The organism is Duncaniella sp. (genome assembly GCF_029056165.1).
Lineage (GTDB): Bacteria > Bacteroidota > Bacteroidia > Bacteroidales > Muribaculaceae > Duncaniella.
Genome location: NZ_JAIDBW010000012.1, coordinates 57672 through 413576 on the forward strand (window position 1 = coordinate 57672; position 355905 = coordinate 413576).

At 48.5% G+C, this 355905-nt stretch carries 270 protein-coding genes, 3 tRNA genes and 1 riboswitch (1 of these 274 cut by a window edge); of the genes, 133 read left to right on the forward strand and 140 right to left on the reverse strand.

Annotation, left to right across the window (positions count from 1 at the left end):
• The 4 genes from K2G41_RS02275 to K2G41_RS02290 all read left to right on the forward strand — a co-directional run.
• Positions 1-1479 carry the final stretch of a glycosyl hydrolase gene (locus K2G41_RS02275; protein ID WP_300114569.1) on the forward strand. 1722 nt of this gene lie to the left of the window's left edge, so the window shows 1479 of its 3201 coding nt (coding positions 1723-3201); its start codon lies off the left edge, out of view; the stop codon is at positions 1477-1479.
• 22 nt (positions 1480-1501) lie between these two features.
• Positions 1502-2965, forward strand: a complete 1464-nt coding sequence (locus tag K2G41_RS02280; RefSeq protein ID WP_300113845.1) for a sialate O-acetylesterase — start codon at positions 1502-1504, stop codon at positions 2963-2965.
• A gap of 234 nt (positions 2966-3199) precedes the next feature.
• Complete coding sequence (locus K2G41_RS02285; protein ID WP_300114572.1) at positions 3200-5443, forward strand: DUF5703 domain-containing protein; 2244 nt, start codon at positions 3200-3202, stop codon at positions 5441-5443.
• Between the two features lie 12 nt (positions 5444-5455).
• Positions 5456-8077 carry a glycoside hydrolase family 2 TIM barrel-domain containing protein gene (locus K2G41_RS02290; RefSeq protein ID WP_300113848.1) on the forward strand — a complete coding sequence of 874 codons (2622 nt, stop codon included), beginning with the start codon at positions 5456-5458 and terminating at the stop codon, positions 8075-8077.
• Positions 8078-8146: 69 nt separating this feature from the next.
• On the opposite strand, the gene K2G41_RS02295 is transcribed toward K2G41_RS02290, so the two are convergent.
• Positions 8147-8317, reverse strand: a complete 171-nt coding sequence (locus tag K2G41_RS02295; RefSeq protein WP_300113851.1) for a hypothetical protein — start codon at positions 8315-8317, stop codon at positions 8147-8149.
• A gap of 33 nt (positions 8318-8350) precedes the next feature.
• Here K2G41_RS02295 and K2G41_RS02300 point away from each other — a divergent pair, with 33 nt between their 5' ends.
• The 10 genes from K2G41_RS02300 (at position 8351) to K2G41_RS02340 (ending at position 29244) form a co-directional block, all read left to right on the forward strand.
• Entirely contained in the window at positions 8351-9970 is a 1620-nt protein-coding gene (locus K2G41_RS02300) for a polysaccharide lyase (protein ID WP_300113853.1), read from the forward strand.
• 722 nt (positions 9971-10692) lie between these two features.
• On the forward strand, positions 10693-10767 hold the full coding sequence (locus K2G41_RS12365; protein ID WP_366145384.1) for a hypothetical protein: 75 nt from the start codon (positions 10693-10695) through the stop codon (positions 10765-10767).
• 542 nt (positions 10768-11309) lie between these two features.
• A complete protein-coding gene (locus K2G41_RS12370; RefSeq protein WP_366145385.1) occupies positions 11310-12347 on the forward strand; it encodes a UDP-N-acetylglucosamine 4,6-dehydratase family protein in 1038 nt (345 codons plus the stop codon).
• A gap of 399 nt (positions 12348-12746) precedes the next feature.
• On the forward strand, positions 12747-15131 hold the full coding sequence (locus tag K2G41_RS02310; protein WP_300114574.1) for a glycoside hydrolase family 95 protein: 2385 nt from the start codon (positions 12747-12749) through the stop codon (positions 15129-15131).
• Between the two features lie 278 nt (positions 15132-15409).
• Positions 15410-16855, forward strand: a complete 1446-nt coding sequence (locus K2G41_RS02315; protein ID WP_300113859.1) for a glycoside hydrolase family 140 protein — start codon at positions 15410-15412, stop codon at positions 16853-16855.
• 29 nt (positions 16856-16884) lie between these two features.
• Positions 16885-20787 (forward strand): family 78 glycoside hydrolase catalytic domain, encoded by a 3903-nt coding sequence (locus tag K2G41_RS02320; protein ID WP_300113861.1) that lies wholly within the window; start codon positions 16885-16887, stop codon positions 20785-20787.
• Between the two features lie 23 nt (positions 20788-20810).
• Positions 20811-21770 (forward strand): glycoside hydrolase family 43 protein, encoded by a 960-nt coding sequence (locus K2G41_RS02325; RefSeq protein WP_300113864.1) that lies wholly within the window; start codon positions 20811-20813, stop codon positions 21768-21770.
• On the forward strand, positions 21767-25090 hold the full coding sequence (locus K2G41_RS02330) for a glycosyl hydrolase family 65 protein (RefSeq protein ID WP_300113867.1): 3324 nt from the start codon (positions 21767-21769) through the stop codon (positions 25088-25090). The genes K2G41_RS02325 and K2G41_RS02330 overlap by 4 nt, the downstream gene beginning before the upstream one ends.
• A gap of 32 nt (positions 25091-25122) precedes the next feature.
• Positions 25123-27885, forward strand: coding sequence for an alpha-L-rhamnosidase (locus K2G41_RS02335; RefSeq protein ID WP_300113871.1), 2763 nt, complete (start codon positions 25123-25125; stop codon positions 27883-27885).
• A gap of 21 nt (positions 27886-27906) precedes the next feature.
• Entirely contained in the window at positions 27907-29244 is a 1338-nt protein-coding gene (locus K2G41_RS02340) for a hypothetical protein (RefSeq protein WP_300113874.1), read from the forward strand.
• A gap of 118 nt (positions 29245-29362) precedes the next feature.
• On the opposite strand, the gene K2G41_RS02345 is transcribed toward K2G41_RS02340, so the two are convergent.
• The 11 genes from K2G41_RS02345 to K2G41_RS02395 all read right to left on the reverse strand — a co-directional run bounded on the left by K2G41_RS02345 (position 29363) and on the right by K2G41_RS02395 (position 47629).
• Positions 29363-30568: a dicarboxylate/amino acid:cation symporter gene (locus K2G41_RS02345; RefSeq protein ID WP_300113877.1), complete on the reverse strand. Its 1206-nt coding sequence runs from the start codon at positions 30566-30568 to the stop codon at positions 29363-29365.
• Between the two features lie 199 nt (positions 30569-30767).
• A complete protein-coding gene (locus tag K2G41_RS02350) occupies positions 30768-33848 on the reverse strand; it encodes a DUF6298 domain-containing protein (RefSeq protein WP_300113879.1) in 3081 nt (1026 codons plus the stop codon).
• A 48-nt stretch (positions 33849-33896) separates the two neighbouring features.
• Positions 33897-34568 (reverse strand): DUF3826 domain-containing protein, encoded by a 672-nt coding sequence (locus tag K2G41_RS02355; RefSeq protein ID WP_300113882.1) that lies wholly within the window; start codon positions 34566-34568, stop codon positions 33897-33899.
• Positions 34569-34620: 52 nt separating this feature from the next.
• Positions 34621-36321: a polysaccharide lyase gene (locus K2G41_RS02360; protein WP_300114576.1), complete on the reverse strand. Its 1701-nt coding sequence runs from the start codon at positions 36319-36321 to the stop codon at positions 34621-34623.
• Between the two features lie 217 nt (positions 36322-36538).
• The gene (locus tag K2G41_RS02365; RefSeq protein ID WP_300113885.1) at positions 36539-38728 is read right to left on the reverse strand and encodes a RagB/SusD family nutrient uptake outer membrane protein; all 2190 of its coding nucleotides are present in this window, start codon (positions 38726-38728) and stop codon (positions 36539-36541) included.
• Positions 38729-38740: 12 nt separating this feature from the next.
• Positions 38741-42094, reverse strand: a complete 3354-nt coding sequence (locus K2G41_RS02370; protein ID WP_300113888.1) for a TonB-dependent receptor — start codon at positions 42092-42094, stop codon at positions 38741-38743.
• Between the two features lie 22 nt (positions 42095-42116).
• Complete coding sequence (locus tag K2G41_RS02375) at positions 42117-43607, reverse strand: DUF4992 family lipoprotein (protein ID WP_300113891.1); 1491 nt, start codon at positions 43605-43607, stop codon at positions 42117-42119.
• Between the two features lie 147 nt (positions 43608-43754).
• Complete coding sequence (locus tag K2G41_RS02380) at positions 43755-44636, reverse strand: TIM barrel protein (protein ID WP_300113894.1); 882 nt, start codon at positions 44634-44636, stop codon at positions 43755-43757.
• A gap of 578 nt (positions 44637-45214) precedes the next feature.
• Positions 45215-45301: transfer RNA gene (locus tag K2G41_RS02385), tRNA-Ser, on the reverse strand.
• Between the two features lie 173 nt (positions 45302-45474).
• Positions 45475-46356, reverse strand: a complete 882-nt coding sequence (locus K2G41_RS02390; RefSeq protein WP_300113897.1) for a hypothetical protein — start codon at positions 46354-46356, stop codon at positions 45475-45477.
• Positions 46357-46672: 316 nt separating this feature from the next.
• Positions 46673-47629, reverse strand: a complete 957-nt coding sequence (locus K2G41_RS02395; protein WP_300113899.1) for a glutaminase — start codon at positions 47627-47629, stop codon at positions 46673-46675.
• Between the two features lie 322 nt (positions 47630-47951).
• Here K2G41_RS02395 and K2G41_RS02400 point away from each other — a divergent pair, with 322 nt between their 5' ends.
• A complete protein-coding gene (locus tag K2G41_RS02400) occupies positions 47952-48401 on the forward strand; it encodes a PepSY-like domain-containing protein (protein ID WP_300113902.1) in 450 nt (149 codons plus the stop codon).
• Between the two features lie 109 nt (positions 48402-48510).
• Here the strand turns inward: K2G41_RS02400 and K2G41_RS02405 are convergent, their stop codons facing one another.
• The 7 genes from K2G41_RS02405 to K2G41_RS02435 form a co-directional block, all read right to left on the reverse strand.
• Positions 48511-49890: a sodium-dependent transporter gene (locus K2G41_RS02405; RefSeq protein ID WP_300113905.1), complete on the reverse strand. Its 1380-nt coding sequence runs from the start codon at positions 49888-49890 to the stop codon at positions 48511-48513.
• Between the two features lie 102 nt (positions 49891-49992).
• A complete protein-coding gene (locus K2G41_RS02410) occupies positions 49993-50694 on the reverse strand; it encodes a Crp/Fnr family transcriptional regulator (RefSeq protein ID WP_300113907.1) in 702 nt (233 codons plus the stop codon).
• Between the two features lie 115 nt (positions 50695-50809).
• Positions 50810-52120 (reverse strand): TolC family protein, encoded by a 1311-nt coding sequence (locus K2G41_RS02415; RefSeq protein ID WP_300113910.1) that lies wholly within the window; start codon positions 52118-52120, stop codon positions 50810-50812.
• A 64-nt stretch (positions 52121-52184) separates the two neighbouring features.
• On the reverse strand, positions 52185-53285 hold the full coding sequence (locus K2G41_RS02420; protein ID WP_300113912.1) for an efflux RND transporter periplasmic adaptor subunit: 1101 nt from the start codon (positions 53283-53285) through the stop codon (positions 52185-52187).
• A 93-nt stretch (positions 53286-53378) separates the two neighbouring features.
• Entirely contained in the window at positions 53379-54623 is a 1245-nt protein-coding gene (locus tag K2G41_RS02425; RefSeq protein WP_300113915.1) for an ABC transporter permease, read from the reverse strand.
• A gap of 43 nt (positions 54624-54666) precedes the next feature.
• Positions 54667-55887, reverse strand: a complete 1221-nt coding sequence (locus K2G41_RS02430; protein ID WP_300113917.1) for an ABC transporter permease — start codon at positions 55885-55887, stop codon at positions 54667-54669.
• A gap of 95 nt (positions 55888-55982) precedes the next feature.
• A complete protein-coding gene (locus K2G41_RS02435) occupies positions 55983-56639 on the reverse strand; it encodes an ABC transporter ATP-binding protein (protein ID WP_300114578.1) in 657 nt (218 codons plus the stop codon).
• A 230-nt stretch (positions 56640-56869) separates the two neighbouring features.
• Between K2G41_RS02435 and K2G41_RS02440 the strand changes: the two genes are divergently transcribed.
• Entirely contained in the window at positions 56870-57622 is a 753-nt protein-coding gene (locus K2G41_RS02440) for an exodeoxyribonuclease III (RefSeq protein ID WP_300113920.1), read from the forward strand.
• A gap of 110 nt (positions 57623-57732) precedes the next feature.
• Here the strand turns inward: K2G41_RS02440 and xyl3A are convergent, their stop codons facing one another.
• Positions 57733-60300, reverse strand: coding sequence for a xylan 1,4-beta-xylosidase (gene xyl3A / locus K2G41_RS02445; RefSeq protein WP_300113923.1), 2568 nt, complete (start codon positions 60298-60300; stop codon positions 57733-57735).
• A 216-nt stretch (positions 60301-60516) separates the two neighbouring features.
• On the opposite strand from xyl3A, the gene K2G41_RS02450 reads away from it, so the two are divergent.
• Both K2G41_RS02450 and K2G41_RS02455 read left to right on the forward strand, forming a co-directional pair.
• On the forward strand, positions 60517-61839 hold the full coding sequence (locus K2G41_RS02450) for a glycoside hydrolase family 88 protein (RefSeq protein WP_300113926.1): 1323 nt from the start codon (positions 60517-60519) through the stop codon (positions 61837-61839).
• Positions 61840-61865: 26 nt separating this feature from the next.
• Entirely contained in the window at positions 61866-63158 is a 1293-nt protein-coding gene (locus K2G41_RS02455; protein WP_300113928.1) for a glycoside hydrolase family 88 protein, read from the forward strand.
• 523 nt (positions 63159-63681) lie between these two features.
• Here K2G41_RS02455 and K2G41_RS02460 read toward each other — a convergent pair.
• From K2G41_RS02460 to K2G41_RS02470, 3 genes are all read right to left on the reverse strand, one after another.
• Positions 63682-64362 carry a TonB-dependent receptor plug domain-containing protein gene (locus K2G41_RS02460; protein ID WP_300113931.1) on the reverse strand — a complete coding sequence of 227 codons (681 nt, stop codon included), beginning with the start codon at positions 64360-64362 and terminating at the stop codon, positions 63682-63684.
• Between the two features lie 269 nt (positions 64363-64631).
• Positions 64632-66704: a RagB/SusD family nutrient uptake outer membrane protein gene (locus K2G41_RS02465; RefSeq protein WP_300113934.1), complete on the reverse strand. Its 2073-nt coding sequence runs from the start codon at positions 66702-66704 to the stop codon at positions 64632-64634.
• A gap of 48 nt (positions 66705-66752) precedes the next feature.
• Positions 66753-69977, reverse strand: coding sequence for a TonB-dependent receptor (locus tag K2G41_RS02470; RefSeq protein WP_300113936.1), 3225 nt, complete (start codon positions 69975-69977; stop codon positions 66753-66755).
• 207 nt (positions 69978-70184) lie between these two features.
• On the opposite strand from K2G41_RS02470, the gene K2G41_RS02475 reads away from it, so the two are divergent.
• A complete protein-coding gene (locus tag K2G41_RS02475; protein ID WP_300113938.1) occupies positions 70185-72902 on the forward strand; it encodes a helix-turn-helix domain-containing protein in 2718 nt (905 codons plus the stop codon).
• A gap of 250 nt (positions 72903-73152) precedes the next feature.
• On the opposite strand, the gene tatC is transcribed toward K2G41_RS02475, so the two are convergent.
• The 8 genes from tatC to K2G41_RS02515 form a co-directional block, all read right to left on the reverse strand.
• Complete coding sequence (gene tatC, locus K2G41_RS02480; protein ID WP_300113941.1) at positions 73153-73953, reverse strand: twin-arginine translocase subunit TatC; 801 nt, start codon at positions 73951-73953, stop codon at positions 73153-73155.
• Positions 73954-73955: 2 nt separating this feature from the next.
• Positions 73956-74210: a twin-arginine translocase TatA/TatE family subunit gene (locus K2G41_RS02485; protein WP_300113944.1), complete on the reverse strand. Its 255-nt coding sequence runs from the start codon at positions 74208-74210 to the stop codon at positions 73956-73958.
• A complete protein-coding gene (locus tag K2G41_RS02490; RefSeq protein ID WP_300113947.1) occupies positions 74207-74482 on the reverse strand; it encodes a CXXX repeat peptide modification system protein in 276 nt (91 codons plus the stop codon). Before K2G41_RS02490 ends, K2G41_RS02485 begins: the two co-directional genes overlap by 4 nt.
• 19 nt (positions 74483-74501) lie before the next feature.
• Positions 74502-75464, reverse strand: a complete 963-nt coding sequence (locus K2G41_RS02495; RefSeq protein ID WP_300113950.1) for a CXXX repeat peptide maturase — start codon at positions 75462-75464, stop codon at positions 74502-74504.
• Between the two features lie 4 nt (positions 75465-75468).
• A complete protein-coding gene (locus tag K2G41_RS02500) occupies positions 75469-76677 on the reverse strand; it encodes a radical SAM peptide maturase, CXXX-repeat target family (RefSeq protein ID WP_300113953.1) in 1209 nt (402 codons plus the stop codon).
• 5 nt (positions 76678-76682) lie between these two features.
• Positions 76683-77090, reverse strand: coding sequence for a Cys-Xaa-Xaa-Xaa repeat radical SAM target protein (locus K2G41_RS02505; RefSeq protein WP_300113955.1), 408 nt, complete (start codon positions 77088-77090; stop codon positions 76683-76685).
• A gap of 513 nt (positions 77091-77603) precedes the next feature.
• Positions 77604-80225, reverse strand: a complete 2622-nt coding sequence (alaS, locus tag K2G41_RS02510; RefSeq protein WP_300113958.1) for an alanine--tRNA ligase — start codon at positions 80223-80225, stop codon at positions 77604-77606.
• Positions 80226-80441: 216 nt separating this feature from the next.
• The gene (locus tag K2G41_RS02515; RefSeq protein WP_300113961.1) at positions 80442-81131 is read right to left on the reverse strand and encodes an SIMPL domain-containing protein; all 690 of its coding nucleotides are present in this window, start codon (positions 81129-81131) and stop codon (positions 80442-80444) included.
• Between the two features lie 161 nt (positions 81132-81292).
• On the opposite strand from K2G41_RS02515, the gene mutS reads away from it, so the two are divergent.
• On the forward strand, positions 81293-83911 hold the full coding sequence (gene mutS / locus K2G41_RS02520; RefSeq protein ID WP_300113964.1) for a DNA mismatch repair protein MutS: 2619 nt from the start codon (positions 81293-81295) through the stop codon (positions 83909-83911).
• 203 nt (positions 83912-84114) lie between these two features.
• Here mutS and K2G41_RS02525 read toward each other — a convergent pair whose 3' ends face one another.
• From K2G41_RS02525 to K2G41_RS02605, 17 genes are all read right to left on the reverse strand, one after another.
• The gene (locus K2G41_RS02525; RefSeq protein ID WP_300113967.1) at positions 84115-85335 is read right to left on the reverse strand and encodes an ABC transporter permease; all 1221 of its coding nucleotides are present in this window, start codon (positions 85333-85335) and stop codon (positions 84115-84117) included.
• A 4-nt stretch (positions 85336-85339) separates the two neighbouring features.
• Positions 85340-86086, reverse strand: a complete 747-nt coding sequence (locus tag K2G41_RS02530) for an ABC transporter ATP-binding protein (protein WP_300113970.1) — start codon at positions 86084-86086, stop codon at positions 85340-85342.
• A gap of 4 nt (positions 86087-86090) precedes the next feature.
• Positions 86091-87284: an efflux RND transporter periplasmic adaptor subunit gene (locus K2G41_RS02535; protein WP_300113972.1), complete on the reverse strand. Its 1194-nt coding sequence runs from the start codon at positions 87282-87284 to the stop codon at positions 86091-86093.
• 56 nt (positions 87285-87340) lie between these two features.
• Positions 87341-88624, reverse strand: coding sequence for a TolC family protein (locus tag K2G41_RS02540; protein WP_300113975.1), 1284 nt, complete (start codon positions 88622-88624; stop codon positions 87341-87343).
• 375 nt (positions 88625-88999) lie between these two features.
• The gene (locus K2G41_RS02545; protein ID WP_300113978.1) at positions 89000-91831 is read right to left on the reverse strand and encodes a TonB-dependent receptor; all 2832 of its coding nucleotides are present in this window, start codon (positions 91829-91831) and stop codon (positions 89000-89002) included.
• Positions 91832-92085: 254 nt separating this feature from the next.
• Positions 92086-92526 carry a 50S ribosomal protein L9 gene (gene rplI, locus K2G41_RS02550; RefSeq protein WP_300113981.1) on the reverse strand — a complete coding sequence of 147 codons (441 nt, stop codon included), beginning with the start codon at positions 92524-92526 and terminating at the stop codon, positions 92086-92088.
• A 21-nt stretch (positions 92527-92547) separates the two neighbouring features.
• A complete protein-coding gene (rpsR, locus tag K2G41_RS02555; RefSeq protein ID WP_172480316.1) occupies positions 92548-92817 on the reverse strand; it encodes a 30S ribosomal protein S18 in 270 nt (89 codons plus the stop codon).
• Positions 92818-93186 carry a 30S ribosomal protein S6 gene (rpsF, locus tag K2G41_RS02560; protein ID WP_300113984.1) on the reverse strand — a complete coding sequence of 123 codons (369 nt, stop codon included), beginning with the start codon at positions 93184-93186 and terminating at the stop codon, positions 92818-92820.
• Between the two features lie 176 nt (positions 93187-93362).
• Complete coding sequence (locus tag K2G41_RS02565) at positions 93363-94796, reverse strand: DUF3943 domain-containing protein (protein ID WP_300113987.1); 1434 nt, start codon at positions 94794-94796, stop codon at positions 93363-93365.
• 163 nt (positions 94797-94959) lie between these two features.
• Positions 94960-97371, reverse strand: coding sequence for a TonB-dependent receptor (locus K2G41_RS02570; protein ID WP_300113990.1), 2412 nt, complete (start codon positions 97369-97371; stop codon positions 94960-94962).
• Between the two features lie 236 nt (positions 97372-97607).
• Positions 97608-97922, reverse strand: coding sequence for a hypothetical protein (locus tag K2G41_RS02575; RefSeq protein WP_300113993.1), 315 nt, complete (start codon positions 97920-97922; stop codon positions 97608-97610).
• A 4-nt stretch (positions 97923-97926) separates the two neighbouring features.
• On the reverse strand, positions 97927-98712 hold the full coding sequence (locus K2G41_RS02580) for a DUF4296 domain-containing protein (RefSeq protein ID WP_300113996.1): 786 nt from the start codon (positions 98710-98712) through the stop codon (positions 97927-97929).
• Between the two features lie 84 nt (positions 98713-98796).
• Positions 98797-99429 carry a lipoprotein signal peptidase gene (locus tag K2G41_RS02585; protein ID WP_300113998.1) on the reverse strand — a complete coding sequence of 211 codons (633 nt, stop codon included), beginning with the start codon at positions 99427-99429 and terminating at the stop codon, positions 98797-98799.
• Positions 99430-99471: 42 nt separating this feature from the next.
• Positions 99472-99855 (reverse strand): TraR/DksA family transcriptional regulator, encoded by a 384-nt coding sequence (locus K2G41_RS02590; protein ID WP_300114001.1) that lies wholly within the window; start codon positions 99853-99855, stop codon positions 99472-99474.
• 87 nt (positions 99856-99942) lie between these two features.
• Positions 99943-103386 carry an isoleucine--tRNA ligase gene (gene ileS / locus K2G41_RS02595; RefSeq protein ID WP_300114004.1) on the reverse strand — a complete coding sequence of 1148 codons (3444 nt, stop codon included), beginning with the start codon at positions 103384-103386 and terminating at the stop codon, positions 99943-99945.
• A gap of 103 nt (positions 103387-103489) precedes the next feature.
• Positions 103490-104107, reverse strand: coding sequence for a nitroreductase family protein (locus tag K2G41_RS02600; RefSeq protein WP_300114006.1), 618 nt, complete (start codon positions 104105-104107; stop codon positions 103490-103492).
• 54 nt (positions 104108-104161) lie between these two features.
• The gene (locus K2G41_RS02605) at positions 104162-104608 is read right to left on the reverse strand and encodes a TIGR04076 family protein (RefSeq protein WP_300114009.1); all 447 of its coding nucleotides are present in this window, start codon (positions 104606-104608) and stop codon (positions 104162-104164) included.
• A 139-nt stretch (positions 104609-104747) separates the two neighbouring features.
• Here K2G41_RS02605 and K2G41_RS02610 point away from each other — a divergent pair.
• The 8 genes from K2G41_RS02610 (at position 104748) to K2G41_RS02640 (ending at position 114329) form a co-directional block, all read left to right on the forward strand.
• Positions 104748-104820 (forward strand) — tRNA-Gly (locus tag K2G41_RS02610).
• Between the two features lie 464 nt (positions 104821-105284).
• Entirely contained in the window at positions 105285-105641 is a 357-nt protein-coding gene (locus K2G41_RS02615; protein WP_300114012.1) for a hypothetical protein, read from the forward strand.
• A gap of 44 nt (positions 105642-105685) precedes the next feature.
• Positions 105686-106651 carry a hypothetical protein gene (locus tag K2G41_RS02620; RefSeq protein WP_300114015.1) on the forward strand — a complete coding sequence of 322 codons (966 nt, stop codon included), beginning with the start codon at positions 105686-105688 and terminating at the stop codon, positions 106649-106651.
• Between the two features lie 538 nt (positions 106652-107189).
• A complete protein-coding gene (locus K2G41_RS02625) occupies positions 107190-109763 on the forward strand; it encodes a glycosyl hydrolase (protein ID WP_300114018.1) in 2574 nt (857 codons plus the stop codon).
• Positions 109764-109820: 57 nt separating this feature from the next.
• Positions 109821-111170: a sodium-dependent transporter gene (locus K2G41_RS02630; RefSeq protein WP_300114020.1), complete on the forward strand. Its 1350-nt coding sequence runs from the start codon at positions 109821-109823 to the stop codon at positions 111168-111170.
• 175 nt (positions 111171-111345) lie between these two features.
• Positions 111346-113409 (forward strand): alpha amylase C-terminal domain-containing protein, encoded by a 2064-nt coding sequence (locus K2G41_RS02635; protein WP_300114023.1) that lies wholly within the window; start codon positions 111346-111348, stop codon positions 113407-113409.
• A gap of 106 nt (positions 113410-113515) precedes the next feature.
• On the forward strand, positions 113516-113695 hold the full coding sequence (locus K2G41_RS12375; protein ID WP_366145373.1) for a glycosyltransferase: 180 nt from the start codon (positions 113516-113518) through the stop codon (positions 113693-113695).
• A 10-nt stretch (positions 113696-113705) separates the two neighbouring features.
• Entirely contained in the window at positions 113706-114329 is a 624-nt protein-coding gene (locus tag K2G41_RS02640; protein WP_366145386.1) for a galactosyltransferase-related protein, read from the forward strand.
• A 145-nt stretch (positions 114330-114474) separates the two neighbouring features.
• On the opposite strand, the gene K2G41_RS02645 is transcribed toward K2G41_RS02640, so the two are convergent.
• The gene (locus K2G41_RS02645) at positions 114475-116028 is read right to left on the reverse strand and encodes a glycoside hydrolase family 28 protein (protein ID WP_300114025.1); all 1554 of its coding nucleotides are present in this window, start codon (positions 116026-116028) and stop codon (positions 114475-114477) included.
• A gap of 268 nt (positions 116029-116296) precedes the next feature.
• On the opposite strand from K2G41_RS02645, the gene K2G41_RS02650 reads away from it, so the two are divergent.
• The 10 genes from K2G41_RS02650 (at position 116297) to K2G41_RS02695 (ending at position 128076) form a co-directional block, all read left to right on the forward strand.
• A complete protein-coding gene (locus K2G41_RS02650) occupies positions 116297-116854 on the forward strand; it encodes a YhcH/YjgK/YiaL family protein (RefSeq protein ID WP_300114028.1) in 558 nt (185 codons plus the stop codon).
• Positions 116855-116952: 98 nt separating this feature from the next.
• Positions 116953-117372: a transcriptional repressor gene (locus tag K2G41_RS02655; protein ID WP_300114030.1), complete on the forward strand. Its 420-nt coding sequence runs from the start codon at positions 116953-116955 to the stop codon at positions 117370-117372.
• Positions 117373-117500: 128 nt separating this feature from the next.
• A complete protein-coding gene (locus K2G41_RS02660; protein ID WP_300114032.1) occupies positions 117501-119588 on the forward strand; it encodes a heavy metal translocating P-type ATPase in 2088 nt (695 codons plus the stop codon).
• Positions 119589-119609: 21 nt separating this feature from the next.
• Positions 119610-122159 carry a heavy metal translocating P-type ATPase gene (locus tag K2G41_RS02665; RefSeq protein ID WP_300114035.1) on the forward strand — a complete coding sequence of 850 codons (2550 nt, stop codon included), beginning with the start codon at positions 119610-119612 and terminating at the stop codon, positions 122157-122159.
• Between the two features lie 244 nt (positions 122160-122403).
• On the forward strand, positions 122404-123219 hold the full coding sequence (locus K2G41_RS02670; protein WP_366145374.1) for a carboxymuconolactone decarboxylase family protein: 816 nt from the start codon (positions 122404-122406) through the stop codon (positions 123217-123219).
• A gap of 317 nt (positions 123220-123536) precedes the next feature.
• Positions 123537-124157 (forward strand): uridine kinase, encoded by a 621-nt coding sequence (gene udk / locus K2G41_RS02675; RefSeq protein WP_300114041.1) that lies wholly within the window; start codon positions 123537-123539, stop codon positions 124155-124157.
• Positions 124158-124261: 104 nt separating this feature from the next.
• Positions 124262-125017: an LPS export ABC transporter ATP-binding protein gene (gene lptB, locus K2G41_RS02680; RefSeq protein ID WP_300114583.1), complete on the forward strand. Its 756-nt coding sequence runs from the start codon at positions 124262-124264 to the stop codon at positions 125015-125017.
• Between the two features lie 123 nt (positions 125018-125140).
• Positions 125141-125782 (forward strand): LysE family transporter, encoded by a 642-nt coding sequence (locus K2G41_RS02685; protein ID WP_300114044.1) that lies wholly within the window; start codon positions 125141-125143, stop codon positions 125780-125782.
• 44 nt (positions 125783-125826) lie between these two features.
• A complete protein-coding gene (locus K2G41_RS02690) occupies positions 125827-126477 on the forward strand; it encodes a carbohydrate-binding family 9-like protein (protein WP_300114047.1) in 651 nt (216 codons plus the stop codon).
• 261 nt (positions 126478-126738) lie between these two features.
• Positions 126739-128076 (forward strand): NADP-specific glutamate dehydrogenase, encoded by a 1338-nt coding sequence (locus K2G41_RS02695; protein ID WP_300114050.1) that lies wholly within the window; start codon positions 126739-126741, stop codon positions 128074-128076.
• 222 nt (positions 128077-128298) lie between these two features.
• Here the strand turns inward: K2G41_RS02695 and K2G41_RS02700 are convergent, their stop codons facing one another.
• The 7 genes from K2G41_RS02700 to K2G41_RS02730 all read right to left on the reverse strand — a co-directional run bounded on the left by K2G41_RS02700 (position 128299) and on the right by K2G41_RS02730 (position 135344).
• Positions 128299-129690 carry an NfeD family protein gene (locus K2G41_RS02700; protein ID WP_300114052.1) on the reverse strand — a complete coding sequence of 464 codons (1392 nt, stop codon included), beginning with the start codon at positions 129688-129690 and terminating at the stop codon, positions 128299-128301.
• Between the two features lie 36 nt (positions 129691-129726).
• A complete protein-coding gene (locus K2G41_RS02705) occupies positions 129727-130830 on the reverse strand; it encodes a lysylphosphatidylglycerol synthase transmembrane domain-containing protein (RefSeq protein ID WP_300114055.1) in 1104 nt (367 codons plus the stop codon).
• The gene (locus K2G41_RS02710; RefSeq protein ID WP_300114059.1) at positions 130811-131995 is read right to left on the reverse strand and encodes a glycosyltransferase; all 1185 of its coding nucleotides are present in this window, start codon (positions 131993-131995) and stop codon (positions 130811-130813) included. Before K2G41_RS02710 ends, K2G41_RS02705 begins: the two co-directional genes overlap by 20 nt.
• Before the next feature lie 176 nt (positions 131996-132171).
• Positions 132172-133131, reverse strand: a complete 960-nt coding sequence (locus K2G41_RS02715) for an AMP-binding protein (protein ID WP_300114062.1) — start codon at positions 133129-133131, stop codon at positions 132172-132174.
• Complete coding sequence (locus K2G41_RS02720; protein ID WP_300114065.1) at positions 133122-134168, reverse strand: o-succinylbenzoate synthase; 1047 nt, start codon at positions 134166-134168, stop codon at positions 133122-133124. Before K2G41_RS02720 ends, K2G41_RS02715 begins: the two co-directional genes overlap by 10 nt.
• A 37-nt stretch (positions 134169-134205) precedes the next feature.
• The gene (gene menB, locus K2G41_RS02725) at positions 134206-135027 is read right to left on the reverse strand and encodes a 1,4-dihydroxy-2-naphthoyl-CoA synthase (RefSeq protein ID WP_300114068.1); all 822 of its coding nucleotides are present in this window, start codon (positions 135025-135027) and stop codon (positions 134206-134208) included.
• Between the two features lie 80 nt (positions 135028-135107).
• Positions 135108-135344, reverse strand: a complete 237-nt coding sequence (locus K2G41_RS02730) for a hypothetical protein (protein WP_300114071.1) — start codon at positions 135342-135344, stop codon at positions 135108-135110.
• Positions 135345-135511: 167 nt separating this feature from the next.
• Here K2G41_RS02730 and serB point away from each other — a divergent pair, with 167 nt between their 5' ends.
• A complete protein-coding gene (gene serB / locus K2G41_RS02735) occupies positions 135512-136738 on the forward strand; it encodes a phosphoserine phosphatase SerB (protein WP_300114074.1) in 1227 nt (408 codons plus the stop codon).
• 117 nt (positions 136739-136855) lie between these two features.
• Here the strand turns inward: serB and K2G41_RS02740 are convergent, their stop codons facing one another.
• Positions 136856-137266, reverse strand: coding sequence for a cupin domain-containing protein (locus K2G41_RS02740; RefSeq protein WP_300114077.1), 411 nt, complete (start codon positions 137264-137266; stop codon positions 136856-136858).
• Between the two features lie 140 nt (positions 137267-137406).
• On the opposite strand from K2G41_RS02740, the gene K2G41_RS02745 reads away from it, so the two are divergent.
• Positions 137407-137766 (forward strand): helix-turn-helix domain-containing protein, encoded by a 360-nt coding sequence (locus tag K2G41_RS02745; RefSeq protein ID WP_300114080.1) that lies wholly within the window; start codon positions 137407-137409, stop codon positions 137764-137766.
• 225 nt (positions 137767-137991) lie between these two features.
• Here K2G41_RS02745 and K2G41_RS02750 read toward each other — a convergent pair whose 3' ends face one another.
• From K2G41_RS02750 to K2G41_RS02775, 6 genes are all read right to left on the reverse strand, one after another.
• Positions 137992-143691: an alpha-2-macroglobulin family protein gene (locus tag K2G41_RS02750; RefSeq protein ID WP_300114083.1), complete on the reverse strand. Its 5700-nt coding sequence runs from the start codon at positions 143689-143691 to the stop codon at positions 137992-137994.
• Positions 143692-143834: 143 nt separating this feature from the next.
• A complete protein-coding gene (locus K2G41_RS02755; RefSeq protein WP_300114086.1) occupies positions 143835-144305 on the reverse strand; it encodes a Spy/CpxP family protein refolding chaperone in 471 nt (156 codons plus the stop codon).
• Between the two features lie 55 nt (positions 144306-144360).
• Entirely contained in the window at positions 144361-144831 is a 471-nt protein-coding gene (locus K2G41_RS02760; protein WP_300114087.1) for a hypothetical protein, read from the reverse strand.
• A gap of 112 nt (positions 144832-144943) precedes the next feature.
• Positions 144944-145504, reverse strand: coding sequence for an RNA polymerase sigma factor (locus K2G41_RS02765; protein ID WP_300114090.1), 561 nt, complete (start codon positions 145502-145504; stop codon positions 144944-144946).
• Positions 145505-145732: 228 nt separating this feature from the next.
• Positions 145733-146515, reverse strand: a complete 783-nt coding sequence (locus K2G41_RS02770) for a porin family protein (RefSeq protein WP_300114585.1) — start codon at positions 146513-146515, stop codon at positions 145733-145735.
• Between the two features lie 82 nt (positions 146516-146597).
• The gene (locus tag K2G41_RS02775; RefSeq protein ID WP_300114092.1) at positions 146598-147734 is read right to left on the reverse strand and encodes a PCMD domain-containing protein; all 1137 of its coding nucleotides are present in this window, start codon (positions 147732-147734) and stop codon (positions 146598-146600) included.
• 358 nt (positions 147735-148092) lie between these two features.
• Here K2G41_RS02775 and K2G41_RS02780 point away from each other — a divergent pair, with 358 nt between their 5' ends.
• On the forward strand, positions 148093-149535 hold the full coding sequence (locus tag K2G41_RS02780) for a calycin-like domain-containing protein (RefSeq protein ID WP_300114094.1): 1443 nt from the start codon (positions 148093-148095) through the stop codon (positions 149533-149535).
• Between the two features lie 172 nt (positions 149536-149707).
• On the opposite strand, the gene K2G41_RS02785 is transcribed toward K2G41_RS02780, so the two are convergent.
• From K2G41_RS02785 to K2G41_RS02795, 3 genes are all read right to left on the reverse strand, one after another.
• Positions 149708-149944 carry a hypothetical protein gene (locus tag K2G41_RS02785; protein ID WP_300114096.1) on the reverse strand — a complete coding sequence of 79 codons (237 nt, stop codon included), beginning with the start codon at positions 149942-149944 and terminating at the stop codon, positions 149708-149710.
• 102 nt (positions 149945-150046) lie between these two features.
• A complete protein-coding gene (locus K2G41_RS02790; RefSeq protein WP_300114098.1) occupies positions 150047-150562 on the reverse strand; it encodes an outer membrane beta-barrel protein in 516 nt (171 codons plus the stop codon).
• A 150-nt stretch (positions 150563-150712) separates the two neighbouring features.
• Positions 150713-153718 carry a putative LPS assembly protein LptD gene (locus tag K2G41_RS02795; protein ID WP_300114100.1) on the reverse strand — a complete coding sequence of 1002 codons (3006 nt, stop codon included), beginning with the start codon at positions 153716-153718 and terminating at the stop codon, positions 150713-150715.
• Between the two features lie 292 nt (positions 153719-154010).
• On the opposite strand from K2G41_RS02795, the gene crcB reads away from it, so the two are divergent.
• From crcB to K2G41_RS02815, 4 genes are all read left to right on the forward strand, one after another.
• Positions 154011-154391 carry a fluoride efflux transporter CrcB gene (crcB, locus tag K2G41_RS02800; RefSeq protein WP_300114102.1) on the forward strand — a complete coding sequence of 127 codons (381 nt, stop codon included), beginning with the start codon at positions 154011-154013 and terminating at the stop codon, positions 154389-154391.
• Positions 154392-154525: 134 nt separating this feature from the next.
• Positions 154526-154996, forward strand: coding sequence for an Lrp/AsnC ligand binding domain-containing protein (locus K2G41_RS02805; RefSeq protein WP_300114104.1), 471 nt, complete (start codon positions 154526-154528; stop codon positions 154994-154996).
• A 48-nt stretch (positions 154997-155044) separates the two neighbouring features.
• Positions 155045-156370 (forward strand): tRNA (N(6)-L-threonylcarbamoyladenosine(37)-C(2))-methylthiotransferase MtaB, encoded by a 1326-nt coding sequence (gene mtaB / locus K2G41_RS02810; RefSeq protein WP_300114106.1) that lies wholly within the window; start codon positions 155045-155047, stop codon positions 156368-156370.
• A complete protein-coding gene (locus K2G41_RS02815; RefSeq protein WP_300114108.1) occupies positions 156367-157395 on the forward strand; it encodes a glycosyltransferase family 2 protein in 1029 nt (342 codons plus the stop codon). The genes mtaB and K2G41_RS02815 overlap by 4 nt, the downstream gene beginning before the upstream one ends.
• A gap of 42 nt (positions 157396-157437) precedes the next feature.
• On the opposite strand, the gene surE is transcribed toward K2G41_RS02815, so the two are convergent.
• Positions 157438-158214 carry a 5'/3'-nucleotidase SurE gene (gene surE, locus K2G41_RS02820; RefSeq protein ID WP_300114109.1) on the reverse strand — a complete coding sequence of 259 codons (777 nt, stop codon included), beginning with the start codon at positions 158212-158214 and terminating at the stop codon, positions 157438-157440.
• A 193-nt stretch (positions 158215-158407) separates the two neighbouring features.
• On the opposite strand from surE, the gene K2G41_RS02825 reads away from it, so the two are divergent.
• Together K2G41_RS02825 and K2G41_RS02830 are read left to right on the forward strand one after the other, a co-directional pair.
• Complete coding sequence (locus tag K2G41_RS02825) at positions 158408-158842, forward strand: DUF4293 family protein (RefSeq protein WP_300114110.1); 435 nt, start codon at positions 158408-158410, stop codon at positions 158840-158842.
• 348 nt (positions 158843-159190) lie between these two features.
• Entirely contained in the window at positions 159191-160690 is a 1500-nt protein-coding gene (locus tag K2G41_RS02830; protein ID WP_300114112.1) for a DUF6377 domain-containing protein, read from the forward strand.
• Positions 160691-161543: 853 nt separating this feature from the next.
• Here K2G41_RS02830 and K2G41_RS02835 read toward each other — a convergent pair.
• The gene (locus K2G41_RS02835; protein WP_300114114.1) at positions 161544-162473 is read right to left on the reverse strand and encodes a DMT family transporter; all 930 of its coding nucleotides are present in this window, start codon (positions 162471-162473) and stop codon (positions 161544-161546) included.
• Between the two features lie 128 nt (positions 162474-162601).
• Between K2G41_RS02835 and K2G41_RS02840 the strand changes: the two genes are divergently transcribed.
• Both K2G41_RS02840 and dnaA read left to right on the forward strand, forming a co-directional pair.
• Positions 162602-163375 (forward strand): polyphenol oxidase family protein, encoded by a 774-nt coding sequence (locus tag K2G41_RS02840; RefSeq protein ID WP_300114116.1) that lies wholly within the window; start codon positions 162602-162604, stop codon positions 163373-163375.
• Positions 163376-163825: 450 nt separating this feature from the next.
• Positions 163826-165214 (forward strand): chromosomal replication initiator protein DnaA, encoded by a 1389-nt coding sequence (dnaA, locus tag K2G41_RS02845; protein WP_300114119.1) that lies wholly within the window; start codon positions 163826-163828, stop codon positions 165212-165214.
• Positions 165215-165350: 136 nt separating this feature from the next.
• On the opposite strand, the gene K2G41_RS02850 is transcribed toward dnaA, so the two are convergent.
• Complete coding sequence (locus K2G41_RS02850; RefSeq protein ID WP_300114122.1) at positions 165351-165839, reverse strand: type I restriction enzyme HsdR N-terminal domain-containing protein; 489 nt, start codon at positions 165837-165839, stop codon at positions 165351-165353.
• Positions 165840-165959: 120 nt separating this feature from the next.
• On the opposite strand from K2G41_RS02850, the gene holA reads away from it, so the two are divergent.
• The 4 genes from holA to K2G41_RS02870 all read left to right on the forward strand — a co-directional run bounded on the left by holA (position 165960) and on the right by K2G41_RS02870 (position 170357).
• Positions 165960-166994: a DNA polymerase III subunit delta gene (holA, locus tag K2G41_RS02855; protein WP_300114124.1), complete on the forward strand. Its 1035-nt coding sequence runs from the start codon at positions 165960-165962 to the stop codon at positions 166992-166994.
• A 108-nt stretch (positions 166995-167102) separates the two neighbouring features.
• Positions 167103-167564, forward strand: coding sequence for a Fur family transcriptional regulator (locus K2G41_RS02860; protein WP_300114127.1), 462 nt, complete (start codon positions 167103-167105; stop codon positions 167562-167564).
• 66 nt (positions 167565-167630) lie between these two features.
• On the forward strand, positions 167631-168905 hold the full coding sequence (locus tag K2G41_RS02865; RefSeq protein WP_300114130.1) for an adenylosuccinate synthase: 1275 nt from the start codon (positions 167631-167633) through the stop codon (positions 168903-168905).
• Between the two features lie 207 nt (positions 168906-169112).
• On the forward strand, positions 169113-170357 hold the full coding sequence (locus K2G41_RS02870) for a DUF1015 domain-containing protein (RefSeq protein WP_300114132.1): 1245 nt from the start codon (positions 169113-169115) through the stop codon (positions 170355-170357).
• A 153-nt stretch (positions 170358-170510) separates the two neighbouring features.
• Here K2G41_RS02870 and K2G41_RS02875 read toward each other — a convergent pair whose 3' ends face one another.
• Entirely contained in the window at positions 170511-171143 is a 633-nt protein-coding gene (locus K2G41_RS02875) for a C40 family peptidase (protein WP_300114135.1), read from the reverse strand.
• A 578-nt stretch (positions 171144-171721) separates the two neighbouring features.
• Here K2G41_RS02875 and K2G41_RS02880 point away from each other — a divergent pair.
• On the forward strand, positions 171722-173377 hold the full coding sequence (locus K2G41_RS02880; RefSeq protein ID WP_300114138.1) for a diphosphate--fructose-6-phosphate 1-phosphotransferase: 1656 nt from the start codon (positions 171722-171724) through the stop codon (positions 173375-173377).
• Positions 173378-174329: 952 nt separating this feature from the next.
• Here the strand turns inward: K2G41_RS02880 and K2G41_RS02885 are convergent.
• Positions 174330-174404: transfer RNA gene (locus tag K2G41_RS02885), tRNA-Glu, on the reverse strand.
• A gap of 314 nt (positions 174405-174718) precedes the next feature.
• Between K2G41_RS02885 and rsfS the strand changes: the two genes are divergently transcribed.
• From rsfS to K2G41_RS02905, 4 genes are all read left to right on the forward strand, one after another.
• A complete protein-coding gene (rsfS, locus tag K2G41_RS02890; RefSeq protein WP_300114141.1) occupies positions 174719-175081 on the forward strand; it encodes a ribosome silencing factor in 363 nt (120 codons plus the stop codon).
• A gap of 42 nt (positions 175082-175123) precedes the next feature.
• Complete coding sequence (ftsH, locus tag K2G41_RS02895) at positions 175124-177292, forward strand: ATP-dependent zinc metalloprotease FtsH (RefSeq protein ID WP_300114145.1); 2169 nt, start codon at positions 175124-175126, stop codon at positions 177290-177292.
• A gap of 286 nt (positions 177293-177578) precedes the next feature.
• On the forward strand, positions 177579-178268 hold the full coding sequence (locus K2G41_RS02900) for a hypothetical protein (RefSeq protein WP_300114148.1): 690 nt from the start codon (positions 177579-177581) through the stop codon (positions 178266-178268).
• A complete protein-coding gene (locus tag K2G41_RS02905) occupies positions 178262-178546 on the forward strand; it encodes a transcriptional regulator (RefSeq protein WP_300114587.1) in 285 nt (94 codons plus the stop codon). The genes K2G41_RS02900 and K2G41_RS02905 overlap by 7 nt, the downstream gene beginning before the upstream one ends.
• A gap of 237 nt (positions 178547-178783) precedes the next feature.
• Here K2G41_RS02905 and nifJ read toward each other — a convergent pair whose 3' ends face one another.
• From nifJ to frc, 4 genes are all read right to left on the reverse strand, one after another.
• Positions 178784-182401 (reverse strand): pyruvate:ferredoxin (flavodoxin) oxidoreductase, encoded by a 3618-nt coding sequence (gene nifJ / locus K2G41_RS02910; protein ID WP_300114151.1) that lies wholly within the window; start codon positions 182399-182401, stop codon positions 178784-178786.
• Positions 182402-182517: 116 nt separating this feature from the next.
• The gene (locus K2G41_RS02915) at positions 182518-183501 is read right to left on the reverse strand and encodes an AEC family transporter (protein WP_300114154.1); all 984 of its coding nucleotides are present in this window, start codon (positions 183499-183501) and stop codon (positions 182518-182520) included.
• Positions 183502-183607: 106 nt separating this feature from the next.
• On the reverse strand, positions 183608-185341 hold the full coding sequence (oxc, locus tag K2G41_RS02920) for an oxalyl-CoA decarboxylase (protein WP_300114157.1): 1734 nt from the start codon (positions 185339-185341) through the stop codon (positions 183608-183610).
• Between the two features lie 144 nt (positions 185342-185485).
• Complete coding sequence (frc, locus tag K2G41_RS02925) at positions 185486-186796, reverse strand: formyl-CoA transferase (RefSeq protein ID WP_300114160.1); 1311 nt, start codon at positions 186794-186796, stop codon at positions 185486-185488.
• 269 nt (positions 186797-187065) lie between these two features.
• Between frc and K2G41_RS02930 the strand changes: the two genes are divergently transcribed.
• From K2G41_RS02930 to K2G41_RS02940, 3 genes are read left to right on the forward strand one after another with little or no spacing between them, the layout of a single operon-like run.
• Positions 187066-187668 (forward strand): chromate transporter, encoded by a 603-nt coding sequence (locus K2G41_RS02930; RefSeq protein ID WP_300114163.1) that lies wholly within the window; start codon positions 187066-187068, stop codon positions 187666-187668.
• Positions 187665-188234, forward strand: coding sequence for a chromate transporter (locus K2G41_RS02935; RefSeq protein WP_300114166.1), 570 nt, complete (start codon positions 187665-187667; stop codon positions 188232-188234). Before K2G41_RS02930 ends, K2G41_RS02935 begins: the two co-directional genes overlap by 4 nt.
• Positions 188235-188252: 18 nt before the next feature.
• Positions 188253-189539 (forward strand): folylpolyglutamate synthase/dihydrofolate synthase family protein, encoded by a 1287-nt coding sequence (locus K2G41_RS02940; RefSeq protein ID WP_300114169.1) that lies wholly within the window; start codon positions 188253-188255, stop codon positions 189537-189539.
• Positions 189540-189543: 4 nt separating this feature from the next.
• Here K2G41_RS02940 and K2G41_RS02945 read toward each other — a convergent pair whose 3' ends face one another.
• Both K2G41_RS02945 and K2G41_RS02950 read right to left on the reverse strand, forming a co-directional pair.
• Entirely contained in the window at positions 189544-189843 is a 300-nt protein-coding gene (locus K2G41_RS02945) for a nitrous oxide-stimulated promoter family protein (RefSeq protein ID WP_300114172.1), read from the reverse strand.
• Entirely contained in the window at positions 189836-190312 is a 477-nt protein-coding gene (locus tag K2G41_RS02950) for a CYTH domain-containing protein (protein WP_300114174.1), read from the reverse strand. The genes K2G41_RS02945 and K2G41_RS02950 overlap by 8 nt, the downstream gene beginning before the upstream one ends.
• A 169-nt stretch (positions 190313-190481) precedes the next feature.
• On the opposite strand from K2G41_RS02950, the gene K2G41_RS02955 reads away from it, so the two are divergent.
• Positions 190482-192989, forward strand: a complete 2508-nt coding sequence (locus tag K2G41_RS02955) for a DUF5686 and carboxypeptidase-like regulatory domain-containing protein (protein WP_300114176.1) — start codon at positions 190482-190484, stop codon at positions 192987-192989.
• 250 nt (positions 192990-193239) lie between these two features.
• On the opposite strand, the gene K2G41_RS02960 is transcribed toward K2G41_RS02955, so the two are convergent.
• The 6 genes from K2G41_RS02960 to K2G41_RS02985 all read right to left on the reverse strand — a co-directional run bounded on the left by K2G41_RS02960 (position 193240) and on the right by K2G41_RS02985 (position 201571).
• On the reverse strand, positions 193240-194901 hold the full coding sequence (locus tag K2G41_RS02960) for an AMP-binding protein (protein WP_300114178.1): 1662 nt from the start codon (positions 194899-194901) through the stop codon (positions 193240-193242).
• Positions 194902-195057: 156 nt separating this feature from the next.
• Positions 195058-195951: a tRNA (adenosine(37)-N6)-dimethylallyltransferase MiaA gene (gene miaA, locus K2G41_RS02965; RefSeq protein WP_300114182.1), complete on the reverse strand. Its 894-nt coding sequence runs from the start codon at positions 195949-195951 to the stop codon at positions 195058-195060.
• Between the two features lie 47 nt (positions 195952-195998).
• On the reverse strand, positions 195999-197219 hold the full coding sequence (gene pepT, locus K2G41_RS02970) for a peptidase T (protein WP_300114185.1): 1221 nt from the start codon (positions 197217-197219) through the stop codon (positions 195999-196001).
• Between the two features lie 261 nt (positions 197220-197480).
• Complete coding sequence (locus tag K2G41_RS02975; protein WP_300114188.1) at positions 197481-198218, reverse strand: DUF2807 domain-containing protein; 738 nt, start codon at positions 198216-198218, stop codon at positions 197481-197483.
• Between the two features lie 172 nt (positions 198219-198390).
• Positions 198391-199581, reverse strand: coding sequence for a dicarboxylate/amino acid:cation symporter (locus K2G41_RS02980; protein WP_300114191.1), 1191 nt, complete (start codon positions 199579-199581; stop codon positions 198391-198393).
• Between the two features lie 49 nt (positions 199582-199630).
• Positions 199631-201571 carry an NAD(+) synthase gene (locus tag K2G41_RS02985; RefSeq protein ID WP_300114194.1) on the reverse strand — a complete coding sequence of 647 codons (1941 nt, stop codon included), beginning with the start codon at positions 201569-201571 and terminating at the stop codon, positions 199631-199633.
• A 272-nt stretch (positions 201572-201843) separates the two neighbouring features.
• Here K2G41_RS02985 and cls point away from each other — a divergent pair, with 272 nt between their 5' ends.
• The 10 genes from cls to K2G41_RS03035 all read left to right on the forward strand — a co-directional run bounded on the left by cls (position 201844) and on the right by K2G41_RS03035 (position 212966).
• Positions 201844-203298: a cardiolipin synthase gene (gene cls, locus K2G41_RS02990; protein ID WP_300114197.1), complete on the forward strand. Its 1455-nt coding sequence runs from the start codon at positions 201844-201846 to the stop codon at positions 203296-203298.
• Positions 203299-204025: 727 nt separating this feature from the next.
• Positions 204026-206413, forward strand: coding sequence for an endopeptidase La (gene lon / locus K2G41_RS02995; protein WP_300114200.1), 2388 nt, complete (start codon positions 204026-204028; stop codon positions 206411-206413).
• A 68-nt stretch (positions 206414-206481) separates the two neighbouring features.
• Positions 206482-207081 (forward strand): PASTA domain-containing protein, encoded by a 600-nt coding sequence (locus K2G41_RS03000; protein ID WP_300114203.1) that lies wholly within the window; start codon positions 206482-206484, stop codon positions 207079-207081.
• 85 nt (positions 207082-207166) lie between these two features.
• Positions 207167-208198: an RluA family pseudouridine synthase gene (locus K2G41_RS03005; RefSeq protein ID WP_300114589.1), complete on the forward strand. Its 1032-nt coding sequence runs from the start codon at positions 207167-207169 to the stop codon at positions 208196-208198.
• A 119-nt stretch (positions 208199-208317) separates the two neighbouring features.
• The gene (locus K2G41_RS03010; protein WP_300114206.1) at positions 208318-209196 is read left to right on the forward strand and encodes a permease-like cell division protein FtsX; all 879 of its coding nucleotides are present in this window, start codon (positions 208318-208320) and stop codon (positions 209194-209196) included.
• 14 nt (positions 209197-209210) lie between these two features.
• Positions 209211-209498 (forward strand): DUF3098 domain-containing protein, encoded by a 288-nt coding sequence (locus K2G41_RS03015; RefSeq protein WP_300114208.1) that lies wholly within the window; start codon positions 209211-209213, stop codon positions 209496-209498.
• A gap of 124 nt (positions 209499-209622) precedes the next feature.
• Entirely contained in the window at positions 209623-210441 is an 819-nt protein-coding gene (locus tag K2G41_RS03020) for an undecaprenyl-diphosphate phosphatase (RefSeq protein ID WP_300114211.1), read from the forward strand.
• A gap of 16 nt (positions 210442-210457) precedes the next feature.
• A complete protein-coding gene (gene truB, locus K2G41_RS03025) occupies positions 210458-211192 on the forward strand; it encodes a tRNA pseudouridine(55) synthase TruB (RefSeq protein WP_300114214.1) in 735 nt (244 codons plus the stop codon).
• A gap of 57 nt (positions 211193-211249) precedes the next feature.
• Positions 211250-212302, forward strand: a complete 1053-nt coding sequence (gene queA, locus K2G41_RS03030) for a tRNA preQ1(34) S-adenosylmethionine ribosyltransferase-isomerase QueA (protein ID WP_300114216.1) — start codon at positions 211250-211252, stop codon at positions 212300-212302.
• Positions 212303-212345: 43 nt separating this feature from the next.
• Entirely contained in the window at positions 212346-212966 is a 621-nt protein-coding gene (locus tag K2G41_RS03035) for a YigZ family protein (RefSeq protein ID WP_300114219.1), read from the forward strand.
• A 36-nt stretch (positions 212967-213002) separates the two neighbouring features.
• Here the strand turns inward: K2G41_RS03035 and rsgA are convergent, their stop codons facing one another.
• The 5 genes from rsgA to K2G41_RS03060 form a co-directional block, all read right to left on the reverse strand.
• Positions 213003-213950 (reverse strand): ribosome small subunit-dependent GTPase A, encoded by a 948-nt coding sequence (rsgA, locus tag K2G41_RS03040; RefSeq protein ID WP_300114222.1) that lies wholly within the window; start codon positions 213948-213950, stop codon positions 213003-213005.
• Positions 213951-213968: 18 nt separating this feature from the next.
• Positions 213969-214874: a tetratricopeptide repeat protein gene (locus K2G41_RS03045; protein WP_300114226.1), complete on the reverse strand. Its 906-nt coding sequence runs from the start codon at positions 214872-214874 to the stop codon at positions 213969-213971.
• Positions 214875-214967: 93 nt separating this feature from the next.
• Positions 214968-215789 (reverse strand): helix-turn-helix transcriptional regulator, encoded by an 822-nt coding sequence (locus K2G41_RS03050; RefSeq protein WP_300114229.1) that lies wholly within the window; start codon positions 215787-215789, stop codon positions 214968-214970.
• Between the two features lie 291 nt (positions 215790-216080).
• The gene (mltG, locus tag K2G41_RS03055; RefSeq protein WP_300114232.1) at positions 216081-217154 is read right to left on the reverse strand and encodes an endolytic transglycosylase MltG; all 1074 of its coding nucleotides are present in this window, start codon (positions 217152-217154) and stop codon (positions 216081-216083) included.
• Positions 217155-217164: 10 nt separating this feature from the next.
• A complete protein-coding gene (locus tag K2G41_RS03060; protein ID WP_300114235.1) occupies positions 217165-217500 on the reverse strand; it encodes a MerR family transcriptional regulator in 336 nt (111 codons plus the stop codon).
• Between the two features lie 409 nt (positions 217501-217909).
• On the opposite strand from K2G41_RS03060, the gene K2G41_RS03065 reads away from it, so the two are divergent.
• Positions 217910-220690 carry a TonB-dependent receptor plug domain-containing protein gene (locus K2G41_RS03065; protein ID WP_300114237.1) on the forward strand — a complete coding sequence of 927 codons (2781 nt, stop codon included), beginning with the start codon at positions 217910-217912 and terminating at the stop codon, positions 220688-220690.
• A gap of 30 nt (positions 220691-220720) precedes the next feature.
• The gene (locus tag K2G41_RS03070) at positions 220721-222688 is read left to right on the forward strand and encodes a hypothetical protein (RefSeq protein ID WP_300114240.1); all 1968 of its coding nucleotides are present in this window, start codon (positions 220721-220723) and stop codon (positions 222686-222688) included.
• Positions 222689-222865: 177 nt separating this feature from the next.
• Here K2G41_RS03070 and K2G41_RS03075 read toward each other — a convergent pair whose 3' ends face one another.
• On the reverse strand, positions 222866-223321 hold the full coding sequence (locus tag K2G41_RS03075; protein ID WP_300114243.1) for a hypothetical protein: 456 nt from the start codon (positions 223319-223321) through the stop codon (positions 222866-222868).
• A gap of 312 nt (positions 223322-223633) precedes the next feature.
• Here K2G41_RS03075 and K2G41_RS03080 point away from each other — a divergent pair, with 312 nt between their 5' ends.
• From K2G41_RS03080 to K2G41_RS03095, 4 genes are all read left to right on the forward strand, one after another.
• A complete protein-coding gene (locus K2G41_RS03080; protein ID WP_300114245.1) occupies positions 223634-224284 on the forward strand; it encodes a 50S ribosomal protein L25/general stress protein Ctc in 651 nt (216 codons plus the stop codon).
• 152 nt (positions 224285-224436) lie between these two features.
• Positions 224437-225000, forward strand: a complete 564-nt coding sequence (gene pth / locus K2G41_RS03085) for an aminoacyl-tRNA hydrolase (protein WP_300114248.1) — start codon at positions 224437-224439, stop codon at positions 224998-225000.
• A gap of 11 nt (positions 225001-225011) precedes the next feature.
• Positions 225012-225434 carry an RNA-binding S4 domain-containing protein gene (locus tag K2G41_RS03090; protein WP_300114251.1) on the forward strand — a complete coding sequence of 141 codons (423 nt, stop codon included), beginning with the start codon at positions 225012-225014 and terminating at the stop codon, positions 225432-225434.
• A 35-nt stretch (positions 225435-225469) separates the two neighbouring features.
• Positions 225470-227119 carry a C69 family dipeptidase gene (locus K2G41_RS03095; protein WP_300114253.1) on the forward strand — a complete coding sequence of 550 codons (1650 nt, stop codon included), beginning with the start codon at positions 225470-225472 and terminating at the stop codon, positions 227117-227119.
• A gap of 214 nt (positions 227120-227333) precedes the next feature.
• On the opposite strand, the gene K2G41_RS03100 is transcribed toward K2G41_RS03095, so the two are convergent.
• The 10 genes from K2G41_RS03100 to porQ form a co-directional block, all read right to left on the reverse strand.
• Entirely contained in the window at positions 227334-227486 is a 153-nt protein-coding gene (locus K2G41_RS03100) for a hypothetical protein (RefSeq protein ID WP_300114256.1), read from the reverse strand.
• A gap of 228 nt (positions 227487-227714) precedes the next feature.
• Positions 227715-228515: a nitrilase-related carbon-nitrogen hydrolase gene (locus K2G41_RS03105; protein ID WP_300114259.1), complete on the reverse strand. Its 801-nt coding sequence runs from the start codon at positions 228513-228515 to the stop codon at positions 227715-227717.
• 56 nt (positions 228516-228571) lie between these two features.
• Positions 228572-229108, reverse strand: coding sequence for a 1-acyl-sn-glycerol-3-phosphate acyltransferase (locus K2G41_RS03110; RefSeq protein WP_300114261.1), 537 nt, complete (start codon positions 229106-229108; stop codon positions 228572-228574).
• Positions 229109-229153: 45 nt separating this feature from the next.
• Entirely contained in the window at positions 229154-229519 is a 366-nt protein-coding gene (locus K2G41_RS03115; protein WP_300114264.1) for a hypothetical protein, read from the reverse strand.
• A gap of 101 nt (positions 229520-229620) precedes the next feature.
• Positions 229621-230931: a threonine synthase gene (thrC, locus tag K2G41_RS03120; protein WP_300114267.1), complete on the reverse strand. Its 1311-nt coding sequence runs from the start codon at positions 230929-230931 to the stop codon at positions 229621-229623.
• 148 nt (positions 230932-231079) lie between these two features.
• Positions 231080-231424, reverse strand: coding sequence for a hypothetical protein (locus tag K2G41_RS03125; RefSeq protein ID WP_300114270.1), 345 nt, complete (start codon positions 231422-231424; stop codon positions 231080-231082).
• Between the two features lie 39 nt (positions 231425-231463).
• On the reverse strand, positions 231464-231964 hold the full coding sequence (locus K2G41_RS03130; RefSeq protein ID WP_300114273.1) for a 3'-5' exonuclease: 501 nt from the start codon (positions 231962-231964) through the stop codon (positions 231464-231466).
• Positions 231965-232006: 42 nt separating this feature from the next.
• A complete protein-coding gene (locus tag K2G41_RS03135) occupies positions 232007-232891 on the reverse strand; it encodes a 4-hydroxy-3-methylbut-2-enyl diphosphate reductase (RefSeq protein ID WP_300114276.1) in 885 nt (294 codons plus the stop codon).
• Between the two features lie 81 nt (positions 232892-232972).
• Complete coding sequence (gene cmk / locus K2G41_RS03140) at positions 232973-233665, reverse strand: (d)CMP kinase (protein WP_300114279.1); 693 nt, start codon at positions 233663-233665, stop codon at positions 232973-232975.
• Entirely contained in the window at positions 233655-234689 is a 1035-nt protein-coding gene (porQ, locus tag K2G41_RS03145; RefSeq protein WP_300114282.1) for a type IX secretion system protein PorQ, read from the reverse strand. Before porQ ends, cmk begins: the two co-directional genes overlap by 11 nt.
• Before the next feature lie 186 nt (positions 234690-234875).
• On the opposite strand from porQ, the gene K2G41_RS03150 reads away from it, so the two are divergent.
• Positions 234876-235319 carry an energy transducer TonB gene (locus K2G41_RS03150; RefSeq protein WP_300114285.1) on the forward strand — a complete coding sequence of 148 codons (444 nt, stop codon included), beginning with the start codon at positions 234876-234878 and terminating at the stop codon, positions 235317-235319.
• Between the two features lie 138 nt (positions 235320-235457).
• Here the strand turns inward: K2G41_RS03150 and K2G41_RS03155 are convergent, their stop codons facing one another.
• Positions 235458-238490, reverse strand: coding sequence for a PEP/pyruvate-binding domain-containing protein (locus tag K2G41_RS03155; protein WP_300114288.1), 3033 nt, complete (start codon positions 238488-238490; stop codon positions 235458-235460).
• 263 nt (positions 238491-238753) lie between these two features.
• Positions 238754-238879: riboswitch (TPP riboswitch) on the forward strand.
• Between K2G41_RS03155 and K2G41_RS03160 the strand changes: the two genes are divergently transcribed.
• The 7 genes from K2G41_RS03160 to K2G41_RS03190 all read left to right on the forward strand — a co-directional run bounded on the left by K2G41_RS03160 (position 238870) and on the right by K2G41_RS03190 (position 249415).
• A complete protein-coding gene (locus tag K2G41_RS03160; RefSeq protein WP_300114590.1) occupies positions 238870-241104 on the forward strand; it encodes a TonB-dependent receptor plug domain-containing protein in 2235 nt (744 codons plus the stop codon). (Overlaps the previous riboswitch by 10 nt.)
• Before the next feature lie 57 nt (positions 241105-241161).
• On the forward strand, positions 241162-241752 hold the full coding sequence (pnuC, locus tag K2G41_RS03165; protein ID WP_300114291.1) for a nicotinamide riboside transporter PnuC: 591 nt from the start codon (positions 241162-241164) through the stop codon (positions 241750-241752).
• Between the two features lie 144 nt (positions 241753-241896).
• Positions 241897-242769, forward strand: a complete 873-nt coding sequence (dapF, locus tag K2G41_RS03170) for a diaminopimelate epimerase (RefSeq protein WP_300114293.1) — start codon at positions 241897-241899, stop codon at positions 242767-242769.
• A gap of 159 nt (positions 242770-242928) precedes the next feature.
• Positions 242929-244155, forward strand: coding sequence for an LL-diaminopimelate aminotransferase (locus tag K2G41_RS03175; RefSeq protein WP_300114297.1), 1227 nt, complete (start codon positions 242929-242931; stop codon positions 244153-244155).
• 59 nt (positions 244156-244214) lie between these two features.
• Entirely contained in the window at positions 244215-246404 is a 2190-nt protein-coding gene (locus K2G41_RS03180) for a glutamine synthetase III (RefSeq protein ID WP_300114300.1), read from the forward strand.
• 90 nt (positions 246405-246494) lie between these two features.
• Positions 246495-248384 carry an amidophosphoribosyltransferase gene (locus K2G41_RS03185; protein WP_300114303.1) on the forward strand — a complete coding sequence of 630 codons (1890 nt, stop codon included), beginning with the start codon at positions 246495-246497 and terminating at the stop codon, positions 248382-248384.
• Between the two features lie 56 nt (positions 248385-248440).
• Positions 248441-249415 carry a hypothetical protein gene (locus K2G41_RS03190; RefSeq protein WP_300114306.1) on the forward strand — a complete coding sequence of 325 codons (975 nt, stop codon included), beginning with the start codon at positions 248441-248443 and terminating at the stop codon, positions 249413-249415.
• 22 nt (positions 249416-249437) lie between these two features.
• Here the strand turns inward: K2G41_RS03190 and K2G41_RS03195 are convergent, their stop codons facing one another.
• Positions 249438-250313 carry a DMT family transporter gene (locus tag K2G41_RS03195; protein WP_300114309.1) on the reverse strand — a complete coding sequence of 292 codons (876 nt, stop codon included), beginning with the start codon at positions 250311-250313 and terminating at the stop codon, positions 249438-249440.
• A gap of 544 nt (positions 250314-250857) precedes the next feature.
• Between K2G41_RS03195 and K2G41_RS03200 the strand changes: the two genes are divergently transcribed.
• The 10 genes from K2G41_RS03200 to rlmB all read left to right on the forward strand — a co-directional run bounded on the left by K2G41_RS03200 (position 250858) and on the right by rlmB (position 261523).
• Positions 250858-251163 (forward strand): hypothetical protein, encoded by a 306-nt coding sequence (locus K2G41_RS03200; protein ID WP_300114322.1) that lies wholly within the window; start codon positions 250858-250860, stop codon positions 251161-251163.
• A gap of 20 nt (positions 251164-251183) precedes the next feature.
• Positions 251184-252686: a leucine-rich repeat domain-containing protein gene (locus K2G41_RS03205; protein WP_300114324.1), complete on the forward strand. Its 1503-nt coding sequence runs from the start codon at positions 251184-251186 to the stop codon at positions 252684-252686.
• Positions 252670-253056, forward strand: coding sequence for a hypothetical protein (locus tag K2G41_RS03210; protein WP_300114326.1), 387 nt, complete (start codon positions 252670-252672; stop codon positions 253054-253056). The genes K2G41_RS03205 and K2G41_RS03210 overlap by 17 nt, the downstream gene beginning before the upstream one ends.
• A 227-nt stretch (positions 253057-253283) precedes the next feature.
• Positions 253284-254417, forward strand: a complete 1134-nt coding sequence (dnaN, locus tag K2G41_RS03215; RefSeq protein ID WP_300114328.1) for a DNA polymerase III subunit beta — start codon at positions 253284-253286, stop codon at positions 254415-254417.
• A 46-nt stretch (positions 254418-254463) separates the two neighbouring features.
• On the forward strand, positions 254464-255225 hold the full coding sequence (locus K2G41_RS03220) for a 3'-5' exonuclease (RefSeq protein ID WP_300114330.1): 762 nt from the start codon (positions 254464-254466) through the stop codon (positions 255223-255225).
• Positions 255222-256424, forward strand: coding sequence for a bifunctional phosphopantothenoylcysteine decarboxylase/phosphopantothenate--cysteine ligase CoaBC (coaBC, locus tag K2G41_RS03225; RefSeq protein WP_300114332.1), 1203 nt, complete (start codon positions 255222-255224; stop codon positions 256422-256424). Before K2G41_RS03220 ends, coaBC begins: the two co-directional genes overlap by 4 nt.
• The gene (locus tag K2G41_RS03230) at positions 256421-257329 is read left to right on the forward strand and encodes a DUF4835 family protein (RefSeq protein WP_300114334.1); all 909 of its coding nucleotides are present in this window, start codon (positions 256421-256423) and stop codon (positions 257327-257329) included. Before coaBC ends, K2G41_RS03230 begins: the two co-directional genes overlap by 4 nt.
• A gap of 60 nt (positions 257330-257389) precedes the next feature.
• Positions 257390-259051, forward strand: a complete 1662-nt coding sequence (recN, locus tag K2G41_RS03235; protein WP_300114336.1) for a DNA repair protein RecN — start codon at positions 257390-257392, stop codon at positions 259049-259051.
• A gap of 67 nt (positions 259052-259118) precedes the next feature.
• The gene (locus tag K2G41_RS03240; RefSeq protein ID WP_300114338.1) at positions 259119-260660 is read left to right on the forward strand and encodes a rhamnogalacturonan acetylesterase; all 1542 of its coding nucleotides are present in this window, start codon (positions 259119-259121) and stop codon (positions 260658-260660) included.
• Between the two features lie 107 nt (positions 260661-260767).
• Positions 260768-261523: a 23S rRNA (guanosine(2251)-2'-O)-methyltransferase RlmB gene (gene rlmB / locus K2G41_RS03245; protein WP_300114340.1), complete on the forward strand. Its 756-nt coding sequence runs from the start codon at positions 260768-260770 to the stop codon at positions 261521-261523.
• Between the two features lie 97 nt (positions 261524-261620).
• Here rlmB and K2G41_RS03250 read toward each other — a convergent pair whose 3' ends face one another.
• Together K2G41_RS03250 and tsaB are read right to left on the reverse strand one after the other, a co-directional pair.
• On the reverse strand, positions 261621-262772 hold the full coding sequence (locus K2G41_RS03250; protein WP_300114342.1) for a class I SAM-dependent methyltransferase: 1152 nt from the start codon (positions 262770-262772) through the stop codon (positions 261621-261623).
• Positions 262769-263467 (reverse strand): tRNA (adenosine(37)-N6)-threonylcarbamoyltransferase complex dimerization subunit type 1 TsaB, encoded by a 699-nt coding sequence (gene tsaB, locus K2G41_RS03255; protein ID WP_300114344.1) that lies wholly within the window; start codon positions 263465-263467, stop codon positions 262769-262771. The genes K2G41_RS03250 and tsaB overlap by 4 nt, the downstream gene beginning before the upstream one ends.
• Before the next feature lie 167 nt (positions 263468-263634).
• Between tsaB and K2G41_RS03260 the strand changes: the two genes are divergently transcribed.
• The 5 genes from K2G41_RS03260 (at position 263635) to K2G41_RS03280 (ending at position 266877) form a co-directional block, all read left to right on the forward strand.
• Positions 263635-264510, forward strand: a complete 876-nt coding sequence (locus K2G41_RS03260; RefSeq protein WP_300114346.1) for a YicC/YloC family endoribonuclease — start codon at positions 263635-263637, stop codon at positions 264508-264510.
• 30 nt (positions 264511-264540) lie between these two features.
• Positions 264541-265113 (forward strand): guanylate kinase, encoded by a 573-nt coding sequence (gene gmk / locus K2G41_RS03265; RefSeq protein ID WP_300114349.1) that lies wholly within the window; start codon positions 264541-264543, stop codon positions 265111-265113.
• Positions 265114-265206: 93 nt separating this feature from the next.
• Positions 265207-265782: a nicotinate (nicotinamide) nucleotide adenylyltransferase gene (nadD, locus tag K2G41_RS03270; RefSeq protein WP_300114352.1), complete on the forward strand. Its 576-nt coding sequence runs from the start codon at positions 265207-265209 to the stop codon at positions 265780-265782.
• The gene (locus K2G41_RS03275; protein WP_300114355.1) at positions 265772-266299 is read left to right on the forward strand and encodes a DUF5063 domain-containing protein; all 528 of its coding nucleotides are present in this window, start codon (positions 265772-265774) and stop codon (positions 266297-266299) included. The genes nadD and K2G41_RS03275 overlap by 11 nt, the downstream gene beginning before the upstream one ends.
• A gap of 110 nt (positions 266300-266409) precedes the next feature.
• Positions 266410-266877 (forward strand): RpiB/LacA/LacB family sugar-phosphate isomerase, encoded by a 468-nt coding sequence (locus K2G41_RS03280; protein WP_300114357.1) that lies wholly within the window; start codon positions 266410-266412, stop codon positions 266875-266877.
• A 129-nt stretch (positions 266878-267006) separates the two neighbouring features.
• Here the strand turns inward: K2G41_RS03280 and rho are convergent, their stop codons facing one another.
• Complete coding sequence (gene rho / locus K2G41_RS03285) at positions 267007-269175, reverse strand: transcription termination factor Rho (RefSeq protein ID WP_300114359.1); 2169 nt, start codon at positions 269173-269175, stop codon at positions 267007-267009.
• Between the two features lie 669 nt (positions 269176-269844).
• Here rho and K2G41_RS03290 point away from each other — a divergent pair.
• From K2G41_RS03290 to K2G41_RS03345, 12 genes are all read left to right on the forward strand, one after another.
• On the forward strand, positions 269845-271284 hold the full coding sequence (locus K2G41_RS03290; protein ID WP_300114362.1) for a transcription antitermination protein NusB: 1440 nt from the start codon (positions 269845-269847) through the stop codon (positions 271282-271284).
• Positions 271285-271385: 101 nt separating this feature from the next.
• Positions 271386-271712 carry a preprotein translocase subunit YajC gene (gene yajC / locus K2G41_RS03295; RefSeq protein ID WP_300114365.1) on the forward strand — a complete coding sequence of 109 codons (327 nt, stop codon included), beginning with the start codon at positions 271386-271388 and terminating at the stop codon, positions 271710-271712.
• A 27-nt stretch (positions 271713-271739) separates the two neighbouring features.
• Complete coding sequence (locus tag K2G41_RS03300; RefSeq protein WP_300114368.1) at positions 271740-272711, forward strand: hypothetical protein; 972 nt, start codon at positions 271740-271742, stop codon at positions 272709-272711.
• 87 nt (positions 272712-272798) lie between these two features.
• Positions 272799-273371: a dephospho-CoA kinase gene (gene coaE, locus K2G41_RS03305; protein WP_300114371.1), complete on the forward strand. Its 573-nt coding sequence runs from the start codon at positions 272799-272801 to the stop codon at positions 273369-273371.
• A 92-nt stretch (positions 273372-273463) separates the two neighbouring features.
• Positions 273464-274267 carry a polysaccharide biosynthesis/export family protein gene (locus K2G41_RS03310; protein WP_300114374.1) on the forward strand — a complete coding sequence of 268 codons (804 nt, stop codon included), beginning with the start codon at positions 273464-273466 and terminating at the stop codon, positions 274265-274267.
• A 29-nt stretch (positions 274268-274296) separates the two neighbouring features.
• Entirely contained in the window at positions 274297-276591 is a 2295-nt protein-coding gene (locus K2G41_RS03315; protein WP_300114377.1) for a tyrosine-protein kinase, read from the forward strand.
• Positions 276592-276622: 31 nt separating this feature from the next.
• Positions 276623-277942, forward strand: a complete 1320-nt coding sequence (locus K2G41_RS03320; RefSeq protein ID WP_300114380.1) for a hypothetical protein — start codon at positions 276623-276625, stop codon at positions 277940-277942.
• On the forward strand, positions 277942-278985 hold the full coding sequence (locus K2G41_RS03325; RefSeq protein ID WP_300114382.1) for a glycosyltransferase family 2 protein: 1044 nt from the start codon (positions 277942-277944) through the stop codon (positions 278983-278985). Before K2G41_RS03320 ends, K2G41_RS03325 begins: the two co-directional genes overlap by 1 nt.
• Positions 278986-279145: 160 nt before the next feature.
• Positions 279146-280963: an aminotransferase class I/II-fold pyridoxal phosphate-dependent enzyme gene (locus K2G41_RS03330; RefSeq protein WP_300114384.1), complete on the forward strand. Its 1818-nt coding sequence runs from the start codon at positions 279146-279148 to the stop codon at positions 280961-280963.
• Positions 280960-282078 (forward strand): NAD/NADP-dependent octopine/nopaline dehydrogenase family protein, encoded by a 1119-nt coding sequence (locus K2G41_RS03335; protein ID WP_300114388.1) that lies wholly within the window; start codon positions 280960-280962, stop codon positions 282076-282078. The genes K2G41_RS03330 and K2G41_RS03335 overlap by 4 nt, the downstream gene beginning before the upstream one ends.
• A complete protein-coding gene (locus K2G41_RS03340) occupies positions 282071-283510 on the forward strand; it encodes a lipopolysaccharide biosynthesis protein (protein ID WP_300114391.1) in 1440 nt (479 codons plus the stop codon). The genes K2G41_RS03335 and K2G41_RS03340 overlap by 8 nt, the downstream gene beginning before the upstream one ends.
• Before the next feature lie 31 nt (positions 283511-283541).
• The gene (locus K2G41_RS03345; RefSeq protein WP_300114394.1) at positions 283542-284351 is read left to right on the forward strand and encodes a LicD family protein; all 810 of its coding nucleotides are present in this window, start codon (positions 283542-283544) and stop codon (positions 284349-284351) included.
• A 72-nt stretch (positions 284352-284423) separates the two neighbouring features.
• On the opposite strand, the gene K2G41_RS03350 is transcribed toward K2G41_RS03345, so the two are convergent.
• Together K2G41_RS03350 and guaB are read right to left on the reverse strand one after the other, a co-directional pair.
• Entirely contained in the window at positions 284424-286361 is a 1938-nt protein-coding gene (locus tag K2G41_RS03350) for a peptidylprolyl isomerase (RefSeq protein WP_300114396.1), read from the reverse strand.
• A 169-nt stretch (positions 286362-286530) separates the two neighbouring features.
• A complete protein-coding gene (gene guaB, locus K2G41_RS03355) occupies positions 286531-288009 on the reverse strand; it encodes an IMP dehydrogenase (protein ID WP_300114399.1) in 1479 nt (492 codons plus the stop codon).
• A 284-nt stretch (positions 288010-288293) separates the two neighbouring features.
• On the opposite strand from guaB, the gene K2G41_RS03360 reads away from it, so the two are divergent.
• Entirely contained in the window at positions 288294-289442 is a 1149-nt protein-coding gene (locus K2G41_RS03360; protein WP_300114402.1) for a DUF4957 domain-containing protein, read from the forward strand.
• A gap of 723 nt (positions 289443-290165) precedes the next feature.
• On the opposite strand, the gene glmM is transcribed toward K2G41_RS03360, so the two are convergent.
• The 8 genes from glmM to K2G41_RS03400 form a co-directional block, all read right to left on the reverse strand.
• Positions 290166-291551, reverse strand: a complete 1386-nt coding sequence (glmM, locus tag K2G41_RS03365) for a phosphoglucosamine mutase (RefSeq protein WP_300114405.1) — start codon at positions 291549-291551, stop codon at positions 290166-290168.
• A gap of 18 nt (positions 291552-291569) precedes the next feature.
• Positions 291570-292142: a DUF4827 domain-containing protein gene (locus tag K2G41_RS03370; protein WP_300114407.1), complete on the reverse strand. Its 573-nt coding sequence runs from the start codon at positions 292140-292142 to the stop codon at positions 291570-291572.
• On the reverse strand, positions 292139-293188 hold the full coding sequence (locus tag K2G41_RS03375) for a bifunctional oligoribonuclease/PAP phosphatase NrnA (RefSeq protein WP_300114410.1): 1050 nt from the start codon (positions 293186-293188) through the stop codon (positions 292139-292141). Before K2G41_RS03375 ends, K2G41_RS03370 begins: the two co-directional genes overlap by 4 nt.
• A gap of 47 nt (positions 293189-293235) precedes the next feature.
• On the reverse strand, positions 293236-295365 hold the full coding sequence (locus K2G41_RS03380; protein ID WP_300114413.1) for a HAMP domain-containing sensor histidine kinase: 2130 nt from the start codon (positions 295363-295365) through the stop codon (positions 293236-293238).
• 84 nt (positions 295366-295449) lie between these two features.
• Positions 295450-296121, reverse strand: coding sequence for an HAD family hydrolase (locus tag K2G41_RS03385; protein ID WP_300114417.1), 672 nt, complete (start codon positions 296119-296121; stop codon positions 295450-295452).
• Positions 296122-296210: 89 nt separating this feature from the next.
• Positions 296211-298526: a BamA/TamA family outer membrane protein gene (locus K2G41_RS03390; RefSeq protein ID WP_300114420.1), complete on the reverse strand. Its 2316-nt coding sequence runs from the start codon at positions 298524-298526 to the stop codon at positions 296211-296213.
• 215 nt (positions 298527-298741) lie between these two features.
• Positions 298742-300559 (reverse strand): RagB/SusD family nutrient uptake outer membrane protein, encoded by a 1818-nt coding sequence (locus K2G41_RS03395; protein ID WP_300114423.1) that lies wholly within the window; start codon positions 300557-300559, stop codon positions 298742-298744.
• A 14-nt stretch (positions 300560-300573) separates the two neighbouring features.
• On the reverse strand, positions 300574-303672 hold the full coding sequence (locus K2G41_RS03400) for a TonB-dependent receptor (RefSeq protein WP_300114426.1): 3099 nt from the start codon (positions 303670-303672) through the stop codon (positions 300574-300576).
• Positions 303673-304119: 447 nt separating this feature from the next.
• Between K2G41_RS03400 and K2G41_RS03405 the strand changes: the two genes are divergently transcribed.
• From K2G41_RS03405 to K2G41_RS03450, 10 genes are all read left to right on the forward strand, one after another.
• Positions 304120-305031 (forward strand): hypothetical protein, encoded by a 912-nt coding sequence (locus K2G41_RS03405; RefSeq protein ID WP_300114429.1) that lies wholly within the window; start codon positions 304120-304122, stop codon positions 305029-305031.
• A gap of 22 nt (positions 305032-305053) precedes the next feature.
• On the forward strand, positions 305054-305770 hold the full coding sequence (locus K2G41_RS03410) for an MgtC/SapB family protein (protein ID WP_300114432.1): 717 nt from the start codon (positions 305054-305056) through the stop codon (positions 305768-305770).
• 86 nt (positions 305771-305856) lie between these two features.
• The gene (locus tag K2G41_RS03415; protein ID WP_300114435.1) at positions 305857-308118 is read left to right on the forward strand and encodes a cation:proton antiporter; all 2262 of its coding nucleotides are present in this window, start codon (positions 305857-305859) and stop codon (positions 308116-308118) included.
• A gap of 127 nt (positions 308119-308245) precedes the next feature.
• Complete coding sequence (locus K2G41_RS03420) at positions 308246-308443, forward strand: YtxH domain-containing protein (RefSeq protein WP_300114438.1); 198 nt, start codon at positions 308246-308248, stop codon at positions 308441-308443.
• 69 nt (positions 308444-308512) lie between these two features.
• Positions 308513-308710, forward strand: coding sequence for a YtxH domain-containing protein (locus tag K2G41_RS03425; RefSeq protein ID WP_300114441.1), 198 nt, complete (start codon positions 308513-308515; stop codon positions 308708-308710).
• 132 nt (positions 308711-308842) lie between these two features.
• Positions 308843-309184: a hypothetical protein gene (locus tag K2G41_RS03430; protein ID WP_300114444.1), complete on the forward strand. Its 342-nt coding sequence runs from the start codon at positions 308843-308845 to the stop codon at positions 309182-309184.
• A 52-nt stretch (positions 309185-309236) separates the two neighbouring features.
• Positions 309237-309518, forward strand: a complete 282-nt coding sequence (locus tag K2G41_RS03435; RefSeq protein ID WP_300114447.1) for a hypothetical protein — start codon at positions 309237-309239, stop codon at positions 309516-309518.
• Between the two features lie 121 nt (positions 309519-309639).
• Entirely contained in the window at positions 309640-310482 is an 843-nt protein-coding gene (prmA, locus tag K2G41_RS03440; protein ID WP_300114450.1) for a 50S ribosomal protein L11 methyltransferase, read from the forward strand.
• Between the two features lie 380 nt (positions 310483-310862).
• Entirely contained in the window at positions 310863-312557 is a 1695-nt protein-coding gene (gene sulP, locus K2G41_RS03445; RefSeq protein WP_300114453.1) for a sulfate permease, read from the forward strand.
• A gap of 173 nt (positions 312558-312730) precedes the next feature.
• On the forward strand, positions 312731-313081 hold the full coding sequence (locus tag K2G41_RS03450; RefSeq protein ID WP_300114456.1) for a hypothetical protein: 351 nt from the start codon (positions 312731-312733) through the stop codon (positions 313079-313081).
• Between the two features lie 137 nt (positions 313082-313218).
• Here the strand turns inward: K2G41_RS03450 and K2G41_RS03455 are convergent, their stop codons facing one another.
• From K2G41_RS03455 to K2G41_RS03490, 8 genes are all read right to left on the reverse strand, one after another.
• Positions 313219-314022, reverse strand: coding sequence for a glycosyltransferase family 2 protein (locus K2G41_RS03455; RefSeq protein ID WP_300114459.1), 804 nt, complete (start codon positions 314020-314022; stop codon positions 313219-313221).
• 18 nt (positions 314023-314040) lie between these two features.
• Positions 314041-316032 (reverse strand): alkaline phosphatase family protein, encoded by a 1992-nt coding sequence (locus tag K2G41_RS03460; RefSeq protein WP_300114462.1) that lies wholly within the window; start codon positions 316030-316032, stop codon positions 314041-314043.
• Between the two features lie 38 nt (positions 316033-316070).
• Positions 316071-317912: an LTA synthase family protein gene (locus K2G41_RS03465; RefSeq protein WP_300114465.1), complete on the reverse strand. Its 1842-nt coding sequence runs from the start codon at positions 317910-317912 to the stop codon at positions 316071-316073.
• Between the two features lie 16 nt (positions 317913-317928).
• Positions 317929-318948, reverse strand: coding sequence for a glycosyltransferase family 9 protein (locus K2G41_RS03470; protein ID WP_300114468.1), 1020 nt, complete (start codon positions 318946-318948; stop codon positions 317929-317931).
• 14 nt (positions 318949-318962) lie between these two features.
• Complete coding sequence (locus tag K2G41_RS03475; RefSeq protein ID WP_300114471.1) at positions 318963-319964, reverse strand: glycosyl transferase family 90; 1002 nt, start codon at positions 319962-319964, stop codon at positions 318963-318965.
• Between the two features lie 69 nt (positions 319965-320033).
• On the reverse strand, positions 320034-320765 hold the full coding sequence (locus K2G41_RS03480; protein WP_300114474.1) for a 3-deoxy-manno-octulosonate cytidylyltransferase: 732 nt from the start codon (positions 320763-320765) through the stop codon (positions 320034-320036).
• 71 nt (positions 320766-320836) lie between these two features.
• Complete coding sequence (locus K2G41_RS03485) at positions 320837-321709, reverse strand: lysophospholipid acyltransferase family protein (protein WP_300114477.1); 873 nt, start codon at positions 321707-321709, stop codon at positions 320837-320839.
• Positions 321694-322971, reverse strand: coding sequence for a glycosyltransferase N-terminal domain-containing protein (locus K2G41_RS03490; protein WP_300114480.1), 1278 nt, complete (start codon positions 322969-322971; stop codon positions 321694-321696). The genes K2G41_RS03485 and K2G41_RS03490 overlap by 16 nt, the downstream gene beginning before the upstream one ends.
• Positions 322972-323139: 168 nt before the next feature.
• Between K2G41_RS03490 and K2G41_RS03495 the strand changes: the two genes are divergently transcribed.
• The 4 genes from K2G41_RS03495 (at position 323140) to K2G41_RS03510 (ending at position 327148) form a co-directional block, all read left to right on the forward strand.
• On the forward strand, positions 323140-323766 hold the full coding sequence (locus K2G41_RS03495; protein ID WP_300114483.1) for an L-threonylcarbamoyladenylate synthase: 627 nt from the start codon (positions 323140-323142) through the stop codon (positions 323764-323766).
• Positions 323767-323803: 37 nt separating this feature from the next.
• Positions 323804-324742: a GNAT family N-acetyltransferase gene (locus K2G41_RS03500; protein ID WP_300114486.1), complete on the forward strand. Its 939-nt coding sequence runs from the start codon at positions 323804-323806 to the stop codon at positions 324740-324742.
• A gap of 107 nt (positions 324743-324849) precedes the next feature.
• Positions 324850-325755, forward strand: a complete 906-nt coding sequence (locus tag K2G41_RS03505) for a helix-turn-helix domain-containing protein (protein WP_300114488.1) — start codon at positions 324850-324852, stop codon at positions 325753-325755.
• A gap of 70 nt (positions 325756-325825) precedes the next feature.
• Positions 325826-327148 carry a glycosyl hydrolase family 28 protein gene (locus tag K2G41_RS03510; protein WP_300114491.1) on the forward strand — a complete coding sequence of 441 codons (1323 nt, stop codon included), beginning with the start codon at positions 325826-325828 and terminating at the stop codon, positions 327146-327148.
• A 141-nt stretch (positions 327149-327289) separates the two neighbouring features.
• On the opposite strand, the gene K2G41_RS03515 is transcribed toward K2G41_RS03510, so the two are convergent.
• The 10 genes from K2G41_RS03515 to K2G41_RS03560 form a co-directional block, all read right to left on the reverse strand.
• Positions 327290-328063 carry a prephenate dehydrogenase/arogenate dehydrogenase family protein gene (locus K2G41_RS03515; RefSeq protein ID WP_300114494.1) on the reverse strand — a complete coding sequence of 258 codons (774 nt, stop codon included), beginning with the start codon at positions 328061-328063 and terminating at the stop codon, positions 327290-327292.
• 49 nt (positions 328064-328112) lie between these two features.
• Positions 328113-329195 (reverse strand): bifunctional 3-deoxy-7-phosphoheptulonate synthase/chorismate mutase type II, encoded by a 1083-nt coding sequence (locus K2G41_RS03520; protein ID WP_300114497.1) that lies wholly within the window; start codon positions 329193-329195, stop codon positions 328113-328115.
• 40 nt (positions 329196-329235) lie between these two features.
• Positions 329236-330405 (reverse strand): aminotransferase class I/II-fold pyridoxal phosphate-dependent enzyme, encoded by a 1170-nt coding sequence (locus K2G41_RS03525; RefSeq protein ID WP_300114500.1) that lies wholly within the window; start codon positions 330403-330405, stop codon positions 329236-329238.
• Positions 330406-330429: 24 nt separating this feature from the next.
• Positions 330430-331278: a prephenate dehydratase gene (locus tag K2G41_RS03530; RefSeq protein ID WP_300114502.1), complete on the reverse strand. Its 849-nt coding sequence runs from the start codon at positions 331276-331278 to the stop codon at positions 330430-330432.
• Between the two features lie 449 nt (positions 331279-331727).
• Complete coding sequence (locus K2G41_RS03535; RefSeq protein WP_300114506.1) at positions 331728-335108, reverse strand: UvrD-helicase domain-containing protein; 3381 nt, start codon at positions 335106-335108, stop codon at positions 331728-331730.
• 34 nt (positions 335109-335142) lie between these two features.
• A complete protein-coding gene (locus K2G41_RS03540) occupies positions 335143-335463 on the reverse strand; it encodes a translation initiation factor (protein WP_300114509.1) in 321 nt (106 codons plus the stop codon).
• A 29-nt stretch (positions 335464-335492) separates the two neighbouring features.
• The gene (locus K2G41_RS03545) at positions 335493-335978 is read right to left on the reverse strand and encodes a hypothetical protein (RefSeq protein WP_300114512.1); all 486 of its coding nucleotides are present in this window, start codon (positions 335976-335978) and stop codon (positions 335493-335495) included.
• A gap of 92 nt (positions 335979-336070) precedes the next feature.
• On the reverse strand, positions 336071-336469 hold the full coding sequence (locus tag K2G41_RS03550) for a hypothetical protein (RefSeq protein ID WP_300114515.1): 399 nt from the start codon (positions 336467-336469) through the stop codon (positions 336071-336073).
• Positions 336470-336533: 64 nt separating this feature from the next.
• Complete coding sequence (locus K2G41_RS03555; RefSeq protein WP_300114518.1) at positions 336534-337442, reverse strand: dihydroorotate dehydrogenase; 909 nt, start codon at positions 337440-337442, stop codon at positions 336534-336536.
• Positions 337442-338212: a dihydroorotate dehydrogenase electron transfer subunit gene (locus K2G41_RS03560; RefSeq protein ID WP_300114521.1), complete on the reverse strand. Its 771-nt coding sequence runs from the start codon at positions 338210-338212 to the stop codon at positions 337442-337444. Before K2G41_RS03560 ends, K2G41_RS03555 begins: the two co-directional genes overlap by 1 nt.
• Before the next feature lie 433 nt (positions 338213-338645).
• Here K2G41_RS03560 and K2G41_RS03565 point away from each other — a divergent pair, with 433 nt between their 5' ends.
• The gene (locus K2G41_RS03565; protein ID WP_300114523.1) at positions 338646-340439 is read left to right on the forward strand and encodes a pectate lyase; all 1794 of its coding nucleotides are present in this window, start codon (positions 338646-338648) and stop codon (positions 340437-340439) included.
• Between the two features lie 139 nt (positions 340440-340578).
• Positions 340579-342858: a glycosyl hydrolase family 28 protein gene (locus K2G41_RS03570; RefSeq protein WP_300114525.1), complete on the forward strand. Its 2280-nt coding sequence runs from the start codon at positions 340579-340581 to the stop codon at positions 342856-342858.
• A gap of 104 nt (positions 342859-342962) precedes the next feature.
• Here K2G41_RS03570 and K2G41_RS03575 read toward each other — a convergent pair whose 3' ends face one another.
• Complete coding sequence (locus tag K2G41_RS03575) at positions 342963-343532, reverse strand: GrpB family protein (RefSeq protein WP_300114527.1); 570 nt, start codon at positions 343530-343532, stop codon at positions 342963-342965.
• Between the two features lie 23 nt (positions 343533-343555).
• Positions 343556-344074 (reverse strand): GNAT family N-acetyltransferase, encoded by a 519-nt coding sequence (locus tag K2G41_RS03580; RefSeq protein WP_300114530.1) that lies wholly within the window; start codon positions 344072-344074, stop codon positions 343556-343558.
• 214 nt (positions 344075-344288) lie between these two features.
• Between K2G41_RS03580 and K2G41_RS03585 the strand changes: the two genes are divergently transcribed.
• Genes K2G41_RS03585 through K2G41_RS03595 form a run of 3 tightly spaced genes read left to right on the forward strand, consistent with a single transcriptional unit; the run spans position 344289 to position 346626 of the window.
• The gene (locus K2G41_RS03585) at positions 344289-345248 is read left to right on the forward strand and encodes a hypothetical protein (protein ID WP_300114532.1); all 960 of its coding nucleotides are present in this window, start codon (positions 344289-344291) and stop codon (positions 345246-345248) included.
• 36 nt (positions 345249-345284) lie between these two features.
• A complete protein-coding gene (locus K2G41_RS03590) occupies positions 345285-345809 on the forward strand; it encodes a nitroreductase family protein (RefSeq protein WP_300114536.1) in 525 nt (174 codons plus the stop codon).
• A 34-nt stretch (positions 345810-345843) separates the two neighbouring features.
• On the forward strand, positions 345844-346626 hold the full coding sequence (locus K2G41_RS03595) for a Rossmann-like and DUF2520 domain-containing protein (protein WP_300114539.1): 783 nt from the start codon (positions 345844-345846) through the stop codon (positions 346624-346626).
• 457 nt (positions 346627-347083) lie between these two features.
• On the opposite strand, the gene K2G41_RS03600 is transcribed toward K2G41_RS03595, so the two are convergent.
• The 6 genes from K2G41_RS03600 to K2G41_RS03625 form a co-directional block, all read right to left on the reverse strand.
• The gene (locus K2G41_RS03600) at positions 347084-348061 is read right to left on the reverse strand and encodes a histidine kinase (RefSeq protein ID WP_300114542.1); all 978 of its coding nucleotides are present in this window, start codon (positions 348059-348061) and stop codon (positions 347084-347086) included.
• Positions 348058-348816, reverse strand: coding sequence for a LytTR family DNA-binding domain-containing protein (locus K2G41_RS03605; protein WP_300114544.1), 759 nt, complete (start codon positions 348814-348816; stop codon positions 348058-348060). Before K2G41_RS03605 ends, K2G41_RS03600 begins: the two co-directional genes overlap by 4 nt.
• Before the next feature lie 51 nt (positions 348817-348867).
• On the reverse strand, positions 348868-351192 hold the full coding sequence (locus tag K2G41_RS03610) for an outer membrane beta-barrel family protein (RefSeq protein ID WP_300114547.1): 2325 nt from the start codon (positions 351190-351192) through the stop codon (positions 348868-348870).
• A 12-nt stretch (positions 351193-351204) separates the two neighbouring features.
• The gene (locus K2G41_RS03615; protein WP_300114550.1) at positions 351205-352107 is read right to left on the reverse strand and encodes a DUF6268 family outer membrane beta-barrel protein; all 903 of its coding nucleotides are present in this window, start codon (positions 352105-352107) and stop codon (positions 351205-351207) included.
• Between the two features lie 239 nt (positions 352108-352346).
• Positions 352347-354683, reverse strand: a complete 2337-nt coding sequence (locus tag K2G41_RS03620; RefSeq protein ID WP_300114553.1) for a carboxypeptidase-like regulatory domain-containing protein — start codon at positions 354681-354683, stop codon at positions 352347-352349.
• Between the two features lie 79 nt (positions 354684-354762).
• Complete coding sequence (locus tag K2G41_RS03625) at positions 354763-355614, reverse strand: helix-turn-helix domain-containing protein (protein WP_300114555.1); 852 nt, start codon at positions 355612-355614, stop codon at positions 354763-354765.
• Positions 355615-355905: the final 291 nt, after the last annotated feature.

Below are 355905 nucleotides of genomic sequence, written 5' to 3' on the forward strand. Positions count from 1 at the left end.
GAGACCCCCGCGATGCTCAAGGCTCTCCTTGACCGTAACTACGCTTTGGGTATAAACCGCATGTTCTATCATGTCAACACCCATAATCCTTATCTCGATAAGAAACCCGGTATGACTCTTGACGGTATCGGCCTCTTTTTCCAGCGTGACAACACTTGGTGGGCCGACGGCGGTAAGGGTATGAGCGACTACATGCGTCGCGCACAGGCTCTGTTGCAGTACGGTGTTCCTGTCACGGACATTGCCGTGTTCACCGGTGAGGAAATCCCTCGTCGTGCGGTGTTGCCCGATCGTCTTGTGCCTTCGCTGCCCGGTATTTTCGGTGCGGAGCGCGTCGAGTCGGAGCGTAAGCGTCTGGCCAATGAGGGGCAGCCTCTGCGCGTGATACCTGTCGGCGTTACTCACTCTGCCAACATGGCTGATCCTGAAAAATGGATCAATCCGATGAGAGGCTACAGCTATGACTCGATGAATAAGGATGCGCTGCTCCGTCTCGCCAAGGCTGAAAACGGACGTGTGACACTCCCCGGTGGAGCTTCCTACAAAGTTCTCGTGCTCCCGCTCCCGCATCCTCTCATGCCTGACAGCACGCTCAGTCCTGAAGTAAGGACAAAGGTGGCGGAACTGGTGAAGGCAGGTGTGGTGGTACCGCAATTGCCCTACGTCAAAGATGACTTCTCTGCCTATGGCCTTGAACGTGATGTCGTAGTGCCGGAAAATATAGCATGGAATCATCGCCGCCACGACGGTGATAATGTAGATCTCTACTTCATCTCGAATCAGGAGGAATCACCGCGCGAGTTTAACGCTTCGTTCCGTGTGGCGGGACGTATTCCCGAACTTTGGAATCCGATGACCGGAACAATCGACCGTCAGCTTGACTGGACGAGCAAGGATGGTCGCACAGACGTGAAGATGGCACTTGATGCCGCTGAATCGGCCTTCATTGTGTTCCGTGAGCCTACCGAGGCAGTTTCAGGTTCCGCCCCTGTCAGAAAAGTTGTCACTACCGATCTCAAACCCGGCAAATGGTCCGTTAAGTTTGTCACTACAGGACGGACTGTCGAATGCGAGGAACTTTTTGACTGGACAACTGCTCTTGAGGAGGATGTGAAATATTATTCCGGTACGGCTATATGCTCAACAGAGTTCAAAGCTCCCAAACTTCCGAAGGGCGGACGCGTGGTGCTTAATCTTGACGGTGTTCACGATGTTGCTACGGTCATTGTCAACGGCAAGGAATGTGGGATCGTCTGGACCGCACCTTACACAGTGGATATTACCGATGCCATAAAGAAAGGTAAGAACAGTCTGGTGATCGAGGTGACCAATACTTGGGCAAATGCCCTTCTCGGCGCGGATGAAGGTAAAGTACCCTTTGAAGGAATATGGACTAACGGTAAGTATCGCCGAGCAGAGAAAACCCTCATTCCCGCAGGTCTTACCGGACCGCTGTCATTAAGTGTAATTTCTGAATAACAATACATACTCATACAAAAAAATGAAAACCAATCAGTTATATAGATCTCTCGGTCTTGCCGCGATAATGGCTCTCGGTCTTAATGCCGGAGCGGAGATCAAGTTACCCGCATTTTTCGGTGACAACATGGTGCTGCAGCAGAACACCGATGCTCGTATGTGGGGCACTGCGGATGCATCGTCAACCGTGACAGTCACTCCCGGATGGACTTCCGAGAAATATACGACCAAGGCCGATAATGATGGCAAATGGAAAATAACCATCCCGACCCCTTCGGCCGGTGGACCGTATGACGTAACCGTTAGTGACGGCACTCCGCTCACGCTGAACAATGTCATGCTCGGTGAAGTGTGGCTATGCTCCGGCCAGAGCAATATGGAGATGCCCATGAAGGGATTCAAGAATCAGCCTGTCGAAGGGGCAAACATGGCTATCCTCAAGAGCCGTAATCCCGACATCCGTCTTTTCACCGTGAAGCGCAACTCCTCCACTGTTCCTGTCGATGATGTGACCGGTTCATGGGCTGAAGCTTCGCCTGCCACTGTCAGGAATTTCAGTGCCACCGCCTATTTCTTCGGCCGTCAGATCGAGGAACTCCTTGATGTCCCCGTAGGTCTCATCGTAGTGTCGTGGGGCGGTTCGGCTTGTGAGGCGTGGATGAACGACGAGATGCTTCAGGCATTCCCCGAAGCTGCAGCCAACATTCCGGCAGTTGATGGCAAGATCCCTTCCAAGAACCGCACTCCGAGCGTACTTTTCAAGGGTATGCTCAATCCACTGATCGGTCTGGCAATGCGTGGTGTCATCTGGTATCAGGGCGAGGACAACTGGAATCGCGCCCATTCCTACACCGATATGTTCTCGACAATGATCAAGGGTTGGCGTGATCTCTGGGGACAGGGCGAATTTCCCTTCTATTACTGTCAGATCGCTCCCTACGATTACGCTATAATCACCGAGCCGGGCAAGGAAATCATTAATTCGGCATATCTGCGCGAGGCACAGGCCCGTGTCGAGCATATAGTCCCCAATACCGGCATGGCCGTGCTCATGGATGCAGGCTGGCCTGAAGGTATCCATCCTCCGAAAAAGCAGGTTGCCGGTGAGCGTCTGGCTCTCCTTGCACTCAACAAGACTTATGGAATCGAGGGTATAGGTGCTGAAAGCCCCGTTTATAAATCAATGGAAGTTAAGGGCGACACCGTTGTCGTAAGCTTTGACCGCGCTCCCGAATGGATTGCCGGTAAGAACAGCTTTGAATCCAAGCAGTTCCAGCTTGCAGGCGAGGATCGTGTATTCCATCCGGCCAAAGCTTGGATCTCGCGTAGCAAGATTATGGTCAAGAGCGACGCAGTGCCTCATCCGGTAGCCGTGCGCTATGCATTCGAGAATGCATCGGAGGGCGACCTCTTCAGCACCGACGGTCTTCCGGTGTCCTCATTCCGCTCTGACGATTGGCCCGATGCCCGTCCGATCAAGGAGTAAAGTGGCGGAATTATGAAACAAGTCTAAAGGCATGGCGTAAACTGTATGATTTTGGTTTTTTAGCTTTATTTCATAATTTTATTGCTGCTTTTACTTCGTAATCTCGTTTACTTCTTTTACTTTTGTTATCAATTCTGATTATCCCCTTGTTCTAATCACCATCTTATATCCCGACAGTCAGATTATATTATGATACGACAGTCCCTTTTAGCCTTATCCTTCGCCTCGGCAGTGATGCTGACGGCCAATGTCCCTGCCGATTATGTCTGGAATTCCATGAGCAGTGACTCATCGGCTTCGATGCCGGTGGGCGGCGGTGATATCGGCCTTAACGTATGGGCAGAGGACGGCGATGTGTTTTTCTATATCAGCCGCAGCGGTGCATACGATGAGCACAGCACTCTTCTGAAGCAGGGACGTGTGCGTCTGCATCTGCCCGGCGACAGTGTCGCTCCTTTTTCTCAGCGATTGAAACTTGATGAAGGTTATTGCGAACTGATGATCAATGGTTCAAAGGTGATTGTCTGGGCTGATGTGTTCCGTCCGGTGGTTCATGTCGAGGTCGAGAGCCCGAAAGCCATATCTCCGGTGATTAGTTATGAAAACTGGCGTTATGCCGATCGTCCGTTCAAGAAAGGGGAGGGGCGACAGAATTCATGGAAGTGGGCTTCGCCGAAAAATCTCGTGACTACACGTGATTCGATTGCGGCTTCCGATGGATCTGTCACGTTTTTTCATCACAACCCTCAGACCACGGTGTTTGATGTGACGGTTGCGCGTGAAGGTCTCGACTCTGTTAAGGACAGGCTGTGGAATCCGCTTGCCAATCTTGTGTCGGGTGGCCGTCTGAGTGGCGATAATCTTCATTTCACAGGTACGACCGACAGTGTCTATGACAACACTGATTATCGTGCTTGGAACTTTACAAGCAAGCGTCCGGCCAAGAAGCACAATTTTACAATTGCGCTTCATAACCGTCAGACAGCCGATACGGATGAATGGCTTGCAGGGGTGGATAGCGTCGAGCGTGGTATTAATCTGCGCCGTGACCGCAAGGCATCGCGTGACTGGTGGCGTGACTACTGGAAACGCAGCTATATAGCCGCTCCGACTGACGGTGACAGTGTGGTCAGCCGTATGGCACGCAATTATACCCTTTTCCGCTACATGCTCGGTTGTAATGCCTACGGAAAGGAGCCGACCAAGTTCAATGGTGGACTGTTCACTTTCGATCCGCACCATGTCAGAAAAGAAGAGGCGTTCACTCCCGATTTCCGCAACTGGGGTGGCGGTACGATGACCGCTCAGAATCAGCGTCTGGTCTATTGGCCTATGCTCAAAAGCGGTGACTTCGACATGATGACACCGCAGTTTGACTTCTATAACCGTATGCTCGACAATGCTGAGTTTCGCTCGAAGGTCTATTGGGATCATGACGGTGCTTGCTTTACGGAGCAGACGGAACTGTTCGGACTCCCCAATATGATGGAGTATGGTTCGAAACGTCCGGCTTGGTCTGATCCGGGTGTGGAATATAACGCTTGGCTTGAATACGAGTGGGACACGGTGCTTGAATTCTGCGAAATGATGCTTGAGAGTGCCCGCTATTCCGGGACTGACATCTCTGCTTACCGCCCGTTGATCGAAAGCGCGCTGACGTTCTTTGACGAGCATTACCGCTATCTCGCATCGCGTCGCGGCAGTAAGGATCTTGACGGTGAGGGTAAGCTAATCCTGTTCCCCGGTTCAGGATGCGAGACCTACAAGATGGCCAATAATGCAGCTTCGACTGTCGCTGCACTCCGGCGTGTGACCGGCGATTATATCGGTTATCTCAATGCGCAGTCCGACACTGCCACTTCACGATGGACATCGCTTCTTGACCGTATTCCAGCTATTCCGGAGCGTGTGGTTGATGGCCACACCATGATTGCTCCGGCGAAATCATGGGAGCGCATCAATAATGTCGAAAGCCCGCAGCTTTACCCAGTATGGCCTTGGAGGTTCTATGGTGTGACTGTCAGTGACAGTGCTGATCTTGATATTGCCCGCAATACTTATCTCTATGATCCGGACGCACTCCGCTTCCGCTCCACCTCCGGTTGGAAACAGGACAATATATGGGCTGCTTGTCTCGGATTGACAGATGAGGCTTTCGCTTTGAATTCCAAGAAGTGGGCCAACGGTTCTCACCGTTTCCCTGCATTCTTCGGTCCCGGTTTCGACTGGACTCCTGACCACAACTGGGGTGGCAGTGCCATGATCGGTTTTCAGGAAATGCTCATGCAGACGGACGGTGACAGCATTCATCTTTTCCCGGCTTGGCCGCTTGACCGTGACATAAGTTTCCGTCTTCACGCTCCCGGTTCGACTGTAGTCGAGGCCGAACTGCGTGACGGAAAGATCAGTTCGCTTAAAGTGACTCCTGAGGAGCGTAGGCGTGATGTCGTGCTTCCTCCCTCTCTTGAAATGAAATAACAATCTTTTGACATGAAAATACTTTCAGCAATTCTTTCATTCCTGCTTCTTCCCGCAGTGGCATTGGCCGATGCGGTGACTCCGCAGGAGATATCTGTGGCCGGATTTTTCCCGATTGAGGATGCCGGGCGTCAGGTCTATGATTTCAATAACGGATGGCGTTATCATCTCGGCGATGTGAAGGACGGTGAGGCTGTCGGGCTTAATGACTCGAATTGGGAGGTCGTTTCCACCCCCCATACAGTCGAACTTCTCCCGGCTGAGGGTAGCGGTTGCCGCAACTATCAGGGTGTTGCGTGGTATCGCAAACATTTCGTGATGCCCGAATCGACCGAGGGCAAGGATGTGACCCTCCATTTTGAAGCCGTGATGGGAAAACAGAAGTTCTATGTCAACGGCAAGGAGGTCAAATCAAATTTCGGAGGCTATCTCCCCACCACGATCTCTCTGACCGAGGCCGGTGTTCAGCCGGGCGACAGTTGCGTTGTGGCAGTAATGGCTGACAATAGTGACGATAAGTCCTTCCCTCCCGGCAAGCCGCAGCATTCTCTTGACTTTGCATATCATGGAGGAATATACCGAGATGTGTGGATGATTGCTAAATCACCTGTTGCCATCACTGATCCTGTCGAGTCCGGACGAGTGGCCGGAGGTGGCGTGTTTGTCCATTTCGATAACATTTCTGACAAAAATGCGGATGTGCTTGTCAATACCGATGTGGCCAACAGCGGTGACAAATCACGTAAGGTATATGTCGAGACCTCCCTCATTGATCCCGAAGGTAAGCTGATTCAGAAACTCAGCAGTTCGGCCGTATCGCTTAAACCGGGCGAGACCAAAACAGTAGAACAGACATTCCATGTCAAGAATCCGCAGCTCTGGGAGCCTGACCGTCCCGTGCTTTACCGCGTCGAGTCACGTGTCAAGGATGGTAAAAATACAATAGACGGCGGAGCTACCCGTGTGGGCATACGCTATTTCGAGTTTGACGGAGAGAAAGGCTTCATGCTCAACGGCAAGCCTTTCGGACAGCTTGTCGGTGCGAACCGTCATCAGGATTTTGCCTACGTCGGCAATGCCGTTCCCAATTCACAGCAGTGGCGCGATGCCAAGCGTCTGCGTGACGCAGGTTGCCGGATCATCCGAGTGGCTCATTATCCTCAGGATCCGTCATTCATGGATGCCTGTGATGAACTCGGTATGTTCGTGATTGTCGCCACTCCCGGCTGGCAGTTCTGGAACAAAGATCCTGAGTTTGCAGAGAAGGTGCATCAGAATACACGCAGCATCATCCGCCGTGACCGTAACCATCCCTCGGTCCTTATGTGGGAACCGATTCTCAATGAGACCCGCTATCCGGAGAATTTCTCGCTTGAAGCACTTCAGATCACCAAGGACGAGTATCCTTATCCGGGACGCCCTATCGCTGCGGCCGACATGCACTCCGCAGGAGTGAAGGAGAATTATGACCTCGTCTATGGCTGGCCCGGCGATGATGAAAAGGCCGATGCTCCGCGCCAGAACATCTTCACCCGTGAGTTTGGCGAGAATGTGGATGACTGGTACGCCCACAATAATGACAACCGCGCATCGCGCAGCTGGGGCGAAAAGCCCATGAAGGTGCAGGCTCTCTCTCTGGCCAAGACATACGACGGACTTTACCGCACGACGGGTAAGTTTATCGGCGGTGCGCAGTGGCATCCGTTCGATCATCAGCGTGGTTACCATCCCGATCCTTACTGGGGAGGTATATATGATGCTTTCCGCCAGCCTAAATATGCCTACCACATGTTCCGCAGCCAGACAGCCCATGATCTTGATCACCCGACCGCTGAATCAGGTCCGATGGTCTATATCATGCATGAAATGACCCAGTTCTCAGATCCGGATGTGGTCGTGTTCAGCAACTGTGACTCTGTCCGTCTTTCGATCTATGACGGTGCGAAGTCGTGGACACTGCCGGTGGTTCATCGTGAGGGAGGTATGCCTTCCGCCCCCGTCGTGTTTGAGAACGTATGGGATTTCTGGGAAGCCCGTGATTATAGCTATACCAACAAGAACTGGCAGGCAGTCAATATGGTTGCCGAAGGTATCGTGGATGGAAAGGTCGTTGCTACCGAACGCAAGATGCCTTCACGTCGTTCGACCAAACTCCGTCTATATGCCGACTGGGAGGGCAAACCTCTTGTGGCCGATGGCTCGGACTTCATAGTCGTTGTGGCCGAAGTGACTGACGACAATGGAAATGTGCGCCGTCTCGCTAAGGAGAATATCGTCTTTACCGTCGAGGGTGAGGGCGAGATCATCGGTGATGCCTCCATCCATGCAAATCCGCGTCCCGTAGAGTGGGGATCAGCTCCCGTATTGATCCGCTCGACCCGTACCCCCGGTCAGATAAAGATCTCGGCACGTGTCGAAAATCCGGGTACGCATGCCCCGACACCTGCAGAGCTTGTGATCGAGAGTGTGCCCGCTACCATTCCTTCACTCTATAGTGATGAAAGGAATGTAGGAGCTGCTGCAAAGGCAGTGCGGGCCGACAAGAGCGGATCATCTACTCTTACCGAGGAGGAGAAGCGCAAGATCCTTGAGGAGGTCGATCTGCAGCAGCAGGAATTCGGTATTCAGAAATAATCGGTTTGAGTTCCGGATGTCACCGGATTTGAAGGATATCTTCTGAACCCTCTTAAACTTTTTATGAATTTAAAGGTCAATTAATAGCAGTGCTAAGGCATACGGCGACGGATGCGCCTGCATAAGTGCGTCAATCAACCGCAGTGCGTCAATCGGCAACAGTGCGTCAATCAATTCATTAACTGTCTTGCTCGTTTCGTCGCCGTATGCTTCGGCCTGCTCCCCAGAAAGATCAATCAAGTCTATATTTATAAAGAAACTAACATACCAATCATGAAGAAAAGCTTAATATTAGCATTGGCTGCCATCGCGGCTATGGATGTCGCAGCTCAGTATCCCACCATTCCTGACTCAGTAAAGGTGCGTGCTGCACGCCAGTCTGCCGAGTGGGACGCTGCTTCCGACAAGGCTTGGGCCGAGGCTTATCCTATAGTAATGAAAGAGGAGGCTGAGAACGGTCGTCCTTACCGTCCTTGGGCTTCGAAGCCTGAGGATCTTATCAAGGCTGACATCGTGGCGTTTCCCGGTGCGGAGGGTGGCGGTGCATTCACTCCCGGTGGACGTGGCGGTAAGGTCTATGTGGTGACTTCGCTTGCCGACAGTGGTCCCGGCACACTCCGTGAGGCTTGTGAGAAGGGTGGAGCACGAATCATCGTGTTCAACGTTGCAGGTGAGATCAAACTCAACTCACCGATCACAGTCCGCGCCCCCTACGTCACTATTCTCGGTCAGACAGCTCCCGGCGACGGTGTCTGCGTAACCGGTGCATCATTCCTTATCGATACTCACGACGTTGTCGTTCGTCACATGCGTTTCCGCCGTGGCGCGCAGGATGTGGCTTTCCGTGACGATGCTCTTGGCGGTAATGCCGTAGGTAATATCATCATTGACCACGTCTCAGGTTCATGGGGATTGGATGAGAATATGTCCATCTACCGTCATGTCTATAACCGTGACTCAACCGGTAGGGGCGAGAAACTCCCGACTGTGAACATCACCATCCAGAATTCAATTTTCTCGGAAGCTCTTGACCTTTACAACCATGCTTTCGGAGCTACAATCGGCGGTCACAACAGCACATTTGCCCGCAATCTCTTCGCATCGAACATCTCGCGTAACTGCTCGATAGGTATGGATGAGGATTTCAACTTTATCAATAATGTGACCTACAACTGGTGGAACCGCTCGGTGGATGGTGGTGACCATACGAGCCGTCTCAACCTTATCAATAATAATTTCAAGCCCGGTCCTATGACCGAGACAAATTCTGCTGATGCGCCTATCCGTTACCGTATCGTAAAGATGGAAGCCGGACGCGACAAGGCTTTCAAGGATAAATTCGGAAAGGCTTACGTGAGCGGTAACAAGGTCTGGGGTAACGATGCTGTCACTGCCGATAACTGGGCCGGTGGCGTGCAGATCTATAACGGTCCCGTTCCTGCCGAGCGCATTTCAGAACTCAAGGTCGATCAGCCCTTCCCGATGGCTGAAGTGACCATTATGGAGACAGAACCCGCCTACGAATATGTCCTTGCGAATGTCGGAGCTACGAAGCCCAAGCGTGATGCCGTGGATGCACGTGTCATAAAGACTGTGGAGACTGGTAAGGCTATCTATGCCAAGGATGCTGATAAGTATATTGCATCTACTCCCTACGTGAAGCGTCGTCTGCCCAACGATTCATATAAGAACGGTATCATCACCGATCCGCGTCAGGTTGGCGGTCTGCCTGAATACAAAGGCAAGCCCCGCAAGGACAGCGATAACGACGGTCTGCCCGACGAATGGGAAAAGAAACATGGTCTCAATCCCAACGATCCCACCGATTCGGCAAAGGACTCAGGCAACGGCTACGCATGGATCGAAATCTATGCCAACGAACTGGCTGAGTAAACTGACATAGCTGATAATAACAATTATATTTTATTGACCTTCTGTCGTCTGGATGTCATGATCCTTACGGCAGAAGGTTGATTATTTATGATGAGATATATAAATTGTCACTGAATAGTAACAGGAAAGAGCCGCGATTTATTGCAAGGATGATTTTTATTGCTTAATTTTGCAAATGAAAAGATTTGCATTGCAATGACCGTTGATTGCATCCTAACTCCCAAACATGAGCATTAGGTAGTTGATATCCATATCATGACCAATCAGATTTGTTGTGACCTGTGAATTTTTGATTAAGAAATAGATTGATATTCAAATGACAATAATGAACTTGGGATTTGGATGGATGCAAGGTGATTTCCGCAAAGGTGCGGGGAGAATGGCTTTGTGTATTGTGTTTACAGGATATTTTGGTTACGATATTTAAAATATTGATATGTTAAGTTTAACTAAATTTGCTAATCAGTTACGTAGGAGCACCTATCTGAGATCTCAGATTGTGCTCTTGATTGACTTGTTTGTGTCGTTTGTAGCATCTGTAGGAGTTTTTTCCATCGTATTCCTTCTGCTGCAGCGTGTTGATTTTGATACTAAGACAATCCTTACATGGCTCATATCTTCTGTCGTAGCATCGGCTGTTTCCTTTATCCTCTTCCGGGTCTATCGTGCGATAATCCGCTACTCGACCTTGAGGGAAATAGGGCGCATCTGCCTTGCGGCACTTGGAAAGGACTTCCTGTTGTGGGTCGGCATGTTGGCATTCTCTTTTTATGGTGTCAGCACCAATCTGCTTTTAGGCATGGTAGCTGTCGATTTTCTGTTGACAGTGTGTCTCTTAGTGTTTGTCAGGGTGGCGATGGTCGTTATTTATGATCTGATGGCCAAAGGTGAGCATCACGACAGGCATATCAAGCGAGTCCTTGTCTATGGCGTAAGTAATAAATCTGCTTCAGTTGTGACAAGACTCCGTGACTCAAAACATTACACAATATTGGGATTCCTGACCCACGGCAAACAGTTCAAGGGTCACCAACTGTCGGGAATGCCGGTGTATTATTTTGATAATGTCGAAGATGTCAAGGCCCTCGCCGATAAATATTATGTCGATGGCATTCTGTTTCCTTATGTGGCTGATGCAAGGGCTGAGCAGGATCAGTTGATATCCTATTGCCGTGAAGCCGGAATGAGGACCTATCTTACACCGGGTATTGATGAGATGACTGATGGAGCAGCCTTGAGCAACTATGTGCGCAAAGTGAAGATTGAGGATCTTCTCGGCCGTCCTGAAATTAAGATCTCGATGAATGAGATCATCGCCAATTTCAACGGTAAGGTCGTGATGGTGACCGGTGCTGCCGGTTCGATCGGTTCGGAGCTTTGCCGTCAGCTTGCCACTTTTGGAATCCGCCAGCTGATTCTCTTCGATAATGCGGAGACACCGCTCCATAATATCAGACTGGAGCTTGAGGATAAATTCCCGACGTTAAATTTCGTACCAGTGATCGGTGATGTCCGTGAGGAATCCCGTCTTGATTTTGTTTTCAGACGGTATCGTCCTCAGATCGTGTTCCACGCGGCGGCCTATAAGCATGTTCCACTCATGGAGGAAAATCCGTGTGAGGCTGTGCATGTCAATGTTGTGGGTTCGCGTCAGGTCGCAGACAAATGCGTTGAATACGACGTGGAGAAAATGGTCATGGTTTCAACCGATAAGGCCGTTAATCCAACCAATATCATGGGTTGTACAAAGCGTCTGGCTGAGATTTATGTCCAGAGTCTTGGTCTCGCAATTGAAAGAGGTGAAGTTAAGGGTCGTACGACGTTCGTAACGACACGTTTCGGCAACGTTCTTGGATCTAACGGTTCTGTCATCCCCCGATTCAGGGAGCAGATCGAACATGGTGGTCCCGTCACGGTGACCGATCCTGAGATCCGCCGCTTCTTCATGACCATCCCTGAGGCATGCCGTCTCGTAATGGAAGCTGCGACATTTGCCACCGGTACTCAGATCTTTGTTTTCGACATGGGTGAATCTGTTAAGATCGCTACTCTTGCCGAACGAATGATCAATCTTGCCGGCCTTGAAGTGGGTAAGGACATAAAGATTGAATACACCGGACTTCGACCGGGCGAGAAACTTTATGAAGAGGTACTTGCTACAAAGGAGAACACTATTCCGACAGAGCATGAGCGCATCTACGTCGCCAAGGTTCGTGCATACGGCTATAAGGAATCGGCTGAGGTAGTTGACAAGCTTGGTGAACTTTCGGTCAAGGTCGATATTCCCCCGATGGTTATTCTTATGAAGAAAACCGTGCCGGAATTTATTTCCAAACATTCGGAATTTGAAAAGTACGATATTAAAGACGCTAAATAAGGTTTGAAAAATTCCAATCACATCATGAATACTCCGTCGTAGTAGCTCTTACTGCGGCGGAGTATTTATTTTTTGATGAATAGGTCTTAAGGTGGTTGTAGTGGGTTGAATTTTAGTTGTAAAAATGGGATATTGAAGCGTATATAATATGAAAAGTGTAGAATATACACTTAAAAGCCACCCCGTTACATTGAGGATGTCAGTCAGACGATGGATTGATTACCCATTTGAAATTTATTTCTGCCTTATAATCTTGGGGATTACAGCAAAATGATTTTACAATAAGATTTGTAGGTATGAAGGAAAAGCACTATCTTTGTTTACCCAAAATTATCTTCCATGAAAGTACTTGCAAAATCCCTATTGATTTCAGCGGCTACACTACTATCGCTCGACGCGATGGCCGCTCAGGAACACAAGTTATGGTACGACAAACCTGCTCAGGTCTGGACCGAGGCTCTTCCGCTCGGCAACGGACGTCTGGGTGCTATGGTCTATGGTAATCCTGCTGCCGAGCAGATTCAGCTCAACGAGGAAACCATCTGGGCCGGTCAGCCGAACAACAATGCCAATCCAGAAGCTCTCGAATGGATTCCGAAGATCCGTCAGCTCGTTTTCGAGGGTAAGTACCGCGAAGCTCAGGATATGGCTACAGCTCATGTGAAGTCAAAGACCAATCAGGGTATGCCTTATCAGCCGTTCGGTGATCTGCGCATAACTTTCCCCGGTCATACGCGTTACGATAACTACTACCGTGAACTCAGCCTCGATTCCGCACGCACGGTTGTGAAATATAGCGTCGATGGTGTCAATTTCACCCGTGAGACATTTGCATCGTTCCCCGATCAGGTGGTGATCACCCGCATCACGGCCGATAAGCCGGGTAGTGTGACGTTCAATGCCGCTCTAACCACTCCTCACCCTGACGTGATGATCGCATCCGAGGGCAACGAGATCACTCTTGACGGCGTCAGCTCCAATCACGAGGGTCTGAAGGGCAAAGTCGAATTTCAGGGACGTGTGACAGCTGTGCCCAAGGGAGGAACAGTCACCTCGCGCGACGGTGTGATTTCGGTTGAGAATGCCGATGAAGCCATAATCTATACCTCGATTGCTACTAATTTCAATGATTACACCGACATTACCGGTGATGAGGTAGCCCGTTCGAAGGAATATCTGTCAAAGGCTCTTCAGAAACCCTACGATGAGGCCAAGAAAGATCATGTGGATTTCTATCAGAAGCAGCTTGGCACATCTACGCTTGATCTCGGTCCGGATCTCTATGCCGATGTCCCGACTGATGTCCGTATTGAACGCTTCAAGGAGACCCATGACAATAAACTGGTGGCCGACTATTATAACTTCGGCCGCTATCTTCTCATAAGCTCCTCGCAGCCCGGCGGTCAGGCTGCCAATCTTCAGGGTATATGGAACGACAAGATGTTTCCGTCGTGGGACAGCAAATATACCTGCAACATCAATCTTGAAATGAACTACTGGCCTTCGGAGGTCACAAATCTCTCGCATCTCAACGAGCCGCTATTCCGTCTGATCAAGGAAGTGAGCAAGACAGGTGCCGAGACTGCAAAAATCATGTATGGCGCGCCCGGATGGGTCCTCCACCACAACACCGATATCTGGCGCGTGACCGGAGCTATCGACAACGCTCCTTCAGGAATGTGGATGAGCGGTGGTGCATGGCTCTGCCGCCACCTCTGGGAACACTACCTCCACACGGGTGACATCGAATTTCTCCGTGAGGCATATCCGATCATGAAGGGTGCAGGTGAATTTTTCGATGCGACGATGGTCTATGAGCCCGAAAGCGGCATGCTCGTAGTCGCTCCGAGTAATTCTCCTGAAAATGCGCCCAAGGGACACAATGCCACCACAACCGCAGGCACAACGATGGACAATCAGCTTGTGACCGAGCTTTGGAATAATATTATCACCGCTGCAACCATCCTCGACACAGATCAGGAATTTGCTGACCGTCTCAAAAAGCGCGTCAAGGAAATCTCCCCGATGCGTGTCGGAAAGTGGGGACAGCTTCAGGAATGGATGGGCGACTGGGATGATCCGGAGGATAACCATCGTCATGTATCGCATCTCTACGGCATGTATCCCTCAAATCAGATCTCGCCTTACCGCACCCCCGAACTTTTCGATGCGGCACGTACGTCGCTTATTCACCGTGGCGACCCCTCAACAGGTTGGAGCATGGGTTGGAAGGTCTGCCTCTGGGCACGAATGCTTGACGGTGACCATGCCTACAAACTCATTACCGATCAGCTGACACTCGTCCGCAATGAAAAGAAAAAGGGAGGTACATATCCCAACTTCTTCGATGCGCATCCGCCGTTCCAGATCGACGGTAACTTCGGTTGCGTGGCCGGTATCGCCGAGATGCTTATGCAGAGCCATGACGGTTTCATCTATCTGCTCCCCGCACTCCCGTCGGTATGGCCTGACGGAGAGATCACAGGTCTCGTAGCCCGTGGTGGATTTGTCATTGACCTGTCATGGAAGAACGGCAAAATCGAAAATGTAACCATCACATCAACCATCGGCGGCAACTGCCGTCTGCGTACCCTCACACCTCTCAAGGGTAAAGGACTCAAGACTGCCAAGGGTGACAATCCCAACCATCTTTTCGATGTGAACGAGGGTCTTGATCCCATCATCAGCCCGGAAGCCAAGCTTAACACCGTGGATCTGAAGCATACATATCTCTATGACCTTCCCACAAAAGCCGGTGAGACATACGTGCTGACAGGTAAGTAAGCTAATTGACCATTTACCCCCCAATAGGGTATCCCTAAATTAAAATTACGGCTGTAGGGCCTGCGCTTGTGCTGGCCGAGTTTCACACACGATACTCACAATTGCTTGAATTTCGGCCTGCGCAAGCGTAGGCCCTACAGTTCCGGATATTTTGACGCACTGTCATAAATCCATATTCTAATTACCGGTATTTTCTGATAATAGGTATCAGGAAATTTGTTTGCCGGAAGCATCAATCGAAAAAATCTAACAATCGAAAAAAATATCTTTTGCCAATCATGAAAAAATTGAGTCTGCTTCTCTGTATGGTAATAGTAGCCATGACTGCTATCCACGCACAAGATCCTGAAAAGAAAGTATATAAACCGTGGGATAACGGTAAATTGAAAGTATCGGATAACGGTACATATCTTCAGCATGAAAATGGCACACCTTTCTTCTGGATGGGTGAGACCGGATGGCTGCTCCCCGAACGACTTGACCGTTCCGAGGCATCGTATTATCTGAGTGGCTGTCGTGATGCGGGTTATAATGTGGTTCAAGTACAGACCATCAATGGTGTTCCTGCCATAAACTTCTATGGACAGTATTCTCATCCAGACGGTTGGGATTTTTCTGAAATCAACAAGAAAGGTATCTATGGTTACTGGGACCACATGGACTATATCATCAAGCAGGCTGAGAACAACGGTATCTATATCGCCATGGTTCCCATCTGGGGTGGTCTCGTGAAAGCCGGTCTTATGAGTGTCGAAGATGCCAAGGCTTACGGAAAGTTCCTCGCCGAACGTTACAAGGATGCTCCCAATATCATCTGGGTGATGGGTGGCGATGTCAAGGGCGACATCAATCCCGATCAGTGGAACGCCATGGCCACTACCATCAAGTCCATTGACAAGAACCATCTGATGAGCTACCATCCCTTTGGCCGCACATCGTCTATCAACTGGTTCCACAATGCCGACTGGCTTGACTTCAACATGTTCCAGAGCGGCCATCGCCGTTATGATCAGGTCCGTGGTGACGGCGACGACACCGCACAGGCTGCTCAGGCCGAGGACAACTGGCGTTACGTCGAGGCCGGTCTCGCAATGAAGCCCCGCAAACCTATCTTCGATGCCGAACCCTCCTACGAGGAGATTCCTCAGGGTCTCCACGATCCCTCACAGCCTTGGTGGAAAGCTCCCGACGTGCGTCGCTATGCTTACTGGGCGGTCTTTGCAGGTGCTTTCGGCCACACTTATGGTCACAACTCCATCATGCAGATGCTCAAAACTGCCAACAACGGTGGCTACGGTGCCACAAAGACTTGGTATGAGGGCATGAAAGATCCCGGATTCAATCAGATGCAGTATCTCAAGAATCTTATGCTTGCCTTCCCCTTCTTCGAGCGTGTCCCTGATCAGAGCATCATCGCCGGTGAGAACGGAACCCGTTATGACCGCCTGATCGCTACCCGTGGCAATGATTATCTCCTTGTCTATAACTACACCAATCGCCCGATGGAAATCGACCTGACCAAGATTTCAGGCAAGAAGAAAAACGCGTGGTGGTATGACCCGACAAACGGTAACCTCCAGTATATCGGTGAGTTTGACAGCAAGATCACACCCTTCCAGTATGACGGCGGCCACGGAGCAGGCAATGACCGTGTGCTCATCGCTGTCGATTCCGACAAGGATTATATCGGTAAGGATTGGAAGACTCTTCCGACCAGACATTAAAAATATGACATTCTGAATACTTCGGCATAATGCAACGAATATCATTAATTATAATCTCATTTCTGACGACCCTCGGTCTGTGGGCCGGGGTCAGCGTGGGTTCACTGACCGTAGAGGGTCAGGTGAACCCTCTGAGTATAGAGACACAGCATCCGCGTCTGAGCTGGATCATTACATCCAATCAGCGTGACGTGATGCAGACCGCTTATCACGTGCTTGTGGCCAGTTCGCCTGAAAAACTTGCCGCCGGTGAGGGTGATCTCTGGGATTCCGGTCGTGTGGCATCCGATCAGTCCGTATGGGTTGAGTATGCGGGTAAGGAATTGCCTGACAATACACGTTGCTACTGGAAAGTCCGCGTCAGCACCACCCGTGGTGAATCAGCATGGAGTCCGGTAGCGGAGTGGGGCATGGGTATCGTCGGCGAAGGCCATTGGGGCGGTCGCTGGATCGGTTGGGAAGGCCCGTTCAAATGGGACATCGAGGATTCCCATAGCCGCATGAGTTCGCGCTACCTCCGCAAGGAGTTCAACAGCGAGAACAAGGAGATAAAGCGTGCCACCGCCCATATCTCCGGTCTCGGTCTCTATGAACTTTACATCAACGGTGAGAAGGTGAGCGACGATGTGCTTGCTCCTGCTCCCACCGACTACCGTCGGACAACACTCTATAATTCTTACGATGTCACCGATATGCTCAAGGGCAATGGCGAGGCTAATGCCGTGGGTGTGACTCTCGGCAACGGACGTTTCTACACCATGCGTCAGAATTTCAAGCCTTACAAAATCCCGACGTTCGGCTATCCCAAACTGCGCATGAATCTTATCATCGAATATGCCGACGGTACGAAGCAGCGTATCAACACCGATGAGAAGTGGAGTCTTACGGCGGAAGGTCCTATCCGTAGCAACAATGAATATGACGGGGAGATCTATGACGCACAGCTCGAACTCGGTGACTGGACAAATCCCGGTTACGATGATTCAAAGTGGCTCAAGGCACAGCGTGCGGAACTCCCTTACGGCACTCTTCGCGGAGCGCAGTCGCCCAACATGAAGGTGATGAAGACTCTGCAGCCCAAGTCGGTCCGTAAACTCGGTGACCGCTATATGGTGGATTTCGGTCAGAATATGGCCGGATGGGTCAAACTGAACATCGCAGACGTAGCCAAAGGTGATACCGTCGTTATCCGTTACTCCGAGCGTATTTCAGCCGACAGCACTCAACTCGATGTCGAGAATCTGAGAAACGCACAAAGCACCGACCGCTATATCGCATCAGGTATGGAAAAAGGTGTGAAGTGGAGTCCCAAGTTCTCCTATCATGGTTTCCAGTTCGTGGAAGTGTCCGGCCTCAAGGATCTGAAACCGGAGGACATCGTGGCTGAGTTCGTTTATGACGCTCTCCCCGACAACGGTTCATTTGAAAGCTCCAATCCGATCATGGATGCCATCCACCGCAATGCTTGGTGGGGCGTGGCAAGCAACTATAAGGGTGTCCCCGTCGATTGTCCTCAGCGCGACGAGCGTCAGCCGTGGACCGGCGACCACAACATGGGCACATGGGGTGAGAACTTCCTTTTCGACAATGCCAATTTCTATGCCAAGTGGATGGATGACATGCGTGAGTCTCAGCGTGAGGACGGATGTCTGCCCGACATTGCTCCGGCATTCTATAATTACTACACGTCTGACATGACGTGGTCATCAGCCCTTCCCGTGGTATGCGATATGCTCTATGAGCAGACAGGCAATATTCAGCCTATTGTCCGCAATTACGAAGCCATGAAGAAGTGGATGAACCATATCCGTAAGGACTATACCGACAAGAACGGTCTTATAACCGCCGATAAATATGGTGACTGGTGCGTCCCGCCTGAAAGTCCCGAACTGATCCACAGTCAGGATCCGGCCCGCAATACCGATGGAAAGCTTATCGCATCAGCCTATTATTATAAGGTGTGCCAGATGATGGCTAAGTTCGCCCGTCTGCAGGGTCTCGATGCTGAGGCTGAGCAGTGGGAGAAGGATGGTGATGAAGTGCTGGCTGCATTCAACAAGAATTTCCTTACCGTCAAGAAAGGCACATCGCCTGTGACCACTCCCCATATCCTTTACCCCGACAGCATCTTTTACGGAAACAATACAGCTACGGCCAATGTGCTTCCTCTCGCTTTCAATATGGTACCTGAAGAGTATCGTCAGGCTGTGGCCGACAATCTCATCAAGACCATCATCGAGACAAACAAGGGTCATATCTCCACAGGTGTGATCGGTGTCAACTGGCTCATGCGTGAGCTTTCGCGTATCGGCCGTGGTGACGTTGCCGCCATGCTTGCCTCCAATACCTCTTATCCGAGCTACGGTTATGAGATCGGCAAGGGTGCGACAACCATCTGGGAACTCTGGAACGGCGATACTGCCAGCCGTCGCATGAATAGCAATAACCATGTCATGATGCTCGGCGACCATATCAACTGGTATTATCAGGATCTCGCCGGATTCAATCCCCTCAAACCGGGCTACAAGGAAATTCTTCTCAAACCCGATTGGTCAATCCAGCAGATGGACAGTGTCAAGGCCACTTACCGCACTCCTTACGGACTTCTCGGCAGCAGCTGGGTCAAGACACCGATGCATATTGACTGGCGTGTGGAGATACCCTGCAACACCACTGCTGTGCTCTGCGTCCCGACCCCTGACAAGAAGGCCGTAAAGGCTAACGGTATCACCTATCTCCGTTCCGAGGGTAATAACTCTTACTGGAGTGTCGGTTCAGGTATTTATAATCTGGACATCACGGTTGATCCGGGTCTCGGCGATAAGCGCAAGGGGATTCTGAATGATGAATTCCTGTATGAAAGCACATCTTTCCCCGAATGTCACGGCGCGACTATCATCGAGCTTGACAACGGAGATCTCGTGGCAGCTTTCTTCGGCGGAACCAAGGAGCGCAACCCTGACTGTGTGATCTGGGTTTGCCGTAAACCCAAAGGTGCTACCGAATGGACTGCCCCGGAGATTGCAGCCGACGGTGTCTTTGATCTCAATGACCCGACCATCAGCCTTGCTGGTCTCTCAGGCATAAATGCAGAGACAACTCCCGCCACTGCCGGTCCTGTTGGCCCGAATTTCAAGGGTGATATAGCCAATGCACGCCGTAAGGCATGCTGGAATCCCGTGCTTTTCCAGATCCCAGGGTCAAATGAAATCATGCTTTTCTACAAGATAGGATCAAGTGTAGGTGACTGGACCGGTTGGGTGGCACGTTCGACCGACGGTGGTAAGACTTGGAGTCAGCGCGAACCACTCCCCGAAGGTATCCTCGGCCCGATCAAGAATAAGCCTGAATACATCAATGGCCGAATTATCGCTCCGAGTAGCCGTGAGGGTAACGGATGGCATGCATGGATCGAGATAAGCGATGACAATGGTAAGACATGGCGCACCACCGGTCCTCTGCCGAGTGATTCAGCCAAGCGTACGGATCGCACCGAGCTTGAGCCGATATATTCGATTCAGCCGAGTATCCTTCGCCATGCCGACGGACGTCTGCAGATCATCTGCCGCACGCGCAACGCTAAACTTGCCACAAGCTGGAGCAGCGATAACGGTGACACATGGACACCACTTACGCTCATGGATATGCCCAACAACAATTCGGGAACGGATGCCGTGACTATGAAGGATGGCCGCCACGTGCTCATCTACAATGATTTCTCTACTATCGATGGCACTCCTAAGGGAGTCCGTACCCCGCTCTGTGTAGCCGTGTCGAACGATGGACTTCACTGGGACAATATCATCACTCTTGAGGACAGTCCTGTCAGCCAGTACTCCTATCCAAGCATAATTCAGGGTAAGGATGGAAAACTCCATGCAGTCTATACATGGCGTCGGCAGAGAGTGAAATATGCTAAATTAGATCTCTAAAATCATTTCCAATTAAACATCCTATGCGATTTCTTGCAGCAACTATAGCTACTGTCTGCCTGACCTTAGGCATGTACTCCTGCAAATCATCCGGTGAGCGTGCGGATCAACCTGTAGAGGATGATCTGTACGTGTTCACCTCATTCCATGAACCGGCTGACGAAGGTCTCCGCTTCCTCTACAGCGAGGACGGAATCCATTGGGACAGCATTGCCGGTACATGGCTCAAGCCTGAGATCGGAATGAACATCATGCGCGATCCCTCCATCGTAGTCGGTCCGGACAGTACCTATCATCTTGTGTGGACCATAGCTTGGAAGGGTGACACCGGATTCGGCTATGCAAATTCAAAGGATCTTGTCACCTGGAGCGAGCAGCGGCGTATTCCCGCTATGGACTCCATTGCCTCTACGCAGAATCTGTGGGCTCCGGAGCTGTTCTATGATGATGAGAAGGATCAGTTCATGATCATTTATGCATCCTGTGTGGTCGATGCCGGCTTTGATGTCGGTGTCGAGGACGAGAAGAACAACCATCGTCTCTACTATGTCACGACCAAGGATTTCGAGACCTTCTCCGATCCCAAACTCTTCTATGATCCCGGTTTCAGCTGTATAGATGCTGTGCTCGTGAAGCGTGCACCGGAGGATTATGTTATGGTGGTGAAGGACAATACCCGTCCCAACCGTAATATCAAGGTGGCTTTCGCCAAGTCGGCTGAAGGTCCTTATTCCGAAGCTTCCGAACCATTCACGGAATCGTTTACGGAAGGCCCGTCGGTTGTCAAGATCGGTGATGAGTACTATATCTACTATGACACCTATCAGAAGTTCACTTACAGTGCTCATAAGACCAAGGATTTTGTCAACTTTACCGATGTCACTGACAGTGTGAGCGTACCCAAGGATCACAAGCACGGCACCATTTTCCGCGCTCCGCGTTCAGTCGTTAATAATCTAATAGAAGCCTCAAAGAAAAAATGAAACTAACAAGACTACTCCTCATCTCGGCTGCTTTCATGGCGGCTGCAGGGCTTAACGCTGAGGATCTTATCCATTATACCGGGACGAAGCTTTCGAATCCCAACCGTCATGACGGCGGTCTCTCACCGGCCGTAGGTGTACACAATATCCAGACCATGCGTGCCAATCGCCGTTATGATCTCTATTCGCCAAACGAGAATGGCTGGACCTATAACCATCAACCCATGATGGCTTATTGGAACGGAAAGTTCTATATGCACTACCTGTCCAACCCCGTGGATGAGCACGTGGGTGGTGGCCGTACATTGCTCCAGACATCCGAGGACGGCTACAACTGGAGTGCGCCGGAGATCCTTTTTCCGGTCTATCCCGTCCCTGATGGTTTCACTAAGGAAGGAATGGATCAGAAAGCTTCGAATGCGAGTGCCGTCATGCATCAGCGTGTGGGCTTCTATGTCTCCAAATCAGGTAAGTTACTTGCCATAGGTAATTACGGTGTGGCTCTTCATCCGAAAGATGATCCCAATGATGGTAACGGTATTGGCCGTGTAGTGCGCGAGATCTATCCTGACGGCAGTTTCGGACCGATCTATTTTATCTATTACAACCACGATTTCAACGAGAAGAATACCGAATTTCCAAACTATAAGCAGAGCAAGGACAAAGCTTTCCGCGAAGCTTGTGAGGAGCTGATCGCTAATCCGCTCTACCGTATGCAATGGGTAGAGGAGGCTGACAGAAACGACCCGATGATTCCGCTTCAGAAGCCTTATAAGGCATTCAGCTGGTACACACTTCCCAACGGAAATATAGCAGGACTGTGGAAGCACGCGCTTACTTCAGTCAGCAAGGACGGCGGCAATACTTGGTATGAACCTGTGGAACGCGCCAAAGGCTTCGTCAACAGCAATGCGAAGATCTGGGGTCAGAAACTAAGCGACGGAACGTATGCCACGGTCTATAATCCGTCTGAATTCCGCTGGCCTCTCGCCATTTCGCTTAGTGGTGACGGCCTTGATTATAAGACCCTTAATCTTGTCCACGGTGAAGTGCCTCCGATGCGCTATGCCGGTCAGTACAAGTCATTCGGTCCGCAGTATGTGCGCGGTATTCAGGAGGGCAACGGCACTCCTCCCGACGGTGACCTTTGGGTGACATACAGTGTCGGCAAGGAAGATATGTGGGTGGCACGTGTCCCTGTTCCGGTCGAACTGGTGGCTACTGCTCATGCCGATGAGAATTTCGCCGATTTCAAGAATCTTTCCGACCTCACGATGTGGAACATCTATTCACCCGTATGGGCTCCCGTGTCGCTTGAGGAGAAGGATGGAAAGACTTGGCTGACGCTGGCCGATAAAGATCCTTACGATGTTTCCAAAGTCGAGAGGAAGATACCCCCCACACGCGAGCTTTCGGTGGAGTTTGACCTTATGGCCGAACAGAATGACCACGGAACGCTGATGATCGAATTCGTTGATGACGAGGGTACGGCTTGTGCCCGTCTCGATCTCACTCCCGACGGTGAATTTCGTTCAAAAGGAGGTGCCCGTTACGGCAAGATCCTTAACTATGAGCCGGGCAAACCCTATCATGTAAAGGTAGATCTTACGCTCGACAACCGCAATTCGACCGTCTATGTGAATGGTGAAAAGAAGGCCACACGTATGCTTTTCGCTCCTGTCAAGGAGGTTGAGCGTGTGGTGTTCCGTACAGGTGCTCACTCGACTTTCCCTAATGTTGACACCGAGGCCGATCAGCATAACGATATGCCGCGCGCCAACGATGTCGATAAGGAAGCTGTCTATCGTATCGCTAATTTCAAAAGTTCGTCGCGTGACGCCGACGGAACTGCTTCAGTGTTGAAATATGATGATTTTGCGCATCATGTCGATTATTTCAACGAAATGGAGGATGAGAATATCGTTCAGGCTATCCCCAACTCTCAGTCGTCCGAATGGATGAAGGAAAACATACCTCTCTTCGAGTGCCCCGACGAGGACATGGAGGAGATGTATTATTACCGTTGGTGGACGCTCCGCAAGCATATCAAGGACACTCCGGTAGGCTACGGTATGACTGAATTTCTCGTTGACCGCAATTATGCCGACAAGTACAACCTTATCGCCTGCGCTATCGGCCATCATATCTATGAGAGCCGTTGGTTGAGAGATCCTAAGTATCTCGACGGTATCATCAACACTTGGTATCACGGCAATGACGGCGCACCGATGGAGAAGATGATGAAGTTCAGTTCATGGAATCCCGATGCCGTCTATAACCGCTATCTCGTCAACGGTGATTTCGATGCCCTTGCAAAGATGTATCCTGACCTCAAGGCCGAATATGCTCGCTGGGAGGAAAGCCACCGTCTGCCCAACGGCCTCTACTGGCAGGGCGATGTGCAGGACGGCATGGAGGAGAGCATCAGCGGTGGCCGTCGCAAGCAGTATGCGCGTCCCACCATTAACTCTTATATGTATGGCAATGCCAAGGCTCTCGCCGCTATAGCCGGAAAGCTTGGTAAGATGGATGAGCAGGAATATTACGAGAAGAAAGCTGAGGAGATCAAGAATCTCGTGCAGACACGTCTGTGGAACACGGATCACGCTTTCTTCGAGACTGTCCGTGGCGATACCTGCGCTCAGGTACGTGAGGCCATCGGATTCATTCCTTGGTATTTCAATCTTCCCGACAAGGGTGTCTATGACGAGGCTTGGCTTCAGATCAATGATGAGAAGGGTTTCTCCGCTCCTTACGGTCTGACCACCGCCGAACGCCGTCATCCGGAATTCCGCACTCACGGTGTGGGTAAGTGTGAATGGGACGGTGCGATCTGGCCCTTTGCAAGCGCACAGACCCTTACAGCCCTTGCAAATTATCTTAACAATGAGGAAAATCCTGTTGTGAACGACAGCACTTACTTTGCGCAGATGAAACGCTATGTCGAGTCGCAGCATCACCGTGGCCGTCCCTACATCGGTGAGTATCTTGATGAAGTGACCGGCTATTGGCTCAAGGGTGATCAGGAACGCAGCCGTTACTACAACCACTCGACTTTCAACGATCTTGTGATCACCGGTCTCGTGGGTCTGCGTCCGCGCAATGACAACACTGTCGAGGTCAATCCGCTTATCCCCGAAGGTGAATGGGATTGGTTCTGTCTTGACAACGTGCCTTACCACGGACGCAATGTGACCATCCTTTGGGATAAGGATGGTCAGCACTACCACAAGGGTAGCGGACTGAGAGTCTATGTCGATGGTAAGGAAGTCGGTCATTCTCCGCGTCTCGAACGCATTGTCTGCGAGGATGTCCTTTAATTAAGTCGCATTATAAATAAACTTGTGAGATTATGAGGCAGATATTATATATTGCATTACTGCTTCTCGCATCTCTTTCATGCGGGGCACTTGAAGTGACCCGCATGACTTGTGAGATGTCGGATTCTCCGCTTGCCATACCGACAGCGTCGCCACGCTTCGGATGGCAGCTTGCAGGAGATAACGGAGCCAAGCAGAGTGCCTACCAGATCGAGGTTTTTGCTGAGAAGGGAAAGAAATCGGTCCGCGTGTGGAATTCGCAGAAAGTACCTTCGTCGCGTAGCCAGCTTGTAGCCTACGCCGGCCCTGCGCTTGAACCTATGACCCGCTATACATGGCGCGTGAAAGTGTGGGATGAGAAGGGTAAGGCTTCTGCATGGAGTTCGCCTGCGGAGTTTCGTGTCGCGCCTGCGGGTGATTTTCTGACCGGTGACTGGATCGGAGCTGTTAGCTATGAGCAGGCAGCCCTCCCCGAAGGTCGCGGTTACACCTATGACAAATGGAAGATCCCCGAAGTCAAAGAGGCTTGGGAGCGTGTGGATTCGATGACAAACCGCAGTATCCTGCTCCGCACGGATTTTGACTTGCCAAAGAAGGTGGCCGACGCAACTGTCTATGTCTGCGGTCTCGGTCACTACGAACTTTCGATCAACGGACGCAAGGTCGGCGACGGTGAGTTCACACCTCTCTGGAGTGACTATGACAAGACGGTCTATTTCAACACCTACGATGTCACCGGTATGGTCCGCGAGGGTGAGAATGCGATGGGTGTGCTCCTTGGCAACGGTTTCTACAACGTGGTCCGCGGAAGCCGTTACAGCAAACTCCTTGTGGGTTTCGGCCCTGAGACACTTTGGCTGAAAATGGTCATCAACTATACCGACGGAAGCTCGGAGGTGATAGCTACCGGTGATGATTGGAAGTATGATCTGAGTCCCATCACTTTCCATTCGATCTATGGTGGAGAGGACTATGATGCGCGTCTCGAACAGCCGGGATGGAACATGGCAGGTTTTGATGATAGCAAATGGCATCCGGTGGTGGTGCAGCGTGCTCCTAAAGGAAAGCTTACCCCCCAGATGGCTCCTCCCGTCAAGATCATGGAATATTTCCCGGTCAAGAGCCGTCATAAACTCACTCCGGAAGAAGTGGCTGCCGCTACTAAATCGACTAAACGCACTGTCGATCCGTCCGCTATCCTCCTCGATATGGGGCAGAATCTTGCCGGATTCCCTGAAATTACGCTTCAAGGTAAGCCCGGACAGAAAGTCACTATGGTGATGAGCGAGGGTATTACTGATGAGAATGCGGCAAATCAGCGTCAGACAGGTCGTCAGCATTACTACACATATACTTTACGCAGCGACAAGCCGGAGACATGGCATCCGCGTTTCTCTTACTATGGTTTCCGCTACATTCAGCTTGAAGGAGCGGTGTTCCCCGGTGAGCCTAATCCTGACGGTCTGCCTGTGGTAGAGGATATAAAATCCTGTTTTATCTATAACTCAGCGGCCGAAGGAGGAGAGTTCGAATGTTCGAGTCCTGTACTTACAGCGGCTCATAAGCTGATCCGCAACGCTGTCAGAAGCAATATGCAGTCAGTCTTTACCGACTGTCCCCACCGCGAGAAACTCGGATGGCTCGAACAGGTTCATCTCAATGGTCCGGGTCTCCTTTATAACTATGACCTGACATCTTATCTTCCCAAGGTGCTACGCGATATAGCCGACAGTCAGCGGCCCAACGGCATGGTGCCGACCGTAGCCCCGCAGTATGTGATTTTCGAATGGGAGGGAATGGAAGGCTTCGCAGAGTCGCCCGAATGGGCTGCAACGCTGATCATAGCACCGTGGATGTATTATGAAACTTATGGAGATGACAGTCTTATAAGCGAATACTATCCCAATATGGTGGCCTACGTGGATTATCTCGCCACGCGTGCCGAGGACAATCTGCTTGATTTCGGTCTCGGTGACTGGTATGACTACGGTGATTTCCGTGCCGGATTCTCACGCAACACTCCTGTCGGCCTCGTGGCCTCGGCGCAGTACTATATGGATCTGATATATATGGTCAAGGCTGCCGAACTCCTCGGCAAGACGGATGATGCCGCCCGCTTTGCAGCTCTTGCAGAGAAAGTGAAGGAGTCGTTCAACCGCAAGTATTTCGATCCAACCACCAATGATTACGGTACAGGCAGTCAGGCGTCCAACGCACTCCCGCTTTTCCTCGGCATGGTGCCTGATGACAAGCGTCAGTCTGTGATCGATAATCTCGTGGGTGATATCCGCGAACACGGCACACGTCTTACCACCGGCGATGTCGGTAACCGCTATCTTTTCCGTGCGCTTGCCGACAATGGTCTCGACTCGCTGATGTATGAGATGCACAATCACTATGACACTCCGGGCTACGGTTTCCAGCTCCAATATGGTGCGACTACTCTTACCGAGCAGTGGGATCCGCGTCAAGGTTCGTCATGGAATCATTTCATGATGGGACAGATCGATGAATGGTTTTTCCGTTCGCTTGCAGGAATAAAGACAGATTTGTCGAGTCCCGGTATGCAGCATCTCGTAATCAAGCCTTCGGTAGTAGGTGATCTTACGAGTGTGCGCGGTCGCACGGCTACGCTTTACGGTGATGTCGAGGTTGCATGGGCTCGTGCAGGTGATGATTTCAGCATCAATATCACTCTCCCGGCCAATGTGACTGCTGATGTATTCTTGCCCGGAAATAGCGAGCCTGTGGCCGTATCGTCGGGCAGACATACATTGTCATCTAAAATTAAATAACCACCTTATCTATATAGGTTCATGAAAACAAGAAGTATAATTTTCGGGGCTATGCTTGCTGCACTCCCCGCACTTGCCCAAAATACGTTTGAGAACCAGTTCCGCCGTCCGCTCGGTGATGTGCTGACTGAAATCGGCGAACGTTTTCAGGTAAAACTGAAATATGACATTGATACTACAGGACTCGTGCTTCCCTACGCGGATTCACGCATACGCCCCTACTCGGTAGAAGAGTCACTGACAAATGTTCTTGTCCCGTTTGACTTTAAATTTGTCAAGCAGAACGATAAGACCTATAAGCTCAAACGCTATGAATATCCACGCCGCACCGAAGCCGACGGACGTAAGCTCATAGCTTGGCTCAACTCTCTCTATTCCGATAAAGGCTCATGGGAACTCCGCCGCGACTCCGTGAAGCGTCAGGTAAGGGAATATCTCACTATTGATGATGCCCTCGCACAGCGGGTGGATGCCAAGCCGGTCTTCTCGAAGATCAGAAAGTTTGACGGTTATACGGTTCAGAATTTCTATCTTGAGACTCTTCCGGGACTATATGTATGCGGTTCGATCTATGCCCCGACAACCAAGGGTAAACATCCGCTCATCATCTGTCCTAACGGACATTTCGGCAACGGACGTTACAACGAGGCGCAGCAGCAGCGTCTGGCCACTCTTGCCCGCATGGGTGCTATCTGCGTCGATTATGACCTCTACGGCTGGGGTGAATCGGCCCTTCAGGTCGGGAGCGAAGGCCATCAGACTTCAAAGGCACAGGTTGTGCAGGCTCTCAACGGCATTTCGATCCTTGATTTCATGATTGAACGTAAGGATGTCGATACGGAGCGCGTCGGTGTCAACGGCGGTTCAGGCGGCGGTTCGCAGTCCGTACTGCTTTCCGTGATCGATCCGCGTTACACGGCTGCATGTCCCGTGGTGAGTCTCTCGTCCTATTTTGACGGAGGCTGTCCCTGCGAGAGCGGTATGGCCATAATGCGTGCCGGTGACGGAACTTGTAACGCAGAACTTGCCGCTGCTTTTGCCCCGCGTCCGCTTTGCCTTGTTTCCGACGGTAAGGACTGGACGAATATCACACCTGAAAATGAATATCCCTACATCAAGCGTATCTATGGCTTCTATGATGCCGCCGATAAGGTTACGAACGTCCATCTTCCGAATGAGGGACATGACTTCGGCCCGAATAAGCGTCAGGCAGTCTATGATTTCTTTATAGAGACATTCGGTCTTGACAGATCGAAACTCGACGAGTCTAAAGTGACCATTGAATCTCACGATGCTCTCAAGAGTTTCGGCCCGAACGGCGAGAATATGCCTGCAAATGCTATCCGCCACAATCCCTGACGTCATTATAGCATAAACTGAACTGCCGGATATACGGCTGCATATTTATGCAGTCCGCATATCCGGCAGTTTGCTGTTTGGTGAGGTTCAGTCAGTCAGGATTACTATTTGCCATAAATCATTGTTCTTTCTGCATGACTTTTCCCGTAATGGCGCAGACACATGAATCTGACCATACGTTTTCAGCCGTCTCGATCATGTCGATTATGGTATAGATCGGGAGAATTATACCCATGATTCCGACATTGGCACCGATACCCGACATGAGTGATAGCGTCAGGAAATAGCAACCCATCGGGACGCCGGCGTTTCCGAATGCTGCAAAAACGGAGATGAGCAACCACACCAGCATGGCAGGTAGGGAGGTCGCTATGCCGTTGTTCTGCATCACGAAAAGCGATGTGACGAGTATGAATGTCGCGCATCCGTTCATGTTGACCGTCGTACAGATAGGAAGGACGAAACGAGCCACTTTCGGATTGATTCCAAGACGTTTTTCTGCATTCTCCATCGTTACGGGTAGTGTTGCAGCTGAACTTTTCGTGAATAGAGCCATCATTACGGCCGGCATCATTCCGCGCAGTGTCTTTATTGGATTGAGTCCTTTTATGAGCAGGAATATGGGTAACACGATGAAGAATTGACTGCAATTGGCCACAAGGATCACAAGGACATATTTGCCAAGCGAATCCAGCATCACTCCGCCTCCCACCTGCGCGGTCAATTGAGCTGCAAAAGCGACTATGCCGAGTGGCAGAACAGCAATTAACCATCGGATAAGCATGAAAAGGAGTTCCTGAAGTCCTGAGAGTCCGTTCAGAAGTGAACGTTTGGGCTGAGTGTTGGGCATTTTTGACAAAGCTATGCCTACCGCGAAACATATAAGCAGGAGTGCGAGCACATTGCCGTCGAGAAATGGTTTGACAATATTGTCGGGGATTACCGACATGAGATGGTCAGCGTATGAGAAGCTTACACTGTCATCTGCAACAGCATTTTCAGCACTTATCGTTCCGGCAGGAAGATTACCGGGGGCGACAATCAGATAAAGCCCCAATCCGACAGCGGCGGCAGCTGTGGTCGTGAGCAACGTATAGGTGAGGGTGGTACGGAACATGCGTCCCATCTCACGGCTACCGCCAAGCGATGCGAGCGTTGTGATGACGGCGAGTACGATTGTCGGTACTGCAAGCAGACGGAACAAGCGGGTGTAGATCGTGGCTATAAAGTTCATGACGGTATCCACACTGTCAATACGCAGCAAGCCGATACCTACGCCGATTATCAGCGCAAAAAGCCATATTATTATCTGATTCTTTTTCATAGTGATGAATAGATGAATGCGAATGCAAAAATAATCTATTCTTCAGAGATAAGCAAAGATGCGATTCTGTAGAGATAGTTTTTGACGCATAAAAACCGTTCGGATGACTTATGTCCAAAAACTATTCTGCCCGTCATGATCATCACCTTTGACCATAACGGGCAGAATTATGTTGTAGAAATCCAAGACTATGGAAAACTTACAGTTTCTTGAAGTAATAGACTGTAGTCTTGTCAGCGGATTGCAGGTTGTAGTCACCGGAGATCTTTGTTGATTTGCTGATCACTGTAGCTTCGCCTGATTTGGGATTGTAAGCCGTGATGCTGTACTTACCGGGGGGGAGGGTGAGCGGGATTTCGTTCGCGCCCTGCGAATAGATGATCGCACCGTCTTTGCTTCCGAGGATCTTGAACTCGTCGCTTCCGGAATTGATGATATTCATTCCGGCTGCTGAAGTCAGGAACGATGTGTCCTTGACGGGGATTCCAGCGAGAGAGCCTCCTCCCATGAACACAGCCCATGCCATGTCGGGGTAGTTCTGTGCATAGTAAGTGACGGCTTTGTCGGGATACTTTGAACGGTATTCGCTCACGGCCTTGTAGGCTTCGTTGAATGTCACCTTGCCGACTTTCATCTTGCGGGCGTGTTGGCGAGGAGCAAGGTTCTTTCCGCCTTCAGGCGCGTAAGTACCGTCGGTGTTGTAGTGCCAGTAACGGATATCGATAATATCGACAACATCGGCATACTTAGGATTGGCAAGAATGGCATCCTGAACATCCTTTGTGGTGCTGAGTGCGATTTTGGCATCCTTGCCTGTTTCCTTCTCCCATGCGTCGATCTCGTCGAGCCAGAATTCAACGAAGTGCTGCGGACCGGTGAACTCAGCACTGATCAGATGGATCACGTTGGGATCATCCGCGAAATTGTCAAGATTCATGCGGATGAAATTCTTGTGGAGTTCACGGCGGACGGGATGATTCACGTCATAGAACATATCGGCTACGAAGATGCGTTTGTCACCTGCGAACGGCACGGGTTCAGGGAAGTCGGTAGAGTTGATGTTGTTGGTCGAACGCCAAGGCGAATCAACCCAGTGCGCACCGGCTTCGAGGATGTTGTGCTGGAAATAGTGTTCGTTGAAGAGCACACGACCGGCCTCCGCACCCTTGTCGGCAAACTCACCGAGACGACTCCAGTACCATGCGTTGGGGCGGGTGAGATCATACTTGCTGAGACCATCCCAAGCCGTACCTTCACCGCTACGGGCGAAAGGTTGCTCATAGAACGGGGCCCAGACATCACCGTCGCGGCGGCGGATGCGTTCGTGGTCGTCACGGCGGCGTTCATACCAGAGACCATAATTATGGTCAAGCACCGTAATATCCTTTTCAACCATGTATGTGATGGTGGAGTCGATGCGGTCAGTGACTCCGAGACCCTCGCGTCCGGGGACGAAGCGTGTCACGTGAGGTTTGGCTTTCGGGAGATAGTTATAGCGTATCTTGCCGTTCCACCAAGGCACTTCCTGACGTCCGCCTGTCATCACCGCACCGTCGATCACGAGACGTCCGTCAGCGATTTCGTAGGTCGGGACTACTTTGGCAGGAGTTTTGTCGGCCTTGATCTTGAGGTCATCGACGCTTTTGAGCCCGGTAGGATCGACAGAGGCGGTGAAGGGGGCTTCCTCAATCCATTTTTCAAGTGTGAGACGCGGGATATATGCCTCTTTTGCAAGCTCCATAGCCGCCTCGACAGTCGGGCTGCTCGTAGCGTTCGTAGCACGTGGAAGAATGCGCGACTGGCTTTCGGGCACATCTTTACCGAGACGTTCGGCAAGCTGTGCGTAGAAAAGGCTGCGCGGCTGCACATGATTGTTGGATTGTGCCCATTCACCGTCGCCTGAGAACTGTGCCCAGCAACCGTAAGCAGCATTGACAGCATCAGGAGCAGGGGTGTAGCACTCGATTTCGGCCGCAGTACACTGCCAGAACATTGAATTACCTGTGTTCCAGCCCGCGCCGTTCTTGTCCTGACCGAGATTCTTGAACGTAAGGTTGTTGCCGTCGATATTAACGACATCAAAGAGCAGGCCGGGCGACCACGCATCCACCGATCCGCTGAAGCCGAGCGATTCGTCGGCATCACACTGCACGAATGCATTAGGCCCGGGAGCTATGAAGCCGGCTGAAAAATCGTTGATACCGTTCTTGGAGTAGCAACGCTGGAAGAGGTTCTGCTGACCGAGAGTCTGGAACACTGCACGACGCATACCACCGATCTCTGAAACGGGATCTGTAGCCTTGCAGTCCTCGACAGTGATCTTCGAAGCGGTGGCCTGAAGGATGACTGCGCTACCTGCAAAGTGACGGAAATCAACCTTCCTTACCCAGCAGTTCTCGGCATTCGCTATCGAGATACCGTCCCAGCAGTGATCCTCGTCCTTGGGATAGAGCTTATTGTAGTCCGAAATGAGAGTCATGTTCTCAATGCCGACATCCGATATGCGGCCTGTCCAAGAGTAGGGGAGGATCTTGGTGTCGGCCCATTCGCTGTCGAGTGCCATGGTGACCGGAGCGTCGAGCGTGAGCTTACCGCCCGCTGCGTCAGTGACCGTGCGGTCCCAGCGCATGTCAATGTCAGTCGGTTTCCATGAGATCGCACTGATTCCACCGCCGAAGATGTCACATCCCATTTCCTTGATCCATTCAGCCGTGGAAGGACGGAGAATGAAAACCCGGTCACCTTTATGGACCGAGGCTGTGGAGTTGACACCTATTTTCGATGAATTGACCGGAACGTAGGTATCGGTAATGGAAATGGTATCGCTCACAACCGGGTTGAAGATACCTTCGACATAGATGAGCGCACCGCGGTCAGGACCGGTCTTTTTGATCACGGTAGCCGTTTCGGAGCTTCCGCGGAGCACCACTCCGGAAGCCGAAATACGCAGGGCGGTAGCTATTTCAAATTCACCCTTGTCGAGCAACACCGCACCGCGGAATCCATCCTTGTCCAGCGGCAGTGAGGCTATATGGTCGATGGCACGCTGAATACGGGCAGAGTTGTCGCCTGCCTGCCACGGAACGAAAATCGCATTGCCGACATTCGGGATGGCTACCTCCGAATTGCGGTAACCGCATGTGGAATAGTCCAGAGTACGGTTGCCACGCGCGTCGGTCACATAGCTTATCTTGCCGTCTTTAACCGACAGCGGAAACTCTGCATGGACAGCGAATGCCATCAGCGAGACCAGACCTGCGGATAAGAACTTCTTATACATAATACTTTGATAATGTTTGGTTGGTTTCTGTCAGGATGCCGGGACGGATCAGATCTTACCTCCGCGTGCCTTGATGCGCTCGTACCAAGCCTCGCGCTCCTTCGTGAGGTCATAGCCGCGCTTGGTGAGATAATTGTTGATGCGGCCTTTGTACTTGCCGAACACCTCATGCTTCTTGTTGGAAGTTTCGGCATCCATAGCGAGTTCGCGCGCTTCGATGAGCCATGCCATGATCTGCGCCTTCTCCTCGTCGGTGAGTGTGGGGATCATGTCGAGGTGGGAATCGTAGGTGACTTTCACTACACCGTAGGTCATGCCGTCCTTCACATCTACTATCTGTTCGGGGGTGAGATAGAGCGAGAGATCGGCGGGAAACTCGAAGTGGCAGCGGTAAAGGGCGGCATCCTTCTCGTTTTGCGCGGCCTGAATGGCCTGATTCTTGGCTTCGCCGGTCAGACTGTCCTTTGCGGCTTTCACTTTTGCATCGCGGACAGTGTAGATGTCGTTGAGCTTGAAATAGCGGTTGGCGATGATGTTGGTCACATCTTTAGCCTTATTTTCATCGTTGATGCCGAGTTTATCGACGATTTTCTGCGAACGTCCGACGATAGACTGGACGTAGGCCGGATCGCGTCCCTCGGAGTTGAGCTCTACAGCTCCCGCGCTCAGAGAGAGCGCGGAGAGCAGCAGGGCAAATATACAAGTTCTGTTGAATTTCATGATTCAGTGAACGGTAATGAAATTATTTTGTGGTATTGCTTGACGTTTTTTCTTACATCAGCTTGCCTTTTGCAGCAAGAGTGTCGTAGTTGTTGCGGAGATCTGTCCAGTCGATGCGGAGCTTGGTGCTGATACCGTTGATATACTTCTCGATGTTGGTATATCCGTCGCCGGTGCAGTCACCGTTGGCATCGGAGGGATCTTTGGGATCAAGACCGTTGGTGATTTCCCACTCGTCGGGCATACCGTCTTTGTCAGTATCGATGTAGGGTGTACCCTTGTATTCGGGATAGCCGCCCATCTGCATGGGATCGGTGATGATACCTACTTTGTAGGAATCCTTCGGGAGACGGCGATATTTGAATGATCCGTCCTCCGCGCGCGATTTCTCAGCCAGACCTGAAGTGTCGCCGTTGTACTTGGGAGCAAGTTTCTCATCGTAGTAGGGGACACCGGTGCGTACTTCCTCGATGATGCGCTCGTCGATGATGTCGCGGGTAGGGATTGTCGCGCCGACATTTTTCAGGATAAAGTCGTAGGCATCGTCAGCCGAAGTGATGCGGACGTAAGGCATTTCAAACGGAGTTTTCGAGCGCATGTAGTCGGTGAACTCGCCGGTGTCGGGATCAGATTCGATCTGGATGCCGCCGGCCCAGTTGTCAGCCGAGATTTCGGGGAAACCTTCCATCACGTTGCCCTCGGCATAGACGCGGCCATAGACCTTGTGGTCGAGTTTGCTTCGGCCGGCTTCAGGTTTGAGGATACGGTGGCTGAGGTTGCCTTCCTTAGGAGTGGCGGGACCGGGCTTGTAATAGTTGTTGATCATATTGAACTTGGCGGTGTAGTCGCCACCGTCCGATGAACGGTGTACCCAGTTGAACACGACATTGTTGACGAAGTTGAACACGCCGTTCCAACCGATCGAAGGATTACGGCCTGAGTTGCTGGCCCAGAGGTTGCGGGTGAACATGTTGTTCTCGCCGCCGAGGGTCGAACCGAAAGCGTGGTTGTAGGTGTCGAGAGCCTTTGCCGAAATGGAGTTCTGAATGGTGACATTGACTGTCGGGAGTTTCAGTTCAGTGGTCTCATACTGACCCTCGCTCGGATCATACATGTGACGGTAGAAGGAGATATTTTCGTCGAGACCCCACTCGGCCGAGCAGTGGTCGATCATGATATTGCCGACAGGATTACCGCCGAAAGAGTCCTCGCGGTTGTGGGCGCGGGTGTCGCCACGACGGAAGCGCATGTGGCGGATCACCACGTCGTGCGTATCCACTTGGAACGATTCACCGGCTATGCAGACGCCGTCGCCGGGTGCTGTCTGACCAGCGATGGTCACGTAGGGGGCGCGGACATAAAGAGGTGTCTTGAGGTTGATGATACCGGAGACGTTGAACACGATGATGCGCGCTCCGCCTTGTTCGCAGGCTTCGCGGAACGAGCCGGGACCGCTGTCATTGAGGTTGGTGACGGTGATCACCTTGCCTCCACGTCCGCCGGGAGAGTACATGCCGCCTCCTTCCGCGCCGGGGAATGCGGGGATGGGTGCTTTGACGAGATCATCGGGACGCGAAGCCCAAGGCACATACGGACGGCCTTCACGTGCTTCTTTCTCGACAATCGGTTTGGCAACGGCCCATGCGGAGTCAGCATGTTCGCGGGCCGCAGTTATCATGACGCGATAGTCTTCCTTACATTCAGGGGTGAGCTGCGGATACTGGGCCATCATTGTCGCGGGGACAGTCATCATGGCTGCCACTGCCCATGTTGTAATTTGACGGTTCATTGTTGGTTTGGATTGTAATAGATTGGATTATTGATTAGGAGACATTTTGTCCACTTACATTAGACCGGAAAGTCACTCTGTGGTTTAAGGAGTTATATCTTAAAATAGTGTTAAAAAATCGTGGGGAATATCGGTTAGTTCATCCCTTTATTCCCCACGATAATTATGTCGGGTTACTGTATTATTCAGCGAGGGGGTCGAATGTACCCTGAGCACCGCCGTTTGCAACGTTATTCCATCCGATAGTCTGCTCGATGGTCGGGTTGGCTGTCATAGCACCGTATGAGAGACCGGGGAAATAGTAGTTGGGACGGAAGTCCATGTAAAGTTGCTGATGATCGGAATTGTAGCTGTCACCCTTCTTTGCCTTGCGTTCAAGATAGGTGTTGTACCACTCGGCAAGGGTGGTGAGCTGCGGTTCGAGTTCGTTGCGATAGTCGATGGCTGCGCAGCGCTCCACGTCCTTGAGAGGATCGGGGTTAGAGCCGTCGCTGCCCCACTTGTCACCGCCGAGACCACCGTTGTATTTCTCCTGAACACAGAATTCCATGTTCTCACGACGGGTACCGTTGAGAGGTGCGAAGCCGAGATAGCTGCAGGTGTTGCCACCCCAGCCGGTTAGCTTCCATGTTGCGGGTGCGCCGGGAACTGTTCCCTGACCGCCGTCAAAGAGCATCCAGCGACGGAGATCGTCGAAACGCTTGCCCTCGTAGGCAAACTCGATCTGACGTTCGTAGAGGATAGCTGCCATACAAGCTGCCTCGTCAGAGGCGAGGTTTGCCTGAAGACCGCAGTCACCGGTATAGCCTACGCGTCCGCGGACTTTCTTGAGTTGCTCAACAGCCACGTCGGGATGACCTGCCTGACAAGCTGCCTCGGCATAGTTGAGGACAACTTCAGTGTAGCGAAGCTCGATGTTGGGAGCAGCAGAGAACTTGAAGCCGTTACCCTGTGAGAATACATATCGGTAGCCGCTCATGACATGGAGGTCATCGGTTTTCTTACGGATATACATACCCTTGACATTACCGAGGAGACCGTCGGGGCCGTAGGTATCACTGTTCTCGATGTTGGCGCGGTCCTCAGCCTTGGTGTACCATACATAGTTCCAGAGCTGATAGTTGACACCTTCGTAGGGATAGTGACGCTCAGCGTTTACAGCATCACCTTCGAATGCCCAACATACGCCGGGGAAAGCGAATGTGCGGTAGAAACGCGGGTCGCGGTCAAGGAAGGGCAGATCTTTGTTGTAGGAGATATCAGAAGGATTCAGAACGGTATAAGAGTTGTAGCTCGACGGGCGTTTACCATCCTTCATCGGGAAGAGGTCAACGATATCTGCCGAGGGGGTCTTGCCGCCGCCACCGAAACTGTTGGAGGGACGGATACCATTCTCCCATACATTGTTCTTGGAGTAGTCGGGAGTACCGCCTGAGGCGATGGTGTTGTACTGAGCGAACCAGATAGCTTCAGGATTAGCTTCAGAAGCACCTTCGATAAAGATCTTTGCCCAGTTTGAGGCATTTGTGCCAGGATTGTTCTCGTAGGCAAGATAGTTACCATATCTGTTGATCTCAGGGATGGCCTGCTGGAAGAACTTGTAGGCATCCTCCCAGCGGCTTCTGTCGTTTGCACGATTGAAGAGCGGGCTTGCATAGAGAACCATGAGGCGTCCTTTGAGAGCGAGAACGCTTGCCACAGTCGGACGGCCATATTCGTAGTTGTTTTGACCTGCAACCTTACCGTCGAGATAATTAGCGGCAATGTCGAGATCCTGCATGATGAAGTCATAGGTCTCCTTGGTAGATGAACGGGGCGCACCTTTCTGGGGAACGGGATCGAGGACCTCAGTAATGATGGGGATACCGCCGTACCAACGGAACATCAGATAGTAACACCAAGCACGGAGGAAATGAGCCTGACCGAGGAACTCTGATTTGTATTGCTCGCTGAGTGAACTGTTGGTGACACCATTGATGAAGTCATTGATGTCGCGGATACGACCCCAAGCCGAGTTACGGATCTTGTCGGCCTGTCCCTGAAAGAAGTCAAGCACACCGTTGGTGTTGGATGTAGCCGAAAGTTCGATCTGAGGATTGACGAAAGAGCCGAAACCACTGTATTCCTCAGTACTCTTGGCCATATCGTCAGCCTCACCGGAACTGGGGGCGGAGAAAGGCAGAGCACCGTTGTAGTGATACGGGAGAGCGAGCATGTAGAGGTCTTGGAGACGACCGTTTGCTCCTTCAGGATAGTTGTATGCCTCAGGTGTGGTCGAATCGTAGTTCTTCATATCCTTCATGAAGTCGTCGGAACATGAAGCGAGAGCCAGACACGCTGCGGCAGTTACGATATATGATTTGAATTTCATTGTGATTTGATATTAGAATGAGAGGTTTACACCGACGGTGAATTTGCGGAGGTTAGGATAGTTGCCATAGCTTCCTGCCATCGGATTCATGAAATGATCGGGGTAGGGATTATAGAAGTTCAGGAGGTTCTGGGCAGTAACATTGAAACGGGCAGAGTTGATGCCGACAACCTTGGTGAACTTAGAGGGGATAGAGTAAGCGAGTGTCAGACGGGTGAGGCGGACACTTGCTGCGCTGACGCGCCAGAAAGTAGAAGCTGTGCTGTTGATGCTCCAGTTGGGGTTGGGGTAGAAAGCATCGCGGTTTGCTTCGAGGAGCAGACGGTTCTGTGCATCATAAATATCCTCATATACGAATACATTGTCCGGATCCCAGAATGAGGGCATATTAATGTACTGCATATCGTTGATGCTGGTCGAGATGGCCGCGCTGGGAAGAGTGGTGTAGCCACCCCACTGTGCGCTGAGCTGAGCGGTGAGCGAGAAGTTCTTGTAGTTGGCACCGATGTTGAAGGTCATACCGTAGGGGTTCGAACGGTTAGAGAGCTGCACTTGGTCATTGTCCTTATCGACAACACCATCGGGAGCAGCGTATGTGCCGTCAGGCTGCTGAGGACCACGTACATCCTTGAAGATAAGCATACCGGGACGCACTTGATCTTTGCTCATGCCCATGTATGAGGTGATGTTGTACTTGGCGAAGTATTCGTCGATCTCTTGGAAATTACGGAACATGCCGAGGCACTGCATACCCCAAGTACCCATGTCTGAACGATGACCCTTGGTGATCTGACGATAGAGGTATTCAGTTTCCCAAGGCATAAGAAGAACTTTGTTGTCAGAGAGACCGGTGTTCATGCCGATTCGGTAGCTGAAATCCTTACCGATGTTACCGCGCCAGTTAACCGAAAGTTCGACACCGTACTGGTTCATCTTACCATAGTTCATCGGAGCTGACTTGATACCTACGAGACCGGGGACACCTGAGCCTGATGAGAAAGGCATGAGCATTTCACGATCCCAAGTGTAGTAACCGTCGATGCCGATGTTAAGACGGCTGTGGATGAGGTTGAGGTCGATACCTGCGTTGAACTTGGAGCTCTTGTCCCAGTGAGCGTTGCGGTTGACAGCCGATCTGTCGTTCATCTTGATGTTCGATCCAGATTGGATTGTGTTGCCGAAGCCGAACACCGGGCCTTTGTCAAGGTCAGTACCGTAGGTCTGCAACCACTGCCAAGCTGTGGTGTTGTCGCGTCCGGTGAGACCGTAAGATGCACGGATCTTGAGGAAGTCGATCCAGCTCACTGCGTTGCGGAACCATTCTTCTTCCGAGATTACCCAACCTGCCGATACAGAAGGGAATGTTCCCCAGTAGTTTTCGGGAGCGAATTTAGTAGAGGAGTCGATACGGAGAAGGAATTCGAGGAGGTAACGGTTGTTGTAAGCATAGTTGGCACGGAAGATATAGGAGAGTGAACCTGCCTCTGAGCGCATGAAGTTGGTTGTAGCCTTACTTTTCTCGCTTACAGAGTTTGACTGTCCGGTAGTGAACTCGTAGGGGTAAGTCACCATACCTTCGAGATATTCGCTTTCGAATTCAGACTTTTCAATACCGAAGAGGGCATTGACGGAGTGGTCATTGAAGTCGCGGTTGTAAGTAAGGGTAAAGTTCATCTGATAGCTGTCAGTGCGATCCATTGTACGGCTGAGGAAACCACCTTCCTGACCGTTGGGAACAGGGACACCGCCGTTGGCGAGAACGAAGTTGGTTGAGTTCATGAGACCATCGTAAACCGACTCTTCACCGGCAATGGGAGTGTAGAGGTGGTTACCTGAACCTGAACGCACGTTCATCATGTAAAGGTCGTATGCCGAACCATACTGGTTGGTCTTCGAGTTGCCGATGTTCTTCGCGTAGCTGAATCGGGCTTTGAGTCCCTGAAGAGGCTGGATGAAGCCGAAATCAAGCTCGATGTTTGTGTTGATCTGGAAGTTTGAATTTCGGTTGCGGCTATAGTCACCGGTGTTCTGAAGCACGGTGTGGTTATAGTTCTGATTCTGGTTTACCTGTGAGTTGGTAGGACCGTAGGTAGCAATGGGATAACCGTTGACATACTCAGGGATGTAGCGGGGATGTGTGAGGAGAAGATTGTAAGCCTTTTCATCGCTTGAACCACCGACCTTTACGAGAGGACGATTCTTATCGCCGTAGTCACCTGAAATCTGCAGTGATGCCTTAACCCATTTTTTGAGAGTCACGTCAACGCCAGCACGATAGTTCCAACGGTTGTAGTCGAGACGACCGAGGTTACCATCCTGATCGAAGTAGCCGATGTTGGCATAGTAGTTGGCTTTTTCAGTCGCACCGCTGATTCCGACATTGTGCTTCATTGTGAAACCTGTCTTCCAGTTTTCATCAAGAAGATCGTAGTTGAGGCTACGCATTGCATTGAGTTCATCTGCTTGGAAGAGAGCTGTACGGTGGTTGAGGGTAGTGTTGGTGGGGTCCGCTGCGGCCATGGCGTTGTAGAGACGGCCATAGTCGTATGCGCTGAGCATCTTAGGATTGGAGATAGCATCGGTGAAACCGAAAGTTCCGCTATAGCTGATGACAGGTTCGCCGAGTTTACCTCTCTTGGTGGTCACAAGGATTACACCGTTTGCCGCACGCGAACCATAGACGGCTGCTGATGCGTCTTTAAGCACAGTGATGCTTTCAACATCGTTGGGATCAAGGTTATTGAAGGCTTCAGCACCGGGGTTGGTAGTGACATTACCGACCTTTACGTCGTTGTTATATACAACTCCGTCGATGACGAAAAGGGGCTGTTGAACCTGCACGCCGACATCGCCGAGACTACGGACTCCGCGCACATACATCTGAGCGGAATTACCGGGCTGGCTCTCACCGCCGCTGACGCTAAGACCGTTGACGAGACCGCTGAGTGACGAGGCAAGATTGCCGTCAGCAAGATCCTTGATATCGTCCATAGGTACAGTCGAGATAGCGCCGGTGAGGTGGGCTTTCTTCTGGGTACCATAACCGACAACTACGACTTCGTCAAGAGACTCACTATCTTCTTGAAGGACAATGGTCTTTATGTTGAAGTCAGAGATGATCATGGGCAGATAGCCGATATAGGAGACTTCCACTTTTGCTCCTTTGGGTACTTTGATCGAGAAGTTACCGTCGATGTCGGTAATGGTAACGATGTCGGTGTCAGGGACACGGACTGTTGCACCAATCAGGGGTTCAGCCTGCGGGTCGGTAACTGTGGCTTGATAAAGAATGTCCTGCGCGAAGGCGGGGACTGCCATCAGAAGCGCAAATAGGACGAGGCTTATTTTTGCTATACAGTGTTTCATTTGTTTTTATAATTTAAGGTATTTATTCAAACCAGCGGGGATCACCGATCTTATTCTCGACGCAGATAGCTGCCTGCGGACGGAAGTTGACACCGCCTTTGGCTTCATCAAGATTGAACATTTCAGTGGTCGGACCTGCAAAGTTGGGATCTTCTTCGGTTGACATCTTCAGGACATTGTTGTGGAGCTTGGCTTCGTCACCGGCAAGCCATGAAACGTTGTCGGCAGTCACACAGCTTGTTCCGGAGCGGAAGCAATACTGGTCAAGACGCATGATGTCGTAGAAGATACAGTGATTGATGGTGGCAACGAGACCGCTGTTGTCCATGTTGTTGGCAAACTGGTCGCCTGTGAAGGTCTTGTAGAAGGTGCAATATGTGAAAGTGTGTTCGGTGGTCGCGCCGGGGCCGAAAGCCTGTGTGGGTCTCATACGGACACCGTAGCGGAGGAAACGGCACTTGATATTGGCGAGGTTGTAGAATGTGCTGTTGTTAAGGGTCATTCTCTCGATGCCTGCAAAGCCCCAGTTGTCTTCGAGACTGATAGCCGGCTTAGAGTTTGCCTTGTTGAACTGAACCACGCAGTTGTCGATACGGAGGTTCTTGAAGGCCCAGCCTGATTTACCTTCATTGACCGCACCGGTTGCGATGATGCTTGAAGGTACATTGCGGAGATTACATGATTCGAGTGAAACAGGGTTCATCACGATGTAGCCGTCTTTTACATCGCTCGACATTGCTTTGAGTCCGAGGGCTTCAGTCGAGAAGCGGGCATCAGCATCGCCGTTGATAGTGATGAGACTGGTGAGAGGAGCCTCTGACATATCAAAGTTAATGTAGCGGAGTGAAAGGCCGTTCTGATTGAGGAATGTACCTTCATTAGAAACGACCACGAGGGGACGGTTGTAGCGGTCGCCACGGATGGTGACGTTTGCAACTTTCAGATCGGCTTTGCCTGAGAGCTGGTAGGTTTCGCCGCCGATAAGTTCGAACGCAATTTCGTCAGTCGAGTTGGCAGGGAGGTTCTCGGCGATGAACTGAGAAATTTCAATACCAACGGGGATAGTGGTGGCAGGGAGCATGGTGCTGTAAGCCACGACTGACGGAGAAACAGAGGGTTTGTTGTTGAGTTTCTCGTTGCCGAGAGTTCCGACACTGACTTCATACTTGGTGTCGAGCTCACGCTTGAATGAGAAGTGGCAACCGTCTATGACACTATCCTTAACCACTGAAATGGGGTTTTCGGGGTCATTTACGATGGTGACGTTGGCAAGGTAACCTCCGGCACCGAAAACAACGGGCCACGACACGTCAACACTCTGGGAGCCATCACCAGCGGTCTGTACCTTGAAATTATCAAGGTCAAGCTTCGGTGCTTCCAACTGGGCATTGGTCACACCAGCACCGGGGCTGAAACGCTCGTTGTCATCTACGCCTTCGGCGCAGGAAGTCACGAGTGACAGCATCACGGTGGCGTAGCATACACTACTGAGCCATTTGATTCTGTAGTTCATGGTTCTTGATCAATAGTTTGAGTTATAAAAATTGGTTTAATTAGTTGAATTCAATAGTTGAAAGTTGCAGAGACCGGTCTCTGTCAGATGACGTAATAATGATTGGAAAGCTAATGGTTTATTTTGGGTGATTGGAGAGCTGATGATTTATTTTGTCTGGAACACCTCTTTTATATAGGCGACATTGTTTCCGAAATTGCGTTTCACGTCGCGGACGTGATCCTTGTCTCTTGACCGCTCGACGACGAGCCATCCGCTCCAGCCCATCTTGTCGAGCGCAGCCTTGATGGCGGGAAGATCGACGGCAGGATCATCCTTGAGGTTATAGCCGTCGGTGTTGCTGAGATGGATCTGGCAGATATTGTCCTTGCCGAGAGTTTTCAGCTCCTTCACCGGATCGCGTCCGGCATCGAGAGCGTCCTGAAGATTATAGTAGATCTTCACACCGGGAGAGTTGACTTCCTTGAGGAATTTCTTGGCATCCTTGGCGGGGAGGGGGACACGGACACCGATCACCATACCGCGGGCAGCAGCCTTGTCGCCTGACTCGCGCAGACGGCGGACGAGTTCGTCGCGTGCCGGACCTTTGACGGTCCAGTCTTCCTGAATACCGCCCAAGGGGAGGAAAGCCACTTTCGATCCCATGACCTCCATGGTCGCGAGGCAGTCATCGATAAGTCCTGCATAAGTAGGCTTGCCGATGAATGACTGACCGAAGAAGCCCGACATGGCTATCGACGGTACGGCTACTCCAAGGCTGTCGGCTGTGGAGCGGAAAAGCTTTTGGAAATGGGGCTGGTGAAGTTTATTGTCGAACGTGTCGCGTGCGCCGAGACCGCCGATGTCCATTTCGACACCGTCGCCATTTATATCTTTAGTGAGTTTGAACTCTCCGAGCTTCTGACGCTTCAGCATCATCCAGTCACATGCAGCCACTTTGTAACGGTGGTCGCTGTTATTGGTCAGTGCCATGATAGGGAGTGACATTGACACGAGCATCACAAGGCTGAACAGATGTTTCAGTTTCATTGTCGTTTTAGATTTAGTATGTTTAAGGTTTTATGTAAGTCGGGAGTAAATGTCTGATAGCATCTGCAACGTTGTCAGTCTCGTTCGTGTTTCCTATTTGTTAACTTAATTGTCCGTATAATAAAGTTATTGTTGAAGCTACACTAACATCATGTCCGGTTGACATGCTTTATTTTCCATGTTTTGCCTTTTTGATGTATTGGGAATGAATTGACAGATTATTCAAACTTTACTATTTTGACTTTAAGACTCGTAACCGAATGCAAAGATATATATTTTTTCACAAAAACAAATCTTTTTTTGAATAAAAAGTGTAAATCTTACACTTATCTGTACTTATTGTATATTTCTATGCTTAAAATGTATGTTTTACAGCATAAAATCCCGCTGTGCCTTTTAGCTTGTAGGGACGCGGCGTGCCGCGTATGCCGAATGAAATAGTTTTAGCTTACATTTTAATCGAACTGATTGTTATGAGCTGATGCATGTATTCTATCAGGCATACGCGGCACGCCGCGTCCCTACAGCCTAAATTGTAAAAAAATCAGCTGTAAACCAATTGGCTTACAGCTGATTAGCGGAAGGACAGGGATTCGAACCCTGGGTTCCCGTAAGGGAACAACGGTTTTCGAGACCGCCCCGATCGACCACTCCGGCATCCTTCCTTTGAAGTGACGTTTTATCGTCGGAGTTTGTTTTAGACGGTGCAAAGGTAGGAAAAAAATTTGTAATCCGTATCCTTTCGATTGGAAATTTTCAACAGATCGTGCTCCTTATATTGTAAGATACATAGTATTAGTATTTTAAATGGGTAGCGTAGCTATCCGAGCCGGATTCGTCATTCAGTCACCGGACTTTTGTCAAATGGCAGGGGACGCCGCTCGAAGGCATCTATGAATGATCCGGGTGTGGAATTGTAGATGGAGCACCCGCGTCGGCGTGCGTATGATTCCAACCGATGATATGAACGGAACGCGAGATGGAAGCTCAGAAGGATCTCGTGGAGCTTCACGTTGCGATAGACCGACGCTACTCTCTGCTTCTCCTCGGCATTGTCCTTGTAGAAATGCGGCTGTATGCTCACAACCTCATTCTCCTCGCTGACACTCAGCGTAGAGAGCCAGCCGTGGTCAGCTCCAGCAAGATAGATTTCCTTGAAACCGGCACGGATACCGGTCATGATGGCGGGTACGAGCACATTGCGCGGACGCGGCATGGCAAGTCCGCTGTCGTAGAGGGTGCGTTCGAGGGCGGGGAATCCTTCAGCACCTACGAAATTGAAATTTTCCACGCGGATATTTTCATTGCTGATTCCAAGCGTTGAGACTGACTGCCCGCGCGGCACGAGCAATGTCATCGGCCAGTCAACATCCGAGTTGAGGCGCGCGAACAATCTCGCCACGTTAGGATCTGCGTCACGTCCCTCGAAAAAGTGAGGATCGGCCATCAGATAATAGTCTGGCTTCAGACTCGTGAACTCCAGAGCATTTGCGGCGAAGTTGAGAGCCATAGTGACACTTCCCGCCAGATCGTCAGTGTGCGTGGCTATGACATCTGATAGCGACGGACCGTTGCCCATTATGATCAGAGGTTTCCCCTGACGGGTACATTCAGCGATATTTTGCCTTACAGGTCGGGATTGCAGGGCTACTTTCACGATGCTTTTTGCCGATGAGCCTGCTTTGGTCAGAAAGTCGGATATTCTGTCGGATAGTTTCATGTGGCAAATTTACGCTTTTCCTCTCAATCACTCCCTCACGTGGAATAAAAAAATGTCCCGGCCCTCATCCTCTGATAAAAAAGCCCGGCCTCCGAATCCTACGGCGCATCATGTATGCGTGATAGATTTCGGCGGCCGGACTTGAAGGAGTGTTGGAATGCCGTTCCTTCGCTTACCCGCGCGCGGGCTGCGGGATTGGAACGTTTCCGTGTGTGTAATTCAACGTATCAGTAGTATTATTGTATTTTTTTGAATAACAATGACTGCTTTTTGAGAATAAATTCTTAATTATCCGCGAGGGGAGAGGGATCAGGGCTTATGCCTCGACTTTCACTCTTGCGCTTGCGAAGGCATTGAGCTGGAGTTTATTGACGATATCCTTGATCGCACGTGCGGCCTTCATAGGCACACCGGCCTCGTTGAGTTCAGGAGAGAATGCCGAGATAGAACCTACACCGGGGATTACGGTGATGAAACCACCGCCGAAGCCTGAGAGTGCAGGCACACCGGTCATGATCAACCAAGGCTTACCCATGTGTTTCGGGCCTTTGGCTGCCATCATTGAACAGATGGTAGCGGAGAGAGCACCGTCGAAAGCCACGGCATTTGATGCCGGATTGACACCGTCGGCAGCGATGGTCGCACCCATTTCAGCAAGCTGTTCGGTCGTGACGAGCATCGAGCGCAGACGGTTGTAGAGCTTGACTGAACTTACAGCGTCATCATAAAGCTCGAAGTCGGCTTCGGCATAAGCATTGTAGATGTTGTTCTCCTCTGCCTTTTTCATGGTAGCCTCGTAAAGTTTGTCGTCGAGTACGGGCGACGAACCCATAAGCTGTATCATGAGGTTGGACAGAATATCCATCTTTCCGTCAAAATCACCTGATGGCTCTACCATACTGGCGGCGCGGACACCCTTGCCGTGCATTCCCTTGATGTGCTGCTTGGGTTCTGCACTGTCCTGAGCCTTGCTCTTGCAGCCGCAGCCGCAACCCTTGCCAAGACCCATTTTCTGGACAAGCTCCATAGGTTTCATCTGAGTAAGAAGCTGAATGGCGATCGGCAGACGCGAGATGGCTCCCATTGCGAACTGAGCCTGCGAATGACCGACGTCAAACTTGGTACCGTCAATCAGTCGGACCGATATTCCGAACATGCCTTGGTTCATGTCGGCCACTTTCTGGCTCGGTGCACCTCCGGCATCGTTCTTGTGATTATCATACGCTTCCTGAACGGCCGATTTCAAATCGGCAAGTTTGATAATTCTTTCCATAATATTATAAAAGTTTTTTGTGACCCGGAGACACACCTCCGCGGTCGGTTTGTTATGTGTGTGTTTATTCAAGTATCGCCTTATTAACCCGCTGCACACCCTTACGGTTTAGTTTTTTAGTAAAGCTTAGGGAGATTTAGTTGATATTAAGGAGGGTAAAATTTACTTCCGTCCCATTAAGGAATTATAAAATCGGTTGAAAAAATTCAGGATAAATAATGATGGAGGTCGCTCAACCTTTTTTACCAAAAATATGTTTACAATTACAAACGAAAATAAATCATACCTGATTCTTTCAATCCAATTATCATCTCTGTTCATTATGAAGCGTTATTCTCATCTCGTACATCTTCTACTTTTAATGTGTGTCCTGCTTGTAGGCGCATGTTCCAACAGCGTATGGGACGAAGTCCCTTCACCGATCACATCATTCATAGAGCAGTATTATCCCGGCAGTGGTGTGAAGTCTTTCACACAGAATACCGATGGATATAAGGTAAAGATCACCAACGGTGCGTCACTGTCGTTTGACACGGAATACTCGTGGACCTTCATTGACGGTAACGGTGTGCGTCTGCCGGAAGTCCTCGTCTATAATCAGCTACCCCCCGCGCTCTATAATTATCTTCAGGGTATAGAACAGCAGGCAGATGTCTATGCCATGAATCGTGACAGCGCATTCTATACACTCACCATGCACGATACTGTCATAACCTACGATATAGCCACCGGAAAAATATCATATCCCGACGGCAAGACGATTGAGTCATAAGAGAACTGCGGGTGAAAATCCGCCGGTATCATATAGATTAATCCTTCGCATGTAATCATTGCGTTACGTGCGAAGGATCTTGAAATAAAAGCTTAGCTAAATCTGCCTGTCAGATAAACTGACTGATAAGGACGAGGGCTATCAGGACGGGAGCTATCCATTTGACGATGAATGCTATCATGCTGAAAGTGTAGGATTTCAGTGAGCCGTTATTCGTAAGCTCATTCCTGAAGAATTTTTTTGGAGCAACCCAACCCATGTAGATACAGAGCAGTATGCCGCCTACAGGAAGCATTATGTTGGTTGCCATCGTGTCGAGGAAATCAAAGATGGTAAGACCTAAAATCTTGAAATCGCTCCACGCACCCACTGAAAGCGAACAGATGGAACTGAGAATGAACAGAGGGGCGACAACAGTGATCACTGCGCGTTTTCTTGACATCTTGAAGTGACACTCCATGAATGCTACCGAGACTTCCGCAAGTGAGATCGTGGAGGTGAAAGCTGCCACCGTCAGGAGAAGGAAGAAGAGCGACGACCAGAAAAGCGTGCCTCCCATCTGCGCGAAGATTTCAGGCAGAGTGATGAATACAAGTGCCGATCCGGCAAGATTCTGATCCGCAAGTCCGAATGTCATTACAGCCGGGAAAATTATCAGTCCCATCAGTATGGCAGTACAGAGATCGAGCAGTGAGACGGTCACGGCAGTCCGTGTCAGCTTGGTTTCAGCGGGGTAGTAACTGGAATACGTGACCAATATACCCATTGCGAGACTCAGTGAGAAGAATGCCTGTCCGAGAGCATTGACAACTGTCTTGGGTGTGATGGCGGAAAAATCAGGACGCAGGAAGAATTCGATGCCTTCTGCGGCTTTCGGTAAGGTTAGCGATACTCCGCAGAAGATGAGCAGCAGGACGAAGAGGAGGGGCATCATGATGTTTGACATCTTCTCGATGCCTTTCTGAACGCCTTTGAGAAGTACGAACAGATTGGCGGCTATCATGATGAATGTCATTATGAGCGGACGGAACGTACCGGTTATGTAGGAGCTCATTCTCTCGTTGAAGAGTTGCTCCTCACCGGCAAGGGTATCGACGGTAATACCGTCATCCGTAGTGTAGAGGTTACCGGATAGTGACTGTATGAGATATTCAAGAGTCCATCCTGACACCACCATATAGAATGAAAGTATGAGATATGATGCGAGGATTGCAAGAGCGCCGACCATCCACCAGCCTTTTTTGTCGGGGGTGACATTGCGGAATGCACCTATTGCATCGGAATTTCCACCTCGTCCGAGAGCGAACTCCGCTGTCATTACGGGTATGCCGAGCAGAAACACACAGGCTATATATATGAGAAGAAACGCTGCTCCGCCGTTGGCTTGGGTTTCGGCAGGGAAACGCCACACATTGCCAAGCCCGACCGCTGATCCGACGGTGGCAGCGATGAGTCCGATTTTTGATCCGAATTTTACTTTTTGTGACATTTATGATATATGATACATTTGCATTTAATGATTACCCGTGCTTTTTTGAACGGGAAAATCCCGGCTGGTCAGTCGGGATTTCTGTAGTTGGGGATATCTAAATCAGCCGAATTTAGAGATCTTTCTGAGCAACGGTTCGTTGAGGATCTTGATTTTTCGGCCATCGACCACCAGAAGCTTCTCGCTTCCGAAGTTCGATAGTGTACGGATGGCATTTGATGTGGTCATGTTTGACAAGTTGGCAAGATCCTCACGTGCCATGTAGATTTTAAGTGTCATATTGTCGTCCTCCTCGTAGCCGTAGTTGTCGCGGAGTACTAAAAGAGCCTCTGCAAGACGGGCACGTATATGTTTCTGCGTGAGGTTGACGATCTTCGTGTCGGAATTTCCGAGGTTATGCGAGAGTTCATGGATGAAGAACATGGCCAGACGGTTATTCTTGCTTATCATTTCCTCGACAAGACTCATCGGGAGAGTTCCCAGTACGGATTCCTCAAGTGTCGCCGCGCTTGACACGTAATGCTCACCGGCAAAATAAGCGCGGTAACCGAAATACTGTCCGGGATTGACAAGGCGGAGGATCTGAACGCGACCGCCGACACCGTCCTTGTACTTCTTCACTTTGCCGTCGATAAGAGCCCAGAGATATTCCGGCTCATCTCCTTCGGCATAAATTATTTTATTTTTTTTATAATTATGGACTGTAAAATTATCGATTAACTGACGCTTCTCTTCGTTTGTGAGAAGCTTCCAGATTTCAGTGAGTTCTTCGGTAAGAATTTTATCTATTGTACTTTTTATCATGACCAATGCCGTGCAACTATGTTATAGGGCACGCAAATTTAACAACTTATATTGACAACTGCTCCAATCACGGGTTAAAAAATCTTAACAGCAAAATTCTTCTGGCTATCCGATTCTATCTTTTCAGTATCCAGCTCCTGTTGTAGAACTGGAGCACACGGTTGCGCAGGATCAATTCATATTTTGCCTGAACCTGCTGGGCGAGTGTGGTGATATAGTTCGATCTGGTCTGTTCCCACTCGGTAGCGTTTGCCTTACCGTAATTGTATTTTTCGGTCATGGCGTCGAGGGCGGCTTTTGATGCCTTTACAGCCACTTTGCCGGCCTCATACTTCTTTTCAGCACCGACCGCCTGCTGAAAGGCCAGACGTATGGTCTTGTGGAGGTCGCTTTCCTGTTGAGCGAGCTGTATCTGCGCTGTCAGTTTCCTGACCTTTGCCTGACGGATCTGATTGCGGGTCGAGAATGCATCGAAGATGGGGACACGGAGTGAAAATCCGAGGCTTTTGGAGAAATTGTCTCTCATCTGTGACCCAAAAGATTTGTTCCGGTCGCCGGAAACTGTGTAGTAGCTACTGCCGAGTCCTCCGCTGAAGCTAAGGGTGGGGAGATAGCCTGACTTGGCAAGATTGATGCCGTCGTCGGCTACCTTCAGACTCTGTCTTGCCGCCTCGATAGCCGGATAATTTGCGAGGGCATTCTGATAGACCGTTTCGGCATTGAGCCAGACCGTGCCGTCATCTTCCAACGGTTTTACATCGAAATTATTGATGTCGTCGAGTTCAAGGGCTTTGGCCAGTTCAATCAGGGCCGTCTGATGGTCATTTTCGGAATTGACCACCTGAACCTCGTTCTGCGCCACTTGGGCTTCTGCCTGAATCACATCCACTTCGGGGACTTTACCACCTTCGAGCAATACGCGCTGACGTTCGAGCTGGACTTGTGACAGGCGCAACTGCTCGCGGCTCACCTCAAGCATCTCCTTGTTGAATAGCACCTGCAGGTAAGACGTGATCACACTCAGTCTGACTTCATCGCGCGCAGCTTCAGTCTGCTTCTCGACCATGCTGAGATTTGATTTGGCATATTTAAGCTGACGGATGTTTTTCAGACCCTGAAATATCGGCAACGACATCTGTGCATTCCACGAGAACATCGATGTGTTGCGGTTTGCGTATGTGTTGGATGATGTCAGACCTCGGCCAAAGTCCCAGTTCTGTCCCGCACCGGCGGAGAGATTGGGCAGAAAAGCGTCTTTTGCCTCCGTCACCGACAGTTCGCTCTGCATGAGGTTGGCTTCGGCGGACTTGATGTTGAGATTGTGGTTGAGTGCATAGTTAATGCAGCTGTCCAGACTCCAAGCGTCTGCCATGCTTGCATGTGAGACTCCGGCGGCGAGAAGGAGAGAAAATATGATTCGTTTCATGTCTGTTTCGTTGTGGATGTTGAGAGTGATTCAGAAGATGAAAAAAGTAGCCCGGTTCAGGATATTACTTATTCTTGATGGCGGCACCGCGGAGTTTTGACTCCTTGCTGATGCCGTTGTTGACCTGAATGTTTATGCCGTCCGATGTCCCGGTAGCGATGGGCGTGCGCTCGAATTTCTGTTCGGGCAGACTGTCGGTCATGACATAGACGAAGGTACTGTCGCCGACCCATTCGATCACGCTTTCAGGGATTGTCAGTACATCCTCCGCCTTGCTGAGGCTGACAGTGGCATTCGCGCTGTAGCCTGCACGCAGGCTCTGTCCCTCCGGGACTTTGATAGCTGCTTTTATTTCAAATGTGTTCGCGCCGTTGGTTTCTACACCTTTCGGGGCTATTAGCTCGATCACTGCGTCAAGTTTGAGGTCGGGAAGCGCACCGATGGATATATCCATTGGCTGGCCTACGGAAAGGAGTCCGACTTCGGTCTCATCAACCTTTCCTTCGAAAATCAGATTATTCATGTCGGCCACGGTAGCGATGGTCGTGCCGTTGTTCATCGTATTGGCTTGGATAACTGAGCTTCCGACCTTTACAGGGACATCGAGGACAAGACCTGTGATGGTTGCGCGGACGAGAGTGTTACTCTCCTTGGCATTGGTTTTCGAGACACCTTCCTTGACAATAGAGTAGGCATCCTCGGCAGCGGCAAGTTCGGCCTTGGCCTGTGCGAGAGCTGTTGCTGTTGTCTCGAATTCCTCGCGGCTGATCACTTTCTTATCATAGAGTAGCTGATTGCGTTCGTGTTTCACACGTGCATCATCCAGATTGATGTTGGCGGAGTTGACGCGTGAGAGGGCTGATGACAGCTGACCTTCGTCGGGCACGATCTTAATTTTTGCAACGATATCGCCGACCTGCACCATATCGCCTTCCTCGACGTTGATTTCAGAGATTATACCGGATACCTGTGGCTTGATTTCGATTTCGTCGCGCGGTTCGATCTTACCGGTAAGCACTGTGTTACGTTCGATAGTGCCGTTGGTCGGGCTTACGAGTTCGTATGTCTCGTTCTTGGGTTGTGACTTTATGAAAAGATACACAAACGTACCGATGAATATTGCGGCGATCACGCACCACATAAAAATCCGCAGAAACTTCTTCATTGTCTTGTCTATAATTAGAATGGGTTATTATCTAAAGTAATTATTATCGGAAAAATCTTAAATTCAATGATATATTATGTTATACATTAAAAATTATTTCTGACTCAATGCTTCGATCGGTTTGATTCTCATGGCCTTGATGGCCGGGATAAGACCGGCGGCAGTTCCGAGCACGAGAAAGGTCACGAGTATGGAGACAGCCTGACTGAAGGAGAGCTGAAACGCTATCACACCGCGATCATCCGAAAACACATATTCAGCTCCGGCAAGCAGGATGATCGCAAAGGATATTCCCGCGACACCGGCGATGGTAGTAAGAACCATACTTTCCGAAAGGATCTGAATGATGATGTCGCGCGGCTTTGCGCCTATGGCACGGCGGATACCTATTTCGTGAGTGCGTTCCCTGACGATGATCCACATGATGTTGCCCACACCGATTATACCTGACATCAGAGTACCTGCGCCGACTATCAGGGCAAGGAGTGTGATACCGAGAAAAAGGTTATCCACCATCTCGAATTTTTCAGAAACGTTGAAGTAGAACATTGCTCCCTCATCGTCCGGAGCGATGGGGTGATTGCGGGCTATCAGCCGTCGGACCGTACTCTCGTAGTCGCCCGGCGCATATCCGCTTTTGAAAGTCATCATGAACATCCCGACCTTAGTGCCAAGATTATAATTTGCACGCATGGAATTGTAAGGAATGATGATTGACTCGTCAAGTTCGCCGCCGATGCTTATTTCCGATGTCTGTCCGGCAATACCGACCACCTTATAGTAGATGCCGTTGAGTGAGATTTCCTTTCCGATCCCTGATTCTTTACCGAAAAGTTCGTCGGCGGCTTTCTTGCCGACAACACAGACTTTACGGGCACGCGTATTGTCAGCTTCGTTGATGAAGCGTCCCTCGTATATTACAGGTACAAAAATTTTGTCATAATCGCTCTCCACACCTGTCAGCAATGCATTTGTGCTGTTCTGGCCGTAAAGCGCGTTGGCCCAGAGATTGTTTACTGCTGATGATGATTCGATCTGCGGGAGTGCGCGGCGTATATTTATCACATCCTGTAGGTTCAATTCGAGCGGCATACCCTTGTTGAAACCTGCGTATGGTTTTGTGGTACGCCCCGGAAATACTATAGCTACATTTGTGGCGAACCCTTCGAAATTTCGGCTCATGAAGCTTTTGAGACCTTTCGATCCTCCGAGGAGCATAGCAAGGATCGCCGTGCCCCAGAAGATGCCGAAAGCTGTCATGAACGTTCGGGTCTTGTTCTGTGCGAGTGTTGTGCCTATCTCGCGCCAGTTTTCTATATCGAAGATTGGATTTTTCATTCGTGGAGTCTTGGTTCAGTTGAGAGCGTGAGAGGGAAGACGGTTATTCATCGCGCAGGGCTTCGACAGGTTTGATCTTTAGAGATTTCATGGCCGGGAAGAGTCCTGCAAGCGCACCGGCAATGATGAGCACCACGGTCACTTGGATTGCGATAGATATATCGACTGTCGGATCTTTGATGGGAGAATTGCCTTCGCCCACCAGCAGACCGATGCCCTCAGAGACGAGCATACCGAGCACGATCCCCACATAGCCGAAGATAGTCGTTATAGCGACGCTCTCAAGTATGATCTGGCGCAGAATGCTCCTTGGTTTAGCTCCGATGGCGCGGCGGATTCCGATCTCATGCGTGCGTTCGCGCACGGAGACAAACATAATGTTGCTAACGCCGACTATGCCTGAAAGCATTGTGAGCAGGCCGATGATCCATACGGCCATTCCGATGGCTCCCATGGCGGTCGATGTGGTCAGATAGTCGGAGAATCGGTTCCATATCCACAGTGCTCCTCTGTCATCCTCGGCGAAAGTGTGCTGACGGCCAAGCGTGGACCGAAAGTCTTTTTCGGCACTGTTGCTTTCTTCGAGAGTGCTGACATCCTTCAGCTTGACGGTAATATTATTGACCCTGTCCGAGCCTCCGCTCATGGAGCGGGCGGTAGAGTAGGGTATGAATACGTCGCGTCTCCATTCCTGTTCGTAAGTCCCGACAACAGTGAATGACAGATCGCTGATTTTTACGAGCTGGCCTATCGGGTCTTTGTCGCCGAAAAGTGTTTTGGCTGACTCTTCATGCATTACGGCCACACGTCGTTTCTGATTGATGTCGTTCTGGTTTATGAAGCGGCCTTTGATTATTTTTACACCCTGTGATCTTGCCTCGGAAGGATAGACACCGCGATAACCGTCCGTCAGATAGTCTTTTCCGCTTGTCACCTTGGCCGTATCGTTCGAAATCTGTGCCGTGACTTCTGAAAGCACGTTTGCATTCTGCGAGGCAAGCACGTCAAGGTCGCCGTCAAGAAGATAGACGCGGCGGTTTTCTTTAAGACCCTTGTAGGCTTTCTGTGCATATCCGCCACGGATCGACACCGTTTCCGTGTCGCGCTGGCCGAACATGGATTCCATCCCGTTGACGAGTCCGCGTGACACACTGAGGAGCACGATCAGCAGGAATATTCCCCATGACACCGCGAATCCGGTTAGTGCTGTGCGCAGTTTGTTGTTGCGCAGGGTGGCCATTATTTCACTTGCAAGATCAAACATTGGTAGGATGCTCTGTAGGGTTGATGAGAGTTGGGGGAGTGTGATTGGTTTTAATTTTCTCCCGGTGGAGTTGCCTTGAAAAATTCGATGTGACGTCAGACAATCCTGCCATCGACGATGCGGATTATACGGTTGGTCTGTTCGCCGACACCCGGATCATGAGTCACGATAACGATGGTCATTCCCTCGGCGTTGAGGTCGCGGAACACCTGCATCACCTCTTTTGAGGTCTTTGAGTCAAGCGCACCCGTAGGTTCGTCGGCAAGGATGATCGAGGGCTTCGTGATGAGCGCACGGGCTATCGCCACGCGTTGTTTCTGTCCGCCTGAAAGTTCGCTCGGCAAGTGTGTGGCTCTGTCGGCCATGCCCATGCGTTCGAGCTGTTCCATGGCCAGTTTGTTGCGCTGTCGGCGGGACACGCCACGGTAGAAGAGCGGGAGGGCAACATTTTCAAGCGCATTCTTATAGCTGATGAGGTTGAACGACTGAAACACAAAGCCTATCATGTAGTTGCGGAGATCTGCAGCCTTATTCTCACTCAGATCCTTGATGAGCACACCGTCAAGATAATATTCGCCGGAATCGTAATTGTCGAGAATGCCGAGGATGTTGAGGAGTGTCGATTTTCCCGAACCGGATGCTCCCATGATCGATACAAGCTCTCCCTTGTCTATCGAGAGGTTGACATCTTTGAGCACATGCAGGGGCACTGCGCCGGGATAGGATTTATTGATGTCCTTTAGACTGATTATCATATCTGTTTTAAATGTGAATCGTGATTTTTTGAGGATGAGGAGACGGCTGACGTTGATGAATCCGCTCTTCGGGGGGAATGTTTTTCTTATTAGACGCAAAGGTGGCAAAATAGTTACACATTGATTCAGAAAAAAACATACAATTCCTTAACTTTGTATCCGGAATATTCTGCTGCTGATGTGGAATATGCAGACATACAATTGTTTAACACTATCAATTCGCTATCGTGAAATTTGTATCATGGAACGTCAACGGCCTGCGCGCAGTATGCGGAAAGGGCTTTGATGAGATATTCGCGTCAATGGACGCTGATTTTTTCTGCATTCAGGAAACCAAATTGAGTCCGGGAGCACTCGAACTCGAATTTGACGGTTACCGCTCATACTGGAATCTCGCTGACCGGAAAGGGTATTCGGGGACTGCTGTCTATACACGGCAGGAACCGAAAAATGTCACCTACGGTATCGGGATTGATGAGCATGACCACGAGGGACGCGTGATAACCGTTGAGATGGATGAATACTATCTTGTCAATGTCTATACGCCCAATTCGCAGGGCGAGCTGGCACGTCTGCCTTACCGTATGGTGTGGGAGGAGGCTTTCCGCCGCTACATTGCCGGTCTGGACGCCGTGAAACCCGTGATAATCTGCGGGGACATGAATGTGGCTCACAAGGAAATCGACCTGAAGAACCCTAAAACCAATCGTCGTAATGCCGGCTTCACGGACGAGGAGCGCGGAGAGTTCTCCAAGCTGCTTGATCAGGGCTTTCTCGATTCTTTCCGTGTGGTTCATCCGGATCTGGAGGAGGCTTATACGTGGTGGAGTTATCGTGCAAGGGCGAGAGAGAAGAACGTCGGGTGGCGTATCGATTATTTCCTCATAAGCGAACGTCTTGCTCCGCGTCTTGTCGATGCCAATATCCGTGCCGATATTACCGGCTCGGATCATTGTCCGGTGGAGTTGTATATGGAGTAGATTAGTTTAAAAGTTTAGGGTTTAAAAGTTTAAGGGGTTTAGAGTTTAGATAATACCTTCAGTTGGTAGCGTCTAAACTCTAAACCCCTTAAACTTTTAAACTCTGACTCTTAAATCGTGACTTTTATGGTCTGGAGGTCATCAGCTGCGCTTGATGATCCGATCATGAGTTCGTATTCACCCGGAACAACGAGCATCTCCTGAGCAGCTTCGTCCCAGTTCTCGAATGACTGACGCGGGAAGTCGATGGTCACTTCCTTGGCTTCGCCGGGGGCAAGGTTCACACGTGCGTATCCGCGCAGAGTCTTGTTGGGACCTGCTGTGTCGGCGGGACGGCGCATATAGACCTGAACGATCTCCGTGCCCTCACGTTTGCCGGTGTTTTTGACCTTTACGGTCACCTTATCATCGGCATATTTGGGATCTGAAATGTCAAATGTCGTATAACTTAGACCATAGCCGAAGGGGTAGAGGGGCTCCTGCTTCATGTAGCGATATGTACGGCCCTTCATCAGATAGTCATCGAAGGCGGGGAGCTGTGAGTCGTCCTTATAGAAGGTGACGGGGAGCTTGCCCGAAGGATTATAATCGCCGAAGATCACGTCAGCTATCGCATGACCGCCCTGTTCGCCGGGATACCAAGCCTGAAGGATAGCGTCACAGAATTCATTTTCCGGAGTGATTGCTACGGCACTGCCGCTACAGTTGACGAACACTATTTTCTTTCCTGCATCGTGGAGCGCACGGAGGATCTCGCGCTGAGGAGCGGGAAGCTCTATGGATGTGCGGTCACCGTCGTCAAATCCCGGTTCGCGCACCTTGGCTTCCTCTTTCTCATATTCAGGTGAGATACCGCCTACGAATATGACCACTTCCGCATCCTTTGCAGCTGCAACAGCATCGGCAGGAGTGACATCGCGCGTGCGAAGGATGTCGAAATTGAGTGTCGCGCCATCTTCAAGTTGCAGATAATCCACCTGCAGATCATATTTTTGGCCTTTCTTTACCTTAAATTCACGCGAACGGTAGTTAAGGGGATCGGTTTTCCAACGTTCGTGAACAGTGTCACCGTTGATGATTATGCGCAGGCCGTCATCATTGTTATAGATCATGTCGAGTGTCTCGTCACGGTCAGCGATATAAGTGCCTTTGATACTGGTGGTGAAGTTGGTAAGATTCACACCGGGAGCGAAAACGGTGTTGCCGCCGTTATCAAGCTTAATGGGGGCGGTGTAGTTGGTTTCTACGACCGGTTTGCCTTCCATTGTCGTATTGTTCCAGTATTTCGCTTCCATGCCCTGACGGCCCTTTGAGTCACGGAGATTATGGAACACGCTTTCACGGTCGGTCATACGGGTGACGGCACAGCCTCTGGCGTAGGGGAGATCGCGGCCTGCACGGGCATTGAGACCTTCGAGCGCGGTCACGGTGTGGCCGGGCTGGCCGTAATAAATACCCCACATCATGATCGAGTCAGCGGCGTTGGGCCCCATGACCATAATGTTGTCGGCCGAAGGTGAGAGGGGAAGGATGCCGTTATTTTTCAGGAGCACCATCTGTTCGCGGCCCATCTTGCGGGCGAGATCACGGTGAGCCTGTGAGCTTACGACACTCATAGGGATGGATGTCCATGAAACCAACGAGTCAGGATCGAAATCACCGAGTTCGAAACGACCCTTGAGGAGACGCTTCACGCTCACGTCGATATCCGATTCCTTGATGTCGCCACGCTTGACGGCAGCAGGGAGATTGCGATATACACGTCCGCATTCAACGTCAGTTCCTGACAGCACGCCGAGTGCGGAAGCAGCCTCGGCATCCTTGGAGACTTCATGACGTCCCTTGCGGTAGAAATCATCGATTGCACCGCAGTCGCTGACAACGAGACCGTCAAAGCCCCATTTGTAGCGGAGGATTGAATTGAGAAGTTTGTCAGATCCGCAGCAGGGTGAGCCTTCGAAACGCTGATAGGCACACATCACTTCCTGCACATTGCCATCCTGCACAAGGGTCTTGAATGCCGGGAGATAGGTTTCCCAAAGGTCGCGGGCAGGGAGGTCGGTTATGTCGAACTGATGACGTGTTTTTTCCGGACCGCTATGGACGGCGTAATGTTTGGCACATGCGAGAAGTTTGTAATATTTGTCAGAACCGTCGCCCTGAAGGCCCTTGACCACGCGCAGGCCCATGCGTCCGTTCATGTAGGGATCTTCACCGTAGGTCTCCTGACCGCGTCCCCAGCGCGGGTCACGGAACACGTTGATATTCGGAGTCCAGAACGATAGGCATTTGTATTTACCGACCTTACCATCCTTGCGGGCGGAGGTGTTCTTTGCGCGGGCTTCGTCGCTGACGGCCGTGAAGACTTCTTCAATGAGATCATCGTCAAACGAAGCAGCCATTCCGATACAAGAAGGGAACACTGTGGCAAGCCCGTTGCGACCTACTCCGTGGAGAGCCTCGCTCCACCAGTCAAATGCCGGAATACCCAGTCGGTCGATGGCCGGTGAGGTATTCATCATAAGCTTGGCCTTCTCCTCGAGAGTAAGGCGGTTACAGAGATCCTCCGCACGTTCCTCCGCAGAGAGCGAAGGATTCTGATAGGGAAGCAGTTGAGCCGACATCATGGCAGGAAGTCCGCCGAGCATGGCAACTGCTAAAAGATGTTTTAGTTTCATGGATTATTTATAGTGATAATATTGTTTTATCATGTCAAGCTAATGCAAAGATAAGCCTAAAAAATCAATATTCCAAATAATGCATTTTAAAGTAAATTTGGCAGTTATGAGTTTTTTGTGTAATTTTGCAGCTACTTGGATACAATATCACATTACGCTTTTGTCATCCTTCACAAACTGATAAAATTAATCAATCATCCATACCTTAAACCATCAATGAAAAAATTTAAGTTACTGCTTGTAGGTGTGCTTCTGACCGCCTTTGGCTCTGCTTTCGCTGCGACAGCTCCTGAAAAGAAAGCCATGGAGACTCCCAAGCATTATTCCGAATGGCTGACCCGTTCGGAAATGAAGCGTGTGCCCCAGAGCTATATGCTCGATTTTTCCAATCGTCCGAAATGGAGCTATGTGATGGGTATCGAGCTTGAATCCATGCTTGACACTTATCTGCGCTACGGCGGTGACGATATAAAGGATTATTGTATTGAATATACCGACACCATGATCTCGCCCGACGGTGAGATCCGTGGCTACAAGCTTCTCGACTATAACCTCGACAATGTCCGCACAGGTCATTTCGTGACCCGCATGTATCAGCATTTCCCTGAGAATAAGAATCTCAAGGCAATGAATACGCTCATGCGTCAGCTCAACGATCAGCCCCGCACGAAAGAAGGTGTCTATTGGCACAAGGCCATCTATGCCTATCAGGTGTGGCTCGACGGTATCTTCATGGGACTTCCTTACCGAGTGCTCACAGCTTCTACCATCTACTCTCCCGAACTTGCAAAGCCTATCTATGATGATGCCGTCGATCAGGTGAAGAGCACCTACGACCGTACTTATGATGCCAAGACCGGCCTCAACCGCCACGCATGGGATGAGAGTCGCGAGATGTTCTGGAGCGATAACGAGACAGGTCTCTCGCAGCACTGCTGGGGTCGCGCTCAGGGATGGTACACGATGGCTCTCGTTGAGCTCCTCGACGTGTTACCTGAGGATTATGAGCGTCGCGGTGAGGTGATCGATCTCCTTACACGTACATTCGACAATATCATCAAGTGGCAGGATCCTGAGACCGGTGTGTGGTATCAGGTGATGGATACTCCCGAAGGTGAGGGCAATTACCTTGAATCAACCTGCTCGTCAATGTTTGCCTATTCGCTCCTTAAAGCTGCCCGCAAGGGTTGGGTGACCGATCCCAAGTATCGTGAAGCCGGTAAGAAGGCTTACGAGGGTATAATCGAAAACTTTATCAGCGAGAATCCCGATGGCACGATCTCGCTCACGGATTGCTGCGTGGTTGCCGGTCTCGGTCCGGGTATCAGCGATGCTGTGCTCAAGGCTGCTCCAAAGGTGAAGGAGAATAAGCGTCGTGACGGTTCATACGCATACTATCTGAGCGAACCTATCCGCGACAACGACGCAAAGGGTGTCGGTCCGTTCATCTGGGCTTCGCTCGAAATGGAGGATCTCGGCTACAATGTTGACTCTTTCAAGAAGAACGGTAAGAAATCTAAGAAGTCTTCAAAGAAATGAGAGGATTGAGACGACTTTTTTCAATAGTGTTACTGGCCGCGGGATGTCTGACCCTCGCTGCGGTGACACCTGAAAAAGAGAGTTCCGCGCGCCCGAAGCATTACTCCGAATGGCTGACGCGCTCGGAGATGAAGCGTGAGCCGAGGAGCTATATGCTTGATTATTCATGGCGTCCCAACTGGGGCTATGTCATGGGTATCGAGCTTGAGTCGATGCTTGACACATATCTTCGCTATGGTGGCGATGACATAAGGGACTATTGCCTCCTCTACACTGATACCATGATTGCGCCCGACGGAGCAATCAAACACTATCGCTTGGATGCCTATAACCTCGACAATGTGCGTACGGGACATTTCGTCAACCGCATGAATCAGAATTTTCCCGAACAGAGGTATATCAAAGCCATGAACACTCTTATGCGTCAGCTCGAAGAGCAGCCGCGCACCAACGAGGGTGTCTATTGGCACAAGGCAGTCTATGCCTATCAGGTATGGCTCGACGGTATTTTCATGGGGCTTCCTTTCCGCGTCCTGACAGCTTCACAGATCTACTCTCCCGAACTTGCCAAGCCTATCTATGACGATGCTGTCGATCAGGTGAAGAGCACCTACGACCGCACCTACGATCCTAAGACCGGACTTAACCGCCATGCTTGGGACGAGAGCCGCGAGATGTTCTGGAGCGATAACGAGACGGGACTTTCGCAGCACTGCTGGGGTCGTGCGCAGGGGTGGTACACGATGGCTCTTGTCGAGCTCCTCGACGCTCTTCCGGAGGACTACGAGCGTCGCGGTGAGGTGATCGACCTTCTGACGCGCTGCTTCGACAACATCATCAAATGGCAGGACGCCGAGACAGGCGTATGGTATCAGGTGATGGATTCTCCTGAGCGTGAGGGTAACTATCTCGAATCCACCTGCACATCGATGTTTGCATATTCCCTTCTTAAAGCTGCCCGCAAGGGTTGGGTAAGTGATCCCAAGTATCGGGAGGCCGGAATCAAGGCTTACGAGGGTATCATCGACAATTTTATCCGTGAAGAGCCTGACGGCACACTCTCGCTGACAAGCTGTTGCGCCGTTGCCGGTCTCGGTCCGGGCATAAGCGACGCTGTGCTGAAGGCTGCTCCAAACGTGAAGGAGAACAAACGTCGCGACGGTTCATACGCTTACTATTTGAGCGAACCGGTCCGTGACAATGACGGTAAAGGTATAGGTCCGTTCATCTGGGCTTCACTCGAAATGGAGGATCTCGGCTACGACGTGGATTCTTTCAATAAGAAGTCATCGACAAAGAAGAAATCATCAAAAAAGTAAATCAGTAACCATATCAAAAAATCATCATCATCAGTAAGCATTGAAAGTTTAGTCTGTCATAATACTCTTCTTAGTAGTTTGCTCCCCCTTACCTGACATTAATTAAGGAAAAAGACTACGCACAGATACTTTCAATCATCTTACAAACCTGCATGCCGTTGTTCCCGTTGATCGGGAGCAACGGTTTTGTCATTGTATAACCGGTATTTATATGGGTATATGGAATGTATTTCGATGCTGTGTTAAAATCAGCCCGGAATTTATCTATTCTGATGCAGCCGTATCTAAATCCCCCTTGATCCCTCGTAGAAGGTTTTTTCCCACAAAATTACAACACCGATCTTCCCTAAAGATACGATAATGAAAACTCCTATTGAAAAATATAGACCCCCATGTGCCAAACTTCTCCCCCGCAAATACCATGCGCAAAATTCACCCACAAATACCATGCCCCCCCATAAATCATGTAGGGCCGCATTTCAATGCGGCCCTACAGATATTTAAATCGTAAATAGGCGGTATATTATTTTGAAAGGTATGTGTGGACGATTATCGCGCCGTTGCTACCTTCTGAACCATAGGCGGAAGCCTCTTTCATTATCTCCACATAATCAATGTCGTTGAGATTTAGACCCTCAAATGATGGAACTTTTATGTCGTCAATGAAATAAAGCGGCGTAGAATTGCCCATTATAGTACGTGTGCCACGGATGTTTACCTCCTCATTACCATGTGAACCTTCGATATTAAGACCCGGTACACGTCCTTGCAGGGCGGCTAAAAGAGTATTAGCTCCGCTTCGCCGTAAATCATCACCACTGATAAAATTACCCGGTACAGTACGCTCACGACGTGGGACGAACGAAAAACCAAGGCTTATCAGACGCTCGTCCTCCTCGACATTAAATTTTTTTTCGTCAGCAAGACGAATGATCATGCTTCGTCTGCCTTCAACGGGAATACTAAAAATTTTTTTCTTTATCAATATCTTCAATGTGTCTGTCGGTGCAATGTCGGTCAGACCAAACTCTCCTTTTTTATTGGTGAGAGAGTAATCTTTAGGTGTTCTGACATATACTCTGGCTCTATTTATCGGTTTTCCGTCAAGCTCAAGTAGAATACCGTTGAACGGTCTTCTTTTTTGAGCATACAAAGTTCCACACCATATATTCATGATGAGAAGCAGAAGAATTGTAAATCGCATAGTTTGTTTTAGATGTAATTCGTGTTTGGAAATCAGAAAGAATAAATGTAGGAAATTGGAGTCATGATATAATACCATGACTCCAAAACCAATTTTACCACTCAATCTTATTCATGTATGAGGTAATAGAGGCTGTTAGAATAACGACAATCTATTTCAATCATTGTCCTATTTTGTAGATAGTGATTATGAAAGATGTGAATAAGGGAAATTGCTGGTTGATTGACGCAACCTGTTAGAACCTTCGTTTTTCTAACAGCCTCTGATTGTCAGTCGATATTTTCAAGACCACTCTTTCCGGTGGATCCGTAGCCGTTATCACCATATTCCTCGGCATTAAGGATGACATCAAGAAACTCTTGTGATATCGGACGATTATAGTGGAAATCCTTGAAGAAACGAGCTGCACGTTTGTTGTAACGGTTAAGGCGTTCGTCGATATTGTTGTGACGTTTCAGAAGAGCCCATCGGGTGAACTCTCCGCACAGTTCGCGTGCATATTCGTCAAGGACGTCATCTTCCGAAGCAGAGCTAAGCATCCAGTCCGTGCTACCGGGACGCACGGCACGTTTACGGAGAACGTTGATATATTCGGCGGCTTTTCCTCCATCGCCAAGTTTCTGCCATGCTTCCGCAGCGAGGAGATATACCTCTGCCATACGCATGATGTACATATCGCCACATTTTACCTGACCGTTGGATATGGTAGTGAAACATCCGTCGTAGTTCCAGTTAAACTTTATGAGCGATGGAGCGGCGTTAGAGCTTGTCTTGCCGTTGCCGATCGGCGGATTACCGGCGGCACTGCCATTTGCTGTCGAGCCATAGACATAGGTGTCGGCATAGAGATCACGCAGGACTATTACGGGATATATACACTTGGCCTTGTCTGATTCCGAAAGAGGTTCATGGACGAATACAGTATTGAAACGATCATCCTCCGGATCAATGGGATAGGGGATGGCATACACTTTTGTTGTATTCGCATAGCCCGGTTTATTGAAATCAGCGGTTGAAGAAGCGACTTTAAGTGTGGTCGATGGATCATCGGAATATTCGCCTCTCGGCCATATACGTGCAGGCCATTGATTGTATTCCACACCCGCACCTGCATAATAACAGTCGGCATAGGGCTGGATGACTTTGCCTACGTTCTGAGGATCGATACCATATTTCAGGCAAAGAGTTTCATTAAGAGTCTTTTGTGATTTAGCACGGCTGACACCCCATTCCTCGAATGTCCATTCGCAGTAAGCGTATTGCCATGTATATTCCCATCGACGATCCCATTCAGGATTAAAACAGTACATGAGGTATTCAGACGGTTGCCAGTTTTGAGAATTCAGACGTCCGTAGAAGTAACTGTTCTTGTCACTCGGATTATGATTTGAATTAAAGAAATCGCTGTAAGAACCTCCGACAGTGTATGCGGCAAGCTTATTTGCTTTGCTCATTGACATTGAGATAGTGGTTGAGAGATCAGGAGCCGCCGCAATCATCAGTGCTTCGCGGTTGGTGCGGTTATTTGCATCTGACCACATATCCGCAATATCATCGTAAAGATATGCACCGTAAGTTTCCGCGTTAGTGATGAGATCCTCCGCAGCATCCTTTGCCTTTTTCCAGTATTCAGAGCCGTCTCCGTACTTGCTGTCACCGAGTCCTGCACGCTGGGCATACACACGGGCGAGGAGTCCCTTTGCCGATTTTTTTGTGAATCGGGCGTGATTACCGTTGTATGGAGCGACCGGAAGGGCTTCGGCTGCTTCAGTAAGATCTTTGATAATAGCATCATAGATTGTCTTTTCGCTCGATCGCACAGGTTTCAGCTCCAGATTACCGGTAAGGCTGGCACTACTGTTAAGATTGAGCGTCACGGGACCATAGTGAGCCACAAGTATTGAATAGTAGAGGGCACGTAGTGTCTTGGCTTCGGCCGTGAGGACTGCTATTTCCTCAGGGTTTCCATCCTTGATATTGTCCGCTTCGTTGATTACGGTATTACAGGTCGTTATACTCGTATAGCATTGTTTCCATAGCTTCTGGAAGGCATTGTAACTGCCGATGGCACCATCGTAGTTTAGAAGCTGGGTGTAGCTGTTGCCATTGCTTTTCGGTACCCACATATCCGTACCGCCTTCCGAAACAAAGAGCCAGTCTGATGCAGTGTATATCTGATCATTAAGTGGACCATAGCATGTGGATTGCAGGCCATACCATGCGACGAAATTATCAAGCATAGCATCACCGGCAGCGGGATTGTCTTCATCGAGATTGCAGGAATTAAGAGCGGTAAAGCCGATCATCAACGCCATAAATTTTTGTATAGTAGTCTTTTTCATTTGATAGCGATTTATTTTAATCAAGTTAATGACAGTTATAGGTCAGGATTAAATCGATAGGTTAAGACCGACAACAAGTTGCTTGGTGAGGGGGAAGTCGAGACTTCCGTTCATTTCGGGGTCATAGTTTTTGAGAAGCGGATTGCTTGCATGAACCAGTGGATTGGTTATGGTGGTGTATAGGCGCAATCCACGGATACTTATGCGATCACAAACTGACCTCGGAAGAGTGAAACCAAGCGTGATATTCTTGATTTTGAAGAAAGAACCGTCCTGATACTTCTTGGCGGAATACCATGAATCCTGCTTCCAATCACGTGTGTTGTCAAGAGCGGGGAAGTCATTGCTCGGATTAGTCGATGTCCAGTAATTGAAATGACTGGGGAATGCACCACCGCCTGAGCTATACCATAGGATGGGATCATATCCGATCATCTGGCCGTGTCTCCAATACATGTAGATACTGAGGTCAAAAGCTTTATAAGAGAATCGGTTCTGGAATCCGAGTGACCAGTCGGGAGTATTGTGACCGAGCATTATACGGTCATTGTCGCCGGGTGTATATGGATTCTCTGCATCAAACCGGCGTGTTAAGGGCTTGCCGTTCTCATCGAGTTCCTTGGGATAAGATTTCTCATAGACGCCGTCGCTGACCTTGGTCATGTTGGGTACATAGACCTTGAGATCACCCGGACGTTTTCCAAAGACAGCGGCATCAGCTTCTTCGCCATATTGCCAGACACCGTCAATCTTGTAGTTATAGAAAGATTTTACCGGGTAGCCTACTTTTAGGGTATAGTTTCCGTTCGAGATATACTCTGACGCACCTTCACCGAGCGATGTTACTTTTTCATCGTTGGTAGAGAATGTTATAGTACTGTCCCAGTTGAAGTCGCGGCTCACGATATTGTGGGTCGTAAGGGTCATTTCAAAACCCTTGTTGCGCGTTTTGGCAATATTGGCGTCCATCTTGAAGGGAGTCGTCGCATTGAAACCACCGTTGGTGACGGGGAGCGATTGCGTCCAGATAACGTCGTCGGTATTGGTTATGTAATATTCCATCGAGAGATCAATCCTGTTGTTAAGAAGGCTGATATCAAGACCGATATTGGTACTTTTTGATCGTTCCCATGACAGAGCGGGATTGGAGAGTTTCTCCGGATAGTAATAGGAAGTTATATCTTCTTTACCAAGACCCATGTTGCCCTGCTGGAGGATGGAGTAAGAACTATAGGCTTTGATACCTGCCGCTCCGGTCTCACCATAGCCCAGACGCAGCTTGAGATTGTTGAGCCAGTCATTTGCGAACTCCATGAATGGTTCGTCTGAGATACGCCAACCGGCGGAAACTGCAGGGAATGTGTCCCATTTGCGACCCTTTGCCAGTCTTGAATTACCGTCATGACGGACTGAAGCGGCAAAGAGATAGCGTCCGAGATAGGAGTAATTGATACGTCCTACCAGACCGAAGCTTGATCCCATTGAGTAGCCTGATTCAACGGTTGAGTTCGTCTGTCCACTGACAGCAAGGTTTGTCCAGTAATATGTATTTGAGCTGAATCCGGAATTTTTTGCTGTTGATGAATCAGAGTCGCTGTCGGACCATGTCGTTACGCCTGTGATGGTGAAATCATGCTCCTTATTTATATTGAAATTGTAAGTTAGGATATTTTCCCACTGATAGTTATAGGAATCAGAGTTTTTAATTTCAGCATTGACGTATTTTGCGTATATCGGATTTTTTTCATCGCCAAGAGCAAGTTTTCCAGCCTCGTTATAGAACTGATATGATCCGTAGCCTATGAATTTCTGGTTTTTTGAGTGATTCCAGTTGGCACTCAGGCGTGATTCCAGCGAGAGTCCTTTGATGGGTGTGATACGGATGTATGGTTGCACATAGACTTTGGTACTGGTCGGATGATCACGATATACGCTTTTGTCATTATTGAGCAGAAGGTTGAGCTGATTTGCGTCTCCGTCAATAGGGTAGGTCTTTAGAGAACCGTCTTCGTTGTAGAGTGTACCGAATGGATTGGCACGTAATACATTGTCGAGTTTTGAATAGGCCTTTTCGCGGTTTACGTGTGACGCCTGCATGTGCATACCGGCTGTGAGCCATTTCGTGATTTTCTGACTTGCACGCAGAGTCGATGAATAGACTTTGTAGTCATCATTGACATACTGACCCTTTTCATCGGAGTAGTTGAGAGAGAAGTAGAGCTGTGTGTTTTCAGTGCCGCCACTTACGGATAGTGAGTAATTCTGAGTATTGCCGTCGCGTAGCACTGCGTCGGCCCAATCGATTGTGGCACCGCGTTCCAGAGCTCCTTGTGCTGTCTGCCCCTCGATATCATCGATGATCGTACCACCCTCCTGCTGAGCCAAAAGTCTTGTATAGACCCATTCTCTCGCAGAGTTCATTTTGGGGAGTTTTGCCCATCCGTTATAGCCGTAGTAGGCATCGAAATTAATGGATACTTTACCTTGTTCACCTTTCTTGGTTGTGATGATTACCACACCGTTTGAACCGCTCGATCCATAAATTGCGGTAGATGAGGCATCTTTGAGAACTTCAATACTTTCGATGTCATTAGGATTGAGTGTCGCATAATCGCCCGGCATGCCGTCTATGATGAAAAGAGGATCACCGCTCGCGCTGAATGAACGGTTGCCGCGTAACTGCATTGATACTCCTTCACCGGCTTGACCCGACGAACGCGTTATATCAAGACCGGCGATTCGTCCCTGAAGAGCTTCCATTGGGTTGGATGACGGAGTGAGTTTCACGACATCGCTCTTGACTGACGAGATCGCTCCGGTAAGATCGCGTTTCTTCATTGTACCATAGCCGATAGCAACAACTTCGTCCAGCATGAGGTTGTCAGCTTTGAGAGTAATGGTTATTTCTCCTGTTTTTGCCGGTTTGATTGTCTCAGACTTGTAGCCTACATAGGAAATCGAAATTGAGCTTCCGGCTGGTACTTGGATCTTAAACTTGCCGTCGGCGTCAGTAATTGCCCCGGTTTTGGATCCCTTTACCATAATGGTTGCTCCGATGAGGGGTTCACCTTCGTCGTCGATTACTGTACCGGATACAGAGTAGGTGTTGTTGGCTACTTGTGCGACGGCTGATTGACCTAAGCTTACAGTCCCCATACTTTCAGCAAAAACCGGAGTGACTAATGTTAATAGAATAGCGGAAACGCCGGTAGTAAGGAGTTGTCGGGATGTAGAGTTCATTGTCGGTCCCATGTTTCTAATTCCTTCTTTCATGGTTAAAAGTTACTGTTTTCAAACTATGATATTTCATGATGTGGGATTGTCCACTCCGCAAAGGAATAGGTTTACAGTCAGACCGGACAGCAAAATAGAGGAAAAGTATGGTAATTTTGGCTCAAAATTGCTTTTTGACGCAAAATTCCTTATATTTGTCTGCATAATACTCAAAATTACCATATAATACCATCTCCTTATCTTACCATGAACCGTCTTGTCCTCATCTTAGTTTTCCTGCTGATATGTACGTTTTCGGACATTACCGCCGGCCAGCCTTACTGTCTGACGAGGACTTATGACGAAAGAGACGGACTTCCTCACCATATAGTGAACAAAATACTTCAGGATAGAAACGGGATGATATGGGTGGCTACATGGAACGGTCTTATCCGCTGGGATGGCTATGAATTCAGTACGATTACTCCCTCACCTGAGAGCGGCCTCCGCAAATATTCTCTAAGCTTTAATGATATAAAGGCAGATGCAAATGGAAAAATATGGTGTTTCCTTGATGAGTGTGTAGTACTGTTTGATGTCGATACATATCAGTTTTACGATCTACAAGCTGATATTGAAAAGCGACTGGACACGACTGTCAAAGTTAAACGGATAGCCTACAGTGATGAGGATGATATTGTAATTGTCCTTACTGACGGCCGATGCTTGTATTTTGATATCGGACAGATGAAAGATATGGATAATCCCGTCGAGGCGATGGAAGAGAGGGTAGATGAAAGCAGGATATCGTTCAAGCGGACTTCGGAGCGTCAGTTGGGTGATGTCCATCCATTCAAGAAGGCGGAGCTTACGTTTTCGCGTAAGGATGATTCCGGCAATGTATGGGTGATAACGCGGGATGGACGTGTACTGAATGCACCATCAGAGCATCATCCACTGTCATTGATGGCGACATTTGATGTACCTGATGCTTCATTGAGATATTGTTGTGATGATAATCAGGGTAATCTATGGCTTCGTAGCCGCTATGGACTGCATAAAGTGACACTGGGGAATACATCATATTCAACCGTCAGAAGTCCGCGGCCATCACGACTGTGGGCATTGATGATTGACAACGACGGAAAGATATGGCTGTCATGGAGTGATGCGAACTATCTGTGCGTCATGGATAGCATCGAGGCTTCTATGCGTTATCTTACGCCTGATGGTCACTTGTCCTCAACACCTGTTGAATTCGGTTCACAAGTCTATGGGATTACTCAGGTTTCTGATTCAATGATATGGCTTGCGTCAAAGAATAATGGTCTTTTCCGGCTGACCCGGCGCAGTGATTCGAACGATAGTTTTTCGGTCGATAAATATTTCAACGAGTCGGGGTATTCGATGAAATTTTATGATATTGCAGTTGATGGGTTTGGCCGTCTGTGGATTTCATCAATGAAAAAGGGCATTTATGTAGTTGAAAATCCAGCGGCATCCGCACCGGAATTTAAATCGCTCGTTGAACTTGGGGGCTATCCGGATAAAGCGTCCCGCGTGAGAAATATCTCGATCATAGGCGACACTTTGGCTGTGGCTGCTACTACCGGTGGACTTCTTTGTTTTAATGTTCCCGATAGTATCGGTGAAGGTCGGATACGTTACACTGTGCATACGAGCGACCCCGATCGTCCCAGCTCACTTGGAAATATAATAACTATGGGTGTTGAGGTGGGTAATGACGGTTCGTTGTATGTGGCCACCGCAAGTGACGGCATTAATCGTCTTGTCTCTCCATTGAGTCCGGATTTGTCGGAGAATTGGAATTTTGAAAGTTGCCGGAAGCATTACAGACGTATCCCGGAGGTCACATTAGCCCTGACCAAATTACCGGACGGTCGGATAATGATTGTTGGAAATAAAGAAATCTGCCTGATGGATCCGGAGAAAAAAGAGGAAGTGACCGTTTTCGGACAAGGGTATTGGCATGATAACATTGACTTTAAGGAGGTAAAACCACTTATGCTTCCCGACGGAAGGTGGATCATGGGTATGAAGAACGGAGCTATAGTTGACCGGTTGGATGAAAATTATGATAGAAGTGTTGGCTTCCCGATAGAGTTCACCGGGATTTCAGTTGAAGGGGAAGAAATGAGGACTATAGGTCACGACTGTACGGACATCACGCTTTTAAGCGATGAGAGAGCATTGACTGTGACTTTTGCTGCACTTTGTTTCTCTGACCCCAAAAGTATCCGTTACGCATACCGTATGGCTGATGATGAAGACTGGAAGAATATAGGTACGACACGTTCCCTGACGTTTACACATCTTGACCCCGGAGAATACCATATTGCCGTCCGGTCAACTGACACCCTCGGTCGATGGCTTGACAATGAAAAAGTGCTTATTGTAAAGGTGATGCCTACATTCTGGGAAACCGGGCTGGCAAAGATCCTATATGTCATAGTAGCTCTCGGAATTATAGCCGCAATATTGGCGACCATAAGATACATGAGAAAAATCAGGCGTCAGCAAAGAGAGACCCTTGAGGCCTACCTCAAACTCTTAGAATCTCCTAAATCTAATAGGGAGGAAGAGACTGATGATTCTGAGTCAGTGGTTTCGAGTGTCGAGACGCGTTTTTCGCCTGATGATCGGAGCGTCATATCATCTGTGGTGGAATTTATTGAAAATAATTTCTCCAATTCATCAATATCGGTTGATGACATGGCTGCTGCAGCGTCAATAAGTCGGAGTAGCCTTACTCGAAAGATGAAATCTCTGATGGGTGTCACACCTGCTGATTTTCTTAAAACTACCCGATTGAAACGTGCTGCTGTTTTGCTTCAAAACAGCAATTTGCCGATAAAGAACATAGCTGTTGATTGCGGATTCGCTGATATAAACTATTTCGGAAAATGTTTTAAGGCTGTCTATGGTGTAACTCCGGGTAAATATCGTTCGGATAGAAATACATAGCTTTGCGTCTAATTCCTGCATCCATAAAGATAGGATAGAATTAGATTTGGCTATTACTATTAGGTGATTCGGATATCAGTAATTACGATTATTGTACTAATGTTCGCATAAGTTTTTTTCCACAAAATTACAACACCGATCTTCCCTAAAGATGCGATAATGAAAACTCCTATTGAAAAAGATTGACCACCATACGCCAAACTTCTCCTCCGTAAATATCATCCCCCCATAAATCATGTAGGGCCGCATTTCAATGCGGCCCTACATGGCATCTGTTCAGCACGCTGATGCTGATTTCATAAAGACAGTAGATAGGTATGGTAACAAGTATCAGTGTGAATATATCCGGAGGAGTTATGATGGCAGCTATGATCATGATAAGCACGAACGCATATCCACGGTATTGCTTCAGTAACGGAGCATCAATGAAGCCCATTTTGACTAATATGAATGCGAATACGGGGAGTTGAAATACTACTCCCATCAGGAATGTAAGTGTCGTAAATGTGGATATGTATGAATCAAGCGTTATGGTACTGATGATATCCTTATTGACCTGATATGTTGCAAGAAAGCGGAATGATATTGGAAATAGCACGAAATAGCTCATCAACAATCCGGAGATGAAAAGCACGTAAATAATCCCGGCTACAAAATAGGAATATTTCTTTTCACTCTCATATAGAGCCGGAGAGATAAATTTGAAAAGCTCAAACAGAATGTATGGAGAGGCGAAAAGAATGCCTAATAAGCACGAAACCGTTATGTGGGTCATGAATTGAGATGATAATTCCGTGCTTATAAGCGGAATGTTGTATTCCTCAAATCTGAATCCCAGTCCAAGTTGTTGGAATAGATTCTCAATTAAACGGAATGTATAGAAATCAGACTGGTGGGGTGCAAGCAGTACGTCGAAGGTCTCACCTTTAAAGCAGAAAATGATGCAGGCGAATATGATGGTGGCAAGAATTATCCGGAAGAGCATCCTGCGCAGCATGTCAAGATGCCCTTCGAATGTCAGAAGTCCTGATGTGTCGTCCAGATCAGCCATTATTAGTTTTCATGTCTATCGTTTACGTGTGTATCAGTCTGCTTGCTTTCGCTTGCAGCATTGGCACGACGTTGGATTTCCTCCTCGACGCGGCGGTTTATTTCTTCCTCGGACGGCTCATTCATTCCATCTTTAAAACTTTTTATTCCTTTGCCCATTCCGTTCATGAATTCAGGCAATTTTTTCCCTCCGAAAATCAGGAGGATCACGGCGCAGATCAGAATGATTTCCGTTGCGCCAATCATGCAGATTATCATTCGTTGGTGACCAAATAAATTTTACATTCATTGAAATCTATTTCCCAGTTTCCGTCCTCGGAACTTTCCCATTGGTATTTGGAAGCCATTCTGTTCCACCAGTTTTGGAATTTTGAGGTAGTCTCGCCGAGATCCTTGACAAGACGTTCGTAAAGATCCGTATTGTTGGCTGTAAGAATATGTGCGAGTTCGTTGAGACCGTTGCGTCTCTCGAATAGTGATTGGATTTCATCGCGTTCATCCTCGGTGACGCGACCTACTTCTTTTTTCATTGATTGTGAATGTCGGGTGTTAGTATTGTTGTAAAAGTTTGTCTAACGGATCAAGATAGTCGATTTCAGGAATCTCCTTATCAGGAAGAAATTCACCTATCTTGCGGATTTTCGAGAGGAGTTGACGTGAAGCCTCGCGTTCAATGTGTGATATCACGCATTGTTCATGACTCGGTGTGTTGATGTCAAATGTCATCTTCCGGTTGAGCCATACGCAGCGTTTGCATTGCCATGCATCACATATTCGGCATATTGGAGCATGGTCAAGCCGGTAAAGTTGTGAATTTTTTATGTCGAGACCGTTTTCAAGATCACCGATAGAGTAGCCATTCTTACCATCGAAATAGAATGCCGGACAAATGTAAAATTTACCATCAGGGGCAAGTGTAACGGATTCGGAGCCGGCATTGCAATTATTCATTCCGTCAAGCATCATTCTGTCCGTAAGGATGTTCAGCTGTACGGGATGATCTTTGGCGTACTCGTCACAGATTGTTGCAGATATGGCTTTCAGGAAATCGGAGTAGTTAGCTTGCTTGTCCGGAGTAAGTGATTCCACATCCTTGATGACGATATTTATTCGTGAGACTTTTGACAATAGATTGCTTAAAGCCAATTTTGACATAAGGAGATCAGCCAGTGTTGTTCTTATTACATAGGTCTGATCATATATCGGTTCAATGCAATTTAATGCGTCCCAATCATTGATAACCATTATATCCGCATCATTGGATAACTCCATGTCCTCACAACCGGATGACACAATGGAGATATGATCAATTTCTGAAATCAGATCCTTGTACTCTTCAGGAAGAGGATCGTCAGGACAGACAAACTGAACCATGAGGTTCTCTTTCATTGACCATACAATGGCTTTTTTGAGTAGATCAAGAGCCATGAGTTTCCTCTCCGTGGTGTTGTTATTGTAGTGACAGAATGACGTGGCAGTATCGTCAAGATGTATAATGAGATATTTTAACATGACTTTAGCAGATGTCCGGATTGGATGGCTTTTTGTTTTTCTCAAATTCTTCGCGCAAGCCTTCCTTTTCCAGTTTATTGAATAACTTGTTCCAGTAGTAGTTATTGGCTCTCACTCTTGCCTTGTGCATCTTGCAGATGGCAGTGGCGCGCTGATAGACTGTAGGGGTTGATGCTGCATCATAGTTCTCACCCTGACACCATGCACAACCGCTGGCAACTTCGCAGTTTATACATTCTTCAGATGATTGTGTGCAGCGATCCAATGCCAAGAACGGTCGGATTTTGTTTTGGTCTATTCCGTCTTTGACATTCCCGATGATCCATGCATCTTTCTCCCTGAGTGAATATTGGGCAAAGCGCGTGCAAGGATAAAAATTTCCGGCAGCATCCACTGCAAGCATTTTCCCTGCTCCGCACCAATTCTGATTTTCGTAGCGAGAATCCATTGGTTTACCTATGTCTTCAGAAAAGAATGAACAATTATAGTCTTTATACCACCCGTCGTTGATAATTACATCTGCTAATTCAGTCAACTGGTTTTCGAATATTACGTCATCACCTTCTTTCCACACGTTCTCAAACACCACATTTATATTTACTTCATGTATGCCAAGAGAGTAGAGGTGTATGACACTCTCTTTGATGTAAGGGATGTCGGCAGAACTGATCGTGACTTTTGTCCCGGCGAACGGGAACTGTTCGAGCCATAAGGGTATGTTGCGCACTACGTCATCATAGCTACCTCTTTCTTCCTGCGGATCTTTCCAAATACGGTTTAGATCATGTTTTGTCTTTGTCCCGTCAATGGTTATGCCGACAGAAAGATGATTTTTATTTTTTGCTATGAAACGTTGCACTTTCTCACTGTCGTAGTTAATACCGTTAGTCGAAAAGCTAAAGCGATATGAATTGAACCAATGATGATTACGTCGGTAGAGTTCCACCTTTATGTAATCGCATATCCGGTCAATAAGGTCGATTTCAAGAAACGGTTCGCCACCGATGAAGTCCCATATTACGGATTGATCCTTATTGCCGGTTCCACTGTCGAGAATATAGTCTATGGCTTTTTTGGCAACATCCCAACTCATTCGTTCTTTCTCGTTTTTTCCGACGAGATAGCAATATTTACAGGCAAGTTGGCAATCCTTTGTCACTATGAATGTAATGGTCTTGGCATTGCCATCTTGCCATGATTTAGATTCTGCCATATAGATTAGCCATGCTCTACGTGGGACATGTAATTGGTATTCCTGCAACTTCCGTTGCAGTTCTGACTGCAAGTCCCCTTACAGCCACTCCAACAGTAACCTTTACAATCGTTACAGCCTGAATTATAGCCGTTTGAAGATGCTCTACAACTAATCGAACAATCTGATTTACAACTACGCTCACAACCAGTGTTACATCCACCATAACACCTTGTAGAGCAACCACTTGTGCACCTACCAGAACAGCTGTTAGAACAATAGCTATTGCACGATGAACTCCCCATGCTTGAAGCCTTTGCTATCAATGGCGTATTTGCAAGGACTATTGTCCCAAGGATTGGAAGAGCTGCCTTAGCCGCTTTCTTGAAGAACTGTCTGCGTGATTGAAGTTCTTCATTTTTGTTTGATTTCATGACATTACATCATGCCCTACAGGCTCTCCGAATTGGGCTTATTGGTTAAAAAAACGAAAGCGTGAAAGCCTGTATCCGTTGCTCTATCCACCTGTAGAGGCTCTCGCATTGCCCATTGGAGTAGAAAGAGCAACGCCGAAGCCTCACGCTGTATGATAGATATATACAACTAACTCATCGTTGAGTTGTCAACAATGTATCATACGCCGAAAGACATCTACCGTTGCTACATTCCTGACTCCAAATGAAGAATTTGCGAGATTCCTACAGGTCAAGAATTTAGCGTGAGATAAACGCTTTTAGTTATGTCTTTTCCCACCCTCATTTCCCGCTATCGGGCTTCGGTGAGAGATATGTAGTGACAAATATAGGGACTATATTTTGAATGTGCAAATCATTTTGATCTTAATTTCGATCCAATCGTTATGATTATTTGCAAAAATGTAGGGCCGCGTTTCAATGCGGCCCTACAGGGTTTATACGTTATATAATACGTTATATACGATATAAGATTTATTTCTTGAATGCGTCGCGGAGGGTCTGGAATGCGGTTGCTATTCCGTCCTTGTCCTTACCGCCGGCCTGTGCGAAACCGGGCTGACCGCCGCCGCCACCCTTGATGGCCTTGGCTGCTTCGCGCACGAGAGTTGATGCGTTGAATCCTTCCTTGACAAGATCATCCGTAAATGCGACCGTAAGGAGGGGCTTCCCTGCCATATCGACTGTCGCAGCGATGAAGGCTGTCTTTTCAGGTGACTGCTGACGGATGCCGAACGCTATGCCCTTGACAACATCGGGAACACGCACACCGGTGAGAGTTGCGAGTTTGATGTCTCCGACGGTTTCTGCTTTCTCAATGATCTCGCGGGTAAGATTGCGGACACGCTCTTGGAAGAATTCCTCGGCCTGCTTGCGGAGTTCGGCATTCTCCTCAATGGATTTGCGGAGTGCCTGAAGCACATCCGGAGTATTGTGGAGGAGTTCGGCTACACTGCGCATATCATCTGTGAGCTGATCGACCATATCCTCGGCTACTCCTGCAGTAACGGCTTCGATACGGCGGATACCGGCAGCGATACTTGACTCGGACACGATGCGGATTGTACCGATGTTACCAGTGTTGGGCACGTGAGTACCACCGCAGAGTTCAACAGAGTCACCGTATTTGATTACACGCACTTCCTCACCGTATTTCTCGCCGAAGAGTGCCATTGCACCCATTTCCATAGCATCAGCAATGGGTACATGACGGTGTTCGTCAAGCGGAATTGCCTTGCGGACATTGGCGTTGGCTATGTGTTCAACCTTGCGGAGTTCTTCGGGTGTGACCTTCTGGAAGTGTGAGAAGTCGAAGCGGAGCATTGTGGGTGAAACGTATGAGCCTTTCTGCTCAACGTGTGTGCCGAGCACTTCGCGGAGAGCTGCGTGGAGAAGGTGGGTCGCTGTGTGGTTACACTCTGTAGCACGGCGGTTAGCCTCGTTGATCTCGGCAATGAATTCAGCATTCACGTCGGCCGGGAGTTTCTTGCTGAGATGTACGGCCTGACCGTTCTCGCGCTTGGTGTCATAGATCTCGATCTTGTCATCACCGTTGATGAGCCAGCCGCTGTCGCCGACCTGACCGCCCATTTCGGCATAGAAAGGAGTGGTGGAGAGGACAATCTGATAGAAGTCTTTGTTTTTCTGCTTGACCTGACGGTAACGGAGGATATGGGTCGGACACGAGGTAGTGTCGTAGCCTACGAATTCGGTCTCACCTTCGCTGACGGTTACCCAGTCGGTAGCCTCGACAGCTGCGGCATTGCGGGCACGGGTTTTCTGGGCCTCCATTTCGACATCGAATTCCTTCTTGTCGAGAGTCATGCCGTTTTCTTTAAGGATAAGTTCGGTAAGGTCGAGGGGGAAACCGTAAGTGTCATAAAGCACGAATGCCTCCTTGCCTGAAATTTCATTCTTACCCTGCTTCTTGGCATTTTTGATGGCCTCGTCGAGTATGGCGATACCCTTGTCAAGTGTGCGGAGGAATGAATCTTCCTCTTCCTTGATCACCTTCATGATGAGTTCGCGCTGAGCTGCGATTTCGGGATAAGCCTCGCCCATCGAGTCAATGAGGGTGTTGACGAGCTTATACATGAACGCCTGTCTCTGATCAAGGAACGTATAGGCGTAGCGCACGGCACGACGGAGGATACGACGGATCACATAACCGGCCTTGGCATTACCGGGAAGCTGGCTGTCGGCTATGGAGAAAGAGATGGTGCGGACATGGTCGGCGATCACGCGCATGGCTACATCGACTTTCTGATCTTTTCCGTACTCCTTGCCTGAAAGCTCTGCTATGCGACTGATCAGCGGGGTGAACACATCGGTATCATAGTTTGATTTCTTTCCTTGGAGAGCCATGCAGAGACGTTCGAAGCCCATGCCGGTGTCGATCACCTTTGCGGGCAGGGGTTCGAGTGAGCCGTCGGCCTTACGGTTGAACTGCATGAACACGAGATTCCAGATCTCGATCACGAGGGGATTGTCCTTATTGACGAGGGTTGCACCGTCGATCTTCTCACGCTCTTCGTCGCTGCGGAGATCGATGTGGATTTCCGAACAGGGACCGCAAGGACCAGTATCGCCCATTTCCCAGAAGTTGTCGTGCTTGTTGCCGTTGATTATATGTGATGCGGGGAGATGCTTTTCCCAGTATGATGCCGCTTCGTCGTCACGTGTGAGGCCTTCATCAGGCGCGCCTTCAAACACGGTAGCGTAAAGACGGTTGGGGTCGAGTTTAAGCACGTCCACGAGATATTCCCATGCCCAGTCGATGGCCTCCTGCTTAAAGTAGTCGCCGAATGACCAGTTGCCGAGCATCTCGAACATGGTGTGGTGATAGGTGTCCATACCTACTTCCTCAAGGTCGTTGTGCTTTCCCGACACACGCAGACACTTCTGCGAGTCGGCCACGCGCTGATACTTGGCAGCCTTGTTGCCTAAGATGATGTCCTTGAACTGGTTCATACCCGCGTTGGTAAACATCAGGGTGGGGTCATCCTTGATCACCATCGGGGCTGAGGGAACGATATGGTGTCCCTTTGAGCGGAAAAACTCTTTGAAAGATTCGCGTATTTCCTTTGCGGTAAGCATAGTTTTATATAGTACTGTTAAATGTTTGGCTTATTGGTATGTCAAATAATTTGCAAAGATAGGTATTTTTGCCGAATAACTTGCCGATCAGCATGGAAAACATCAATGTACAAATGTATTGCGTCGGGCAATAAAATAATAAGGAGGGCATTTGATGCGTTATATCAAAAGCCCTCCTTATTATTTTCGGAGACATTTGTCTGAAGTTTTCAGCCGTCAATCCTCAAGATAGTAGATGATGGTGGAGACGACGCGTACCTTCTTGATAAATGGTGTAGAGGAGTCGCTGTCCTCGATTGAGAACTGGCCTTGTGATGCGGTCTTGATCTTTCCTACACGGCTGTCGCTGTCGGCGGCGAACTGATCGGCGGCGGCACGTGCGTTTTTGGTTGCTTCGGCTATCATTTCGGGTTTGATGGCGTTAAGACCGGTGAACTGATAGTTGATATATGAATTGGAGAAGGCTATTCCCTCCTTGAGCAGTTCGGACTGGCGGTTGAGCAGTTCGCGTACCTTCTGCACTTTCTTGGTGGTGACAGTCACGGTGCAGTTGATTGAATAATTATAGGCAAAAGAGTCCGAACGGTAGCGGTTAGACGTAGCGTCGTACGTGTCCGGTGGATTAACGGAGATTTCATCCTCACTAATTCCGTTAGATGTGAGGAATTTGACAATGACAGCATTATTTGAGCTGACGTTGTTATAGAGAATCTGGAGATCGTTTCCTGCAAGGGAATAGGTGATGGGCCAAGTGACAAGATCGGCGGGTACTTCGCGTTCGGCGAGACCGCGCACTGTGACTTCCCTGTCTCGGAAAGCGATGTTGTCAATACCGGCTTTAAGTACGAAGCCGAGGATGACCATGCCGACTGCTATAAGTCCGGCGGAGATGACGGATGATTTCATATTCTTATGGTTTTAATTATATGAGTAGAATACAAATTTAGACATATTTGTTGAATCAAGCTATGGATGAAATGAGAATTTTTGGCTGAAAATTCATAAATTTGTAGTCCCAAATCAAAAAAACGAGTTATCTCTGAAAAATTTATATAACTAACACTCACATGGAAAAGAAGATAGTTGAGACGCCCCTGATGAGGCAGTATATGGCAATGAAGGAGAAGCATCCCGATGCAATTCTTCTCTTCCGTGTAGGTGACTTTTACGAGACTTTTTCAGAGGATGCGATAGCCGCATCGGAGATTCTGGGCATTACGTTGACGCGCCGCGCCAACGGATCGGCACAGTATGTCGAGCTTGCCGGATTCCCACACCATGCGCTCGATACCTATCTCCCGAAACTTGTCAGGGCCGGTAAGCGTGTGGCCATCTGCGAGCAGCTTGAAGACCCGAAGACCACGAAGAAACTTGTCAAACGTGGCATTACGGAGCTTGTCACTCCGGGAGTCTCGATCAACGATACGCTGCTCAACAACCGTGAGAATAACTTTCTTGCAGCACTCAATTTTACGAAGCAAAATGTCGGAGTGGCTTTCCTTGACATATCGACGGGTGAATTTCTTGCCGCCGAAGGATCGGTGGATTATATCGAAAAACTTCTGGCGAATTTCGCACCGAAGGAGGTGCTTGTGGAACGGGGAAAGAAGAAGCTGATAGAAGAAAGTTTTGCCGAGCATTACCTTGCCTTCGAGCTTGATGACTGGGTGTTCACTGACGATGCAGCTATGGATCGTCTGCTCAAGCAATTCGAGACAAATTCACTGAAAGGCTTCGGCATCAACGCCATGCCGGCTGCCGTGGTTGCCGCCGGTACTATCCTTCACTATCTCGACATCACTCAGCATACACAGATTTCACACATAACATCGATTGCACGTGTGGAGGAGGAGAAGGCTGTGAGGCTTGACCGCTTTACTGTGCGCAATCTCGAACTCGTCAACTCCATGAGTGAGGACGGTAAGAGCCTGCTTGATGTCATAGACCGCACGGTAAGCCCGATGGGTGCGCGTTTGCTCCGCAGATGGGTGCTTTTCCCGCTGAAGGATGCAAGGGAGATCAACCGTCGCCTCGACATAGTGGAATATTTCTTCCGCGAGCCTGATGACCGCGATGCGCTGAAGGATGCCCTTGCACAGATCGGTGATCTCGAACGCCTGATAGCCAAAGTGTCGGCCGGACGCGTGAACCCCCGTGAACTTGTGCAGCTACGTCATGCATTAGCCATGATCGAACCGATCAAGCGTATATGTCTCGAATCAGGTCAGCCTGCACTTGTGACCATAGGCGAGCAGTTGAATCCATGCACCGGAATTGCCGAGAGGATCGGACGTGAGATCTTGCCCGATCCGCCTACTGCACTCAACCGTGGACCTGTGATAAGCGAAGGGGTCGATGCGGAACTTGACGAACTCCGCGAGATCGCCTATAAAGGAAAAGATTACCTGTTGCAACTGCAGCAGCGCGAAAGTGCCCTGACAGGCATCCCGTCACTGAAAGTTGCATATAATAATGTGTTCGGCTATTATATAGAAGTGACGAATACCCATCGTGACAAAGTGCCTCCGGAATGGATACGCAAACAGACTCTTGTCAATGCCGAACGATACATCACACAGGAGCTTAAAGAATATGAGGAAAAGATACTCGGTGCGCAGGACAAGATTGCGATCATCGAGCAGCGCATTTATTCAGCACTCGTCCATGACCTCTGTGCGTATATCCCTGCAATTCTCCTCGATGCTCAGATGATAGCGCGGCTGGATGTGTTCAACTCGTTCACGCGTATAGCTCTCGATAACCGTTACAATCGTCCGGTGGTGGATGATTCGCTCGAACTTTCAATAGTGGAAGGCCGTCATCCGGTAATCGAAAAGGAACTTCCACCGGGTGAGCCATACATCACGAACACTGTAAACCTGTCCAACGGCGGGACACAGATAATGATGATCACCGGTCCGAACATGTCGGGTAAGTCGGCATTGCTCCGTCAGACAGCTCTCAATGTGCTGCTTGCGCAGATCGGTTCGTTCGTGGCTGCTGAAAGCGCACGGATAGGTGTGGTGGATAAGATATTCACACGTGTTGGTGCGAGTGACAATATCTCGCTCGGTGAATCCACGTTCATGGTCGAAATGAATGAGGCGGCGTCGATACTCAACAATATGAGTGAGCGTTCTCTCATTCTTTTTGACGAACTTGGCCGAGGAACCTCCACTTACGACGGTATTTCGATAGCGTGGGCCATTGTCGAGCATATCCATGAGCATGGCAAGGCTCATCCGAAGACTCTTTTCGCTACTCATTACCATGAGCTTAACGAAATGGAGAAAAGTTTCGGAAGGGTTGTAAATTTCAACGTGTCCGTGCGGGAGATTGATGGTAAGGTGGTGTTCCTGCGCAAGCTTGCACGCGGTGGTAGTGAGCATAGTTTCGGCATACATGTAGCAAAGCTTGCCGGTATGCCGCAGTCGATAGTGAAGCGTGCCGATGAGGTGCTTGCACATCTTGAAAAGGTGAATCGTGAGAGTGACGAGCAGGTGGCCAAGAATCTTTCAGGTGTGGCAGATGTTTCCGAAGGTGTACAGCTTTCGTTCTTCCAGCTCGACGATCCGGTTCTCGCACAGCTCCGCGACGAGATTCTTGATATTGACATCAATAATCTCACACCGATGGCTGCTTTGAATAAGCTTCACGATATCAAGACCATCCTTACAGGAAAGTAATGTCCGGAAGCTTTCGGGATATATAATTAATATATGATTTGTAGGGACTAATTAATAATGATTTGTAGGGACGCGGCGTGCCGCGTATGCCGAATTGAATAGTTATAGCCTATTTTTTCAGGCTAATGTATTTTATTCGGCATACGCGGCACGCCGCGTCCCTACAAGTTATTCGTAGTTGCTATATGATCGAGTGTATCTGCTTATTCGTAACGGATGGCTTCGATGGGATCGAGGTTGGAGGCTTTCATGGCGGGTACCCAGCCGAAGAAGATGCCTGTAAATGTGCAGACCGCGAAGCTAAGTATGATTGATGTGGCAAGGATTGATGTTGGCCAGCCTGCGAGGATCGTTACAAGCCATGTCGCGCCACAGCCTACAACCACACCGATCAATCCGCCGGTGACGGATATGATGATGGCTTCGATGAGAAATTGCAGCAGTATGTCGATACCACGGGCACCGATGCTCATGCGCAGACCGATCTCGCGCGTACGTTCCGTCACGGAGACATACATCATATTCATGATGCCGATACCACCTACGAGCAGTGAGATGAATGCGATACAGGTCAGGAGGACGGTCATCATGTCGGAAGTCGAGTTCATCATCTCGCTCAATTCCTGCTGCGAACGGATATCGAAATTATTCTCATCGTCCGCTCCAAGGCGATGATTGGTGCGCAGGAGTTCTGTGATTTCCTCTGTGGCGTCAGGAGTCATCTCCTCCGAGAGGGCCGATGCTACTATCTGTCCGAGATAATCGACGGCAAGAATACGCTTCATGACAGTAGTGTAAGGAGCGATCACCACGTCGTCCTGATCCATACCCATAGAGTTAGTACCTTTACTTTTAAGGACACCGACAATGGTGAAGGGGATCTTGCCGAATCGTACCACCTTACCGATCGGATTCTCTCCGTTGGGGAAGAGGTTATCGACGACGGTTTTACCTACCACGCAGACCTTGGCGGCGGACTTGATGTCGGCCTCGGTAAACATTTCGCCATCCTCCACGGAGAGTTTGCGGATGTCGAGGTATTCAGGTGTGACACCATAGATGCTTGAAGGCCAGTTGTTGTTGCCATAGATCATCTGCGCGGAACTTGTGACGACCGGACTAACGGCCGAGAGATAGGCTGTGCCATCACGCAGAGTTTCATAATCGGCAATCTTGAGTGTCTGCATGTCATCGGCACTCTGGCGGACGCCGCCACGCTGCATATTGCCGGGATGGATCATGATCATGTTTGATCCCATCTCGGAGATCTGAGCCTTGATGCTCTCTTTAGAGCCCTGACCGATGGCAAGCATACAGATGACGGCTGCGATACCGATGATGATACCGAGCATGGTCAGGATGGCCCTCAGCTTGTTGCGGTTGAGCGCACGCAAGGCAATTTTGAGTAGATTGAAAAAATTCATGGTTTCAGTCGTCGTTTTCGGGGAGAGAATCAAGCATTTCCTGTGCGGACGCAGGTGCTTCGTTGTATGTATCGGAAATAATTTTACCGTCGCGGAGCACGATGTTGCGCGAGGAGTAAGCCGCGAGTTCCGGATTGTGGGTCACGAAGATGATGGTACGACCACGTGCATAAAGCTGCTGGAAGAGTACGAGCACGCTGAACGAGGTGCGTGTGTCGAGGTTACCGGTAGCTTCATCGGCAAGAATAATGACGGGATCATTGACAAGTGCGCGTGCGATTGCTACGCGCTGCTGCTGACCACCGCTCATCTGATTGCTCTTGTGATTGAGACGTTCGCCGAGACCTACGGCAATGAGGGCATTGATGGCGCGTTCACGGCGTTCCTTGGCAGTGACGGTGGAGTTATATAGCAAGGGCAGTTCGACATTCTCTATGGCCGATGTCTTTGGCAGGAGATTGTAGTTCTGGAACACGAAACCGATCTTGCGGTTACGCAGACGGGCACGGTCATTCTTGCTCATTTCGCGGACGCTCACACCGTCGAGTATATAATCGCCGGATGTTGGGGTGTCAAGACAGCCAAGAGTGTTGAGGAGGGTGGATTTACCTGAGCCTGATGTACCCATGATGGTCACGAATTCCCCTTCGCGGATGGTGAACGAGACTCCACGCAGCGCGTGGACAGTCTCGCCACCGACCTTGAAGTCGCGGCGGAGATCGCGGACTTTGATGATTTCACGCTTTTCCATACGCTTACTTTTTATTACCGCCGGGACGCTTGGGCTGGAATGGGCTCTGGCCTCCTTGCGGGGCATTGTCATCATCCGTTGACTCCACGGAATATTCGACAGCAACCTTTGTGCCGGGTTCAAGACCTGAAATCACACGATAATTCACTCCGTCGGATGCTCCGACCGTGATAAACACTGGTGTGAGCGTGTTGTCCTTGACCAGCCAGACGCGTTTCTTGTCAGGATCGGAAGGATCATTGTAAGGCTGCGTATCGGCATCTGCCGGGAGAGCGGGAAGGTTTTTAGCATCAGGATAGCTGTGGGGGATGAAACGGGTAGCCTTGGCGGGTACAAGAGTCACGTCCGATTCATTAAGCATGTAGATGGTGAGATTGGCCGTGAGACCGGGGATGAGTTTATGATCCTCATTGTTGGCTGATACAAGCACCTCGTAGGTCACGACATTACTTTCAGTGGTCGGGCTGATACGTTTTTGGGTCACTGTTCCGTGAAACACTTCATCGGGATAAGCATCGACTGTAAATGTTACCTGCTGTCCCTCCTTGACGCGGCCTATGTCAGCTTCATCGACATTTGCCACCACGCGCATGTGGTCAAGGTCAGCGATGGTGAAGAGATTGGCTACCGTCATACTTGATACGACCGTCTGACCGACCTCTACATCGCGCGAGATGACTATACCGTCGATCGGTGAATAGATTTCGGCATAAGTGAGGTTCTTGGCAGCCCTTACGCGGTCAGCTACTGATTTCTCATAGCTGGTCTTTGCCACTTCATAGTCGCGGCGGGTGGTATCGAACTCATAGTCGGAGATGAGTTTTTTGTCATGGAGCGATTTGTCACGTTCGTAATTGGTCTTTGCGTAGTCGTAGCTTGCCTTTGCGCTTTTGACGTTGGCTTCGGCGGATGTGAGTTCGCTCTGAAGGAGCACCTTGTCAATTTCGGCTATGAGCTGACCCTTCTTGACCTCGGAGTTGAAATCGACGAGTATGTTGTCGATTATACCTGTTACCTGTGTGCCGACATCTACCGATGTTACTGATTCGAGAGTACCGGTTGCGGTGACGGTCTCGCTGATAGAGCCTTTTGTGACATCCTCGGTCACGAGACGGATGGACTGCTTCTTGCCGCATGATGTGAGTGCAAGCAGCACCAAGGTTGCCGGAAGAAGGATGGATTTGAGTGAGATATGCATTGGGGTGGATTATTTTGTGTTCAATTTATTGATATATTATGTCAGTGGAGCAGCGTTCATAGCGTTATATCTCCCGTGCGGAGAAATTCCACCATCTTGCGGGCGAGAACCGACATGTACTTGGCCTGAAGAAGCTCGCGTTGAGCTTCGACAACAGCCGAATGGCTCTGCAGAAGTTCGGTAGGCTCAACGTAGCCTACCTTAAATTTTTCGTTGGCGAGTTCATCGCTCAGCTTGGCTGATTTCAGACTCTGGAGACCAGCTGTGTAGCGCATACGCGATGATTCCATGTCAATATACCATGATTCGAGTGTCTGCGCCACTTCAATCCGGCGTGCCTCGGTGTCGAGCTGACTTGAGAGTTTGTTGACCTTGGCCTGTGCCACGGCAGTCTTGGTTGTCTTACGGTCAAATATGGGCACGGAGACTGAGAGGCCGATATTCTCATTGAAGCCTTGTTTCATCTGTGTACCCCAACCACCGGTGGAGTTAGAGTAGTAACCGGTGCCTACTCCTGCGCCGAGGCTCAATTGCGGATAGCCGGATGATCGGGCTGCCTTGATATCCTCGTCGGCCATCTCGGTCGAGAGTTCGTTGTAGCGAAGTAGGGCGTCAGTCGAAAGCGCGAGCTGATAGCTTTCGTCGATCGGCGGGAGAGAGGCGGTGACTTCAGCTTCGGTGAAGTCGCATGGACGGACATCAATGTCGGTGTCGATGCCGAGTTCAAGAAGCTTCTTGAGTTGCAGCCGTGCGGAATTGAGCTGGGCTGTGGTGGAAACAACGTTGTAGCTGTCCTGTTCGGCCTGTGTTTCGAGCTGCTGATAGTCAACGAGTGAGATTTTACCTGATTCCATCATCTGACGTGCACGATCGGCCTGAGCACGGCTGACTTCGGCCAGTTCGGAGTTGACCGCTATGGTTTCCTTGCAGTAGAGTATGTTGATGTAGGTGGAAAGAAGCTCTGTGCGGATGTTGCGCATGACATTGTCGGATGCATAGCGTGAACGTTCGACATCTGTCTGACTGCGGCGGATGTCGCTCTCACGGCGTCCGCCGTCCCAGAGAGTCCATGACGCATTGAGATTGTAAGAACTCGTGTAGGCATTGCTGTTCCCTTTTGCCCACGGTGCATTGGAGTAGCCCTGATTAGTACCGAAATCGAGAGAGGGTTGCCACTGGCCGCGTGCCTTTTCGAGAGAAATAGCTGCTGTCTCTTCAGAGAGTTGTGACTGGCGGAGTGAAATGTTGTTGGCACGGGCATATTCGACGCAGTCTGAATAACTCCATTGTGATGGAGTCTCGTCGGCATAAGCCACGATCCCGGACAAGGATAAAGTCAAAACAATAGATTTTAGTCCTGAATAATAAGACATAATGGATTGAGGTTGATTGTATTTGAATGGAGTACCATTGGCATTTGGCTACTCCGGATTAGTTCAAAAGAATATGAAGCCCGAACAGGGAGCTTACGCAGGAAAATCCATTTATAAAACCGGACAAAAAGTAGGATAGTTTATGAAAATCCGTAAACAGCAGTTATTTACGGATAAAAGGAAAGGAATCTTCGATAAAACGGCAAGATCGCTATGGCCGTATGTAACTGAGAAAGGAAAAGGAGAGAGGATGAATGAGTAAGTGGGTGAGGGAGAGATAGATAATCAGATGAAAAACTTATTTATTATTTAGATCTCAATTGCTATTTAATCACGCAATAATTATCTCGGACCTCGGCCACCACCGAAACCTCCACGACCGGGGCCGCCGGGGCCACCGGGACCACGCTGCATGAAGTCGCCATTGCCTTGAGGTTCATTGCCCTTACCGAAGGAGTTGAAACGGTAGCTAAGTGTCACCATGAAGTAGCGGTTGAGTGAATTGTACTCTACGTCATCGATATAGTTGGCGGTAACGTTACGGCGGATATTGTTGCGTTGGTTGAGGAGGTCATAGACCTTGATGGCAAGTGTGAGAGCCTTGCTGCGGAGGAACTGCTGCGAGAGTGTGGCATTCCACATCCATGTACGTGTATCGTAGCCCGATGCATAACCGGATGTCGCAGAGTAGTTGATATCAGTCTGCAATGTCAGACCCCAAGGCGTATAGTACGTTCCGTCAAAACGTCCGCCATAGCTGTGGACGGTCTGGTTCGCATTTTTCTGCACACTGTTGTGAGTGGTCTGGAGACCATAGAAGGGACGTAGTTCGATTTCAAAATTATCGGGACGATAGGTGATTGCAGGACTCTCGCGGAGATTGAATGAGAGAGAGTTGTTGCGAGTTCCGTTGTTGAAACCGACATTGTGGTTGATATTTCCGAAAATATGGTTGGAGACGCTCCAGAGTTTGTTACGCAGAGGCATGGAGAACATGTTCATGAGTCGTGCGTTCCATACGCCGTTGACATTGACATATTCGGTCAGCTTTGAGCCATAATTGTCGGAAGTAATCTTGGATATGATGGAATTCTGAGTTACCTGACCGTCGAGCATGAGCATGATCGAACGCTGGGAATCCATATTGAAGTCCTGAAAGCGAAGGTTGAAGTTGTGGCTGAACGAGGGATCAAGGTTGGGATTACCCTGAATCTTGTTCGTGGGATTTGAGATATCAAGCACAGGCTGCAACTGACTCATGGACGGTTGTGATGACTGACCGCGGTAGTTGGCCTGAAGTGACGTGCGCTTCGAGAACTTGTAGCGGTAGCGGAGGAATGGAGAGTAGTTAGTGACCCAACGGCTTATATTCTTGTCGGAATTGTCAAGATAGATGGATTTTGACATCTGGGGTACAAGAGCAAAGCCGACTTCAAAGTTCATTTTTGCACTCGTCTTCTGATAGCCGAGGCGAATGTTCTGATTGAAGTAGTTGTTGCGGTAACGGTTGGAGTATTCAGGATCAGGTTCTTCGCCGACGGGAGGAAGAATGTCGAGTTCATAATCGTCAGGTATATTATATACGAGTTTGTCGGCATTGTTCCAGCGGTAGTTGGCCCGATAACCGAAAGTAATGAAGTTGCCGTTTGCCACGTTGCCGATCGGTTCTTTCCATGTGAAGTTACCCATTACCTGATTGCTCCAAGTGTGGTTGTCGATATATTGGTTGAGGAGTTCGGCTTCATCTTCGGTGTTGTCGGGATCTTCCTCCATGATATAGCGGATGAAGTCGTTGATCGATGTCTCCTTTTCGATCACGTTAGAGAAGTTGTACCGCCCGGTGATCGAGAATGAACGGCCACGATGCTGCTTGAAGTTGTGAGAATATATGAGACGGCCACCAGCCTCGTAGGAATTACCACGGCTGAAGCTTGTCGCAGTATTGTCACTGACCTTATCCATATCATTGTTGTAATATGAGGTCAGCTCGTGATCATTAGATTTGTTGTGATTGAAGGAGAAATTGGGACGGAATTCAAGGGTGTTGAACGAGTCCGGTTTCCAGAGCACGCGGAAGTCGCCACGGAAGTTGTTGCCGCGGTCGCGGGTAGCTTTACGGATTTTTGAGTAGGTAGAGTTATTCTCGAAAAGGTATTGACGGTCCTGACGTGTGGTAGAGTTTGCATCTGTGTTGCTCCACATGATGTCACCGCCAACGCGGATGATTTCCTCCTTGCCGACGTTGAAGTTTAGACCGAGTGCGCGCGATTCGGTGATGCCTCGGTTACCTCCGAAGCGACGGAAACGGTTACCGTTGCTGTCGGTAAAGCCAAGTTGATTGGTGTTGTTGAAATTGCCGAGAAGAGTCAGCTGATTGCCGTCCCAGAAGCGGTTGACATTGAACGCCCCCATGTAACGGTCATCCGTACCATAGCCGCCCTCGGCTGTGCCGAACCATCCCTGATTCATGCCTTTCTTGAATGTAAGGTTGATGACGGTCTCGTCTTCTCCGTCATCCACACCTGTCAGACGGGCCATGTCGCTCTTGCGATCGACGACCTGAAGTTTATCGACCATATTGGCGGGAAGGTTCTTGGACGCTACCTGCGGGTCATCGCTGAAGAATTCCTTACCGTCGATGAGAATTTTGGAGACTGTCTTACCGTTGGCTGTGATAGCACCGTCAGTGCCGACTTCGACTCCGGGGAGACGTTTGAGAAGGTCCTCGACCACGGCATTAGGCTGAGTGTGGTAGGAGTCGGCATTGTACTCCACTGTATCCTCCATCACCTTGATCGGAGTCTTTACGGCGACGACGCTTACCTCGCCGAGAAGATGGGATGCTTCCTTGATGCGGAGTTCGCCAAGACGGAGGTTGGAGTTTCCTACGGTGACCGGTTTGTCAAGATCAGCGTAACCGATATAACTTACAGTAAGTATATATTTACCGGGTTTGATGCCTGAAAGAGTGAATTTGCCATCAATGTCGGTCGTGACACCTGCAACGAAGGCACTGTCCTTGGCGGCGAGAAGCTTGACAGCGGCTTCCATCATTGGTTCGCCAGAATCGATATCCTTTATGATACCGGTGACGTTGGCGGCACTCAGGGCCGCTGAACATAGTGTAAAAAGCAGAAATGTGAGTAGGGTGAGAGAACGGGTGAAACGTGTCATGTCGTTTTTAATCAATCTTAAGCTTTAGCGTGAGTGAATGTTTTAAAGATTACTCATTTGTGACTGTAAAAGTAGCCAAAAGTTTAATCTGTAAGGGCAGCTATTCTACTTATGGCAGGCTTTCGCCGATAAATCGGATATAATGGGTTTAATGTTAAAATATGTGTATCGGCGACATGCCCGGCACGGTGGATAAAATAAGCAGACGACCCGAATGTCGGATCGTCTGCCTGATATGGTTATTGATGGAAAAATTATTCCGAAACAACCTCGAAGGGGATTTCCACCTTAACGTCGCGGTGGAGGTTGATGGTTGCAGTGTAGTTGCCCACTTCCTTGACGGGATCAAGAGTGATGAGCTTGCGGTCGATGTTGTGACCGAGCTTTTCGAGGGCTTCTGCGATCTGGATTGCGTTGACTGAACCGAAGATAGTGCCGGTTGAAGAAGTCTTAGCACCGATTGTGAGCTTAACGTCCTTGAGAGCAGCTGCAGCAGCTTCTGCGTCAGCCTTGATGCGAGCGAGCTTGTGGGCGCGCTGACGCTGGTTTTCAGCGAGAACTTTAAGAGCTGATTCGGTGGCAATCACTGCTTTGCCGGTAGGGATAAGGTAGTTGCGGCCATATCCGTTCTTGACTTCGACTACATCGTCTTTGTAGCCAAGGTTGGCGATGTCTTCTTTGAGAATGATCTTCATAATTGCGGATAGCTTTTAAAGTTATTTCATCAAGTCGGTAACGTAGGGGAGGAGTGCGAGGTGACGGGCACGCTTAACGGCCTGAGCCACACGACGCTGGAACTTCAGAGAAGTACCGGTGATACGACGGGGAAGGATCTTGCCCTGTTCGTTGAGGAACTTTTTGAGGAATTCGGGATCCTTATAGTCGATGTATTTGATACCGCTTCTCTTGAAACGGCAATATTTTTTCTTCTTTACATCTACCGACAGGGGAGTGAGGTAGCGGATTTCAGATGCTTGTGCCATGATTTAGTTCTCCTTTACTTCTTCAGTTACTGTGGTTGTTGCTTTAGCGCGGTTGCTGCGACGCTTTTCTGCGTATTCGGCAGCATACTTGTCGAGACGGAACACGAGGAAGCGGAGTACGCGTTCGTCGCGGCGGAATGCAGTCTCAAGTTTCTTAACGATGGTCGGATCGCCATCAAACTCCACGAGTGAGTAGAAGCCGGTAGATTTCTTCTGAATGGGATAAGCGAGCTTGCGAAGGCCCCAGATCTCTTCGTTTACGATTGATGCACCGTTGTCGGTGAGCACCTTCTCGAATTTTTCTACCGCTTCCTTCATCTGCTGGTCAGACAAAACGGGAGTTAAAATGAAAACGGTTTCGTAGTGATTCATTTTACTTTGAATGATTATTTTGATTGGTGTTTGATTAGTCCCGGATTTTGGCCGGGCACACTTTTTCGGCTGCAAAGGTAGAAATTTTATTCGACCTGACAAAATTTTATCGTGATTATTTCAGATACCAAACATGGCATAGCACTGAAACTACAAATTTTTCATCTCTTGGATCGCTACAGTTTACGTGTGAGCATGAGGCGCGCACTGAGCGATGAGGACTTGACATGCGGATAGTCACGGTAGTGCGTGGAGCGCAGGAAATGATCCAGATATAGGGTGAGGTAGGTCTTTGGCATCAGACGTAGGTCCGTACGTACGGTAGTGACGCAAAATGACGCGACGCTTTTATCACCCATAGCGTTAAGGGTGCGGTAATCTACAGTGGAGAGGTCGGTGTTACGCGCATAGCCTTTCCATGTAAACAATCGGTAAAACTCATTGGAGACGGATATGTCCCATTTTCCCCGGTTGAAATTTACATTTGCGCCGGATTTCAGGGAGAAACCGTTGGCAAGGTTGTAGTTACGGTCATCCACCTGATAGTAGTCCGACAAAACCGCGCCGAGCAGCACGGCGTTGACATGAGCGTAGGCATCAATCACACACTTGCGTCGCTCGATGTCACGGAAAAATACGCCTGTACCCACGCTTGCCGGTACGCCGAGTTTATAGGGCACACCACCGCCCTTGATTGAATCCGAATCGTAAAAATCAAAGTGCTGGAACAAGCCTAAACTGAGATGGATGTCATTCTCTTCAAGAAATTCGCGTGCAAGCAAACGGCCCTTGATCTCAAGATGCTGCAGGAACGGCTGTCGCTGCATGACTTGCATGGAGGCCCGTACATTAAAATAGTCGTAAGGCTGGAAGCTTTTTATCTCAAAGCGGTCGCCATACTCGATATTAAGCTCCATCTCGCCACCGACATAAACCTTGTTTCCGTCATGACGGTAGTCCAGCACTCCGGCACCCGCGCCAAGTTCCACCGCAAGATTAGGCGTACCGAACATTTTTCCCGGTGTCGATCGGTGACGCCATGCGTTGCCGGTCAATATACGTGTGAGCCCACGCATCGGCGACACGATGAAAGTGGCCAATTCACGTCCGAATCGGTCCATGCCACACGTGCGGTCATCAATAAATGCATCTGATGCCCTAAAACAGATCTCGCCGATACACATACCGCCTATGGGTGTTGCGATAATGTCGTTTGTCGATGGGTATTCGCATTCCATGAAGAGTTCCCACATCGCGCTGCCGGCTATTGCGAACAGACCGGATTTCCAGTAATTGTAGCCATTTGAGCGGGCGATATTATAGTAAAGATTGCCGTTGTAGGGATGCAGAAACATGTTGGTGTTGAGTCTGTCATTGTCCCATTTGAATCCATGTTTGAAGTTTTGGCCCATGGTATGGAGGCTTATATATGACCAGTCGCCATGCTCGACATAGCGGTCATAAGCCCATAATCCTATATTGAAGCCGACTATTTCACCCGCGGATCGCCAGAAATGCTCACGGCCATAGTAAGCGATATCGGCTGAATCCGGTGCTATCGGACGAGTCGCATACAGACGCACGGGCATCTGGGCTGATGTCCGGCTCATAAAGGCTGAAGAAGCCATAACAATCATTAATAATACTGTCCTGAGCCTCATAGGATAAATAGTATGTGATGAAACGATGTTGTTTTTATGGATGTAATGACGAATGTTTGCCGATCAATTTATCCGTCATATTTTATCCACGGATGTCTGCTGGAGATATGAATCAGAAATCAACGGTCAGACGGACGTTGAGCTGACGGCGAGTGAGATAGTTGGGGACGGCATACTGGATATCGTTTACATCGGTGACCCAGTAATAGGATGCGACGTTGGCGATGTCGAGCAGGTTGAACACATCGAATCCGAGCCATACACTCTTGAAGTGACGCTTGAATCCGTCGCGGCTCTCACCTTCCTTGAGTGGGGAGAGAAGTGCGTAGGATAGGCCGATATCCACGCGCTTGTAAGGCGGCATGCGGAAGTAAGCTTTGTCGCGGCTCGAACGTGGAGCTGTGGCTGGTAATCCGTCCATGAATATGCCGCGAAGCGCGAACTTGAGCTTGGGGAATTTCGGAAAATAATCCGTGAAGAAGAAACCGAGACTATAGGTGCGGTCAGTCGGACGGGGCACTTTGACCCCTTTGATCGTCTCGCTGGTTTTCATGAGCGAAAGGCTGATCCAAGAGTCGCTTCCGGGGACGAACTGTCCGAAGAGCTTCATGTCGATACCTGTCGCAAAGCCTGAACTTTCGTTAAGTCCGGAATAGACGATCTTCAGGTTGTCTATCTCGTAGGGGACAAGGTCGGATAGGGCTTTGTAGTAAATCTCTCCTGAGAGTTTGAATGGTCTGTTGAGTGCGCGGAAGGTATAGTCAGTTCCCGCGATCAAGTGGAAACTGCGCTGCGACTTGATCGCGGTGTTCAGCTCGATGGTCTGATTGCCCTGTGCATCGCTGACGGGCATTCGGTATTCCTTGTAGAATGGGCTTTGGTAATAGAGTCCGGTGGCGAAACGTAGAGCCCAAGAGGGAGCTTTCTCAGGAATGAATCCGAGAGTGATACGCGGACTCAGAAGAAGTTCCTTGTTGAAACTCCAGTAGGAGAGGCGCAGTCCGGCATTAAGGGTCAGGAAGCCCGCGGAGGTATTGATCTTCCACGCGTCCTGCGCGAAGGCGGAGAAGCGCGTGGATGACAGGTCATGGTGCGAAGCGAGGTTGTAGATTACTCGTAGGTTCACCCCGTCGGACGGGAGAGAAAATCCGGCAGAGTCACGAAGTTCCCATTCACGGCTGCGGTCCATGATGTTTTCACCCTGCACGTTGAGTCCGTAAGTCAGTGTATGGCGAGGGTTGATGGCAGTCTCACCACGCAAAGCGAGGGAGAGGACGGAGGCTTTGAGTCGGTTACGGGCATGCTCGTGGTAACGCCCGACTCCAAGCTCACCACCGACATTGGAATTGCCGGCCTGATCAAGCCAGTATTCGCCCGAAATATCGTAGGCCACGAGCTCGTCTGTAAGATAGGCTGAACCTGTAAGGCTAAGCGACGTGGAGCGCGAGGGACGGTAGTCAAGCGAGACCGCACCGAAATATGTCTCGAAGCGATCCTTTTCATGTCCGTCAAAATATACGGTAAATTGCTTTGCGTCGGTCGTTGTGCCGAAGGTTGTAGTGCGGTTTGTGGGAGTGAAGCGGTAATGGTTGAGGGCTATGTTACCGAGGAAGGACAATTTGAATTTCGGTGACATCTGCCAGTTGATGTTGGTCTGATAGTCAAAAAATGTAGGATCATATTCACCTTTCGTGTCCATTGAGCTGAGCAGGGATGAATTTCGCTTGTAGCGGACGCCGTGGAGCTGTGAGAATTTTTTGGATCCCTGACCGAGAGAAAGCGATGCTCCCATAAGACTGGCTGATACAGAGCCTTCGAATGCTTCCGGCTGACGGTAGGTGATATCGAGTACGGATGACATCTTATCGCCATATTCTGCAGGGAAACCGCCGGTTGAGAAGCCGATGGCACCGACAAGATCGGGGTTGATCACGCTGAGTCCTTCCTGCTGTCCGGATGACACGAGGAGAGGGCGGTAAACCTCGATCCCGTTGATATATACGGAATTTTCATCGTATGAACCTCCTCGTACGGAGTATTGCGATGACATTTCGTTTGATCCCTGCACTCCGGCCATTGTGGTTATGAGCGATTCGACACTTCCGCCGGAAGCATCAGGATTTTTTCGAAGTTCGGAGGCGTCGATTGTGGCGATAGATCCGGTCTGCTTTTTTAGTTCTGTCACTTCGACCTGCTGGAGCATTTCGGTAGTGAGCTGGAGACGCATGTTGAGTGTCACGTCGCCTGACGCATCGATCAGACGTCGTGTCTCCTCGCGGAAACCGATGCAGGAGAAATGTACGGTAATGGTGTCGGCCGCAGGACACGAAAGCGAGTAGTCACCCTCAAGACCTGAAGTGACGCCTATGGCCGTGCCGGCTATACGCACGGTTGCAAATTCAACCGGATCACCGTTGTTGTCGGTGATTTTACCATGAATCTTCACCTGTGAGTGACCTATAAGGGCAAGCAGGGGTGAAAGGAAGAGTATGAGCAGTGTATGGCGTTGGCGTTTGCCTTGCATGATTTCAGACTGTGTTGCTGGTTTACAGATATATTCTTATATAATAACTCCGCTATGTCATAGTGAATAAATTCCGGGTTGTATGGCCAGCGTAAGCGCAGGCTCTATAACTGAATTGCGACTGACATAGCATCATTCTCATATAAGTAATAACGCCGACGTTGGGTGAAAATTGTACTGAATAGCAGTCTATAGGATCATGCAGATGAAATGTTAATGTTTGGTCATCAGGATGGTCAGAGCGGTAGGAGTATAGGGGCGGATTCTGCAGTGCAATCCGGAGTTATCTCTGCGAGATCATTCAGGTAGGCAGTGAAACTTCCGTCTTTAGTAAAATCATCAGGCGTTTCGAGATCGGTAGGGATCGCAAATCCGATAGGGGCGAAGAGTATGATGCCGTTGAAGGATGTCGTCGAGTGTACTTCTGTGGAAAAGGGAATGACAGACGGCTGTAATTGATGGTCTGTCGGAGAGTAGGTGACGATGCAGTTGCGATATGCCTTTCCGTTCAGGATAGCTGCATGGGCGCGGACTGAAATTATATCGGTCATCTTGTCAACGGAGTTTTACGGTCTGCTGACCCTTACGTGCGGCTACGTTGTCATTACGGCCACGGGTACGAACCACGGAGATCGAGTCAAGATATGAAACGTTGCCCTTTGATGGTGAGAAATGGATTGAACCATAGACGGAAGTGGCAACTTTTGCTGAATCGAGGACAAGTGTGAGTGATTTCTTGCCTTCCGATCCCTGATTCATGGTGACGTATTCAGCTGTTCCGTCGTTGTAAGATACAGCGATGGTTATGAAGAGAGGGGTGCGTGGATTGACCGGACGCGCTGAAACTGTGTAGCGGTCACCCCGTTCCCAGTTTTTGTCAGTACTGAAGTTGAATGTCAGGAATTCAGAGGGTAGATCGGTAGTGTTGCGGACAACAGTCGGGCCGTTCCAGAGGTTGATTGAGTCACCGTCGAGGCTGACGGTGTTGAGGCGGTTGGAACTTTTTCCTCCCGCTTTCTCAGCCTCTGCAATTCGATCCTCAAGGATACTCACGGTCTTGTCATAAACCTTGATGTAGGCCTCAAGATGATTACCGTACCAATAAAGTGAGGTGTCGAGCTGCTGGGTGGTAATACCGTGACGCATACATATTGACTGGAGGAAAGTCTGCTTTGCAGAGTCAGTCCGGAATGCCGAACTCTTGGCATCCACCACCGCCTCGCCGGTATGGATGTCAGCCATGATCTCGGCCATTTTTCCTTCGGAAATGACGTAGCCGGGAGTCTTGCTACAGGCGGCAAGAAGCATGATTGTGGCGATGGCTGGCAGCAGACGGCGCATAGTGACGGATAGAAGTCTGGGATTTACTTAATAGGAATTATGTCGGAATCGGTGTGATCCCGGTCTGTCCGAGGGTAGGGTAGATCATGATCTCTCAGGGAGTTCCGCAAGAGCGTTGGGCGAGAGGATGTAGCGGTGATAGAAGATGATCAGGACAATTATGCCGCATGATATGGCTGCATCGGCGATGTTGAAGATAGGCTGGAAGAAAAGGAACTGCTGTCCACCGACGAGTGGTAGCCACGACGGCCATACGAAACTGAACAGCGGGAAGTAAAGCATATCGACGACACGTCCGAGAAATAGCGGAGCATAACCGCCTCCCTCAGGGAAGAGGGTAGCCAACTGCGGGGGCATGGGGTTGTTGAACATCACGCCGTAGAAAACACAGTCGAAGATGTTGCCCGCAGCTCCGGCTGTGATGAAGGCGAGACATACGAGATAGCCGCGCGGGATGGTGCGCAGAGCATAGATCTTGGCCATGTACCAGATAAGTGCTCCGACAGCGATGATACGGAAGATAGTCAGTGCGAGCTTGCTTCCGAGTTCCATCCCGAAGGCCATACCGTTGTTCTCGATGAAGTAGAGGTGAAACCAAGGGAAGATTTTCAGGTCTTCACCGAGATAGAAGTGGGTCTTGATCCATATTTTTGAAGCCTGATCAATGATCACCACTATCATTACAATAAAAAAGAGTAGTGTAGCTTTGCTACGCATTTTTCTTGTGGATTTTTTAGGAATGCTCTTCAGAAAGCGTGCTTAATTCTTGTTCTGCGACTTTTTGGCTTCGACGCTGCGCGTGGCGTGGGGGACGGCGCGCAGACGCTCCTTGGGGATAAGTTCACCGGTCACGCAGCAGATGCCGTATGTCCTGTTCTCGATACGGATAAGGGCATTCTGAAGATGTTGGATAAACGATTTCTGACGCTGTGCGAGCTGGCCGGCTTCTTCCTTGGAGAGGGTGGCTGCACCCTCTTCAAGGATTTTGAACGTCGGTGATGTGTCGGCAGTGTCGTTGCCGTCGGTATTGTTGATGAGTGAGCGGAGGGAATCATATTCCTTCTGCGCCTTTTCGAGTTTCTGGAGGATCAGCTCCTTGAATTCTTGGAGTTCCTCGTCGGAATAACGGGTTTTATCGCTCATAGCAATGATGGACGTTGGAATTAGAGGTTTTAGGAATTTTATTATTATCCGCTTGGGGGACAAGGAGAGAGGGATTCCTCTCTCCTCTTATGCCAGCGAGATTTTTACTTTAGCGGTGATATCGTCCATGTTCAGATCCTCGACACCGTCTTCTCCATCGGCAATGGGTGCGATTTCGAGCGAGGTGGCAAGTACCTGACGGGAGATATAGTCGGCGAAATCACGGATAGCGTCGTCAGTTGCCTCGCCGGGAGCGAAGGTCAGGGCGATACGGTCGGTGATATCGTAGTTGCGTGACTTGCGTATGTTCTGAATACGGTTGACGATATCGCGGGCGATACCTTCACGGCGAAGTTCGGGAGTGACAGTGACGTCGAGTGCGATCGTGAGCGATCCGTCGTTGGCCACGAGCCATCCGGGGATGTCCTCCGATATGATCTCGACGTCTGCGAGATCCACTTCGGCAGGAGTGCCGTTGAGATCGAATGAGAGTTTACCGTCACGTTCGAGCGCAGCGATGGATTTGGCATCGAGATTCTTGATGATCTCGGCTGCGGCCTTCATCTGCTTACCGAATTTCGGACCGAGTTTCTTGAAGTCGGGTTTTACGCTCTTGACGAGTATGCCCTCATCGTTGCCGACGATCTTCAGATCCTTGACATTGATTTCGCTCTTGACGAGTTCCTTGATGGCTTCAAGGGCAGCACGTCGCGAGTCATCAGCTACAGGGATCATGATTGTCTGAAGCGGCTGGCGGACTTTGAGGTTGACCTTACGGCGAAGTGCGAGTGCCATCGAAGTGATGTCCTGCGCGAGTTTCTGACGCTCTTCAAGCGCGGGGTCAATGAGCGCGGGATCGACTACCGGGAAACGGTCAAGGTGGACTGATTCGGTCGAGCCTGTGAGGTCACGGTAGAGGCGGTCGGCATAGAACGGTGCGAATGGTGCCATGAGACGGCTGACCGTCTCCAGACAGGTGTAGAGTGTCTGATATGCAGCGAGCTTGTCAGTGGTCATCTCGCCTCCCCAGAAGCGTTTGCGGTTGAGACGGACATACCAGTTAGAGAGGTTGTCACCGACGAAATCACCTATGGCACGGGCTGCGCGGGTGGGTTCGTAGTCATCGAGAGCGGCGGTCACTTCCTTGATGAGTGAGTTGAGGAGCGAGAGTATCCAGCGGTCGATTTCGGGACGCTCGCTGACAGGCACCTGCGGAGTCGCGGGATCAAATCCATCGACATTGGCATAGAGCGCGAAGAAGCTGTATGTATTATATAAGGTGGAGAAGAGCTTGCGCGAGGTTTCGAGCACGCCTTTCTCGTCATATTTGAGGTTGTCCCAAGGTGCGGAGTTGGAGATCATGTACCAACGGACGGGATCTGCGCCATACTGGCTGATCTGACCGAAGGGATCGACGGCGTTGCCGAGACGCTTGGACATCTTGTTGCCATACTTGTCAAGGACGAGGCCGTTGGAGATGACTGTCTTGTATGAGATGGAGTCAAACACCATGCCAGCGATGGCGTGGAGGGTGAAGAACCATCCGCGTGTCTGATCGACACCTTCGGCAATGAAGTCGGCAGGATAGACTTCGCGCTTGTCAAATGCCTCCTTGTTCTCGAAAGGATAGTGGATCTGGGCATAAGGCATTGAACCGGAGTCGAACCACACGTCGATGAGGTCTTTCTCGCGGTGCATGGGTTTGCCTGAGGGTGATACGAGCACGATATCATCCACGTAGGGACGGTGAAGATCGATTTTTTCGTAGTTGACTTTGTCGAAGTTACCCGGTTCGAAACCGGCTTTGCGGTAGGGATTCTCAGTCATGAAACCGGCTTCGACAGCACGATCGATCTCGTTGAAAAGCTGCTCGACGGATGAGATGCAAATTTCCTCCTTTGCATCTTCGGTGCGCCAGATGGGGAGGGGTGTTCCCCAGTAGCGGCTGCGCGAGAGATTCCAGTCCTGAAGATTTTCGAGCCATTTGCCGAAACGTCCGCTACCGGTGGATGCGGGTTTCCACTTGATACCTTCGTTGAGCTCCATGAGTCGCTCACGCACGGCAGTGGTCTTGATGAACCATGAATCGAGCGGATAGTAGAGCACGGGTTTATCTGTGCGCCAGCAGTGAGGATAGTTGTGGGTATGCTTCTCTATCTTGAATACTTTGTCGGTAGCTTTGAGCTCCATGCAGATCTTCACGTCAAGCGTCTCGGTCTCGTCAGTTGCGGCGGGATCGTAAGCGTTCTTGACATACTGACCCTCCCAAGGCTTGTAGGCTTCGACATCGACCATTGTCTCAACGAATTTCGGATCGAGATCTGAAAGGAGATAGAAACGGCCTGTCAGATCGACCATCGGGCGGATATTGCCGTCGCGGTCGATAAGGTGAAGCGGGGGTATGTTGTTCTGACGCGACACACGAAGGTCATCAGCACCAAACGTTCCGGCGATGTGGACGATACCGGTACCGTCCTCTGTGGTAACGTAGTCACCGGGGATCACACGGAAAGCACCCTCGCCGGGGTTGACCCACGGAAGGAGCTGTTCGTAGTCGATACCGACGAGATCAAGGCCCTTGACCTGAGCCACGACTTCGTAGGGGATGAGTTTGTCACCCTTTGAATAGCTGTCGAGCGGCAGATCCTTAGCTTTGGCATTGAAGAGCGAACCCATGAGGGCATCGGCAGCCACCACGGTGATCGGTTTGCCTGAATATGGATTGTAGGTGCGGACGATGTTGTATGTAATGTCCGGGCCTACGGCAAGTGCGGTGTTTGAGGGAAGGGTCCAAGGCGTAGTGGTCCACGCGAGGAAATAGGGTGTGCCCCAGCGGAAAAGCAGATCGCGGTAGGGAGCGAGCGAGGGATTATAGTTGTCGAGGATGCGGAATTGAGCCACGCATGTCGTATCCTTCACGTCGCGGTAGCAACCGGGCTGGTTGAGCTCGTGGGAGCTGAGACCAGTACCGGCAGCGGGCGAGTAGGGCTGGATGGTGTAACCCTTGTAGAGGTAGCCTTTCTCGTAGAGCTGGCCGAGAAGCCACCATACGGTCTCGATGTAACGGTTGTCGTAGGTGATATAGGCGTTGGGCATATCGACCCAGTAGCCCATGCGGCGTGTGAGGTCCTCCCATTCGCCGGTATATTTCATCACTTCGCGGCGACAGGCGGCATTATACTCATCGACCGAGATCTTCTTGCCGATATCCTCCTTGGTGATTCCGAGATTCTTTTCGACTCCGAGCTCGACGGGGAGACCGTGGGTGTCCCAGCCGGCTTTGCGCTTGACCTGATAGCCCTGCATGGTCTTGTAGCGGCAGAAAATGTCCTTGATTGTACGGGCGAGTACGTGGTGGATACCGGGTTTGCCGTTGGCCGAAGGAGGACCTTCGAAGAACACAAACGAGGGGCAGCCCTCACGTTCGGACATCGTGCGGGCAAACACATCTTCATTCCCCCACTTTTCAAGGATGGAATCATTGATTTCAGGCAGCTTCAGGCCGCTGTATTCAGGGAATCTCTTTGACATTTCGAGACGGGATTTTTATATGTAATTATATGTTTGGCTAAAATTTTTGCAAAAGTAGTAAATATTTCGCAAAAAACCTAAGAGCGTGATGATTCCTCGGTTTTTACCACTTGTTGTAGTGCACGTTTTCAGCCTTGTATTTATCTTTGGGAGCCTGCGGTCCGGTGGGGTAGCCGAGCATAACGACACTGAGGGGCACCACGGAGTCGGGGATGGCCATGAGATTGCGGACGAGTTCGACACGTTCGGAGATCGGGTAGCATCCACACCATACTGCGCCGAGCCCTACGGCATGGGCGGCGAGGAGGATGTTTTCAGTCGCAGCCGAGCAGTCCTGCACCCAGTAGTCCTTACCCTCGCCGGGGAGTTGGTTGGTGAGGTCACCGCAGACCACGATGGCCGCTTGCGCCTTGGCTGCTGGACGCCAGTTGCCTTGAGCGAGGCTGTCGAGGGTGGGGCGTTCGTTGATTACTATGAATCGCCACGGCTGCGAGTTACGGGCGGTCGGAGCTGCCATGCCGGCACGCAGAAGTGTGTCGATAGTGGCTTCGGAGATGGGTGTATCGGTGTAGTCGCGCACACTTGTGCGGGTCATGATGTTTTCGATGGCTGCATCAGTGGCCGATGCTCCTGACTGCGCTGATTCGGAGTTTCCGCATGAGCTGAGACCCATGACCATGCCGAGGACGGCTGTCGCTGCTAGTGAGTGTAATGTTTTCATTATGATTGATGATTGGGTGTTGTTTTTTGTTATTTCGACAGATTGTAAGGAGAGTCAGAGGCGATCCACACGTATGATCACCGGACGTGTCCCGTCGGGGCAGGCAAGGAGTGTGGTGGAGTGGTCGAGCGGCGGATCGCACGGATCGGTCACGGCTGCCGCACATATCAGTTCCCACAATCGGGGACAGAAGTCGGCCGGACAGATCGAACCGGCGGCAAAGGTGTATTCATCGCCTGACTTGAATAGACGGCAAGGGCCGGCATCGGGATCGTCGAGATAGAGAGCCTGCAGGTCGAGGTGACATTCGCGCCGCAGCACTGTCACCCGGCATGGGGTTGCGATCCGGTTGACTCCGTGAGGCTTGGCAGAGGGTCCGGATACGGATGGCTGACCGCTCCCTGAGGGAGCAGCGGTGATGAGCGCGGAGGCGGGGATGGCGTTGAGGCTGATGGCACCCGCCGCGAGTGAGGCTATCTTACAGAAATATCTACGGTCCATTGTCAGGACAAAGGTAGGAAATTCGAGGATAAGTTTTGTGTTTGCAAGTTGAAATTTAGGCTAAAAAAGTGTAAAATAATTTTCGTTTGACGGAAAAATGACTTAAATTTGCACTCACAAAATTCATTCATACATCAATGCGACAGTAGCTCAGTTGGTAGAGCATCAGCTTCCCAAGCTGAGGGTCGCGGGTTCGAGCCCCGTTTGTCGCTCCTCTGAAAAATCAGGTGATTAGCCGAGTGCTGATTGCCTGATTTTTTTGTTTGCATGGCCGGGGCGCAATTTATTGTGAAATTATTTACTGAAAAGCCCCGCATATAACACATTTTTCATTATCTTTGCGGTGGATTGATCAGTGGAGGCGAGGAGTTGCCCAAGACGATCGATCCATCACATTTTTGATAAAAAGGTGTTATTGAAATTTTATCTTCGTCATTCAAACTTGGCGGTTTAAATTGCAGTGAAGGTAAGATTGGCAATAGCACCTGCATCGGTAGCTTATATCCTGTCGTGACTGACAGTCTATATAGCCCTATCGGTGTGGGGCTATTGTTTTATCTACTGCATGGGTACGCCAAGACCTGAATGACGGATAAAACAAGATACATTCCTCACACCTTTTTTATGTCTATACCTTAAATATCTCAATGGAGGATGAGGGAAGTGATATGACCGAATGACAGCATCCCTACAAAAAATTTTAAATGAGATTAACTCGAGACTTGCAGGCGTAAATGTACTTGCTCGATATTCAGGCTGCTCGACTGAGACTGCTATGCTCGAATTGGATGATACGGTAGAGAAATATTGTGGCTATGTTTTAGACCTCAACCGTGCAATTTCATCAATTTTAAACGATGCATCCTCCTTTCAAGAGAAATTGATATGGTATAACAATCTCATAAGCATCTATAATCATTTTGTTGCCAAAACGGAATGTTTTGACGGAACATCAATCGAGGAAGTATTGCGTCCAATCTTCTATGTCACAGAGGATTTCATTGATAATATTAAATCAATTACAAAACTCTAAAAGAAAATTACCATCAATAAGTACTCTATACAAAAAGATAAACTATGAGAATCAAAAACGTAATTTCCACTTTAATACTGATTACAGTATTATTTTTCATTTCTGCTTGCAGTAGTGACGATGAGAACAATTCAAATTTCAGGTACAATCCCACAACTGGGACAAGTCAAGTTTCATGGGTTACGCCAAACAGTGTGGCTATAAAAGCCGGAACAAAAAGTATCGTTTTGCTCTCCTCTGAAAAAACTCTCTTGGAGAATGTGGAAAACGCCTACAACATGGCAATATTCTCTGATTCAGAAACTGTATGGTATGCTGATTATAATGACAAAGACCCTATAAGGGGTTATCTATTCACTGGATTAGCATCAAGTACTACATATTATTATGTATCATTGGTATATAATAATGTGGATGACTATTTTTCTTACGGCGATATAGGCTCTTTTAAGACAGATGAACCTATATCAGAAATTGTAGATTTAGGACTTTCTGTAAAATGGAGGGGATGGAATCTTGATGCAAATAACCCTTATGATAGAGGTTATGGATATCTGTGGGGGCATACTACTGCAGGGTATATGAAAAATCCGAACTATCCTCAAGAATCAAGTATAGTTGGAACTAACTACGATGCAGCAAAAGTTCAATTAGGAGGAAATTGGAGAATGCCCACGAAAGCGGAATGTGAAGAACTAACAGCAAAATGCACATTTCAAAAAGTATCATGTTATGATGAAACCAATGACATTTCTTGGTACGGAGTTTATGTGACCGGTCCATCTGGGAAGCATCTATTTATTCCAGAAACTTGGACTTTAACCGTAAATGATTATTATGAGTTAGATTGTTTCAATACTTGTTGTTTTTGGATTGGAGAATCTGACATATTGAATGGTGATAAATACTATTATTCAGGTTATAATGAAGACTCCTTAGATGCATCATTTGGAGAAATCAAAGGATGCTATAAAAATTGGGAGTTACCAATCAGGGCAGTTATAGAATAATATTAAGACGGCAAACAACGCCTATGAATGTGATATTAAACTGTAACCTAAAAGTTTTGTGCCTAACTTTTGGGTCGCAGTTTATCATCACATAAGGTCTTCCAGCCGTATAGAACGCGCAGCGGTATAAAAACGTGGCAACTCTCTGGGGATTTATTTTAGTCAAAATAACACATTAATATAAATTTGATCTTTAAGAGTTACTTATCAGAAAAGTAATGTTGTAAATGAAAACGATCCTAAGGAATTATCTGATTTCGGGAATTTTAGAGAACGGACCGAATCATCGGTGCGATCGGTGATGGCGGGAAGTTACCGGTTTCGGATGAAAGTTGCGGGAGGAGCAGGTGCGAGGTTGGGGCGGATGGAGTGTTAATTACCCGGCAAAATGAGGCTGGCTATTGTGTAACTGACTAAGTTTTACTAATTTTGCGTTAATTTTGGCGCAATATCGGATCCTCCATGCACACAGGACGGTGAAATGATGTTGCAAAGGACTTGAAATTATCAATCCGATCCGTACAACTTCTGTTTATTTATGCGATTTACCGATATATTACTATCCGCCGCGTTGCTGACAGCAGGATGTTGTCTGCCCACGGCCTGTGACCGAAAACCGGCATCCGCACCGATCTCTGCAATAGAGGAGGGTTTCATGACACCTCCCGACAGCATAGGTGTGGCAGCCAACTGGTGGGTCAGCGAGGATCTTTCGCTTGAAAATGTTGTCGATGACTTCACGTCGATGAAAAACGCCGGTGTCACCCGCGTCATAATCTGTTTCGATGTACGCGATGACTCAGTCATGGATAGCGAACACTGGTGGCAAATACTCCATCAGGCTCTGAAGACGGCAGGCGACCTCGACATAGAGGTCGGAATCTCCAACCTTCCCGGACGCGGCCATAATATCAAGCCCGAACAGTCCATGCGACGCATAGTCTCGGCATGGACGGTGGTCGAGGGACCCGGTATGCAGACCATCGACCTGCCTGAGATCGAGGGTGAATATCAGGATGTGGCTGTGGTGGCCTATCCGCTCTTCGAACACGAGAGCTATTCTCAGACATGGACTCTGAAAAAGAATGCGGGACTTCCGCTATCGACCAAACTGGAGCTCGATACCACGGTGACGGTGCGCAGCATTGAGGTGAATGTCGATACACCCATGCGTACGGAAGGAATAGTCAGCATCAAGGACAACGGTGAATGGAAGGAAGCGAGACGCTTCGACATCGACCGCTCGAATGTCGGATCGGTTGACGGTATTCCGGTCATAATCTCGCTCCCTGAAAGTGAGGTGAGCGAGGTGCTTTTCGAGGTGGCCGAACCGGGAGCGGGTGAGATCGAGGTCACACTCTCGGAGCAGCCCAAGGTGGAGCGCATAGCCGAAAAGCAATTGGTCAGAATGGGCAGGGCCTACGACTACAGTGCGTGGAACGAGCAGCCGGCCTACACGACATCTGACTGGACTGTCGATACAAAGAATGTAATAGTCATTACTCCTGACATCTATGACGGAGAGCTTGATCCGGGAGTAAAGCAGGGGCGGATTGAGAAGGATGTCCCTCCCGGCCGGTGGGTAATTGCCCGCATAGCCATGACTCCGGTAAGTACCGAAGCTTTATCGCATACTGTGGCCGACGGCGGAATGGCCTTCGACAAGATGAACAAGGATAATCTTCAGAAGCAGGTCAACGGTTATATGAAGGAGATCCTACGTCGTATTCCCGCCGAGGACCGCAAGACTTTCCGTATGATCGTCGATGACAGCTACGATGCCGACGGTCAGAACTGGACTGATAATATGACGGATGAGTTCTATAGCCGTTACGGCTATTCACCTATGCTATTCATGCCCGTGTTCAGGGGTATCACAGTCGGAAGCAATGATATCTCCGAGCGTTTCCTCTGGGATCTCCGCAGGATTGTGGCCGACATGGTGGCTACGGAGTATATCGGCGGTCTTAGGGAAAGTGCCCATGACAATGGCCTCCGGCTTCTACTGAAGAGCAATGGCCGTGGCGGACGATCGGGCGACTTCCTACTCTCAGCCGGCCAGAGCGATGAGATCGCGGGCGATAGCCGGAGCGTGGATGGATCAGGGGTCATCAATAATCGTATCTTGGCATCAGGCGGACATATTTATGGTAAGGACAGGATCTGGTCCGAGGTAGGTGCCGCCACTGTCATGCAGTCAGGTCTGCACAGCAATGTGGATAAGAAGCGGGCCGACTGTCTTTTGGCCGAGGGTGTCAATGCTCCGATCCTTGATCTTGTCAGCGTCAGAGGTGATTCCCTGACCGCTTCCTGTGCAGCGGGATTGGCCGATAGCACAGGTGTAGCTATAGATTATCTGCGCCGTTGCGGCTATCTGCTCCAGCAGGGTCGATATGTGGCGGACGTGGCCTATTTCAGGGGTGAGGATGTCCCAACGACCGTTACCGGCGGTAACCCCGTCCTCCCTGCAGGATATTCGTTTGATTTTATCAATGCTGACGTGTTGAAGAATCATGCCCGCGTGAAGAACGGACGACTTGTGCTTGACAGCGGTATGGAATACAGTGTGCTCATGCTGCCGAACCGGGCTATCCGTCCGGAGATGATCGAGCGTATAGAACAGCTTGTGAAGGATGGTCTGACCGTGGTCGGTCATGCGCCCGAACGTTCGCCGAGTCTCGCCCACTATCCGTTGGCTCATGCGACCGTGATCGAGACAGCTTCGCGTATGTGGAGTCCCGATGGTAAGGTCAATAAAGTCGGCAAAGGCAAGGTGTGGAATGCAGATACCGATATGTCTGATGTGATGGCGGATCTGAATATTGTTCCGGATCTCTCCGTCGGCGAAGGCGAAAGTATGCCGCTGTTCACGCATCGCCGTCTCGGTGATGCGGAGATCTACTTCATCTCCAATCCAAGTGCTGAAAGACTGTCGATCAATCCCACGTTCAGAGTGAAATCCGGCATGGTGCCGCAATTGTGGAATGCGGTTGACGGTTCGGTCCGCAGCTTCGAGCAGTTCACGCCGGCAGCTACAGGCGAAGGTGTCACAATCCCTGTTGTTCTTGATCCTTCGGAGAGCGTGTTTGTCGTTTTCCGTAAAAAGGCTTAAATTTAAGTCCTCAGGGATAAAACGGGTTATTAACACCCACAAAAAGATTCTTGATATATGACTCAACAACGCGCTCAGTTTGCTACACGTCTCGGCGTGATTGCGACGACAGTCGGTTCGGCTGTCGGACTCGGTAACATCTGGCGATTTCCTTTCGAAGCCGGAGTTCATGGCGGCGGAGCGTTTCTCCTGATAGATCTCTTCTTTATATTTATAATAGGTGTGCCCGTAGTGTGTGCGGAGTTCATCATAGGCCGTCACACGGGGCTTAACGTGCGCGGAGCATTCCGTAAGCTTGCTCCGGGACGTCCGTGGGGCATTGTCGGTTATCTCGGACTGCTTGCATCCATCCTGATCCTCAGTTTCTACTCGGTGGTGGCCGGTTGGACGCTTGAATATATATGGCAGTCACTCAACAGTTTCGGTGGAGTGACTTCGGTGGAGGGGCTTCACGGGCAGTTTGACAGTTTCGCCACTTCTGATTGGCGACCGGCAATGTGGACCATCGTATTCTTGGCCATCAATTATCTTATCCTTGCGCGTGGAGTGCAGAAAGGCATTGAGAAGATGTCCAATATAATGATGCCGCTGCTGTTTGTCATACTGGTAGTGTTCTGTATCAATTCGCTGCGTATGCCTGCTGCAGCTGAGGGGCTTACATTCCTTTTCAAGCCGGATTTTTCACAGGTGACCCCGTCTGTGATGCTTGGGGCTATGGGGCAGGCATTTTTCTCGCTTAGTCTTGGACTTGGCTGCCTGATCACCTATTCAAGCTATTTCAAGAAAGAAACACCCTTGTTGAGGACAGCCGGGATCATGGCATCGCTTGACACGATGGTTGCAATTCTTGCCGGAGTCATCATATTTCCGGCAGTGTTCACCTTCGGGATGGAACCAGCCGCCGGTCCGAAGCTCGTGTTCGAGATACTTCCGTCAATCTTCATGCACATGCCGGGGTCAATGATGTGGTCAGTGTTGTTTTTCATCCTTCTTTTCCTTGCGTCACTGTCATCGACCATATCCATGAGCGAGATCACGATTGCTTACATGACGGATGAATACGGATTTTCGCGCCGTAGGGCAACTGCATATAATATAGGTGTGGCCATGCTTCTCGGTTCAGTCTGCGCTCTCTCGTTCGGCTCGCTGTCAAGATGGACTGTATGCGGACTCACGGTGTTCAATCTTTTCGACTATGTATCGTCCAACATCATCCTGCCTGTCGGCGGTATGATTATATCGATTTTTGTAGGGTGGGTGCTTGACCGCACGGTCGTGACATCCGAACTGATGACTCCCGGCAGTGGTGTAAAGCCGTGGATGGTGAAAGCAGTTGTCATCTGTCTGCGCTACATCGCCCCCACGTGTATCGGACTGGTGTTTGTGTGCGGTCTTGGTCTGTGGTAGCAGATGTGGTCCGGTGGGGGATCGACTGCATGTAAAAGTAGGTTACATTTAATAAAGTCGGCTCTTTATAGCTGATTATTGGAAAATTATTGTTAAGTTTGTGGAAACAATGTACCCGTCAAGCGGGTTAGTTATTTGGAACATACTTTCCCGGACTAATCATCGATTCTCCCCCATGAAAAAAAAGATCCTCAACATTATCAAGAACGATCCTTGGCTTGAACCATACAGCGATGCGATCGTAGGTCGTCATGCCGACGCACTTGCGAAAGAAGCTGAACTCTGTGGGCCTGATGGCACACTCGACACGTTTGCCAACGCACATAACTTTTTCGGACTCCACCGTCTGCCTGACGGCGGATGGGTGTTCCGTGAATGGGCACCCAATGCTACAGCCATTACTCTCATCGGCGACTTCTCGAAGTGGAAGCAGATGAAAAAATATGCCCTCAAACCGAAGAAAAACGGTGTGTGGGAAATCAAACTCAAACCGACCGACATGCATCATGGCGACCTCTATAAGATGATGGTCAGCTGGGACGGCGGAGCAGGGGAGCGCATCCCGGCCTACGCTACCCGTGTGGTGCAGGATGAGAATACCAAAGTGTTTTCAGCTCAGGTATGGTCGCCCGAACCTTACAAATGGAAGGTTCGCCGCTTCCGTCCCGACACCCGTCCGCTCCTTATCTACGAATGCCATATAGGCATGGCTCAGGAGAGAGAGGGGATAGGTACATATACCGAATTCCGTGACGAGATCCTCCCGCGTATTGCAGCCGACGGCTACAATGCCATTCAGATCATGGCTATTCAGGAACATCCCTATTACGGATCGTTCGGCTATCACGTGTCCAGTTTCTACGCACCCTCAAGCCGTTTCGGCACACCGGAGGAACTGAAGAGTCTCATTGACCGCGCTCATGAGCTTGGCATTGCTGTCATCATGGATATTGTCCACTCTCATGCTGTCAAGAATGAGGTGGAGGGTCTCGGACGCCTTGACGGAAGCTATGATCAGTACTTCTACGGTGACGGCCGCCGCGAACATCCGGCATGGGATTCACTGTGTTTTGACTACGGCAAGAACGATGTGATCAACTTCCTGCTCTCAAACTGCAAATACTGGCTTCAGGAATTCCACTTCGATGGTTTCCGTTTCGACGGTGTTACCTCGATGCTCTATTACAACCACGGTCTCGGACAGGCATTCGGTGGCTATGACGACTATTACAACGGCGGTCAGGACACGAATGCGATCACATATCTCACGCTTGCCAATAAGCTTATCCATCAGATCAATTCCAATGCCATAACCATTGCGGAGGAGATGAGCGGTATGCCCGGCCTCGCAGTTCCTGTCAAGGATGGCGGTATCGGATTCGATTACCGTATGGCCATGGGTATTCCCGATTACTGGATCAAGATCCTCAAGGAAAAGAAGGACGAGGATTGGCATCCAACCTCAATCTTCTGGGAACTGACCAACCGTCGTGCGGATGAAAAGACTATTTCCTACGTCGAGAGCCATGATCAGGCACTCGTCGGTGACAAGACGGTGATCTTCCGTCTGATTGATAAAGAAATGTATTGGCACATGATGAAGGATGACGATAATATGATCGTTGCGCGCGGTATGGCCCTCCACAAGATGATACGTCTTGTCACGGCTTCCACCATCAACGGTGGCTATCTCAACTTCATGGGTAATGAATTCGGTCATCCGGAATGGATCGACTTCCCGCGTGAAGGCAATGGCTGGAGCTATAAGTATGCCCGCCGCCAGTGGAGTCTGGTGGATCGGAAAGATTTGAAGTACGAGCTTCTGAACGCATTTGACAATGCAATGGTTCATCTCCTTTCAGGTGTCTATAATTTTCAGGCACTCCCTGTGGTGAAACTCTGGGAGAAGGACGATGATCAGGTGCTCGCCTATATGCGCGGTGATCTCGCTTTCGTGTTCAACTTCAATCCGTCGGAGGCATTTACCGGTTACGGCATCCTTGCTCCCGCAGGTGAGTATGATGTGGTTCTTTCCACTGATAATCCCGATTTCGGTGGCTACGGTAACATTGACGAATCCATCAGCCATCTCACCCAGTCTGATCCGCTTTTCGCACCGTCCGGCAAAGAGTGGTTGCGACTCTACCTGCCTCCGCGTTCAGCCCAAGTGCTCCGTCTGCGCCGTGCCCAGCCTAAGAAAACCACGAAGTCTAAGGCTGAAAGTACAAAGAAAGACTGACTGAACTGATCATTAATAAATAATCGAAATATAATTCCCTGCATATTTCAGTGAGTGGAGAGCCGTTTGCTGACTGAGTATGCAGGGTAATCTTTATTATTGGAAAATGAAATCTAATTATCCAACTGTTGCTTTGGTCGTGACTACTTTTAACTCCTCCAAAGCATTGAAATGCATGTTAGAAAGCATCCTCCGCCAAGAGGTTTTTCCTGATGAGATCGTTATTGCAGACGATGGCTCAACAGATGACAGTCTAAAACTAATAGATACGTTTAGGGGGGGGTAAATTCAATGGTATAGTTAAGCATATCTGGCAGGAAAACAAGGGATACAGGCGTAGTAAAATCCTGAATAAAGCTATTTTGGCATCGCAGTCAGATTATATCATCACAATAGATAACGATGTCATTCTTCACCCAAAGTTTATTGCCGATCATAAGAAAAATGCACGTAAGGGATATTTTGTCGCGGGACGCAGGAGCTATATCACAGAGGATTATGCCGTAAAGATAAAAGAAGGAAAAGCCATACGTCTTCCCGGTTTCTTTTCCGGTAATTTAAAAAGAAGGTTTTCATCATTAAGGATTCCTTTGCTTAGCTGTCTTTTTTATGGACATCATAGAAATTCGACACGTCAGCTGATGGGGAGTAATATGGCTTTTTGGAAATCGGATTTTATTAGTGTTAACGGTTTTGAGGAAGAATTTGTAGGTTGGGGCAGTGAGGATCGGGAATTTTGTTTACGCATGATGAATTGTGGAGTTAGACGTCGTACACTTGTATTCAGTGCCATACAATTTCATTTGGATCATCCGGTAAGAAGTGTGCATGATAATCTGCAAGCAAACCGTCAAATCTTTCTTAAAGCGAAATCATCAAAGAAAGTCAGGGCTAATACTGGAATTGATCAGTATGAATGAAGAAACTGACTAAAATTAAAACGATTGAGTCAAAATAGATAAATCACACCGGTTGTAGGTCTGCGTAAGTCCTACAACCGGTGTGATTCTGATATATCGTTTTTTAATTTCTTACTCCCAAGTGAGAGTCTGAAGATCGAATGCGTTACTTGATCACTACGTCCTTATTAGTTCCCGTATAGAGGATCTTTTCGGCATCCGGTGAAGTGAATGTGCAGTTGGTAAAGGTGGCGTCGTTGACATTGTTTATCTTGAGCGCAGGACCTTGCTCTGTCGAGATCTTTACATTATCGAAGCGGATATCTGTTGATTCTGAAATCAGACCTCCGTTTTTGGCTGTGAATATCGAATTGGTAAGTTTGACGTTTTCGATATGCATTTCGGGAAGGCCGTTGAACTTGACTGACATTCCTGAGTCGAACGACGATACACCGTTGATGGTGATATTACGGAACTGGGGAGTGGTCTCATCAACCGGTGGAATGGTGGTGGGGGCGTTCTTGACCCAGTAGTAGAGGTCGAAAAGCAGACCTTCCTCACGGATATTGAACATGTTGACGTTGTCGATAAAAATATTCTCGACAACACCTCCGCGTCCACGAGTGCTCTTGAAGCGAAGGCCGACATCAGTACCGATGAACTGGCAGTCGGTCACAGAGACATTGTTGACACCACCCGACATTTCACTGCCGACAACGAATCCGCCGTGACCTTGGAATACCCGGCAATCCTTGACAATAACATTTTCAGTCGGCATTCCGCGTTTACGTCCGTCCTCATCCTTTCCGGATTTGATACAGATGGCATCGTCACCAACATCGAGAGTAGTACGATAAATTATGACATTTTTGCATGATTCCACGTCAAGGCCGTCGCCATTCATGGCATATTCGGGATTTTTGATATAAACACCGTCAATTATGAGGTTTTCACACATCAGCGGGTGGAGATTCCATGCGGGAGAGTTCTGAAACAACACTCCTTGGAGAAACACATTCTTGCAACGGGTGAATTTGAGCATTACCGGACGGAGGAAATTTTTGATTTTTTCCGCCTCCTCCTTTGACAGTTTCTTGAGTTCGTCATGACTCAGCTTACCGCCTTCAATATATTCCTCGCTGGGATACCATGCATAGTCATCCTTCACGATTCCTCCTGATTTCACAAGACTTTTCCACTGTCCGGGAGTCATCTTGTCGCGTTTGACGGCACGCCATGCGGCACCGTTGCCGTCTATAACGCCGTCACCCGTGATAGCGATATTTTCAAGATTCTCACCGTTGATTGGCGAGATTGCGCGGTATGCCTCGTAGCCTTCATAGACGGTATAGACCACGGGATAGAGGTCACGGTCGGGAGAGAAAAGCAACAGCGCACCCCCCGCGAGATGGAGATTGATATTGGACTTGAAAGTGATAGGCCCTGTCAGCCATACTCCTGCCGGAACGTTGAGCGTACCGCCACCCTTCGAGGCGAGTGCGTCAATAGCCTTTGCGAAAGCCTCGGTATTGAGGGTCTTACCGTCGGATACAGCTCCGAAATCAGTGATTGAAACTTCTCGGTCGGGGAATGTGGGACGGTTGATGACAGGCATTTCAAACGGGAGTCCCTCGTAAAGATGGCTGTAGGCTGACTCCGTGGCACTAAAGGCCACACTGCTGCCCATGATAAGCCCTAACATTGCAGAAAGTAATCTCATGGTGGATCAGATTCTTGAATTTTAGTTGATAGTGAAATTTGAATATTTATCCAAAATTACATAAAAAGTCTCAAACCGGCATAAATAGTTCTGATTTTTATCTCTGATTCCACATTAAATATGTAGATTGTCTGTATGGTATTGCATGGAAGTAATGAATGAAAACAATGACACCGGTAGGGGTGAAGGTTGATTGCGATTTGCTTTATTCGAGGCATTTGATTACTTTTGCAGTATATTGTTTCAACTCCATAAATCACAAGAAACCATGTCAACTGAAAAAGTTATCACCCCCGCTGAAGCACGTGAGTGGGTCGAGAGCCGTGAATGGGCCAACGGATGGAATGTCAATGCAGATGAGACGGTCGATGCCGTTGAGTTTGCCACCCAGTATCACCGTAACAAGGATCTTTGGGACAAGCTCTTCAAATTCCTTGCCGAACATGATCCCATGACCCTTGAACCGGGTAAGATCGAGATTGAAAAAGGTCGCGTGTGGATCAATGTGCCTGAAGAATATACTCCAAAGTCGATCGAGGATACAAGAACCGAGAATCACCGTAAGTTCATCGACCTGCAATATACGTTTGTCGGTGACGAGCTCTATGGTCTCGCTGACCCCGACAAGGCGACTCCCACAATGGAATATGATCCTGTGAAGGACCGTACATTCTATCGCCTTGATGCTCCCGCCTCATACGTTCCCGCCGGTCCTGACCGCTTCTTCCTCTATTTCCCGAAAGATCTGCACCAGCCTTCAGTACGCACATCCGAGAATCCCGGCTCGTCGCGTAAGCTCGTCGGTAAGATCGAATATGCCGAGTAATTTATAGAAAATAATTTCTGACACCCGATGTCAGATATGACCGATCCGGATGCCGCGCATGCTCCGGATCGGTTTTAAAATCAAGTAGTAGTAAAATTATGGAAAACCGCGAAATCGAGGCCCGGCTTGCGCAGAAAGGAATCAAACCTACCGCCAACCGTATCATAGTCTATAGGGAGCTTTTGGCAACAGACAGACCTGTCAGCCTGTCGGATATGGAAGACATAGTGCCTACGCTTGATAAATCGAGTATTTTCCGTACGCTCACATTGTTTCTTGAACATCATCTGCTCCATTCCATGGAGGACGGAAGCGGGTCGATAAAATATGAGTTGTGTGGAGGTGGCGATGACTGTTCGATTGACGACATGCACGTACATTTCTATTGCGCGGAGTGTCATCGTACATTCTGTTTCGAGTCAATCAGGATTCCGGCAGTCGGACTCCCGGATGGTTTCGAGGCTACGGGGGTGAATTATATGGTCAAGGGGACCTGTCCCGATTGTAGCAGGAAATAGGTGGTGAAATCTGTAGCCATCTCTGGGGGGTATAGAGAAAATCTGATCTTATCGGCATTTTTGCAAGCGGGTTGCAAAAGGCTTTCGGTATCTTTGCAGTATAAAAATGGAAAAAGATACATATTACTATGGAAAAGAAACATGATCACATACATTACGGGCAAGAGAAAGAACATGACTGCTCGTGTCACTCAGAAGAGCATCATTCATCCTGCTGTGAGGACAAATGTTGTGAGAGTAAATGCTGTGATGACAAATCACATGAGTCCCATGAATGCAATGACCACGATGGTTGCGGCTGTGGCTGCGGATGTCATGGTGGAGGTCACTCTGACGGAAAATCCACCTTCCTGTGGCCCGGAATCTCTTTCGCTCTGCTTATCGCAGGCATCATTATGAATCATCTTGCCATCGGGTGGTTCACTATTCCGGTGGTCAATCTGCTCTGGTTTGTGATCGCCTTCCTCCCGGTAGGACTTCCGGTCATAAAGGAGGGTTGGGAAGCCATGCTGGCCAAGGACTATTTCAGTGAATTCACACTGATGATCGTGGCAGGCATCGGAGCGTTCTGCATAGGTGAGTATCCGGAAGCTGTAGCCGTAATGCTTTTCTATACTGTCGGTGAGATCTTTCAGCATAGGGCAGTGGATAAGGCCACTCGTAATATCAGTCAGCTCCTTGATGTTAGACCGGAGAGAGCCACCGTTATCCGTGACGGCGAAACTGTAGAGATGGCTCCACAGGATGTCGTGCCCGGTGAGATTATTGAGGTAAAACCCGGTGGACGTGTCCCGCTTGACGGTGAACTTCTTGACGCGGAAGCTCTCTTTGACACTTCTGCGTTGACCGGCGAAAGTATGCCGCGATCCATTGCCAAGGATGGTGAAGTGCTTGCCGGAATGATTGCCGACGGTCAACCTGTCAGAATCCGTGTCAACCGTCCATACGGTCAGAGTGCGCTTGCCCGTATCCTTAATCTTGTCAAGGAGGCTTCGGGCCGAAAAGCCCCAACCGAACTCTTTATCCGCCGTTTTGCCCGAATTTATACCCCGGTTGTCATACTGCTTGCCTTCCTGATCGTAGCAGTTCCTGCGATAGTCGGTGCTACCGGCCATTTTGACTACGTTTTTTCCGAATGGCTTTACAGAGAATTGGTATTCCTTGTGATTTCATGTCCGTGTGCATTGGTCATCAGTGTTCCGTTGGGTTATTTTGCCGGTATCGGAGCCGCCTCGCGTGCAGGTGTGCTTGTCAAGGGAGGCAACTATCTTGAAGCACTCGCCAAGGTCGATGCAGTGGCCTTCGATAAGACAGGAACTCTGACAACAGGCCGTTTCGAGGTCAGTGAGATTGACATCCAAGGAGTGGATCGTGACACTTTCCTAAGCTACATTTTGTCTCTTGAAAAAGGGAGTACACATCCAATAGCGAAGGCTGTTTCCGTCTATGCCGCTGCCAAGGGTGGCCGGGAGCTTGCCGTAACAGCCATGAAAGAAATTTCCGGTCAGGGAGTTGAAGCTACTATTGACGGAAAGACTGTGGCTGTAGGCAATATGCGCCTTATGGAGAGCAGGAATATCGCTGTTCCCGAAAAGCTCGGTAAGTCATCGGCCACACTTGTTATATGTGCGGTGGATGGTCATTATTGCGGATATCTCTCGCTTGCCGATGCTGTGAAACCGGATGCTCAGCTGGCTGTGCAACGCTTGAAAGATCTGGGCGTGACTGATGTCTATATGCTGTCTGGCGACCGTAAGGAGGTCGTGGCGGACTATGCAGCCCGACTCGGAATCAATCATGCGCTCGGCGCACTCATGCCTGAAGACAAGGCTCAGCATATCAGTGATCTCATACATTCGCAAGGCCGTAATGTGGCATTCGTCGGCGACGGCATGAATGATGCACCCGTCCTCGCCTTGAGCACGGTCGGGGTCGCAATGGGTGGACTCGGATCGGATGCGGCGGTGGAGAGTGCAGATGTCGTCGTGCAGACGGATCAACCTTCCAAAGTCGCTACAGCTATCCGTATAGCCCGTACTACCGCAACAGTCGTGCGTGAGAATATCATCGGAGCGATAAGCATAAAGGTGATAGTCCTTGTTGCCGGTGCATTAGGATATGCTTCGCTTTGGGGAGCGGTGTTCGCCGATGTCGGTGTGGCTCTCCTTGCGGTGCTCAACTCGTTACGGATACTTTATATGAAACATCGAGCCTGACAGTTGCGTTATATATAGTGTATGAGTAAGGTTATAAAAAATAATTTCCCGGTTTCGGGGATGAGTTGTGCGGCATGTGCGGCGAGGATCGAGAAGGTGCTCAACGGAAGTCAAGGAGTAAGGACAGCCGGAGTGAACTTCGCGGCTTCCACCGCCAATGTCGAATATGACAGCGACACCTGTACCCCTGAAATTTTGCAGCAGATTGTACGTGATGCCGGATATGATCTGATTCTCGACAGTTCGGCTGATGCTCTTGAAAAGGAACAGGCCGAAAGGTATCATGCGCTCCGTCAGCGCACGCTTTGGGCCGTGATACTTTCACTGCCGGTGGTAATAATCGGTATGTTTTTCATGAATATGCCGTATGCCAACATCATAATGTTCCTGCTATCTACTCCTGTTGTTTTCTGGCTTGGACGGCAGTTCTTCATAGGAGCATGGCGACAGTTGCGCCACCGGACGGCGAATATGGATACGCTTGTGGCGTTGAGCACCGGTATTGCATGGTTGTTCAGTGTGGCCAATATGCTGTTTCCCGACTACTGGATGTCGAAAGGGATTCATCCGCATGTCTATTTCGAGGCTTCGGCTGTCATAATCGCTTTTATCCTAATAGGCCGTTTGCTTGAAAGTAAAGCTAAGGGCAATACCTCTTCAGCCATAAGGAAGCTCATGGGTTTGCAGCCAAAAACCGTGACCGTAGTTGATGCCGACGGCTCAACGCGAGTGGTAGCCATAGAGAGTATCGTCCACGGTGATATAGTCATGGTACGTCCCGGTGAGAGGATTGCGGTTGACGGTGTGGTGACTGACGGAAACTCGTTTGTCGATGAATCCATGCTCAGCGGTGAACCTATCCCCGTCGAGAAGCAAAGTGGCGGGAAGGTGTATGCCGGTACTATAAACGGCACGGGAACATTCCGTTATAGGGTCGATAAAGTTGGCAGTGATACACTTCTCTCGAAAATCATACGCATGGTGCAGGATGCACAGGGTAGCAAAGCTCCCGTTCAGCAGCTTGTCGATAAGATTGCAGCTGTGTTCGTGCCTGTCATAATTTCGATAGCTATCCTTTCGTTCGTCGTATGGATGGTTGCCGACGGTACAGGAGGTTTCTCACACGGATTGCTTGCTGCGGTGACTGTGCTCATAATCGCCTGTCCGTGTGCGCTGGGACTCGCCACCCCTACAGCTATCATGGTCGGTATCGGCAAGGGGGCTGAACTCGGCATACTGATCAAGGATGCGGAATCATTGGAGATCGCTCCAAAGATAACTGCGGTAGTGCTTGACAAGACAGGCACTCTGACTGCCGGACATCCGACAGTAGGGAAGATCGTTCGTTTCAGGTCGCTACCTCAGTCAGATGCTATACTCCATTCGCTTGAACTTGCATCGGAGCATCCCTTGGCCCGCGCCATTACAGATCATTTCAATGAAATCCCTACAGTCACAATTTCAGAATTTGAGAGTGTGACTGGTCGTGGAGTCAAAGGCAAGGTAGATGGCAGGATTTACTATGCCGGAAATAGAAAATTTATCGAAGAAAGCGGTATCGCCATCTCTCTCGCTGCTATAGGGCAGGAGAACCGGCTGACGGCAGACGCCAATTCGGTTGTATGGTTTGCGGATGAGGAGGGTGTGATCTCCCTGATCGGTATTTCCGATCCTGTCAAGCCGACATCACCGGAGGCAGTGTCTGAGCTCGAACGGATGGGTATAGAGGTCTATATGCTTACGGGTGATAACAGACAGACTGCTGAAGCTGTGGCAAAAAAAGCCGGTATCCGTCACTGCGTGGCTGAGGTACTCCCGCAGGATAAGGCTTCATTCGTCGAGAAACTCCGGAAAGACGGTAAGAAAGTGGCGATGGTCGGCGACGGAATCAACGACAGTGCCGCCCTTGCGGTCGCTGATCTCAGCATAGCGATGGGTACTGGCAGTGACATTGCGATTGAGGTAGCCAAGATGACCATTATATCTGCTGATCTCGCAAAAATTCCGGTAGCATTCAGGCTTGCCGGAATGACGGTTAGGACCATACGTCAGAATCTTTTTTGGGCATTCATATATAATATAATAGGTGTGCCTGTGGCTGCAGGTGTGCTCTATCCTGTGTGCGGCTTCCTGCTCAATCCCATGATAGCCGGCGCGGCGATGGCTTTCAGCAGTGTAAGTGTCGTCACCAACAGTCTGCTTCTCAAACGTAAACGTCTGCAAGTATCTTCCTACGGAGCGACGAGGGTAACGGAAACCGAACCCACCACGGCGGTAGATATTATTGACGTAGCGATCTCAGACAGAGGCACTGACGGCGGTGATATGAATGATGAGATTACATTACAAAACAATAAATCAAAAACAATTATGAAACAGGAATTTAAGGTAGAAGGAATGGCATGCAGCCATTGTTCGGGCAGAGTCGATGCGGCAATCCGCGCGCTCCCCGGTGTTACGGACGTGAAAGTTGATCTTGCATCCGGTAAGGCGACTGTTGAGGGCGAAGTCAGTCCTGCAACGGTTATAGAGGCCGTCGGTAAAGCAGGATATGAGGCTACCGAGTGTTGAAAATGGTTTTCATACGAGTAAAAGAAGAAGTGTCAAAATAGACAGAACGTTTTAATTTTGACACTTCTTCTTCTCTGTCAGATTGTGTCCGGCAGAGATCTATGAAATTGGTAGGCGAAACCATATTTTGGATAACGGAATTTCTCATAAATAAGCTAAATTTGCAACGTGATGTGATGGGGAGTGGTCAGACTATGACCTCTCCTTGCTCACGCTACAAAAATGTAAATTGTAATCTAACAGTATGACAAAAAGACTGCTTTTCCTCACACTGACTTTAATCACAGTTTTTATGGCACAATCACAGACTAAAATCAAACAGACTGCCGGACGCGATGCGCTCGGAGAATTTGCTCCGAAATTTGCAGAACTTAATGATGATGTCCTTTTCGGAGAGGTGTGGAGTCGCACGGACAAACTTCCGTTGCGCGACAGGAGTATCGTCACCGTTACCGCACTCGTCAGCAGCGGTATCATTGACTCCTCGCTGACCTATCATCTTCAGGAAGCCAAAAAGAATGGAGTGACCCGCACGGAGATTGCCGAGATCCTGACTCAAGTTGCCTTTTATGCCGGTTGGCCTAAAGCTTGGGGTGCGTTCCGGCAGGCAAAGGAGGTCTGGACTGATGATTCAGCTGCTGCTGACGAGCGTGCCGCTTTCGAGAAAGAGATGATCTTCCCGATTGGTGAGCCAAATACGGCATACGCAAAATACTTCATCGGTAACAGCTATCTTGCATGTGTGTCCGATTCGCAAGTCCCGGTATTCAATGTGACGTTTGAACCTCGCTGCCGCAACAACTGGCATATCCACAGGGCAAGCTCCGGCGGAGGTCAGATGCTCGTAGGAGTTGCCGGTCGCGGATGGTATCAGGAAGAAGGCAAACCGGCTGTCGAAATTCTTCCCGGCACTGTCATTCATATCCCCGCCAATGTGAAGCACTGGCATGGAGCATCGGCTGACGGTTGGTTCGCTCATCTCGCATTTGAAGTTCCGGGTGAGAATACTGAGAATGTATGGCTCGAACCGGTTACCGATGAGGAATATGACAAGCTTTAAGGATTAGGAATACACACCTAAGATATACGGCTGTGTCAGAATGGATAAATTGCGGGTTGTAGGGTCTGCGCTTGCGCTGGCCGAAATTTAAGGCAATGTGATGATCAGCTAATTACGGCGTAGAATTCGGCGAGCGCAAGCGCAGTCCCTACGACCGAGTTTATTTTGATATGGCCTCTTGCTTTCCAATGCCTTTGGATCGGGTAGGAGTGGCTGAGGGAAGGCTTCAGCAACCGCTGTGACTCATGAAAAAATTTACGGCTTGATTTGCATAATCGCCCCAAGGCTGTTAACTTTGCAATAAAATAAGTACGAGAATGTTAATCATAGGCATAGCAGGTGGCACCGGTTCAGGCAAGACTACCGTAGTAAATAAAATTATCAACAGCCTCCCCGCAGGGGAAGTGGCGGTGCTTCCGCAGGATTCTTATTACAAGGATTCGAGCCATGTACCGGTCGAGGAACGTAGCAAGATCAATTTCGATGAACCTGCTGCCATAGAGTGGACTCTGCTCGTCGATCATCTCAAGAAACTCAAAGAGGGCCGTTCCATAGAGATGCCGACTTATTCCTATCTGACGTGTACGCGACAGGAAGAGACTGTCACAGTCAATCCACGCGAGGTTGTGATTGTCGAGGGCATTCTCGTTTTGACCGATCCGGTGTTGCGTGAGATGATGGATGTCAAGGTGTTTGTCGATGCTGATGCCGATGACAGGTTGATACGTGTCATAGCCCGTGACTGCGTCGAGCGCGGACGCACGCCCATGATGGTTCTCAATCGTTATCAGGAGGTGCTCAAGCCCATGCATGAGATGTACATTGAACCCTCTAAGCGTTTCGCTGACCTGATAGTCCCGCAGGGAGGAAGCAATGTCGTTGCCATACAGCTGCTCACCGACTATATCGAGTCGCGTCTGCGCCGTTCGTCAAATTAAATGATGTGATTATGGAAGAAATGAATATTGATCAGCCTGCGGTGCAACCGGAAAGCGGCGTTGTGGAGACTGTGCGTGACTATCCTGTAGGTACACCTGAAAAAATGGTGCTCCGTACGGATAACCTCGTGAAGAAATACGGCAAGCGCACTGTGGCCAACCATGTGTCCATCAATGTGACCCAAGGAGAGATCGTCGGACTGCTCGGCCCTAACGGAGCGGGAAAGACCACCACGTTCTACATGACAGTGGGACTGATCACACCTAACGAGGGTCAGATATTCCTGAACGACTTAAATATCACGAAATATCCTGTCTATAAGCGTGCGCAGAACGGCATCGGTTATCTTGCGCAGGAACCGAGTGTGTTCCGCAAGCTTTCTGTCGAGAACAATATCAAGGCTGTGCTTCAGATGACCAATACTTCGGCTGAGTATCAGCGTGACAAGCTTGAAAGTCTAATAGCTGAATTCAGTCTTGAAAAGGTGCGTCACAATCTTGGTGACCAGCTTTCAGGTGGTGAACGCCGCCGAACGGAGATAGCACGCTGTCTGGCCATCGACCCGAAATTCATAATGCTCGATGAGCCGTTTGCCGGTGTCGATCCTATTGCCGTCGAGGATATTCAGTCTGTGGTCTATCACCTTAAAGAGAAGAATATCGGTATTCTCATCACTGACCATAATGCACAGGAAACACTGCGAATCACCGACCGTGCATATCTGCTTTTCGAAGGTAAGATCCTCTTTCAGGGTACGTCCGAGGAACTGGCGGAGAACCCCACTGTCCGTGAGAAGTATCTCGGCCGCGACTTTATGTTCTACCGTAAGAAATTCGATTACCCCGACGATAAAAAGTGACACAGCAGGGGGAACGCAGATTTAATAAAAAATGACGATGTGTCCTGACACAGCATCATAAATTTTGTGACCTCGGAGGGTTTTTGTAAATTTGCAAAGTGTGATAAGCCTCCTTGCGATATTATGATACACATACCTGTCATAATGTACCGTGGCCTTTTGATAGGCATTCTTGTATCGGCTCCTATGGGGCCGATAGGGATGTTGTGTATCCAGCGCACACTTAACCGAGGACGCTGGCCTGCTTTCGCCACGGGAGTCGGAGCAGCACTGAGTGACTTGATCTACTGTCTGCTTACCGGGCTTGGATTGTCGTTCGTGACGGATTTCATACAGTCTCATCAAAGCATTCTTCAGGTCATAGGATCAGTGGTGCTGATGGTTTATGCCGCCTATCTGTTCATATCCAATCCTTCGAGGGTGTTGCAGCCGGTTGCCATGCATCACAACAGTTACTGGAAAGATTTCGGCACCGGATTTCTGTTCACATTCTCGAATCCTCTCATCCTTTTCTTCATCATAGGTCTCTTTGCCCGCTTCAATTTCCTTGCACCGGAATTTATGGCTTATCATTATGTGGCCGGTTACCTGTCCATATTCATTGGAGCTATACTCTGGTGGTTCGGGGTGACTTATTTTGTGAATAAGGTGCGCCGTCATTTCAACATCAGATCCATGTGGCTGCTCAACCGCATTCTTGCAGGTATCATACTCGTCATGGGAGCGGTAGGGTTTATCACGGGACTCAATGATCTGCTCTTCTGAAATTTATCTTACTTCTCTTCTAATAAATCCTTAGTTTTCCGGTTATGTCAAACTTTCTTACTGTCCCTCTGATCGCTGATCTCGATTTTCTCAATACGGATGCCGTTTTCAATCGTCTTGAGTCATCCGGTATGCGTCATAATATAGATGAACTTAACTGGAAGGAGGAATATCCTTATCATCCGCTGACCACGTTTACTATCGCACATTCGGCAAAATATATCTATGTCAATTTTTTTGTGAGATGTAATTTTCTCCGTGCGATGAATTTCGAGAATAACTCGCCGGTCTGTGAGGATTCGTGCGTGATGTTTTATGTCAAGCGTCGTGGCGAGGATGAATATTTTTGTTTTGAATTCAATTGTATAGGTACCGTGAATGCGTCACGACGTGTTTCCGGTGATCAGTCCGTTCAGATGAATGATGAGGAAATCTCGAAGATCTCCGTGCTTCCTTCATGCGGCAAGCGTCCTTTCCGTGAGATCGAGGGTCTCTTCACATGGGATCTTCTTGTGGCCATTCCTCTCGATCTGTTAGGAGTGAAGTATGACGGAGAGCCTGTGGAGCTTGAGGGTAACTTCTTTAAGTGTGCGTCTGGAACATCGCTGCCTCATTTCCTCAGCTGGTCACCTGTGGTGTCGTCACATCCGGATTTCAATCGGCCCGAATCATTTGGCCGGATCATACTTGAATGAATCTTTATTCAGAAGTCGGGGGGCAGTCCTGCGGGCAGTGGCGGTGGCCCGTTGCTGGAAAAAATGAGCGAATGATACCTGAAAACTGACTTTTTTTACAAAATATCTGCTGAAATGTAGCAAAAATTTTGCAGATTCATTTAAAAACTATACCTTTGTAGTGAAAACATGTGATTTTCTGTCAATCTGTCGCTTATTGGGGCAGTTTGTAACTTTTAATTCATAGTATAAAAACAACATATTTTCCCAATTTCCAAAGGTATGAATGCAGTAGCAGTAATCGACGAACTGAAACGTCGTTTCCCCAATGAGCCGGAATATATTCAGGCAGTGGAGGAGGTTCTCACCTCAATTGAAGATGTCTATAATGAAAATCCCGAATTTGAACGCTACAACCTTATCGAGCGTCTCTGTATTCCCGACAGAATTTTCGCTTTCCGCGTGTCGTGGGTAGATGACAAGGGTAAGGTTCACAATAACATGGGCTATCGTGTGCAGCACAACAATGCCATCGGCCCGTACAAGGGTGGTATCCGTTTCCACTCATCTGTAAATCTCTCGATTCTCAAGTTCCTTGCTTTCGAACAGACATTCAAAAACTCACTCACTACACTCGCAATGGGTGGTGCCAAGGGTGGTAGCGACTTCTCTCCCCGTGGAAAGAGCGACATGGAAGTAATGCGTTTCTGTCAGGCTTTCATTCAGGAACTCTGGCGTCAGATCGGTCCTGACACTGACGTCCCCGCAGGTGATATAGGTGTAGGCGGTCGTGAAGTCGGCTACATGTTCGGTGAGTATAAGAAAATGGCCCGTGAGTTTACAGGTACATTCACCGGTAAGGGTATCGAGTTCGGCGGTTCGCTTATCCGTCCCGAAGCCACTGGCTACGGCAACGTATATTTCCTTCTCGAAATGCTAAAGACCCGTGGTATTGACATCAAGGATAAGCGCGTGGCTATTTCAGGTTCAGGTAACGTTGCGACTTACACTGCCGAGAAGCTTCTCTCACTTGGTGCGAAAGTCGTATCTATGAGCGATAGCGACGGTTCAATCTATGTCCCCGACGGTATTACCCGCGAACAGCTCGATTATATTTTCAAGCTCAAGAATATCTATCGTGGCCGTATCCGCGAATTTGCTGAGGAATATGAATGTCAGTATTTCGAGGGTGAGCGTCCTTGGCATCATGTCGCATGTGACATCGCCATGCCTTCTGCTACTCAGAATGAGATCGACGGTGATGACGCACGTGCTCTTATCGCCAACGGTTGTATCGCAGTCAGCGAGGGTGCGAACATGCCTTCTACTCCCGAAGCTATCCGCGAATTCCAGAAAGCCCGTATTCTCTATGCTCCCGGTAAGGCTGCAAACGCAGGTGGTGTTTCTGTTTCAGGTCTTGAAATGGCACAGAACTCACAGAAACTTTCTTGGACCTCTGAGGAAGTTGACAAGAAGCTCAAGGAGATTATGGCCGAGATCCACAAGCAGTGCGTTAAATACGGAACTGAAGAGGACGGTTACATCAACTATGTTCGCGGCGCGAACGTTGCTGGTTTCATGAAGGTAGCCCGTGCGATGATGGCACAGGGTATCCTCTAAACCATTCAGGAATTTACTCTTTTCAGCTATACATTATAATATTATTTTAAAGCTCTAAGCTTTTAAGCAAAAATCCCCTGCTTGGCTGTGAAGCCGTGCAGGGGATTGCTTTGATACTGTGTCAAGATCAATAAATTCCGAGTTGATTTTAATATTGAGAGATTCCGATAATATTTTTCTACAGTATGTGTTGTGAAAATCCTATAATTGTTGGAAGTAGGATTATAGTTCCCTCACATAGATCTGAGCGTTTTCATACTTTGTTATTTTCACACGTGCACCGGCATGGATGAAACCTTGGGTTGCCACTGCATCAAGAATCTCGCCGTTGATCTCGACTTTACCGGCAGGTCGCATATCGGTTACTGCCGATCCGTCAAGACCAATGTAATTTACGGGTGACATATCTACTCCTATGTAGCCGTCCTTGACTTGCTGGGTGAGGAGGAGTTCCGTGTGTCGGCGTACCCATTTCGGCCCGTAGGATGAAGTGAGATACCATACGGCTATGACAGCGAGGAGCAATCCTGCCACGAATATAACCATCGAACTCCATATAGCATCCGCATTGAGGTGGGAAAGGGAGAAGGTGTAATGTTCGATAAGCCCAAGTATGACGGCCGCACATACGCATGATATTCCGGCTATACCCGTGATTCCGAAGCCGGGGACCACGAATATCTCAAGTATGATCAGCATGACTCCGAGGACAAACAGCAGTATGATCCACGAGCTGGCGATACCGGTGATATAGAGTGGAAGAAAATAAAGTACGGCTGCAATAATGGCCGCTGCAGATGGGAAGCCCATGCCGGGTGAGTGAAGCTCCATGTAGATTCCTCCGATTATTATCATTATAAGTATCGCCTGAATAGCCGGATTAGTGAAGAATCCTATGAGATGGTCAAGCCAGTCGGGCTGATATTCCGTGATCTGATATTCATTCTCTCCATAACCGAGGTCTTTAAGCACGTCATGGACTGACTCTGCCTTCGCATCTGCGTAGTGCCATTTGACTGCCTCATCGGCGGTGAATGTCAGCACACGTGTCGAGTCAATCAGTCCCGGAACTTCCACACGGCTGTCAACCATAGCTTCGGCTATCAGTGGATCGCGCCGCCAGCGTTCATGGCCGGTTGAATCAATGTACTTACCGTGATTCTCAGCCGTGGAGCGCATCATTGCGCGCATATATGACTGATATTTGTCAGGCATGGCCTGTCCGTCTGTGCCGTTTACGACTGTGACCGCACCCATTGATGCACCGCGCCGCATATACACTGAATCACAGGCGAGAGCGATGAGCGCACCGGCCGAAGCTGCATTGTTATCGACAAAAGCCACAATCGGACCGGGATAGTTCATTATGGCGGTACGGATGGAATCGGCATGTACTACCGAGCCTCCGTAAGTGTTGAGATGGACGATCACAAGTTCGCTGTCGCGTTGGCGCGCTTCATTGAGAGCCTGCTGGGTGTAACGCCATGTGCTTGATCCTATCTCATCGTCGAGACGCAGCATATAGACATCGCCTGAACCTGTGGAGGCATGACAGGTGAGGACACTCAAAATTCCGACAAGGAGGAGCGAAAGGATGAATCTGTGTGATGACATTGGCCGGAAAGAATTATAGTTGTGAATATTGAAAAATTACTTTGATGCGGTGGAGGAAGGCGGATTTCCGGAGTTATCCTGCTGCTTCTTGCGAAAGCCCTGCTGTATCCATCCGGGCACGATGCATGCACCTACGATGAGATAGACATAGTAGCTGATGATGCGCCAGAAAAGGGCTATAACCAAGGCCATGCCGGCAGAGTTGATCAGGTCTCCATAATAGGTGGTGAAAAGCCATTCGCTGATTCCTGCACTTCCGGGAGTGGGACTGATCATAAGACAGATCCACACGACGAACTGACGCGCAAAGACTACGAGCTGGTTGGCCATGGGAGCGAAACCGAGGAAGAGGGCATTTACTACGAGATAGCGCGATGACCATGAGAGAGCGGTTCCACCGAACGTCTCAAGCCACCATTTGAAGGGGCGTTGACGCAATTCTTTTCCGGTCTGTTCCATGTTGGTGCCGAGAGTGTCGATCTGAGCGGCCCACTTGTTGAGGAAGCGGAAATGAAAGAGCCAGTTGAGAAAACGGTGGATGGCATGCGGTCTGACTATGATTCCGAGAAAAAGAATGGTTGTCCAGATGAAGATGATGGCATAGACGAGCCAAAAGACTGATTGCAGTCCGACAGTGAAACCTCCGTGACCGAAATCAAACAGTTCGTGATAGGGGACAACCAGCATTACAATCGGCAATGAGACCACAAAGAAAAGTTCATCAAGGAAAAGTGTGGTCATCATGAGAGTGGTGGCTCTTCCAAGCTCTATACCCTCACGGTTGAGATAGACCATTCCGAGTGCGCTTCCGCCTACGGCCGACGGTGTGACGCATGATGTGAACTCACAGAGCATATCCACTTTCCAAGCCTGCATCCATGTTAGCTGTCGGTCAGTGAGTGCGCGGAATCTCCATGAGAGGCCGAAATCACGTCCGAGCATGAACACCCATGCCAAAATGATGCAGCCGATCACTTTCCAGTCGAAATGAATGGAAGCCCATACTGCAGGATTGAATTCACGTTTGAAGAGCCATGCCACCACTGCGAGTCCGATGGCTATCGGCAAGAATATTTTCCATGCCAGATTCAGGACCTGACGACGTTCGGATTGAGGTTGCTTATTTTTTTGAGTACTCATGGCGGGCAATTATTTCATCGTAACGTTGAATGACTTCATCCATGACATTCTGCCAAGGCCGCGCGAGTGTTTGGCGTGCGCCTTGTCCGGCCTTGATACGCAGATCATGGTCGGAGGCAATTCGGGTGATGACCTGCGCGTAGTCATCGGGTGTACGGTTCGTAAGGAAACCGTTTTCACCGTCGCGCATCAGTTCCGCAGCTGTCGAGCCTTCGAGCAGCACTGAGGGTGTCTGCATCGCGGCTGCTTCGCGCACGACGAGAGGTGCATTGTCATAGAACGAAGGAAAGAGAAACAGATCTGATCCTGCATAGTAACGTCGCAATTCCTCGCGTTCTTGAAGGACTCCGTGGAATTTCACACGGCTTTCCAGTCCGAGCTTCCCGACGAGAGTTTTCATGTCGTCAAGGGCATAACCTGTCCCGATGAAATTCATCTTGAAGTTGATGCCATTGAGTTTGGCCAAAGCGTTGATGATTACGTCGATACCTTTCTCAAGAATATGCTGCCCTACGAAGAGCAGTCCGATCTCATCATCAGCGAGTCCGATGATCCGGCGCGATTCTTGTTTATAGGTGTCCATATCTGTTATCCCGTCGCAGAAATCGTTACCGTTTTCCACAACCACGACTTTTCCCTTGTAGCCATACTCGCGGAGGGTCTCCTCAACTGCTGCCTGAGGAATCCACACTTCGGTTGCCGAGTTATAAAATTCGCGGAGACGGTTCATCTGATACGTCACCATAGGTCCGGGCAGCGAACGTTCGAGGTCCGTTCGGTATTTTGAATGGAATGTTGCGACGAGAGGTATATTCTGCTTGTGTGCGGCATACGCTGCGAGTCTTCCTGACGAAAAAGGGCAGTGGGCATGGACGATACGGAAGGATGTGTTGCGCATCCTTCGCCAGATCAGAGGATCCAGACGCGGATAGCCGTAGCGATAGGGGTGACGGTTATAAATCGGGAGAGAGAAGTAACGGTAAAGTTTAAGTCCGTCAATCCCCGTGAAGCGTGGTGCCCAAGGAGTGACGACACAGACATCACGCCCCGTCGCTTGCAGCCATTTGCAGTAGTTTTCGACGGTGAGTGTCACACCGTCAAGGACAGGAGGGAAGCTGTCGTTAAACAATCCGTAATACATCTTTTTGTCAGAGTCCGATTTCATAAATAATCAGTTGTCATGAGGATTTGTATGGCGCGAATACAAATATAGTACTTTTTTATAACACTTGCAGTAAGTGTTTAGGTCGAAAATCAGGTTAAAAAGGTGTTCTTCAACTCAAACCAAAAATCATCTCAATAGAATGGACTCCGGTTTTAACAGTTGTTATTAAACGTCCTCTAAAATTTTCTCCGTATAATCTTTTGTGATTCAGTGAGTCTGATTTCCGGTACAATGATTGTTGCCTTAGGAGCAGTGCGAGATCCGACTGTTTCCCTTATCCGGTTCAGGAGTCCTGACGGGAGTTTCGGGCAATCGGTCACAAGTACGGCTTCTTCGCCCCATTGATCCGAGTGTCTCGACGTGATATAAAATCGGATCTCAGGACCGATAAGCTTTGCGATCTGTTTCTCAATCTCTTCGGGAAAGATTTTTATGCCTCCGGAATTGATCACGTTGTCGTAACGTCCGAGCCAACGAAAAAGTTTGTCGGTGGTAAGCTCAACCATGTCATTGGTGATCAGCGAACCGAATGACAGTGTGTGGCTGCTGATTGAAAGGCATCCGCGTTCGTCAAGCGAAAATGAGAAACCCGGTAATGCTTCGAACCGGTCGTCGCCGAGCCGACGGAGTGCCACATGACTGCATGTCTCTGTCATGCCGTAAGTGGCAAATGCAGGAATACCTGAGTCGATCACCCGTCGTTCGGCTTCGGGCGAGAGGGGAGCTCCACCGATTATCATGGATTTTATCCGATGTGTCATGCCTGATGCGAGAACACCGTCGATCTGAGAGGGGACGATAGGCAGTAGCGATATCTCTGCATTGTTGTCGCCAATATTAAGCACGGGATGATTTGACGGTGGTTCGACCGACAGGTTGCACCCGGCTTCAAGCGCACGGACTATCTGCATCTTACCTGCGATATATCCGGCTGACAAGGGGAGGTATAGCAACGATGACCGGTTGAGTCCGAAAAACTTTATGGTAGCACGTGCAGATGCGCGCATGTCGCTTTTCAGGAGTCTGATTTCCTTCGGTGAGCCTGTCGAGCCGGATGTATGGGCAGTAACGTAGGGAAGAGGATTGTTCCACTCGTTTAGAAATGTCTCGGCTTCCGGTGTGAGTATCAGTGCCATTCGAATGACGGTAATTCCCACTGCCGATCCATTGCGTAGGCAAGATGTTCGCCACGTATGGTGAGTGGTGATGGTATATTGTTATGATAGAGTTGACCTGTTCCAAGTCCCTGCGGGAGTTGTGGGTTCAAAGTCGCTACCCATTGGGCTATCGCATTGAGGCCTATATTGGATTCAAGTGCTGAAGTGACCCACCATCCGCAATCTCTTTCTGACGCAAGTCGTATCCATTCCTCCGATGCAGCTATACCTCCTGTCAGGGTTGGTTTCAGGATGATATAGGCCGGACGGATGGTGTCGAGAAGATTATCCTTATCAATCCGTCGGTTGATACCGATCAGTTCTTCGTCAAGAGCGATGGGTATCGGCGACTCCTGACATATACGCTTCATTTCATTCCATTGACCGGCCTTTATGGGCTGCTCTATGGAGTGGATGTTGAAATTAGCAAGACGTTGGAGTTTGCCGATTGCTTCAGCGGGTGAAAAAGCCCCGTTTGCATCAAGTCGTAGTTCTATGTCGGGGGCTTCGTGTCGTATAAATTCCAACAAGCTTAGTTCCTGCTCGAAATCGATACCTCCGATCTTGATTTTCACGCATGAAAAACCTTCGTTAAGCTTTTCAGCGATCCGTCGGCGCATAAGTTCGCGGTCACCCATCCATACAAGGCCGTTTATGGTAATCGAGCCTTCACCATCCGTCCATTCTGAGGGGAAGATGATGCGGCGGCCTCCGTTTGCGAGATCCAGTGATGCCGTCTCGACAGCGAAACGGATTGAGGGCCAGTCGGCAAGCAATGATGGATTTTCGATATAGCGGTCTATATCACGACAGACCTCCGAGAGCTTCATCTCATAGTCCGGACGGTCATCGGAACTGAGTCCACGGAAAAGCCCTGCTTCCCCGATTCCGAAAACTTCTTCGTCAGCGGAGTTGCAGAGCTTTATGAAATATGTCGGTTTCCGGTCCATACGCTCGCGCGACGTTATGGCTGTGAAACGGAAATCAAGAGTGTATTTGCACCAGTAAGCTTTCAATGTGTCGCGTAGTGGTTTTGAGATTGGACTGTTATGATCAACCGGGGAATTTGGGGAACTGATCGAAATCGGGATCACGTTTTTCAAGGAAAGCGTTCTTTCCCTCTTGAGCTTCAGCCATGAGGTAGTACATCAGGGTAGCGTCACCGGCAAATTCCATCAGACCGCGTTGACCGTCAAGCTCGGCGTTGAGAGCACGTTTGATCATGCGTATGGCCATCGGTGATCGGCTGAGGATGGTCTCGCACCATTCCACTGTCTCATCTTCCAGTCTGTCAAAAGGAACGACCTTGTTGATCATGCCCATGCGCTCGGCTTCCTCGGCTGTGTATTGGCGGCAGAGAAACCAGATCTCACGAGCTTTTTTCTGACCAACGCAGCGTGCGAGGTAGCTCGAACCGAAACCGGCGTCGAAACTTCCGACTTTCGGACCAGTCTGACCGAAACGTGCATTGTCAGACGCGATCGAGAGGTCACAGACGACATTGAGCACATTTCCGCCTCCGATAGCATAGCCGTTGACCATAGCGATGACGGGTTTTGGAATGGAGCGGATGGCCTTGTGGAGATCAAGGACATTGAGACGGGGAACGCCCTGATCGTCGATATATCCGCCGATACCTTTGACGTTCTGGTCGCCTCCTGAACAGAATGCTTTGTCACCCGCACCGGTAAGGATGATCACGCCGATGTCCGATGCGTCGCGACAATAAGCCATCGCGTCAAGCATCTCCTTGTTGGTCTGCGGACGGAATGCGTTATAGACGCGAGGACGGTTGATGGTGATTTTGGCTATACGGCCATATTGCTCGAAAAGTATGTCCTCATACTTTTTAATTGGTTTCCATTCTCTCTGCATAGTGATATGTATAGTGCGTTTGGTTATTTTTGTACCTACAAAATTACTCAAAAATCATGGAACAGCAATTTATCACAGCTTCATTTGTTCCTACATTTTCGGAATGCCTCCGGTTTCCCGAATAGATTTCCACGTTTGACCTCCTTTCGGAAGCATAGGTAGAATCTGAAGCAGAAAGCCGATATGATCACGCTCGCCATCAGTGAATGCCATTCGATTGATCCGTCAAAATAGCGGATGCTGCGGTCGATTACAGTTCCGATCGACATGATTGACAGTGTCAGCCAGATATTTCTTTTTACGCGGTTACTTACCATTGTTTATATCCTGTTTTTGGATTGTTAGACGCGGGTTTGTACCTATAAGTTTCACTGCGATGCGAGTTTTTATTGCCATTTCCGATTAAATAGGCTAACTTTGTCTTGAAAATACATTGTCAAAAGTGGATTCTGTATTGTAGAAGTAAAACACAACTATTCATCTCATGGGAAAATCTCAGCTCGAACTCATACTCATCAATATATCAGGTCAGGATCATCCGGGTGTCACGTCTGCTCTCTCGGAAATACTTGCCAAATACAATGCAGGCATTCTTGATATCGGTCAGGCTGATATTCACCACACGCTGTCGCTCGGCATACTCATACGTACCGAGGCCGCAGTGTCGGGAAATATCATGAAGGAACTTCTCTTCAAGGCTACGGAACTTAATGTCACTATCCGGTTCTCGCCTGTGAGTATCAGCGAGTACGAGCAGTGGGTCGGAATGCAGGGTAAGGACCGTTGGATCATCACTATCCTCGGCCGACGCCTGACTGCGCGTCAGATTGCCAACGTCACTGCCGAGATTTCGGCGCAGGGTATGAATATCGATTCCATCCAGCGTCTGACAGGCCGAATGCCGCTCGGCGAAGAGGAACAGCCTCTGTCCAAATCATGCGTGGAATTTTCAGTGCGCGGTGTCCCGCGAGATGTAGCCGCCATGCAGGAACGTTTCATGCATCTCTCGCAGGAAGAGGAGTTCGACATATCAATGCAGGAGGACACGCTTTTCCGTCGTTGCCGCCGTCTGATATGTTTCGATATGGATTCGACCCTGATCGAGACAGAAGTGATTGATGAACTGGCCATGAAGGCTGGTGTCGGTGACAAGGTGAAGGCGATCACCGAACGTGCCATGAGGGGTGAGATTGATTTCTGCGAGAGCTTCAGGGAGCGCGTGGCACTCCTTAAAGGACTTGACGAAAGTGTGATGAAGGAGATTGCCGAGAATCTTCCGATAACCGAGGGTCTCGACCGCATGATGCAGGTGCTCAAACGTGTCGGCTATAAAACTGCTATTCTGTCGGGTGGTTTCACCTATTTCGGCAATTATCTGAAACAGAAATATGGCTTTGACTATGTGTATGCCAACGAGCTTGAAATAGTGGATGGTAAGCTTACCGGGCGTTATTTGGGTGAGATTGTTGATGGGAGGCGCAAGGCTGAACTGCTGCGCCTGATCGCTCAGGTAGAAAATGTGAACATTGCCCAGACCATAGCTGTCGGCGACGGGGCTAACGATCTGCCGATGCTTTCTACGGCCGGTCTCGGAATTGCCTTCCATGCCAAGCCGAAAGTGAAGGAGACTGCCGAACAGTCAATCTCCACAATCGGACTTGACGGAGTCCTCTATTTCCTTGGCTTCAAGGATTCGTTTATATCTCAATAACATCTATCCGTCTTTATTAAAGTTATCATCTTGAAAAAATAAAAATAGGATGTGTCAAGGCCCAAAAGGGGCGGACACATCCTATTTTGCATATTTACAGGAGAATGCTAAGTAATCTTAGAGCTTATTTTCATGCTCAGTGATTTCAGCATCAGTCATGGTGTAGTTACCGAGACTTCCCTCTTTAGCTTGAATACAGATGTAGGTCATGGGAAGCTCTGATGTGCATTTGAGATTGCGGTCACAGTTAGTAGCCACACGGATTACAGATCCCTCTGCCACATCGAAAACATCGTCGTTGACTTGAAAACGGCCTTTACCTGACAAAATGATGTAATTTTCTTCATTTTCTTTGTGACTGTGAAAAAATGGGACAGATTCACCTGAGGGGAGACTTCCGAAAGAAATTTCGCATGAAGTAGCGTTTGTGGCATCTTTAACGAATAATTTTCCCTCGAATGAATGTAAGCTACCGACTGAAGCATGAGTGAATTTGTCACCTGAGCTGATAATTTCTAATGAATTCATTTTATCTTGGTTATTTTGTTATTAACTTTGCGGTAGTAATCCGCTTTCATTTTGATAGTGCGAAATTAATCATAATCCATTTATTTTACAAGACGTTACCATGATGAAAGCCACTTACTTTCAGGTAACTATAGTTGAATATGAAGAAGTTGGAATTAAAAGAAAATTTACGAAAATACACGAATATCGAAAACTGCCCTGTCCGAAATGTCGTGGCGCGTTTTTCCGGAAAATGGGCTATGCTTGTGCTGTGCATACTTTCAGAAAATGAAGCAACCCGTTTCAATGCGATTGCTAAGGCTTTGCCGGATATATCGCCGAAAGTTCTTACAGAGACATTGAAGAATCTTGAAAGTGATAAGCTTGTAAGGCGTGAATTGTTTGCGGAGATTCCTCCAAGAGTGGAATATTCCCTTACTGATTTAGGGCGCAGCTTGATACCTCATATAGAGAATTTACTTGCATGGGCTATTGAAAATTTTAGTGCGATGAAGGCTTGACCATCACAAGTGTCACGCCTATATTATTATCTTCAAATATGATAAGTAGCGGGTAAAAGAAAAGTCTGCATTAGAATTAGATAGCTTGTAGGGCCTACGCTTGCGCTGACCGAGATTCCATAATTTGTGATAATCAGTTTGTTATCACGTTGAACTCGGCTAGCTCAAGCGCAGGCCCTACAAGCGGTAATTTAGTTATGCTGTTTTGCCTCAGTCTATACTATACTAATTCTTGATTTTCAATTCCTCTCCCGATGTATGGGCGGTAAACTGGGGGGCATACTGGCTCTGGACAGTGGCGACGCCGGAAGCGAAGATCCCGGCATTGTTGACCCATACGTCGTAAGTAAGAATGTAAGTTCCCTTGGGAAGATGGTCAATGAACAGGCGGGTCGAAGAGTCGCGGTTTTCACGATAGAAACAGATCCCTTCTGCAAAAATCGGAGTCGGGAGCTGTTCCACCGGTTCGTAACATGCCGGGCGTTCGTCGATAACAGTCACATAATCTATATCACGATCCACACGGATAGTGAGTGTGACTGTAACTTTGTCACCGATTGTGAGTTCATCGGTATATTTTCCGTTTGCCGACAGACGTTTCTCGATCGAGAGTTCGGGGCAGTCATGTGCTTTGACCGAGGTCATCGAATCGGTGTAGAGACAGTATAATGCACCCCATGCCGGCGTGTCACTGACACGGCTCACTTTCAGTCCGCCTTTAGGTTTCTTGTCGAACTGTAGCGGTGTACGGAAATAACCTGTCATCCGCTCTACATTATCCGGTTCAAGTTTCTTACCTCCGACAGAGACCTGTGCGCTTTGAGCGGGTTCAACCCATTTGGGCGAAGTCGATAATATGGCGGCGATGGCTGCTGACGTTGTCATAGATGTACCCCAGTCCTGAGCCTCTTTCTGTAGGATGAGCCACTGGCGGATACGGTCGATCTCCTGACATCCCGGCTCTATGGTGGCGAAGGTCTCAAGGAGCATGGCGGTTGTTCCGATCTTACCCATTGACCATACAGTCATATCGTCAAGAGACGGCCACCACATACCTTTGACCGGAGTGTATTCCGAGTATTCGCGTAGGGATGCAAGGATGGTTTTTGCAACGGAAGGATAGGAGTTGCTGAAAAGAATCCGGGCATAGATACCCTTTTCAAAGACGGATGCCTTTTTCCATCCGGCGAGAATGCGTTGTGTTGTGGCATTTATGATGGATTTGTCAGGAGCTGGAGCACCGGACATGCCGTTGAAACGACTACGGAGATAGACGTAAAGAGTGAAATCCGATTCAGGATACTTCCGATAGGTTTCCTTTGCTTCAGAGTCGATCCATCCTAAGGCAGAGTTGATCATAGCGGAAAGATCCGCTGATTCGGGCAGAAAACCGAGTTCATATAAGTGACCGAAAAGCAGGAGTACATTTTCAGTAGCCCATACCGAAGCCTTTTCGCCATACGAATTCCATGCCCAGCCACCGTTGTCGCGGACAAGTTTTTTCAGCGTTGCGATGTTGGCTTTCATTGTCGAATTTACCATTGCCTTGTCAAACAGAAGTGCGAGGCGGTTCATGCGTTCATTATCATTCTTGGCATCAAGCATCCAAGGTGTGGATGCAAGGAGTATCTGTTTGAGATCCTCGTTGCGTTCGAGCATGGATGTGAGCACGCCGTCGCTGCGGTCACTTTCTTTCCATTCCTTTAGGGCGAGACTGATCATGGGATTGGCTCGCAGGAGGCCGTCGGCTATTGCGGCCGAGAAGATAGAGGCGGCTGCCTCGTTGGCGGTCGAAGCCTCGATGTCAAGCAGACCGGGCAGAGCTGTGACAACATACCATGTCGGATTTTCGCAGAATTGGAGTGTTAGGCGTGCATCTGTCGGAATCGCGGGCAGATCCATGCTGAAATTCTTCTCCTCAGGTGCGATATAGAAAGGATAGGTGTCAATGACAGGGCTTACTGCCGGAAGTACGGGAAGCAGTGTCTGCTCACCGTCCGAAAAACGGTCCGTGGATGATTTGACACGATAACCGATAAAAGGAGCATCTGTCGGGGCGGTGAGATTGACGCTAACGACAGCTGACCCTCCGGCCGTGATAACATCGGTCCGGACAAATTCGCTCACAGTCTTACCATCAGCGACGTTGAAAATCTCGACGCGGGTTTCGACGTTCTGCTCACGGTCACTACCGTTCATCACGGATGCCGGTATGACGACGGTGTCGCCGGCGCGCAAGAAGCGTGGAAGATTAGGCTGGACCATCACAGGTTTGCTTGCTATGATCTCGGATGAAAATGAAGTTGACATTAGGGAATCAGTATATGCAAGCGCGCGGAATCCCCAAGTAGTATTGGCGTTCGGGACGGTAAACGTGAATGACAGACGGCCATCAGCATCTGTGGAAAGCATTGGTCGGAAGAATGCCAACGGGACTTCCCTGTCACGATAGGCGAAATTATTTTCAATAGATTTCATGTCATCGGAAGCACCGCTTTCGGTGGCCGCTTCTTCATCCATAGCAGTGTCCGTACTTGCGTAGTCTGCTTTAATGGCTGCCCCTCCGGTGTCGGCAATAGAGGCCGACGTTAACTGGACTGTATTAAGTACCTCTTCGACGACAACTTCTTCGGAATGCTCGCTGACAGCATCAAAGGTCGCGACAGCACCATTGGCTGCAGATTTTTTCATCATGAGTGCACCCCTTAGGCGTAATCTACTGGGATAAAGCGAGAGTCCGTAAGTATTGAAGTCCGGTTGGAGGAGGGGAGTGGTTGAAAGATACTTTCCGGGGAAATATGAAGCAGACGTAGTCACACGGGAGTTCATTTCAGGTTGATTCCAAGAATAATAGTAGCGCGGACCTTCTGTGAGGGGATTGAATGACCATGAGGATGTGGCGAGGGCGTCAAGAGCCGTGTTGTACATATCGAGTATCACGGCGGCACTCTGACCATGATCGGTCATGTCGGTTACTCGGAAAGTCCAAGTCTCCTCGCTTCCGGGAACGAGACGGTCGCGGAAAGACTCGGTTATGAATTTCAATCCTTTGACAGCTTTATCAGCTGTGACATTTATGACGGCAGTGGCCGAACGGTAGTTGCCGGTTACAGCTATCTGCATTGTTGCCGATTCCATATCAGACGGGAGGGCAACAGGAAGTGTCGCCATACCTCCTGCTGCACTTACCCATTTCTGCGATATGATTTTATTGCCGTTATGGATAGTGACGAGCAGATTGGTCGGACAATCCACCGCATAGAGCCATCTTGCCGATCCGTCAGGGCCGAGAGTGACTTTGTCTGACGGATACCAGAGGAGTGTGCCCGAAAGTGGAGTCGCTTTATCGGTCGGACGATAGAGCACTGTACTCTGGTTCACCGTTTCCGCCATCGACGGATCAGAGAGTGAGAAACGGATGTCATATTTGCCGGAAGAAAGTGACGAGAGATCAATTTCTGGAGTGGATGCGGTCAGCCGTCCGGTGAGAACAGCGGAAGAATCGCGCACGACGGCAAAATCTACCGGCATGTTGACAGTTGAGTCCTGATAATTGACCACTTTTGCCTTGATGACTGTTGTGGGTGCGCTTATGTCGATATTTTCAGGAACGGAGGTGCGGATTATGTAACGGTTACCCGTCGAGAAAACCGTTGAGGCTGTCTGTGATTCTCCGGCAGGTGAAAGGGCTGTGACGCTTGCGCTGAATATAGCATCAGGGATCGGAGAGATAGCCAGTAAGTCCTTAGGAATAGTAAATTCGATCTTTCCTGTTGAATCCGTCCGGCCTATGAGTGTCTGAAACTTAACTCCCGCACGGCGTTGCCACCACCATCGTGCTTTCGGAGAGGCTGAAAGATCAAGGGTGAGCTGTGCATCGCCGACAGGGAATCCGGCGTAAGTCTCTACATGGCCGCGCAGAGTGACATCGCCTTGGGCAGGATAATCCTTTTCAACCGGATCGAGTATGATTCGGAACGTCGGGAGCTTGTAATCCGACACCATGAAGCTCACAGGATCGGAATAAGAATCAATTGAAATGCAGAAGCGACCCGTAAGACAGTCTTTGGGTATGGAGAAAGTACCTGCGACTCGTCCGAATGCATCGGATTTGATTTTGAGTGTATCGATGGGCTGATAACTTGCGTCACGCAGCACGACGGTAATTTCTTCTGATATTACCGGGCGGTGTTCCTTGCCTTTGTATTCATAGACTACGGCCATCCAATCGACACTGTCGCCGGGATGATAGATCGGTAAAGATGAGTAGCCGGAGGCTGCTTTCTGCCATTTATCCTCGCGCGAGGACTGATTTGCTGAATATATCCATACCGGTGAAGCGAATTTGTCACTGTTTTTAGTCATAAAGAGATTTCCTTGAGCCTTCACGTCAAGACTTCCGTCCTTGCCGGTAACGCCGATTTGGGTCAATGCTCGGTTTGAACTGCGACGTGCATCATCAAGGCTGATGACTGCACCTGCGACAGGTGCGCCTGTGAGTGCGTCGAGAGCCCAAGCGGTACTTTTATCAAACATGGACGCTGCGAGACTGTAGCGGGTGACATTGATTTTGTCATACCATCTGCGTGAAGAAGGAGTTACCCCGTCAATCGTCGGGATAGCGATATAGTTACCTGCCTCCGGGAAGGAATAATCGAGTGTGATATCTGTCGTAAACGGAATCTCACTTCCGGCAGGAGCGGAGAAGGGGAGAACAGCGACCGGAGCCTTATTCGGGAGTCCGGTGCAGTTGTAGGAACGCTCGGTTATCGGAGAAGATGATACATTATATATGTAAATTTTTCCGCTCTTTACATTTGTCGATTTTATGTTCAGCTTGACCTCGGTTTTAGGGGCGACAACGTCAGGATAGCTTACTGTCACCACCTGCTCTTCGAGACTGCGGCGGATATTAAGAAGTTCGTTTTTGCGTGCGTAAGCCGGGAATGTGTTTATGTTATGATTGATTGATGAATATAGCCATCTGCGGTTCGTCTCGGTCACAGGTGTGGCTATGAGGACATCGCCGGAATATTCCGAACGGATATTTTCATCATAGAGTGACTGCAGAAGTGAATATTTCCGTTCAGGAAGTTGACGCATATCCTCGTCAGATGACGTATAGATGTGTGAACTTACAAAATCTACTCGTTCGATGTCGGTATTGATGTATGGTGCAGAACCTTTGGGATGGAATGCAAGTAGCGAGGCATAGATTTCAAGTATCTGTGCCACCGTAGGATCATATTTTGAGAAGGGGAGAGTCAGATAGATGTCACGGCGTATCAGCAGTCCCCAAGGAAGCACTGATTCGATACGTCCGCTGGATTTAAGAAGATTGAGTGACTGGCCAGCCACGAAGTCATAAAGAGTGGGGTAATATATCTCGGTCATGCGCCGGGTTATGGTTGATGATTTCCCTGATCCACGGCTACCGTCAAGATCGATGACAGAAGCGTATGTGCTGATCGGTGCATCCTTCAATTGCTGTCCGTAAGTGAGGGCACTGCTGACAAGCGCACTGATCCGCGAACGGAACTGCGCCCCGCTCCATTCGTTGATATCAGCCGGTAGGGGTGTCAGCGGCAGATCGCGTGAATCGAACTTCCAACGTGAACTGTTGTAGGTGGCTGAGTAAATGTCGGCCTGCAGGGTCAGGAGCATGGCTTTTAGCAAGGGATCGGCAGAAGCAGTGCAGATACTGTCTATGCGGTTCAGAACAGGCTGCGCGTTTTCATTGCTTATGCTTGTCTGCGCGAGATAGTAGTCGAGTAGCGCACGTAGGATAGCCGGCCCGTCAGCCGCAGCAAGAGCTTGTTTGAGTGACTTTCCCGCTTCAGCACTTACAGTTTGTGGATATGCGAAGTCGGGACGTTGAGGAGTGCTTGCGTTCATTTCAGTATTGGAGAGTAGGGATATGAACATAGACAGTAGGATAAGGATTCTACCGATACGCATGAGTGAAAACTATATTTAAGGTGTGAAATTATATGAATAATGTGACTGACCGTAAGTTTTAGGGCAGCCACATTAAATAGTTATCTTGACATACGGTGTCGAGATATGTCTTATTTCGTTTTCCGCTGTGTGCGGTGTTGTTTCATCAGCTGCCGTGTGAAGTCCCGTTCGGCATCTTTCAACTGGAAGAGCTGCTTAGGTGTAAGGATCTGTTTAAATTCCTTGAAATACTTCATTTCGATATCGTTTTCTCGACCTTTAAGTTCATAGAGTGCCTCGGCGGCTTTCTCATATTCGAGGTCGGTAACTTTACTGTCCTTCTTTGAAGTATTGCGGTAGAGCTTCTCAGTCTCGGCCTGTGTCTTCCGTATCTCTTCATCCATTGAGTTGTAGAGAGGGATGAACTTGGCCTTCTGCTCATCCGTCAGGGCAAGTTTTTTAGTAATGAAGTCGTTCTTGAACTGCTGCATTTCCTTCATCCATGCTTCACGCTCCCGTCCGGATGGACGCTGAGCCTGCGCACTGAAGGGAAGGAGGATAGCGGAAAGAACGAGGATGAGGGATAATGCGATTCTTTTCATTGATGATTCAGGTGTTTTTTACTGTATATGGTAATGGGGAGAGGTGGGAGAAAGGTCAGATTTCTGATAGCGGAAATTCGGGATTGTCAGGAATTTCAGTGGAATCGGTGGTCATGTCGATGAGCTGGTCGTCATAATCAGCCGGGTTGAAACCTGTCTGATACAGATCCTCCATCAGTTGATAGTCATCGACCTCTCCTTCATTCATGAAATATTCGTTTATGAAGTGATCGTTGCTCATGGCGGCTGACAGGACAGGATTATTGTCAATCGATAAACCGTAGGAGTCAGTGCGCATGAGATCAAACATCTTCATCATGCACCACACGCCCATGAACATGGCTGCAAGATAGATGTATGGGCGGATACGCTGCCAAACGGAGCGAGGCAACACTTTTGGCTGCGGCTTCTCCCATTCCATTTGCGGAAGCGATGCGGTCATTTTGGCTGCGAAATCCTCGAAATAGCCGTCAGGGACAGTCATTCCATCGTTTCGGTTGACCTTTGTGAGTATATCATCTTTCATTGGATCAGTTTTTGAAGCTTAAAATTTTGTCAGTCAGATTAGATAGTTGAGTCACCGCTCAGTGTACTTTTTGAGACTTGTTATGATTTAGACTCGTATATATGACGGAAGTTTAATCGCTGTCCTCGAAAAATTGTTCGATTTTTTTTACGGCGAGATGATAGGACGCTTTCAGTGCTCCGACCGAAGTACCCATGATTTCCGACATCTGTTCGTATTTCATGTCGTCATAGTAACGCATGTTGAACACAAGTCGCTGTTTTTCAGGGAGTGTAGCTATCGCCTCACGCAGTTTGAGAGCGAGAGCGTCACCGTCGATATTGGTGTCGGCATGGATCAGGGCAGCCACGTGTGACTCCTCGTCATCAAGCGAAAGTCCACGACGCTTCTTCTCCTTTTCAAGGAACGTGAGACTTTCATTTATCGCAATTTTATAAAGCCAAGTGGATAGGCGTGCGTCACCACGGAAATTCTCGATGTTCTGCCAAGCTTTCAGGAATGTGTTCTGGAGTACATCGTCGGCATCTTCGTGTGACTGCACCGTACGGCGTATCTGCCGGTAAAGAGGCTCGGAGTAAAGTCTGATTACTTCACCGAAAGCCTCACGGCAGGTCGAGGGGTCTCTCAACCGTGCAACAAGTCTTTCGTCATCAAGATTTGCCTCTTTGCTCATGTCGGTAACAGTGTAAAGCTATATGTATTGTTATTAACAGTGATAATGCTCGGATTATAGATACGGACGATCAGGAATATGTCAACGTAATCCGAGTCCGGGCTTTATGGTCTGTATTCATGTCTGCCATAAGACAGGCATCTGAATTCAGACATCACCTCTACAAAAGTATTAAATAATCCTTTAAAACAGGTAATAAAAACGCCTAATAGTTGTTAATACGATGAATCAGAATACATAACTGAAACCAAGATTCAGGTATATGGGATACATGTTGAAGGTCACTGTCTTGAATGACTTGTTAAAGATGTCATTCAGTCCCCATGTGAGATTTGCGTTGATGGAGAGACGGTTGAATACCCTCCAAGCTCCTCCGCACTGCACTCCCCACTGAAATTTACGCAGGTCATCGCCGAAGTCGTATGTGGCGCGTGCATCATCTTCAAATGAGACCTTATTACCGGTAGGATCACCTTCACGCAGATAGCCCTCATAGACATAGCCGTCAAAATCATTGCTGAAGGCGTATGCGATATACGGGCCGAAATTGACTTTCCAACGGTTGTTGATCCGATAGACTGCATTGATGGGCACGGCCAGCTGTTGTGAATGGTACTTGGTCTGCACGCGGCCTGTCCATTTACCCGAAAGCTTTTTGCCGTCCTGAATGATGGTCATACCGTAGTTCTTCACTGTGGCGTCTGTCTCCATTCCTTTGGTCTCGAAACGCAGCCCGGCACTGATGCCCCACTTGCTCTGCTTCGATTCGGGTCCGAACCATTTTGTGACCGTAGTACCGATCAGAAGGTTCAGATGCGGGCTGTAGGAATTGATCTTTCTGATTTCTGCCGGTAATGGGAGAGGCGAAGCCCCACCTATATTTATACCTGCATTGATTTCATATTCGAATCCGAGCAGCACGGATTTGTCGATGTCGCCGGGACGGTCTGTCTGCGCTGAGAGCGACAGGGTTGAGAGAGCGATGACCGCAGAGAGGATATATTTTTTGATATTCATGATTGTTCTGATGGTTTGAAGATGTGATATTGACTCTCGATTGTTACTGGAGGTGTGGCAGTGTCGTAATATCTGCCTACAGGCATGTGATCTCAAGTTCATCCACAAGCAGCGTGCTGCCGACTGCCCCGGCAAAGTAATCACCGTCGATGCTCGATGACATGACAACAGTAATGCTGTAGCGTCCGTTGGCGAATTTTTCAGGATCAATCGTTGCTCCCTGACGGAACACGAATGGCAGACGGAAATAGGTCCAGTCAGGTGTCGATTGACGCTGCTCTTCTGATAGACGTGCCACCGCTATTATGTTAGGGTTATCATCCGAGAGGACATTCGATCCGTCAAGCCATTCCATGTCTGCTGTTGATTCGAAGAACACTGCATATATGTTGCATTCATCAACCTTACCTTCGACTGTTTCCAGTTTACCGGCATCGTTGAGTTTCTGATATACTTCTCCCGGAGTGTAGCGGTAATAACCGCTGAAATATCGGGGAATATTTGTGAACGGCGTGCCGAATTGGGTTGCTTGAAGCGGACTTGCCACAGCTATGGTGACATTGAATTTCCCGATAAAAAGATTGCCTGCAGCCAATGGCTTTTTCACCATCGCACCCCACGGACCTGTCGAGCGGGTGATCATTTCAACACATTTTCCCTTATAGCCGTCCGATGTCTGGAAGGTCGGATAGGAGTCTGCGCCGGCTGTGCCGTTTGTCAGAGCGAATCCGGGATTTCCGCTTGCCCAGAACATGGTGTCTTTGCGGTTGGTGGTCTCGTTTATGCTGACGTCAAAGAATTCATCATAGCTGCCTCCCTGTGAGGTTTTGGCAAGTTTGACATCCTCGAATCCGTATTTGAGATTGATGGCATTGTTGCTCTGCACGGTGACGGTGTAGGTCTTGCTCCATTCGCCATCTTCCGAGGTGACGACGTAAGTCTGCGGATCGGTGAAATCACGCGCGGTTCCACTCGGCGGTACGATGGTCGCTCCCGGAGTGAGTTCGAATTCGGGAGCGAGGTCAGAGATATTGATATGATTTTTTACGATAAGTGTGACCTTGTCATTCTCGATTATAGGTGCACGGTTGAGGACATCGCCGGGAAGTGTGACGGCAATTATATCACATTCAGCGTTGAGGGGTTCTTTCTTGATACATGAAACAGTGGCAAGCATGACCGCAAGGGTCATTAACCAATTGATAGCTCTCATAAAAAATATGGTTTGTTGGAGTGAGAAGTAGTGGACGGTGCAAAATTACTAAAAAACATGCATCCGTAAGACTTTTCGATTGTTTTTTAGCTGCAAAATTGGAACATTCATCCATAAAACTATTAAAAATCTACGATTTTAAATCATGATATCTAAATAATACTTAACTTTGTGCCGGAAAAAGTCAACAGTCACTTCCTGACTGCATCTCACGTTTATAGGAAAACAGCGATAGATGTCAATATTGGGTGTGGATTATGTCTGATATTAAAAACGTCACCCCATTTCCACTCATGAGTGTCGAATCTGTGAATCCGGTTATTGCAACTTTCTATCAACTAATTATAATCATTGTTTTATGAAATCATTTTACACGACTTTAATTGGCTCAATGCTGATCAGTCCGTTGTGTTTCAGCGCGTTTGCGCAACAGCAGCTCCCCAATGCCGATTTTGAGGGCGAGTGGGTTGACTGCAAGCCTTGGACTTTCTATGCAAGTGACGAAGAGCACGTAGGAAAATTAAGCGAAGTAGTCGTAGGTGCTAATCCCAAGGGTTGGGTTATCTCAAATGTGGCTGGTATGGCCTCCTTTTACGAGGGTACACCCAATGGCCTTGGAGCTACTCAAGTGGGAGATTCTATCGAAGGATACAATTCAAAGTATGCTGTAAAGCTTGTCAATACTCCCAATCCGTTTATGGATGCACAGATTGTGCCTGCTTACCTGACCCTCGGCACAAGCTGGTCAACGGCAAATCCGGTAATGGATTTTTCAGATGGCTTCCAGATCATTATTAATAAGAGTGATGGCGGCGCGTTCGGTGGTATGAGCTGCACTGATCGTCCTACAGGTATTGAGTTCATGTATAAGCGTAGCCGTGGTGAGGACAAACCCGCAGAGAAATCGACCGTCGTTGCCTATCTCTGGAAGGGTCACTGGACTCAGAAGGATGTCCCCGCGATCGTTTATATGGCCGGAGATCCCATCTATGCCGATATGGTTGACCGTGACCGTTGCATTCTCGGAATGGACATGACCGGTTGTCAGGGTGGTGAGGTAACCAAGACTGACGATGCTGAGCTTATCGCCGTGATCAATGCTGAAATTACAGAGGATGCCGGAGAATGGACCAAGTTCTCGGCTCAGTTTGACTACAAGTCAGATGCTACTCCTGAAATGATCAATATCGTGATCGCAGCCGGTGACTACTTCGGTGGTGCTTCTGTTGTCGGTAAGGACAATACTCTTATCGTCGATGATGTGAAGCTTACTTATGGAAACACTTCTTCCAGCTATCCCGGTTATCTGAATGTAGAAATGAATGGCGTGAAGATTGCTGACAATCAGCCTTCTAACATCGAGATCACTCCTACCGGTGACAATAAGTGTACATTCCTTCTTCCCAACCTCACTCTTGTGATGGGCGATTCTCCTATGCCCCTCGGTGATATCAAGGTGGAGGATGTGACCATGACCGAGGAAAACGGTGTCACTACCTATGTCGGCGAAGTAAAGAATATGGCTCTCATGGGTGGCACGATCACTGCTGATGTCAACATCAACGGTACGATCACTGCTTCCAACGAAGTTAACATGAAGATTGATGTCTTATGGATGGGTACACCTATCAACGTCACCTTCACTTCTCAGAACTCAGCAATTACTTCAGTCGCTGTCGATGCTGATGCTCCTGCAGAATACTTCAACCTTCAGGGTCTGCGCGTGAACGGTGGTAATCTTACTCCCGGCATCTATATCAAGCGTCAGGGCAATCATACCGTCAAGGTAGTTGTGAAATAAGTTTTATCCGATAATCCGGTTCCGGGTTTCCAGAAGTAAGGTCACCCGGCACCGGTTGTTGCAGTCTGAAATAAATTACGGGGAACAGTGTGAGTTTCGGTCACGCTGTTCCCCGTAATTCATTCCTTATTATCGGAGTTTGTTATGGAAAGTGTTCAATTGAGAATTTCCATTACTGCTGTGCGTATGACAGGATGGTCGGACTTTCGACATCGACTCCATAATCCTGTGCGCGTTGCAAAATTGCACGTGCGAGTTTTGGCTTGAGATCTTCCGGACAATAGCGGAAGTATGCTTCGGCAGCGCGGACGTGTGCCGCGTCAGGCATAGGATACTCTCTGCGTTCAGGCAGACCATAGACGCTGTCCGGGAGTTCCTTGCGTTCTTCAGAAGTAAGAATATCACTCATGATATATGTGTGTTTTTAATAGTAATGTTCCTATAGATAGGATAGGTGTTGAGATGTCCTTTCAATATTTTCCGGAAAAGCTGTCTCAATTCCTGTTTGTTATCAGAAATTGAAGCGTGCGCCCACCTGAAGCAGACCCTGAGCACCGAATCCGAGTTCGCCGAAGATGCTTGTCACGCGTGAGAGGCCGACTTCAGCTCCGAGCGGAGAAGCCTGAAAGGCGAAATAAGCCTTGTTCTTTGACCAGTCGTCGCCGGCCATGTGTGAGATATCCACACCGACACCGAGGTGTGCGTAGAGTGTCACGATGCTGTTGCGGTAATAGTCATAACGGCCATTGAGCATGATGACGTGGTAATAGGCGTTCGCGTCATCCGAATGTTTGTAGCTTGCGCTTGAGAAGGTGTAACTTGCGCCTAAGTACATGCTGGGTGCTACCTTGAAATTCACACCTGCGGTGAGTGCGCCCCAAGCGTTGTTCATTGATCCCCCGTCGTGCATATCCGTAGCGTCCATTTGGGTGTAGCCACCGTAACCGATCTGGAATTGTGCTTTCTGAGCATTTGCGCCAAGGGCTATCCCAAGGACAGCACACATGATAAGAAGAATTTTTTTCATCACTGATGGATTTTAAGTGAGTAATAGTTGAATGTAAAAAGGTTGTAGCCTCGCAGACGGAGGAATAAAAAAAATAGTGTGACCGAGCCGGTCACACTATTTTAACAATAAGATTATTGGAAAAGTTTAACGTTAAGTTTCGGATTGTCGTTAGTACCACTTGACACCGTTTGAGTAGGACGAGCGTTTGTCATACTTCAGATCGGACAGAAGCGATGACTTTACCGATATGTGGAAGTTGTAACTCTTGTAGGGACCTACCGGGACGAAACTTGCGTTCATGGTGAAGCAGTGCATGTCGCGCGATATATTGCAGTTCATGTACGCAAGCTTTTTGGTGTCGAAATTATAGCTTGCGGAGAAACCTAAGTTCCAGTTGCTCGTCGGACGGATATTGCCGGAGAAGGAGAGGTTCTGCGTGATCTTGCCTTTGTATTCGAGCTTCTTGTAATCAAACTCGCCGTATCCGTAATTGACGGAGTAGTTGAATGTCAGATTCCAAGGAATGGACCATACCATGTAGCCGTCATCGTCGAACTGCATTGATGAATCTTTCTTCTTCTTTCGTTGACTTGGAGCCTGATAGTCGGATGTGGCATCGGCGAAATCCTGATCCATCGAATTGCGGTCGTTGGACTTGTTTTTGTCATCCTTCTTGTCATCTTTATCCTTATCCTTGCCGAAGAGTTTCTTGAATGTGTCGTTATTGAACGTGTAGCTGAACGAAGTACCCGTGCTTGAAAGTTTACCCCAGCCTTTGCCTTCGGAAATGCGCAGCTTGTTGACACGCACAGGATTGCCGGAGGAGTTGAGGGCGTAGGTATAGACATCCCATGTTGCCGAAAGGTTGAGGTTGAAATTCTTGACCAGACGGAGCATGATGGACGTGTTGAGGTTCGAGAACCTCATTGAGTCAGCTGCGAAGTTATAACTTTGCGAGAGGGAGAGATTCTCGATGAGCGAGATTTTCTTTTCACCGATCGAATCATTGTCTGACCGCACTTTCATCTCAAGATTATTGGCGAGAGAGACACTGAGTGCTCCTGTCTTGCCCTGTCCCGGAACACCGAAGAGTGAGTTGGGATAATAAGAATAGGTACGGGTCATCATCTCACCCTGTGCGTTGGGATACTGGTAGCTGCCATAGTAACCGAAGAAAGGTGAGGCGAAGTCAGGCGCGCCGGAGAATGAGATTGTAGGCGTGAGCACGTGGCGGATCATCTTCACCTTATTGCCGAGGAAGGGGAGGGGCTGGAAGAAACCGTAGATCTTGGTGTCAAGCGCGACTGACGCGTTGAAGTCCCATACGTTATAGAAGTTGTAAGTCGTATCGAGCACTTCGGCTGATGCATTTGGATCCCACTGACGGCGTACTTTCGTGGTGTACATGCGGTCGGTGAGGCTGACTGATGGCGTGAGATTGAAGTACTTGAACAGATTGAACGTTGCACTGATTGGAATGCTGTGACGCATACCGTTGCGCCAGTCCTTGATAAGACTTTTCTGGAAGAACTCGTCCTGCTTGGCGGTCAGGGAGTTGTTGAACTGACCGGAGTAGGAGAGTTTGATTTTTTCATACCATTTCTCTTCGCCGACTGCTCTTTTGCGCTTGAATGGATAGACCTGCGACATGGTGAGCGTGAAGTTCGGGAAGGAGACCGCCAGTGTGGAGTCCTGAGAGCGTTGAGACACGTTGGCGGTCGTCGAGAGTGACCATTTCGAGTTGGGGAAACGGTAGGTCATGTTGACGGTGCTACTCTTGGTGTTCTGGGTGAAGTCCGTAGCGTTGTAGTATGAATTAATGTTGTTTCGTGTATAGCCGCTCGTGGTAAAATTCACGCTTGCCGAAAGGCTCATGTTGGGATTGGCCTTTGAGTCCTGACTGTGACTCCAGATGACTTGGAAGTTTGTGGCTTTCGAGTAGTCGGGCATACCCTTGTCGCCGGTTACGGTTTTCAGGTATGAAATGTTAAAATTACCGGAGTATTTGTAGCGTCTCACATAGCGCGATTCCGCACGCAGACCCCACGACCCAAGTGTGTATAATTCACCTGTGAGCGCGAGATCTATATTCGGGCTTATGGCGAAGTAGTAGCCGCCGTTGCTCAGATAGTAACCTCGGTTATAGTCGTCACCGAAGCTTGGGAAAATGATACCTGACGAGTATTTCTCCGAGAAGGGGAAATAGCCGAAGGGTACGGCGAGAGGCAACGGGAGACCGGCAAGCACGAGATAAGCCGGTCCGGTGACCACGTCTTTGCCGGGACGGACCTTTGATTTTGTGAGCTGGAAGTAGAAGTGGGGATCATCATGATCATCACAGGTTGAATAGCGGGCGTTCTGCACGTAGAATTCATCTTCTCCAACCTTCTTGCTCTGACCGCCGGTAAGATAGCCTTCGCCCTGCTGTGTACGGAGGTTTGTGATGAAGGCTTTCTCGGTCTTGAAGTTATACTCCATTGACTCCGCCTCGTAGCTTGTGCCGTTGTCCTCGAAAATCGGTTCGCCGAATGCGTCGCCGATTGAATCCACACCACCGTAAGCATGGACGGTGGAATTGTCAAGATTCATGGCTATGTTCTGCGCATCGAGTTTGAGCTTGCCATATTCGATCTTGGAGTTGCCATACATGTAGGCATTGTTTTGACCGATAAGCACCATTGAATCCTGCGATGAAAAATCGACAGGGTTGTCAAGATCAACCTTCGTACGCACGATCTTTGACTGCTTTTCACGCGCGGCGAGGCGTGTGCGGCTCAGGCGCCTGCGATTCATCGTGTCGGGTATGTAGCTATGGCGGGTGATGGGCGAGGAGATTGAGTCTTCATCCATTGCGGATGAGTCCGCCAATATTTCCGTGAGCCTGCCGATACCTGTCGCGGCAACTGAATCGGCTGAATAAGTTTCTGCGTCCGGAACTGGCATGATGAATGAATCAGATGTGGCTATAGGCCGGGGCAGGGGACGTGAGAGGATGTCGGGCGTGTCGGCAGACAACCTTTCCGACAACACACGATTCGTCGCCGAATCGATGCCTGTCTGGATCTGACCGGTGGTGACCGCAAGCGATTCCGGATCGACCGGACGCGTGAATGCACCCATCGAGAGGGCACACAGCAGCACTGTGACTATTATGTAAATGTGAGAATATCTCAAATTTGCACTATTATAGTGATTGGATGAGGTTTGGGAAAATCTGTGCAAAGATACATCATTCTTCTAAAATAGACAACCTGACTGAGTGGTTTGTGATACTTAATTAATGTGAATGTGGAGACCTGATTTTAACATTGTGGTGGGGTGGGGAGGATGTCGCGGACGCATCTATGGCATTGCTGTCGGCCTTGAGAAAGGAGTGTGTCGGACAGGAATAAAATAATTTGGCGTTTGGCGACGTTAAATAAATGGTCTGACAATTGTTAAAAATCAGCCGGATATTCTTCATATTATGCTTAAAGAGCTTTTGATTGCAGGTTGCGGTGGCTTTGTCGGTACTGTCGGCCGTTATCTACTGTGTAAATGGACATCTTCCATCTGGCATGGATCTTTCCCTATTGGCACTTTCCTTGTCAATATAATAGGCTGTTTCATTATCGGTCTGTTTTTCGGACTGATAGAACATTCCAAAGTGTTGACTCCGAGTCAGAACGTACTTCTCATTACCGGTCTCTGCGGAGGTTTCACCACCTACTCTTCTTTTGCAAACGATATGTGGATGCTCGGATCGAAAGGTGATTGGACCACGTTTACTCTTTATCTGACGCTTAGTGTTGTGATCGGTATTCTCTGTGTATGTGCCGGACGAGCCGTATTTGTCGCTGAAAGGTAACATATTGTAAAGTTCCGGTCGGATGTTTAAGATTTTTTATCGGATTGTTGCCGATTTTTGTGTAACTTTGCAGTGTCAAAACTATCACTTTGACAAAAACGATCTAAAATTCTTAAAACAATATAATAGTAAAGATGTCACGACAAACTTTCGATGCTCTTGATTTTAAGATCCTTGAAATGCTCTCCAATAATGCGCGCAAACCTTTTCTGGAAATTGCACGTGAGACCAATGTGTCCGGAGCTGCCATTCATCAGCGTATTCAGAAACTTACTGCTTCCGGAGTGATCCGTGGGTTCGAGACCATTATTAATCCCCCTTCGGTAGGTTACGAGACCTGTGCCTACATAGGTTTTATCCTCAACGACCCGACAAAGTTCGATGAGGTCGTAGAGCGTCTGAAGGCTATTCCGGAAGTGGTTGATTGCCACTTCACAACCGGCCACTATGACATCTTCGCAAAGATTTTTGCCCATAACAACGCTCATCTTCTGGAAGTGATCCATAAGAAACTGCGCCTTGGATTTGGACGTACGGAGACCCTCATTTCATTCAAAGAAGTGTTCAAGCGTCCCATACCCATCCAGCCGGGCAATGACGAATGACACCCGTGTGACCCGATACACTAATCCAGATATCTAACTCAACGCAGATTGATCGACAAGACAACATTCGGCACACGGACAGCCCTCTTCCATACATTCGGCTGTAAACTCAACTTTGCTGAGACATCTACCGTCGCGCGTATCTTTGCATCGCGCGGCATTCAGCGTGTCCACGAAGGTGATACGCCTGACTATGTGGTTATCAATAGTTGTAGCGTTACGGAGATTGCCGACAAGAAATGTCGTCAGGCCATACGTTCCTTCGCGCGCCGCTTCCCCGAAGCACGAATAATCGTCACCGGTTGCTATGCGCAGCTGAAACCCGATGAAGTCCGTTCGCTTCCGGGTGTGGCCGTCGTGGCGGGTACTGACCGTAAGCTTGAGCTTGCTGATTATCTTGACAAGGTTCTTGCCGGCGATGAAGCGGAGGGGACAACCTTCATAACACCTTTGAAGGAGATACGGAAATTCTCACCTTCCTGCTCGCGTGGAGACCGCACGCGCTATTTCCTCAAAGTGCAGGACGGATGTGATTATTATTGTTCATACTGCACCATCCCTATGGCGCGCGGGCGCAGCCGTTCGGGTTCGATTGACGCGATCGTCGCTCAGGCTCGTGAAGTGGCGGCCGAGGGTGGAAAAGAGATAGTGATTACCGGTGTCAACATCGGTGATTTCGGAAAGGGGACTGATGAGACTTTCATGGATCTATGCCGTCGTCTCGATGAGGTCGAGGGTATAGAGCGTTACCGCATTTCATCCATCGAGCCGAACCTGCTCACCGATGAACTGATTGACTTCGTTGCTACCTCGCGCAGATTCATGCCGCATTTCCATATCCCCCTTCAGAATGGCAGCGATGAGGTGCTCCGTCTGATGCGACGCCGTTATGACACGGCTCTTTTCCGCAGGAAGATCGAACACATACGCCGTGTGATGCCCGATGCTTTCATCGGCGTCGATCTGATCGTAGGTGCGAGGGGTGAGACTGAGGAACGCTTTGAGGAATCGCGTGCCTTTGTTGAATCATTGCCCATATCGCGGCTTCATGTATTTACTTATAGTGAACGTCCCGGCACCCGTGCGCTTGAGATCGAGCATGAGGTGACGCAGGAGGAGAAGCACCGCCGGACGCGCATCATGCTTGCCATTTCGGAAAAGAAACTCAAGGAGTTTACCGAACGTTTTGTCGGCACGGTCCGCCCGATGCTCGTCGAGCATCCGCGTCATGACGGTTCTATGGCCGGATTTACCGATAATTATCTTCGTGTCAACATAGCTCCGCGTCCGGAATTGTCCAATAAGATCTGTCCCGTGAGGATAGTCTCCGTGCATCCTGAAGGCGAAGAATCGGAGGGGGAAATAGTGGAATGAGTGCGCCTGCGACATCGCCGCGAGTAGCGGTAATCATTCTTAACTGGAACGGTGCGAAACTGCTCCGGGAATATCTGCCATCGGTCGTGGAGCATACTCCGAGGGAAATTGCAGATGTGATTGTTGCGGATAACGGTTCAACCGACGATTCGCTTGAAGTCCTCCGCAACGAATTTCCGACTGTACGCCGAATTGAATTTGATGAGAATCACGGTTTTGCTGAAGGTTACAATCTTGCCATAAGGGCAATAGCTGATGACTATCGTTACACTGTCCTACTGAACTCGGATGTCGCGGTTGACAGTGACTGGCTCACTCCGCTCTATGATTTCATGGAGTCACATCCACAAGTAGGGGCAGTGCAGCCCAAGCTTTTATCGCTGATGAAACCTGCGGAGTTTGAATATGCAGGAGCAATGGGCGGTTTCCTTGACCGTAACGGTTACCCCTATTGTCGCGGTCGTGTTTTCGATACTCTTGAGGTCGATCATGGCCAGTATGACACCCCGATGGAAGTGCAGTGGGCATCCGGAGCGGCTCTTATGGTTGATACACGGCTCTATCTCGCCTGTGGTGGGCTGGACAAGGACTTTTTCGCCCACATGGAGGAGATTGATCTCTGCTGGCGCATGCGTCTTGCCGGACGGGAAGTGTGGGCTATACCTGACGGACATGTCTATCATTTAGGTGGCGGAAGCCTCCCGGCTTCTAATCCGCGTAAGACATATCTGAACTTCCGCAACAATCTCCTGATGCTTCACAAAAATCTTCCTGCGAAGATCAGGGGGCGCAAGCTTTTCAGCCGTCGTCTGCTCGACACGCTTGCATGGGCCAAGTTTATGGCTACGTTCGATTTTAAAAATGCGTCGGCGATCGTAAAGGCGCATCGTGATTTTGCAAAGATGCGGAAAAAATATGACCGGTGGGATGCACCGGCCGATCTGATCAAAGATAATCCGAATATCTTGGTCGAGTATTACCTTAAAGGTCACAAACGCTTCGCTGAGATTAACTGCAAAAAATGATTAATCGCGTCAAATTAAATTAACCGCGATACTTGCAGCCTCTCACTCTTCCCTGCTCATTAAATTTTCGATATTTCCGATCTCATCCACCGCTGTCTGATCAGGACGGATGGGAACAATGGTTCCGTACTGACGTTTAAGCCAGTATTCATCGGTCGCGGGATCGTCCGGCTGTTCGTTGTGAAGCTTTCCTGTCAACCAGTAGAACGGAGTGCCGTGTGGAGTAGCGTATGTGGCATATTCTTCAGTCCATCGGCTCTTGGCTGCGCGTACCACCTTCATGCCGAGTGGGGTACATTCTTTAGGGAAATTTACATTGAGGCATATTCCTTCCGGCAGACCTTCGCGGATCACTTTGGCTGTGATCTCTCTGACGAAAGGTGTGAGCGGATCGAAATCGGCATTCGGTGAATGACTTAGAAGTGAGTAGCCGATGGAGGGGATACCGAGAATGCAGCCTTCCATTGTCGCTCCCATTGTGCCGGAATAGATATTGTTGATTGCGGCGTTCGATCCATGGTTTATTCCTGAAAGAATAAGATCTGGACGTCGGTCGAGTACGGCATACATTGCAAGCTTCACGCAATCGACGGGAGTACCGCTCACTGTAAAGACTTGTGCTCCGTCGATTGTCGGATGCTCTTCTATATATAAAGGTGTGTTTACGGTTATGGCGGAGGATTTTCCGGACTGAGGAGTGGCCGGTGCGACAACGACGACATCGCCGAGGGTGACAGCGATACGCGTAAGATGTTCGAGGCCGCGTGCACCAAGGCCGTCGTCGTTAGTGATCAGTATCAGGGGCCGTTTTTGTTCCATAATTGACCTGTAATGGGGTTTCGATAAGACAATGATGTGTATTTTCCTACAAAATTACGACAAATCACCAACTAATAGGATGGACGATTGTTAAATTTTTAGTATATTTGACAAAAAATAGGGCGTCGGCTATCCTCTTGCCGGCACATTTGTCAGTAAAATAGATAAACATCAATTCTAAAATTCAATAATTATGCAGATTCAACGTATTCAGACCGTTTACATCTTCCTCGCTATGGTAGCGATGGCGATTTTCCTTATTGTGCCTTATGGTGAAGTGCTTTCAGTCGGTGCAGAGCCGGTTGTAGGTGAAAAACTCTACACCATGTATGAATACGGGCTACTTATCCCGGCGGCGGCAGCGGTTGTGCTTCTTATTGCTGATATTTTCTTCTATCGCAATATGCCTCTGCAGCGTTCTGTCCTCGTCATTTCGCTTCTTCTCACATTGTGTTGCATCGCTGTGGTGTGCTTCACTCTCTTTAAACAAGCCGATGCCGAAGGCGTTGAAGCAGCTTTCTCTGTGTGGGATATATTGCTTCCTATAGCCGTTGTCTTTGAAATTCTCGGACTCAGTGCCATAAAGCGAGACATAAAACTGCTTAACTCCTACAACCGTCTGCGCTGATTCCTCGAAATGGAATGCTAATAGATTTTGCATTTGTTCCCGTCAAGGGAACAGATGTACCCAAGTTGGAAACATTATAGAATTTTTTGCGTCTCTACCTTTGGCAGAGGCGTTTTTTATGCTAATTTTGTGAGGAAATTTTATCTCAAACCTCATATAAGAGCAGTTTGCTAACTGTTTTTTACCGTCGGCACTTTTGCATATCTTACTGACCGTATTTGCTGTACTGATGGATTAACTTTTGCAACCGGAGTCCGGACGGCCTTAACTCTATTATGCTTGATGAAAAAAATAATCATCATTTTTATTATATTATCATTTTCTCCTGCGCTGTTCGGCGCGGGTAAAATGCCTGATACCGTCAGCGGTATCCTCGATCTGCTTGATAAGGAACTTGCAAAGAGGGATAGTTATGTCAACATCCGTAACCACAGGATAGATTCCCTCAAGAACTGCATAGCTTCTGATTCACTTATCTCCGAGGAAGCTTTCTTCACTCTTGGTGAGATGACTGGAAAGCTTAATGCCGATTCTGCCGTGATGGTGTTTTCCGATGGTTTCTACAGGGCTATTAATAATAATGACCCCAAAGCGGCACAGCGTTTTCTCATCGGTCGCGTTCCGGCACTTTGCAGGCTCAACTCCACTCCGGAGGCAATGAGGGATCTCGCGCTCATTGAGTCGCTCGGTGATTTTCCTGAAAATAATAATATGTATTACGAGGTGGCCCGTGATCTGTACTATACAATGGCGGAGATCTTTGAGGGGACCGCAATGCACGATAATTATATTAAACCGGGACTTGAATTTGCAAAGAAATACGGGGCTATACTTGATCCGGACTCTTACGAAGCAAAACTCAATGCGGCAATGATTTTCTATGCTCAGGGCAATGATCCGATGTTTATTGCATCGCTTCTTGAAATTGTGAGGGATATGCCTGCGGATACACCGGTTTACTCAATGGCTCTTACGGCTCTTGGCGGCCGATTCGCGCTGCTTGACCGTCCGGAGGAGGCTATCCCATATCTTGCCAAGGCCGCTATAAGTGAGGTTCGTGACGGAGACCGTCAGGGAACAGCACTCATCCGTCTCGGTACGGCTCTTTATGAACTGAAAGATTTTGCACGGGCACATAAATATCTGTCGATCGCACTTGAGCAGGCTATAAAGGGCGATGCCAAGACCAATAGTATAATGGTATCTACTGCATTGATGCCTGTGTCCAATGAACTTCGTTCGCAAGAACGTTCGCGCAATTTTATGCTCATAGGGCTTATAGTCAGCCTCGGTGGTGGACTGCTCTTGCTCCTTCGCCTCTACGGAGGGAAGAAGAGGCGCATGCGTGAGCTCGAAAATATAAAGCAGCAGCTTGCTCAGGCTAATCTTGCGAAGGAGGCGTATATTGCCGACTTCATGAATCTTTCGTCAAGCTTTATGGAGAGTCTGGAGGATTTCAATCGGGTGTGTAAGCGTAAGATCACTGCCGGACAGACTGATGATCTGCTGGAGCTGATAAAAAATAGAAAATTTATTGAGGAGCAACGAAATAAGTTTGATGATATATTCGATGATTCATTCCTTGCCATCTATCCGACTTTTGTAGAGGATGTGAACAAGCTTCTGCTTCCTGACAAGCGTATAGTATCGAGCGGAAAGAATGTTCTTCCAACCGAATTGCGGGTTCTTGCGTTCACGCGTCTCGGTGTCGAGGACACGGCTATGATAGCCCGTTTCCTTGGTGTGACTCTAAACACTATCTATACTTATCGTAACAAGTTGCGCAATAAAGCCATCTCGCGTGAGACTTTTGATTCGGATGTGATGAAGATCGGAGTTATAGCCTGATTGTGGTCAGCTTGTGTGTGGTTTTTAGCCTCATATTCATGGATTCAACCGGTATAGATGTCCTTGATAACCTATAAAACAACTTGTATTCATTGCGAGTAGTGATTGGTATAAATCCTTGAATTTTAGTGATATATATTAGGATGTGTCTTTATATGACTTATATTTTCAGTCGATGGTATTGCATTCGGATTGAAAACGTTCTATCTTTGCGTTATGATAATTAAAGCAGAGTATAAGAATTGAATAAGCACATAATTCAGATAGGTAAGATTTAGATGTAATAGGTATTAAAGATTTGTTTTTTTGTTAGAATTAGAAGAACTATTTAACTACGTTAGATTCTGTTGAGAGCAGTCCTCGTGAGGAAGACTGCTCTTTTTTTCGCACTGACTTTTACCCATGCTTTTTCCATCGGATGTGCAATGTATCCCGATCTCTGCACGTTAGGTGTGATATGGTTGATCCGGGAGGGCTTCGGTAGTGTTGATATTTCAGATTTAGGGTATTATTTGTTTCACAGGACGTTTAAATATCGGCGTTACAATGTTATATTACAGTTTAGATACGCAAAGATTGACGATGTGCGTAATGCCTTGGTTGATAGTTATTAATATTTATTTTGATTGATATAGTATTTATAATATACGATAAAGTGCATACGCTCGCTTCTGATATGTGCTAAATTTGCGATGTGTAAAATTTTAATCAGTTTTTGGATTGTAATAATCACGATTTTAAAGTGAAGATTATTCGTTAACTTTAGCTAAGTATTTAGAACAATTAAACAAGGGCTACTTCGTGAGAAGCAGCCCTTGCGATGTTTTTAGGTACTTGTGTTCCGACAATCGCACTAATGCGCGGATTTGTCCACGTCGGTTGCCGCCGGAGCAGCGGCCTTACTTATGGTGACCAGATAGACTCCGGAGAAAATAAGCGCGACAGCTATCACCTTCACGGGAGTGAATCTGTCCAGACCAAGATAGACACCAATCAGTGAAGCCACGATAGGCTGAACGTAGTTATACATACCGACGAGCGTGGGGCGGAGGTTTTTCTGACCGATCATTGTAAGGATGTATGCAAGGAAAGTGGCGATTACCACTACATAGCCCACGCCGGCGATTTCAGTGTGTGAGATAGAACCCCAGTCGGTATGGATCCACTCTCCGATAGATAGTGGGAAGGCTACGATAGCGGCGAAGGTGAACATCCATTTCATGAGTGTGAAGACCGAATACTTCTTTATGAAATTTTTGTAGAATGTCAGATAGAGCGCGTAGCTGAGCTGTGCGGTCAGCACGAGCAGATCGCCGAGCATTGGATTGTCACCTTTAAGTGCGGATTTGCTCCCTCCGAATACGAGCAACAGCGCGCCTGACGCTCCGAGGGCGATACCTCCGGCTTTCTTCCAAGTGATAGGTTCTTTAAGGATGACTGCTGCGAGAAACATTACCCACAGCGGCATGGTCGTCGTGATTATGGATGCCTCACCGGGTGAAGTTAGACCTATGCCTGAAATGTAGCTGCCCTGATTGAAAACAATGCCGAGCATTCCTGCGCCTGCCAGTCTCAGGAGGTCGCGGGCCGGGACATGTTCATAGCGGGTAAAGATCGAGGCGATCCAGAAGAGGATGGCTGCGCCTATGATGCGGAAGTTGGTGAGGAGGATAGGGGAGATAATACCTGCCGTAAGCACTATTTTTGCTATTGGTGCCATCATTCCCCATGTCATGTTGGCTCCCAGCATGGCGAGATGGCCTTTCAGCTTGAAATCTTTCATCGTGAATGTGTGATTTATCCCTTGAATTGAATTAATTTTGCAGAGTGTCTGAAAAATCCGGCGCAAAAGTATAACAAAACCTACAGATGGCAAAATCATGCTGTAAAAAATCTACCTTGGATAATTTTATGTGCGAACGTGAGAAATTGATGCCTGACTGGCTTAACGTGATTGCTGACGAACCGGATTACTCCGTGATGTTTACCTCCCGTGGTACAGTCGGAGCTGATGCCGGGCATTATGATGGTTTCAACGTGTGTCATTATACCGGCGATGCCCCCGCCCATATAGAGTCCTGCCGGATGGATCTTTCGGAGGCCACCGGAATTGAAAAGGATTGTTGGGTCATACCGCGCCAGACCCATTCGACCGTTGTGAGAGTGATCGACGGCACTCCGGCTGATTCGGATTTCGAAGGTGTCGATGGTGTGGTGACATCCTTGAGAGGTCTTGCGGTCGGAGTCTCTACAGCCGACTGCATTCCCTTGATCATGGTTGATCCTGTGGCCGGAGTTGTCGCTGCGATTCATGCTGGATGGCGTGGAGCGATCGGCGGTATTGTGGAAGCCGGAGTGGATGCGATGGAACGAGTCGGAGCTGATGCCAGCCGTATCCGGACCTATTTCGGCCCTGCGATCTGTGTGGATTGTTTCGAGGTAGGGGAGGAGGTGGCTGTCCGTTTTCCGGAGGAGTGCATAGTGCGTTTTTCTGACGGCCGTCGTCCGCATGTCGATCTCCCGGCGTATGTCAGGCGTGAATTGTTGCGTTGCGGACTTTCACCTGAGAATGTTGGACATTTTGACAATCATTTATGCACTCGTTGTCATCCTCTCCGCTATTTCTCAGCAAGATATTCGGGTGTCAATTCCGGAAGAAATTTCACCTTTGCAGTGCTGAAATGATATTGCCTGCGCTTCTGCCGAAAAAAGTGCTTATTTAGAATTGGTATAAATAATGTTTGGTAGCTGCATCTGTGGAGAGAAGTGTTTATATGACTTGTTTTCAAGACAATTAAGAGCCTTAATAAGTCAGAATACAGCTTAATGGAAAACTTATGAAACGGATTGATTGCGACATAAAATCAGTCAGATAGTGCAGTTAAGTTAAAGTAAAACTTTAAGTGTTGTAGGTTTGCATTTGTAAATAGTTGAAAGTCAGTAATGTGTAGCAGATTTATAACTACCAAATAAAAAAGAACTTGATTTTGAAAAATATTTTTTGGAAATTTGCATAACCGAAACACAATGTCAATACGACTTTTTAAGGCGGATTTTCAAGAACCCTTTTCGTGCAAATAGGTACACGGCCCGTCTGATCAATTGCTTAATTGAAGATTAGCTACCCACTGACCGATGCAGAACGAATATTCCCAAAAATGGGATAAATGTCTGGAGATAATCCGTGACATTCTTCCTCCCGAACAATTCAAATCGTGGTTCAGCCCGCTGACTTTCCGGCGGGTCGAGAACGACGTGCTGAGCATATATTGTCCTACTGAGTATTTTGCCGAACAGCTTGAAGAGCGTTACATCGGTGTGCTTGGTAAGACCCTTAAGCGCGTGTTCGGTTCTAACATACGCCTTATATATGAGTTCCCGATCGTGGCCAACGATCCCGGTACGCAGGTTGCTGTAGGTAGCGCGCATCCGAGTACTGCCGTCAGACCTATGCCGGGTGCGACATCCAATCCGTTCAAGGAGCAGGTGGTCGAGGACATTGATTCGCAGCTCAATCCCGCCTACACTTTCGAGAACTACTGCATAAGCCATAGTAATAAGGTGGCGCAGTCGATCGGTGAGGCGATCGCAAATGATCCGAAACTCAAGACGTTCAACCCTCTCTTTGTCTTCGGCCCCTGCGGCGTCGGTAAGACACATCTTATTCAGGCTATAGGTATCCGTATCAAGGAGCGCAATCCGCGTGCGAGGGTGCTCTATCTCACAGCGCGTCTTTTCGAGAGTCAATACACCGCAGCCGTGCAGCGTGGCAAACTCAATGAATTTTTTAATTTCTACCAGAGTATCGACACGCTGATAATTGACGATATTCAGGATTTCATCGGTAAGGATAAGACGCAGAAGACATTCTATCATATCTTCAACCACCTCAAGCAGAACAATCGTCAGCTCATCCTGTCGAGTGACTGCTCTCCTTCCCAGATGGAGGGTATGCAGGATCGTCTGCTTTCGCGTTTCAAGTCAGGCATGACTGCTCAGCTTGAGCGTCCTGACATTGAGCTCCGCCGCGATGTGCTGTCGCAGAAGTCGCTGCGCGACGGTGTCCGCCTCCCGGCCGATGTTATGGATTTCATTGCCTCTAATGTCACTCAGAGCATCCGTGAGATAGAAGGTGTCGTTGTGTCACTTATGGCTCATGCTACCTGTCTTGACGAAGATATAACTGTCGATCTTGCACGCCGCGTTCTTTCAAATTCTGTTAAGCTTAGCAAGCGCACTGTTAATTTCGAGGCTATTGCACAGACTGTGAGTCAGTTCTATAATATTGAGGTCGATCAGATCTTCACCAAGTCGCGTAAGCGTGAGGTGTCCGATGCCCGTCAGATGGTGATGTATCTGGCGAAAAAGCATACCAAGATGCCGCTTAAAGCGATCGGTACGCGTCTTGGCCGCACTCATGCCACCGTGCTCTACGCTTGCCGTCTGATTGACGAGCGTCTGCCGCTTGAAAAGAAATTGTATGACGACATTTCTAAACTCGAAACAGAGTTATTGGCAGTATGATCCTAATGGATTGTCAGGTCGATACACATAATTTGGGAATAAACTTACCGCCGATGATGTCCTGTCCGGGCTTCATCGGCGGTAAGGTTTATATTGGCTGTAAGTTTGAGTTGTCCTCGCTGTTGGATAGTTTGGCTTAGAGCTGGTCGTAGTGGGGGATCTCTCGTAGAAAGGTGTATTTATCACATTCCGGCTCAAGCCGGCAGCAATAATGATGCAGGCCGTTGCTCACAACGAGGTATCTGACATTGAGCACAAGGCTGTAGCGTGCTATCTGGTCAAACACCTCCTGTGTGATCGTTACCGAAGGAGCTTTGTATTCGACGATCATGAGTGGTTTGCCTGCACGGTCGTGGACCACACTGTCACAGCGTTTTGAAGTCCCGTTGAGTTTTATGGCGATTTCATTACCCATCAATGACGCCGGATAGCCGAGATGCGTGCGCAGGAATGATGTGAAATGCTGTCTTACCCACTCCTCCGGAGTGAGTAGAAGCCATTTGCGTCGCAGGGGATCATACACTTCATCGCCACGCGCCGAACGTCGCAGTCTCACGTCGCCCGGCGGAAGATTCAACGGGCAGATTGCGTGTCTGCTGTCCTTGTCTGTCTCTGTAGGTGCCATAGTAGTGCTAATTTAAGGCAAAGTTAGCAAATTCCGATATAATTGCGTAAATTTACACACTCAAACCCCTTCCGTTACTTATTCCATTTACCGGATCATCAACAGACAATCACTATCCTTATGGCTTCATCTTCTCCGACTTTTCAGGAACTTAAACGGCAGCTCGCTGCGGGTACATCGCTCTCGCCTGTCTATCTTCTTCATGGTGAGGAGGGCTATTATATAGATGAGCTCGTGAAGGACTTCGAGGCTCTTGTCCCGGAAGAGGAGCGCGACTTCAATCTCTACACGCTTTACGCGCCTGAATCCGGAGTGGAGACGGTGATGGATGTGTGTCATCGTTATCCCATGATGGCTGAGCGTCAGGTTGTGATAGTGAAGGAAGCGCAGGCTATACGTGCCGATCAGCTCAACAAACTCCACAGCTATGTCGAGCGGCCAAATCCGACCACTGTGCTCGTGATCTCATGTCGTGGGGCGCAGGCCAAGGGTAAGGAGCTATTGGCTGCTCTGAAGAAAAACGGGGTCATCTTTGAATCGAAGCGTCTCAACGAGCGCAATCTTGTGCCGGCGATCCATGATCTGATAAAGGAAAAGGGACTGAACGTCGATCCGAAGGCTCTCTCGATGCTGCGGGACTATATCGGTGCGGATCTTTCGAGGCTCTACAACGAGATAGATAAGCTTGCGCTCATTCTCGGTAAGGGGGCGATGGTTACACCGGAAGCCATAGAGCGCAACATCGGCATATCCAAGGACTATAATAATTTTGAGCTTGTCGATGCAGTTGTCAGTCGTAATGCGGCCAAGGCATTCACCATCGTGGAATATTTCCGCAACAATCCTAAGAACAACCCGACGGTGATGACCGTATCGTCGCTGTTCAACCAGTTCTCCAACCTTCTCATCTATCACTACACGCGTGACAAAACTCAGAGCGGCTATATGGATGCGCTCGGCCTACGAAACACATGGGGGTTGCGTGTCTATGAGACCGCAGCCCGTAACTACAACGTACGCCAGACCATCGAGATCATCTCGGCAATCCGAGAGTTCGATGCACGTAGCAAGGGCATCGGTTCGCGACAGAATGAATATGATCTCCTGAAGGATCTTATGTTCCACATCCTGACCGCCCGCGGCTTCATCGGCTGACCGATACATCATACGCTGATGCGTTATTTCGTGGCTTCGCAATGCTCGGCAAATTTACTTTAATGAAAATTTGCATATTAGGCCGTGGAATTGTAATTTTGTCGGTTGATGAACGATGAAAAGCGAAAAAGCGATGCCGAAGGCTCACTGCTTCACTATCTCGCCCAGCATCAGTTGCGACGGACACCCGAACGCATGAAGATACTCGACAAAGTGGTGGAGCAACGCGGGAGTTTTACTCCGGCTGACATCCTGCAGTCACTCGCTGATAGCGGATTCAGGCTTAGCCACGGGACGATCTATAACAATCTGAAACTCTTCGAGGCTGCCGGAATAGTGCGTCGGCGCAGAGTGGAGGAGGGAGCGGAGACCTACGAGTGTTCCACCCGTGCTGACGAACATCTCACACTCGTCTGTTCCCGTTGCGGACGCGAACGTGAGATAAAGGATGCGGAGTTGACGCGTCTTTTGAAGCTTCGCCGTTACCCGTCGTTTGCCATGAACGGTTTTGACCTCTACATACATGGTCTTTGTTCACGTTGCCGTGGAGGAGGTCGTGTCCGGAAGTAACAGCCGCAGAAATCAACGTTTGAAGAAATATAATATAGAATAATAAACCATAGAATCTCACAAAACATGAAAGTTGATGTGCTTCTCGGCCTCCAGTGGGGAGACGAAGGAAAAGGTAAGGTAGTTGACGTCCTGACACCGCGCTACGATGCAGTGGCACGTTTTCAGGGTGGTCCGAATGCCGGTCACACTCTGGAGTTCGAGGGTAAGAAATATGTGCTCCGCTCCATTCCCTCAGGCATCTTCCAGCATGGCCAGATCAATATTATCGGCAACGGTGTTGTGCTCGACCCCGTGCTGTTCAAGCAGGAAGCCGAAGAGCTTGAGAAGAGCGGCGTAGATCTCCGTTCGATCCTTAAAATTTCCAAGAAAGTCCATCTGATCACTCCGACTCACCGTCTGCTCGACGCTGCCAACGAGAAGGCTAAGGGTGGAAAGAAGATCGGTACGACCGGCAAGGGTATCGGTCCGACTTACACCGATAAGATCTCCCGCAACGGTCTGCGTCTCGGCGATGTGTTCCATAACTTCAACGAGAAGTATTCCGCTCTCCGCCAGCGTCATCTCGATCAGCTTGAGTCACTCGGATCTAAGCCTGAGAATCTTGATGAACTTGAGGAGAAGTGGATGGATGCCATCGAGTATCTGAAAGGATTCGGAATTGTCGATTCGGAATTCCTGATCAACAGTCTTCTCGCTCAGGGTAAGAGTGTGCTTTGCGAGGGTGCGCAGGGAACGCTGCTCGACATTGACTTCGGTTCATATCCTTTCGTGACTTCATCAAACACCATCAGTGCCGGTGCATGTTCCGGTCTCGGCGTAGCCCCCAACAAGATCGGTGAAGTATTCGGTATTTTCAAGGCTTACTGCACCCGTGTCGGCAGCGGTCCGTTCCCGACAGAGCTTTTTGACGCTACCGGCAAGCGCATCCGTGATCTCGGTCACGAATATGGAGCGGTGACAGGTCGCGAACGTCGTTGCGGATGGATTGACCTCGTGGCTCTTCGCTATGCCATCATGCTCAACGGTGTCACTCAGCTCATCATGATGAAGAGCGACGTGCTCGATGATTTCGATGAAATCAAGGCATGTGTCGCTTATAAGATCAAGGGGGTGGAGACCACGCAGTTCCCCTTCTCGATCGATGAGGATATCGAGCCGGTTTATGTCACGCTTCCCGGTTGGAAGACCGACATGACTAAGATGCAGAGCGAGGATGAATTCCCTGAGAATTTCAAGAACTATATCGCTTTCCTTGAAAAGGAACTCGCCACACCCATCACCATCGTCTCCATCGGTCCTGACCGCAAGCAGACAATCGTCCGCGAGAAGAAGGACTGATAAGGAGTCCGGCAAGACTACCACATATTGAACCTGTCCCGTACTGATAAGGGTAGGACAGGAGAAAACGATAAACGACGTGAGCACATTGCGGCCATGCCGCGCAGGCGGTTCGCAATGTGCTTTCATTTTATCCACACATACTCGCACTTAAACACTTAAATATAACCTCAAAAGTTCTCCCAAACCTGTTAACCTTTAAAAACCATGGCTAAAGTAAAACCATTCAAGGGTATCCGCCCACCGCGCGAGATGGTCACTGAAGTGGCCTCGCATCCCTACGACGTGCTTAATTCCGATGAAGCCCGCAAGGAGGCTGAGGGAAATCCGCGTTCGCTCTACCACATCATCAAACCGGAAATTGATTTCGCTCCCGGAACTGATGAGCACGCCCCCGAAGTCTATGACAAGGCCGTAGAGAATTTCAACGCTTTCTGCGACAACGGTTGGCTTGTGCAGGATGACAAGGATCACTATTACATATATGCGCAGACAATGAACGGCCGCACGCAGTACGGAATCGTGATTGCTGCAAATGTGGCCGACTATATGGAAGGCCGCATAAAGAAGCATGAGCTTACACGCCGCGACAAGGAGGAGGACCGTATGAAGCATGTGCGTATCAATAATGCCAACATCGAGCCGGTGTTCTTTGCTTTCCCTGACAATGAACCCCTTCAGAAGATAATCGACACGGTGACTGCCGGTGAGGCGGAGTATGATTTCACCGCTCCTGACGGTTTCGGCCATCATTTCTGGGTGGTTGATGATCCCGATATGATCACCACCATCACCGAGGAATTTGCCAAGATCCCTTATCTCTATATCGCCGACGGTCATCACCGCTCAGCAGCCGCTGCGCTTGTGGGTCACGAAAAGGCGCAGAACAATCCTGCACATACCGGTGACGAGGAGTATAATTACTTCCTCGCAGTGGCTTTCCCCGCTTCGCATCTCAACATCATCGACTATAACCGCGTGGTCAAGGATCTCAACGGCCTCACGCCTGAAGAGTTCCTCGCACGTGTATCCGAGAATTTCATTGTCGAGGAGAAGGGTGCGGATGAGTATCGTCCCTCCGCTCTCCATAACTTTGCCCTGTATCTTGACGGCAAATGGTATTCGCTCACGGCAAAACCGGGCACATATAACGACAATGATCCCATCGGTGTGCTTGACGTCACGATATCAAGTGATCTGATCCTGCGGGACATTCTCGGCATTACAGATCTCCGTAGCGACAAGCGCATTGACTTCGTGGGTGGTATCCGTGGTCTCGGTGAGCTCAAGAACCGTGTAGATTCCGGTGAGATGGCTATGGCTCTCGCTCTCTATCCAGTTTCGATGAAGCAGCTTATGGATATTGCCGACTCTGGCAACATCATGCCCCCGAAAACCACATGGTTCGAACCCAAACTCCGTTCCGGCCTCATTATCCACCGTCTTGACTAAGAGGGTGTTTAACATTTGCTATGAAATATCCTCTAAGAGATGAGGATTATGAAATATAAAAATCTCACGATACCATCGCGGTATCGTGAGATTTTTCTTTCTATCTATGTCTGATGTCTGAAATTTGGGATCTTAGTTTGAGTTGGAGCCCTCTTATGCTTTAGGCTCGGAGGGGATGATGCGTTTTGCACCGATGTAGCGTTTGGAGTAATATCCACCATCGGGGAAGTTCTGATAGACGACTCCCTGCGAGGATGAGGCATGGATGAATGTGCATGAGCCGTCAGGCTTGACATCAACCACCATTGCCACGTGGCCTACGCGCTTGCGGTTGCCTGCGCTTCCTGAGAAGAACATGAGGTCGCCGGGGCGTAGATCATCTTTTGCCACCTTCTCGCCCTCGTTGTACTGCGATGCTGATGAGCGGCTGAGGTCGATACCGAAGTTTCTGAACACGAAACCTACGAAACCGGAGCAGTCGAAACCTTTGGGGCTTGAGCTGCCGCGACGGTAGCGTGTGCCGAGATATTTGGCAGCAAAATCGGTGATACGGTTGATAAGCTCACCGTTGGCCTCCTCGGCAGGTTTCACATCCTCTGTCACTGCGAAGGGGGAGAATGCCTTTACATTGTCCATGCTTGCAGCCATGAGTGAAGTCCCAGCTTCGACAGCTGCGTTGTGTGCTGCAGGAAGGCGATAGGGGGTAGGGTTCTCAGCCTTTGCGGTCATTGAACCGGCGCAGCTGAATATAAATGATATGATTGCAGTTAAAGCTATTTTTTTCATGATTGTGTTGAGAAGTCTTAATTCAATATCTTATTGAAATGATTGGTCTATTTGATCTTCACACTACAAAATTACATAATTTTCGCCGTCCGTCAAAATGCCAATATGTTGAGACATGGCCAATTGTGGAGTTTAAAAGGTTTTGAAAGAGAATGTAACAGAATTTTGCATATAATGAGCAAATGTTAAAAGATTTGCGGTGTTTTACTGGTTTGAATACAATAATTAACCTATATTAACTATATATTGTTCTCACTTCTTGGGGATATGTGCAATTATTCTTTCTTTTATGACCAATTTTAAAATCAAGTGTTAAAATTTTGGTAATATAATATAAGGTAAATAGTCTGATAATTAGTGAAATGCACATATTTCGAATTGTTGTGTAGTTTACAATATTTTGCATATTTTAACCCTGCCTGCCCCGCCTGATATTTTTGCTGATATTGCCGGCTTGCATTTCTTGATTTTTTGGGAAATAATTGCGACCTTTGCGAGTATCATAGCCTTTGAAGGCTTGATCAGGCGTCTCCTCCCTAACAGAAGTGATAATCAACGTAAATCCTAATAACTTAGAAATGAAAAAAAGTGCTTTGCAGCAAGCCCGCGCGGCTTACAAGCCCCAACTTCCCATCGTGCTTACCGGTGGAGTGAAAATAGTGGAGGGTGAACCCACCCAGTCTGCCGACAATCAGGCCGACATCCAGAAGCTCTTCCCCAACACCTATGGTCTTCCCGAAATCCGTTTTGAGAAAGTTCCCGCAACTGAGTCGGCCAAGCCGATCAATGTCGGCGTGATCCTCTCCGGTGGTCAGGCCCCCGGCGGACACAATGTGATCAGCGGTCTTTTCGACGGTATTAAGAGCATCAACCGCAACAGCCGTCTCTATGGTTTCCTCATGGGCCCCGGTGGTCTCGTGGATCATAAATATAAGGAACTCACAGCCGACATCATCGACGAATATCGCAACACAGGCGGTTTCGACATCATCGGTTCAGGCCGCACTAAGCTTGAGACCAAGGAGCAGTTCGACAAGGGTCTTGAAATCCTCCGCGAACTCGACATCAAGGCTCTCGTGATCATTGGCGGTGACGACTCCAACACCAATGCCGCTATTCTCGCCGAATACTACAAGGCCATCGGTGCGGGCGTTCAGGTGATCGGTGTGCCCAAGACTATCGACGGTGACCTCAAGAACTCCGTTATCGAGACCTCTTTCGGTTTCGACACCGCTACCAAGGTTTATTCCGAAGTCATCGGCAATATCCAGCGCGACTGTAACTCTGCCAAGAAGTACTGGCACTTCATCAAGCTCATGGGTCGCTCCGCTTCACACATCGCCCTCGAATGTGCCCTCCAGTGCCAGCCCAATGTCTGCATCATTTCCGAGGAAGTCGAGGCCAAGAACATGACTCTCGATCAGGTTGTCGATGAGATCGCTGAGGCTGTCGTTGCCCGTGCGAACGACGGCAACAACTACGGCGTTGTCCTCATCCCCGAAGGTCTTATCGAATTCATCCCTGCTGTGAAGGCTCTCATCGCCGAGCTCAATGACCTCCTTGCCGCAAAGGCGGAGGAATTTGCTGCTGTCGATCCTGAAAAGCAGCGCGAATGGGTGATCGCTCACCTCAGCGAGGCTAATGCCAAGACCTATGAGTCACTGCCCGCAGGCGTGGCTCGTCAGCTCACTCTCGACCGTGACCCCCACGGCAATGTGCAGGTTTCGCTCATCGAGACCGAAAAGCTTCTCTCCGAGATGGTCGGCAAGCGTCTTGAGCAGCTTGCGGCTGAAGGCAAGTACAAGGGTAAATACTCAACCATGCACCACTTCTTCGGTTACGAAGGCCGTTGTGCAGATCCCTCGAACTTCGATGCCAACTACTGCTACGCTCTCGGTTTCACTGCCGCATGTCTCATCGCTGCAGGTAAGACCGGCTATATGTCAAGCCTCCGCAACCTTACCCTCGCGCCTGTCAACTGGATTGCCGGTGGTATCCCCATCACTATGATGATGAATATGGAGCGTCGCCACGGTGAGATGAAGCCCGTGATCCGTAAGGCTCTTGTCGAACTCGATGGTGAGCCCTTCCTCAAATTCGCCAAGCATCGTGACGAGTGGAAGCGAGACACCTGCTACACCTATCCCGGTCCCATCCAGTATTTCGGTCCGGCCGAGGTGTCCGATCAGCCTTCGCTCACTCTCGTCTATGAGCAGAAGCGTCGTAAATATTGATCCTGTAGAGAATCAATAAAAAGATTTCGAGAGGTCGCCACACGCAGTTTCATGATCGGTGTGGCGGCCTTTCTTGCCATTGATCCGGCCGACTGGTTCTTATCGGATTACGACGCGCGCCGAGCGTTGCGCAAATGCATATAGTATGGCGTAGCATAAGTAGTATAAAGAGTGGGCATGATGATGGAGTATTGATTTTTTTGTAGAGTAATGTTTTCTAATGTGGTGGAAGGTAAATGATTGATAAGCTGTTGTAATGGTGGAGTAGGGGTGTGAGAGGTGGCTTTTAGGGATTTTACTTGAGGTTGATTGGAATGGAAGGGTGAAGCGTGTTTGAGATATGATGAATTTGGAGGTGAAAGAGCGGCGGATGAATGGAGTTTGTGTGTTATGAGTGTGAAGTGGGATTGATGACGCAAAGTTACAGCCGTTTACTGCCCAAAAAGGTGCGATAATGAAAAAGCAGGTTAACAATTCAACCGGATTTTGCTTCTGACCCGTTAAAATGCGCCGGAATTGCGGCTTGTGGCATTGAAATCCGTATGAAAAATCAGAGGACGCATCGCGCTTTCATGGCTGCGAGGCGTCCTCTGTTATGAAAAACCACACCGGAGAAAGATGATGAAACTCCGAATGACAGGATTTGAGTGCTCGCCGTCCTTTGTAATCCTCCGGGCAATTACGCCTCCCCCGTGAGGGGGATGAGGCCCGCCATTGGGCGGCTAAGCTTGTCTCGGTATTTCAAAAATAATTGATGAGTTTCCCAATCGTGCTCCGGCGTGGGGATATCGTTGTCTCTTCAATTTTATAACACAAAATTAATGCATTTCGTTTGATTTTCCAAATCGAAATTCTAAAAATATTTGATGGGATTCCGTATCCTGCACTACTGTAGGCAGTTTTGGATAGGAGAAAAGAAAAAAGCAACTCCGCGGTCGGAATTGCTTTTGTTTGGTAGCCCATAGCAGAATCGAACTGCTATTTCAAGTGTGAGAAACTTGCGTCCTAACCGTTAGACGAATGGGCCATTTGGCATCGTTGAAGCATCGTTGTTTTGTTTCAACGGTGCAAAGGTATGGAGTTTTTTTGAGCCGTGCAAATTTTTGCGTGCTATTTAACATATTTTTACTTTAGGCGGTCGGTAATTACACCTGATTTGGCATGATTTTTGATAAAACCAAAGGATAGAGACAATTGTTAATAGTAATAGCCGGAACACGATTTGAATCAATTGGGACGGCTTACCGATGGTAATTCAAGGAAAATGATTACCTTTGTGTCTGATTTATCACATATATTTATATTATATTAAAGTTTCAACTCACATCGAGAACAACATTCATGACAGAAAAAACATCTGACATACTGCCCCTCATCATCGAGGGCATCCGTGAACGTAAGGGTCGCAAGATAACAACGGTTGACATGAGCGACATCGATACAGCTGCTGCGCGCAGATTTGTGATCTGCGAGGGTACATCGACCCAGCATGTGGCTGCTGTCGCTGACAGCATACGTGAATATCTTCTGGAAAATGCGGGAGTCAAGCCGTTTAACTATGACGGTTATGGTAATTCGCAATGGATCGTGATTGACTACGGTGACACTCTTGTCCATGTATTCGTCCCGGAGACACGCCATCTCTATGATCTTGAAGATCTGTGGAGCGACGCGCTGATCACTGACTATCCCGATGAGGATTGACCTTTATCCCTTACATATCTATAAATTCAACAGAAAGATCCAATGAGTTCATCCACTCCTCCGAAAAATCCCCTGCCCAAGAAGAAAAAGGGGGGCGTCTTTAATTTCAGTCTGTACTGGTTTTATGCCGCCGCCATAGTGATTCTGCTCGGTATGATGTATATCGACGACAATTCAATTGCCAAGGAGGTCAGCTTCACTAAATTTGAAGAATACGTGTCGGACGGCGGTGTCGGTGACATGACAATTTACACCAACACCAACCGTGCGGAAGCCGTGCTGTCTGATTCACTTGCAAGCAAGATATTTCCCGCAAGCCAGTATCAGAGCGGCAAAGGTACCATCGCCAAGATCGTGACTGACATACCCTCGGCTGACCGTATGCAGGACAAGATCGACGCATGGATAGCCGATGGTGTCTATACAGGTCATGTGAAATATGAGAAAGAATCGGATTATTCAGCCCTTATCTGGACTTTCGGCCCTATAGTGCTCCTTGTGGCCTTCTGGTTCATAATGATGCGTCGTATGTCAGGTGGCGCGAGCGGCGGCGGTGCCGGTGGAGTCTTTAATGTCGGCAAGTCCAAACCCAAGGTCTTTGACAAGGGTGAGGGCACTAACGTGACATTCAAGGATGTGGCCGGTCTGACCGAGGCAAAGACTGAAATCCGTGAGATTGTTGAATTCCTCCGTAATCCACAGCGTTACACCGATCTGGGTGCGAAAATTCCTAAGGGTGCACTTCTTGTAGGCCCTCCCGGAACTGGTAAGACCCTTCTTGCCAAGGCTGTGGCCGGTGAGGCTAACGTCCCGTTCTTCTCCATGTCAGGTTCTGACTTCGTCGAGATGTTTGTGGGTGTCGGTGCATCGCGTGTCCGCGACCTTTTCCGTCAGGCCAAGGAGAAAGCTCCCTGTATCGTGTTCATAGACGAGATTGATGCCGTCGGTCGTGCGCGCGGAAAGAATCCCAACATGGGTGCGAATGACGAGCGTGAGAATACTCTCAATCAGCTCCTTATCGAGATGGACGGTTTCGGAACTAACAGCGGTGTGATCCTCCTCGCGGCTACCAACCGTGCTGATATTCTTGACAAGGCTCTCCTTCGTGCCGGACGTTTTGACCGTCAGATCAACGTGGATCTCCCCGAACTCAAGGATCGTATAGAAATTTTCAATGTCCACCTGCGCAACATCAAGACTGATGATTCAGTGGATGTCGAACTGATGGCCCGTCAGACCCCCGGATTCTGTGGCGCGGACATCGCCAATGTCTGCAACGAGGCTGCCCTCATCGCGGCCCGTGGCAACAAGAAAGCTGTCGATCGTGAGAGCTTCATGGCTGCTATCGACCGTATCATAGGTGGTCTTGAACATAGCTCCAAGATTATTTCGGCAGAGGAAAAGAAGGCTATAGCAATCCATGAGGCAGGCCATGCTACAGTGTCGTGGTTCCTTGAGTACTCGAATGAGATGGTTAAAGTTTCCATCGTACCCCGTGGTATGGCTCTTGGTGCGGCATGGTATATGCCTGAGGAGCGTCAGATCACACCTCTTGAAGCTATGCTTGACCAGATGTGTATGACTCTGGCCGGACGCGCCGCCGAGGAGCTTACGCTCGGTCAGATTTCAACCGGTGCGCTCAACGACCTTGAGAAGGTTACGAAGATGGCATACGCTATAGTAGTTTACTATGGTATGAGCGACAAGATTCCTAATGTGAGCTACTATGATTCGAGCGGTCAGGCCTATGGTTTCTCCAAGCCTTACGGTGGTGAACGCGCGAAGCAGATCGATGACGAGGTTTCGCGCATAATCAATGAGCAGTACGAACGTGCAAAGCAGATCCTCCGCGATCATAAGGACGGTCACGCCAAACTTGCCGAGACACTTCTGACCAAGGAAGTGATGTATGCCGAGGATCTCGTCAACATATTCGGCAAACGTCAATGGAAATCACGCACGGAAGAGATCATGCGTCTTCAGGCCGAGCGCGATGCCGCCCGTAATGCTCTCGAAGAGGGTAACAAGGACAGCGGTAAGGATGATAGCAAGGATAAGCCGTCGGACAGTGTGGATGTGGTTGACGTCACTGAAGCAGTGGTTGAGATTAAACCAGCGGACGACAATCAGACTGAGGACCGACCGGATAAGGGATCGGAAGATAAAGCTGATGACGGTGATACACCTACACCCCCACCATTTAAGAATTAGTAGGACAAAATTTAAGAATTAAGCGAACACAACTTGTCGCGTATGCAGTCTGAACATAGCTTACTGAAAGCAGATCAGATTGCATACGCGACAAGTTGTGTTCGTGCTAAGTCTGTTCTTCTTTCAGTCTTTTCTATCGTTTTAATTCACAGATAAAATTTATTCGAAAAATATTTGGTTTATAAAATAAACTACTTTATATTTGCACTCGGAAATTGATCATAGGACAAAAGCGCGCGAAATTGTCCTATTCTTTTTCAAAATATGGTTTATATTATAAACCGATTTGTATAACAATCAAAAATTAAAATTAAAAATGGAAGAACAGAAAATGACGGGGCAGGAAAGCATCGAACTTATAGCCCGAATGATCAACAGGACACGCCAGCGACTCGAACTTGGGAGAGGTAATATTTTCCTCTTCTGGGGCTATCTGATTATCGCAGTGACAATACTTAAATGGATTTCCGGATATCTCTGCTATTTAGCCGGGCTGATGCCGGAGGCTGGCAGATGGTTGGGGTGGATGTGGTTTCTCATACCTCTGATAGGATGTCCGGTAACAGTGATTCAGCAGCGCAAACGCCGACAGACTTCGCGGGTGCGTTCTTATAGCGATGTATTGTCAGATAAGTTGTGGCGGTTTGTCATCTATCTTGCTATTGCGGGCTTGGTGATTAGTTTCGGATTTTTCGTTGTCGGTTTTCCTATATGGATCATAATGATGCTCTATGCATTTTTTGTAATTGGTTTTGCAACATCCGTGCAGGGGATGATCATACACGAAAAGAGCTTGGTTTACGGAGGTGCCTTCGGAATGATCATAGGTGGTTTTCTTACAGCGAGTCTCATAGCAGGTCTCCGATACCTCATTCAGACAGGTATTTCGCCACTGCTCATAATCACCTATATAATAATGTTCATTATTCCGGGTTATATTATTAACCGTAAAGCAAGAAAGGTGCAGCAATCATGAAGGAACTGAATCCGCTTCTGCATTCGCAACTCCGGCTTGCAATAATGTCCATTCTGATGAATGTGGAAGAAGCTGATTTCGTTTATCTCAAAGAGAAAACCGAATCGACGGCCGGAAATCTTAGCGTGCAGCTCGACAAGTTGTCCTCTGCCGGATATATTTCGATTGACAAAACATTTATCGGTAAGAAACCCCGAACAACGTGTCGCGTCACCGGCCTTGGGAGGAAAGCATTCGAGGAGTATGTCGATGCCCTGAAGGAATATCTTAATCTGTAGCGGCGACATACGGACAAAAAATTGAGGGAGAAGAGTTACGGCAACTCTTCTCCCTCGGCTTCAAAATCAACGTCAAAACTATTGTTATGTAGCGCCGTAGGTTTCGCAGTTAATTAAGACGTTAATAATGGGCACTTGACGCATCAGAATATCAACATTTCAAAAAAAACAGCCGTTGATATACTACATACTTATACTATAATGCGCGGAGCTTTGATTTTGTTCACGCATTACCCATTATTTTTTATCGGCAATATGACGTAGCTCATCCATATTTCGGTTACAGTCCTGTTGGAGTTCAGGCTGGAGGATGCCTGCTTCCTTGGGGTCGATCATATTCAAATCCACATAACGATCCTCACTGACAATATATTCTGCAATATTTTTGAGCGGTTCGGAATTGGTGTAGCGAGGAGAGGCGGTGAGTTCCGATGAACCGTTTGTACCGCTGTTGTCAGGGCCGGGGATGGGAGAGTCGATGGTGAGTGCGTTCTCGCCCTTCGCGTAGGCTTCGGGATTGAAACGATAGAGAGGCCAGTAACCGGCTTCGACCGCACGCCGCTCCTCCACAATCGAATGACCGAGTCCGGGTCGGATTCCGTGGTTGAGACATGGACAGTAAGCGATCACTATTGCAGGACCGGGATAGCGTTCGGCCTCGGCAAGAGCATTGATGGCCTGCTGATAATTAGCACCGAGCGAGATGGAAGCCACATAGACTGAACCGTATGTCATCATCATGCGTCCAAGCTCTTTTTTGGCTACGCGTTTGCCGTCGGGTGAATATTTTGCCACAGCGGAGCGCGGGGTGGCCTTTGAGGTCTGACCGCCTGTGTTGGAATAGCATTCGGTGTCCATGACAAGGATCTTGATGGGTTCGCCGGAAGCAAGCACATGGTCGAGACCCGCAAAACCGATGTCGTAGGCCCAGCCGTCACCACCGATGGCCCATACGCTTTTCTTTGCGAACATATCGGAGGCATCAAGTAGGTTTGCATAGGCTGAATCCACTTCTTTAACCGGTTCGAGCATAGCTTTAAGCTGCTCGCCCGTTGTTGCGGAGAGTTCAGGATCATCTTTGGCGGAATACCACGCTTCGAGAGGCTCTTTCAGATAGGGGAGTGTGGAGGGGGAGTCGATCAGCTCTTTCACTTGTTCGGCCACTCGCCGACGACGCTGCTCTACGGCAACGAGCATACCGTAGCCGTACTCACCGTTATCCTCGAAAAGTGAATTGCCCCATGCAGGACCTTTACCCTGCGGATTGGTGCAGTAAGCGTTGGAGGGGAAGTTTGCCCCCCAGATGGAGCTACAGCCCGTAGCGTTGGCGATGAGCAATCTCTCGCCGAAAAGCTGGGTGAGCAGCTTGACGTATGGTGTCTCTCCGCATCCTGCACAAGCTCCTGAGAATTGGAGGCACGGTTGCTGCAACTGCGATCCGTTGACGGTGGTACGCGGCAGAATATTGTCTTTGAGCGTGACGTTGTCCTGAGCCCATTCCAACATCGGAACTTCCTTTTCAAGCACATCTTCCAGAGGTGTCATTGTCAAAGCATGACCCGGACAGATGATGGAGCATGATGAGCAGCCGAGACAGTCTTCAGGATAATTCTGAATATGGAATTTGTAACCCTTGACGCTTGCCGGACCATTGAAATCCTTCATGGCGAAGCCTTCGGGAGCTTTGGCCGCTTCTTCGGGCGAAAGTACAAACGGACGGATTGCTGCATGAGGACAAACGAGCGAACATTCGGTGCATTCAACGCACTTGTCCGCATCCCATACGGGGACACGCGTGGCTATACGGCGATGTTCGTAGGCAGTAGTTCCCATCGGAAGTATGCCGGCAGGATCGAGGGCTGAAACAGGGATAAGATCTCCCTTACCCTTTATGCACGGAGTATGTATGTTCTTGATAAATGACTCCAGTGTCTTATTATCGAATTTCAGTTCGCGTTGTTTCTTTGTTTCCGGTGTTGTGGTCCAGCCGGCGATAGAGTCATAATCAACGGACTGGAGAGCATCCAATGCCATTGAGACGGCTTTCAGATTTCGTTGCACCACCTCTCCGCCTTCGTGGATATAAGTCTTTTGGATCTGATCCTTGAGAGCGGCGAAACTATCCTCGAACGGAACTATTTCACTGAGATGCAGGAACACCGTCTCCATCACCATGTTTATGCGTGGGCCGAGACCGCATTGCGCTGCTATGCGGTCAGCGTCAATATTGTAGAATCTGAGTTTCTTTTGCGCGATTGTCTGGCGCATTTCAAGTGGCAGGCGTGTCGCCATCTGCTGAGGTGTCCAAGGAGAGTTCAGGACGAATATTCCGCCATCCTTGATTTTATCGAGCATGGTGAAACGGTTGACGTATGAGGTCTTGTGACAGCCCACATAGTCCGCCCCATCAATGCCGTAGGCCGATGTGACAGGAGCTTTGCCTATACGCAGCTGCGAGATGGTGTAACCCCCGGATTTCTTGGCTGAATAGCTGAAATAAGCCTGTGCATAGAGTCCCGGAGTGTTGCCGAGTATCGATGCCACCTGCTTAGTTCCGCCTACAGTACCGTCATTACCGATTGCATAGAATATTGTCTGATAAGTCCGGGCGGCAACGTTGGTCTCTACGTTTTCAGTCACATCGATTGACAGATGCGTCACATCATCGTTGATTCCGATTGTGAATGGATTCTGTGGCTTTTCTTTGGCCATCTCATCGAATATCGCTTTTACCATCGAGGGATCGAACTCTTTGCTCGAAAGACCGTAACGACCGCCGATGACACGAATCTTCTCAGCACCATCAACACCTGAAAGAGCTGTGATCACATCCTGACATAGTGGTTCGTGCTGTGCGCCCGGTTCTTTCGTGCGGTCGAGTACTGCTATGGTCTTTACGCTTTCCGGCAATGCATTGCGGAATGCTTCTACCGGGAAGGGACGGTAAAGCCTGATCTTGATGACACCGGTCTTGTAGCCTTTCTCCCGGTTGAGATAATCGACGGTCTCGCTCACAACATCGGCGGCAGAACCGAGAACGACAATCACGCGGTCAGCGTCTGGCGCGCCACTGTAATCCACGAGATGATATTCACGTCCGGTGAGTTTACCCACCTTATCCATTGCTTCCTGCACGATTGCCGGGAAAGCGTCGTAATACTTGTTGGGGGCTTCACGGTTTTGGAAATAGACATCGGGATTCTGAGCCGAGCCCCTTTGGTCAGGGTGCTCCGGATTCATGGATTTACGGCGGAATTCGTTGACCTTGTCCCAATTTACGAGAGGGCGCATGGACTCATAGTCTATCACATCTATCGTATCCATTTCCGACGAAGTCCGCCAGCCGTCAAAGAAATGGAGCACCGGCAGCGAGCCCTCGATGGCTGCAAGATGAGCCACGAGGCCAAGATCCATAGTCTCCTGAACGGAGGATGATGCAAGCATGGTGAAACCGGTGGGGCGGCACGCCATCACATCCTGATGGTCACCGAAAATCGAAAGAGCGTGAGTGGCAAGCGAGCGGCATCCGACATGAAAGACTACCGGAAGCAATTCTCCGGAGATTTTATACATGTTAGGGATCATGAGCATCAAGCCCTGTGAGGCTGTAAAAGTTGTCGCAAGTGCTCCGGCTGCAGCTGCGCCATGCACTGCACCGGCCGCACCGAGTTCGCTTTCCATTTCGCGGACTTCAAGAGGCTGACCCATCAGGTTGCGCCGTCCTTCGAGACCCCATTTCTGGGCTGTGTCGCCCATTGAGGCTATCGGCGTGATTGGATAGATTGTTGCTACGTCGCTAAGGGCAAAGGCCACATGAGCAGCGGCCGTGCATCCGTCAAGAATCTGTTTTTTCATCTCGGTGGGCTGTATTAGTGGGGGGATGGTGGAGTATTGTATAAATAGTGGACATAAGGGAGAGTCAGTCCCTTATGCCCTGAATATTACTTTGATCTGTCTATAGTAGGACACGGTTAGATACCTGAATTAACGCATAGGTCTGTGATCCATATCCAGAGAGGACAGAAGCCGATGAAGAGGATCACTGAGAGAGTCAGTGAAGATGTACCGGTTGCGACATAGGTGTCGTTCTCATCGGCAATGATGATACCTGAGAATGCAGGCGGAAGAGCTGCTGCCACGACAAGCATCTTGAGGTTGTTGGGCTCCATGTGGAAGAGTATGCCGAGTGCCAGAACTATTGCGGGCATCACAATCATCTTCATGATTGAGCCGAGGATAACCTGCCAGTTGATTGAGAACTTGATGGATGAGAGTGTGATACCAGCCGAGAACACTGCCAACGAGGCGTTTGCCTTTGCGATAAGGTCAAATGAAGGACTAAGTTCCTTAGGCCAAGGTATGCCGGCGAGAACCCATACGACTGCAAGGATAGGAGCCCATGCTACCGGCTGTGCGAGAGCGTGAAGCACCGGTTTCCATGCCGATTCCTTCTTGCCGCTCTTCGCAGCACCCTGCTTTTCAAGCGACGCATTCATCAGCGACAGGCCCACAGGGATACCGATGGCGTTGACCACGATTCCCACAATGGCTACGACCAATGCTACGGAAGGAAGGCCTACGGTTGAGTCGAAGATAGGCTCAAGCACTGCAAACCCAAGGAAACCGATGGTAGGCGAACCACTGATAAGCGCGCTGACAGCGGCATCAGCTCCGGTGTTCTTTTTGAAGCAGTATTTGAAGATGAAATAGACGAGCATAAAACAGCCCATGATGCCTATGACCGACACGAGGGTCAGGTTGACATACTTGGCAAGTTCGGCGCGCGATGACTGGACGATTGACACGAACAGTGCTGCCGGGAGTGCGAAGTCAAGCACGACCTTATTGAATTTCTTTGAGTCATCTCCGTTGAAGACACCCTTTTTTCCGGAAATGAATCCGGCAAGCATGACCACCACAATAGGTACGATGGCGTACAATATAATGTGTAACATATTCTTACTTTATTTAGTGAGTTATTCTTGCTTAAAAACAAACTCGGAGCTCAGGGAGTGGATAGGTCTTGGCTTCCTGAACTCCGGGTTTAAAGGAGTGTCTGGATTAGACAGTGTATTCAATCAGGGGAGTCGGGTTGAGGTAGCCGATATGACCGCTCTCTTTGCCTGAGTCGGCAGCGAGCTGAACATTGATGATCGACGGCTTCTTTGATGCGATTGACTCTTTGAGTGCTGCTGTAAGCTCTTCGGGAGTGGAGACATAGTAGTTGGCCGACCCGAAAGCCTCGCCGATCTTTTCATATCGGGCGTTGATGTCAAGGGTGGTAGGAGCTGGCTCATCCTTGCCGGAGGGGTCAACACCTATACCGTTGTAGATACCGCCGTTGTTGAAGATTACGACCGTACAGGGGAGCTTGTAGCGACAGATAGTGGCGAAATCCATGCCGGAGAATCCGAAAGCAGAGTCACCTTCGACTGCTACTACGCTCTTGCCGGTGGCGACTGCTGCACCGATGGTAGAACCTATGCCCATACCCATGATTGACCATGACGCACAATCGACACGATGGCGGGGGAGAGCCATGTCAACAGAATCGCGGGTATCGTCAAGAGTATTCGCACCCTCGTTGATGAGGATTACATCGGGATTTGATTCAAGTACAGGTTTGATAGCTGCGATTGCGCTCCAATGGGTCATAGGAGTAGCAGTGAGTGCATCTTTGAGACGGGTCTCGAACTTGGCGTTCTTCTCCTTGCTCTCAGCCTGAAGCGAAGTGAGCCATGCGGGATCTGCCGCCATCTTCTTGCCCTTCATCTCACTGAGGATTGCTTCGAGCGAGAGATTGAGGTCACCGATTACAGGGGCTGCAATAGGCACGTTGCGGTCGATTTCAGTAGGCTGGACGTCGAGCTGTACGAACTTCACGTTGGGATTCCACTTGCCACGGCCGAACTGGAGCATCCAGTTGATACGTGCGCCGACGACCATCACGACATCTGCCTGCTCCATAATGGTGCTTCGGCATGAAAGTGCGCTCAGAGGACCGTTGTCGGGCATCAGACCCTTTGCCATCGACATTGCGAGATAGGGAATATTATAGGTCTCGATAAGCTCCTTGATGTTGTCGTCAACCTGAGCATAGGCTGCGCCCTTGCCGAGGAGGATTGCCGGATGCTTGGCGTTGAGCAGGAGGTCAGCAGCACGCTTCACGGCTTCATTGTTAGGAGCTACGGGAGTATAGATGTCAACCGGAGTGTAGAAGAGCTTCTCGGCATCTTCGCGGTTCATGATCTCAGCGAGGGCGGGGGTTGCCATGTCGATATACACACCGCCGGGACGACCGCTGACGGCTGCACGGTAAGCACGGGCTACTGCAGATGGAATATCTTTTGCATGGCTGCAACGGAAAGCGGCCTTGACATAAGGACGGGCGGCGTTGAGCTGATCAAGCTGCTCGTAGGTTCCCATGTCCATATCGACCATTGTAGGGTCGCTCGCACCAGAAATCTGAATCATAGGATAGCAGTTGACAGTTGCGTTGGTGGTGGCGGTCAGGCCGTTGAGGAAGCCGAGAGAGGATACAGTTAGCAGCACACCGGGCTGACGTGTGAGATAGCCGTGGGTTGCGGCGGCCATGCCGGCCTGCTGTTCGAAGCGGAAACCATAGTAGTTCATGCCAACCTTCTGCATTGCATAGGCGACTTCAGTTACAGGGATACCTACAAGGCCATAGACATCGTTAAGACCGAGACGGTGAAGAGCCTCGGCGAGTATATACATACCCGTTACTTGTTCGGGAAAATGAGGTGCAGCAGGAGTTGATGTGGTATTTGCCATAGTGATAGATAGAATTGATGAATGATTATATGAATGTTGAGAAAAAAAGGAGGGGACAACCGGCAATTGCACGTTTTCCACAAGACAATTTCCGATTGTCCCCTCCGGTGTTAAGTTATCTGTTGATTGTGAGTATCTGTACGATTACATCTGACCGTTTGCGAGAGGTGCGGTAGTACCATTCTTGGCAAATGATGCGATCTGATCGTCGGTGTAACCAAGGTTCTTGAGGACTTCATCGGTATTGCCACCGAGTGAAGGTGCAGGGCCGTAAGTAGGCTGGTAGTTGCTGAGAGTGAACGGGCAACCTACGGTAACGAATTCACCGATCTCACCACCCTGATTGATCTTTACGAGGGTGTTACCATCGTAAAGGGTTTCATCACTCATGATCTCCTTGGTAGAGAGCACAGGACCTACAGGAACACCTGCCTTGCCGAGGATATCGGTGACCTCAAACTTGGTCTTGTCCGCAGTCCATTCACCGATACGTTTGTAGATGGCCTGTTTGTTGCGGTCACGGGCATCGGCGGTGTTGAAATCAGGATTGGTAAGCCAATCCTCGAAGCCGACTGCCTTGCAGAACAGTTCGAAGTCCTTGGCACCGCGCTGAAGAATAATATAAACGTAGTTGTTGGCATCAACGGCAGAGTCCATGTCGCCGGCAGGCTTACACTTATAAGTCCATCCGAGGACACCGCCACCTTCGATATTGCCTGCACGGGGCACGCAATCGCCGAATTTTCCGTTAGGATACTGCGGGAACTGGGTCAGATAACCGATCTTATCGAGGGTAAGCTGGTCACGGGTCTTGATACGGCAGAGGTTAAGACATGCGTTGTGCATTGACTGATAAACGTAGCAACCTTCGCCTGTCTTGTTACGCTGCTGGAGTGCTGCTAGAAGACCGATGAGGAGGTGCATACCGGTATTGGAGTCACCGAGGGCTGCACCGCTCTGTGTAGGAATATTGTCTTCGCCTTCAAACCAGCCGGTGGTTGAAGCGGCAGCTGCAGTCACCTGTGCGATAGGCTCGTAAGCCTTGAGGTCTTTATACTTTGATGAAACAGGGAAGCCCTTGATAGTACCGTAGATACACTTAGGGTTGAGCTTGTGGACCACCTCCCAGCTGAAGCCGAGTTTGTCCATTGCTCCCGGATGAAGGTTCTCTACAAAAATGTCGGCCTCCTGAATAAGTTTGGTAAGAATAGCCTTTCCGTCGGGAGTCTTGGCATCGAGTGTGAGCGACTTTTTGTCAGAGTTAAGCTGAAGGAAGTAGTAGCTGGGCAGATCAGGATTGAACTGAAGTTCTTTACGGGTTGCATCGCCGACTCCGGGGCGTTCGATCTTGATTACGTCTGCGCCGAGCCATGCGAGCATCTGAGTACATGAGGGACCTGACTGGACTTCAGTAAAGTCCACTACCTTAATTCCTTGAAGAGGAGCTGTTGTCATAGTGTGTGTTGATTAGATTGATGATTTATATTTTTTATCTGTATCGGTTGTATTTCGTTGATTTCAACTCAGGTGATTGAATTTTTTTGACGCTATTGAGCTGAAATCGTGTCATTGAAACTTTCAACCTTTGCTATTATAACAAGATAAAAAACTAAAAGTTTGTTTTTTTATTCTCATAATATACTTTTTTGTAATTTTGTAATCCGAAATCAATATTTATCGGTGTTTAACATTTGGAATTAAACATAGTAATCAGGGATCAGCTTATGAATAATATCTGTCTTCAGCTTTTTCTGTCGTTCTTTAAAATAGGTGCTTTCACTTTTGGCGGAGGCTGGGCCATGATCTCGATCATCGAGAAAGAGATTGTGGATAAGCACCATTGGATAGAGCGCGAAGAGTTCCTCGATCTTCTTGCCGTGGCTCAATCGCTTCCGGGTATTTTAGCGGTGAACATATCAGTGGCAGTCGGCGATAAACTCAAGGGTATGCGTGGGTCACTTGCAGCAGCTGCCGGTTGTATTCTTCCTTCATTCCTGATAATTCTTTGTATAGCCATCTTCCTTACTCCTGATCTGATAAAGAACAATCCGACTTTATCGGCGATCTTCAAGGGCGTGCGTCCGGCCGTTGTCGCGCTTATCATCGCACCCGTGATCACATCGGCCAAGGCTGCCAAGATCGGTTGGAAAACGATAGGCATACCGATTGCCGTGGCTCTCCTGATCTATTCCAAGTGGCCGGTTGTGTCTAATCCTATATTATATATAGTGCTTGGCGGTTTCTTCGGATGGCTGTGGTTTTCCCACCATGTGAAATCGCTTCAGAAAGTCGAGGATGAAGTTAGAAAGGAGGATGAGGAATTATGATTTACCTTAGATTGATCTGGGCCTATCTGAAAATAGGTCTTTTCGGATTCGGTGGCGGTTATGCCATGCTCGCGCTTATCGAACGTGAGATCGTTGGGCCGGGGTGGATAACCGAACAGATGTTTACGGACATTGTGGCCATATCGCAGATGACACCCGGCCCGATCGGTATAAATTCGGCCACATATATCGGATATGTTGCTCCCGGAGAGTACTCCGAAGCTTTCGCCTCACCGCTTTTCGGTGTATTGGGCTCGCTGTTGTGTACGTTGGTTGTAGTCCTGCCTTCGTTTATATTGGTAGCTTTCACGAGTCATCTGATAAGCCGCCATAAGGACAGTGTGGTGGTTAAAGGCATTTTTGCCGGCCTGCGCCCCGTTGTGGTAGGACTGATCGCTTCTGCAGCCATGCTTCTGATGAATGCGGCCAATTTCGGTGAGGATACAACGCAGTTGCTCTGGAGTATTGCTCTGTGTGTGGGAGCATTCGTTCTGGTCTATTGGGTAAAATGGCATCCGATACTCATCATCTGTCTCGCAGGGTTTGCGGGATGGCTGATTTATTAATTTTATAAGCTGACAGCTATGACTTACAGTGAAGCTATAGAGTTTCTTTTCAATTCTCTTCCGGTGTTTCAGCGCGAGGGAGCTTCGGCATATAAACCGGGGCTGGGAACTTCTCACGCATTGGATGATATTTTCGGTAATCCTCACCTCGCTTATCCACCCATACATATAGCAGGCACTAACGGCAAGGGTTCGACTGCCCACACGATTGCCGCCGTGCTTGCGCGTGCGGGATATAAGACAGGTCTCTATACCTCACCGCACATCTTTGATTTCCGTGAACGTATCAGGGTGAACGGTAGAAAAATTTCGGAGAAGGCTGTGGTTGATTTCGTCGAACGGTGGAAAGCTATGTCAACCGATCTCACACCGAGTTTCTTTGAGCTTACCTCGACCATGGCTTTTGAATATTTCAAAAAAGAGAATGTTGATGTGGCTGTGATCGAGACCGGATTAGGAGGACGGTTGGATTCGACAAACATTATCACTCCGATATTGAGTGTAATCACAAATATCTCCCATGACCACACGAATCTACTTGGCGATACCCTTGAAAAGATAGCGTTTGAGAAAGCCGGTATAATAAAGAAAGGTGTTCCTGTAGTGATCGGTGAATTGCAGCCTGAGACAATAAATGTCTTCGGGCAGAAGGCCGCGCAGTCAGACGCACCATTGTTGGTGGCAGAACCTGTCGAGGCTATAGTCCGGGAGAATGCTATCGACTATCCGCATACACCTTTCGGAGCTGTCAGAGGGGAGCTCGCAGGTGAATGTCAGGTCAAGAATACCGCCACGATACTGTGCAGTCTCGTATGTCTGCGGGATCTTGGTTTCAGGATCACGGATGAGGCTGTGAGAGACGGGTTTGCACACGTCTGTGAAGATACCGGCCTTATGGGACGATGGATGGTGCTGGACAACGATCCGCTTACTGTCTGTGATACCGGTCACAATATAGGAGGATGGGAGTATATAGCCTCGCAGCTGTCATCGCGTAAGTCAGGCAGGGTGCATCTGATCGCAGGATTTGTCAACGATAAGGATATTTCAGCCATATTGAAGAAGATCGGAGGGCTTGGTGAGAATGTCGCCCTTTATTTTGCCTCGCCGTCAGTGCCTCGCGGGCTTGCTGCGGCCGATCTTGCACGGAAAGCGTCGGAATTCGGTCTTTACGGCGAGGTGATTCCGGATGTGAACGATGCATTGGCGCAGGCTCGTCAGTGTGCGGCCAAGGATGATATGATCCTGATCGCCGGAAGTAATTTCCTGTTGGCTGATCTTAGGCTTGATAAGGAGGAGTGCTGACGAATCAGATGTGACGTAGTACCTCAAGCGGTGCATAGAGGATCATCCGTGGGCCGGAGAAGCGCATGACGATGCGTATGCGCTCACGCATTGACGGTGAGTAGCAATGGATGGTGCAGCGACGGCATGATTCTTTATTCTCGCCGAATGGACAATGTGTCAGTCGCTTGGCCGCATAATCAAGAAGAGTGCGGCAGTCATCGCATAGCTCCGCGTTTCCCTCTTTCCGCCGGCAGTAAATGCGTATCATAACTCCTATGATACGTTTTTCTTTTTCTATACGTGAAGCCCCTCGTCTAAACATTTTGCTCAGGGACTCCGGGGGTTGTTGAAAGTACGGAATTGTAGTAACGTGGATCGCCTGAAACCTCACGGCCTATGAATGATGGAAGCGGTGGACAGCAATCGGCTGACGGCATTTCAATCTCAGCCACAATCAGGCCGTCATGCCTTCCGTGGAAACAGTCAATCTCCCATTTCCAACCTTCGAAATCCACAATATAGCGGGTTTTGTCAATTGAAAATCCTCCGGTAAGCCGCTCCGCCATCTCAACGGCATCAGTGAGCGGGACCGGATACTCCCACTCATCGCGGATCACGCCCTTATTGCGCCCCTTGACGGTTAGGAAGGCGGAGTCATCCTTTATGCGCAGACGCACTGTGGCGTCGGGGTTATCCGAAAGATAGGTCTGTCTGATCCTTGTCGAGGAAATGGCCTGTTGGATGAAAGATGTGTTATTAACCAGAAACTTACGTTCGATTTCTTTTGCCATGGACGGGTGGGTGATTGTTAAAAGAGTGAAAATGAAGAGAGACCATGATGGTTGATAGCTGCAGAATGACTAACTTTGCAAAGTTAAAGAAGATTGTAACTATTTGCAACAGTTTGATATGTCTAATTTGCGCCTGCATCTGCGCATTGCAATATTTTCCCTTTTTGTTTTGTCGATACTTCCGGCTGTGGCTCTCAACGTCACGGTTAGCGGTGTGGTGACTGATTCACTTTCTCATGAACCCGTCCCGTTTGCAACAATCATGCTTAAAGGCACTGACAGGGGTGTGCTCACGGATGATTCCGGTAATTACAGCGTCACGACGGCTCTTCCGTTTGACAGCGTGCTCGTATCTGCCATAGGTTATGCGACCAAGAGTGTAGCTGTGCGTCCCAATGGAAGCCAGTTGAAACTTGACATTGCCATCCATCCTTCCGGAGTGCAGCTCGGAGAGGTCATCGCGCGTCCGAAACGTGTCCATTATTCCAAGAAGAATAATCCGGCTGTTGAATTCATGGAGCGTATCCGCCACACGCAGGATCTGAATGATCCGCGCCGTCATGATAATTACAATTATGATAAGTATGAACGCATCACGCTGGCGATAAATAATTATCAGGCCGGTGATTCAGGAAAGCAAAGCGGTCTTGGGAAGCACTTTGCATTTCTGCGGGAGTATGTCGATACGTCTGAAGTTTCGGGTAAACCTATACTTAATATCGCGCTGCGCGAGAAACTGTCGTCCGTGCATTACCGGAAAGATCCGGAAAGCGAAAAGGAATATGTGACGGGTCTGCGTTCGTCGGGCTTCGATGATGTCCTTGATAAACAGAGCGTGCAGACGTTCTATGAGGACGTGATGCGCGAAGTGGATGTGTATGACAACGATATCACTATTTTTCAGACCCGTTTCGTGTCACCGTTGTCACGTATAGCTCCGGATTTCTACAAATTTTATCTTACGGATACGATCAACGTGGATTCGACCAGTTGCGTTGAGCTTACGTTTGTCCCGCGCAATCCGAGTTCGCTCGGATTTACGGGTCGCTTCTATGTCCCGCTCGGTGACACGACAATGTTTATCAAACGCATAATCCTGCGTGCGCCGCATGATATAAATCTGAATTTCATCGACGGGCTCGTGATAAGTCAGGATTATGTCAAAGCTCCGGATGGGTCGCGTCTGAAAATCAAGGACGATATGATGATGGAGGCAAGTCTTATCCCCGGCACACCGGGAATCTACGGTCACCGCCACACCGTCTATGATTCGCACGATTTCAATCCTGCCGCGAATCCCGATCTTTTCAAGCGCGGTGCCGATCAGATATTCGCTCCGGGTGCGGAAGGGCATGACGAGGAGTTCTGGACTGACAACCGAAAGGCTGAGATAGGCAAAGGTGCGAATGCGATCGAACAGATGATGACCCGTCTGCGCTCCGTACCGCTGTTCTATTGGGGTGAGAAAACCGTGAGACTTGTTACGTCGGGTTATGTGCCTACAGGTAAGCCTTCGTACTTTGATCTCGGACCGATGACCACCATGATCTCATACAATGCCATAGAGGGATTGCGTCTGCGCCTCGGAGGCATGACAACGGCTAATCTTTCCAACAGGTGGTTTGCCAGAGGTTATGTGGCGCGCGGTTTCAAGGATCATAAGTGGAAATATAGCGGAGAGCTGGAATATTCTTTCCGTGACAAGGAGTATCATTCAAGGGAGTTCCCGGTCCATTCGATCAGGGCTACGCAGCTTTACGACATAGATCGTCTCGGTCAGCTGTCGATGATGCACAATGTGGATAATGTGTTCCTCTCGTTTCGTCGAATGCCTGACCGTCAGGAGACATATCACCGCGTGAGCAAGCTGGAATATATAATGGAGACAGAGAATCATTTTTCGCTTGAGGCTCGTGTGCAGCAGGAAAGACAGTACTCAACGGAGTTCATGACCTTTGTCAACGGGCATGGCGAGAGTTTCCGTCATTACACCATGAATTCATTCCGGTTGCTGCTCCGCTATGCTCCCGGCGAGAAGTTCTATCAGATGAAGACCGGACGTATGCCGATCAATATGGATGCTCCGATATTTACCCTGTCACATACGTTCGCACCCAAGGGCTTCATGGGCAATCCGTTTGCGCTTAACGTGACGGAAGCCTCGATATTCAAACGTATATGGCTCTCGGCATTCGGCTGTATAGATTTTACTGTCAAGGGTGGTCACGTGTGGTCGCGGTCACCGTATCCCAATCTGCTCATTCCCGGAGCGAACCTGTCGTATATCATACAGTCGGATCTTTTCTCATGTCTGAATCCGATGGAGTTTATCAACGATTCATACGCTCAATGGGATCTCACGTACTGGGCGAATGGTGCGCTTCTCAACAATATTCCTCTCCTGAAAAAGCTGAAGTTGCGCGAGGCTGTGACTTTCAAAGGTGTGTGGGGACATCTGAGTGACCGCAACAAACCGTCGCTCAATCCGGAACTTTATGCATTTCCAGCGATCGCTCACACGCAGGAGATGACTGATCTGCCCTATATGGAGATTGGTGCGGGACTTGACAATATTTTCCGTATCCTACGCGTGGATTACACTTGGCGTCTTACTTATCGGGACAATCCGGAAGCCTGCAAGAGCGGTCTGCGATTCACATTCCACTTCTCGTTCTGAGAAGTAGCCGAAATCGGGGTGATGTTGAAGATAGCAAATCTCCGATCCGAGTGACGGTAATTGGAGGTAGTTGGGGTGAATATCAATGGTTATCCGCGTTTCGGCCAGTGCAAGCGCAGGTCCTACAAGCTATTATATACATACGTCTGATTTTAGAGTATCATTGTATTATAAAAGCATCAGGAGACAGATTCCGATCTTATGGGCGGCTCTGTCTCCTGATGCTTTTTGCGGTTATCTCGTTGCGAGGTTATTTGGGCTGATAGAGGTAGCGTTTGATGGAACGTTTGGGCGTTTTTTCAAACTCTTCTGTCATCAGTTCGAAGCGTTGGATCTGTGAATAGGCGGGAAGATCCGAGTTGAGGGTCTTGATATTCTCAGCCATAATGTCGGTGATACCCTGATTGCTCAGTTTCTGTGAACTGATGCTTTCGTAGTCGGGATAGATCAGGGCTACAAGACGTCCGCCGCCGCCATCGATCACAAGTGATTCGGACACGTAGGGAAGGTTATTGAGCTTGTCCTCGATTTCCTCCGGATAGATATTCTGGCCTGAAGGACCGAGAATCATGTTCTTGTCACGGCCACGTATGTAAAGAAAGCCGTTGTCGTCAAATGTACAGATATCACCTGTGCAGAGCCATCCGTCCTCACTCATGCAGCTTTCGGTCGCTTCCGGATTCTTGTAATAACCAAGCATGACATTCTCGCCTTTGACATAGAGTATGCCGGGTTTGGATGTCGGATTTTCGGAATCAATACGTGCTTCCAGACGATCGACAATGCGTCCGCATGAGGCCATACGGTTTTCCTTGGCATTGGCATAGGAGATAAGGGGTGCGCATTCAGTCATGCCGTAACCGACAGTGTAGGGGAAACCGATGCGACGTAGGAATTTTTCGACATCGCGGTTGAGACCGGCACCGCCGATGACGATTTCCTCTACGTTACCGCCGAATGTCTCGGTGAGGCGGTCGTTGATTTTGCTCAACAGACGCTCGTCAACATAGGGAACCATCAGCATGAGTTTCATCAACGGTTTTTCGAGCATCGGGAATACTCGGGTACGGATGATCTTCTCGATGATCAGAGGAACGGTGACTATGTAGCGCGGTTTGACTTTCGCAAAAGCATCCATGATGATGCGGGGCGACGGGGTCTTGGTCAGTATGTTGATATGGTTACCACTGATGAAGGGGCGGAGCATATCTATGGTCAGACCATACATGTGGGCAAGCGGAAGCATGCATACTACTCCGTCGCCGGGATTTGTCGGGAGAAAATCGAGACAGAACTGAACATTGGACCAAAGACTGCGGAAGGGTAGCATCACGCCTTTTGAGAAACCGGTCGATCCGGAAGTGTAGCTGATCAGACAGAGCTCTTCCTTGCTGTCCTCATGATAGATGACATCCTCCGGGCTGAAACGGTCGGGATAACGTTTCCCGAAAATCTCGTTCAGGTGAGCGCGCGTATGAGTAAGCGTCTTGTCATTGCTATGGATGAGTGAGAAATCCTTGATCGAAAGTGCGCCGAGAAGTTGCGGCATAGCTTCCGGATTAAGATCGTCCCAAATATTCTCGTCAATTATCGCAAGCTTAGCGTCACTGTGGTTTATAAGATGCTGCACATTATCGGCCTTGAAATCTGCAAGGATCGGGACAATTACAGCTCCATAGGTCAGTGTTGCGATGAATGTCACGCACCACATCGAACTGTTTTTGGCGCAGAGAGCCACTTTGTCGCCGGGTTTTACGCCACAATGCTCATACAGAAGATGGAGTTTGGCTATCTTACGTGCCACATCTTTGTATGTCATTGTCATCCCACCCATATCGGTCAGTGACGGAAGCTCCCAGTATTCGCGTATAGCGTCCTGAAAGTATAAGTTAAGGCTGTCGCGTTGAATCATGATTGAATAAATAGTCGAAAGGATTCGTTATTATTACATATCCCTTATGAAGTGAGCATATTACGGTCGGTAAGAAAAATACACGCACCTAAAAATTCTCATTTAGAATAGTAATGTGCAAAAATAAGAAAAATAGAGTAATTGGCGTTGCTGAATTTAATTAATAAATCTTAACGTTTGCTCCAGTAAAGGAGTATTCGGGTCAAGAATTTTTACATCTGGGTCTTTTGACAGCCATAGGAGTTGTTTTTTCGCATAGACACGTGTATTTTTTGCGATACGCGCTATGGCTGTCTCACGATCCATAATCCCGTCCATCATGGCAAACATTTCCTTATATCCGACAGTATTGAGCGAGTTGAGATGACGGAAGGGATAGACACGTCGGGCTTCTTCTTCAAGGCCATCGGTGATCATCATATCGACCCGTCGGTTAATACGGTCAAACAGCTTCTGTCTGTCATGTCCGATTGCCATCTTTATTATTCGGAACGGACGTTGCTTTGCCTCACCGGTGCGGAGGGTGGAGTAAGGTCGGCCTGACTCCATGCAGATCTCGATGGCATGGACAAGGCGGCGGTGATTGGAGAGGTCGGCGGTGGAGAGATAGTCGGGATCAAGCTCCCGTAGTTTGTCGTGGAGTGCCGGCAGCCCACCTTTATTATATAAGGAGAGGGCATAGTCACGGACTTCGGCGGAGATGGTAGGGAGCGAGTCGATTCCGCGTGTGATGGCGTCGATATACATCATTGAGCCTCCACACATCACCGCATAGTCATTTCCGGCCCAGATATCATCAAGAATCCTCAGGGCGTCCTCTTCATAACATGCTGCCGAATAGTAAGCGTCGAGGTCCAGCACGCCGATGAGGTGGTGGCGCACACGCGCAAGCTGCTCAGGTGTCGGCGCAGCCGTCCCGATCGGGAGTCCACGGAAAAGCTGGCGCGAGTCAGCCGACACTATTTCAGTGTCGAGTGCCTCGGCCAGCTCTATGGCAAGTGACGTTTTCCCGCTTGCGGTCGGCCCGGTGATAATAACAAGTGTTTTCAAGGGGTCCGTTTGAGGATGATTGATTGTATGGGGAGAATACGCCGGATTTACTTTTCAGCGACAAGACGTGCGATCTCAACAATGACCTGTGTGGCTTTTTCCATCGAGGGCACGGGAACAAATTCATAACGGCCGTGGAAGTTAAGGCCACCGGCAAAGATGTTGGGACAGGGGAGACCCTTGAATGACAGCTGTGCACCGTCTGTACCTCCACGGATAGGCTGCACCTTAGGAGTGACATCTACATTCTTCATGGCCTGAACGGCTATGTCGATTATGTGCATTACCGGTTCGATCTTCTCACGCATGTTGTAATACTGATCCTTGATTTCGATAGATGCACAGTCGGGGAATTCGTTATTGATCTTGCGTGTGAGATGTTCAAGCTCCTTCTTGCGGCGTTCGAAACGGTCGCGGTCATGATCGCGGATGATATAGGTGAGCACGGTCTCCTCGACAGTACCCTCAAATGAAATAAGGTGATAGAATCCCTCGTAACCTTCGGTGTGTTCAGGTGTCTCCCATCGCGGAAGCATGATGACAAACTGGTTGGCGATACGCATGGAGTTGATCATCTTGTGCTTGGCATAACCGGGATGCACGTTGCGGCCTTTGAAGGTGACTTTGGCTACGGCTGCATTGAAGTTTTCATATTCAAGTTCGCCGATCTCGCCGCCGTCCATAGTGTAGCCCCAGTCGGCACCGAAGAGATCGACATCGAACTTGTGTGCTCCCTTACCGATTTCTTCATCAGGATTGAAGGCTATGCGGATGTCGCCATGCTTGATCTCCGGATGCTTGATGAGGTAATCGACAGCTGTGATAATCTCGGCGATACCTGCCTTGTCGTCAGCACCGAGGAGGGTGTTTCCGTCAGTGACGATGAGATCCTGACCTACATAATCGAGGAGTTCAGGGAACTGTCCGGGTGAGAGTACGATACCGTTGGTTGAATTAAGGACAATGTCCTTACCGTCATATTTCTCGACGATGCGCGGAGAGACGTGGCGACCGCTCATGTCAGGTGATGTGTCGAGATGTGCGATGAAGCCGACTGTCGGGACATCCTTTCCTGCATTGCCTTTGAGGGTGGCCATGAGATAGCCGTTGTCATCGAGTGTGATGTCGGTCAGACCCATCGCGCGCAGTTCCTTTTCAAGGTGCTGTGCGAAAATCATCTGTCCGGGAGTGGAGGGAGTAAGGTTGGTGAGTTCGTCACTTTGAGTGTCGAACTTCACATATTCTAAGAAGCGATCTACTACGGTCATTTCGTCAAATTGTATGTCTGTCGTTGATATTAAATTTCGGTGCTGCAAATTTAGTGACTTTTTTCCGTTCAACCAACTGGGGAAACGTGTAAAAATCATACATGAGGATCAGTTCATAGAGAGGAAATACGGCAACGGATGAATTAAAGCCAACGTAGTCAAAAACAGATGTTGTTTCGGAGCAACGTTGGCTTTAAGATTTTTATGGAATTAGAGGGTGTCTAACATTTGTTACGAAACGCCCTCTTGTGCGTATCAGATTTATTTCTGAGAATTGAGCTTGATGGAACCGCCGATTGATTTGTCAACGCGCGATTCCTTTACGGAGAGGGTAGATCCCTTGATATCACCTCCGCTTGATGCCGAGAATGATCCCTTAGCGGATGTTCCGCCTATGCGGATCGAGCCTCCGGAGGATGCTTCGCAGTCGGTGTCCTTTGCTGATACTTTCGGGGCTGAAATTGATGCGCCTGACGATACATCCATGCTGATTTTGTCGGCAACTACGGATTTCACTTCGATAGATGCTCCTGATGAAGCCTCTGCTTCGAGTTTGCGGCAACTGATTCCGGCAAGAGATATAGAAGCACCTGACGACGCTTCAAGTTCGATCTTTTTTCCGCCCGCTGAAACTGTGGTATTACATTTCACGGATGATCCGGAAGAAGCCTCGATCTCATTGACCATAGGTGCTGTCACAGTGACAACCACTCCCTTAATGAGGTTGCCTTTACGGCTTCCGAGTGGATTGGGTTTGGGGGATATTTTAAGAGTATTACCGCTTATGCGGACATCAATTTTACTGATCTGGTCAGCCTCGCCGGTGATCTTGACGGTTGGCTGATTTCCGGAGGCAGGCTGATAGATCACCTTTACTCCTGCACTCGTGTCAAGAGACGAGAATGATTGCTTGATGTTTATTACACGCGTTTCTGCACCGGATGTGAATGCGGCAAGCCCGATGATGAGCATGAACAATGTAAAGAGTGATTTTTTCATTTGTCTTACGTGGCTTTTAATTAAAACATAAGTGAGGGATGAGTCCGGAGTGAGGATCCAAAAAACGGAGTTTTATATATAAGACGTGAAAAAATGTGAATAGTTACATCAAAAATTAAAAAAATGATGTCCAATGCTTTTTGGAAAAGATAAATTACCAGAATTGAGCTACTTACAGATTAGACGTTTCTGCAGTTGGTTTTGCCGGAGTCTTTTTCGAGAAAAGACGGTCAATTATGGCGGCAAGCGCACCGTCGCCGGTTACGTTGCAGGCTGTACCGAAGCTGTCCATAGCAATGTAAAGCGCGATCATGAGAGCTACCATCTGCTCGTCGAAACCAAGGATTGACTGGAGGAGACCGATGGAGGCCATGATAGCTCCACCCGGAATACCCGGCGCGGCTATAATGGTAATGCCGAGCATTCCGATGAAGTGACAGAAGAGTCCGAGGTCATGGGGCTGATTGTGCATGATCATGAGCGCGAGCGCACAAGCTACGATTTTGAGTGTGCTGCCGCTCATGTGGATCGTGGCACAGAGTGGGACGACGAATCCTGCGATATCCTCGCTGACACCCATTTTGATGGCTTGCCGGAGGGTTACCGGGATAGTAGCTGCAGACGACTGTGTGCCGAGAGCCGTAAAGTAGGCTGGCATCATGGTGCGCAGCATCCAGAACGGATTTTTCTTTGCAAACAGTGCGGCCACACAATATTGGATCACGAGAATAAGCACATGGAGTATGAAGATGACAACTATTATCTTCATGAAACATTTAAGGATCATGCCTACCTGACCTTCAAGCGTCATGTTGAGGAATATGCCGAAAATGTAGATTGGGAGCAGTGGGAGAATGGCTGCATCAATAGTTTTCGACACAATATCACGGAATTCTCCGAACCCTCTGCGCAGAGCGTTGCCGCTGAGAAAAGCCATTCCGAGTCCGAGCATGAAAGCGAGTACAAGGGCAGTCATGACTGTCATCAGCGGTGGCATTTCAATGGTAAAGAATGGTTGGATGGAAGGGGTGCTTTCCGTCAGTGCAATCCCTTCTTCACCTCCGATCAGGGAGGGGAAGGTCAGGATTCCGGTGAAGTAGGAGAGAAGTCCGGCAAAGAATGTGGCAAAGTAGGCAATCGCAGCGGTTACTACGAGCAGTTTTCCCGCACGGCCACCGATATCGGCAATAGCCGGAGTAACGAAGCCGACAATGATCATCGGGATCATGAATCCGAGGAACTGGGAGAATATGGCATTGAATGTGGCCATGATTTCAGCAAACCAGAGCGGTGAGACATAGCCGATGGCGATACCGAGAACTATGGCGATGAGTATGCGCGGGAGCAGACCGAGTTTTTTCATTGGGGGGAGGTAAGTAGTGAATGCAGAAAACGAAGATCAGAAGTATATGTTAGTGTAGTTTCCACAGAGCGGATGATGCATCGGAGGGCATACGCCAGTCGCCGCGTGGCGAGAGGCATACAGATCCGACTTTAGGTCCGTCGGGCAAGCATGAGCGTTTGAACTGCTGGTTGAAGAAACGGCGGAAGAATGTGGAGAGCCAGTGGCGGATCACGTCGTCGGAATACTGTTCAGGAGTGAATGCATGGCGGGCGAGGAGGAAGATGCGGTCCGGTGTGAACCCGAAGCGCAAGGTGTAATAAAGGAAGAAGTCATGCAACTCGTATGGTCCAACGAGATCTTCGGTCTTTTGCTTTATGTTTCCTTCACTGTCGGCAGGGATAAGCTCCGGACTGATAGGTGTGTCGATAATGTCAAGGAGACAGCGGCGGACAATGGAATCCGGCGCGGCCTCATCGGCAAAGTAGCCGACAAGATATTTTACAAGTGTTTTTGGTACTCCGGCATTGACACCATACATTGACATGTGGTCGCCGTTGTAGGTAGCCCAGCCGAGTGCGAGTTCCGAGAGGTCACCTGTGCCGAGAACGATGCCGCCGGTCTGGTTTGCTATGTCCATCAGCAGCAATGTGCGCTGGCGTGCCTGCGAATTCTCGTATGTCACGTCATGGATTTCGGGATCATGACCGATATCTTTGAAGTGTTGTGTCACGGCCGGAGCAATTGAGATTTCGCGTATGCTCACTCCGAGTCCTTCCATCAGTTCGACGGCATTGTTGTGGGTGCGTGATGTGGTGCCGAATCCGGGCATTGTCACACCGATAATACCCTTACGGTCAAGATGCAGGCGGTCAAAAGTACCCACGGCGATCAAAAGGGCGAGAGTTGAGTCAAGACCGCCGGAAATACCGACTGTGAGCGATGAGCAGTGGATCGCGTCGAGTCTCTTTGCAAGAGCGGCCACCTGAATGTTGATGATCTCTTCGCAACGTTCATGGCGTGCTGTCTGTGATTCCGGTACGAAGGGGTGCGGGTCGATATAGCGGAGGAGTTTTCGGTCAGATGCTGATTTATTCCCGCTATCTTTCGGTGTATTTTCTTTCGGCGATTCAGATGTTATGCCCTCGCATTCAGCCTGAGCACAGTCAGCGAAGGTGGTCATGTGGAGACGGTCACGTTCGAGTGCCTCGACGTCGATGTCCGCAATAGCAGTATTGTCGGCTGGATTCCAGCGTTGGTTTGCCTGCAATACGGTTCCGTTCTCTGCGATGATGGCCTTGCCGTCAAACGTGAGGTCAGTGGATGATTCTCCCCATCCGGCACCAGCATAGGCATAGGCACACAGACAACGCGCGGACTGCTGGCTGATGAGCGAACGGAGGTAGGCATATTTACCTATTAGATCATCTGAAGCTGAGAGGTTCAGTATCAGGGTTGCCCCCTTCATGGCGAGACGTGATGAGGGCGGGACGGGTACCCAAAGGTCTTCGCAGATCTCGATTCCTATCTTGGTCCCGTGTGAGTTGAAGATCCGGCCTGATGACATGGTAAAAATTTCGCCACAGATTTCTACCTCGACATCTTGGCCGAGGGGTAGCGGACGCCACCAACGACGCTCGTAGAACTCGTTGTAGTTGGGAATATATGTTTTTGTTACGAGATCTACGCGTCCGTTGCGGATAAATGCGGCGCAGTTGTAGAGCGCACCTTCATATCTGACCGGCAGTCCGACAGCAAAATGTATATTCAGGTCCTTGGACATGTCGCGGAGTTCGATAAGCGCGTGGGAAGCGGCATCAAGCAGAGTAGAACTATGGAAAAGATCAGCACATGTGTAAGCCGTGAGACACATTTCGGGAAAGACGGCAACTTCCACACCGGAATCTTCAAGTTCGAGAAGTTTTGCTTTAATCTGTGACAGATTGAAATCGACATCGGCCACACGCACTGTCGGAGCAGTTGCGGCTACGCGGAGAAATCCTGAAAACATCTATTTGTAAGGGTTTAGAGATTGTTTGATAACAAATGTGAAGCCGGAGCGGACGTGTTGGCTAAACTATTCATAAATCTTAGAGAGTCATGTGACGACATGATAGCTGAAGATTAGGGCAAGTTAAGCCGAAGAGACATCCATGCGACATCTTAATTGAAAAATAGCTGGAGATCGGAGCACGAAATTATGAATAATTTCTTGATTTTTGTCAATATGGGTTGATAAATTTGGAATAATACCTTAACTTTGTGGTCAAGCAAACCTCAATTATGCACACGGAATTTATCACCCTTAGCTGGAGCGGTCTGTGGTGGAGTCTCGGAGTTGGCTACGCCATACTGATTCTGTGTGTCATCGGGATTGTCATAAGTGAGAACCGTAATCCGCTTAAAGCTTTGGGCTGGGTGACGGCTCTGCTGCTTTTTCCGGTTGGAGGTATAATCCTCTATTTTGTTTTCGGTAGAAGCATCAGGAATGTCCGCATGATCTCACGCCGCAACCGCCGCAAGCTTCTCAAACACGAGGGAACCCAGCCTCTTCCGAAGCTTGACCGTGAGCTATCACCTGAAAACCGACAGCGCATAAGGCTTGCCTACAGCATAGGGGGGGCCAACCTCTATACCGGAAATGATATAAGGATTTTTACGGACGGCCGAAGCTTTTTCGATGAGTTGTTCGAGGATCTCAAGAAGGCGCGTGAATATATCAATCTGCAGTTTTACATCATAGCTTCTGACCCTCTTGGCCGTCAGTTGAGGGATATTCTCATCGAGCGCGCGCGTGCCGGAGTCAAGGTCAGGGTAATCTATGACTATATCGGTTCTTTTGATGCACGCCGACGTGATTTTTTTCAGCGAATGAAGGAGAACGGTGTGGAGGTACATTCGTTTTTCCGCCTGTCGTTCCCATCGCATGTCAACCGCCTGAACTGGCGCAATCATCGTAAGGTTGTGGTGATTGACGGTAGGATCGGATATATCGGCGGCATGAATGTGGCAGAACGGTATATGGGAAGTTTTGACGGAGGAAAATGGCGCGATACGGCTGCAAGAATTACCGGTCCGTGTGTAGGTGCGCTGCAATATCATTTCGCTGTGGATTGGAAGTTCATGGGGCATGATCTGCTCTGTGACCCTGTTGCCGGATGGAGTAAAGATGATGGCGCAGAGGTAAGCGATGCCACGCTGCAGGTACTTGCCTCCGGCCCTAACGACCGCTGGGGAAACATGACGCTGCTTTTTTACAAGGCTATTTCGACGGCACGGCGAAGGGTGTGGTTGCAGACACCTTATTTCCTGCCGAGTGACGGGCTGATGAAGGCTCTTGAGAGTGCGGCTCTTGCGGGAGTGGATGTGCGAGTCATGATGCCGCGCCGTTCCGATTCACGCATATTGACGTATGCGTCGCACAGCTACGTGGAGGAATGTCTTTTGGCCGGAGTGAAGGTCTATCTTTATGAGGCAGGGATGCTTCATGCAAAGGTGCTTATCGTAGATAATGATTTCTCCACCCTCGGATCGACTAATTTTGACTTCCGCAGTCTTGAGCATAATTTCGAGGAAAATCTTGTCATGTACTCAAATGAAGCGAACCGGATACTTGCTCAGGGCTTCGAGGAAGATTCAAAGGATTGCAGCAAACTAAAGATAGCGGAGTGGAACCGCCGTGACCGCCGTCGGAAAGTGCAGGAATCAATCTACCGACTGCTGAGTCCGATCCTTTAAAATACACACGCACGATTCTTCAAATACATATCGGACTTACAATAAAAAACGAAGGGTGGCCTCACGGTCATCCTTCGCTGCTTACACATAGTACTTAACGTCAGTGGATTTATAAATGTCTAATAATGCAAATGTCTCTTAGTGTATATTTGAGAGTTCTATTTCTTTCACGGAGCGAATTGTTTTAATTGATGTTTTTGAGCATTGCGCCCCGTGATTATGATGCAAAGTTAGGGTTAAAATTTCAAAAAACCTAATGAATTCAGTCTGCTTTAAAACACATTTCTATGGCATGTGTGGTGTGAGTTGGCATGAGAATGAAAAATTGTCAAGCATCGAATAAATGGGGAAGGCATATTGTTAGCTAAGAATGGTTAAAAATAAAAAAATGCAATTTGGTTAAAAATAGTTAATGGAAATTATGCTGATTTTGAGGTTGTACTGATGGGGATATGGACATTTCGATTTGAAATCTACGGGTTAGTAGGGTTGTGGGGATCGACATCCTTGACTTGTTTTATTGACTTATTTTATCGGTACTTTTGCAAAATAGGGGTTGGACAATTGTTAAAGATTGAGGAAAAATCACTACCTTTGGGGTCGCGTTTTCTAAAACGTGAACCGGGCTGTAAATGAATGCTTAGCTGTGAATAGCGGTCGATTTTCAGCCCTGCCCGTTTCCACTCAGGAAAAGGAAGCATGAAAGAACAGTTGCAACCATTCAGAAATGAAAGACGATAGCACTAAATTAGTATCAGTAGGTCAGATAGACATAGGCGTTCCGGCTGAACGTCCAGTACCCGATTTTGCGGATCTTCCCATAATCGCCATGCGCGATCTCGTACTCTTTCCCGGAGTCACATTCCCTATAACTCTTGCGCGCGAAAGTTCGGTCCACACCGCAGCTGCCGCAGCAGAGCGTCATATCCCGGTCGGCATTTTCTGTCAGCGCGATTCATCCACCGAGCATCCCGGCCTTGCCGATCTCTATGATCTCGGCGTTGTGGCCGACGTGCTGAAGACATTCGATTTGCCCGACGGCACACATACGGCCATACTGGCGGCCCGTGAGAAGATCAAGATCACCGGCCCGTCTGCGGGACAAGTGATTCCCGGTGCACTATCCGCACAGGTTAAGCCCATTCATGACAGCACATCGCGTCCGAGCGACAAGGAGTTTATTGCCCTCGTGGATGACATACGCCAGACCACACTCAATATTCTTCATGCCGGGAACGACAAGATGAGTGATCTCGCTTTCAACATCGAGAACATCCCCGGCCCGCAGTTGCTGATCAACATTATCTGTACGCATTCGCCTTTCCCGCCGGATGTGAAGATAGAACTTTTGCGTAAAAACCGCATGAAAGAGCGTGCGCAGTTGCTGCTCAGTCATCTCGCACACAGCGAGGAAATGGCCGAGATCCGTGCGGAGGTTCACCGAAAGGCCCGTAAGAATATAGATGAGCAGCAGCGCAATGCGTTCCTGCAGCACCAGTTTGAAGTCCTTCGTGAAGAGCTTTACGGAGATGACGATGACTGCAAGGCTCTTGAGGATAAGGCAAAGAAGCTTGCCCTGCCTGAAGCCGTCAAACGTACGTTCGACAAGGAGTTGGAGAAGCTCCGTCGCCTGAATCCGCAGAGTCCGGATTATTCCGTACAATATACCTATCTCCAGTTGCTCACCGATCTGCCTTGGGGAAAATATTCGGAACTTGACGCTGACTTCCAGTCGGCCGAACGTGTACTTGATGAGGATCACTATGGTCTTGAAAAAGTCAAGGAGCGCATTCTCGAACAACTGGCCGTGATGATGAATACTCCCGAAGGCCGTTCGCCCATCATCTGTCTCGTCGGGGCTCCCGGTGTCGGTAAGACATCTTTAGGGCAGTCCATAGCGAAGGCACTCGGCAGAAAGTATCAGCGCGTTTCGCTCGGAGGTCTTCACGACGAGGCCGAGATCCGTGGCCACCGCCGCACGTACATAGGTGCGATGCCCGGCCGTATAATCGATGCGATAAAGCGTGCAGGTACATCCAACCCTGTTCTTCTGCTTGACGAGATTGATAAGACAGGCAGTGATTTCAAAGGTGATCCGTCATCAGCCCTGCTTGAGGTGCTCGATCCGGAGCAGAACAGCCATTTCCATGACAATTATGTGGATGTGGATTATGACCTTTCGCACGTGCTTTTCATCGCTACTGCCAATACGCTTTCAACTATCCCCCGGCCTCTGCTGGACCGAATGGAGATCATAGATATATCAGGATATCTTCCTGAAGAAAAGATCGAGATTGCGAGAAAGCATCTTGTCCCGCGTCTTGCCGTCGAGAACGGTTTCGGTAAGGACGAGATCACTTTCTCGACCGAGGCTCTGACGAAGATTATAGAAAGCTATACGAGCGAAAGCGGTGTGCGCCTTCTCGAAAAGGAACTTGCCAAAGTGGTGCGTAAGATTGTGCTCGGTAAGATGCGTGGTGAGGCTTACAAGACCCATGTCGATGTGGATGATCTCCGGGGCTATCTCGGAGTCGAAAGCTACACGCCTGAAAGATACGAAGTCTCGGATACACCCGGAGTGGCAACCGGTCTTGCATGGACGGCAGTAGGAGGTGAAATCCTTTTCATTGAATCGTCGTTCACTCAAGGTAAGGGTGAAAAACTCACCATTACCGGTAATCTGGGCGATGTGATGAAGGAATCTGCTGTCATAGCCACGCAGGTGGTGAAGGCTCGTGCGGCACGCTATGGTGTCGATCCGGAGAGTTTCGAGAACCGTCAGCTTCACATCCATGTCCCTGAAGGGGCTATTCCTAAAGATGGTCCGTCGGCAGGCATCACGATGTGTACCTCGATCCTCTCGGCACTTACTGGCCGTCCCGTCAAATCCCGTCTCGCAATGACCGGCGAGATCACGCTGCGTGGAAAGGTGCTTCCGGTAGGTGGTATAAAGGAAAAAATTCTTGCTGCCAAGCGTGCCGGTATTACGGACATAGTGTTGTGTGCCGATAATCGCAAGAACATCGAGGATATAAAGCCGGTTTATATCTCAGGGCTCACCTTCCATTACGTCCGCACGATAGACGAGGTCTTTGCAATTGCTATCGGTGATTGATCGTCAGGCGCCCGGAACAGTCACTCGGTTTAATAGGTCTGAACAACCCCATTATATATAATATAGGTATGAAAAGAATCCTCCTCCACATTGGGCTGATGATAGTTGTGGCCGTAGCTATAGCATGGCTCGCCATGCTTTGGCTAAAGGTCTGGACACGCCACGATGAGACTATCACCGTGCCATCGGTCAAGTTGATGACCTACGATAGCGCAGCCCGTATGCTTGCCTCCGAGGGGCTTGTCGCTGTGCTTGCAGACTCGGTCTATGATAAGTCAACCAAGCCCGGTACGATCATCGATCAGAATCCGAAGTTAGGAACTGTCGTAAAGGAAGGGCGCGAGATCTATCTCACCATCAATGCATTCTCCCCAAAGATGGCAACGATCCCTACGCTTACGGATATCTCGATCAGACAGGCAAAATCGATACTCGAAGGTCTGGAGATAAAGAATATTGTTGAAAAGCGTGTCCCAAGTGAATTCAAGGATCTTGTGCTTGGGGTCTATTACAAAGGTCATCGCCTTACTCCCGGCGCACGTGTCCCGGTCAACGCTACCATCGAGCTTGAAGTCGGGGAGGGGATAAATGAGATCGTTGTCGATACTGATTCTGTCGGATCAGAAGAATCCGTCCCCGCTTCCGACCAGTTGAATCTTTTTGAATAAATAGACAGGATATTTAATGAAAGATACTGAAAAGGATAAAGCTACGGAAACCCCCGTTATTCTTCCGGCCACAGATGCCGATGAGATGGACGAACTTGACGGTGTGGATGACGGCGGTAACGGTGAGCTCTACGAGCATTTCCGTTTCACTGTCGATAAGGGACAGCAGCTCCTGAGGGTCGATAAGTATCTCGTCACCCGTCTTGAGAAATCATCGCGTAACCGTATCCAGCAGGCAGCTGATGCAGGTTGCATATTGGTCAACGGTCGGGCTGTAAAGTCAAATTATCGTGTCAAGCCGCTTGATGTCATACAAGTGGTCATGGATCGTCCGCGCTATGAACTGGAGATCATCCCTGAGGATATACCTCTTGACATAGTTTATGAGGACGATTCCCTGCTTGTGGTCAATAAGCCGGCCGGACTTGTGGTGCATCCCGGTCACGGTAATTATTCCGGTACTCTTGTCAATGCGCTTGCATGGCATTTCCGCGACAATCCTGATTATGACGTGAGTGATCCCCGTCTCGGTCTGGTACATCGTATCGATAAGGATACGTCGGGGCTGCTTGTTGTCGCAAAGACTCCGGATGCAAAGACTCACCTTGGAAAACAGTTCTTCAACAAGACGACCAAACGAGAGTATAACGCCCTCGTGTGGGGAGTACCTTCGCCCTCGTCAGGCAGGATTGAGGGCAACATTGGGCGCAATCCTAAGGACCGGTTGCAGATGGCTGTGTTACCACCGGATGATCCTACAGGAAAACATGCCGTCACGCACTATGAAGTTCTGGAGGATTTCACTCATGTGGCACTCGTGAAGTGTGTGCTTGAGACAGGCCGTACACATCAGATCCGCGTCCACATGCGTCATATCGGTCATCCGCTCTTCTCGGATGCCCGCTACGGTGGTGATGTGATCCTTCGTGGAGAGCGTAACGGATCTTATCAGAAATTTGTCGGTAACTGTTTTGAGATATGTCCCCGACAGGCTCTTCATGCACGCACACTCGGATTCGTACATCCCGACACGGGTGAGGAGATGTTTTTTTCCGCCCCGATTCCTCCCGACATGACAGCTTTGATTGAGAAATGGAGGCTGTATGCAAGAAAATAGATCTGACAGCCACTATCTGTCGATATATTATGACCAAATAGAAAATACGATGTTAAAATTTAGTTAAATCACTTGACATCGCATTATTCAGGTTGTAAATTTGCACTTTATTCTTTAACATGGCAAAGAAGCGTCATCACTTGATCCCATTGTTCACGACCCGTGTCACCGCGACTCTCTCGGTTGCGTTGGTGCTTTTTATCCTTGGGATTGCCGCATTGATGGGTATCGCAGCTCGGAAAGTCACTGAGGGGATAAGGGAGAATATGGGTTTTGTGGTGCTTTTCAATGAGGATGTCACAGCATCCGATATTTCTGCGGTAAAAAACGGCCTTGAAAGATCGGGAGGTGTGCGTAAGGTGATCTATTCCTCACCTGAAACAGTGCTTGACCGCTGGCAGAAGATGGTCGGTGACGAGGAGGATATCGTGCGGCTGGCAGGTGTCAACCCTTTTGTCGGAGAGCTTGAAGTAAAGGTAAAGCCTGACTATGCATCGTCCGACAGCATAGCTTTGCTCACCGGTCCTGTCATGCTCATGCCTCAGGTTAGCGAAGTCAAGGTTCACGCAGCTATGGTTGATCGTGTCAACTCTACTCTGCGCAGCATATCGCTTGCTCTTATCTTTGTGGCTGTTGCTTTGCTGACGGTGTCGTTTATTCTGATATTCAACACTGTCCGCCTTACTGTGTATGCCCGGAGATTTACGATCTATACGATGAAACTCGTCGGTGCGACTCCGGCATTCATCCGCCGTCCATTCCTGATTGATAATATTGTCAACGGACTCGTGGCAGGATTGATCGCATCCGTGGCTCTTTTGGCTACCGTGGCCTACGGTCGTTCGTATGAGCAGGAGATGAGAGCCATGCTTGATTGGGATATAATGTGTGCGGTGGTGATTGGTGTTATGGTGACCGGTGTACTCATCTGCCTTGTTGCCGCACTGTTTGCCGCGAACCGTTATCTGCGGCTTCCTTATGATGAAATGTTTAAATAACTAAATTAGAAATAATGGCTAATAAACCAGTATCAAAGCGCGAGAGCGATGAGTCTCGTCTCCAGTTGGAAAGCGAGAGCCGTCTTCCGTTGCTGAAAACAAATTTTATCCTGATGGCTATTGCCGGAGTGCTCATAGTGCTTGGGTTCTGTTTGATGGCAGGAGGAGCTACTGAATGGGATGCGTTTAATCCTGACATATTTTCCACTCGCCGCATAGTTGTCGGACCGACCATCGCGTTCCTTGGATTTGTGTTTATGGGATTTGCAATAATGTATAGCCCTAAAAATAAGAAGGACTGACACTCAAATCAAATATCAGCATGTTTCCTTGACGTCAATTCCATTGACTTTATGTCGTGGAGTCGTCTGGTCACGGCCAATAAGTTTTTAAATAATAAAAAATATCATTTACTCCGTTTCAGAAATGGATTGCATAGACGCTCTTATTTTAGGCATAGTTCAGGGACTTGCCGAATATCTTCCCATCAGTAGCAGTGGTCATCTTGAAATCTGCCGCGAAATCCTCGGTCTTAAACTTGAAGGTGCGGATGCACTTGAGTTTGACATAGTGCTCCATGTTGCAACTGTGCTCAGTACGATTGTGGTGCTTTGGCGTGAATTTGTGCCCTTGTGTAAATCATTCTTCACTGTAGCGCGCGACGATAAGTTTTTCTACGTCTGCAAGATCCTTTTATCATGTATTCCCGTGGCTATCGTCGGCCTTTGCTTTAAGGATTTCGTAGAGCAGTTCTTTGGCGACGGTCTGCGTGTGGTCGGAATCTGTCTTCTCGTCACTGCTATACTCCTTACGTTCGCCTTCTTGTTCCGTAATCCGCAGCGTGAGCGTGTGGAGGGTATCAAGGGTCACGATATCACTTGGCTGGACGCTTTCGTCATCGGTTGTGCGCAGGCTGTTGCAGTGCTTCCCGGTCTTAGCCGTTCCGGTACCACTATCGCCACTGGACTCCTTCTCGGCGACAAGCGCGACAAGATTGCACAGTTCTCCTTCTTCATGGTCATCATTCCTATTCTCGGAGAAGCACTGCTCAGTGCCAAAGACCTTGTGGCGGGTGAGGGCATCGGTGAGGCCGTAGGTACGCTGCCTCTTGTTGTCGGCTTCCTCGCGTCGTTCATTGTCGGCTGTCTGGCATGTAAATGGATGCTCGATATTGTCAAGAAGGGTAAACTGATCTGGTTCGCTCTTTACTGTCTCTGTGTCGGTATCCTCTGTATCGTTTGGTAAAAATCATTCATAAAACATGGATTTCGTTACAGGAGAAATTCTATATATTGACAAGCCGCTTGAATGGACTTCATTCGATGTGGTCAAACGACTGCGCGGAGTGCTGCTCCACCGTCTTCACCGTAAGAAGTTCAAGGTAGGCCATGCCGGTACTCTCGATCCGCTGGCTACAGGTGTGATGGTCGTTGTCACAGGACGTGCCACGAAACTTATCGAATCACTTCAGGCCGGTGTGAAGGAATATATCGCTACTGTAAAGCTCGGAGCTACTACACCGTCCTTTGATCTTGAGACGGAGATTGACGCGACATATCCCACCGCCCATATCACACGGGAGGCAATTCTTGATGTCCTTCCGCGTTTCACCGGCAGGATAGAGCAGATACCTCCTGCATTCTCAGCCTGCAAGGTCGATGGCAAGCGAGCCTATAATATGGCACGTAAGGGTCACGAAGTGGAGCTGAAACCTAAGGTGCTTGTGATTGACGAGATCGAGCTGTTGGACTTTAATCCGGAGGATATGGTGATGACTCTCCGCATAGTCTGCAGCAAGGGTACTTATATTCGTGCTCTCGCACGTGATCTCGGTGAGGCTCTTGGTTCAGGCGGTCACCTGATCGGGTTGCGACGTACCCGCGTGGGTGACGTCGGCATCTCATCATGCCTTTCTGTCGAGGAGGCTGTCGAGATGATCCGTAATGCCGAGATTACATTTCCTGACGATGACCAACAGGCGGCGTCCGTTGAATAAAAAACGTCTGCCGCATACAATTCTAATTAAAAGACTTATTTAAGATATTTTTTCAGCATGAAGCTTTCACAATTCAAATTCCGTCTGCCGGAGGAGCTTATAGCCCAGCGTCCCACTCCCGAACGTGATCAGTCAAGAATGATGGTTGTAAACAGGCGTACAGGCGAGATTGAACATAAGATCTTTAAGGATATTATAGACTACTTCGATGATGGAGACCTCTTTGTGTATAACGATACGATGGTCTTCCCTGCACGTCTTTATGGAAACAAGGAGAAGACTGGTGCACGTATCGAGGTCTTTCTGCTCCGTGAATTAAGTGCGGAGAATAAACTTTGGGATGTCCTCGTCGAACCTGCCCGCAAGATCCGTATCGGTAATAAGCTTTATTTCGGAGATGATGAATCAATGGTGGCCGAAGTGATCGACAACACTACATCGCGCGGACGCACGCTCCGTTTTCTCTATGACGGTCCTCATGATGAATTCAAGAAGGAACTTTACAAACTTGGAACGACTCCGCTCCCGCACTATATCAATCGTGAGCCGGATGAGGAGGATGCCGAACGCTTCCAGACCATTTTTGCCCGTAAGGAGGGTGCTGTGATCGTTCCCGGTGCAGGACTCCATTTCTCGCGCGAGCTTCTCAAGCGTCTTGAGATCAAGGGCGTCAATCAAGGTTTCATAACCATTCACAGCGGTCTTGGCAACTATCGTGAGATTGATGTCGAGGACCTTACAAAACACCGTATGGATTCCGAGGAGATGGAGGCCGATCAGGAGCTCGTGGATCTCGTGAATAATACCAAGGATGCCGGTCACCGTGTATGTGCGGTCGGCACATCCGTGCTCCGTGCCATTGCAAGTTCTGTCAGCATGGGTGACCACATGAAGACCTATTCAGGCTGGACAAACAAGTTTATATTCCCGCCTTATGATTTCTCGGTAACTGATGCGCTTGTGTCCAATTTCCATCTTCCGTATTCAACCATGCTCATGATGGTTGCGGCCTTTGGTGGATATGACCTCGTGATGGATGCCTACAAGAAGGCTGTCAAGGAGGGATACAAGTTCGGTGTCTATGGTGATGCCATGCTCATCGTATCGTGACATTTGTCTGTTCACGTAATGTTTTTTTTAATTTATTGCGACTTTGGCTGATTATCTGACCATAGCCTCACAGAGTGAAGCGGCTTTTCGTGAAAAGATGAGCCGCTTCATCTCTTTTGCCATACCTGTGACTACAGCTGCGGAGGCAAAGGAGTATGTGGCTCTTTATACGAATGAATATCATGATGCCCGTCATGTATGCTGGGCATATATGATAGGATCTGACAGAAAGGAATTCCTTTCGTCCGACAACGGTGAACCGTCAGGTACGGCCGGCAAACCTATCCTTGGACAGATCAATTCCTTCGGGCTTACTAATATCGTGATCATCGTGGTGCGTTATTTCGGAGGAATCAAGCTCGGCACATCCGGTCTTATCGCTGCATATCGTGAAGCTGCACGGCTCGCAATAGAGGCAGCCGAGATTATCGAGGGTAAGGATATGACTACGTTGTCGTTCACATTCCCTTATCTTGCCATGAACGATGTCATGAAACTGCTCAAGGCTCAGAATCCGGCGAGTGGACGTGAAGTCGTAAAAATAATCGAACAGGAATTTGACAACACCTGTTCGATCACTGTTTCTCTTCCGCTTGATCTTTTTGACGAACTCTCAGGACGTATATGTGCCATCTCTGGGACGTCCGTGATCAGCAGCTCGTAAAAATGTGGCTAATTACAGTATTCGCTTGTTAGGATATCAGTATCCTTTTCTATATTTATCCTCTTCCGAGTCCTCAAGGATTGAAAGATAGGAGGCGTAGCGCGATTCCGCTATCAGATGATTTTCGAGAGCCTCCCTGACGGCACAGCCGGGTTCGTGTGTGTGCGTGCAGTCACCATAGCGGCATTCAGCACCGACTTTGAATATTTCGGGAAAGAAATGACTTACCTCATGCTTGTCAAATTCAAGTGTCCCGAATCCCTTGACTCCCGGGGTGTCGATGATGAAGCTCTCAGGATCGAGATCCGGTATCTGGAACATTTCTGAGAAAGTCGTGGTGTGCATGCCCGTGTCATGAGTGTCGGAGATCTCGGCGGTTGCCAGCTGGAGACCCGGTATGAGATCATTGATTAGCGTGGATTTCCCGACACCTGAATTGCCTGAAAACAGGGTTGTCTTACCTTTGAGCTTCTCATAAAGCGTCTCGATACCTTCGCCGGTTTTAGCCGACAGCTTCACCACCTGATAACCGATGGATTCATATAGATAGCACACTCCATCGAGATATTCAAGAGCCTCTTCATCTCCCTCCAGCAGGTCAATTTTATTAATGACGAGGATAGCCGGGACGCGGTAAGCCTCGGCAGTAGCGAGAAAGCGGTCGATGAACGTTGTGGAGGTTATAGGGTGAAAGAGCGTCACGACGAGACACACCTGATCAAGATTGGCCGCAAGTATGTGGCCCTGTTTTGAAAGATTGGTAGCCTTGCGGATGATGTAGTTGCGACGCGGTTCGATTGCCGTTATGTAGTTGTTTTCCTCTTTGTCACCGGTGATGGTCACGCGGTCACCGACGGCCACCGGATTGGTGGTTCTGATGCCTTTCAGTCGGAAATTCCCTTTGATCTTGCAGTTGACTGTCGCTCCTTCGTCAGTTCTGACAGTGTAGCTGCTTCCTGTATTTTTGATTACTGTTCCTGTCATGTCTGTCTTGATGATTCTCTATTTATTGTCAGGAAATGGTTTGCTTAAAAATTTTGATGCTCGTCCCTTATCCACACCGAGTTCAACCGCCCTTCGGGCATCTGCTTCGGCATCGGCCGGACGATAACGCATCTTATTTAACGCTGCACGGTAGAGGAAAAGTTCACCGTCGTCAGGTGTAAGTTCGAGTGCGGCATTGATGTCGTCCGACGCTTCCTGAAGCGAACCGGTGAGCAGATAGCAGTAGGCACGTCCGGAATAGTATTCAGCATCCTTGCGTTTCTGGAGAATACGGCTGTAATAGGGGATGGCTGCTTCAAATTCACCTGTACCGCTTAAAACCGAAGCTCCGGCTATCTCTGTGTCAATCGTTTCGGGGAAATTGCGCTGCATGAATTCAAAATCTTTTTTTGCTGTGGCAAATGCATGGCGGCGTAGTGCGAACAGACAGTGGGGGAGACGGGCGGAGATTTCCATCGAGTCGAGTTTGAGTATGCGGTCATAGTCGGCGTAGGCCATATCGTCATATCCGTTGGCTGCAAGGATGCGCGCACGGTTCGAGAGAATTGTTACCGATGACGGAGCTAAGGCGTGGGCTTCATTAAGCGTGGCGATTGCAAGCGAGTCTTGTCCCATGTTGTAGCGTATGATGCCGAGATTTGAGATAAGCAGCACGTTCGATGGATTTCCGGGTTCTTCGCGTAGGGCCTCAACGAGTGCGCTTTCAGCCTCACGCCATTTTCCCTCTGCGCAAGCCTTGTCCGCTTCATCGACCTTTTTCATGTAAAAAGAATCTTCGTTTATAGGGGTATCGCTTGTGCCGCTTATAGGTGTGTCGTTGACCGTCGTTGAATGGATGACAGGTGATAAAAACAACAGCAAGAGCGTTGCGAGGATCGGTGTAAGAAGTTTTGTGTAATGCATCTGTTCAGGAGAGAATTTACGTGTTTGCTAATTGGAGATTATCCGAGATTTATTTTATGTACGGGAGTGTTGCTGATGTTGGTCTGTGCTACATCATGCGTTTTCTGAGATCTTGTTTCTGTAGTCGCGCGGCGATAGACCTGTCAGGTGTTTGAAATATTTACCGAAAAATGACTGGTTGGAGAAATTCAGTGCCAGACTGATCTCCTGAATATTCATTCCGGTGGTGCGGAGAAGAAGTTTAGCCTCAAGAATCACACGATGGTCAATCCATTCGCCCGCAGTCTTTCCGCTCACTTCCTTCAACACGGCTGAAAGATGTTTTGGAGTCACGAACAGTCTTTCGGCATAGAAATTGACGGCACGTTGAGTTTTGAAATTGGCTTCAATCAGATCGATGAACTGTGCGAGAAGTTCCTCCCGGCGAGAATGGTGCTTAGTTTTGTTTACACGTGAAGCATATATCCCAAGAGTGTTGAAGAAGAGGACTTCGCAGAGTGAATTAAGGGCCATGTTGTTGAACAGCCTGTCGGTAGCTCTGATCTGACGCTGTAGCATTTCGTAGATGAGCGTCTGGGTCTCAAGCTCCTCGGCGGTTATTTCTATTATCGGATTCGCATTGTAATGTAAGCTGTACGGAATCACGTAATGTAGCGATGGCAGGATTTCGTTGAGTTTTTCTTCCTGAACTATTATGAAAAATCCCTCGAAGTCCGCGCTGGTTTTACATTGACTGATGATATGTCCCGGCCGGAGCACCATGATCGAACTCGGTCCAATACGGCGGGACACGACGTCGATTACTGCTGAAATCTCACCATGCTTACAGACCACAAGTATCATTTGGTCAAGTCTTGACGGAAATTTCACTGACGGGATCTCGGAAAGTGACTGAAACACGCTTATCATCGGCATAATATTTTCATTTGATGTCGGATGCATGCTTGGGTAGTATTGACTTGCTAAGAATAATGTGATATTGGATAACAGAAGATTAGTCCTATAAGTAGCTCTGAAAAACTATTCGCGTTTAATTTTTTAGAGTTACTTATTATTAATCACAAAGGTAAGTAAAGTTTTCGAGAATATCCGCAATTTTTATAAAAAGTGGTCAATTTTACCGATTTGATATACTCAAAATCATTAAGGCGTGTCAAATTAAATTCGATTATTTTGGCACTATATCGATATCTCGTCGTTTTGACATTAATGTATCCCGCGCCGGTTAAGTTCTGCCTGATAGCGGCGGGCATTCGCTATGTGGGTCTGGTAATCCGAGGCGAAATTATGATAGCCTGAAAAATCTTCCTTTGCACACATATATATATAATTATGCTCCGGCGCGTTCAGCACGGCGTCAATAGTAGCCGAGGCCGGTACACGGATAGGACCGGGCGGCAGACCTGTGTGCTTATAAGTATTGTAGGGAGATTCGATGGCGAGATGTTTACCCAAGATCCTGCGCAGCTTAAAGTCACCGGTGGCGAATTTTACAGTAGGATCTGCCTGAAGTTTCATCCCTTTCCGCAGACGGTTAAGGTAAAGACGTGCCACTTTCGGCTTTTCATCGGCTTTGGCGGTTTCCTCCTCGACGATGGATGCCACAGTGGCTACTTCCGTAGGGCTTAGGCCAAGAGCGGCAGCCTTGGCTCTACGTTCTTTATTCCAGAATCGGTTACGGTAGTCAAGAAGCCGTTTGACAATATTGTGGGGAGATGCACTCCAGTAAAATTCATAGCTGTCAGGCAGGAAAGCTGCCGGGAAGTTCTGGCGGGTGAATCCGCTGTCGGGCAACACATCCTCACATGCTTCCATGAATTCCTGAGGAGTGCATTGAAGCTGCGAGGCTATGCGCTCCGACAGTTGCTTCATGGTGCGCGTGCCGTTGAATCGTACTTCAACCGGGGTCTGTCGTCCGTGGGCTATATGCCGGCTTATGCCGAGCGCGCTTTGTCCCGGAGAGACCTTATACGCTCCTTGTGAGCGTTCGGAGTTTCCACCCATGAGTTTCCAGATCACATATACGCGTGTGCCCATCGATGAACCGAGACTTGATTTCATCGAGTCCTTTACGGCAGCTTGTGATATATCTTTCGGTATGTAGATCCACTCACTGTTACCGTCACGACCGGAGTAGGGGATAAAGACGAATGTCAATACCGACACGCCTGCAGCGAAAAGAGCGATTACTCCGATGAGGAGACCGAGCGAGTGGCGGTGAAGCCATGATTGCTGTTTCTTTTTCTTGCTTTTTAAACCGGAGGATTTTGTTGTTGCCATTTCTATATTTTCATCGGAGTTTATGGAGTGAATCGAGCATCTCTTGGAGTTGTGCCCTGACATTCTTTAGGCGTTGGACGGTCTCAAACCGTTTCACCACACCGTCGCGGTTGCGTTTCAGCTCTTCGCGCACGGCTTCCAGTTTCATGCCCTTGTCCTTGACCATGTAATCGACCATCCTTATGGTCTCTACATCGCGCGGTGTGTAGAAGCGTGTGCCTCGATCGTTGCGTTGCGGATTGATTGTCGGAAAAAATGACTCCCAGTAACGAAGTGTGGACATTGGAAGCCCTACCATTTCCGACACCTCGCTTATCTTGTAATATCGTTTGCTTGTGCTGTCCATTCTTACCGTAGAAGAAAAATAATCATTACAAACTTAGTTATAAAAACCGAAAAAAGCAAGAATATGTCCAATGTGAACCCTATCAGGGTACGGATGGAATCCGATTATGCCCATTTGAACTCATATTTTATGTGAAATATAAAGATTTAACAAGCTTTTTTAACATTATATCGTGGACAATGATTAATTTTGTGAAAAATTTCGGACGGAAGAGCTTAGGGAGTCATATACGTGTCCTTATTCATGGGGTTATCCTTGGATCTTTGCTTCCGGCTGTCGTAACGGAATCAGAGTTGATGTCCCCCCGTTTATCGGTTACGGGTGTCATTGAAAAAAAGAATCAAAGTAAAACCAAATTATAATTATAGTAATCCAATCTAATTATTCACAATCTAATCAAACAAGTTCTATGATTAGGAGACTAATTCTCTTAGCAGCGGCCGTCGTGCTGACATGTATGTCCGCACTGGCTGCCCCGGACGACATCAAGTGTAGTGGCGTGCTTGTCGGTGAAGATGGCGAACCGATCATCGGTGCGACAATCACCGTGCCCGGCACATCCATCGTCGGAACTACCGATATCGATGGTCGTTTCACTCTGAATGTGCCCAAAGGTAAGGACATTCACGTAAATTACATCGGCTACAAGCCTCTCAACATCAAAGCGGCTGCCGATCTCGGTGAGATTACAATGGCAATCGAATCACAGATGCTTCAGGATGTAGTGGTTACTCAGTCAATCGCACGTACCCGTCGCACTCCTGTGGCTGTTTCAGCTGTTGATGCTGCTACATTGGATATGAAACTCGGTAATCAGGAGCTTCCTGAAGTGCTCAAGACCACTCCCGGTGTATGGGCTACTAAGGACGGCGGCGGCTTCGGTGATGCCAAGATCAATATCCGTGGTTTCAAATCGTCAAACACTGCTACAATGGTCAACGGTGTACCCGTCAACGACATGGAGTGGGGTGGTATCTACTGGTCCAACTGGTCAGGTCTCGGTGACGTGATCTCTTCTATGCAGGTTCAGCGCGGTCTCGGTGCCACAATCATCTCTTCTCCCTCGTTCGGTGGTACGATCAACATGATCACCAAGGGTCTTGATGCCAAGAAAGGCGGTACGGCATGGTACGGCCTCGGCAATGACAATTCGATGAACTACGGTATTTCATTCTCGACCGGCCTGATGAAGAACGGTTGGGCTCTTACCTTCCTCGGGTCACGCAAGACAGGCGACGGTTATATTCAGGGTACTGAATTCGAGCAGTACAACTACTTCCTCAACATCTCGAAGCGCATCAATGATAAGAATCAGATCTCACTTACCGTGACCGGTGCGCCTCAGACTCACTACAAGCGTAATTCGAACGACGGTCTCTCGATTGAGGAATGGCAGACTGTAGGCAACTATATGCCCAAGGGTCAGGCTTACCGTTACAACCCCACCTACGGTTTCGGCCTCAACGGTGAGCGTAAGTCATCACAGTACAACGTATATAACAAGCCTGTCATGATGCTCAATCATGTATGGCAGATCAACCACAAGTCATCACTCTCATCCGTTCTCTATGCCTCAATCGGTTCAGGTTACGGTTCAAGCGGTCAGGGTGCTCAGATCGGTACAGGTACTTCTACCTACTATAGCTACTGGTATGGTTCATCCAACGGTAAGCTTAACTGGAATACTATCGAGGACAACGGCGTGACCTACTCGCTGCGTCATGGTAACGGTATGTTTGCCTACGATCAGATTCAGCTCATGAACCAGAACAGTACCAAGGGTTCTCTCATGGTCATGTCAAACTCTGTCAACAACCACAAGTGGTTTGGCGGTGTATCCAACTATAAGAACGAGCTTACTGACAATCTGTCCATCACAGCAGGTGTCGATGTCCGTTACTATTATGGTGAACACACCAATGAGATCTCTGACCTCTACAACGGTGCTTACTTCATCGACTACTACCGTTCCGCTTCCAACAACCTCCGCACCTTTGCTAACGAGGCTGACAAGCTTGCTTATCAGAACAAGAAGCTCGGTGTAGGTGATGTTGTCTATCGTGACTGGGACAGCCGTATCTGGCAGGAGGGTGTGTATGCTCAGGCCGAGTATCAGGCCTTCGACAAGAAGCTCAACCTTGTGCTCGCCGGTGCAGCCAACCTCAACACATATACTCGTTACGAGAACTTCTATGCTAACGAGGCCGACAAGAAATCTCCTTCAAAGACATTCTTCGCAGGAAATGTGAAGGCCGGTGCCAACTACAACATTGACCGTAATAACAACGTGTTCGTCAACGGTGGTTACATCACCCGTGCACCCTATCTTCAGTATGGTGTGTTCGTATCGCCCGCAAACTCTAACGCTATCAACCCCAACCCCAAGAACGAAAAGGTAGAGGCTGTCGAGGTAGGCTACGAGTACCACTCACCCAAGTTCACCGCTCAGCTCAACGGATACTACACCATGTGGAAGGACCGTACGCTTATCGCTACCGGTACTCTCGAATATGAAAATGACCGTTACACCGCAACCATGAACGGTGTCGATTCACGCTACATGGGTCTCGAACTCAACTTCGTATATAAGCCCACCAAATGGTTTGAGCTTTCAGGTATGTTCGCTTACGCCGACAATACTTGGCAGAACGACCCCGTAGGTTACTACTACAACAGTCAGGGTCAGGCTTTGGCAAGTCTCGGCAGCCGTAACGAACCGGCCGCTATCACCACTCCTTTTGCTGAGGATCACATCTATGCTACCATCAATCAGAAGGGTATCAAGGTCGGTGGCTCGGCTCAGACCACAGGTGCTATCGGTGTTCAGTTCAAGCCTTTCAAGGGCTTCCGTATCGGTGGTGACTGGCTCTGCAATGCCCGCAACTACAGCGACTTCAAGCTTTCAAACAGCAGCAACTCTACTGCTATTGACTACAAGAAGCCTCTTCAGATTCAGAAGCCTTGGGAAATCCCCTTCGGTAATCAGCTTGACCTGAATGCAAGCTATAATTTCCCTGTGACTGACGGCGTGCGTTGCACATTCTCCGCTAACGTTTACAATGCATTCAACAACTATTACATCATGGATGCCTACACGGATCACAGTACTGTCGGCACATGGCAGAACGCATATCAGGTGTTCTACAGCTACGGCCGTACATTCAACCTCCGTGTGAAACTTAATTTCTAATAAAGACACCATACTCATAAACAAATAGACATGAATAAGAATATTCTTAACGCTTTCATTGTCGGATCATTCGCTATGGGTCTGGCAAGTTGTAGCGAAAACAGTTGGAACGACCACTATCTTGATGGTTTTGAGGGTGGTGCCAACTATGAAAAGCCGGTCGAGGGTACATATACCATCACTGCTGACAACTATTCTGCCATCTCTTCCCTGATGCAGAATCAGGCAGTCTCGGACGAAGAAATTGCTGCTGCAAAGGCTATCAAGTCAAATCTCTATTTTGACAAACACGGTATCTATAATGCACAGGTGGCTCTTCCGGCCTTCTTCGCCACAGCAACTTTCCCTTATTATTATTCACCCGTCGGCTCGACCGTTGATGTGACTTATCAGGAGGCTGATGCTGTCCCTGCCGAGCTTTCTGCTCTCAAAGGTGCAAAGGCTTACACTGTAAGTGCCGCAGACTATGCTAAGGTGTGGGGCAGTGAGACTGCTTTCATCCGTTCGTTTGCTCCTGACGCAACTGCTGCCGCAAATCTTCCCTCGCTCCTTGCTGATGCATTTGCCGATGCAGAAGATGGTACATTTGCAGTGGTGACTTACAATAACGCCACTCAGAACCCGATGTTCGGACTGCCCGCTGAAGTTCCTGCCTCTGCTGATCTTTACGAGGCTCAGGAGTTCAAGGCCGGAAAATATCTGCTCTTTGCAGACGGTATCGTTGCAAATATTATTGACCCCGCGCTTGCCGATGGTAAATACAGCTACTTCAACACAACTGAAGTCAGCGTAAGCGGAAATTCAATCTCTGGTTTCAGCCTCGAAAATAATATCTTTGTATTTACCGAGACCGGAACTCCGGGCATATATTATATGGGTGATGACCTCGGTCACTACTACTATGGTGCTGAGAAATACAACAATTTCTACATCAGCAGCGTCAAGGGTGAGACCGATGATTACAAATGGACTGTCACCAAGAATGAGGATGGCAAATGGTCCATCACCAATGTTCTTGCACAGAAATGTGTTGAATATTCGGCCAACTACTCTACATGGGGAGAATATAACGACGCGCGTGGTGTGAAGCCTATCCTCTATGTTACCAACGAGGAGGCATCCACCCCGACTGAGATACCTCTCTATACTCCTACTTCCACTACCGAAAATGCTGTCTATTGCTTCAATGGCGGCAAGTGGGCTGTGGCAGCAGGTGTCGTAGCTCTCAATCCTGCCGATTATACTGCAATGGGATTCAGCAACAACAGCCTTTCTGATCCTGAAATCTATCTTCCCATCTATCTCCGTGGCAAGTTGCCGTATGCACAGGAAGGTGCAGAGGAATTTGTCGTTTACAACGGTAATAAGGCAGATCTGTTCGTATTTGATGGCTCTGACTGGACACTCAACAACAATGGTCTTGAGACTGTAGTCGGACGTTTCGAGCGTAAGTCAGATGGCTGGAAGTTCGTCAAGTATATCGGTAAGGCTATCTTCAACGAATTCAATGAGGCCGAGATCATGCGTGACCGCAGCTACCTCTTCGTTGTCGGTGACATCTGTGCTCAGCCGATTGAGAAGGGTAAGAACTATGGCTATCTCTACACTTCTCCCGTGTCTGCCAACGACGGTCAGATCATCGAGAAGAGTGACGCCAATGCGTTTACGTTTGCTTCTGCATACGAGGATGAAGAAGCCGGAACTACTACGGCTGCTCCTGAGGGTCAGTTCCTCCTTCGTGATTCAAATGGCCGTTACATGTACATGAGCGGAACCTTCAACAGCGCGAATGTTTCCAATAAGCCGACCATCGCTGACGGACAGATCGCATCGCAGTATCTCTGGCGTGCGAAGTCCAACGGTGACGGAACTTGGTCAGTCGAAAATGTGGGTAATGATAAGGGTATGGCTTACTCTGCAAATTACAGCAGCTTCGGTTTCTATGACAATCCTGAAGCAAACGGTGTTGCAGCAGCCCTCTACATGCTTGCAGATTGATAATCGGAATAAATCCTAACCGTTGCAATCACCGTCAATGCTTCATGCAATAGACGGTCAACGGTCAAAAAATAAATACGGTGTGCCAAGATGCACACCGTATTTATTTTTTTGATACTTCAGACTTGGATCAATATTCATTGCAGACTCATCGGGCCATTGACCACTTATACTGTGTCAGTCCGACAAGGCCCATAATTCCTGATAGTAGTAATCCGGGTCGGGAACATAGTTTGGATCGAACTCGGAGACGTATGAAGAGAATCGGTAGGGGGTTAGCTGGTCTATCATCCAATACTCATGACCCGAACCGGGGATGTAAAGGTGGATCACCATGTAATCCTCAGGAGTGAAATCCCAGTCGAAGTAAGTCCGGGTCTCCTGAACCGGTTGTCCGTTCTCCTCGTAATAGTACTGCCATGAACCTGTTCCGTCACCATAGAAGTCCCAGTAGTCACACGAGTAAAAATAAATGCCGTTGCTGTATCTGCCCTCGTTTTCCGTTATCCATGTCGTGGATGTCAGATTAAGGAATATATCGCCTTGGAGGTCATACATGTCATCATCAGTGCAGGATGTCGGAAGAATGGCTGTCAGAATAATCAGGAGTGACAGAAGTGCATAACGTTTCATAAGTTTGAATTATATGGGTGGATATGAGTTTCAGACAGGACGACCACACGATGATATGTTAATAGAGGATGATGGTGTGGCCGGCTGTTGGAAGCCCTGAGGTGTACAAGGTATCCGTCATCGTGCAAAGTTATATAAATACGTGGTTAAAAAAGAAGACTGATGGTTAATGATTTAGTTAAAGTTTGTGAACACAACGATGACGGCAAAGAAAAAATCAGTAACTTTGCAACCGCTTTTTAGCATCCCGTGTGATGGGAAATTAAGGAGCAACTTAATTTTTAGTAACACAATCTTAAAAAACAAACAGAAATGAAGACATTTCAACTGACCGCCGAGCCCCGTACTGATCTCGGCAAGAAGGCTGCCAAGGCTCTCCGTAGCGAAAACAAGATTCCCGTAGTGCTCAACGGTGGCGAGATCATCACTCTTCCTTATGACAAGGAACTCAAGCCCGGTGAAAAGATCGTTGAAATCGGCAACGGCAAGGGTCTTATCACAACTGACCTCGTAGTATCTCAGGACGCTGTCCGCAAGCTTGTCTATACCCCCGACATCTTCGCTATCGAACTTAATGTAAACGGTGAAACCCGCATGGCTGTCCTCAAGGACATCCAGTTCCACCCTGTTAAGGATAACATCCTCCACATCGATCTTCTCGAAGTGAGCGATAAGAAGCCCGTCACCATCGAAGTTCCCGTTAAGCTCGAAGGTCACGCTGAAGGTGTTAAGGCCGGTGGTAAGCTCACTCTTTCAATGAAGAAAATCCGCGTAAAGGCTATCTATACCGAAATCCCCGAACGCGTTGTCATCAACGTTGATCACCTTGGTCTCGGTAAGACTCTCCAGATCGGCGAACTCCACTTCGATGGTCTTGAGCTCATGAACGCTAAGAACGCTGTTGTCTGCGCCGTACAGCTCACTCGTGCTGCCCGTGGTGCTCAGGCTAATGCTGGAAAGTAAGTTCAGAACACTTACGCAAGCCATAAAAAAACGACAGATTTTCTCAAGTGTCATTCCGACAGTGGGGAAAATCTGTTGTTTTTTTATCTTTATCCTTTATTGTGTTACCTGATTATTTCCCATAAGAGTTACTTAAAAATCATAAATAAGGAATGAAATATCTGATAGTCGGTCTCGGAAACATCGGATCGGAGTATGCCATGACCCGTCATAATGCAGGTTTCAGAATCGCTGATGCTCTTGCTGAAAGCGGAGGTGCGACATTCACCACCGAACGATATGGCGACATAGCCAGAATGAGAGTCAAAAATGCCCAGCTTGTGATCCTGAAACCATCGACCTATATGAATCTCTCCGGTAATGCCGTCCGTTACTGGAAAGATAAGGAAGGTGTGGATAACAGTCAGATCCTCGTAATCGTGGATGATTGTGCGCTCCCGTTCGGTGCGATACGCATCAAACCACGTGGTAGTGATGCCGGTCACAACGGACTGAAGAATATAGCACAGATGCTCGGCACTCAGGACTATCCGCGTCTGAAATTCGGAATAGGTAATGATTTTCCGCGCGGAACACAGATCGACTATGTGCTCGGCCGTTTCTCTGATGAAGAGGAGAAAGCGATGGGAGCACGAATTGAACTGGCTGTGGATGCTATCAAGACATTCTGTCTCGCAGGCATACAGACAGCTATGAATACCTATAACAATAAGTAACAGCAGAGACCATGAACGAAGTCAGAGTTGACAAATGGCTATGGGCCATGCGTGTGTTCAAGACACGGACGGTTGCTACCGAGGCTTGCAAGAAGGGACGCGTCTATGTAGGGAATGCGATCGCAAAGCCGTCGCGCACTATTAAGGTCGGTGATGTAGTCAATGTCCGAAAACCTCCTGTGACATATTCCTTCAAGGTGCTTGCACTGACACAGAACCGTCTCGGTGCCAAACTTGTGCCTGATTACATGGAGAACATTACTCCCAAGAGTGAGCTTGACCTGCTTGAGATTGTCAAGATCTCAGGCTTCATTGACCGCCGTAAGGGTCTGGGACGTCCGACCAAACGGGAGGGGCGTGATCTGGCTCAGTTCACGGAATCAATGTCAGACGGCTGGGACATGGATTTCCTTGACGATGAGGATGACGAATAAAATCTTATGATCTTTTACCGATATTATCCGTAGTTATGAAACTTAACCGGACTCTATTACTTTGCCCCGCAGTGTGTTGTAATCTCACGGCACTTGCCTGTACAAATTTCATTGCGGGTCGGAAGGCTACCACTGACGGCTCAGTCATGATCACATACGCCGACGATTCCTATTCACGTTTCGGTGATCTTTTCCACTCTCCGCGCGGTAAGCACGCACCGGGCACAATGCGCAAGGTGATCGACTGGGGTGACAACAGTCCCCGTGGAGAGATTCCGCAGGCTTCCGAAACATACAATGTGGTGGGAAACATGAATGAACACCAACTTGTGATAGGAGAGACAACATGGACCGGTCACAAAGAGCTTGCCGATACCACCGGAGTTTCCATGCTCGACTACGGATCGCTTATCTACATCACGCTTGAAAGATGCAAGACTGCACGCGAGGCCATACAGACGATGGCTGATCTCGTGAAAAAATATGGTTATGCGAGCACAGGCGAGACATTCTCGATTGCTGATAAGAATGAAGCTTGGATCATGGAGATGATAGGCAAGGGGGCAGAGAAGGGTGCGGTCTGGATCGCGGTCCGTGTTCCCGACGATGCTATATGCGCACATGCCAACGAGCCGCGTATCCGTAAGGTCGATCTTAACGATACGGAGAATGTGATGTATGCCAAGGATCTTATTCCCTTTGCCCGTCGTCGCGGTTATTTCTCAGGTAAGGATGAGGATTTCTCGTTTGCTGACGCTTTTGATAAACATGATGCAGCCAAACGTCGTGCGTGTGACGCCCGTGTGTGGAGTTTCTTCCGTCATTTCGCTTCGCCGGAGGAGGATAAGGCTTGGTTTGAATGGGTCAATGCCGACAGTGATGAACCGATGCCTCTTTTCATCGTGCCCGACCGTAAACTCTCGCTCCGGGATATGCAGGACCGTATGAGGGACCATTATGAGAATAGTCCTTACGACATGACTTCTGATCCGGGTGCAGGACCTTACAAATCGCCTCAGCGAGACCGCCCCATGCGCTACGAGGTCGATGGAAAGAAATATACCCACGAACGTCCTGTCGCAACACAGCAGACTGCGTGGCATTTCGTGAGTCAGAGCCGTGCCGATCTGCCTGATCCGATAGGCGGTGTTATATGGTTTGGAACGGACGATGCGAATACCTCGGTCTATATGCCCTTTTATTGCTCCATGACTGAAGTCCCGGAAGAAGTCCGTCCGGGCAATGGCGATCTTTACACTTTCACTCCGAAAGCCAATTTTTGGGTGAATAACTGGGTGGCTAATCAGGCATACGGCAAATACGATCTGATGATCGGCGATATACGAAAGGTGCAGGGTGCGCTTGAAGACAAGTTTACTGCCTCACGCCCGCAATTCGAGGAGGAGCTTCTTACTCTTTATCGCAACGGTGACATTCAGGGACTGGAGGCGCGAGTCAATGCCGAAGGTGCGTCAATAGCCGGTGAAGCTACGGATGCTTACCGGGATCTCGCAATATTCCTCCTTGTCAAATATCTTGACGGAGGCCGGAAGAAGATCGACGAGAATGGTGACTTTGCCCGTAATCCTCACGGTAAGCCACTTACGCCTGAATCTCCCGGATTCTCAGAGGATTTCTATCGTCTTATCATCGAAAAGACCGGTGACCGTCTGCTGCTTGAATGATGTAGGAAAAGCTGTGTGGTCTTATTAAGATGCCTCATATACATTTGTAGAGCCTGCATTTATGCTGACCAAGTTTCAAATAATTATGATAATCAACTGATTATTAATGAAACCCGGTCGGCATAAGTGCAGGCTCTACAAACGCGATTGGATTCTGATGCAGTTTCTGCTGTCAGGAAGTTATAGTGCTCTCAGATTAATATACAAGTCAATGTTATTTCGGCTGAGAGGAGGGGATAGCCCAGTCTGCAATAAAATCTGTATGTGCTTTGGGCTTTATTGTTTTTTTGACGGTCTTTACGATTGAGCCTACAACATTACCGAAGAAATCTTCGTGTACGGTTTTAAATTTTTCTTTGAATTCCATAAATAGAGGTTTGTGTCTGTTAGAGAATAAATAAAAAAATTGTAGAGCAGACGGACGAATGGCCGGAGGATTTTAGCCAATAAATACCAGATTACAAATAGAAAACAAAAATATGGATGTCCGTATATGAGTTATGGTATAGATTGGAAAAATTAGGGGATCAGGCAGATTTTAAGGTAGGAGATTGGCGTGTGTATCGGGGGAGAATCGAGGATGATTCCGTGGGTCTTAACGCACAGCCGGGGTCAGGTCAATGGTGAAATTATCGGTAGAACGGTAGGCCGGGAAGCGTTCGCGGCCTTCCTTGAGGTTTCTAAGATCGAGGAGGGCATAAATGTGTCCGTTGCGGCGTGTCTCTTTAATGTCATCGCCAAGATTATCGAAGATCACGGACATTCCGGTTGTGTAGTCGCCGAATTTATCAGAGCCTGTACGATTACATCCCACGGTGTAGATCTGATTCTCTACAGCGCGTGCGCTAAGCAGGAGCTTGAACTGTTTGACACGTGATACAGGCCAGTTGGACGGTACGAGTAGGAGATCATAGAGATTGTCGGGCTGATTGCGTGTCCACACGGGGAAACGAAGATCGTAGCACACAATCAGACGGATATTCCATCCCCTGAAACGTATGGTAGGTGGGAAGGTCGATCCGGGCGTATATGTCTTGCTTTCCGAAGATATGGGGAAAAGATGTCGCTTGTCTGTAAAGGTCACATCGCCCATAGGTTCAACGAAAAAGGCTTTGTTGTAGAAGTGGCCTTTGCCGTCAGTCGCAAGGAAACTACCGGCAATGGCGAAACCAAAGTATTGAGCCCAACGCTTGAGGGTTTCGACAGTATGACCGGTGGTCAGTTCCGCCTTTTCAGCGATCAAGGCCGATTCGGGAATGAATGAGGTGGTAAAAAGTTCAGGTAGCACCACAATGTCTGTGTCGGGCTCAACCTGATTTAGCTGATGAGCCACGGAAATCAGATTGTTCTCGACATCGGCATAGATTATGTCGTAAGGTATGGCGCAGATTTTCATTCCCGAAATAATATGATTAAGACGTAAATTAATAGGGGCTGTTGATGATGATCTGTTCAGATAGTGAAATTCTCAGGCTTAATGCCGGTCATGTCCTTATAATAATCCTTGATGGCAGCCATATCAGTTTCGATATCGCCGGTAGGCTGATATGTGCGGTCAAGATAGATTTGCTTTTTTGCAGCATCGATCGCAGCAAGGACTATCGGGACTTTCGCTCCATAGGCTATACGGAGGAAACCTGTTCGCCACTCGCTCACCCTCGCACGAGTTCCCTCCGGGGTGATGGCGAGTGACATACGGGTAGATGCATTGAACTTATCTATAAGGACATCAGTCAGCGAAGATCCACGGCGGCGCGGGACAGGTATTCCACCCAATGCTTTGAAAATAAGATTCATCGGGAAGAAAAACCATGTTTCCTTTATGAGGAAACCGGCTTGTCGGCCAAGCGACCAGTAAGCAAGTTTTCCGAGTACGAAATCCCAATTGGAAGTATGCGGAGCGACACAGATTATACATTTGGGGTAATCAGGTACGGTGCATTGGACTTTCCAACCGAAAAGTCTGAGAATGATCTTACTCAGGGACATGACGCGGAATTTTGCTTATAGTGGATTTTGGAATGTGGGGTTGAATCAGGCTTTGAGAGATGCGATATTGGCATCTTTCTGTTCCTGCGGGAGAACAGCGTTCATTTGCTTGATGATCTGGTCAATGTGGGCATTGAATTCTGACTTCAGTTTGCTGAAGGCGGCTGCAAAATATGCACGACGGGCTTTGCGGTATTCCTGACCGTTTGAGAATGATTTCTCTGACTGGGGGAAGGTGATGCTGATTCTGTGAATAGCGTTTTCCTGAAGATCGGCGAGCTCATAGATGATCGCATTGAGTTTTTCACGATCGATACCGGGAACGGTCATTTTGGCGACTACGCATTCGCCTGCGAGTGCGCCGCATATAATACGGATTTCTTTTTTAAGGAGTCGTTTGTTGGATGCCATTGCTTTTAAGGATTAAAAGGGTTAATAATGGAGAGTTTAGTCTGCGATTAACGGCAATCCGAAGATCTGCCATATTGCAAATTTAACAAAAAAGTCTTGAATTATGTTGCCGTCAGGAGAATTTTTTTCAAGGCGGGAAGTGAGGGAGTGATGCGCGGAGTGGGATGATGTTCGGTCACTCTGCTGCGTGTCACCTGATTTTCTTTCTGCCTTACTCCTGTTGCCTGCCCGACGGCATGAGGGAACTTCGAGGGGTGGGCTGTAGCAAGGAATATGCCTTTCTCACCCGGTTTGAGGTCCCGGCGGAGGGCGCGGTAGGCTGTGGCTCCATGCGGATCCATCACATAGCCATCACGCTGATAGATCTCGCGCATACTTTCGGAAATCTCCTCGTCGGTGAATGAATATCCGGATAATGTCTGCCGGATCTTTTCATGATCACCGCCAAAGATATCAAGTATCCGTGAGAAATTGGATGGATTGCCTACATCCATGGCACATGCAATTGTGCGGACCGGCTTCAAGGGTTCGTAGATCCCTTCATTGATATAGCGGGTGAAGGAATTATTAGTGTTGTTGGCCGCGACAAAACGGCTCACGGGAAGTCCCATCCTCATGGCGAGAAGACCGGCTGTAAGATTACCGAGATTGCCGCACGGGACTGAAATCACCACCTTACCGGGATTCGGGTTATCCTCGTTGCGCAGGAATTGACTGTAGCCATAGAAATAGTAGAACATCTGGGGAAGGAGGCGGCATACGTTGATCGAATTGGCCGACGTTATGTTCATCTCTTCTCTCAATCTCTTGTCAACAAACGCTTCCTTGACCAGCCGCTGGCAATCATCGAAGTTTCCCATGATTTCGATGGGATAGACGTTGTCGCCGAGCGACGTGAACTGGTTGCGTTGCATGGCTGTAAGCCCACGTTCGGGATAGAGGACGAAGACTTTTACCCCCGGCACTTTATGGAAACCGGTGGCGACAGCTCCGCCGGAATCACCGGAGGTGGCGACGAGCACATTGACCTCCTTGTCGCCGGGTCGGGTGAAGTGACTGATGATGCGGGCAAGAAATCGCGCACCGACATCCTTGAAAGCCAGCGTAGGGCCGTGGAAGAGTTCAAGGGCGTAGATATCGCTGTCGATTTTTCGCAGGGGTATTTCAAAAGAGAACGTGTCGAAAACTATCTGTTTTAATTCGGCTGCATCTATGACATCGCCGAGGACTGTTGTCGCCACGATGTAAGCTATGTCGCTTACCGACATCTCACTTATATTATTAAAGAAAGCACGTGGAATGACCGGTATCCTTTCCGGCATGTATAGACCACCGTCAGGAGCCAGTCCGGTCATCACAACTTCTTCAAGTGAGGCGTTGGGGCTAAGTCCGTTTGTGCTGTAGAATTGCATGATTCAAGTATAATAGCGTAAAGCAAATGTAGGCAATTCCTGCAATAATTCCCAACACAGATTGTTAATTTAACGAAAAAGGGTGTATAATGTCCGAAGTGTATATGATTTGTAGATCGTGGATGAGGAGTGATATTGATAGCTTGAATTAAAATAGTATCAAGGCGAGTGAATCATTGTTGGAACGGATGTAGTCAGTGAAACCGCGCTCATAGTCAACAGCAGACTGTCGGCTGAGTTTCGACTCAATATTGCTCATGCGAGCTCTGATTTCAAGCAAGCCGTCCTGAACCTTATCCTCGTCGGCCGCTATTTCAATGATACGGCGCGCGTGTTCCTCTCCGAGCATATAAGCTTTGCGGTCCATGACCTTTGCCGAGACTTTCTGCCGTTCGGGTTGCGATGATGACTCGCAGCTACACGATTGCAGCCCGAAGGTTAAGAATAAGGACAGAAATATGGCTGTAAGGAGGCCGTATGATGATCTTGTCATGTGACTATATTTTGAATCTTGAAATGGCTCTTGACTGAATCAAAGGATGGTCATTGCTATTTTCGCGCATCCTTCAGCGTCAGCAAGCGCATCATGATGGTTATAAAAGGGTATGCCGAGAAATTCACAGACATAGGGGAGAGAGTAGGAGGAAAGCAGGGTCTTGGGAAATTTTCTTCGGGCGGCCTGATATGTACAGAAAAACTGATAGTCAGGGTAGTCCATGCCATAAGCGCGGTGAGCGGCACGGATGCAGCGTTCGTCAAACGCTTTATTGTGTGCTACGAGCGGAAGATCGCCGATTATCCGGTCAACATCGTGCCAAACCTCGCTGAATACCCGTGCATTCTCGGTGTCTTCACGGCCGATACCGTGAATGTTCTGTGTGAAGTGACGGAAATAGTACTCAGGTTCAGGCTTTACAAGTTCATAAAAACGATCAACGATGCATCCGTCTATAACCTTGACAGCTCCTATAGCGCAAATAGAGGTTGGTTCGTTATTTGCGGTCTCGACATCTACGGCAACAAAATTTTCCATTGACTCTGTTTATGAAGGATAGTTCCGATGCGTGGTGCTATGTCAGATCAGGCCGAGTGAAGCAGCCACTGTGTCACGCACATCCTCCATCAGCCAGCGCGGCGTAGATGTAGCACCGCAGATCCCGATACTTTCAGCTCCTTCGAGCCACTCACGGCGGAAATCGGCAGGGTTGGATACGAGATGTGAGCGTTCGTTGACACTCCGGCATTCATTATAGAGCACTTTACCATTGCTGCTTTTAGCTCCGGCTACAAAAAGAATGACGTCGTGGCGACGGGCGAATTCCCGCAGGTGATCGACACGGTTGGCTACCTGACGGCAGATCGTGTCAAAAGTCTCGAACTTTACTCCGGGGGCGAGCCGTCGGGTGATCTCACTGACCATCTCGGCAAATCCTTGGAGTGACATGGTGGTCTGTGAGTAGAAAGCTATGTCGCGGGTGAAATCAATCCGCGAAAGCTGATCAGGATTCTCCACCACGATAGCCTCGCCGTTTGTCTGCCCGACAAGTCCGTTGACTTCAGCATGGCCGGCTTTGCCGTAAATTACAATCTGGGGGCGGGGAGATGAGTTGTCGTAAGTATCCTTGATACGTTGCTGCAACCTCAGCACCACGGGACAGGTGGCATCGATAATTTCGATGTCACGTTCGCGTGCAAGCGCGTAGGTCGAAGGTGGCTCGCCATGGGCGCGGAGCAATACGCGCGATGCTGAAAGCTTGCGCAGATCGTCGTGAGTTATCGTTGAGAGACCTTTACGTTCGAGGCGTTCGACCTCATCACTGTTGTGGACGATGTCGCCAAGACAATATAGAGGCTGTTCGCTGCGTTCGAGCTCTTCTTCGGCCTTGCGGATAGCGGTGACCACTCCGTGGCAGAAGCCTGAACGGGCATCGATTTCAATTACGGGTTTCTGTGTATCCAATGTCGTGGTGGGTGCTTGTGGATGGATGAATCTGGGTTGGGTAAATTTCAGTCAAGTCAAATTGACGCGGTCGGTCCAATTTTACTTATCGACGATTGAATGGAAGAGACGGAGCAGCCATTCATTCTGCTCGTCAATTGTCATGGCTGAATTATCGAGCATCACAGCGTCGTCAGCGCATCTGAGCGGACTTTCCTTACGGGTCATATCGATATGATCGCGCTCGGTAACGTTGGCGAGAACCTCCTCATAAGTCACGTCAGCACCTTTCTCCCGCAGTTCCTTGTAGCGGCGTTCGGCACGGCGTTCGGGAGTGGCGTTGCAGAACACTTTCATTTCAGCAGCTGGGAATACGACTGTTCCTATGTCGCGTCCATCCATAACAATACCCTTTGATTCTCCCATGTCACGCTGCATCCTCACGAGTGCGTGGCGGACAGCCGGAATGGTAGCCACGGGGGAGACGTGGTTGGATACCTCAAGGGTACGGATTTCACTTTCTACAATCTCACCATTGAGCATGGTCTGCTGGCCATCACCTTGGACTTTGAAATCTATGTGGATGGCAGGGAGGGCGGCGGTAAGCATGTCGGTTGCTACTGATCCGTCACTGTTGATCATTCCGTTGCGCATTGCATAGAGTGTCACCGCGCGATACATGGCACCCGAATCAATGTAGCGGTAACCGATGGTCTTTGCCAGACGGCGTGCCATCGTGCTTTTTCCGGATGAGGAATATCCGTCAATGGCTATGATGATTTTTTCAGAACTCATATAGTTTTGTTGAAAGGTTTAGCATTATTGTCGTAGCTCCGTTGTGGGGCTGAGCGAGAGCGACACCGACACCGAAATTCTTGACATTGATCCCGGCACAGGCCGAAAACCCGGAGAGGAAGCTGCGCTTATAAGTTGACATGTCGGTGCGCGTCTTATAGTTGTAGCCTATGCCGACATGGAATTTTTCACTCGGAATGAAATCGGCGGCAAAGACAAGATGTCGCATCAGATTAGAGCCGAATTTGTCCTTGATCACGGGTGATGCGCTTTCCGAACCGTCGCCATTATCATAGAACGGCAGATGCCATTTGGTAAGATTCCACGCGGTTACTGACCATGTGACGGGCAGAGTCCCGAACGATTTCGAAAATCCAACACGCAGATCGACAGGAAGACGGTTATACGCTTCATGGAAGCGTTTGATCTGACCGCCGAGATTGGCAACGACTGCCGAGAACGAGAAATTGGATTCCGGATCATAGTAGTTGACACCAAGATCCGTCGCCAGAGCCATAGCTGTGTAGGAATCGTAGGAAGAGTAAATGAATTTAAGTGTCGCACCTCCGCGCCAACGGTCAGTAATGTCATGGGCATAGGTCCCGTTGAAAACCATGTCCTTGGGAGAGAAGTCGCCGGTGAGCACTCCGTTTATGTCAGCACCTTTGATGGTTCCGTAACCGAAATATTGTAAGCCGGCCGCCCACGCGCCATGATCACCCGCACTACGTCCGAATTTGATGCCTGCAAAGTTGCTTTCACCTACATAGCGCATGTAATTGACGCCAAGCTGCATGTCTATTTCCGATCCAAGGAGACCGGGATTCTGGTCTATGCTGTTGATGTCGTCCTCGATCGCCGATATGTTGATGCCGCCCAGACCGTAGGTGAGGGTGGAGGAGGGGAGATTTAAAAAACTGTAGGCTGATGATGAATCCTGAGCCAGCACATCGGCACTCCCCGCTGCCATGAGGGCAAAAGGAAGCAGATAATGACGGAGCGCGCTGTGGAGAAGTCGTGACATAATTATGGAGGATGTGGGTGCTTCTTATATTAAACGGACGCAACGTCACATTATTATATCTGTCAGTCCTATTTATGAATCGTCTGTAAATGTCAAGAAAGCTAAAACAATTGTAATCAATCACAAAATAGTTGCGTAGGACAAATCCAACTGCTAATTTTGTTCTGCCACATTAGCTAAAACACAATGCACAAACCTATACTTAGATTCATTCTCCTCCCTCTCATGGCGATCCTCGCCTTAACCTCGCGCGCGCAATCGCCCAAGCATATTGCCAGTGTGACCGGTACTCCGAAAGTGCAGATTTCAATTGATGTGTATGACTACGAGAGTGTCGATGTTCATCCAAGTTTCCCCGGTGGGGATACTGAGATGCTCCGCTTCATCAACGGTGAGCGCAAGTATCCATCCAAGGCATACCGTGATGGAATCGAAGGACGTGTGCTCTGCAGTTTCGTCGTAAATAAGGATGGCTCATTATCGCATATCTCCGTGCTTAAAGGAGTGGAAGAGTCACTTAACCGTGAGGCTGTGAGGATTCTCTCGAAAATGCCGGCTTGGGATGCCGGAATGGTCGATGAAACGCCCGTTCCTGTCTATTGCATCTTGCCGATAGCATTCCGTCGCTGATTATCAATGGCCGTTTTAACTGAAATATCATCGGCTTAAACATTGAGTAACTCTGAAAATATCCGGGCCGCGTGTGATAAACTTGAATCACACGCGGCCCGGATATTTTGGTGTCAGACAGTCAGAAGAGTCTTATCGTCATACTTCCGGCTTTACTACCACACCTGTCCCTTTCAATCCGTTCACGCCTATTGCAAGAGGAGAGCTGAAGGTGACTATTCGTACGAAATCACTCTCATAGACGGCCGGTTGAGCGTTCAGGAAATCCACATCGTAAAGATCAGTCACAGGATCACCCGGCTTGCGTTTTGCATTGGTGTCGATAGTGAAGTAAGCTACTCCGAACGAAGTGAGATTCTGGAAAAAGTGTGTGCCCTGACTCGGTTCGATGCGATAGTTCGGCAGCGAGGACTCTACAATTAATTTTGCTGCGGAAATGGCCGGCCATTTCACGGGGATGCCAAGCGATGTATCGGACGAACCCCATCGTCCCGGTCCGATGAGCACATAACGCTCTTCCCTGTCAAGGAATCCACGGTTGATCTTTTCGATCTCGCGTGCGATCAGCGAATTGTTGGACGATGAGAATTTTTCGGGGCGGACATAGACAACTGTGTTTACACCTTCGATACTTCCATGACCGAGAGCAGTTCCGGATTTGAGCAGCAATTTTTCATCAGGGGTTGACATCAATGCTTCATCCACCGTCTCCTTCCTATCGACAATCGGTCGGATCTGAAGCCAATACAGGCGTCCCTTGTTACTGCTGTTTGGTTCGACCATGCCGGCAAATTCTATTTCGACCGGACGCTGCATGGCTTCTTGACCTGTCGTGAGCATGAAATCCACCGCTTCAGCCAAGGGATATGCCTTGTGTTTAAGAATGTTGTTGAAGGTGACCACGCGACGTCCTTCACCAAAATCGCTATCACGGATCACATTGTCGCGGAAATCAAATGTCGATACCATGTATTTGAGCGCACCTCGCTCAGCCACATCCTGAACGCGAAGTTTGGCCACATTGTAGCCGTCATCAACCTTCAGGTTTGACATTGATTCCGGTTTTTTGATGGGCTGTCCTGAGAGTGAAGTCTCGCGCTCGTCACCTTTCATGTCCAGTGCGTACATTCGTGTCTGTGTGTCGCGCAGGGCCAATGACAGTTCCGATGTCTGGAGGACGTTTTCGGGATGACGCGGAGAAAAGCGGAGGGCAAGACCGCCGTCAACAATGTATTTGCCAAGTCCGACAGCTATTTCAGCCACACCGTCTTCCGGCTTTTCATCGTTGAGGGGATAGTAATTGAGTGAACGGCCTACGCCTGAGAATGAAGGGAAATAGTAGCCCTCTAAATCTTTGCCGACGACTTCCTGAAGTATCACTGCCATTTTCTCCTGATCGATCACGTTGGAGGTTGCTGTCATGTAGGCTTTCGAGTCGGAATAGAACACGGAAGCATACACACCCTTGATGGCACTCGTGACCATCTTGAGCATTTCCTGCGGATCGCTGATCTTGGGCACCATGTAGGTGGAATAGATTCCTGCGAAGGGCTGGTAATGTGAATCCTCAAGCAGGCTTGAACTGCGCACGGCAATAGGCGTATCGACAACTTCGAACAGAGCAAGGAGATCATCCTTGATTCTCCGGGGTAGCTTCCCACGGAGGAAATGGGACAGGATCTCGTCGTCAGGTGCATCGCTCAGGGCTATGGGATAGAGCTTATTACTCTCCATAAATTCATCGAATATATCGGTGCATAGCACTACCGTGCGCGGGATCGTGATTGAAATACCGTCGAAGTTATCGCAGATCGGATTTTTCTTTATGATAGAGTCGATGAATGCCAGACCGCGTCCTTTGCCTCCGAGCGAGCCTTGTCCGATACGAGCGAAATTGGAATAATGGTCGAAACGGTCTTTCTGGAATATGGCGACCACGCCTCGGTTTTTCATCTTACGATACTTCACGATCAGATCGAAAAACAGCTGTCGCACCTGCGGTGCATCTTTGAGATCACGGAAGCGGTGATGTTTGATTACCTCGGCTATCGGGAACATGGCGCGCGAGTAGAGCCAGCGCGAGATGTCGTTGAACGACGCGTGCCAGTAAAGGGCTTCGGCTGGAATGTCGAAGATGTTTTTCTGAAGATCTTTCAGTGATTTTATACGGAAAATCTCTTCGCCGCTTTCGGGATTGCGGATCACGAAGTCACCGAAACCGAAGTTATTGATGATAGCTTTGCCGAGATCAACGGGAAACTTCTTGGAATTTTTATCAATGAATGTGCCGCCGAGTTCAAGCACGTCGTGAGCGTTCTCATTTTCTGAACTTTCGATAATAAGTGGCAGATATGGGTCGCGTTCACGCAGCTCGCGGGCGAGTCTTATGCCTGCCTTGGGATCTTTTTTGCCTTCGCGCTTGAACGAGACGTCGCTGATCACACCGAGGATGTGATCGCTGTAACGGTCATAAAGTTCAAGAGCTTCCTCATAGTCACGGGCAAGCATCACTTTGGGACGTCCGCGCATACGCAACATCTGCTCATGCTCATTGAGAGCCTCGGTAGAAAATTCACGTGACTGCTTGAGGATGAACTTATAAACTATCGGCAGCACTGAAGAATAAAAACGCACCGAGTCCTCCACGAGGAGTATCATCTGCACGCCGACACCGTTTATGTCATTGTCGGCATTCATCTTATCCTCAAGAAGTTTGATTATCGCAAGGAGAAGATCGACATTGCCGAGCCAAGAAAACACATAGTCAATTCCTGAAAAATCCTCTTTGGAAAGTCTGCGTGACACCTCCTGGGAGAAAGGAGTGAGGACAATTATCGGCATGTCGGGATAGTGCTCCCGGATACGGCGCGCGCCTGTAAACGTTTCACTCACGTCGTTGCCGGGCATCATTATGACGAGGTCGAAACTTTTTGTCTTGAGAATTTCGAGACCTTCCGCTGAGTTGAGTGCGCGGGTCACACGGGGAGGCGAGGAGAGGTTGAGGGAGGTGTATTCGAAATACAGCTGTTCCTCCACGCGTCCGTCTTCTTCCATCATGAACGCATCGTAGGCGGATGCTATGAGAAGCACGTTGAAAATGCGCTTCTGCATGAGGTTCTGGAAAGCCGTATCTTTAAAATATAGTTGGCTGAGGGCTTCGTCGTCGGTCATGTATAATTGGAGATATGGGTAAGTTACTTGTCAGCGACAAAATTAAACAAAAATCTTAGATTATCGGGCTGAAGAGATGGAAAAACAATGGTGCGTTAGGATAAATTGCATTAACTGGAATATATTCGCACTTACTTACAAAATTACAATAATAAAATTGATATTCAAAATACAAATTGCTACCTTTGCAGCCGAAATGCAGATCGGATAGTGGAATCTATGTTTAGATTGAATTTGTTCGGCTGTATTTCAGAGAATTAGTTTACATATTTTAGGGGTGTCCGCCTTCTGTCGTGAGTGGCTGTCCGCTCATTGGAGGCAGGTCTGAGATTATACCCTTTGAACCTGATCCGGGTAATACCGGCGTAGAGAAAAAATGATGAAGAGATACCTTCTTCCTGCCCTCCTTGTATCCGGAGGCGTGTGTCCTGTATCCGCTGCTATAGTTGCGGATGAGGAGAGTGACTCATTGAATTTAGTGTTGAATCAGGTGGAGATCGTGGCTAACCGAGCCACGGCAAAGACTCCTATTGCCTTTACGAATGTCACCAAGCGCGAACTCGTAAAGAACAATGACGGCAGGGACATGACTTATCTCCTGCAGATGACTCCGTCAGTCACCACTACCTCCGATGCCGGTGGCGGAGTGGGCTATACGTCGATGAGGATCAGAGGAACGGATGGTTCGCGCATCAATGTCACGGCCAACGGTGTCCCGATCAATAATCCTGAGAGCCATAATGTCTATTGGGTCAATATGCCGGATCTCGCTTCGTCGCTCGGCGATGTGCAGATTCAGCGTGGTGCAGGCACATCGACCAACGGTGCGGGCGCATTCGGCGCGAGTGTGAATATGATAACTGATGCACCGTCCGAAGATCCATACGCTGAACTTTCTGGAGCGTATGGCGCATACAATACCAACCGCCAGACACTGCGTGTCGGGTCGGGGCTGCTCGGAGAACTTTGGAGTTTTGATGCGCGTATAAGTCATCTTGGGTCTGACGGATATATCGACCGTGCGACATCCGAACTATGGAGCTACTTCGGACAGGCTGCCTATTCCGGTTATAATACAAAGGTACGCCTGCTTGCCTTCGGTGGTAAGGAAAAGACTTACATGGCTTGGGACTATGCTTCAAAAGAGCAGATGAAGGAGTTCGGCCGTCGTTACAACCCGTGTGGCGAATATACGGACAAGGATGGCAATGTGGCCTATTATCCTGATCAGTACGATAACTATATCCAGCATCATTTTCAGTTGCTGCTCAATCAGCGTCTTGGCGAGTTCTTCCATCTGAATGCTACCTTGCACTATACTTGTGATGACGGGTATTATGATCAGTACAAGACGAACCGTACACTGGAGGAATACGGACTCGTCCCGTTTGTCGATGCTGACGGTGCTACAATTAAGAAATCAGACCTCATACGTCTCAAAAACAATGTCAATCATTTCGGTGGCGGTCAGCTCAACGTCAATTATGTCCGTGACGGGTGGAATGTGGTGCTCGGTGGTGCGGCTACTGATTTCAAGGGCCATCATTTCGGACAGGTGAAGTGGGTTCGTAATTATGTAGGACCTATTGATCCCTTGCAGAAGTATTATGATAATACCGGCCGAAAGTTTGACCTGAATTTCTTCCTCAGGGCGAATTATGAGATCAACCGACAGTTTTCGGCCTATGCCGACATGCAGTATCGTCATATCCATTATACAATAAAAGGGGCATCAGACAATTGGGACTGGAACATTGCCGCGCCCGCTGTTCTGGATGTGGATCGCCGGTGGAATTTCTTTAATCCTAAGCTCGGACTTAACTATACCTCCGGGAGTCATCGTGCGTTTGCGTCGTGGGCTGTGGCGCAGAAAGAACCTACGCGCGACAATTTCACTGACGGTGATCCTGCTCACAGACCGGAATCCGAACGCCTGAATGATTTCGAAGCCGGATATACTTTCAATCATAAGCTGTTCACCTTAGGTGTAAATCTTTATTACATGCTTTATAAGGATCAGCTTGTGGCCACAGGTGAATTGTCGGATACGGGTAATCCCATAAGCGTAAATGTCCCTGATTCCTATCGTATGGGCGTCGAGTTTCAGGCTGCCCTTCGCCCCTGCCAATGGTTTGACTGGCAGTTCAACCTCACGCTTTCTCGTAACCGCATAAAGAATTTTGTTGAATACATCTACGAGGACGAGTGGACCAATCCTATCTCTTTTGCGCTCGGCGACACTCCGATTGCCTTCTCGCCTGACCTGATTTTCAGTAACGCTTTCAACTTTAATTTCCATGGAGCTGATGCGTCGCTTCAGAGCCGTTATGTCGGAAAGCAGTACATGAACAATGCCAAGAGTGAGGAAGCACGCCTTGACGCATATTTTGTAAGTGATCTTCATCTTGGTTACACGTTCAAGCACCTTCAGGGCATAAAAGAAATGCGCCTCGGCTTATCGGTCTATAATCTGTTTAATAAGAAGTATTTCAACAACGGTTATGCCGGAGCGGGTTATTACGTTGATGGAGGAGAGAAGATCATATATCGTTATGCCGGCTATGCCGCGCAAGCTCCGACCCATGTAATGGCTACGGCAACTCTTCGTTTCTGATATGACCTTGTACTCATCGATATTCTCAATGGAATGTCATAGCCTGTACGTAAAAATATGAATTTCGACAGCATACTTGAAATTTTCGGTTTTACCGTCGGTCTGCTATACCTTTGGTGGGAGTATCATGCCGATGCCAAAGTGTGGCTTGCGTCTGTGATCATGCCTATGATCTCGATGTGGATATATTATTCCAAGGGACTATATGCCGATTTCGGTATAAATATCTACTATCTTGTCATAGCTGTCTATGGTTTCATTGTCTGGACACGCGGATCGGCAGGTACGGCGAAAAAACCTCGCCAGATTACCCATGCATCCATTCCGGTGTGGGGTGGTGCAGTGGCTGCGACAGTGATCCTGTGGATAATGATATGGTGGATTCTCGTTCATTTTACCGATTCCACTGTTCCGGTTGCTGATGCCTTTACCACCGCTCTTTCGATAGTCGGTCTTTGGATGATGGCACGCAAATATGCCGAGCAGTGGCTTGTATGGTTCGTGGTGGATATAGTATGTTCATGTCTTTACTATTATAAAGGTCTGAATTTCTATTGTATCCTCTATGCCGTCTATACTGTCATCGCTTTGCTTGGTTATCGCAAATGGCTGCGTCTCATGAAAGAACAAACTGTTGAACCGTCATGAAAAATACAGCTATGAAATGTTAAAATCTTAAAAGTTGATGATGTTTTGCGAAAAATTGCGTCCAAAACGCTTGTAATTGTAGCAAAATGCTTAACTTTGCATCGATTTCTGATAATTTAACTGTAACAGAAATCACTTTGCATTATGACATCATCCGCTAAGAAAGCCCCGGAGGTGATTAAGTTCACCAAAATGCACGGCATAGGGAACGATTACATATATATTAATTGTATGGAATCAGTCCCCGAAAGGCTGCCTGATCTGGCCATCGAAATGAGCGACCGTCATTTAGGCGTTGGTGGCGACGGAATAGTTCTGATATGCCCATCGGAAATCGCTGACTTCAGAATGAGGATGTTTAACAACGACGGGTCTGAAGCCCGTATGTGTGGCAACGCCTCTCGCTGTATAGCAAAATATGTCCACGACCACGGACTCACTGACAAACAACGCATAAACCTTGAAACCCTTTCGGGTATCAAGGTTTTGTCGCTTAATATGAACGATGAAGGTGAGGTGGAGAGTGTGACTGTCGATATGGGTGAACCGGAACTCGAAGCTGCTTCCGTGCCTGTTGTTACAGCATCTGAGAAAATGATTGAGGAAACAGTCGAGACGTCGTCCGGCTCTGTGAAGGTTACAGCAGTGTCGATGGGCAATCCTCACGGTGTGATTTTTGTTGATCGCATTGAAGATGTGGATTTCGATAAGCTCGGACCGGAACTTGAACATCATCCTATGTGGCCTGACAGGGCTAACATCGAATTTCTCCAGATACTATCACCGTCCGAAGCACGCATGAGAGTGTGGGAGAGAGGTACTGGCGAGACTCTGGCTTGCGGGACAGGGGCATGTGCCTCCGCAGTCGCGGCTGCCTTGACAGGACGTTGTGACCGGAAGGTCACGATCCATCTCCGTGGAGGAGATCTGACCATAGAATGGTGTGCCGACGGCCATGTCATGATGACAGGTAGCGCAACAGAAGTTTTTGAAGGTAATTATTACCGACAACGCTGATCTGATATGATTATCATATAGGTGAATATACCGTGTGTCTTTCCGACGCGGTGGAGTATATTTACCCCGATTAATCATGAAAGGACAGATTGTTTTTTTGTTTCGCAGTCATAATATTTCTAAATTTGTATTCTAATTAAATAATCCTATTGGTAACCAATGTTTAGGATCAACGATAATTTCACGAAACTTCCGGCTTCATATCTTTTCAGTGAAGTCGCCCGCAGGGTCAAGGCTTACTCAGAGTCACATCCCGATGTCGAGATCATCCGTATGGGTATCGGTGATGTCACCCGCCCGTTATGTCCGGCTGTCATTTCCGCGCTTCATGCTGCAGTCGATGATGAAGGGCGAGGGGAGACGTTTCATGGCTACGGCCCGGAACAGGGCTATGCGTTTCTGAGCGAGAAAATCGCTGAGACTGATTATCGCAAGCGAGGCATAGATATTGAACCCGATGAGATTTTTATAAGTGACGGCGCGAAGAGTGATACCGGCAACATCGGAGACATCCTCTCGACCGCAAACATGGTTGCTGTCACAGATCCGGTATATCCCGTCTATGTGGATACGAATGTGATGGCCGGACGTGCCGGAGAGCTTGGTGCTGACGGTCGTTGGAACAGGATAGAATATCTCCCTTGTACGTCAGAAAACTCTTTTGTCCCCTCATTGCCGGTAAATAATCCTGATGTGATCTATCTGTGCTATCCCAATAATCCGACGGGAACCACACTTACACGCGCGCAGCTGAAAGTATGGGTGGATTATTGCAAGGAACATGGTGCACTCCTGCTCTTCGATGCCGCTTATGAGGCATATATCCGTGAGGAAGATGTTCCCCATTCGATATATGAAATAGAAGGAGCAAAGGAAGTCGCCATTGAATTCCGCAGTTTTTCAAAGACGGCAGGTTTCACAGGCATACGTCTCGGCTACACGGTCGTTCCCAAGGCTCTGAAAGGTATGGATGCCAACGGTGAGAAAGTTGCTCTCAACGGCCTCTGGCGTCGTAGGCAGACTACCAAGTTCAATGGTGCGAGCTATCTGACACAGCGTGGAGCGGAAGCACTCTATACACCGGAGGGTCAGCGTCAGATGAAAGAAAGCGTTGACTATTATCTTGAAAATGCAGCCATGCTCCGTGCCGGTCTTGCCGAGGCCGGTTATGAAGTGGTCGGAGGTATAAATTCCCCTTATATATGGCTGAAGACACCCGGAACAATGACATCATGGGAGTTTTTTGATTATCTGCTTGACCGTTATCATATAGTCGGTACGCCCGGCAGTGGATTCGGTCCGGCAGGCGAGGGTTATTTCCGCCTGACAGCGTTCAATACACATGAAAACACTCGCCGTTGTGTTGAGCGTCTGTCCGGAAAATGAGATCAATACATCAACCAATCATAGAATCAAATATTTTTTTAACATAATAACATACAGTTATGTCAAGCTTAAGGTTTAAAGTTGTCGAAGAAGCGTCCAATCGCAAGGCTGTTCCCGTAGATATTCCCAAAGAGCGTCCGCAGGAATATTACGCCAGCAAAGTTTTCAACCGTGCCAAAATGTATGAGTATCTTCCGATTGATACCTACAAGGAACTGATCAACGCCATCGACAACAAGCAGCCTATCTCGCGTAAAGTTGCCGACAGCGTGGCTGAAGGGATGAAGCGTTGGGCCATCGACAATGGCGCACGCCATTACACTCACTGGTTTCAGCCTTTGACCGAAACCACGGCCGAGAAACACGACGGATTCGTCGAGCACGACGGTAAAGGCGGAATGGTCGAGGAATTTTCCGGCAAGCTTCTTGTCCAGCAGGAACCGGATGCTTCAAGCTTCCCTAACGGCGGTATCCGCAACACTTTCGAGGCACGCGGTTATTCGGCGTGGGACATCTCGTCGCCGGCATTCCTCATGGACAATACACTCTGTATCCCCACGATCTTTATTTCATATACAGGCGAGTCGCTTGACTATAAAACCCCGCTTCTGCGCGCGCTTTCAGCCGTTGACAAGGCAGGAACAGCCGTGGCACGTTATTTCGACCCTGAAGTAAAGCATGTGATTTCCAACCTCGGCTGGGAGCAGGAATACTTCCTCGTTGATGAGGCTCTCTATGCCGCACGTCCTGACCTCGTGCTCACCGGACGTACGCTCATGGGTCACGAGTCGGCAAAAAACCAGCAGCTTGAGGACCACTACTTCGGTGCCATCCCCTCACGCGTGGAAGCTTTCATGCTTGATCTCGAAATCGAGGCTCATAAGCTCGGCATTCCTGTGAAAACCCGCCATAATGAGGTTGCTCCCAATCAGTTTGAGCTTGCTCCGATTTTTGAGGAGACAAACCTTGCGAATGACCACAATATGCTGCTCATGTCGCTCATGAGCGAGGTGGCACGCCGTCACAACTTCCGTGTGCTTCTCCATGAGAAACCGTTCGCAGGCATCAATGGCTCTGGCAAGCACAACAACTGGAGTCTCGGTACTGATACGGGTACTCTTCTTTTCGCTCCCGGCAAGACTCCTAAGGAAAATCTCCAGTTCATCACTTTCGTGGCCAATGTAATGGCGGCCGTTCACCGTCACAATGCACTTCTGAAGGCTTCGATCATGTCGGCTACCAACACCCATCGTCTCGGTGCTAACGAAGCTCCCCCCGCCATCATCTCGATTTTCACCGGCAGCCAGCTTGCCGATATTATCAATAAGATCAAGAATTCAGATAAGGACGAACTGATTACACTTGCAGGTAAGGATGAGCTTAACCTCGGTGTGGCTCAGATTCCGGAACTGATGATTGACAATACTGACCGCAACCGCACATCGCCTTTCGCTTTCACCGGTAACCGTTTTGAGTTCCGTGCCGTAGGTTCAAGTGCCAACTGTGCTTCCGCAATGATCGCACTCAACGCTGCCGTGGCCGAACAGCTCGCTGATTTCAAGCAGAAGGTCGATTCCCGTCTTGAAGCTGGTGAGGAGCTCCAGCACGCTCTTCTTGCCGAGATCAAGGCTCTGCTTCTCTACTCTGAGGCTATTCACTTTGACGGTAACGGATATTCCGACGAATGGAAGGAAGAGGCCGCGCGCCGCGGTCTTGACTGCGAGACCAATCCCGCGCTCATCTTTGATGCCTACCTCCGTCCCTCGTCCATAGAGATGTTCCGCAAGACCGGTGTGATGAACCATGTCGAGCTTGAGGCCCGCAATGAGGTGAAGTGGGAGATGTACACCAAGAAAATCCAGATTGAAGCCCGTGTGCTCGGCGATCTCGCTATCAACCATATCATCCCGGTAGCCACCCGCTATCTCTCAATCCTTCTTGACAACATGGTCAAGATCCGCACCCTCTTCCCCGGCGATAAGGGTGAACAGCTTTCGGCTCAGGATTCAGTGACTGTGGAGAAGATCATGCACCACTGCTCTGTCATCAAGGAAGAAGTAGCCAAGATGGTCAATGCCCGCAAGGAGGCAAACAAAATCCCGACAGAACGTGAAAAGGCTCTCGAATACTCGCGCAACGTCGCTCCCTGTCTTGAAGTGATCCGTTATCATATCGACAAGCTCGAACTTATGGTGGACAACGAAATGTGGCCTCTGCCCAAGTATCGTGAACTCCTCTTCATCCGTTGATGATAATCTTACAGGAATAGAATGAAAACTATCACCGCTCTCCGACACTAACTGGTTTCTGAATAGTGCCGGAGGGCGGTTTCCCACAATATGGAGATACTTAAACATGAGTGCGGTGTGGCGATGATACGCCTGCTGAAGCCGCTTGAATACTATAAAAAGAAATACGGCACTTACGCCTACGGTATCAACAAGCTTTATCTTCTTATGGAGAAACAGCACAACCGCGGGCAGGAGGGTGCCGGTATCGGTGTCGTGAAGATGTATTCCGTGCCCGGCCACGAATACGTGTTCCGTGAGCGTGCTCTCGGCAAGGATGCGATTCAGGAGATTTTCGAGACCGTCAAATGTAAGCTTGACAAAGCTGATATCACTGATCACGATGCGGAATGGGTGGAGCGTTATGCTCCATTCCTCGGAGAGATCTATATGGGTCATCTCCGCTATTCGACCACCGGAAAAAGCGGCCTGTCATACTGCCATCCTTTCCTCCGTCGTAACAACTGGCGTTCGCGCAATCTGCTGATGTGTGGCAATTTCAACATGACCAACGTCGATAGGGTGTTTGAGAGTGTGGTTGCCTGCGGGCAGCATCCGCGCATCTACAGTGATACCGTTGTCCTTCTCGAACAGCTCGGCGATGCTCTTGATAAGGAAAATCACCGCATCTACCGTCAGTATCGTGACTCGATGGACGGTCAGAAGCTTACCGCGACGATAGAGGATAATCTTGACATGAAGCGTGTGCTTTCAGCCACTGCTCCGCAGTGGGACGGTGGTTTCGTCATCTGTGGTGCTACGGGATCGGGTGATATGTTCGCTCTTCGTGACAGTCATGGTATCCGTCCGGCCTTTTATTATCATGATGACGAGGTGGTGGTACTCGCCTCCGAGCGTCCTGTCATCCAGACTGTTTTCAATGTGGCGCGTCGTGATGTCCGCGAACTTGTGCCCGGAAGTGCGTTGATTGTGACTAAAGCGGGTCAGATTTCCGTTACAGACGTACTCGGTGAGGGTGAGAACCAGCGTTGCTCCTTCGAACGTATATATTTCTCGCGCGGAAGTGATGCCGATATCTATCGTGAGCGCAAGCGTCTCGGCGAGAATGTGGTTCCGGCTATAATGAAGAGTATCGGAGGTGATCTTGACCATTCGGTGTTCTCGTTTATACCGAACACCGCCGAAGTAGCGTTTATCGGTATGATAAGCGGTCTGATGTCGGAACTCGACAGGCGCAAGATGCAGGAGATCCTTGATGCGCAGAAGGCTGGACGGCTTGATGCGGCGACGCTTGACAGGATTATGAACCGTGATCTGCGGGTCGAGAAGGTTGCCATCAAGGACATCAAGCTCCGTACGTTCATAGCCGAAGGTGAGGCGCGCAATGATCTTGCGGCGCATGTCTATGACGTGACCTACGGAATTGTGGAAAACGTGGTGGATAATCTTGTCGTGATCGACGACAGTATCGTGCGCGGTACCACTCTCAAGCAGTCCATCCTCAAGATGCTTGACCGCCTGCATCCGCGCAAGATCGTCGTGGTCTCCTCGTCGCCTCAGGTCCGTTATCCCGATTACTACGGAATAGACATGTCGCGCATGGGTGAGTTCATAGCATTCCGTGCGGCTGTGGAGCTTCTGAAGGATCGTGGTATGAGCCATGTGCTTGATGAGACTTACCGTCAGTGCAAGGAGCAGGAAGGTCTCCTTGACATAGAGATCCGCAATTGTGTCAAGGCTATCTATGCACCTTTCACGCAGGAGGAGATCTCGCGCAAGATCGCCGGGATGCTTACTGCCGACGGATCGATCAACGCCGAGGTGGATATAATATATCAATCGCTCGAAGGTCTGCGTGATGCTATCCCCACCTGTCCCGGTGACTGGTATTTCTCCGGCGATTATCCCACTCCCGGCGGAGTGCGGCTGGTCAATCGCGCATATATTAATTTTTACGAAGGAAATACGGAAAAACGATGATACGCCCGTCCTCTCTTCTCACTTCCGTCGTCTTGGCTGCGGCTGTAATGACGACTATGATTTCCACCCGGTCAGTGTCCGCCCAGTCGCGGACGCTGACCGAGCGCGTTTATTTCCCGTCGCCGGTTGAGTTAAGGGATTCATCCATTACCGTGCCTCTCGATACCTCGGCCGCTGTGAGGAATTGCCGTGTGGATGTACGCGGAGCAATGTCGGGGATAGGGGAGCGGCCCGGACTGGCACGGGCTTACTGGGGGCTGAAACTGATCGGCCCCTCCGACACCATGACCGTCACGCTCCGCCATGGCAACAGCTCATTCGGAGATATTCTTGACCGCCGTGTGAACATGCTCACTGTAGCGCGTGGCAAGGATGTGATTTTCGAGAAGGATATTGCGGCCTTTGAATCCTCGTCGGGGGTGTATAATACCTTACGTCTCGATCTCGACCGTCAGAACGGCGAATTGAACATTAGCGGTGGAGGGAAAAGCGTCACCGATATATGCGCTCTGCCAGTCGGTAGGCTCGCCATCCCCTCTGCGGTGACGGTCTGGAGTCAAGGTGTGCTTGATGTCGCATCCCTTTCGCTTGAAATATCCCTTTCGCCTGAACAGGCTCTCGCTTCCGGCTGGACGCAGGAAGCGTTGATGGATCATCTTCGAGCATCAACCGATCCGGTGGAAGGCTATTGGCAGTATCTTGACCGTGAGAATGATCCTCGGTATGCCCGTCCGGGAGGACGCTATCTGCTTGCTGTGGTCAGGAATCCTGATAGTGACGTAGATGGGAATTATGACATCCTTTATGTTGATGGCGCGGAGACTTGGCGTGACCGTTGGCATCCGATGATGATTAAAGGCCGTCTGCGCCCCACGATATTCCTCGATCACTATGATCTCGAATGGACCGATGCTGTTTTTGAGACAATTGACCGCGACATTCACGCCACCATTACCGACAGGTCGATCCTTACGCTGTCATTCCCATTGCTGAAAACGACCATGCGCTTCTCTCGCATGCCCATGAAATGATCTTCTGCCTGTCCTCTATGTCTTAGAGGCTACCGATGACGAGGAATGTCAGGCCTATCAGCAGGAGGGTGAGATCGATGAGTTTGAGGCGGATATTCTTTTCATGCAGGGCTATGACACCATAGAAAAACGAGACGATGACGCTGCCGCGACGTATCATCGACACAACCGCTATCATTGAACCTTCAAGTGAAAGGCTGTAGAAGTAGGCTATGTCAGCCACGGTGAGGAAGAGCGAGATCAGCGGGATGGTCCATCGCCATTGCAGCGGTGTGCCGCCTTTCTTCCCGCGCAGGATCAGACCGATCGTTATGCCCATTATCACCATCTGATAGAGCGAGTACCATGCCTGAACTTCGAGGGGCTGATAGCGTGTCAGCAGATATTTGTCATAGAGCGCGCTGACCGCGCCCATAGCCGTAGCTCCGATGGCCATCCACACCCATTTGTTGGATTTCAACGAGATCCCCTCCTTGCTTCCGACGCGGCTTATGAAGTAGAGTGACCAGAATCCGAGTATCACACCGGCCCACTGCCAGAGATTGAGCCGTTCGCCGAATATGATCAACGCACCGACGAGCACCATTACCGGACGTGATGCATTGACCGGCCCTGCTATCGTCAGCGGCAGGTGCTTTATGCTGGCATATCCTAAGAGCCATGACGAGAGTACGATGGCCGATTTCAGCAGTATCGCTCCGTGGCCTTCAAGCGTGTTGCCGAGACCGTAGTTGCCGTGGCTTATGCCTATTATGATTACAGGAAGCATGAACAGCGATCCGAACACGGTGTTGAGGAAGAGCACGCCGAGCACATTGTTGCGATCGACCGACAGTTTCTTCATCACGTCATAAAAACCGAGACAGAGAGCTGAAATTATGGCAAGACCTACCCACATGATTGACTTGAATTAGATGGTTTTATCAAAAAATCGTGCAAAGTTAGCTAAAACCGTGCTGATTTTAATAAACAGAATCAAAAAATCATGTGAAACCATCAGAATAAGATTTTGTAAATTAACGAATAAATATCTAAATTTGCATCGCAAACCACTACGCAGAACCTCAGCAAGAGAGGAGCGGGAGGGTTGGCAGACATATTTTTTAGAAAAGCGTTTACCATGACGCTCTTTCTTGACGTTCCGAAATCTGGAAAATTTCAAGTTACAGTCAAGAATGTAGCAAACGGTAGATGCCTTGTGGGTATGTTATATCCGTATGGCATGGTGTCGGTGACACTATGGCTGTATGCCTATATACATATTTGCGTGAGGCTTCTGCGTGTTTGCTCGTTCAACTGTAATGGGCATTCCAGAGCCTCGGAACGTGGGACGAGCAAACGAGTAAGATTCCCCACGCTTTTTTTATGCCTATTTGTTAACGCTTTAGCTGCGGGGAAGCGGGCAGAATATTCATTACCGAATGCCAAGGGATAAATTAAAAATGAAACAGCCGGATGTCAATACAGCCATCGCTGAGACATTCTGCAAGCAGTTCAAGGATCTGAAGTTCGGACGAGATCTCGAGTTTGTCGAGATTGATCGCTCCATGCCACCTCTATTTCAGCTCAACGGGGAGTTTGAGGGTCGTGGGGAGTATGACTTCACAGGGCTTGCCAAGCTCTTTATCGAAAACAATGGATTTAATCAGTCGGCTCGATATGATATTTCGGGAAAGGTCGAGGTTAGAGAGGTGGATGGCTCGCCTGTTGTAGAATTTGTTAGCTTATTAATTGCAAGAAAAGTCTAATTTAACGAAAAGAACGAGAAATGAAAAAATTAATGATTTTGGGCGTGTTTTTGCTCTCCGTGCTGTCAGCAGCAGCATACGATTTTGAAGTGGATGGACTCTATTACAATATTTTGTCCCCTGCAGAGTGTGAGGTAACGACGGGAGAAGAAAAATATGTAGGAAATGTCTCAATCCCTAGTACTGTTAGCTATAGAAATAGAGAGCTTTCGGTTACTAGAATAGGTGACGGTTTCACAGGTTGTAGCGGTCTGACCTCGGTCATCATCCCCAATTCGGTTACTTCAATAGGTTCCGGTGCATTCTCAGGTTGTAGCGGTTTGACATCGGTCGTCATCCCAAATTCAGTTACTTCAATAGGTGTCAGTGCATTCTCAGGTTGTAGCGGTCTAACCTCGGTCGTCATCCCTAATTCGATTACTGAAATATGGTGGGATACATTCAAGGATTGTAGCGGTCTGACTTCGGTTGTCATCCCCAATTCGGTTACTTCAATAGGTTACGATGCATTCTCAGGTTGTAGCGGTCTGACCTCGGTCGTCATTCCCAATTCGGTTACTAGAATAAATTACGGTCCATTTCCATTACAAAGTAACGGTACATTCTCGGGTTGTAGCAGTCTGACTTCGGTCGTCATCTCCAATTCTCTTACTTCAATAGGTTGCCGTACATTCTCGGGTTGTAGTAGTCTGACCTCGGTCGTCATCCCCAATTCGGTTACTTCAATAGGTGACGGTGCATTCATAGGTTGTAGCGGTCTAACCTCGGTCGTCATTCCCAATTCGGTTACTGAAGTAGGTGCTCTTGCATTTTCGGAATGTAAAAGTCTTAAAGAAGTGACTTTTGAGTGCTCATCCTCCACATTAACCCTATCTTTCGATAAATGGGATGTTGATAAAAACATTATTGATACATTTAGAGGATGTACTCTACTAACCAATCTCCTTATAGGACGACCACTTAACGTGGAGACATACAGAGATGGCCAACATTATATATGGGGTAGTCTATCTTCAGCAATCCCACTTTCTCAGATTACACATTTAACGATCTTAGATGGAGTAGATCTCAAAAAATTCTTTTATTATAATGACAAACTGAAAGCTAAGCTAACGACTTTAAAATTAGAGAAAAATATAACAGGATTTGGACTTTATGATTCTTATAAGAGTTCATTGAGTGACTATTCTAAACTTGAAACTATTATATGTGAGGATCCTATTCCGACACCGGACTGTCCGACCTTCAGCAAAACTCAATATCTTAATATTAAAGTCTATGTCCCGAAAGGTTCTTTGGCTGCATATCAAAATGCCGAGGGTTGGAAGAATTTCTGGGATATTATTGAGATGGAAGAATCCGGAATTGATTCTGTAACCAATAATTTGGAGTGTACGGAGATTGGGCGTTATGATCTTCAGGGACGTAAGGTTGCTGATGACGATTACAATGGAATTGTGATTGTGAAGTATTCAGATGGAACAGCTAAGAAAATAATAAACAGAAATGGAAATGCAAAATAATGTGATTAGTAAAGAGGATATTGCTAGGGAAATTCAGAAACATTTTGCTGATGTAGCTCGTCTCCGACCATTTTCAAAAATGGTCAATCCTGCTATCAAAGTGGAAAATTACGGATTCATTCCGGTCGATTTGCCGGAGTATGAGATTCGATCCATCGAACAGTCTCCAATTGATAAATGCCTTTATGCCTTTAGTGCAGAAGGAGTGGTTTTATTTGAAGATAAAGCCAGCGGTATTACTCAGGAGCAGAAGGTCGAGTTCGGCGGAATAGCGCGGACTTGTGATAAGAATGGAGCATTAGCAATTGATGCTGTCACCATAGATTATATCAATCCTCCTTTCCCAAATTTGAATGTCGTGGAGGACTGAGGATTCCCAGATAGATGTCTTTCATTTGACTGAATGATTAGGAACTTGGATTAATGTTGCTGAGGCGATATTTTATCCAAGTTCTTTTTTTGTGTTTATGAGCATAAATCCTTTTAGAGGACTTTTGATGTCTTAATATGATTTTGTCATACCATTTTCGGGTGTCGTTTTGCTTATTGGGAAAATTATGCTAACTTTGTGGGATAAAAACTCTAAAGCAATCAGCAATGAAATTCACAGTTCCAAGCAAGACGCTTCATAATTTTGCCTCATCGGTCAGCAAGGTCATCAACGCCAAAAATGCGCTGACCATCCTTAACAATTTCCTCTTCTCGATCGAGGGGAATGTGCTGACTATCACCGCTTGCGACGGCGAAAACATACTCTGCGGACGTATTCCCATCATGGATGTCGAGGGTGAAGGTGAGTTCTGCATCGATGCGCGCCGCATTGTCGAACTGCTCCGCGTGATGCCCGAACAGGAGCTGAATTTCACTATTGACGATGTGACACTGGCCATAGAGATGTCGCACCCCGACGGATCATATAAATTCATGGGTCTGAAAGGTGCTGAATACCCCCATCCCGACCGTAGCACGCAGTCGGAAAACGTGCTCACTTTCAAAGCTCCCGGTTCGGCACTGCTCCGCGGACTGGAATTTACATCGTTCGCAGCCGGAACTGACATGCTCCGTCCGCAGATGATGGGCGTGTATTGGGACATCAAGCCCGATAAACTTATCTTCGTAGCCACCGATACCCACAAACTCGTGCGTTTCGAGGATTCGAGCCTCACGCCCGACATTCAGGGTTCGTTTATCCTCCCCAACAAATCGACCAACGTGTTCCGCAGCGTGTTCACCCGCGATGAAGAGGTGACCGTCAAACTCGATCCGCAGATCGGTGTGATCTTCGAGACGGACACGTTCACATTCGAGAGCCGTCTCGTCAAGGGCCGCTTCCCGGACTATACACGCGTGATTCCCGAAAACAATCCCTTCACGCTTACCGTCAACCGCCATCTGTTCACCACCGCCGTGCGCCGTGTGAGCCTCTTCGTGGATGAAGGTCACGGTCTCATCAAATTCAACCTCACGCCCGAACGCATTACTATCAAGGCGTCGGACAACGAGTACAACACCTCCGGTGTCGAGAATCTCTCGGCTGATTTCACCGGCAAGAACATGATCATCGGTTTCAGCTCATCCTATCTCTCGGAACTCGCAGGAGTCCTGTGGACCGAGGATATCATCTTCAAGCTCGCCGATCCCTCGAAGCCCGCAGTCATCGTCCCGACCGAGGACAAGCCCGACACCCGTCTGACCATGCTCCTCATGCCGATGAACGTGACCGATTTCTAAGTAGATCGATTCAAAGCCATTCCCCTGTCCCATCAAGTAACTACAGATGCAACTGAACCTGAAGAAACCGATAGTCTTTTTTGATCTCGAAACTACCGGTGTCGATATACTCCATGACCGCATAGTCGAAATCTCACTCATAAAGGTTATGCCCGGAGGTGAGGAGATCGAAAAGACCCGGCGTGTCAACCCCGAAATGCACATCCCGGAGGAGGCTACGGCCGTCCATCATATCACGGATGATGATGTGAAGAATGAACCTACTTTCCGCCAGATTGCCCGCTCACTCGCAAATGAGATGATGGGCTGTGACATTGCGGGCTATAACTCCAACCGTTTCGACATCCCTATGCTCGATCAGGAGTTTCAGCGCGCAGGCGTGAAATTCGATTTCTCGAAAGCACGTTTCATAGACGTGCAGACAATCTTCCACAAGAAGGAACAGCGCACACTCGTGGCCGCCTACCGTTTCTACTGCGGAAAGGAGCTTGACGGCGCGCACTCGGCCAACGCCGATACCCGTGCGACCTACGAGGTGCTGAAAGCGCAGCTTGACCGCTATGACGATCTTCCCAACGACATCGAGGAGCTCAGCAAGTTTGCCCGCACCAACCGCAATGTCGATTTCATGGGGCGCATAATCATGGATGACAATGACCGTGAAATCATTAATTTCGGTAAATACAAGGGGCGTCCGGTCATTGAGGTGCTGAAGAAAGATCCGTCGTACTATGACTGGATTCTCAAAGGCGACTTCGCGCAGAATACCAAGGACTGTTTCACACGCATAAAACTACGCATGAAATGAGCACTCTTTCGGGCAAGCACATCATCCTCGGCATCTGCGGTGGCATAGCTGCATATAAATCCGTCTCGCTTCTGCGTCTGCTCGTCAAGGCCGGTGCGGAAGTGCAGGTGGTCATCACCCCCGCCGGTAAACAGTTCATCACTCCGGTGACACTGTCGTCACTGAGTCAGAAGCCAGTGGTGAGTGAATTTTTCACAGCCAATACCGGCGAATGGCATTCACACGTGGACCTCGGACTGTGGGCCGACTGCATGGTGATAGCTCCTGCCACGGCCTCCACCATCGGTAAGATGGCCCACGGTATTGCCGACAATATGCTCGTCACTACCTATCTCTCGGCGAAATCACAGGTGTTTGTCGCTCCGGCCATGGATCTCGACATGATGGCTCATCCATCCACGACGGCCAACATCGCGCTTCTGCGCAGCTACGGCAATATCATCATCGAGCCGGAGAGCGGGGAGCTTGCGAGCGGTCTCGTCGGCAAGGGACGCATGGAGGAACCGGAGAAGATCGTGGCCGTACTTGAAGAGTATTTTGCTAAAAAAGCCGATCTCAAGGGTAAGAAGGTGCTCATTACAGCGGGGCCTACCCACGAGAAGATTGATCCCGTAAGATTCATCGGAAATTATTCATCGGGCAAGATGGGCTATGCGCTTGCCGAAGAGTGTGCCGCACGTGGAGCTGAGGTTACGCTGGTGAGCGGTCCTGTCTCGATCAGCATCTCGCATCCTGCTGTCAAGGTGGTCAAAGTCGAGTCCGCGCGCGAGATGCTTGCAGCCTGTGAGGAGGTATTTCCCGAAAGCGACGTCGCTGTGATGTGTGCGGCCGTGGCTGACTATGCTCCCGCCGAGGTTGCTGACCGTAAGATCAAGCGCGAGCATTCGGAAGTGCCGGAGATCCGTCTCGTGAAGAATCCTGACATAGCTGCCACGCTCGGTCAACGCAAGACTGCGGCGCAGCGTCTCGTCGGATTCGCTCTTGAAACCGACAATGAATTGGACAATGCGCAGGAGAAACTTGTCAGGAAGAATCTTGACATGATAGTCCTCAATTCCATGCGTGATAAAGGTGCGGGATTCGGAACTGACACCAATAAGATCTCTATAATAAAAGGTGGCGGTTCGCGCTTGGACTTCGGACTAAAATCCAAGCGGGAAGTAGCCGCCGACATAGTTGACGCAATTCTTGATCTATGAAATTTATCCTCTCCCTCTTAATAATTCTCCTTACCTTTTCTGTCGCCTCGTCACAGGAACTGAATTGCCGTGTCGAGGTGAACACCGCGCAGCTTGAAGGGTCGAACAAGAATATTTTCGAGACTCTTCAGGGTGCGATAAACGAGTATGTCAACACCACGCGGTGGACGCAGGCACAATTCTCGCCCAACGAGAAGATAGAATGCACGCTGCTGTTCACCATTACTAAATATGATGAATCGACTGGCAATATGGAGGGTACTCTGCAGGTACAGTCCAGCCGCCCGGTCTATAATTCCTCATATCTGACCACGCTGATCAATTTCAAGGACAATAACGTGGCGTTTACCTACAGTGACGGCGAACCTCTTCTCTATTCGGAGACGAGTATGGAGAGTCAGCTGACCCAGATACTGAATTTCTACATCTATCTCATACTTGCCGTGGATTTCGACTCCTTTTCTCCGAAAGGAGGTGATGTGTATTTCGAGCGGCTGGAGACCATAGTCCATCAGGGACAGTCGTCGGGTGAGACAGGTTGGAAAGCATTCGAGGATACGAAAAATCGTGCCGCCGTCCTTGCTTCATTTACCGATCCGGCCACAAGAGCTATCCGTGATCTCTATTACGAATATCATCTTCAGGGATTGGATCAGATGTCGGTGAGTCCGGATAAGGGCCGTAAGACAATCGACACGTCGCTTGACGTGCTCACTTCTGTGTTTCAGGTCGCACCGATGTCAGTAGGGCTCTCGATGTTCAAGGATGCGAAGCTCGATGAGCTTGTCAATATCTACAGCAAAGCTCCTGCCGACGAGCGTGAACATGCCTATCAGGTGCTTTCGCCGATATTCCCTACGGAACAGAACCGTCTTGAGAAACTGAAACGTGGCGAGACTCCTTGATTATACCAACAGATACCTTAAAACTCTCTTACTCACATAAAAAAATAGGAATATATTACAGTGCTTGAATCACTCCACATATCGAATTACGCGCTCATTGACCTTATCGACATAAGGTTTCATGAGGGTTTCAATGTGATCACCGGCGAGACCGGAGCAGGTAAGTCGATCATACTCGGTGCGCTATCTCTGCTTCTCGGAAGCAGGGCGGATACGCGTGTCGTGACCAATCCGGAGGCCAAAAGTGTCATCGAAGCTGTATTTACGGTCGATGACTATCCCCTGCTGAAGGATTTCTGCCTGAAGGAAGATATCGAATGGGACGATGAGCGATGCATACTCCGCAGGGAGATTTCTCCGGCGGGGCGTTCGCGCGCGTTCGTCAATGACTCGCCTGTACCGCTCACTAAACTGCGCGAGGTGAGCATGCATCTGATTGACATACATTCCCAGCATCAGAATCAGCTGCTTGCAACTCCTGAATTTCAGCTTGACGTGATAGATACGCTTGCGTCAAATGCGCAACGCCTGCGTAATTATCAACTCCGTTTCAACTCGCTGCGCGAAGCGGTGAAGCGGTTGAAAGCCATGCGTGCCAAGATTGAGCGTTCGCGCGAGGATGAGGAGTTTACACGTTATCAGCTTGAACAGCTCGAAGAGCTGGATCTCCGTCCCGGAGAGCAGGCTGAGCTTGAACGCGAGCGTGATGTGCTCAACAACCTCGGTGCCATCAAGGCGGCTCTATCAAAAGCTATCGGTTCACTTGACGGTGAGGAGGGCGGTGCGTTGAGCATGGTCGATAATGCTGCGGAAGCATGTGAGGATCTCGATGAAGTGCTTGACGCTTCGGATAATATTGCCGAACGTCTTGAATCAGTAAGAATCGAGATCTCGGACATAGCATCGACTCTTTCGGGCATAGATGAGAACCTCGGCGCAGATCCGGGGACACTCAACGCTATAGAGGAACGCCTCAGTTCCATCTATTCTCTCTGCCATAAGCATCATGTGGATGATGCCGACGGTCTGATCGAGTTGCGTGACTCCCTCCGTGACAAACTCAAGGCTCTTGATAATTCAGACGGGATGATCGAGGAGCTTGAGCGCGAGGCCCGGCGTGCGAAAGCTCTTGCAAAGGAGAGTGCGATGGAGATATCCGCGGCCCGTAAGGAAGCTGCCGAAAAGTTCGGCCGGCGTCTCGCCGAAGTGGCGATGCCTCTCGGCATGAAGAATCTGCGTTGTGAGATCCGTGTCTCTCCGTCGGACATGACGGCGACAGGAATCGACAGTGTGGAATTCATGGTAGCCTTCAATAAGAATCAACCTCTGATGCCTGTCGGTGCTACCGCTTCGGGTGGTGAGATTTCGCGTCTCATGTTGTCCATCAAGTCCATCATTGCATCAAGTATGCAGTTGCCGAGTATTATTTTTGATGAGATTGATACCGGAGTGTCGGGCGATGTGGCCAACCGCATGGGTGTGATGATGCTTGAAATCTCACGTACAATTCAGGTGACAACCATCACACATCTTCCGCAGGTGGCTTCAAAAGGCGGACATCAATATCGCGTCTATAAGGAGGATGACGAACACTCGACCCATACCCGCATAGCTCTGCTGACCGATGAGGAACGTGTCCGTTCGATTGCGGCTATGCTTGGCGGATCGGAAATAGATGATGCCGCCCTCGCTGCCGCGAGGAGTCTGTTGGGACGGAAATAATCATAAAATTTTTATTGAACGGATTATCGGTGAGGTGAATCACCGTAATAAACAATACAGAGAGAATATGAAAAAATACTTGGGTGCAGGGGTTGCGTTTTTCCTCCTTACCGCAGGATTGTCCTGTGGATGGGCGGCTGACAAGGGAAAAACTCCTGTCAAAGTCCATATAATCGGTGATTCGACAATGGCCGATTATGAAGAGAATACCACCCGTACAAGAGGGTGGGGAGAGATGTTGCAGGAGTTCTTCTCACCCGATGTTGAGGTGGTGAACTATGCCAAGGGTGGTAGAAGCTCACATTCCTTTTATAAAGAAGGAAGATGGAAATTGGTGACCGACAGTCTGAAGCCCGGTGATTATGTTTTCATCCAGTTTGCCCATAATGATGAGAAAGAGGGTGGCAAGGATGGTGCTGACGGCAGAGGTACTGCCCCTTGGACCACATATAAAACGTATATAGAAAAATATGTCGATGAGACACGTGCCTCCGGTGCGACTCCTATCCTTATCACTCCGATTGTCCGCCGTTATTTCACTCAGGACGGGACGATCAGTCCAAAAGGATGTCATGATCTCAGCATTGCTCCGGATGATTCTACCCTGAACTATGTGAGAGTGATGAAACATGTGGCCCGGAATAAGCAGGTGAAGCTGGTGGATATGACGGCCATGACCAAGGAGTATGCTGAACGTCTTGGTGCGGAGCGGACCATTAAATGTATATATATCCCAACGGACGGCACGCACACTCAGGCCACCGGAGCTGCATGTTATGCCCGTCTGGCAGTCGAGGGCTTGAAGGAGCAAGGTATTTTGGCAGATTATATCCATGAGGATCTACCTGTGGTATTGAATCCGGTAGCACTCGATTTCAAGACACTTTTCGTCGGAGAAGAGGGGACAGTCTGTTTTGACCTTACCGGACTTAACCTTGAGCCGGTGGAGGGTGAATTGACAGTCGAAGCACCTGACGGCATGACAGTAGCCGATGATCCACACGGCCGGCCCCAGAAGACATTGAGATATCCATATCAAAACGGAGAATTATGGAACAAGTGCTTCTATCTGCACTTTACGCCGACCGGGAGTGGCAATATGGTGTCGGATGTCATTATATCATACGGCGGTAATCGACGGTTGCTCCCGGTAAAGGCTGAAGTCAAGGATGTCGTTGACCGTTCGCCGGTTGAGTATGTACTGGAAAAACCTTCGGCTTTACGCGATTTGAAAAATGAAGCGCAGGGTGTCACTACTGAAACCGGAAAATGGCCGGCTGAAATAGATGAGGCACAGAACAGATACATTGAATTTATTCTTCCTCCTTCCTCACAGACGGTCCTGCTCCGCAAGCTCTCGTTTACTTTGGACGGAGATGTGGCCTATAGGGTTGCTTGTGCGTATGGTAAGGATTTTTATCCCCGGACTGATCTTGGTGAGGAACAAAAGCCGCAGACAGGTCGCAGGCTGATAGAACTGCCGATGAATGTCACCTTGTCTCCCGGTCAGCAGATGTATTTCCGTCTTTTCCCTTGGAGCACTGTGGAGAGTGACGACATTTATGTCCGTACAGGGGACTGGAAGATAGAAGGAACTGTGATCAGGTGATTTGAATATTGAAAAATCGGATGATATACCCATGAATGGAAATCATTCCATCCTATTGGAGCGTTAATATTTTATAGAGTGAAATTATAATCATTAAATCAGATAAAGTGGAAAAGAACGATTATATCTATGGTCTGCGTGCCGTAATGGAAGCGATCGAGGCCGGTAAGGAGATTGATAAGATCTTTATGGCAAAGGATCTTCAGGGAGATCTTGCATCGGAACTTGTGTCTCTTGCGAGAGCTAACCGTGTGCTGATTCAGCGAGTTCCTGTCGAGCGCATCAACCGTATTACCCGTAAGAATCATCAGGGTGTGCTGGCAATGATGTCGGCCATTACATATCACCGTCTCGATCATCTTGTGCCTGAGCTTTATGAGGCAGGCATATTGCCTTTCATAGTCATGCTTGACGGAATCACTGATGTGAGAAACTTCGGTGCGATCGCTCGTACGTGTGAGTGTGCGGGAGTGGATGCAATTGTTATTCCGGAGCATGGAAGTGTTTCGGTCGGCGGTGACGCTATCAAGACTTCAGCCGGTGCATTGCATCATATCCCTGTGTGCCGTGTATCGTCGATTGCATGGGCTGCAAAGTTCCTGCGGGAGAACGGATATAATGTCGTGGCCGTGACTGAAAAATCGGATATGAATTACACGGAGGGAAAATATAGCGATCCGGTAGCCATCGTTATGGGTGCTGAGGACGTGGGAATCTCGCCGGAAGCTATGAAGCAGTGCGAGACACGTGTCGGCATTCCTATGTTTGGCAATATTGGTTCGCTGAACGTATCTGTGGCAGCCGGTGTGATGATATATGAAGTCGTGCGTCAGCGACTTGCATCCAATCTGGAGATCATCTGATGACTGCGTGACAACGAATGATATAAATGATGATGCTGTGTCAAAATGTAGAAATTATGACACAGCATCATCATTTATAATCGTTTTTATATATGTTTTAAATGGCTGTACCCATTGTGGTTATGACAAGCAATTTTGAACTGGTATTGTCCGTACAGCCGAAAAGCATTCTGTCGCCTCCCTCCTTGATTTTTAGTTTCGCTGCGAGTTGTGGAGCTGTAAGCGGAAAATTGCGTGTTGCGACGTTGATTGTAGGATAATTCTGGTTGACGTATTTTACAGCCTGTTTCGAGAATGTGATGACTTCGACAATCTCAAAACGCTCTCCGGGAAAGACATCAAGACAGTATGATGACGTGAATAGATGAGTGTTGGGATGCAGTTTAGCCACATTGAATTGCTCTGATAAGAAACGCATACCGCCGGACTTCATTACCGAGGGATACGGTTCGTAGAGATAGTCGCCGCTTTGTGGTGATCCGAATAGTGAATGTGGGTCGGGATTTTCTGCAGGATTGAAGTCAAAAGATGTGCCATCTATGGTTATGGCATTGATATGCTTTGCCGTTGGGGTATCAGTGACGCCGGTGTGGGCATCTATTATAAAGACCACTTCCTTGCACTCCTTGTGTGTGCCGATTACACATACATCGGTATTATGCCCGATCTCAGCTATGGCAGACTTGATATCTATCATCGGAGAGGCTTTGATGATCAGCTGCGAGCATCTGGAGAGTATCAGCGGTAGGGTAGGAATAAGGTCAGGAGAGCAATCACGGAGAGCGAAATGCCGTCCTGAAGAATCACGACGGGCCGGATCTGCAAAAATTATATCGAAATTCTTATCGGTGTTTTCGATATAGCGGATACTGTCACCTTCAATGACGGTTACGTTGGTCAGGCCGAGTGCCCTGACATTATGAACGGCCGTGCGATATGCCTTGTTGTCAAGTTCGATGCACGTGATCTCGCTGGCTTTGGTAGCGAAATGGAATGCATCTATGCCGAGTCCGCAGGTCATGTCAAGCACACGGCATCCGTCCGGGATCATGGAGCAATGGATGTCGGCAACGGCGTCGGAGGTTGACATTTCAGCCACGGCGAGTGACGGGAAGCGGAAATCGGGATTTAGGAGCGTCTCCGGTAGTTTGGATGCAGTCTTGTAGCGGCACTCACGCTGGAGGATCTCTTCAAGCATGACCGGATCACCGTGGTGACGCAGACGGAGTCTGTTGAAATCCTCTTTCACCCCAGAACGTTCTTTTTGGGAGTTGTTGCCTGAAAGTCCTTGATATAGTTGGGGACACTGTAGGCAATGTCCATGAACTGTCTTTGGGAATAGGCACGTTCGGCAAGAGCGATCATATCGATTGCCAGCGGATGGATGTCAGGTATAAACTCAACGTTGTCAGCCTTGATGAGATCGCGTGCCTTGTCTGATCCGTTGCCGAAAAACAGCACTTTGCGGTTCGTGGCGATGATGTCGGAATAGCTCTCTGAAGTAAGGATGAGAGCCTGCTGCTCCATAACCGGTTCAAGTGCGAAATCAAATGCAGCAGTATAGACTTCCATACGTCGTGCATCGATCATGGGGACAAATATCTCGTCACCTTCGAGCTCCTGCGTGAACATTACGTTGCAGGCCATAATGCGCAGGGTATCTATACCGATAAGAGGTATGTCAAGCGCGTAAGCAAGTCCCTTTGCCTCTGACAGGCCTATGCGGAGACCTGTGTAGCTTCCGGGGCCAGTCGAGACGGCTACGGCTTCGAGTTTCAGCTCCTTTTCGCGTGCGAAATCGAGGCAATACTTTATATAATCGCTGAGAAGAGCCGCATGATTGCGTCCGCCACCGGTTTCCTGATGGGCGAGCACCATGCCTTCAGCGGTCAGGGCTACGGAGCAATAGTCGGTTGATGTATCTATATTTAGGATTACAGCCATAGGTATTTTGAAATTTGTAGGGGTATCGATTGTTCCCTATGTCAAAAATTGAGGACAAAGTTACTTGTTTATCATGAGAAAATTGTAATTTTGTGGGAAAAATAATCCCCGGTGGCAATCTTGATATAGATCGCTTTAGTCCGGAATGTAAAAAACTACTCCAGCTCATGTTATATTCAATGACGGGATTCGGGAAAGCCGTTACGGAGCTCCCCGGCAAGAAAATTACGGTAGAAATCAAATCGCTGAACAGTAAGCAGATTGATATAGCTGCGCGTGTGCCGTCATCGTTGCGCGCTCAGGAACTTGAAATGAGAAATCGCGTGGCGGCTCTCCTTGAAAGGGGAAAGGTCGATCTGACTGTCTATGTCGAGAACGTTGCCGGTGAAGCATCCGTTAAGCTCAATGTCTCCGCTCTTAAAGCCTATAAGGATGATGTTGAGAAGACAGCGGCGGCACTCGGTATTGCCAATCCGCAGGATTGGTACGGTGTGCTCATGCGTTTTCCGGATGTCATGAAAAGCGAGGCTCCCAATGAGGCCGACGATAAGGAAGTGAACGGTGTGATGGATGCTCTCCAATCAGCGGCCGAAAAGCTTATGGCATTCCGTCGGACGGAGGGAGAGAAGCTTGAGAGTTTCTTTGCACAGCGTATCCAGCGCATTCGTGAACTGCTTGATCTCGTCCCGCAGTTCGAGGAGGAGCGTGTGGCAAAGATCCGTGTCCGTATGGAAGAGGGACTGGCGAAGATCCACGGCGTGGATTATGACAGAAGCCGTCTCGAACAGGAGCTTTTCTTCTATATTGAAAAACTTGACGTAAATGAGGAAAAGCAGCGTCTGACCCAGCACCTGAATTACTTTATGGAAACTATGGCCGGACCTAAGGGTCAGGGTAAGAAGCTCGGATTCATCAGTCAGGAAATGGGACGCGAGATCAATACGCTCGGCTCGAAAAGTAATCATGCCGACATGCAGAAGATAGTTGTGCAGATGAAGGATGTGCTTGAACAGATCAAGGAGCAGGTGCTCAATGTGATGTAACTACACTGATATCCATCTTGTGATTTTAATATGACTAAAGGTAAGATTATTATAATTTCCGCTCCATCAGGATCCGGAAAGTCAACCATCATATCCGCTCTTCTCGAAAGGGGTGAGATAGATATGCAGTTCTCGATTTCGGCGACTAACCGTCCGCCGAGAGGAGAGGAGCAGCATGGCGTGAATTATTATTTTCTCTCGGATGAAGAATTTCATCATGCCATCGATAGCGATGCTTTCGTTGAATTCGAAGAGGTCTATCCGGGTCGCTTCTACGGAACACTGAAAAGTGAGGTGTCGCGTATCACGGATGACGGACATAACGTGATCCTTGACATAGATGTCAAGGGAGGCGTGAATGTCAAGAAGCTTTATGGTGAAAAGGCTATAAGTATATTCATCCAGCCGCCGAGCATCGAGAGTCTCCGACAGAGACTTACAGGACGCGGGACTGATGCTCCCGAAGCTATTGAGCAGCGTCTGGCCAAGGCTGAGTATGAACTGTCGTTCGCACCGGAGTTTGACTGCATAGTTGTAAATGATGAACTTGAAAAGGCTATCGCCGAAACTGATGCCAAGATCAAGGCATTTCTTGCAGAATAATTCAGGTTCACTACGGTGATCGCGATCCTTGTTAAAACAATCATAAAAAACAGAATCTAAATAGAAATTTATCCTAACAGATAAGACATTGTCATGACAATCGGTATTTTAGGAGGTTCATTCAATCCTGTACATATAGGCCATCTGATGCTTGCGAGTTATCTGCAACAGTTCGGAGGGCTGGATGAGGTGTGGCTGACACTTTCACCGCTCAATCCACTTAAAGTAGGTTCGGACGAACTTATTCCGGATCTAATGCGGTTGAAGATGCTTGAGATTGCTACCGGAAAAACGAAGGGACTGAATGTGTGTGATTATGAATTGACGATGCCCAAACCCTCTTATACGATCAATACACTCCGCTATCTTGCCAAGCGTTACCCCCGTCATACGTTTAAGCTCATTATCGGAAGTGACAACTGGAAGATTTTCAACCAGTGGAAGGATCATGAAAAGATTCTTTCGGATTTCGGTGTCATCATCTATCCCCGTCCCGGTTATCCTGTAGGAATTATCTATGAGGATAATGTGGATGTAGTCAACGCTCCTATGGCCGATGTTTCGAGTACATTTCTGCGTAAAGCCATTGCCAAGGGCAAGGATATGAACTATTTTCTCCCCACCGGTGTGTTTGAATACATAAAAGAAAACAATTTGTATGGAGCTTAGTCCTAATTCACTTGCGTTCATTGCTCTCTGCAATGAATTCTGTTTTGCAGTCGAAAATGTAGGCGAGTCAACGCGGAGTGCTTTCGTCGCCTCCATGCTCCGTCTGCTTCCGCGTATCTATATTTCCGCGACCGATCTGAAACCCGAACCTCTGCTGGATGAAGATGAGGCATACATAGATAGTTTCCTTGACGAGGATTACTACGAATCAATCCGCAGGCAGATCGAAAGCCTGCTTGGAGAGGATGATGTCTATCTTGAAGTATTCGAGGAAGATATGAAATACTCCGAGACACCTATCGGAATGAGTGTCGCCGAGGGAATATGTGATATCTTCCAAGTTCTGTATAACTTTATAGTCATGGTCAAGGATGCCCCTGAGGATATGGTCAATTCGGCACTCACGGCTGTGAAGGAGGATTTCGGATCATATTGGAGTCAGAGGGTCTGCAATCTCATGCGTCCACTCAATCATATTCATTATTCATCTGAGGCTGATGATGACGATGATATGTAATTGATTACTCTGCTTGTCCTTAGATCAAATATTAACTAAAGGTATTTTCCCACAAGGTAGATTTTGATCGGTCTGTGTGTGAAGATTACTTTCAATGAATACCAACACTTATGTCAATTTTAAAAGAGAATGTGCCCGTAGGGTTCTGTAGTGACCACGCTGGCTATGAAATGAAGATGGTTCTTGAGGGATACTTCGATTCGATGGAGATTCCCTACAAGGACTTTGGAACGGATTCTGCAGAAAGTTGTGATTATGCTGATTTCGCTCATCCGTGTGCGCTTGCAGTGGAGAAAGGCGAAGTGTATCCCGGAATCGCACTCTGCGGTTCGGGCAACGGTATAGGTATCACACTTAACAAGCATCAGGGAGTGCGTGCTGCACTTTGCTGGAACGTTGAGCTTGCTGAGCTCGCACGTCGCCATAATGATGCCAATGTGCTCGTGCTTCCCGCCCGTTTTATTGATACCGTGACGGCTATAAATATTGTAGAAGCTTTCCTGAACACTCCTTTTGACGGTGGCCGACACGAACGCAGGGTCGCAAAGATTCCTGTGACTCCGTGTAGTGATAAGTAAGATCTGATATCGGTTTCCTTCTTTTTTTGAAGGGAACTTGGAAATATAGTCAACCCTCGTAAAATATACCTTGATGGTAATTTTACGAGGGTTGACTATATGGTTATATCTAAGGATTATCGATAAAGCTTAATCTCCCATGGTGCGGAGGAGCTCTTCATTGTTCGATGTACGCTCCATACGGTCCTTAATGAACTCCATTGCTTCGATGGACGTGCGGTCACTCAGGAAGCGACGGAGAATCCACATGCGGTTGAGGGTCTCATTGTTGAGCAGCAGATCGTCGCGGCGGGTGGAAGATGCCATGATATCGACTGCAGGGAACACACGCTTGTTGGACAGTTTTCGGTCAAGCTGCAGCTCCATATTGCCTGTGCCCTTGAACTCTTCGAAGATAACTTCGTCCATCTTGGAGCTTGTCTCAGTCAACGCTGTAGCGATAATGGTGAGAGAGCCTCCGTTTTCAATGTTACGCGCTGCGCCGAAGAAGCGTTTAGGCTTCTGAAGTGCGTTTGCATCCACACCACCAGAAAGAATCTTGCCTGAAGCGGGAGCACATGTGTTGTAGGCACGGGCAAGACGGGTGATTGAATCAAGAAGTATGACTACATCGTGGCCGCATTCAACCATTCGTTTGGCCTTTTCGAGAACGATGGAGGCGATCTTCACGTGACGTTCAGCCGGCTCGTCAAATGTCGAGGCGATAACTTCCGCATTTACGCTGCGGCTCATGTCGGTCACTTCTTCGGGGCGTTCGTCGATGAGGAGAATCATGATGTATGTTTCCGGATGATTCTCAGCGATAGCATTGGCGATATCTTTTAACAAAAGTGTCTTACCGGTCTTGGGAGGAGCGACGATGAGGCCGCGCTGACCTTTACCGATAGGGGAGAACATATCGACCACGCGGGTGGAGATATTGCTTGACCGTCCGGAAGTGAGATCGAATTTCTCATTCGGGAAGAGCGGGGTAAGATGCTCGAATGCCACACGGTCACGGATATATTCAGGTGTGCGTCCGTTGACGCTGCGGACTGAACTTAAAGGATAGTATTTGTCGCCTTCACGCGGTGCACGGAGGGTTGCATCGACAACGTCGCCAGTACGGAGTCCGTACTGCTTGATCTGATCCTTAGTGACGAGTACATCGTCAGGCGAGGGGAGATAATTATAATCGCTTGAACGCAGGAAACCATGTCCGGCAGGATCGATTTCAAGGACACCTGTAGTCTCGATAATGCCGTCGAAGTTGTAAGGCATCATCTGTGCTTGTTTCTGCTGATCGAACTGCTGCTGGTTCTTATTGCGGTTCTTCTTGTTCTTTTTGGCTTGAGGCTGCTGCTTCTCCATTCCGGGTTCGCCGAGCACGATGGGTGCGGGAGGTGGGGGAGGAGTCTGAACTTGGGGCTGAAGGTTGGCCTGAGCGGCCTGTTCCTTTTCCTGCTGACTGCGTGGAGCGAATGTGCGTCCGCCTGAACGTGGGAAGAATGAACCGAAAGAGCTGTCTTTGGGACGGAAATCTCGTTTAGGCTGCTGAATATTGGGATTATTGTCAGGCTCGTTGTTCTGCAACATGTCGGGAGACTGTCCGGGACGAATGAAGACACCGTGACGCGGACGTTCTTCATTTTTATTTTCAGTATTCTCAGTCGCCTTAGGCTCGTTGGCAGTTTCATCGGATGGGGTTTCTGCATTTTCAGCCGGAGCTGAGAGAAGATGAGCCGGATCACTAAACTCTGCAGTCTCAACAGTTTGAGAAACAGGAGATTCGGTGATATCTGAAACGTCTGATTCATCGTTAGTTTCAGGACGGGGATTACGTGGCGGACGACCACGACGGCGTTTGGGCTGTTGCTCGCCCTGCTGCTGTGTTTCTGCCTGAACAGTATCTTCAATAGCGGGTGTATTATCTACCGGTTCGGTCGATACCGGAGATTCTTGAACTTCCTGATTGGATTCGGATACAGATTCCGATTTTGGCTTACGTCCGCGACGTTTAGGCTGCTGCTCAACTGGCTGTTCAGCATTATCCTGTTCGGAAGGAGAGTCCTGCGCTTCAGGCACATTCTTTTTCTTTGCCTGTGCGGGAGTTTTATCTTCCTTTGAATCTTTTTTGTTGCGACGTCCCTTTGCGTTATTGGCATTTGATGTCGCGGCAACATCGCGGGCCTGCTGCTCAAGGATATCGTAGATGATATTTTCCTTGTCGGAGGAGTCGATCTTCTTTATGCCATAGGATTTTCCGATTTCGCGCAATTGCGCTTCATCCATGGCTTCAAGTTCATTGTAATTATACATATATTAAATATACATTGCGGCTGACGTGGTCAGTGACCTTGTGGGGGGATATGTTAACTTGATTTTGTAATTTCATGTCAGTCTTCCAGTCCGGCATGAAGTCTGGGGGATTGTCAAATGAGAGTAGTTGCTATAGGGTTTCTACTAAAGATGTTATAAACGAAAAATAGAAATGATGAGATCCTATATTATTATAGTGGAGAGTGGATTGGAGAGCGTGAGAATGGTGGATTTTGCGTGTGGTCGATGGATGGATGCATTGCTGAAAATAGATCCTGCATTCGCGTAGTCCATTCATGCGGTTCACACGAGGAATGTTTTTTGGGGTAAAACGCCCAAAAGTATAAAATCTATTTTAATGAAGAGATTTAAAGCCTGATTTGACGACCTGAAATTGTCTCATTATAATTTTTAGATGGCCGCTTTTATGTGAACTGTTTATCCGTCATTGGATTCCGATCTTCGGATCACCGAGTCGGTGTATTTCCGGATCAATTACAGTATTCAGGGAGGCTTTTTAATCACTGCAAAGATACAAATATTTTTTTGAATATAACAATAGGGATAATAAAAATGTTTTCAGCTCAACGATAGCATAAATTAAAATAAAAGTAGTAAATTTGCAGCGTTAAAATCATTGGCAAGATATAAAATAGATCTTTTAGAATCATGATAAATCGAGTTTTAATCCGAATCAAAGTGGTGCAGCTTCTTTATTCTTACCTGCTTACGCAGACAGAATTCAAGATTGAGCCCCCGGTTGAAAATCCCTCACGCGATAAGAAATATGGCTATGAACTCTATCTTGATTTGCTGATGATGGTGATGGAAATGTCAGGCTTTGATGTTTCTTCCGGCCGTCGGCAGTCATTGCTGCACGGCGTCACGCTTAACAAGCATATAGATCATAATGCTCTCGCACGTTCGCTTAACGGCCTTGATGAAATAAGGGCTATAATTCTTCGTGACCGTTCGGGAGTGGCACGCTTTGCTCCTGTGATCCCTTCAATATATGAGGCAATCTCTTCACTTCCGGCTTACAAAAGCTATTCTCGTATCAAGAAACCGGAGTTGAAGGACGATGTGGCTCTGTGGAGTTCGATAATCACAAATCTGGTGGCCAATAATCCTGAATTTATGGCTGTGGCCAGAAAAGATCCCGGTTTCACTGTCGCAGGTTTCACCCGTGGTATAAATTCACTGATGCATACTCTGAATGAGTATAATGATAATCGCGGTCTGTTCAACCATGCACGTAACGCACTTGATTATTCGTTAAATAAAGCTCATGAGCTTTATCACAGTCTCCTGCTGCTTTCAGTAGAATTGACACGTATGCAGGATCAGCGTCTGGATGCAGCTAAACACAAGTATCTCCCTACGGACGAGGATCTGAATCCAAACATGCGCTTTGTAGAAAACAAGTTCGTGAAGGCATTGAGTGAGAATCCTGATTTCATTGAGTATCTTGATGAAAGAAAACTCAACTGGGATGCGGATGTCCTGATGATCCGTGATATGCTCGATAAGATTATCGAGAGTGATCTCTACCGTGACTACATGAGTCTGCCCGGAGAGACCACACTGGAACAGGATGCGGATTTCTGGCGTCAGGTCTATAAGACCATCATACTTCCCGGTGATGAACTTGCCGATGCGCTTGAATCGAAATCGGTCTATTGGAATGATGATCTCCATGTGATGGGTACATTTGTCCTAAAAACTATCCGCCGTTTCGGTCAGAGCAAGGATGGGGGAGCTGACGTCCGTCTGCTTCCGCAATATAAGGATGAGGAAGACAGCCGTTTCGGTGCCGATCTTTTTGAACTCGCAATCAAGAATTATCCCGCATATCGTGAGTTGATTGATTCATTCGTCAACAAGAACCGTTGGGATGCCGAACGTCTGGCATTCATGGACATCGTAATCATGGTGACTGCGCTTGCGGAAATACTTAATTTCCCTGCGATTCCTCTTGCTGTGAGTCTCAATGAGTACATCGAGATTGCCAATGCCTACAGCACTCCCCGAAGCGGTGCGTTTATCAACGGTATCCTTTACTCGGTGATCAATCATCTCAAGGAGGAAGGAAAACTCATGAAGGCATAGGGCTTTCAGCCTGTCATTAATACTCATCGATGTCTATTCATCGAATGAGATCTTAATTGTTAAAATAAAAAATAATACTCATATCATTAACTAAACAACCTATGCTTACCTCAATTCTTTTACAAGGTAATGGTGCAGGATGGGCAAACATCCTCATGATAGTGGCACTTATCGCCGTGTTTTATTTCATGATGATCCGTCCCCAGCAGAAACGCCAGAATGAAATCAAGAAATTCCGTGAAGGACTCCGCGTTAATGATCCCGTCGTTACTGCCGGTGGTATCTATGGTAAAATAAAAAGTATTGACGATACTACATTTGTAGTGGAGATTGCAAAGGATGTCCGCATAACTATTGACAAGGGTTCTGTCTATCCTTCTGCCCAGCAGGCTATGCGCGACGCTGCTGAAAAGGAAAACAAGCAGTAATCCGATTGTCATACAGGTTTACACGGCATGAACGATAATACCCGGAAGATACAGGCGAAAGTGACTGCGGCTCTAAAATCGAGCCGCGGTCAAAACGTCATGCTCTACCTGCTTTTTGTTGCGGTGGCGTTTGTCTTTTGGGTGTTTCTTTCGCTGGATACAGAAGTTCAGCGAGATTTCGATGTGCCTGTTGAACTTCAGGATGTGCCCGACAGTGTGACTGTGATCGGGCAGATCCCACCGTCAATCGGAGTGAGCGTCAAGGGTAAGGATTCACAGTTGCTACGCTTCCTGTGGGGTAAACTGTCGCCGGTACGTCTCAAGTGGCAGGAAAATGCCGAGGACGGGGCTATTGTGGTGAATCATCAAAAGCTTGACTCCAGAATGAGGGAATATTTCGGAAACGGTGTGCAGATTGTGTCCTGTCGTCCGGATTCCCTGCATGTGCCTTATACATCACAACCCGGTGTGAAGGTTAAGCTTATGATCCACGCCGATGTCAGGCCGAATCTACAGTATATAATTTCAGGCCCCATCATGGCAAGTACAGATTCCGTAACCTTGTACTCCGTCACTGATCTTCCCCATTCGCTTAAATTCGTATCAACCGAACCTCTTGTCAAGTCCGGTCTGAAGGATACCACACGTTATGAGGTGAAGGTGAAACCGATAGCAGGAGTGCGCATTATCCCGGATGTGGTTACAGTGACCGTTCCGGTCGAACCGCTGATCATGCGTAAACGGTCCATCGGGATAGAAGTTGAAAATCTCCCCGAAGGTGTAAATATGATCACGTTCCCTTCAAAAGTTGAGATAAGTTATCTCGTGCCCATGAGTTCCTACAACGACGATTATCCGGTAAAGGCTTATGTGGATTTTCATGGCGCAAAACCGTCAAAGAAGAAATTGGGAGTTACGCTCTCATCGATGCCCGGAGTCTATCACAACGTCAGTTTCACGCCTGATAGCGTAGAGTATATCATTGAAAATGGGAAATGATTTGCTTATATGATAGCTATAGTGGTGTCTGATGGTTTGAGTTATGCCGGTTATCATTAATCTTAAATCTATTATCGTATAATTCACATGTTGACTGCAATATCAGGCGGAATCGGTTGCGGTAAGACCATTGTCAGCCGTATCGTCATGACTATGGGTTATCCTGTCTATGATTGCGACAGCCGAGCGACTGAAATTATGAATACTGATCCTGAAATCAAGCGGAGCATAGCAGCGGATATCCATCCGGATTGTGTGCGTGCGGATGGTATGATTGATCGCAAGCGTTTGAGCGAGATCGTGTTTTCGGATTATGAAGCTCTTCAAAGGCTTAATGCGATTGTCCACGGGGCCGTGCGTAAGGATCTTGCTTCTTGGTACGGGGAACAAGGTGATGTATGTGCCTTTGTCGAGACTGCTATTCTGTATCAAAGCGGTATCGATCGAATGGTTGATGAAGTGTGGGAGATAGATGCTCCATTGGATTTACGCGTGGAGCGTGTGATGACCCGCAATGGATTTTCGCGTGAGCATGTACTGGCACGCATCAGTTCGCAGGAAAGCTTCGAGGTTCAGGAAAGGCATTCCAATGTCCGCATCATATCCAATGATTCCATTTCTCCGCTACTGCCTCAGATCGAGCGGGCTCTGAACGTGTGAATTTATCATGCCCTATAATATTTGATGAGATCTTAACGTTAAATAATTGTAATGCATTAACGGCATTCTTATTTTTGAGAAAAAACTGTTTTATGAAAACCAGATCATTATTGCTTGGCACATTTGTTGCTGCAATGTTAGCATCATGCAGTAGCAGTAAGACCGTATTACCTTACTTTACTGATATTTCAACTATAAAAGAGGGAACTTTCCCGGCTGAGAACTATCTCCCGGAGATCAAACCTGATGACGAACTTTTCATCTCTGTCACTTCAGTCAATCCTGAAGCGACAGCTATATATAATGTGCCGTCTGTCAACCCCGCTACGCGCGAACAATTCGGAGCTAACATCACTCCCACGCCGAAGACATATATAGTGACGACATCGGGAGATATCGATTTCCCTGAACTCGGCAGAATACACGTCGCCGGTATGACGGTAGAGCAGCTGCAGGCGAAACTAACCGAAGATATAAGCAAGGCGGTGACTGATCCTATGGTGTCGGTCGAGCTTGTCAATTTCCATGTCAATGTTGCCGGTGAGGTCAATAATCCCGGATCTGTCAAAGTTACAAGAAACCGTTTTTCAATCCTTGATGCCATTTCTGCTGCTGGTGACATGACTCCTTACGGCGAGCGTTCGAATGTGTTGCTTATCCGTGAAAAGAACGGTAAGAAGGAATATGTGCATCTTGACATGAATTCGTCAGAAGTACTGTCATCACCGTACTATTATCTGGAGCAGAATGATTATATCTATGTTGAGCCTAACAAAGTGCGTCAGGCCAACTCGAAATACAATCAGGATAATGCTTTCAAACTTTCAGTGATTTCTACGATAGTGAGTGCGTCATCCGTAATCGCATCGCTTGTCATTGCACTGACTGTAAAATAAATAATCCCTTTAGACTCATATCTCGAATTATGGCAAAAAAGAATGCATCGGATTTCATTGATTTCAATGCACTGATCAAAACATATCTCTCGAAATGGTATTGGTTTGTCATTTCGGTCATTTTCTGTGTAGGACTCGGATATCTCTATACCAGAAAGTATCAGCGTCCAATGGCGGTAAGGGCAAATGTGCTTATCCAGCAGGAGGACTCAAATCCGATGGCAGATCTCGGTGGCATGGGAAGCCTCTTTGGTTCTAAAGGATTTGTCGAGGACGAGGTGTTTGTGATCGGTTCTCACTCATTGTTTAAAAACGTTGCCAAGGAGTTAGGAATAAACAGACTTCATTATGTGAGCGATGGTTTCCTAAAGAGTCATCTCGCATTCCCGGAATTTCCGGTCGATGTAGTGGCTCCGGCCATTTCGGATACATTGATGTCAACCATAATCTTTGATGTAAAAATCAATGATAAGGGTCGCGCGGATATCAAAGCTAAGGTGAATCGCGATGTTATTGCCAAGGTAAAGGATGTGGCTCTTCCGACTGAACTCCATACTATATATGGCGATTTTACCGTAGTGACTACCCCTGCTTATGTCAAGGGAGAGAAACTGAAGACAAAAATCGCTTTCAGCGGTTACGATGTTGCGGCTGAGGAGATGGATAAGGATGTGATGGCTTATCGAGGTAGTAAGAAGAGCAACGTAATCAGTCTCGGCCTCAATACTCCGAATGCCGAATATGGAGTTGCCATCCTCAATAAGATCATTGAGAAGTATAATGAGCGCGGTATAAATGAAAAGAATCTTCAGGGAGAAAAGACTGCGGCCTTCCTTGAGGATCGCATAGACTTGCTTTCAGGTGAGCTTAATGAGTCGGAGTTGGCCATTCAGAAGTACAAGGAACAGAACAGAATTGTCGATGTCGCTGCAGAAGCCAGTTATCAGAGCTCTAAGAAGGGCCAGATGGAATCTGCGATCTTCAATATCGAGAAAGAGATTGAGCTTCTGAAACTTACGCGCGAATTTCTTGTAGATTCAATAAATTACAATGCATTGATACCTACGACCGTTGCAAACGGTGGAGTTCAAAGCGGAATCAACTCATATAATACTCTTGTGTTCAAACATCTTGAACTTTCACAGAATGCACATAGCAACAGCTATGCTCTCCGCCAGTTGACAAAGCAGATGGATCTTCTGCGTAACAACATCCTTGCTTCGAGTCATAAGGCACTTGAGAATGCGGAACTTAATCTCCGGCAGATTAAATCGGAACAGAACACGATTGCTGGAAAGCTCGGTAATATCCCTTCACAGGAACGCGAATACATAAATATGAAACGTCAGCAGGAAATTAAACAGGAGATATATCTGTTCCTGCTTCAGAAACAGGAGGAAAATGCCATGGTGCTGGCCAATTCCATTCCCAAGGGTCAGATTATAGACGAGGCTTTCTCTCTCAGTGAACCACTCGGAGTGTCAAAGAAGATCATTCTTGTGATAGCATTTATTTTGGGATTGCTTCTGCCGCCCGTGGTGATGTATGTAAGGAGTCTTGTCCGTAGCAAATTTGATACTAAGGAGGATGTACAGAAACATGTGTCCGCACCGATTCTCGGCGAGATGTGTATTGACCGTTCCGGTCGTAGCCTCGTCGTTTCGGCTACTGATACTTCATCTGCAACGGAGCTTTTCCGACTTATACGAACCAACCTCCAGTTTATGCTTGGAGGGGAGAATGATAAGGTGGTACTGATGACATCCACCCGTTCAGGTGAAGGCAAATCATTCATTTCATTGAACCTTGCTGCGACATTGTCACTCCTTGAAGGCAAACGTGTACTTCTCGTGGGTATGGATATCCGTAACCCGCAGCTGGCCAATTATCTCGGTATAAATCCTCCTCTCGGTCTTACCAATTATCTTTCAGTGTCAAATGTGACGCTTGAATCGATCATAGTACCAATGCCGGGCGTGGCGGATTGTGACGTTATCGTCGCCGGTCCGATTCCGCCTAATCCTGCGGAACTTCTGGCCTCCAAGAAGGTTGATGAACTCTTTGCCAAACTGCGCACAATGTATGATTATATCATCATTGACAGTGCGCCTGTTGGTATGGTCAGCGATACGTTCAGTCTTGACAGGGTTGCTGATGCTACCGTATATGTCACACGTGTCAACTACAGTACGGTGAGCGATCTCCGTTATGTGGAGAATATATATGAGAACAATCGCCTGAAGAAGCTCTCTGTTGTGGTCAACGGTACCGCATCCAAGAAGGGTTATGGCTACGGCTACTCGGCCAAGCCTTCCCGTAAGTAAATGAGTTTCGACTGCGATATCCGATTTGACTATGATTGATAGATATAAGTTTTTATCGGGCTTGTTTTTCGGCGCGATGTGGGCTCTTCTGACATTTGGATTTATTTCAGAAGAGCTCCTGCCGCCACTTGCTTCACTCAGAAGTCTAGTATTTTTTCTATGCGACACGATATTTCTTGTTCTCGGTATATACTCATTGCGTAATAAACGAGATATTTTCGTCGTAGTCACCTTCTTGTTTATAGGAATCACATCTTGTGTGCTGAACCATATTGGATTATTGTTTGGCTTGAATGGAGCCCGTGATTTTTTCGGGCTGCTTTTTGCTGTTCCGATCTGCCGGTTATTTCTGACTTCAAAATACCGTGAGCGGTTTATCGAATCGTTCGATAAGCAACTTCTGATATTCCTCATTATCCAAGCGTTTTGTATGACTTGGCAGTTTGTGAGATATGGAGCGAACGATCACGGAGGCGGCTGTATGGGATTCGGTTTTTCAGGAATAGCTTCAACCCTGATATATATTATTTCCTTTTATCTTATATCAAAAAAATGGAAATATGGCAATTATTGGGGTGAGATGGTTCGTAATAAATTATATATTTTCTTACTGTATCCAACATTCCTAAATGAGACAAAGATAAGTTTTGTATTTCTACTGGCATACTTTTTACTTTTATTGCCGTTTGAATGGAAAACAGCATTGAAAATCTTAATCTCATTGCCAATAATGATTGGTGCCATGGTAGGTATTGGCATAGCATATTTATTTATTACTGGACAGAGTGTTGAGTCCGTGTTCACGCAGGCCGCTATGGATGATTATCTTATTGGTGAAGATCCTGAGGAACTTTTGGATTTAGCGCAATATGTTCAAGATGGTACTTATGATATAGAAGACATAGGAGTTCTCGACATTCCCCGCTTTACTAAAATATTTTTTATACCGGAAGCATTGGATGATGCTGAAGGTGGAGAACTTTGGGGTGCCGGACTTGGTCAGTTTAAGGGTGGATCACTTATGGAATTGACTCCCTATGCTGAAAAATGGAACTGGGTTCTTTCCGGCTCTATTCCATATCTGTTTTTTGTCATGATCCAGTTAGGTGTACTCGGTTTAGCATGGTTTTTATATACGGTTGCCACGCTGTTTTTACATAAAAGTAAGGTATTTATGGGACTAAATATAAAGCTATTCATATTGCTTATTTTTTCCTTGATTATGACATACAATGATTCATTACGTTTTTTCCCATTCTGCGCAATAATTTTCTATATTCTAATAATTGGATATGTGAATTGTGAAGATGATGTTGAAAGCAAACCAGTCCTTGAGGGTCACAACCAGTAATGATGACTAAACCAGTAATTTCTGTCATAGTACCTGTCTATGGTACTCAATCCTATATTGATCTTTGTATTGAGAGTTTATTAAATCAGACCATAAAAGATATAGAAGTAATATTGGTGGATGATGGCTCTCCCGATCTATCTCCAGAAATATGTGATAGATATGCAAAGACGGATACAAGGATAAAAGTAATCCATAAACTAAACGAAGGTGCGGGTATTGCCCGTAATGTCGGATTGGATATTGCAAGTGGTACATTTGTATGTTTCCTTGATTCCGATGATTGTTTGGCTCTTAATGCTTTAGAATTTTGCTATAGAGTAGCAGAAAAAGAAAAAGCTGATCAGGTCCGATATTTGTTCAGTCGCTTTGCTTCATCAGATTATCATCCAACTACTATCAGGACTTCAGGAGATTATGTTGTTGCAGTTGGATATAATAAGATTCAACCGATAGTCAATGCTATCTCTCCACTCTTTGATGGTGCTGATGTTGTCGCCCCTACCACGGCAAGTGGTTCAACAGCATTATATCGTCGGAGTATCATAAAAAATAATAATATTAGGTTTCGATCCGAACGTTCAATGACAGGAGAAGATTTGATATTCTGTCTTGAGACAGCTATTTGCAGTGATAAAATTGTTTATACAGACAACAGGTTTTATAACTATAGGCATACACCACATTCTCTTTCTACGAAAGTTGATCACAAGAGAATCGAAAAAGCATCGAAATTCTCTGAGACTTATGCCAATATACTCAGAAACTATGGTTATAAGGATAGCGGAGTTATGGCTATGACGTATATCATAGGGGAACTTCGAAGTTATAATAAGCATCTCTTTTATTCCAATCTTCCTGTTTCTGAAAAAAAGAAATACTTCTTGGATATTCTTAATGCTCCTGTGGTTAAGTTGATAAAGGAAACATACCCAGTTGGAAACTTGGCTTTTATGCAAAGAGTTGCATTCGAATTACATCTTCATGGATGTTTCTGGCAGAGTTACTTTATAACGAGATTAAGGGATCTGTTTAAAAGATGAATTTCAATTGATATGATTGCAAGGAGGACTACAATATATGAAGACGGTGTTATTAAAGCATTTTATTGCACGTTTTAAATGTTTTTGTTAATTTTGCAGTAGGGGCTTCTTTATGGAACAATAAATGAAGAGCAATAACTGATACAAAACAGTATTTACTATGCAAGCAATTATATTGGCAGCCGGAATGGGACGGCGTCTCGGAGAACTGACCAAAGATAATACCAAGTGTATGATTGAGGTCAATGGCGTGAAGCTTATAGACAGAGTGATCCGTAAGCTTGCAGCTGTTGACTTAAACAGGATTGTGATAGTGGTCGGTTATGGACGACGCAGTCTTATGGACTACGTTTCGTTGGCTTATCCGGATCTTGCCATAGAGTTCATAGAGAATCCCGTATATGATAAGACCAACAATATCTATTCTCTCTGGCTCGCACGTGATTATCTGCTTGCGGATGATACAATATTGCTTGAATCCGATCTGATCTTTGAGGATAGTGTATTGGATTGTGCCTTGGATTCAGAGTATCCTAACGTCGCGTTGGTAGCCAAATATCAACCTTGGATGGATGGCACGATGATCTGCAAGGATAATGAGGACAACATTGTGACTTTTATTCCTAAATCAGCGTTTGAATATGCTGACACGGATAGTTATTATAAGACGGTAAACATCTATAAATTCAGCCGTGAGTTTGCTTCCAATCGTTATCTGCCATTTCTTGAAGCCTACATCAAGGCAATGGGAAATAATGAGTACTACGAGCAGGTGTTGCGTGTCATGACATTGATTGACCATTGTGGCATCAAGGCGGTGGATATTGCCGACCGTAAATGGTATGAGATCGATGATGTGCAGGATTTGCGTATCGCCGAGACTATTTTTGCTGATGATGCTTCGCGTCTGAGCAAGATGCAGCACAGCTTCGGTGGCTACTGGCGATATCCCGGCATGCTGGATTTCTGTTATCTCGTCAATCCTTATTTCCCGTCCCCGAAGATGGTCTATGAGATGAAGGCCAATTTTGATACACTTCTAAGGGAGTATCCTTCAGGAATGGGTGTGAATTCAATGCTCGCAGGAAAATATTTCGGGATAAAGCAGGAATATGTATGTGTGGGCAACGGTGCGGCGGAGCTTATAAAGAGTCTTATGTCAAGGATCTCAGGCCGTCTTGGTGTGACTTACCCGACATTTGAAGAATATCCCAACCGTCTGTCTGAGTCTGCGCGAGAGATCTTTATCCCGTCGAATGACGATTTCAGTTACACGGCCGACGATCTTATGGACTTCTTCTCGGATAAGAATATCGATGCGCTGCTTATCGTAAATCCTGACAATCCTTCCGGTAATTTCATCGGATATGCTGATCTGATACACATGGCCGAATGGAGTGCCGGGAAGGGAATCCGATTGATAGTTGATGAATCGTTTGTCGATTTCTCGGAAGGAGGGGAAGCGAATACGCTGCTTGACAATGATGTGCTTGCGCGTTATCCTCACCTTTGTGTGATGAAAAGTATCTCGAAATCCTACGGAGTGCCGGGATTGCGTTTAGGTGTACTTGCATCTGCTGACTGTGAGCTGATTAACTGGATGAAAAAGGATGTTGCTATCTGGAACATCAATTCATTCGGTGAATACTACATGCAGATCTATGGAAAGTACGAATCCGATTATCGTCACGCCTGCGAGAGATTCCGCGAGGAGCGCGAAATGTTTTTCCGAGATCTTTCCGATATCAGTTTCCTGCGTGTAATACCGTCGCAGGCTAATTATTTCCTGTGTGAAGTGACGGGTGGAATTTCGGCTTACGGGCTTACCCGCAGTCTTTTGGCCGATTTCAATATACTTATCAAGGATTGTTCGGGAAAGAAGGGCTTCGGAACCGGAAAGGAATATGTCCGTATAGCTATCCGTGACCGTCATGATAATTTGCTTTTGACGGATGCTTTAAAATCATTGAAATTATGAGTCATAAACCTTCAATATGTGTCTGCGGTGGTGGAAGTCTCGGCACTGTCATCGCCGGGGTAGCGGCTTCAAAGGGTTATAAGGTTAATCTTTTGACCGGTCACCCGTCATCGTGGGGTAAATCCATCAGGATAACAGATCCGGACGGATATATTTTTGAAGGTCCGCTTTTTCGGGTTTCCGATAATGCCGGGGATGTGATTCCTGAATCGGATATAATCATCTTCTGTCTGCCCGGCACGGTGATCTATGATGAACTCATCAAAATCCGTCCCTATATCTCCTCCGGCAGTATAGTCGGGAGTGTATTCAGCTCTACCGGATTTTTCATAATGGCTCTTGATGTCCTTGGGGAGGATGCACATCTGTTTGGATTCCAAAGAGTACCGTTTATAAGCAGGATAAGTGAGTATGGTCATTCAGCGAATCTTCTTGGATATAAGAAGTCACTAAATATTGCATACTGGAATGTGGAGCATAAAGCTGCAACTACTGATTTGCTGGCAGACATATTCCATACACCTGTCAATATACTCCGCCACCCGCTTGAGGCTACTCTGACCAATAGCAATCCTATATTGCATCCTGCACGGCTCTTCACACTTTTCAGTGGATTTGACGAGTCTAAGCCATTTGTCACTCCTCCTCTTTTTTATGAAGACTGGAATGATGAAAGCTCTGAAATTCTGATAGCGTGCGACAGTGAATTCCAATCATTGATAAGGATTCTTGGTATAGGCAGTGATGACATTCCGTCATTGCTTGAATATTATGAATCTACGGATGCTGCTTCTCTTACGGCGAAGATTCGTTCGATTGCAGCTTTTAAAGGGATCTATGCTCCGACATCTAAGACCGATGGGGGATACGTACCTGATTATAATAATCGCTATTTTTCCGAAGATATTCCTTTCGGCCTGATGCTTATCAAGCATATTGCAGAGCTGAATGCGCTTGAAACACCTTCGATCGACAGAATTATCCGGTGGTACGAGTCACTGTCCGGAAAAGTTTTACTCGACGGAGATAGAATGGCTGATAATTCCGATACGCGTGAGATTCACAGTCTCAACAGTCCTGTCATTCTGCGTCTAATCTCTACTCTTAATGGCTGAATCTATTGGTAAGAAGGCGGTAAAGGGGACGCTGTGGGCGAGTGTTGACCGTATTGGAAACATGTGTTTGCAGTTCGGCGTCAATCTTGTGCTCGCACGCTTGCTTCTGCCCAAGGACTTCGGTGTCATAAGTATGATTGAGATTTTCATTGTTGTCTCTCAAGTGCTTATTGACGGAGGATTTGCCTCTGCGCTTATTCAGAAAAAACAGCCAACACAGACGGATTATTCGACTGTGTTTTACTGCAACATATTTATTGCGGTAATACTTTATGGACTGATTTTTGCGATAGCTCCTTTCGTGGCTGATTTTTATGACTTACCTTTGATAAAGAATGTGTTGCGGGTCATAGGGCTAATACTTATCACGAATGCTCTTTCAATAGTCCAGACCAATAGACTCAGGAAATATCTGGAACTTAACAAACTGGCTTTCGCAAATTTGTCGGCCTACATCGTAAGTGGTATAGGCGCGATACTTGGGGCATTTCATGGAATGGGCGTATGGAGTCTGGTAATCCTTCAGTTGGGCTATAGCAGTGTGCTGGCTGCGATTCTGTGGATCGTGGCACGCTGGCGTCCGTCAGGATCGCTTTCATACAGTTCCGTCAAAGAGCTTTTCGGTTTTGGCGGTTATCTCCTTGCTGCAGGATTGTTGCAGGAGATATGTAAGAATGTTCAGGTTATCATTATCGGTAAACGTTTTTCGGCTACAGACACCGGATTGTATTCTCAGGCATATAAGCTTGACCGAATATCATCCTACACTCTCCCTAACATTCTCGTACAAGTCATGTTTCCGGTCTATGCATCAATGCAGGATGAGGAGGAGCGACTGACCGATATGCTTGGACTGAACACTCGTCTCATTTCGTTTGTGATTTTCCCGTTGATGTGTGTTCTCATGCTTATTGCCCGACCTCTCATCGTGTTTCTTTATGGCGATGTATGGGCTGCGTGTGCTCCATATTTCCAGATACTGTGCGTCGGCGGTCTGTTCATCTGTCTGCAGAATACAAATTTCTTTGCTGTTGCCGCTAAAGGGAAGAGCCGGATTCTGTTTTACTGGAGCATTTACAAATGGTCATTTCTTCTTGCCTGTCTGTTTATTGGAATGCTCTTCGGGATCTACGGACTTCTGTGGGGTATGGCATTGAGTAACTTCAATATCTTTATGGTTAATGCTCTTTTGGCCTCACGCTACACTGGTTATAAGTTCCACAGACAGATGTGCGACATACTTCCCATCTTGGGCTTGAGTGGCCTATGCATGACCATTACCTATTTTCTGAAAGATATGGTTCAGGGGTATTTTTTCCTGACTATTTTAATTTATGCTATAATATACCTCGGTCTTGCTTGTCTCATGCGTATGGCTGTGTTGGGCGAAATAAAGATGATCGCCACACGATTCATGAATAAAAGGGCATGATCAAGAGGTATGATTGATATTTTTACAGCTTATGATAGATCCTGCATTGCATTCGGAATTGAGAGAACGTTTTAATCCGGATGGCTCTCCGCTTCGCCGTCATCAGTTACTGATGCTTGACATGTTGAAAAAAATCGATCGTCTGTGTAGGGATAACGGCATCACATATTGGTTGAGTTCTGGAACGTGTATCGGCGCGTTGCGTCATGGCGGATTCATTCCGTGGGACGATGATGTGGATATCGAGATGTTCGAGCCGGATTTTAAAAGACTTAGGCGATTGATGATGGACTACTCCGGTGACGATCTTGTCTGGCAGGATTCCTCTACGGACTATGAGTATGTCCAGCCTTTCGCGAAGATTCGTGACACGCATACGGAGATATGTGAACTGGAGAATGCGGATAGGAACTATAAATATCGCGGAGCGTTTATTGACGTATTTGTGCTTCGCCCCAGTTCGTCATTGAAGCTATATGAATTCGGCGGTAAATTTCAGCAGTTGTTTTTCTACCGCACGCAGAGATTGGAAAACAGATTTCTCCGCCGGTCAGTATTATCCTTCTCACGAGTATTTGTATCGCGTATGGTATTTCCATTGTTGAATTACATAGGGATGGTGGGTAGCAACGGGCAGTTCCGCCATCGGTTGGGCACGAATTTTACAAAGGCGCGTTCCATGGAAGATATTAAATCAACACGACTCGTTGAGTTTGAAGATACCGTGTTGCCAGTCCCTGTGAATGCAGAAAATTATCTGCGGAAGATATATGGAAACTATGAGTCATTGCCGGATCTTGACAATATTACACCACATATTACTGAAATAAAATATTTCTAAGCATAGGAAAGCATCGAGCCTCCAGAACCGAATTTCGATTCTGGAGGCTCGATGCTTCATGTATGATCTTTATTATTCAGACAGTTTCTTGATAGCCTTTTTGTTGATTTTGACTTTATATTTCTTGCGGAGGGAATCAACCCATTTCTTTTCCAGATCCTGCTGATAATCATTGGTTATCTGTCCGCGGACATCGGAAGCCTCCTCAGGTGTTTCGATTACACGACCGTCATAACCGAACCATGCCACCCAACGGCCGGGAGCTTCCGGACGCTCACCGTCAAACGCAACTTTATCGACAATAGCATTCTCACCCTTACCGGTTACGACACGCTCGAGTTTGATATTTCTACCGAATTTCTCATGCATAGTATTCATGAGTGAATCCTTCTCGATTCTGTTGGCTGCAAGATAGTCCTTGGCGATATTCGCAATTGAGTCCGAAGTCGCAAAAACGACGTATCCCTTATAGTGCGGAGCATTCCACCCATATTTCGATCGGTTGTTCTCAAAATATTGGTTCAGTCCCTCCGTGTCGGTTGTCGAACGTTCCCATACGTTACGGTTGCTGATCTCAAAGAGCAGGATGCCGTCACGGTATTCATTGACGATATTTCTATACTCTGCATTGTTTACTGCAAGCTCTTCACGAGCCTTGCCGATAACTGTCTCATCGATCAGATTGTTCATGGCCTGATTGAACACTGTGAAAGCGTCGGCATTACCACCGGAGCGAACATTTTCAGGGATGAAGTCGTGGATCTCACCCGCGAGAATTTTCCGGTCACCGACAGTAGCGATGACATCAGAGCCTCCGTTCACGGCTGCGAATGCATCAGCCGTGTTACCGCTATTGGCCATTTTGGCTTTTATATTGAGTAGGGCAGCTGAATCCACCGTTACTCCGAATGTTTGTTTCAGTTCGGTGAGACGTTCTTTTTCAGGAAGAGTAGCTCGTATATCCCGGTTGATCGCTGTCTGGATACCGGCAAGCTCCTCTTCGAGTGTTCCGATGCCATGATGAGCGAGTGTCTGCACGATATGATATCCGTAGGCGGTAGCGAAAGGTTTGGAAATTTCACCCTCTTTGAGACTGAATGATGTGTCTTCAAATTCTTTCACCATTTCGCCCGGACCGAAAGCTCCAAGACGACCTCCGTTGGCTGCTGAGCCGGGATCCTCACTTTCAGCGCGTGCGATAGCATCGAAATCGCCTCCATTGATGAGTACGTTGTAGATGGAATCAATCTGGGCTTTCTTCACCTCTGCTTCCTCCGGAGTGAGGCCGCGGGTAAGCTTGAGAATGTGTCTTGCTTCCACTTTGCCGGGATTGGGACGTTCATCCTCCACCTTTATTATATGGAAGCCGTAAGGGGCATCCTCGACGACTTGTGAAATTTCACCTACCGGAGTAGTGTAGGCTGCATATTCAAAGGGATAGGGATAACGGTTGGCGATGATATAACCCATAGAGCCCTTATTGCGCACGGCTGAGCGGTCAGATGAGAATCGCACGGCCATTTCTCCGAAATCAGCCCCGCCGTTGACGATAGCATTGCGGATGCTGTCAAGCTTTGCACGGTTAGCCTCATTCTCATCGAATGTAGCTCCGAGCGGCAGCATGATATGGCTTACTTTGCGCGATTTTGCCATACGCCCGTATGCTTCATCGATCAGGCGTTTCCCGACGAGCGAATCACTGAGATAGGGTTTTGATAATTCAGCACAATAGCTGTCATATTCCTTGCGGAATTCATCCGTCAGATGTATTCCCGCCGCTTCGGCTTCGGCTACTTTAAGCTTATAGACCACAAACATGTCGATATATTCGTCCAATGTCTGAGGAGCGAGTTGCTGAAGATTATTTTTCTGATAGAGATATTCAAATTCACTCTGCCTTATGTCCTTTCCGTTTATTGTCATCACGACCGGATCGGTTGTCTTTGCAGCAGATGCCGAGAGAAGGGCGGATGCTGCTATGGCAGACAGGATAAATGTTTTTTTCTTCATGAGTTTTCGTGGCGGTATTGACCAATGTTTGTTACATTTATCTAACGTGACCGGGGAGGCTTTATTGCGTTGGCCGATCGTTTTCCGTAGCAAAGAGTGAGAGGCTGACGTCTGTCCCGACGTCAGCCTCTCACTCTTTGCGGTATGTAGTGAAGCAAGTTAGTTTGTCTTATCTTGAAGATGCACTGTAGTTGGGTGCTTCGGATGTGATTGCCACGTCGTGGGGGTGGCTTTCAGCAACACCTGCGTTTGTGATACGGGTGAATTTAGCTTCATGGAGATGCTCAATGTCAGGAGCACCGCAGTAGCCCATACCGGCACGGAGACCGCCGAGCATCTGATAGACTACCTCGTAGAGCAGACCCTTGTAGGGCACGCGGGCTGCAATGCCTTCGGGGACGAGCTTCTTCGCATCGGTTTCGTTTGCTTGGAAGTAGCGGTCCTTCGAACCCTTCTCCATAGCTTCGAGCGAACCCATGCCACGATATGATTTGTATTTACGTCCGTTATAAATAATGGTGTCGCCGGGTGATTCCTCTACGCCTGCGAGCATACCGCCGAGCATTACGGAGTAAGCACCGGCTGCAAGAGCCTTTACGATGTCGCCTGAATAGCGGATGCCACCGTCGGCGATCAGGGGCACACCTGTTCCCTTGAGAGCTTTCGCTACGTCATAAACGGCACTCAGCTGGGGAACACCTACACCTGCAATGATACGGGTCGTGCAGATTGAGCCCGGACCGATACCGACTTTTACACCGTCAGCACCGTTCTTGACAAGATACTTTGCTGCCTCACCGGTGGCGATATTACCTACGACGACATCAATGTGGGGATATTTCTTTTTGATGGCTTTGAGCACACCGATGACACCTTTCGAATGTCCGTGTGCGGTATCGATGACGATTGCATCGACGCCGGCCTCGACAAGAGCATCCACGCGATCCATTGAGTCGCCGGTCACACCGACTCCGGCGGCAACGCGCAGGCGTCCGAGCTTATCCTTGCAGGCAAAGGGCTTATCCTTGGCCTTGGTGATATCCTTATAGGTGACGAGACCTACAAGACGGTTGTCATTGTCAACTACCGGAAGCTTCTCTATTTTGTGCTGCTGGAGTATGCGGGCCGCTTCATCGAGATTGGTTGACTGATTGGTGACAACGAGACCCTCTTTGGTCATTACTTCGTCGATGAGACGCTGGGGATCCTGTTCAAAGCGGAGATCGCGGTTGGTGACGATACCGACAAGTTTGCGGTCCTCATCCACCACGGGTATGCCACCGATATGATATTCCTTCATCATATTGAGTGCATCGGCTACAGTGCTGCCACGTTTGATGGTCACGGGATCATAGATCATGCCGTTTTCAGCACGTTTCACAGCATGCACCTGACGCGCCTGCTCAGCGATGGGCATATTCTTGTGGATCACACCGATACCGCCTTCGCGTGCAATAGCGATTGCAAGAGCAGCCTCTGTTACAGTGTCCATTGCGGCAGACACCAGAGGTACGTTGAGCGTAATGTTGCGGGAAAATCGGGTGCTAAGGTTTACTTCACGTGGAAGGACTTCCGAATAGGCCGGAATAAGGAGGACATCATCAAATGTGAGTCCATCCATTTTTACTCGATCAGCAATAAATGACATATAATGATATAAAATTTATTGCGTGCAAAGTTAATCATTTTTTTTGACATGGCTTGGTTCGTGGGGCTAAATTTTTGAGCTTTTTTATCAGGTAGGGCAATTATTTCCGGAATTATATACATTAAGGTGTAAAATTCATGGATTATGATTGATGATAATTACATAAAATTGCATATCTTTGCTGCTGATTACAAGCGACGTGATGCCACGTCCGTCAGTCGTTGTCATACAATATGATCATTACTTACAAGTCACATTAATAATTTAAACAAATCTAATCCATTATGAAGCAAAATTTACTCTTGCTTGGAGCTATTCTGTTTTCAGTGAACGGCATGTCGGCCGCCGATCCTATCGTTGTATCTCCCGCAGCAGGTTCTGACATCGCTGCTGCGTTGAATGAAGCTAAAGCCGGTAAGGAAGTGGGCAAAATCACGATCAACCTTGCCGAAAATGCCGCTTACACCCTCGGCGCATCAATCGAAACCGGTGCCGGTCTTGTCATCAACGGTAACGGTGCGACTATTGACGCTTCAGCTCTTGAGACACCTGTTATCCTCATGTCGGCGACTCCTACAGTCGAGGTTGTCAGCGATTTCTACCGTGTCGATTCAGTTGCTGTTAAAAATGTGACTGTCAACGGAGCGAAGTCGTCAATTTTCTACGACAACAATACCAAGTACTGTGTTGTTGACTTTGTCCTTGACGGCGTTGATTTCGCTCTGGCTACAGCCGCTGTTGAAAACGAGGCTCTTATTGCATTCAAGGCAGGTGGTGCTAAAGACTTTGCTATAAAAAACTCTACAATTTATGGTAACGGAGAAGGTGCTAAATACTTTGTCCGCTATAATAACAATGCTCGTATAGACCGCTTTGGATATGACGAAAATGTTGATACATGGTCAATGCTTTATACCAACAATACGTTCTATAAAGCTATTAAAAACGATGGCCAGTGGGGTAACTATAATGGTGTTGCCTCGAAAGCTAAAGCCATGATAGTAACCGTTAATAAGAACATCTGGTTTGATTGTTCTGAACAGGTACTCCGTAGAATGTTCCAAAGCAAGGCATTCAAGGATTTCAATGCAGGAAGCTCTGTTGCTGAAAATACGTTCTGGTATAATGATGCTGCTGCTGAACAGGGTAATTATGGCAATGGTCTTGAATTGACGACCAATCCTGATTTTGTAAATGCAGCCGAGGGTAATTTCACAATCGGTGCTTCTACAGAGCAGGCAAAGTACCAGACCGGTGCTCCTAAGTGGCTGGTTCCTTACAGTGGGGAGTCTGCAATCGAGTCAATCGGTGTTGACAATGAAAACGCATCTGTTGAGTACTTCAACCTTCAGGGTATCCGCGTAGATAATCCTGCTGCCGGTATCTTCATCCGTCGTCAGGGCTCTAAGGTGTCAAAGGTCGTTATCAAATAATGATCGCCGTAGTTATTGCAAAGATAAAAAAGTAGATCACTGCTTCTGAGACGGCTACGTCGTGAAGTATGATTGAGAAACAGGTCGGCCATCTGGAAAATCCCGGATGGTCGATTTTTTAATTAGATGCGATAGTAGCATCGCGGAATATGGACACTTGATCGGATGAGAGAGGCAATAGTAGGTTTGAGAGTGACAGTGGTACGGTCAGGAAGTATCCGAAAACGAAAAAGGCTGTCATCCCGACAGCCTCAATTCGTTTAAACCAATCATTATCACATTTCTTGCGGAAATTTTATTTCCTTATATCATTATAACATCCCGTATTAAAAATGGTTCATTGATATTAGAAAAAATTTTTTCATAACCGGAATAGACGAGTGATTTTCTTATTAATTGAGTAAAACGGGTCATCAGACCGATAACTCGTGTCATCAATCCTATAATTGATATGTCGATTATGCATGAGCACCATAAGTGATTTATACACCTCAATTGACTTATGGGATAAAATGGTTCTGCGGGGTATATAAACGAAAAAGGCTGTCATCCCGACAGCCTTAAATTCGTTAATAAACCAATCATTATCACATTTCTTGCAATGGAAAAAGTAATTTTCTTATACCATTATAACGCAAGGGAAATGAAATGGTTCATTGTGATGTGAAATTTTTTATAATTTAATCATTGATGAATGATCATCGACATTTTTTATTGTCGCATTCAGATCATTTCTGCAATTATATCTTTGATACGCTGAGCAAGCGCATCAGCTTCAGCCATGGTTGCAGCTTCACTGTAGATTCGGATGATAGGCTCGGTGTTGGACTTACGGAGATGAACCCATGAATCCTCAAAGTCTATCTTCACACCATCAATATCAGTGATCTGCTCGCCGGCAAATTTATCCTTCACGGCAGCGAGTATTGCATCCACGTCTATTTCAGGAGTCAGCTCCATCTTGTTCTTTGCAATATCGTAGGCAGGATATGTCTTTTTGAGTTCGCTCACCTTCTTACCGCTCTTTGCGAGAAGCGAGAGGAAAAGGGCTACTCCTACGAGAGCGTCACGGCCATAGTGTGCGGCAGGGTAGATGACTCCACCGTTACCTTCACCACCGATCACCGCTCCTGTTTCCTTCATCTTCGTAGTGACATTCACTTCACCGACAGCGGCAGCCGAATACTCGCATCCGTGACGACGGGTGACATCGCGGAGCGCACGCGATGAACTTAAATTTGAAACAGTCGAGCCGGGAGTGTGGGCGAGGACATAGTCCGCGATTGACACAAGAGTGTATTCCTCGACGAACATCTCGCCGTTTTCCATCACGATTGCAAGACGATCCACGTCCGGATCGACAACGAAACCGACATCTGCACGTCCATCGGCCATGAGTTCGGAAATCTGTGTGAGATTCTGCGGTATCGGTTCAGGAGTATGTGCAAATTTGCCGGTAGGTTCACAATTGAGCTCTATGATATTCTTTACACCGAGTGCGCGTAGAAGCTGAGGGATGACAGTACCGCCGACAGAGTTCACGGCATCGACAGCAACCGTAAAGTCGGCTTTACGGATGGCATCGACATCGACCAGATCAAGAGCGAGGACCTGTTCGATGTGACGGAGATTATAGGTGTTATTGGTATATTCATGTCCGAGATCATCGACATCAGCAAATGTGTAGGCCTCTTCCTCTGCTATACGGAGCACTTCCTTACCCTGCGCGTCATTCAGGAACTCGCCGTCCTCATTGAGCAATTTAAGTGCATTCCACTGTTTGGGGTTATGGCTCGCAGTGAGGATGATGCCGCCGCATGCTTTTTCTGCCACAACTGCGATTTCTGTGGTCGGTGTGGATGCAAGGCCGATGTTGATGACATCAAAACCCATAGCGGTCAGGGTACCGACTACGATATCATTGACCATCTTGCCGCTGAGGCGTGCGTCACGCCCGACGACTATAGTGCGGTTTGTACGGGTCGTGTTTGCTCCTATAAAGGTTGCGTAGGCAGCCGTGAACTTTACTATATCCAAGGGCGAAAGACCATCGGACGGTGCGCCACCTATAGTGCCGCGTATGCCGGAAATACTTTTGATGAGTGACATGGCTTTTATGGTAGATGATTAAATCTGTGATTTATAATATCTGACTTCATAGAGGTAGGGTACGACGTATGATATCTCGTCGGAGGGCCCTTCCTGAGATTTGACAACAAGATTGACTTTAGCATCGTAGCCGAGATACTTCATAGGGAGCTGTATGCCGTAGCCATACTGTGATGATTCGCTGATGGAGATGTTCTCGAAAAGGAAATATGTCGATGCTGAATTCATGTTGTCGGCATTACCTGTTCCAAGCAGTGAATTGTCGCCTCCCACCACATAGTAGAACATATTGTAGCGGGTGAAGCGGAAATAGACACGGTCATTCTTTTCAGGTTTCACGTCCGACCCCGGATCGAGAACCTGCATATAGACGTTTGAGTCATCGTCAAGACGATAGAACGGAGCATTTTCGCCAATCTCAAATTTTCCGTCGGCCGGAACATTCTCTTCTACTCTGAACTGGACGAGGAATTTATTTACAGCCTGATTCTCATCGGCGAGAAGCTCGGCATAGCTCTTTGAATCATCACATGATGACAGACCCATCGCGAGGGCAAAGAGGAGGACTATCGGAGAAAGAAATTTTTTCATTGCAAATATTTGTCGTAATTAGGTATGATTTCTAATAGTTTATCTAATGCCTGTTCCAGCGGCCCGTGAAACTCACCGCCGGCAGCGTTTGTGTGGCCGCCACCGCCGAAATTTTCCTCACATATACGGCTGACTGAAAATTCACCTTTGCTGCGCATTGAGACTTTCACACAATTCTTGTCATCCTCACGGAGGAATACCGAGTAGGTCACGTCAGGGATAGAGAGTGGTATGTTGACCAGTCCCTCGGTGTCACCTTTATTGTAGTCAAACTCACGGAGCTCTGCGCTGCTCAGCATAATGATGGCTGCGCGATGATCCGGAAGAATCTGCATTCTGTACTGCCCATAGCCCATGATCCTCACTCGTGATTCGGATGAGGTGTTCATGACAAGCTTGTAAAGATTATCCTTGTCGATACCCTTGCGCATCAGATCATAGATGATGAGATAGAGGTCAGGATCGTTGGAATTGTAGGAGAAATTGCCCGTGTCCGTCATCATGCCCGTGTATATACAGGCTGCCGAACTACGATTGAGGTAGCGGGTCCAACCGGCTTGCCAGAAGAAAATATAGAGTAGGGCGGAGGTTGATGAGACTTCGGGATGTGAGATTATGACATCGGCCTCGATCCGTGGATCAAGATGATGGTCGATGACTACTTTTCGGGCTTTTGAATTTGTAAGCGCATCGGTGAGCCTATCCACTCTTTCCGGATCGTTGAAGTCCATGCAGAAGATGAGGTCGGCTTTGGACAGGAGCTCATGTGCGCGATCGCCTTGGCGGGTTGCCGCTACGATATCGCGCACACCGGGCAAAAACTGCAGTGTACGTGGCGCGCAGTCAGCCGTGACGATGTTGACTGTCTTTCCGAGGGCCTTCAGCACGAACCATAGTGCGCACGATGATCCCAAGGCATCACCATCAGGACTGACATGGCAGGTGATGACTATATCTTTTGATGTGAGCACAAGTTGCCTTACCGTCTCAATGAGATCCGGGGCAATCCTTGTGCGGAATCTGGGCTGTTTCTTGAATTCTGCCATAATGAATGCAAAGTTACTAAAAATATCAGAGATATTCCGGCAGATAACTATTTTTTAGGAATAGCGAGGATGAAACGTGCGCCTTTATTGTAGCTTGTGTCAAGGTGCAGGTCACCACCGAGCAGACGGGCGAGCATACGGGAGATGGTGAGTCCGAGTCCCGCACCCTGAGTCTCTTTATCGAGCTTCACGAAGCGGTCGAATATCACTTCTTTCTTGTCAGCTTTGATGCCTATACCGGTGTCGGTGACATTGAAAATCACCTTTTCATTGGATGGATCAATAGTATATCCGAGCATAATGCTTCCTTTTGTCGTGAACTTTGCAGCATTCGTCAGAAGATTGAGGAGTATCTGATGGAGACGCTGAGGATCGGTGAATAGACTGATTGCCGGTGAGGAAGCGTCGAACTGGAGCGAAACTCCCGGTGCAAGACGGTTGCGGACACCGTCAAGCACCATTGAGCAGAGGTTTCTAAGGTCGGTCGAGCGGTTTTTGATCGGCACTGAGTTGCTGTCGATTTCAGATATATGGAGCACATCGTTGACGATCGTTGTCAGCAGATCACTGTTCAGTTCGACAAGTGATGTGAAACGCTCCAGATATTTGCGGTCGCTCGCATTGGCGCAATCGACTATGAGTTTGCAGTATTCATTGATAGCTTTCAGCGGTGCGCTGACTTCGTAGCTCATATTTTTGATAAAGTCAGTCTTGAGGTTGTTGGCTTTTTGAGCCGAGTCGCGGGCTTTCAGAAGCTCGGCACGAGAGTTTTCAAGATTTTCACTTTCAGTGCGTAGCGCATGGTTTGATTGGTCGAGCGTTTTTACAAGCTGTTTGTTGCGTCGGTTCAGATTGTACAAAACTATAACGAATATGAGGAGAATGGCTGCCGCTACGGCCATTAAGATCGTGAATTTGCGGAGTGCTTTAGCTTCTGACTGTTGCTTTTCGAGCGTAAGCCTATTGTAGCTGTCGGTTATGTCAGATGTGTCGGAGAGAAGTTGGAGTTCCTGCAGTTTCTGATCAAGACGTTCGCTAAGGTGCTTTTCAAGTATGGTGTTGTACTCAAGTGATGCCTGAAGCAAAGTCTCGTTATCGCCGAGAGCTTGCGCGCACTCGATCTCATCTTTAATCAAGCGTCTGCGCAGATGTTGGTTGTGAGGATCGTCAATGCATGATTTGATGTATTGTAAAGCTGTCGCATAGTTCTTGTTGGAGAGATTGTAATAGATCTGCGGACCGGGGAATATTCGGTTTGTCTCGTAGGAAGTGAAGTCAGAATCTACGAGTCTCATTGCCATCTTATAATATTTCTCCACCTCGTGAGGAGCCAGAAGGGGGTAATTTGACAGAAAACGTGTGTAGATGACATATCTGTTAGCGTCATAATTGCGGAAATTGCGTTTCTGCTTGGCATATTTCGCTTCAAGGGTAGTTATGCAGTCAAGTGTGTTCTGATCAGCTTGCATTGCCCGTTCGTAATCGCCATTTTCACTGTACAATCTTGCAGAAGTGACATTATAGAAGTTGCGTAGCGCAATTGACTGTGTCGGAAGTTCCGCTACCATACGGCCAAGCTCGTCGAGTTTGGTGGTGAGCATATCGCTCGCTCCGAAATGGGCGAGGAGGGTGCAGATGGCATGTTGGAGGACTATACGCTCATAGAGATCTTCCGGTGGGGTCAGACTCATGGTTTTCTGAAGTTTCAAGAGGGCTTCGCGCCGCTCGTCGAGATCATTTTGCCGCGCCTGAGAGGTGTTGCGCAGAAGGCTCAGGAATGTCTGGGTCTCTTTCAGGTCATCTTGACTTACAGGAATATAATGCTCTATATCGGGATTATTGTAACGTAGGGTGCGGTCGTAGAGAACCTGCAGCATGGAATCCTTGCGGATGAATCGGTTTGCAAGATTCCGGATCACGTCAAGGGCCGCTTCGGGATTGGAAGCCCTGTCAGCCACATCTATCATCTCGAATCCGACGGGTACGCCTGTGTCGCGCGGTAATACATCAAAAAGATTATAAAGGATCGAGAGCGAATCGGCTGGATTCGTTGCTTTACTGAGTTCTGAGTAGAGGGAGTCGCTCGCCGCTTTGTTGTCAAGGCGCGTAGGGATTGCTCCGGCAATATTATACCCGGAAATCATTAGCAGGGTTATGAGAAGGAAACGGACTCTCATGGCTGTATTGGCGATATATGATTGTTTAGTATTCGGCTGTCTGTTGTGCTTATCAATAAAAAATATGTTTGTACGGGATTATCTTCAACTGTCAAGACCTTTCCGGCGGACAATCTCAAGTATTTCGGAGGGATCATCAACGATCTCATCCGCGTAATTATCCTTCAGTTCCTTAACGGATCTGAATCCCCAGCTCACGCCGCATGAATCCACACATGCACGGCGTGCAGTCTCCATATCGACTCCGGAGTCTCCGACATAAAGAACTTTGGATTTCGGGACAGGGCATTTGGCAAGGATTTCAAACACAATTGACGGGTCGGGTTTAGTCGGGATTCCATCTTTCTGCCCCTCGACAGCACTCCATTCCAGATCCGGGAAATAGTGACGGATCAGAGAGACGACGGCAGCCTGATATTTGTTGGATGCCACTGCTATTTTGACTTTCATATCCGAAAGTTCTTTCAGGAGTTGCGGAATACCGGGATAGGGAACTGTAAGATCGGCCTGATGCTCATCGTAATATTCCTTGAAGTATTCACGGACTTTCTCGACTATCTCCTGCTGGTCGCGCACATCCTCCGGCAGGGCACGTTCGATCAAACGGGTGATACCGTTGCCGACCATCTGGGGATAGATACTGAGCTGATGTTCGGGGTAGCCACATTTACGAAGTGCATAGTTAGTGGCCGAACCGAGATCAGATATGGTGTTGAGCAGAGTGCCGTCAAGATCAAAAATTACCAGCTGTTTCATCGGTAGGTTGAATTTGTTGGTTGATTTTTAGATGAGAATTTCAGAAGGATTGAAGATATTATACTTTGAATTATTTGCAGACTGGTTAATCAGAACGGGTAGCCGACAGCGAAATGGAATGTCGTGTCCCGATGCCAGTCAGGGTGGATTATTGGCCAAGGCTGCTGACCTTTTGCCGGGTTATGGGCCTTTATGCCGAGATCCAGTCGGAGGAGGAAATATGAGAAATCGAATCGGAGTCCGACACCGTAGGCAAGAGCTATCTGTTTCCAGAATGTGTCGAAATGGAACATGCCCCCCGGCTGATTTTCATAATTATGGATGGTCCAGATGTTGCCAGCATCGATGAAGGCACCACTTTCGAGTACCCAGAAGAGCTTTGCCCGGTATTCAACACTCATGTCGAGCCGGATGTCGCCACACTGGTTTATGAAGTCGGTCATAGAGTTGCGCGAATCGTAGCTTCCCGGTCCGAGTGTTCGCACTCCCCAACCGCGCACTCCGTTCGCCCCTCCGGCATAGAATCGCTTCTCGAACGGAAGTACTGAAGAATTGCCGTAGGGCACACCGATTCCTGCTCCGACGTGATAGGCGAGGGAATGACGGTTGTTGATATTGCGTGTGACCGCGTAATCTACCTCAGCTTTGACGTATTGCGAATAATTTATGCCGAACACTCTGTAAGCACCGTCGTGGCGGCGCACATTCGAGAGCGACGAGATGGCATAAAGAAGATTGCCGGCCGTCTCGATGGATGTGCGGAGGGTATAGACCGTAGGCTGTAATTTATACGTGCGGACCAGCGAGGAGGGTATTCGTTTATTGGTGCGGTAGTAGCGATAGCCCATGCTCATTATGAAGTGGTCCTCATAACTGTAGCGCAGCAATGGATTGTCAGGGGCGATGAGGTCAAGGAAATCATTGGTGCTTTCGGGGAGATAGACATAATTGATGTCTATCAGGTCGAAGTAGTGGCGACGGGTGTTACTTCGGTTGACCCATTTGTATTTCCACGCCGCACCTGCAATGATGCGGGTGTATTCTGGCCGTTCCTGATAGTTGAACGACAGAGCAAACTCAGTGCTGACATTAAGTCTCTCGCGCAGACGTTGGGAGGCGAAAGGAAATTCAAATTTCGGGAATGTAATGCCGACCTCTCCGGCATACTCGGTGTAGCGGTTGTTGATGAGTCCGTTGAAATTTCCTGAAAGACTTTCATAATTCATGCGCAGACGTGCGGTCAGCAACTGTGAGCCCTTGGCAAGATTACGGTGCTGATAAGTAGCTCCGACACCGAAGCCGAGATCACCTTCCGAGTTCGTACCCTCGACGTCAAAGGTTATTGACTGTTTTTTGTTGCGCGAGAGGACGATGTAAGCGTTGAGCATATGTTTCTCCTCGATATCGCCTGCAGGGACAAGCTCAATGTTGATGGTCTTGAGTATTCCGAGACGCGACAGGGCCTCGTATGTGCGATCGACATCAGCTGCACGATAGATGCTTCCGGGTATCAGAAAACATTTCTGACGCAGTGCTCCGGGCGAGATGTAGTGGTCAGGTCCATAGATCACGGAGACATCCTTATATGCGATAGTATCCGTAGGTATGGCTGATCTGTCTCCTCCGGGAGTGTTGCCATTGGTGATGAAGAAGATCTTGTTGATATAATATTGTTGATGTCTTGCAAGTGAATCGGCCACGAGTTTGCCGTTCTGCATCACTCGTGGCGGTCTTACGGTAAGTGTCAGATCTACATTCTTGGAATATTCCGATGTGTCGGCATAGAATGTGATGTACTCTTTATTGAAGGAATAGAATCCATGATTGCGCAATCGCTGAGTGATCAGCGCACGTTCGGAATCGAGCATGTCGCGGTCAAAACGGTTTCCGGGCTGGAGCGTGAACAGTGCTGAATCCTCAAGGATGATGCGCTCGATCACCGTGTCCGGGATCTCGTAGGAGATGGATGATATGCGTCTTGGTTTTCCGGTGTTGATTTTATAGGTGACGTCGATTTTCTTCTTTTCCGGAATTACTATGGTATCGGTTATAACTTCAGCTTCAAGGTAGCCTCGGTTGACCAACGCCTGCTGCAATTGACGGACGGAGGCATCCGTGAGCGATTGGGAATAGATCACAGGGGGCTGTCCCATGCGTCGCACCCATCTGTTGTACCACTTTGTGGAGTCTTCACCTGAGAGATTGTAGGTGCTGAGCTGCAATTTCCAGAATCCAAGGACTTTGTGATTCGGAATCTGTTTCAGATAGTTGTTCAGTTCACGTGAGGAAACTTCATCGTCGCCTTCAATCTCAATTTTAACCATGTCGAGAAGATATGCACCCTGCGGGACATGACGCGTCGAACTGCATCCCGCCAAAAGCAGGACACACATTGCAAGCAGCATATCTTTAAGAATATGCTTTGATTTATGAAAATACGCGTGTTGCCACATGATAAATCACTGCAAATATACATCACCTCCATCAAATAACCAAACTGTATTTTCAAAATGTAATTTGTTCTTATGGCGTTTTGCCTGAATGTGTGGATATATAAAAAACAGCCCGGGGTCAATCACGACTTTCGGGCTGTTCCACTCAAATGATATTTATTATTACATCAATATCCGGGGTTTTGGTATTCCTGCGGGTTTTCGATAACCTGTATCTCTGCGAGCGGGACAGGGCGGAGATAATGGATATCTTTGTTGAATTTTGTGATTTGGGGATTTGCCTTGGCCAGACGGCTCTCAAACGCGCGGAAACGTTTGAGGGTGCTCCATCTTGACCATTCACCGATCATCTCGCGGGCATATTCATCAAGAAGGAAATCCTGTGTCACATCCGCTGCCGAGATGTCCATGCTGTGGTCGTGACCGAGACAGGCACGATTGCGGAGCTCGTTGATTCGACTTACGGCAAGATTCGTATTGCCAAGACGCCATGCAGCTTCTGCTGAAAGAAGGTAAGTTTCGCCAAGACGATAGACGATACAATCCGCAGATGAGTACGGCTTGTTGGCATTGGAACCGGCATAGAGCGCAGGGGTATCGGCTTTTTTAAGACTTGGGAAGAAGCGTAAAGGCTCAGCGGGATTCGCATAGTTGTCGGCGATATTGTAAATCGCGTATCGGCATGCGTCACGTTCGGCCTGAGGTATGGTCTTGCGCGAAAGATACACAGCTGTGTCGCCGAGTGTGATATTGAACACCGGATTACCTACTCGATCTTCGGATAATTTATAACGCTGGGCATCGGCCGTGGTCCATACATAGACCGTACCGTCTGTTTCAGTAGGCTTGTTGACATAATATGTATCCTTAAAGAACGCCTTATAGCGGAGATCCTTATCGTTGTACAGGTCGAGCATATATTTGCTCGGTTGCATATAGCAGTTGCCTTTAGCAAGCTTCGGCACATCGATACCATTGACATTGGTAGCATAATTCGCCACCATTCCGTCGAGATAGATACCGGCTGTGTTGGCACTGTATGCCGACGTATGCTTCCATACACGATTGAAGTAGTTGCCGCGCGGATTGTAGGCGGTGATAGATGAGTGACAAACGACGAACAGAGCCTCCTCGTTGGTCTTGTTGTTGTTCTCATCAAAAACATCCTCGACATCGCCATAAAATTTCACGCCTAATGCTGAAGCATTGTTAATGAGATACTCGGCGGCTTTCTGGGCTTCATTTAACAGCTCGGTGCTTTGGGCGGCTGAAATAGCATCGGTGTTGCCAAGGCCGTCAGTATATGTCGCGTAAGTCATGGTGGCTTTAGCATAGAGATGGTAAGCCGCAGCACGTGTGACGTGACCTCTTACCGACTGGCTGACCGGAAGTTTATCCATTGCAAATTTCAGGTCGCTGATGATTATGTCATAGAACTCGTTGACTTTGCTGCACGGGAGTGAAGAAAGGGGAGATGTCGTAGGTTCGGTCGGAAGATATTTTCCACCCCAGTGTTCGACGATGTTGAAGAGGGCATGTGCTCTGATGAAGTGAGCCTCTGCCACGAGCGCATCAATCTGATCTTTGCTTAATCCATTCACTTTATCGGCATAGAAGATAGCGGCATTGCAGGAATTGAGGACTGAATAGAAGCCGGCGTAGCCTTCGCTGAGCATACCGGTGGTCGCACCGAAGCCGTCGTAGCGTAATATCTGACTCCAGCCGCCGTTCGAGCCGCCTGCGACTGCATCTTGCCAGATATCAGTGCCGGCCTCGGCTACCATCAGATAAGTATCTTCCGCCTGTCCGTAGATTATGCGTATGAGGTCAAAGTAACAATCGTTTATTTTCTTCTCGAAACCGCTTGGAGTCCGCCATTCCTGATCTGTCGAAACTCCTGAGGGATTGTTCTCCTCAAGGCTACATGCTGTTGTGAATAGCAGGCCGGCCAGTAATCCAAGGGATAATGATTTATTGTATTTCATGAGATTTTAGATTTTTAGAAAGAGATATTTACACCGAATACATACTGCTTGGTAAGGGGAGCATCGTCATCATCACCACCCTTTTCAGGGTCATAGTCTTTAAGGTAATGAGACTTGGTCCAGATGAAAGGATTGCTTGCAGTAAAGTAGAAGCGTACATTGCTCATCATCGCTTTGCGTGACACCTTTTCTGGAAGGGTATAGCCGAAGGTCAGATTGCGCACCTTGAGATATGAGCCGTCAAAGTAGTTGGCCCATTGCTGATAGGGATCCTGTCCGTTTGAAATACTTGCGTCCGGACGCGGGTAGCGTGCGTTTTGGTTCTCAGGTGTCCAGTAGTCGCAGATGGTCGGGGAGGGGCTGAGTCCGTCTGTACGGTACCATCCTGTCAGACCGTAGGGGATAGTCCAGTCCCAGCGGGCTATGAGCAGGAAGCTGAGGTCGAAATTCTTATAGTTGAAACTGTTGAGCAAGCTGCCTGACCACTTTGGATCTGCATTGCCGAGGACATAGTAGTCGTCGGAGTTGAGCTTGTAATCTGCCTCGCCTTTCTCGGCGATGTGTACCTGTCCCGGTTTTTGTCCATATTTTGCAGCTTCATCTGCTTGGGCCAGTCCCCAGATACCGGCATACTTGAAGCCATAATATGTGTGGACGCCTTCGCCCGGTATGAGATAATAGTCGTTGAACTGGAGAGGACCGTCGCTTGTAGTCTTGATGACTTTGTTGCGGTTAGCCGAGAAAGTCAGAGTAGTTGTCCATTTGAAATCACGTGTGTTGAAGTTGTGGCTGGTGATTGACAGTTCGACACCCGTATTGCGTGTCTCTCCAACGTTGGTCCACATCTTGAATGGAGAGCCTCCATAGCCACCCATGGCATAGGGGAGACTCTTTTCAAAAAGGAGGTTCTTTGTGTCCGTGCGATACCAGTCGAAAGTGAGGCTTAGACGTTCGTTGAAGAGTCCGAGGTCAAATCCGAGATCAAGGTTGTAGGACTTCTCCCATCCGAGATCGAGATTTGCTATCGAGAGCGCGTAACCGCTGTAAGGAACGGCTATATCTTGGAAACCGACTATTCCGGTACGGCTATATGCGAGAGTGGCATATTCCTTAGCACCGGCGTTACCTGTGACGCCGTATTCAGCACGTAGTTTCAGATTTGAGACGGTGGTCTGTTCGCTCATGAACGGTTCGTCGCTTATGCGCCATGCCACAGCTCCGGCAGGGAATACGTCCCATTTGTGACCACTGGCAAGAATTGATGATCCGTCCCATCGGCTGCTGATAGTGGCGAGGTAGCGGCCCTTATAGCTATAATTGACACGTGCGGCGTATGACATTTTTTGACTCTGAATATAGCCTGAGCTGACTGTCGGTGTTCCGGTAGCAGCACTCATGTTGTGATAGCCATAAGAGTCCTCGTCGAAATTATTGGCAATGGCCGTTACGCTTTCCCGTCGGTCTTTTGTCCACTCAGTGATTCCCGTTACGGTGAACGCGTGATCCTTATTGATCTTGAAGTCGTAGGTAAGGACATTCTGCCACTTGTAATTATAGGTGAACGTGTTCGGAACTTCGGCGCGCACTTTACCGCTTTCAAGTCCTTCGTATGATTTGTTGCCGGTATAGAGTCCCTGCTTCACGTTGCGGAAATAGCCTCCGAGTACACTCTTGAATGTGAGACCTTTCAATGGTGTGAGCTCAAGGTAGATCTGCGGAGTCACACTAAGCGTCTTGTAGTTGTTGACATACTGGTTTTCACCGCTATCCGCCAACGGGTTCATATTTCCATCTCCAAGCGGATAATCCACTGGATTTCCATCCTCGTCATACGGTATGCCGAGTGGTGGCATGCAGAGTACACGATTCCAGATTCGACTGTAGCGTTTGTCGTTATTGGAATACATGGCATAGAGGTTAAGGCCATATTTCACGACCTCACTTGCCTTGAAATCCATTTTGGCACGTGCGGAGTAACGCTGGAGTTCGTCGCCTTTGAGAAGACCTTGAATGTTGTAATATCCGAGTGAGAAATACGAATTGACGCGATCATTTGAATAAGATGTGCTCAGGTCGTAGCTTTGAGTGTGACCGGTCTGGGCTGCTTCATCAAACCAATTGACCCATTGTTCGTTATCAATGAATTCCTGCATGTAGTTGGGGAAGAGCTTGGAGTCGTCTTCCGGACCGTTCCACACTCCGACCGTGCGTTGGGCTTCACGACGGAAATTTATGTAGGCATCCCCTGTGTTGACATCCGGGAACTTTGTGATCTTGTTCCATCCGTAATAAGCGTTTAGATTGACGGAATACTTGCCCTTCTGTGGATTTTTGGTGGTAATTATGATTACACCATTCGCACCGGCGGCACCATAGATGGCTGTGCTTGACGCACCTTTTAGAACCTCGATGGATGCAATATCGTTGGGGTTGAGTTCTTCATACGAACCCTCCATGCCGTCTATGATGAACAGGGGATTGTTGTCGCCGTTGATCGAGCGCGTGCCGCGTAAACTCATGTTGACACCTGCACCTGCTTCACCGCTTGAACGTGTGATGTCGAGACCGGCCACCTGACCTTGGATAGCTTCGATTACGTTTCCAGTAGGTACTTTTACGATATCATCTCCGCTAACGGATGAAAGCGCACCTGTAAGATCACGTTTTTTCATCGTACCGTAGCCGATCACCACTATATCATCAAGAACTTGTGAATCAGGTTCCATCGTGATCGACAGTTCAGAACGGTTTCCGGGTTTTATCTCAAAAGGTTTGTAGCCGACATAAGTCAGGATGAGGGTTGAATTGTCCGAAACCCTGATGTTGAATTTACCATCAATATCTGTCGCTGTTCCGTCATGCGTACCCTTGATCTGGACAGAAACTCCCGCCAATGGTTCACCGGTTTCGTCAATTACTGTTCCGGTGATTAAATGACTTTGTGTAACTTGTTGATTTACAGGGAAATTACCCCCCCCCATTGCCGGGGCGTTGATGCCATCGGCATAGGCGGATGTAATAGCAAATGCCGTCAGGCAACACATCCATGTCCGTTTCTCGTTGTAGAGCCGAGAAATAAACGGACCATTGTGATTAAAGATTGATTTTCTCATAAATATAGTTTAATTATGGTATAGTTTAAGTAAGCTCCCGGTGCATTACCTTATTGTATCTAAAGGAGATGCAAACAGGTGGATGGATAGATTTAAAGCTAAGACAATAATTAAAGATTGATGAATTGTTTCCGCAAAGATAAGTCATTAAGATATAAAAACAAAATATTATCATCACTTTTCTTAAAAAATCTTTAATAGGATTGCTGGTTGACAATAAGTGCTAATGACATATATTGTAATTGCTGCTTGTTTTTGGAGTTGATATTTTGGGTAAGGTGTGTCGGAGGTAACCATACTCTCTGTATAAAAATAAGTTTCCTTATCATAGATTTGGATTATAGGTCAGGGTTTTGTAATTTTGCAGTTCGTTTAGGCAGAGAGGATTCTGCGTGAACTGATTATATCGTAAATTCAAAATTAACTGATAATATTCTGAATAGAATTATGAAAGGAAAAATGTCGCCGATGGTCATTCTGATCATTGTCCTTGCAGCCCTTTTGCTGATAGCTGTCGGTTTCGGTGTCACTCAGGTTGCCTCATTGAAGTCGCAGGTACAGGAAGCACAACTTGAAAACGAGGAGCTTAAACTCTCCAACGAGCAGCTCCAGCTGTCCAATGAATTTGATGTCCTCAACTCTGAATTTCAGCAGTATGAGGATCAGGCTCAGCGTCTTGCAAACGACACTATCCTTGCCAAATATACCGCAGCAAAGGCTAAGGTAGAGCAACTTATGGAGGAACTCAAGAGTCAGAAAGTCAAGTCTCAGGCCCGTATCAACGAGCTTCAGAACGAAATCTCCACTCTCAAGAAGCTTCTCCGCCACTATATTGCACAGATTGATTCACTCAACAAAGAAAATGCCGGCCTTAGAGCTGAAAATCAGGAAATCAAGAGCCAGAACCAACGTCTGTCGTCACAGGTACAGGCCGTCACACGCACAGCCGAAACGTTGAGCGAACGCATGACGCTCGCCGAGAAACTCAACGTGACCGGAGTGTCATTGGTCGGACTGAAGAAGAACGGCAAGGTCGAAAAGAATGTCACAAAAGCCAAGCAGCTCCTTGTGACCTTTACCATCCCGCAGAACAATTCAACACCTGAAGGCGAAAAGACCATCTATCTGCGCCTCGTGAATCCGGAGGGTCAGTTGCTCGGTGGCGCGGGTAATTTCTCGTTTGAAGGCAAGGCCATTCCGTGTACTGCACGCAAGTCAATCGAATATGCTGGCGATGAGATCCCCGGCATAAAGATTTACTGGGATGTCAATACCACCCTCACTCCGGGCGATTACACCGTGGAACTCTTTACCGACGGTTATCGTCTGACTTCTCGCCGCTTCACGCTTAAAAAATAATTTGTTTTTCTGATTCGGACGGATGGAGCATTTCTGGCATATAATTTCAAGTGTCGAGCTGACAACTACTTCCGCTATTTTCAGGATCACACTTAGCCTTATCCTCGGCAGTGTGATCGGAATAGAGCGGAAGCGCAAGGGGCAGATGGCCGGCTTGCGCACATTCTCCCTGATCTCGATGGGTGCATGTATAGCCATGATGTTGTCCATCTATGTCTGTCAGGAGACGGTCGGTCTTTTGCGAGGCGATCCGAGCCGTATAGCTGCTCAGGTGCTTTCGGGTATAGGTTTCCTCGGCGCAGGAACGATTATTCAGATGAAAGGCTCGGTGCGCGGCCTCACGACCGCAGCCGGAATATGGATAATCGCAACGATCGGCATGGCCGTGGGTTGTGGTCTGTATCTGATAGCCGCCGTGGCTACGGTCCTCGTTCTCGTTGTCCTTACAATTCTCGAACAGCTTGAGCACAGGGTCAATGTCGGCAACGAAGCCCGTACCATCCGTCTGAAGGTAAGGGGTATCGTGAAGACCATAAAGCCTTACCGTGATGTCCTCGAACGTTACAACATTCATCTCTCAAGAGTTTATGTCGAGTATGATTATGAAGCTGATACCACCCGCATGAATCTCCTCATACTCATCCGTGAGCATTCTGATTTCATTGAAGTGTTCTCCGCTCTTCATGACGTACACCCCACGATTTCCATATCGCTCTCGAATCAGGCTGATCTTTCCTGATATTCTCCGGCGTATTTATTACCCCTGACTTAAACTTACTTTTTTTACTTCTTCTTGTCTGACCGTTTGTCACTATAAATTATATTATGATTCTCAACTTGATTCTCGCTAACGCAGCAGCCGCTTCCGAGACCTTCAATGTCGAGGGCCTGATCACAGACCTCGCCTTCATCCTTATACTCGGAGCTGTGACCACACTCCTGTTCAAATGGCTGAAGCAGCCGGTGGTGCTCGGCTATATCGTGGCCGGTTTCCTTGCAAGTCCTCATTTTGAGTATCTGCCGTCGGTCACCACCGAGGACAATATCGAGTTCTGGGCGCAGATAGGTATAGTGGTTCTTCTATTCTCGCTTGGACTTGAGTTCAGCTTTAAGAAACTGGTGAATGCAGGCGGTTCAGCCGTTGTCTCCGCTTTGTTTATCGTCTGCGGTATGATGGGAGCAGGTTTTGCTGTCGGGCATATACTCGGTTTCTCCAATATCAACAGCCTTTTCCTCGGAGGTATGCTCTCGATGTCGTCAACCACCATTATAATAAAGGCATTCACGGATCTTAATCTGCGCCACCGTAAGTTCGCGTCGCTTGTTTTCGCAGTCCTTATTGTGGAGGACCTTTTTGCGGTGCTCATGATGGTGATACTTTCGTCCATAGCGATTAACAACAGTGTCGAGGGCGGGGAGATGCTCTATAGTGTGAGCAAACTTGCTTTCTTCCTTATAATATGGTTTCTTGTCGGAGTGTTTGTCCTTCCGTCCCTGCTCAATTCTCAGCGTAAATTTCTTAACTCCGAGACTCTGTTGATCGTATCTATGGGTCTTTGCCTCGGCATGGCTGTCTTTTCTGTCGCCTGTGGTTTTTCGCTGGCTCTCGGAGCATTCGTGATGGGATCAATCCTTGCCGGAACAAGTTTTGCCGAGCGCATTGAGAAAGTGACACTTCCCGTGAAGGATCTATTCGGATCAGTGTTCTTTATCTCGGTCGGAATGATGGTCAACCCCGACATTATCGTCGAGTATTGGAAGCCCATACTTTTCCTCTCATTCGTGGTGATCGTAGGTATGATCTTTTTTGGCACGACAGGTATGCTTCTCACAGGCCAGTCACTGCGTGTGGCTATCGAATCAGGTTTTTCTTTGACACAGATCGGTGAGTTCGCATTCATCATCGCCTCGCTCGGTATGTCGCTTGGTGTGCTTGAACCGGAAATCTATCCGATTGTCGTGGCGGTTTCGGTGATCACTACCTTTACCACACCATATTTTATCCGTATGGCTGATCCGGCTTGTGATTTTATCGAGGCTCATCTCCCGAAAAAGCTTCATTTCCTGATTGACCGTTACACGAAAGACGCCACAACTTCGGCCAGCGCAACGAAGCAATTGTGGATGTCGCTTTTCAAGCGTTATCTTTGGCGCGTGGTGCTCTATTCGATCGTTCTGATAGCCCTGTGCATCATTTCGCTTGACTACATCCTTCCGATCTTTACGAATCTTTTCCCGTCATGGGGACGGTTCTTTACGACTGTTGTCTCCCTGATCCTGATGGCACCGTTCCTGCTTGCTCTCACATATCCCGCCTCAAAAAAGACGGAGCGGGAGCGTCTTGTGGCCGCTAATGCACGCTATGATGTCCCCCTGATCGTCATGACCATTGTCCGCCTGCTTATAGCGATGGCTCTTCTGGTCTATCTTCTCAGCAGCATCTATTCGATGACCGTGGGTTGGACCATCGGCGTGGTTCTCTTCTTCGTGCTTGTGCTCTCATTCTCCAAGTCGGCCCATCGGCGTATGATAAGGATCGAGTCGCGCTTCATGGATAATCTTAACGAACGCGAACTCCGTCGCAGTGGAGCCAAGAACCGCCTTGTCCCCAACATGCACCTTGCCTATATGACGGTCGGCTACCAGTGCCCCTTCGTAGGGGAGCAGTTGAAAAACTCCGGACTCCGCAGCAAATTCGGAGTGTCCATCTCGTCCATTCAGCGTGGCTCGACAATGATCATGGTGCCCGGTGCTGATGAGAGGGTATTCCCCGGCGACGTGCTTGGTGTGATAGGAACAGATGAAGAGATCCAGAGACTTCTTCCTGTTGTCGAAGCGCAGGACGACGAACCTTCGGAAACGACCTCCACCGATGTCAAGCTTACAGGCATTCTCCTCCGCGACACTTCGCCATTGATCGGCAAAACCATAGTCTCATCTGATTTCCGCAACACTTGGGAGGCCCTGCTCGTCGCGGTGCAGAGGGGTGAGGATTACCTGCAGCCCGATCCTTCAATCGTGTTCAATGAGGGCGATACGATCTGGGTCGTAGGAAATCTCAACAAACTCAGTGCGCTTGAAGGCTGATTACTCGAATATTTTTGGAAATATTGATAAAAATTTGTAGATTTATCCCCGCAAACCGGTGAACTTTTTCAATTGCGAAACGTTTTACCTTTGTAAGAACAATAACCCTCATAAATATTCGAAAAAAATGAAAGCATTAAACATCGTACTCGCAGTAATTGGCGGTGCAGTCGCCGGCGCAACAGTAGGTCTCCTTCTCGCTCCTGAAAAGGGTGAAAAGACACGTGACAACATCGTGAAGTATCTCGAAAGCAAGGGCATCAAGCTCCAGAAAAGCAAGCTCGAAGAACTCGCCGACGAAATCGCTGAGGAGATCGGTAAGTAATTCCGCTTATCCACTCGAATCAGACTCACATTATAAATCTGTGATCCACAATTAACACCATTTACAGCTATGTCAAATTTATCATTGCTTTATGCCTTTATCGGAGGTGCTATCGTCGGTGCGGGCGCAGCAATCCTCTTCGCACCTGAAAAGGGTGAGGATGTCCGTTCACGTATCGCCGAACTTCTTCGCAAGAAGGGTATCATTTGCTCGGACAATGAGATCGATGCCCTCGTCGAGCAGCTCACTACTGAAATCGACGACTGATAAGGCATAAAATTCACCGACTTGAATAAAAATACTCAAGCTCGTGTCGCACCTATGCCTATGGTTGCATCGGTGTGATGCGGGCTTTGTGTCGGGAAAAGAGAGTATTAATAATCCGGATATTATTTTCGTATGTCTGAAAAACAGAATCAAATCCACACTCTTTGGGCTGAAATGAAGGAAATGTTGAAGCTCAATGTTGACTATGCAAAGTTGACGGTCGCCGAGAAGATGACCCTTCTGCTCACCACCGCAGCGTTTGCATTGCTCGGTTTCGTATTGATATCCCTCTTCATGTTCTTCCTGTCGCTGGCCATCGTGCGCTGCATCGCTACAGGAGTCGGGATGATATGGGCCTACTTCATCATGTGTGGATTCTACATGATTTTGCTGGGGGTGATCATAGCTTTCAGGAAGCAGCTGATCATTAATCCCATAGCGCGTTTTGTGTCACGCCTGTTCTTCAATCCGTGACCTTTTTAGAGAGAGAATTGAATTGATATTACCGGATTCATCCTGCTGATCTATGAGCAATCCTAAAGAACTTCCACACGAGAAACCTGCTTGGACAGGATATACGCTTGACGAACTGCGTTATTTGCGCGCCTACACGGCTGCACGCATCGAGATAAACCGTGATCGCATCGAGCGCAATGTTGCCGGCCTGAAGGATAACGGACCTGTTTCCAAAGGCGGTCTGCTCGGTAAGGTCCTCGGCACTCTTAGCTATATCGATATTGCTCTGCTTACCTACAAGGTAGGAAGCAAGGCTTTTAAAACCATCAGATTGCTGCGCGGAAAACGTTGAACCGTGAAGATCGTGCAGATTGAGAAAAGAAATTCCTAATACGTCACATCGCTCCGCCGCCACTGCGGGGCGTTTGCCGTATATACATGTAAATTCATCCATTATAAAAAGCATTTAGAAAGTGAACGATTATGTAGAAGTGCGTCTTGATCTTACGCCTTGCGACGAGACGCGTACCGATATTCTTGCCGCGCTTCTTGCGGGGATTGGTTTCGAGAGTTTTGTGCCTGACGACGGTGGTCTGACAGCATATATTAAGTCTGAATTATATTCCAAGGAGGCAGTGGATGCCCTCTTGGCTGATTTTCCGATGGAGACTTCGATTTCGCTCAAGGATACCGTGGTTGAAGGTCGTGACTGGAACAGTGAATGGGAGAAGAATTACTTTCAGCCCATCGTGATCGATGATCAATGCGTGATCCACAGTTCGTTTCACAAAGATATACCCACGTGTCGTTACGACATCGTGATTGATCCCAAGATGGCATTCGGCACAGGTCACCATGCCACTACGACTCTCATCCTCCGTCAGCTGCTTTCAAGGGATCTGACCGGTCTGAAGGTCGTTGACATGGGGACGGGCACTGGTATCCTTGCCATACTCGCTTCCATGCGTGGAGCTGCGCGCATTGATGCCGTGGAGATTGATGAGTTTGCTTTCAGCAATGCGATTGACAACGTGCGCATAAACTTTGCTGAGAATATCTATCTCCATCTCGGCGATGCTGCCAAACTGTCAGTCATCGGTAATGTCAATCTTTTTATTGCCAATATCAACCGCAACATAATCACGGCGGATCTTCCTGCCTACGTTTCAACTCTTGCTCCCGGCGCCACTATGCTCCTTAGCGGTTTCTATGAGGAGGACGTGCCCGTGATCCTGAATGTCGCAGAGCCTTTAGGTCTGAAGTATAAATCACATCAGGTGCTTGATCGCTGGACCTGCCTTGTGCTTGAATATTAAACGACACTGTATCAAGATGTGACCGTATCGCTATCATTGACATGCGGTTGTAGGGCCTGCACTTGTGTTGACCGGGATCTGAATTTGTTATAATCAGCTGATTATGCATGGAACTCGGCCAGCACAAGTGCAGGCCCTACAATCGTATGGATTTTTACTACAGTCCTGTCCTCGTATTCATGTTATTCTGATGAGCGTTGCATTTTGGAGTTCTGTTTTTTTACTTTTTTCATGGGTATTTTTCAGAATGGTGAGTTTTTTGATTGATATTTAGGATTTTTTAAGTAATTTTGCACCTTGATTTTGAATATGAAAATCTGATGTTATAAAGCAGTGCTAAGCAGCATGTTATTTTGAGTTACTTTTAAGGTAAAAACAAGATGAATTTTAACGGTTCAATTGATTTTAGGCCGAAGTTGATTTCGGCCTTGAAACACTATTCGGCAGAAAAGTTTAAGAATGATCTCGTGGCCGGCATCGTGGTCGGCATTGTCGCACTCCCGCTTGCCATCGCCTTCGGTATCGCCAGCGGCGTAAGCCCGACAGTAGGTCTCATCACGGCTATCATCGGTGGTTTTATTGTCTCGGCAGCCGGGGGATGCTCGGTGCAGATCGGCGGCCCGACCGGTGCTTTTATCGTGATTGTCTATAACATAATCGCTACCTACGGTCTTGAGGGACTTGCGGTGGCTACCTTTATGGCCGGTCTGATCCTCGTTGCTCTCGGATGTTTCCGTCTCGGAACGGTCATCAAGTTCATTCCTTATCCGATTGTTGTAGGCTTCACGGCCGGTATCGCGCTCACAATCTTCTCCACCCAGATCAACGACTTCTTCGGTCTCGGACTCCGCAATGTGCCGAGTGAATTTATCCCTAAGTGGGGCGAGTATATCGCTAATTTCGGTAATATTGATCTGGTTACACTCGGAGTTGGTCTGGTGTCACTGGCCATCATCATTGTGACTCCCATGATCTCCCGCCGTCTTCCGGGTGCGCTGATCGCCATTATCCTTGTCACCCTTGCCGTGACACTCATCCCCGGCATCCATGTGGAGACCATCGGCGACCGTTTCGGATCACTTTCGACTGATATCCCGCAGCCTCATGGCTTCGAACTCAACATGGCCACCATCAATCTCCTTCTTCCCTCAGCCTTCACCATCGCTATCCTCGGAGCTATCGAGTCACTCCTCTCCGCCACCGTTGCCGATGGTGTGACAGGCACACGTACCAACAGCAACACCGAGCTTATCGGTCAGGGTCTTGCCAATATCGTCGTTCCTTTCTTCGGTGGTATCCCTGTCACCGGAGCTATCGCACGTACGATGACCAACATCACCAATGGCGGTCGCACTCCTGTGGCCGGTATCGTCCACGCAGTGGTGCTCTTCCTGATATTCCTCTTCCTCATGCCGCTGATCAATCTTATCCCCATGGCCTGTCTTGCGGCAGTGCTGATTGTGGTCAGCTACAATATGAGCGGATGGCGCACCATACGTTCGATCTTCCACAATCCCAAGAGTGATATCTCAGTGCTTGCGCTGACTTTCCTTCTGACGGTCATCTTCGACCTCACCATCGCCATTGAAATGGGTCTGCTCCTTGCCATCATCCTTTTCCTCCGTCGCGTCATGGAAAATACGGAGATCAAGGCATACTCAGGTCAGCTTGATATTGATGAAGAGACGGAGATGGCACATCATGAAGTGCTCAACGTGAATCCCGGTGTTGAGGTTTATGAGATCGACGGCCCGTTCTTCTTCGGTGTGGCTACGAAATTTGACGAACTTATGCGCAACACTCTCGGTCGCAAACCGCGTGTCCGCATAATCCGTATGCGTAAAGTTCCCTTCATTGATTCCACCGGTATCCACAACCTTGAGACACTTATAAAGTCATCACAGGAAGAGGGTATCCACGTGGTGCTTTCAGGTGTCAAGGACAATGTCCGTGAAGCCCTCGTCCATGCAGGAGTCAATAAGCTGATAGGTGAGGACCACATCTGTTCACATATCACCAAGGCTGTCGAGATGGCCAACAAGATTGCGCCCGCTACCCCTGCGGAAGCCAAGTAAGCTATTTCTCTGACACCATAACATAACGAATCACCCCGGAAGTCATGACCATATGCTTCCGGGGTGATTTTGTTGTATCGTAATTCTAAGAAATAAAAATTGACAGATGTATTAAACCCTGCATATTATTCGCAGTCTAACGTATATATATCAATTCAAATTACTTACAATTCATGAAGAAAATTATCATTCTTGCTATCGGACTCCTTCTCTCGGTCGGTAGCATTACAGCTCAGAATCGTGGCGGTGCCCGTCGGATGGATCCTAAAGAACGGGTAGAGATGCTTAAAAAGGAGTTGAAACTCTCAGATGAACAGACTGAAAAAATCACCGCTCTTTACGATGAGTTCGGCAAGAAAATGAGTAATGCTGATCGCAACAATCGTCAGCAAATGCGCTCTGAGATGGATAGTCTCAGCAAGAATATTGAGAAGATTCTCAACGATGACCAGAAGCAGGCTTTTAAAAAGCTTCAGGAAAGCCGCAACCATCGTCAGCGTGGCGGTCGCAGAGATCATCGTTAATAAATGAGATAAGTGTTGGTGACGGGTGTTCAAATTTATTTGAACACCCGTTATGATTTTAACTACCGGGGATAAGAGATATTGACAGTGGGGAAAGAAGTCCCCATGGGTAATTTTTTGTTTTGAATATTTTGTTGCTACGCTAGATATTGATTGATGCCTTTATTAGCTTTCACAATCTTTTCAGCATTACGTTTTTTCAATGCTTCGAGATTGTTCAGTCCGTTACTACTATTCTGTGGATGGTAGAGATGATATTGTAGGGCTGCAAATCGTAGATCACGTTTTTTAATTCCAATTCTGCTTAGACGAAATAAGAAATCTGAATCTTCATGTCCCCAACCGTTGAATAATTCTTCAAATCCATTAACTGCAATCGCATCCTTACGCCAAAATGCCATATTACTTCCTACAGCATAATAGCTTTCCGGTTTGAAATTATAGAACATTTTCGAAAGTAAGTTGACTCTGAATGCTTTTATTCTATCTTTCAATATACCTTTTGAAAAAGGAGAAATATTTTTAGAAACAGTGGATTCACAGATTTGCTTTGTAGTTTCTTCATTTAGACGGATACGATTACCTTTGACCGCGTACCCTTGTGATATCACTTTTATATGGTCCTCTATAAAACGTCGATGAAGCATCATATCACCGTCAACCATGATTATATATTCTCCATTGGAGGCTGCAATAGCTTTATTTCGGATTGCACTGAGTTTGAATCCGTCGTCAGGTTGCCACACGTGTTTTATAAGTTGCCCTATTCGCTGATCTTTAGACCAGTGTTCTATCATGTCTGCTGTTGCTTTTCCAGATCCATCGTCAGCTATGATTATTTCATGTGGGAGTACGGTTTGGTTTCGGACGCTATGAAGAACAATATTTAACGCGTCCGGTCGGTTATATGTGGTAATTATTAGGGAAGTAGGTATATTCATAATTATACTATGGCAGATTTATTTGATGGTTACATTATCTTTATCCATACGCTCTATGTAGCTCTGCATGATGGCACACATCCGATCATACATCTCTTTTTCCACTCCGTCAGGGAGCTGTCCCTTGAGATTGGTTTTGAGCAGCGGATCAGTTCTGTAATTGAATATTTCAGAAATTTCATTTGTGTTTTCATCCATGCGCATCACATAGTCACCCTTGAAGAACTGTGGGAAGAAGTCCCAGTTGAAGGCCCATGTTTCTTCTGCAGGTGTATTAAGTATATCCTTGCCGAATGCAATGTACGGTTTGTCGTAGCCGATGTAATTAAGCAGGGTCGGCATGATATCGATCTGCTGGACGATTCCCGGCTGCTTGCCGCGAGGCATTTCGCCTGACGGATCGTAGAAGATAATGGGAATACGGAATCCTCCCACCTCGTTCTTATAGACATCATGCGTGCGCTTGCTGCTGGCATGGTCGGCTGAGATCACGAATATCGTGTTCTCGAACCAAGGTTCTTTGCTCGCACTCTCGAAGAAACGTTTGAGCGAATAATCGGCATATCGTATGCACTTGTGAAGCTTATGCAGACCTTCATCAACGAATACATCCTTGTATTTTTCAGGAATGGCGAAGGGATGGTGGGATGAGAGAGTGAACACACTGGCCATGAAAGGCTGGGGGAGGGTGTTGAGCTCGGCGCAGAAGAATTGCAGGAATGGTTCGTCCCAGATACCCCATTTGCCATCAAATTCACTTGCTCCACCAAAACGCGGATCGGCCAAGAATTCATTCTTACCGTAATACTTTTCAACGCCGGCCTGCTTTACGAAAGCGTTGAAGCCGAGCGATTCATTGTCTGCTCCGTGAAAGAATGCTGTTGAGTAACCGATCGATTTTACTGCACTCGCAAGCGAATTGATGTGGTTAAGGGAGTGGGGGGAGAGCACGAACGGACGATCCATGCGCGGAATCGAGGCTATCACCGCAGGCAGAGCATCGATACTGAAACCACTGTTGGCGAAGGACTGGTCATAATAAAGGCTATGCTGGAGTAGAGAGTCGGCAAATAGCGTATAACCCTTATATGTACCGTTATCGAGATCCTTATTCAACTCTCCGATAAATTCCTGCGCGAAACTTTCAACAATCAGGATCACTATGTTCTTCTTACGTGTCACGAGTGAATCGGCGGGTGTATGGACAGGTGAATATATCGCGTCAAGTTCAGCTTCCGAAAAGAAAGCCGGAGGATTTTTAGCCATCTGATTGACGGTACGGATCATTGAGAAAGGAGTGTTGAGCACTATTCCGGTCTGCATCGGTTCGTTGACAAACTTATGGGCATAATTGACCGAGATGGGGCGCGTGGCAGAAAGGAAAGTATTTCCACGCATACCGCAGACTGCTATCGGAATCATCAGGACCAGCGTCACGATCTGAGTCAGGTAGTAACGTTTGCGGGGGCGCACCGGAGTGCCGGGCATACGGTAGCATTTACAGAGAGACCATATCATTAAAACTGCAAGCACCACGAAGTACCAGTGATTGACAATCTCGACCCATACGATTCCACCTATATTGTTGTCACCCTTGAATTCCTGAAACAGAGCCATTGAAGAGCGGTGTTTACGGAACTCAAAGAACACGGAGTCAGCAAGATTTGCAAAAATTGCTACAGAGTTGATGACGATATACAGCACTTTCGTGAGCACGTGAAACCATCTCTTTTCTTTCTGATGAAGCGGGAAAAGGTAGAGGAGGATGATCAATGCATTGGTGTAGAATATCGCGGACGTGTCGAAGCGGAGACCGCCGAGGGTGATCTGCCAGAACGTGTGCCATGACATTCCTGCGCTGAACAGATTCCAGTTCTCAAAAAGGAATGCGAGACGGCAGATCTCATAACAGATATAGACCCACAGTAGATTCAGGATGATACCCACCGGATTTGAATCAATAAGACGGTATTTTTCCGGACGGTAATAGTTATGTCGAAGATGGTACATTGTTTTTGATTTATTGAAAATGTTCTTGATTCTGTGTCTTAACGTTCTGACAGATCCTTGTAAAGTTTCTGCAATATTGCGCGTCCGCAGCGTTCGCGTCGTTCGTCCGCTCCTTCGATGGCGTTGTCGCTGACATTATCGACTATTGTCGAGCCACGCTCGTCAGTGAACATGAAACCGTTGTTATAGGTGTGGAACGAGAATCGTTCCTTGTAGGTATCCGCAAGCACGTCGCGGCTGAAGAGGAATTCATCGTGCGGAAGATTCATCTGACCGAGCAGTGTTGCAGCGAGATCTGTCTGGCTCATCAGGGTGTCTATGCGTCCGCTTTCGGCAAGCGCGCCTCCGGCGAGCAGCACGGGGATATGTGCGTAGTCCTGACGCGAGGCCGGATGGCTGGAAGCATTGTAACCGTGGTCGGCCACACAGATTATGAGTAGATCATCCCATGCCGGAGTCTTCCGGATCTTATCGACGAACTCTCCGAAACAATGGTCAGTGTAGGCAAAGGCGTTGGCCACTTCATCGTTTGGCAGGCGGTTGTAGGGGACGGTGAACGGTTCGTGGGAACTCAGGGTCTGGAAAGTCGTGAACCATCGCTCACCCTTGCGGGTCTTTTCCATTATATCCTCATAGATATAGTCGAACATATATCCGTCCTGTACGCCCCATTTGCATGTCGGTGCTGATGATGGAATATCTTTCTGACTGATGAGGGTGTCATGGCCTGACGCGAGATAATAGTCGGATTTATGCATGATGGTCAACTCTCCGCCATGTACGGCAGTGGTGACATAGCCTTCTTCCTTCAACCTTCGTGGTAAGGCCGGAAGATTGGGGAGTTTGCGCGTATAGCGGATCACACTGGTGGTGGGCTGTCCGAGATAACCGCTGAGCAGACAGACCAGCCCGCGGTCCGTACGGAAACTTCCTGCCGTACAGTTGGTGAACAGTAAGCCGCCGTCAGCAGCGATCCTATCGACATTTACAGCCACGTCCTTCCTTCCTCCGAGCGAGGGGACAAACTCTGCGCCGAGGCTCTCCCATATAATCAGGAGTATGTTCGGGCGGTCAGTCCGCAGGAGCTTCTTCTGCGCAACGCCTTTCGTCGGGAAGAGTGAACCAACAAGTCTCTCGCACTCGTCATCATCGAAAAAGCGGAATTTTCCTTTGAACTCATCCTTGGTTCCGAGTGAATAGATGAGGTTGTAGGCCGGATTCAGTGCCCAATGATTGAAAAAAGGATTCTTGCTGTAATAGACCACACTCGGATTATTAGGCCTGATCTTCAATCCGCGTATAATTACGAAAAGAAGTCCGACCATGAGGATCATTACGAAGAACGCCACGAGACATCCCCACCATTTCAGCCATCCACCTGAGAGGAGCGGCCGGCTGCAGAAGGCGGTGATCCATTGCGCACCGGCAAAAAATATGCCCGCACAGAGGAGGATCAAGACAAATGCTCCTATGATATATGCCGTCGATACACTTGCAAAAGCTCCTTTGAGCGAACGGAGATAGACGAACGCTGAGGAATCAAGTTTATAGTTCCAAAACTTATAGAGTAAGGTATCGGATATGCAGATCAACGAGACTACGACTGAGATCAGGATATTGTAAATCATCAGCACCATCCCGACATTGAAACATGGTAACATCGTATGAATACCACTTACAAGCAGTGGTATCGCCGTGAGATACGATGCGATTATGAGATCGGAGATGAGCCCGTGGCCATAGACTCTCCTTATGTCCGCAGCCTTTGCCCGTTCTTTATTCACATTTCGATTGTACCAGCCGAAAAATGGCTTCTGCACGACTGCGAAAAACATGGTGCAGAAGATGAAATAAAGAGCGGTGAATAATACGAAACCCATCATCGTTACAATGTATTTATCGTGTAGGAGGTGGAACGACTTCCTTTATTTTTTTGATCACGGTCTCCGGTGAAAGCTGTGTCATGCATTTAAAATGACCTTTCGGACATTCAGGTGTGCCGCCTACACTGCATGGTTGGCAGGGAATGCCGAGATAGACGGCATTCGTGATTTTCTGTCCGTAAGCCATGAATCCGCAGGCTGGGGTAGTTCCTCCCCAGATGCTTATGACCTCCGTTCCGGCAAGAGCGGCCATGTGCTGGTTGGAGGAGTCCATGCTTACCATAGCGTCCATCGCACCCATGAGTGCTATTTCTTCTTCAAGTGTATAAGCCCCTGCGACCGAGTGGCATCGGTCATTACCCTCGGCCCATTGTTTCAGCTCTTCGGCTTCCGCACCACGCCCTCCGAAAAGATACACGTTGTAACCTTCCTCCGTCAGCTGTCGGATCACCTCACGCATCTTATCGGCAGGATAGGTTTTGGTGAAATATCGTGCGAACGGTGCTATGCCTATAGCCGGATGTGTGGGGACAAAGGGTGTAACTCCCGGTGAATCTTCATAGAGGCTTTTGAATGTAAGCGGTGTCGTGTAGCCGAGACGTTCGAGCACATCGGCATAGCGGCTGATGAATGAGGGCTGCTCATCACCAGTACGGAACAACTCTTTGCGTTTGGACCGCATTTTATCGACCATTTCCACCCTGCATCCGCGCAGACGGAAATATCTGTCGATCACCCACGAGCGGAGCACGTTATGGAAATCAGCCACATAGTCGGGACGAAGCTCTGCGAGACGGCGGAGCAGTTTCAACGTTCCGCGCAAACCTTTGTACTCACCTTTGAAGTCAATACCGATTACATTGACATTTTCAGGCTTGTTGATGAAAAGACGTGAAAAGAACGGACGTGTCACCACGTCGATATGCAGGTCGGGGTAACGTCGGGCAAGAGAATAGATGACGGGTACGGTCATCGCTACGTCACCGAGAGCCGACAACCTGATTATGAGCATACGTTTCGCGTCTTTTGCCATGGGATACTGATTAATTATCTAAATGAGCTGCCGTTAAGCTGTCCGGTGAGTCTGAAATACCGTTCGGCTGTAAGGCATCCGATCAGGAGTTCGCGGTCATGGTCACGGAATTCGTCCACGTATTTGTGGGCGTGTTGGATAATGGCTTCCGCCTTTTCAGGATGGGCCATATAGTATTCCAGCTTTTCTATTAGATCCGAATAGTCGGGCTTGACCTCGATATAATGGTAGTCAGGGATCAGTTTGCCCTCCATGAACCAAGATTCGATGCGCGGACGAGGCATCACGGCCACGGAGTTGGATGACATTACCCATTTCAGATTCGTAGCCACATCGTGTCCCTCGATACTTGCGATAAATTTATAGTCAAGCTGTTCCTCCATCGGGATATATTTCTTCACGAAACGGGGATCCGGACTGTCGGTATTGATCTGACCGAGATCACACAGCGGGTGATCGATGTATTTTTCGAGAAGAAGTGTGCGTTGCGGTTGCTTACGGACCACGTTGCGGAACACGAGCATGTCTTTTTTCTCTCTGAAACTGCGGCTGTCGTTGATGAATCGGAAATGCCGCACTTTATTGAGCGGCATGAGCACAGTATTACTGTTTCCGTTGATTATCGGGCGCGCTTTAGCAAACGTCAACGCCGGAAACTCCCAATCGACATCTCCGAAACAGTAATTGAAACGGCATTGTGACGGAAAACATCTCACACATTCATACAGGTCGAAAAAATAAGTGGTGAACTTATGTTTCTCATTCCATGGAAAGTGGAAGTCACCGACACTGACAGCCTCTGACTCATTTATTTTAGCTCCGTTGCCATGCTTTGCATAGTAATCCACGCGACGGTTTATGGCCTCGCGTTCCTGATCCGTGAGGTTGCGTATCTGTCGGTGGAACGAGGAGCTGAAAAGGGTATCAGGCAAGAAATAGCGGGAAAAATTACCCGTGAAGAACGATATGCGCTGATAGCCTTTGATGAGTGAGCGGAAATCTGTGCGGATTCTCATGTTTGCCGGGAATGGATGTCTTAGGGGATATGCAGTCCGGATAACTTAGGAGTGCTGTTCGGAATTTATTTATTTTGCGAGTTCGCGGAGATATGCCTCAACGCCGTCGATGTCTTTACGGTTGTCAACTGACAGTGATTTGCAGTGGCAGTTGTAATAGTAGATCGGCATGTGGTTTTCAAGGAAACGGAATGAGTCATTTTCCTCGATCTTCTCGATAGGACCGCGCGGAGTGTTGTGGTAAAAATCAAGAGCCTTGCGGGTGAATGCTCCGACACCTACGAATTTGTGGAACACATAGTCCATAGCTCCCTTGGGATAGGGGATGGGGCTACGCGAGATGAAGAGACAGCGGTCATCCTTGGCGGTAACAATCTTGAGGTTGGTGGCATCGACAACTTCAACCGGATTGGTAAAATCTGTCATGAGGTTGCTGACAAAGAAGTCATCGGCCTTCAGTCCGTCGGGGATGCACTGGATGATGGCATCGCGTGTAAGTAGAGGCTCGTCGCCGTTAACCATCACATAAAGGTCAGCTTCGATACGTGTCGATACTTCATAGAGACGCTCGGTCGCTGTGTCGTGGTCGGAGCGTGTCATGACCACTTTTGCTCCGAATGACTCGGCTGCAGCCTTGATTTTCTCGCTGTCGGTGGCCACACAGACCTCTTCAAACACTTCGACTTCCTTGCAGTGGTCATAGACCCACTGGATCATAGGCTTTCCGCAGATGAGTGCGAGGGGTTTCTCGAAAAAGCGGCTTGATTCGGCACGGGCCGGAATCACACAGATTATTTTCATTATTTATCGGGATTACAGGTTAAAGTTCAGAGTTATAATAGAAGTTGTTTTGTAGTTGCTTAGCGTATGGATTACTGGTATTTCCATCTGCGGTGTGACCACAGCCAGAGTCCGGGACGCCGGCGGATTGTCTCTTCGAGCATCTCCATGTAGCGACGAGTGTATGGCGAATCCTCCTCCATATCTTTGGGCTTTATTTCTTTAAACGTGAAATGGTAGTGCCCACGGCCTGTCTTTTCGACATCAAGATAGAGGTAGGCGGCATTCATTCTGTCGCCTATTTCCTCACCTCCGGGATTGAACGGTGTGATCTGATTGAGGAATGTGGTCCGGTGGTGGGATACGGCTGCGTTTGAGCGATGGTCGGAGATGAAGCCGGTGATGAATTTACGGCCTTCGTTACGCCAGCGGATGAGTGTGCGGAACACCTGCTTTTGCGGTACGGAGATGGGATTGAATCTTGACCTGACTTTAAGCATCAGGCGGTCAAAAGCTTTATCACGGAGAGGTTTATAGACTTGCGCGCAGAACTCAGGAGTTTTGAAATGACGCGTTATCGCAGGCACCCATTCCCAGTTGGCATAGTGGCCCAGATACAGCACCACCGGATGACCTTCCTCGATCAGACGGTCAACTATCTCGCCACCGGTGACCTTTATACGCCTATCTACTTCGCGGTCACTCAGATGGAGGAGTTTTACAGTCTCGACGATATTGTCGGCAAACTGATGATAAAAGTCCTTTTCGATCTCACGAAGCTCCTGTTCGCTCTTTTCAGGAAAAGAGTTCCGTAGGTTGGTTCTTATGACCTTGCGCCGGTATTTCAGTCCCTTGGATAGGATCAGATACAGAAGGTCACTCACCCTGTAAAGCATCGGGAGGGGGAGAAGGGCGAGTGCGCCTAATGAACCCCTGTAGAGTGCATATTTTATTTTTTCGCACATAGATTCTCTGTTATTTTATTGACCACTCTTCTCGTCGCTCCGCTATTCTTGCTGACATAGTCGGCGGCGACCGCAGCTATTTCGCGTAGCTTTTCGGGATTCTCCTTGAGTCCCTCAAACCAAGTGTTGAGTTCATCGGACGTACTGACTGACTTTCCGATTCCGAGATCAATCATCTGTCTTGTGACCACCTTGCGGTCGATATTAGGTCCGAAAGCCACGGGGAGTCCATAGACGGCCGGCTCGATTATGCTGTGGAGAAGTTTTGTGAATCCGCCCCCCACGTAAGCCCATGTGGCATAACGGTAGATATAGGCCAATGCACCGACGAAGTCGATGACCAACGTCTGCGTGTCGCTGAAATCCGTTTCGGGATTGCATTGGCTGTAGAGGAGCATTTTGCCGTCAAGTGCCTCTCGGAGATGGGTGATGATCGTTCCGCCGATCTCATGAGGGACGATTATGAAACGCGTGTCGCGGTGCTTGTTGGCAAGCTCCGTCACCATTTTCAGATCCTCGTCGTCATGGAGACTTCCCGCGATGAATACTTTATGTCCGTCCGCGAAATTCCCTACAATTTTATCTGCCCAAGGGGTAGATGCGACGAGACTGACATTGTCAAACAGCGGATCACCGTTGACCGTTACATTTTTGATGTCTATACCCTCCAGCAAATCTTTTGACCGGTCGTTGAGGACGAAAATTTCCTTGAAATAACTGATGCTCTCACGGTAAAGAGGCCCGTACCATTTGAAAAACGGACTCGACTCCCTTATGACGGCCGATACGAGCAGTGTCGGGATGCCCCGCTTGTGGAGTTCGGATAGATAACCATGCCAGTATTCCGAGACCATGAACACAGCGCAATCAGGTTTGAGTGCGTCGAGGAAACACTTTACGTTGCCGGAGGTATCGAACGGAAGATAAAGCACTGCATCGATTCCGTCGGGACATTTGGGCTTGAGTGACTCATAGCCGGTAGGGGAAAAAAATGTCAGGACGATGTTGCAGTCACTTTTTTCCTTGAGTTGTCGGATGATAGGACGCGCTATGCCGAATTCGCCAAGGGAAGCTGCATGAATCCACACCGTCGGCCGTCTGCGGTCAAGACCTGAAAGCACGGACACAGCTTCAGCCACGGCTTTCTTTTGGCCGCATGCAAAGCGCATGAATTTCGACGGGTTTTCGCCACGTACTGTGCCTGCAAGTGCAAGCAGTGCGCGACGTCCCAATCTCATTCCTATGTCGTATATCTCAAGCATAGAGTATGGTCGGTGGATATTCAAGACCGCAAAATTACGATAAATGTTTGAATTAATTTAATAAAAATGTTCTAATTTTGCATCTGAAACACCGACTTGTATGTATGAAAATCACATTAGAACCGATAATCGGGATGAACATACTGCAGTCAACAGCTTTGAACAGATATGAAAACCTTACGAATGTATCCTACAAGCATCAATGAACGCTATCTCGATGAGGTGGTCAAGTCGCTCGAAGATGGTGGACTGATCATCTATCCGACCGATACGCTCTATGCGATAGGATGTGATGCGCTTAATAATTCGGCCATCGAACACCTGTGTAAAATCAAGGGTGTGAATCCTCAGAAACAGACACTGTCTGTGGTCTGCTCCGGAATCTCGATGGCGAGTGAGTATGCACGTATCGACAATGAAGCGTTCCGAATTCTGCGAGCCAATCTTCCCGGCCCGTTCACTTTTATTCTTCCGGCAGCCACTTCGCTTCCGAAAGTGTTCAAAGGTCGCAAGGAGGTCGGTATCCGTGTGCCTGACAATCCTATCGCCACGGCTATTGCCGAACGGCTCGGACATCCGATCCTTTCATCCTCGCTGAAAGTCGATGACGAGATTCCTGAATTTGATGCTCATGAACTCGCAACGGCATTCGAAGGCGAGGTGTCGCTGCTTATTGACGATGGTGAGAGTGGCAACGGCGATTCCGGCTGGATTCCCGGCCCTTCGACTGTGGTGGATCTGACCGATAGCCGTGCGCCGGAGATACTCCGTGAGGGTAGAGGTGAATTGCAGTGATCACGTATTTGGTATATAATTGCAAATTACATTCCTGATGAGAATCCAACGTTACACTCCGGAGATGAAGTCCCGGTGGGATGCTTTCGTGGAGTCGTCGAAAAACGGCACGTTTCTGCTTAAACGTGACTACATGGAGTATCATGCCGACCGTTTTCCGGATCACTCCTATGTCTTCACCGATTCTGACGGAGATATCATGGCTCTGCTACCGGCAACCCTGCGTGGCGACGTGCTTTCAAGTCATGCCGGATTGACCTACGGCGGTCTGGTGATGAGTGACCGTACGTCAGCTTCTGATGCGCTTGATATGTTCGGGCTGCTTCGTGATGAAATGAGACGTTGCGAAATCAGGAGTCTTATCTATAAGGCAATTCCACACATCTATCACAGTCAGGGTGCGGAGGAGGATCTGTATGCTCTGTTCCGTAACGATGCACGCCTGAAGATCAGAAACGTCTCCACTGTGATAAATCTGCGTGATCCGCTTCCTTCGGGGCGTCTTGGGTGGAAGGCTGAAAAGCGTCAGGCCAAGTCGGGTATAGTGGTTACGGAAGTCAATACAGTTGATCGTTTTTGGGATATGGCGACTGAAAATCTGCTTCTGCGTCACAATGTCCGTCCCGTCCATACTGCTTCCGAGCTTAACTATCTGAAAACTTGCTTCCCGGAGAACATACGTTTGTTTGTCGCTACAGATCCAGCGGATGAGGTTCTTGCAAGTGCGGTGATCTATCTTGACCGTGGAGTCATTCATCTCCAGTACGCTTCCTCGACTCCGAGGGGTAAAAAACTCTATGCCACAGACGTGATCTACCATGAACTGATCCACAGGCTTCTCCCCGGCAACAATTATTTCGATTTCGGGATTTCAAATGAGAATGACGGACGATATCTTAACGGGGGTCTTGCACGCCACAAAGAGGAGTTCGGAGGCCGTACGGTTGTCTATGACATCTATGAAATGGATGCCTGAAAACCACAATCGCTGACTTGTTTACCAATATTACCTCTGCCGGCGGTGGATTTGGAAATATGGTTTAAATTTGTGTCCTGATTTAATCTTCTTATTGTTATCAGCCTATGAAATCCAAAGAAATAGTAAATCTTGATTCCATTGATGCCTACAACAAGCTTTATGGACTCCGGACGCGTCATCCGCTCGTCAACGTTATCGATCTGAAACAGGCCACACGTGCAGTGAATCATGTCAGAGTCAACTACGGGGTCTATGCCCTTTTCCTGAAAAACGGAGTACAGTGCTCTCTGAAATACGGTCGCCGCAATTATGACTATCAGGAGGGCTCGGTGGTGAGTTTTTCGCCCGGAAAGATTATTGATGTCGATATGGATAAGACGGAGATCGCGCCTGACGTCGTGGGGATCATGTTTCATCCCGATCTGATTTACGGCACTCCGCTTGGCGAGAAAATCTCGTCGTTCAGCTTCTTTGACTATTCGCAGATGGAGGCCCTTCACCTGTCCAATGATGAAAGGGCTATCTTCCTTGACTGTCTCGACAAGATCAGCCGTGAGCTTGATCACCCCGTTGACCACCATTCAGCTGCGCTCCTGTCGGCCAACATACAGCTCCTTCTCGAATATCTCCACCGTTTCTATGACCGACAGTTCATCACTCGCCACAAAGTTAACTCCGACGTAGTGACTCAGTTTGAGCAACGGCTGAAAAAATACTATGAAAGTGGAAACATCGGAATGCCTAATGTGGCCTATTTTGCAGAACAGGCCAATCTTTCGGCCGGTTATTTCGGGGACCTTATCAAGAAGGAAACCGGTCAGACACCGAAAGACATGATCACCCTCCACATGATCGGAGTGGCCAAACAGCGTCTTGCGGCTTCGGACGACGATGTGAGTATCATTGCCTATAATCTCGGCTTCGAATATCCTGCCCATTTCTCGCGTATGTTCAAGCGTGTTACGGGCCAGAGTCCAAGCCAATACCGGGAGTCTCTGAGCCTTAATTGAGATGGATGTCTGAAAATTTGCAGATTTTTCTTACCTTTGCAGCGTCTTATCTCTAATAAACGAATTACTTATGAAATTTAATCGCAAGGCTATTGCGTTGGCTCTTCTTTCAGCTTTCGCTGTCGGTTCACGTGCGGAATTTACGGCTTTTCCTGACGGAAGTGCTGTCCCCGGATGGTTTAACGAGACTAAAGCACCCCAGATTGACAAGTTAGGTAAAAAATATGTGGTGACGGATTATGGTGTCCTCCGTGACAGCACCGTCATTCAGACGCGTGCACTTCAGGCTGTCATTGACAAGGCCGCTGCCGATGGCGGTGGCGTGGTGGTCATACCCGAAGGTACTTTCCTCAGCGGCTCGCTTTTCTTCAAACCCGGAACACATCTCCACATTGTTAAAGGCGGTAAGCTGAAGGGCAGTGATGCCATCACTAACTATGAGATAGTTAAGACCCGTCTTGAAGGTCAGACTATCGACTATTTCGCTGCCTTGGTCAATGCCGACAAATGCGATGGGTTCACAATCACCGGCGAAGGTATGATAGACGGTAACGGTCACCGTTTTTACGATGAGTTTTGGCTTCGTCGTAAAGTCAACCGCAAGTGTACGAACCTTGAGGCCCTGCGCCCGCGTATGGCTTATATCTCCAATTCGAAGGATGTGACCGTCAGCGGTATCCGCATGGTCAACTCCGGTTTTTGGACAAATCACCTCTATAATTGCGAGCGAGTGAAATATCTCGGCGTCACCATCCTTGCTCCAACCGATGGTTATCCCAAAGGTCCGAGCACCGATGCAATTGACCTCGATGTCTGCAACGATGTCCTCGTAAGCAACTGTTACATGAATGTCAATGATGACGGTGTCTGCCTAAAAGGTGGCAAAGGCACTTACGTCGATACCATCGCCGGCAATGGCAGTGTGTCGCGTGTGATCATTGACCGTTGTACTTTCGGCAAGACAAATGCCGGTGTCACTTTCGGCAGTGAAGCTTGGGATTGTTCAAACGTCATCATGAAAGATTGCAAATTCAACGGCACATATCATGTGCTTCTCTTCAAGATGCGCCCCGACACTCCGCAGCAGTATCGCAATGTACTCATCGACGGTGCTACCGGAACGGTTCGCAATGCCGTCGAAGTGCAGACTTGGACTCAGTTCTTCAACAAAGTCGAACGTGATCCCATGCCCGCTTCAGGCGTTGACAACGTGACTTTCCGAAACGGCCATCTCGAATGTACGCGTGACTTCTATAAGGATAAAAAGACTGATGACTACACTCTCACCAATTTTACATTCAAGGACATCTGGGCTGTTGATCCGTCAAAGTCATTTGACACGTCCAACATCGAAAATTGCATTATAGAGAATATCACGTTGACAGATAAATAATCTGATCGTGACAGCTCAGTTCGGTCGTGGCAATCTCGTCCGATTGTAAAGGTTATTAAATATGCAGAAGCAGGGCCTGCGCTTGCGCAGACCCTGCTTCTAATCTAATATGTTTTTTAGTCATTGACAGGTATATGTCGGTTACTTGATGTGCTCGCGCACACGGGCGAGATAACCTTTCATGGCTTCACTGTCGCGCCGCTTGATGATCTCAAGCAGTTCCGACATCTGCTCCTGAATCTTCTCGATCTGTTCGGGTGTATTGGGATTGAAAAGAATTTCACTCACGAGAAAGTCATCCTCCGACATCAATCCCCGCGCTATCTGCATGTGGCGTTTGAATGTCGTTCCGGGTGCCTCCTGATGCTTCATCACTCCTGCAAACGCCAGTGTCGCGGCAAATGGGATTGAAAGTGAGTAGGCTATGGTCTCGTCATGCTCCTTGAATGAGTATTCGACTATGTTGAGATGCAGACGCGAGTAAAGATCCTTGAAGAACACTTTGCCAAGATGGTCACCTTCACTGATGATGATGGCATTCTCATTGCTGAGATTGCTGAGCGAGGCGAATGTGGGGCCAAACATCGGGTGGGTGCTGACAAACGGGTGACCGCAGGTAGCGTAAAATTCCGGCAGACCGGTCTTTACAGATGCTATATCGCTTATGATGCACGACGAGGGCAGATAGGGGAGCACCGCCTCAAATGATTGCAAGGTATATTTCACGGTCGATGCATTGATGACGAGCTGGGGCTCGAAATCCTTGACCTCACTGAGATCTTTAAAACGGAGTGCATTGAACGTGAAGCGGAGACGTTCATGGTCAGGATCATAAACGGCTACTTCATGATCGAATGAAAGAAGATCACAGAAGAAACTGCCCATTTTTCCTGCGCCGAGAATCAGTATTTTCATCTCTCTTCCAAATTATGGTTTGGTGATATATCGGATATTACGTGAGCTTTTACTTTTTATTCTCGTTAAGCTCGACCTGAAGTCTTACGGATTCCTCGTGGATTGTCGAAAGGATCTTGCGCATGAAATCTTCATCAATGCCTGCAGCAGCAGCGGTCTTTACACGGGTGTGCATGATGTCACCGTAACGGTTCGGTTGAACGACCGGCATATTGTGATTCTTCTTGTAAGTACCGATTTCGCGTGAGATGTTCATACGCTTGGCAAGTATCTCGACGAGATCGTTGTCGAGTTGGTCTATCTGGCGGCGGAGCTGTGCAAGGCTTTCGGTGGGGACGGGCGCGTCACGATACACGAGGTTGTCAAGGATCACACCGAGTACTTCCGGAGTGATCTGCTGGTTCTTGTCGCTCCAAGCACAGTCGGGATTGCAGTGGCTCTCGATGATAAGACCGTCAAAACCCATGTCAAGTGCCTGCTGGGACAGTGAGGCTATGAGCTCACGCTTTCCGCCGATGTGGCTGGGATCACAGATGATGGGGATCTGCGGATAGCGTATGCGGAGTTCGAGGGGGATACGCCACTGGGGATGGTTGCGGTAGATGTGCTCGCCGTAGGTACTGAATCCGCGGTGGATCACACCGAGACGGGTGATGCCTGCGTTGTAGAGACGTTCGAGCGCACCGATCCAAAGTTCAAGATCCGGATTGACAGGGTTCTTGACGAGTACAGGGATGTCGCGGCCGCTCTCGCGGAGAGCGTCGGCTATCTCCTGCATGGCAAAGGGATTGGCAGTTGTGCGGGCGCCGATCCAGAGAAGATCGAGATCATATTCGAGGGCTGCTTCCACATGGCCGCGGTTAGCGACTTCGGTTGAGATCTTCAGACCTGTCTCTTCGCGCACCTTGTTGAGCCATGCGAGGCCGGGAACGCCGACACCCTCGAAACCTCCGGGTTTCGTGCGGGGTTTCCAGATACCGGCGCGATAGATTTTTACGCCTGAGCGCAGGAGTTCGCGTGCTGTCTGCATTACCTGTTCCTCAGTCTCTGCGCTGCAGGGACCTGAAATGATGATCGGTTTGGTGAGTTCTACGCCGTCGATTGCAAGCGGCTGAATATTGTCCATTGTCATGATAGTCTATATCTGTGTAGGGGGGTGAAAAATTCAGTATTTATTTCTTTATGCCGAGCTTTTTGATGCGCTGCAGGGCTTCTTTCATGCGCTCCTCCGTCGCACATAGTGAGATGCGGATGTAGCGTGAGCCGTTTGAGCCGAAGATGAATCCCGGTGTCAGGAACACTTTTGCTTCGTGGAGCAGACGGTCAGCGAGTGCTTCGGAGCTTACTTCGGGATCATCTATCCTGCCCCAGAGGAAAAGTCCGCTTTGGGTCGGATCGAAGCTGCATCCGAGTTCGCCCATGATCTCCTCGGCCACTTTGCGGCGCGAGGCATAGACCGCGTTCACTTCATCATGCCAGTCCTTGTTGGCTTCGAGAGCCTTTGCCGCGGCGAGCATGAGAGGTTTGAACTGACCGGAATCGATGTTGCTCTTGACCTTGAGGATCCATGAGATGAAAGTCGGGTTTGAGGCTGCCATTCCGACGCGCCATCCCGGCATGTTGTGGCTCTTGCTGAGCGAGTTCATTTCGATAGCGATATCCTTTGCGCCATCCACCTGAAGGATGCTCATCGGATGGTCGTTGAGGATGAAGGAGTAGGGATTGTCGTTGACGATGACAATACCGTGTTTCTTGCCAAACTCTACGGCCTTCTTGAAAGTTTCCATCCGTGCGCGTGCGCCGGTCGGCATGTGGGGATAGTTGAGCCACATGAGTTTTATTCTGTCAAGCGGGAGCTTTTCAAGAGCCTCGAAATCCGGTTGCCAGCCGTTTTCCTCCACGAGATCATAGTTGAAGATCTCTGCACCGACGAGCTTGCTGATGGATGAATAAGTCGGATAGCCCGGATTGGGGACGAGCACACCGTCGCCGGGATTCAGGAATGCGAGCGAGATGTGAGTGACGCCCTCCTTTGATCCGATGAGAGGTTGGATTTCAGTCTTAGGATCGAGATCCACGCCATACCATTTCTTGTACCATTTCGCAAAACCTTCGCGCAGCTCCGGCAGACCTACGTGGGGCTGATAGCCGTGATTGTTCGGATTGTTGAGTGCCTCGGTCATAGTGTCGATGACCGACTGATGGGGGGGACGGTCAGGACCGCCGATTCCGAGCGACACCACGTCGTCGCCGGCAGCTTTCATCGCTGCTACTTCTTTCAGTTTGGTTGAGAAATAGTATTCCTTGATATTCTCAACTCTTTGTGAAGGTCTTATATCCATGAGTGGTGATTTTGATTTTTTTACTTAGGAGTGTGTGATATCTGCCTCTGCATATTCGCCGAGGATTTTCAGATCCTTGATGAGCGGGCGCACGGCTTCGATGGCCTGATGATAGCGGACAAGACTGTCAAACGTCACATCCACATAGAATCTGTATTCCCATTCGCGTCCGACGATCGGAGTTGACTGGATCTTGGAGAGGTTTATATCGTAGAACGAAAGTATCGTGAGCACTTTCGAGAGCGCGCCATGTGTGTGTGGGAGAGTAAAGACGATTGATGCCTTATTTATATCGCGTTCTGCAGGTCCGATCTCCGAGGCTACAAGTGGATCAGCCACGATGAGGAAGCGGGTGAAGTTTCGCTTGTTGGTCTCGATGCCGCGTTCGAGGATATTGAGTCCGTAGAGGTTTGCGCCATATTCTCCGCAGACAGCTGCATGGCCTGTCAGCTTCCCTTCGGCTATCTCTTTTGCACTTCCGGCGGTGTCGAGGTGCTCCACGATTTTAAGGTTGGGATGACGGCGCAGGAACTGTTCGCACTGCATGAGGGCCATCGGATGGGAGTTGACTTCCGAAAGTTCATCGATCGTCTGTCCGGGCAACGCGCATAGCACGTGTGAGATCCTGAGTTTCAATTCGCCGATAATGCGGAGATTGCTCTGGCGAAGCAACTCATGGTTCTGCAGCAGACTGCCCGCTATGGTATTCTCTATGGCCACGATGCCGAGCAGCGATGCATCCATGGAGAGCGTATCGAACATGGCCGGAAATGTCTCGCAGGGAATGGTCTGGATTTCCTCTCCGTCAAAATAAAGATGGGCGGCGGCATCATGATAGCATCCTGCTACGCCTTGTATCGTGACTTTCTTCATCTCTTTTTTGTTGTCGTTTGATGATTTCTGATATTCGTGGATCGGCAGAATCTGCGGTTCACAGGTATATTAAAAAATCCCGTTCAGGAATGAACGGGATTGTATGGTTCGTTTAAAAAAGCATTTCGCAAGTATGTGAAAATTTACACATGCAAATCCCGTTCTTATTTTTTGTCAAAATAAAAATAATAAAAAAACGGATATGCGTAAAATCGTGTCATATTTTCGAGAAAATTGCTTTCCTGTTTTAATTCGTAGTGCAAAGGTAGATATTATTTACGAAACACCAAATTTATTGACGGAAAAATTGAAATTTCTCTACTGTATGACCTGAAAATCCATATTTTTCACACTTTCGACTCATCATTTTCGTGTGAAATTGATGTTCACTCCCGCCATGAATTAATTTTTTGATATCCCATATAAGCCAACCGGACTGATTAATCAAATCAGTCTATTTCCACGATTTGTCCTGAATCGAGATAGTAGAGGAAACCTCTCACATTTTCGTAGCCGAGATTGGTGAGGAGTCCTACATATTCTTTCACTTGCTTCAGGTAACGCTGAGGCTTCTGCGTTCCGCTCTTGAAATCGATCACATCGATTGTTCCGTCAGCTGTCCAGACTACACGGTCAGGCCGACGCGAGTCGTCACCCCCGATTGAGATCGGACGTTCGATCATGACTTTCTTATAGCCGTCGAACCATTGCGCTGCTCTCGGATCATTGACGCGCTGCGTGATGATTGAGCGTATTTCATCAATGTCGGCGACGGTCAGTTCCTTTGCTTTCTTAGAGTGACGCAGATTGTTTATGGCCATGCCGACGTCAGCGACTTTAAGCACATCGGCCATAGTGTCGTGGAGCATTATACCCCTGTCACGCGCATCGTCGATGTTGTAATACTTGTCCTCAAGCGTCGTATTTGCCCAGATGTTGCGCTGTGTGTGGCTACTGTACTGACCCATGTCGAGCAGTTCGCCGGGTGTCATGGCAGTTTTTTCAGCGGTTTCCTTGGCTTCCGGTCGGGTAGGAGAGCCGATGGTGAGCATACCGTCTGTCATGACAAACGATGTGAATGGCGACACTCCCTCTGTTTCTCCTTCCGCTTCAAGCTCCTTACAGAAATCTGGAGTGCAGCGGTCAATCGCTTCCATGATGTCGGCCGACATGTTCCTTGACCTTACACTCGGTTCAGGGAAGCCGATGTGCAGCTCATTTACCGCGCGGGTGAAAGCCACGTAGAGCAGGTTAAGGGTATCGAGTTTTTTCTGCCGGCTCACTTCCTCGTAGCGTTCCTCAAACGGTGTGCCGCGCATGGCCGATGAGAGTTCCAGAGGAAGCATCGGTGGGAGTATATCATCGGGAATACCGGGGATCTTGCCGATTTCAAACCATGCCGGTTCAGGTTGGTTGCTTTCGGTCATCTCTGCAAACGGAATATGGACACACGGATATTCCAGACCTTTTGATTTATGGATGGTGAGGATATTGAGTGCTGAATCATCCTGCGCACCTGCCACTGGGGTGGAGTAGCCCTTTTCATCCCACCAGTTGAGAAATGAGCGGATGTCGCCGTGACCGCGGCCGACAAACTCCGTCACGAGGTCCTGAAATGCGTTCAGGTATAGATTCTCCGATCTGAGTTGTTCCTGTGGAATATATGTGGTGATCAGTTCCTCGACAAGCGAGACGAGATCGACGGAGGTTGCAGCCAGTCCGGACGCGGTTACGTTGTCCGTCGCCTGTTCGGGATGCGCAAAGGCATTTTCATCATGTAGAGGAGCGGCTGACGTGTTACCGTCGTTTGTTTTGGACGAAGCTTTTTCCATCTGGTCCAGTGCGCTGAGCAGCGCGGCTGATGAACTTGCTCCACGGCTTTTCTCGTTTTCAAAACAGTTGATCAGGGCTGCGATCTCACGTTTGGTCTTTTTCTTGGGGTTGGTTGAGAAATCAGTCGCGCTTATCAGTCGCAGGCGGCTCACTATCAGTCCGACTGCCGGAGAGTTGCCCAAGAAGAGTGAAGCGTCCGATACGATTCTGAACGGCGGGAATCCGGGATCGGCCTTGACGGTTTCCTCAAGGTGCTTTATGATCACGTTACCTTCATCTCGCTTTCTGACAAGGATGGCTATGTCGCCGGGACGATAGCCCGATTCAAGCTGCCGGCGTAGCTGGACGGTCAGGTTCTCAAGTGCTTCGGGAAGCCAGTCAGCTTTTTTCGCACCTGAATAGCTCTTGACGCGGACGTAGCCGCGATGGCTGCTATGCTTTTTTGAAATCTGTTGTGCTACGTTGGAGTATATTTCCTCGAATCCGAGATTGCGCACCAGTGCGGAGAAAAAGGTGTTGTTGAATTGAATGACATCAACGGACGAACGCCAGTTCGTGTTCTCGCTGATGCTGTCGCCCCGAACCTCACACCTCCCTTTTGCCATACTGTCGAGGTGAAGGTTATGGAGCAGTGAAGGATCGCTGTTTCGGAAACGGTAGATACACTGCTTTTCATCGCCGATGACAAGGTTGTCATGCTCGTAGGCGAGACTTTCGCGGATGAGCGGACGGATATTGCTCCACTGGCTGAAGGATGTATCCTGAAACTCGTCGATGAGATAATGCCTGAACCATACGCCGACGCGCTCGTAGAGAAACGGGGCATCTTCCGAGCCGATGATGCGTGAAATCAGTGCATTGGTATCGCTCAGTAGGATTGTCGAGTTTTCACGACGGTATTTGTTTATGTAATCGGACAGTGATGCAAGCAGACCGAGCTGATAGAGATTCGATGCGATGAGGCGCAGTGTGCCGATCTGTTCCGAACTGAAACGGATCATTTCAAGAGCCTTAGCTATTGTCCCGTTAAGCTCGTCGGATGGGGTAGGTTTCGGATTTTTCTTATAGACGGTGCTGACATCATCCATCGCAGTAGCGACGGTCTTGCTGTAACCGTCGTTAAGATAGCCCGTCTTACTCCACTTTTCAAGCGCGCCGGAGATGACCTGCTTCACGTTGGCCGACATTCCTGTGGCCTGAATCATTTCGACAGCATCCCTACATGCCTCGGAGGTCTGCTGTTTTATCCTCCGCATCTGTTCATAGACACTGTTCTTGAATGCCCCGAATTTCTTTTCATCGGAGAGGTAATTGATGATTTTCTCTTCGTTTTCACGATAGAAATCATCAGTGATCTTATCGATGAACTTGATGAGGTTACGGTGGATCGGTAGCGAACGGTTGAACACGTTGAATGGCATTCCGTCCTCAATCAGCTGGGTCATGTAGCTCGACAGCCAGTTGATCAGATAGGCCGTGCGTTTGTTCTGCTCTCCGTGGTTCAGGTCCTGAAGAAGCTTATCCACGCTCATGCCGATGATCGATTCATCGTTCAGCTCAAGTTCATAGTTTCCTGCCACTTCTGCCTCACGGGCGAATGAACGCAGGATGGTCTGGAAGAATGAATCGATGGTGGATACGCTGAAAAAATTGAAATCATAGAGCAGATCGCGCAGGGCACGGGCAGCCGCATTTCGGAGTTCGTCGCGCGAGCATCTGAATGTCTCGCACAGTTCACCTGCATACGGGCTTTCCTTTGTCCATTCTTTTTCGAGTTCCGCTATCACGGCGAGCTCATGGATGATACGGGTTTTCATCTCCTCCGTCGCCTTGTTGGTGAACGTGATGGCGAGCACCGAACGGTGTGCTCCTCCGGAGCGGCGGTTCAGACGGTAATTACCTTCCTCATCCTTATGTCCGAGTATGAGCTTGATATACTCTCGTGCGAGGGTATATGTCTTTCCCGATCCTGCCGATGCTTTATAGATGTTGATCATTTGCTCTGATTGATCGTCACAGACAGCGATGAAATTATTTCACTTTATATCCGAGATCCCGAAGTATCTTTTTCATCTCCTCGGCTCTTTCACCTTGGATGAGTATCTCCCCGCCGCGTGCCGAACCGCCGGTGGATAGTTTGGTCTTGAGTTGCGAGGCTATGGATTTCAACTCATCGTCGTCGCAGGTGAATCCGGCTGCGATGGTCGCGGTTTTCCCCTTACGCCCCTTGCGGTCTATGCTTACTTCGATCACATCCGGTTTCTTTGGTGCGGCGGGAGTTTCGCTGACAAATTCCTCTCGGTCAAGTTCACCGGAATCAACTTTCTGAGCCAGTATATCTTTCCAGTCCATTTATCGTTTAGGATGAGTGATGGATTATTTTAGTTTGCGTCAGTGATTGTTTGATCCATCTCGATGTCGGTCGTATCGTCAACGTTGGGATCGCAGTCATGGTCAGTCGGTATTTCCTGTGGATTGTCAAGTGTGTGGACAATGGTCGAGAGTGTCATGGCATACTTGTCCTGATCGTAAGGAAGTGACTGATAGTATGCCTGTGCCGAATCGGCATTGATGCTGAATGCGTCGCGGTAGCACTGGACGGCATATTCGACATCCTCCGGTGAGTCACTGCGTTCGTTCAGCTGCATGTAGAGAATCGAGAGCTGTGCCATTTGCTTGGCCTCGATGCCTGACTTGGCCTTATTTTCAAGTATGTGACTGCAAAGCTCACGCGTGGCACTGACATTTTCGCTCGCAAGGGCGAGTTCGGCTGATGAGATCTGGTCGGCTATAGAGTCAGAACCTCCACATGATGTGAGGGTCAAAGCTCCGCATGCGATAATACTTATTATAAGCGCGTGTTTCATATCGTGTAAGGGAAAAAGGAGTAAATCTGTTGGTTATATTTTTAAGGTGTAATCTATTCTGATTATATTCTCAATTGATGCTCTTGACTTTGTCACTCTGTCCGTCGTTGGTACAGATATGAAATCCCGTCGGTTTCGAGCTGTAGTGAGAATTCCGTATGGCTGATTACTTTCTGTGCGATTCGGTAAGGGATCTTGCCGATGAGTGTGCTGTCACCCTCCGATTGAACGCTTGTCGGATCAATGTTGATTATCAGGGAATCATTCTCGACATTCCATTTTCCCTCGACAGTGTAGGTGAGCACTCCCGGTTTTATGGCGCGGAGCACACAGCTTGCATTCTTGCGCAGTTCCATCACCGGCTCGGTCTGAGAGAGCTCGGTGTTGTAATACGTGCCGACAATCTCTCTCGCTTCTTTGCTCAATCGGGAACAGGAAGCGAGAAACGGGAGTCCGATAAGGACAGCTGCGAAACAGGCTGAGTATTTCATGATAAGATGATTGAAATAAATGGTATGAGAATGAATCCCTTTTGGGGGTGCGTCAGGAAATGGATCAGACGCAGCCTACGATTTCGTTGATGTCGCTTATGCCATGACGGGTGCAGTAATCCTCCATAAAGTCTATGACCTTCATGGTGACAGCAGGATCAACGAAATTGGCGGTACCGATCTCGACAGCACGTGCGCCTGCGAGCATGAACTCGATGGCATCGCGGCCGTTCATGATACCTCCAAGACCGATCACGGGTATCTTGACAGCCTTGGCCACCTGCCACACCATTCTCACCGCCACCGGTCTTACTGCCGGACCTGACAATCCGCCGGTAATCGTGGATAGATGGGGACGGCGACGCTCGACGTCGATGGACATGCCCATGATGGTGTTGATAAGCGAGACAGAATCAGCTCCTTCAGCCTCTACCGCGCGTGCGATTTCAGCTATAGAGGTGACGTTGGGCGAAAGTTTCACAATCAATGTCTTGTCGGGATAAGCTTCGCGCACTGCTTTTGTGACTGATGCCGCTCCGCTTGTCGTAGTGCCGAAAGCCATACCGCCCTCTTTGACGTTCGGACAGGATATATTGACTTCGATAGCCTTTACGCCTTCAAGCGGATGTAATCGGCGGGCAGTCTCTGCATAATCTTCCACATTCGCACCTGACACATTGACGATAAGGTTCGATTTGTAGTCCTTGATACGGGGATAGATATGCTCGATGAAGTAATCCACGCCCTTGTTCTGCAGGCCGACGGCATTAAGCATTCCGGCAGGTGTCTCGACCATACGCGGATAGTCGTTGCCCTGACGGGGATTAAGCGTCGTGCCTTTGATTATGTATGCACCGAGACGGTCAATGTCGATAAACGGTGTGAATTCCTCGCCGTAACCGAAAGTGCCGGAAGCGGTCATCACCGGATTGTTGAGTTCGAGACCGCCTATGTTGACTGAAAGATTTGCCATTACTCCCAAGTTAATTCGTTAATGTTGAACACCGGGCCTTCCGTGCAGACACACACGTTACCCTTGACTGTCTTTTCGACGCAACACAGACATGCGCCGAGACCGCAGGCCATCATGTTTTCGAGCGACACTTCGCAGTCAGTGCCGTTGCGGCGTGCGACTGCAGCCACAGCTTTCATCATCGGAGCGGGACCACAGCAGTAATAGCGGTGATACGAGTCCGCGAGACAAGGATGTGCGGTGACGAATCCTTTCACACCCTCCGAACCATCCTCCGTGCAGACATGAACTTTGCCTACGCTCCGGAAATCTTCAAGCGAAAGAAGATCGGCCGCTGATCGCGCGCCAAGCAGAAATTCCGGCTCAAAGCCCTCGGCTTTCAGTACCTTGCCCAAGTAGAGCAGGGGAGCTACGCCGACACCACCGCCTATGAGCAGCAGGCGTGCCCCTGAAGGAGCTTCGGTGGTGAATCCGTTGCCGAGCGGAAGCAGGAGGTTGAGACATTCTCCAGCCTTCATGTCGAGCAGAGCCGATGTGCCTCGTCCGGCGTTGCGGATGAGCAGGGTCAGGGTATTGGTAGCGTAATCGACATCGTTGATCGAGATGGGACGACGGAGGAGTACTCCGGGAGTTTCTACTCCGACTTCCACAAACTGTCCCGGAAGCATTGCCGGAAGCATACTGCCATCGGCGGGAGCAAGACGCATTCTGCAATACGACTCGCTGACCTTGGTATTGTCTATGATGATGAAATCTTTAACTTGCTTCATGGATGATGAGATCCTTAACTTGTTTCATTGATTGATGACAGCTGTGTCATCGCTATAATGACTTTCCGTCACCACAAAAGTACGAAATTCCGCTCAATTCTCAAAGTACCGGTGAAATTTATCCGGTACCGTAGCGTAAATTAGGCAGTTATGCGGTTTAGGGTGACGTGCGTGTCACCAGTAGGTGAATATGTCGAATAGTTCCGGTCGGATTGGCCGAAAAATCAATGTGAAGGTATTGATTAATTTGTAAACTCGGTGATATTTGCTATCTTTGCAGAAAATTCCAAATAACTTATAGGCATATTGAAGAAACTTTTAGGGCCTTACTTCCGATATTTCAGTGGATCCGTCGAAAGAATTAAAGTCAATGACGAATTGTAATGGCTTGACCGCGTTTCTTTCCTTAGCCTTTCAACCAAATCATTACCCGATGAAAAAACTTTTACTCTCTGCATCATCGCTTATTCTTGCATTAGGACTTTCCGCTTCCGACAATGCTCCTGCATTTCCCGGAGCTGAAGGTCATGGCCGTTACGTCACCGGTGGTCGTGGCGGTGAAGTCCGTCATGTTACTAATCTTAACGACAACGGTCCCGGTTCGCTCAGAGCGGCTCTGAATGGCAATAGCCCTAAAATTATAGTTTTCGATGTGAGCGGTTACATAGATCTCCGTTCGCAACTTAATGTGTCGTCCAATACCACTATACTTGGTCAGACTGCTCCGGAAGGCGGAATCACGCTGCGTTACTACACGCTCTATTTCGGTAATTGTGACAATGTAATAGTTCGTTTTATCCGTTCGCGCCGTTCGCAGGTCAAGGATGTGAACGACGGAGCTGACGCTACATGGGGACGTAATCATCATGACATCATAATCGACCATTGCTCTTTCTCGTGGAGTATCGATGAGGTCGCTTCTTTCTATGACAACCGCAATTTCACCCTTCAGTGGTGTACACTTGCCGAAGGTCTCTGTAATCCCGGTCACTCAAAGGGCGCGCACAGTTATGGCGGTATCTGGGGTGGAAAGAACGCTTCTTTCCATCACAATTTTTTGGCTCACGTCCAGAACCGTGCTCCCCGCTTCAACGGTGCGCGTTATGCATGGGGCGGCTATGACAAGGAAGCATACAGTTCGACTGTCGATGCGGAGCGAGTGGATTTCCGCAACTGCCTGATGTATAACTGGGGCAATGGCAACGGCTGCTACGGTGGTCCCGGCGGTGGCTATATCAACATGGTCAATAATTATTTTCAGGCAGGTCCGGGCACGAAGAATAAGACACGTGTCACTCAGGTCAGCGTGGCGAGTGATGGCAATGCTGAAGGTTCGAGCCTCAAGGGATATGCCTCACGCTATTACATAAACGGCAACTATGTTTCGGCGGCCTCCAAACCGGAGAATTATGACTGGTCGGGCGTCATCTATGATTCCGGAACTGAGTTGCTGAATGGTGAACGCTACATAGCTGACGCAGCTCATCTCTACGGTGAAAATGTCAAATACACCAGCATCGGAGGTAAAGACTGTGTTTCGCTCAAACTCGACTCACAGATCGATCCGGGTGAAGTCACTACGCACAGCGCGACCGGTGTCTATGACAAGATCCTCAGCTATTGTGGTGCATCGCTTTACCGCGACGGCACTGATGCACGCTACATGGAGGAAGCCCGCACGGGCACTACCACCTACAAGGGTAATGTAGCCTATGTCGATGCAACTGGCAAGGCTTATCCCACTTCAAATACAGCCGGCATCCTTGACTTCATCAATAAACCGACAGGCGAGCAGAATCCCGGTACTGCAAGTTTCCCCGATCTACCTTCCAACGTCCGCGCTACAGATTATGATGCTGATGAGGACGGTATGCCCGATGAGTGGGAAATCCGTTACGGACTCAATCCGAATGACAAATCCGATGCCGCAGCTTTCACTCTTGATCCGCGCGGATGGTACTCTAATGTGGAGGTCTATGCCAACTCTCTTGTCGAGCCCATCATGAAGGCCGGCAATGCCGATGCTATTGAGGCTGTCGATGAGTACTACCCTGAGCTGAAAGGTGTTGAAAGCGGCATCACTGACAATTTTGTCAACAGTCAGGTGGAACGCATTGAATATTATAACATTCAGGGCATGCGTCTCGACAATCCGGTTGATGGCATCAACATACGCCGCACAGTCTATACCGACGGCACTGTCGTTACTGACAAGGTGATCAAATAATCACCGTCATCTAAGTTAAACAATCAAAAGCAGAGGAGCACACTGATCAACCTTCCATTTCCAAGGTCCGTGTGCTCCTCTGCTTTGCTTTATTCATAGTAACAAGAAAAATCTGAATCATCAATAACTATTTTAATCCATGAAAAAGATCCTGTTTGCGGCTCTGATCGGTGTGACGTTTGCGACATCAGCTGTCGGAACGGTGCCGGAGATTCCGCGCGACACCTCTTTCACAGCTTACTCGACGAATATTAAGGTACGCAAAAAGCACCCGGAGGCCGTACTCGTGAAGCCGGAACTTCCGAAAGGTGTGAAAGCCTATGAAAACGAAGTCTATACGACCATAAAGAAAACAAAATACGGTGACCGCGATCTACATGTTGACGTATTCCGTCCGGATGACGACAAAGTCTATCCGGCCCTGATCATGATTCACGGTGGAGGCTGGAACTCCGGCGACAAGTCCCTTCAGGTACCGATGGCGCAGCGGATAGCGGCGCGTGGCTATGTCACCATTCCTGTGGAATACCGTCTGATTCCCGAAGCCGTCTATCCGGCCGGACTCCACGACATCAAGACAGCCGTGCGCTGGGCGCGTGCCAATGCGGCAAAGTATGGCATTGACCCTGACCGTATAGCCGTGTCAGGTTGCTCTGCGGGAGCACATCTTGCTACGCTTGTCGGTGTGACCAACGGATCTAAACATCATGAAGGCAAAGGTCAGTGGAAGGATACGTCGAGCGACGTACAGGCCGTGATCAATATGGACGGCATAGCCACTTTCGTCTCAGAATCGAACATCGCCGATGCACGCGAGCGGTTTGAGAAAAAGGGTGAGCTTCCGGTCAATGCTCTCTGGCTCGGAGGTCTCTATGAGGATTCGCCGAAAAACTGGGAGGAGGCGTCTGCTTTGCTGTGGATCACACCTAAATCAGCACCCGTCTGTTTCATCAGCAGCGGACTTCCACGCTACAGCGACGGACGCGATTCGCTCGTGAGCATATATGATTCGGTCGGTATCTACACCGAGCGTCACCGTATCCCGGTCGATGTCCATCCTTTCTGGTTTTTCAATCCGTGGATGAACACCACCGTCGATTACGCTTCCGCTTTCCTTGACCGTATGTTCAAGGCTGACAAACCTGTGCTGCCCCGTCGTTACCGTCTGACGGACTACGGTGTGGTCAATGACAGCACCGTGCTTCAGACCTCCGCCATACAGGCCGTGATAGACCGTGCCGAGGCCGAGGGCGGGGGAGAGGTGGTTGTTCCGGCAGGAACATTTCTTACCGGCGCGCTTTTTTTCAAGCCCGGAACGTCGCTTTCGCTTCATGAAGGAGCTGTGATAAAAGGATCGGATGACATAGCCGATTATCCGCTGATACCCTCGCGTATGGAGGGACGCAGTATCTATTATCATGCCGCGCTTATCAATGCTTATCATGTGGATGATTTCGAGATCTCAGGTCCGGGTACTATCAATGGCAACGGCCATCGTTTCTGGGTGGAATTTTGGGATAATGTCGAACGTGCGCGTAAGGACAATCGCCCTTGGACCAATCTGGAAGTGCGCCGTCCGCGCCTCGTGTTTCTTTGGGGATGCGACAATGCGCGCCTTAGTGGCGTGCGTCTCGTCAATTCCGCCTTCTGGACCTCGCATTTCTACCGTTGCAACGATCTGATCATTGAGAATTGCGAGGTGCAGGCACCGAAAGAGCCTGTCCGTGCGCCGAGCAGTGATGCGATTGATCTTGACGGATGTCACCGCGTCGTTGTGAGAGGCTGTTATCTTAATTGTGATGATGACGGTGTCTGCATGAAGGGAGGAAAGGGTGTATATGCCAACCGTTCGTATGAAAATGACAGTGTGACGGATGTCCTTGTCGAAGGTTGTGTGTTCGGGCCTAATCTCCACGGCACTCTGACGCTCGGAAGCGAGTGCATCCATGCCGACAATATAGTTTTACGGAATTGTCGGGTCGATAACGATTGCTCCGTATTGCGTCTGAAAATGCGTCCGGACACTTATCAGGTATATGAGAATATAAAAGTCGAGAATGTCATCGGACGTTTCGGTACGCTTATAGAGATACTTCCGTGGAAGCAGTTCTTCACTCTTGAAGGTAGTGACGAGCATCCGGTGGGTATTATCCGTAATGTCAGCGTAAGCAATGTTTCGGGGCGTTGTGAGAGTCTTGGAGTCATAGCGGCCAATTCAGATGATAAGGTGGAGAATTTCACTATATCGGATGTCGATGTAAAAGCTAAGTCGCAGATCCTGCGTTGCAATTATCCTGATGTCAAGCTTGTCAATGTGCTTGTCAACGGTAAAGCTCCTGAGATCCTCACAGCTGATGAGGAGATGAAGGACAAACTGAACTTCGATGCTACCGATCTCGATAAGACCAACGAGAAATAAAATTCGACTTATACGCCTAAAATTATTCGATGATGCTGTGTCAGAATCAATACGGATTTTATCCATTCTGACACAGCATCAAAAGTATCTCCGGCATCTGTAAATTATAGAGTATCCCCGTCCACCCTCTTCGCTATCTCTGTTATCTTTCTGACAAATTCTGATTTAGCCTCTGTGTAACCATCTCTGTCATGTTTGTATTTCGGCAGGAGGCTCTGTTTAAGCAATCCGTATTGATGAGCCGCTTCGGGGTGTTCACGAAGGTAGTTCCGGAAATAGATCTCATCGTTATCGCCTGCGGTGCGGATATGGACATGATAGACTTTTTCAGCGAATCCGTCGGGAGTGTAACCCTTATTGAAGCTCATGCGTTTCTCCGATAAGGACATGCAGATGTAGCCGTTTCTCTCCATGATCCTCTTTATGGTTATGAAATCATTGTTATCGCTGATCTCGACAAGGATATCAATTATCGGTTTTGCCGGAATGCGAGGTATCGCCGTGCTTCCGATGTGAGTAACCGTTGGTGAAAATACTGACAGCATGTCAGTGATAATTCGAATTTCGTCCTCCGCCCATTTCTCCCATTCGGGACGGTGAGGAGTGATGATTATCGGGAACAGCTCCCAAAGTTCCTCCAGCGACATCTCATTAAGTTCTTTTCGGCGATACATTTTGTCAGTGGCTATTCGTGTTTTCAGATCAATTTTTCAAAAGCCTTGCGTGACCCTCTCTCATAAAAGACTTCCCCGCAGTAGGTAAAACCGTTCTTCTCAAGACATTTCAGCATTCTTTGATTGTCAAAATTTGTATCGACGCGGAAGCTTTTTATGCCGAGTGCAACCGCGAGTTTTTCAACCTCATGTATGAAATAGCTCGCCAATCCACGACACTCTGACGAGCTGAGGACGGCGAGACGATGGACAACAACATATTTCTGATCCGACAGCCATTCGCCATCGATGCTGCTGTAGGCCGGTTCACCGTCAAGGACAACAGCTCCGTAGGCCACGACTTTCCCGTCGAGTTCGACAACGTAACCGACATGATTCCCGATATCCGCCCTTACATCTGGCTCGCCCGGATAGCTTTCTGTCCATTGTTTTTTCTCTTCGGTGAGCATACGGTCAGCGGCCATCCGCAATATTGAAGTGACGACCGGGATATCCTCATTGACGGCAGGACGGAATAAGATTTTCTCTGATGAAACATTCATAAAAGTAACTGGCTCTTGAAAATGTGAATTGATTGCTGTCAGGAAGCCGGATGGTTTGACACATCTTACCGGCAATCGCAAATTTAGGAATAATTATTGAAAGACCGGCAATGTCGTTGACAGTAATCGCCCGACGGATCATTATAGCATTTTTTAGCTTGCTGGTAGTGGATTTTCGCTTGCAAGTAAAGCGGAAGTTTACTAACTTTGCATCGTGATTGATATAGCTCAACATATAGAATATCTCCTGATGCACCACGACTGCGTAGTGGTGCCCGGTCTCGGTGCTTTCATGATTAATCATGAGGGTGCGCGTTACGACTCTGACTCGCAGACGTTCCTGCCTCCGTCACGCACACTCGGATTCAATCCTGAGGTCCGTCACAATGATGCACTGCTTGCAGGCAGTATTTCACGCCGTGATGGAATCACTCTTGAAGCTGCACGTGTGGCTTTGGATTCTGTTGTGGCCTCACTTTTAGGACAGCTCAATGTATGCGGTGAGGTGGTGTTAGGCCGTCTTGGAACTCTGAAACCGGGTATGTCGGCTGATACTCCTGTGTTCGAGCCGTCGGCATCTTCATTGCCTGTTTGTGCTCTTTCCGGTTTGCAGCCTCTTTCAGTAGCTCCGTTATTCGCTGATGATGAAGCGGAGGAAAGGGTAGCGACTGATTCTGACCGTTCGCCTGTTGTGATACCTTTCCCGCTGAAGATCGTGGCTTCGATCATTGCCGTGATGGTAGGACTTGGTATCCTTTACTCGACCACGAGTCTTGTCAACAGTCCGCGGATGAATTTTGCATCGCTTGACACCGGTATCGGCACTCATATAGAGCGCGTGATAGATTCCACGGTTTCTGTTTCGCGTGAGATATTGCTCAACATCGCGCTTCCGCCGCTCTCATCCGCAAATCGAAGTTCTCACCCTGCAAGTGAACCGGTCGCTGTGACGATGTCCGCGCCGTCACGCTATATATTGGTTGTCGGCTCGTTTCCGACACAGATTGCAGCCGAACGCCATATTGCGCTGACCGGAGACAATTCGCTCAGAATCATTGAAATGGACGGTAATTACAGGGTCTATGCGGCTTCCGCCCCAAGGATTGATGATGCCCGTTCGCTTGCTGTCGAACTCTCGGAGCGTTATCCTACGGTGTGGGTGTGCCGTCGCTGAAATATTTCTGTCAAATCATCATCTTTAGTTTAAATTATGGATTTTCATCAGCTCCTCATCGATAGAAGAAGCATCCGTCGCTATACATCTGAAAAGATCGACCCCGAACACGTCAGACTGATTCTCGAAGCGGGTCTGTTAGCTCCGACTTCCAAGGCGTCACGTGCATGGCAGTTTGTGGTTGTCGAGGATGAGGCTATGCTTACGAGGTTGAGCGAGTGTAAACCGATGGGAGCAGCCCCGATTGGAAAATGTCCTCTTGCCGTCGTTGTGGCAGTCGATTCCACAGCTACGGAGCCTTGGATTGAGGATGCATCCGTTGCGGCTTCCTATATGCAACTTCAGGCAGCGGCTCTCGGTCTCGGCTCATGCTGGATTCAGATACGTGACCGTTTTACGACTGACGGGACACCGTCCAACGAGTTTATTCAGGAGGCTCTCGGTATTCCTGAGACATGTCCGGTAGTATGCGTGCTCACTTTCGGTCATAAGGACGAGCAGCGTAAACCGCAGGATCTGGAGAAACTCAAGTGGGAGAATGTCCATATCGGTAAATTCTAAGATCACACACTAAGCAACACGATTCGTCTTTCGTATGGCTAAGCCAAAGATAGTAATTGTCGGAGCAGGGAATGTCGCCACGCATCTTGCTCCGGCTCTTTCTTTTTCAGGTTGCGGTGATGTGGTTCAGGTTTATAGCCGCAGTCAAGAGTCGGCCTCTGAATTGGCTTCGAAGATTCCCGGAGCTGAAGCGGTGAGCGATCCGTGTAGAATTGTCACCGATGCTGATATCTATTTGATAAGTGTTTCCGATGATGCCATTCCGGCTGTCGTCGATGCTCTTCCACGCACGGATGCTCTCTATCTTCACACCTCCGGCTCGGTCGGGATGGAGGTACTTTCTACGCTGTCTGACCGTTATGGTGGGTTTTACCCGTTGCAGACTTTCTCGAAAGAGGTGAGCCTCGATGTGGCGAAAGTTCCTCTTTTTATCGAGGGGGTGAATGATGGTGTGGAAGCCGAGATCCGGGAGTTTGCATCTAAGCTTTTTGAATCGATCTATCATGCCGACAGTGAGACGCGCAAAAAAATGCACATTTCTGCCGTCTTTGCCTGCAATTTCACCAACTATCTATGGACTTTGGCTGCCGATCTGCTTTCGCGTGATGGCTTACCTTTCGACGTGCTCCGTCCTCTCTTGGAGGAGACATTGCGTAAGGCGTTGGTAAATTCTCCGGCGGCCTCCCAGACCGGTCCGGCCTCACGTGGCGACAGACGTGTGACCGACGGACACCTTGCGTTGCTTGACGGTAAGGAGAGAGAGATCTACAGCCTGTTGACGGACTGTATAATGGCTCGCAGGGGCTCGGACCGATAACCGAAAGGTCGGTTATCGGGAAGAAGTTTTAATGGGGGAGTTGTATTTTTTTCTATTATATGAGTATGGGTCGGGGATTTTATGGATTGATATTGAGTTACTTGAAATAATAGTTTGAGCAATAAGGGAAAATGGGTGATAAAATATTTGAGGGGCAAACTTGTGTGTTGGAGGATTGATAATTTAATTAAACTGTAAATGTTGGAAAGAGGTTGATGGGACTTTTGTGGAGTGTGAATAGGGGGGATGATTGATCACACTGCAAAGTTACTGCATCAATTCCCTGAAAAAGGTGCGATAATGAAAAAAATGTCCAAATTTTTGCGATTATAACCGAAGAAATGACAAATAAATGCGATTATAGCAATAACAAAGCGACGGCAAGAATGGCGACTGCTATAATGATATAGGCATATGGTTGGATATTGATAATTCTTTGATTCGACCCGGTGTTATCTTAGTTTATGAATTGCAATGTCACGGCAAAGGTCGATTCCGACTGCTCAATATGAATGGCTTTACCTTTCAGGAAATACTGTTGGCGTAGATTGCGAAGCCCCATCCGGTTCCCTTTGACATTCTGTCGGGGCTGATAATTGTTTGACACTGTAATTGTATTGCCTGAAGAGGTGATTTCTATAACCAGTGGCGATTGCTCAGTGTTTATGTTATGTTTGATTGCATTCTCAACAAGCATCTGGATACTCGTTGGGATTACCGATTTGCCTTGTGCTTCTGCCGGTATTCTGATCCGGAGCTGAAGGGACTCTCCGAAACGTATCTTCTCCAGCTGAAAATACGTTTCGACAAATGTCATTTCCTCGGCAAGTGTCACACTCGGTTTTTCGGATGTTGTAAGAAAGTAGCGATAGACACTTGAAAGTTTTTTTGCAAAAAAGTTAGTCTTGTTGGCATCCGTGTAAGCGAGTGAGGCCAATGTATTAAGACTGTTGAATAAGAAATGAGGATTAACCTGATTTTTCAATGTCATAAGCTGGTATTGAGCCTTTTCTTTCTCTATCTTGTCGCGCCTCGACTGACTGACGAATAACTCTATCTGAAGAACTACTATCCAGTTCCAAGGCACAACCGGGAGCGAGTTCTTAACGATTGCACCTAAGGAGATTGCCTTGTCTACAAGCATATAATTCAAAGAACCGACAATTGCCATACACATAAGCGTGGTAATACCCAGATCAAGCAGAATGCGTATAATGTCATTGGATATGCCTGAGTATCTATCTGTCGCAGTGATTATCCATACATCCATAAATCCGATCAGCAGGCAAAGCGGTAGATTCAACATCATTCTGGACATAAACTGATCTTCTACAGCTTTGCCGGTCATTATGTTGTAAATGCAGCCAAGCAGCGCAAGGGATAACGCCACCGACAGAATTAGATAGATAATGTATTTTTTATTTCCTTTTATCATAATGCTCCGTCAATCCATTTCAGAAAGTCGTTGACACGGCTTCGGCTCACCATTATATCTCCATGAAATTCCGGTTCGACATATAATTTCAAACGACCGCCAAAGTAGCGTGTGCTTTTCTGAAATGAGCCGATATTCAGAATGCAGTTTCTCGACACACGAAAGAACATATCCGTATCAAGCAATTTTTCAAGTTGTTCGAGCGTATAATTGACAATATATCTTTTGCCTGAGAACTGACACAGATATGTATATTTGTCCTCGCTGAAGAAATATGCCACATCTGCCACCGCAATTGACATACAGGAATCACCTACCTGTACTGAAAACCGACTCTTGCAAGTTCTTCCGGTATAATCATCTGCAAGCTTATCTATATCAGGTGAAGAGGAAAGAGTCAGTTGCCGATGTTCATATCGGCATAGTGCTGCATCAAGGTCTGATTCATCTACGGGTTTAAGTAGATAGTCAATACCGTTGACCTTGAACGCTTTGATCGCATATTCATCGTATGCCGTGACGAATATTATAGGAATATCAACTGATACACGGCTAAAAATATCAAAACAGAGACCATCAGAAAGCCGGACGTCGGCGAGTATCAGGTCTATATTGCCCCCCTCAATAAGCACAACGGCCTGCTCAACACCGGTGGCCCATCCGGCAAGGATATAGTCCGGACGCAACATATCCATCATCCTTTTCATCTCTTCATAGATTATGCGTTCATCCTCTATGAGCAAATATCTTGTCATCTTGTCTATATTTTATTTACAAAGTTACTCATTATTAATCTGTCAGCCAAATCATAAGCGTAGTTTCTGCTCATTGCCGGCACCTTTACCCCTGTAGTTGCTTTTCAAAACATTGAACTTGTACCGGAGTGTAATGCCGATATTGGTATCCGATTTATTGCATGAGTGAAGAATTCGCAATGGAGTGTAAAGTGTGCTGTTTGCTCCTGAACTATGGAATATATCATCCACATTGAGAGATATGCTGAATCGATCATTCATAAATCCCTTGTATATCATCGCGTCCATACGCCACAATGCCCCATAGGAAATGTTCTCCATATCTCCACCTGCGGTGTATCCCATGTCAAGGCTGACTATAAAGCTGTGAGGCAGCCTGATATTATTGTGCCAGCTGAACATGGCAACAGGATGGTACATTTTTCTATTTCCGGACGGAGTCATGGAGGTAAATCTGTTCTGCGACAGCTGAATTCCCCACCGTGGAGACCAGATGCCGATTACGGGCGAAAGTGTCAATGACAGATTTATGCGATTGTAAGGTTTACACTGCATATATGTGAGAAGTCCGACCATCGGGTTGTCATCATACGGAATAAACGTACTGACTATCCCATTCTTCAGACGCATGAAGTCTGCTGTCAGGTTAGCCCATCGATATGAGGCTGTAAGTGACGCTTTATGGCTTGTCATATGCCTTAACATCGGGTTTCCTCCCTCGTATGTATAGCGGTTGGCATATATGATATTATTACGCAATTGTGAATAAGTCGGTCTTTCCGTGCCGCTGCGGTATGACAACTGAAGTTTCACATTACCTGCGGTAACGAGCATTGAGGCAAAAGGGAAAACTGATCTGTATACACGGCACTGGGGGGCTATACGCTCTCCGTCTTCTCTATATTCCGAATTGATAGATTCATATCTCAGCCCGGTTTGCCACTGAGCGGAACCTGAAGTACCTCCGTACTCAACGAATGCGTAAAACATATCGTCGATTATGTTCATGTCGCCTGAAGTCTGGTTGGAAAACGAGTCTGCATACTTATCATAACGTGATGTCCTGCTGTATTCACCGCCGGCTGTCAGTTCTCCTATCCATAACGGATATTTAAGCTGTAAATTTGCTGCGTATAGGCTGCTTCGGCTATCCGTTGATGATGAGGCGCATATTTTTTGCCAATCAGACTCTCCGTAAGGCAATACCTCTTCATTCGCAGTAGATGATATGCCGGCGTTGTTCCATAGCGCATCGGAATTAAAATCGATTTTTAGTTTTCCGATACTACCGGAATAATAGCAGCTCAGAGCATGACGCGTTCCGCTATTGTAAACAGAGGTTTCTGACATGGATAGCTCGTATGGTGAACGTTCGGAAGTGACCTCAGTGTTCATCCGTAAAACACCGTTTTCAGACGGCTGATGTGAATAATCATATCTCACGCCCATAGAGGAAGTCTCGCCAAGTCCATAATTTAGCCAGAAGGCAGTATTCAAATTCTGTGTGTGAAGATTTGATTTTGTTTTGGAGTGCTGATTCAACGAGAAGTTATCGCTATATGTATCCTGAATAATTGTCTTTTTCTCGCCGGTGCGGTAATCTTTCCACGATACGGTTCCTCCTACGTCAAGATGGTTTTTTCTATAATTCATACTAATCCGGTCTGCATAATTCCATCCCGAATGATAGCCTGAGAGAAAACTGTTGTCTATGCCGAACCCCTCTTCTGAATCCGATTTTGTAATAATACGGATAACAGCATTTACATCGGATCCGTATCGGGTTCCGGGATTGTTTTCCACTTCTACCTGTCGGATATTATCAGCTGATATTCTCTCAAGTTCCGAGAAATCCCTTATCTCCCTGCCATTTACATATATCCGGGCATTACCACTTCCGAATACTTCCGCCTGTTGCCCGATGATTCTCACATTGGGAATACGATCAAGAAGTCTATTGGCTGAACCGGATTTTTCCAACATACTGCCCGCGACAGTAGTAATCATAGCATTACCTTTCATGCGTATCTGGGGTTTGTGAGCTTTTACGACAACCTCTGAAAGCATCTGCGAATCTGGCAAAAGCATAATTATGCCTGATTCAAGGCTGTCTACCGGTATCAAGGTTTCCGAATATCCTATATATGAAAAGCGGACTAAACGGCCTGCATCACTCATATCATCAAGCAGAAACGCTCCATTATCATCTGTTATTGTCCCGGCTACGAAGGTTGAATCATTGCTCAGAAGAGTCACACTTGCAAAAGGTAACGGATTATTTTCTTCATCGATAACTTTTCCTTTGATAGTTCCCGCAAACGCAGTTAATGAGCTTGCAAACAAGAATACAAACGGTATTATATATCTGATTTCCATTGGACACGATTATTAAAATTTAAACTCAAAGCCTCCGCTCATACGAAAAGCAGTTTTGAAATACGGGTCATTGCTTTCTTCTTTGAATGTGTTGAAGAATGCCTTTAGTGAGCGGTCGGTAACAGATATACTTCTAACCCAGTTTCCACCTGCTTCAAGAAAAATACCGAAATGATTATTGAATCTGAAAGATGGTCTGAATCCGGACCTAAGCATGACCATAGAATAGATCTTTGACTGCCCGTCAATCTTTCTGACGGCCGATATTCCGTCCATTTCTATGCCGATAAGCTCAAGACGTAGCCTGCCGATCTCAGTTGAGGCAGCAACTTTCAGACTGTTGGTGAGATCTATCTGGAATTTCAGCTTCCAATTAGGATGCCAACTGAAGTATAGCATCGGCATAGCCATCGGAGTTCCGTATGAATTAGTAACGCCGGCCCCGAAACCCAAGTCAACATTCTCGTTGAGCTTTACAATGAACACGGCACCCCCATTGGCGAGAATGCTTTTTGATGTAATTTCGCTTGTTGATGAATATATCCCCGCTCCCAAAACGGCCATCATACTCCATTTACGGTTCAACGGTTGAAGATAAGACAAGCCCAGATTGGCATTGAAGATATCGTCGGGATTCATTTCAAGGGCTTTGCCCTCATTTTCCAATTTGGTAAACGATGCAGAAACTCCGACAGATAAAGAGCGTAGCTGACCGTTGTCGAATCTTTTAATACTGAATGGCAGAGTATATCCGCCGCTTACGACCTGCATATTGCCACTGCCGTAACGGTTTCCCAGTTCATCTTTTAGCTCGCTTGAAGTTAGATGCTCAACCTTCAGATATCCTTGGGCATGGCTCTCTGTAAAACCTGCCAATAATATCATTAAGAATGTAGAATAGATAAATTTAAACATAATATTGTGACTGTTTTTGCCACAAAATTATGTTGCAATACATCGTACTGCAAGGAAGTTCTGATGAGTGGACGAATCCGTATGATGAACGGTTAATCCCGCTTGATTAAATTTTGCAATTTATTTTTACGAGATACTTATCATAGAATAAATGGCTGCATAAGACCTTTACACAAACTTTAATTCAAATGCCGCCGAGGGAGATCGACGTTCCCTCGGCGGCATCAGATATTGATTATTTAGAAACTAATTTTATAGTATAAATTTGGCATACAAATTCCATCCCGGTATTCCTCAACACGACCAGTCCTGAAATTATATTCATGACCAAGATATTCATCATAAAAAGTAGCGTTTAGCCATTTTAAACCGAACTCATGAGATATTTTACGACGGTTAATGCGGTAATATACTGAGAAGTCAGCCCATAAAACCGGTTTAAGTTGTTGACTGTAGGCTAATCGTTCATCAAAAATAACTTCCTGTGCCGTAATTGATTCATCCTCTAATATCGGTGAATATCGATCACCCCCACGGAAAGTTATACGAGCATTGGCTCCCAGTACGTTTCTTCGGCTTGCACCTACCATCCATTCTTTTCCTCCAAGTAGATTGAAAAGATAATTCCTATTATAGCGCGTATTACGCCAGATGCCGTCACCACCTTTATAACGAGAACTGAAAACGGAACCTGTGAACATAAAATAATATCCATTGGACATGTCTTTCTCAAACGTAACATCAAGTCCATAGTTGAGACCTCGTCCCGTACTTTCAAACTTGTCAGTAATGAACCAATCGTCCTTGTTGTTAAGCAGAGAATTGGAACTGCCCGCAACAACCGGAACTTTATAAAGCAACTGTAGATATGGCTCTATGCGAAGGTGGAAATCGTTGCCGATATTCCAATCATAAGTCAATACGAAATGATGTCCGCGTGTAAAGTCTAAATTCTTGTTTATCAGCTGGCCCTCATCATTGCGTGTGAAATAATAGTTGAGCAATTCAGTACGGCTATGGCTACCATAAGAGAACACCAGCGATTGTTTTTGGTTAAAGTTATATTTTATCGCCAGACGCGGCTCGATGCTATAATGACCATTAAGCGCGAAATATTGTAAATGAACTCCCGGATTAATCTGCCACTTCCATGACGGAGACAGAGAGAATTCGGTGTATCCTTCCAATAATGCACTGTTACCATGTTCATTCGCAATTGTTTTCATTTCTTCCCCGACGCGTGGAGCATTTTTGAGAAGCATATCGTAGAACATACCGGTCACGACAATCCCTGTACGGTTATTTCCGACGCGACCTACGCGTTTGTTCATAAACGCGTTGAAAACTACATTGTAATTATTCTTCTTGATGATATTATCCGGGTGAGCTGCAAGATAGTCGTCAAGGGCATTCTGATGTGAGTCTATACCATTATACGTTCCCGCTATTGTAGTGTTGAATTGAGTGGTCTCATTCAGCCGATATTTATGATTCACGCCCAGTGCTCCCATCCATATCGAGGTGTTGAAGAAATTTCGGTCGGATTCATATTGCCACTCATTCTTATTGGTTTTGGCTTTTTCTTTGTTTCCGTCTATAAGTCCGAGTCCCCATACCGAAAATGTACCGACTTTTTTAGTAGGGAAATTTAACTTCAGTGACAAATCCTGATATTTCATTCCTTGTCCGGCCCCATCCGGGAGAAAACTGGAAATCATCCAGAGGGTTGAATATCTATAGTTAAAAAGATATGATGATTTACCACCCTTTTTGAACGGGCCTTCTGAAGAAAGGTCTATTCCCATCGTACCAAGAGCTACTGTATGCTCCCATTTATTGTTGTTTCCTGTTCGGAGTTTCAGGTCAAATACCCCGGCAAGTGCATTTCCATATTCCGCCGGAAAAGCACCGGTAAGAAAATCAGAATTCCCGAGTACAAGACTGCTCAATGCAGTCAGACCACCACCACCGAATCCTCCGACCTCACCAAAATGGTTAGGGTTCGGAATCTCTACTCCTTCAAGTTTCCATTGCATCAATTTCGGAGCATTGCCACGCACGGTAATCCCATTGTCGCCAATATTTGTAGCCACTCCGGCAAAAGCACCTGCAAGACGAGCTGGATCATCCAGACCACCGGCGAAACGCCCTGCTTCTTCTACACTCAGCATTCTGCCGCTTGACAAATTCATGTTGTTAAGTGGCATATATTTAATGATCTTTGGCGTAACTACAACTTCATTCAGCTCGGATGCTAATTCCTGAAGAGGGATTTCAACTACTGTTTCTTTGGACGAAGTAACGATTACATCTTTCATCAAGACAGGAGCATATCCCACATATGAGGCTTCCACACTGTAGCGGCCAACAGGTATATCCTTGAAGAGAAAATAGCCAAGACTGTCTGTGACCATACCTCGATCATCATATGAAAGCTTTACTGTGCTGAAAGGGAGTCCTTCTTCCGTCAAAGCGTCAATGACGCGACCTGTTATGCTCTGCACAGGTTTCTGACCAAAGCCTTGTACTGCATTAAGCAGAACGCATATAAATAGAAGTGCTAAATGTCTGTTCATTTTCTATAGTTTTTTACTGGGTGCAAAATTACTATGGAAAATGACTGACATCAATGGATGAGAGTCGGCAATGATTGGACTATTTAAGGATTGTGTTCCTGAATTCCAGGGGCGTCATGTTGGTGCTCTTCTTGAACAATCTGGAAAAATAGGCATGGTCCTCAAAGCCTAAATTATTCGCGATCTCTTTTACAGTCAATGTTGTAGAGCGGATCATCCGTTTAGCTTCCAACAAGATGGCGACATTAATCCAACCTGATGGAGTCATTCCGGTAGTTTTCTTTACAACTTCATTAAGATACACCTCAGATATGCAGAGTTCATTGGCATAAAACGATGGTTTTTTCTGCCGTCTCACAAATTTAGGGAGCATTTGTTTGAACTTTACCGTGATTTCAGTGCTGCGGAGAGGCGACTTTGCCTGTCCATTCAGTATCCTCGGAGTTATGATGCCAAGAACCACATTTAGCATATTGAATAAGACGCTTTTCATGGGTTGGCGATCATTCATAGAAGCCATAAGCTTTGACAGAAACTCCAATGCTTCACACAGTAGCACTATTGTCTCCTCTGGGAGCATCACCGGATTCCCCGTCATGGCATATTCGTCCAATTGATAGCGATAATCATCATCCATCATTTCCGGAGACATTCTTAGCATCCATATTACACATTCCTTTATGTTGATATTGGAATGTATCTGTCCGGGTGCGATAATCCCGAGTTGGCCCTGCGACATCGGCACCGTATGGAAGTCGATATCCGCTGAGCCACAGCCTTTTGTAACAAGGATTATAGTATAACAATCGTCAATATGGTCGTCATAGTCACCTAACTTCATAGTCCTCACACTCACAGGAGTAAGATGAAGGACTTCTGAATCAAAAGTGGAATCTTCGTTTAGATAATGAATGGGGATACTTCGTGTCATTTTTAATTATGATCAGCCTTCTATCATAAGGCAAAGTTACTAAAAATTTCTGACACACGAAAGAGGTATAGTTCTGAATATTAGCTATGTATTTGAATATTAGCTATGTATTTGAATATTAACTTGAATTTAATCGTTGATACAGAAAAAGGCCTAATATGCAAAAAGTAGGCTGAAATAAAAGTTGCTTTTTTATCCAAACACAGGTTTTTTAGGCACAAGCCGTAATGCCAGTGCATGTATATTAGAATAAAGTGTTAAATTTGTAACATGAAAACATCGGAAGCATTC

Coding starts and splice junctions, on each gene's coding strand:
- K2G41_RS03510 (WP_300114491.1), top strand. CDS start 325,826: ATGAAATTTAATCGCAAGGCTATTGCGTTGGCTCTTCTTTCAGCTTTC.
- K2G41_RS02570 (WP_300113990.1), bottom strand. CDS start 97,371: ATGCAAGGCAAACGCCAACGCCATACACTGCTCATACTCTTCCTTTCA.
- K2G41_RS03005 (WP_300114589.1), top strand. CDS start 207,167: ATGGACGAACTTGACGGTGTGGATGACGGCGGTAACGGTGAGCTCTAC.
- K2G41_RS03320 (WP_300114380.1), top strand. CDS start 276,623: ATGATTGATAGATATAAGTTTTTATCGGGCTTGTTTTTCGGCGCGATG.
- K2G41_RS03220 (WP_300114330.1), top strand. CDS start 254,464: ATGCAACTGAACCTGAAGAAACCGATAGTCTTTTTTGATCTCGAAACT.
- K2G41_RS02470 (WP_300113936.1), bottom strand. CDS start 69,977: ATGAAAGAAGGAATTAGAAACATGGGACCGACAATGAACTCTACATCC.
- K2G41_RS03380 (WP_300114413.1), bottom strand. CDS start 295,365: ATGAGAGTCCGTTTCCTTCTCATAACCCTGCTAATGATTTCCGGGTAT.
- K2G41_RS03230 (WP_300114334.1), top strand. CDS start 256,421: ATGAAATTTATCCTCTCCCTCTTAATAATTCTCCTTACCTTTTCTGTC.
- K2G41_RS03520 (WP_300114497.1), bottom strand. CDS start 329,195: ATGACAATGGACAATATTCAGCCGCTTGCAATCGACGGCGTAGAACTC.
- K2G41_RS12375 (WP_366145373.1), top strand. CDS start 113,516: ATGAAATCTAATTATCCAACTGTTGCTTTGGTCGTGACTACTTTTAAC.
- K2G41_RS02605 (WP_300114009.1), bottom strand. CDS start 104,608: ATGGACCGTAGATATTTCTGTAAGATAGCCTCACTCGCGGCGGGTGCC.
- K2G41_RS03580 (WP_300114530.1), bottom strand. CDS start 344,074: ATGAATGTTTCATCAGAGAAAATCTTATTCCGTCCTGCCGTCAATGAG.
- K2G41_RS02760 (WP_300114087.1), bottom strand. CDS start 144,831: ATGAAAGATGATATACTCACAAAGGTCAACCGAAACGATGGAATGACT.
- coaE (WP_300114371.1), top strand. CDS start 272,799: ATGTTGACTGCAATATCAGGCGGAATCGGTTGCGGTAAGACCATTGTC.
- K2G41_RS02695 (WP_300114050.1), top strand. CDS start 126,739: ATGAATGCAGTAGCAGTAATCGACGAACTGAAACGTCGTTTCCCCAAT.
- K2G41_RS03395 (WP_300114423.1), bottom strand. CDS start 300,559: ATGAAATACAATAAATCATTATCCCTTGGATTACTGGCCGGCCTGCTA.
- K2G41_RS03415 (WP_300114435.1), top strand. CDS start 305,857: ATGATTCTCAACTTGATTCTCGCTAACGCAGCAGCCGCTTCCGAGACC.
- K2G41_RS02645 (WP_300114025.1), bottom strand. CDS start 116,028: ATGAGATTACTTTCTGCAATGTTAGGGCTTATCATGGGCAGCAGTGTG.
- K2G41_RS02805 (WP_300114104.1), top strand. CDS start 154,526: ATGTCACGACAAACTTTCGATGCTCTTGATTTTAAGATCCTTGAAATG.
- tsaB (WP_300114344.1), bottom strand. CDS start 263,467: ATGGCTGTAATCCTAAATATAGATACATCAACCGACTATTGCTCCGTA.
- surE (WP_300114109.1), bottom strand. CDS start 158,214: ATGGAACAAAAACGGCCCCTGATACTGATCACTAACGACGACGGCCTT.
- K2G41_RS03350 (WP_300114396.1), bottom strand. CDS start 286,361: ATGAAGAAAAAAACATTTATCCTGTCTGCCATAGCAGCATCCGCCCTT.
- K2G41_RS02945 (WP_300114172.1), bottom strand. CDS start 189,843: ATGTTTAGACGAGGGGCTTCACGTATAGAAAAAGAAAAACGTATCATA.
- K2G41_RS02615 (WP_300114012.1), top strand. CDS start 105,285: ATGACAGCATCCCTACAAAAAATTTTAAATGAGATTAACTCGAGACTT.
- K2G41_RS03190 (WP_300114306.1), top strand. CDS start 248,441: ATGATTTCCACCCGGTCAGTGTCCGCCCAGTCGCGGACGCTGACCGAG.
- coaBC (WP_300114332.1), top strand. CDS start 255,222: ATGAGCACTCTTTCGGGCAAGCACATCATCCTCGGCATCTGCGGTGGC.
- K2G41_RS02650 (WP_300114028.1), top strand. CDS start 116,297: ATGTCAACTGAAAAAGTTATCACCCCCGCTGAAGCACGTGAGTGGGTC.
- K2G41_RS02370 (WP_300113888.1), bottom strand. CDS start 42,094: ATGAAACACTGTATAGCAAAAATAAGCCTCGTCCTATTTGCGCTTCTG.
- K2G41_RS03450 (WP_300114456.1), top strand. CDS start 312,731: ATGAAGAAAATTATCATTCTTGCTATCGGACTCCTTCTCTCGGTCGGT.
- K2G41_RS02290 (WP_300113848.1), top strand. CDS start 5,456: ATGAAAATACTTTCAGCAATTCTTTCATTCCTGCTTCTTCCCGCAGTG.
- K2G41_RS02420 (WP_300113912.1), bottom strand. CDS start 53,285: ATGAAGAAGTTTCTGCGGATTTTTATGTGGTGCGTGATCGCCGCAATA.
- K2G41_RS02790 (WP_300114098.1), bottom strand. CDS start 150,562: ATGAAAAAAATTCTTCTTATCATGTGTGCTGTCCTTGGGATAGCCCTT.
- K2G41_RS03195 (WP_300114309.1), bottom strand. CDS start 250,313: ATGTGGGTAGGTCTTGCCATAATTTCAGCTCTCTGTCTCGGTTTTTAT.
- nifJ (WP_300114151.1), bottom strand. CDS start 182,401: ATGAAAAAACAGATTCTTGACGGATGCACGGCCGCTGCTCATGTGGCC.
- K2G41_RS03570 (WP_300114525.1), top strand. CDS start 340,579: ATGAAAAAGATCCTGTTTGCGGCTCTGATCGGTGTGACGTTTGCGACA.
- K2G41_RS03240 (WP_300114338.1), top strand. CDS start 259,119: ATGAAAAAATACTTGGGTGCAGGGGTTGCGTTTTTCCTCCTTACCGCA.
- K2G41_RS03500 (WP_300114486.1), top strand. CDS start 323,804: ATGAGAATCCAACGTTACACTCCGGAGATGAAGTCCCGGTGGGATGCT.
- K2G41_RS03110 (WP_300114261.1), bottom strand. CDS start 229,108: ATGTCCCTGAGTAAGATCATTCTCAGACTTTTCGGTTGGAAAGTCCAA.
- K2G41_RS02755 (WP_300114086.1), bottom strand. CDS start 144,305: ATGAAAAGAATCGCATTATCCCTCATCCTCGTTCTTTCCGCTATCCTC.
- K2G41_RS02830 (WP_300114112.1), top strand. CDS start 159,191: ATGCCTGATACCGTCAGCGGTATCCTCGATCTGCTTGATAAGGAACTT.
- K2G41_RS02495 (WP_300113950.1), bottom strand. CDS start 75,464: ATGTTAAAATATCTCATTATACATCTTGACGATACTGCCACGTCATTC.
- K2G41_RS02400 (WP_300113902.1), top strand. CDS start 47,952: ATGAAGCGTTATTCTCATCTCGTACATCTTCTACTTTTAATGTGTGTC.
- K2G41_RS03200 (WP_300114322.1), top strand. CDS start 250,858: ATGAAACAGCCGGATGTCAATACAGCCATCGCTGAGACATTCTGCAAG.
- K2G41_RS02500 (WP_300113953.1), bottom strand. CDS start 76,677: ATGGCAGAATCTAAATCATGGCAAGATGGCAATGCCAAGACCATTACA.
- K2G41_RS03125 (WP_300114270.1), bottom strand. CDS start 231,424: ATGACAAGATCATCATACGGCCTCCTTACAGCCATATTTCTGTCCTTA.
- K2G41_RS02655 (WP_300114030.1), top strand. CDS start 116,953: ATGGAAAACCGCGAAATCGAGGCCCGGCTTGCGCAGAAAGGAATCAAA.
- K2G41_RS03260 (WP_300114346.1), top strand. CDS start 263,635: ATGTTATATTCAATGACGGGATTCGGGAAAGCCGTTACGGAGCTCCCC.
- gmk (WP_300114349.1), top strand. CDS start 264,541: ATGACTAAAGGTAAGATTATTATAATTTCCGCTCCATCAGGATCCGGA.
- K2G41_RS02365 (WP_300113885.1), bottom strand. CDS start 38,728: ATGAAATTCAAATCATATATCGTAACTGCCGCAGCGTGTCTGGCTCTC.
- pth (WP_300114248.1), top strand. CDS start 224,437: ATGAAATATCTGATAGTCGGTCTCGGAAACATCGGATCGGAGTATGCC.
- K2G41_RS02390 (WP_300113897.1), bottom strand. CDS start 46,356: ATGAAACTATCCGACAGAATATCCGACTTTCTGACCAAAGCAGGCTCA.
- K2G41_RS03480 (WP_300114474.1), bottom strand. CDS start 320,765: ATGAAAATAATCTGTGTGATTCCGGCCCGTGCCGAATCAAGCCGCTTT.
- K2G41_RS02730 (WP_300114071.1), bottom strand. CDS start 135,344: ATGGTAAGTAACCGCGTAAAAAGAAATATCTGGCTGACACTGTCAATC.
- K2G41_RS02690 (WP_300114047.1), top strand. CDS start 125,827: ATGTCAAACTTTCTTACTGTCCCTCTGATCGCTGATCTCGATTTTCTC.
- K2G41_RS02875 (WP_300114135.1), bottom strand. CDS start 171,143: ATGAAAAAAATAGCTTTAACTGCAATCATATCATTTATATTCAGCTGC.
- K2G41_RS03490 (WP_300114480.1), bottom strand. CDS start 322,971: ATGCTTGAGATATACGACATAGGAATGAGATTGGGACGTCGCGCACTG.
- K2G41_RS02620 (WP_300114015.1), top strand. CDS start 105,686: ATGAGAATCAAAAACGTAATTTCCACTTTAATACTGATTACAGTATTA.
- guaB (WP_300114399.1), bottom strand. CDS start 288,009: ATGTCATTTATTGCTGATCGAGTAAAAATGGATGGACTCACATTTGAT.
- K2G41_RS02590 (WP_300114001.1), bottom strand. CDS start 99,855: ATGAGCGATAAAACCCGTTATTCCGACGAGGAACTCCAAGAATTCAAG.
- K2G41_RS03210 (WP_300114326.1), top strand. CDS start 252,670: ATGGAAATGCAAAATAATGTGATTAGTAAAGAGGATATTGCTAGGGAA.
- K2G41_RS03020 (WP_300114211.1), top strand. CDS start 209,623: ATGGATTGCATAGACGCTCTTATTTTAGGCATAGTTCAGGGACTTGCC.
- lptB (WP_300114583.1), top strand. CDS start 124,262: ATGGTGCTCCGTACGGATAACCTCGTGAAGAAATACGGCAAGCGCACT.
- truB (WP_300114214.1), top strand. CDS start 210,458: ATGGATTTCGTTACAGGAGAAATTCTATATATTGACAAGCCGCTTGAA.
- K2G41_RS03335 (WP_300114388.1), top strand. CDS start 280,960: ATGAGTCATAAACCTTCAATATGTGTCTGCGGTGGTGGAAGTCTCGGC.
- K2G41_RS02450 (WP_300113926.1), top strand. CDS start 60,517: ATGAAAAAATTTAAGTTACTGCTTGTAGGTGTGCTTCTGACCGCCTTT.
- K2G41_RS03115 (WP_300114264.1), bottom strand. CDS start 229,519: ATGGCATCCAACAAACGACTCCTTAAAAAAGAAATCCGTATTATATGC.
- K2G41_RS02475 (WP_300113938.1), top strand. CDS start 70,185: ATGAACCGTCTTGTCCTCATCTTAGTTTTCCTGCTGATATGTACGTTT.
- K2G41_RS02355 (WP_300113882.1), bottom strand. CDS start 34,568: ATGAAATTCAACAGAACTTGTATATTTGCCCTGCTGCTCTCCGCGCTC.
- K2G41_RS02860 (WP_300114127.1), top strand. CDS start 167,103: ATGAACGATGAAAAGCGAAAAAGCGATGCCGAAGGCTCACTGCTTCAC.
- K2G41_RS02960 (WP_300114178.1), bottom strand. CDS start 194,901: ATGATTCAACGCGACAGCCTTAACTTATACTTTCAGGACGCTATACGC.
- K2G41_RS03620 (WP_300114553.1), bottom strand. CDS start 354,683: ATGAACAGACATTTAGCACTTCTATTTATATGCGTTCTGCTTAATGCA.
- K2G41_RS02375 (WP_300113891.1), bottom strand. CDS start 43,607: ATGAACTACAGAATCAAATGGCTCAGTAGTGTATGCTACGCCACCGTG.
- K2G41_RS03095 (WP_300114253.1), top strand. CDS start 225,470: ATGAAACTTAACCGGACTCTATTACTTTGCCCCGCAGTGTGTTGTAAT.
- K2G41_RS02775 (WP_300114092.1), bottom strand. CDS start 147,734: ATGAGAGCTATCAATTGGTTAATGACCCTTGCGGTCATGCTTGCCACT.
- K2G41_RS03525 (WP_300114500.1), bottom strand. CDS start 330,405: ATGGATATAAGACCTTCACAAAGAGTTGAGAATATCAAGGAATACTAT.
- K2G41_RS02765 (WP_300114090.1), bottom strand. CDS start 145,504: ATGAGCAAAGAGGCAAATCTTGATGACGAAAGACTTGTTGCACGGTTG.
- K2G41_RS03595 (WP_300114539.1), top strand. CDS start 345,844: ATGGCTAAGCCAAAGATAGTAATTGTCGGAGCAGGGAATGTCGCCACG.
- K2G41_RS02410 (WP_300113907.1), bottom strand. CDS start 50,694: ATGATAAAAAGTACAATAGATAAAATTCTTACCGAAGAACTCACTGAA.
- nadD (WP_300114352.1), top strand. CDS start 265,207: ATGACAATCGGTATTTTAGGAGGTTCATTCAATCCTGTACATATAGGC.
- crcB (WP_300114102.1), top strand. CDS start 154,011: ATGCTTAAAGAGCTTTTGATTGCAGGTTGCGGTGGCTTTGTCGGTACT.
- K2G41_RS02415 (WP_300113910.1), bottom strand. CDS start 52,120: ATGAAACGAATCATATTTTCTCTCCTTCTCGCCGCCGGAGTCTCACAT.
- lon (WP_300114200.1), top strand. CDS start 204,026: ATGAAAGACGATAGCACTAAATTAGTATCAGTAGGTCAGATAGACATA.
- K2G41_RS03010 (WP_300114206.1), top strand. CDS start 208,318: ATGGCAAAGAAGCGTCATCACTTGATCCCATTGTTCACGACCCGTGTC.
- K2G41_RS03405 (WP_300114429.1), top strand. CDS start 304,120: ATGAAAGGAAAAATGTCGCCGATGGTCATTCTGATCATTGTCCTTGCA.
- K2G41_RS03080 (WP_300114245.1), top strand. CDS start 223,634: ATGAAGACATTTCAACTGACCGCCGAGCCCCGTACTGATCTCGGCAAG.
- K2G41_RS02505 (WP_300113955.1), bottom strand. CDS start 77,090: ATGAAATCAAACAAAAATGAAGAACTTCAATCACGCAGACAGTTCTTC.
- K2G41_RS03160 (WP_300114590.1), top strand. CDS start 238,870: ATGAAGAGATACCTTCTTCCTGCCCTCCTTGTATCCGGAGGCGTGTGT.
- K2G41_RS03175 (WP_300114297.1), top strand. CDS start 242,929: ATGTTTAGGATCAACGATAATTTCACGAAACTTCCGGCTTCATATCTT.
- K2G41_RS02740 (WP_300114077.1), bottom strand. CDS start 137,266: ATGAATTCATTAGAAATTATCAGCTCAGGTGACAAATTCACTCATGCT.
- K2G41_RS03275 (WP_300114355.1), top strand. CDS start 265,772: ATGGAGCTTAGTCCTAATTCACTTGCGTTCATTGCTCTCTGCAATGAA.
- K2G41_RS03455 (WP_300114459.1), bottom strand. CDS start 314,022: ATGAATATACCTACTTCCCTAATAATTACCACATATAACCGACCGGAC.
- K2G41_RS02745 (WP_300114080.1), top strand. CDS start 137,407: ATGAAGAAGTTGGAATTAAAAGAAAATTTACGAAAATACACGAATATC.
- K2G41_RS03600 (WP_300114542.1), bottom strand. CDS start 348,061: ATGATAAAAGGAAATAAAAAATACATTATCTATCTAATTCTGTCGGTG.
- pnuC (WP_300114291.1), top strand. CDS start 241,162: ATGAATTTCGACAGCATACTTGAAATTTTCGGTTTTACCGTCGGTCTG.
- K2G41_RS02585 (WP_300113998.1), bottom strand. CDS start 99,429: ATGCGTAGCAAAGCTACACTACTCTTTTTTATTGTAATGATAGTGGTG.
- K2G41_RS02940 (WP_300114169.1), top strand. CDS start 188,253: ATGACTTACAGTGAAGCTATAGAGTTTCTTTTCAATTCTCTTCCGGTG.
- K2G41_RS02485 (WP_300113944.1), bottom strand. CDS start 74,210: ATGATAATCTGCATGATTGGCGCAACGGAAATCATTCTGATCTGCGCC.
- K2G41_RS03470 (WP_300114468.1), bottom strand. CDS start 318,948: ATGGCAAAAGACGCGAAACGTATGCTCATAATCAGGTTGTCGGCTCTC.
- K2G41_RS02545 (WP_300113978.1), bottom strand. CDS start 91,831: ATGACACGTTTCACCCGTTCTCTCACCCTACTCACATTTCTGCTTTTT.
- K2G41_RS02580 (WP_300113996.1), bottom strand. CDS start 98,712: ATGCGCCGTCTGCTGCCAGCCATCGCCACAATCATGCTTCTTGCCGCC.
- K2G41_RS02750 (WP_300114083.1), bottom strand. CDS start 143,691: ATGTTCATATCCCTACTCTCCAATACTGAAATGAACGCAAGCACTCCT.
- dnaN (WP_300114328.1), top strand. CDS start 253,284: ATGAAATTCACAGTTCCAAGCAAGACGCTTCATAATTTTGCCTCATCG.
- K2G41_RS02865 (WP_300114130.1), top strand. CDS start 167,631: ATGAAAGTTGATGTGCTTCTCGGCCTCCAGTGGGGAGACGAAGGAAAA.
- K2G41_RS03425 (WP_300114441.1), top strand. CDS start 308,513: ATGTCAAATTTATCATTGCTTTATGCCTTTATCGGAGGTGCTATCGTC.
- K2G41_RS03530 (WP_300114502.1), bottom strand. CDS start 331,278: ATGAAGAAAGTCACGATACAAGGCGTAGCAGGATGCTATCATGATGCC.
- ileS (WP_300114004.1), bottom strand. CDS start 103,386: ATGTCAAAGAGATTCCCTGAATACAGCGGCCTGAAGCTGCCTGAAATC.
- K2G41_RS02565 (WP_300113987.1), bottom strand. CDS start 94,796: ATGAGCCGGACATCAGCCCAGATGCCCGTGCGTCTGTATGCGACTCGT.
- K2G41_RS02340 (WP_300113874.1), top strand. CDS start 27,907: ATGAAAACAAGAAGTATAATTTTCGGGGCTATGCTTGCTGCACTCCCC.
- K2G41_RS03485 (WP_300114477.1), bottom strand. CDS start 321,709: ATGTGCGAAAAAATAAAATATGCACTCTACAGGGGTTCATTAGGCGCA.
- K2G41_RS02700 (WP_300114052.1), bottom strand. CDS start 129,690: ATGTCATCACACAGATTCATCCTTTCGCTCCTCCTTGTCGGAATTTTG.
- rho (WP_300114359.1), bottom strand. CDS start 269,175: ATGTATAATTACAATGAACTTGAAGCCATGGATGAAGCGCAATTGCGC.
- K2G41_RS02785 (WP_300114096.1), bottom strand. CDS start 149,944: ATGAGTGATATTCTTACTTCTGAAGAACGCAAGGAACTCCCGGACAGC.
- K2G41_RS02405 (WP_300113905.1), bottom strand. CDS start 49,890: ATGTCACAAAAAGTAAAATTCGGATCAAAAATCGGACTCATCGCTGCC.
- K2G41_RS03015 (WP_300114208.1), top strand. CDS start 209,211: ATGGCTAATAAACCAGTATCAAAGCGCGAGAGCGATGAGTCTCGTCTC.
- K2G41_RS03430 (WP_300114444.1), top strand. CDS start 308,843: ATGTCTGAAAAACAGAATCAAATCCACACTCTTTGGGCTGAAATGAAG.
- K2G41_RS03540 (WP_300114509.1), bottom strand. CDS start 335,463: ATGGACTGGAAAGATATACTGGCTCAGAAAGTTGATTCCGGTGAACTT.
- K2G41_RS03575 (WP_300114527.1), bottom strand. CDS start 343,532: ATGTATCGCCGAAAAGAACTTAATGAGATGTCGCTGGAGGAACTTTGG.
- K2G41_RS02840 (WP_300114116.1), top strand. CDS start 162,602: ATGTGCGAACGTGAGAAATTGATGCCTGACTGGCTTAACGTGATTGCT.
- oxc (WP_300114157.1), bottom strand. CDS start 185,341: ATGGCAAATACCACATCAACTCCTGCTGCACCTCATTTTCCCGAACAA.
- K2G41_RS03280 (WP_300114357.1), top strand. CDS start 266,410: ATGTCAATTTTAAAAGAGAATGTGCCCGTAGGGTTCTGTAGTGACCAC.
- K2G41_RS02465 (WP_300113934.1), bottom strand. CDS start 66,704: ATGAAAAAGACTACTATACAAAAATTTATGGCGTTGATGATCGGCTTT.
- K2G41_RS02335 (WP_300113871.1), top strand. CDS start 25,123: ATGAGGCAGATATTATATATTGCATTACTGCTTCTCGCATCTCTTTCA.
- porQ (WP_300114282.1), bottom strand. CDS start 234,689: ATGTCACGACTTCTCCACAGCGCGCTCCGTCATTATCTGCTTCCTTTT.
- K2G41_RS03625 (WP_300114555.1), bottom strand. CDS start 355,614: ATGACACGAAGTATCCCCATTCATTATCTAAACGAAGATTCCACTTTT.
- K2G41_RS02665 (WP_300114035.1), top strand. CDS start 119,610: ATGAGTAAGGTTATAAAAAATAATTTCCCGGTTTCGGGGATGAGTTGT.
- K2G41_RS02670 (WP_366145374.1), top strand. CDS start 122,404: ATGACAAAAAGACTGCTTTTCCTCACACTGACTTTAATCACAGTTTTT.
- K2G41_RS02975 (WP_300114188.1), bottom strand. CDS start 198,218: ATGAAAAAATCACTCTTTACATTGTTCATGCTCATCATCGGGCTTGCC.
- K2G41_RS03555 (WP_300114518.1), bottom strand. CDS start 337,442: ATGGCAAATCTTTCAGTCAACATAGGCGGTCTCGAACTCAACAATCCG.
- serB (WP_300114074.1), top strand. CDS start 135,512: ATGGGAAAATCTCAGCTCGAACTCATACTCATCAATATATCAGGTCAG.
- K2G41_RS02310 (WP_300114574.1), top strand. CDS start 12,747: ATGGCCGCTCAGGAACACAAGTTATGGTACGACAAACCTGCTCAGGTC.
- K2G41_RS02380 (WP_300113894.1), bottom strand. CDS start 44,636: ATGAAACTGAAACATCTGTTCAGCCTTGTGATGCTCGTGTCAATGTCA.
- K2G41_RS02425 (WP_300113915.1), bottom strand. CDS start 54,623: ATGAAAAATCCAATCTTCGATATAGAAAACTGGCGCGAGATAGGCACA.
- K2G41_RS03505 (WP_300114488.1), top strand. CDS start 324,850: ATGAAATCCAAAGAAATAGTAAATCTTGATTCCATTGATGCCTACAAC.
- K2G41_RS02460 (WP_300113931.1), bottom strand. CDS start 64,362: ATGCGATTTACAATTCTTCTGCTTCTCATCATGAATATATGGTGTGGA.
- K2G41_RS02530 (WP_300113970.1), bottom strand. CDS start 86,086: ATGGAAAAGCGTGAAATCATCAAAGTCCGCGATCTCCGCCGCGACTTC.
- K2G41_RS03515 (WP_300114494.1), bottom strand. CDS start 328,063: ATGAAAATACTGATTCTCGGCGCAGGAAAAATGGGCAGTTTCTTCTGT.
- K2G41_RS12370 (WP_366145385.1), top strand. CDS start 11,310: ATGGTGACCGGTGCTGCCGGTTCGATCGGTTCGGAGCTTTGCCGTCAG.
- alaS (WP_300113958.1), bottom strand. CDS start 80,225: ATGCTTACCGCAAAGGAAATACGCGAATCTTTCAAAGAGTTTTTCCGC.
- K2G41_RS03090 (WP_300114251.1), top strand. CDS start 225,012: ATGAACGAAGTCAGAGTTGACAAATGGCTATGGGCCATGCGTGTGTTC.
- K2G41_RS02870 (WP_300114132.1), top strand. CDS start 169,113: ATGGCTAAAGTAAAACCATTCAAGGGTATCCGCCCACCGCGCGAGATG.
- K2G41_RS02915 (WP_300114154.1), bottom strand. CDS start 183,501: ATGTTACACATTATATTGTACGCCATCGTACCTATTGTGGTGGTCATG.
- K2G41_RS03045 (WP_300114226.1), bottom strand. CDS start 214,874: ATGCATTACACAAAACTTCTTACACCGATCCTCGCAACGCTCTTGCTG.
- xyl3A (WP_300113923.1), bottom strand. CDS start 60,300: ATGAAACTAAAACATCTTTTAGCAGTTGCCATGCTCGGCGGACTTCCT.
- K2G41_RS03565 (WP_300114523.1), top strand. CDS start 338,646: ATGAAAAAACTTTTACTCTCTGCATCATCGCTTATTCTTGCATTAGGA.
- K2G41_RS03315 (WP_300114377.1), top strand. CDS start 274,297: ATGGCAAAAAAGAATGCATCGGATTTCATTGATTTCAATGCACTGATC.
- K2G41_RS03535 (WP_300114506.1), bottom strand. CDS start 335,108: ATGATCAACATCTATAAAGCATCGGCAGGATCGGGAAAGACATATACC.
- K2G41_RS02985 (WP_300114194.1), bottom strand. CDS start 201,571: ATGTTTTCAGGATTTCTCCGCGTAGCCGCAACTGCTCCGACAGTGCGT.
- K2G41_RS03375 (WP_300114410.1), bottom strand. CDS start 293,188: ATGGCAGAATTCAAGAAACAGCCCAGATTCCGCACAAGGATTGCCCCG.
- K2G41_RS03100 (WP_300114256.1), bottom strand. CDS start 227,486: ATGGAATTCAAAGAAAAATTTAAAACCGTACACGAAGATTTCTTCGGT.
- K2G41_RS03420 (WP_300114438.1), top strand. CDS start 308,246: ATGAAAGCATTAAACATCGTACTCGCAGTAATTGGCGGTGCAGTCGCC.
- K2G41_RS03460 (WP_300114462.1), bottom strand. CDS start 316,032: ATGTACCATCTTCGACATAACTATTACCGTCCGGAAAAATACCGTCTT.
- ftsH (WP_300114145.1), top strand. CDS start 175,124: ATGAGTTCATCCACTCCTCCGAAAAATCCCCTGCCCAAGAAGAAAAAG.
- rsgA (WP_300114222.1), bottom strand. CDS start 213,950: ATGACAGGAACAGTAATCAAAAATACAGGAAGCAGCTACACTGTCAGA.
- yajC (WP_300114365.1), top strand. CDS start 271,386: ATGCTTACCTCAATTCTTTTACAAGGTAATGGTGCAGGATGGGCAAAC.
- K2G41_RS02395 (WP_300113899.1), bottom strand. CDS start 47,629: ATGGAAAGAATTATCAAACTTGCCGATTTGAAATCGGCCGTTCAGGAA.
- pepT (WP_300114185.1), bottom strand. CDS start 197,219: ATGACCGTAGTAGATCGCTTCTTAGAATATGTGAAGTTCGACACTCAA.
- K2G41_RS02710 (WP_300114059.1), bottom strand. CDS start 131,995: ATGAAATCGGACTCTGACAAAAAGATGTATTACGGATTGTTTAACGAC.
- K2G41_RS02630 (WP_300114020.1), top strand. CDS start 109,821: ATGACTCAACAACGCGCTCAGTTTGCTACACGTCTCGGCGTGATTGCG.
- K2G41_RS02345 (WP_300113877.1), bottom strand. CDS start 30,568: ATGAAAAAGAATCAGATAATAATATGGCTTTTTGCGCTGATAATCGGC.
- K2G41_RS02625 (WP_300114018.1), top strand. CDS start 107,190: ATGCGATTTACCGATATATTACTATCCGCCGCGTTGCTGACAGCAGGA.
- K2G41_RS02935 (WP_300114166.1), top strand. CDS start 187,665: ATGATTTACCTTAGATTGATCTGGGCCTATCTGAAAATAGGTCTTTTC.
- K2G41_RS02300 (WP_300113853.1), top strand. CDS start 8,351: ATGAAGAAAAGCTTAATATTAGCATTGGCTGCCATCGCGGCTATGGAT.
- K2G41_RS03155 (WP_300114288.1), bottom strand. CDS start 238,490: ATGACCGACGACGAAGCCCTCAGCCAACTATATTTTAAAGATACGGCT.
- K2G41_RS03605 (WP_300114544.1), bottom strand. CDS start 348,816: ATGACAAGATATTTGCTCATAGAGGATGAACGCATAATCTATGAAGAG.
- thrC (WP_300114267.1), bottom strand. CDS start 230,931: ATGCAATTCTACAGCACAAACGGACTTAGCCCCAACGCCTCACTTGAA.
- K2G41_RS03465 (WP_300114465.1), bottom strand. CDS start 317,912: ATGGGTTTCGTATTATTCACCGCTCTTTATTTCATCTTCTGCACCATG.
- glmM (WP_300114405.1), bottom strand. CDS start 291,551: ATGTCACTCATCAAAAGTATTTCCGGCATACGCGGCACTATAGGTGGC.
- sulP (WP_300114453.1), top strand. CDS start 310,863: ATGAATTTTAACGGTTCAATTGATTTTAGGCCGAAGTTGATTTCGGCC.
- mutS (WP_300113964.1), top strand. CDS start 81,293: ATGGAAAAGAAGATAGTTGAGACGCCCCTGATGAGGCAGTATATGGCA.
- K2G41_RS02535 (WP_300113972.1), bottom strand. CDS start 87,284: ATGCATATCTCACTCAAATCCATCCTTCTTCCGGCAACCTTGGTGCTG.
- K2G41_RS02950 (WP_300114174.1), bottom strand. CDS start 190,312: ATGGCAAAAGAAATCGAACGTAAGTTTCTGGTTAATAACACATCTTTC.
- K2G41_RS03550 (WP_300114515.1), bottom strand. CDS start 336,469: ATGAAATACTCAGCCTGTTTCGCAGCTGTCCTTATCGGACTCCCGTTT.
- K2G41_RS03545 (WP_300114512.1), bottom strand. CDS start 335,978: ATGAAACACGCGCTTATAATAAGTATTATCGCATGCGGAGCTTTGACC.
- K2G41_RS03615 (WP_300114550.1), bottom strand. CDS start 352,107: ATGTTTAAATTTATCTATTCTACATTCTTAATGATATTATTGGCAGGT.
- K2G41_RS02780 (WP_300114094.1), top strand. CDS start 148,093: ATGAAATCATTTTACACGACTTTAATTGGCTCAATGCTGATCAGTCCG.
- K2G41_RS03435 (WP_300114447.1), top strand. CDS start 309,237: ATGAGCAATCCTAAAGAACTTCCACACGAGAAACCTGCTTGGACAGGA.
- K2G41_RS03310 (WP_300114374.1), top strand. CDS start 273,464: ATGAAAACCAGATCATTATTGCTTGGCACATTTGTTGCTGCAATGTTA.
- K2G41_RS02880 (WP_300114138.1), top strand. CDS start 171,722: ATGAAAAAAAGTGCTTTGCAGCAAGCCCGCGCGGCTTACAAGCCCCAA.
- K2G41_RS02815 (WP_300114108.1), top strand. CDS start 156,367: ATGAGTGCGCCTGCGACATCGCCGCGAGTAGCGGTAATCATTCTTAAC.
- K2G41_RS02350 (WP_300113879.1), bottom strand. CDS start 33,848: ATGTATAAGAAGTTCTTATCCGCAGGTCTGGTCTCGCTGATGGCATTC.
- K2G41_RS03385 (WP_300114417.1), bottom strand. CDS start 296,121: ATGAAACAGCTGGTAATTTTTGATCTTGACGGCACTCTGCTCAACACC.
- K2G41_RS03075 (WP_300114243.1), bottom strand. CDS start 223,321: ATGAAACGTTATGCACTTCTGTCACTCCTGATTATTCTGACAGCCATT.
- rsfS (WP_300114141.1), top strand. CDS start 174,719: ATGACAGAAAAAACATCTGACATACTGCCCCTCATCATCGAGGGCATC.
- K2G41_RS03330 (WP_300114384.1), top strand. CDS start 279,146: ATGCAAGCAATTATATTGGCAGCCGGAATGGGACGGCGTCTCGGAGAA.
- menB (WP_300114068.1), bottom strand. CDS start 135,027: ATGCAGAGAGAATGGAAACCAATTAAAAAGTATGAGGACATACTTTTC.
- K2G41_RS02320 (WP_300113861.1), top strand. CDS start 16,885: ATGCAACGAATATCATTAATTATAATCTCATTTCTGACGACCCTCGGT.
- dnaA (WP_300114119.1), top strand. CDS start 163,826: ATGCAGAACGAATATTCCCAAAAATGGGATAAATGTCTGGAGATAATC.
- K2G41_RS02515 (WP_300113961.1), bottom strand. CDS start 81,131: ATGAAATCATCCGTCATCTCCGCCGGACTTATAGCAGTCGGCATGGTC.
- dapF (WP_300114293.1), top strand. CDS start 241,897: ATGACATCATCCGCTAAGAAAGCCCCGGAGGTGATTAAGTTCACCAAA.
- K2G41_RS02635 (WP_300114023.1), top strand. CDS start 111,346: ATGAAAAAAAAGATCCTCAACATTATCAAGAACGATCCTTGGCTTGAA.
- K2G41_RS03590 (WP_300114536.1), top strand. CDS start 345,285: ATGGATTTTCATCAGCTCCTCATCGATAGAAGAAGCATCCGTCGCTAT.
- K2G41_RS03390 (WP_300114420.1), bottom strand. CDS start 298,526: ATGCTGCTTGCAATGTGTGTCCTGCTTTTGGCGGGATGCAGTTCGACG.
- rplI (WP_300113981.1), bottom strand. CDS start 92,526: ATGAAGATCATTCTCAAAGAAGACATCGCCAACCTTGGCTACAAAGAC.
- tatC (WP_300113941.1), bottom strand. CDS start 73,953: ATGGCTGATCTGGACGACACATCAGGACTTCTGACATTCGAAGGGCAT.
- K2G41_RS03130 (WP_300114273.1), bottom strand. CDS start 231,964: ATGGAAAATTTTGTTGCCGTAGATGTCGAGACCGCAAATAACGAACCA.
- K2G41_RS02430 (WP_300113917.1), bottom strand. CDS start 55,887: ATGTTTGATCTTGCAAGTGAAATAATGGCCACCCTGCGCAACAACAAA.
- K2G41_RS03185 (WP_300114303.1), top strand. CDS start 246,495: ATGGAGATACTTAAACATGAGTGCGGTGTGGCGATGATACGCCTGCTG.
- K2G41_RS02715 (WP_300114062.1), bottom strand. CDS start 133,131: ATGGCACTGATACTCACACCGGAAGCCGAGACATTTCTAAACGAGTGG.
- K2G41_RS02575 (WP_300113993.1), bottom strand. CDS start 97,922: ATGACCGATATAATTTCAGTCCGCGCCCATGCAGCTATCCTGAACGGA.
- K2G41_RS03325 (WP_300114382.1), top strand. CDS start 277,942: ATGATGACTAAACCAGTAATTTCTGTCATAGTACCTGTCTATGGTACT.
- rpsF (WP_300113984.1), bottom strand. CDS start 93,186: ATGAATCACTACGAAACCGTTTTCATTTTAACTCCCGTTTTGTCTGAC.
- K2G41_RS02980 (WP_300114191.1), bottom strand. CDS start 199,581: ATGAAAAAACTCGGTCTGCTCCCGCGCATACTCATCGCCATAGTTCTC.
- K2G41_RS02285 (WP_300114572.1), top strand. CDS start 3,200: ATGCTGACGGCCAATGTCCCTGCCGATTATGTCTGGAATTCCATGAGC.
- frc (WP_300114160.1), bottom strand. CDS start 186,796: ATGACAACAGCTCCTCTTCAAGGAATTAAGGTAGTGGACTTTACTGAA.
- K2G41_RS03345 (WP_300114394.1), top strand. CDS start 283,542: ATGATAGATCCTGCATTGCATTCGGAATTGAGAGAACGTTTTAATCCG.
- K2G41_RS03560 (WP_300114521.1), bottom strand. CDS start 338,212: ATGAAGCAAGTTAAAGATTTCATCATCATAGACAATACCAAGGTCAGC.
- K2G41_RS02360 (WP_300114576.1), bottom strand. CDS start 36,321: ATGATGACTGTCCCCGCGACAATGATGGCCCAGTATCCGCAGCTCACC.
- K2G41_RS03150 (WP_300114285.1), top strand. CDS start 234,876: ATGCACAAACCTATACTTAGATTCATTCTCCTCCCTCTCATGGCGATC.
- K2G41_RS03370 (WP_300114407.1), bottom strand. CDS start 292,142: ATGAAAAAATTTCTTTCTCCGATAGTCCTCCTCTTTGCCCTCGCGATG.
- K2G41_RS02705 (WP_300114055.1), bottom strand. CDS start 130,830: ATGAGTACTCAAAAAAATAAGCAACCTCAATCCGAACGTCGTCAGGTC.
- K2G41_RS02280 (WP_300113845.1), top strand. CDS start 1,502: ATGAAAACCAATCAGTTATATAGATCTCTCGGTCTTGCCGCGATAATG.
- holA (WP_300114124.1), top strand. CDS start 165,960: ATGGCTTCATCTTCTCCGACTTTTCAGGAACTTAAACGGCAGCTCGCT.
- K2G41_RS02600 (WP_300114006.1), bottom strand. CDS start 104,107: ATGAAAACATTACACTCACTAGCAGCGACAGCCGTCCTCGGCATGGTC.
- K2G41_RS03360 (WP_300114402.1), top strand. CDS start 288,294: ATGAAGCAAAATTTACTCTTGCTTGGAGCTATTCTGTTTTCAGTGAAC.
- K2G41_RS02330 (WP_300113867.1), top strand. CDS start 21,767: ATGAAACTAACAAGACTACTCCTCATCTCGGCTGCTTTCATGGCGGCT.
- K2G41_RS03475 (WP_300114471.1), bottom strand. CDS start 319,964: ATGAGAATCCGCACAGATTTCCGCTCACTCATCAAAGGCTATCAGCGC.
- K2G41_RS02825 (WP_300114110.1), top strand. CDS start 158,408: ATGCAGATTCAACGTATTCAGACCGTTTACATCTTCCTCGCTATGGTA.
- udk (WP_300114041.1), top strand. CDS start 123,537: ATGTTAATCATAGGCATAGCAGGTGGCACCGGTTCAGGCAAGACTACC.
- K2G41_RS03205 (WP_300114324.1), top strand. CDS start 251,184: ATGAAAAAATTAATGATTTTGGGCGTGTTTTTGCTCTCCGTGCTGTCA.
- K2G41_RS03000 (WP_300114203.1), top strand. CDS start 206,482: ATGAAAAGAATCCTCCTCCACATTGGGCTGATGATAGTTGTGGCCGTA.
- K2G41_RS02315 (WP_300113859.1), top strand. CDS start 15,410: ATGAAAAAATTGAGTCTGCTTCTCTGTATGGTAATAGTAGCCATGACT.
- K2G41_RS02660 (WP_300114032.1), top strand. CDS start 117,501: ATGGAAAAGAAACATGATCACATACATTACGGGCAAGAGAAAGAACAT.
- cls (WP_300114197.1), top strand. CDS start 201,844: ATGCACACGGAATTTATCACCCTTAGCTGGAGCGGTCTGTGGTGGAGT.
- K2G41_RS03070 (WP_300114240.1), top strand. CDS start 220,721: ATGAATAAGAATATTCTTAACGCTTTCATTGTCGGATCATTCGCTATG.
- K2G41_RS03290 (WP_300114362.1), top strand. CDS start 269,845: ATGATAAATCGAGTTTTAATCCGAATCAAAGTGGTGCAGCTTCTTTAT.
- K2G41_RS03400 (WP_300114426.1), bottom strand. CDS start 303,672: ATGAGAAAATCAATCTTTAATCACAATGGTCCGTTTATTTCTCGGCTC.
- K2G41_RS02525 (WP_300113967.1), bottom strand. CDS start 85,335: ATGAATTTTTTCAATCTACTCAAAATTGCCTTGCGTGCGCTCAACCGC.
- K2G41_RS02325 (WP_300113864.1), top strand. CDS start 20,811: ATGCGATTTCTTGCAGCAACTATAGCTACTGTCTGCCTGACCTTAGGC.
- K2G41_RS02930 (WP_300114163.1), top strand. CDS start 187,066: ATGAATAATATCTGTCTTCAGCTTTTTCTGTCGTTCTTTAAAATAGGT.
- K2G41_RS03050 (WP_300114229.1), bottom strand. CDS start 215,789: ATGCCGATGATAAGCGTGTTTCAGTCACTTTCCGAGATCCCGTCAGTG.
- K2G41_RS03180 (WP_300114300.1), top strand. CDS start 244,215: ATGTCAAGCTTAAGGTTTAAAGTTGTCGAAGAAGCGTCCAATCGCAAG.
- K2G41_RS03105 (WP_300114259.1), bottom strand. CDS start 228,515: ATGAAAATCTGCGCCATACCTTACGACATAATCTATGCCGATGTCGAG.
- K2G41_RS02835 (WP_300114114.1), bottom strand. CDS start 162,473: ATGAAAGATTTCAAGCTGAAAGGCCATCTCGCCATGCTGGGAGCCAAC.
- K2G41_RS02850 (WP_300114122.1), bottom strand. CDS start 165,839: ATGGCACCTACAGAGACAGACAAGGACAGCAGACACGCAATCTGCCCG.
- K2G41_RS03495 (WP_300114483.1), top strand. CDS start 323,140: ATGAAAACCTTACGAATGTATCCTACAAGCATCAATGAACGCTATCTC.
- K2G41_RS02490 (WP_300113947.1), bottom strand. CDS start 74,482: ATGAAAAAAGAAGTAGGTCGCGTCACCGAGGATGAACGCGATGAAATC.
- K2G41_RS03065 (WP_300114237.1), top strand. CDS start 217,910: ATGATTAGGAGACTAATTCTCTTAGCAGCGGCCGTCGTGCTGACATGT.
- cmk (WP_300114279.1), bottom strand. CDS start 233,665: ATGAGTTCTGAAAAAATCATCATAGCCATTGACGGATATTCCTCATCC.
- K2G41_RS03340 (WP_300114391.1), top strand. CDS start 282,071: ATGGCTGAATCTATTGGTAAGAAGGCGGTAAAGGGGACGCTGTGGGCG.
- K2G41_RS03300 (WP_300114368.1), top strand. CDS start 271,740: ATGAACGATAATACCCGGAAGATACAGGCGAAAGTGACTGCGGCTCTA.
- K2G41_RS02685 (WP_300114044.1), top strand. CDS start 125,141: ATGATACACATACCTGTCATAATGTACCGTGGCCTTTTGATAGGCATT.
- queA (WP_300114216.1), top strand. CDS start 211,250: ATGAAGCTTTCACAATTCAAATTCCGTCTGCCGGAGGAGCTTATAGCC.
- K2G41_RS03410 (WP_300114432.1), top strand. CDS start 305,054: ATGGAGCATTTCTGGCATATAATTTCAAGTGTCGAGCTGACAACTACT.
- mltG (WP_300114232.1), bottom strand. CDS start 217,154: ATGGCAACAACAAAATCCTCCGGTTTAAAAAGCAAGAAAAAGAAACAG.
- K2G41_RS03610 (WP_300114547.1), bottom strand. CDS start 351,192: ATGGAAATCAGATATATAATACCGTTTGTATTCTTGTTTGCAAGCTCA.
- K2G41_RS03060 (WP_300114235.1), bottom strand. CDS start 217,500: ATGGACAGCACAAGCAAACGATATTACAAGATAAGCGAGGTGTCGGAA.